The organism is Photobacterium angustum, from assembly GCF_002954615.1.
GTDB classification, from domain to species: domain Bacteria; phylum Pseudomonadota; class Gammaproteobacteria; order Enterobacterales; family Vibrionaceae; genus Photobacterium; species Photobacterium angustum_A.
The window spans coordinates 173015-634387 of the sequence record NZ_MSCJ01000003.1 but is presented as its reverse complement, the minus strand read 5'-3'; the positions used below and the strand labels follow the sequence as shown (position 1 = coordinate 634387).

The 461373-nt window shown below is 38.5% G+C and carries 404 protein-coding genes, 24 tRNA genes and 2 pseudogenes (2 of these 430 only partly in view); 160 read left to right on the top strand and 270 right to left on the bottom strand.

The window, feature by feature from the left end:
- Positions 1-185: the end of a PhzF family phenazine biosynthesis protein gene (locus BTO08_RS17595; RefSeq protein ID WP_105061913.1), read on the top strand. The gene continues 625 nt to the left of window position 1, outside the view; 185 of the gene's 810 nt are visible here — the last part of the coding sequence; the start codon falls outside the window, past its left edge; its stop codon occupies positions 183-185.
- Positions 186-306: 121 nt separating this feature from the next.
- Entirely contained in the window at positions 307-597 is a 291-nt protein-coding gene (locus BTO08_RS17590; protein WP_105061912.1) for a YkgJ family cysteine cluster protein, read from the top strand.
- 70 nt (positions 598-667) lie between these two features.
- On the opposite strand, the gene BTO08_RS17585 is transcribed toward BTO08_RS17590, so the two are convergent.
- Both BTO08_RS17585 and BTO08_RS17580 read right to left on the bottom strand, forming a co-directional pair.
- The gene (locus BTO08_RS17585) at positions 668-1255 is read right to left on the bottom strand and encodes a YceI family protein (protein WP_105061911.1); all 588 of its coding nucleotides are present in this window, start codon (positions 1253-1255) and stop codon (positions 668-670) included.
- Between the two features lie 47 nt (positions 1256-1302).
- Positions 1303-1848: a cytochrome b gene (locus tag BTO08_RS17580; RefSeq protein ID WP_105061910.1), complete on the bottom strand. Its 546-nt coding sequence runs from the start codon at positions 1846-1848 to the stop codon at positions 1303-1305.
- A 252-nt stretch (positions 1849-2100) separates the two neighbouring features.
- On the opposite strand from BTO08_RS17580, the gene BTO08_RS17575 reads away from it, so the two are divergent.
- A complete protein-coding gene (locus tag BTO08_RS17575; RefSeq protein ID WP_105062685.1) occupies positions 2101-2796 on the top strand; it encodes a pseudouridine synthase in 696 nt (231 codons plus the stop codon).
- Positions 2797-2915: 119 nt separating this feature from the next.
- On the opposite strand, the gene BTO08_RS17570 is transcribed toward BTO08_RS17575, so the two are convergent.
- Positions 2916-3422 (bottom strand): lactoylglutathione lyase family protein, encoded by a 507-nt coding sequence (locus tag BTO08_RS17570; RefSeq protein WP_105061909.1) that lies wholly within the window; start codon positions 3420-3422, stop codon positions 2916-2918.
- A 99-nt stretch (positions 3423-3521) separates the two neighbouring features.
- On the opposite strand from BTO08_RS17570, the gene BTO08_RS17565 reads away from it, so the two are divergent.
- From BTO08_RS17565 to dtpA (BTO08_RS17545), 5 genes are all read left to right on the top strand, one after another.
- A complete protein-coding gene (locus BTO08_RS17565) occupies positions 3522-4397 on the top strand; it encodes a LysR family transcriptional regulator (RefSeq protein ID WP_198038496.1) in 876 nt (291 codons plus the stop codon).
- A 55-nt stretch (positions 4398-4452) separates the two neighbouring features.
- Positions 4453-4866, top strand: a complete 414-nt coding sequence (locus BTO08_RS17560) for an NUDIX hydrolase (RefSeq protein ID WP_105061908.1) — start codon at positions 4453-4455, stop codon at positions 4864-4866.
- A gap of 559 nt (positions 4867-5425) precedes the next feature.
- Positions 5426-6904 (top strand): dipeptide/tripeptide permease DtpA, encoded by a 1479-nt coding sequence (dtpA, locus tag BTO08_RS17555; protein WP_105061907.1) that lies wholly within the window; start codon positions 5426-5428, stop codon positions 6902-6904.
- 253 nt (positions 6905-7157) lie between these two features.
- Positions 7158-7451, top strand: coding sequence for a SemiSWEET transporter (locus BTO08_RS17550; RefSeq protein ID WP_105061906.1), 294 nt, complete (start codon positions 7158-7160; stop codon positions 7449-7451).
- A 519-nt stretch (positions 7452-7970) separates the two neighbouring features.
- Positions 7971-9458: a dipeptide/tripeptide permease DtpA gene (gene dtpA / locus BTO08_RS17545; protein ID WP_105061905.1), complete on the top strand. Its 1488-nt coding sequence runs from the start codon at positions 7971-7973 to the stop codon at positions 9456-9458.
- A gap of 72 nt (positions 9459-9530) precedes the next feature.
- On the opposite strand, the gene BTO08_RS17540 is transcribed toward dtpA (BTO08_RS17545), so the two are convergent.
- Positions 9531-10787: an adenylosuccinate synthase gene (locus tag BTO08_RS17540; RefSeq protein WP_005364252.1), complete on the bottom strand. Its 1257-nt coding sequence runs from the start codon at positions 10785-10787 to the stop codon at positions 9531-9533.
- Positions 10788-10966: 179 nt separating this feature from the next.
- Between BTO08_RS17540 and BTO08_RS17535 the strand changes: the two genes are divergently transcribed.
- Positions 10967-11872, top strand: a complete 906-nt coding sequence (locus tag BTO08_RS17535) for a LysR family transcriptional regulator (RefSeq protein WP_105061904.1) — start codon at positions 10967-10969, stop codon at positions 11870-11872.
- 102 nt (positions 11873-11974) lie between these two features.
- Here BTO08_RS17535 and BTO08_RS17530 read toward each other — a convergent pair whose 3' ends face one another.
- The 7 genes from BTO08_RS17530 to BTO08_RS17500 all read right to left on the bottom strand — a co-directional run bounded on the left by BTO08_RS17530 (position 11975) and on the right by BTO08_RS17500 (position 18268).
- Positions 11975-12439 (bottom strand): copper resistance protein NlpE, encoded by a 465-nt coding sequence (locus BTO08_RS17530; RefSeq protein ID WP_105061903.1) that lies wholly within the window; start codon positions 12437-12439, stop codon positions 11975-11977.
- Between the two features lie 82 nt (positions 12440-12521).
- Positions 12522-12860, bottom strand: a complete 339-nt coding sequence (locus BTO08_RS17525) for a hypothetical protein (RefSeq protein ID WP_105061902.1) — start codon at positions 12858-12860, stop codon at positions 12522-12524.
- Positions 12861-12950: 90 nt separating this feature from the next.
- Entirely contained in the window at positions 12951-13739 is a 789-nt protein-coding gene (locus BTO08_RS17520) for a hypothetical protein (RefSeq protein WP_105061901.1), read from the bottom strand.
- Positions 13740-13990: 251 nt separating this feature from the next.
- On the bottom strand, positions 13991-14629 hold the full coding sequence (locus BTO08_RS17515; RefSeq protein WP_105061900.1) for a hypothetical protein: 639 nt from the start codon (positions 14627-14629) through the stop codon (positions 13991-13993).
- 202 nt (positions 14630-14831) lie between these two features.
- Positions 14832-15170: a hypothetical protein gene (locus BTO08_RS17510; protein ID WP_105061899.1), complete on the bottom strand. Its 339-nt coding sequence runs from the start codon at positions 15168-15170 to the stop codon at positions 14832-14834.
- A 228-nt stretch (positions 15171-15398) separates the two neighbouring features.
- Complete coding sequence (locus BTO08_RS17505; protein WP_105061898.1) at positions 15399-17309, bottom strand: alkaline phosphatase D family protein; 1911 nt, start codon at positions 17307-17309, stop codon at positions 15399-15401.
- Positions 17310-17389: 80 nt separating this feature from the next.
- On the bottom strand, positions 17390-18268 hold the full coding sequence (locus BTO08_RS17500; protein WP_105061897.1) for a LysR family transcriptional regulator: 879 nt from the start codon (positions 18266-18268) through the stop codon (positions 17390-17392).
- 120 nt (positions 18269-18388) lie between these two features.
- On the opposite strand from BTO08_RS17500, the gene BTO08_RS17495 reads away from it, so the two are divergent.
- Complete coding sequence (locus BTO08_RS17495) at positions 18389-19765, top strand: MATE family efflux transporter (RefSeq protein WP_105061896.1); 1377 nt, start codon at positions 18389-18391, stop codon at positions 19763-19765.
- A 95-nt stretch (positions 19766-19860) separates the two neighbouring features.
- Here BTO08_RS17495 and BTO08_RS17490 read toward each other — a convergent pair whose 3' ends face one another.
- The 7 genes from BTO08_RS17490 to BTO08_RS17460 form a co-directional block, all read right to left on the bottom strand.
- Positions 19861-20520, bottom strand: coding sequence for an alpha/beta hydrolase (locus tag BTO08_RS17490; protein ID WP_105061895.1), 660 nt, complete (start codon positions 20518-20520; stop codon positions 19861-19863).
- Positions 20521-20558: 38 nt separating this feature from the next.
- Positions 20559-21836: an ABC transporter substrate-binding protein gene (locus BTO08_RS17485; RefSeq protein WP_431356676.1), complete on the bottom strand. Its 1278-nt coding sequence runs from the start codon at positions 21834-21836 to the stop codon at positions 20559-20561.
- A 19-nt stretch (positions 21837-21855) separates the two neighbouring features.
- Positions 21856-23301: an ATP-binding protein gene (locus BTO08_RS17480; RefSeq protein ID WP_105061894.1), complete on the bottom strand. Its 1446-nt coding sequence runs from the start codon at positions 23299-23301 to the stop codon at positions 21856-21858.
- Between the two features lie 84 nt (positions 23302-23385).
- Positions 23386-24117 carry a response regulator gene (locus tag BTO08_RS17475; RefSeq protein WP_005364226.1) on the bottom strand — a complete coding sequence of 244 codons (732 nt, stop codon included), beginning with the start codon at positions 24115-24117 and terminating at the stop codon, positions 23386-23388.
- Positions 24118-24386: 269 nt separating this feature from the next.
- A complete protein-coding gene (locus tag BTO08_RS17470; protein ID WP_105061893.1) occupies positions 24387-25646 on the bottom strand; it encodes a quaternary amine ABC transporter ATP-binding protein in 1260 nt (419 codons plus the stop codon).
- Complete coding sequence (locus tag BTO08_RS17465; RefSeq protein ID WP_105061892.1) at positions 25643-26536, bottom strand: ABC transporter permease; 894 nt, start codon at positions 26534-26536, stop codon at positions 25643-25645. The genes BTO08_RS17470 and BTO08_RS17465 overlap by 4 nt, the downstream gene beginning before the upstream one ends.
- 97 nt (positions 26537-26633) lie before the next feature.
- On the bottom strand, positions 26634-27635 hold the full coding sequence (locus BTO08_RS17460) for an ABC transporter substrate-binding protein (RefSeq protein ID WP_005364220.1): 1002 nt from the start codon (positions 27633-27635) through the stop codon (positions 26634-26636).
- A 324-nt stretch (positions 27636-27959) separates the two neighbouring features.
- Here BTO08_RS17460 and yidA point away from each other — a divergent pair, with 324 nt between their 5' ends.
- Positions 27960-28769, top strand: a complete 810-nt coding sequence (gene yidA, locus BTO08_RS17455; protein WP_005364218.1) for a sugar-phosphatase — start codon at positions 27960-27962, stop codon at positions 28767-28769.
- 66 nt (positions 28770-28835) lie between these two features.
- On the opposite strand, the gene BTO08_RS17450 is transcribed toward yidA, so the two are convergent.
- Positions 28836-29213: a YgiW/YdeI family stress tolerance OB fold protein gene (locus BTO08_RS17450; protein ID WP_105061891.1), complete on the bottom strand. Its 378-nt coding sequence runs from the start codon at positions 29211-29213 to the stop codon at positions 28836-28838.
- A 200-nt stretch (positions 29214-29413) separates the two neighbouring features.
- The gene (locus BTO08_RS17445; RefSeq protein ID WP_105061890.1) at positions 29414-30013 is read right to left on the bottom strand and encodes a TetR/AcrR family transcriptional regulator; all 600 of its coding nucleotides are present in this window, start codon (positions 30011-30013) and stop codon (positions 29414-29416) included.
- A gap of 186 nt (positions 30014-30199) precedes the next feature.
- On the opposite strand from BTO08_RS17445, the gene BTO08_RS17440 reads away from it, so the two are divergent.
- From BTO08_RS17440 to BTO08_RS17410, 7 genes are all read left to right on the top strand, one after another.
- On the top strand, positions 30200-31312 hold the full coding sequence (locus tag BTO08_RS17440; RefSeq protein ID WP_431356675.1) for an efflux RND transporter periplasmic adaptor subunit: 1113 nt from the start codon (positions 30200-30202) through the stop codon (positions 31310-31312).
- A gap of 4 nt (positions 31313-31316) precedes the next feature.
- A complete protein-coding gene (locus BTO08_RS17435) occupies positions 31317-34364 on the top strand; it encodes an efflux RND transporter permease subunit (protein ID WP_105061889.1) in 3048 nt (1015 codons plus the stop codon).
- Positions 34365-34540: 176 nt separating this feature from the next.
- Entirely contained in the window at positions 34541-35404 is an 864-nt protein-coding gene (locus tag BTO08_RS17430; protein WP_105061888.1) for a phospholipase A, read from the top strand.
- 164 nt (positions 35405-35568) lie between these two features.
- Positions 35569-36057 carry a TIGR00645 family protein gene (locus BTO08_RS17425; RefSeq protein ID WP_005364205.1) on the top strand — a complete coding sequence of 163 codons (489 nt, stop codon included), beginning with the start codon at positions 35569-35571 and terminating at the stop codon, positions 36055-36057.
- Positions 36058-36196: 139 nt separating this feature from the next.
- Entirely contained in the window at positions 36197-36541 is a 345-nt protein-coding gene (locus BTO08_RS17420) for a hypothetical protein (RefSeq protein WP_105061887.1), read from the top strand.
- 111 nt (positions 36542-36652) lie between these two features.
- Complete coding sequence (locus tag BTO08_RS17415; protein WP_105061886.1) at positions 36653-38569, top strand: RecQ family ATP-dependent DNA helicase; 1917 nt, start codon at positions 36653-36655, stop codon at positions 38567-38569.
- A 115-nt stretch (positions 38570-38684) separates the two neighbouring features.
- The gene (locus BTO08_RS17410) at positions 38685-38984 is read left to right on the top strand and encodes a DUF406 family protein (protein WP_005364200.1); all 300 of its coding nucleotides are present in this window, start codon (positions 38685-38687) and stop codon (positions 38982-38984) included.
- A 69-nt stretch (positions 38985-39053) separates the two neighbouring features.
- Here BTO08_RS17410 and BTO08_RS17405 read toward each other — a convergent pair whose 3' ends face one another.
- From BTO08_RS17405 to BTO08_RS17375, 7 genes are all read right to left on the bottom strand, one after another.
- Complete coding sequence (locus tag BTO08_RS17405; protein WP_242446292.1) at positions 39054-39350, bottom strand: DUF1496 domain-containing protein; 297 nt, start codon at positions 39348-39350, stop codon at positions 39054-39056.
- A gap of 97 nt (positions 39351-39447) precedes the next feature.
- Positions 39448-39852, bottom strand: a complete 405-nt coding sequence (locus BTO08_RS17400) for a DUF4332 domain-containing protein (RefSeq protein WP_105061884.1) — start codon at positions 39850-39852, stop codon at positions 39448-39450.
- Between the two features lie 110 nt (positions 39853-39962).
- Positions 39963-41372 carry an undecaprenyl-phosphate glucose phosphotransferase gene (locus tag BTO08_RS17395; protein WP_146108443.1) on the bottom strand — a complete coding sequence of 470 codons (1410 nt, stop codon included), beginning with the start codon at positions 41370-41372 and terminating at the stop codon, positions 39963-39965.
- A gap of 211 nt (positions 41373-41583) precedes the next feature.
- Entirely contained in the window at positions 41584-43359 is a 1776-nt protein-coding gene (phaC, locus tag BTO08_RS17390) for a class I poly(R)-hydroxyalkanoic acid synthase (RefSeq protein ID WP_105061882.1), read from the bottom strand.
- Between the two features lie 124 nt (positions 43360-43483).
- Positions 43484-43834: a phasin family protein gene (locus BTO08_RS17385; RefSeq protein WP_105061881.1), complete on the bottom strand. Its 351-nt coding sequence runs from the start codon at positions 43832-43834 to the stop codon at positions 43484-43486.
- Positions 43835-43904: 70 nt separating this feature from the next.
- Positions 43905-45110 (bottom strand): acetyl-CoA C-acetyltransferase, encoded by a 1206-nt coding sequence (locus tag BTO08_RS17380; protein ID WP_105061880.1) that lies wholly within the window; start codon positions 45108-45110, stop codon positions 43905-43907.
- A 47-nt stretch (positions 45111-45157) separates the two neighbouring features.
- The gene (locus BTO08_RS17375) at positions 45158-45898 is read right to left on the bottom strand and encodes an SDR family oxidoreductase (protein WP_045149950.1); all 741 of its coding nucleotides are present in this window, start codon (positions 45896-45898) and stop codon (positions 45158-45160) included.
- Positions 45899-46602: 704 nt separating this feature from the next.
- Between BTO08_RS17375 and BTO08_RS17370 the strand changes: the two genes are divergently transcribed.
- The 7 genes from BTO08_RS17370 to sstT all read left to right on the top strand — a co-directional run bounded on the left by BTO08_RS17370 (position 46603) and on the right by sstT (position 55281).
- On the top strand, positions 46603-47559 hold the full coding sequence (locus tag BTO08_RS17370) for an AAA family ATPase (protein ID WP_105061879.1): 957 nt from the start codon (positions 46603-46605) through the stop codon (positions 47557-47559).
- Positions 47556-48500, top strand: a complete 945-nt coding sequence (locus BTO08_RS17365; RefSeq protein ID WP_105061878.1) for a DUF58 domain-containing protein — start codon at positions 47556-47558, stop codon at positions 48498-48500. The genes BTO08_RS17370 and BTO08_RS17365 overlap by 4 nt, the downstream gene beginning before the upstream one ends.
- Positions 48501-48503: 3 nt before the next feature.
- Positions 48504-49013 carry a DUF4381 domain-containing protein gene (locus BTO08_RS17360; protein ID WP_105061877.1) on the top strand — a complete coding sequence of 170 codons (510 nt, stop codon included), beginning with the start codon at positions 48504-48506 and terminating at the stop codon, positions 49011-49013.
- Positions 49006-49971, top strand: a complete 966-nt coding sequence (locus BTO08_RS17355) for a vWA domain-containing protein (protein ID WP_105061876.1) — start codon at positions 49006-49008, stop codon at positions 49969-49971. The genes BTO08_RS17360 and BTO08_RS17355 overlap by 8 nt, the downstream gene beginning before the upstream one ends.
- A complete protein-coding gene (locus tag BTO08_RS17350; protein ID WP_105061875.1) occupies positions 49964-51958 on the top strand; it encodes a VWA domain-containing protein in 1995 nt (664 codons plus the stop codon). The genes BTO08_RS17355 and BTO08_RS17350 overlap by 8 nt, the downstream gene beginning before the upstream one ends.
- Positions 51959-51977: 19 nt before the next feature.
- Positions 51978-53672: a BatD family protein gene (locus BTO08_RS17345; RefSeq protein WP_105061874.1), complete on the top strand. Its 1695-nt coding sequence runs from the start codon at positions 51978-51980 to the stop codon at positions 53670-53672.
- 367 nt (positions 53673-54039) lie between these two features.
- Positions 54040-55281 carry a serine/threonine transporter SstT gene (gene sstT, locus BTO08_RS17340; RefSeq protein ID WP_105061873.1) on the top strand — a complete coding sequence of 414 codons (1242 nt, stop codon included), beginning with the start codon at positions 54040-54042 and terminating at the stop codon, positions 55279-55281.
- A gap of 118 nt (positions 55282-55399) precedes the next feature.
- Here the strand turns inward: sstT and BTO08_RS17335 are convergent, their stop codons facing one another.
- Positions 55400-55723, bottom strand: a complete 324-nt coding sequence (locus tag BTO08_RS17335; protein ID WP_105061872.1) for a hypothetical protein — start codon at positions 55721-55723, stop codon at positions 55400-55402.
- Between the two features lie 315 nt (positions 55724-56038).
- Here BTO08_RS17335 and BTO08_RS17330 point away from each other — a divergent pair, with 315 nt between their 5' ends.
- Both BTO08_RS17330 and BTO08_RS17325 read left to right on the top strand, forming a co-directional pair.
- Entirely contained in the window at positions 56039-56353 is a 315-nt protein-coding gene (locus tag BTO08_RS17330; RefSeq protein ID WP_105061871.1) for a hypothetical protein, read from the top strand.
- 209 nt (positions 56354-56562) lie between these two features.
- Complete coding sequence (locus BTO08_RS17325; RefSeq protein WP_105061870.1) at positions 56563-57735, top strand: cation:proton antiporter; 1173 nt, start codon at positions 56563-56565, stop codon at positions 57733-57735.
- Positions 57736-57792: 57 nt separating this feature from the next.
- Here the strand turns inward: BTO08_RS17325 and BTO08_RS17320 are convergent, their stop codons facing one another.
- Both BTO08_RS17320 and BTO08_RS17315 read right to left on the bottom strand, forming a co-directional pair.
- Positions 57793-59016, bottom strand: a complete 1224-nt coding sequence (locus BTO08_RS17320; protein WP_105061869.1) for an HlyD family secretion protein — start codon at positions 59014-59016, stop codon at positions 57793-57795.
- Positions 59009-59380 (bottom strand): MFS transporter, encoded by a 372-nt coding sequence (locus BTO08_RS17315; protein ID WP_105061868.1) that lies wholly within the window; start codon positions 59378-59380, stop codon positions 59009-59011. Before BTO08_RS17315 ends, BTO08_RS17320 begins: the two co-directional genes overlap by 8 nt.
- A 170-nt stretch (positions 59381-59550) precedes the next feature.
- Here BTO08_RS17315 and BTO08_RS17310 point away from each other — a divergent pair, with 170 nt between their 5' ends.
- Positions 59551-60564: an AraC family transcriptional regulator gene (locus BTO08_RS17310; protein WP_105061867.1), complete on the top strand. Its 1014-nt coding sequence runs from the start codon at positions 59551-59553 to the stop codon at positions 60562-60564.
- Positions 60565-60631: 67 nt separating this feature from the next.
- Here the strand turns inward: BTO08_RS17310 and BTO08_RS17305 are convergent, their stop codons facing one another.
- Positions 60632-60985 carry a hypothetical protein gene (locus BTO08_RS17305; RefSeq protein WP_105061866.1) on the bottom strand — a complete coding sequence of 118 codons (354 nt, stop codon included), beginning with the start codon at positions 60983-60985 and terminating at the stop codon, positions 60632-60634.
- A 410-nt stretch (positions 60986-61395) separates the two neighbouring features.
- On the opposite strand from BTO08_RS17305, the gene BTO08_RS17295 reads away from it, so the two are divergent.
- From BTO08_RS17295 to BTO08_RS17280, 4 genes are all read left to right on the top strand, one after another.
- Positions 61396-62439, top strand: a complete 1044-nt coding sequence (locus BTO08_RS17295; protein ID WP_105061864.1) for a GMP reductase — start codon at positions 61396-61398, stop codon at positions 62437-62439.
- A 541-nt stretch (positions 62440-62980) separates the two neighbouring features.
- Positions 62981-63931: a magnesium/cobalt transporter CorA gene (gene corA, locus BTO08_RS17290; protein ID WP_105061863.1), complete on the top strand. Its 951-nt coding sequence runs from the start codon at positions 62981-62983 to the stop codon at positions 63929-63931.
- 735 nt (positions 63932-64666) lie between these two features.
- Complete coding sequence (locus BTO08_RS17285) at positions 64667-66391, top strand: ABC transporter permease subunit (protein ID WP_105061862.1); 1725 nt, start codon at positions 64667-64669, stop codon at positions 66389-66391.
- Between the two features lie 46 nt (positions 66392-66437).
- Positions 66438-67244, top strand: a complete 807-nt coding sequence (locus BTO08_RS17280; protein ID WP_005364134.1) for an ABC transporter ATP-binding protein — start codon at positions 66438-66440, stop codon at positions 67242-67244.
- 58 nt (positions 67245-67302) lie between these two features.
- Here BTO08_RS17280 and BTO08_RS17275 read toward each other — a convergent pair whose 3' ends face one another.
- The 5 genes from BTO08_RS17275 to BTO08_RS17255 form a co-directional block, all read right to left on the bottom strand.
- A complete protein-coding gene (locus BTO08_RS17275) occupies positions 67303-67581 on the bottom strand; it encodes a hypothetical protein (protein ID WP_045149959.1) in 279 nt (92 codons plus the stop codon).
- An 88-nt stretch (positions 67582-67669) separates the two neighbouring features.
- Positions 67670-68023, bottom strand: coding sequence for a putative quinol monooxygenase (locus tag BTO08_RS17270; protein WP_005364132.1), 354 nt, complete (start codon positions 68021-68023; stop codon positions 67670-67672).
- 188 nt (positions 68024-68211) lie between these two features.
- Positions 68212-70122: a BCCT family transporter gene (locus tag BTO08_RS17265; protein WP_045128101.1), complete on the bottom strand. Its 1911-nt coding sequence runs from the start codon at positions 70120-70122 to the stop codon at positions 68212-68214.
- A 357-nt stretch (positions 70123-70479) separates the two neighbouring features.
- Positions 70480-70764 carry a hypothetical protein gene (locus BTO08_RS17260; protein ID WP_105061861.1) on the bottom strand — a complete coding sequence of 95 codons (285 nt, stop codon included), beginning with the start codon at positions 70762-70764 and terminating at the stop codon, positions 70480-70482.
- A gap of 73 nt (positions 70765-70837) precedes the next feature.
- Complete coding sequence (locus BTO08_RS17255; protein ID WP_105061860.1) at positions 70838-72211, bottom strand: lytic polysaccharide monooxygenase; 1374 nt, start codon at positions 72209-72211, stop codon at positions 70838-70840.
- 961 nt (positions 72212-73172) lie between these two features.
- Here BTO08_RS17255 and BTO08_RS17250 point away from each other — a divergent pair.
- Together BTO08_RS17250 and ald are read left to right on the top strand one after the other, a co-directional pair.
- Positions 73173-73565: an H-NS family nucleoid-associated regulatory protein gene (locus BTO08_RS17250; protein ID WP_105061859.1), complete on the top strand. Its 393-nt coding sequence runs from the start codon at positions 73173-73175 to the stop codon at positions 73563-73565.
- Between the two features lie 393 nt (positions 73566-73958).
- The gene (ald, locus tag BTO08_RS17245; protein WP_105061858.1) at positions 73959-75077 is read left to right on the top strand and encodes an alanine dehydrogenase; all 1119 of its coding nucleotides are present in this window, start codon (positions 73959-73961) and stop codon (positions 75075-75077) included.
- Positions 75078-75150: 73 nt separating this feature from the next.
- Here the strand turns inward: ald and BTO08_RS17240 are convergent, their stop codons facing one another.
- Entirely contained in the window at positions 75151-75702 is a 552-nt protein-coding gene (locus BTO08_RS17240) for a YbhB/YbcL family Raf kinase inhibitor-like protein (RefSeq protein ID WP_198038528.1), read from the bottom strand.
- Positions 75703-75875: 173 nt separating this feature from the next.
- Here BTO08_RS17240 and BTO08_RS17235 point away from each other — a divergent pair, with 173 nt between their 5' ends.
- The gene (locus BTO08_RS17235; protein WP_105061856.1) at positions 75876-76766 is read left to right on the top strand and encodes a LysR substrate-binding domain-containing protein; all 891 of its coding nucleotides are present in this window, start codon (positions 75876-75878) and stop codon (positions 76764-76766) included.
- A 45-nt stretch (positions 76767-76811) separates the two neighbouring features.
- Here the strand turns inward: BTO08_RS17235 and BTO08_RS22375 are convergent, their stop codons facing one another.
- Both BTO08_RS22375 and BTO08_RS17230 read right to left on the bottom strand, forming a co-directional pair.
- Positions 76812-76964, bottom strand: coding sequence for a hypothetical protein (locus BTO08_RS22375; RefSeq protein ID WP_005364124.1), 153 nt, complete (start codon positions 76962-76964; stop codon positions 76812-76814).
- A gap of 18 nt (positions 76965-76982) precedes the next feature.
- The gene (locus BTO08_RS17230) at positions 76983-77357 is read right to left on the bottom strand and encodes a hypothetical protein (RefSeq protein ID WP_105061855.1); all 375 of its coding nucleotides are present in this window, start codon (positions 77355-77357) and stop codon (positions 76983-76985) included.
- A 279-nt stretch (positions 77358-77636) separates the two neighbouring features.
- Between BTO08_RS17230 and rpoS the strand changes: the two genes are divergently transcribed.
- On the top strand, positions 77637-78497 hold the full coding sequence (gene rpoS, locus BTO08_RS17225; RefSeq protein ID WP_105061854.1) for an RNA polymerase sigma factor RpoS: 861 nt from the start codon (positions 77637-77639) through the stop codon (positions 78495-78497).
- Between the two features lie 214 nt (positions 78498-78711).
- On the opposite strand, the gene BTO08_RS17220 is transcribed toward rpoS, so the two are convergent.
- Positions 78712-78802, bottom strand: a tRNA-Ser gene (locus BTO08_RS17220).
- Positions 78803-79051: 249 nt separating this feature from the next.
- On the opposite strand from BTO08_RS17220, the gene BTO08_RS17215 reads away from it, so the two are divergent.
- Together BTO08_RS17215 and BTO08_RS17205 are read left to right on the top strand one after the other, a co-directional pair.
- On the top strand, positions 79052-79561 hold the full coding sequence (locus tag BTO08_RS17215; RefSeq protein WP_105061853.1) for a hypothetical protein: 510 nt from the start codon (positions 79052-79054) through the stop codon (positions 79559-79561).
- A 278-nt stretch (positions 79562-79839) separates the two neighbouring features.
- Positions 79840-80193, top strand: coding sequence for an adhesion domain-containing protein (locus BTO08_RS17205; RefSeq protein WP_105061851.1), 354 nt, complete (start codon positions 79840-79842; stop codon positions 80191-80193).
- A gap of 167 nt (positions 80194-80360) precedes the next feature.
- Here the strand turns inward: BTO08_RS17205 and BTO08_RS17200 are convergent.
- The 3 genes from BTO08_RS17200 to BTO08_RS17190 form a co-directional block, all read right to left on the bottom strand.
- Positions 80361-80451: transfer RNA gene (locus BTO08_RS17200), tRNA-Ser, on the bottom strand.
- 137 nt (positions 80452-80588) lie between these two features.
- Positions 80589-81221 (bottom strand): HD domain-containing protein, encoded by a 633-nt coding sequence (locus tag BTO08_RS17195; protein ID WP_105061850.1) that lies wholly within the window; start codon positions 81219-81221, stop codon positions 80589-80591.
- Between the two features lie 70 nt (positions 81222-81291).
- Entirely contained in the window at positions 81292-81603 is a 312-nt protein-coding gene (locus BTO08_RS17190) for a hypothetical protein (RefSeq protein WP_105061849.1), read from the bottom strand.
- Between the two features lie 245 nt (positions 81604-81848).
- Between BTO08_RS17190 and BTO08_RS17185 the strand changes: the two genes are divergently transcribed.
- From BTO08_RS17185 to BTO08_RS17175, 3 genes are all read left to right on the top strand, one after another.
- Entirely contained in the window at positions 81849-82436 is a 588-nt protein-coding gene (locus BTO08_RS17185) for a TetR/AcrR family transcriptional regulator (RefSeq protein ID WP_105061848.1), read from the top strand.
- Positions 82437-82569: 133 nt separating this feature from the next.
- On the top strand, positions 82570-83589 hold the full coding sequence (locus tag BTO08_RS17180) for an NADP-dependent oxidoreductase (protein WP_105061847.1): 1020 nt from the start codon (positions 82570-82572) through the stop codon (positions 83587-83589).
- 22 nt (positions 83590-83611) lie between these two features.
- On the top strand, positions 83612-84235 hold the full coding sequence (locus BTO08_RS17175) for a glutathione S-transferase family protein (RefSeq protein ID WP_105061846.1): 624 nt from the start codon (positions 83612-83614) through the stop codon (positions 84233-84235).
- Between the two features lie 163 nt (positions 84236-84398).
- Here the strand turns inward: BTO08_RS17175 and BTO08_RS17170 are convergent.
- The 7 genes from BTO08_RS17170 to BTO08_RS17140 form a co-directional block, all read right to left on the bottom strand.
- Positions 84399-84475 (bottom strand) — tRNA-Asp (locus BTO08_RS17170).
- A gap of 39 nt (positions 84476-84514) precedes the next feature.
- Positions 84515-84605, bottom strand: a tRNA-Ser gene (locus tag BTO08_RS17165).
- A gap of 118 nt (positions 84606-84723) precedes the next feature.
- On the bottom strand, positions 84724-85368 hold the full coding sequence (locus BTO08_RS17160; protein ID WP_105061845.1) for a response regulator transcription factor: 645 nt from the start codon (positions 85366-85368) through the stop codon (positions 84724-84726).
- A complete protein-coding gene (locus BTO08_RS17155; RefSeq protein WP_105061844.1) occupies positions 85349-86716 on the bottom strand; it encodes a cache domain-containing protein in 1368 nt (455 codons plus the stop codon). Before BTO08_RS17155 ends, BTO08_RS17160 begins: the two co-directional genes overlap by 20 nt.
- A gap of 95 nt (positions 86717-86811) precedes the next feature.
- Positions 86812-88098 (bottom strand): TRAP transporter large permease, encoded by a 1287-nt coding sequence (locus BTO08_RS17150; protein ID WP_105061843.1) that lies wholly within the window; start codon positions 88096-88098, stop codon positions 86812-86814.
- A 12-nt stretch (positions 88099-88110) separates the two neighbouring features.
- Positions 88111-88644, bottom strand: a complete 534-nt coding sequence (locus BTO08_RS17145; RefSeq protein ID WP_105061842.1) for a TRAP transporter small permease subunit — start codon at positions 88642-88644, stop codon at positions 88111-88113.
- 89 nt (positions 88645-88733) lie between these two features.
- The gene (locus BTO08_RS17140) at positions 88734-89828 is read right to left on the bottom strand and encodes a TRAP transporter substrate-binding protein (protein ID WP_105061841.1); all 1095 of its coding nucleotides are present in this window, start codon (positions 89826-89828) and stop codon (positions 88734-88736) included.
- Between the two features lie 464 nt (positions 89829-90292).
- On the opposite strand from BTO08_RS17140, the gene BTO08_RS17135 reads away from it, so the two are divergent.
- On the top strand, positions 90293-90844 hold the full coding sequence (locus BTO08_RS17135) for a hypothetical protein (RefSeq protein WP_105061840.1): 552 nt from the start codon (positions 90293-90295) through the stop codon (positions 90842-90844).
- A 560-nt stretch (positions 90845-91404) separates the two neighbouring features.
- Here BTO08_RS17135 and BTO08_RS17130 read toward each other — a convergent pair.
- The 6 genes from BTO08_RS17130 to BTO08_RS17105 all read right to left on the bottom strand — a co-directional run bounded on the left by BTO08_RS17130 (position 91405) and on the right by BTO08_RS17105 (position 98638).
- On the bottom strand, positions 91405-91608 hold the full coding sequence (locus tag BTO08_RS17130) for a hypothetical protein (RefSeq protein WP_105061839.1): 204 nt from the start codon (positions 91606-91608) through the stop codon (positions 91405-91407).
- Positions 91609-91849: 241 nt separating this feature from the next.
- Entirely contained in the window at positions 91850-92059 is a 210-nt protein-coding gene (gene cspE, locus BTO08_RS17125) for a transcription antiterminator/RNA stability regulator CspE (protein ID WP_005364106.1), read from the bottom strand.
- A gap of 325 nt (positions 92060-92384) precedes the next feature.
- Positions 92385-93911 (bottom strand): DHA2 family efflux MFS transporter permease subunit, encoded by a 1527-nt coding sequence (locus BTO08_RS17120; RefSeq protein ID WP_105061838.1) that lies wholly within the window; start codon positions 93909-93911, stop codon positions 92385-92387.
- Complete coding sequence (locus BTO08_RS17115) at positions 93911-94960, bottom strand: HlyD family secretion protein (RefSeq protein WP_105061837.1); 1050 nt, start codon at positions 94958-94960, stop codon at positions 93911-93913. Before BTO08_RS17115 ends, BTO08_RS17120 begins: the two co-directional genes overlap by 1 nt.
- Positions 94961-95039: 79 nt before the next feature.
- On the bottom strand, positions 95040-95483 hold the full coding sequence (locus BTO08_RS17110) for an NUDIX domain-containing protein (protein WP_105061836.1): 444 nt from the start codon (positions 95481-95483) through the stop codon (positions 95040-95042).
- A 329-nt stretch (positions 95484-95812) separates the two neighbouring features.
- Positions 95813-98638: an FAD-binding and (Fe-S)-binding domain-containing protein gene (locus BTO08_RS17105; RefSeq protein ID WP_105061835.1), complete on the bottom strand. Its 2826-nt coding sequence runs from the start codon at positions 98636-98638 to the stop codon at positions 95813-95815.
- 122 nt (positions 98639-98760) lie between these two features.
- Here BTO08_RS17105 and BTO08_RS17100 point away from each other — a divergent pair, with 122 nt between their 5' ends.
- Positions 98761-99666 (top strand): LysR family transcriptional regulator, encoded by a 906-nt coding sequence (locus BTO08_RS17100; protein WP_105061834.1) that lies wholly within the window; start codon positions 98761-98763, stop codon positions 99664-99666.
- A gap of 6 nt (positions 99667-99672) precedes the next feature.
- Here BTO08_RS17100 and BTO08_RS17095 read toward each other — a convergent pair whose 3' ends face one another.
- A complete protein-coding gene (locus BTO08_RS17095; RefSeq protein WP_105061833.1) occupies positions 99673-100155 on the bottom strand; it encodes a GreA/GreB family elongation factor in 483 nt (160 codons plus the stop codon).
- Between the two features lie 284 nt (positions 100156-100439).
- On the opposite strand from BTO08_RS17095, the gene BTO08_RS17090 reads away from it, so the two are divergent.
- Positions 100440-100850, top strand: a complete 411-nt coding sequence (locus BTO08_RS17090; RefSeq protein ID WP_105061832.1) for a hypothetical protein — start codon at positions 100440-100442, stop codon at positions 100848-100850.
- An 84-nt stretch (positions 100851-100934) separates the two neighbouring features.
- Here BTO08_RS17090 and BTO08_RS17085 read toward each other — a convergent pair whose 3' ends face one another.
- A complete protein-coding gene (locus tag BTO08_RS17085) occupies positions 100935-101510 on the bottom strand; it encodes a porin family protein (RefSeq protein ID WP_105061831.1) in 576 nt (191 codons plus the stop codon).
- 450 nt (positions 101511-101960) lie between these two features.
- Between BTO08_RS17085 and BTO08_RS17080 the strand changes: the two genes are divergently transcribed.
- The 6 genes from BTO08_RS17080 (at position 101961) to BTO08_RS17055 (ending at position 107508) form a co-directional block, all read left to right on the top strand.
- Positions 101961-102572 carry a hypothetical protein gene (locus BTO08_RS17080; protein WP_105061830.1) on the top strand — a complete coding sequence of 204 codons (612 nt, stop codon included), beginning with the start codon at positions 101961-101963 and terminating at the stop codon, positions 102570-102572.
- A gap of 973 nt (positions 102573-103545) precedes the next feature.
- Positions 103546-104061 carry an SRPBCC family protein gene (locus BTO08_RS17075; RefSeq protein WP_105061829.1) on the top strand — a complete coding sequence of 172 codons (516 nt, stop codon included), beginning with the start codon at positions 103546-103548 and terminating at the stop codon, positions 104059-104061.
- A 176-nt stretch (positions 104062-104237) separates the two neighbouring features.
- Positions 104238-104771 carry a GNAT family N-acetyltransferase gene (locus BTO08_RS17070; RefSeq protein WP_105061828.1) on the top strand — a complete coding sequence of 178 codons (534 nt, stop codon included), beginning with the start codon at positions 104238-104240 and terminating at the stop codon, positions 104769-104771.
- 82 nt (positions 104772-104853) lie between these two features.
- The gene (gene lhgO, locus BTO08_RS17065; RefSeq protein ID WP_105061827.1) at positions 104854-106047 is read left to right on the top strand and encodes an L-2-hydroxyglutarate oxidase; all 1194 of its coding nucleotides are present in this window, start codon (positions 104854-104856) and stop codon (positions 106045-106047) included.
- A 57-nt stretch (positions 106048-106104) separates the two neighbouring features.
- Positions 106105-106410 carry a DUF1289 domain-containing protein gene (locus tag BTO08_RS17060; protein WP_105061826.1) on the top strand — a complete coding sequence of 102 codons (306 nt, stop codon included), beginning with the start codon at positions 106105-106107 and terminating at the stop codon, positions 106408-106410.
- Between the two features lie 63 nt (positions 106411-106473).
- Positions 106474-107508: a hypothetical protein gene (locus BTO08_RS17055; protein ID WP_105061825.1), complete on the top strand. Its 1035-nt coding sequence runs from the start codon at positions 106474-106476 to the stop codon at positions 107506-107508.
- Between the two features lie 82 nt (positions 107509-107590).
- Here BTO08_RS17055 and BTO08_RS17050 read toward each other — a convergent pair whose 3' ends face one another.
- Positions 107591-109351 carry a lysophospholipid acyltransferase family protein gene (locus BTO08_RS17050; protein ID WP_105061824.1) on the bottom strand — a complete coding sequence of 587 codons (1761 nt, stop codon included), beginning with the start codon at positions 109349-109351 and terminating at the stop codon, positions 107591-107593.
- A 176-nt stretch (positions 109352-109527) separates the two neighbouring features.
- Complete coding sequence (locus BTO08_RS17045) at positions 109528-109863, bottom strand: hypothetical protein (protein WP_005364081.1); 336 nt, start codon at positions 109861-109863, stop codon at positions 109528-109530.
- A 501-nt stretch (positions 109864-110364) separates the two neighbouring features.
- On the opposite strand from BTO08_RS17045, the gene BTO08_RS17040 reads away from it, so the two are divergent.
- Positions 110365-110853 carry a CreA family protein gene (locus BTO08_RS17040; RefSeq protein ID WP_105061823.1) on the top strand — a complete coding sequence of 163 codons (489 nt, stop codon included), beginning with the start codon at positions 110365-110367 and terminating at the stop codon, positions 110851-110853.
- Between the two features lie 72 nt (positions 110854-110925).
- On the opposite strand, the gene BTO08_RS17035 is transcribed toward BTO08_RS17040, so the two are convergent.
- The 3 genes from BTO08_RS17035 to BTO08_RS17025 all read right to left on the bottom strand — a co-directional run bounded on the left by BTO08_RS17035 (position 110926) and on the right by BTO08_RS17025 (position 112806).
- Positions 110926-111204: a molybdenum cofactor biosynthesis protein gene (locus tag BTO08_RS17035; RefSeq protein ID WP_105061822.1), complete on the bottom strand. Its 279-nt coding sequence runs from the start codon at positions 111202-111204 to the stop codon at positions 110926-110928.
- 468 nt (positions 111205-111672) lie between these two features.
- Positions 111673-112206: a molybdopterin adenylyltransferase gene (mog, locus tag BTO08_RS17030; protein ID WP_105061821.1), complete on the bottom strand. Its 534-nt coding sequence runs from the start codon at positions 112204-112206 to the stop codon at positions 111673-111675.
- Between the two features lie 147 nt (positions 112207-112353).
- Positions 112354-112806 carry a methyltransferase family protein gene (locus tag BTO08_RS17025; RefSeq protein WP_005364073.1) on the bottom strand — a complete coding sequence of 151 codons (453 nt, stop codon included), beginning with the start codon at positions 112804-112806 and terminating at the stop codon, positions 112354-112356.
- Between the two features lie 130 nt (positions 112807-112936).
- On the opposite strand from BTO08_RS17025, the gene BTO08_RS17020 reads away from it, so the two are divergent.
- Positions 112937-113458, top strand: a complete 522-nt coding sequence (locus tag BTO08_RS17020) for a M48 metallopeptidase family protein (protein WP_105061820.1) — start codon at positions 112937-112939, stop codon at positions 113456-113458.
- 86 nt (positions 113459-113544) lie between these two features.
- Positions 113545-113895 carry a hypothetical protein gene (locus BTO08_RS17015; protein WP_005364069.1) on the top strand — a complete coding sequence of 117 codons (351 nt, stop codon included), beginning with the start codon at positions 113545-113547 and terminating at the stop codon, positions 113893-113895.
- 59 nt (positions 113896-113954) lie between these two features.
- Here the strand turns inward: BTO08_RS17015 and BTO08_RS22370 are convergent, their stop codons facing one another.
- Entirely contained in the window at positions 113955-114092 is a 138-nt protein-coding gene (locus tag BTO08_RS22370) for a hypothetical protein (protein WP_181316924.1), read from the bottom strand.
- Positions 114093-114392: 300 nt separating this feature from the next.
- On the opposite strand from BTO08_RS22370, the gene BTO08_RS17010 reads away from it, so the two are divergent.
- Positions 114393-114815, top strand: coding sequence for a DUF3010 family protein (locus BTO08_RS17010; protein ID WP_006644285.1), 423 nt, complete (start codon positions 114393-114395; stop codon positions 114813-114815).
- Positions 114816-114999: 184 nt separating this feature from the next.
- On the opposite strand, the gene BTO08_RS17005 is transcribed toward BTO08_RS17010, so the two are convergent.
- The 3 genes from BTO08_RS17005 to BTO08_RS16995 form a co-directional block, all read right to left on the bottom strand.
- Positions 115000-117555 carry a glycosyl hydrolase family 18 protein gene (locus BTO08_RS17005; protein ID WP_105061819.1) on the bottom strand — a complete coding sequence of 852 codons (2556 nt, stop codon included), beginning with the start codon at positions 117553-117555 and terminating at the stop codon, positions 115000-115002.
- A 389-nt stretch (positions 117556-117944) separates the two neighbouring features.
- On the bottom strand, positions 117945-118493 hold the full coding sequence (locus BTO08_RS17000; protein ID WP_105061818.1) for a rhodanese-like domain-containing protein: 549 nt from the start codon (positions 118491-118493) through the stop codon (positions 117945-117947).
- Between the two features lie 149 nt (positions 118494-118642).
- Positions 118643-120085, bottom strand: coding sequence for a helicase HerA-like domain-containing protein (locus BTO08_RS16995; protein WP_105061817.1), 1443 nt, complete (start codon positions 120083-120085; stop codon positions 118643-118645).
- Between the two features lie 985 nt (positions 120086-121070).
- Here BTO08_RS16995 and BTO08_RS16985 point away from each other — a divergent pair.
- The gene (locus BTO08_RS16985) at positions 121071-121916 is read left to right on the top strand and encodes a mechanosensitive ion channel family protein (protein ID WP_105061816.1); all 846 of its coding nucleotides are present in this window, start codon (positions 121071-121073) and stop codon (positions 121914-121916) included.
- Positions 121917-121975: 59 nt separating this feature from the next.
- On the opposite strand, the gene BTO08_RS16980 is transcribed toward BTO08_RS16985, so the two are convergent.
- The 5 genes from BTO08_RS16980 to BTO08_RS16960 all read right to left on the bottom strand — a co-directional run bounded on the left by BTO08_RS16980 (position 121976) and on the right by BTO08_RS16960 (position 124767).
- Positions 121976-122764: a ParA family protein gene (locus BTO08_RS16980; RefSeq protein WP_105061815.1), complete on the bottom strand. Its 789-nt coding sequence runs from the start codon at positions 122762-122764 to the stop codon at positions 121976-121978.
- An 88-nt stretch (positions 122765-122852) separates the two neighbouring features.
- Positions 122853-123236, bottom strand: coding sequence for an SMU1112c/YaeR family gloxylase I-like metalloprotein (gene gloA2 / locus BTO08_RS16975; protein WP_105061814.1), 384 nt, complete (start codon positions 123234-123236; stop codon positions 122853-122855).
- Between the two features lie 31 nt (positions 123237-123267).
- Complete coding sequence (locus BTO08_RS16970) at positions 123268-123789, bottom strand: hypothetical protein (RefSeq protein WP_105061813.1); 522 nt, start codon at positions 123787-123789, stop codon at positions 123268-123270.
- Positions 123790-123826: 37 nt separating this feature from the next.
- Positions 123827-124042, bottom strand: a complete 216-nt coding sequence (locus tag BTO08_RS16965; protein WP_105061812.1) for a DUF3820 family protein — start codon at positions 124040-124042, stop codon at positions 123827-123829.
- 95 nt (positions 124043-124137) lie between these two features.
- Positions 124138-124767, bottom strand: coding sequence for a fumarylacetoacetate hydrolase family protein (locus BTO08_RS16960; RefSeq protein ID WP_105061811.1), 630 nt, complete (start codon positions 124765-124767; stop codon positions 124138-124140).
- A gap of 277 nt (positions 124768-125044) precedes the next feature.
- Between BTO08_RS16960 and BTO08_RS16955 the strand changes: the two genes are divergently transcribed.
- On the top strand, positions 125045-125455 hold the full coding sequence (locus BTO08_RS16955; RefSeq protein ID WP_105061810.1) for an META domain-containing protein: 411 nt from the start codon (positions 125045-125047) through the stop codon (positions 125453-125455).
- A 45-nt stretch (positions 125456-125500) separates the two neighbouring features.
- Here the strand turns inward: BTO08_RS16955 and BTO08_RS16950 are convergent, their stop codons facing one another.
- From BTO08_RS16950 to BTO08_RS16940, 3 genes are all read right to left on the bottom strand, one after another.
- Positions 125501-126043 (bottom strand): NUDIX hydrolase, encoded by a 543-nt coding sequence (locus tag BTO08_RS16950; protein ID WP_105061809.1) that lies wholly within the window; start codon positions 126041-126043, stop codon positions 125501-125503.
- A gap of 65 nt (positions 126044-126108) precedes the next feature.
- On the bottom strand, positions 126109-127797 hold the full coding sequence (locus BTO08_RS16945) for an asparagine synthase-related protein (RefSeq protein ID WP_105061808.1): 1689 nt from the start codon (positions 127795-127797) through the stop codon (positions 126109-126111).
- 207 nt (positions 127798-128004) lie between these two features.
- Positions 128005-128538, bottom strand: coding sequence for a Dps family protein (locus BTO08_RS16940; RefSeq protein ID WP_105061807.1), 534 nt, complete (start codon positions 128536-128538; stop codon positions 128005-128007).
- Positions 128539-128851: 313 nt separating this feature from the next.
- On the opposite strand from BTO08_RS16940, the gene BTO08_RS16935 reads away from it, so the two are divergent.
- The 3 genes from BTO08_RS16935 (at position 128852) to BTO08_RS16925 (ending at position 131100) form a co-directional block, all read left to right on the top strand.
- Positions 128852-129772 carry a M14 family metallopeptidase gene (locus tag BTO08_RS16935; protein ID WP_105061806.1) on the top strand — a complete coding sequence of 307 codons (921 nt, stop codon included), beginning with the start codon at positions 128852-128854 and terminating at the stop codon, positions 129770-129772.
- Positions 129773-129928: 156 nt separating this feature from the next.
- Positions 129929-130408, top strand: a complete 480-nt coding sequence (locus BTO08_RS16930) for a methylated-DNA--[protein]-cysteine S-methyltransferase (protein ID WP_105061805.1) — start codon at positions 129929-129931, stop codon at positions 130406-130408.
- Between the two features lie 173 nt (positions 130409-130581).
- Positions 130582-131100: a YbaK/EbsC family protein gene (locus tag BTO08_RS16925; RefSeq protein WP_105061804.1), complete on the top strand. Its 519-nt coding sequence runs from the start codon at positions 130582-130584 to the stop codon at positions 131098-131100.
- A 112-nt stretch (positions 131101-131212) separates the two neighbouring features.
- Here the strand turns inward: BTO08_RS16925 and BTO08_RS16920 are convergent, their stop codons facing one another.
- The 9 genes from BTO08_RS16920 to BTO08_RS16880 form a co-directional block, all read right to left on the bottom strand.
- Complete coding sequence (locus tag BTO08_RS16920) at positions 131213-132430, bottom strand: hypothetical protein (RefSeq protein ID WP_105061803.1); 1218 nt, start codon at positions 132428-132430, stop codon at positions 131213-131215.
- Positions 132431-132795: 365 nt separating this feature from the next.
- Entirely contained in the window at positions 132796-134007 is a 1212-nt protein-coding gene (locus BTO08_RS16915; RefSeq protein WP_105061802.1) for a BatD family protein, read from the bottom strand.
- Positions 134007-135671 carry a VWA domain-containing protein gene (locus BTO08_RS16910; protein WP_105061801.1) on the bottom strand — a complete coding sequence of 555 codons (1665 nt, stop codon included), beginning with the start codon at positions 135669-135671 and terminating at the stop codon, positions 134007-134009. The genes BTO08_RS16915 and BTO08_RS16910 overlap by 1 nt, the downstream gene beginning before the upstream one ends.
- An 18-nt stretch (positions 135672-135689) precedes the next feature.
- Positions 135690-136706, bottom strand: coding sequence for a vWA domain-containing protein (locus BTO08_RS16905; protein ID WP_105061800.1), 1017 nt, complete (start codon positions 136704-136706; stop codon positions 135690-135692).
- Positions 136707-136739: 33 nt separating this feature from the next.
- On the bottom strand, positions 136740-137249 hold the full coding sequence (locus BTO08_RS16900; protein ID WP_105061799.1) for a DUF4381 domain-containing protein: 510 nt from the start codon (positions 137247-137249) through the stop codon (positions 136740-136742).
- Positions 137246-138208: a DUF58 domain-containing protein gene (locus BTO08_RS16895; protein WP_105061798.1), complete on the bottom strand. Its 963-nt coding sequence runs from the start codon at positions 138206-138208 to the stop codon at positions 137246-137248. Before BTO08_RS16895 ends, BTO08_RS16900 begins: the two co-directional genes overlap by 4 nt.
- Before the next feature lie 6 nt (positions 138209-138214).
- Positions 138215-139198, bottom strand: coding sequence for an AAA family ATPase (locus BTO08_RS16890; RefSeq protein WP_105061797.1), 984 nt, complete (start codon positions 139196-139198; stop codon positions 138215-138217).
- Positions 139199-139212: 14 nt separating this feature from the next.
- Positions 139213-140493 (bottom strand): anaerobic sulfatase maturase, encoded by a 1281-nt coding sequence (locus BTO08_RS16885; RefSeq protein WP_105061796.1) that lies wholly within the window; start codon positions 140491-140493, stop codon positions 139213-139215.
- Between the two features lie 73 nt (positions 140494-140566).
- Positions 140567-142087 (bottom strand): arylsulfatase, encoded by a 1521-nt coding sequence (locus BTO08_RS16880; protein ID WP_105061795.1) that lies wholly within the window; start codon positions 142085-142087, stop codon positions 140567-140569.
- Positions 142088-142372: 285 nt separating this feature from the next.
- Here BTO08_RS16880 and BTO08_RS16875 point away from each other — a divergent pair, with 285 nt between their 5' ends.
- Positions 142373-143215, top strand: coding sequence for a LysR family transcriptional regulator (locus BTO08_RS16875; RefSeq protein WP_105061794.1), 843 nt, complete (start codon positions 142373-142375; stop codon positions 143213-143215).
- Positions 143216-143249: 34 nt separating this feature from the next.
- Here BTO08_RS16875 and BTO08_RS16870 read toward each other — a convergent pair whose 3' ends face one another.
- Both BTO08_RS16870 and fabV read right to left on the bottom strand, forming a co-directional pair.
- Positions 143250-144176 (bottom strand): alpha/beta hydrolase, encoded by a 927-nt coding sequence (locus BTO08_RS16870; protein WP_105061793.1) that lies wholly within the window; start codon positions 144174-144176, stop codon positions 143250-143252.
- 42 nt (positions 144177-144218) lie between these two features.
- Complete coding sequence (gene fabV / locus BTO08_RS16865) at positions 144219-145448, bottom strand: enoyl-ACP reductase FabV (protein ID WP_105061792.1); 1230 nt, start codon at positions 145446-145448, stop codon at positions 144219-144221.
- Between the two features lie 293 nt (positions 145449-145741).
- On the opposite strand from fabV, the gene BTO08_RS16860 reads away from it, so the two are divergent.
- Positions 145742-146359 carry a murein L,D-transpeptidase catalytic domain family protein gene (locus tag BTO08_RS16860; RefSeq protein ID WP_431356680.1) on the top strand — a complete coding sequence of 206 codons (618 nt, stop codon included), beginning with the start codon at positions 145742-145744 and terminating at the stop codon, positions 146357-146359.
- A 229-nt stretch (positions 146360-146588) separates the two neighbouring features.
- Positions 146589-147233, top strand: coding sequence for a murein L,D-transpeptidase catalytic domain family protein (locus tag BTO08_RS16855; RefSeq protein ID WP_105061790.1), 645 nt, complete (start codon positions 146589-146591; stop codon positions 147231-147233).
- A 284-nt stretch (positions 147234-147517) separates the two neighbouring features.
- On the opposite strand, the gene BTO08_RS16850 is transcribed toward BTO08_RS16855, so the two are convergent.
- The 18 genes from BTO08_RS16850 to BTO08_RS16760 form a co-directional block, all read right to left on the bottom strand.
- Complete coding sequence (locus BTO08_RS16850; RefSeq protein ID WP_105061789.1) at positions 147518-148156, bottom strand: MarC family protein; 639 nt, start codon at positions 148154-148156, stop codon at positions 147518-147520.
- Between the two features lie 634 nt (positions 148157-148790).
- Positions 148791-148866: transfer RNA gene (locus BTO08_RS16840), tRNA-Asn, on the bottom strand.
- Between the two features lie 7 nt (positions 148867-148873).
- Positions 148874-148958: transfer RNA gene (locus BTO08_RS16835), tRNA-Tyr, on the bottom strand.
- Between the two features lie 7 nt (positions 148959-148965).
- Positions 148966-149041: transfer RNA gene (locus tag BTO08_RS16830), tRNA-Thr, on the bottom strand.
- 45 nt (positions 149042-149086) lie between these two features.
- Positions 149087-149177 (bottom strand) — tRNA-Ser (locus BTO08_RS16825).
- Between the two features lie 168 nt (positions 149178-149345).
- Positions 149346-149579 carry a hypothetical protein gene (locus tag BTO08_RS16820; protein ID WP_105061787.1) on the bottom strand — a complete coding sequence of 78 codons (234 nt, stop codon included), beginning with the start codon at positions 149577-149579 and terminating at the stop codon, positions 149346-149348.
- Between the two features lie 121 nt (positions 149580-149700).
- Entirely contained in the window at positions 149701-149892 is a 192-nt protein-coding gene (locus BTO08_RS16815) for a Sec-independent protein translocase subunit TatA (RefSeq protein WP_105061786.1), read from the bottom strand.
- 14 nt (positions 149893-149906) lie between these two features.
- The gene (locus BTO08_RS16810) at positions 149907-150194 is read right to left on the bottom strand and encodes a hypothetical protein (protein ID WP_105061785.1); all 288 of its coding nucleotides are present in this window, start codon (positions 150192-150194) and stop codon (positions 149907-149909) included.
- A 124-nt stretch (positions 150195-150318) separates the two neighbouring features.
- Complete coding sequence (locus BTO08_RS16805; RefSeq protein WP_105061784.1) at positions 150319-151026, bottom strand: response regulator; 708 nt, start codon at positions 151024-151026, stop codon at positions 150319-150321.
- On the bottom strand, positions 151019-152485 hold the full coding sequence (locus tag BTO08_RS16800) for an ATP-binding protein (protein WP_105061783.1): 1467 nt from the start codon (positions 152483-152485) through the stop codon (positions 151019-151021). The genes BTO08_RS16805 and BTO08_RS16800 overlap by 8 nt, the downstream gene beginning before the upstream one ends.
- Positions 152486-152622: 137 nt before the next feature.
- Positions 152623-154485, bottom strand: a complete 1863-nt coding sequence (locus BTO08_RS16795; RefSeq protein WP_105061782.1) for a potassium transporter Kup — start codon at positions 154483-154485, stop codon at positions 152623-152625.
- Positions 154486-154797: 312 nt separating this feature from the next.
- On the bottom strand, positions 154798-156165 hold the full coding sequence (locus BTO08_RS16790; RefSeq protein WP_242446291.1) for an MFS transporter: 1368 nt from the start codon (positions 156163-156165) through the stop codon (positions 154798-154800).
- Between the two features lie 532 nt (positions 156166-156697).
- Entirely contained in the window at positions 156698-159712 is a 3015-nt protein-coding gene (locus BTO08_RS16785) for an HD domain-containing phosphohydrolase (protein WP_242446290.1), read from the bottom strand.
- A 397-nt stretch (positions 159713-160109) separates the two neighbouring features.
- Positions 160110-160349 carry a hypothetical protein gene (locus BTO08_RS16780; protein WP_105061779.1) on the bottom strand — a complete coding sequence of 80 codons (240 nt, stop codon included), beginning with the start codon at positions 160347-160349 and terminating at the stop codon, positions 160110-160112.
- A 224-nt stretch (positions 160350-160573) separates the two neighbouring features.
- Complete coding sequence (locus BTO08_RS16775; RefSeq protein WP_105061778.1) at positions 160574-163021, bottom strand: molybdopterin guanine dinucleotide-containing S/N-oxide reductase; 2448 nt, start codon at positions 163019-163021, stop codon at positions 160574-160576.
- Between the two features lie 20 nt (positions 163022-163041).
- Positions 163042-164136, bottom strand: coding sequence for a NapC/NirT family cytochrome c (locus BTO08_RS16770; RefSeq protein ID WP_105061777.1), 1095 nt, complete (start codon positions 164134-164136; stop codon positions 163042-163044).
- Positions 164137-164551: 415 nt separating this feature from the next.
- Positions 164552-165742: an MFS transporter gene (locus BTO08_RS16765; RefSeq protein WP_105061776.1), complete on the bottom strand. Its 1191-nt coding sequence runs from the start codon at positions 165740-165742 to the stop codon at positions 164552-164554.
- 36 nt (positions 165743-165778) lie between these two features.
- Complete coding sequence (locus BTO08_RS16760) at positions 165779-166180, bottom strand: lipocalin-like domain-containing protein (protein WP_105061775.1); 402 nt, start codon at positions 166178-166180, stop codon at positions 165779-165781.
- A gap of 172 nt (positions 166181-166352) precedes the next feature.
- On the opposite strand from BTO08_RS16760, the gene BTO08_RS16755 reads away from it, so the two are divergent.
- Entirely contained in the window at positions 166353-167231 is an 879-nt protein-coding gene (locus BTO08_RS16755; RefSeq protein ID WP_105061774.1) for a LysR family transcriptional regulator, read from the top strand.
- Positions 167232-167380: 149 nt separating this feature from the next.
- Here BTO08_RS16755 and BTO08_RS16750 read toward each other — a convergent pair whose 3' ends face one another.
- Positions 167381-169240, bottom strand: a complete 1860-nt coding sequence (locus tag BTO08_RS16750) for an MFS transporter (protein WP_105061773.1) — start codon at positions 169238-169240, stop codon at positions 167381-167383.
- A 350-nt stretch (positions 169241-169590) separates the two neighbouring features.
- On the opposite strand from BTO08_RS16750, the gene BTO08_RS16745 reads away from it, so the two are divergent.
- The 3 genes from BTO08_RS16745 to dcuC all read left to right on the top strand — a co-directional run bounded on the left by BTO08_RS16745 (position 169591) and on the right by dcuC (position 173122).
- Positions 169591-170913 carry an amino acid permease gene (locus BTO08_RS16745; RefSeq protein WP_198038495.1) on the top strand — a complete coding sequence of 441 codons (1323 nt, stop codon included), beginning with the start codon at positions 169591-169593 and terminating at the stop codon, positions 170911-170913.
- A gap of 75 nt (positions 170914-170988) precedes the next feature.
- Positions 170989-171549 (top strand): hypothetical protein, encoded by a 561-nt coding sequence (locus BTO08_RS16740; RefSeq protein WP_105061772.1) that lies wholly within the window; start codon positions 170989-170991, stop codon positions 171547-171549.
- A 193-nt stretch (positions 171550-171742) separates the two neighbouring features.
- A complete protein-coding gene (gene dcuC / locus BTO08_RS16735; RefSeq protein WP_105061771.1) occupies positions 171743-173122 on the top strand; it encodes a C4-dicarboxylate transporter DcuC in 1380 nt (459 codons plus the stop codon).
- A gap of 65 nt (positions 173123-173187) precedes the next feature.
- Here dcuC and BTO08_RS16730 read toward each other — a convergent pair whose 3' ends face one another.
- The 6 genes from BTO08_RS16730 to rbsD form a co-directional block, all read right to left on the bottom strand.
- Positions 173188-174204, bottom strand: a complete 1017-nt coding sequence (locus BTO08_RS16730; RefSeq protein ID WP_105061770.1) for a substrate-binding domain-containing protein — start codon at positions 174202-174204, stop codon at positions 173188-173190.
- A gap of 15 nt (positions 174205-174219) precedes the next feature.
- Positions 174220-175140 (bottom strand): ribokinase, encoded by a 921-nt coding sequence (gene rbsK, locus BTO08_RS16725; RefSeq protein WP_105061769.1) that lies wholly within the window; start codon positions 175138-175140, stop codon positions 174220-174222.
- Positions 175141-175332: 192 nt separating this feature from the next.
- Positions 175333-176211 (bottom strand): ribose ABC transporter substrate-binding protein RbsB, encoded by an 879-nt coding sequence (rbsB, locus tag BTO08_RS16720; protein WP_005363948.1) that lies wholly within the window; start codon positions 176209-176211, stop codon positions 175333-175335.
- Positions 176212-176288: 77 nt separating this feature from the next.
- On the bottom strand, positions 176289-177272 hold the full coding sequence (rbsC, locus tag BTO08_RS16715) for a ribose ABC transporter permease (RefSeq protein ID WP_105061768.1): 984 nt from the start codon (positions 177270-177272) through the stop codon (positions 176289-176291).
- A complete protein-coding gene (rbsA, locus tag BTO08_RS16710; RefSeq protein ID WP_105061767.1) occupies positions 177269-178774 on the bottom strand; it encodes a ribose ABC transporter ATP-binding protein RbsA in 1506 nt (501 codons plus the stop codon). The genes rbsC and rbsA overlap by 4 nt, the downstream gene beginning before the upstream one ends.
- A gap of 25 nt (positions 178775-178799) precedes the next feature.
- A complete protein-coding gene (gene rbsD, locus BTO08_RS16705; protein WP_105062680.1) occupies positions 178800-179219 on the bottom strand; it encodes a D-ribose pyranase in 420 nt (139 codons plus the stop codon).
- Between the two features lie 675 nt (positions 179220-179894).
- Between rbsD and BTO08_RS16700 the strand changes: the two genes are divergently transcribed.
- Complete coding sequence (locus tag BTO08_RS16700; protein WP_105061766.1) at positions 179895-180749, top strand: hypothetical protein; 855 nt, start codon at positions 179895-179897, stop codon at positions 180747-180749.
- 65 nt (positions 180750-180814) lie between these two features.
- On the opposite strand, the gene BTO08_RS16695 is transcribed toward BTO08_RS16700, so the two are convergent.
- The 8 genes from BTO08_RS16695 to BTO08_RS16660 all read right to left on the bottom strand — a co-directional run bounded on the left by BTO08_RS16695 (position 180815) and on the right by BTO08_RS16660 (position 187099).
- Positions 180815-181132: a hypothetical protein gene (locus BTO08_RS16695; protein WP_242446289.1), complete on the bottom strand. Its 318-nt coding sequence runs from the start codon at positions 181130-181132 to the stop codon at positions 180815-180817.
- Entirely contained in the window at positions 181129-181488 is a 360-nt protein-coding gene (locus BTO08_RS16690; protein ID WP_105061765.1) for a hypothetical protein, read from the bottom strand. Before BTO08_RS16690 ends, BTO08_RS16695 begins: the two co-directional genes overlap by 4 nt.
- A 94-nt stretch (positions 181489-181582) precedes the next feature.
- Complete coding sequence (locus tag BTO08_RS16685) at positions 181583-181975, bottom strand: hypothetical protein (protein ID WP_105061764.1); 393 nt, start codon at positions 181973-181975, stop codon at positions 181583-181585.
- Positions 181976-182148: 173 nt separating this feature from the next.
- Positions 182149-182700, bottom strand: a complete 552-nt coding sequence (locus BTO08_RS16680) for a hypothetical protein (RefSeq protein ID WP_242446288.1) — start codon at positions 182698-182700, stop codon at positions 182149-182151.
- A 620-nt stretch (positions 182701-183320) separates the two neighbouring features.
- A complete protein-coding gene (locus BTO08_RS16675; protein WP_105061763.1) occupies positions 183321-184475 on the bottom strand; it encodes an ABC transporter substrate-binding protein in 1155 nt (384 codons plus the stop codon).
- Between the two features lie 16 nt (positions 184476-184491).
- Positions 184492-185427: a porin gene (locus BTO08_RS16670; RefSeq protein WP_105061762.1), complete on the bottom strand. Its 936-nt coding sequence runs from the start codon at positions 185425-185427 to the stop codon at positions 184492-184494.
- A gap of 538 nt (positions 185428-185965) precedes the next feature.
- Positions 185966-186448, bottom strand: a complete 483-nt coding sequence (locus tag BTO08_RS16665) for a YbaK/EbsC family protein (protein ID WP_105061761.1) — start codon at positions 186446-186448, stop codon at positions 185966-185968.
- 21 nt (positions 186449-186469) lie between these two features.
- Complete coding sequence (locus BTO08_RS16660) at positions 186470-187099, bottom strand: LysE/ArgO family amino acid transporter (protein ID WP_105061760.1); 630 nt, start codon at positions 187097-187099, stop codon at positions 186470-186472.
- 160 nt (positions 187100-187259) lie between these two features.
- On the opposite strand from BTO08_RS16660, the gene BTO08_RS16655 reads away from it, so the two are divergent.
- Positions 187260-188156: a LysR family transcriptional regulator ArgP gene (locus BTO08_RS16655; protein ID WP_105061759.1), complete on the top strand. Its 897-nt coding sequence runs from the start codon at positions 187260-187262 to the stop codon at positions 188154-188156.
- Positions 188157-188209: 53 nt separating this feature from the next.
- Here BTO08_RS16655 and glpQ read toward each other — a convergent pair whose 3' ends face one another.
- The 5 genes from glpQ to BTO08_RS16630 all read right to left on the bottom strand — a co-directional run bounded on the left by glpQ (position 188210) and on the right by BTO08_RS16630 (position 194316).
- A complete protein-coding gene (gene glpQ / locus BTO08_RS16650) occupies positions 188210-189274 on the bottom strand; it encodes a glycerophosphodiester phosphodiesterase (protein WP_105061758.1) in 1065 nt (354 codons plus the stop codon).
- A 48-nt stretch (positions 189275-189322) separates the two neighbouring features.
- Positions 189323-190690: a glycerol-3-phosphate transporter gene (gene glpT, locus BTO08_RS16645; RefSeq protein WP_105061757.1), complete on the bottom strand. Its 1368-nt coding sequence runs from the start codon at positions 190688-190690 to the stop codon at positions 189323-189325.
- 854 nt (positions 190691-191544) lie between these two features.
- Positions 191545-192696, bottom strand: coding sequence for an iron-containing alcohol dehydrogenase (locus tag BTO08_RS16640; protein WP_105061756.1), 1152 nt, complete (start codon positions 192694-192696; stop codon positions 191545-191547).
- A gap of 256 nt (positions 192697-192952) precedes the next feature.
- Complete coding sequence (locus tag BTO08_RS16635) at positions 192953-193192, bottom strand: hypothetical protein (RefSeq protein WP_105061755.1); 240 nt, start codon at positions 193190-193192, stop codon at positions 192953-192955.
- Positions 193193-193446: 254 nt separating this feature from the next.
- Positions 193447-194316: a glycerol kinase gene (locus BTO08_RS16630; RefSeq protein ID WP_105061754.1), complete on the bottom strand. Its 870-nt coding sequence runs from the start codon at positions 194314-194316 to the stop codon at positions 193447-193449.
- 413 nt (positions 194317-194729) lie between these two features.
- Between BTO08_RS16630 and BTO08_RS16625 the strand changes: the two genes are divergently transcribed.
- Positions 194730-195125, top strand: a complete 396-nt coding sequence (locus tag BTO08_RS16625) for a hypothetical protein (RefSeq protein ID WP_105061753.1) — start codon at positions 194730-194732, stop codon at positions 195123-195125.
- A 635-nt stretch (positions 195126-195760) separates the two neighbouring features.
- Positions 195761-197557, top strand: a complete 1797-nt coding sequence (locus BTO08_RS16620) for a hypothetical protein (RefSeq protein WP_105061752.1) — start codon at positions 195761-195763, stop codon at positions 197555-197557.
- Positions 197558-197750: 193 nt separating this feature from the next.
- Here the strand turns inward: BTO08_RS16620 and BTO08_RS16615 are convergent, their stop codons facing one another.
- A complete protein-coding gene (locus BTO08_RS16615; protein ID WP_105061751.1) occupies positions 197751-198650 on the bottom strand; it encodes a LysR family transcriptional regulator in 900 nt (299 codons plus the stop codon).
- Positions 198651-198879: 229 nt separating this feature from the next.
- Between BTO08_RS16615 and BTO08_RS16610 the strand changes: the two genes are divergently transcribed.
- The 3 genes from BTO08_RS16610 (at position 198880) to BTO08_RS16600 (ending at position 203041) form a co-directional block, all read left to right on the top strand.
- Entirely contained in the window at positions 198880-199917 is a 1038-nt protein-coding gene (locus BTO08_RS16610; protein ID WP_105061750.1) for an alkene reductase, read from the top strand.
- Positions 199918-201362: 1445 nt separating this feature from the next.
- A complete protein-coding gene (locus BTO08_RS16605) occupies positions 201363-202214 on the top strand; it encodes a hypothetical protein (RefSeq protein ID WP_005363899.1) in 852 nt (283 codons plus the stop codon).
- A gap of 452 nt (positions 202215-202666) precedes the next feature.
- Entirely contained in the window at positions 202667-203041 is a 375-nt protein-coding gene (locus BTO08_RS16600) for a hypothetical protein (RefSeq protein ID WP_242446287.1), read from the top strand.
- A 246-nt stretch (positions 203042-203287) separates the two neighbouring features.
- Here BTO08_RS16600 and BTO08_RS16595 read toward each other — a convergent pair whose 3' ends face one another.
- The 6 genes from BTO08_RS16595 to BTO08_RS16570 form a co-directional block, all read right to left on the bottom strand.
- A complete protein-coding gene (locus BTO08_RS16595; RefSeq protein ID WP_105061749.1) occupies positions 203288-205486 on the bottom strand; it encodes an immunoglobulin-like domain-containing protein in 2199 nt (732 codons plus the stop codon).
- A gap of 503 nt (positions 205487-205989) precedes the next feature.
- The gene (locus BTO08_RS16590; RefSeq protein ID WP_105061748.1) at positions 205990-206823 is read right to left on the bottom strand and encodes a metal ABC transporter permease; all 834 of its coding nucleotides are present in this window, start codon (positions 206821-206823) and stop codon (positions 205990-205992) included.
- On the bottom strand, positions 206820-207578 hold the full coding sequence (locus BTO08_RS16585) for a metal ABC transporter ATP-binding protein (RefSeq protein ID WP_105061747.1): 759 nt from the start codon (positions 207576-207578) through the stop codon (positions 206820-206822). Before BTO08_RS16585 ends, BTO08_RS16590 begins: the two co-directional genes overlap by 4 nt.
- Before the next feature lie 10 nt (positions 207579-207588).
- On the bottom strand, positions 207589-208479 hold the full coding sequence (locus tag BTO08_RS16580) for a metal ABC transporter solute-binding protein, Zn/Mn family (RefSeq protein WP_105061746.1): 891 nt from the start codon (positions 208477-208479) through the stop codon (positions 207589-207591).
- Between the two features lie 375 nt (positions 208480-208854).
- Positions 208855-209874 (bottom strand): AraC family transcriptional regulator ligand-binding domain-containing protein, encoded by a 1020-nt coding sequence (locus BTO08_RS16575; RefSeq protein ID WP_105061745.1) that lies wholly within the window; start codon positions 209872-209874, stop codon positions 208855-208857.
- Positions 209871-210842 carry a diguanylate cyclase domain-containing protein gene (locus BTO08_RS16570; RefSeq protein ID WP_105061744.1) on the bottom strand — a complete coding sequence of 324 codons (972 nt, stop codon included), beginning with the start codon at positions 210840-210842 and terminating at the stop codon, positions 209871-209873. Before BTO08_RS16570 ends, BTO08_RS16575 begins: the two co-directional genes overlap by 4 nt.
- Positions 210843-211101: 259 nt before the next feature.
- On the opposite strand from BTO08_RS16570, the gene BTO08_RS16565 reads away from it, so the two are divergent.
- Positions 211102-213213, top strand: a complete 2112-nt coding sequence (locus BTO08_RS16565) for a phytase (RefSeq protein WP_105061743.1) — start codon at positions 211102-211104, stop codon at positions 213211-213213.
- A gap of 155 nt (positions 213214-213368) precedes the next feature.
- On the opposite strand, the gene BTO08_RS16560 is transcribed toward BTO08_RS16565, so the two are convergent.
- Entirely contained in the window at positions 213369-216005 is a 2637-nt protein-coding gene (locus BTO08_RS16560; RefSeq protein WP_105061742.1) for a glycosyl hydrolase family 18 protein, read from the bottom strand.
- 846 nt (positions 216006-216851) lie between these two features.
- Here BTO08_RS16560 and BTO08_RS16555 point away from each other — a divergent pair.
- The 5 genes from BTO08_RS16555 to BTO08_RS16535 all read left to right on the top strand — a co-directional run bounded on the left by BTO08_RS16555 (position 216852) and on the right by BTO08_RS16535 (position 222734).
- On the top strand, positions 216852-217556 hold the full coding sequence (locus BTO08_RS16555; RefSeq protein ID WP_105061741.1) for an ABC transporter ATP-binding protein: 705 nt from the start codon (positions 216852-216854) through the stop codon (positions 217554-217556).
- On the top strand, positions 217543-220041 hold the full coding sequence (locus BTO08_RS16550) for an ABC transporter permease (RefSeq protein ID WP_105061740.1): 2499 nt from the start codon (positions 217543-217545) through the stop codon (positions 220039-220041). Before BTO08_RS16555 ends, BTO08_RS16550 begins: the two co-directional genes overlap by 14 nt.
- Positions 220041-221144, top strand: coding sequence for a lipocalin-like domain-containing protein (locus tag BTO08_RS16545; protein WP_105061739.1), 1104 nt, complete (start codon positions 220041-220043; stop codon positions 221142-221144). The genes BTO08_RS16550 and BTO08_RS16545 overlap by 1 nt, the downstream gene beginning before the upstream one ends.
- Positions 221145-221330: 186 nt before the next feature.
- Positions 221331-221567 (top strand): hypothetical protein, encoded by a 237-nt coding sequence (locus tag BTO08_RS16540; protein ID WP_045083649.1) that lies wholly within the window; start codon positions 221331-221333, stop codon positions 221565-221567.
- A 510-nt stretch (positions 221568-222077) separates the two neighbouring features.
- Entirely contained in the window at positions 222078-222734 is a 657-nt protein-coding gene (locus BTO08_RS16535) for a toxin-antitoxin system YwqK family antitoxin (protein WP_105061738.1), read from the top strand.
- Between the two features lie 135 nt (positions 222735-222869).
- Here the strand turns inward: BTO08_RS16535 and BTO08_RS16530 are convergent, their stop codons facing one another.
- Genes BTO08_RS16530 through BTO08_RS16520 form a run of 3 tightly spaced genes read right to left on the bottom strand, consistent with a single transcriptional unit; the run spans position 222870 to position 226788 of the window.
- Entirely contained in the window at positions 222870-223715 is an 846-nt protein-coding gene (locus tag BTO08_RS16530; RefSeq protein ID WP_105061737.1) for a DmsC/YnfH family molybdoenzyme membrane anchor subunit, read from the bottom strand.
- A 1-nt stretch (position 223716) separates the two neighbouring features.
- Positions 223717-224334, bottom strand: coding sequence for a DMSO/selenate family reductase complex B subunit (locus tag BTO08_RS16525; protein WP_105061736.1), 618 nt, complete (start codon positions 224332-224334; stop codon positions 223717-223719).
- 9 nt (positions 224335-224343) lie between these two features.
- Positions 224344-226788 carry a DmsA/YnfE/YnfF family dimethyl sulfoxide reductase gene (locus BTO08_RS16520; RefSeq protein WP_105061735.1) on the bottom strand — a complete coding sequence of 815 codons (2445 nt, stop codon included), beginning with the start codon at positions 226786-226788 and terminating at the stop codon, positions 224344-224346.
- A 311-nt stretch (positions 226789-227099) separates the two neighbouring features.
- Between BTO08_RS16520 and BTO08_RS16515 the strand changes: the two genes are divergently transcribed.
- Together BTO08_RS16515 and napF are read left to right on the top strand one after the other, a co-directional pair.
- Positions 227100-227684, top strand: coding sequence for a molecular chaperone TorD family protein (locus BTO08_RS16515; protein ID WP_105061734.1), 585 nt, complete (start codon positions 227100-227102; stop codon positions 227682-227684).
- On the top strand, positions 227684-228208 hold the full coding sequence (gene napF, locus BTO08_RS16510; protein ID WP_105061733.1) for a ferredoxin-type protein NapF: 525 nt from the start codon (positions 227684-227686) through the stop codon (positions 228206-228208). The genes BTO08_RS16515 and napF overlap by 1 nt, the downstream gene beginning before the upstream one ends.
- Before the next feature lie 208 nt (positions 228209-228416).
- Here napF and BTO08_RS16505 read toward each other — a convergent pair whose 3' ends face one another.
- The gene (locus tag BTO08_RS16505) at positions 228417-228917 is read right to left on the bottom strand and encodes a fasciclin domain-containing protein (protein WP_105061732.1); all 501 of its coding nucleotides are present in this window, start codon (positions 228915-228917) and stop codon (positions 228417-228419) included.
- Positions 228918-229347: 430 nt separating this feature from the next.
- Here BTO08_RS16505 and BTO08_RS16500 point away from each other — a divergent pair, with 430 nt between their 5' ends.
- The 7 genes from BTO08_RS16500 (at position 229348) to BTO08_RS16470 (ending at position 237690) form a co-directional block, all read left to right on the top strand.
- Complete coding sequence (locus BTO08_RS16500) at positions 229348-230127, top strand: 3-hydroxybutyrate dehydrogenase (protein WP_105061731.1); 780 nt, start codon at positions 229348-229350, stop codon at positions 230125-230127.
- Between the two features lie 98 nt (positions 230128-230225).
- Positions 230226-231350 (top strand): patatin-like phospholipase family protein, encoded by a 1125-nt coding sequence (locus tag BTO08_RS16495; RefSeq protein ID WP_105061730.1) that lies wholly within the window; start codon positions 230226-230228, stop codon positions 231348-231350.
- 19 nt (positions 231351-231369) lie between these two features.
- Positions 231370-232113: an acetoacetate decarboxylase gene (locus BTO08_RS16490; RefSeq protein WP_105061729.1), complete on the top strand. Its 744-nt coding sequence runs from the start codon at positions 231370-231372 to the stop codon at positions 232111-232113.
- Between the two features lie 321 nt (positions 232114-232434).
- Positions 232435-233919 (top strand): carbon starvation CstA family protein, encoded by a 1485-nt coding sequence (locus BTO08_RS16485; protein ID WP_045083645.1) that lies wholly within the window; start codon positions 232435-232437, stop codon positions 233917-233919.
- A gap of 104 nt (positions 233920-234023) precedes the next feature.
- Positions 234024-235694: a sensor histidine kinase gene (locus tag BTO08_RS16480; RefSeq protein ID WP_105061728.1), complete on the top strand. Its 1671-nt coding sequence runs from the start codon at positions 234024-234026 to the stop codon at positions 235692-235694.
- Positions 235695-235725: 31 nt separating this feature from the next.
- Positions 235726-236451 (top strand): two-component system response regulator BtsR, encoded by a 726-nt coding sequence (gene btsR, locus BTO08_RS16475; protein WP_105061727.1) that lies wholly within the window; start codon positions 235726-235728, stop codon positions 236449-236451.
- A 162-nt stretch (positions 236452-236613) separates the two neighbouring features.
- Positions 236614-237690 (top strand): PQQ-dependent sugar dehydrogenase, encoded by a 1077-nt coding sequence (locus tag BTO08_RS16470; RefSeq protein WP_105061726.1) that lies wholly within the window; start codon positions 236614-236616, stop codon positions 237688-237690.
- Between the two features lie 19 nt (positions 237691-237709).
- Here the strand turns inward: BTO08_RS16470 and BTO08_RS16465 are convergent, their stop codons facing one another.
- From BTO08_RS16465 to cspE (BTO08_RS16430), 8 genes are all read right to left on the bottom strand, one after another.
- On the bottom strand, positions 237710-238558 hold the full coding sequence (locus BTO08_RS16465; RefSeq protein WP_105061725.1) for a Brp/Blh family beta-carotene 15,15'-dioxygenase: 849 nt from the start codon (positions 238556-238558) through the stop codon (positions 237710-237712).
- The gene (locus BTO08_RS16460) at positions 238551-239654 is read right to left on the bottom strand and encodes a lycopene cyclase family protein (protein ID WP_105061724.1); all 1104 of its coding nucleotides are present in this window, start codon (positions 239652-239654) and stop codon (positions 238551-238553) included. The genes BTO08_RS16465 and BTO08_RS16460 overlap by 8 nt, the downstream gene beginning before the upstream one ends.
- A gap of 18 nt (positions 239655-239672) precedes the next feature.
- Complete coding sequence (locus BTO08_RS16455; RefSeq protein WP_105061723.1) at positions 239673-240590, bottom strand: phytoene/squalene synthase family protein; 918 nt, start codon at positions 240588-240590, stop codon at positions 239673-239675.
- Positions 240587-242074, bottom strand: a complete 1488-nt coding sequence (gene crtI / locus BTO08_RS16450; RefSeq protein WP_105061722.1) for a phytoene desaturase family protein — start codon at positions 242072-242074, stop codon at positions 240587-240589. The genes BTO08_RS16455 and crtI overlap by 4 nt, the downstream gene beginning before the upstream one ends.
- A gap of 3 nt (positions 242075-242077) precedes the next feature.
- Entirely contained in the window at positions 242078-242974 is an 897-nt protein-coding gene (locus BTO08_RS16445) for a polyprenyl synthetase family protein (protein WP_105061721.1), read from the bottom strand.
- 52 nt (positions 242975-243026) lie between these two features.
- On the bottom strand, positions 243027-243719 hold the full coding sequence (locus tag BTO08_RS16440) for a bacteriorhodopsin-like (protein ID WP_105061720.1): 693 nt from the start codon (positions 243717-243719) through the stop codon (positions 243027-243029).
- A gap of 939 nt (positions 243720-244658) precedes the next feature.
- Complete coding sequence (locus BTO08_RS16435) at positions 244659-244862, bottom strand: hypothetical protein (protein WP_005363826.1); 204 nt, start codon at positions 244860-244862, stop codon at positions 244659-244661.
- A gap of 158 nt (positions 244863-245020) precedes the next feature.
- Positions 245021-245233, bottom strand: a complete 213-nt coding sequence (gene cspE / locus BTO08_RS16430; RefSeq protein WP_005363823.1) for a transcription antiterminator/RNA stability regulator CspE — start codon at positions 245231-245233, stop codon at positions 245021-245023.
- 464 nt (positions 245234-245697) lie between these two features.
- On the opposite strand from cspE (BTO08_RS16430), the gene BTO08_RS16425 reads away from it, so the two are divergent.
- The 3 genes from BTO08_RS16425 (at position 245698) to BTO08_RS16415 (ending at position 246685) form a co-directional block, all read left to right on the top strand.
- Complete coding sequence (locus BTO08_RS16425; protein WP_369750658.1) at positions 245698-245904, top strand: hypothetical protein; 207 nt, start codon at positions 245698-245700, stop codon at positions 245902-245904.
- A 120-nt stretch (positions 245905-246024) separates the two neighbouring features.
- A complete protein-coding gene (locus tag BTO08_RS16420; protein WP_242446286.1) occupies positions 246025-246312 on the top strand; it encodes a hypothetical protein in 288 nt (95 codons plus the stop codon).
- Positions 246313-246406: 94 nt separating this feature from the next.
- A complete protein-coding gene (locus BTO08_RS16415; RefSeq protein WP_045083636.1) occupies positions 246407-246685 on the top strand; it encodes a hypothetical protein in 279 nt (92 codons plus the stop codon).
- A 298-nt stretch (positions 246686-246983) separates the two neighbouring features.
- On the opposite strand, the gene BTO08_RS16410 is transcribed toward BTO08_RS16415, so the two are convergent.
- The 5 genes from BTO08_RS16410 to BTO08_RS16390 form a co-directional block, all read right to left on the bottom strand.
- Positions 246984-247838: a sigma-70 family RNA polymerase sigma factor gene (locus BTO08_RS16410; RefSeq protein WP_105061718.1), complete on the bottom strand. Its 855-nt coding sequence runs from the start codon at positions 247836-247838 to the stop codon at positions 246984-246986.
- A gap of 541 nt (positions 247839-248379) precedes the next feature.
- Entirely contained in the window at positions 248380-250995 is a 2616-nt protein-coding gene (locus tag BTO08_RS16405) for a glycosyl hydrolase family 18 protein (RefSeq protein ID WP_105061717.1), read from the bottom strand.
- Between the two features lie 725 nt (positions 250996-251720).
- Complete coding sequence (locus BTO08_RS16400; RefSeq protein WP_146108442.1) at positions 251721-252155, bottom strand: hypothetical protein; 435 nt, start codon at positions 252153-252155, stop codon at positions 251721-251723.
- A 129-nt stretch (positions 252156-252284) separates the two neighbouring features.
- Positions 252285-254009: a class I SAM-dependent methyltransferase gene (locus BTO08_RS16395; protein WP_105061715.1), complete on the bottom strand. Its 1725-nt coding sequence runs from the start codon at positions 254007-254009 to the stop codon at positions 252285-252287.
- Between the two features lie 220 nt (positions 254010-254229).
- Positions 254230-255756 (bottom strand): methyl-accepting chemotaxis protein, encoded by a 1527-nt coding sequence (locus tag BTO08_RS16390; RefSeq protein ID WP_198038526.1) that lies wholly within the window; start codon positions 255754-255756, stop codon positions 254230-254232.
- Between the two features lie 464 nt (positions 255757-256220).
- Between BTO08_RS16390 and tpx the strand changes: the two genes are divergently transcribed.
- Complete coding sequence (gene tpx, locus BTO08_RS16385; protein ID WP_105061713.1) at positions 256221-256724, top strand: thiol peroxidase; 504 nt, start codon at positions 256221-256223, stop codon at positions 256722-256724.
- 297 nt (positions 256725-257021) lie between these two features.
- Here the strand turns inward: tpx and phnP are convergent, their stop codons facing one another.
- From phnP to phnC, 13 genes are all read right to left on the bottom strand, one after another.
- Entirely contained in the window at positions 257022-257789 is a 768-nt protein-coding gene (gene phnP, locus BTO08_RS16380) for a phosphonate metabolism protein PhnP (RefSeq protein ID WP_105061712.1), read from the bottom strand.
- Positions 257790-257791: 2 nt separating this feature from the next.
- On the bottom strand, positions 257792-258367 hold the full coding sequence (gene phnN, locus BTO08_RS16375; RefSeq protein WP_105062677.1) for a ribose 1,5-bisphosphokinase: 576 nt from the start codon (positions 258365-258367) through the stop codon (positions 257792-257794).
- 13 nt (positions 258368-258380) lie between these two features.
- Positions 258381-259517: an alpha-D-ribose 1-methylphosphonate 5-triphosphate diphosphatase gene (gene phnM, locus BTO08_RS16370; protein WP_005363798.1), complete on the bottom strand. Its 1137-nt coding sequence runs from the start codon at positions 259515-259517 to the stop codon at positions 258381-258383.
- Positions 259518-259530: 13 nt separating this feature from the next.
- Positions 259531-260265 carry a phosphonate C-P lyase system protein PhnL gene (gene phnL / locus BTO08_RS16365; protein ID WP_105061711.1) on the bottom strand — a complete coding sequence of 245 codons (735 nt, stop codon included), beginning with the start codon at positions 260263-260265 and terminating at the stop codon, positions 259531-259533.
- A gap of 5 nt (positions 260266-260270) precedes the next feature.
- The gene (phnK, locus tag BTO08_RS16360; protein WP_039871637.1) at positions 260271-261095 is read right to left on the bottom strand and encodes a phosphonate C-P lyase system protein PhnK; all 825 of its coding nucleotides are present in this window, start codon (positions 261093-261095) and stop codon (positions 260271-260273) included.
- Positions 261095-261973: an alpha-D-ribose 1-methylphosphonate 5-phosphate C-P-lyase PhnJ gene (locus BTO08_RS16355; protein WP_198038494.1), complete on the bottom strand. Its 879-nt coding sequence runs from the start codon at positions 261971-261973 to the stop codon at positions 261095-261097. Before BTO08_RS16355 ends, phnK begins: the two co-directional genes overlap by 1 nt.
- Entirely contained in the window at positions 261963-263096 is a 1134-nt protein-coding gene (locus tag BTO08_RS16350; RefSeq protein WP_105061710.1) for a carbon-phosphorus lyase complex subunit PhnI, read from the bottom strand. The genes BTO08_RS16355 and BTO08_RS16350 overlap by 11 nt, the downstream gene beginning before the upstream one ends.
- Positions 263081-263698, bottom strand: coding sequence for a phosphonate C-P lyase system protein PhnH (gene phnH / locus BTO08_RS16345; RefSeq protein ID WP_105061709.1), 618 nt, complete (start codon positions 263696-263698; stop codon positions 263081-263083). The genes BTO08_RS16350 and phnH overlap by 16 nt, the downstream gene beginning before the upstream one ends.
- Complete coding sequence (phnG, locus tag BTO08_RS16340; protein WP_105061708.1) at positions 263695-264147, bottom strand: phosphonate C-P lyase system protein PhnG; 453 nt, start codon at positions 264145-264147, stop codon at positions 263695-263697. The genes phnH and phnG overlap by 4 nt, the downstream gene beginning before the upstream one ends.
- Positions 264148-264843, bottom strand: a complete 696-nt coding sequence (phnF, locus tag BTO08_RS16335; RefSeq protein ID WP_039871634.1) for a phosphonate metabolism transcriptional regulator PhnF — start codon at positions 264841-264843, stop codon at positions 264148-264150.
- A 52-nt stretch (positions 264844-264895) separates the two neighbouring features.
- Complete coding sequence (gene phnE / locus BTO08_RS16330; RefSeq protein ID WP_005363781.1) at positions 264896-265684, bottom strand: phosphonate ABC transporter, permease protein PhnE; 789 nt, start codon at positions 265682-265684, stop codon at positions 264896-264898.
- A 68-nt stretch (positions 265685-265752) separates the two neighbouring features.
- Entirely contained in the window at positions 265753-266748 is a 996-nt protein-coding gene (gene phnD, locus BTO08_RS16325; RefSeq protein ID WP_105061707.1) for a phosphonate ABC transporter substrate-binding protein, read from the bottom strand.
- A gap of 19 nt (positions 266749-266767) precedes the next feature.
- Positions 266768-267601 carry a phosphonate ABC transporter ATP-binding protein gene (gene phnC / locus BTO08_RS16320; protein WP_105061706.1) on the bottom strand — a complete coding sequence of 278 codons (834 nt, stop codon included), beginning with the start codon at positions 267599-267601 and terminating at the stop codon, positions 266768-266770.
- Positions 267602-268526: 925 nt separating this feature from the next.
- On the opposite strand from phnC, the gene BTO08_RS16310 reads away from it, so the two are divergent.
- Entirely contained in the window at positions 268527-268841 is a 315-nt protein-coding gene (locus tag BTO08_RS16310) for a helix-turn-helix transcriptional regulator (protein ID WP_105061704.1), read from the top strand.
- 47 nt (positions 268842-268888) lie between these two features.
- Here BTO08_RS16310 and BTO08_RS16305 read toward each other — a convergent pair.
- Positions 268889-270039 (bottom strand): annotated as a pseudogene (locus tag BTO08_RS16305) (iron-containing alcohol dehydrogenase).
- Between the two features lie 240 nt (positions 270040-270279).
- Entirely contained in the window at positions 270280-270522 is a 243-nt protein-coding gene (locus BTO08_RS16300) for a hypothetical protein (protein ID WP_045085049.1), read from the bottom strand.
- A gap of 397 nt (positions 270523-270919) precedes the next feature.
- Between BTO08_RS16300 and treR the strand changes: the two genes are divergently transcribed.
- The 10 genes from treR to BTO08_RS16255 all read left to right on the top strand — a co-directional run bounded on the left by treR (position 270920) and on the right by BTO08_RS16255 (position 280172).
- Positions 270920-271867, top strand: a complete 948-nt coding sequence (gene treR, locus BTO08_RS16295) for a trehalose operon repressor TreR (RefSeq protein WP_105061703.1) — start codon at positions 270920-270922, stop codon at positions 271865-271867.
- Positions 271868-272038: 171 nt separating this feature from the next.
- The gene (gene treB, locus BTO08_RS16290) at positions 272039-273463 is read left to right on the top strand and encodes a PTS trehalose transporter subunit IIBC (RefSeq protein ID WP_105061702.1); all 1425 of its coding nucleotides are present in this window, start codon (positions 272039-272041) and stop codon (positions 273461-273463) included.
- Positions 273464-273651: 188 nt separating this feature from the next.
- Positions 273652-275340, top strand: coding sequence for an alpha,alpha-phosphotrehalase (treC, locus tag BTO08_RS16285; RefSeq protein ID WP_105061701.1), 1689 nt, complete (start codon positions 273652-273654; stop codon positions 275338-275340).
- Positions 275341-275828: 488 nt separating this feature from the next.
- Positions 275829-276197: a hypothetical protein gene (locus tag BTO08_RS22270; protein WP_146108441.1), complete on the top strand. Its 369-nt coding sequence runs from the start codon at positions 275829-275831 to the stop codon at positions 276195-276197.
- Positions 276198-276520: 323 nt separating this feature from the next.
- Positions 276521-276883: a hypothetical protein gene (locus BTO08_RS16280; protein ID WP_105061700.1), complete on the top strand. Its 363-nt coding sequence runs from the start codon at positions 276521-276523 to the stop codon at positions 276881-276883.
- Between the two features lie 327 nt (positions 276884-277210).
- Positions 277211-277579 (top strand): hypothetical protein, encoded by a 369-nt coding sequence (locus BTO08_RS16275; RefSeq protein WP_105061699.1) that lies wholly within the window; start codon positions 277211-277213, stop codon positions 277577-277579.
- Positions 277580-277897: 318 nt separating this feature from the next.
- Positions 277898-278296 (top strand): hypothetical protein, encoded by a 399-nt coding sequence (locus BTO08_RS16270; RefSeq protein WP_105061698.1) that lies wholly within the window; start codon positions 277898-277900, stop codon positions 278294-278296.
- Positions 278297-278580: 284 nt separating this feature from the next.
- Positions 278581-279072, top strand: a complete 492-nt coding sequence (locus tag BTO08_RS16265; RefSeq protein ID WP_105061697.1) for a hypothetical protein — start codon at positions 278581-278583, stop codon at positions 279070-279072.
- 166 nt (positions 279073-279238) lie between these two features.
- Positions 279239-279652 (top strand): hypothetical protein, encoded by a 414-nt coding sequence (locus BTO08_RS16260; protein ID WP_105061696.1) that lies wholly within the window; start codon positions 279239-279241, stop codon positions 279650-279652.
- A 112-nt stretch (positions 279653-279764) separates the two neighbouring features.
- Positions 279765-280172, top strand: a complete 408-nt coding sequence (locus BTO08_RS16255; protein WP_105061695.1) for a hypothetical protein — start codon at positions 279765-279767, stop codon at positions 280170-280172.
- Positions 280173-280348: 176 nt separating this feature from the next.
- Here the strand turns inward: BTO08_RS16255 and BTO08_RS16250 are convergent, their stop codons facing one another.
- From BTO08_RS16250 to BTO08_RS16220, 7 genes are all read right to left on the bottom strand, one after another.
- Entirely contained in the window at positions 280349-280612 is a 264-nt protein-coding gene (locus BTO08_RS16250; protein ID WP_105061694.1) for a hypothetical protein, read from the bottom strand.
- Positions 280613-280924: 312 nt separating this feature from the next.
- Complete coding sequence (locus BTO08_RS16245; protein WP_045085049.1) at positions 280925-281167, bottom strand: hypothetical protein; 243 nt, start codon at positions 281165-281167, stop codon at positions 280925-280927.
- Positions 281168-281429: 262 nt separating this feature from the next.
- Complete coding sequence (locus BTO08_RS16240; protein ID WP_146108440.1) at positions 281430-284027, bottom strand: Ig-like domain-containing protein; 2598 nt, start codon at positions 284025-284027, stop codon at positions 281430-281432.
- Between the two features lie 370 nt (positions 284028-284397).
- Entirely contained in the window at positions 284398-285588 is a 1191-nt protein-coding gene (locus BTO08_RS16235) for a sensor histidine kinase (RefSeq protein WP_198038493.1), read from the bottom strand.
- Positions 285585-286268, bottom strand: coding sequence for a response regulator transcription factor (locus BTO08_RS16230; RefSeq protein WP_105061692.1), 684 nt, complete (start codon positions 286266-286268; stop codon positions 285585-285587). The genes BTO08_RS16235 and BTO08_RS16230 overlap by 4 nt, the downstream gene beginning before the upstream one ends.
- Before the next feature lie 136 nt (positions 286269-286404).
- The gene (locus BTO08_RS16225; RefSeq protein ID WP_105061691.1) at positions 286405-287046 is read right to left on the bottom strand and encodes an AcfA family outer membrane beta-barrel protein; all 642 of its coding nucleotides are present in this window, start codon (positions 287044-287046) and stop codon (positions 286405-286407) included.
- 74 nt (positions 287047-287120) lie between these two features.
- Positions 287121-287528, bottom strand: a complete 408-nt coding sequence (locus BTO08_RS16220; RefSeq protein ID WP_146108439.1) for a NirD/YgiW/YdeI family stress tolerance protein — start codon at positions 287526-287528, stop codon at positions 287121-287123.
- Positions 287529-288048: 520 nt separating this feature from the next.
- Between BTO08_RS16220 and BTO08_RS16215 the strand changes: the two genes are divergently transcribed.
- Positions 288049-289350 carry a GGDEF domain-containing protein gene (locus tag BTO08_RS16215; RefSeq protein WP_105061690.1) on the top strand — a complete coding sequence of 434 codons (1302 nt, stop codon included), beginning with the start codon at positions 288049-288051 and terminating at the stop codon, positions 289348-289350.
- A 353-nt stretch (positions 289351-289703) separates the two neighbouring features.
- Here BTO08_RS16215 and BTO08_RS16210 read toward each other — a convergent pair whose 3' ends face one another.
- The 3 genes from BTO08_RS16210 to BTO08_RS16205 form a co-directional block, all read right to left on the bottom strand.
- Positions 289704-290870 carry a hypothetical protein gene (locus BTO08_RS16210; protein ID WP_105061689.1) on the bottom strand — a complete coding sequence of 389 codons (1167 nt, stop codon included), beginning with the start codon at positions 290868-290870 and terminating at the stop codon, positions 289704-289706.
- Between the two features lie 80 nt (positions 290871-290950).
- Positions 290951-291103 carry a hypothetical protein gene (locus BTO08_RS22365; RefSeq protein WP_198038492.1) on the bottom strand — a complete coding sequence of 51 codons (153 nt, stop codon included), beginning with the start codon at positions 291101-291103 and terminating at the stop codon, positions 290951-290953.
- A gap of 295 nt (positions 291104-291398) precedes the next feature.
- A tRNA-Asn gene (locus BTO08_RS16205) sits at positions 291399-291474 on the bottom strand.
- 363 nt (positions 291475-291837) lie between these two features.
- Between BTO08_RS16205 and BTO08_RS16200 the strand changes: the two genes are divergently transcribed.
- The 4 genes from BTO08_RS16200 (at position 291838) to BTO08_RS16185 (ending at position 295718) form a co-directional block, all read left to right on the top strand.
- Positions 291838-292545: a S24 family peptidase gene (locus BTO08_RS16200; RefSeq protein ID WP_105061688.1), complete on the top strand. Its 708-nt coding sequence runs from the start codon at positions 291838-291840 to the stop codon at positions 292543-292545.
- A complete protein-coding gene (locus tag BTO08_RS16195; protein ID WP_105061682.1) occupies positions 292542-293822 on the top strand; it encodes a Y-family DNA polymerase in 1281 nt (426 codons plus the stop codon). Before BTO08_RS16200 ends, BTO08_RS16195 begins: the two co-directional genes overlap by 4 nt.
- 834 nt (positions 293823-294656) lie before the next feature.
- Positions 294657-295169, top strand: a complete 513-nt coding sequence (locus BTO08_RS16190; RefSeq protein WP_236689261.1) for an RNA polymerase sigma factor — start codon at positions 294657-294659, stop codon at positions 295167-295169.
- A 102-nt stretch (positions 295170-295271) separates the two neighbouring features.
- A complete protein-coding gene (locus tag BTO08_RS16185; RefSeq protein ID WP_105061687.1) occupies positions 295272-295718 on the top strand; it encodes a DUF6789 family protein in 447 nt (148 codons plus the stop codon).
- Positions 295719-295854: 136 nt separating this feature from the next.
- Here BTO08_RS16185 and BTO08_RS16180 read toward each other — a convergent pair whose 3' ends face one another.
- Positions 295855-301026, bottom strand: coding sequence for a beta-1,3-glucanase family protein (locus BTO08_RS16180; RefSeq protein WP_198038491.1), 5172 nt, complete (start codon positions 301024-301026; stop codon positions 295855-295857).
- Between the two features lie 912 nt (positions 301027-301938).
- Here BTO08_RS16180 and BTO08_RS16175 point away from each other — a divergent pair.
- Positions 301939-302286 carry a hypothetical protein gene (locus tag BTO08_RS16175; RefSeq protein WP_242446285.1) on the top strand — a complete coding sequence of 116 codons (348 nt, stop codon included), beginning with the start codon at positions 301939-301941 and terminating at the stop codon, positions 302284-302286.
- A gap of 318 nt (positions 302287-302604) precedes the next feature.
- A complete protein-coding gene (locus tag BTO08_RS16170; protein ID WP_005363725.1) occupies positions 302605-303279 on the top strand; it encodes a Crp/Fnr family transcriptional regulator in 675 nt (224 codons plus the stop codon).
- Positions 303280-303345: 66 nt separating this feature from the next.
- On the opposite strand, the gene tsgA is transcribed toward BTO08_RS16170, so the two are convergent.
- Positions 303346-304509, bottom strand: coding sequence for an MFS transporter TsgA (gene tsgA, locus BTO08_RS16165; protein ID WP_105061684.1), 1164 nt, complete (start codon positions 304507-304509; stop codon positions 303346-303348).
- Positions 304510-304593: 84 nt separating this feature from the next.
- A complete protein-coding gene (gene deoD / locus BTO08_RS16160; RefSeq protein ID WP_373455569.1) occupies positions 304594-305304 on the bottom strand; it encodes a purine-nucleoside phosphorylase in 711 nt (236 codons plus the stop codon).
- 413 nt (positions 305305-305717) lie between these two features.
- Between deoD and BTO08_RS16155 the strand changes: the two genes are divergently transcribed.
- A complete protein-coding gene (locus BTO08_RS16155; RefSeq protein ID WP_105061683.1) occupies positions 305718-306425 on the top strand; it encodes a S24 family peptidase in 708 nt (235 codons plus the stop codon).
- Positions 306422-307702 carry a Y-family DNA polymerase gene (locus BTO08_RS16150; protein WP_105061682.1) on the top strand — a complete coding sequence of 427 codons (1281 nt, stop codon included), beginning with the start codon at positions 306422-306424 and terminating at the stop codon, positions 307700-307702. The genes BTO08_RS16155 and BTO08_RS16150 overlap by 4 nt, the downstream gene beginning before the upstream one ends.
- Positions 307703-309386: 1684 nt before the next feature.
- On the opposite strand, the gene BTO08_RS16145 is transcribed toward BTO08_RS16150, so the two are convergent.
- A complete protein-coding gene (locus BTO08_RS16145) occupies positions 309387-309992 on the bottom strand; it encodes a recombinase family protein (protein ID WP_105061681.1) in 606 nt (201 codons plus the stop codon).
- A gap of 220 nt (positions 309993-310212) precedes the next feature.
- Between BTO08_RS16145 and BTO08_RS16140 the strand changes: the two genes are divergently transcribed.
- From BTO08_RS16140 to BTO08_RS16125, 4 genes are all read left to right on the top strand, one after another.
- Entirely contained in the window at positions 310213-311157 is a 945-nt protein-coding gene (locus tag BTO08_RS16140; RefSeq protein WP_105061680.1) for a hypothetical protein, read from the top strand.
- A gap of 346 nt (positions 311158-311503) precedes the next feature.
- The gene (drt2, locus tag BTO08_RS16135; protein ID WP_105061679.1) at positions 311504-312814 is read left to right on the top strand and encodes an antiviral reverse transcriptase Drt2; all 1311 of its coding nucleotides are present in this window, start codon (positions 311504-311506) and stop codon (positions 312812-312814) included.
- Between the two features lie 139 nt (positions 312815-312953).
- The gene (locus BTO08_RS16130; protein ID WP_105061678.1) at positions 312954-313259 is read left to right on the top strand and encodes a helix-turn-helix domain-containing protein; all 306 of its coding nucleotides are present in this window, start codon (positions 312954-312956) and stop codon (positions 313257-313259) included.
- A gap of 939 nt (positions 313260-314198) precedes the next feature.
- Positions 314199-314876, top strand: a complete 678-nt coding sequence (locus BTO08_RS16125; RefSeq protein WP_105061677.1) for a hypothetical protein — start codon at positions 314199-314201, stop codon at positions 314874-314876.
- 1130 nt (positions 314877-316006) lie between these two features.
- On the opposite strand, the gene BTO08_RS16120 is transcribed toward BTO08_RS16125, so the two are convergent.
- The 3 genes from BTO08_RS16120 to BTO08_RS16110 all read right to left on the bottom strand — a co-directional run bounded on the left by BTO08_RS16120 (position 316007) and on the right by BTO08_RS16110 (position 318080).
- Positions 316007-317326 (bottom strand): PIN-like domain-containing protein, encoded by a 1320-nt coding sequence (locus BTO08_RS16120; protein ID WP_105061676.1) that lies wholly within the window; start codon positions 317324-317326, stop codon positions 316007-316009.
- A 125-nt stretch (positions 317327-317451) separates the two neighbouring features.
- Positions 317452-317778 (bottom strand): hypothetical protein, encoded by a 327-nt coding sequence (locus tag BTO08_RS16115; protein ID WP_198038490.1) that lies wholly within the window; start codon positions 317776-317778, stop codon positions 317452-317454.
- Entirely contained in the window at positions 317775-318080 is a 306-nt protein-coding gene (locus tag BTO08_RS16110; protein ID WP_105061675.1) for a hypothetical protein, read from the bottom strand. Before BTO08_RS16110 ends, BTO08_RS16115 begins: the two co-directional genes overlap by 4 nt.
- A 228-nt stretch (positions 318081-318308) precedes the next feature.
- Here BTO08_RS16110 and BTO08_RS16105 point away from each other — a divergent pair.
- A pseudogene (locus BTO08_RS16105) lies at positions 318309-318419 on the top strand (IS6 family transposase); the annotation flags it as partial.
- Between the two features lie 155 nt (positions 318420-318574).
- Here the strand turns inward: BTO08_RS16105 and BTO08_RS16100 are convergent.
- The 5 genes from BTO08_RS16100 to BTO08_RS16080 form a co-directional block, all read right to left on the bottom strand.
- Positions 318575-318650: transfer RNA gene (locus tag BTO08_RS16100), tRNA-Asn, on the bottom strand.
- A gap of 6 nt (positions 318651-318656) precedes the next feature.
- Positions 318657-318731, bottom strand: a tRNA-Gly gene (locus BTO08_RS16095).
- A 19-nt stretch (positions 318732-318750) separates the two neighbouring features.
- Positions 318751-318835: transfer RNA gene (locus BTO08_RS16090), tRNA-Tyr, on the bottom strand.
- A gap of 9 nt (positions 318836-318844) precedes the next feature.
- Positions 318845-318920 (bottom strand) — tRNA-Thr (locus tag BTO08_RS16085).
- A gap of 46 nt (positions 318921-318966) precedes the next feature.
- Positions 318967-319057 (bottom strand) — tRNA-Ser (locus BTO08_RS16080).
- Positions 319058-319396: 339 nt separating this feature from the next.
- On the opposite strand from BTO08_RS16080, the gene BTO08_RS16075 reads away from it, so the two are divergent.
- Together BTO08_RS16075 and BTO08_RS16070 are read left to right on the top strand one after the other, a co-directional pair.
- Entirely contained in the window at positions 319397-321541 is a 2145-nt protein-coding gene (locus tag BTO08_RS16075; RefSeq protein ID WP_105061674.1) for an LruC domain-containing protein, read from the top strand.
- 5 nt (positions 321542-321546) lie between these two features.
- Positions 321547-322095: a hypothetical protein gene (locus tag BTO08_RS16070; RefSeq protein ID WP_105062672.1), complete on the top strand. Its 549-nt coding sequence runs from the start codon at positions 321547-321549 to the stop codon at positions 322093-322095.
- 59 nt (positions 322096-322154) lie between these two features.
- Here BTO08_RS16070 and BTO08_RS16065 read toward each other — a convergent pair whose 3' ends face one another.
- The gene (locus BTO08_RS16065) at positions 322155-323870 is read right to left on the bottom strand and encodes a chitinase (RefSeq protein ID WP_105061673.1); all 1716 of its coding nucleotides are present in this window, start codon (positions 323868-323870) and stop codon (positions 322155-322157) included.
- Between the two features lie 884 nt (positions 323871-324754).
- Here BTO08_RS16065 and BTO08_RS16060 point away from each other — a divergent pair.
- Positions 324755-324997: a Rho-binding antiterminator gene (locus tag BTO08_RS16060; RefSeq protein ID WP_105061672.1), complete on the top strand. Its 243-nt coding sequence runs from the start codon at positions 324755-324757 to the stop codon at positions 324995-324997.
- Between the two features lie 127 nt (positions 324998-325124).
- Here BTO08_RS16060 and BTO08_RS16055 read toward each other — a convergent pair whose 3' ends face one another.
- From BTO08_RS16055 to BTO08_RS16040, 4 genes are all read right to left on the bottom strand, one after another.
- Complete coding sequence (locus BTO08_RS16055) at positions 325125-325310, bottom strand: hypothetical protein (protein ID WP_045150501.1); 186 nt, start codon at positions 325308-325310, stop codon at positions 325125-325127.
- Between the two features lie 445 nt (positions 325311-325755).
- The gene (locus tag BTO08_RS16050) at positions 325756-326841 is read right to left on the bottom strand and encodes a linear amide C-N hydrolase (RefSeq protein ID WP_105061671.1); all 1086 of its coding nucleotides are present in this window, start codon (positions 326839-326841) and stop codon (positions 325756-325758) included.
- Positions 326842-326986: 145 nt separating this feature from the next.
- Positions 326987-328354, bottom strand: a complete 1368-nt coding sequence (locus BTO08_RS16045; RefSeq protein WP_105061670.1) for an NCS2 family permease — start codon at positions 328352-328354, stop codon at positions 326987-326989.
- 357 nt (positions 328355-328711) lie between these two features.
- A complete protein-coding gene (locus BTO08_RS16040) occupies positions 328712-330166 on the bottom strand; it encodes a peptide MFS transporter (RefSeq protein ID WP_105061669.1) in 1455 nt (484 codons plus the stop codon).
- Between the two features lie 1108 nt (positions 330167-331274).
- Between BTO08_RS16040 and BTO08_RS16035 the strand changes: the two genes are divergently transcribed.
- Positions 331275-332534: an amino acid permease gene (locus BTO08_RS16035; RefSeq protein WP_105062671.1), complete on the top strand. Its 1260-nt coding sequence runs from the start codon at positions 331275-331277 to the stop codon at positions 332532-332534.
- Between the two features lie 107 nt (positions 332535-332641).
- Here BTO08_RS16035 and BTO08_RS16030 read toward each other — a convergent pair whose 3' ends face one another.
- The 4 genes from BTO08_RS16030 to BTO08_RS16015 form a co-directional block, all read right to left on the bottom strand.
- Entirely contained in the window at positions 332642-333535 is an 894-nt protein-coding gene (locus tag BTO08_RS16030) for a DMT family transporter (protein ID WP_005366773.1), read from the bottom strand.
- Positions 333536-333801: 266 nt separating this feature from the next.
- On the bottom strand, positions 333802-334131 hold the full coding sequence (locus tag BTO08_RS16025) for an SMR family transporter (protein ID WP_105061668.1): 330 nt from the start codon (positions 334129-334131) through the stop codon (positions 333802-333804).
- Between the two features lie 11 nt (positions 334132-334142).
- Positions 334143-334499: an SMR family transporter gene (locus tag BTO08_RS16020; protein WP_005366770.1), complete on the bottom strand. Its 357-nt coding sequence runs from the start codon at positions 334497-334499 to the stop codon at positions 334143-334145.
- Positions 334500-334688: 189 nt separating this feature from the next.
- A complete protein-coding gene (locus BTO08_RS16015; protein ID WP_105062670.1) occupies positions 334689-335603 on the bottom strand; it encodes a LysR family transcriptional regulator in 915 nt (304 codons plus the stop codon).
- Between the two features lie 513 nt (positions 335604-336116).
- Between BTO08_RS16015 and BTO08_RS16010 the strand changes: the two genes are divergently transcribed.
- Positions 336117-337208 (top strand): DUF4056 domain-containing protein, encoded by a 1092-nt coding sequence (locus tag BTO08_RS16010; RefSeq protein ID WP_105061667.1) that lies wholly within the window; start codon positions 336117-336119, stop codon positions 337206-337208.
- Between the two features lie 104 nt (positions 337209-337312).
- Here the strand turns inward: BTO08_RS16010 and BTO08_RS16005 are convergent, their stop codons facing one another.
- The 6 genes from BTO08_RS16005 to BTO08_RS15980 all read right to left on the bottom strand — a co-directional run bounded on the left by BTO08_RS16005 (position 337313) and on the right by BTO08_RS15980 (position 346958).
- Positions 337313-338752, bottom strand: coding sequence for an EAL domain-containing protein (locus BTO08_RS16005; protein WP_105061666.1), 1440 nt, complete (start codon positions 338750-338752; stop codon positions 337313-337315).
- Between the two features lie 952 nt (positions 338753-339704).
- On the bottom strand, positions 339705-341015 hold the full coding sequence (locus tag BTO08_RS16000; protein ID WP_242446284.1) for an EAL domain-containing protein: 1311 nt from the start codon (positions 341013-341015) through the stop codon (positions 339705-339707).
- 125 nt (positions 341016-341140) lie between these two features.
- Complete coding sequence (locus BTO08_RS15995) at positions 341141-342442, bottom strand: GGDEF domain-containing protein (protein ID WP_105061664.1); 1302 nt, start codon at positions 342440-342442, stop codon at positions 341141-341143.
- A complete protein-coding gene (locus BTO08_RS15990) occupies positions 342439-343530 on the bottom strand; it encodes a GGDEF domain-containing protein (RefSeq protein WP_198038488.1) in 1092 nt (363 codons plus the stop codon). Before BTO08_RS15990 ends, BTO08_RS15995 begins: the two co-directional genes overlap by 4 nt.
- A 652-nt stretch (positions 343531-344182) precedes the next feature.
- Positions 344183-346153, bottom strand: a complete 1971-nt coding sequence (gene uvrB / locus BTO08_RS15985; RefSeq protein WP_105061662.1) for an excinuclease ABC subunit UvrB — start codon at positions 346151-346153, stop codon at positions 344183-344185.
- Positions 346154-346397: 244 nt separating this feature from the next.
- Positions 346398-346958, bottom strand: coding sequence for a 3'-5' exonuclease (locus BTO08_RS15980; RefSeq protein WP_005366750.1), 561 nt, complete (start codon positions 346956-346958; stop codon positions 346398-346400).
- Positions 346959-347154: 196 nt separating this feature from the next.
- Here BTO08_RS15980 and BTO08_RS15975 point away from each other — a divergent pair, with 196 nt between their 5' ends.
- On the top strand, positions 347155-350037 hold the full coding sequence (locus tag BTO08_RS15975) for a GNAT family N-acetyltransferase (RefSeq protein WP_105061661.1): 2883 nt from the start codon (positions 347155-347157) through the stop codon (positions 350035-350037).
- Positions 350038-350197: 160 nt separating this feature from the next.
- On the top strand, positions 350198-351976 hold the full coding sequence (locus BTO08_RS15970; RefSeq protein WP_105061660.1) for a LamG-like jellyroll fold domain-containing protein: 1779 nt from the start codon (positions 350198-350200) through the stop codon (positions 351974-351976).
- Positions 351977-352022: 46 nt separating this feature from the next.
- Here the strand turns inward: BTO08_RS15970 and BTO08_RS15965 are convergent.
- The 10 genes from BTO08_RS15965 to BTO08_RS15920 all read right to left on the bottom strand — a co-directional run bounded on the left by BTO08_RS15965 (position 352023) and on the right by BTO08_RS15920 (position 353406).
- A tRNA-Asn gene (locus BTO08_RS15965) sits at positions 352023-352098 on the bottom strand.
- Positions 352099-352105: 7 nt separating this feature from the next.
- Positions 352106-352190 (bottom strand) — tRNA-Tyr (locus tag BTO08_RS15960).
- A 9-nt stretch (positions 352191-352199) separates the two neighbouring features.
- Positions 352200-352275: transfer RNA gene (locus tag BTO08_RS15955), tRNA-Thr, on the bottom strand.
- 43 nt (positions 352276-352318) lie between these two features.
- Positions 352319-352395, bottom strand: a tRNA-Asp gene (locus tag BTO08_RS15950).
- Positions 352396-352435: 40 nt separating this feature from the next.
- A tRNA-Ser gene (locus BTO08_RS15945) sits at positions 352436-352526 on the bottom strand.
- Between the two features lie 376 nt (positions 352527-352902).
- Positions 352903-352978, bottom strand: a tRNA-Asn gene (locus tag BTO08_RS15940).
- A gap of 7 nt (positions 352979-352985) precedes the next feature.
- Positions 352986-353070, bottom strand: a tRNA-Tyr gene (locus BTO08_RS15935).
- A 9-nt stretch (positions 353071-353079) separates the two neighbouring features.
- Positions 353080-353155 (bottom strand) — tRNA-Thr (locus BTO08_RS15930).
- A 43-nt stretch (positions 353156-353198) separates the two neighbouring features.
- A tRNA-Asp gene (locus tag BTO08_RS15925) sits at positions 353199-353275 on the bottom strand.
- Positions 353276-353315: 40 nt separating this feature from the next.
- Positions 353316-353406: transfer RNA gene (locus tag BTO08_RS15920), tRNA-Ser, on the bottom strand.
- Between the two features lie 268 nt (positions 353407-353674).
- Between BTO08_RS15920 and BTO08_RS15915 the strand changes: the two genes are divergently transcribed.
- Together BTO08_RS15915 and BTO08_RS15910 are read left to right on the top strand one after the other, a co-directional pair.
- On the top strand, positions 353675-354298 hold the full coding sequence (locus tag BTO08_RS15915; protein ID WP_105061659.1) for a hypothetical protein: 624 nt from the start codon (positions 353675-353677) through the stop codon (positions 354296-354298).
- Between the two features lie 73 nt (positions 354299-354371).
- On the top strand, positions 354372-355175 hold the full coding sequence (locus BTO08_RS15910) for an AraC family transcriptional regulator (protein WP_105061658.1): 804 nt from the start codon (positions 354372-354374) through the stop codon (positions 355173-355175).
- A gap of 43 nt (positions 355176-355218) precedes the next feature.
- On the opposite strand, the gene BTO08_RS15905 is transcribed toward BTO08_RS15910, so the two are convergent.
- From BTO08_RS15905 to BTO08_RS15890, 4 genes are all read right to left on the bottom strand, one after another.
- Positions 355219-355503, bottom strand: coding sequence for a hypothetical protein (locus BTO08_RS15905; protein WP_105061657.1), 285 nt, complete (start codon positions 355501-355503; stop codon positions 355219-355221).
- 245 nt (positions 355504-355748) lie between these two features.
- Positions 355749-360146: a M36 family metallopeptidase gene (locus BTO08_RS15900; RefSeq protein WP_105061656.1), complete on the bottom strand. Its 4398-nt coding sequence runs from the start codon at positions 360144-360146 to the stop codon at positions 355749-355751.
- Between the two features lie 403 nt (positions 360147-360549).
- Entirely contained in the window at positions 360550-362850 is a 2301-nt protein-coding gene (locus BTO08_RS15895) for a patatin-like phospholipase family protein (RefSeq protein WP_105061655.1), read from the bottom strand.
- Positions 362851-363025: 175 nt separating this feature from the next.
- On the bottom strand, positions 363026-365026 hold the full coding sequence (locus BTO08_RS15890) for a replication initiator protein RctB domain-containing protein (RefSeq protein WP_105061654.1): 2001 nt from the start codon (positions 365024-365026) through the stop codon (positions 363026-363028).
- A gap of 1357 nt (positions 365027-366383) precedes the next feature.
- Between BTO08_RS15890 and BTO08_RS15885 the strand changes: the two genes are divergently transcribed.
- The 3 genes from BTO08_RS15885 to BTO08_RS15875 all read left to right on the top strand — a co-directional run bounded on the left by BTO08_RS15885 (position 366384) and on the right by BTO08_RS15875 (position 370774).
- A complete protein-coding gene (locus BTO08_RS15885; protein ID WP_045085008.1) occupies positions 366384-367598 on the top strand; it encodes an AAA family ATPase in 1215 nt (404 codons plus the stop codon).
- 7 nt (positions 367599-367605) lie between these two features.
- The gene (locus BTO08_RS15880) at positions 367606-368580 is read left to right on the top strand and encodes a ParB/RepB/Spo0J family partition protein (protein ID WP_105061653.1); all 975 of its coding nucleotides are present in this window, start codon (positions 367606-367608) and stop codon (positions 368578-368580) included.
- Between the two features lie 100 nt (positions 368581-368680).
- On the top strand, positions 368681-370774 hold the full coding sequence (locus BTO08_RS15875) for a tRNA(Met) cytidine acetyltransferase TmcA (protein ID WP_105061652.1): 2094 nt from the start codon (positions 368681-368683) through the stop codon (positions 370772-370774).
- Between the two features lie 1062 nt (positions 370775-371836).
- Here BTO08_RS15875 and BTO08_RS15870 read toward each other — a convergent pair.
- Positions 371837-373789, bottom strand: coding sequence for a bifunctional diguanylate cyclase/phosphodiesterase (locus BTO08_RS15870; protein WP_242446283.1), 1953 nt, complete (start codon positions 373787-373789; stop codon positions 371837-371839).
- Positions 373790-374060: 271 nt separating this feature from the next.
- Between BTO08_RS15870 and pdxH the strand changes: the two genes are divergently transcribed.
- Positions 374061-374696: a pyridoxamine 5'-phosphate oxidase gene (gene pdxH, locus BTO08_RS15865; RefSeq protein WP_105061651.1), complete on the top strand. Its 636-nt coding sequence runs from the start codon at positions 374061-374063 to the stop codon at positions 374694-374696.
- Positions 374697-374737: 41 nt separating this feature from the next.
- On the opposite strand, the gene BTO08_RS15860 is transcribed toward pdxH, so the two are convergent.
- Positions 374738-375454, bottom strand: a complete 717-nt coding sequence (locus BTO08_RS15860) for a helix-turn-helix transcriptional regulator (RefSeq protein ID WP_105061650.1) — start codon at positions 375452-375454, stop codon at positions 374738-374740.
- 372 nt (positions 375455-375826) lie between these two features.
- A complete protein-coding gene (locus tag BTO08_RS15855) occupies positions 375827-376258 on the bottom strand; it encodes a hypothetical protein (RefSeq protein WP_105061649.1) in 432 nt (143 codons plus the stop codon).
- A 554-nt stretch (positions 376259-376812) separates the two neighbouring features.
- Between BTO08_RS15855 and BTO08_RS15850 the strand changes: the two genes are divergently transcribed.
- Positions 376813-377298, top strand: coding sequence for a hypothetical protein (locus BTO08_RS15850; RefSeq protein ID WP_105061648.1), 486 nt, complete (start codon positions 376813-376815; stop codon positions 377296-377298).
- Positions 377299-377410: 112 nt separating this feature from the next.
- Positions 377411-378676 carry a tetratricopeptide repeat protein gene (locus BTO08_RS15845; protein ID WP_105061647.1) on the top strand — a complete coding sequence of 422 codons (1266 nt, stop codon included), beginning with the start codon at positions 377411-377413 and terminating at the stop codon, positions 378674-378676.
- Between the two features lie 85 nt (positions 378677-378761).
- On the opposite strand, the gene BTO08_RS15840 is transcribed toward BTO08_RS15845, so the two are convergent.
- The 4 genes from BTO08_RS15840 to BTO08_RS15825 all read right to left on the bottom strand — a co-directional run bounded on the left by BTO08_RS15840 (position 378762) and on the right by BTO08_RS15825 (position 381023).
- Positions 378762-379127 (bottom strand): putative hemolysin, encoded by a 366-nt coding sequence (locus BTO08_RS15840; protein ID WP_105061646.1) that lies wholly within the window; start codon positions 379125-379127, stop codon positions 378762-378764.
- A gap of 31 nt (positions 379128-379158) precedes the next feature.
- Positions 379159-379422 (bottom strand): putative hemolysin, encoded by a 264-nt coding sequence (locus BTO08_RS15835; RefSeq protein ID WP_105061645.1) that lies wholly within the window; start codon positions 379420-379422, stop codon positions 379159-379161.
- A 241-nt stretch (positions 379423-379663) separates the two neighbouring features.
- Positions 379664-380035: a DUF333 domain-containing protein gene (locus tag BTO08_RS15830; RefSeq protein WP_236689209.1), complete on the bottom strand. Its 372-nt coding sequence runs from the start codon at positions 380033-380035 to the stop codon at positions 379664-379666.
- A 532-nt stretch (positions 380036-380567) separates the two neighbouring features.
- Entirely contained in the window at positions 380568-381023 is a 456-nt protein-coding gene (locus tag BTO08_RS15825) for a hypothetical protein (protein WP_105061644.1), read from the bottom strand.
- Between the two features lie 76 nt (positions 381024-381099).
- Here BTO08_RS15825 and BTO08_RS15820 point away from each other — a divergent pair, with 76 nt between their 5' ends.
- Positions 381100-381762 (top strand): CatB-related O-acetyltransferase, encoded by a 663-nt coding sequence (locus BTO08_RS15820; protein ID WP_045150533.1) that lies wholly within the window; start codon positions 381100-381102, stop codon positions 381760-381762.
- 429 nt (positions 381763-382191) lie between these two features.
- Positions 382192-383397, top strand: a complete 1206-nt coding sequence (locus BTO08_RS15815; protein WP_105061643.1) for an acetate/propionate family kinase — start codon at positions 382192-382194, stop codon at positions 383395-383397.
- 206 nt (positions 383398-383603) lie between these two features.
- On the opposite strand, the gene BTO08_RS15810 is transcribed toward BTO08_RS15815, so the two are convergent.
- Positions 383604-384440, bottom strand: a complete 837-nt coding sequence (locus BTO08_RS15810) for a GIN domain-containing protein (protein WP_105061642.1) — start codon at positions 384438-384440, stop codon at positions 383604-383606.
- 476 nt (positions 384441-384916) lie between these two features.
- Here BTO08_RS15810 and BTO08_RS15805 point away from each other — a divergent pair, with 476 nt between their 5' ends.
- From BTO08_RS15805 to BTO08_RS15795, 3 genes are all read left to right on the top strand, one after another.
- Positions 384917-387043 (top strand): TonB-dependent receptor, encoded by a 2127-nt coding sequence (locus tag BTO08_RS15805; protein WP_105061641.1) that lies wholly within the window; start codon positions 384917-384919, stop codon positions 387041-387043.
- A 623-nt stretch (positions 387044-387666) separates the two neighbouring features.
- Positions 387667-388911 (top strand): magnesium transporter, encoded by a 1245-nt coding sequence (locus BTO08_RS15800; protein WP_105061640.1) that lies wholly within the window; start codon positions 387667-387669, stop codon positions 388909-388911.
- 20 nt (positions 388912-388931) lie between these two features.
- Positions 388932-390227 carry a hypothetical protein gene (locus BTO08_RS15795; protein ID WP_105061639.1) on the top strand — a complete coding sequence of 432 codons (1296 nt, stop codon included), beginning with the start codon at positions 388932-388934 and terminating at the stop codon, positions 390225-390227.
- A gap of 451 nt (positions 390228-390678) precedes the next feature.
- Here the strand turns inward: BTO08_RS15795 and soxR are convergent, their stop codons facing one another.
- A complete protein-coding gene (soxR, locus tag BTO08_RS15790; protein WP_105061638.1) occupies positions 390679-391119 on the bottom strand; it encodes a redox-sensitive transcriptional activator SoxR in 441 nt (146 codons plus the stop codon).
- Between the two features lie 502 nt (positions 391120-391621).
- Between soxR and BTO08_RS15785 the strand changes: the two genes are divergently transcribed.
- Complete coding sequence (locus tag BTO08_RS15785; RefSeq protein ID WP_105061637.1) at positions 391622-391888, top strand: hypothetical protein; 267 nt, start codon at positions 391622-391624, stop codon at positions 391886-391888.
- 157 nt (positions 391889-392045) lie between these two features.
- On the opposite strand, the gene BTO08_RS15780 is transcribed toward BTO08_RS15785, so the two are convergent.
- Positions 392046-393425 carry an endonuclease/exonuclease/phosphatase family protein gene (locus tag BTO08_RS15780; RefSeq protein WP_105061636.1) on the bottom strand — a complete coding sequence of 460 codons (1380 nt, stop codon included), beginning with the start codon at positions 393423-393425 and terminating at the stop codon, positions 392046-392048.
- 311 nt (positions 393426-393736) lie between these two features.
- Here BTO08_RS15780 and BTO08_RS15775 point away from each other — a divergent pair, with 311 nt between their 5' ends.
- Together BTO08_RS15775 and BTO08_RS15770 are read left to right on the top strand one after the other, a co-directional pair.
- Complete coding sequence (locus BTO08_RS15775) at positions 393737-393943, top strand: hypothetical protein (protein WP_105061635.1); 207 nt, start codon at positions 393737-393739, stop codon at positions 393941-393943.
- 17 nt (positions 393944-393960) lie between these two features.
- A complete protein-coding gene (locus tag BTO08_RS15770) occupies positions 393961-395592 on the top strand; it encodes an SgrR family transcriptional regulator (protein ID WP_105061634.1) in 1632 nt (543 codons plus the stop codon).
- A gap of 48 nt (positions 395593-395640) precedes the next feature.
- On the opposite strand, the gene BTO08_RS15765 is transcribed toward BTO08_RS15770, so the two are convergent.
- Positions 395641-396972, bottom strand: a complete 1332-nt coding sequence (locus BTO08_RS15765; protein WP_105061633.1) for a polysaccharide deacetylase family protein — start codon at positions 396970-396972, stop codon at positions 395641-395643.
- 288 nt (positions 396973-397260) lie between these two features.
- On the opposite strand from BTO08_RS15765, the gene BTO08_RS22450 reads away from it, so the two are divergent.
- Positions 397261-397689 carry a VOC family protein gene (locus tag BTO08_RS22450; protein WP_105061632.1) on the top strand — a complete coding sequence of 143 codons (429 nt, stop codon included), beginning with the start codon at positions 397261-397263 and terminating at the stop codon, positions 397687-397689.
- A 64-nt stretch (positions 397690-397753) separates the two neighbouring features.
- Here the strand turns inward: BTO08_RS22450 and BTO08_RS15755 are convergent, their stop codons facing one another.
- The 15 genes from BTO08_RS15755 to BTO08_RS15685 form a co-directional block, all read right to left on the bottom strand.
- Entirely contained in the window at positions 397754-398539 is a 786-nt protein-coding gene (locus tag BTO08_RS15755) for a PhzF family phenazine biosynthesis protein (RefSeq protein ID WP_105061631.1), read from the bottom strand.
- A gap of 23 nt (positions 398540-398562) precedes the next feature.
- A complete protein-coding gene (locus tag BTO08_RS15750; protein WP_105061630.1) occupies positions 398563-399021 on the bottom strand; it encodes a MarR family winged helix-turn-helix transcriptional regulator in 459 nt (152 codons plus the stop codon).
- On the bottom strand, positions 399002-399997 hold the full coding sequence (locus BTO08_RS15745; protein WP_242446282.1) for a DUF2955 domain-containing protein: 996 nt from the start codon (positions 399995-399997) through the stop codon (positions 399002-399004). The genes BTO08_RS15750 and BTO08_RS15745 overlap by 20 nt, the downstream gene beginning before the upstream one ends.
- Positions 399998-400021: 24 nt before the next feature.
- Positions 400022-401071 (bottom strand): HlyD family secretion protein, encoded by a 1050-nt coding sequence (locus BTO08_RS15740; protein ID WP_105061628.1) that lies wholly within the window; start codon positions 401069-401071, stop codon positions 400022-400024.
- Positions 401072-402007: 936 nt separating this feature from the next.
- On the bottom strand, positions 402008-402604 hold the full coding sequence (locus BTO08_RS15735; protein WP_105061627.1) for a GTP cyclohydrolase II: 597 nt from the start codon (positions 402602-402604) through the stop codon (positions 402008-402010).
- 116 nt (positions 402605-402720) lie between these two features.
- Entirely contained in the window at positions 402721-403191 is a 471-nt protein-coding gene (gene ribH / locus BTO08_RS15730) for a 6,7-dimethyl-8-ribityllumazine synthase (protein WP_105061626.1), read from the bottom strand.
- A gap of 59 nt (positions 403192-403250) precedes the next feature.
- Positions 403251-404348, bottom strand: a complete 1098-nt coding sequence (gene ribB, locus BTO08_RS15725; protein WP_105061625.1) for a 3,4-dihydroxy-2-butanone-4-phosphate synthase — start codon at positions 404346-404348, stop codon at positions 403251-403253.
- Between the two features lie 32 nt (positions 404349-404380).
- Complete coding sequence (locus BTO08_RS15720) at positions 404381-405040, bottom strand: riboflavin synthase (protein WP_105061624.1); 660 nt, start codon at positions 405038-405040, stop codon at positions 404381-404383.
- Between the two features lie 125 nt (positions 405041-405165).
- Positions 405166-405873 (bottom strand): NAD(P)H-flavin reductase, encoded by a 708-nt coding sequence (gene fre / locus BTO08_RS15715; protein WP_242446281.1) that lies wholly within the window; start codon positions 405871-405873, stop codon positions 405166-405168.
- 13 nt (positions 405874-405886) lie between these two features.
- A complete protein-coding gene (locus tag BTO08_RS15710; RefSeq protein WP_105061622.1) occupies positions 405887-407008 on the bottom strand; it encodes a long-chain fatty acid--CoA ligase in 1122 nt (373 codons plus the stop codon).
- Between the two features lie 101 nt (positions 407009-407109).
- Positions 407110-407796 carry an LLM class flavin-dependent oxidoreductase gene (locus BTO08_RS15705; RefSeq protein WP_105061621.1) on the bottom strand — a complete coding sequence of 229 codons (687 nt, stop codon included), beginning with the start codon at positions 407794-407796 and terminating at the stop codon, positions 407110-407112.
- 23 nt (positions 407797-407819) lie between these two features.
- Positions 407820-408797 carry an alkanal monooxygenase gene (locus BTO08_RS15700; protein ID WP_105061620.1) on the bottom strand — a complete coding sequence of 326 codons (978 nt, stop codon included), beginning with the start codon at positions 408795-408797 and terminating at the stop codon, positions 407820-407822.
- A 48-nt stretch (positions 408798-408845) separates the two neighbouring features.
- Complete coding sequence (locus BTO08_RS15695; RefSeq protein ID WP_105061619.1) at positions 408846-409910, bottom strand: alkanal monooxygenase; 1065 nt, start codon at positions 409908-409910, stop codon at positions 408846-408848.
- A 36-nt stretch (positions 409911-409946) separates the two neighbouring features.
- Positions 409947-410870, bottom strand: a complete 924-nt coding sequence (locus BTO08_RS15690) for an acyl transferase (RefSeq protein WP_105061618.1) — start codon at positions 410868-410870, stop codon at positions 409947-409949.
- Between the two features lie 11 nt (positions 410871-410881).
- Positions 410882-412318: an aldehyde dehydrogenase family protein gene (locus BTO08_RS15685; RefSeq protein ID WP_105061617.1), complete on the bottom strand. Its 1437-nt coding sequence runs from the start codon at positions 412316-412318 to the stop codon at positions 410882-410884.
- Between the two features lie 774 nt (positions 412319-413092).
- Here BTO08_RS15685 and BTO08_RS15680 point away from each other — a divergent pair.
- From BTO08_RS15680 to putP, 5 genes are all read left to right on the top strand, one after another.
- Entirely contained in the window at positions 413093-413653 is a 561-nt protein-coding gene (locus BTO08_RS15680; RefSeq protein WP_105061616.1) for a hypothetical protein, read from the top strand.
- Between the two features lie 123 nt (positions 413654-413776).
- Positions 413777-414523: a helix-turn-helix domain-containing protein gene (locus BTO08_RS15675; protein WP_105061615.1), complete on the top strand. Its 747-nt coding sequence runs from the start codon at positions 413777-413779 to the stop codon at positions 414521-414523.
- Between the two features lie 228 nt (positions 414524-414751).
- Positions 414752-417934, top strand: coding sequence for a bifunctional proline dehydrogenase/L-glutamate gamma-semialdehyde dehydrogenase PutA (putA, locus tag BTO08_RS15670; protein ID WP_105061614.1), 3183 nt, complete (start codon positions 414752-414754; stop codon positions 417932-417934).
- The gene (locus BTO08_RS15665; RefSeq protein WP_198038487.1) at positions 417924-418649 is read left to right on the top strand and encodes an aldehyde dehydrogenase family protein; all 726 of its coding nucleotides are present in this window, start codon (positions 417924-417926) and stop codon (positions 418647-418649) included. Before putA ends, BTO08_RS15665 begins: the two co-directional genes overlap by 11 nt.
- 69 nt (positions 418650-418718) lie before the next feature.
- Entirely contained in the window at positions 418719-420215 is a 1497-nt protein-coding gene (putP, locus tag BTO08_RS15660) for a sodium/proline symporter PutP (RefSeq protein ID WP_105061613.1), read from the top strand.
- A 107-nt stretch (positions 420216-420322) separates the two neighbouring features.
- Here the strand turns inward: putP and BTO08_RS15655 are convergent, their stop codons facing one another.
- The 3 genes from BTO08_RS15655 to ectA are packed head-to-tail and all read right to left on the bottom strand — an operon-like array spanning position 420323 to position 422554.
- The gene (locus tag BTO08_RS15655) at positions 420323-420709 is read right to left on the bottom strand and encodes an ectoine synthase (RefSeq protein ID WP_005366605.1); all 387 of its coding nucleotides are present in this window, start codon (positions 420707-420709) and stop codon (positions 420323-420325) included.
- A gap of 14 nt (positions 420710-420723) precedes the next feature.
- Positions 420724-421989 (bottom strand): diaminobutyrate--2-oxoglutarate transaminase, encoded by a 1266-nt coding sequence (ectB, locus tag BTO08_RS15650; RefSeq protein ID WP_105061612.1) that lies wholly within the window; start codon positions 421987-421989, stop codon positions 420724-420726.
- A 13-nt stretch (positions 421990-422002) separates the two neighbouring features.
- Positions 422003-422554 carry a diaminobutyrate acetyltransferase gene (gene ectA, locus BTO08_RS15645; protein ID WP_105061611.1) on the bottom strand — a complete coding sequence of 184 codons (552 nt, stop codon included), beginning with the start codon at positions 422552-422554 and terminating at the stop codon, positions 422003-422005.
- Positions 422555-423101: 547 nt separating this feature from the next.
- Here ectA and BTO08_RS15640 point away from each other — a divergent pair.
- Positions 423102-423467: an STAS/SEC14 domain-containing protein gene (locus BTO08_RS15640; RefSeq protein WP_105061610.1), complete on the top strand. Its 366-nt coding sequence runs from the start codon at positions 423102-423104 to the stop codon at positions 423465-423467.
- A 94-nt stretch (positions 423468-423561) separates the two neighbouring features.
- On the opposite strand, the gene BTO08_RS15635 is transcribed toward BTO08_RS15640, so the two are convergent.
- From BTO08_RS15635 to BTO08_RS15555, 17 genes are all read right to left on the bottom strand, one after another.
- The gene (locus tag BTO08_RS15635; protein ID WP_105061609.1) at positions 423562-424788 is read right to left on the bottom strand and encodes a beta-ketoacyl-ACP synthase; all 1227 of its coding nucleotides are present in this window, start codon (positions 424786-424788) and stop codon (positions 423562-423564) included.
- Positions 424785-425510, bottom strand: a complete 726-nt coding sequence (locus BTO08_RS15630; protein WP_045152507.1) for a 3-ketoacyl-ACP reductase FabG2 — start codon at positions 425508-425510, stop codon at positions 424785-424787. The genes BTO08_RS15635 and BTO08_RS15630 overlap by 4 nt, the downstream gene beginning before the upstream one ends.
- On the bottom strand, positions 425507-425983 hold the full coding sequence (locus tag BTO08_RS15625; RefSeq protein WP_105061608.1) for a hotdog family protein: 477 nt from the start codon (positions 425981-425983) through the stop codon (positions 425507-425509). The genes BTO08_RS15630 and BTO08_RS15625 overlap by 4 nt, the downstream gene beginning before the upstream one ends.
- Positions 425976-427190 carry a beta-ketoacyl-[acyl-carrier-protein] synthase family protein gene (locus BTO08_RS15620; RefSeq protein ID WP_105061607.1) on the bottom strand — a complete coding sequence of 405 codons (1215 nt, stop codon included), beginning with the start codon at positions 427188-427190 and terminating at the stop codon, positions 425976-425978. The genes BTO08_RS15625 and BTO08_RS15620 overlap by 8 nt, the downstream gene beginning before the upstream one ends.
- Before the next feature lie 40 nt (positions 427191-427230).
- Positions 427231-427836: a DUF3261 domain-containing protein gene (locus BTO08_RS15615; RefSeq protein ID WP_105061606.1), complete on the bottom strand. Its 606-nt coding sequence runs from the start codon at positions 427834-427836 to the stop codon at positions 427231-427233.
- 15 nt (positions 427837-427851) lie between these two features.
- Positions 427852-430215 (bottom strand): MMPL family transporter, encoded by a 2364-nt coding sequence (locus BTO08_RS15610; protein WP_105061605.1) that lies wholly within the window; start codon positions 430213-430215, stop codon positions 427852-427854.
- Complete coding sequence (locus BTO08_RS15605; protein ID WP_105061604.1) at positions 430199-430870, bottom strand: LolA family protein; 672 nt, start codon at positions 430868-430870, stop codon at positions 430199-430201. The genes BTO08_RS15610 and BTO08_RS15605 overlap by 17 nt, the downstream gene beginning before the upstream one ends.
- On the bottom strand, positions 430854-431294 hold the full coding sequence (locus tag BTO08_RS15600; RefSeq protein ID WP_005366582.1) for an acyl-CoA thioesterase: 441 nt from the start codon (positions 431292-431294) through the stop codon (positions 430854-430856). The genes BTO08_RS15605 and BTO08_RS15600 overlap by 17 nt, the downstream gene beginning before the upstream one ends.
- 121 nt (positions 431295-431415) lie before the next feature.
- A complete protein-coding gene (locus tag BTO08_RS15595) occupies positions 431416-432975 on the bottom strand; it encodes an HAL/PAL/TAL family ammonia-lyase (protein WP_105061603.1) in 1560 nt (519 codons plus the stop codon).
- Positions 432962-434653, bottom strand: coding sequence for a glycosyltransferase family 2 protein (locus tag BTO08_RS15590; RefSeq protein ID WP_105061602.1), 1692 nt, complete (start codon positions 434651-434653; stop codon positions 432962-432964). The genes BTO08_RS15595 and BTO08_RS15590 overlap by 14 nt, the downstream gene beginning before the upstream one ends.
- Positions 434646-435020, bottom strand: coding sequence for a 3-hydroxyacyl-ACP dehydratase (locus BTO08_RS15585; protein WP_105062667.1), 375 nt, complete (start codon positions 435018-435020; stop codon positions 434646-434648). The genes BTO08_RS15590 and BTO08_RS15585 overlap by 8 nt, the downstream gene beginning before the upstream one ends.
- A 14-nt stretch (positions 435021-435034) precedes the next feature.
- Positions 435035-436432: an AMP-binding protein gene (locus BTO08_RS15580; RefSeq protein WP_105061601.1), complete on the bottom strand. Its 1398-nt coding sequence runs from the start codon at positions 436430-436432 to the stop codon at positions 435035-435037.
- A gap of 60 nt (positions 436433-436492) precedes the next feature.
- Positions 436493-437056: a hypothetical protein gene (locus tag BTO08_RS15575; RefSeq protein ID WP_105061600.1), complete on the bottom strand. Its 564-nt coding sequence runs from the start codon at positions 437054-437056 to the stop codon at positions 436493-436495.
- Positions 437057-437059: 3 nt separating this feature from the next.
- Positions 437060-437314 carry an acyl carrier protein gene (locus BTO08_RS15570; protein ID WP_005366568.1) on the bottom strand — a complete coding sequence of 85 codons (255 nt, stop codon included), beginning with the start codon at positions 437312-437314 and terminating at the stop codon, positions 437060-437062.
- Positions 437315-437329: 15 nt separating this feature from the next.
- Entirely contained in the window at positions 437330-437590 is a 261-nt protein-coding gene (locus tag BTO08_RS15565) for a phosphopantetheine-binding protein (RefSeq protein ID WP_045148502.1), read from the bottom strand.
- 5 nt (positions 437591-437595) lie between these two features.
- Positions 437596-438414: a lysophospholipid acyltransferase family protein gene (locus BTO08_RS15560; RefSeq protein ID WP_105061599.1), complete on the bottom strand. Its 819-nt coding sequence runs from the start codon at positions 438412-438414 to the stop codon at positions 437596-437598.
- Positions 438411-439142 carry a beta-ketoacyl synthase chain length factor gene (locus tag BTO08_RS15555; RefSeq protein WP_105061598.1) on the bottom strand — a complete coding sequence of 244 codons (732 nt, stop codon included), beginning with the start codon at positions 439140-439142 and terminating at the stop codon, positions 438411-438413. Before BTO08_RS15555 ends, BTO08_RS15560 begins: the two co-directional genes overlap by 4 nt.
- Positions 439143-439374: 232 nt before the next feature.
- On the opposite strand from BTO08_RS15555, the gene BTO08_RS15550 reads away from it, so the two are divergent.
- Both BTO08_RS15550 and BTO08_RS15545 read left to right on the top strand, forming a co-directional pair.
- Positions 439375-439773, top strand: coding sequence for a hypothetical protein (locus BTO08_RS15550; RefSeq protein WP_052955895.1), 399 nt, complete (start codon positions 439375-439377; stop codon positions 439771-439773).
- Positions 439774-439900: 127 nt separating this feature from the next.
- Positions 439901-440968 carry a methyltransferase gene (locus BTO08_RS15545; RefSeq protein ID WP_105061597.1) on the top strand — a complete coding sequence of 356 codons (1068 nt, stop codon included), beginning with the start codon at positions 439901-439903 and terminating at the stop codon, positions 440966-440968.
- A 10-nt stretch (positions 440969-440978) separates the two neighbouring features.
- On the opposite strand, the gene BTO08_RS15540 is transcribed toward BTO08_RS15545, so the two are convergent.
- Complete coding sequence (locus BTO08_RS15540) at positions 440979-441857, bottom strand: alpha/beta hydrolase (RefSeq protein ID WP_105061596.1); 879 nt, start codon at positions 441855-441857, stop codon at positions 440979-440981.
- A 247-nt stretch (positions 441858-442104) separates the two neighbouring features.
- On the opposite strand from BTO08_RS15540, the gene BTO08_RS15535 reads away from it, so the two are divergent.
- Positions 442105-443346 carry an NAD(P)/FAD-dependent oxidoreductase gene (locus BTO08_RS15535; protein WP_105061595.1) on the top strand — a complete coding sequence of 414 codons (1242 nt, stop codon included), beginning with the start codon at positions 442105-442107 and terminating at the stop codon, positions 443344-443346.
- A 152-nt stretch (positions 443347-443498) separates the two neighbouring features.
- Positions 443499-443714: a DUF465 domain-containing protein gene (locus tag BTO08_RS15530; RefSeq protein ID WP_105061594.1), complete on the top strand. Its 216-nt coding sequence runs from the start codon at positions 443499-443501 to the stop codon at positions 443712-443714.
- A gap of 499 nt (positions 443715-444213) precedes the next feature.
- On the opposite strand, the gene BTO08_RS15525 is transcribed toward BTO08_RS15530, so the two are convergent.
- The 3 genes from BTO08_RS15525 to BTO08_RS15515 form a co-directional block, all read right to left on the bottom strand.
- The gene (locus tag BTO08_RS15525) at positions 444214-446169 is read right to left on the bottom strand and encodes an MAC/perforin domain-containing protein (protein WP_105061593.1); all 1956 of its coding nucleotides are present in this window, start codon (positions 446167-446169) and stop codon (positions 444214-444216) included.
- 632 nt (positions 446170-446801) lie between these two features.
- The gene (locus BTO08_RS15520; protein ID WP_005366553.1) at positions 446802-447023 is read right to left on the bottom strand and encodes a VF530 family DNA-binding protein; all 222 of its coding nucleotides are present in this window, start codon (positions 447021-447023) and stop codon (positions 446802-446804) included.
- Between the two features lie 161 nt (positions 447024-447184).
- Complete coding sequence (locus BTO08_RS15515; RefSeq protein ID WP_105061592.1) at positions 447185-448246, bottom strand: helix-turn-helix domain-containing protein; 1062 nt, start codon at positions 448244-448246, stop codon at positions 447185-447187.
- Positions 448247-449641: 1395 nt separating this feature from the next.
- Here BTO08_RS15515 and BTO08_RS15510 point away from each other — a divergent pair.
- The 9 genes from BTO08_RS15510 to BTO08_RS15470 are packed head-to-tail and all read left to right on the top strand — an operon-like array spanning position 449642 to position 456538.
- Positions 449642-450040: an ATP synthase subunit I gene (locus BTO08_RS15510; RefSeq protein ID WP_045148492.1), complete on the top strand. Its 399-nt coding sequence runs from the start codon at positions 449642-449644 to the stop codon at positions 450038-450040.
- 1 nt (position 450041) lies between these two features.
- Positions 450042-450809 (top strand): F0F1 ATP synthase subunit A, encoded by a 768-nt coding sequence (atpB, locus tag BTO08_RS15505; protein ID WP_105061591.1) that lies wholly within the window; start codon positions 450042-450044, stop codon positions 450807-450809.
- A gap of 53 nt (positions 450810-450862) precedes the next feature.
- A complete protein-coding gene (gene atpE, locus BTO08_RS15500) occupies positions 450863-451099 on the top strand; it encodes a F0F1 ATP synthase subunit C (RefSeq protein ID WP_004727739.1) in 237 nt (78 codons plus the stop codon).
- A 52-nt stretch (positions 451100-451151) separates the two neighbouring features.
- On the top strand, positions 451152-451622 hold the full coding sequence (atpF, locus tag BTO08_RS15495; protein WP_105061590.1) for a F0F1 ATP synthase subunit B: 471 nt from the start codon (positions 451152-451154) through the stop codon (positions 451620-451622).
- A gap of 14 nt (positions 451623-451636) precedes the next feature.
- Positions 451637-452185 (top strand): F0F1 ATP synthase subunit delta, encoded by a 549-nt coding sequence (locus tag BTO08_RS15490; protein ID WP_105061589.1) that lies wholly within the window; start codon positions 451637-451639, stop codon positions 452183-452185.
- A 13-nt stretch (positions 452186-452198) separates the two neighbouring features.
- The gene (atpA, locus tag BTO08_RS15485) at positions 452199-453740 is read left to right on the top strand and encodes a F0F1 ATP synthase subunit alpha (protein ID WP_105061588.1); all 1542 of its coding nucleotides are present in this window, start codon (positions 452199-452201) and stop codon (positions 453738-453740) included.
- Positions 453741-453798: 58 nt separating this feature from the next.
- Positions 453799-454671: a F0F1 ATP synthase subunit gamma gene (gene atpG / locus BTO08_RS15480; RefSeq protein WP_105061587.1), complete on the top strand. Its 873-nt coding sequence runs from the start codon at positions 453799-453801 to the stop codon at positions 454669-454671.
- Positions 454672-454692: 21 nt separating this feature from the next.
- Entirely contained in the window at positions 454693-456078 is a 1386-nt protein-coding gene (gene atpD, locus BTO08_RS15475) for a F0F1 ATP synthase subunit beta (protein ID WP_105061586.1), read from the top strand.
- A 16-nt stretch (positions 456079-456094) separates the two neighbouring features.
- Complete coding sequence (locus tag BTO08_RS15470; RefSeq protein ID WP_005366515.1) at positions 456095-456538, top strand: F0F1 ATP synthase subunit epsilon; 444 nt, start codon at positions 456095-456097, stop codon at positions 456536-456538.
- A 230-nt stretch (positions 456539-456768) separates the two neighbouring features.
- Here BTO08_RS15470 and BTO08_RS15465 read toward each other — a convergent pair whose 3' ends face one another.
- The 5 genes from BTO08_RS15465 to trpS all read right to left on the bottom strand — a co-directional run.
- Positions 456769-457383, bottom strand: coding sequence for a DUF2799 domain-containing protein (locus BTO08_RS15465; protein WP_198038486.1), 615 nt, complete (start codon positions 457381-457383; stop codon positions 456769-456771).
- A gap of 313 nt (positions 457384-457696) precedes the next feature.
- Positions 457697-458269: a DUF2913 family protein gene (locus tag BTO08_RS15455; protein WP_105061583.1), complete on the bottom strand. Its 573-nt coding sequence runs from the start codon at positions 458267-458269 to the stop codon at positions 457697-457699.
- 280 nt (positions 458270-458549) lie between these two features.
- Positions 458550-458894: a hypothetical protein gene (locus tag BTO08_RS15450; RefSeq protein WP_105061582.1), complete on the bottom strand. Its 345-nt coding sequence runs from the start codon at positions 458892-458894 to the stop codon at positions 458550-458552.
- A 92-nt stretch (positions 458895-458986) separates the two neighbouring features.
- Positions 458987-460705 carry a VRR-NUC domain-containing protein gene (locus BTO08_RS15445; RefSeq protein ID WP_242446280.1) on the bottom strand — a complete coding sequence of 573 codons (1719 nt, stop codon included), beginning with the start codon at positions 460703-460705 and terminating at the stop codon, positions 458987-458989.
- 40 nt (positions 460706-460745) lie between these two features.
- Positions 460746-461373, bottom strand: partial view of a tryptophan--tRNA ligase gene (trpS, locus tag BTO08_RS15440; protein WP_105061580.1) — the 3' portion only. 389 nt of this gene lie beyond the right edge of the window; only the last 628 of its 1017 coding nucleotides appear in the window; its start codon lies off the right edge, out of view; it ends in the stop codon at positions 460746-460748.

Below are 461373 nucleotides of genomic sequence, written 5' to 3'. Positions count from 1 at the left end.
GTTCAGCACACTGTGCCTTAACACTTTACTGGTCAGAAAAGCTCAATAAAGTAAAACTTAATGGTTATCAAGCATCTGCGCGTGGTGGATATGTCAGCACCGAGTTATTACCCAATGGACGTATAAAACTCATAGGCTCAGCGATTACAACCATAAAAGGTACAATGCAATTACCTAATATATAACGACATCTGATATATACGATATTTAGAACATGGCACACCATTTGAAAACATAAGATAGCAATGCCGTTTTGGGGTATGATGCGGCATTGAGTTACTTAAAGATAACTGTGTTTTTCAAGCTATGAACATCCCAATTAAAAATGAAACCACACCTGAAGTCTCTTGCTCTAACTGTAAAGCATGCTGCTGCCGTTTAGAGGTGATGATTATCTCAGATACTGGTGTACCAGAAAGGCATATCAAACGAGATATGTGGGGAAGTGAAACTATGCTTCGGCTCGCTGATGGTTGGTGCTCTGCACTTGATAGAGAGACCTTCATGTGCACGATTTATGAAAACCGCCCTTGGATTTGCCGCGAATTTGAAATGGGCTCTTACGAATGTGTTGATGAGCGTGCTGAATTTCTATAGCTCCAATATCTATCACTAACGAGTTAGCACTTACGTTTTATATAAATGCTAACTCGTCTACCTAACTCAATTAAAGACGGATCCCTTCAATATTAAGCTCTAGTTCAACCTCTCTAGAAGCAGGGCCTAAATTTGTTTTAATATCATAATCTTTTAATGAGATCATTGTAGTACCAACAAATCCACGACGATAGCCGCCCCATGGATCATTACCTGCACCAACATGTTTAACATCAATCGTAACCGGCTTTGTAACGCCGTTTAACGTTAAATCCCCTGTCATAATAGCGTTTCCATCACCCAACTCTTTAAAAGAGCTGCTAACAAAAGTCGCTTCTGGGTATTTATCAACATTTAAAAAATCACTGCTACGTAGATGTTTATCACGTTCAGCATGGTTTGAATCCACACTCGCCGTTGCTATATTCACTTTAACTTTTGATGCTTCAGGCTGCTTTTCATCATAGCTAAACTCGCCATCAAAGGTATTAAAACGCCCTACTAACCAACTGTAACCAAGATGCTGAATCCGAAATTGAATCGATGCATGTGAGCCATTGGTATCGATTTTATAATCGTCTGCTAACGCAACAGATGACATACTAGCTGCTGCTAAAAGTGTGCAAGGAATAAAAGATCTTAGTAGGCGTTTTTTCATCATAATCTCCGTTTATGTCGTAATACGTCTTACTCTAATTTTTGTCATTATGCTTTGCCTAGCATGCGTTTTAGCGTGTTATCTTTATCTACAAAGTGATGTTTTAACGCACCTACGGCATGTAAAACAGCAAAACCAATTAACACACAAGCACCATACCAGTGAATAGTACCTGCAATATCTTCTTGATTTTGAATACTTGTAAGCGTTGCTGGAATATCAAACACACCGAAAATACTGATCGCTCTTCCATCTGCCGTGGAGATCAAGTAACCACTGAACATCACCACAAATAACAATAAATACAATATCCAATGCGTTTTTTGTGCAAGCCATTGTTCCCACTTAGCATGACTAGAAAGAGGCGCTGGTGCAGCAGTAAATGTTCTTATTAGCAACCTTACGATCAGTACAAAGAATAAGATCAAACCAATGCTTTTATGGGTATCAGGTGCCGTTTTATACCAAGCATGATAATAATTTAAATCAACCATCCACCAGCCTAGCGCAAATAATCCAACTACCACCAGCGCAACCAACCAGTGAAGTAAAATAATCATGGGATTCCAATTTTTATTTGGTATTTTTTTCATGGTTATTCATTCGATGAGGAAAGCTGTTATAAGCATAATAAACAGATAAGTAACAATTTATTAACTAAATTTGTAAAAAATTGTGTATGACAGCGCTATATTTATTCTCATGGAAAATAAAAATGAATACTTACCTGCAAAGCGATAACGCTATTTCGAATAAAAAACACTCACGAAACCAGTGTTCAGGATTGCTAAATATGAGTGATAACGGATAATAATGCGCTTGTTTCCTTACTCGTACTCAGTGTTATGCGCCTTGATAAATTTATTTGTAAAAGTACTCAACTCACTAAAGCAGAGGCTATTGAGCGAATACACGCTGGTGATATTAGCGTCAACGATGCAGTAATTATCAATGAAGCAACACAAGTGCATGAGAGTAATACCGTTATCATGGATGGCAAAAGGCTAATTGCGCGTGAATTTCGCTATATCCTAATGCATAAACCTGCGGGAACTATCTGCTCAAATATTGATGAAGTTTACCCTTCTTTATTTAACTATCTAGATGTTGAAAATATCGCTGAATTACATATTGCAGGACGTCTAGATGCGGACACCACAGGAATGGTACTGATCACTGATAATGGACGTTGGTCGTTTAACATCACATCACCGAATCAAAAATGCAGTAAAGTTTATCGAGTTGGTTTGTCTCGAGATATTGCGGCAGACGTGGCTGAAAAATTTAAAGCAGGGATAAAATTACAAGGCGAACAAAAGTTAACCGCCCCAGCCTTATTGACTATTATTTCAGCGAAAGAAGTATTGCTAACGATTACTGAAGGTAAGTTTCATCAAGTTAAGCGCATGTTTGCCGCCGTTGGTAATCGCGTCGTGTCTCTTCACCGTGAAGCGATTGGTGAGGTGACGCTTGATCTGGAAGTTGGACAATGGCGTTACCTAACCAAAGACGAAGTCGCCTCTTTTGTTAAAGCTGATTAACCCCAAAATACTGAAATATACAAAATCCGACTTATTGACCTTCCCTCAAAGAAAATGTACAAGCCGGATTTTGGTTATAGCAATACGGTACTATTTACAACAAAGCTAACACTAAATGCTTATTTATATGCACCAGCACTGTAGTGTAATTCATAGCTATGAGAATAAATTTCAATGATGTTACCAAATGGGTCTTCCATGTAAATCATACGGTATGGCTTCTCACCAGGGTAATAAAAACGTGGTGCTTTCATACGTTTTTTACCGCCAGCTGCAACGATCTTTTCTGCAAGCTCTTCAACATTAGGATCTTGAACACTAAAGTGAAATACTCCTGTCTTCCAATACTCGAAGTTATCTTCAGGATTGGTTTGGTTTTTAAACTCAAACAGTTCAATACCAATACGATCACCTGTTGATAAATGTGCAATACGAAAACGCTCCCAATTACTACCAAAAACATCTGTACACATTTCACCTATCGCGGAATCATCTTCAATAATTTCTGTTGGCTCCATGATCACATACCAACCAAGAACTTCGGTGTAAAACTTAACCGCAGCATCAAGATCAGGTACTGAGATACCAATATGAGAAAAGCTACGTGGGTAAGTCTGATTTGTCATGGTTTGTTCTCTTCATCGTTATGGTTGATGTGAGTAGATTACAAACCACAAATTATTAAGTAAAATTATCATTAATAATAAAAATGAGTACGTTTTGTAATGATTAATCCCATTTGGTTACGTAGCTTTTGTACTTTGGTAGAAACTGGACATTTTACTCAAACCGCTGAAAAGCTTTATATGACGCAATCCGGTGTCAGCCAGCATATAAAGAAATTAGAGCAGTATTTAGAGCACCCACTGCTCACTCGCCACGGAAAAAAATTCACTTTGACTCAAGCAGGTGAACGCTTATACAACGAAGCTAACCAAATTGTGTTGTCGCTTACAGATTTAGATAAAAGGATCAGTATTGATCCTCGTTATGAAGGCATAGTACGCATTGCTTCTCCAGGTAGCATTGGTTTGAAGCTCTACCCTCATTTACTGACTTTTCAACAACAACATCCTGAATTAGTTATTGATTATCGCTTTGCACCTAACCATGAAATAGAAACCTTACTTGCAGAGCAGCGTATCGATATTGGCTTTATGACACGCCTTTCAACTAAAGCCGATATAACCCTGAATGCCATTGGTGAAGAAGCGCTTTTACTAGTTACGCCAGCCTCTATTTCGCCGCCAAATTGGGACAACCTTATTGAGTTAGGCTTTATAGATCACCCTGATGGGGTTTATCATGCAAGCCAGTTACTCAGCGTTAATTACCCTGAGTTTAAACATATTAACCAATTTAAGCGGTCAGGATTTTCTAACCAAATTAACCTTATTTTAGAGCCAGTAAAATTAGGATTAGGGTTTACTGTTTTGCCTCGTTACGCTGTGGATGCTTTTCAAGATAAAGCACATGTAAATATCCATCTGTTTGACAATGAAGTCAGCGAGAAAATTTATTTAGGCACTCACGCCAACCGATTTATTCCTAACCGTGTTGAAGCTGTGATTGAAGAAATAATGACTTGTCTGGATGCGTAAAGTATAAGAGTGAAAAATGGCGCAACGTTTTTACAGCAAATTATTGAGTAAATAAATGAATAAAGTAATTGATAAGCTCGCTTGGGTTTTAATTCAAGACGGCAAATTTTTAGTAGTAAGATCTCAAGGTAAAGCACTGTTTTACCTTCCTGGCGGTAAACGTGAAGCCGGTGAAAGTGACATTGAAGCACTAACCCGTGAAATAAAAGAAGAGCTGTCCGTTGATCTTATACCAAACAGTATTAACTACATGGAAACATTCACGGCTCAAGCCGATGGTAAGGCGGAAGGCATCTCAGTAAAACTAACATGTTACTTTGCCGATTACTCAGGGGATCTCATCCCTGCAGCTGAAATAGAAGAGCAAAAATTCATTGATAGTAATGATGAAAACCTATGCTCTATTGCCGCATTAGCTGTATTGAAGTGGCTAGAAGAAAAGTCACTGATTGGAGGTAAACTTACCTAGTAAATAAGTATAGGTGTCGCTCAGTCGACATCTTTACATTCGTAAATACAAATAAATATCCTAGATAATTCTTATCTACTTTAGCTTTAGCTAATCGCTATTATTAATTTACAATCACTATGCTATTACTTTAAATATATATTCAACTATAAATTATTCCTCTTTATCCCAAAATAAATATAAGTCAGTGTTTTATATTTATTAAGTACCGCTATAAACCTAATTAGTAAGCAATCAATTACATATTATAAGTATGTATTTAACATTACTATTTATCACAATAAATTTTCTTATATTTATCAATCATTCAATATTTATAGCTATTTTCATTTATTGTATTCTCACAATAAATAAAATACTAAAAAAACATAACCATTTGATTAATTTAAAAATAAAAACAAAAAGCAATTAATAGCAACTAGTCAAAAGTAATTACTTATATTTAAGCAATTGCTGATAACAAATAATGCTAGTAGTTTTTTCAAAAAGGTGTCTTTTTCTAACACTAAATAGCTAAAAATACAGAAAATAAAATAATTATAATATTTAAGGGAACGCAATGTCCGAAGTAAATATATTCAAACAACCAAAACCCTTCTATTTAATATTTTCAATTGAATTTTGGGAACGCTTTGGCTTTTATGGTATGCAAGCGATTTTAACTGTGTATATGGTTAAAATTCTTGGAATGTCGGAATCTGCGTCATTTACTTTATTTGGTGCCTTTTCAGCGCTGGTGTATGGATCTGTCGCGATTGGCGGCTGGGTGGGTGATAAAATATTGGGAACCAAGCGTACAATCACACTTGGTGCCATTATTCTTACTGCGGGTTATATTTTTCTTGGGCTTTCAGCCAGCCATGAAAATAGCAGTCCTATGCTGATTTACATGGCTATGGGCTTTATAACTATGGGTAATGGTTTATTTAAAGCGAACCCTTCAAGTTTATTAGCCAAAGTTTATGGCGAGAATGATCCCCGTTTAGACGGTGCCTTTACCTTGTATTACATGGCGATAAATTTAGGCTCTTTTTTCTCAATGCTATTAACACCTTGGATTGCAGAAAAATTTGGCTATGATTTGGCGTTTTCCGTCAGTGCTATCGGCTTGGTAATCACCATTGTGAACTTTATAATCAGTCACTCTACCGTGAAACACGTTGGTTCAAAACCTGATATGAAGCCTGTTAATGTTGTGCATTATATTAGTGTATTAGTCGGTGCAATTGTGCTGAGCTTCGTCAGTACTTTTTTGCTACAACATTTATTCTACGCACACGCTATTTTAGTGGTAGTTGGGGTCACTATTGTCGTGTTGTATTTTAAAGAAGCATTACAAACATCTGGTATTGAACGCGCTAAAATGTTGGTGGCATTTTTATTAATGTTACAGGGCATTGTTTTCTTTGTACTGTATTTCCAAATGCCAACCTCGCTTAATTTCTTTGCTATCCATAATATCTCTCATGATCTGTTTGGTATTAGTGTTGCGCCAGAACAATTTCAAGCGCTGAATCCACTATGGATCATGATTGCTAGCCCTGTTCTTGCCATTATTTATAATAAGTTTGGTGATCGTTTTTCTATGCCGTTCAAATTTGCACTCGGCATGGTGCTATGTAGCTTTTCTTTCTTAGTACTGACTTTTGGTTCGCACTTTGCTAACAGCCAAAGTATTATCAGCTCCAACTGGTTAGTGTTGTCTTACTTCTTCCAATCTATTGGTGAACTACTGGTATCTGGTCTTGGATTAGCTATGGTAGCTCAGCTTGTTCCTCAACGTATGATGGGATTTGCGATGGGTATGTGGTTCTTAACGTCAGCCACTGCTGCGGTTCTTGCTGGCTGGGTCGCAACACTAACAACAGATTCAAGCAATATTGTGGATCCACAGCAAACATTGGCCATTTATAGCCATGTGTTTGGAGTGATTGGTTATGTTACTGCCGCTATTGCTTTGTTCACCCTGATTATTGCGCCTAAACTGACACGTGTTATTTACGCTAAAGAGACAACTGAAGAAACCGTTACAGCATAATCGTTTCTAAAGAACACTCAATGTACCCAAGCAGCTTCAAGCTACAGGTTTTGATAACACGATAAACCCTGTTTCTTGAGATTACTTGGGTATATTTTTATATGCTGCTCCAATATTTAAACGAGAACTAAATACTCCAGACTAAAAATTTCAATCATATTGACCCTAGATTTTTAACATTTAGATAATAATAAAACTAAACTTTTAGATATGTTATTCATCAAAATATTTGTTGCTTTGGAGTTGAATTCATATGTCGTTATTGGAGAGTCTAGGGAAGAAACTTGAACCGCTCATGTTGTTTATGGGGTTAGTAAGCCCAATCGCAACAATGCCTCAATTATACAAACTATTTATATCCCACCCCAATCATGCCCATGGTTTATCGCTAACCACTTGGTCTATGTATGCGCTTATTTCTTTGCTCTGGTTTATTTATGGTCTCTACCATAAAAACCCGACAATTTGGGTTGGTAATTTTTTAGGATTCCTCGCTTACTTTGCTATGATGGTAGGCATAGTGATGAAAGCAGGTGTTACCTTTTAGGTCTTCAATGAGAAGAATCTATTTTTGTACACTTACTAGTCACCATTCAAACTTTGTTGAAATAAACAAGCACCTTTATATTAGCTAAACGCAATAATTAATGAATAAATCAGCCGTCATTATTTTAACCAATAATTAACCTAAACTTAACCTATCACTTATCCTTCTTTTCCTCTCGCTCCAAATATAAAACAAGGTTTTATATTTATTCATTTTTGTTGAATTTTTAATTAATAAGCAATCGATTAAATTTTGTGAAATTGATATTTTTCAGTCAATCGATATTTATAACTTTTTACTTAATTGTATTTCAACAATAAAAAACCCGCCAATAAAAAGATAACCTATTGTTTTTATAATACAAACAAAAACAACCAGCCATTTACTGCAACTAGCCAAAAATAATAACTTATATTTACCTAATTGATGATAACTATTCAAAATAGTAGTTTCGTTAAGAATGCAACCTTATCACAATAAATAAACAATAAAATAACAATGCGAAACTAAGGGAATGTAATGTCTGACGTTAATATATTTAAACAACCGAAACCCTTCTATTTGATATTTTCCATCGAATTTTGGGAGCGCTTTGGCTTTTACGGAATGAATGCAATTTTGACTGTTTATATGGTCAAAATTCTTAATATGCCAGAGTCTGCTTCATTTACATTATTTGGTGCTTTTACGGCATTGATATATGGTTCAGTAGCACTTGGCGGTTGGGTTGGTGATAAAGTTTTAGGGACCAAACGTACAATTACACTTGGTGCAATCGTCCTTACGATAGGTTATGTATTACTTGGTGTTTCAGCGAGTCATGGTAACGGTAGTCCATCTATGATTTATATCGCGATGGGGTTCATTGCTATGGGTAATGGCTTATTTAAGGCCAACCCTTCAAGTTTACTGGCGAAAGTATACGGTGAAAATGACCCTCGCTTAGATGGTGCTTTCACCATGTATTACATGGCAGTGAACTTAGGTTCGTTCTTCTCAATGCTTTTAACACCATGGATTGCTGACAAATTCGGTTATGATTTTGCGTTTTCAGTGAGTGCTATCGGTTTAATCATTACCGTTGCAAACTTTATCGTAAGTAAAAAAACCGTTCAGGATGTTGGTTCTCCAGCAGATATGAAGCCTATTAATAGCTTTTACCTTTTATGTGTTGTTATTGGTACGCTTGCCTTAAGCTTTGTGAGTTCATTCTTGCTACAGCATCTGTTTTACGCACATGCAATTCTAGTCGTTGCAGGTATTGCTATTGTTTCGTTGTATTTTAAAGAAGCTTTTTCAACATCAGGCAATGAACGAGCAAAAATGCTCGTCGCTTTTGTACTTATGCTTCAGGGTGTTGTGTTCTTCGTACTTTACTTCCAGATGCCGACATCATTGAACTTCTTTGCCATTCATAATGTTGAACATAGCATATTCGGAATATCCGTTGCTCCTGAGCAATTCCAAGCACTTAACCCAATGTGGATCATGCTTGCAAGCCCACTCCTTGCTATTCTTTACAACAAGTTAGGCGAACGCTTTTCAATGCCTTTCAAATTTGCATTCGGTATGGTGCTATGTAGCTTTGCTTTCTTAATTCTTCCAATAGGTGCTAAGTTTGCCAATAGCCAAAGTATTATTAATTCTGGTTGGTTAGTCGCCTCTTACCTATTCCAGTCTCTTGGTGAATTGCTGGTATCAGGTCTTGGTTTAGCTATGGTGGCACAGCTTGTACCACAACGTATGATGGGCTTTGCTATGGGTATGTGGTTCTTAACCTCAGCAACAGCGGCTGTTATCGGTGGCTGGGTAGCATCATTAACAGCAGTACCGAGTAATATTGATAACCCACACCAAACACTCATCATTTACAGCAAAGTGTTTAATGAAATTGGTTTTGGTACCGCCGCAATAGCATTGATCACATTACTTATTGCGCCTAAATTAACGCGTATTATTTATGCAAAAGATACAACAGAAAAAGTAACTGCAACAGCTACGGCTTAAAATAACAAATACAACAGCGGGCGTGTTAATGATTAACACGCCCGCTGTTTTTATTTTTACTTTTAAAGTATATTAGCGAAGGATCATTTGATCACGCTCAGGACCAACAGAAACCATTTTAACTGGCACACCCATTAGCTCTTCAATGCGAAGTACGTACTCTTGTGCACCTTTTGGTAGCGATTCAAATGTACGACAACCAGTAATGTCTTCTTCCCAACCAGTCATTTGCTCATATACAGCCGTTAGTGATGCAGTTTGAGGCCAAATTGGGTTTTCAGTATGCTCACCGTTGTAAGCCACACAGATTTTTAGATCTTTCATACCCGTTAGGCAGTCGATCTTAGTTAGTGCAATTTCAGTTGCTGCTTGTAGTTCAACGCCATTACGAGTCGCTACTGCATCGAAGTAACCCATATCACGTGGGCGACCGGTTGTTGCACCGAATTCTTTTGCATCTTCACGGAATTGATCTTGATCTTCCATTGCAGTGATCAATGTACCTGTACCTACTGAAGAGCTGAATGCTTTTGCTACTGCAATAACACGCTCAGGATGAAGAGCAGGTAAACCACTACCGATACCAGCGTAAGCTGCAGTTACGTTAGAAGATGTTGTCCATGGGTATTCACCGTAAACTAAGTCACGACCCGCACCTAGTTGTGCTTCAAACAACAACGTTTTATCTTCTTTTTGTAGTGCTTTAAGTGGCTCTGTTACGTTACAAATGCTGTCACGCCAAGGTTGAGAAACCTCTAATAGCCACTCTGTCATTTCTTCAGCTGTTTGCGTGAATTCAAATGATGGGTATAGCGCTTTAAGTTGAGGAAGTTTCCAATCCATCATAAATTGAATACGCTCACGTAACACTGCAGGTTGTTTTAACCAACCAACAAGGATACCTTTTTTCATTACACGGTCGCCGTATGCAGGTGCGATACCTTGACGTGTTGAACCGTAAGCACCATCGCCTAGACGTTGTTCTTCTAAGGTATCTTCCAGTGCATGAAGAGGTAGACATAATGTTGCACGATCTGAGATGCAAAGTTTAACTTCAACACCTGATGTTGCCACTTCTTCGATTTCTAAAGACAGTTTTTCAGGGCTGATCACCATGCCAGGGCCTAACACAGCAATACAATCAGGGTTAAATACGCCGCTAGGTAATTGGTGCAATTTGAACGTACCAAAATCGTTAACAACAGTGTGACCTGCGTTATTACCACCTTGGAAACGGATACTTGCTGAAGCTTGGTCTGCTAAATAATCAACAATACGACCTTTACCTTCATCACCCCAGTTAGCACCAACAACAACAATAGACGACATAATTTGAATCTCCTCAAAAGCAATGACAACTATCCTATGCTCATCCAACTAATAAGAATAATTAATAATCGTTATTAACTTGATAAGAATATCATATCTGGAGTATGGTTAATCTTATCTACTCAATATGTTATGTATGATGATTAGTATCATCTACTGCTTAGGAAATCATTGCGAATATGATTGATATCCACTGGCTCAATACCTTTGTCGCTTTGGCAAAGCACCAGCACTTTGGTAAAACTGCAGCTGCGCTACATATGACGCAACCTAATGTAAGCCTTCATCTCAAGCAATTAGAACAAACCACGCGAGTTAAGTTAATTGAGCGTAACCCTTTTCGTTTAACTCAAGCCGGTGAACGTCTGTTACAAAGTGCAGAAAATACTTTAATGGAACTGCAAATTTGTCAGGCCGATCTGAACGCTATCAACGAGCTTAATCGCGGTACTTTAACCATAGCAGCCAGTGATATTATTTCTCGTTTGTTATTAATTAGCCCTTTTCAGTCTTTCAAGAAAGAATATCCGGGGATTGATCTGTCTCTTTTTAATACCACTTCATCTCAAGCAACCGAGTTAGTCAAAAGCGCGAAAGCAGATCTGGGGTTCGTTATTGCACAGAAAGAGAGTCAACCACTGCATTTTACTGAATTACGACAAGTGAAGTGGTGCGCATTAGGTAATGGCTTATCACGCTGGCAAACAGTGTCGGCTAACCCTTCGCAAATCATTCCAGTCGAACCTCTCGCCGCAGAAGAACCCACCTTGATTTTGCTAGGCCACGATACCCGAACCCGTGAATTAATTGATATGGCATTGCCTTTATTAAATTTAAAGAAATACCATGTGATGGAAGTAGGCAGCGTGGATGCGCAGATTGATTGGGCAGAAGCAGGATTTGGTGTCGCGATAGTACCGAGTTTTTCTTTACATTCAAAACCACACTTACAAACACAAATAACACCACTACCTGATTTTCCGACAACCAGTTTGGGCTATATTGTGCGTCAAAACCAAGTGCTTTCACGTGCTATTAAGCAACTATTACGCTGGGTAGATGATGAAATCCAACGATCTCAGTAACGCGAGTAATCTTTATCGCTTCTCCAGATGCTAGATATAATTAAGCCCTGTGATCAGGGCTTAATAGATATGCTAACAGCATAGTATTCCGAACATAATGTGTTATTTATGATCTTGTTTTTTTAACGTATACGCATCAGCAAGATCACCTTGGACACGTTTACCATCTTTATCTAAATGGAAGATACGTTGTTCACCCACGAAATACTGAGCTGTTTGGCCACCACCTAAATTCAAGGTGATAGTGTCGCCTTTATCATTCCAATCAAACTTACCTTCTGTGGTTAAAGGTTTGGTTTCTTTATCTTGATAAGTTTGATCTAAAATGTAAGTTCCATCGTCTTTTAGCGTTAAGCTTGTTTCAATCCCAGAACAATCAGCACAAGGCTCAATACCTGTATACTCACCCATCCAATCAAGTGAGTTCTTCGCATTATCAGCCGCCTGTGATAATTCTGTAACTTGATCATTCGCAGCAGATGCCGTTGATGACGTTTTATCTGCAGCTTGATCACAACCCACAAGCACTAAACCAAGAAGGGCTGTAGCTAAAAGCGTTTTTTTCATTTTAATCTCCTTGAAATAACACAAGATATTATGGATATGTACACGTCATAAAACAGAACACCATAATAGACTATGTTATCAATTACTCAGCAGTTGCATCCTTAACTGCGTCTTTCATATTGTCCGCAGCTTTGCCTGCATCATCTGCCATCTCTTTTGTGGCATCAACTGCTTTATCTGCAACATCATTCGCCGCTTTTGCTGTATCGTCAGCCGCTTGCTTTGTGGCATCAACAGCATCATTGGCAACTGCTTTGGTTGAATCAACAGCATCAGTCGCAGCTTCTTTGGTTGAATCAATCACTTGTGCAGCGGTATCTGATGCCTTGTTTTGCATATCTGTCGCGGATTTATCTGTGCTTTGGTCACAGCCAACAAGTGCTAAACCAAGAATTGCAGCAACTAATAGTGTTTTTTTCATCTTAATCTCCTTTGAAGAAACAAGATACCTTGAAACTCACAACTAAGAGTTTCACGGTATCTTGCTATAAAATTCGAAATTTTAGGGCGCTTAATTTAATAAATCGGATGCTTTTTTCTCTAGATCACCAGCAGCATTTTCTGTTTTATCAACAGCAGAATTGGTCATTTCAGCGGCTTTATCTTGCGCAGCTTCAGCTGAATCATCGACAGATTTCATTGCATCATTTGCAGCATTTTTTACGTTATCTTCTACTACTGCTGTTTTATCCATTGCAGCATCTTTCATTTCTGTCGCTGAATGTTTCATCTCATCCATTGAATGATCAGCGGCACCTTCAGCGCTATTGATCGTATCAGACGCTTCAGTTGCTTTTTCTTTTGTTGCATCCATTAACGCTTTTGAATCATCAGCAACAGTATCTTTTACTTCTGATACTGAACTATTCATTTCTGCAACTGCCGCCGAAGTCTTTTCATCAGCAGATGAATTTGTTAAAGAGGTTTTCAATTCAGATGCTTTTTCTTTCATAGAATCAACAGAATCATCAACAGCTTGCTTTGACTTATCAACCACGTCAGCAGTCTTCTCTTTTACAGAATCTGTCATCTCCGACGCTTTTTGAACCGCTGTATCACTTAATTCAGACGCTTTATCAACCATTTTATTAGTTTGATCTTTGACTACATCAGCAGCATCGGACACCGTATCTTTAGTTGCATCTAACGCCGTACTAGATTGTTCCGTCACTTTGTCTTTCATTTCAACGGTTGAATGTTGGGCAGCAGATGTACTATCTGTAGCAGTATCTTGTTTTGCCTGATCACAACCAACTAAAAATAAACCTGCGATAGTCATCGCGATAATTGTTTTTTTCATACAAACCCCTGTAACGAATACTGTTTTAATATGACCCTGACAGTATCTATCTACCAGATAAACCTATGTCTTAACGACGTCATTTCCAAGTCAATAATAGGTCAATTTATTACTTTTAGGTATTAAATCTCTTTTAATTCAAGATGGAAAATATAAAAAATGGAAAATAAAGTAACATTATTTTCCATTCTTCTTAGGAAAGGTAGAATTTCTCATTAATTGAAATATTCTAGATTTTGATAATATCTATATCAATACTTTATATATTTATTATTCGTTGGGCTTTTTAAATATGAAATAAGATAATTAACTGATGCATAAAATATTATTGTATAGCCTAAAAGCTCAGTGCCTTCTTCTGCTATATTTTTCACTATTCTAATATAATCATCACCCATGACTTGATGCCAAAAACTTCCCATCCCAAATAAACGAGAAAAGACTAATAATATCGCTAACCCTAAACAAAGTGATGAGAAATTATTATTTGTCAAAAATATATCTAAATTTAATAGCGTATTTTTTCTATCCGTTAGTGCATACCCTATTGCGGAAATAGCGACAATTAATGCAGGTACTACCCAAAAACCATGATGAATATATTGATCAAAAAAAGAATCTAATTCACGAATAAACATACATGTAAAAAAGGCGGAGACGAGCACAGCAACACGGCGGTGATATCGGCTACCCCATCCGATATAAGCGTAACAAAATGCAGTACCCAACAATAATAATTGTTCTATATATTCAGTTGCTGACTGCTCAGGAATATTGTTCTTAAGTACTAATACATCATAACGTATCACCCATATTGGTAGTGATACAAGTAATAATAATGAAAAAAATTGTAATATCTTAAAAGAAATTAATCTGTATTGAGAACACATTCTACACCATCTTTATTAAAATAATTAATACATTCCTTTTTATATAATTTGATATCCATCATTCAGGCGCATAATACGTAAGTAGTAACTATGATTCAATTTTATAAGCTATGATAGCAAGTAAAAGACTTTTACCGCAGAGAGTAGAATAAATATAGATTGATTTTAAAATGCAGATAAATACTTATTACTTTATTTAATATTAATAAGTATTAACATCACAGCCACATGAAATAAGCTCATATTCTGTAGCTCCAAATAACTTACATTCTTTTTTAAACAGTATAACATCAGAACCTACCGGACAAAAAACACTAGACTTGATAGGAACATTCACTGCTTTTTCACTGTCTTCTGGTATAACTTTTAAAATTAATTCTCGTTCTCCAGTTTCAAACTTTGAGAAGGTTTCTGTTACTTCACCAGCAACAGAATCAATGTCATAAGTCTTTTCACCAACGAAAAAAAGAGCCCCAGCTAAACCTGTAAAAGATAAAAACAAAAAGGCAACAAATACCTTTTCATTGTAAAACTGACTCATCAATCGTTTCCGCAAAATACCTAATCCTCTAACAAACTCTCTTTGAGCAATGCTCTATAATTTAGCATTTTAGAGCCCTCAAATTAAGCTATTTTATGTCTAGGATCTTATAAAAAATGAAAAAAAATGAAAAAGCACTCAAAAAACCATCAGCATCATTATTTTAACCCATTGTTATAATTAGGATAAAAAATAATGACACCAAGTTAACACGGTTTGACATAACCCTTACTTTTTTACTGGGAAATGGATAGTTTCGCCTTCAGCAGTTAAGATTTCTATCACTTTCGGCGTACCATCTGATGCAAGATATAACTCTCCTATTGCACTTCGATTCACCAATCGATGCGCACCTGCAATGTCAGGATCACGCTTTTCAATCAGCAATTTCTTACGCTTGGTAAACCAGTTTAACGGGGAATGAGGACTATATAATGCTCTATCCATTGCATCACAAAAGCGTAATAAGCGATTAGGGAATTCATTTTTTAAACCACTACATGTGATCTGATAAATATGAAATTTACCTTTATGGTTACGAAGCGTTATGTCATAAGCAAAAGAATAATGAACATCACCAGATAAAATAATAAATTGAGTCGGTGTTTTGGTATGGGTAAAAATACTCAATAGCGTATTGGCAGAGCCCGGATGTGCCATCCAGTTTTCTGCATCAACGAGTAATGGTTGCCCTATCCATGTCATCATTCGTTGCAATGTTTCAATAAACTTTACACCGAACATTGGTGCGGCAGAGACAATAATCACCGCTGGTTCATGTAGTAATTCCTGCTGAAACTCAATCATGGCTTCCCAATCCATTAATCCCGATGGACGGTTATCATTCGACTCTGAACGCCAACGTCGAGTACGCGTATCTAGTACCACCATTTTGGGTGTAGTTGAAATGGTATAGTGCCACTGCTCAAACTGATTTAGCCGCGCAATAAATGCATCTTGTGTTTGATTACAGGGCTCAGCAAAGTAACGCTTAGCGTCATCAAGGAAAGGCTGTTCAAATTTCTCAGGAGCATTGCCCCACGCCTGACATAGCCAGTAGCTTATTAGTGCATTACCAATAATTCGACGAGAAAATAAGTTATTAAACGCTGCGGTTTCCCAGCGACGATTAAGCATATAATCATCCGTCACATCATGATCATCGAAAATCATATACGTCGGAATATGTGCAAATAAACGCTGAACTTGCGGTAGACCTTGAACAAAATCATCCATAATATGACTTTCTTCGTGCCATTGTTGCTGCCATTTAGACGCAATTTGTACCCCACCACAGGTGAAATTCTGTTTCTCGAACCGTTTACGATCAACCCAATCCCACAATGTTGGTGACCATACCAGCAAATACATCGCAAAATATTCACTAAAACTGATCAGATGATTTTCACATTCTCGCGAGCTAAAGATAGGCACAACACGATCAGGCAATAATTTACCTAACCATGTTTGAGTATCAATATAAGTTGGTAATAATTTATCTCGTCCATATAAATGATAAGGACTCTGATACAAGGCATCTGTATCTGCAATGCTAGTCTGTTCAAACGTTTCAGAGGGTAAACCTAGCAATTGAATCACTTGTTCAATGGCATCAAGCGTAGGACCTGCAACATGATCAGCGTAAATTTGATCACCACTCATCATTAATAAACTTGGGCGTTCAAGAATAGGTTGCTCAGCAACTTTGCTATCTGCTACCACTAAGCTGTCTTTGCTTGGATAATGAGGGTTACGACAAGAGCCATGTAACACATAATCGGCTTTAGTGTTGATCACAATGCTAATCATGGATTCATTATCGTAGGTCAATGACGGAATTAAATCGGTTAAAAGCCCTTGCTGGGTATCAAGCTGATAAGCAAGTGGGGTATTAACTGCAAACTCCCCCTCAAACTGAGCAAGTACAACCCAAGCTTTTTTACCGATTTGAATTTGATGTTCATCTGCGATAATGGCTTGGTAGCAAGGATTATCATCACCTTGTTGATATAAGTAAAAAGTAGCACCCAATCGTTCCGTGGTCACAAACCATAGTACTAATTGCGTTGCTGTCGCTTTCCGTAAAATAGGACCGGCAATAATAAGTGGTAAGGATGATGCTGGTGCTTCTTTAGACATTTACTTCTCAACTCGCGCGTAATAATTCAGTGTCACTCACTGCGATACCATCAAAACAACAATAGATAATCAGACTTAATCTATTGAGTAAACATTTTCTTTAGTTCTTGCTGAATCCATTTTATAACCGGCCCTGTCGCTCGATCACGGCGTTTAACAACGCCCATTTCAATCCATTGCGAAGCGGGAATATTTTCCATCGACAGTTTTACAACACCTTCAGAGAAAAAGTCATACGTAAAAACATGATCAGGCACAAATGCCCAGCCCATATTTCTCAATACAAACGAGGTGATTGAATAGTAGCTGTCAATTTGCCAATAATTGGCTGATAACGCTTCACTGTGGTGACGTCCACTTCGATCGCAAATTAATAGCTGACGGTGCTGGCTTAATTGCTGCACTGTCGGTGCTGAAATTTGTGCTAATGGATGATTTTTACCGACAATCAGTGATGAGTTAAATTCACAAATAGGTGTAAATTCTAAACTACTAGGCAAAGTTTTACTGAAAAATAAAATGCCAATATCTGCCATTTCTTCATCTACACGGGTCGCTATATCATCTTTCGAGCCATTAATAATGGTTAATTTCAATAATGGAAATGTCTCAGAAACACGTTGAAAGAAATCTTCAAAAGCGGTTAATGGCGATGCTTCATCCATTGCGATGGTCAGGGTAACTTCTTCCCCTTGCGTTAACGTCAATGCCCGAGATTGTAACCGTTCACATTGGGCTAATACGACCTTTGCTTCTTCATACATTTGCTGACCTTCAGGGGTCAGGATAGGTAATCTTGCACTTCGATCGAATAATTCAAACCCCAAATCTGCTTCTAGGTTACTAATTGCAGTACTGATCCGTGACTGTGCTTTTCCTAATCGCCGAGCGGCTGCCGAAAAAGAGCCTTGTTGTACTGAAATAACAAAAGCATTGAGTTGATCTAATGTCCAATCCATAAAATCAATCCATCCGATATTCAGATATATAATATCTTTGAGCAATCTAATATTCGGAGATAATACAGCGATTCCCACCAACTGAATAGTCTGTGGGTTGACCATTTTATGAGAATATTTATGCACAGTAATGAACCGATGCCATCATCGAACAATATATCTAAAAATTTTTGGCGTTATACCATCCCTTCTATTGCGGCAATGATGGTTAATGGGCTCTATCAAATTGTTGATGGGATCTTTGTTGGCCACTACGTTGGCTACCAAGGCTTAGCTGCAATTAATATGGCATGGCCGATAACATTCGTATTATCAGGTTTAGGCTTGATGATTGGTATTGGTAGCGGGACACTAATTTCAATCGCCCGCGGTGAGCAAAATCAGGTTAATGCTCAGCGCGCTTTTAATACCGGTTTGATTCTAACTTTTATTATTAGCTGTCTTTCATTTGCTGCGTTTACATTTTTTGGCGACTATTTTTTACAACTTCAAGGGGCGCAACAAAACATTAAGCACCTTGCTTTAGACTATGTTTCTACTTTTGGTAATGCTGCCTTTATTACTGTCTTAGCAGGCGCAATGCCAATGTTGATCCGAAATGATGACAGCCCCAAAATCGCAACAACATTATTAGTAATAGGTGCACTGACCAATATTCTTCTTGATTACGTGTTTTTGGGGTTAATGGGTTGGGAATTAAAAGGTGCGGCAATTGCGACTTTGATCGCACAGGGTATTACCTGTGTTGGTGGCTTGATTTATTTTCGCTCTCAATACTCGACTCTAAAACTAAAAATTTCACTGCCTGATTTTTCATTGGCAGAAAGTAAGAAGATCATGGTATTAGGCTCATCAGCACTGATTATGTATCTCTATGGTAGTTTTGTTGTCGCATTACACAATTATCAATTCATGATATATGGCACAGAATTAACCGTTGGCGCTTTTGCTATTGTCGGCTATATGATGACGATGTACTACTTGGTGGCAGAAGGTATTGGCGAAGGTTTGCAGCCACCGGTAAGTTACTACTACGGTGCTAAACAACCTCAACATATACGACAAACGTTAATTTTAGCAATGAAGACGACGGTGATTGCAGGTATTGCTTGGTTCTTGTTACTGACAAGCTTCCCATCAACCTTGATCAGCTTGTTTAACGGCAGCAACAGCGCACTGACATTAGAAGCGACCCAAGGTATTCGATTACACCTATTTGCAATGTTTTTAGATGGCTTTATTGTTCTAGCAACGATGTACTTTATGTCGGTGAATCAAGCATCAAAAGCATTAGTGATCTCAATTAGTAACATGCTAATACAACTGCCGTTTTTGTATTTCTTACCAAAATTACTTGGCGTTGTCGGTGTATGGCTAACCATGCCAGTATCCACTATGGTATTGAGCTGTATTGTTGCGGTTATTGTTTGGCGTGATATCAATAAGCGTTGTAAACCGCTCAATGCACTAAAGAATCAATCTCCCTTGATCGATTAATAAGTAAATCGTCAATAAAAAACGCATCAGATCGATAATCGCTCTGATGCGTTTCATTTTTAACTACAAATTTTTAAACACATTTAACGGCAGATTTAAGATAGTGTTTGTTTTATCCATGCTGAAATATCTTCAATTTGAGGCATGCAAACCTGATGCTCCATTGGGTATATACGCCAGTGCGGTTTAAATCCCGCTTTAACGACATCATCTCGTGCCATTTCACCTAATTTAGGAATAACAACGGGATCATAAGATCCATGCATAATTTCAATCGGCATATTACGATTCACATCGCTATATTGAATGATCTCTGCAGTTGGGAAATAGGTTGATAGTGCCAATATTCCTGCTAATGGCTTGGAGTAGCTTAATCCGGCTTGGTAAACTACAGCACCACCTTGTGAAAATCCCGCAAGAATAATGCGTTCAGAAGGAATGCCACGACTAATTTCACGCTCGACAAGATCTATTACCTTTTGAGCAGATTCCATCAGTTGTGCTTCATTAATTTTACGAGATGTATCTAATGAAATAATGTCATACCATGCTGGCATTAAAGCATTACCATTAATAGTGACATTCAACGTCGGTGAATGAGGAAATATAAAACGTATTGGTGATGTTTCTTCTAACTGTAAGTGCGGCAGTAAAGCCTCAAAATCATTACCATTAGAGCCCAAACCATGTAACCAAATAACACTGGCTGTCGCGGGGACATTGGGTTCTATTTCAACACTCGCTAAATAATCCATTTTCCTATCCTTATTCTTTTCCAAATACATACGTTTTATTACATTGCTGATTTTACTGCGCGAGATAAGCGAACAGCTGCCATTTTAGGATCCGCGCTTGGATCATCAAAGAAACGACTTACAACATCAATGATTGCACTTTGAACATCACTGGATGTAGCTAAATTATGTGAAAAACTGGGGACGAGCGCATTGTTTTTTGCTGCAAACTTAAATGCTTTCATTGAGGCTAATGAACAAGAGTCAAATCCCTTTAACGATACATCCTGACGTATCGGGATCGAACCTTTATATAAACTAAAAGCTCGTTGAAATGGCTTGGTTAATAGTATTTGCGCTAAATCTTGTTGTGCTATTTCATCTTCTTCATTACTTTTTAATTTGAAAAAAGTAATAGTATCAAGATTATAAGAAAACATATCTTGTGTTCCCGGTACAGGTACGCATAAATAATCCTTACCCGCAATTTTGTGTTCGCTAGTGAACTCGCCCTTTGCCCAATCTCCCATTATTTGCATTGCGGCTTGGTCATGCATAAGCATTTCGGTGGCTTGGTTCCAACGACGCCCTTTTGCATTTGGATCTATATACTGTCGCATCTTTTTGAACTGACGGAACACCTCAACCATCTTATCACTACTAAGCTCAGTTAAATCTAAATCAACAAACGCTTTCGTATAATCTCTTGCGCCAAGTACGCTTAACGCCACCGCTTCGAACAAAGTCGCATCTTGCCAAGACTCCCCACCATGAGCTAATGGGATATAACCTGCCGCTTTGATTTTGTCAGCCGCCACATAAAATTCAGCTAAGGTTGTGGGTACTTTTGCGCCTGCAAGTTTAAATATATGTGGATTGATCCATAGCCAATTGACACGATGTAAAGTTACTGGTGCAGCCACATAGTGACCGTCATATTTTATCAACTGAAGATCATTAACAATTTGCTGCACTTCAGGTAATAACACGTTATCCCAATGATCTTGCTCTGCAACTTTATCAAGTGATGTCAGAAACCCTAAGCGCCCCCACTCTTGAATATCTTGCCCTTTTAACTGTGCCGCTGTAGGTGGATTCCCCGATATTGCACGCATTTTTAGGACTGTCATCGCACTTTGGCCACCACCTCCAGCAATGGCGAAATCTTTCCAGTGATGCCCTTTCGTTTCCATTTTCTCTTTTAAAACTTGAATCGCTTTAGATTCGCCTTTTGACGTCCACCAATGCAATACTTCAACAGTCCCTCCTGCAAAAGCTGGCTGACACACAAGCAGTAATAAGGCGCAGAGACTCCATTGCTTGATATTCATTTTCATCTTAGATCCGGTAATAACATTAAGCATTTTTTAATAACCGAGGAAGTACAACAGTCACTAACAACCCACCTTTAATACTGTTTTTGATCGTTAACTGACCACCATGAGCGCGTACGATATTGCGTGAAATTCCCATCCCAAGCCCATGCCCCGTATTATCGGTCGCTAAGCGGACATAGGGTTCAAATACCGTTTTTAGCTTTGTATCAGGGATCCCTTGTCCCTTATCACTAATGGTGATGATCAGTTTATCTGGACTATCAATGACATTTACCGTCACACTGTGTCCATATTTCACGCCATTATCAATTAAGTTACTTAAACAACGTTTTAAAGCTAACGGTTTTGCCATAATCGGCAAAATAGGGTGTTGAGGTAAACGAACTTTGGTGTCTTTATGATTATGATGTTCAGCAATACTGCTTAATAAATGTTCTACATCAATGACCACTAAATTCTCATGTAAATCGGTATCTTTTACACACTGTAACGCCCCTTTCACCATGATTTCGAGTTCATCTAGATCGTGATTAAATTTATCTATTTTTTCATCATCATCGATCAATTCTGCACGTAACCGTAACCGAGTAATCGGCGTTTTTAAATCATGTGATATAGAGGAAAATAGCTGTTCACGATCTTCAATATATTTTCTTAAACGCAACTGCATTCGATTAAATGCTTGCGTTGCCATCACTAATTCACTCGCCCCTTGCTCTTTTAATGGCGGCTGGTAAATATCAAGACTTAACGCGTTAGCAGCATCCGCCAATTGTTTTAATGGTCGTGTTTGTCGTCTTACCATGATGTAAGTAAACAGCAGTAATAAAACGGTACTAAAGGTTAGGAATATAATTTGCTGACGCGTAATAATCTCATCTTTTAGCATCATATAAGGGGCAGGCAATAGCGCGGCAATATATAACCACTGACCTTTATCAAGCTCTATTTGCACCACTAAAATGGGTGGATTAAGCGGCTCTAAACTTAACGTATTATGTACCCAAGAACGCGGTAGATCTGACAGCAAAATATCATTTTTCAATACATGTAGCGTTTCTGGACGTGAAAACTCAACATGAATATTACTAAGGGTGGGTAATTTTTCATGTAACACCGTTTTAAAAACTGTCACTGCCATTTCTTTTTGTTCAGTATTTTTAATTGGCTTGATATTTATCTCTTGATCATTAAAAGAGACAAAAAAACGTGTCCCGCCCATATTTCTCAACTGCTCTAATACAATATGGCGATATTCTAGCGGCAATGATTGGAAGAAATTCACTGTCGATGCAAACATGGTTGCCATGCTAGCAGATGTTGATTGCAACCCCTCTAAATCTCGTTTTTTTGATTGGGTGTACCAAATGCCTGTTGCGATCACTTGAGCAAGAAAGACGGCCAACAAAGTTAACCATAAAGTACGTGAAACCAATGATTTAGGCCACAATGATTTCCATTTCATAATTCAATATCTACCCATCTCAAGACAATAAAAAAGTGTGGCTATCACCACACTTCATCTTGTTTATCTATAATGTTGCTAACTTTACGCATGGTCGTCATAACGAACATCGGCAGTAAATATATAACCGTTACCACGACTGGTTTTAATTAAACGCTGAGTACGACCTTTGTCGCCTAAACGGTTACGTAAACGACTCAATGCGACATCAATACCACGCTCTGACGGCTGCGCATCTCTTCCACGAGTCGCACATGAAATAGTATCGCGATCTAAAATTTGATTTGGTCTCGATAGAAACAGCATCAATAATGAATAATCACCACTTGTTAGCTCAAACGCTTCATTATTCAGTACATTCACTAAACGATGTGCTGTGGTATCTAAACGCCAATTAGAAAAACTAATAAATTTTGCACTAGGGTTAGAGTGCTGGTTATCTGACACTTTGCTACGACGTAATATCGCTTTAATACGAGCTAACAGCTGTCTAGGGCTAAAAGGTTTTGCGATATAGTCATCTGCCCCAATCTCAAGTCCTATGATTTGATCCATCTCTTCAGAAACAGCCGTCAGCATAATAATAGGGACATCTGACGTTTTGCGAATATGCTGACATAAGGTAAACCCATCATCTCCCGGCATCATGATATCAAGTAGAATCAAATCTGGATATCCACCAGCAAGGCAACGTTTCATTTCCTCGCCTTCCGCGGCAGTTTGGACTTCAAAACCGTTCTTGGTTAAGTACTCCTCCAGTAGTTCACGGATTTCTTTATCATCATCAACGACGAGGATTTGTTTAGAGATACTCATGTATTTGCTCACCATACGACATTAGACTATTTCTCGCTCTTAATCAGCGAATACATTGAGAAATAGAGCGAATATAGGCTATTTACTATTTCGTGTATTTGACCACTATTTAAAAAAAATGTCAGCAATTTGCGCTATCCATGACGCATTATCGGTACCTTGTTAACATATTTAATACCTTACAACGAAAAAACCAGTGGTAATTACTAATAAAAGCAATAACACACTGGTTATATTTTTATCGCCAAGCAATGGTAAGAAAACCTTACTTAAGCGACTTTAGATTCTACTTTTTTAATGACTTCAACATTTTTCTCTGACGCCGCGTCATTTGCATGATCACTCAATACTTCAGCCAATGTTGAACGAGACAATCGCCCTGTTACCTGTCCATCAGCATCCACTACTGGCAGTGGATGATCACTATCTAAAGTCTCAGGGATCACGGTTTCAAGTAGCGCATCAGTTGAAACTGCTGGGACATCTTCAAGCATTGAAGCATCTATTGCATTAGCATAATCAGATTCTTTTACGCTCTCTAATTTCTCTTGCGTGATCACTCCTTGATAACCTTGATTATCAACGTAATACGCGAAATCATCTTTTACTTTACGCATTTCAGCAACAGCTTCGCCAATCGTTTCAGAAGAGATACGAACAACTTGTGGCTTCATGACCGTTTCAACCGTCAGTGCACGTGCACGGTTAACGTCCTTAACAAAAGCTTCGACATAGTCGTCGGCTGGGTTTAATAAAATATCAACAGGTTTACCCTGCTGCACTAATACCCCATCTCGTAAAATAGCAATGCGATCGCCTAAACGTAATGCTTCATCTAAATCATGGGTAATAAAGACTATTGTTTTGTGTAACTTTTCTTGTAACTCAATAAGCTGATCTTGCATTTCACTACGGATCAGAGGATCAAGTGCAGAAAATGCTTCATCCATTAATAGAATTTCAGCATCAGTACACAGGGCACGAGCTAAACCAACACGTTGTTGCTGACCACCAGAAAGGTTTACAGGATAGCTATTTTCATATCCCGTCAAACCAACAGTCGCTAACCACTCTTTCGCTTTGGCTTGCCATGCACTTTTACTCAGTCCCTGTACTTGCAAACCGTAACCAACATTTTGTAAAACCGTGCGATGTGGCATTAAACCAAAGCGTTGAAAAACCATCGACATTTTATGACGGCGAAAATCCTGAAGCTGCTTTTCATTGAGTGACATAACATCTGTCCCTTCAATTTCAATGACTCCTTCAGTTGGATCAATCAAGCGATTAAAGTGGCGGATCAGAGTTGATTTACCAGAACCCGATAGGCCCATAATCACAAAGATTTCACCTGGGTAAATATCTAAGTTGATATCGCTTAAACCAACGGTATGACCAGTTTTCGCTAAAATGTCATCTTTAGATGCACCATCTTTCACTTGTTGAACAACTTTGTTTGCTTTGGGACCAAACACTTTATAGAGGTTTTTAACCCTAATGAGGGGATCCTGCTTTGATAATGAACTCATGATCGACCTCCTAAGTGTTGCTGTGTACGTTTAGCATAGCTTTGCGATATACGATCAAAGATAATTGCGAGTGCAACAATCGCTAAGCCGTTTAATAAACCTAGGGTGAAATACTGGTTGGTAATCGATTTTAGTACTGGCTGACCTAACCCTTTCACACCTATCATTGAAGCGATAACAACCATAGCAAGTGCCATCATGATGGTTTGGTTTATCCCTGCCATAATATTTGGCATTGCCAGTGGGATCTGCACCCCAAATAAGCGCTGCATTGGGCTTGCGCCATAGGCTGTGGCTGCCTCAAGCACTTCTTCATCAACCAAACGAATACCAAGATTAGTTAAGCGGATCACTGGTGGAACAGAATAAATAACAACAGCGATTAAGCCTGGAATTTTACCAAGACCGAGTAACATAACAACGGGGATCAAATAAACAAAGGCAGGCATCGTCTGCATCACATCAAGTAATGGTGTGACAACCCGTTGAACCTTCTCAGAACGTGCCATGGCAATACCTATCGGTATCCCGATCCCTATGGCAACCATCGTAGAGACTAAAATAATACTCATGGTTCGCATGGTATTATCCCACATACCAAACACACCAATGAAACCAAAAGACAACACGACACCGAGTGATAATTTCCACGATCGACTTGCAACAAAGGCAATGGCAGCCAATACGGCAATCACTATCCACCAAGGTGTAGCGAGTAAGAGTTTTTCGAACCAGATAAGAAAAGAAAGAAGAGGATCGAAGAGACCTTCGATTGTATCGCCATATTCACGAGAAAAAGAACGGTAAGCACCATCCAACGTTTTGCGAATTTCAACTAACTGAGCACGCTCAAGCTGTGGAAATTCAGTTAACCATGATTTATCTGACATAAATGTTATCCATACATACTACTTTTATTTCCCACATACGCTATATCCTTAGCGAAGTGGCTACAGTGGTAGTTAGCTACCACTGTAGACGTACAGCTTACAAATCAGCTAAAGCACCACGTACTTTATCTGCAACTTCAGGAGAAACCCACTTCACCCAAATATCTTCGTGATTCGTTAAAATCTCTTCCATTACCGTTTCACCATCAGCTTGGTTGTCTTCCATCCACGCTAAAAGGCTATTCATTTGTGCATTAGTAAAAGAGCGTTGACCTAAGTATTTCACCGCTTCAGGTGCACGCTTAGCAAAAGAGGTAGTAATAACGGTATCTACTTCTGACGGTGGGTACATAGAAGCTTTCGGATCAACACACTCAGGTTTGGTTAAACACTCTTTAAAGTATTTCGCATCAACACCTGAGCCAAAGTCTACTTTTACCATTTTGTACTTACCTAACACCGCTGTCGGTGCCCAGTAATAACCAAACCACGCTTCACCACGCTCGTAAGCTTTAGCAATTGAACCTGAAAGACCTGCACCTGAACCTGGATCAATAAGGTCAAATCCTGCATCTTCAAGTTTTAGTGCTTCGAAAAGGTTACCAGCAGAAATCTGACAATTCCAACCTGCTGGACAATTATAAAATGCTGATTTTTCAGGATCTTCTGGATGAGTGAAAAGTTTGGCATTCTTTTTAATGCCCTCAATAGTCGCTAGGCTTGGATCTTTTTTCACCATGTATTCTGGAACCCAAAAACCTTCTTCACCGCCATCAGAGAAGCTCGTACCAGCATATAGGATACGCCCTTCTTCAACACCACGATCTAACGCGGCTTTCATCGAATTACTCCAAAATTCAGGTGCAATATCCGGTTCGCCCTTTTCTACCATTGATGTACCTGTCGGCATCGTATCGCCAGGAACAAGATCTGTTTCACAACCGTACCCATGTTGTAAAATAAAACTGTCGACGTTGGCTAATAATGTTGCTGAGTTCCAATTCATATCAGCAATAGTGACTTTTCCACATTCACTTGCATGAACTTGAGTTGCTGACATTGCTGATAGCAATACCGTCGCAGCCAGAAGCTTTCGCATAAATATTATCCTTATCATTTATATCGAATCGGTCAGCGCAAACGAGTAAAAAACAATTTTTCTGTGCGCTAATAACTACTCAAAAGGCGATTTATTGTGCCAATTTATTTAGTAGTCTAAACAAATTAAACCAAAAACACCAAGTTTATTAACAATAAATAATTATTTGGTAACAATTTTTAATATCAACTGAATGACTATTACATTCATAAACTTGTTAGCGATTAATCAAAAAAAGTACGCTTATTAAACATAATTCTTATCGTTTTCGGCGCTCAATTTGCTTATGATGAAACCAGTTTTAATTCTGTAATGGATATAATGATGTATAAATTAGTTGCACTTGATATGGACGGTACTCTTCTGAGTTCTGACGGTACTATTTCCCAAGAAAATAAGGCTGCAATTTCAGCGGCTCGTGAACAAGGGGTATCGATTGTATTAGCATCAGGGCGCCCTTTAGAAGGAATGACATGGGCGCTAAACGAATTAGACATGACAGGCAGCAACGACTTTGTTTTAAGTTACAACGCTTCACTCGTTCAACGTGTTTCTAATAAAGAAGTTATTCGCAGTGAAACACTAACGGGATTAGACGCTAAAAATATAGCCTCACTAGCTCATGATCTTGGTGTTCATGTTCATGCATTTACTCGTCGCCAAGGTCTAATTACGCCAGAAAATAACTATTACACTGATCATGAAGCAAAAATTAATGGTCTGGCAATTACTATTGAAGACTTTGCAACACTAGAAAATGACGAAGAAGTAATGAAAGTGATGATAATCGATGAACCTGATCGCTTATCAGCCGCTATTGCTCAATTACCAAAAGCGCTTTATCAATCCTACACGATTGTACAAAGTGCTCCCTTCTTTCTTGAATTTATGAATCCAAATAGTAATAAAGGCGTGGGCGTTGAAGCACTAGCAGAATACTTAGACATCAAACAAAGTGAAGTTATTTGTATGGGGGATGCCGGCAATGATCACCATATGATTGAGTATGCTGGTCTTGGTGTTGCAATGGGAAATGCAACAGAAGAAACGAAGGCCATCGCTAATTTTATTACTGACACTAACAACAATGCAGGTGTTGCCAAAGTTATTCAGCAATTTATTTTAGATAAATAACATAAAAAAAATCGCTATTTCTAAACCAGAAATAGCGATTAATTCAAATTATTCCTGAGAGGATAATTAGTTAGCTAAAGCAACAGCATTTACATCAATCGTACGCTCAGACCAATCTTTGTCTACTTCACCACGGATCTTAAGTTTTGTTGTTGGTGTTGCATTCACGCCGTTCCAATCTTTATGATCGATTTCAATTTTGATTTCACCAGTATTGTCTTTAAACATGTAATCGTCATCACCCAGTGAAGTTGTGATGTAACCTGTTAATTCAACAGCTGCATCATCTTGCGCATCTTTAACTTGGCTAATTGTCTTAATAACAGGTGTTGCTGAAGGGCCTGTGAACCCTCCTTGAACAGGTTGCGCCGGTGCAGCAGTAGTTGCAGCAAACGCTGATGTTGATGCAAGAAGAAAAGCAGAAACAACTAATAATTTTTTCATCACGTTAACCTAAGGTTATGAATATTATATTACGGCTGACAATACACATTATTGCCACACCAAATTCACATTACTATCTAACAACTACAAATAGGCATTTAATTAGCCTAACTATTTCTTGAGGGAATTATATCATGCAAAATATCAAAAGAACGTGAAATAATATTGTAAATATCGAGATATCTTTTTTATCGATAAGATTACTTGGTAATAGCAAACGAATTCAAAAATACATCAACAACAGTATTAATATTTTCTTCTACTTGAATACCTTCACAAGGTGGCGCTAATTCCATGACTTGAGGCCAGAAAAATAAACCTTGGAATAAACTCATATAGATATTTGTTAACAAAGCGACATCTTTATCAACAATTGCTTTTTCTTCAATCGCCAATTTAAACCAATCAGCAATTGCACTAGTGCTATACAAATCTTTCACTAAATTTTTAGCTAATTCTGGCTGGCGAATAAATTCCATCACAATAATACGAGAAAGAGAAATACCATATGTATGGTACAAGATATCGACTTCACGACGTGTAATTTCAATTAACTGTGTTTTTAATGGCGTTTGCGGATCAAAATGGTATTGCACATTTTCATTCACTGAGTCTTGAATTATCTTAAGTACTGAAATAAATAACGCCTCTTTACTATCAAAATGACGATATAAGGTCCGTTTTGATACTTCAGCAACCTGTGAAATCCTATCCATATTCGCAGCAATAAACCCATGTTCGATAAATTCTGCCTTTGCTGCCGCAATAATTGCTAAATGCTTACGTTCCGTTTGCTTCATTGATTCACTGCCTATTTTCACCGCCTGTGATCGCAATCTAACATTTTGTCACAAAAAAGTATACTTAATAGTTTACAAAATGCCATTCCCTCATAAAATACACCCGAAAGTTTACTTGTTATATTTTCATACGAATAAACATGTTTCCTAATTTTATACCGTCCCATACTGATAGCGGAGAATCCGGTGAAAACTCAATCAGCAATGTCTAAAATGGCATCATTCTCATTTAGTAAACTCGCAGTGAGTTTATCGATCGCGCTTGTCGTACTGTCAGGTTGTGGCGGTAAAGAACAAGAAGAACAAGTTCAAGAACCCATCATTAGCCCTGCGCTTACTGAAGTTGTAAAGCCCAAAGCAAATACTAATTTGAGCTTTAACGGTGTCATTCGCTCTGCGCAACGCGCCGATTTATCGTTTCAAGTCACTGGTCGAGTAAACCATATTTTTGTTAACGAAGGTGACCGTGTTACTAAAGGTCAGCTATTAGCAAAACTTGATCCTAAAGATGCACAAACTATTTTTGCTGCCGCGCAGCTTGAATTAACCGATGCAAGTAAAGCCTACCAACGTGGTAAAGCCATTTATGAAAGCAGCCAAGCAATTTCTAAAAGTGATTTAGATAAGCTTATTGTGCGTTATAACTTGGCACAGAACCGGGTTAAAGAAGCGAAAAACAAGTTAAATTATACCCAGTTAATTGCCCCGTTTAGTGGCATTATTGGGCGTAAGTTAATTGATAATCACGTTCAAATTCAGGCTAATAATCCTGTATTAACATTACATAATATTGATGACTTAGAAGTGGTTATTAATATTACAGACAGTGTCATGCTTGCAGGAATGACATGTAGCGAAGCCGTTGCAGAGTTAAATAATAACTCAGCGCAATTATTGCCTTTGAGTTTGCGTACTTACTCAACCCAAGCCGATCCGATCACACAAACCTTCTCTGTTGTGCTCAGTATTAACGACGACAAAGGGTTAAATCTCTTACCGGGTATGCCCGTTAAGGTTTCTCCAAACCTAGCATTGTGTCCACAAGAAAACCGAAACCCAATTATTGTTCCATTGGCATCTGTCGTTCCTGATAACAAGAGCAAACAATTTGTGTGGGTGGTGAATAAAGACAATTCGGTATCAAAACGCTACATCACAGTGGGTAGTGTCAACAAAAACTGCATTACTGTACTAAATGGCCTTACGGTTGGTGAACGTATTGTCATTGCGGGTGTGTCTAAATTGAAGCCGGGTATGGAAGTACGTCCATACACTGATAACACAAAAAATGGAGCGTAAATAGATGGATATCGCTCGCTATACTATCGCTAAACGAACGAGTGTTTGGGTGATCATTGCACTGATCTTAATTGGTGGTTACATCAGTTACTTAAAGCTAGGTCGTTTTGAAGATCCTGAATTTGTGATCCGCCAAGCCGTCATTGTTACTCCGTATTCAGGTGCAACAGCACAAGAAGTTTCTGACGAAGTCACAGATGTCATTGAAGGTGCGGTGCAATCTTTACAGGAACTAAAAGAAGTTAAGTCCGTTTCCAAACAAGGGATGTCAGAAGTTACTGTTGAGATAAAGCTTGAATTTTCAAAAGATCAGGCGGCACTTCAACAGGTTTGGGATAAGCTACGTCGTAAAGTTGTTGATGCCCAACGACTTCTCCCTCCTGGTGCTGAGCCATCAATCGTAAACGATGACTTTTCTGATGTTTATGCGCTATTTTTCGCAGTAACGGGTGAAGGTTTTACCGATAAGCAAATACAAGACTACGTTGATTCACTGCGCCGTGAACTTGTATTGGTACCTGGGGTTGCTAAAACGGCAACGTTGGCAGAACAACAAGAAGGTATTTTTGTTGAGATCACCAGTGAGCGCTTAGCTAATTATGGTTTGTCAGTTGATAACGTTTTATCAGTATTACAAAAACAAAATATTGTTAATGTTGCAGGAAGTCTGACATCTAATGGTATGCGTTTACCTGTTATTCCAACACCTAACGTTAATTCATTTGAAGATTTACGTAACCTTCAAATTGGTATTGGTGATAACCATACTGTTTTACGTTTAAAAGACATTGCCGATGTTAGCCGAGGTTATCAAGAACCCACTAGCATGCTAATGCGCTTTAATGGTGAACGTGCTATTGGCTTTGGTATTTCCAATGTCACTGGTGGTAACGTGGTTGATATGGGTGATGCGGTTAAAGCACGTATTGCTGAACTTGAAAACCAACGTCCGCTGGGTATGGATCTTCATATTATTTCAATGCAATCAGACTCTGTTCGTGATTCGGTAACGAATTTTATCGATAACTTGATTGCTGCTGTGGTGATTGTTTTCATCGTTTTACTGCTATTTATGGGTATTCGATCTGGCGTGATTATTGGCTTTGTATTACTTCTAACAGTGGCCGGTACTCTATGCATCATGTTAATTGATGACATCGCAATGCAACGAATTTCGTTAGGTGCGCTAATCATCGCATTAGGCATGTTAGTAGATAATGCCATTGTGGTAACTGACAGTATTCTGGTACGCCTCCAAAACAATGAAGATCGTAATGTCGTTATTCCAGAGGTCGTCAATGCAACTAAATGGCCGCTTTTAGGCGGTACTGTTGTGGGTATTTGTGCTTTCAGTGCGATTGGCTTATCACCGTCAGATATGGGTGAATATGCTGGTTCACTATTTTGGGTGATCTTATACTCTATGCTACTTAGCTGGGTCTTTGCTGTTACCGTAACACCGTTACTGTGCCATCAGTTCTTAAAAGTTAAGATCAAGCAACAAGATAGTAAGCCAAGTAAAATTGTAGAAAGCTACAAAGCTTTATTAACCTGGGTGTTATCACACCGTAAAATAACGGGATTAATGCTACTGGCAACACTGGTTAGCGCTATTTGGGGTATGAAATTTGTACCACCGGGCTTTATGCCAGAATCACAACGAGCGCAATTTGTTGTTGATGTCTACCTTCCTCAGGGAACAGACATCACCAATACAGAAAAAACAATCGCTAGGATTGAACAAGATATTACCAATAAAGAAGGTATCGGAAATATCTCAAGCTTCATTGGTGGCGGTGGCTTACGCTTTATGCTGACTTATGCACCAGAAGCACGCAATCCAAGTTATGGTCAATTACTGATTGATATTGATGATTACCGTAACATAGCCCCATTACTTGTTGATTTACAAACTGAGCTTGATAATAAATATCCTGAAGCCTCAATCAAAGTATGGAAGTTCATGCTAGGTCGTGGGGGTGGTAAAAAAATTGAAGCCGGTTTCCAAGGTCCTGACAGTAGAGTCCTACGTGATCTTGCTGAACAAGCGAAGGCTATTATGCTATCGGATCCAAACTTGATCGCTGTTCAAGATGATTGGCGTCAACAAGTACCTGTTATTAAACCTGTTTATTCAACAGAAAAAGCGCAGCGTTATGGATTAACTAATCAGGAAATTAGCCAAGCAATTGCACAAACGTTATCAGGTCGAACAGTTGGTGTTTATCGTGAAGGGAGTGACTTAATTCCAATTGTCGTTCGTGCACCAGAAAGTGAGCGTACCCATGAACGTGCTATTGAAAACACAGAAGTACATAGCCGTATGGTAAATGGACCTATCCCTGTTAGCCAATTAATTGAGTCTGTTAATGTCGCTTGGGAAGATGCCATCTTACGTCGAATTAACCGCATACCAACGATTTTAGTTCAGGCTGATCCTGCTCCTGGCGTACTGACTGCCGATGCATTTAATGAACTACGAGGAAAAATCGAAGCTATCGAGTTACCACCAGGTTATAAATTGACATGGTACGGTGAATACAAAGCATCAAAAGACGCAAATGAAGGACTCGCGATTTCTGCACCTTATGGTTTTGCCGCGATGATTTTATCCGTGATCTTTATGTTTAACGCATTAAAGCAACCATTGATTATTTGGTTAACAGCGCCATTAGCTATTATTGGCGTTACCATTGGTCTGGTTATTTTCCAAACACCTTTCGAGTTTATGGCAATTCTTGGTTTCCTAAGCTTAATTGGTATGATGGTTAAAAATGCGATTGTTCTAGTTGACCAAACAGATGTGGAAATAAAAGAAGGGAAAACACCTTACCAAGCAATTATTGATTCAGCCTTAAGTCGTGCACGCCCAGTTTTACTTGGCGCATTGACCACAATCTTAGGCGTTGCTCCTTTACTTGTTGATCCTTTCTTCAAGAGTATGGCAGTAACAATCATGTTTGGTTTATTGTTTGCAACCATTTTAACTTTAGTGATTATTCCACTACTTTATGCAGTACTGTTTAAAGTGGAAATCGAACCACACCAGTAACCACAGAGTCAGATAACTTCTTAAAGGGACGTATTGTAATACGTCCCTTTTTCATGCTTGTAATGATAAATAAACCCAGCCAATTTATGTTTTCATTTATATCGGTATACATAATATAAAAATCCTGTCTATGATCATAAGAAATTACTCTTAAATGACCGTGACGATAAAAAATTATGACGCAATTTGCATGGCAACCAATTAGATACCCTTTACTTCTTTCTACTTTACTAATTGGCTGTACTTTTTTCTCCAGTAATGTTTTAGCTGAAGACGTTATTAATAACTCATTAGATTACTCAAGCTCAAATAATCTATTGCTTCAGCAGTACAAAGACAATTACGTTCTACCCTTTTACTACACTCAAAAACCTAACTATCCAGAATACCAATCGGTTATTCCTGAAGACGGTAAATTAAGTAAGTACAACGTTAACTTTCAGATCAGCCTTAAGTACCTTTTGGCATCAGGTATTTTAAATCGAAATGACAAGCTATATGTTGCTTATACACAGCGTTCAAATTGGCAAGCGTATGCTTCATCAGCCTATTTTAGAGATACTGAATATGAGCCATCTATTTTTTGGACTCTACCGGAAAAGGCCGAAAATAATGCTTTGGGTTATGCTGGAACAACTCTTGGTCTCGTCCATGAATCGAATGGTAGAGGCGGTGAACAAGAAAGAAGTTGGAATCGTGCATTTGCTGATTTTACATTCGAACATAACAACTACACATTAAGTATCAAACCATGGCTACGTCTCGACTTTGGTGCAAAAGATTACAATAAAGATATTACCAACTACATGGGATACGGACGTGTCAGCATGAACTGGTCTGTTGATAGTAATAATCTTATTTCATTAACCGTACGTAACGCTTTGGAAAGTGGATTTTCACGTGGTTATGAGCGCATTACATGGAGTTTCCCAATCTATAAGCGCCTTCGTGGATATATGATGTTAGAAAGTGGTTACGGTATTTCGATCTCTGACTACAACCATTACGATAATGCAGGCGGTATCGGTTTTTCTTTTTAATCATCAAAGTGGCTCTGTCTTTATTCTAAGATAGAGCCTTTATTTAAAGCGGAAAATTATCAGCAAATACTGCTTTATAGTACATTCAAACTATTCACTCCTAGATTTTCGATCTAAAATCCCGCTTTCGATTATCCCTACCACTTTTAAGAGACACCTTTGTGATGGAAAAACTATTTGAACGAATGATGTATGGGTCACGTTGGTTAATGGCACCTATCTACTTCGGTCTCAGCTTTGTGTTATTAGCCCTTTCAGTCAAATTCTTTCAAGAGATCTTTGATGTAATTCCAGTCATTATAACAATGAAAAGTATGGACTTAGTCCTGATTATTCTTTCGCTTGTTGATATTGCTCTTGTTGGCGGACTCGTTGTTATGGTGATGTTTTCAGGCTATGAAAATTTCGTTTCACGCCTAGATCTCGATGATCATGACGACAAATTAGGCTGGCTAGGTAAACTTGATGCAAGCTCATTAAAAAATAAAGTATCAGCCTCTATTGTTGCAATATCGTCAATTCATTTATTAAAGATATTTATGAATATAGAAAATATTGATAACTCAAAATTACTATGGTACTTGCTCATTCATATTACCTTTGTGTTATCTGCTTTTGCTATGGGATATCTTGATAAAATAACCAAACACTAAGTGAACAACAACGCAAGGATGCGTTCACGCGTTATCTACAAACGATTTATTTTTCCTTTTTCTCGAATAATTAGCAATAAACATCATATTGGAACACTATATGCATTTTCTTGTTATATCCCAATAACGAGAAAGACCAATGAAATTATACTTATTGTTTTTTATGCTTCTTTCATCGCCATCAGCGTATAGTTTCAATAACCATTCCCCTATTACTACCTTCGAAGCAAAAACAGCATTAACGTTTGATTCTTCAAACTGTAATACACTCCTCCAACTATCATTTTTCCATGCTGGCTTATGTGGAAACAAAGCGTTAAACAATTTTCAGCCACTTTCGTTAAAACCAACATCATCTCACTATCAAGAAGCAAATATCGCCATAAGTTTTGATTCTGAGACGCGTTTTTATATCACATCTTATAGTGAGAATGATGCTTATGGTTTCCATTTACATATTCCTTTAAATACATTTAGTCAGTAGGGATACAAAGATAATTATTTCGCAATTTTGTAACGTGATTTAATATCTCATTCCCCTTATGACATCAACATACGGTATGATGCTATCAATTAAGACAATTGAGTATTCAGCATGTATCATCAAACACTTAAAAAATATTTTGGTTTTGATTCTCTTAGAACAGGTCAGGAAGAAGTCATTACTCGTGTTCTTGATGGCCATTCTGCAGCCGCTATTTTTCCTACTGGCTCGGGTAAATCACTGTGTTACCAGCTCCCAGCGATTGAACTACCACACTTAACACTCGTGATCTCACCACTCTTAGCATTAATGAAAGATCAGCTTGATTTCCTTGCATCAAAAGGTATTCCCGCAGCATCTATCGACTCAAGCCAAACTTGGCAACAGACTCAGCAAGTTATGCAGAATATTCGCCAAGGCGAAATTAAAGTATTAATGATCTCTGTTGAACGATTGAAAAATGAGCGCTTTAGACATTTTATCAGTCAAGTCCCTATCTCATTACTCGTCGTTGATGAAGCTCACTGTATTTCGGAGTGGGGGCACAATTTCAGACCCGATTACCTGAAATTACCTTATTACCAACAGTCTTTAAATATTCCACAAGTATTACTACTAACAGCCACGGCGACGCCAGCTGTTATTAATGATATGCAAGATAAATTCAATATTGCAAAAGATGATATCGTCGTAACAGGTTTCTATCGCAAGAATCTTGATCTCTCTATTTTGGCAGCCCAAGATGATGAAAAATTGGATGTACTACAGCAACAATTGATAGCACAGCCCAATACACCATCTATTGTTTACGTCACTTTACAGCATACTGCAGAAGAGATTGCGGCAACTCTCACAAGTAATCATATTCCCGCTCAAGCTTACCATGCAGGTATGGATGCCGATCGCCGCCAGCATATACAACAACAGTTTATGGTAGGAGAAATCAATTGCATTGTTGCCACCATCGCCTTTGGCATGGGGATCGACAAATCTGATATTCGCCAAGTGATCCACTTCGATCTACCAAAATCGATTGAAAACTATAGTCAGGAAATAGGCCGCGCTGGTCGTGATGGTGAAAACTCAACCTGTACAGTCATTGCAAATAAATCAGGTCTAAATGTGCTACAAAATTTCATTTATGGAGATACGCCTGATCGCAGTTCGATAGCGACCGTATTAAATGAAATCAAAGCACAATCACAACAGTGGGAAGTAATGAATAATCGGCTATCAAAAGACGCCAATATTCGATTATTGCCTTTAAAAACACTATTGGTCTATTTAGAGATTCGCCAGATCATTGAGCCTCAATATACTTATTTTGCTGATTACCGTTACAAGCTCAACATTAACCAGCATGAAATTTTATCGCATTTTAATAATGAGCGTCGCCAGTTCGTCGAAGCAATTTTTGCTTGTTCAACAAAGGCAAGAGTATGGAACACACTGGATATGGACGCATTATGGCAAGGCTATAATGCAGATAGAAAACGTGTTGTTGCTGCGATTGACTATTTTAATGAAAAAGGTTGGATCACTTTAGAAAGCAAACAAATGACTGACGTATATGCTATCAAAAATCATCACTTTGATATCGGTGTTGAGAGTGAGGCGCTGTATCAACTGTTCCAACAAAAAGAGCATAGTGAAATAAAACGTATCAATAGTATGATTGATTTTTTTGAAAGCAAAACCTGTTTAAGTTATCAATTAGCGCGTTATTTTGCTGATCATCATGCTCCTGAACATTGTAACCATTGCTCTGTTTGTCGAGGAAAAAGTATCACATTGCCACCATTACCGACACTACCAGAGGTTTCCGATCAAGTTTTAACCCAATGGTGCGATCAATTCATCAATGCATGTGATATTGCACCATCTGTTGCTGCTATTACACGATTTTTAAATGGTATGACAACACCATTAACCACCAAGATAAAAGCCAAGCAATTTGATGGTTTTGGTCAACTTGAAGCGTACCCCTTTGAGCAAACTTTTGCTCACATTACACGCTTATATGGCTAATCTATGTTAATTCTTTATCAATTTAGATATATGAAACTCACTTTTCATTATTAATGAATAGCGATCTAAATCACAACGTTCTAGAATAGCCCCTTAACCGATGGGGATTAAAGTTATGACTATTGAAAAAGAAGAATACCAAGTTTGTGAAGCATGTGGTGTATCAGGTGAACTAGGTTTTATCATCAAAGAAAACGATGATACTGCAGACGTTCAAATCTTTGCTCAAGGTAAAGATGCACTAGAAGTAGAATTAGCAAACTACCTTGCACTAGCAAAAGAAGTGAATGCTAACTACAAAGTTGAAACAACCCCAGTAGATGAAAATAGCACTGAATTAACAGCGCGTATTCAATTCGAATGCAGTGCTGAGAAGCTAATTTTCGAACTTCGTAGCCGTTCTCTAGCTAAGTAATTATCGTTTTTTAGCTTTAACTCTAGCCAGCAATGATTATCAATATTGATAATCATTGCTGGCTTTCTTTTATTTAACTGGCACTAAGTTTTTCCACATTAAGCGACCGTTTAATTCCACTTCATTTTCAACAGCACATTGAAGTTTATAACCATCAATATCAATAATCGCACCCAACGAGTAAGCTTTATCCTCATAGAAGCATAAACGCTGATCGGTTACTTGCCCATCAAGATTAAATTCAATGCTTGGGTCTATTTTTGACGTATCAGCAACACTGTAGGTTTTCGCCTGTGTCGGTAGGCTCAAGAGTACCATCACCAAGCCACTTATAACGAAACACATAATAGAACGCCCGTTCATCATCCCAAACTCCATTCAAATCCTTTATTTCTATAGGCGACTATATATTCCAAATAATAAAAAAGCAGCCAAAGTGACTGCTTTCTCATTAGATCAAATACTAGTATTCAATCGCACGTGGAAGTTCTTTCGCTTGTGCAATCCAATCTTGAACGCTTTTCAATGCCGGTAATTGACGAACTAGCGCCTTTTCTTCATTCACTTCTAGCATTTTTGCATGTAAATTTTCTGGATTACGCTGCGCAAGTTCTGGGACAGTATCAACACCAGAAAACTCTAATAAATCAGCGTATTGAGTGCTAATACCTTTAACACGAGATAAATCAGCTCGGTTAATCCACTTTAATACTAATTTACTACTAATGCCCGTTGCTTCAGCAATAGCTTTTCGGCCTGCAGGTTTCTGACCTTTATCTAATAATTGCTCCATCGTATGGACATCTGCCGCTTCTAATTTAGCCGCATATACTTCACCGATACCTTCAATAGTTGCTAGTTTAGTCATTATCTGCTCCAAAAATTAAATAAAGTCCATCATTACAACATAATAGACAACAGAAAATTAAAAAACTCGAAAAAGTGCAAAAAATAATTTCAATCCAGTAAAGAGGCAAATTAATATGCTGTTTCGCTCACAAAACCTTTAAAAATGGTTAAGAAAATAATCTTTAAATCTAAGCCTAAGCTCCAATTTTGCATATAACGAATATCATATTGAATTCGCTTTTCCATCTTATCAAGCGTATCCGTTTCACCACGATAACCACTTATTTGTGCTAACCCCGTGATGCCAGGTTTGATCTTATGACGAATCATATAGTTATCGACAAGAATTCGATATTCTTCATTGTGTGCGACGGCGTGAGGACGCGGACCAACAATCGACATGGTGCCTTGCAACACATTAATAAACTGTGGCAACTCATCTAGTGATGTTCGACGAATAAACGCACCGAATTTGGTCACTCGCGGATCATTTTTAGTCGCTTGTTTCACTACATCACTATTTTCCATTACTTTCATGGAACGGAACTTCCACACTTTAATTTTGTTACCACGAAGACCATAACGGTCTTGCTTAAATAAAATAGGACCAGGCGAACTCAATTTAACACCAATAGCAACAGCGATAAGTACGGGTGAGATAAGGAGCGTTATCACACTACCAATAATCAAATCTTCCAGACGTTTAATGTAATCACCAATACCTTCAAAAGGACTCGCAAAAACACTTAATGTATCCACATTACCCACACGACAAATTTGAGAAGCATTCAAATTATAAGTAAAGAGATCAGGAACCACAAAAGTATCAACCGTTGTATCTGATAATTGATGTAAGAAGTAATGTATACGTTCTTTGGCAACCATAGGCAAAGCGACATACACATCATCAATTTCGCCTTTTTTTGCAAAGGAAATAAGATCGTTAACTTTCCCTTTACACTGAGATTTCGTTAAATAACTAAAGCGCTCTTCACCACGATCATCATAATAACTAATTTCAAAATTTGTATTTTTGTATTTTTCTAATAACGCTTTCTCTATCGCTAAACCAGCTGTTGTCATTCCAAGAATAGCAATACGTTGTGTTTTTTTATGGCGACCAATGTATTTAGTTGCATAATAAACAGCAACACGCGAAGTCCAAATAATGAGAAATGAAAAAATAAACCACAAAAGCCCTATATTACCAATAAAGCCCTGTACATTGACATGATCAATAAATGCAAAGAAAAATGTTATAGATAAAACACAGAATTCAACAAGCAAAAAGTTACCTAATAAACGCAAAGTCATTCGTCGAAAATTTGCACGATTTTCTTTATCATAAAATCCAACATAGTGACCACAAGCAACGAAAGTAACGCTGACAAAAATACCATACAACAAATCAAACGGTGATGGTTCTTGGGCAAAAAATGCAAAGACAAGAGTAAGAGAGAAATTTATAACTAAAAAATCAAAAAAATTAATTATAAATGAGTAACCATCATCGGCTACTTCAAGAGTTTTTCTTTTCATTAATACGCCCATTTTATTTCCAATAGGAAAAGTTTACATTCTGACAATTATTTTTATTATTAATCAGATATCAACATCGTAAATCATTAAATAATAAATGAATTACAACTAGTATATACATTTTCTCTAAAATGGCTGATTTAAAATAACAAATTTATGTCAAAAAAAAAGCTCAGTATTTATAATACTGAGCTTTATTCATTCATGGGAGTTATTTAAGTGGTAATGTTTCTTTCACATACTCTCCAGGCGCTGTATAAAGTGCTTTATAATTATCACTTCCAATTTCGCGCGCTGGTACTTTTTCTTTCTTATTAAAATCCCCTAACCAAGTATCCCAATGCGTCCACCAAGAGCCATCTTGACGTTTAGCATTATCTAACCAAGATTCTGGGTTTGCATCTTGCTTATCACTTAGCCAAAAACCATATTTATTCTTTTTAGGATGATTTACTATCCCTGCAATATGACCAGACTCTCCTAGTACAAATGTCGACTTCCCACCTAATTGCTGAGCGCCTCGATATGTACCTTGCCATAAAGCGATATGGTCTTCTTGAGTAGAAATAAAGTATGTTGGTACTTTGATTTTAGATAAATCAATAAAAACACCACCAATTTTTATTCCTTTATTATCGACTAACTTATTATTTAAATAGAACTCACGTAAAATAGTACTATGGCATGCAGCTGTAACATTTGTACTATCACCGTTCCAATAAAGTAAATCGAAGTCTATTGGGCTATTACCTTTTAAGTAATTATTGACATAATAATTCCAATAAAGACTATTTTCACGCAATAAACTAAACGTCACACTCAAAGAGCGGCCGTCCATATAACCATTTACATCGTTTTGTGCTTCAATTGCAGATACTAATGGATCATTAACATAAGCACCAATTTCACCCGGTTGTGAAAAATCGAGTAATGTTGTAAAGAATGTTGCTGATTTAATACGATTACGCATACGTTTTGCTGCGTAATACGCAAGAGTAGTGGCTAATAATGTACCACCAATACAGTAACCTGCTGCATTGATTTGTTTTTCGCCAGTGATGTCTTCAATAGCGTCAACGGCAGGGATAACACCGTCTAGTACATAGTTTTCAAAATCCACATCTCTTTGTGGTGTACCTGGATTTCTCCAAGACATCATAAAGACTGTATGACCTTGCTCTACAAGCCAACGAACCATTGAGTTATTTTCACGTAAATCAAGGATGTAATACTTATTGATAAACGGAGGAACAATTAACAATGGTGTACTATTAACATTTTCAGTTAATGGCTTATATTGAATAAGTTCAAATAACTCATTCTTAAATACAACTTCACCATCAGTGTTTGCAATATTGACACCCAGTTGGAATGCGTCGCTATTAGTCATGCGAATTTTCAGAACATCCGCACTGCTCTGCATGTCTTCTTGCAGTAACTCCATCCCTTTAATTAAGTTTTCACCATTAGTCTCAACGGTTAACTTAGCCAGTTCTGGGTTTGTGGTGACAAAATTAGTTGGTGACATTGCGTTAATCGCTTGGCGCGAAAAAAAACCTAAACGTTCTTTCGCTTTATCATCAACACCTTCAATCGAATCAATAGCTTCACGCATAGTGTCGCTAAAGAGTAAGTAAGATTGCTTGATATAATTATAAAACGCTTCATTTTCCCATGCAGGATCGCAAAAACGCTTATCATCTTTTGCAGGCTTAATTAATGCTTGCCCACCATCGGCAGATGGCATAGCGATGTTCTGCCAGATTTTAACTTGTTTTTCCCACCAGTCCATTTGAACTTGTGCAAGCGCTGCTGGCTGTGTTGCTGCTTTTTCAAAAAATTCAGCAGTATCTTCCAAATTAATGTCATTTAATGCTTTATTTAATGGGGTGTTCATGGCTGCCTTGCCGGAGTCTAACTCCTTCCACCATAGCTGGTTCATATCTTGGAGCTTGGCAAAGTAGTCCGAAAAGAAGTGATTGTTCATAACAAAAACCCTGTACTTGGACTAATTCAATCACACTTTATGACCAATTGGCCCAGCATAATTGAGATAAGCTGTAACAAAAATAGTCGCCCTCATACACATGAGAGCGACTAAAAAATAAACCTTAAGCTACTGGCGTTGCTTTTTTAACATTGTCAGCAACAAGCTCTTCTACTTCTGTTTTGAATGATTGAGCAACAGCGTTGAACTTGTTGCTATCATCAATAAGCTGCTTAGAAAGCTTAGTCAACGTTTCAAGTTGTTGGCCATTGAACGCAGTTAGAGATTGGATATCTTTTACTTCGCTAACAGCTTTAAGCTGAGACAGACCTAAATCACTGTATGCACGAACTGCTGCAAGTTGTAGCTCAGTTAGCTCTTCAACATTCTTAGTGAATAGTTTGTTGAACTTAACGTATGGTGCTAGTGATTTTTCAGTTTGCTCAGAGAACGACTTAAACATTTCCGTATACATAGATCTTTCCTCATTGATAGTAATAAAGCACTGCATGTATCCTCATACAGCGCCGATATTTAGATAAAAATTAAACGCGTTTTAGAATAACGGCAGTACCCATACCACCACCTACACATAAGGTCGCAATACCGTACTGATCTTCGCGGCGGCGCATTTCATGTAATAAGCTCACTAAAATACGATTACCTGATGCACCTAGTGGATGACCTAGAGCGATAGCTCCGCCATTGACGTTTGCACGTTCAACGAGATCTTCAACTTTTGAATTCGTTTCTTTTGCTACTTCATAAAGCACACCTAGAGCTTGACCAGCAAAGGCCTCGTTAAACTCTAAACGCTCAATTTTATCAATTGATAGTTGTGCTTTATCTAATGCTTTAAGTACTGCTGGAACAGGCCCTAAGCCCATAATTTCAGGAGCAATACCTGCTTGCGCATAACTTTCAATTTCAGCAAGTGGCGTAAGGTTGTATTTATTTACTGCCGCTTCTGAAACAACAATAATTGCACTACCGCCATCATTAATACCTGATGCGTTACCAGCTGTAACAGAACCATCACGTTTAAATGCAGGGCGAAGCTTTGCCAGACCTTCGATTGAAGCATCTTGTTTCGGGTACTCATCGGTATCAACAACAACCGTTGCACGACGACCTACCACTTCTACAGGTGTAATTTCATCAACAAATTTGCCTTGCTCAATAGCAGCTACAGCTTTTTGTTGGCTCGCTAGTGCGAAATTATCTTGCTGTTCACGTGTTAAGCCTACTTTCTCAACAACATTTTCAGCGGTTACACCCATGTGATAATTATTAAAGGCATCCGTTAAACCGTCAGCAATTAATAAATCGCTAAGTTCAAGGTTGCCCATTTTTTGCCCATCACGAATTTTCGATGATGCACAAAAAGGAATTTGAGACATGTTTTCTGCGCCAGCAGCAACCACGATATCAGCATCACCTGCTTTGATGTGTGCGGCTGCATCCATTACCGCCTTCATACCACTACCACACACCATATTTAGTGTGTATGCAGGTACTTCATTAGGAATACCCGCTTTTAAAGCTGCTTGTCGACCCGGTCCCATACCTTGACCTGCGCCAACGACATTACCGAAAATTACTTCATCAATCGCTTCTACTGGCACTGATGTTTCCGCTAACGCGCCTTTGATTGCTGCTGCGCCAAGCTCTGCTGCTGTAACTGATTTTAGTGCGCCGCTAAAACTACCGATTGGTGTACGTTTTGCTGCAACAATAAATACCCTAGCCATATTAATTTGCGTCCTTACTTAAAAATTCAATAATCAGTCAATCATGCTTATTGCATGTATAAGCCGCCATTTACTGATAATGTCTCACCAGTAATATAAGCTGCTGCATCACTTGCTAAAAATGTCACTGCTGCTGCTACTTCTTGTGGTAGCGCTAAACGGCGCATTGGAATTTCAGCTTTAATTGAATCAAGTACTTCAGGTTTGATCGCTTCAACCATTGGCGTACCTGTATAACCAGGAGCAACAGCATTTACCGTTACGCCAGCACGTGCGCCTTCTGCTGCTAGTGCTTTTGTAAAGCCAATCATGCCAGCTTTAGCAGCTGAATAGTTTGCTTGACCAAACTGACCTTTAAGTCCATTCACTGATGTAATATTAATAATGCGAGCATTACCTTTTTTACACATTGAATCGAATAAAGGCTGAGTAACATTAAACAGACTGTTTAAATTTGTGTCGATTACTGCATTCCATTGATCGGCAGTCATACGCTTGAATGTAGTATCTTTAGTGATACCAGCGTTATTGACTAAAACATCAATTTGACCTTCTTCCTGAAGCAATGTTGCTAACGCTTCTTGACAGTAATTCGTATCAGTTACGTCGAGTGGGAATAATCGAACAGACTCAGATGAATAATTATTAGCCGCGAACCACTCTTGAGCCGCTTTTTCACCTGTTGGGTAATATGTTGCAACTACTCGAAAACCTGCATCGACTAATGCTTGAGTGATCGATGAACCAATACCACCTTTAGCACCTGTAACTAATGCTACTTTACTCATTTAAGGCTCCTTCCTTTTTTTATCTAATTATTAATACACTTGATAAACTCAAGGTTTGTCTCATAAATTTAACAATTCAGCCTATGAGCTATATCTAATCATTTATACAACCTGATTCACATCATAAGCTTCATATAATACAGATATATTACAAACCCGTTGCATATTTAATATAACAACACAGATGCATATTGATAGCAAGGAAGGAATTAACAATTTTAAAGCTATTTGATATTAGTATTAACAAACCAATCAATATGATTAAAACGCCGCTTTTAAATTTAACAATCAGTTTATTGATCTATATCAGACTAATCTTCTGAATGTTTATTATTTCAATAAAAAACAAATGGTTAAAAAAAACCTTTAACCATGCAGAAAATCAATGTTGCTAAATTGTTATCGTTACGTTTCTTGTTAATTAGTTGTGAGTAAAATTACGCTCACTTTTGAAATAGCACTTTATTGGTTGATTTTTGAGCAGCTCTATTTCAACCTTTGTTTGCAGTTATTCAAAACATAAGACGACATAAGTGACTTGATAACTTTCTTGCTGCCCTGATATATATAAAACGCCATGAAACGTATCGAATGAATGCTTAACAGCTATTCTGATAATCCAAAAAACGTGAACTAAAGCCATATTAGATAGTCTCAGCTTTTTTACTTAATGTATTAAGTAAGCTCTAAAGGAAAATGAATTTATGTTAGCGAGTACTTTTCAACGATTAAATCACTACTTACAAAGCCAAGTCATTGGTCAACCCGATTTAGTGAAACAGTTATTAATTGCTTTACTAGCTGATGGTCACATCCTTGTAGAGGGGCCTCCAGGACTAGCAAAAACACGCGCTGTTAAAGTGCTTTCTGATTGTATTGAAGGTGAATTTCACCGTATTCAGTTTACGCCCGATCTATTACCTGCTGATTTAACAGGTACTGATATTTTTCGTCCTGAGACAGCTGAATTTATTTTCCAGCCAGGCCCTATTTTCAACTCATTAATTCTTGCAGATGAAATCAACCGTGCGCCGGCAAAAGTGCAAGCCGCAATGCTTGAAGCGATGGCTGAAAAGCAGATCACCGCTGGTCGAAAAACATACCCATTACCTGAGTTATTCCTCGTAATGGCAACGCAAAACCCAATTGAGCAAGAAGGTACTTACCCACTGCCTGAGGCACAATTAGACCGTTTCTTATTACAACTTAATGTCGATTATCCAAGTGCTGAAAGTGAATTAGAGATATTACGCCTGAACCGTGGTGAAGCATTAGGTATTGAAAAAGCAGAGCCTATTCATATTAGCCAACATGATATTTTTGCTGCACGAAAAGAAGTGCTTAATATTCATATGGCAGAAGATGTAGAGCATTACATTATTCGTCTCGTCATGGCGACACGCCAATCTGAAAAATTCAGCTCTCAGCTAAAAGATTGGCTTCAAATGGGTGTTAGCCCACGTGCAACACTAGCTCTTGATCGTTGTGCTCGTGCTCATGCTTGGCTAAGTGGTCGTGATTTTGTTACACCAGAAGATATCCAAATAATGGCCTACCCAGTTTTACGTCATCGCTTATTACTTAGCTATGAAGCACAAGCTGAAGGTATTGCCGCAGATCGCGTAGTTGAAGAATTGATTTCACAGGTTGCTAGTATATGAGCAAATCACACTTAACCGTAGCGCTGCCACCCCATAGCGATGGGGTTAATGTGTGTTTGGCTGAGCTACTGCAATATAAGAATCAGGCCGTGCGTTGGTTGCCACCAGCGTACAGTATCTGGTCACAATTAAATGGCCTACATCAAAGTCGCCACAAGGGACGTGGGATGAACTTCTCAGAAGTACGTCCCTATCAAGCTGGTGATGATATTAGAGCTATTGATTGGCGTGTAACCGCACGTACTGGCAAAACACATACCAAACTATTTACCGAAGAACGCGAGCAACCCGTTATGTTGCTTATTGATTTAAGCCGAAGCATGCAATTTGGCTCACAATTAATGCTGAAATCTGTTCAAGCGGCTCACTTTGCTAGCTTATTAAGCTGGCTTGCTATAAGTGAACAAGATCGTATAGGGGCAGTAATTTATAACGGTTTGAATGTTAATGAATGTAAGCCAACGGCACGCCAGCAAGGTCCACTTCATATCATCAATAAGCTGATTGAATCACAACAGTTAGCATTAAATTCATTAGAACAGCCTCAACAATTTAACTTTTCTGATGCATTAAAACGGTTACACCACCTTTGTTCTAAAGGCAGTGAAATTATTATTATCAGCGATTTTAACCAATTATCGCTTAATGATAAGCGACGTTTAACACAATTACGTCAACATAATCGAATTCAGTTTGTCCAAATCCATGACCCACTAGAACAAGGACAAACACAATTTAGAGGCTATGAACACGTTGCTGATAAAGAGCAATCTGCATGGCTTAATTTTTCATCAAAGAAAACACGTGATTCATTGAGTCAGCAGTATCTAACACATCAAAACTTTGTAGCTGATATCGCGAAATCACTGGCGATCCCTCTACATTATTTATCTGCAGCAGAACCTTTGTTGCAGCAATTAACAGCGCGTCAAAGGAGTTAAGTAATGGCGACACCAAGCGTTCAGCAACTCCCTTTAGCGGATATACATCTACCTCAAGCTCCTAACTTTTGGCCTTTAGCATGGGGATGGTGGGTATTATTTGCCGTGGTGATCCTCGCTATTGTTGTAATAGTTACTCTTATTAGACGTAAAAAGCATACTAATGCTGCACAAAAAGAGGCATTACAGAAACTTTCGTTAATAACAGAAGAACAAGGGTTACCCGCTCTCAATACCTTACTAAAACAAGCCGCGTTAAGTTATTACTCGCGCACTATTGTTGCACCATTAACAGGTGAGGCATGGTTGGCATTTTTAGATAATCAACTGCCCGTAAAATATAGTGGTTTTTCAGAGCTTAAACCTGTGTGGCTATCAGGTTCATTTTCAAATACGCCATTGAGTAGTGATGACTTTCAGCAATGTAAAACAATGACAAAAACATGGCTTAAACATGCTTTGCCACCACGAAAACTACCCATGATGACGCAAAAGGAGTCTTCAAATGTTTGAATTTGTATGGCTTTGGGCATGGGCATTGTTGCCTTTAGCATGGCTAGTTTACCGTTTTAGTAAACCTGTTGTGCAACCTGCTGCAATTCAATTACCCAAATTACCTAGCGGTGTTGGTCAAAAACAGCCTCGCTCTATCATTCGTAAAGTATTAATGGCTTTACTGTGGACTTGTCTTGTCTGTGCTGCAGCAAGACCAGTTTGGTACGGCAACCCGATCGAAATAAAACCAGAACACCGTGATATGTTACTGGCTGTCGATTTATCGGGTTCAATGTCAATTCCAGATATGGTGACTAAAAATGGGCAAAGTGTTGATCGCTTAACCGCAGTAAAACATGTGTTATCGGATTTTATTGAAAAACGAAAAGGTGATCGCTTGGGTCTAGTACTTTTCGCTGATCATGCTTACCTACAAACACCTCTTACATTTGACCGTAAGACAGTTGAACAACAACTAGATCGTACTGTTTTAGGCTTAATTGGGCAAAGCACCGCAATCGGTGAAGGCCTAGGTATTGCGACTAAAACCTTTATTAACAGTAAAGCGCCACAACGGGTAATTATTTTATTAAGTGATGGTGCAAATACCTCTGGTGTGATTGATCCACTCGAAGCCGCTAAATTAGCCAAAGAAAATGGTGTGAAAATCTATACCGTAGGTGTTGGTGCCGATCAAATGGTGCAACAAGGTTTCTTCGGTGATCGCATCGTCAATCCATCACAAGATCTTGATGAAAAGACTTTAACTGAAATCGCCAAGATGACGGGCGGTGAATATTTCCGAGCACGTAATCCACAACAGCTTGAGAAAATTTACGACATCATCAATAAACTTCAACCTGTCAATAACGCCCAGCAAACATGGCGTCCACGTGATGAGTTGTTCCGATATCCTTTAGCCATAGCATTACTACTTTCTGTCGTCATTGCTGTTATGAGGAGACGTCATGGCTAATTTTACTTTTATGCACCCAATGTGGTTCTTGGCACTTGTGCCATTAGTCTTTCTTTTACCTTGGCTTAAAACCAAGAAACAAACCACGGGGTTAATTGCGCCACACCTAACAAAAAAATTAGGTATGGCTCAGCCTAAATCAACATCATGGCCCATTGCCATACTCACTTTGGGCTGGTTAATTGCTGTGATTGCGATGGCTGGCCCTAGTTGGCAAAAAGTAAAACTACCAGCTTATAACCTAAGTGGCGCACGCGTATTGGTAATGGATATGTCCCGCTCTATGTATGCGACCGATATAAAACCGAACCGTTTAACACAGGCGCGTTTTAAAGCGCTTGATATGTTACCTGGCTGGAAAGAAGGCAGTACGGGGTTAGTCACCTATGCGGGAGATGGCTATGAAGTCAGCCCGTTAACTGAAGATAGCCATACTTTAGCAAACTTGATCCCTAGCCTATCGCCAAAGATTATGCCAATTCCTGGTAGTAATGCCGCGGCAGGTATTGCTGAAGCGATAAAATTACTTAAACAGGCTGGTAATAGTACGGGTGATATTATCTTAGTGACCGACGGTATGTCTAAGCAGGAATCAGCTAAAAGTTTAGCCGAATTAAAAGGTACTAAATATCGTGTCTCTATTTTAGCAATGGGCACAGTTGATGGAGCACCTGTTCCACTGCCTGATGGCCGATTATTAATGGATAATGGCTCTCCTGTTATTTCAAAAATTAACCTGAAAACACTAGAACCTATTGTTAAGCAAACTGGTGGTATTTTGCAGATGGTTCAACCGACAGATCAAGATGTTAATGCGATTGTCCACTTCACAGCAAAACCACAAGATAGCGGTAAAAAAGATCAACAAAAAGAACTGCAAGAACGTTTAAATGGCGGATTTTGGTTAGTTTTACCTTTGTTATTACTGGCATTACTGGGTTTCCGCCGTGGCGTTGTCATTGCCACTATGTTCTTCTTTTTACCTATTGATCATGCGCAAGCGAGCCCATGGGTAAATGCAGAGCAGCAAGCTTACCAAACTTATACCGATGGTAAATATAAGCAAGCGGCACAAGATTTTGAATCTCCGCAATGGAAAGGTATCGCTGAATATAAAGCAAAAAATTATGCACAAGCCATTGAAACCTTGAAGCCATTACATGATTCAATGTCGCAGTACAACCTAGGTAATGCTTATGCACAAAGTGGGAAGTTACAGCAAGCAGTAGATACTTATGAAAAGCTACAGAAAGCCGACCCTAACTACCCCGATGTTAAGAAAAACCTCGATATAGTGAAGAAAGCACTGGAGCAACAAAAGAAACAACAGCAGCAGAATCAGCAGAATCAGCAGAAGAGTGACAAGCAACAGCAGCAATCACAAGGCTCTAATGATAAAAAACAGAGCCAAGATAACAGCCAGCAGTCACAACAAAACCAAGATCAGCAAAAATCATCAGATAACAAACAATCTAATGATAAGCAGTCTTCACAATCGAAACAAAATGACCAAAAGCAGGATCAGAACAACACGAGTAAACAGCAGCAATCCCAAAAACAGCAACAAGGTCAGTCTGATAAACAACAAGGGAAAGATCAGCAGCAATCTCAGCAAGCAGGTAGTGATAAACGATCACAGCCAGAAAAAGAGAAAACTGCCGAGCAAAAAGCGGCTGAACAACAACGTGCTGATGAAAATGCAAAACAAGCAGCAAAGCAACAGCAACAGCAACAGCAACAGCAACAGCAAGCAGAGGAAAAATCAGCCACTAAGTCTGAACAAGATAAAAGCAAAGAAACAAATAACAACAATCAAGTACGAATGAGTGACCAAGCAACAAAAGACGGAGAAGTGCTTTCAGCTAGTAACCCTATTTTGAAGAAATTGGAACAAGTGCCTGATGACACCAGTGGTTTGATCCGAGCTCAATTAATTTTGCAAGCGCAACAGAAAGAAGCGCAGCAAAAAACTGAGAACTCATGGTAATAGGACAATGAATAGATTTATGAATAAATTATTTTTTGGCAAAAAAGTAACTACACCATTGTTGTACATTGCTTTGTTTTTCAGTGCGCTACTATCAACCCAAGCGATGGCGGCACAAGCGGAAGCAACAGTGTCTAAAAATATTGTTGGTGTTAATGAGGTTTTCCAATTAACGGTTGCTGTCGATGATAGTGTAAATACCAATTCACTTAATCTTGCGCCATTAAGTCCTGATTTTGCTTATGGACGCCCTAGCGTAAGTAGCGGGACTTCGATGATTAACGGGGTTATTTCACGTAATACTAGCTGGACAGTAGCGCTAGCTGCAACCAAGGTTGGTACTCTTACGCTCCCTGCGTTTCAAATTGGTAGCTCAAAAACCGAACCAATTACGATTACTGTTTTGAAAAGCAGTAAACAAACCCAAGCAGCCAACGCGAACCAATCATCTATTTCCATTGAAGGTATTAACGATAAATCAAGCATCTATGTAGGTGAGTCAATTAATTATCGGGTGCGTATCTTAATTGGCGAGCAAATGGATCAAGCGACTTTAGCACCACCTTATGGTGATGGACTAACAGCAACGCAAGTTGGGCAAGATGCTCAAAACGAAGTTGTTCAAAATGGACGTCGCTATATTGTGATCACACGCAATTACCAGATCACAGCAGATAAGCCAGGGAATATTACCTTACATGGTGCGAAATTCAGCGGTAGCGTGATTAAAGGGAGTCGTGGCTTCGGTTCAACATTAACAATGCCAGTGGATAAAACAGCAAAAAATATTGAACTTACAATTAAAGCAAAACCAAGTAACTATAAAGGCTTATGGCTACCAACCTCTGATTTGCAACTCAATCAAGTATGGCAACCATCAGTCAATGGTAAAACAACCGTGGATGCAAAAGTAGGCGAGCCTATTACGCGTATTTTAACCTTACGTATTAAAAATATAGCCCAAAGTAATATGCCGAATATCAGCTTAACGTATCCAACATCAGTAAGAAGTTATGATGAGAAACCTGAATATTCAGAAGGGAATGGCTATACAACAATGACATTAAAGCAAGTCATCATTCCTCGTGAAACAGGCAAGATTGAATTACCAACAGTTAGCATTAATTGGTGGAATACCCAACAAGAAAAACAGCAAACAACTAAAGTTGATGGGCTAACATTAAACGTAACGGTCGATCCCAATGCCAGCGGTACAATTACGCCACCAGCATTAACAGCACCATCCGTTGTTACGCCTCAAAATAATGCCAATATTAACAATGCGCATAGCAATGTAGCACAACATTACTACTGGCAATGGGCGACAGCAGTGTTTGCTTTACTTTGGTTAATAACACTAGGGCTATTAATTAAAGCACACAAGGCGCAACCTGCATCAAATACCGAAATCGTTCTTCAATCAGGAACAACGAATGTAGAGCAAGCGTTGAAACAAGCAATTACAAAACGTGAAACTGTACAAATTCAAACTTACTACCAGCAATGGAAACAGCAGCAGCATGAGAAACTTTCTGCCAACCCAGAGCTAGCACAACAATTAGATAATGCTGTAGCTGAAATTATGGCATCAACTTATAGTCAAGATCGCCAGCAATGGAATGATAAACGTATTATGCAATTGCTTGATAAAGCACAGCAACTGAAAGCAACAGCATCACGTACATCATCTCTCTCAGACTTAGATCCTAAATAGATATATTCATTAAATAACGACCTAAAAAACCTCTGTTGCAGATATAAATGCTGTAGCAGAGGTTTTATTTTCTTACATATTAAAGCATTTAATTCTTTCTGTTTTTTTGCATTCCCATAAAGATTGGCATGACCACATAACATTCATTAACACACATTATACATTCACTGCAATTTATCGTTATCAAACAAGCTGTTTGTATGCCGACCCATGATATTTTGATAATAAAATGTTAAATGTAACGTTATATTTATGTTGGTTAAAACCTTATAAAAAGATAACTGGCTATTTCAAACAGATCCTGTTAAAAAATGTTTCAGACGCAAAATAAAAAGCTATTCACAGAATATAAAATGCAGGATGTTATATGAGTCAATCACAACCTTTTTTAGCCAGAGTGGCCAATGGTAGTTTAGTTATACAAATTATGATCGGTATTGTTGCTGGCGTATTACTTGCGACACTATCACCATCATCAGCGATGAGTGTTGGTTTTCTTGGGGGATTATTTGTTGCAGCGCTAAAAGCCGTTGCTCCTATTCTTGTTTTCATTTTGGTTGCTTCATCTATTGCCAACCAAAAGAAAGGCACACATACCAACATGAAGCCAATTATCGTGTTGTATTTATTTGGCACTTTAATGGCGGCATTTACTGCTGTAGCGATGAGCTTTCTTTTCCCGACCACTTTAACGCTTGTTGCTAGTTCCAATTCAATTGCGCCACCGGAAGGTATTGCAGAAGTCATTAGCTCCTTGCTATTTAAGATTGTTGATAACCCAGTTCATGCGCTTATGAACGGTAATTTTATTGGTATTTTAGCATGGGCTGTAGCACTTGGTTTTGCTCTTCACCAAGCAAGCGATGCGACTAAACAAGTTTTCCATGATATGTCGAATGGCGTAACACTCATTGTTCGCTTTATTATTCGTTTAGCGCCTATTGGTATTTTTGGCTTAGTCTCTGAAACCTTTGCTAAAACAGGCTTTGCTGCATTGGCGGGATACGCCCACTTATTGGGTGTACTATTAGGCTCAATGGCAATTCTTGCTTTTGTTATTAACCCAATCATTGTTTACGTAAAAACAGGTGAAAATCCTTACCCGCTTGTTTTCCGTTGTGTACGTGAAAGTGGTATTACCGCTTTCTTTACCCGTAGTTCTGCTGCAAACATTCCAGTAAATATGAAGCTTTGTAAAGATCTTAACCTGCATGAAGATACTTACTCTGTTTCTATCCCACTGGGCGCTACTATCAATATGGGGGGAGCGGCAATTACCATTACCGTCTTAACCCTTGCAGCCGTTCATACCTTAGGCATTGAAGTCGATTTAGCAACAGCCGTTTTACTAAGTGTTGTTGCTGCGGTTTCGGCTTGTGGTGCATCAGGTGTCGCCGGTGGTTCACTACTGTTGATCCCTTTAGCTTCAAGCTTATTTGGTATCCCTAGTGAAGTTGCTATGCAGGTTGTTGCTGTTGGCTTTATTATTGGTGTGATTCAAGATTCAGCAGAAACGGCATTAAATAGTTCAACGGATGTGGTATTTACCGCAGCGGCATGTCGAGCAGCAGAAAGAAAAGAAGCGAAGGCGAAATTACAAAACTCATAATTACGTCTTATATGCTTAACCCAAATTATGGGTAAAAAAAGCGGCGATATCATTCTATTTATATAGATAATGATATCGCCGCTTTTTTATCACTATACTTAACTTAGCTATGCTTAACTTAATAAACGTTCGTTGCTTTACGTATCGCATTCGATGACTTATTAATGGCCCCATTCACGACTTTACGTTTTTGGTTACGCACTTTTTTTTCAACACGCTTTTCTACATAAGTACCATCTTGAATTTCACTGATAGCACGTTGTGTATTATCAACTTTATTCTGGCCATTACGTATCGAGTTCTGCGTTCCATGAATTGTATTTTGTACTTTATCTATAGAGTTATCGACACGATTTAACCCTTGAACTAGAGAATCGGCATGGGCCGTTGAGAGAGTCAATAAAGCAACCACTGGGATTAAAGTAAGGTAACGCTTACACATTCATATATTCCTTTTAACATATTGAATTCATTGCACCTATCAATAGTAGCAACAGATATTAAAATTTCAGACTAAAATGAAATAATAAAAAAAATCGACTATTGATTATTCCTGAAATGGATATCCCCTCCTTTCATATGGCTTTAAAATCAGTGAGTTACACGTTAATAATTAGTTACATTTTAATAAGTAGAACTGATGATAATGATAGATTTTTTTAGTTGGTAACACCTTGTCTTTGCCCGATAAAATCTTCTGACAGCGACAGACGTTTACCAACGTCCGAGCATATTTTAGAACAGAGGGAGACAAGACATGGCACAGTATTCTTCCCATGCCGATATCTATACAATTGCAAGATCAGCCTTAACCAAAGCCAGTAAAAAACTGGCCGATGATGGCTTTGACACAGATCTTTATTGTATCGATGGTCGTATTCGTTTGGTGATTGATAACAATCGACATCAACCTTATGAATACGCATTACAGCTCCATAAAAACACTGATAATGAACAAATTCATCTTGAGGTAATGATTAAAAACAATCAGCAATCGTATTTAGTTGATGGGCTATCTGAGCCTGAATTGATTGCCGATATTTTATCGCAATACAAACGGTATCGCGCTTAATAGTATCAATAAACATAGATAACTAAGCGTTATCTATGTTTATTTCTTGTTATCTCTTCGCTATTTATCACGTTACACACCCGCTTTTACCTATTCCTAATTTCTTGTCGCAAAAACATTCAACCCAATTTTTTTTCAACCACTATGCTTTTATCATTGCCTTCTGCAATCAACTACGCATGCTGCGTTTCATAGCTAGGTAGGTGTCGATGGTTGATAGTATCAATACCATGATTTTTGAGCTTTGCGCGATTGTGATTAGCGCTGCGGGCTTAGGGAGTTTGTTCCTCTTTGCCAAGCAACCCATCATCATCGCGTACATCGTTGCGGGCATTATTATTGGTCCTTATGGACTCGGCATGATCAATAATGCTGAAGCGATTACCCAAATGGGGCATATTGGTGTCATTTTACTGCTTTTTTTACTGGGCCTAAACTTACAACCTCAACGCTTGCTACGTCTATTTAGAGAAAGTGCACTTATTACGCTTTGTTGCAGTCTATTCTTCTTCATTTGCACATTGCTTTTTGCATTAATGATCCAACTTCCTCTCAAAGATGCCATTATCACAGCGGCAGCAATGATGTTTTCTAGTACCGTTATTGGCCTTAAGTTAATTCCTACCACAACGCTTCACCACCAGAAAATGGGAGAAATGATGACCAGTATCTTGTTAATTCAAGATATTTTAGCCATTACTGTTTTACTACTGCTCAATATCGATACCGAGCAGCGTATCGACCTTGCTATCTTTTTGATATTCGCCAAGCTTCTAATTGTGATTGTAAGTGCATACTTCGCCGTTAAGCTCATGCTGCTTCCGCTAATGAAAAAATTTGATGTTATTCAAGAATACAGTTTTGTCGCAACCCTCGCGTGGTGTTTATGTTGGGCTGAAATCAGCCATCGTATTGGTCTATCGTACGAAACAGGAGCCTTTATCGCAGGTACATTGTTAGCCGTTAGCCCCATTTCCAATGTTATTTCTATCCACTTGAAACCATTAAGAGAATTTTTTTTAATCCTGTTCTTTTTCGCTATTGGTGCGAACATTAACTTACTGGCCAGCGATATTTATACTTTATGGGGGATTTTATTTGGTGTATTACTGATTCGTCTAAAGGCATGGGGGTTCTATCGCGCTCTTATCATTTCAAACACAGAAGTTCCTATAAACAAAGAGTTAAGTGCAAGATTAAGCCAAGCAAGTGAGTTTTCTTTATTGCTCGCTTATACTGCCATCGCTAATGGATTAATTTCAGTACAAGGAAAAACATTTATTCAAATCGTAACATTAACAACCTTTATTCTTTCAACGTATTGGATAGTAAGCCGTTATCCAACGCCTATCTCGAATGTTAATACATTACGCCAAGACTAAAAAAGCCAGCCTCTTTATAATAAGAAAACTGGCTTACTGTATATTGTAAGTAATTACTTACATTGACCACACATAGAATAGCTGCGACTTCATTCGAATAATGATCCCACGTACTACATCTAAGAAACCTAAGAAGCTAATCGGCTTTTCAGCGCTGATCCAACCGATACCTACCGAACCGACCGGAATATCATAACCTTCCGTTTCAATTACTTTCAGGCGGACAAAATGATGTTTATTTGCCATATTCGCCCCTGCTGTTTGACGTACATTGGTTTCTCGACCAATCAAGTTACCTTGTGATTCCCCCGTCGCTTCAACAATACCTTCCACTTCAGCGGTAAACACCTTTCCAGGGTAAACCGCCGTTGCAAATTCAGCCATTTGTCCCACTTTCACATTACGAATAGCCTGATGGTTAACACGCATTAACACATATTTTTCGGTGGTATACATTTGCATACGAGGTACAGAGCCAACAAACTGCCCTTCACGCATAATAAAGTTTGTTACATAACCATCAGCAGGCGCGTACACTTTGGTATGCTCTAAATCCCACTGTGCTTTCGCGACGTTTTCATGCTGTGTATCAACATCAACTTCACGGCTATTCACTGCTAGACGTGACTTTTCTAAGGTTAGCTTCGCTTTCTTCACTGATATTTTTGCTTTTTCAATTTGTGAAGCAAGCATCACCTTTTGTGACTTTGCAACTTCTACAGCTGTCCGCTGCTCGTCTAATTTACTTTGCGTAATCGTATGTTGTACGACTTTATTTTGCTTAATATAGCGATTTAGCATCGCTTGCTTTAATTTATAATCTTCATTCGCTGCAACAAGCTGATTTTGCGCGATCTCAATATCTTTATCTGCGGCGTGATAACTCGCTTGTGCCATATCAACATCTTCTTTAGCAATATCTAAAGCCACTTCTGCTGATGCTAAACTTGCTTGAGCTTTATTTAACGCAATACGATAGGGTTCTGTATCAAGCTCATACACTAAATCCCCTTCTTTCACCTGACTATTCGGTGTAACGTGAATAGACTTAACATGGCCATTAATTGTTGTTGCTGCAGGTCTTAACTGAATATGAGGAGACTGTACTAATGAGCCTCCAGATAAGTCCATCGGTGCGAACGTAATTAACCCGTACCATACAAACACTAACCAACTACCACCGCCAATATACGCAAAAGCCTTAGTGAACTTATTCCATGGCATGCCCACTAAACGAAGCAGATAAATAAATAGTGCCCAGACGGCTAAACCTTCAAGCATTCGTCTGCTCCTCTTTTGTTTGTGGCACTAAAGATGAATCATTATCTACACCATCAGTTTTTGTATTAAGACTATCGCCATGCCAGATATCACGTAATCGCTTCAATGCTTGCTCTCCATCAACGAAAGCAATAATCACTGCAAGTACCCATACCCAATGCCAGATGAAGCCTATCCAGGTTAACGCTGTAATTAATCCTATTTGGTGATGTTCACTACTGGATGCTTTATGAATAGGTAATTCATGAAGTTTCCAAAAACCAATACCAATAGCTGCAATCGTGCCAATCAAGACAACACCTGCAACAATATGTAATACCGTATCTATGTTCGTGCCAGTGAAAGGCATACTAAATAAACTCATTAAATTCTCCGGTTATTTAGTCATTATTCTTATTTAACGGATTAGCGTTATTAATTGAGTTCATTGTGAGTAATTTTTTGTATTGAGAAACAAAAGCAGATTGAAAATATCATTTATAGCTATTATTTGATATATTCTATCCATTCCACGCTTTTTATCGGCCTGCTAACATGTTAGATATTGCTTTTATAAGAACCTTATTTATCAAGCCTCTCAATAGTGCACTCATAAAGCACTACGACCTTTCATTCAGCCACCTTGAAGTGCCAGATTTATTGCTTAAAGAAAGCATGTCGCTGCTCCCTTTTAATGATTATTTAGCTTGGTTAGAACGTATAGAACAACTCACCGATGACTCCTCTTACATGGTAAAGCTGGCTAAAGAGATAACATTTGAACAAATGGGAGGATTAGGAGAATGGTATTTAAGTTGCCCCGATTTGCCATTAGCACTGAGACGAATCAACTATGGTTTATCATGCTTGCAAAGTGGTGCGTCATACCACAGCGAACTCTCGGGCAATATATTAAAGTGGACTTATCACAACCCTTACTCTAAAGGACGAGGAGGGCTGCATGATAATTTGCGAGTAGCTATCTTATTTGTTCAAACAATTCGTGAGTATTTGGGTGACGACTTCACTCCATTAAAGATCCAACTAAATGCCACTGAAACCCACAACTCAGCTATCAATGATTATTTTCAATGCCCTATTCGCTGGAACGCACATTCAACCCAAGTTTGGCTGCCTATGTCAGTATTAGAGCATGTCGATAATCGTGTGCTTAAATTCAAAAAACCCATGTTAATGTCAAATTTACAACTTGATGATTTTTTAAACATGCCACAACCGACTGATACCGCAAAATTGATGTTTGAGTTGATCAATTATTCACGCTACTACCAGTACCCTAATCTCAATTTTATTGCACAACGTTTAGACTTATCAAAGCAACAGCTGCAACGACGATTGCACCGCTTTGGCTGGACATTCACCGATACCACTAACTATGTATTATGTAACATTGCAATAAAGTACATGCAACGCGGGCTGCCCATAACAGAGATCGCGGCGAATTTAAGTTATAAAAATGTCCAAAGCTTTAACAAAGCCTTTCAAAGAAATCGAGGGGTAACGCCAATACAATATCAGCAGCGTTTACTAGAAAAACAAAAATCATAAATAGCGGATACAAAAAAACGTTAAACAACTCAGTTATTTAACGTTTTTTCAATTTTAATCATTAATTTTAAGCGACAGCTTGTGCTGCTATATCCGTACCATCAGCTGTAACGTTAATCACTTTATCTCGGATTGTCGACATCAACACGATAGGCCCCATCATATTGACACGCAACGGTGTTCCGCCTAAACCATAGTGTATTTCAGAAGAATCAGATGATGAGTAGTTATATTTGTAGTTAAATTTATCACACGCCATATGCAACAAATCAAAATCTTTACGATGACAAGAAATATAAGCACGCCAATACATTGCATCAATGATCTCTTCAGGCTGCTCTGCCCGAATGATGAAACGCCAACTTCCATCTTCCCCGTAAAAATCGAGAGGAAAAACTTTCCTTACCTTTCTTTTCTTCAACAAATTAAACCTTCCCACAACCCTTCGTAGAAAAAGATAGCTTTACAAACTGGCCACCTTTTAAGAATAGCTTCTCATTTTAAAGATACGAATTATTTTAAATTTTATTTTTATCAGTACAAACTTCGCAGGAAATTATGCAAGGATTTACCAAGAATGGAAGCGAAAAGTTTATAAAAAGTATTACTTTGATAGTAAATCAGGCTAGTTTTATCTTAATTTATCTTCACAAATACACATTTATTTACATTTATAGGCTTGTTTTTGAAAATTTGCTTCCTATAATGTTGAAAACCGGAGCGTCTGCCAACGCTCCGGTTTTTTTGTGCCTGCTCACAAGGCGAAAATGTTTACCTGCCAGTAAAAATTTCGTTGAGCAGCATTCGATAAGATAAGTTTAAGGAATAACCATGCGTATCGAACAAGACTTGAAATTGGGCTTTAAAGATGTACTGTTTCGTCCAAAACGTTCAACCTTAAAAAGTCGCTCTCAAGTTGAATTAACCCGCGATTTTACATTCAAACATAGTGGTCGTCAATGGTCTGGTGTACCCATTATTGCTGCAAACATGGACTCTGTTGGTAGCTTTGAAATGGTTAAATCCTTATCAAAACACAATGTTATGACAGCAGTTCATAAACACTACACTGTTGAACAATGGGCTGACTTTATTAACAACAACGACGCCTCTGTTCTGAATAATGCCATGGTTTCTACTGGCACTTCTGACGCTGATTTCCAAAAAACTAAAGACATCATGGCAATGACAGATGATCTCATTTTCATCTGTATTGACATTGCGAATGGCTACTCTGAGCACCTTGTTGAGTATGTTGAAAAAGTACGTGCTGAATTTCCAGATAAAGTGATCAGTGCTGGTAACGTTGTTACAGGCGATATGGTTGAAGAGCTGATTCTTGCAGGTGCCGATATTGTAAAAGTGGGTATTGGCCCGGGCTCTGTATGTACAACACGTGTAAAAACGGGTGTTGGCTATCCTCAACTATCCGCCATCATTGAGTGTGCAGATGCTGCGCATGGTCTTGGTGGTCGTATCATCGGTGATGGTGGCTGTTCATGTGCTGGCGACGTAGCAAAAGCTTTCGGTGGCGGTGCTGATTTCGTTATGCTTGGTGGTATGTTAGCGGCGCACGATGAAAGCGGCGGCGAGCTTATCGAGCAAGATGGCAAAACATTCATGAAGTTCTACGGCATGTCGAGCCAAAGTGCAATGGACAAGCACTCAGGTGGCGTGGCGAAGTACCGTGCAGCAGAAGGTAAAACTGTATTGCTTCCTTACCGTGGCCCTGTTGAAAACACAATCCAAGATATTATGGGTGGTGTCCGCTCAACATGTACTTATGTCGGTGCTGCGCAGCTTAAAGAGCTAACTAAGCGTACGACATTTATTCGAGTACAAGAGCAAGAAAACAACGTATATGGTAAAGAGTGAGTTCTTGATTAAATATTAATGTTGTTACAAGCATAAGTTGATATTGCCTTTTTCTTCGCGGTTTCCGTGTTAGAAGAAGGCTTTATTCTTTACCATAATCCCTTATTAACATCCTAGCGTTAGTATAGAAAGCACCTCTCTAAATAACACCAACCACAGCCCCACTGATTATCAGATCAGAACAACCTTCCTGAATCAACGCTGAACAAACCATTTACCTAACTTATCTTAGTGCAAATCTAATGTTGCAATAGCGCAAGTTGCTGACTTGGGTTGTCAGGCGTAATATCCGCTCACCATTATTTGAGAGGACACCGTTTTGAACATACCCAGTCGATACTGGATTGAGATTTTTTCCTGTTAAGCTGTCCTCCTTTTTATGACATGTGAGTTGACAGTACTTAGCTGCCAACATGCACCACCTCTTATTTTCGTGCCTCTGTTTAAAATCTTATTACGCCAGTTTTCTATTGGTAGAAGTTGTATTCATTGAACTTCAAATCATGCTTTAAAGTGTTGTCTATTATTTGAGATATAAAACATGCTGAACGCCTTTAAATTAAACGATTTCCGTTTACAACGTTTAGATTTGGAAGCACAAGATCCCATTTCATCTGCATTATGGGTTGATCTTATCGAACCCAATGAAGAAGAACGAGATCGCGTTCAACTAGAGTTAGGTCAAGAGTTAGCAACTCGCCCTGAACTTGAAGATATTGAGGCTAGCGCGCGTTTTTTTGAAGATGAAGACGGTCTTCATATTCACTCATTCTTCTATTATGAAGATGCTGAAGATTATGCCAATAACTCAACAGTGGCTTTTACCATCCGTGATGGTCGCTTATTTACCTTACGTGAGCGTGAATTACCTGCATTTCGTCTTTACCGAATGCGAGCACGTACTCAACATTTACAACAAGGTAACGCTTATGAATTGCTGTTAGATCTATTTGAAACAAAAATTGAGCAACTGGCTGATGTTATTGAAGACATTTACAGCGCATTAGAGTCAATAGGTAAAGTCATTTTAGGTGGTAAACCGGGCGAACACTTCGACAAGGCCTTATCTAATCTTGCAGAGCAAGAAGACGCTGGATGGAAAATCCGCTTATGTTTAATGGACACCCAACGTGCACTAAGCTTTTTAGTTCGAAAAGCCCGTTTACCGGCTAATGAACTTGAACAGGCACGTGAAGTATTACGCGATATTGAATCATTACTGCCACACAATGAGTCTCTGTTCCAAAAGGTTAACTTCCTAATGGATGCCGCTATGGGTTTTATTAATATCGAGCAAAACCGTATCATTAAAATATTCTCTGTTGTGTCTGTCGTATTCCTCCCACCAACACTGGTGGCATCAAGCTATGGAATGAACTTTGAGTTTATGCCGGAACTTCACTGGAAATTAGGTTACCCCTATGCTCTATTGCTGATGGTGTTAGCAGCTCTTGCGCCTTACCTTTACTTCAAACGTAAAGGTTGGTTATAGCAAGTAAACCTGAATATAACTATAACGAAAACACTAGCCCTCAATGCCTCTTTCATTGTGGGCTTTTTTACATCTTTTAAAATATAACAATTATTAGTTATTAAAAACTTAATTTCGCTTACCAATAAACCTTACTTATTATATTTAATTAACAATCAAATATTGCTTTTATAAGCCGTAATCAACGTAATTTATTAATATATCTTTCACTTTTATATCTGAATATAACTTGAATGAAAATACGTAACTTTAATTTAGTTGATAAAAAAGGTTTACATTATTCTTATCCATACTATTATGACCAGCGTAAACAGCAAGACACATTAATTACTATTAACTAAAGATATTTTAGGAGAAAAAGATGAAAACACTTTCAACTCCTCTACAGCCTCCTTGTAGATACTAAAATAACTTCCCCCTTTTATAACTGCTTTACTGCATTGTATTAATCCATTGAAAAAATGGAGTTACATCATGGTTCGTTACTTTTCATTACAACCACCACCCATAAAAAAGACTAGCTTTATGCGATGTCATATTTTCTAGTTGATATTCAATGCTTTAAATGAGTTTTAAGCATCTGTTGTCGACTGTAATAAATATGACTCATTACTAAGCAGTTTTCATCTTTAAAATATATTTTCGTTTTCAACCTAAATATTCATTATATTGTAATATTCTTTTTATAATTGATATTACTCATACTATATCCATGATATTTATGGAGGACTTTTCATGTCCTTAGCATTACAAAAGCAGCTTAAAAACAATAAGCCTTTTATTTTCTCACTCAATAGTAAAGATATTATTACTTTTACTATTTTTATTATCGCTATTACTCTTTATAAGCATGGTTGGCATGATATGCACCATTCTTTAGATCAATTTCAACCAGAAGTTAAAGGGTCTTTATCTCAGTTACCTTACGATATGTTACGTACCACAATGCGGCTTGTAATTGGTATGTTCTTTTCTTTTATATTTGCTATCACAGCAGGTGTTGCTGCCGCTAAAAATAAACATTTAGAACGAATAATTCTACCTTTTATCAATATTATGGAATCAGTACCTTTACTTGGATTTATTACTTTTTCTACGATTATATTTATCAACTTATTTCCAAACAGTGTGATGGGATTAGAGGCCGCTGCTATTTTTGGTGTTTTCACAGGACAAGCTTGGAATATGGCGTTAGTAGTCTATCAAACACTTAGGATCGTTCCTAAAGAGATCCAAGAAGCAGCGCAACTATTTAACCTCTCACCTTGGCAAAAGTTTTGGCGAGTCGAATTTCCATATACTATTCCTGGATTAATTTGGAATGCGATGGTCTCTCAATCAGCAGCATGGTTTGCTATTGTCGCTGCTGAAATTATTCCACTATCAGGTAAAGATATGCCTTTACATGGCGTGGGAACGTTTATTCAAATTGCTCTAAATAATGCTGATGTGAAAATGATTATTTGGGCTGTGCTCGCCATAATCATAAACATTATGGTTTTCGATCAACTATTTTTCCGTCCGTTAGTTCGTTGGTCTGAAAAGTTCAAATATGAATCGGTAAAAACTCACAAACACAATACTTCATGGTTTTACAACGTATTAAGCGACACTTTATTGCTAAAGCGCATTATTCGCCCTATCAAAAATACAGCAGAAATATTTGTAAATGGTGGTCGCCGCTATTTACCAGCTAGGAGCAGCTACGCTTTACCAAAAACATTAAAACTATTTTCGGTGATATCGTGGTATGCAATTGTGCTGTATTTTTGTACAACATGGTCTTATGAATTATGGCATTACGTACCTAAAAATGAAATTTTGTCCATGGTTCCACTAATGGCAAAAACAACATTACGCGTATTAGCGGCAATGTTATTAAGCTTAGTTATTGGCGTACCTGTCGGTGTTTGGATTGGTTTGAGCCCTAGAGCAACTCGTATCGCGCAGCCTATCATTCAAATAGGCTCAGCATTACCACCAAATATCTTTTTTCCATTGGTTACTATTGCATTAATGGCAACCAATACATCATTAAACTTATGGACCATCCCATTGATTATGATGGGCACAACTTGGTATGTACTTTTTAATGTTATTGCTGGCGTTACAACTTTACCGCAAGAAATGATTGAACTAGCAAAACTCTTTAAGTTAACAGGCCGTACATGGTGGCTACGTTTTATGCTGCCAGCAATATTTCCTTATATTCTAACCGGGGTGATCAGTGCCGCAGGTGGGGCTTGGAACTCAGCAATCTGTGCTGAACTATTGCAATGGGGAGTATCGACCGTTCATACCTCAGGGCTTGGCTTCTATATCTCTAAAGCCACAATAGATAATGCATTACCACAGGCAGCACTAGGCTGTGTGGCCATGTCTGTATTAGTTGGCTTGTGTATCGTATTTATATGGAATCCACTTTATAAGATAACAGAGCGCAAATACAAAATATCCTAACGCCATGCTAACCAGAACTTATAACTCAAAAAATTAAAGGCTTACTATGACTCAATCAACACTTTCACTTAACAAGCACAACTTCTCAAATGATACAGAGATGATGACCTTAAACGGGATCACGCACACTTTTACACAAGGTACAGAACAAAAAACAGTGCTCAGCAACATTAACTTAAATTTGTATGAAAATCAGATCGTTGCGATTATTGGTCGCTCAGGTACAGGTAAATCAACACTACTTCGAATCATAGCTGGACTAATTACCCCTTCGTTAGGGAATGTCCATTATTGTAATGTGCCAATGATAGGCCCTGTTGGTGATATTTCTATGGTTTTTCAGAGTTATGCTTTATTACCTTGGCTTACGGTTAAAGAAAATGTGGCATTTGGGCTTGAAGCTCAAGGGATGTCACCTGCACTTCGCCATAAAAAAGCCATTGAAGCCATCAAAATGATTGGGTTAGAAGCAGAGGTTGAAAACTTACCAAGTGCTTTATCTGGCGGAATGAAACAACGTGTAGGCATAGCAAGAGCACTTGTTGTAGAGCCCGAAATTCTGTTAATGGATGAACCTTTTTCATCTCTAGATATGTTCACAGCAACACGCCTTAGAGATGATATTATTTCATTGTGGGACTCAAATAACCTCAAAACTAAAAGTATTGTAATGGTAACTCATAATATTGATGAAGCAATCACAATGGCTGATCGTATCATTGTTATGAGTAGTAACCCTGGGCGCATTCAGAGCGATATTAGTATTGATCAGTCACGACCAAGAAACCTAAATGATAAAGCTTTAAGCGCCTTAAAAGCAGAAATCATCGAACAATTAATGCACAACGAATGAACAATTTGTAACGAAAGACAAAAGCTCGTAAAAACCAGGACCTTACGAGCTTTTTAACCTATTTTTCTACCTTAAACAGCACTTGTCGAGCAGGGGTTTTCAATAAAATTGCTTGCTGTTGCAATCTTGATTGAATGAGTTCGCACATTTGTTTTTTGACATCATCAGAAGGCATTACATCATAAACACAAGTAACCGTTAAACTGCCTGGAAAATCTTGGTAATTCACTTTATGCGTTAACCATTGAAACCCTTGATCTTGTTCTTGAGCAAGGTGACATACCTGAGTTAATACCGAGACAATAGTATTATCTCGTTTTTTATCAGTTTTTCGCATTACTACATCCGTAAATTAAAAATGCCCTAGTTATTTTCCGATATAACTAAGGCACAGTGTCACATTTTGAAAATAATATTATAAACAGCTACACATCAAAACACGGCGCATCATAATCATAACCTTCATCACTGTAAGCGGTGACAATGGCATCTTCGACTAATCCAGCTGGATCTTTAACTTGGCTATTAAAGAAATGTTGAATTTGTTTACGTCGACCATGAGCGGCCCAAGATTCAGCATCTTGCCAGATTTCATTAAAAACAATCGGATAATCATTTCGAGTTGCACTTGGGTGATCAATCTGACGCGTCAACATATATTGAATACAACCTTCTTCACGGTATGAATCCGGTTCTAATGATTTTAACACATTAAATAATTCAGCTTCTTTCCCTGCTTTTGGTTTAAATTGAGCAAGTACATATACTCGGCTTGTCATTATTATTCTCCTTCTTGTGCCATATTGATGGTGCATATCGATAAGTTGAAAACTTTAACGTATCAATGTTTACAAAGATACTTGTTAACTCTTTGTTATTTTTATTTTGTTATCTCAATACCAGTAATATAAAAAAAGCGACCCCGAGGGATCGCTTTATTAATGCATTAACTTTTTAACGTTAGCTATTAAGCTGTTGCTTCAGTTATTGCGGCTTGTTCTTTTTCTTTCATCAAGTCATTGAAAGCAACACGTGCTTCTTGTGCTTGTGCTGATGCTTCAAGCTTGGTTTCTTTCGCTGCCATTGCTTCTGTGGTTAGGCGGTGTAACTCTTCTGCTAATTCAGCAGGAACTTCACCCATATCCGCGCCACTATCACCACGGGCTAATGCTTCAGCTCGAATAGTTTTCTTAATTTTCCAGATTGCATTCAGTGCATCACGCTCAGCATCTGCCGCTTCAATCGCAACATCTTTTAATTGCTCAAACTTCGCTAGCGCCATACCTTCTTTTGACCATGGATCAACATCCGGTAAATCTTCGATGTTAATAACAGGATCTTCGTAGCCTTCTTGGTGACTCAAGTCTAATGTTGCAGCTTTAACTGCTGAAATCATTAGCATTACAGTAATGAACAGTAATGGTAAACCACCTACAATCGCCGCAGTCTGAAGCGTTGCTAGACCACCCATGAACATCAGTACCGATGGCATGAACGACATTGCAAAAGCCCAGAATAGACGGTTCCAACGCATTGGTTCTTCAGTTACATCATTTTGTACTACAGATGCCAGAATGTACGAGATTGAGTCAAACGTTGTTGCTGTAAAGATCAAACACAGCAATGTAAACACGGTAATAACAAGCGTACTAAATGGTAGCTGCTCAAGAATAGAGAAGATTGCTTTAGTCGCGCCCTCTGCATTCAAGATTGAAACCACATCTAACTGGCCTGATAACTGTAGCGATAAACCAAAGTTACCTAGTACCATGAAGAATAGGAAACAGCCCATTGAACCGAAGAAGATAGAGCCTGCAACCATTTGTTTAATTGTACGACCACGAGAGATACGCGCAATAAACAGACCCATACTTGGTGCAAATACTAACCACCATGCCCAGTAGAAGATTGTCCAATCTTGTGGGAAGTGAGTATCTTCAAACGAACCGTAACCACCAAAAGGTTCTGCCCATGTTGCCATAACAAAGAAGTTAGACAGCATACGACCTAGAGAATCTAAGCCCGTTTCAAGCATGAAAATGGTAGGGCCAACAGCAAGGATAAACGCAAGTAAACCTAACGCACCCCAGAAGTTAATATTACTTAGGATCTTAATCCCTTTTTCCATACCCGCATAAGCAGAGTAACCAAAAATTACAGTACAGATTAGTAGTACGAAAATTTGTGTTTCTGTATTTTTTGGCGTGCCGAATAAATAGTTAGCACCTTCAGTAATAAGCGGAGCGGCTAAACCTAATGTCGTTGCACCACCACCTAATAGACCAAAAATGAAAAGAACATCGATAACTTTACCAGTCCAACCGTAGCTACGCGCTTCACCAATAACAGGCATTAGTGCTGCAGAAACTTTTAATACAGGCTGCTTACGAACATAGAAGAAATAAGCAATTGGCACAGCCGGTACAAGGTAAATAGCCCACGCAACAGGTCCCCAGTGGAATACACCATAAGTAGCAGCCCAGCGAACCGCTTCTTCACTTCCTGGTGTTAATTGGAAAGGCGGACTTTGATAGTAGTAAGCCCACTCAATAGCACCCCAATAAAGGATACTTGCACCAATACCACCACAAAATAGCATTGCAGCCCATGATGCAGTTTTAAATTCAGGCTCTTCGTCTGCATCACCCAATTTAATTTGGCCTATATCAGAGAAGATAATGTAAACCATAAAGAATACAGCAGCCAAACCTAACGCTAGGTATAAGAAACCTAGTTTATCTGTCATGAATGTTTTTGCTGTCGCAATCCAGATTGCCCCTTCTTTAGGAAAAAGGATCAGTGGAACAACCACCGAGATCAACATTGCTAGTGCGCCAAAGAATGTTGGCTTATCGATCAACTTAAAGTTTTTTTGTATTGTGTTCACTATGTTTCCTTACTGCTACACATAGTCCGTAAAAGTAAAACTAATGTTCATCTTTTAACAACAACAACACAAACAGAAAACTTAATTGAGGCTATAAGTTTTTTTTATCAATTCTGTTTTTATTCACTTTCTGAGCACTAACCTGCATATATATTAAAAAACAGGCAATAACACGTTACTGAATTAACATTTTGATACAATTGAGGAATATAACCTCCCTCCTCACATCTCCTTTTTCTTCCAAAAAACGTACTCTTATAAGTGGCTATCAATAATCTATAACTAGTCAGATCATAAATACCTCAAAAAAAAGCGAAGCCTTTTCGGGCTTCGCTTCATAAATGATGATTAAGCTAAATCAAATAATGAGGTCATTGATAAGTATTTACTTTCACTTTCTTTTTTGGATTGCTTAACTTTATATCGAGCAAGATCAAACCCTTTTGTGCTTTGATCTTTAAAGACGGAATACTGCACTATTTTATCTGTGTTTTTGCGCAATAACATTGGGTAGTTTTGCTTACTTTTATATTGGCTTTCAATAATAGAGCATAATGATAGATAGCCTTTTTTTGATAAGGCACGATCAAAACTTTTTTCTATTCTTGCCGACAAAATATCTGACGAACTCATATATTTCTAACTTATCACATCACAATAAAGCAAAGCCTATATCATGTAGATATAGGCTTCTTTTTAGTTGAGGTTACAGCTTACGCCAAACACCCCATTCACCCGTTGTTCCAGGCTCTTCGCCTTTAGTGTACCAACCGGCTTTCCAACTTGAACCGTTGTGGGTTGCAACATCGTTCTCGTTATAAACTTGAGTTGCTGACCAAGCACCAACTTCAGGTGTTTCACCCTCACCTAGTACAACTTTCCAGACTTCTGATTTACCTGGTTCATCACCTGTTGTCCACCAACCAGCTTTCCATGTTTTACCTGCATGTGTTACTTCATCACCAGCTAAGTAAGTTGCAGACTTATTCCAACTCCCCTCTGGTAATTCAGGATCAACAGGTGGAACTGGTGGTAATGGTTCAAGCTCAGCAAAGATACTTACTGCGAATGCGTAATCTTTCTCTGATACCCAAACTTTATTGGCGTGTACATTTGAAGCATCAAACTCGTATTGACCTGAAGTTTGATTCCATACTCCAACAAATAGTTTCTCTGAATTTAAAGCATTAATTTCAGTTGCTAGTGTTTCAATCCATGTTGCTTGGTTAGCTGCAGTGATCACTAAACGGTGATCAAGCACTTCAGCGCCCGTTACTGGTGCCATTAGACGGAAACGCACTGTTTCACCAACAGCTGGAGTTTGGTAACCGACAGGAACAAAGTAGCCAGGAATTGCATTCATGTCACCGCCAACAACTGGTGGAGGCGTTACTTCACCTTCATTGTCAGATTGCTTAATAACAACATCGCTACAGTTGTAGAAACCTTCACCCACAGGATCAATACGCTGCCAACGAGAGTAAAGTACCGCATCACCTGAACGATCAGTTGGAAGCTTCACTTTAAAGTTATACGTTTTATATGGTGAGCCGGCATTTGGCATCACATTACCAACCGTATCAACAAGCTCTAAATCATCCCAGTTTAAAGGTTTTGAAAAATCGTGACCGGGTTTAGTTAAGTAAAATTCCCAATAAGATGGGTTATGCGCCGCCGTTGCTGTCCACACAAAATCGAACTCACCATTTTCATCAAGGATAAGTTCTGTTTTTTGCCAGTGCTGAGAAGGGATATCTAAACCATCTTTTTTAGTATCACCACCGGCACATAACAAACCATTCGGAACAGAAACTTTTACAGCTTCAATATTCTTATAATCTGTAGTGTTTGCAGCATTTTCATTTTTCTGTGTAAATGGCCAACCACCATTTTCAGCAAATAACGTACGACACGCTAGATTTGGTGCTTGACCGCCCCAATAGTTACCGTCAGCATCACAAATAACAGTTCGAGCAGGTGGGAACTCTGCCCAACCGTGAGCATTTGCAGTACCAATTGCAGCAACATTAGCTAGAGCAAATGCTACAGATAAAGATAGTTGTTTTAATTTAGATGACATTATTTTCTCTCAATAAATGTGTCGTGATCTAAGTTTTGTTTAAAATCTATATCACTATTCTTTGACCACTGTGTTAATCCATTTTTATGGTTGTTTTTATACAGTGAAAGCGAAAGAACTCATTCCATCCGCTGCTGCATTTTATAAATCATAGAATAAGAAACGTATAATAAACAAAATTAATCAATACGATAAAATCACAAACAAGAACAACTCAACTAATTGTTTTAAAACAACTAACCTCATCGCAAACACGTTGAAAGAATACTTTTTGTTACATTTAAAAATGTTGAATTGACATATATTTCAAAAATAAACCTCCCACATCACCATTATTAAAATAAAAAACATTAAAAATAAGAATATATTATTCCCACGCCAAAAAATCGACTTTAAATATGTCAACATAACGACAATCGATAATTAAAAAATGTTTTAAGATTACAATAAACCGACTATGTAATCGTCGATTTTAATTTAAACATTAATTTATTAAGGTTTTTCCATACTAGAGGTAAAAAATCATTTTCAATGAGTGTGTAAAAGAACAAGGCTCAAACCTCACAATGGATGATAGTGATTTTCATTAACATTTATTTATCATTTTTAACATGATTTGTAGTGGCAATTTCTACCTTTTATCTAAGCAACAACGAATGAAATAAAACTAATAACGTAATGAGAATAACAGTAAATAAATGCCCGTATTGAAGTTCCTGCTCTTTGTTTACAAAACAAACGTTCTTTTATGCTTACATTTCGTGATTTTTGTATTCAAGATAAAATAGCATTCAATATTTAAAGCGTTTCTTTTCTATATTTACAATTAGTGTATTTCTATTTTCATTAATTTTAAAAAATGAGATTTAGTTTCAAATATAACGCTTTATTTTTCGTGCCTTATTTAAAAACTTAAGTACAATAGGATCTAACACTTCTTTTTATTTCAGAATCAAATTACATGATTGATATTCTTTTAAACCTTCGTTCACTACGTGCACAAGCACGTGAAATGTCAGTTGTAGACCTTCAAGAAGGCCTACAGAAATTCACTCAAGTTGTTGAAGAGCGACGTGAGGAAGAAGAAGCAGCAAATGCTATAAACAAAGAGCAAGAAGCTAAGCTTCAAAAATACCGTGACATGCTTGAAGCTGAAGGTATTACTGCAGAAGAGCTTGTTGCACTTTTAGGTGATGCACCAAAAGCAAAGAAAAAACGTGCTGCTCGTCCAGCTAAATATAAGTTTGCTGATGAAAACGGCGAAGAAAAAACATGGACAGGCCAAGGCCGCACTCCAAAAGCACTGCAACAACTGCTAGATAATGGCGCACAACTTTCTGAGTTCGAAATTTAATTTCGTGACATTAAGTGAAAAAGTCGCTAATAGATAGCGACTTTTACTTCTTCCTTATATTCACCTTTAACACCTCCCTTCTACTTATCTTTCTACATTGCCTGTTTTAATTATTGATCTCTAGCACCAATGTAATAACCGTAATAGATATTGATAATAATATAAAAAGACAAATGAACTCAAAATGTTACGTTATAATTGTATATAGACACTGTTATACCTAAGTGACCTTAAGTTGAAAGCTCTTGTCACGGCTTTACATTCAAAGACATCAACCCTATGTAATCGCAGGTTATTTCCAAGTTGCTTGGGTCTATACATTTTACTTAATCTATTTATTACTCCAAAAAGATAATCGTCGCTGCTTTTCTAATCATAAAAGGAGGTAAGACTATGATTATTGGTGTACCTAAAGAGATCAAGCCCCACGAGTATCGTGTTGGTATGACACCTACCGCAGTAAAAGAGCTCACAGCCTATGGGCATCATGTCTATATTGAAACCCTAGCAGGTACTGGTGTTGGCTTTAACGACCAAGATTATATTGACGCTGGCGGCTTAATTTCGCCAACTGCTGAGCATGTTTTCTCTGTTGCTGAAATGATCATTAAAGTAAAAGAACCCCAAATTAGTGAGCGTAAACTATTACGTAAGGGACAAGTTCTTTTTACTTACCTTCATTTAGCCCCCGATCTCGCACAAGCTAAAGACTTAATCAAATCTAAAGCTATTTGTATTGCTTATGAAACAGTCACTGATCATCACAATAAACTTCCCCTACTTGCTCCGATGTCTGAAGTTGCTGGAAGAATGTCTATTCAAGCAGGAGCATTTTCATTAGAAAAATCACGTGGTGGTCAAGGTCTTTTATTAGGTGGCGTTCCCGGTGTTAATGCGGCAAATGTTGTGATCATTGGTGGAGGCGTCGTCGGCAGTAACGCTGCTCAAATGGCTATTGGCTTGAAAGCTAATGTTACTATTATCGACCGTGATATCAATGTATTACGCCAATTAGACATACAATTTGATGGTAAAATAAATACGGTCTATGCGACTAATACAGCAATAGAAGATCATGTAATCAAAGCAGATCTTGTTATTGGAGGTGTACTTATTGCAGGCGCTGCGGCACCTAAACTAATCACAAAAGCAATGATAGAAAAAATGAAGTCTGGATCTGCTATTGTTGATGTTGCTATTGATCAAGGTGGCTGTGTAGAAACATCACATCCAACAACACATGATGATCCCACTTATATTATTGATGATGTTGTACATTATTGTGTTGCCAATATGCCAGGCGCCGTTGCCCGTACTTCAACCGTTGCTTTAAATAACGCAACACTGCCTTATATTGTTGCATTAGCAAATAAGGGCTATAAACAAGCACTTCTCGATGATAAACATCTACGTAATGGACTCAATATCTATCAGGGCGATATCACCTGTAAGAACGTTGCACTATCACTTGATCTCCCTTATGTAGAAGCAGAGAAAAAGCTGAATGAATAAAGCTCTAAAAAATAAAAAGCCACTTACAAAAACGATGACTAGTTTAAAGAAGTGGCTTTTCATTTAATATCAATTAGCGTGCATTTGTTGGTGCAATAAGCTCTGCTTTACCAATAACATGAGCGAGGATGTTATAACCTGCTAGTGCTGGTGATGCATTCTCAGGTAATTTAATATTTGCTGTATTTAATGCATACACTGTAATTTCATAATTATGTGGTTTCGCATTTGGTGGAGGACATGCACCACCAAAACCTTTAAAGCCAAAATCATTGGTTACCATACTTGCGCCTTTCGGCAACGCTTTTCCACCAACAGCACCCGCACCCGCAGCTAAACTATGCACATCTGCAGGAATGTTAATAACACTCCAATGCCACCAGCCACTTCCTGTTGGCGCATCGGGATCATACATAGTAACAGCGAAGCTTTTTGTCCCAGCAGGAACATCTTTCCATGTTAATTGTGGCGATACATTCTTACCATTACAGCCCCATTGATTAAACAATTGCTGATTTTGTAATGTTTTATCATTGGTAATATCGTGGCTAGTTAGTACCATCGCTTGTGACATAAATGCAGGAACCGCTAGAAGTACGGCTGCGACTACTTGTTTGAGTTTCATCATTAGTACTCATCATTATAGAATAAATAACACTCTAGCAGCATAAAGGCATTTTAAATTGGTATACTGCCAAACACATTTTGTTCGTTATGAATTATGCGTCTAAACACTCAATGCCACAAACTCATAAAAATACGTTGTGAATTGAGAAAAAATAACCTGAAGGTATCTCTATGCGGGTCATCCCACCAATAAAAGCCATTATCTATTTTGAAGCCGCAGCAAGACTACAAAGTTTTAAACTAGCCGCAGAAGAATTATGTGTAACACCTAGTGCTGTAAGTCATCAGATAAACACACTTGAAGATTTTATCGAACAAAAACTATTTCAGCGACATAACCGCAGTATTACTCTGACTAATGCAGGTCTTCGCTACTTTAGTCGCACAACTATTATTTTAAATGAGCTAGAACAAGCGACGACCGATCTAGGTATCTCTAAAAATCAAAAGTTAACCATCGCGATACCACCATCATTATTAAATAAATGGCTTTTACCACTTCTTAATATACGACAGTTATCTCAGCAAGGGATCTCGCTTAACTTTATTGATACATTAGAAACGCTCGATTTTGGTAAAGAGAATATAGATATTGCAATTCGATATGGATTAGAACCACCAGAGCACCATGAATATGATGTCTTATTTAAAGAAAAGATGGTTGCAGTTTGTACCCCTGATTATATTCCTTCATCTAAAGTAAAACTCACTGAGCAACTACTCAGTGAAATCACATTGATAGAAACGACTAATCGTCTAATTCAATGGGATCTTGTTCTACACAACATGAAGATCAAACCGAACAAAAATCAGAGCAAAATTTTTTTCCAGAATTCAATTCAAGCCATAGAGGCGGCTTGTAACGGTTTAGGCATTGCTTTTGTTAATAGAATCTTAGTCCAAAAGCAACTCAATGATGGTACCTTGGTTGAGCGACTCAATATCGTTTACATTAACGATAAAATGCCAACGTATTATCTCGTATGTCCTCAAGAAAATAAAAATAATCCATCAACAGCTTTATTATACAATTCGATGTTACAACTATCTAAAATCAAATAAAACGGATGAGTATTGTATCTTCATCCGTTTATTCCTAAAGCAAACTTAATCCTGTTTTAATTGACTATCTGTTAATGCCGTATCATCAGCGATAGCATCTAGTAATCGCTGTAAAGACTCTAGTGATTGCTCAAGACTTCCTGAATGCTCTTGAACAATTACGTCTATCTGTTGTTGATAGTCAGACAAATGTCGCATAATACCTCAACCATTCGATTAGTATTTTTCATTTAACACTTCATCACGGGCACGAGACCAGCCATTAGCATAACAAACCGCTATTTTGGCTTCTTTGTCAGATTTAATCATTGATGCATCTGCATTAAGTTTTACTTGTAACTTTTGACATTGGGTATCGATAGCATTTTTATAATGCTCACCTTGGCCTGATAAATTATAAACTTGATCTTTTGCTGTTGCTTCAGCTTGTTGATAGCAGTGAATCAAACCTTGCTCATCAAAATTTTGGTTATCAATACATGATTGAACCACAATCGAGTTACCAGATATCTCAGCTGCATTAGCATAAGAAAAACATAAAGAAGATAACAGCGCGACAGATAGAGACACTTTTTTAATTAATGATGACATGTTTATAAACTCAATATTTATTTTTTTTATAATACGACGATATATACTGCAATAACATATAATCGACAAAAAAATAGCAACATAAAAATAATATTACGTTTTTCGATTGTTCGATTTAGATTTAAAGCCAATCATTTTATAAATATAACACTCGAAATTAAATATTACAGAAATGTTACAATTAACCCTTTGCATTTTATTAACCTTTATATTTATATGCTTAACAATGCATTCACGGATTGATTGCAACCCTGCATTTCTTTTATTAAGGACAATAAAATGGAAACGACAAGTTTTGAGGTGGATGTAGTACGGCTATACCTTAATGATATTTCAAATAAGCCTTTACTTAATAAAGATGATGAAATTCAATATAGCCGTAAGTCTTTAACTGGTGATCTTGCTTCAAAAAAAATCCTTATTGAATCTAATTTAAGACTTGTCGTTAGCATTGCAAAAAAATATCGGGCTTCTAATCTCTCATTAAGTGATCTTATCGATGAAGGTAATATTGGTTTAATGACTGCCGTTGAAAAATTCGATCCAGAAAAAGGGTTTCGTTTCTCCACCTATGCTTCATGGTGGATTAAACAAACCATTGAACGAGCTATTCACAATCAAAATAGAACCATCCGTTTACCAGTTCATATCTCAAAAGAAATCAATACATTACTTCGTACTCATCGTGAGCTAATGAAGCTAAATAATAATGAACCCACTCACGAAGATATTGCGCAAGCACTCAACAAAGAAAGTAAAGAAATATCAGCCCTGTTCTCTAATGAAGTTAATGTCGTTTCACTCGATCAAACCATTGGTGATACCGAAAACTCGCATACCATTGCTTATTTAGTGGCGGATGAACAAATAACATCACCGAGTGCGGAAGTCGATAATGACGATATGGTAAAAATCACGAACTTGATACTAAATGGTATTAATGCAAGAGATAGAGAGATCATCTGTCGTCGTTTTGGTCTGATGGGCTACGAGCCTCATACATTACAAGAAGTTGCCGATGCTGTTGGATTAACAAGAGAGCGCATACGTCAACTTCAAATAAAATCCTTAAGTAGTTTAAAACGTTCACTGGCACGAGAAAATTATGATTTAGATATCTTATTCTCGAATATGGCTTAAAAAATCAATCAAGGTTATCTGTTATGAAAGTTTTCTAAGAGTGACAAATATAAACTTTCAACAACACAATTACATTTCAGAGATAAATAATCTTTTAGCCCAAATAGCTTTGCAACTCTTGAGGTTTGTTTGAGCACTCTTCGGATAGTATTGATGGTCATCAATAATATTTTGACATAAAAAAACCTCGTCATTTCTGACGAGGTTTAAAATGTGGCGGAGAGATAGGGATTTGAACCCTAGATACGCTATAAACGTATGCCGGTTTTCAAGACCGGTGCTTTCAACCACTCAGCCATCTCTCCATGCCGCGAATACTACTCGCTATTTTTAGTTATGTAAATAAGTAGCCGTTTGACTGCTTAATAAAGAAGCTAAACCGTATATTTCTCTATATCTACTACCTATCACAACGTTACTCATCAGCAATTCTGATCATTTCTACACAGTAATGCTGCATAACTGGCAATTGCGTCGCTGAATGAAGGGCATATCATTAAAAGCATTCGTGCAGTTATCTCGCACATTTTCTTAGCGTAAAAGGAAGCATTGCTATGCCAACTGACACTACTTTTGATAATTCTGAGTTACTTCATTCACTCATTTCTCGGCAGTCGCTGCTTGCGAATAACCGAATTCAATATATTGCTTATGCAGCAGCACTCGCTACACAAAATAGTACTGTGCTACAACGTATCAAACTGCAAGTTGGTGATATTAATAGCTTACAATTCGCCGATATTAAACATGCTGTCATGCGTATGGCAATGACGAATAATTACTATATGGCAATTCAAAACTTACATTTATCCAATATAAAACAGAGTAATGCGTTAGAGCTTAAACCATTGCATAGTTTAGATATCGATGATGAAACGGCTTATTACTATGCTTGTATTGCTGCCTGTATGGTAAACCAAGGCTACAGTTGCTTAGATGGGCATGTTGATTTATTACGGTCACTAAATGAGTCTGATGATGCTATAAATGCAGCTCTACGTTTAACCGCATCAATTATGGCAATGGCTCAAGCTGATTTTATTAGCCAATATGCTCAATGCTAAAAAGATTAAGCATTAAAAATAATTAACTTATTTTTAATGCTTTTCTTTTCAAAAAGACTTCCACGATCATAGTCCCATCTTTCTAACTACTGAATTCAACTATTAGCTGAGCTTGTTTATTCGTTAATCCCGTAACTAAACCATGACAACCGAACGGAAAAACACATTGAATTGCTCTGACTGAAGACGAAGAATCAGCAAAGCTGACAGCTAAGCGGTTAAATGTACAAAGTAACACTTTAGAGCTAACGAGCTTTAAATTCAAACAAGAATTTACCATGGGGAAACTCACATTTAGCTTATCTCCATTAATGATTAATGAGAATGCAAGTGAATCTGTTGATGAAAATGGAATTACTTGGGGAACTGAACAATGGAAAAGAGCCAGTGAAAGCTGTGAAAAAATAGGAAAAACATTAGCAACTGAAGAGCAATTAATCACATTAGTAAAGAGAATTGGTAGCCCTACACTAGGCTATGGTTGGCCTGCACTAAGGGCTAACTATTGGACAAGTACTACTGCAGGTGAGAGCAACCAACATATTAGCAAAAACCTATATGTCGGTGGTGGTAGCTATGAAGAAGATGACACAGTACATAACTTTAGTGCCTGTGTAACAAACGCTTCTTAAGCTAATTCTTTATTTGCATAACTACAGATAACCAGCTTGTTAGTCCAAGCTGGTTTTTTCTTTCAATATATCAAATACAGTAATACTTATATGAAGGTAACCAATCAACTTCTCGCTTAAATTTCAGATGCAAAAAAGCCCCGTCATTTCTGACGAGGCTTAAAATATGGCGGAGAGATAGGGATTTGAACCCTAGATACGCTATAAACGTATGCCGGTTTTCAAGACCGGTGCTTTCAACCACTCAGCCATCTCTCCATGGCGCAAATAATACGGATGTAATATGTAGTTGTAAATACTCATCCTAGTTAAGTGGTTACTATAACAACGTTATCTAACTATTTAATCTTTCAGCAAGATCAAACACAGCATAAATGTTTATTCTTTGTACTATCTCACCCTATCTCTGACTCTAACTGCAAGAGATAACTTTTCATAAACTCAATCCGTTTAACCGCTTCAATCTTCGCAGCATCTGTTTGCATGGTGTCAGCTAAACCGAGTAACTTAATATAAAAGTGATCTAGGGTATATGTCGTATCGTCAGGTTGCCGTTTTTGACAGAAAGGATCGTCAAGGGCATACAATGGTCGACCTAAAGATGTGCCAACCTGAATACACCGTGTTAAACCTATCGCGCCAAGTGCATCTAATCTATCAGCATCTTGAACAATTTTTGCTTCCAATGTTAACGGCTTAATATCAGCACTAAAGCTATGCGCCACAATCGCATGATGAATCTCATCATGATGTTCAACTAGTAACTTTTTTTCTGATAAAAATTCGATCGCTTTATTAGCAGCAAGTATTGAAGCTTGTTTTCTTCGAGGGTCATTTTTAGCAACGGCAACACAGTCATGTAAATAGGCCGCAGCAAGAGTAATGTTTAATCGTGCTTGCTCTTGCTTAGCAAGCTGTTTTGCTACTTTCACCACACGTAAAACATGCGCTTTATCATGCGCTGCATCTGCACTATTTAACAGCTCAAGCTTTGTCATTAATATTGATTCTAATGTCTTGAGATGCATATCATCGCCTCTGATAATCAAAAGCCGACATCATGTCGGCTTCAATAGTTATATTTCTTTATGCGACGAATTACTCTTCGTCAAACTCTTCGTCATCGAATTCGACAACAAAGTTATCTTCTAAGTAATCAACAACACAACCAACAGCGGCTGATGATACTGAGAATGTATTTGGCTCTGCACCTGCTTGCTTAGACATTTCAAGTACAGCCAGTGCGGTATGCTCGTCATTAAAGCCAACATCAAACTTTTTAGCGATATCGCAGCTTGTTTGATAAAGCTCATCCGTTAAGATGACCTCGCCATAGTATTCGCCATCGTCTAAATCAAAATTATCAACCAGTACTTCTATAATGATCTCGTAGTAATTTTGAAAATCCATCACTTAACCTTTTTAACCAATAAAATAAGCAGAAAAGCGTTCTGCTTGAAGATCGTTATAGTTTCATAATCTTGTTTTACACACAATAAAACAAATACCCCACAGTAAGTGGGTGGCCAGTCTTAGCAGAGCATGCTTAAAAATATAGGACCAAACATCAAATCATTACTCTTAAGCTAATTTATAGTAAAATCATTCAAACCCAAACACTAGACGACTGGTCTAATTTATTCTATAGTGACTTCATGAACGAAAAAACAATTGATACACGGCAGCACATTCTTAATGTTGGTTACCAGCTAGTGGTCACGAAAGGATTTACGAGTGTTGGTTTATCACAATTATTAAGTGCGGCAGAAGTACCTAAAGGCTCTTTTTACCATTATTTCAAATCTAAAGAGCAATTTGGTGAAGCATTGATCCACTCTTATTTTCATCATTATTTACAACGTGTCGCTCAGGTATTAAAAAGCGAGCAAGGCACAGGCTTTGAACAACTCAGTGAGTATTTCAAGCTATGGATCAAAGTTGAAAACGGCATCTGTAATGCCAATAAATGTTTGGTGGTAAAGCTCAGTGCAGAAGTATCCGATCTCTCCGAGCCTATGCGAGAAGCATTAAAGCAAGGAGCAGATAGTGTTGTCGCTTTAATCGCTAATACAATAGAAAGAGGAATAAAAGATGGCTCAATCGCTAACTGCGACAGCCATGTAACCGCTCAAACTCTTTATAATTTATGGCTTGGAGCAAGTTTACTCAACAAACTGAGTCACGATTTATCAGGATTACAGCAAGCATTAACAACAACACAAACACTACTGCTCCCAAAATAATTATCGACAAGACACGTAATATCGATAAACCGCAGTATTGATAAGACTACGCCCGCCTATCAGCAATGCGATAAGGCGGGATTTTTTGAATTACCAACTAGACGACTGGTCTAATTGAAAAGGAAAATCAGCAATGACAACCACTAATCGCCAACTACTATTAGCCTCTCGTCCTGTAGGCGCACCAACCCCTGAAAATTTTCATTTAACAGAAACAACGATCCCAAGCCCGCAACAAGGCGAGTTACTACTTAAAGCCGTTTATCTCTCACTCGACCCTTATATGCGTGGACGTATGAGTGATAAAAAATCCTATGCTGAGCCTGTCGGTATTAATGAAGTGATGGTCGGTGGCACGGTATGCCAAGTAACCGCTTCTCACCACCCTGACTATCAAGTGGGTGAATGGGTATTAGCGTATTCAGGTTGGCAAGATTATGCCGTTTCAAATGGTGAAGGATTAATAAAGTTAGGAATGAACCCCACTCACCCATCCTATGCATTAGGGGTAATGGGTATGCCTGGCTTTACCGCATACATGGGGCTACTCGATATAGGTCAACCAAAGCAAGGTGACACTATCGTTGTTGCTGCAGCAACTGGCGCAGTAGGCTCTATGGTTGGTCAAATTGGTAAGATAAAAGGCTGTCGTGTTGTTGGTATCGCAGGTGGTAACGAAAAATGCCAATACGCAAAAGAGACATTAGGATTTGATGAATGTATTGATCACCATGCTGCTGACTTTGCTCAACAATTAGCAGATGCATGTACCGATGGCATTGATATTTATTATGAAAATGTTGGCGGTAAAGTCTTTGATGCAGTGCTTCCTCTACTTAATACAGGCGCACGAATTCCGCTTTGTGGCTTGATCTCTCAATACAATGCAACATCGCTTCCAGACGGCCCAGATCGTATGAATATGTTAATGGGACAACTACTGGTTAAGCGTATCAAGATGCAAGGTTTCATTATCTTTGACGATTATGCTCACCGTTATGACGAATTTGCACAACAAATGTCGCAATGGCTTGCTGAAGGAAAAATTCATTACCGTGAAGATAGAGTCGAAGGCCTAGAGCAAGCTCCACAAGCTTTCATCGGCTTACTTGAAGGTAAAAACTTCGGCAAAGTTGTAGTTAAAGTTAGCTAACTAAACCTAAAAAGGACTTACAATGATCATATTGCACCACCTTAATCAATCTCGTTCAAAGCGTATTATCTGGCTACTTGAAGAGCTAGGTGTTGAATATAAAATTCAACCTTATTGCCGAGACAAAGTCACATTTCTTGCGCCACCAGAACTTAAAAGTGTTCATCCACTAGGTAAATCACCGGTATTGGAAGATAACGGAATGATAATTACCGAATCAGGCGCTATTACAGAATATTTAATTGAAACTTACGGTAACGGTAAATTTATGCCAGAACGTGGCACTCAAGCCTATATTGATTATATTCAATGGCTGCATTTTGCCGAAAGTTCAGCCATTTTACCGTTACTTTTAAAGATGTTTGTCACCAAAGATGGTGCAAAAATGAATTTCCTTGGTGATTATGCTGACATGGAAACTCAGAAAGTAATGCAATATTTTGATCAACGGTTAGCTGATAAAACTTATCTTGTAGAAGAGCGTTTAACGGGGGCCGATTTCATGATGTCATTTATTGCTGAAATCCTTGGCAACTATGGCGTATTAGCTGCGTTTCCAAATATTCAACGTTACGCAGAGCAGCTACAAACGCATCAAGGCTACCAAACAGCTCAAGCGTTAGAGTTGCAGTACAACGGCGAATAAACCAACCTCTAAAGCCAAACAGGTGGTTGTTTGGCTTTTACTATACTATTGATTTACAGTGTGAATAGCAGGTTTTCTGCATACAGAAACTATCACATTTTAGTAACAACATAGATTTTATATACAAAAAAGCCCCGTCATTACTGACGAGGCTTCGTTGTGTTGGCGGAGCGGACGGGACTCGAACCCGCGACCCCCGGCGTGACAGGCCGGTATTCTAACCAACTGAACTACCGCTCCAATTCTTTATGAAACCCGATAAATCGAACTTCTAGAATATGGCGGAGAGATAGGGATTTGAACCCTAGATACGCTATAAACGTATGCCGGTTTTCAAGACCGGTGCTTTCAACCACTCAGCCATCTCTCCAATGCCGCGAATAATACGTAGTTAAGCTGAGCTTGTAAACATCTTTATTCATTATTTTTATCAGATGCTTATTATCTGTACGACCACTTCGAATAACGCTCAAAGTACATTAGCAATACTATTTAATAAGCCCTTTTTCTAATGCATATTTCGCTAACTCGGCTGTTGAATGCAATTCAAGCTTATGTTTTATATTCTGACGATGCGTCTCAACGGTCCGATAACTAATCTCTAATGCTTTAGCAATTTGCTTACTACTTAATCCTTGCGCGACATGTTTCAGTACCCTTTCTTCTCGGCGACTTAAAGGATTAATATCAGGACTTTTCACTGGTGAAGATGTCTGAGTAAAAATGGTTTGGCTCGTCGTTTCACAAAAATATGTCGCTCCTTGATTCACCGTTTTAATCGCTTGAACCATTTTTTCTGCCGAAATTTCTTTCAACATATAACCCATTGCACCAACCTGCATCACCTTCATAATATATTCACGGTTATCATGCATCGTCAGCATCAATACTTTTGCATTAGGGAGTGTTTTTTTAATTTGCTCTGTTGCATCAATACCGTTCATGATGGGCATACTGATATCCATTAAAATAACGTCAGGTTGAAGATAACTGACGGTATCTAGTGCCTCTAAACCATTGCTTGCAGTACCAATGACCTCGATATCAGGCTCTAATTGTAACCTTGCCATAAAACCATCAATCACCACTTGATGATCATCGACTATCACAATTTTAATCGTTTGTTCTGTCATACACTAAACCATCCAAGTTTAATAAAACGGTGAGTTCAGTACCAAATCCGGGCTCACTATTAAGATCAAACTCTCCACCAATAAACTCCACTCGCTCGCGCATATTTCGCAAACCAATCCCTTTTAAATGATAACGATTTTGGCTATCAAACCCTTTTCCATTATCTCGAATGATCAATTGCAATAACTTTCCAAGTTGTTTCAAATGCACTTCAACATGCGTCGCATCTGCATGCTTAACAATATTATTCAGTGATTCTTGTACAACCCGATAAAGTGTTGTTGCAACATCAGAATCTAGCTTTCCAGCCTTTGTATCAAATAACATATCAACTGATGTACCGGCGTGAGATTGATAGTCTTGTAATAATGTTGTGAGTGCCGCTTCTAAACCAATATCATCCAGAGAGCTTGGGCGTAATTTATGCGAAATATGTCTTACTTCATTAATCGCTAATGTTAATGAATGCATCGATTTATTCAGGTAATCGACAAACTTTACATCAATGGACTGAAGACTAAGTAACTCTAAGTGACATTTACTTGAGACTAATAGCTGATTGATCCCATCATGTAATTCTCGTGCGACATGTTTTTTTTCAGCTTCCTGAAATAGTACAGTTTTATGCGCTAACTCTTTAAGATTTCTGTCAGCCAATCGATGTTCATGTAAGTTAATTGCTAATGTGATCACGATAATTACTGCGACAGTTACTGTTAATATCACCACAATGGAAAAGAAGATCGTATCAATATTATGGTTAATCGCTTGCTGCATAGTCGCGACATCTTGGCTAACATCTTCAATATAGAGTCCGGTACCAATCATCCAATCCCACTTATCTAACCATGCGGAATAACTTAACTTATTAACCGTTTCTCCCGTTGATGGTTTCTGCCATAAATACTGATGATAGCCGCCCCCGCTTTGTGCTTGTGATAACAAAGAGGCAATTAAAAAATCACCTTGTTCATCTTGTATATTAATAAGATTTTTACCGATCAACTCAGGCATGATCGGATGGACTAAACTGACCCCATTTTTATCATAAACAAAAAAGTAACCATCTGTCCCATAACGTAAATTAGTCAATATTGCTTTAACACGTTGCTGCGCTATATCAACATCAATTGTAGAGTCGTGGTAAATATGAGAGATGGCATTTAAGGCAAGATCTACGCTATCTTTTAATGCAGCTTCTTTGGCATCAATTAAACTTTCTCGAAAAACCATCACTTCTTTCTGACCTAAGGTTTTCGCCTGATAAATCGATATCCAACTAATACTGGCAGTCACAATCAGTAACGGTAATAAGGTTAATAAGATCAGTTTTGCTTTTAATGGCATAGAGACCTCCAAACAGCAAAAAGCTGATGTTTTACCACCAGCTTATCTTAACAACTTATTATCATTTTTTACTTTTATAGATCACATTATCAATATTAACCCATGCCATAGAAATTCGGGAAAATCAAAATGGAAGCCAATACCGCAATTTGAATAGCAATAAACGGCATAACTCCACGGTAAATATCACGTGTCGTGACGCCCGCAGGTGCTACACCTTTCAAGTAAAACAAACTAAAGCCAAATGGTGGTGTTAAGAATGAAGTCTGCAAATTCATTGCAACAAGTATGGCAAACCAAGTCATATTCAATCCCATCGCTTCAGCAACAGGCGCTAAAATCGGTACGATAATGAAACAGATCTCAACAAAGTCGATAAAGAAACCAAGAATTAAGATAACCAGCATAGTAATGATCAAAAATCCCCACTTTTCACCGGGTATCGCCATCATCCATTCTTCAACCAAGTAATCACCACCAGTGTAGGTAAATGCCATCGAAAATGCGGTTGCACCTAACAAAATAGCAAAAACCATTGCCGTAACTTTTACCGTTTCTTTTGCTGCCTCATAGATCATTTTCCAACTAAACATACGATATAAAATAGCTAATACAATCGCACCAAATCCACCTAACGCCGCTGACTCTGTTGGCGTTGCAATACCAGCAAAAATAGAACCTAGCACCACGATAATTAACGCTAATGGCGGAATAACCGCTTTTAAAGCAGTAAAAACCTCTTGCGAACGACTAATACTGTCATCTCGTTCAATTGGCTGCGCCGCGTCAGGGTTAAGCTTGGCATAAATTAAAATATAAGCGACGTACGCACCTACCAATACAAAGCCCGGTAAAATAGCAGCTTGAAATAGATCACCAACAGGGACACCTAGCACATCGCCCAATAGTATTAATACAATCGAAGGTGGAATAATTTGTCCTAATGTCCCCGAAGCACAGATGGTTCCACACGCAAGGCCTTTATCATAATTATATTTGAGCATGACGGGTAATGAGATAAGCCCCATCGCAACAACAGATGCGCCTACCACACCCGTTGATGCCGCTAATAATGCGCCGACTAGTACAGTCGAAATTGCAATACCACCACGAACTCCACCAAACAGACGCCCCATCGATTCTAATAGCTGCTCGGCTAAACGGGTTTTCTGGAGTACTAAGCCCATAAAAACAAACAGTGGTACCGCCATAAGTACCGTATTTTCCATGATTGACTGAATGCGATAAGGCATAAATGCAAACATGTCGAAACCTTCAGCCCATACCCCAAAAATTAAAGCTATTCCGCCGAAAGTAAATGCCACAGGAAAGCCCAGTAATAAAGCAAATAGTGCGACAAAAAACATCACGATTCCGATCATTGACGTATTCCTTTACTGATCTTGTTTTAGTGCCGCGTGCTGCGGATTAAATAAGGTATTTAATGAGTGAACAACCAGCCCTAAACCACTGATCGCCATTAAACCAAATGAGAGAGGGATCATTGCTTTAATTATCCATCGATAAGCAAGACCACCAGGATCGCCAGATGTTTCGCCTAATGCATAGCTCTCTTTGGCGAAATCAATCCCATACGATGTCACCAGTAAACAGAAAGGTAATAGAAAGAATAGTGTGCCTAAAATATCGATTATCGCTTGGCTTTTACGGGATAGACGCTCATAAAAAACATCAACACGAACATGTCCCGCAGAACGGATCGCGTAAGGAACGCCAAGTAAAAATACAGCAGAAAACAGGTGCCATTCCATTTCTTGAAGGGCAATGGAAACATCATTAAAAACATAACGCATAACAACGTCATAAACGACATTAACTAATAATAATAAAAATAGGATACTGGCAAACCAACCAAGTACATCACCAATACGATTAAAAAAACGCTCTAGCGTAATCAGACTTTTCATTCCTTACTCCATGGAATCCCACCAAATACGCATAACAGCGATCTTATATGCATAAATGGAAGGATAATAACGTCCTTATTTAAACAGACTTATTGCGCTTGGCTATTAAGGTAGGCACGATGAGATATATTGGTCCATGAACGTACCTGATTTAGATAATCCGCTTGTGATTTTTGAATCGCTTTTGCTTGTTCATCTTCTTCTGCATGTTGTGCAAGGAGGCGATCATTCGCGTCACGTAATGCTTTCATTACTGCTGGCGGGAAATCTTTCACTTTTATATCAGGGTAGGTTTGTTGAATTGTTGACCAGTTTTTACCGCTTGCATGGGTCGCTTGGGTATACATGTCATAAGCGGCTGTACGCATTGCAACACGTAAGATCTCTTGAAGATCGGCAGGTAGACGCTCCCATGTGCGCTTATTTACTAAGAACTGTAATTCTGATCCAGGCTCATGCCAACCGGTGTAGTAATAAGGCGCTATTTTATGAAACCCCATACGTAAATCTAATGATGGGCCTACCCACTCAAGCGCATCAATAGTATTTCGCTCAAGTGAAGTATAGAGCTCTCCTGGTGCAATATTGGTTGGTTTAGCACCAACTTCAGCAAGAATTTCACCAGCAAAACCAGGAATTCGCATTTTCAAACCTTTCAGATCATCAACGGTATTGATCTCTTTTTGAAACCATCCTCCCATTTGAATATCTGAATTACCGCCAGGAAATGATAGCAAGTTATGAGGTGAATAGACTTGCTCCATCAACTCCATACCACCACCATGATAGAACCACGCATATTGCTCAGCAGGCGTCATACCAAAAGGCATAGAAGTAAAATATAAGGTGTTTGGAACCTTGCCTTTCCAGTAATAAGAGCCTGAATGTCCCATGTCGTATTGACCTGATTTCACCATATCAAAAATACCGAGTGGTGCTTTGTGCTTATTGGCAGAATCAATACGAATTTTCAAACGACCGTTAGACATTTTTTCTGCCATCGCCGCCATATTCTTCGTTGCATCGCCAAAGATCGGAAAATTGGGCCCCCATGTTTCGGCTAATTTTAAACGGTATACTTTTTCTGATGCTTGTGCGCTTGTTGCCAACATAGCAACACACCCAAGTGCAACGATTAGGCTTTTTTTCACCACTCGTTTCACTACGTTACCAATAATAGTCATTCACTCATCCTTGCTTTATATGATTAGGCTACAAAATGATGTTCAAACATACTTTGGCTTAACGCTATACAAGATAAAATGAGAACGACTACGGATTAAAAGTTAAAAATCGTTAATAAAAACAAAGGCACCACTACGTATAAGAACCTATCAATAAAATTTATTTCAATATTTATCAACAACTTAAAAACAGCCAACTCTACGTATTTATACGTAAAAGTCCACAATGACGATTAACCACACAAGATACGATTTATGTGAACTCAGAACATTTGATTCATTCTTTATAAGAAGAAATTAGTTGAAATATGAAGCTCCATCTAATGTCATGGAAATGACAACTGTGGTAGGATCCATCGAAATTAGCGCAACAAAAAGTAACTAATGTTACCTAAACGTTAAAAAACAGAATCAAGCACTATTAATGTCATTACTATCAATGACATCACTGAGAGATATTTACATTGGTTGATCTATTAAAAGAAGTATTAGGCTGGACTTCCGTCGTCTTATATATCCTGCTTACTATATTTAACAGCATGAAATTCACTCGCTATGCTGCTTTTGCATCTGCTACAAATGATACTGTTTGGTCAATTCTAATGGGGTGGTGGCCGAAAGTAATTTTAAACCTTTCTGTTAATGCGATTAATACTTATCGCTATGTAAAAGACTTCACCAAAATGGGAAAGGTCATAGTTCACACTCTCGCAGCCATTATGGCGTCAGCTATTATCTATATAACTTACGTTGCTATTAGTGCCTTCATTGCAGAGCCAACGATTACTGTCGCATTACAATATTTAGATTTAGCCGTTATTGTTGCGGCACTTTATATGACATCACTGAAAAATTATCGCATGTTAATGCTGACATCAGGTTTTGTTGGTATGGCAGGATATTATGGCAATCCACAAATGATGATCATTAAAGCACTAGTGATTATTATCATGAGCTACAAACTATATTCGACACGTCATCAGACACAAGAACAACAGCTAGCTGAAAATCACTAATATCTTACTGCTGTTTAATAAGCTGTAGAGCGTAACGTTCTGCAGCTTTTTTATAACTATCAAAACGTTACCTTTCCTTGATCATTCGATGCAGTGCCAAAATCAATTTAGCCCTTTACAAAAACATAAAGAATGACGCTCATCAAGTAAGTAGCCTACATATAGTTTCAATCATGGATACGAATAAATGTGTCAGGATCATCGATAAAATAAGTATGTTGAACATCAAGCCGTCATCGAAGGATCATCATTGAGAGGTGAATACTGTGAGAGAACTGCTTTTTATCGTGATGATATGTAATGACGTCATTGAATGCACTTTATCGCATCAGTGTGGCATTAAATGTTTTTATTAACGAGGAGGAGAAGTTGCAGAATAGCCAAGGCAAGAAGTGATTGTTGTTGGCAATAGTGGGAAAGTAAAGGAAGCGTATGTTAGCCAACATAGCTATAGAAAAGTGATGATTTTTACATACTACGGTTGTTAGTTTAAGGCAGACAACCCTATCTGCCTTTCTATTTCAAATAAACCATGACTAGTAAGCATGTTATTCCAAACCTTAATCAATAATTGAAAAGTGTCCAATCTCTTTATTATTGTGATTAGTAATAATGCCTTTTTCTGATTGTTCACAATACGTAAAATTAACATCTAATGTATCTAGCTTACCGTTAATTAAAACATGTCGGCGCAATACATCACTATTTAACTGATGCACAGATGCATTCCAGCTAAGATCATTAACGTTGAAGTTGATAATCATAATATACCTCTTTAAATTGTAGCGTTGATGAATTCTAGCTATGACAATAGTAAAGCTAAATATCAACAGTTTTATAGCATGATGAATTTTTAATGAAGATTATGAGTACGGCGATTAGCAAAACTGCTAGGGGTGAAACGAAGATGAGTAAAGTATTTTGAAGAGTGTAACGCAGAAGGAGTTTTTTAATTAAGTGGTGTAACAAGTTACACCACTTAGAAATCTTATAGAAACTATAAAATTAAAGAGCTACAACGTTTGCAGCTTGAAGACCTTTTTGGCCTTGCTCTACTTCAAAAGACACTTTTTGGCCTTCAGCAAGAGTTTTGAAACCTTCAGAAGCGATAGCACGGAAGTGAACGAATACGTCAGCACCGCCGTTGTCTTGAGTAATGAAACCAAAACCTTTCTCTTCGTTGAACCACTTAACGATACCAGTTGACTTAGACATAATGTGTCCCTTATATAAAATTCATAGAAAATATCGCAAAATTGCGATGCACTGAAAGCTTGAATTATTAAATACGATGAAGCGAAGGAAACACAAAGGTACAACTAAACGAAGATACTTCTGGAGATTTTCTTTAACTTAACTCTTTATTAATAACTCTGAACAACAGAGCGAAGACATAATCACATTAAACGTATTGACTGTAAACTGTTTTTTATGAAAAAACCCAAAATAAATTATAACTCACTGATTTTAAATTACTTAAAATACATATCACCTATAAAAAAGCAGATCATTATTGATCTGCTTTTTTCCTATCACTCGATTAATGTATATTTACGTTCTTAGGCACTGATTGTGTTTTCTTAAACTTGAACAGTGTTAAGAGAGGTAACAGCACAATGTAAGAGACAAAAATAAATCCAAAGGTATAAACAAAAGCAAGCAATGTTGACTGCTGATGTAATAGCTCACTAATTTGGGCGATAAAATGAGGATCCGTCACAGTTGTATGCTGCATCATTGCCTGCTGTTGTAACTGCGGATTACTCAACGTCAAATCCGCACCTAAAGCATGCCACTCTCGTTGCTCTGTACGTGTAAAATACGTATTAACAATAGAGATACCAAATGAACCACCAATCGTTCGACAGAGGTTGAAAATAACCGCACCGCCGACTGTATTTTCGTGGCTTAATGTTCGATATGCCATTTGGCTTAATGGTGCGAATACAAGCCCCATCCCTAATCCCTGAACAATCGATGGCATTAATACCCAGTAATAATCAATATTCATTGAATACTGCATCATTAAGTATGTACCAAGGATATTAAAACCAAGCCCTACTGCCACTAACATACGAGGATCGAGACGATCCATAAATCGGGCAATCACCAGCAACACAATCGCTGAAGTTAATCCCCTTGGCGCCATGGCGAACCCTGTTGCTTCTACTGGGTAATGCAGTAACTGTTCTAGCATCATAGGTTGTAATTGGGTAATACCAAACATCCCCATAGAGAAACCAGCCATCATTAAACAAGAAACAGCAAGGTTTCTATCTTTAAGCAGCCACATAGGAGCGACATCGCCTTTCGTGATCCATGAGCGCGCGATAAAGAAAACCCACGCGACAACACTTATCACTGCAGAGAACAAAATAAGGTTAGATTCAAACCACCCTTCTTCATTACCTCTATCTAATACCATTTGTAACAGCCCAATACCGATAGTCATACCTATCACTAAAGGCCAGTCTAATTTGCTCTTACCGCGTCCATCTAACTTCACAAAGAAATAAAGTAGGGATAAACAAATCAAACCAATAGGCACATTAACGTAGAAAATCCAGCGCCAATCCATATTCTCGGTAATGATACCGCCAACAGTAGGACCTAAAATAGGCCCTAATAAAATCCCGACACTGAATAACGCCATTGCTTTACCACGTTCTTCAGGCGGATAGATTTGCACCATGATAGATTGTGATAATGGGATCACTGATGCGCCAAACGCACCTTGGAATATTCGAAAAATGACCATTTCGGCAAGGCTATCAGCCTGTCCACATAATGCAGACATAACCACAAAACCAGCAACCGAAAAGAGTAATAATTTACGCACTCCAAACTTAAGCGCCAAATAGCTCGCTAAAGGGATGAAGATCGCTTCCGCCATCGAATATGAGGTTAACACCCATGTTACTTGCTCTGAAGTTACGCCTAACGCTCCCATCATATGAGGCAAAGCAACATTCGCGATAGTCATGTCTAGCAGCACCATGATGGCGGATAGCATGACAGCAAAAGTGATCAACAACCGATTGGCTGGCGTTAACGTAGCACCTGTCATTACTTAGTCTCTGCTAACGTATCAATAGTGACTTCCGCACTCGCTCCAACACGAAGTAAAGGCTTGCCTTTTAAATCATCAAACTGAATACGCACAGGGAAACGTTGAGGTACTTTAACCCAGTTACCCGTTGCATTTTCTGGAGGGAGTAATGAGAACGATGAACCACTTGCTGGTGATAAAGCAACAATGTGACCTTGATATGTCACATCTGGGTACATATCTAAAACGATACTGGCTTTCATACCAGGTTTTAATAAACCAATCGATTTTTCTTTGTAATTAGCTTGAAGCCACGCCGTATTATCTTCAATCAGAGGCATGACAGATAACCCAGGCGATACAATACTGCCAGGACGCACACTCACCTTACCTAAACTACCGTCATGGGGAGCATAGATATTGGTATAGGATAAATTCAACGTTGCTTGGCTTAATGCTGCCGCCGCTTGTTTAACCTGAGGCGCTTCATCACCTTTAGCACCTTGCTGGTTAATTAACTGGCTCATATTTGCACGCGCAGCTTCTAATGCCGTTTGAGCAGAAGCTAATTTAGCTTTAGCATCATCACCTTGCTGTAAAGGTAATAATTTGCGATTCACTAAATCCATCACTCGACGATAACTTTTTTGCACATCAACAAGTGTCGCGTCTGCTGATCGTACATTAGCACTTGCCGCTAAAATCGCATCATCTGTCGCTTTATTTTTTTGTGTGGCAACTTCATACGCAGCTTTTGCTTTTTCTAACTCTATTTCAAAAGGAGCAGGATCAATCGATAATAATAAATCGCCTTCCGCCACATGTTGATAATCATCCACATTGACCGTAAGAACTTTGCCACTAATTTGTGGGGCAACATATAAAACATTGGCGTGTATATAGGCATCATCTGTCGCCGGATATAACTTTTGATGACGAATATAAAAATACCCAGCCGTCCCTAACAGTGCAGCTAAAAGTACAAAAATAAATAAATTGCGGAACAGATGTGAATCATTTTCTGGCGTCTGAAGTTGTTCAGACGGCGAGTTATCAGTCGTTGCCATTAAAATATCCTATTTAGCTGAAATATCGCTAAATTTGAGTCTAGATGATAAATATATATTGTTGTAATCAATCACGTATTTACAATTCACTGCCCCAAAATGCAGGTTGGGATTTTGTAAATTCTAATTGCGAAGACATTAGCCACTCTCTTAATGCTAATGGGTATAAATTACTCGTTACCAGATCTTCTTTTTTTAACCATAAATAATCGATATGAGCTTCACAACTTTTAATAGTCTCAAGATTATTATCTGCATCTGATGACAATAAAAATAATAAGCATAGTTCAGTATTTAATTCTTGCCCTATATGCCAGTTGTTTTCTACTGCACCCAAAAAACAATCAATGTTAACCTTTAAGTTCGCTTCTTCATTCAATTCTCGAATCACCGTTGTCGCTGCTGATTCTTTTGCATCAATATGTCCACCAGGTAAAAATGTTTTATCATCACCTTTAACTCGTGTCACAAGCACTGCATCATCGTTAATTAAAATACCGCGAGCAGTTGAGTGAAAATGCATATTAAACCCTTTTTATTATGTGGGATTTATAATCCATAGCTGAATATTCACTCATAGTTAAAGAGTAATAACGTATAAATTACAAATCCGAAAATAACCTATTGGCTAATCTATTCTATATATATAAATAGAGTAAGAGTTCTAATAGTATACGAAAAAACAACATGTTCTCTTAACTTTCAGCTAATCATTTATGCAATGTAATATATCGAAATAAGACATTCAGAATATCATTCTAAGCAAACAGCAGTATTTTATAAGTCGCCCTAACTAAACATAAAAAAACGCTGATACTTTCATATCAGCGTTTTTATTTAAAAAATCATCACTTACATACTGACTTTATCAACTAAATATAGAATTGAGCGATATTCTATTCCGCTATGTTCAGATAGCCCTAACTCACAAGTACGACTATTTGAATAACCTTCAGTACAGTCTACAGGTACTTGACGTTTTAAAGGCGCTAGTGAACTTGCGTTAAGTTCTGGTTTGGTAAAACCTTTATCGCCAGCAAAACCGCAGCAGGTAATGTCATCTGGAATAATCACTGTCTTCGCACAAGCTTTCGTGACTTTTTCCATCACCCCAGCTAACCCTTTACGGCGTGAAGTACAGGTAATGTGTAACATCACAGGCTCTTCTTGCTGTGTTATGGCTAATTTGGGCAATACATAATTTGCGACAAATTCAAAAGGCTCGTAGATTTTAATTTCACTACGCAGTGTTTCTTTTCCTGTACTTGCACAAGGGCTGGTATCCATTAATACAGGATAGGTTCCTTGGCTAGATGCTTCCCATAACGCATTTTCTAATTGCTGTGCTTTTTTCGCTGCTGTTTCAGGAAAACCTTTACTGGTATATGGCATACCACAACATTGATTGTTTAAATCCTTCGGGATAACAACTTCATAGCCCGCTTTTTCAAGCAGAGAAATCGTCACATCGACTAATGGTCGAGGATCTTTCGCATTCGCTTCAGTCCCCATTGTACGCGCGGAGCAACTCGGGAAATAAACTATCTTTTCTCGACCCACTTTTTTAACTTTCAACATTTCTGTTGATTTTACCGCTACAGGCATATGTGAAGACCACATCGGAATACGATGACCCGATAAGTCATAAGCAGCCTTCGTCAACTTGCGCATCTTATTAGTGCCAAGTACTTTATGCATACCATTTGCGACAGTTAAACCAGTTTTAGCTACTGACGTAACGGTTGAAAAATGATCCGCAGTCCAGTTAGCAATTTGTTTTGCTTTATCTGTATGGTTTTGACGTAATTTACGAACAAGATCGCCAGTATTAATCCCGACAGGACAACGATCAGCACATAATCCCGTTGCAGCACAGGTATCTAGGCCGTAATAACGATAGGTTTTTTCCATCTGAGCAAGACGGCTAGGATCTTCGTTAGTTTTTCTTAAGCGTGAAATCTCACGAAATACTGTATTTCGTTGGCGTGGTGTTAACGATAAATTACGAGAGGGACAAACAGGCTCACAGAAACCACATTCAACACACTTATCAATTAACTCATCCGCTTCAGGCATCCCTTTTAAGTTTTTGATATGTGATTCTTTGTCTTCATTGATGATCACACCTGGGTTTAAAATGCCGCGCTTATCAAAAATGCGTTTAATATTTTGCATTAATTGATAACCATCAGCGCCCCACTCAAGCTCGATAAACGGCGCCATATTACGCCCAGTACCATGCTCAGCTTTTAAAGATCCTTTATAATCAACGGCCACTAACTGAGCCACTGCATCCATAAAATCACTATAACGCGTTATTTCTTCTTGGCTATCAAATGACTGAGTGAATACAAAGTGTAGATTTCCCGCTAATGCGTGACCAAAAATGATCGCTTCGTGGTAATTGAACTGAGTAAATAACTCCTGTAGTTCACGTACAGCAGGGGCTAATTGTTCAATCGGAAAGGCAACATCTTCAATGATAACTGTGGTTCCAGTCTCTCGCACTGCCCCCACAGATGGGAATAGCTCTTTACGGATCCCCCATAACTGCTCACAGATTTTGGTATCACGGCTAAAATCAACCTGAGCAATCGGTGAGAAACCATTAATGATAGCTAGCAACTGTTCAATTTGTTGCTGTAATGCAGCCTCATTCTCAGCATGAATTTCAATCAATAATGCCGCGGCTTCAGTATCACCTTTTTCACCAAGCTCTGCGATAAAACTTGGCATTCCCGGCTTGTCGGCAACAGAAGCTAAAGAACGGCTATCCATTAATTCAACCGCAGCGACTGAAGTTTTACTCAACTCACTTACCGCAAGGCAAGTAATTTCAATATCGCTAAAAACAAACAACCCAGATGCTTTGTGTGCATGGTTTACAACTGTGTTATAAGTTACGTCAGCAATAAAACCTAATGTGCCTTCTGAACCAATGAAAAGGTGTTGCAAAACGTCAATTGGATCATCAAAGTCAATCAGTGAATTAAGACTATAACCTGTGGTGTTTTTTAAACGGTACTTATGGCGGATTTTATCAGCTAGTTCGCTATCTTCCTGACACTGGGTGACAAGTGTCATCAACTCATCAATCATTTCTGCATGACTGAGTTTAAAAGCCTCAACACTGGTACTATCTAACGTATTTAGTACTGTGCCGTCAGCTAATACAACCGTCATCCCTGCAACTGTGCGGTAACTATTTTCTGAAGTACCACAGCACATACCTGATGCATTGTTAGCAACAATACCACCAATTTTACAGGTATTGATTGAGCCTGGATCTGGGCCAATTTTACGACCAAATGGCGCTAAATAAGCATTAACTTCAGCACCAATAATCCCCGGCTGAAGCCAAATCTGTTCACCATCATTTAGTATCTCATAATCACGCCAATTTCGAGTCAGCGTGATTAACACAGAATCGGACTGGGCTTGGCCAGATAAACTAGTACCAGCGGCTCTAAATGTCACTGGAATTTGGCGCTCATAGCACGTTTTAACGGCAAAGATCACCTCTTGCAAATTATCCAGTTGAAGGACAACTTGAGGCGTTAAACGGTAAAAGCTGGCATCGGTACCATAGGCCAGTGCGAGTGTTGGATCGGTGATAATGCGACTTTTATCTATTTGTTGTTCTAGTTGCGCAATCAGTTCAAGGTAGGGCTGCTGCATCATGGCTCCATGTATGTATACGAGTTAATCGTTTTATTTTTTATAGGTATATTCTACTTTGCTCTGCATAGTTGATATATATTGCCTAATTCACATGTTTGTTGAAAAAAGTACACTAATAGATGAAGACAACGAATAATCTACTCCTTTTTTACCATCTAATTGATAAAGGCTCCTTTAGCAAGGCTGCCGATCATATTGGCTTAACAAAATCGGTGGTAAGCAAACGTATCACAGCACTTGAACAAGCGTTAGGCGTTCAGCTTATTTATCGGACTACGCGCAAATTGACACTGACAGAAGCCGGTGATGTTTTTTATCATCATGCGAGAGAAGTCTACAATGCGGTTCAAAATGCAGAAGATGCAATGAGTGGATTGGGTGAAAGTCTAACAGGTAAGATCCGTATTACAGTCCCTACCATTTCTGGCGAGCTTATTTTACCCGAAGCAATTGCAGCGTTTAGCCGTCAATATCCTGATATTCATATTGAAATGGATCTCGACAATCGCTTTGTTGATTTAGTACAGGAAGGATTTGATATTGCGATAAGAACAGGTGCAATGCCAGATTCAAGCTTAATTGCCCGTCAATTAGTTCAAGCTCGCTGGGTGATATGTGCATCCCCCTGTTATATCAAGCAATACGGCATACCAACACAACCTTATGATTTAGAAAAACATAACTGTCTGGGTTATAGCTTTCAAGAAACAGGGGCGAACGAATGGCTAATTGAAGATACATTAGGTATTCATACCGTTAAAGTAAAAGGCAACTTTACCACTAATAACGCTTCTGCTTTGCGAGGCGCGGCACTACACGGACAAGGCTTGGTCTACATTCCCAAAGTATTAGTCGCTGAAGATCTAAAAAAAGGTGACTTGGTTGAAGTGCTAACTGATTATGTTGCGAAATCATTAGGCATTTATGCGGTATATCCGTATACCAAGCAGCAACCAATGAAAGTAAAGCTCTTTATTGAGCATATTTATCAGTATTATCAAAAATACCGAGATACCTTTAAATAAAATGATTTAATTGATCGCCATGACTTCGTACCAAGTGACTTTATCACCAATATGAACATCGACTTCTTCACCGATCTCACGACCTATCAATGCATCACCAAATGGCGAAGTTGGTGTCACTATCGTGACAGAATACTGATCAAACGTTACGACTAGTCCACCAGAACTGGGACCCAGAAAAACAAAACGCTTGTTATCGTCTTCATCAGCTAACGTTACAATATGCCCAAGTAGCACAGTATCAAAGGCTTTAGGTAAGTTAGCTTGTAATACTTGATAAGCTGTTATATCGGCTTTGCACTCTTCTACTCTTTGTGCCTGACCATGCGCTAAATAAGACGCTTCAAGTGCCAATGTGTCATATTGATTTTCCGCAACATTTTCATCATCAGTAGCCGTATTATAGGCACGTAAAGCTGCTTCAGTCGCCGCTTCTAATGTTTGTTGTAACCTAATTTGTACCTGATTTAATAACTTCTGCTTATTCACTATTACTGCCTATGATCTCAAACGCGCCATATCATAATACGACTTTGTATGAATTCATATTTTCGTCATTGTGTATCTTCCTAAAAAGCGACTTATCTAGAACAAGAGCCCCCTAAAAGAGCATTTAACGAACAATTAAAAGTAACATAGACAGATGTAATGACTAAAGATATCGTTTAATCGTTGGCGAAAAATCACTAGCAATTGTCGTGTACTCTCAAAACAAAATAAAACAGTCTGTTAAAGTAACCACAGCTTTAATAAAACAACAAAAGGTACACTCAATGATAGAATCAAGAACTCCTGACTGGGATAATATAAAAACTTACGAAAAGCTATATCAGGAAATATTAGTCAATCCTGATACATCAAAGTTTCATCATTATTTTACGGAAGATTGCTATATCAATATTAACGATAAAGAATATGATGCTGATGCTTTTAAGCAACGTATGGCCTGGTTGAAAAAGAATGCAAAGGTTAAAGTTGAAGTAATTAACTTTTTTACCTCAAAAGACGGCACTAAGATAACAGACACGCATTTATCTCACTCCATAGATGCAGAAGGAATCAAGAGAACTTTTCGTGTTATGCAACAATCCGAACTTGAAAATGGCAGGATAAAAAGATTTATCGACAATACATTTATGCTTAGTGGTAATGATTCAGATTATAGTATTACAACAAATAAATGATTTTATTGCTTATCTTTTGGCTTCTACATCGCATAGCACCCCACTTTAGGTGAGGTGCTAAGTTTTTATAAAAGATTAAATTTATTAGAATTTATAATCAACACTCCAAACGACTTGCTCTGTTCCTTTTAAACGAACACCATCTGTTTTGTAATTTTGATCAAGGTAACGGTATGTAAGATCTGATGAAATATTATCCGTTAGCTGAACCATTGCACCTAGCTGCCCACCCCATACAAAATCAGTGGAGCTATTTTTAAACGATTCTTCTGAAGTCTTAGCAGTTAATTTATTATGAGCAGCACCCATTGACGCACCAGCAAAAAGGTTAATATTAGAAGTGACTGGTACTAGGTAATCATAAGAAACTAAAAATAAATCTTGCTTATGCTTAGCCTTGATAGTTTCTTCTCCAGGCTCAACCATATTGAACTTATCTTTCTTATAACCGTAAGTTGCCATTAAGCGGTGATGGTTATCGACAATTACACCACCACGGATTTGGTAGCTAGCATCTTCACTATGCATTTTAGCAGCGTCTTTAAAGTTATCTAATTGATAACCCACACCACCACCCATAAATGTTTCAACATTTGTTGCCATCGCTGGTGCTGATACAATGCCTGCTAATACCAATGTAGATAAAATAGACTTTTTCATGATTTTATTCCTAACTTATTGTTATAAATGAAAGTCATTAACCTAAGGGGAAGGTTAATTGGCTTTCAAAATGCCTTTGCCTTTTCGTTAGCAACAAAACTAAAGCATTTCTCCTGTATGAAAACTTAACGAATAAAACACTATTTTATTAACTAAATGCAAACTGAATGAGGTTAAGTTTAAGCGCCTAAAAAGCCCTTCAAGTGTAAGTATTTATTTCAAAATACATGACAATCCATATAAACAATAAAATATAAAGTCGCCTTCTAGTTCATCACTATGCTTTTTATTTATCACATAGGCTGTCAGCTAATGACTTTTGTGAATAAATGCTGCATTTATGTTGAGCTTGGTTCCAAAATAGTCTTTCGCCATTTACTCTAATCACAAAAATTTATTACTAATAAAGTAATAATTAAAGTTCACCGCTTTAAACACGATAGCGATAGTATGGACATAACTCGTAAACAGCCAAACTCAAGCATTACGAATAACGAAATCATGAAAAAACAATTAAAAACAAGATTTACTCTGCATCTGGTAGCCACTTTCTTATTGCTAGGAAGTTCTGCGCCGCTGTATGCACTATCACCTATTCACTTACTGAACTATGTCGATTCATATGGCAATGTCTCATTAAGAAATAGTGGAGATATACAATTACCCGATCCTCTTGTGATCACTGGTAATTTGAATCTTGAAAAGAGCAAGATTTCACAACTTCCACGCAGCCTGACTGTAAATGGTAATCTTAATCTTGCTTACACTGAAGTTGAGTATCTACCATTGCTATTTAACGTCGATGGTTTCGTCAACCTTGCCCATTCAAAAATTAAAGAACTTAACTATGGTATGAGAATCAAGGGAGATCTCAGCTTAATGGGAACTGAGATCCAAACGCTTCCAGATAACCTCTATGTAAAAGGGGATTTATACTTAAACAATAGCAAAATAACTAAACTCCCAAATCAAATCATCGTTGACGGCGATATCCATATTAGAGGCACTCAAATAACAAGCATTCCAGATAATGCAAAAATAAAAGGTCGTATTATCAATTAACAAGTCATTGGATTATTTTATATTTTAAAATGGCAATCGTTTGCTTTTTAATTTACATACCAAGTTAATATAGCTAAATGCGAGTTTTAAATATAAGAAAGCCAGAAATATTCATTTATTTCTGGCTACTGATACTCAATAAGTCTTTAAAATAACATTATTAAGATTTTGAACATTTAACGGGGAATTTGCTAAATGTATAAGACTTCCTGAATCACCTAGAAGAAAGCCTTTCTGTCAGCATTGATTATGCTTTTTCAACTTTAGTAGTTTGATTTTTATAGTAAAACCACTGTCTACGGTTACGTGTTTTCATTTAAAACCTCTCATTAATCTTATATGAGCAAGGTTGATATCACTAGAATTAATACCGTTCTTACTCTTTACTTATCTGCTCTACTTAAACAACTTGATGTGACATAAACATGACACCGCAATAGTTTTTTTGTGAACATCTTTTTTATTAATATATCTTAGGCTGCGAGCTATCAAAAAAGTTCACAGTAGATTATTAAAATGATTTTTATAGATATGGGTTCGATAGGAAGTGTTGAAATGCAACCATAGCTAAATATTATCAGCTACGTTTTCTAACTTAAAAAACCTCGAACAATTTATATCGACAACTCAATATATGTATCTTTCGCTCATTTGACAACCACTAAAGTAGATTTTTTTTGTGATTCAACTCTTTATTTTATTATACAAGTGATCATATCCTATTAACGATGACCTTAACTCATTGCAAATTAAGTATATTTTTATAGAAATCGGCTGTTTATATCGACGTTCTATCCTGTCAAAAATTTAATTAAAACTGCCAACATTCACTTTTTATTGTTAATACTATTACCAATCCATTCCTTTAAGAACTATCAGTGAGGAATAAAATTCCCCCAAAGCGTGCACTTTAACTTCCAACAAACGTTTGTTAATGGTATGTTAAATACAACTAAGTACTATGGAGACGATAATGACGATTCATACAGTTACTTTAGAGGTAACCGCGAATGTGCCTAAAACCGTTCTCTTTGCATTACTTTCTGATCACGCTAAATTAGGACGTTTTTTTAATGCTAAGTACTCGTTGATTCGCTCAGGAAAACCAGAGGTTAATGGAATTGGTGCTATACGAGAGGTAATTCAAGGGCCATTTACATATCAAGAACAAATTATTGATTTTAAAGAAAATGAACACATTCACTACCAAATAATTCAGGGTGCGCCAGTGAATGAACATGGCGGGTGGATAAAATTTAAAAGTATCAATGCAACCCAAAGTAAAATTCATTATCACATTACTTTTTCCCCTAAAATTAAAGGTACAGGCTGGTTAATTAAGTTTCAAATACAGAATTTTTTAAAACAAGCACTAGCAAACGTAATCCAACACAGTGAGGATATGTGGAGATCCACAACGACAGTGAACGCTTATTCACGTAATACCACTTCGAAAAAAAACATTCCAACCAAAGCCCGCATCAAATAATCACATCAGCATAATCGCGATCAATTCTACATTTTTGATTTTCTCTACTCATAAACATGCCTCTTATTACGCGATCTTTGATCAAATCGAGGACGTACATATCAAAATACGTTTTAATAGCTCAATAATATGCCTTTAATTGCATTTCATGACTACGTTGAGAGGTCGTTGAGACTATGTACCAATCACAACCGCAACTAACAACTGACAGATTAATTCTTCGCCCGCTACAATTATCAGATGCAACAAAAATTCAACATTTAGCAGGCAATATCGATATTGCCAATAGTACTATCAGTGTCCCTCATCCCTACTCTGACGGTATGGCGGGTAAATGGATTGGTAAGCATTTAGGTGGTTGGCTCACCCAGAGCTCAGCGATCTTTGCGATAACGTTAAAAGCAAATCACCAACTGGTTGGCTGTGCTGGACTTGAAAATATACAAAACGGTAGTGGTCAATTGGGTTATTGGATTGGTGTACCTTACTGGGGGAATGGATATTGTACTGAAGCGGTTGAACGTATTAAAGAGTTTGGTTTTAACCGATTACATCTCAAACATATTTATGGTCGCCACAGTAAAAGCATCACAGATCCTGCAAAGGTTATGCTAAAAGTGGGTATGTGCCCTGTTGATAAACTTTCTATTGCTTCTATAGACAATATAAATGATGACATTTCACTGTATGAGATCACAACCTCAGCATGATACCTACTTAATAACGACTCCGTATAGTAAATAGCCTTATGATAACTCTCATCACGCATCACCATATCAATGGGAGGTTTTAGTGTTAGATTGTGACTTTCTAGTTATTGGGGCTGGAATAATTGGATTAAGTACGGCATGGGAACTGCAACAACGTTTTCCCCAAAAAAAGATATGGGTTATCGAAAAAGAAGTTCATGAAGCTTTCCATCAAACAGGCCACAATAGCGGTGTCATACATGCTGGTATTTATTACCCTCCAGGCAGCTTAAAAAGTGATTTTTGTCTTCGTGGTAATCAAGCTATTAAAGCCTTTTGTAATGAATTTGATATTCCTTTCGAGCAATGCGGAAAGTTAGTCGTTGCCACAAACACTACCGAGCAACAACGATTACAACAACTAGCATTACGGGCTGCTCACCTTGATATTAATATCACCCTTCTTGATCAGCATGCACTGAAACAACAAGAGCCTAACATTACAGGCATTAGTGCTATTTTTGTTCCAGATTCTGCCATCGTTAATTATCGTTTGATTTGTCAAAAACTTGTTGAGTTGATCCGACAACACAACGGCCATGTTATTTTTAATCAAACCGTTAAAGCAATAGAAGAAAAAACTGATAGCATTGCTATTAAATGTAAAACGAAAACATTCTTAGCGGGTAAATTAATTGCGTGTGCCGGACTACAATCCGATAGAATTGTTTCTATGCTTGGTACTCAACCCTCATTTTCTATTATTCCTTTTAGAGGCGATTACTACCAACTCCCAAACAAGCACAACGAGCAAATAAACCATTTAATCTATCCTGTCCCAGATCCCACCTTGCCTTTTCTAGGGATCCACTTAACCAAAATGATCGATGGCAGCATTACTGTTGGGCCCAATGCCGTCCTCAATTTTGCGCGTGAAGCGTATGATTCACCAATGTTTAACCTTAAAGATAGCTTGGACTTACTTAGCTTTAAAGGGCTATATCCTCTGCTATATAAACACTTATCATCAGCATTAACAGAGTTTACTCAAGCAGTATGGAAACCCTCTTATTTAGCTAAAGTGCAGAGCTATTACCCTCAATTAACAACCTCTGATTTACAACCTTACCCTTGTGGGATACGAGCTCAAGCGGTGAGTAAAAAAGGTCAACTGATTGATGATTTTATGTTTCATCAAACAGCATTAAGTCTTGTTGTATGCAACGCACCCTCACCAGCTGCTACGTCATGTTTTCCTATCGCTCAGTATATTGTTGATAAGCTACGCTATGAGTAAGTGATGTTTTTGATATACTCGCCAGCATCAAAAATTAACGTAATAAGGGATCTTGTAGTGAAAAGCCCATGTGTTGCCAAGTGTAAGAATAGTGATGGTATCTGTAGTGGTTGCTTACGCACCATGAAAGAAGTTATCGAATGGCAAAACTTTGATGAGACCAAGCGAGAATCAGTTATGGCTGAAATTAAAGGGCAACCTGATACTCATTCTTGCCCTGAATGTCATGAGCCCGCTCATTGCGATATTAGTGCAGGAAAGGCAACGTGTTGGTGTTTCGAATTAGATAAACGCGATACTTCAGATTGCCCTTCAGGACACTGCTTATGTCGTCAGTGTTTATCAAAGCAACCTCTCGCTTAATAATAAATGGCGTTCTAACTTATTTAGATCGCTTTGCACGCCTTTTGTTACTAGGACAGTGAAATGACACTTAAGCTTAATAAAAGAAAAGCACAAATCCTTGATGAAGCCATTACGCACTGGGAACAAGAAAAACTTGTAAGTATGGAACAAAGTGAACACTTACGACAAAGTTATCAAGTTGCAAATTTTGACTGGAAACTGCTTGCTGTTTATTCATTCTGGATAGCTATTGCTTGTTTTATCCTCTCCGTCATTTTATTAGTTGCTGATAACTATTTAATGTCGTTATTGGCCAAATTGATTAATACTCCTGCCAGTGTTTTAACTATTTTTACTGCGTTTTTATCCGCTGCTTTATACTATCTCGGCGTTAGAAGACGTACTAAGTTCCCTGAGAAAAGTATTAGCAATGAAGCAATTTTCTTTTTTGGTGTTTTACTCACGGCTGTTTCTGTCGGTTTTTTAAGTAAAACAGCATTCGCTGAACATTGGCGAGAAAGTCTATTTATTGCTATTCCTGCCATCATCTATTGTGGGTTAGGTATCAAGTTAAGATCAGTTTTAATTTGGTTATTTTTCTTATTAAGTGCGGGGCTTTATTTACTCTCAGAAACGTCCTATTTAAGTGATAGCCATTACCTCTTTTTAGGAATGAATATTCCGCTGCAATTTACTTGTTTTGGCGCCATCATTATCTTAATTAGTCTATTTTTTCCAAAAATAAAAATAGTAAAAACACTAACAGAAGCAACGCGTTTTGCTGGACTGTTCTATTTTTTCACTTTTTTATGGCTACTGACTATATTCGGAAACTATGACAGTTTTCATGAGTGGTCACAGATAAAACAAGTGGAATTATGGGCATGGAGCCTTTTAGCTTTGGCTTGTTGTACTATCGCAATTGTTATTGGCATAAAAACTAATGATGTTATGACGCGTGCATTTGGTATTACTTTTATGTTAGTTGTGCTGTATACCGAGTATTTCACGTATTTTTGGGGCGAGATCCATAAAGCACTTTTCTTTGCGATACTTGCACTTAGCTTTTGGTTTATCGGAACACGAGCTGAAAAGTTGTGGCAACCTAATCAGTAAATAACACACATTCTCCCTCACCATGAAAATGGGATAGCTTGATAGTAAAGCTATCCCATTATGAAAATAATCGCTCCAATCGCTATCGATGATAGGCAATATATTGCTTGGTCTTTTTTAGCCCCATATACTTAGCAAGCGTCTTTTCTGCTACCTGACGTAAATCAACCACAATTAAACCATCCAAAGCATCGTTAAAAGCAGGATCAACATTAAAGCAAAGTAGCTTGCCATTTAAGCCTAGATATTGCCTTAGTAAAACAGGAACTCCTTTGTTGTCGTTATCTAATCGACTCACAACTTTTGAGAGTAGTTGGATATCAGTAAGCGCTGCCAATATATCAGGATGATGATAACAACGATCCCCTTTCGGCAAAGGATAACTAGGCTTTACCAACGTTGCTACCTGCTGATCGTAATGGTGCACCTCTAGACTAGCGGCTAATAACTGGCGGGCTTCTAAACTATAGTCATTACTTATACTCACTGGGCCAAATAAGTGCGTATATTGAGGATGACGATATACAAATTCGCATATACCTTTCCACAGTAACAATAGTGCGCTAAGACTACGCTGATAAGGCTGAGCAACAAAAGAGCGCCCTAACTCTAATGATTTACCTAACTGTTTCACTAACGCTTGATCATAATTAAACAAGGTTCTTGAGTATAACCCTTCCATCCCTTGCTGCTGTATGATTTGATCAGATGCTCCTAAACGATATGCACCAACCAACTGCTGTTGTTCTTTATCCCATACGAATAAATGATAATAAAAGTCATCAAAACGATCTAAGTCCAATGCCTTTCCAGTGCCTTCCCCAACAGCCCTAAAATTAACTTCTCGCACTCGACCAATTTCTTTTAATAAATGTGGCGCGTCTGCAGCTGTGGTGCAATAAACATCAAAGCGAGAATTTTCAATAAGCTTCTGATCATGAGGCAAATGTGCAATTTCTGCTGCTAGTAATTGAGCGGGGATAGGAGGATGGATCGTAGCCATTTCAGAGCTCGATACTGGTTCTTGCTTCGTTGACTGAGATAAATAGCTTGAACCTAAAAGATAAGTATTAAGCCTTAAGTAATTAACTAATTGATAGTCATCTTTAATATTCTTCACTTCCGAATAATGTATAGCTTCACCGATCGCTAGCCCTATACATTGTTGGCGTTTATTTAGCATCTCTCGCCCAAGCATCGCAGTACGTAATAATGGATGAATTTTCCCTGCTAAATAAAACTTTTTACTGTTTTCACCATTAATAAAAATTGGAACAACAACCGCTTCATGACGACGAATAAAGCGACTTACGGAGCGATTCCAACTTTTATCGACTAAGCGTTTTTTTTGATCTTTAGTCGATACTTCTCCTGCAGGGAATACCAGTAATAAGCCCCCCTCTGCAAGGTGATGATGTGCTTCTCTTACTGCTTTTGCATTCGCTTTTACTGTGGACTGACTTTCAAAAACATCAACGCCAATGAACAGGGAATCTAATTCAGGCACTGTTTTTAAATATTCATTAGCCAAAATTTTTATATCTGCGCGCACTGAGAGAAGAAGTTCAGCAAGAATAATACCTTCCACACCGCCAAGGGGATGATTGGCAACAATCAACGTTGATCCTTGCTGTGGGATTGTTTGTACCGAGCCTTGTTGGAGTTGATAATCAATTCCTAGCGACTCCAACGCATAACGCAAAAAAGTTGTTCTATCTGAATCAATGGGGCGTTTTAAATAATACTGATTAAGCTGCTTCAGCCCTGTAGCCCATTCAGCCACATTCTCAGCGATACCTAATGGCGTTTTTCTTGGAAGCAAAAAAGGCGTGTTCGTTTCCATACTTTCACCGCAAATCACAGAATTTGATGTCAGTATAAAAAGGATAAATGACGAAGGGGTTTCAATCTGTTGCCGTTTTAATGACAAAAATAAAGCCACTGTTTAAAGTGGCTTTATATCGGTAAATTATTTATAAACACTATCTGTAACAAAGTCGATACTCAAAAATAGATATATTATCTTACTGCTTGCATTTCAAGATTATAAAGACGGATCTCATGTAAGACACGTTCTGTCAAAATTTCATTCATGTTGTCACGAACTGACGCTTGCATTTCCGATATAGCAGGAAATACGTTCTCATGCATTTCATCTAAACATTCCTTTGATACCTTCATTTTTAGATCAAACTCAAAAGATGCTAGAGCCAAAAACTTCTCCATTCGCTCTAAAACGACATCAATCATGTATTGATCTGCATTTAAATCAAGCAGTTCCTGCTCAACAATGGTTTCTAAAGGTGTCCGTTCTCTCGGTTGTTCTTTTACTGGAAAAGTAAGAATATTCGACATAATATCCTCCCATAGACAGTAACTGTGAAGTCCCTAACAAATTTCCCTGTAACAATACCGTTACATTTATCCTATGTGTATTTATTCATTCTGAAAAGCACAATTTTGAAAAAACGTTATAAGTATAACATTTTTTCAATTTAACACGCCCGTTCCTAACTCTATAAAACCCTTAATAAACAGTAGGATAATTAAATAAAAATAAATATAAACTTTTCTTATTTTTTTTTCGTACAACTATCAAAGATAACCAACATTGTTCGATTTTCATGCACTTCCTCTAACAAGACGTTTTTGATTTGGAGCCTTGTAGCGCCACTTATCCGAGTTACTCAAGCCGTATCTCGGTTTTTTTTGCCCTAAAAATAGCAAAACCTTAAGATGTGGTCTAAATATCAAACGTTTAGTGAAAATAAGACATTTTTCACGTATAAATCTATATATTCGATCTGTCGTAAATAAAAATAAATCGATTACGGCGAATACACCAAGGAGTGAATAATGAAAAAAGCCATAATGGTGGCAGGACTGATAGCATCAGCGCTATTAACAAGTGGTTGTTCGGATAATGAAGTTGGCGATGTATCACTAGGAGTATTTACCACCAAAGATATTAAATTAAATACCTTAGTGGACCCATTAGTGCCTGGTGTTACCTGTCATATAGCAAGTATTGAGGCAGATTTAAGCTTAGCGGATCCATCTGATTCTTCGATTTCATGTCGTCAAACAGGAGAAATTACACCTGATATGATTGCAAAAATAGACAAATCAAAATCGGGTGAAGTGGTATTTAAAAAGTCGAAAAGTATTTTCTTTAAAACAATGAAGATTCGTCGTATTTATGATCCTGCTTCTGAAACATTGATGTATTTATCATACTCAACAAAAGAAACATCAGGTAGCTACAAGCACAGCTTATCGACTGTGCCTCTTTGGGGAACGAAAGCTTACGTACCCAAAGGCGTAGCACCACAATCTGCACAGTAATATCGGTTTATATACCGCAACAATGTACTTTTAACATACATAGTTGCGGTTTTTCTCATAAGAAAAAGTAACTTAAAACTTGTTAAATCGACCTTTAATCATGATCGAGCCGATCAATGCCATGACAAGACCCGTTAATAACACCACAAAGTTTTTATGACGCTCAGCGGCTAAAACTTTTTCTGCATAATTTGCATTAGGAAAATCAGTACTGCTCGCATGAATATATGATCCCATTTCCATCAGTACATGCTCTTGTCCGACCATACCACTTAAAGAAATACTTGCCCATAATAGCGATACAACGCCAATTGAAATAGAAATAAAACCCCAGCTTTGTTTAACATCCATATTCTAGCCTGCTTTAAAAACCATAAAACATGGTTTTTTATTTATATAATGGATAAATACACAGTATGTGTAATAAATATCAGAGATGTTTCTCTTTGGTCGCATAGAATATTATAATAGCAATTGAAAAACAAATGATTAATATAAACTCAAATACTGTTCAAAAAGGCACCAAATATAAGTTTAAGAATATATTTAAAAACAAAAAATTACTAACCATCTGTTTTTAAATGATTTTAAATTTTATGTGTTTTTTTGAATTTCAGTTTTGAAAATATGAATAAATAATTTTGGAATTAATATTTATATTATGCTTAATTTCGTGAGCAAGTACTAATTTAATTTACACAAAAATAACAATAAAAAGATATGAAAACACATACAACTGTATATATATACATTGCTATTTTGAGTATTACTAAATAAAAAAAGTAACCATAAGGTTACTTTTTTATTTATAGCACTGTATTACTTCTGCTTTGGTCTAAAAGGCTTTATCACAGCATCATCACATTCTAAGAATGGACCATCCATTAAATCAATACAGTATGGAATCGCAGGAAAAACAGCATCTAAACATTCACGAATCGATTTAGGCTTACCTGGTAAATTAACAATTAAGCTATCGCCACGTAAACCCGCAGTTTGGCGAGACAATATCGCAGTTGGTACAAACTTAAGTGATTCAGCACGCATCAACTCACCAAAACCTGGCATCATGCGATCGCAAACCGCTTCAGTCGCTTCAGGTGTCACGTCACGCTTAGCAGGGCCAGTGCCGCCTGTCGTAACAATAAGGCTGCAATTTTCTTCGTCTGCCATTGCAATAAGTGTTGCTTCAATCACATCTTGCTCATCAGGGATCACCTTATAAACAGGCTCCCACTCTGAGGTTAAATAATCATTTAGCGTATCGATAATCGCTTGGCCTGAAATGTCTTCATAAATGCCGGCACTTGCGCGATCACTTACCGTAACAATACCAATTTTCGCTTTGCTCATTCGTTTTCCCTCAGTTTTCTTTTGTCTCTTTATTACTCAAGCTTTCAAGTAATAAACTCACGTGCTCGCAAGTGTAAGGAAAATGACGTCGAGGTAAACCGTTATTTTCCTTACACTCCCTATTCTCAATTAATATCGTATGACGCATTAACACCAACGACGAACATTTCTGCAATATTGCAAATATTCATCACCAAACATAGCGAGTAATACCTCTTCTTCTGGCTCTATTTGAAAATTATTCATCACCCATATAAAAATAGGTACGATCACAAAGCAACTCAGCGCGGAAAAATAAAAAGCAGCAGCTAATAGGAAAAAGACTAACCCTATATACATTGGATTACGCGTAAAGCGATAAATACCGGTCGTCACCAACCGTGATGTTTTCTGTGGATGGCGGGGATCAATTGTTGTATTCGCCTTTGCAAACGCAATTATCGCTGTAAATCCTGGGATAACGCCAATAAAACACAACACCGAAACCAGTAAACTCTTACCACTAAAGTCAATGGTTAGAATCGGATAAAAGCGAGAAAGTAAGTACATGGCTAACACGGATAATAACAATAATATTGGAGGTGGGACACGCAACGACATACAAAGAGCCTTCTAAAACAGATTAAGATATCACTTTGATATTATAGATATAATTATATCCAGTAGATATTTTATTTGCCTCAAATGCGATCAACTTATAGCATGACCGTTTTATCTATTTTGTCACGTTATGCAGCCACTAAAATATCTACAGGGTTACCCAACTCATCTTACTGAGCAAGTACAACAGCTTATCGATAATGATACGCTCAAGACGCTGCTCTTAAAGCGCTACCCGACGCCACATAACATCAAAACAGAAAAAGCACTGTATGATTATGTCGTTGAACTTAAAAATTCCTATCTGAAAAAATCAGCGCCTATCAGTAAAGTGGCTTACGATAATAAGATCAACGTTATTAATCATGCACTAGGTCTACATACCTTCATATCGCGCGTCCATGGAAGTAAGCTAAAAGCCAAACATGAAATCCGTATTGCCTCCATCTTTAAATCAGCGCCACTTGAATTTCTGCGAATGATAGTAGTTCATGAATTGGCACACTTACGAGAGAAAGAACACAATAAAGCGTTTTACGCATTATGTTGCCATATGGAACCTCGCTATCACCAATTGGAATTCGATATGCGTATGTACCTGACCCAACTCGAACTATTAGGCCCAATTTATTCTCAACCGAAAAACGATTAAGGCCATTATTCCTGTTTCTATGGAAAAATTAGGTCGTCGATTTAATTACGATTACAATAACGTAAAACGTCACAGAGATATTAAGCATGCAACAAGAAGAATTTGAGATTTTAGTAAAAGAATTGGCAGCACTCGATAGCGTTTCAGCGATCCTAAATGCGTTAAAAGACAACGATGAGCCTGAAATTGCAGAAACAGCAGCAGCAATGATTGGTCACTTTAGTCTTGCTGAAATCGACGGACAACAGCGTATTTACCACGTTTTCACCCAAGAAAACGACCAAGGTGAAGAAGAAGAGTTTGCCGAGTGGGTAATGAATGCTAATGATGAGCTGATGCGCTTCATTGCATGGTTCTTCTACACGACCTTTGAAATTAACGATAAAGAAACGTATCAAGCTGCAGGTCGTTCGTACACACCTGCAAAACGTAGCTAATACGAATTGAATTTAAACCGCCAATAGCGTTCTTTTATTGGCGGTTTATAACTACGTACTTATTCTTCTTCATCTTGAACACGTGGCACCCAGTTACATAACGTAAGCATCTTGATTATGGCATCATATTCTTCGTTATTTTCAGTATCATTAAGACGTTGAAGGTAAAATTGCGACATCACATTCGTTATAGTCATAACGATTCTCCTCTCTAGAAACTGTACTCAGTTTGCAAAAAATAACCGTAACTAAAAACAGAACAAATGCGATTTCTCCCTTCCCTATTTCACCATTATCGATGCAATTACATTGATTAAACCGTCATAAATATAGAAATATGGAACAGTTTTCTGGTTTTATTATCCTTATTTAATTTATCGATATTTTAATATTCTTCGTTTGTAATAAAAATGCATAAGAAAAATTCAATCGGAACTAACAGCTAATCCCTTTTTCGCCTACAATAAGCGCCAAAATATTCAGATTCAGGTGTTAACATGAAAATTTGTGCTGTTGAGCTACGTAGTAACGAAGCGGTTATTTGTCTTCTTTCACTTCAAAATGGCATGTTCGATATTCCACAATGTCGTACACAAAAGTTCATCATGGAAGATTCTCTAGATAACCAACAAATGCGTGATTTCCAATTCGCATTTAAAAAACTACTGGATGATTACCAAGTAGATAAGGTTGTGATCCGTAACCGTGAAACGCGTGGCAAATTTGCAGGTAGCGCAGTAGGTTTTAAATTAGAATCGGCTATCCAGCTTATTCCAGATGTTGATGTTAACTTCATGACCAATGCTGACATTAAGCAAAAGCTAAAGCGTAACCCAATGGCGGTTGACTTCCGTGATACCGGTTTACGTCAATTCCAAGAAGCTGCATTTACAACAGGCTACGCATTTCTTAGCCGTTAATACATTAACTAACATAATGTAATCAATATCTTAAAGGCGCTTTGCTTAATGCTTAGCGCCTTTTTTATCCGCATAATAAAAAATCCCCTGAGACACTAAATGTCTCAGGGGATAATTACTTAAAGCATGTTGTAATGGCTGATGAATAGGTTACTGCATTATTACCAGCTCATTAATTTTACGCTTATTGACAGTTAGCTACGCCAACTTCTTTCCATACACCCCATTGACCAGATTTCGCAGGGTCTTCGCCTCGTGTCCACCACTTAGCTTCCCATACTTTACCGTCTTGAGTTACTTGGTCGCCGCCAGTGTAAACTGTTGCTGCATCCCATGCGTTATCACATGTATCAACAGGTGGCTCTACCGTTGTATGTTTAGCAACAACAACTGTCGCTGAAGCACTTGAACTTGCTTCACCATCAGATACCGTTACAGTAAAGACTAAGTTAGTGTCTTGCGTATACTCAGCCGCAGTAAATAGTACTTGTGAACCATTAACTGTTGCATTAACGCCAGCTGGTAATGTCCAATCAAACGTTAGCGTATCACCCGCATCTGCATCTGAAGAAGCTGATGCATCAACAACAACTACATCGCCAGCGTTCGCTGATTGTTGTGCTGTTACACTTGCTACTGGTGCCGTGTTTGTTGGTGGTACGACAACATCTTTAGGATTAACCGTTACAATAACAGTGTCTGATGCCGTTGCACCTTTGTTATCTGTTACTGTTAGTTTGAACGTTAATTGCTCAGCTTCTACCACTTCTGCAGCGGCGAAACTTGCTGTAGCAGAATCAGCACCAGTTAATGCTACCGCAGTACCTGATACTTGCTCCCAAGCATAGCTAACAATGCTACCGTCAGAATCTTTCGAGCTTGAACCATCAAGCGCTACAGATGCAGGACCTGAAACAGTTTGATCTGCGCCAGCTGCTGCTGTTGGTGCCTTGTTAGGCTTATCAATCACCGCGCCCGATACACCTTCATGCATTGCATTTAGGATATCACCGTTATCCGCATCAATTTCCCATGAGAATAAACCAGCAAGACCAAGCGATTTAACGTAGTTACCTTTAGCTTTAACAGAACGCTCATCATCAAATGTGATCAAGTCACCTGTTGAACGATTCCACACATACGGTGCTTCTGCTTGCTCATCGTAACCATATTCAAAGCCATTGATACCTTGGCTGTTAGCACCAAGCATGTATGATTTAATGCCTTTGTAATCAATTACACCGTCTTCCCAAACACCTTGAGCTTTGCTACCCGTCAGTTTGCCAGTACCTGTACCTGTCATTGGATCTGTTGGGTCTGTTAGTGTATCAGGTGTTACACCTGTCCAACCTCGACCATACATTGCTGCACCAAGAACCAGTTTATTAGCAGGTACGCCCTGATCTAGAAGTAACTGAATACCAATATCAGAGGTGTAAGCAGGTCCTTTGAACGGTTCGCCATTTTCGTCAAGACCTGTACCATCACACTGACCAGGACGCATGAAGTTACCACAGTAAAGTGCTGTTTGGTGACCAGGAACGTTGTTCCAACCGCCGTAGAAGTCGTATGTCATTGCGAAGATGTAATCCATGTATTGGATAGCTTCGCCATAATCAACATCTTCGATCTTATCGTAACCAACACCGATTGCTGATGTTAGCTCATAAGTACGACCAGTATCAGCTTCTAACTTATCAAGCATTGCACGTAGTTCACGCATTAACGCAATGTAAGCAGGACCATCTTTTACTACATCACCACGATCTGCTGCTTGACCGCCGCCACCAGGGAATTCCCAGTCAATATCTACACCGTCATAGAATTTCCACGTTTTTAGGAATTTCTCAACAGATGCAACGAATGTGTCACGATTTGCTTTATCTACAAAATCAAAGAATGGGTCAGACAATGTCCAGCCACCGATTGATGGGATAATTTTCAGATCAGGGTTACGCTGTTTCAATGCCATTAGCATTGCATAGTTACCCTTGATAGGTGTGCTATATTCATGACCTGCTTGCTTAAAGCTCTTTTGGAATGCAGCCCATGGGTCATGGATAACAACTTCGTAATCATCAACACCTTTACACGCAGTTTGTAGTGCGTTGAAGCTATTACCACCTACTGATTTCACAGACTCGTTTGGACCACAAATTGGGATGAAGCCATAAAGAATATGGGTCAAGTTGTCTGCAGGAATGTTATCTACTGTATATTCACGACCATAGATACCCCACTCAACGAAATACGTACCCATAACAACGCTTGGGTCGGTATCATATGATTTGTTGTTTGGATCAACATTCATTGCTAAAGGAGGTAAGTGTGAACCATCTGTATCTGCAATAGTGATTTGTGCTGGCGCGCTTTTCGCACATCCTGTTTCGTCACACGCTTCGATTTCCATTTGGTACAAGCCGCCTTGCTCGTACTCAAAAGAAGCTGTGGTTTGACTACCTTTGATTGGGCCAGATGCGACCTTTTCACCATCAAAATAGATGTTGTAAGTATCGCCTGATTTACCACTCCATTGGTTAAATTTCACATTAATCTTAGCTTTGTCATGGTATTTAACCATGTCGTTATAGCCAGATGTTGTTTCCATCGCTAGCTCAATTTTAGAGAACTGAAGGTTGTTAGAACCATACAGATCAATGCTTGGTGCCGTAGGTGCCGCGAAAGCAGCGCCTGACAGTGCAAGGGATATTCCTGCTGCACAAAGGTTAAATCGAATCATAATCTATCTCTCAATCCTTGAATTTATACTCAACATTAAGCATATAATGCTTCTACGTCTGGTACAGGGTATGACTTTTTTTATAAGTAGAAACATGTATTCAGCATTTCAGAGACTGGCTATTTTTCAAAAAAAATAAGTCAGGTATCCATTCTTTTGCACAAATATTCGTACAAGAATTTTTAAATTTCATGGATTTTGCAACGAGAGGCAAACAATCAACAACATTTTGATAACATTTAGACGTAGTAAAAATGCTCATCGAAAAGCTGTTTTTGTGTAAAAAAAAAGTTTTTTTAGAAGAAGGAAAACAAAGTCACTGATAACTTTTATAAAATAATATTATCAATAAATATCATTTATCAATGACTTTGCTTTATATAAAACAGTTACATATGGCGTTTAATTGCAGAGTATCCACCGTCAATTTGAATAAAATGACATTGTCGTAGTAATTTTAGCAATGAAATAGCAATCAAAGAACGATATCCTCCAGCACAATGGACAACAAAGTTATCTTTTTCTGAAGGCAGTTTTCCTTGCACAATATCGGATAAAGGTAATGATTCAGCATTAGGCAGCGCACCTTTTGCTATTTCATCTTGTTCACGCACATCTAAAATATTTAGCTCTGATGCCTTCGTTACTAGCGTTTCAGCAGATATATGTTCAACTTGAGACAATGTCCCTTCAAGCGCATGGAAACTGATATGGGTATAACCTAGTGATTGTAATGTTTCTTTTACTTGATCTTGATTATTAGGCGAAGCGATAACGTCTAATTGAATGTCTTTATCCGGCAGCATTAATTCAAGCCACCATTTAAATTGTTTTCCACCAAATCCAACAAATACACTACCTTCAACATGACCCGCTAAGAACTCATCAGAACTTCGCGTATCAATCAGGATTTTTTTTCTATCTGTAAAAATATGCACGTCTATTATTATCCTTTAAAAATAGAAGCTTAAAACCTTACGCTTTTCTTATAAAAAAGCCATGGGCTCAATAACATATTTATCGACAACAATATAAGATTTACACCGTATCTCTTTATCGTTAACACAGAAGAGATTTAGTCATTAAATTAACGCCGCTTGAATAACGCCCTTACGATTGCATTCGCAAGTTGCCTTAATAAGGTTTTAATAAACGATTCAGTATATGTTTGACGCTGAGAGCGACGAGGTTTTCGAATACTTGCACGTTCCTGTTTCTCATGCTCAGCTTCTTGTGCTTGTTGCTTTTTCTGCTCTGTGCGCTTATTTAATATTTCATGAGCTGACTCACGATTAACTGCTACTTTATATTGCTGAAAATACTGACTGGTGTTTAGCATTTCAATGCGCTTATCAGCACTAATAGGACCAATTTGCGACTCCGGAGGACGAATAGTGACATGTTCAACTACCGATGGTACACCGCCCTCTCCTAATACTGATACTAATGCTTCACCTACGCCTAATTCACCCAGCAAGCTAACAACATCTAAATTTGGGTTATCCCTAAATGATTCAGCTGCAACTTTTACGGCTTTTCTCTCTTTTGGGGTATAAGCACGTAACGCATGTTGAATACGATTACCGAGTTGTCCTAATACTGAATCTGGAATATCGGTTGGATTTTGACTTACAAAATAGATGCCTACCGCTTTAGAGCGGATCAAACGTACCACTTTCTCAATCTGATCTAAGAAGACCTTCGGTACATCATCAAACAGTAGATGAGCCTCATCGAAAAAGAACACAAATTTAGGTTTATCAAGATCACCGACTTCCGGTAGGTTTTCATAAAGCTCAGACAACAACCATAATAAGAAGGTTGAGTACAACTTTGGTGATTGGATCAAGGTACTGGCATCCAGAATATTTATAATGCCTCGACCATCTGCGGCAGTTTTCATGAAATCATGATAATCCAATGCAGGCTCACCAAAAAACTCGCTACCACCTTGGCGTTTAAAGCCCAATAAACGCCGCTCAATAGCAGCAATAGAGGACTTACTGATACGTCCGTACATCCCACCCAGCTGTTTTGAGTTATCGCCTAAGTAATTTAGTGCGGTAGAAAAATCATCCAAATCCAACATCGGCATTTGGTTTTCTTCTGCATATTCAAACGCTAGATTAATTAATCCTTCTTGAACATCATTACAATCTAACAAACGACTTAATAATAGCGGTCCCATATCTTCTAACGTTGCGCGGATTTTTGCCCCTTCTTTCCCAAACAAATCCCAGAACTCAACGGGAAAAGAAGTAAATTGAAAATCATCAATGCCAATTTCACGACAACGTTTTTGAACAACTGTGTTATCGGTACCAGCCTTCGCCATACCTGATAAGTCACCTTTTACGTCAGCAAGAAAAACGGGCACACCAAGGGATGAAAAACCCTCAGCTAAACACTGGAGTGTTACCGTTTTACCTGTACCTGTTGCTCCAGCAATAAAACCATGACGATTGGCATATTTAGGATCGATCCCAATTTTGTTTTCGCCCTTACCTATAAGAATTATGTCACTTTTCATACTCAGAGATTCTCTACATTTTATGATTCTATCCTAATCAAACTTAGACTGAAGTCCTTAAAATTACGATAAATAATCATAAACATAGCGTTACTTTTGAGGTTAAAACGAAACAATTAATTTAGGTTTAAACATAAATAACATGGCAATAATGACGAACATGAATGGAATGACGACAAGGTTAAGCTGATACCAACCAATCGTGTTATTAAGCCAGCCAGCAAGTAAAGAGGCACCGTTACTGAGCTAAACACCACAAACTCATTACATACTTGTTTGTTCAGCATCACCTCCGTATAAAAAACATCCCATGAAAACACTAACATGGATATTAAAGTCTAAATAGAGCTAATTAATGTGGTCTTTTGAATGTTTCACTGATTATTTCCTTATTAATGGCAATTTTTTCAAAAATCTCATATTTCACTCGCGATTAGAGCCTAATTAAAATTATCCAAAAGCATTATTTATCTATGAAAAAAGATAAACACCACACTAATAAAACAGCGAACGATAAGAATAAACCATTGATTTTAAATAAAATAAATCAAACCAACTTGATTGAGAAATATGCATTAAAAAAACTAATGCCAAGCTCTACTTTTTTTCATTTCTCAGCATTTGGAACATACGTATAATGCGCGTCAACAAGAGAGAAAAACGCCTCTAAATCTACTTTTTTATTACTTTTATCTCGTTTTATACAGTATCAGGTTGTGACTATGACTAAGAAAATCATCAAAAAAATTGCCGTCGCTTACCAACGTTCTTTTACTGAGCTATACAAACGCGATAATAAATAAGATCTCGCCATCTTTTTAAAGGAGCTTATCGCTCCTTTTTTTATCACTTTTTCTCTATACATCATTTCCAAATACCAAGTTGTCTTATACCAGCCTCTATAAAGTTTTGATTTATCTAACACATCCATCTGTTTTTTTTGATATAACTCTTTATTGATGTATTGAGATAAAAAGGAATAACGATGGATAAGGTTATGGAAGTTATTAACTTCCTCATCGCACACAAATTACTGCTAAGTGCTCTGATCATTGTGATTGTTTCACTGATCCGTCGTCTGGTTTTGACCAAAATTCGAGGGGAAGAACTCTTTCTTTCAGAAGAACAACGAAAATGGATGTCTAGAACCAAAAATGGCACCTTTTCTATTCTTATCCTTTTACTCTTCATCCTTTGGCGCTCAGAAATTAATGAGTTTGCCTTATCTGTCACAGCGATCGCGGTTGCCATTGTTGTCGCATCGAAAGAAATTATTCTTTGTATTACAGGATCAATTCAACGCGCAAGCTCACGTTCGTTTCGAATCGGTGACTGGATTGAAGTGGGCAAGTTATGTGGCGAAGTCATCGAACACAATATGATGGCAACGGTTATCCAAGAGATCGATCTTCATCATGGCCAATATCATTACACAGGAAAAACAGCAACCTTACCCAACAGCATGTTTTTCACTTACCCAGTAAAAAACCTCAATTTTATGAAGCGTTATGTTTACCATAACTTTTCTATCGTAGTACCCAATTTCCTCAACCTCTACCCTTTACTACCAACTATGGTCAAAAAAATAGAGCATCATTGTGAAGATTTTATTGACGTCGCTCGTCGCTATAACAGTATGATAGAAAAACATGCAGGTGTTGATTTACCGGGCTCAGAACCACATATCCATATAAGTAGTGGCGCGACAGGCGAACAAATTGTTCACTTCATGTTATTTTGTCCAACAGAGCAAGCGACTCATTTAGAGCAAGAAATTCGACAAGATTTTATGGAAGAATACGAAAAACATTTTCCCAACAAAGATGACTAACCAGAAAAAGAACGAGCATTAATCTCGCTCTTTTTAATTGTAAGCAATAAAAAATACGGCTAATTTTTAACGGCTTGTTTAGCATCACTTAATTGTTGATGTAATAGAGAAAATTGCTGGGTTAATTTATGCTTTGGTTGGAAATGAATAAGCGGAATTTGTTGAAAATGTGATTCTTTCATTTTGATCGATTGAGGTAGATAAGGCTCTAATACTGGGAAGCCTAACTCTTTAACGCTTTCAATAATCTGACGAGGAAAGTTTGCCTGAGCATTAAACATATTGACCACAATACCTTCTAATGACAACTCACGATTATGATCGTCTCGAAGCTCTGCTAAATTGTCCATTAAATTGATCAATGCCTGTTGTGAAAAACTATCACAATCAAATGGGATCAATAAGTTATGCGCCGCAATTAATCCCGACTTAGTATAAAAATTTAGGTTTGGTGGGGTATCAATATAAATGTGTTCATATTCTTTTTCTAATTCATCTAATGTTTCACGTAACTTATAGATCTTATAGCGGCGCTCTAATTCTGGCTCTAATTTATCTAATTTAGGACTCGATGGAATGAGGAATAAATTTTCATAATCAGTCGGTTGGGGGTAATCTAATGTTGGTGATGCCATTGAAAACCAAGAGGCGGTTTGATTGAGTAAATCAGCAATGGTTTTATCGCTTTTTTGATTAATATCATACCCCAAATAGTGGCTTGAATTACCTTGGACATCGAGATCTATCACTAATGTCTTGTGCCCTTTCGCCGCACTAATAGCCGCTAAATTTACGGTAATACTTGATTTACCTACCCCACCTTTCTGATTAAATATAATTCTGCGCATCACGTCCCTTCCAATGTTTAATTATTAACCAACACAATATACCTTTATATGCATATCTTTGTTAGCTAAAAACCTACACTTCTTAAAGTTAAGACTGATACAACTCAAGTGGTAATCCATCTGGATCGCTAAAAAAAGTAAATTTCTTTCCCGTTAACTCATCAATGCGGATAGCTTCTACTTCAATATCATGATCAACTAGATATGCCACAACAGATTCCACATTATCCACAGAAAACGCCAGATGACGTAGTCCTTGCGCCTCAGGATAACTGGGTCTTTTAGGCGCATCAGGGAAAGAAAACAGTTCTACTTGGCTATTATCCGGCAAACGTAGATCTAATTTGTACGACTGACGTTGCGGTCTATAAGTTTCATTGATGATCTCTAGTTTTAATATTTGACTGTAGAAGTACTTAGATCGCTGATAATCAGAGCATATGATCGCAACATGATGTATTCCGTTAAACATAAAATGACTTCCTTATCTGATTTTGAAAAAATTAATTAGATGGGCCATTAGTGACATAGGTTTTATCATAAGGTGCTAATAAGTTTGGATTATTTTTAATATCAACATCTTTAATATGATTTCCCGAATAATTTAAATACGTGAGTTCTTTATTTTTTCTCACATCAAGCGATGTTAAGTGATTAAAACTTACATTTAGCACTTTTAATTGTTTATTATATTTAGTTTTCAATTTGCTAAGCTGATTATGTTCAACACTAAGAAGTTCTAATTTAGGGTTATGGCTAATATCAAGCTGAGTTAAGTGATTATTCGCTAAATCTAACTGCTGTAAGTTCGGAAAATTACTCAATTCTTTAATTTTTGATATATGTAAACCGTCACATTTCAACTCAGTAATCTGTTCGCTATATGCTTTGCCTTGTAAAATAACGCAACGTTTAAAGTTAGCATCAGAAAACGGAATATCACTGATTGCCGCATAATGCTGGGCACAACCTGACAGTGTCAATCCACCAAAAAACAGCAATATAGATGAGAGTACTTTTTTCATTTAAAAATCTTTTCTATTACCTGTATTGAAACAACGCCTAGTCTCTACGTAATGGTCGAATCACGCTTTCTAGACCTTCAATTTTAAAATCAAGCGCCAAAGCCATCAGCATTCCTAACTCCCCTTCAGGAAAGCCTTGTTTCTGAAACCACAATAAATACTCTTCAGGTAAGTCGATAAGGATTCGACCAGCGTACTTACCAAACGGCATTTTCATATTTGCTAATTTAATCACATGCTCTTGCTGAAACATTACTTTCTTCACATAGAAAAACAGCTAAGTATTGTAACAATGCTTAGCTGTAAATATACGAAATTTTTGTCAATTAAAATCAGGTTATTATAGCGCTATACCGCAACCCATGACTGAGCGACCACTCTTTGCCCATCAATATAAAGGCTCGCAGTGTAATGCCCACCAGCATTTACTTCACCGACACCTTTTGGTGTACCCGTCATAACAATATCACCATCTTCTAATGTCATGAATGATTGGATCTCCTGCAAAATAGCGGCAGGCTTTGTGATCATTTGAGAGCTGACTCCACGCTGTAAAACGTCTTGTTGTCGTTCAAACACCACTTCGAATTCCGTTTCAGTAATATTAGGAAGTGGTACGAAATCACTAAAAAGCACGGAACCATCAAACGCTTTTGCTCGTTCCCACGGTAGGCCCTTTTGTTTTAAGCTCGCTTGTAATTCTCGTTTTGTTAAATCAATCCCCACTCCTGCAGCCATAAACTGACCTTGTTGGTACATAAAACAAATTTCAACTTCATAATGTACGGAATCGTTACTATGCTTAGCATTGAGTTGTTGAGAAATGGCAGAATTGGGTTTAGCAAACAAGACAAGTTGCGTAGGGACTTCATTATTTAACTCGTGGATATGTTCAACGTAATTTCGACCAACACATACCACTTTTGATGGCGTTATATACTTATCTCCAGTGGGTGAACTTAGCGTAACCTTCTGCATTAAATAATTATCCTTAAAAATAATGAGTACACCTATTATTCATATATTTACGGATTAATAAAAACATACAAATAAAAAAAAGATGCCGTTTACATTTTTACGGTTATTTGTCACACTTCATGGCTTGTTTAGTTTTAATGTTCATCTGACTTTTGTAAGCAAGACACAGAACAATATTGCGTTATTATTGACACATCTGACTATTGACCGTTGCCTCTTTATCATCGTCAACATCTGTATCTAACGCACCTTCTTGCTGTACGACATGAGAAATATAATGAAAAAGATTTTATTAAGTACGCTTTTCCTGACATCACTATTAACTGGTTGTAGCTCTTCCCCTAAAGATGCTGCTGCGCTTCCAAGCACATGGGCAGTAATGGCGATTGATGGGCATTCAGAGCCTGTAGATGCATTACCTAAGCAGCCAGAATTAGTGATTGATAATAACTTAACCGTCACTTACCACGGTTGTAATACATTAAAAGGCAAGCTGACACTAACTGGCCAGAATTTACTGACTAAAAATTTAGCATCGACCCGTAAAATGTGTATTCAAAACGAACAAGCTATTGTTGATGGATTCGTAAAAAGAATGCTAACAGGTCCATCAGATTATCTAGTGAACCAGAACACATTGATTATCAGCTCTGAACGCCACACCGTGACATTTAAGAAAGTGAAATAATCACGAACTGATTTCAATACAACGGAGGCTCAATGCCTCCGTTTTTTATGCATTAACAGTGATGAGCTCTTCTGCTATCAGTTTCAATAAAAAGGTTTCACGCTCAATCGACATACCCTTTTTCTCAGAATGTTTAATCGTCTCTTCATTATGCGCTATAGCATCAAAAATATTGATCCATACCGGCTTCATGCCATTTTTAATTTCGTAATCTTCAAAGCGAGTTGCGCCTAACTCTTTATCAATAGTACAAACGTAACAGTATGATTTCATATTAACCACATCATGATCTGGTTTATACCAAGGACGATATTCGTCATATTGACCAAACGCTTTAATATCTCGAATATTTCTTGCGCCAGTTTCTTCTTGTAATTCTCGGATCAACCCTTCGACTTTATCTTCTCCAGCGTCAATGCCACCACCAGGTAAGGTGTAATCATGATAACGCTCTGTGTATAACATCAAAATATCTTCACCATTTAATACAATGGCTCTTGCGGCATCGCGTTGAAATATAGCTAAGTCCGTTGTATTAAAGTCAATATTGGTAAGATCAGGGTGAACAGATAGTTTTAAAAATCGCATATAACGCAGAACTCATCACTGTCGATAACTAGGCTGCGTATTTTAGCTAACTCTGCCTATGATTACTAATGAGGGGATTTCAGGACTTGATTCATACGCTTAACAACATTCAATGTTGATTCACCACGGTATAATCCTAATGCTGTCAGTACGCAATTAGCCCCTAGGTAATGACGATTATAAAACTCACCTTTCGCATCAAATAAAGTGCTGACGCCTATTTTCAGTAGATCCAGTTTATTTCTAACATTAGACGCTAACTGCCACTGGCTTAACGGCGGTAATAGATTATTTTTTAGCGGACAAGGTAAATGTCCTGGGTAGGTTTGCCACGGCGTAAGTAACGCTTCTGAATATGACTGATTAAGCCATTTCATATAGAGTTGATGTTTTACCGCTGAAGATACCGGTAACGCGAACATCACTTCCAGCATCGCTTTACTGTAGAACGGTAAGTGAAAATCTAATCGAAATTTATCCATATCTTCTAGTGCAGGAGCGATATGTTGGTGTTGATCGTTTTCCCACAAAAAGAGTTGAAAAGCTTTATCTAATGGTAAGTGTGAGTACTGACATAAGCACTCAACGATATTTTGCTCTAACTGCTGCTGCAATTTCGCACCTTGTTTTACCATTCGCTTAGGAATATAAGCATGCTGATGTTTTAAATATGCTTTTGCCACTGCAAAAGGATCACCACTGGCACATGCAGCAAGAATATGATCATCACAAAACACCATACCAATACATACACTGCCACCATTACCCGACCATACTAGCCTAGGCCTCTCCACTTGCAGATAAAATGGATACTGTGTCGCTCGCCAATAATGTCCTAAACGTTGCTCGATACTCTGCTCTTGAGTATCACTGACATTCACAATATGCAGTGGAAAATCATGGCATTGTGCAAAAACTTCGGCATAAACCTCATCTTGCGACCGTTGATAGGAAAAGTTCATGCATTCTAATTTTATTCCGCGCTTTAACAACTCAGCGACAATAACACGAGAATCTAACCCACCTGACAGTGTACTGATCGCATGAAGATCATTACCTATTGCTAGGTCGACCGCTTGCTTAAAGGCATGATCTAACTGAAGTGTTCCTTCACTATCATCAATACAATTAAACGGCATATCAGACCATCGAAAGTACCGCTCTTTAACAAGTGAATCGCTTGTTAAGGTTAATTTTTCTCCCGGTTGGATAGAGTACACTTCGTTATAGTGGGTTTTATTACCAAGTGAATAACCGATTACCGCATATTCAGTCGCCCCCGCTAAATTAGTTGTTAACGTCACACTCAATTCATTGAACAAACGTAAACAGGAACTAAAAATTACGCTCCCTTTATATTTCATATAATAAAGCGGACGTATTGCTAAGCTATCGGCAAAAATAGTTAGTGCTCGTTGTTGCTTGTTATAATCTAACACGCAATACGTACCTTGAGCCTTAGCCAATAATTGTGGGAAATTCGAGAGGTTCTGCTGCAAAAGCGTATTAACATCTTGAGTTAGTGAAGAAGACATTAAGGTATGTCCAAGAACCATAGAAAAGCGTAAATGATTTTCAGCCCAGCTCGATTCTCGATGACAATCAATGGCGACTCGGCAAAAATACAAGTGATTATCGAAATACTCATGCCTTATATCGGTCGGATTACGCGATAAATGTTGAGCGATCTCTTTTTTTATGAGCAATAAATCTGAAGTCCAAGATTCTGAAATCACACCTGCAACAATACTCATTCATCTCTCCCACTGTGAAGGATGAATAACTGCAAAAAATAAACCAACTTTTTTCAAACATAACACTTTGTTTCATCGTTATGGTTTGATGTTTCTCTTTTTATTCTTTATTTATCAATGCAACTTGCTACAAATATAATAAAAAAGCTTCTCTATTATATTTTATAGAGAAGCTTCATTTTCTATCGTAATAGACAGAGATTCTTATCAATGACAATATGATTCATAAAGGAACCAAACACGACGCTCGGTTTGATCGATCCAATTATCAATCATACTCACTGATGAATAATCTCCACAGTCATCACACAAAGTATGCGCTGCACGAAGTTCTGCAGCTAATTGTTTGTTATCACTACAAAGTTCAGCAAGCATATCTGCAGGTTCAACATAATCAGCATCATTGTCTAAAATACGCTGCATACGTGAGATTTCACCAATAGAGCGTAAAGTTTTTCCACCAATTTTACGCACACGTTCAGCAATGTCATCGGTCATTGCAAACAATTGAACACTTTGCTCATCAAGCATTAAGTGATAATCACGGAAATGTGCACCACTCATATGCCAATGGAAGTTTTTAGTCTTCATATAAATTGCATAAACATCAGCAAGGATCGCTGTTAGTGCACCACTGATCTCTTTAGTCGCGTCTACACTTAAATCTGTAGGTGTGGCTAGAGGACGAGTAAGGTGTAATTTTGCATCTTCAACTTGTAATTCATTTAAGATAGTACTCATCGTCTTTTCCTATTATGTTATTTGTGAAAACGAACTAAATATATCCCCTTTGATTTGTATGACAATATTTTTTATATGTTGTTATTGCAACTTAATATTGAGCCTTTAATTACTTGTATAAAAAGGCAAGAATCTTTAATTCACTGCAACCTCCTGATTGAGTTTAATAAATAATATTCATCTATTATTTTTCGATATAAACTTACCTTATATCTATAGCAACACTATTCATTATGAATAAAACCATATTTGCCAAAAACTTAAGCATAATGTAAAAAGTTATTTAATTTAAAATTACAATAGGAAGGCAATAATGCAGTCATCTACCTACCACATTGGTGAAGCAGGTAAAGCTTGGGGAAGCGTCGAAAAAGCACAATGGTTAGCACAAACAACCATTAAACGTTCTTACCTTGAGCAAGTTGTGACAAAAATTGATGCATTGAAAAATGATTTTGATATCACTCAGTATGGTGCTCTGTCTTATGCCCCTGATAAATACCCACTTTTTTCGATAAAATCGCGTAATTGGGATAGCAATAAACCAACAATTTTAATTACCGGTGGTATTCACGGTTATGAAACGAGCGGTGTCCACGGTGCACTTGCATTTGCCGCTTTAGAAGCCAAACATTACAGTGATGATTTTAATATTCTTATTGCACCTTGTGTGAGCCCTTGGGGTTATGAAACCATCAACCGTTGGAACCCTAACGCTGTTGATCCTAACCGCTCATTCATTCCAAATAGCCCTGCAGAAGAATCAGCGGCTTTAATGCGCTTAGTCCAAGACCAAAAAACATCATTTTTGGCGCATATTGATCTTCATGAAACGACAGATACCGACGAGTCCGAGTTTCGTCCTGCACTAGCAGCACGTGACGGTAAAGAATATATTGAAGACAGTGTACCTGACGGCTTCTATGTGGTTGGTGATACCGAAAACCCTCAAGATGCTTTCCAAACTGCAATTATTGATGAAGTACGCCACGTTACCCATATAGCACCACCTGATGACAACGGAAATATTATTGGTGAAGCGATTACCCAAGAAGGTGTAATTAACTATCCATTAAAAGCATTAGGGTTATGTGCAAGCGTAACAGATGCATTGTATACCTCGACGACCGAAGTCTATCCTGATAGCCCCCGCGTGACAGAAAAAGAATGTAATATGGCGCAAGTTGCTGCAATTAAAGGCGCATTAGACTATTTAAAGCAACACGTTAAATAATAAATAATGTTCAGCTAACCTTGTTATTTTATATGCAAGGTTAGCGTTTTCTATCTTTTACTTTGTTATTTTTAACATCTAAATACCAACGTTTGAATTGCAGATTTATATTCCCCATAATAAAGTCATCACTCACCTCGAATTTGGCAAGCCGATATGGATATCTTTTTCAAACACATTGATAGCCCATTAGGACAAATGACTATCACAGCAAACGACAATGCACTGCTTTCAGTTTGGTTTGAAAGCCATACAATCCCCTCTTTACATCACGCTATATTCAAACCAGACCATGCTATCTTGCTGCAATGTGAGGAACAATTAGCTGAATACTTTTCAGGCAATAGAAAACAATTCTCTGTACCTTTATCGTTTCAAGGCACGCAATTTCAAGAGCGTGTATGGCAAACATTAACGACAATTCCCTATGGTCAGACATGGCACTATCAACAATTAGCCAATGCGATTGATAATCCAAACGCATGTCGTGCTGTCGGTAGCGCTAATGGTAAAAATACCTTATCCGTTATTGTACCTTGCCACCGAGTGATCACTAAAAGTGGAAATTTAGGAGGATATGCGGGAGGGAATCATATCAAGCAACAATTACTCGCACTCGAAAAACAATTTAAATAATAAAAAGAGCTCACTCAGAGTATTTTTTATATTGATAAACTCATATACAACATTAGATAGCTGCCATACTTATTGTTAAGTGTCGCGTTTATGTTTAGCGTATAACAAACAGATAATCGACGTTATCTTTATGTCTTTTAAATAAACTAAGGCGAAGATATGAGGAGGCAATTATGGCCACAGCAATCTCTGTCCAACAATATTTATCACACCATCATATTGAGCTTAAGCTAGTCCACCATCGTCCTACCGATTCATCATTTAATTCAGCAATATCAGCGCATGTTCCCACAACGAAGTTAGCTAAATCTGTCATATTAAAAGATCAACAACATAATTATCTCATGGCTGTGATACCGGCAAATCGTCGTGTCATGTTAGATAAGGTGAGTAAAATTACGGGTAAACAGTACTGTATTGTTGGTGAGCATGAACTGTCATCGCTATTCCAAGACTGTAGCCCTGGCGCGATCCCTAATATAGGGCAGATCTATCATCTTGATATGATCGTCGATGACATGCTGTTTGATATCGACGACATTTATCTTGAAGCGGGTGATCATGAAAATCTTATTCACCTCACCACAGAGCAATTTAAAAAAGTCATGACCAACATCAGTCACCATACGATCAGTGGCTACAGAATGTTATTTACTCAACAGCATGAAAGTAGCTATTGGGATTGGGAGTAACCCCATACATCTGCAATCTTTAACTAGATACAATAAAGCATCCCGCCACATTTAGTTTCCGCAATCATTTTTGCGAATGCTGTTAGATACAAACAGTGTTCGCATTTCCTATCTATTCATCAATCATTTCACACCATGATGTTCCTGTGGGGATCTGCATGGCTTTACGCTCAGGGGTAGAGCTAACGGAGAGATCTCGCTGCAATATTGCTTCAGCAGCTAACATCATTCGCTCATAGACTAAAGGATCAAACATACGCCCTGTTTGTCCCCATTCCACGGTATAACGACCACAACCCAATGCCATAACATCATTTTGTGAAAGAAATAAAAACCTATCCTGCAACCCAAAGTGCTCATACATCATGTAAGACTGAAATAACATTGCCATATCTTCTTTTCGGTTACTGTAGCCATATAAATCACTTGCACCTTCTACCTCAAAATGAGCACCAGCTTGTAAAGCAGTGAGTGTACTAACCTCGTAGCTTGGCGTTACACCGTCATACAGTACATTGGCTGCATCAAACAAAAGACCATCTTGCAGTGGAAACCGATCATAGAGAGTCTGATTTAATGGGGTCATCGAGTTGATGTTTTGATAAATAGTCCGACGAGGATCGAGTGATGTTAGGGAAGCAGGTGGAATCGCATCCACAGCATGCGCCAATTCATGCACCAGTAGCCTAAATAAGGCGGGTAATAACTGCTCGGTTGTACGCATCGTATTATTTTCTGCATACTCATTGCTCACCCAAGGCGCGTAGTTTCCCTCACTATCGACACTTTGCCTTACCGCCAGAAACGGTACATTAGCCTGAAATTGATCGCGAAAGTCTTGTTTAGCAATAATAGTTAGCCACTCCTCCTGGTTGCGCCATAAGTAACGAGGATCAATATAAATGGTTGCGGTATTAGCACTATAAAAAGAAGGACGAATATCATCAGCAATGACGATAGCACCGACGGAGCGAAATAAAGACAAGACTTCGGACGGAAGCAACGCTAAGGCTGATAAAAATCGTTCAGCCATCCAAGGGTGAGAAACAAAGATTCGTTGCTCAATATCGTCTAAAGTCACAGATATATTAACCCCAGCACCTAACGGCGGAAATCGGCTGACTAAACAGCTATTTCGATAATTTTTGGCGCACTCCAGATACTGATAAGGTGTCGTAGCAGAGTGTGCGGCAACCCTACTGAGATCAGGGTACCCTTCCGCATTTAGATCTATCTCTTGGTGATTATCATCACAAGCGGTAAGTAATAGCGAAAAAGTCACAATAAAAAGTAAAGAAGACAGATATCTACAGTTCGAACTCAACCACATTTAGCGTCTCCTTATTCCACTATTTTCCTAAGTGTAGCGGAAGGAAAATACTGATAAGTATTACCACTAATGCAAAGTTTCAAATATCGTGATCAAGCTTCACTATCGGAGATATTCCCGCTAACAAATATTGACTAAAAAGCGAATAAATCTATTCTGGAATAGAGCAACAGAGATGCATGTCGCACAAATTACTGTTGCCAATTTTTGACTATGGAAGGTGTTAAATGGATTTACTTCGTGGCTTATATTCACTACTTGAATCGTTCTTTGAATAAAGTGACTAAAGTATTAAAAAGTGAGGCTTTACAACATTGGATAACCTCCATTGTAAAGCTTCCACTTAAAATATAGCGCAGACCTAATCACTCACTTTTACTTTTTATTGCAAACCATGTTTTCCAGAGTTTCTTTCCATCTAATTGTTCAGACTGAATAACGTTACTCTTCGTTTGCCACCACTTTGTTTCAGAGAGTTTCTTAAGCTCTAAAAGTCTAGTCTTCGTATACAAACGTCGATATAAATATAATCTCACCACTGGCCAGTCTTTTTCTTTTAATGCTTTTTTAAATATCAATGCATCAGGTAATGGATGCGTCTTATAATAAGCATTGATTCTTCTAAGAAAATACACACATAAAATAATCACAAGAAAGGCGGCGAATAAATAACCCCAATATGCTTTTAACCACGAAGAAAGCGTATGTTTAACAACAATGACCTTTCCCTCTAAGGTTAATGTTTCTATTTCTTGTGTTTGAGTATTCCACCATTTCAGCTCAATATCAGGTATATCAATTGTTCCACCTGTTTGTAATATATAGGTATCTTTCTCTATTCTTGTTGCAATACGATGGCCACGGTTACTCGTATCCTGCAATATAACAGGCTCACTATATCGATGAGCGTTACCAGAAATATCAGACGACAATAATGGCGGTAACAGCATAGCAAGGTAATCATCAGCCACTAAGGTAACTTCTCTCTCAATTGCATCACCTACTTCATACTTGTCACTGCCATTCGTATTCCATTGCTGATCCAGCTTAACCTTTGATGACGCTAACAATGCTTGCCCTTTTGATTGTTCTATATTGGCGTCAGTCACCATGATTTTCTGTGGCTTGGTATAAATCACACCCGTCGCATTATTCCCATTTTCTAACGCAACGGTAATTTCTATCGCAATGGCAGGAATCACAAAAGCCCCTGCTCTTTGCGGATAAAACGGGATCTCCCATCGTTGATGTGACCACGTCTGACCTTGTTGAGAACGAGCATAATTCATCGCTCGTAAGTCATTTTGTTGTACAACCAGTTGAGGCACATCGATCGGAGCAATTTTTGTCCCACCGCTAAACCAAGTTGTACTGGATACATCAACAACTAATCGTACTTGTTGGTTCACAGCTATTTGGGATTGTTTTTCATCATTATTTTGCTCAGCAATACTCGTTTGTATATCTACCTGATGGTTTGCAAGCAGTGACTCGAAATCACTGTTTTTAACAGTCTCAGCCCTTACCGGATAGAGCAAGACATTAAAGATAATGAATAAAAAGCTAACATAGCGCATTAACGTTTATCCTTCTGAGTCTGCGTTTGCATCTGAAATTTCACCTGTAAAAACTGTTTAGGATCCGCTTCTACTCGTTGTAGCCATTTATTGGCTATTTCCTTATCTGCTAATATATTTTCAGCGCTTAATTGCTCTTTTGCATCCCTTGATTCTATAACTTGCTCATCAGCCCCTTCTGCAATTTTTGGCTTATTTTCAGGAAGGTTCTTAGCCATTTGGAATTCTTCAGTATTGGCTTGGCTTTCACTGAACTGATTTATTTCATCAATCCGTTGCTGCACAAGTAATAAATTATGTTTCGCAGAGCTATTATCAGGGTACTGGACTAAGAACTGCTTTAATAACGCTCTTGCCGCTACATATTCTCGTTGATGAATTAATGCATTGGCTGCATTGAACATCATGGTTTCAGATTCAACTTGTGAAAACGCTTCATAAGCTAATTCAAACTCAGAGGCATAATAAAAGGCGATCCCTTTGCGTAATGGATCTTGATAATGTTGAGCCGCGGTTAAAAACTGCGAGCGATTAAAATACCACTGACCTTGCTGATCTTTGGTTAACCATAAATCAAGCCAATATTGATTGAGAGAATCAAATAGTCCTTTATCCTCTTGCTTCATTACTGCGGTATTCACAACCTCTGTCTGGGCATATAAGTTAGGGCTCGACAGCGATAGAAAACCAGAAACGATGAGCACGGTACACCATTGCACCATCCAGCCTTTTCGAAACCATAACAACATTAATAATGTTATTGGAAACAGTAGGTAATAACCAAAATCTTGCCAAGGCATTGCTGAATGCTTACTCATCAACATATGTGCGTTGATATTACTCACTAACCACGCCACATCATTTCCATCAATGGAAAGCATCGTGATTTTTCCACCCGTGCGATCAGCCATATCTTTAAGAGAATCAATATTAACGGGGAAATCACTGGTAGCATCTTCATCGCCAACCGCAAGAATAAGCAATTGCTGTGGTGTTGATTGAAAATACTCTTCAAAGTCACGATAGTCTGATCCCATCACCCCATCGGTGATAAGCAATACCGTTCCTGGGCTATCTTCATTAGCAAACTGTTGCTTAATAATAGGCATGACTTTATACGCCGCCTTGCCATCCTTCGGCATAACATCAGGAGAAATAGCCGCTAAATAAGGAGCAAATACGGCATTATCTTGCGTTAAAGGCATCGCCAAATGCGCACTGCCAGCGTAAACAATAAGCCCTGTTTTTCCCCCCTCTCTTAGCTCGAGTAAATCATTTATTTTCTGCTTTGCTCTTACTAGGCGACTCGGTGCTACGTCCTTTTCTAACATTGAGTAGCTGCTATCTAACACAATGAGCAACGGACTTTTATCTTCACCAAAAGGCGATGGTTCACGCTGCCACGATGGCCCGCTTGCCACTAATATTGTTAAAAATAAAATCAGCGATAATAGTTTCAGCGGTAATTGCTTTTTCCATCCCGCATTATCAACGATTAATACTTTTTGCAGATGAGGCGGCAACTTATGCTGCCATTCAGCATTATCTTGTCGACACCAACGTTGATAGATAATCGCAATAAAAGGAATGAATAGTAATAACCATCCCGGACGAATAAAGTGAAACTGGCTTATCGCTTGCTGCCAATATTCCATATTAAACATGACAAAGCCCTTTGAAAATTAATACGCTTTATTTCGCCACGACAAAATAAATTGGCGTCCGAACATCAATAAATAAATCACGAGTAAAGAGATAATCACATAATGATGAATACTCTGTTTAGGTCGGTACGTTGTACTTTGATAACGTTGTGGCTCTAACTTGTTTATCGCATTATAAACGTCGACTAATTCATCACGATTTAACGCTGTAAATGCTTTTCCTCCTGACAAAGAAGCCACTTTATCGATAATATCCATATCAAGCGCTTGCTCTCCAACCGTTAAAGGATCGCCAACCGCAATCATATGAATACGTACCCCTTTAGCCTTTGCTATCTTTGCCGCTTCAAGTGGTGGGACAACACTATTGGTATCATTACCATCTGTTAGTACGATGGCGACTTTTTCACGCGGCGCATTATCTTTATCTGCATGCAATTCAAACCGCTTTATCGTAAGCCCGATTGCATCACCGAGATGCGTACTTTGCCCTGCCATACCCACTTGGGTTTCATTTAATAGTGATAACCAAACTTGGTGATCCGAGGTAAAAGGGGTTTGAACAAATGCTGCATCACCAAATAAAATTAATCCCAAACGATCACCTTTGCGGTGTTGAGAAAATTCCGCTAACACTTTTTTTACTGCATCTAAACGGCTAATACTTTTACCGTCTAGCGCTTTAAAGTCTTTCTCTGCCATTGATCCTGATAGATCGACCACTACCATGACATCTCGACCAATTTTTTCCCTTATTTGCGGCTCACCTAATATCGTTGGTTTTGTTAAAGCGAAAACCATAAAACACCAAGCAATACACAGTAATACTTTCTGCCAACGGCTAGGTTTAAGTAAGCTCGTATCATCTTGAGTCTTGAGATCAAGGCCTTTTATAAGTTGGCTAAGGTAAGGGACTTTTATCGCTTTTTGTTTAGTTTTATAACCGGGTAAAAAATAATGTATCAATAGCGGTAAAGGTAATAGCAACAACCACAAGGGATGAGCAAGTTCAATGTCGGTTAATGAAAAGTCCATAACTACTCTATATCTCCAAAATACAACGACTTCTTACTCTGGGCGTTGATGTGTTTTAAGCCAAATTACGCATTGCTTTTTAAGTGCATCAACCTGTATCGGAGTCAATAAACAGTTTTCATCGGGTAACCATAAACTGGCAGAAAAGCGCTGAAATAACTCTGGATCAATCACAGTAACGCTATCTCCATTATTTGCGGTAGGCAATGTTGTTTGGATAAGGTTTAACAGCGCTTTTCCTTCATAAGGAGCTGATTTATCAATAAGATGGACTGTGACTCTTTTAATAACTGAAAATAGTGCCGCACAAGCTTGTGCTGGGTTATCACAGTCTATAAGACGAAGATCTTCAAGCGCCTCTCGACGATACCTGTTATGAATATATAACTTAACCAGACAGTAGATCTTCCAACTAACAATTAATAATAAAATCCCAATTAAAATCCACCAGCCAATAGTTTGTGGGATCCACGGTACTGATTCTGGAATAGATATTTCAACTAATCCTTTAATTAATGAGGAAGGTGGAGCTGGCGTCGTCATTGTTTCCCCCTTAATATTTGAATAAATTGAGCGATGTGACTCCCATCTGTCGTGATTTCAATATAAGGAAGAGCTTTCATTGCCATTAAACGACACAACTGTTCGCGCTTCATATGCTGTGCATCGGCTAATATTTGATTGGTTTTTTTTATATCCAGCGAAGTATTAATATTCAGCTGTTCTTGACCATTACTCAGTACCCAGTTAGCAGATAAATCGCTATCAAGTTGTTCTTCCATAGGATCGCTGATCATAATGCTTAAAATATCATTATGCTGTTGTAACTGTTTCAAATGCTTTATATCTGCGCTGGTAACATCATTCCAATCACTAAAGATAATAATGATACTGTCTTTTAACTTACGTCGATTCAAACCATCAATAACTTGGCTTAAAGCCGTCGCCGATGAGTGATGATTATCAACGGAAAGTAGACTGTTATCTTTAACAATCGTTTTTATGTAATGAAGTAACTCACCTTGAGATCGTGTTGGTTTCAGCCAGTTCGTCTTATCATCATTGAATAAATAAAAACCCACACGATCGCTTTCTTTTAATATTCGCCAGCTAGATAACACCGCAAGCTCAGCAGCAACAACTGATTTCATGGTATCGAGTGAAGAAAAAAACATAGAACTTCGTTGATCGACACAGATAATGACTTGATGATCTTTTTCTTCAGAATAAACCCGTGAATGCGCTTTACCTGTGCGCATTGTCACCTTCCAATCTAAACAACGAATATCATCGCCCAGTTGATAATGCCTTAATTCTTCAAAATTTAAGCCTCTGCCTCGAAATAACGAACTATGTCGACCAGACAATAATCGACTGGTATTTAAATGAGGAAAAAAAGAAAAGCGCTTAATATGCGAACGTAACTTTACTAATCGAGAATAATTGCAATAAATTCTGGGATCATTGATAGGATTGGTCTGCACATCTGAAGAATTAGCCATAACAACTTATCCTACAACAACGTTATCGAGTAATACTTGTACAACTGATTCCGCAGTCACATCATCAGAAATAGCATCGTACGTTAATGCGATTCTATGCCCTAACACAGAGCCTGCAACAGCACGTACATCATCTGGCTCAACATAATCACGTTGATCAAGCCATGCATAAGCTCGTGCGCATTTATCAAGTGCAATTGACGCTCGAGGACTTGCTCCAATTGCGATCCATTGTTCTAAATCCGTATTTGGATAACGCTCTGGATAGCGTGTAGCCATGACTAAGCTAACAATATAACGCTCGACTATCTCTGAAACGTGAATAGATGAAATAGACTGACGAGCATCAAAAATCACCTGAGGATCAAGAGTAAAACCTTCAACCTCATTGCTAGAAAGCGGCAATATCTCTTCTTTTCTCACAAGTCGGATAATATCTAGCTCTGCTTCATCCGTTGGATAGTCCACTTTTACCTTCAGCATAAAGCGGTCCATCTGCGCCTCAGGTAAAGGGTAGGTTCCTTCTTGCTCTATCGGGTTCTGTGTTGCTAAAACCATAAACAAAGACGGTAAAGCATAAGTATGATCGCTGATAGTAACAGTACCTTCAGCCATCGCTTCTAATAACGCCGCTTGAACCTTTGCGGGAGCTCGGTTAATTTCATCTGCCAAAACAATGCTATTGAAAATCGGGCCAGCTTGAAATCGTAATTGAGGTTTACCCGCTTCTTCTTGATAAACCTCCGTACCGGTAACGTCAGAAGGCAATAAGTCAGGGGTAAACTGAATTCGTCCAAATGGAACTTGTAAAGCTTGAGCCAAAGCTTTAACAGAACGTGTTTTTGCCGTTCCGGGTAAGCCTTCAAGTAGAATATGACCATTGGTTAATAAACCAATAAGTAATGATTTAATAACTTGAGGTTGACCAATAACAGATTGATTAACATGGTCAAATAACTGTGACACTAGTTCTTGTTGTGTTTGAGCCATAATAAATTATTCCATTAATTATTATTTGATTGTCGTTGTAATAACACTGATAACCCTGTCAACATCGGCAAACTCTCATCAAAAAATGCACGAATACCGCTACATAAATAATTAAGACCTTCTTCACCATCTGGTGTTTTTATCAGCCTATTTTTAGGGCATTCTCCCCAGCACAACTTTAAATGAGGGCATTCAAGGCAATACTTTGGCAAACTACTTTTCTTTTCCATACCAAAACTATGTTGACGGATAGAAAAAGCAAACTCATTCAGACCACGCTCATTAATATTCCCTAATTTATATTCTGGATAAACATAATGATCACAACTGAACACATCACCATTGTGTTCCATTGCCAGTCCTTTTCCACAAAACTCTGCAGTAACACAAAGTTGTGATTCTTTACCCATCACCTGAGCAACCGCCGTTTCAAAAAGGTTGACCAACACACGACCAAGGTCGTTATTAACCCATTCAACAAAAACAGTATTTAAAAACTGTCCCCAATCATCAGGATCGACAGACCAATCCGTCACAACTGACATTGGGTGGCCTGGTTTTGCCAACTCACTGTCTTTCACTGGGATCATTGATTCATCCCAAAACTGCGGGGCGGTTGTTTTAAAATCTTTACTTTCTACACAAGGAGTAAATTGAATATATGTCGCACCCAACTCTTGGGTTAAAAAACGATAAACCTCTAATGGATATTGAGCGTTCAATCGATTGACAACAACCAGAGCATTAAAAGGAACCTGATAGTGCTTTAACCGCTCTACGGCTGCCATTACTAAATGAAAAGTCGGCTTGCCACTTCTTGTTACTCGATACTTATTATGAAGCTCTTCTGGGCCATCGATAGAAAGTCCGACAAGAAAGTTATTCTCTTTTAAAAATTCACACCATTCATCACTTAATAAAATGCCATTGGTTTGTAAATCATTTTCAATCTTCACACCCTTTGGCTGATATTTTTTCTGTAATGTGACGACTTTACGGAAATAATCGATCCCTAAAAGGGTTGGCTCGCCACCTTGCCAAGAAAAAACGATCTCCTCTCCATCTTGGCTTTCAATATAACTTTTAATAAACGCTTCTAGCGTTTCATCATCCATTTTGGGTTGCTTTGGCTGATGCAAAAGATCTTCTTTATGAAGATAAAAGCAATATTGGCAATCAATATTACATTTGGAGCCACCCGGTTTCGTCATGACATGAAATCGCCTTTCATACGAATCAAGGTTTTTTTCAGCTGTTTTTAACGCTACAACATCAAGGAAGGTCGATTTTTTCATACATCAATTACGCCGTACAATATTAACGAAAACTAAAAGAAGGCTGGAATCCAGCCTTCTTTTTTATTGCCTATTATTTTTCTTCAGGAACAAAACTTGCTGGTTTAAAACGCGGCGGATATTTTTCAAACGTTTCAAAAATCTTATCTGCTGCAGCCATGCTTGGTCCAAATAAGAACAAACGCTCATACATCCAGTTGTCATAACCCATAGCACCTTGTCCACGCTCAAATGGATCAATCTCTAGGTCAAATAACAGCGGACTACGTAATTTGGTGAATGGGTAGCGCCAGATATCAAGGCCTTTCTCATGCTCTTGGATCATGAAGTGCATCTTCCAACGACCATGACGGATCGCTAGTAAATCACCATCATCACTCCAGTAAGCAAATTCGTTACGAGCACTCTTGTCTGTTTTACCCGTTAGCATAGGTAATTGGTTATAACCATCAAGGTGAACGTTATATTCCTTACCTTGAATAGTTGCACCTTTAAGTAGATCTTCTTTCGCTGTCTCATTACCAGCAGCGGCAAGTAATGTTGGCATCCAATCTTCTAATGCCATCATGCCATTGATGTTTTTACCTTTAGGAATATGATTAGGCCACTTAACCATTGCTGGAACGCGGAATGCCCCTTCCCAACCAGTATTTTTTTCACTACGGAATGGTGTCATACCTGCGTCAGGCCAAGTCGCAATCATTGGACCATTATCGGTGGTGTAAACAACAATCGTATTGTCTTCAATACCTAGATCTTTGATTTTATCTAGGATTTCACCCACTTGCTCATCATGCTGAACCATACCATCAGCATACTTTCCTAACCCTGTTTTACCTTGGGCTTTACCATCAATATGCGTATTGTTATGCATACGTGTTGGGTTAATCCAAGCAAAGAATGGTTTATCCGCTTTAACTTGTTTCTCCATGAAGTTTTCAGCAACGCCAATGACTTCACTATCAATGGTTTCCATTCGTTTTTTGGTTAATGCACCCGTATCTTCAATTTTTCCATCAGCTGAAGACTTGATTACACCACGAGGTCCGAATTTTTTAGCAAATTCAGGATCTTTTGGATAATCTGGGTTTTCAGGCTCTTCGTCCGCATTTAAGTGGTATAAGCTACCAAAAAACTCATCAAAACCATGATTAGTCGGTAAGTGTTCATCTCGATCACCAAGGTGGTTTTTACCAAACTGACCCGTTGCATAACCCAGCTCTTTTAGCATGGTTGCCATGGTTGGATCTTTTTCAGAAAGTCCCTGAGGAGCGCCAGGCAAGCCAACTTTTGACATACCGGTACGCTTAGGCATTTGACCTGTTATAAAAGCGGAACGTCCAGCAGTAGAACTTTGCTGAGCATAAAAGGTAGTAAACTTCACGCCATCTTGAGCAATACTGTCAATATTTGGCGTTGAGTACCCCATCATTCCTTGGTTATAAGTACTTAAATTCCAATAGCCAATATCATCGGCCATGATAACAACAATATTTGGTTGTTCAGCAGCATGAGCTACTGCAGAAGTTGCTGAAAGCGCAAGTGCACAAGCACTTAAAGCAAACTTCTTTTTGTTCATTTTTTTTGTATTCATAAACATTCCATTACTAATTATGAAAAGCTATCCAAGATAAATTTCGCCGTACTGTCTGATCTAAGCCAGCGACAATAGAACCATTTGAATAATCTTTACTAATCTAGTTGTTAAATATTTTTTAGCTGATTTTTTAACTAAGTACGTGATCTAATGCTAAAAAATCGCTTACAGAGCACAAATGTATACCAAGAGTGACACAAAGATAAATAAGCTTTAATTACATTGTTACCAAAATGATATTTATGTATTAGACTATGAAGAAATATTAAAGGAGGGCTTTTTATGGATTTGAATCTGGTTCGTACATTTCTTTCTGTATATCGCCATCAGTCATATACGCTAGCCGCTAATGAATTAAACCTAACGCAGCCAGCAACAAGTGCCGCGATAAAACGTCTTGAGAATGAAATTAACAAGCAACTTTTTATTAAAAAAGGGCGAGGAATAGAGCCGACTTCACAGGCGCATTACCTTGCAAATCATTTTCAAATAGCTGTTGATACGATCGAGTTAGCGTTAGAAAGTAAGCACGATTTTGCAGTTTACTGCACGGAATCTGCACTTTATGAAATTACCAACATCCCAAATATTCAAGTACTGAATCAACCACACGAACAATCACTACTTTTCGAACATTTGAAGACACGTCAAGTTGACTTAATCATAGATACGGTGACAACGAAAGATACGTCACTTATTATTGAAGAGCTTTATTGTGAACCCGCCGTTGTTATCTGCGCTAAAGATCACAAGACGATACAAGGCACAATCACCAAAGAAATGTTTTACAATGCACGGCATATTATTTATTCAGCTCGATGGAATGGGCTAAGTGGCTTTGAACAAATGGCAAAAGAGCCTATTTCTCAACGAGATGTCGCCCTTAACACGTCATCCATATCCTCACTTGCCATGCTCGTCTCACAAACAAATCATATTGGATTAATCTCAGTTTCTTTTGCAAAAAAATGGTCTGAACAATTAAATTTACAAATATTGCCAAGCCCAATTGAATTACAAGAGATCCCTTACCATTTAATTTATCATCGCCGATATTTAAATGACCCAAAACACAAAAAATTAAGGCAACAAATCCATCAATGCTTTAAAAAGAGTATGACTTAATAATAAATAATCAAAGAGCTATAAATAACATTAATTATTTATTGAGAAAGGCACTTATCGTTTTATAAGCCTGCTCACACTCTCTCTTTACTATGTTTTCCATATTTAAGAACGCATGGATCATTTGGTCAAAATGGATATGCTCTGCTTCTACACCTTGCTTTTTTAACGCTTCGACATACGCGATACCTTCATCTTTTAGTGGGCAAAACTCAGCTGTGATCACTAAGCTTTCAGGCAGTGCCATACTATAGGGTCCCCACACGGGTGATGCTTTACGTCTATCTTCATTATGCTGAAAGTAATTCGAGAAATACCATTCAATACGAGACTGTTGTAGCAAATACCCCATACCGTTTTGATTAACAGATGGAAAACTTAAAGTGTAATCAAGGCTTGGGTAAATGAGTACTTGCTTTGTAATTTCAACCTCATCATCAAATTGTGCCATTCGTGCTAACGTGGCACAAATAGCACCACCCGCTGAATCTCCAGCAATAGAAAGTTGTGGTACAAAATTTAACTCAGCACGGATCAAAGTTTGAAACAGCGATTGTAAAACCAAATAACCATCATCAATCGCTGCTGGATAAGGGTGTTCTGGAGCAAGAGGATATTCAACCGATACAACAATAAACTGACTATGTTGTGCTAATTTCCGACAAATAGGATCGTAAACCTCGACACTACCCGACATATGCCCACCACCATGAAAAAAAACTAATACGGGGAGTGCCGTCTCTGGTTGAGGATGATAAATGCGAATAGGCACTTTATCTTTAATCGTTAAGTTCTCAATTAACGCAATATCGGGAACCTCGGTGACGAGTTCACGAGTAATAGTAGCGAGACCTTCTCTCACCGTTGGTACGGTAAATGGAATGTCACTGGCAATAGTTTCATCCATCACTTTATTAAAGCTATTAAGCCATTGATCTAATAAAGTCGTTAATTGGCGCATATTTATCCTTGAATAGAGGCACTAACAGTTACCCTAAAATAATTAGGGCGCTAATTTTGATAACTCTTCAATATCAATAGGCTGAGTATAATCAACAGATGATAAACCAAAGCCATTAAGGGCTAAAAAAGCTGACTTGTATCCAGCATAGTCGCCAACCTGTCTAAAGTTGTCAGCATTCATTTCTGCCATTAATTTATTTACTTGTAACTGTACTTCAGGTTTTAGTTCCCAATCATCCATTCTGATCAGAGTCTGATCTGATTGCTCGTCTAAATCATTGCGAAGTTTTGTTTCAGTACCCGCCGCTGAATAAATTTTTTGTGCAAAAAGGCGCTGCATTTGTTCAATACACCCTTCATGATTTCCCATTTGCTTCATCACTTTAAATAACGCCAATATATAGGGTGAAAATGTCGGTATAAAGACACTGGCTTTTGTCACTAATGCTTTGCACACCACTACGTTAGCTTGACCATTGATCATCTGAGCTAATTGTTGATTAATTGCGTGCGCGGTTTGATGTAAATGTTGCTTGGCAATACCAAGTGTCCCGTGATGATAAATAGGATATGTCGACTCAGGACCAATATATGAGTAAGCCAAAGTTTTAGCTTTTGGGGCTAACAGGTTTTCAGATAACAGAAAGTTTATCCATTGTTGCCAATCTTCACCACCCATCACTTTCGTCGTCGCGAAAACTTCCTCGTCATTGGCTGCTGTTAATTCCGCAGGGACTAACGCATCGTTTTCTAAATCAACACTATAGCCAAAAAAATTTTCACCCACGGTTTTTAAACATGAACGCCACACCTCACCCGTTTCAGGATCGGGACGAATACCGGTTGCTAGGCTATAAATCACTAAATCAATGTGTCCGCCAAACTCATCACGTATTGTTTGCGCTACGTGTTGACGCACTTCATCTGAAAATGCATCACCCACAATATTTTTGGCTAGGTAGCCTTGTTGCTCAGCCGCTTGCTTAAAGAAAATATTGTTATACCAACCAGCAGAGCCTATTCCCTTATCACTTGGACCTCGTTCATAAGAGACACCCAAAGTTTCCGCTTGCGCACCACCAAAGGTCAACGCAATACGTGATGCCAGCCCAAATCCAGATGACGCACCTAAAATTAATACTCGGAGAGGACCTTGTGTGATCGGCGCAACAGACTGTACATAATCAATCTGCTGTTGTACTGCTTGCTGGCAACCATAAGGATGTGCTGTTCGTGCCACAACACCTTGAATTTCAGGTTGAATCACCATTGAACCATTCCTATTATCGATTAATACATCATCGTCTACTGTTCAGCATGCCATACATGCCAATAATAAAACCTGATGATTCACTGATAACGTCATATTTACATCATCGATAAGTCAAAAATTAAACATTTTATATATTTAATCATCAAAAATGATTCATTTTTGTATCAAAAATTAGTAACAAAAGTATTTTTTTGTCTTATTGAGCCAAAAATCAATAGTCATAGCTTTATTTAAAATCCGATCAAATATCAAACTGACGGCCGCACTTTAAATTTTTGCAGGAAGCAATGATGAAGAAGGTATGGACACGTGTTTTTATAATTTTACTGTTAAGTTTTAGTTCTAGCGGATATGCAAAGACCTCATTACAACAGCAAGCCAAAGTTATTTATGAAGAAACAAAGCTTAAGAAGCACTTAGACTTCAATATTTTTATGACCGCTTATAAAGAACATGTTCGTGTTGCTGATAAACCGATTATGTCGATTATTGATTACAGCCAACCATCGAATAACCGCCGCTTTTTTATTATTGATACCGATAAGAAAAAACTGCTTTACCGCACTTTTGTTTCACACGGCATCAATAGCGGCAATCTTTATGCTACACAATTCTCTAATATTGTTGACAGTAAACAAACCAGCTTAGGCACCTATCGTGTTGCTGAGGCGTATCATGGTAAGTATGGACTTTCTTTACGTCTTGATGGGATGAGTCCATCAAATTCTAATGCAAGAAAACGCGCTATTGTGCTGCATGGAGCAAAATACGCAGAGCCAAGTACCATTAAAAAATTAGGCATGCTTGGACGTAGCTGGGGGTGTCCAGCCATTCCAATGAAGTTAACCAAAAAAGTCGTCAACTTGTTAAAGGAAGGCGGTTCAATCTACGCTCATGCGAGATCATAATTCGCTTTATTGTTTGCAAAATGCCATTTAGAAAGCTCGTTTTTAGCGCGAGTTTTCTTTTTTAACTTCTAAGACATCTCTTATTTTCAACCATCACATACTGTAACCAAGCCCACGCTGAGTCGTGTAAACAATGCCTTGTCTTTTAGATAATTGGCACAGAATATTCATACATCTCTTCTATATACCATCACCGAGCAAATAAGCACGTTCAATATGGGAGGGGGTTATGATGTTTTCACTTTTTTTCCGTCTAAAACTCAAATATCTCATTATCGCATCTTTAATTTTTAGCAGTCATTACGCTAACGCAATGAGAGCAACGCACGCTTGGAAGGTTTACGACCATGCTCAGCTCCAAAATTACGTTGAATTTGATATATTCCTCAATGCTTATCGTGAACATTTACGGGTTGCCAACAAACCAATAATGTCGATCATTGATTACTCTCAACCTTCTGACTCTAAAAGATTTTTAATCATAGATATCGAAAAAAGAGCCCTACTCCATCGAACCTTTGTCACTCACGGTATAAACAGCGGCAAACTGTATGCAACCCAATTTTCCAACACAGTGAACAGTAGACAAACCAGCTTAGGTACTTACCGTGTTGGTGAAGCTTATTATGGTAAATACGGCATTTCTTTACGATTAGATGGAATGAGCCCTAGTAATTCAAATGCGCGAAAACGTGCGATTGTATTACACGGTGCCAGCTACGCTGAGCCAAATGTCATTCATGCAATTGGGATGCTAGGTCGAAGTTGGGGATGTCCGGCGATATCACGAGAGATCACGCCAGAAATCGTAGACCTGCTTAAAGAAGGGGGCTCTATTTATGCTCACGCTCATAACGACAGACATAATAAATAAACGGTTCTATCAAGCTAGTTACTGAAAAATGCAAACACCAGCAGCAATAAAAAAATAACGCCAATAAATTTCAGTAATAAACCTAAAGAAGCGCCACCTTTAGGGGCTTTGTTACAACAGCTCATACATTGTCTATTCATTAAATAATAAGAGTCATGAGCATAAAGGTTCCAGTAAAGGGAAGGTCAATACCTCATCTAATAAAACTAAGTCCATATATAGAAAATATATGTATGGACTTAATCTCATAAATCATCACATTCGTATATCAATTCAACTAAATCTTACTTAACACCAGAGAATAGTACGATTGCATCATGAACACCTTGTATCCCCATTTGCATACCAATCACGGTTAAAATTAGTCCCATTAAGCGCGTAATAATACTGATCCCACTTTGACCAATTTTTTCTATCAGTTTAGGGCCATAAATAAAACAAAAGAACGTGATCACACACAGTAAAGCAAAGGCTGAAACCGTAACAAGAATATGAAACATGCCCCCGGCTGCAGAGTAGTTCATCGCCGTCGCAATCGTGCCGGGGCCTGCAAGTAATGGTAGAGCTAATGGCGAAATCGCAATATCAGCACCGCTATCGGATGTTTCTTCTTCCTTTGCAGCATGCATACTTGATGTATTACCTTGCAGCATGTGATAACCAACAAGAAAGACTAAAATCCCCCCCGCTAATCGTAACGCAGGTAGTGTAATACCAAATACACTAAAGATCCCTTTGCCTAAAAAACAGAACGTTGTGATGATACAAAAAGCCGTAACCAGAGCCTTAAATGCAATCGCTCTTGTTTGTTTTGCTGGCATTCCACCTGTCATTCCCACAAATACTGCCGTATTCGCAAAGGGATTCATCATCGCGAAAAAACCCATGAACACAGTAATGGCGACTGTTATTAAGTCGTGCATGCAACCTCTCTATCAATAATATTTTTAATTAAAACAACATATTCATGAATGAATCATATTTAATATAAATAAAATAGCAAAAACAAAGCAGCAACAAAAACAAACTATTTATTAACCTTTGAAGTATTTGCGCTCATATTTCCAACAATACTGTTTAAAGCCCATCATTAAAGACACAACTAATTGCCGATAGAAAACGTTGCAACAAAAATGTAACCATATGATTTAAATCACATTTACCCCCTTATGAATGGTAATTAAAATAGAAATCAGACAAAATCAACTCATTGCATATAAAGCCGTGATAAAGACATTGTGCATATTCAAAATTTCGCCGTTACTCTGCTGTAATTTCACTCGCAATTGATATTATCTTTATACGGTTGAAGATAACGGAATTCCCCACGGAGGGGACAACCTCAGCAGGCTGATATAGGGATGGTAGCCACATATCTATGGATGGCACAGCTTCAGTAGGTTGTTGAAAGGATTTGTTCAGGAAGAGCCAACCGTACAATTCCCCCAGCAAAAATTGCTCCCAGGAATTGGAGTGATAACATAATCTTATTTTTTATAGATTTGTTTGAAATTGCAGATATAAAAAAGCCCGCAAGCAATTGCGGGCTTTTCTATTTGGCTCCTCCTGCTGGACTTGAACCAGCGACATACGGATTAACAGTCCGCCGTTCTACCGACTGAACTAAGGAGGAATTGTAATGGTGGTGGGGGAAGGATTCGAACCTTCGAAGGCAGTGCCGGCAGATTTACAATCTGCTCCCTTTGGCCACTCGGGAACCCCACCGAAATAATGGTGCCGACTACCGGAGTCGAACTGGTGACCTACTGATTACAAGTCAGTTGCTCTACCTACTGAGCTAAGTCGGCACATTAATTCGTTATTGCCAAGCTATCCAGCTTAACAATCAAATATGGCGGAGAGATAGGGATTTGAACCCTAGATACGCTATAAACGTATGCCGGTTTTCAAGACCGGTGCTTTCAACCACTCAGCCATCTCTCCGTAAGTGCGGCGTATGATAGCGATCACATTTTAGATTGTAAAGTGTCTCGCAAACTGTATGCGTAACTTTTACACATTCAAACGATAGCGTGAAGAATTACACATCAACTTATAATAATTCGCGCAATTACCTGTTTAAAAAACATGCCGCAAACAGATCTTTATACGCTATAACTCACTATTCAAATACGCCTGAATCTCAGTTTGAACACGCTTAAACTCAGCTTCAACGAGGTAATAGGCTTGGTCTGATGAGAAATGCAACTCATCTTGCTTTAAACAAATATTAATGACTGTTTGATCTGCGAAAAACAACATAATAAATGAACTATCAAACTCAACACGTAAGATCGCTGTTTTATTCACTGTAAGATTATTATCAATTATCAATCCACGTTTCATGATAAATACCGATTCAAAAATTCTGCAGTTACCATAACGTATTAATAAAATTTAAACAGAGAGACAAAATAATATTGAGTTTTTTAAGCAATGAACACCATGCACTTAGCTCGTAAACATACTAGCGAGTCGCGTCATCAACCACACTTTTCTCGACAGTTTTCTCTTTAGCGGGCTCATCTTTAACCGCATTTTGAAAACCTTTTAATGCATAACCTAAATCACTGCCTAAGTTTTTTAATTTTTTTGTTCCAAATAACAATACGAAAATAACAGCAACAATAAGTAGTTTGCCAATACTGATTTCACCCATGATGTTGGTTCCTGTTATTTTACAGCGGTGTTGGGTTGGTGACTAAGGTAAACATCTGATTCATAGCGATCTTTTAACCCTGCAAGGATAAAGACCATAGAAAAACACACGCTAATCACATTTTTCGCAAACAAAAATTCAGGATAAACATGGGTTAAAAATAGATGAACCAGACACCATACAGAAATAACTTGTAGCGCAACAGTCGTCAGTTGCTGCCACGTTGATTTTAAAAAACAAGTACGAGTTAGCATAGCTATAAAAAAGACGACTGCTGCTGTCATTTCAATATAAAAAAACATATATCCACCTTATCTTCAAAGCTTTATTTCATGGTATAAAGTTTGATCTAAGGTTTATGTAATAAATACATTAAGTCATATAAAGTTTTTATAAAGAACGATATTTAATAAAAATCGCCCCCTTTTAATTGTCGGCTATCTCTCCATTGATCAAGCGATACCCCACCCCATTTTCAGTGATGATATATTGAGGCTGAGCCGGTGATTTTTCGATTTTATGACGCAGTTGAGCGATATGGATACGGACATAATGGGCATGTTCGGTATAATTACCGCCCCATACTTCTTTTAATATTTGCTTATGCGTCAGTACCTTACCCATATTTTTTGCCAGTAAGGTTAGTATTTTATATTCTTTCGGTGTGAGTTTAATGCTCTCACCGTTATACATTACCGTTTGCATTGCCATATCAAGTAATACATCACCAAAACGGTATTGGCTCACTTCAGTCGCAGTACTGTGAGAATGTAGACGAAGAGCAACTCGAATACGTGCTAATAACTCTTCACTACCAAACGGCTTGGTTAAATAATCATTCGCGCCAGCATCTAAAGCCTGCACTTTATCTGCTTCTTTATCACGAGCTGATATTACAATAATCGGCGTCTCAGTCCAGGTACGTAGCTCTTTGGTAAACTCTAGGCCATCAGCATCCGGTAGTCCTAAATCCAGTAACACTAAGTGAGGATTCCAAGTCACTATTTGCTTAAGCCCTTCTTGTGCGGTTTCTACCGTTTTAACGCTATAGCCGTGTCCTGTTGTTAAAATATCTAAAAATCGACGAATGGGTGCTTCATCTTCAATGACTAATATTTTGGTATCGCTATTCATAAATGCCTGTTAAATCATATTTATCACAAGGAATGGTTACCGTAAAAATGCTACCGCCGCCAATCCTTGGCGAGACGCTAATGGTACCGTTGTGGGCTGAAACAATCAGCTTACAAATAGCTAAGCCTAATCCTGTTCCTTTGACTTTAGTGTGCTCTGAGCGGTAGAAGCGCTCAAAGATTCGTTGAGTTTCATCGGGTGCAACACCGCAACCTCTATCGGCGATCTCAATAGAAAAGCATCCTTTTTGATAGTCTGTTGTGATATCTATTGCTTCGCCAACAGGGCTATACTTAGCTGCGTTTTCAATAAGATTCGCAATAATTTGCTCAATCAACGCATAATCGAGTGAAACTAACATAGTTTCACCCGTTAGGTTTATTGGATGTAACTTAACAACTTGCTCTATGCGTTTCGTCGCACTGCCAATCACTTCTTCTGGCTCTACCCAATCTCGATTAGGGATCAAGGTTTTCGTACTATAACGACTAATATCTAATAGTTTGGTTAAACTGCGATTTAAGCTATAGCCTTCCTCTGCGATGGATTGTAATAGCTCTTTTTGAGTATCCAATGGCAATTTTATTGTTGAGTCACTTAAAGTAGTTGCAGTGCCAATAATCGATCCTAATGGCGTTTTTAAATCATGAGAAACTGCCGCTAATAGCGTATTACGCATCTGCTCTAATTGGTTTGCTTCTTTCGCAATCGTTAGTGCACTGTTGGCTTCTGAGCGTGACAAGGATAAGCTGATAAGCGTGGTTAGAATAGGGTTAAACAGTTGCACTTGCTCTGATTGAATCACTAATACCCCAAACAATCCTGCTTGACCACTGAGTGGATGTAATGCCAAAGATGCTGATAGCACTTCACTCGATTGCTCTCCTCGCAACATAAAGCGTTCAACCACAGAATAGTACTCACTTTGCTGTAACTTATCGTGAGAGGCCAAACAAAAAAGCGTGGGAGAAAATAGCCAGATCTGTGCTTTGAACTGCCCATTTCGCTCTAAATGTTCAATCGCTGAGCTTGCGATCGCTTGGCTTTCATTAAGCGAAGCCAACTCTGATGCTAGATGATAATTACTGTTTAACTCAGATTTTAATTGCTTATTTTTATTAATTTCACGCTGCTGAGATTGCGTTATTTTAACCGCAAAAACACCACTAAAAGCCATGACGGTAAAGGTAATAATGTGCTGATAGTTTTGAAATTTAAACGAATTATGTTCAGGTAAAACAAAGAAGTGAAAAGCAACAATACTGAGAGCCGTGATCACATAAGCAAACTTTCGCCTTAACCAAAAACCACTCACAATGTTAAGTAGCAATAATAGCATCGCGGTATCAGTTTCAATGATCACATCACGAAATTTTACGCCAATGTATGTCACCAAAACATAGAACACCAACAAAATCGCGGTCTTGCTCAGATCATTCCAATTTGTTCGATTCGTCATAAATCAAGCTATTTGTCTTATAGTTAGCATTTAATAATACCTTTAGGGGAATTATCGATAAAGTAAAAAGAGCTTCTACAATTAGCACCAAACTTATGGGATAACCGTGAAGCTCTTGATATAGCAAAAATAAACAATTAAATTTCTAGGTGTACCCCTATTTCAATTAATCTATCTTGCGGTACATGTAGCCGTTCTGAAGTTCTCAACGCATTTCGGCTTAATAATATAAATAGCCTCGCTTTTAGATCATGCCATAACGTCGTATGCTTCAACTTCATTCGCTCGGATGACATAAAGAAAACCGTATCAAGTTCATGCAATGAAAAGCCTTTGCCGTTACAGGCAGTGAATATTTGATCCATATCTAACGATTCTTGGTAACCCACATACGTAATCATCTGCCAAAATGAAGGCGATATTTGTTTTACTTCAATCCGTTTAAGTGGATGCACTCTAGGTTGATCAGGGTATTTAAATGTCATGAGTACATTACGTTCATGTAAGGTTTCATTATATTTTAAATTGTTGACCAATGAGGCAGGCACATGCTCTTCATTACGAGTAAAATAGACGGCTGTCCCCGAAGCGCGAGGCCAATCTTTCTGCTCTAACTCATTGACCATGGCTTCGGCTGACAACGGTTGTTTAATTAATTGGCTGATCCTTTCTCGCTCTAAATACCATGTGACCATCAAAAGAAATACAATTGAGCCGATTGTTAATGGAAGCCAACCACCATCAGAGAATTTCAATGATGTCGCGATAAACAATAGTGCATCATATAACAGCATGAATGCCGCATACTGAATAACAAAGGCTAGCTTCCATCCCCACAAATAACGCGCAACCACAAGGATAAATAAGGAAGAAATTAACATGGTTGCCGTTACTGCAATCCCATACGCTGCCGCTAAACGCTCTGAGCTACCAAATGTCAGTACCACAGTGATCACAAGTAAAAACAATAAAAAGTTAGCTAAGGGAACATAGATCTGACCTTGCTCTTGATGTGAAGTATGGTGGATTTGCACTGGAGGTAGAAATCCTAAATTCACAGCTTGACGAGTTAATGAAAAAATCCCTGAAATCACAGCCTGCGAGGCAATCACAGTCGCACACGTTGCAAGAATGACTAAAGGTAAACGCAGCATATCTGGCGCTAACATAAAGAACGGGTTATCAATATCCACCTGTTGTGATAACACTAGCGCACCTTGTCCGTAGTAATTTAAAACTAAGCATGGCATGACAATGAAAAACCACGCTAAACGGATAGGCTTAATACCAAAGTGCCCCATATCTGCATACAACGCCTCAACACCAGTGACGGCTAAAACAACGACCCCTAAAGTAAACAAGGTTGCCGCACCGTGGTTAAAAGCGAAATGTATGGCGTAAATAGGATTAAGTGCATCTAACACTGTTGGGTTTTTAATAATACTGAGTAAACCTAAAACACCAATAGTGCCAAACCATAACAACATGACAGGTGCAAACAGCCGCCCAATTTTTCCAGAACCGTATTTTTGAATGGCAAATAAAACACAAATAATCGTGATAGCTATCGGTAAGATCATCGGTGTAAAACTGCGATTAATCACCGTGATCCCTTCGACCGCAGACAGTACTGACATCGCCGGAGTAATAATGGCTTCACCAAAAAAGAAACCAGCCGCCAACATACCTAAAAATAAAATACCTTTTTTAAAATGCGGTGGCGCCACACTATGCGCTAAAGAGGTTAATGTTAAAACGCCACCTTCACCTTTATTCGAAGCCCGTGTTACCAACGCTAAATATTTTATACATACCGTTATCACGAAGGTCCAAAAAACTAATGAGAGAATACCAAAAACATTTGCTTGGTTAATGGCTATTGAGTGTTCACCTTCAAACATCGCTTTAAAGGCATACAATGGGCTGGTACCAATATCACCATACACAATCCCAATAGATAGGCACGTCAGTACCCATAAAGACTGTTTTTGATTTTGCATCGTTGATTTTCATGTACATCCCATATCGGGGAAACACTGTACCTTATGACTAAATAGAGGCAGGCAGGTTAACAAGGCGAAGATAAATAAAGGGTAATATTTACGAAGAAAAATATAAAGAAAACATAAACTTTGTTTGTTTTTAAAACAAAAAGTATGGTTATACAACACAATAAAAATGATAACTTTATTATTAAATATATTACACAGCGTTCAAATACAGTATTCATAAATAAAAAAAGAGCGTAAGAAATATTCTTACGCTCTTTTTCAATATCTATTTTTAAAAAGGATCGAAATTTAGCAATTAATCTAAATGTTTTCGATATTCTTTCCTGATGTTTCAAATCTATATTTATATGTTACCCATGCACCAAATAGTGATGTAGCAACAAGACAAAGTAATAAATTAAATACCCCTATTTCATGCATTAATATAGGAAATAAGAACGCAGTTAAAATCGCACCCAACTTTGCAATCGATGCCGCAAAACCAGCGCCTTTAGCTCTAATTTTAACTGGAAACACTTCGCCTGAAATTAAATAAGTCTGTGCGTTAGGGCCAAGATTATTCATAAAATTGAACAACATAAAGCCTAAAAACAGCATATAAATTTGATAGTCACTATTTAGCTTTATCGATACTGCCGCTAAGGCCAAACCGACCGCACAGCCAATAAAGCCGTAAATTTGCAACTTCATACGACCAATCGATTCAGAATAAATAATTGCGCAGATCACTCCAATAATAAGCAAGGAGTCAATCAATGCCGTACCTTTCGCTGAATATACAATGCTTGCTATCGTACTATGAAGCACATCTCCTGCAACAGCGACATGTGGATCAAGCACCGACGCTAAAATCACAGGAGTAAAAATACCAATACCATATGTGCCTAAATCTTGGATAAACCAAGGAGCAGAAGCCAAAATAGTTTTTGCACGGTACTTTTGCTTAAATAGTTTCTTGTAGCCGCCTAACCATGAGTGGTTATCTTCGCCTTCAGGACACGGCACAACCGTCAATGTCATATCAGATTGTGGATCACGATTTAATAATCGTTTTAGTGACTTTTCAGCCTCTTTCTCACGTTTTTTCGACAGTAACCAGTGTGCGCTTTCAGGAATAAAGAAACGTGCAACCGTTATTGCCAATGACGGAACTAATGCCAATATGTACATTAAGCGCCATGCATTAATGTCCTCAGCATAAGTCAGTACGATAATGCCCGTGAGGATACCCAACAAAACACCAACCGACTGAAAAGCAAAAGCGCCAAGTACCAACTTACCGCGATTTTTAGTCGGGATGCTTTCCGAAATCATTAAATGCGCTGTTGGGTAATCACACCCTAATGCTAATCCGATACCAAAGTTAAACAGTAAGATAGTAAGATAAGATTGGCTACATGCCATACCGACTAAACAAACAGAAAGTAATGCCATCTCAATGATAAACATTTTCTTTCGTCCGTAGAGATCAGATAGCCCCCCTAACGCACTTGCACCAATTAATATACCAAACAGTATTGAAGAGCTCAGGGTACCTTTTTGGAATTCTGTTAAATGAAACTGTAGCGTGATCAAGGGCAAAGTTAGCCCCATCATAAACACGATCATTCCTTCGAAAAACTTTCCAAATGTCGCCAACAACCAAATTCGCCACTGTACCTTTGTCATTGACAGGCAAAAGCGGTTTGACCCCTTTTCCCATATTGATGTGTCATCAATATAGTTTTGAATAGTTTTTTGACATTGAATATCTAAATTTTGATTCATGTTAAAAATCAGCAATGCTTATAGTCTTACGACCAATATAAGTATTAAAGGTGCGCGTATATAAACACAGACGAGAGTAAAAATATAAGATATATTTTTCTCTTGACTTAATGGATAAAACAACAATATAAAAAGAAATATATCGATATATTTCAGTTAAATAACAAACATGACCAGTATTGATAGAGTAATCATAGGGTTAAAGCTCTTAATATTATTTATCATACTAAGTCCACACTGTTTTTTATTTTTACTTTGTTGTTACGTACCAAATATAAAATCTAACTTTTAAGTTATGACATTCTACGTTCTTTTTAATTGCATTACATCAGCCAAAAAATAGACACCTATGTTTAATGAGAATAAAAAAAAATAAAGCCCACGATAAAAAGTGGGCTAATCTTTAAAAAATCAAAAAATGTTACGTAAATGACTAGCTAGAAAAATACTTATCAATATCGACTTTATCAATTTGCTTAGAAGGTAAAAACTTTTCAGCATATTGCATATAAACACCGCTTGATAAAAACAATTTGAATAGATCCATATCAATATGTTCATCTAATGCCATTTTGTGCAAGATATCTATCGCAACACTTAATGGTTTAGCCTTCTTGTATGGGCGATCTGCTGCTGTTAGTGCTTCGAAAATATCAGATATCACTAAAATACGTTCAGGAGTACTTAAATCTTTTGCTGATAGCTTACGAGGGTATCCTGTGCCTTTCATTGTTTCGTGGTGCGTTGAGGCATAACGCGGTACACGCGCCAGATCATCAGGGAACGGTAGACTTTCTAACATCTTAATTGTACTGATCATATGTTCATTGATCTTAAAGCGATCTTCTGCCGTTAACGTACCACGTTTAATCGTCAGGTTATAAATCTCACCCAGATTATATTGAAGTTCAGGCACCTGCATTTGTATTCCAAACGCAGGATCAAAACTAAGCTCATTAATACGCTTAATACAGTGCTCTGGCTTATCAACCAATAAATATTCTTCAACAGGTAATGTTTCCGATTTTGCGGATACACTTAGTTCTTCTAATGGTGATAACCCCAAGTGATCATCAAAGTGGCGTAACCATGTTTTATTGGCGATTTCATGTATACGAGCAATATGCTCATCACTCATAAATTCCCCTCCAACATTGGCATTAGCCACAAATTTATAGTCATCTTGTAACTGTTTTTGCGCCTGCTTTAATGTCGCCAATGCAATTTCTTGTTCATGTGGGTTATCGATAATATGTTGTAAGTAATTAAGCTCCGCATCACGCCATAACACTTCAAAACGCATTCTAATTTCATGAATACGATTATAGTTTGCTTCTAGCTTCGTTCCTTTATCAACAATATGTTCAGGCGTTGTGATCTTACCGCAATCATGTAACCACGCTGCAATTTTAAACTCTCGACGTTCAGCTGCATTTTTAAAACGGAAATCGGCAAATTGACCTTGTTTGGATTTTTCCACTTCATGGGCAAACATCAACGCAATTTCAGGTACACGATTACAATGGCCTGCGGTATAGGGCGATTTATCATCGATTGCTTGTGCAATTAGCTGAATAAACGATTCGACAAATTCATCTTGACGTTTTTCATGCTCTTGAAGAGATTCAGCAGCCGTGTAAATTGACATCGAGAGATCATGAAACTCTTTGATTCGAGTCGGGATCACAGTCACATCATTATAACGTCGCAGCTTCACTTTTTTATTTTCTTCACGTAGCCGTAAAATTGGCTTAACTATCGGTTTTGCACAAAACCCTGCTAACGGAAGTAACACAAGTAATAATAGGGCCGATGTAAAAATAGATGTACGAATTTTTTCTTCACTGGCGGCATAAACCGATGCTTTAGGTACCATCGAAGCAAAAAATATTTGATCATGTCCACCACGTCTTACATCGCGTACATAATAAAAATAGCCATCATCATTACTATTCTTTTCTATCAGTTGGTTCTGGTAAGACTCATCTGCTGCAAAGTCGATTAACTCTACATAAGGAACGACACCTGTACGATTCACTTCCGCATTAGAGCTTAACCACCTCTGCTTTAAATAATGTTGCTGCTGAGGCGTCAATGATTCAATCGCGCGATTGATAATATCTAAAAGGGGCTTTTTCTCAGGAGGCAAAACCAATGATAACGGAAAGCTGTTTTCAATATTTAATGTATGATAAGTCAGATTATTAATCATAAATTGCTCTGACACATAACTAAGCACAGCTTCTACATCAATGAAAGCATCAACCTCCCCCTCACTTACTGCTCTTAAAGCTTGATCAACATGTGAGTAAGTCACAATATCAATTAAAGGGTATTTTTCTTTGATCACTGAGATAATTGGCCAGTTGCTTAATAATGCTAAGCGTTTACCATTTAGATCTTGTAACTTTTCGTAATGCTTACTATCTGAGACCGCAATTGCAAAGGGAGATTTAAATAAAGGTTTACTAAAAATGCCTAATCCCTGATTACTTGGAATATCAGGTACAGACGTTAGAATATCTAACCCTCCGTTGGAATATGCCTGTTGTAATCCTTGTTCTCCCGCACCGTTAAAAAAATCAAACTCGAGTCCTGTTGATTGGCCTACCATATAAAGTAAATCAGGGATAAATCCGGCAGGACGCCCCGATATAGTAAAATCTATTGGTGCCCAGTTTTCTTGATTTGATACGCGTAATATAGGGGTATTTTTAATTAACTTTTGCTCTTCTGGCGTTAGTACTAAAGGTTTAGATTTTGGTAATGGCTGTTGTCTAAAAGAAAGCTCACTACTTACCACTAACTCTCCTGATGGTAAATAAAGAAAGTTATGACTAACATCGCTAACACTATTTTCTTGTAATAATTTATTAAAATGCGCCAGTGTAAAATCGATACCAACAACAACCTTGCCTTTATCAGTAGGCACTTCTGTTGAGTAAGTTATGCCTGTAACCTCTTCAGGCAAAAATAAATAAGGCTCAGAACGGAAAACTGAACCACGTGTAGCATTTATATACCAAGAGCGTAATGTTGGTGAAAAAACATTTTTACGTTTTATTCTTTTTCGTAAATTAAAATTGGCATCATAAAAAGAATCATATTGTGTCATACCATCTGAATCGGCACTGCGCTCGATAATCAGCCAGCGATCTTGCTTTAATGCATTATTTTTACGTCTGACATCAGACATAGAGTCTAAGTTGATAATGATATAGGCATAGTTTTTATCCGTTCCAATAAAGGCACTATAAAAACTTGGGTTGTCTTTTAAAACATTAGTGAAAATGCTACGAATAACATCTTTAGATGGCGAATCAAGAATAGTGCCTAAGTGTGAGAGGTACTTTACCGTTGCTATGGCATCATCACTAACATCTGTTACAGCATCAGAGACAGACTCGGCTAACATTTGATACTTAACTTTTGCCTGATCTCGCGCCATTTGCTTACTATGGTAATATTGTAAACCAATCGCGATCGATGAAGTAATAAGTGCAACTAGTATAAAAAGAAAAATAACAATTGATTTAATGCTTATTCTTTTATTTTTGAAAAACGTCCATCCCTGCATACTTACACTATCCCATACGTTTTCTTGCGGTTACATAAATCATACAAACAACTAAATATATCAATAACAATTATTCGGCATATTTAAGAAGAAGATAACAAATATATGTAAAAATCGTTAGGAATGGCAAAAATAGTAAAGATATTTGTATGAATTCGCAGCAGCACAAAGGTTAGGACCGCTAAAAAGCGAAGTACTTAATATATGAATGACATAAAAATTCAGCTTAAGTAAAGGCTTAAGCAAAAAATATAACGTTGCTCTTAAATTACGAGCAACGACATATGATCTTCAATAATGATTTCGACTCTGCTGTTTTTACAATCTCAATTTTATTGTCTTTGATGTTAGCCCATTGAGATAGTAGTTTCGATAACTCATCTTTCATCATTTGAACATTGTACGGAATGCGATTAGTACGTAACTCACCAAGTAAACGCTGCTTAGCGATAGATGCGGTACCTAATACAGGCTTATCGATTTGTTTCTTTTTCCATAGATTAAACATAACCAGTATCCCTATCACCTAGTACTTTTTTTCGATTATAGTTGAAATTTAAATTTAGTTACATTTTTTCGATAATTTAGAGATCTTGATCAAACAAGTTCAATTAAAGATCTTTATTAACCGAATACATAAACTATATCGACCGATTATCCAAAATCTTAATAAATAAAAAAGCCGCAAATCATAATTACGGCTTATGTTTATATTGATAGGTTAAACATTCATTACGCTATCGCTGGCTCATCAAATGCAGTCAATGGCAATATTGGCCCTATGTATTTTTCAATTTTCACAACAGAAGAGTTACCTGCGCAGCCGTTTGCTAAGCGTGACGTTGGAATATCTCCCGTCAATACGTTGCAACCACCATTTTTACAAATACCTGTTATAGGATCTAAATCAGGCCATCCACCTTCGTGAATACAGACCGAGCCTTGCTTAATTCCATCTGTAATGTAAGCGCCTACTAGTACTTGCCCACGGTGATTGTAAGCACGCACTAAATCTCCCTGTTTAATCCCTCGCAGTTTTGCATCTGCAGGGTGAATCGAGATCGGCTCACGATCAGCAATCGCGTACTCTTTACGAAGTTCAGCATAGTTCAACTGACTATGAAGACGATGCGCCGCATGAGAGGTCATTAACTGTAATTCACCATCTTTGGCATTTCCGACCCACTCATTTGGCGCAAGCCATGTTGGATGAGGAGGACAATCTGGATAGTTATAACCTTCAATAGTTTTCGAGAAAATCTCAATTTTACCACTTGGTGTACCTAGTGGATTCATAATGGGATTTTCACGGTATGCTTGGTAACGAACAAACTTGGCATTTTGCGTATTGTATTTCATCTCAAGCAATTGGTTTTTCTTCCAGAAATAAGTGAAATTCGGCATTGCGATGCGATTTTGACGGCCAATTGCTTGTGCTTCTTTATAGAAGCCATTTAACCATTCCATCTCTGTTTTATTTTCTGTATACACGCCGCGACCGCCCGCTTTTAAACGCTCAGCCATATCAGCAAATACATCAAAATCATTGCGTGATTCAAATTGTGGCTCAACCACTTGTTTCATTGGCACGAGATGTTGATTACTGTAATCCCCCGTCATGGTTAAATCATTACGCTCAAACGAAGTGGTAATAGGCAAAACAATATCGGCATGTTTTGCTGCTGCCGTCCAATACGGTTCTGAAATAACAATTAACTCAGGCTTCTGCCACGCATCAATTAAACGGTTAGTATCTTGGTGGTGAGTAAAGTTGGCACCACCAGCCCACCAGATCATTTTAATCTCAGGGAACACTTTTTCATGACCATTATGCTGATAAGTTTGTCCCGGATTTTCTAGCGCTTCCACAATACGTGCGACAGGGAAACTGTTCATAGCCCCTGATACTGCCCAGTCGTTACCCGCAGAAGAGGCACCATCAATGGCTGCAGATATAGCAGGTAATACACCAGCATCACGCGTTGGGTTACCACCATTAGAATAGTGGTAAGAGAAACCAAATCCCCCGCCAGGTAAACCAATTTGCCCCAACATTGCCGCTAACGTCACCAACATCCAGTGACGTTGTTCACCGTATTGCTGGCGCTGAATCCCCCACCCAGCCATTAGCATAGTACGATTTTTACTAAAGATATCAGCCAAAATCGTTAACTGTTTTGCTGGTACACCACAAATATCAGATGCCCATTGCGGTGTTTTAGCAATACCATCTGACTTACCTAAGAGGTAATCTTCAAACTTGTCATAACCTGCGGTGTATTTATCTAAGAAAGCTTTATCGTACTGACCGCTATCAACCAATGCATAAGCAATACCTAACATCATTGCCACATCAGTACTTGGGTGCGGTGCAATCCACTCTGCACGATCACCGAAGAACTCAATGGTTTCAGAACGCATAGGATCAATCGCGATAATGGTCTTGTTCGATTTTTTCAATTGGTGGAAAAACTCAAGACCCGCACCATCAGTCGCACTCCACGCGATCTTTAAAGTATTAAGCGGATTCAAGCCCCATAACACCACCACATCACTGGTTTCTAACACTACAGGATAAGTCGTTTGCTGCTCATATACCTCAATCGAGCCAACAACGTGCGGCATGATCACCTGTGCAGCACCTGTAGAGTAATCACCCATATGGCCTGAGTAACCGCCAGCCATGCTCATATAGCGTTGTAATAATGTTTGAGCCTTATGTAATACGCCACTTGAACGCCAACCGTAAGCCCCTGCAAATACAGACTCAGGGCCATAAGTTTGGCGAATACGCATATGTTGAGCGTGAATCAAATCTAATGCTTGATCCCAGCTCACACGTACAAACTCATCACTGCCACGTTTACCTTGTGGTGCATTTGGATTATCTAAATAACCTTTACGTACCATTGGGTATTTCACACGTGCTTTGGTGTGAACGTAATCTTTCGCTGTGGTTTGTAAGCTGTTTTCAACTGTTGCTGGCAATGCGCCTTTCGATGACACAATCTTGCCATCTTGCACTTCAATCAGCATTGCGCCCCAGTGAGCTGCCGATAACACCGCTTTTCCTTGTGGCTCGGTGGTCGTTGCACAAACAGGCATCGCCTTAGCAATCGTCAATGCCCCAACAGAAGCCGTCGCGCCTTTTAAAAAGTGGCGGCGTGATAATGACATCATGGTAATTTCCTTATTCATGCTTAGTGACCAACCACATCTTTGGCGTTGTACTGGAAGAACTTCGTTAAGATCTCAAGATCTTCTGCTGAAATAGACGTACGATCGCCCATACCTTTCGCGATTGAAGGCCATGCATTTACAGTAAAGTGATTAGCAGGGATCTTAGCGTGACAGGTTGAACAGAACACGTTATCGAGCTGTTCAGCGTAGTCCCAAAGGCGCTGTTGGCTATCAAGCACTGGCGCTTCGATAGTCGCAACAAGAGAAACTGGACGCCATTGATTACCGTAAGCATCAGTTTTAAATTCGCCAGCTTTTAATGCTGACTCACCGTCTTTGGTTAAGGTAGCAATAATGGCTCGTTGACCTTCGCCCATATACAGTACTTGCTCGGCACCTTCCATCTGATAACCCGATAGCTCTATTTGGCGCTTACCATTTTCATCTTTAAGGTTTTTTAGCGGTGTCGCTGGGTTAATCGAACCTAAATCTCCCATGGCAATCGTTTGTACTGGATACACTATTTTCGCATCTGTTGGGGTTGTTTTCGCTTCATCTAACAGATGATCAAGAGCGGTTGAATCCATTTTGGCTTCAGGTGGAAGATGTGCAACACCTTTGTGACAATCGATACAGGTTTGATCGTTTTCCTCTGCATATAAGTGCATTTTCTGTGCATCTTCCGACTGATCATAAGTTTCCATTGCATCTTCATCATGACAGCTACGACAAGTCGCAGAATCATTAGCGCGCATTTGTTCCCACACGGTTTCCGCCATTGCTTCACGGTGCTGCTCGTACTTCTCGTCAGTATCAATCTTACCGGTCACAAACTCATGATAAACGTCTTTGGTCGCGCGGATCTTTGTCCATAAATATTCGATTGGTTCTTGTGGAATATGGCAATCAGAACACTCAGCTCGGATCCCTTTCGCATTACTAAAGTGAACAGAGCCTAAATACTCTTTATATGGGGTTTCCATTGAATGGCAAGAAAGGCAGAACTCAGTGCTAGATGTTTTATCAAGGATGACTTGTGTTCCCCCTAGCGTCAGCCAGCCAATACCGATGCTAGATGCCACAATTATGGCAAGGGTTGTTTTATTTAGTTTCATGATACTCGCATATCCATATAAGCAATAGACACTCAAAGACCGAATGCGAGCGAGAAATTACGCTATTGTGAAGTTTTTAAATTTGATTAAGACCACATTTTATTAAAGGTTATTAAGAGAACATTTCAAAACCACTGTTAATTTCACATTTTTACATATTTTACAATTTACGAGTATTTATAATCTTTAATCTACTAAAAATAAAATCAACAGCGAAAGCTCGCTATTGATTTTATCGTTATTTCATCTCATAACACTTACGCCACCCACGTAGATCATAACTGTGTGACCTTTTTGTTATTTCAACGTTATACGAGATGCTCATCAGCTTAATGATAAGATAAAAACGATATTTACTTTTCAATAAAGAATCTATTTAAAAAATTTCCATCCCACATATAACATCAATTTTCTCTTAAATTTCAGGCTTTCTGTTAGTAAATACCCACACTTTTAGTTCGTAAACCAGCATAAATACAGCTACATAACTAAAGGCTAATGTCACCGATGACATATTGATACCACTAATGAGCGATGTCACAGCAAACACGATAATACCGACAATCGTGCCACATAATGAGGTCGCAAACCCTGCCTTTTCAGGAAAAATAGTCATGGTAATTGCGATCGCATTTGGCACAATCAAACCGACAAATAAAAACATCAGTAGTAACGGTATAATGATCACATAAAGATTATGATAAAAATTCACCATCACTAACATTACCAATGCGGTAATAATTACTAGCGTTACTCCTAACTTGAGAATATTTTCATTATTATAGTGAACAATTAACATACGGTTTATAATAGTACCTATAAAATAACCACATCCTAGCAACATCGCTATATAGCCATATTCTAATATCGTGTATTTCATAGTGACTTCTAGCAAATAAGGGCCAGCCGTATTAAAAATCAAAACAGAGCTATAACTTAGACCATAAACAATACTTAATAATAAAAATGTCTTATGTGAGATTATCTCAAAAAAACTATTTTTAATATGAGTTATCTTTAATGGTACTAAGCTTTTATTTGATTCTTCAAATAGTGCCGTACACACAAATAAAATAACAAGTACATAGATAGCGAATAAATAGAAATTTGCTTTCCACCCTAGGTAATGGGATAAATTAGCACCGATAAATGGTGCAACAATCGGCCCTAGCGCCCAACTTAAGGCAAAATAATTCGCCATTTTCTTCAGCTCTAACCCTGAGAACAAATCAACAATGATTGCTCTCATCCCTGAAGCTAACCCTGCGATAGCTACACCTTGAATGAAACGTAAGCAATTGAACTCAAACATACTATTCACTGTTGTACATAATACACTTGCCACTAAAAAGAGTAACGATGAGAATATAAAGATCCGTTTACGCCCATATGTGTCAGACAAAATACCGATCACGATTTGCCCTAAGCCATACCCCAATAAGTATAGTGAGATACTCAGTTCAGCATATTTTATTGACGTATGATAGTAAGACGATATCTCAGGCAACGAGGGAACATAAATATCAATTGCAATACCCATTAAAAATGAGATTGATATAATTAAAAACAAAGCAACTTTCTTTTGATTGTACAATAACACTTTCATTATTATTTCTACTCTTAATATGAATAATTAGGTTGATTATTCACTTTTCTTCCACGTTAATTTTGCTGTACTTAGTTTTCCATCAATTCCAATTTGTGGCAGCGTAGTAATAACTAATATATCACCCTCGAAAGCAATTTGACGCTGAAGTGTCAAATCCATCCAATCAGGGTCCCATGTTCTATCAATATAAAAGTTGCACTTATCACCATCTAACGTGTATTTCCCCATATACGCCATCATGGTTTTATAGAGCTTTTCATTATCTTTATTAAAATCTTCCCGACCTTGTTTTGAAATAAACACACTAACAAAGCCATCACTGGTAAAAATAATCCGCCCACAAGGTGTATCCCCCATAATATCGGACTCAACACCTGTCTCTATTACTGTGTGTTTAAAAGACAATAAATCCCATGCACCAATAATACTTTTCATCCAAACCTCGAATACAAAAAATAAATAACCGCAAAACAAAATAAAGTGAGCATTTATCTGAGCTCATTGATTTTATTAAGCAGTTTTGTTTGACCAAGAAAATAATAAATGAAGTAGAGGTTTAAAAATGCTGCGATAATCTCTCTATATACCAACAAATCTGCAGCACACTATGAACTGGGACGACACGCAATACCTCCTCGCATTAGGACGAGAAAAAACACTACGCAAAGCTGCACAACAGCTATATGTCGATCAAGCTACCGTTGGAAGGCGCATCGCCATTTTAGAAAACTCACTTAAATGCCAATTGTTTATTAGAAGCAATAAAGGTTACGAATTCACACCAGCAGGTTATCAAGCATTCTTAGCCGCGATAGAAATGGAACAAGCAGCCCTCACTTTACAAAACAAAGTTAAAGGCTTCGATCAGCAGTTAAAAGGCGATATCACCCTTTCAACTACCGATTCTATTGCAATTGACTTTATTATTAATGCTATTAAGCAACTGAGAACGTCTGCGCCTGAAATTCGCATCAAGCTCGATGTTACGACTGCGCTACGCGATATGACGCAACACAATATTGATATTGCGATCAGAAATATTCGCCCAGATACGCCAGGATTAGTCACAAAATTGCTTTTAACCTCACCAATGGGGCTCTATTCAAGCAGTGAATACTTACATCAACATGGTTATCCTAAAACATCCGATTCGTTGGCAGGTTTAGATCTGATCGTTCATGCCCCTATGGTAGAAAAGTCCCCAGATAAACTGTTTGGTTTAGCTATCGACAAGGCAAAAATCGCACTGTTTGCTGACAGCAGTTTATTATTAAGAACATCGATAAATAATGCCGTAGGGATCGGCTTCTTACCGAAGTTTATGGCAGATATTGATAATCTCGTACCGATCTTTCCTGAAAAGGACTTCAATGCAAACTACGAGATCTGGCTGGTTACACACGCAGATATTATTCATACCGCGCGTATTCAAATGGTATTAGATACCCTTTCACAACTATTTAGCGGTTATTGCAAAGGTATATAAAAACGTTAATATGATGCGCGTAACTCTTCCTAACCTCATTGAAGATAGGAAGAGTTTTTTACTCGTTAGATCAGAAAGATAAAATGGGCAACGTCGATAAAGCTCTCACTCACAAATGCATTAATTGTGATATTCCGACTCGGCTAATACTAATTATTAACTAATTGATAAACCACTTTTTCTAATTTTTCGGCTGAAATCTGTTCTGCCGGTATCGGTGTAGAAGCAACAACCTCAAGCTCAGAGCGAAAACGTTTTATTGCGCGCATAATAGTAAATCGACCACTACGACTAAATATAGAACCCCATACCCCTTTCAATCCCATAGGAACAACAGGGACAGGGTTACGTTTTACAATATGTTCTATGCCTCGTTTAAACTCATTAAGTTCGCCTGTTCGTGTAATTTTCCCCTCGGGAAAGATACAAATAATTTCGCCAGATGAAAGCTCTTTATCAATTTGATCAAAAGCTTGTTTATAAATTTCAGTTGATACTTTTGGAGAACAAATAGGGATCGTTTTCGCCCATTTAAAGAAATATTTCATCACAGGTAAATTCGCGATATTTTTATCCATAACAAAACGAACAGGTCGACGACTAGCTGCCCCCACTAAGATGGCATCAACAAAGCTAACATGATTACACACTAAAACAGCAGGTCCCGTTTCAGGAATATTATCAAGCCCCGTTGATTTCGCTCGATAGAGAACGCGGGAGATAATCCAAACGATAAAACGTATTAAAAATTCTTGAACTTGACTAAATACGTAAATAGATACAATCACATTAAGTAACGCGATAGAAAGAAACAGCTCAAGAACTGATAAATGAACGACTGTTAACATCACAATTGAGAATAACGCACTACCAACCATAAACAATGCATTAAGAACATTATTACCAGCAATCACTTGAGCACGGTGCTCTTTTTCACTTCGTTGTTGAATTAACGCATTTAACGGTACAACAAAGATACTTCCTGATGCGCTAAGTAACATTAAATCAAGCAGTAAACGATAATTGTTAAGCGTAAAATCAACCATAGTCATTGAATTTGAGGTGATAATATTCTGGCTTGAGAAATACAGATCAAAGCCAAACACACTCATACCTAAAGCCCCAAGCGGAAGAATACCTAATTCAATCTTATCGCCAGATAACTTCTCACAAATGATTGCCCCTAGCGCAATACCAACTGAAAAAATGGTCAGTAGCATTGTGACATATTGAGGATCATCACTAATAAGTGTTTTAGCAAAATGTGGAAGTTGAGTTAAATAAGTCGCCCCCACAAACCAGAACCAACTAATGGCTAAAATAGATAAAAAGACGGTGCGGTTTTGTTTAGTAATACGTATTGTTTTTACAACCTGCTTAATTGGATTCCAATTAATGGTTAATTCAGCGTTATTCGGTAATGCTTTTGGAATAAAAAGACTACTGACAAAACCAAGAAGAGATAATACAACAACGCAAACAGAGGCTGTAAATGCACTGTCTTCAGTATGAAAAATAAAACCTGCGCATAAAGTACCACCAAGGATCGCAAGAAACGTCCCCATCTCAACCAATGCATTACCAGCAAGCAACTCTTTTTGTTTTAAGTGTTGCGGCATCAATGCAAACTTTACGGGTCCGAAAAAGGCAGATTGCGCCCCCATCAAAAATAATAAACCCAAAAGTAAAGGGATCGAGTGCATTTGTATCGCCCATGCACCTAATGCCATTACGCCTACTTCGATCAGTTTTAGCGTCTTAATTAATCGTGATTTTTCATATTTATCCGCTAACTGCCCACCTAACGGTGCAAAAAGAAAGAAAGGTAAAATGAACAAACCAGCGGCAAGATTCACCAGCATTGCACTTTCAGCTTGGTTGTACAGTGATGAAAATACGATCACGAGTAATAGAAAATTTTTGAATAGATTATCATTGAAAGCACCCAGTGCCTGCGTAATAAAGTAAGGCAGAAAGGATTGCTTTTTTAATAAAGATAATTGACTCATACACACCTCGTGTCATTGCATAGCTCTCTTTTGATGTACTATACGACACAATCGAACAATGTACAATTGATTATATACAATATGAACACAAGCTCTTATTACATAGATTACTTTTAGTTGCTTTGAATTTAGTCTCACTTCTAAAAGTATATAAAGTTATAATATAAAAATAACATTTTATATATGAAATGTTATATTTTATGTTTTTAATATGTTAATCACATTTGTAATATATGGCCGAGTTTTTTATGTGATATGACTTACACCCTAACCAATAAGCAAAAAATATAATTTAAAAAACATTAATAATATCGGGGAATAATCCATAAAATTAATAACAGGATATTGCAATGATAGTTAATACTTTTCCCCTACCCAATGATATAAATACTCCATTACACCAAAAAGCAAACATGACAAAAGAGGAATGGAAGGAAGCAATCAAATTCGATAATGTAGATATTGGATGGATTGTAATGAGTATTGGAATGGCAATTGGTGCAGGAATTGTATTTCTTCCAGTACAAGTAGGAGTAATGGGGCTGTGGGTATTTTTACTATCGTCTGTTATTGGTTACCCTGCAATGTATTTATTTCAAAAGTTATTTATTAATACGTTAGCTGAATCAAAAGAATGTACAGATTACCCAGGTGTTATTTCTGGATATTTAGGAAAAAACTGGGGAATATGTCTTGGTGCGCTTTATTTCCTTATGCTTGTTATTTGGGTATTAGTTTATGCATTATCCGTAACTAATGACAGCGCCTCATATTTACACTCTTTTGGGATAACAGAACATCATTTAAATCATAATGTATTTTATGGCTTAGGACTTATTTGCTTGTTATGTTTTATTGGTTCAAAAAGTGAAAAAATTCTTTTTAAAATATCTGGTGTAATGGCGGTTACAGTAATTAGTTTAGTTGCGATAATGGGGATATTAATGATCCCTGAATGGGACTTTGCTAATGTGCCTGAAGTTGGAAATTGGCAACCTTTAATCAAAAATGCCATTATTACACTGCCTTTTACATTAACCTCTATTCTATTTATTCAATCATTGAGTCCAATGGTTATCTCGTATCGTTCGCATGAAAAATCCATCGAAGTTGCGCGCTATAAGGCTTCGAGAGCAATGAAAATTGCATTTACCGTACTCTTCATTTCTGTTTTTTTCTTTGCTCTTTCGTTTACTTTTGCAATTAGCCAAGATGAAGCAATGCATGCAAAACAAGAGAACATCTCTGCGTTGGCCATGATTGCACACTTTTTCCCTGGTAGTTGGGCAACAGCTGTAGGTGTAATCATTAATATTTTTGCTGTTGTGACCTCTTTTTTTGGTGTTTTCCTCGCATTCAAAGAAGCATGTAGCGGTATGGCAATGAATATTCTTGAACGAAAATATAAGCGAGAAAATATAAACAAACAATTAGTAAGTAAATTAACGATCTTATTTACTATTTTAATCGCATGGGGAGCCGTTGCGTTAAACTTGCCGATTTTATCTTTTACTTCAATTTGTTCGCCTATCTTTGGTATTGTAGGGTGTCTAATTCCTGCTTATCTTGTATATAAAGTTCCTCACCTCCACAAGTACAAAGGATTATCAACAAACTTGATTATCATTACAGGTATTTTACTTTGTATTTCTCCACTCTTAGCATTTATTTAATAAAATAGCTGTATTCAAGTAAACAATTATATTGAATACAGCTATCACTTTCACATAGTACGACAGGTAAACGTTATGTTGATGATAAACATTCCTTCTAAAACACTTACTGAAATAGAAGATATTTTTTGTCAATTGAAAATCCCCCCAAAAAAAGAATACTCAGAAGAAAAAGAGTTAGTGTGTAAGTTTCAAATCTTGATCAAGAAAGTAAATGAAAATTATATACCTATAAATTTTGCTATAGATTTAATAGATGAAATTGAGCAACAATCTTTAAGGCATATTGATAACCAGCAACTATACATTGCGCTAACAAAAATATATCACTTATTATCCACAACCATTGACGAAGAATTACTTAGCCATAAGTTTCGTAATGACAACTCTTATAAAATATTAAGTACTTATAAAGATATTTCTCTTATTGCTATTGGATTTCTTTCCGTATTGTATTTATATCAGAATGCATTCAATATTAAATCTTTATATTCAGTTAACTTAACATCACTGATAGTACTGTTGCTATGGCTTGCCATATTAAAGACTACAATGTATTTTTTAGAGCAAGATCAAAAAATAATTAGACAGCATCACCTACACCTTAGTCATATAGAAAAGTTCAAAGTTACCTAATAAAAATCATCAGAATAATTTTTTAAAACAAAAGATTATCTAATCTCATACTCTGCTTTTACAAGATTAGTGATGATCATTCCATTTTTAATAACGCATAGTAATAGATATAAGCATTAATTATTCACGATCAATATTTATTCCATTCAGGTATCAATAATATTCCTGTTTATCATCGGACAATGAGATTAAAATGGAATATATATTTACGATTGCAATTGTTGGGCTTGTTGCCTATTCAATGCTAAAAAAGTTTAACCCTCAAGCAACATTAATCACCGCAGGTTTATTCCTTCTAGCTTATGCTTCCCTTTCAGGCATCAACCCTGTTCTTCCTGACGGTCAAACACAAGGTGCTCTATTCTTCGATTTATGGCAAAAGTTTACTGAAATAACCAACACTCGACTAGGTAAAGTCGGTTTAACACTCGTTTCTATCGCGGGTGTTTCAACCTATTTAAACCACATTGGCGCATCTCAAGCCCTAGTAAAAGCAACATCTCGCCCAGTGATGGCTGTAAAAAACCCATACATCTTATTGATCCTTGTGTTGCTATTTGTCTCTATCATGTATGTCTTTATTACAGGTGCAACATCGCTATCTTTACTACTAATGGGTACTTTATACCCTGTATTACGAAACGCGGGTGTCAGTGCTAAAACAGCGGTTGCGACCATCGTTATTCCAACTGCATGGGAGTACGGCCCAGGACAAATTAATGCCGTCATTGGTGCCAACACCATTAATGTAGAAATTATGGATTTTGTCGTACACCACCAAACCATTTTCCAAGCGTTACTATTACTTATTATCCCTGTTGTAAATATTGTTTGGCAGCGATACTGTGATCGAAAGGATGGCTATAACCCCGCAGATGATCGTGGTAAATACCTCGAGAAACTAGAACAAGAACACGATAATACCGATGTGGTACCGGGCTTTTACGCATTACTCCCCGTATTACCTTTCGTATTTTTATTCGGCTTTTCAAGTATGGTGATGGAATCAATAACGATGACGATTCCAATCGCAATGATGTCGACAATTACAATTTGTGTTCTCATTGAAGCGATTCGTTTCCGTTCGGTTCAACGTGCTTTCAATAACTTTGAAGCTTGGTTGAAAGGGACAGGTATGATCTTTGCGAGCGTGCTAACGTTAATGATCGCAGCTGAATATTTCTCTGCAGGTTTAACCAACATTGGCGCAATTAGCGCCCTAATTAGCAATGCTAAGTCTTTTGATCTTGGTCCTGCAGGTATTGTGATTGTCTTCTCTGGTTTTATTTTATTAACCGCTTTTATAACGGGTTCAGGCAACGCACCAGTAATGGCATTTATTCCAATCGTTCCGCAAATTGCCACAAACTTTGGCGTAAACCCTCTATTACCATTACTTCCAATTTTATTTGCAGCTGGTATCGGTCGAACCATGTCACCTGTGGCTGGCGTTATTATTACCGTTGCAGGTATGTCTGACTTAACGCCTATCGATGTCGTTAAACGGACATCTGTGCCTATGTTAAGCAGTATGGTTGTCGTACTCGTGATGGCTGTTATCCAATATTCATAAATAAAAAAACACCCAGCATAAATTATGCTGGGTGTTTTTTATTCTTTTTCAAAACGACGAAACAATCAATCAACTAAACCTAACTTCCGTACACTCTTTCGCTCAACTAAAGTTGGCTCTAGCTCAATCACTTGGGGGAAAGTATCAGGGGCATCTAAACGTTTCAGTAGCGCCTCAACAGCCGCTTGACCTAAACGATATTTAGGCTGGTGAATGGTTGTAAGGGACGGAGAGATAAACTTCGCAATATGAATATCGTCGTAACCAATAATAGAAAGCTGCTCAGGGATCTGAATACCCAGCTCATTCGCGGCATTAATCACCCCCATTGCCATCATGTCATTAGCAACAACTAAAGCGCTGGGTAATGTTCCTTTTTCATGCAATTGAATAAAGGCGTTATAGCCACCTTCACATTCAAAATCACCTTCCACTATCCATGATTGATTAACAATAAAGCCAGCTTCATCCATCGCCTCTAAATAGCCGTTATAACGCATTTTAGCTTGGTTTCGCTCTAGCGGACCTGTGATACAACCAATATCGCTGTGTCCCGAATCAATCAAATGTTTCGCTGCCATATAACCACCGCGCAGCGAGTTATCCTGAATTTTATCGCTAGTGAACAGCATAGGTCCCCAGTCCATAACCACGACAGGAATATCAGCATAGTGCTCAAAAATATCGAAACGCTCACCCTCTAGCGACGCACAAACTAAAATTAATCCATCAACACGCTTTTGCAGCAAAGTATTGATTGATTCGTGCATACGTTGGTGATCACCTTCCGTATTACACAAAATCAAACTGTAGCCTTTATGGTAACAATGACGCTCAACCCCTTTAACCACTTCGCCAAAGAAAGGGTTGGTTGAGGTTGTTACCAGCATACCAATGGTTTTAGTACGGTTAACTTTGAAACTACGTGCCAAGGCTGAAGGTGCATAGTAATTGAGCTCTTTCGCAGCTTTATTTACCCGCTCTGCAATTTCATCACTGACAAAGCGGGTTTTATTAATAACATGGCTCACTGTCGAGGTAGAGACCCCTGCCAGTTTCGCGACATCTTTCATCGTTGCCAAGTTATTTCTCCTTAATTAGGCGTGTTGCGCTAAAAACAAATCCACTTCTTCACGAGTAGGGATAGACGTTTGCGCACCAAAGCGAGTGACAGAGATCGCAGCGGCAGCATGAGCAAACTTAATCGCTGATTCTAAAGCCAAATCTTCTAATAAACCAGTCACTAACGCGCCATTAAAGGTATCGCCAGCCGCCGTCGTATCTGTTGCTTCAACACGGAACCCTGAGATGATATCGCCGGAACCGTTTTGGCTTAACCATACCCCTTTCGCACCCAAAGTGATCATTACGGTTTTTATTCCTTTACCATGCAGAATATCCGCCGCCTGCTGTGCTGATTGGTTATCCGTTACTGTTACGCCAGTTAACACTTCAGCTTCAGTTTCATTAGGCGTAATCACATCAACACACGCTAACAACTTATCTGATAATTCGCGAGCAGGCGCTGGATTTAAAATCACTGTCGTATTGGCTGATTTCGCGACTTTTGCTGCTTTTTCGATACCACACATCGGTGTTTCTAATTGCATCAACAGATATTCAGCCTGACGAATCGTGTCTAAATCAGATTCAATCGCTTGCTCTGTTAACTTGTTATTCGCTTCAGCTGAGAGACAAATACTATTTTCACCGCAGTCAGAAACTTGGATCATCGCAATACCTGTCGGCGTTCCAACTTCGGTTTTCACACCACGTACATCTATTCCATCTTTGACGAAATTATCATGCATTAACATGCCAAACGCATCATCACCTACGCACGCAATAAACCCAATATCAGCATTTAAGCGGGCAGCGGCAACCGCTTGGTTAGCCCCTTTACCACCTGGGATAACTTGGTAATTACGACCATGCAAAGTTTCCCCTGGGCGAGGAAATGAAGGCACTTGAAGAACATGATCTGCATTGACGCTACCTAGTACTACTAACTTACTCATTATTTAACCCTTAGTTCTGTTAACCCTTTAACGTCAAAGGAGTAATGGGTTTAAGATCTATCAAAAACTTAAACCCATTAGTGCTTAGTCATTGAGTGTGCAACATTGTTAGCTGTATGAAAGAGCAACCCAAACAAGAGAATGGGTTACTCTGTATCGTGATGAAGAAATAACGATAAAAGGAATTAAATCTTATTCTGTAACTACTTTAAGTGGTACAGGGATGTTCTTTTCAACTTTTTCACCTTTCAGTACTTTATCAGCCGTTTCTACACCAAGCGCACCAATTAAATCAGGTTGTTGTGCAATCGTCGCTGCTAATTTACCGCGCTTAACAGCAGCAATACCATCTTCAGTTCCATCAAAGCCCACAATTAGGACATTTTTACCTGATGCTTGAACCGCACGAAGTGCTCCCAGTGCCATCTCATCATTCTGCGCAAAAACAGCTTGTACGTCAGGATTTGCAGCCAGCAAGTTTTCCATTACGTTCAATCCTTTGGTACGATCAAAGTCAGCAGGCTGACTCGCTAAAAGATCCATGTCGTTGGCTTTCACCGCTTTCATGAAGCCTTCACCACGTTCGCGCGCTGCAGATGTCCCTGCAATACCCTCAAGCTGAATAACTTTTGCTTTCTCCCCTACTTTTTCCATAATGAAACGGCCTGCCATTTCACCACCCGCAACGTTATCAGAAGCAATATGACTAACAACATCACCACGGCGTGCACCGCGATCAAGAGTCAATACCGGAATATTAGCGCGGTTTGCAATACGAATGGCATTTGATACCGCGTCTGAATCTGTCGGATTAATCAGAATCGCTTTCACTCCACGCACTGTTAAATCTTCGATATTTGATAGCTCCTTGCTCGGATCGTTTTGTGAATCCAGTACAATTAACTTATATCCAAGCTCTTTTGCTTTAGCTTCCGCGCCATCTTTCATCGATACAAAAAACGGGTTATTCAACGTCGATACAACAATAGCCATTGTATCTTGAGCTTGCGCCGCGAAAGACACCGTGGAAGAAATAAGTGCTGCTGAAATAAGCGTTGCGATTTTTTTCATCGTTCTAGTCCTTTTGTAGGGGGCGAACCAGTACACGTCATCTGGCTCATTTGTTTTATGTAATAATTCGTAGCGTATTATTTGTTTTTGTTATCAACTAAAACCGCTAGCAAGATAACAACAGCTTTAGCAATCATTTGATAATAAGAAGAAACATCCAGTAGGTTCAGCGCGTTATTCAAGAAACCAATAATAAGAGCACCAATTAACGTACCCATAATACGCCCCTTGCCCCCCATCAAACTCGTACCACCTAATACAACAGCTGCAATGGCATCTAATTCGTACCCCATACCAGCCGTAGGCTGAGCAGAAGATAAGCGAGAAGTCACGATAATGCCGGCTAGTGCTGCTAACATACCGCAAATGGCATACACACCAATTTTCACACGATCAACATTGATACCTGAAAGACGAGCCGCAGATTCATTGCCTCCAAGAGCATAAATATAGCGACCAAAACGAGTGTGGTTTAAAAGGTACCAAACACCTGCAAAGACAAACACCATCAGCCATACAGGAACTGGAATACCTAACGCATAACCTGTACCGAACCATGCAAACACATCAGCAGTATCAGTAAAACCTGTAGAGATAGGACGTCCATCGGTATACACCATGGTGACACCACGCAGTAATGTCATCGTCACTAAGGTTGCGATAAAAGCTTGAACCTTACCTTTGGCAATAATTACACCACTTATCCCCCCCAATAACGCGCCAGCAAGTAAAGCCGTTGGCACTGCGATTAAAACGGGTACCTCTAAAGCAATCATACTGGCAGCCAATGCGCCACATAGCGCGAGCACTGAACCGACACTTAAATCGATACCTGCGGTTAAAATAACCAAGGTCATACCGACGGCAATAATCGCGTTAACAGAGGTTTGACGAAGAATATTGAGAATATTGTCGACGGTAAAAAAGTTAGGGTTTAAAAAGGACACAACAACAATCAAGAAAAGTAATGCAATTAATGATTTTTGTTCAATTAACCACTCTTTACTCAACCACTTTTGACGATTTTGTTCAGCGGGTTTATTCATCGTATTCGTGCTCATGCTGCTTCCTCATTCATATTTTTGCCAACGGCACACGCGAGTAGTTTTTCTTGATCTGCCTCTTTAGCATCGAATTCGCCAGTAATTCGTCCTTCATGCATAACGAGGATGCGATCACTCATACCGAGCACTTCAGGCATCTCAGAAGAGACTAAAATGATACTCATACCTTCACTTTTAAATTTGTTGATGAGTTGATAGATTTCTTTCTTAGCACCAACATCGACACCACGTGTTGGCTCATCAAGAATAAGAACTTTAGGCTGGGTCATTAACCCTTTTGCGATAGCAACTTTCTGCTGGTTACCACCTGATAAGTTACCGATAATTTGATTGTGTGTTGGCGTCTTGATATTGAATATTTTAATGAAGTCATCAACGGCAACCACTTCTTCTTTATGCTGAATTTGCACACCTTTTGTGAGTTTATCCAAAGCACAAAGAGACATATTTTCTTTTACAGATAAGCCCAGAACAAGACCATCGCCTTTTCGATCTTCAGAGATATAGGCAATACCGTTATTTAAACCGTCTTGAGGTGTGGCAGGCTTAATAACTTGGCTATTAAGCTTAATTACACCAGCTTCAGCAGGTAGCGCACCGTAAATCAATTTCATCAATTCAGTGCGCCCCGCGCCCATCAGTCCTGATACACCAAGAATTTCACCACGCTTTAGAGAAAAACTAACATCATCGACACCCGAGCCCGTTAATCCCGATACTTCAAGGCAAGTTTCGCCATGTTTTACGGCAATACGTGGGTACTGCTCTTCCAACTTACGACCCACCATCATCTCGATCAGTCCATCTTCATTGGTATCTTTAACTTGGCATTCACAAATGAACTTTCCATCACGCAATACAGTAATATCGTCACAAATTTCAAAAATTTCTTTTAAACGGTGAGAGATGTAAACAATGCCGCAACCTTGCTCACGAAGTTCATTAATGACGTTGAATAACGATTCTGTTTCTTTGTCAGTAAGGGCGTCTGTTGGCTCATCCATAATGATGACCTTAGACTCAAACGACAGTGCTTTGGCAATCTCAACCATTTGTTGTTCGCCAAGGCTTAAGTGACCCAGTAAGGTTTTTGAGGAGTGCTTAACGTTAAGGCGTTTTAACAGTTTATCAGCCTCATCATACATTTTTCCCCATTGAATTCGTCCCATCATGCCCGTGAATTCACGCCCAAGATAAATGTTTTCGGCAATGGTTAATTCAGGTATCAGGTTTAACTCTTGGTGAATAATACTAATGCCTGCTTCTTGTGAATCACGTGGGCCGTTAAATGCAGCAGGCTGACCTTGATAATGAATACTACCTGCATCCATTTGGTAAATCCCAGTAAGCACCTTCATTAAGGTTGATTTACCCGCTCCGTTCTCGCCCATAAGAGCCATTACACGACCTGCATACACAGAAAGGCTAGCTCTATCTAACGCTTTCACACCGGGAAACGCTTTCTCGATATCATTCAATTGTAGAATGGCCTGAGTCATAATTTATCCTCAACGTCGCTCTTGACTAAAACACCACACCAGATTGAAAAATCACATTGGCATACGGGGTACATTCGCCTGTTCTTAATATCGCTCGGCTTTGTTCCGTGCGATGTTTAAACTGTTCGTGGGTAACGTATTGAATATGAATTTTTTTATCCGTTTTCGCTTGCTCTAGTTCAAGTTCAACCAGCAAGGCTTGGTGATGTTCAGGGCTCACTTGGGCAAATTCTTCTGCCATAATCACCCCTTCAATGCATGTTTCAGAGAGCATCACACGCACCGTCTCTAAAAAGCTCGGCACGCCATGCGTTAATGCCAAATCAATACGCTGCACATGATCTGAAATAGGTAAACCCGCATCACAAATAGTGATTTCATCGGTATGCCCTAAGGTGGCGACTAGGTAAGACAATTCTGAATTAATGAGGGTGCTTTTTTTCATGTTATCGACCATTCGGTTATACGTTTTCTTACTAAAGGTATCTGCTAATAGGTGAAAATTACCGCTTTAGAAAACACCATCGAAACGTTTCGATAGCATGATAATCCGACTAATTTTTTTGACTATCCCCGGTTCGATAAGATGTGAGAATGATCGGTCTTGATCATCAATATAAAGACAAAAAAGAATACTAGGTCACACTTTAGCCATCGAAACGTTTCGATAAAAATAAAAAAAACGGGTAACTCACTTATTCCCCCTCTTTTCTATTAACTAAAGCGCAACTAAAGCATCGATATCTAAATCATGCTTTCATCGAGCCTTTGGAAAAAGTAAACGCTCAGGTGACAATGTGTAATAAGAAACCTTAGGTTAATAATCAACCATTAAAACGATAATGCATTGTTTATCAATACGATCGGTTATAGTCGGCGTTAATCTCTTACAAAATCCAAACGAATAACATTCAATTATTAACATGTATTACTTATCACAAGAGCTTATAAAATGGCTTATTTAGCTCCTTTCAGTTGCTCTATTTTTCTAATTACCTAGGTTTGACTTTCCATATTTAGCTTATTAACCTGTTATCTGAAGCATATACTTATTACAACAATTCGCTTTTAACTTAAGATTTGCATAATAGAGCGTGTCAACTCATCAGGTTACGCAATAATGACCCAAGACAATAGCAAGACAGAGCAAAAAAACGCACAACTTCAACGTAAAGAAAGAAATGTAAAAACAAAATTAATGGATTGGTTTGCCTACAACATGAATGCTAATGGTGTTTCAAAAACAGCGTTGGCAACCTACTGTGATGTATCAAGACAAGCCGTCCATAAATGGGTCACCACAGGTATCGTCTCTAAAGAAAACTTAATTATTTGTTCTCGTTTTTTTAAAACCGTACCACCATTAGATTTGATCGCAGATAAAGAAAACCATGCACCGGTTAACCCTCTATCATACGCGTGGTCTTCTAATGCGCGTAAAGCCGTCGAAATCATAAAAAGATTAGATGATGAAAAGACAAACCCTATTCAAATAAAATTGATCACAGGAATGGTAGAAGCGGTTGATGCATTGTCATATGTTGAAAATGCGAACCTGAAAGATGAGCAAAATTTCGAGTGGGAATGTAATAATAAAACACGATCCATGTTAGCCCGTATTGATGAGCAATTTTATAATGCCGATCTCACTGGCGTTACCACAGAATATATCGGCAACATATTAATTGGCTACATGGAATTAATTGGGGACACAAAACTCGATATTCGCCCTTATAGCTTTATCGCCATGCCCGAACTCAATGACGGCAATGCAGAAATGTGTATAAAACTATTAAAGAATCTTCTTGAATACCCAACCAAGTCTCGATTAGTCATCGCCATTCATTTACCAGAAGAAAGTCAACAAGCAGCGCGATTTAACCAGATTGCCGCCAATACCTCTTTTCTTATTATGCCGCCGTCATCCGTCCCTTCAATTGTTGCGGAAAAAATAGCAAAAATGACAAAAGATTAGTGTGAGCATACCCCGTTATGGGACATCAAATGTCCCTTTACGTTATCTTTTTTAATCACTTCATTTCAAAAGTTAGCCGCGCGTTGTTCTTTCTGTCCAAGATCAGCAAAGCGGATACAATTTCTCAATGAAATATCGCGACGAGAAGAAAAAATAAAACCTAGTTGACTCACCAGTTCATCATTCCCTTGTTCACGTGCCATCCCCATTAAAGCGCAAACCTTGTCCGAGGTTTGGTGGTGAGCCATCTCTAATAACGTCGGTGGTGGTACTGATAACTCAAGCATCGGTGGCGCTGCATTTTTAGGATAAGCTTTGTTATCAGCAGAGCACCCCGTGCCTAACAGTAATATTATTGATATCGCTAAAAAAACGTTTTTCACGACACCGACTCCTGCTGATAAAGTGTAATCGGTGCACTAAATAAATAAGGCATCACGACATTATCTATAAGCGCATCACAGTGAGCTTTATCAATAACAAACGTTGAGTTTTTCTCTGCGGCAGCATAAAACTTTTCGACCTTGTTATAACCAATTCGTTTTGCTGTTTCATCAAGGACATCGACAGCAAAATTAAACAAACCAATCACTTCATTTTCAGGATATTCGGTAATTTTATCAGCACACTGTGTAGCATTAACAACGCTATGCATCGTCACAATAGGACGAGAAAATGCTAACGAGTCAGCATGAGTGATAGGTGAAACCAATAGTGCAGCAATGAGCAGTTTTCTCATACACACCTCTTTAAAATTAACTCAACATAATATTTAAATGACGTAATAAGCCCCTTCCTTGGAGCTCGTCAGATTTAGAAAATTAGAAAGGTAATTATTTACAGTTTGCAGTGAAGCCATTTTCAATACGATCTTTCGCCGTTTCTTTACCGCTTTCAATAATCGCTTTACGTTGCTCTGCAAACGTTGTTGTATCTGACATATTCGCGATCTTTTGCGCCATAGTATCTACTGCACGCATGTTCCCATCAGCAGCAAAATGTGCACCCAAAACAAGTAAAGCCGCATTTTGAACAATCGGGTTTTTATCATCAGCTGCCGCACTTTTTAAATACGTTAAGCTAGAAAGATCACAATGATTTAATTGCTCATTAGCTTGTACAAATTTATCCCCTAATACCATGCCAGCCGCTTGTTCTTTAATAGCGTTACAACCAGTTAATAAAATTGTCGATGAAATAAGGCTGGTGATAATTAATTTTTTCATTATTTTTTCTCTCTTTCATGTAATAAAAGCGATCCCTGCAGATATAACAGTCCATAAATAAATTGAATAGATACGCATGACATTATTTCTAATATCAAAAATTAATAATATTTTTAAAAATAAAAAGAATAATAAATATTTAATATATTCACTTTCTATTTAACAAAATATATTTAAGCGTAATCGCAATAGCCTAACGTTTGAAATGGCATCACGTGATGATTAAGGGTTTCATGTCGACTTTGTACCGCTTCCATCTGCCGCCCTTCTTTCTTAAAAACAATAGTTGTTGAGACCATATTTCCAAAGGCAGTTTGTTCTAAAAGAGTAATGTTATTAAACCCATAAACCTTTTGCGCGAGTGCTTGATGCGAATCGTCAACCACTATCACTTGTTCTTTATCAACGTCAAACTTATAAGATTGAAAAAATGGCTTTCTAAAATCACCATTTTTATTCTTCGCACCATCAAACACACACTGGATACTATAATTAGGGCTATCTGCTCGACTTGCACCAATACCAATAAAAGCAGGAATAAAAAGTAAAACCTTGGCTACTTTAAGCAGTTGAAATATCGACTTATACCGTTTTAGAAACGGTTTTTTAGTGCCATACACTTTGGGTAAAACAACCACAGATGAACACAGCACACATAACCTTGGATCTTTACATGTATGGCCATAAACATGGGTTCGTTTAACTCTTGTTCTACACTTAGCCATAATGCTTACCTAATGCCAAAAAGAACAACATCTCATTCGTTTTACCATCTAAAGTTCGCTTTAATCTCACTATTATTCTGTGACTTTTCATATTAACGTTCGTCTTATAAAAATAGATTTATCGCTAATCCGTAGCGTGATGTTTTCATCCCCAATCAAAAAATCAAACCACAATGGTTTACTAAAATAACCTTGATCATTTTATCGCGCCTAATTGCGCTTGGATCTAAACAATGTCAATCAAAAACCGTAATAGTCGCAACAAATGGTAATGGGTAAACCTATAGTTTACAACCGTAAATGTGGAATTTAGCCCCTATATCTCTTACAAAAAAGAGGGTTTATAAGGAATTACAGTAAGTTATAACTATTCTCACTTACGAATGATTGCTTATTATTTAAACAACGATAATGCTTTGTAGGATTATTATTCTCTTAAACTGCTCGTTGAAAATGATTTTTAGAAAGATTTTCTCTTTATCACAGGAACAAAATTACTGAGAGATATCGTCAATAGATGCAACCGTATAGAGTTACGCGGTGAGGTTCAAAAAGTGGCAGTACAAAGTAAACATTGCTGAACGGAAAATAGAAGGGCGATAAACGCCCTTCTGTTTTTATTATTGAATAATATCAACGTTATCAATACCAAATAAACCGCTTACGTCACTGTTAGCTAAAGTCTTATTCATTTCAACGAAGGTTTGTTCTGGGGTTAAATCCTTAAATAACTCAGGTCGGATCCACTTCGCAAAGTGTTCAAGCGCCACAAGATTATACGGCGAGTTATAAAACGGCTTATAAATAGAGAAAACATTGCCGGTTAAATTTGCGTTGGTCGCTTGCAACCAAGAACGTTCCATCAAGGTTTTCGTTGCCGCTTTGATCGCAGCGTCATTAGCCGCGTAACCTAGAGGAATACCCTTCATAGAATGACCTTTTTTATCAACCCAGCCAGCCGTTTGCATAATGTAAACATCAGGGTTTTCCGCAACAATAGTTTCAGGTGACATATTACCGGAATGAGCACCACCTAACGGTTTGGTCGCAATATTTGTCGCTTTTAGCAGCGTGATAAAATCATCCATATTGCCACCAGCATAAGTGTTGCAACAGGAATCTAGGGTGTAACCTGCCGCCGTTTCCATAAACACTGTTTTGGGTTTTAAATCTTTCGTCTTAGCAATGCGATCAGTAATAACGTTTAAATGTTGAGTGTAGTAATCCGCAAATGCTTTACCGCGTTCTTCATAACCTAATGCTTTTGCTACAGAAGTTACTGATGTCATTGTATTTTTGATGGTTTGCTCGCGAAAATCTGCCGTGATCACCTGAATACCGGCATCATTAAGCTTCTTCACTAAGCCTTTCTCTTTGGCAGAGTTCATACTGCTAGTACCGATGATCAGCACATCAGGTTTAGGCTCCATTTGAATGAATGATTCAGCATCAAACTGACCTTTACTGATCTTGCCAATCTCTGGCACTTTTTTAAGGTTTGGGTATTTATTGGTATAAAACTCATACATAGAAGGGGCTGAAATCTTCATATCATCACGCATAGCAACAACATGTTTACCAGCATTTTTTCCGTAAACGATTTCTAATAATGGGAAGTTACGAGCAGTACCAAGTGCAATATGTTGAGGCTGATGATCCAGCGTAATTGTTTGGCCTGATACATCCGTGATTGTCATCGGGTAATCACCAGCAAGTGCAGAGCATGAAGCCATTACACCAACAGCAAGAGTAAGAAGTTTAAATTGCGTTTTCATATTAGACCTTTTGAGATTAGAAATCGTAACGAGCGCCAAGCATGGCTTGTGTATCATCAATTACCGTGTCGTAATTCACCGCAGCATAGGTTCTGAAATGTTTATTCCACTTGGCGGTGATGTCGCCATTCACAGCTCGAGTGTCATCTCCACCTTCGACATGTAACTCACCAAAACCAAGCGTGGCTTTATAAATACTGTTGATCTTATAAGCAGTCACTACGTCATAACCGTCAGCATCCTTACCGCCTAATTTTTGATTGGTGTATAAAGCACCTAAATAAAACTGCTTAATTTGGTATCCCATACCGACATCAAACTGTGACTTTTCTTTCTCTTTGCCTTTTTTGATCATGGTTTGATCGGCATAACCCGTTGCCAAGGTTAACCCTGTATCACCAATAGCTTGGGATGCCCCAACAGAGAAACCCTGTTTAAAGGTATCTTGCTTGATTGTATGTTTACCCGAGTAGTTAATGCCTAATGACGTACCCGAATCATTGGTATAAAAAGTGGCAATACTGTTCGCTATACGTTTGCCGACTTTAAACTTGTCAGCGGCAATTGCGCCGTATGCTGCCTGAATATCAGTCATATCCGTAACAAGGCTCATCGCTCCCGCCGTTTTACCGTAAACGACTTGCGCTTCTCCCTCTCCTAGCGCCGCTTTAATACCGGCATAGAGATAGCGTGTTTTGTTTTCACTTGCTTTGAATTCCTGCTCGAAATAACCAATGCCGCTAATACCATCACCGATCAGTGTTTCACCACTAATATTCACTCGCGCACGGCTAAGATCGCTGATGTCACTATCACGATGCTCAGCGCGAGCTTCAACACGCCCGCCAATAGCAAGACTTGTTCCCTCATCAGCGTAAATGGATGCCGCATTTACAACACTTGCAAACGATGACACGCATAACGCGCCATAGAATAAAGCTGTCCTTTTCATTACCGACCACTTTTGATTTAAAAAATAGAATAGTAAACCTACGGTTTACCGTTAATGAGAATGGTAATCATTAAGATATTTATAATCAAGACATTTAAATACTTAAATGGAATTTATATAACCTAAAGAAAAAGGGATAATGATGAAATGTACCTGCGCAATGCATTTATCTTTAAAAACAAAGCATTTAAAATCAATGTGTTATTGATTGTCTAAAATGAAATGTCGAGATTTTTTTAAATATTGAAGTAAGCCCATAATCTTTCGTTGTTAAATTACCGACACTATTTTATCGCTTAAAAGGTATACACTTTTAAATAACTAAAGAATATTAGTCATAAACTCAGGATATGAGAAGCAATATTATATTGAGCAAACTAATACACTCTCCAAGTATTACTTTTAGGGAAATTAACGATGGTATATAAAAATAAACCATACACTTAAACATCAATCACTTTCCCTTTTTCAAATAAAGAAAAAGGGCTTTGAATATTAAACTCAAAGCCCTTGGCATTTATTTATCTTAGTTTGTAATTTACAGTTCATAAATAGAATTAGATTCAGATTCTAATAACTGCTTTAAGTGTTTCCCTGCCACGCCAAACGTGACTTCTGGTATACCGGGTGTATACAGCAACTCTTCACACGCATACAAGGATGAATCGATAATAATAGTGACATGTTCAGGTAGCCCGACAGGACAAACAGCACCGGGTAAACACCCTAACTGCGCAGTCATCTCTTCACCAGTACAAATAGAGGGCCGCTTACCGATTAACGTCTTTATTTTTTTCGAGTCCATTCGCGAATCTTTATCCGTCAAATACAACGCATAGCCATGACCTTTAAATTTCATAAAGATGCTCTTAGTATGTACTCCCGTCCAACCAAGTCTCGCTGCTACTTTTTGATCGGTTTCAAAATCAAGAATGCTTTCGTGCTCCCATTCTCGATAAGGGATAGCCAATGACTTTAAACGTTGGGTATTAAACGCATAAATTTTTTGTAACGATTGCATATATCACTATCCCTTTTACTTTTACCAATACTTACCCATCAACTCTTTAGCAAGAATGATCGCAATAGTAAACATCATTGCTGCCACTAACAGATCAATGCCTTTTTTTACTTTTGGCTGTGATAGAACAGGCCCAAGTTTTGCCGCACCTAAAGACAAGCTATAGAACCAAACAAACGATGCCATGATGGTACCAACAGCAAAAGCAATACGATCATTTCCTTCAAACTGACCACCTAGTGAACCAAGAATCACCACGGTATCAAGGTATAAATGCGGATTTAACACCGTCACAGCCAATGCACCTAAGATAACAGCACGACGACCGCGAGCAACCACTTCACCATTTTGTTCATCAGCATTGGGCTTTTTAAACGCGCTTTTTAATGACAACAAACCGTAGAAGGTTAAAAAAGCAATGCCGCCTAATGTTACAGAGGTCAGTAACATGTCATGTTGCGCCAAAATGGCACCGCCACCAAAAATACCTAAGGAAATAAACAGCGTATCTAACAAACTGCAAATCGTTGCTGTCGTTAAATGGTGATTACGCTTTATACCTTGATTGAGGACATAAGCATTCTGGGCACCAATAGGGATGATCATTGATGCCCCTAAACCAAAACCTTGTAATAAAACCCAAAAATTCATCATTCACCTCAGCAACATCAAATCAATATTCGTAAAGAGCCGAGAAGATAAAAGGTTTAAAGAGATAAGTATAATTAATGATTTTAATGTAACATTAGAGATACTTATAACTGTGGTGTTACCTATAAAAGTGGTGTGACTCACAAGCAAGGAGAGTGAAGTGCGAGGATTAGATTACAAATGGATTGAAGCCTTAGATGCGATTATTCATCAAGGGAGTTTTGAACGTGCCGCTGAATACCTCTTCATTTCACAGTCAGCAATATCACAACGCGTAAAACAATTAGAAAAGTTTCTGGCTCAACCTGTACTGATAAGAGAGCAACCGCCAAAGCCCACAGCAATAGGCAAAAAACTACTGGGGTTATATCGTCGTGTTAGATTACTTGAACATGAAATATTGCCAGAGTTAGAAAACGATACCAGCTCACGCCCTATTCAACTTTCACTCGCTACCAACGCCGATAGCCTAGCGACATGGTTGTTACCGTCACTGCAAGACGTGATGAAACAAAAACAAGTTGAAATTACATTAAGTATTTATGGTGAAAACCTCTCGATAGAGAAATTGAAAAGTGGAGAAGTGGCAGGTGCGATTAGCCTCGAATCGCAACCGATCCCGTCCTGTCGAGCCGACTATTTAGGTTGTATTGATTACGTTTGTGTCGCAAGCCCTGAATTTACCCAGCGATACTTCAAAAACGGCGTGAATAACCAAACGATAGCTAAAGCACCAGCCGTGTCTTACGATCAATTTGACGATCTACACCAGAAATTTCTTACCCACCACTTTAATGTAAATCTTGATAATACCGTCCATCATAAAATCAGTAGCTCAGAAGCTTTTATCAAAATGGCCATTGCTGGTATCGCCTACTGTTTAATCCCCAAATTACAGATCATCGAGGAATTAGAAAAAGGCACGCTGGTGAATATTACGCCGAATTTCACCTTGTCTAACCAAATTTATTGGCATCACTGGCAATTAGAAACTGGCGTATTAAAAGAAATATCGCAAGCGATCATTCATTACGCACAAAGCCATTTGCCACAATAAGATGAGCAAAAAAAAGCCCTCCAAAATCGAGAGGGCCAATCCCTTAAGTAGCTCTATTTATTATTATTATTAAGAAACGTCACTGCTTTATCAGGAAAATCAGTAAATACTCCATCGACTTTTACCTGATTGTAGAAAACATCAAGCATGCCATTGAAGTTCTCTGCGTATGGCGGAATACGGCCTTCATCAGCACGGAAAGTATAAGGATGTACTTTTAACCCCGCCGCTTTTGCCTGCGCCATTAACGGTTTAATAATGATGTTCGATTGAGTTGATTTATCATCCACTAACATCGGTTTCCAAGGGCCAATCCCTTCCGCATATTGCGCCACTTTTGCCATACCATCGGGTTTGAACATCCAATCGTAGCTATATGGCGTTGCTTTATCACCGTCATAAACCATGGTTTCGTTCCAATCGGTGTAAGCCATTAATTGGATAAGTTTTAAATCCATCCCCATCTCAGGCATTAAGGTATCATTAATACGCTTTAGCTCATTGGCATCAAAACATTGCAGGTATACTTTGTCGCTTTGCGAGGTATAACCGTATTGTTTTAATTCTTTAAGTACCGCTTTAGAAATGTCTTTCCCTTCATGGCGATGGAACCAAGGTGCTTTGATCTCAGGATAAATACCAATGTCATAACCTAACGTCTTATTTAAGCCTTGAATTAATTCAATTTCTTCCGCAAAAGTAGGTACAGTAAAGTGTGATTTCCACATTGGGAATCGTTGTGGGAAGCCCGCAACTTTCTCGCCTTTATCATTGATATTAAACCCTTCAGTCACCCTTAATGATTTAATTTCAGCGAGCGTAAAATCAATCGCATAATAACGTCCATCTTTACGAGCACGATCAGGAAAACGTTCAGCAACATCAGTCACACGATCCAAATAGTGATCATGCAGTACCACTAATTGATCATCTTTCGTCATTACTACATCCTGCTCGATGTAGTCCGGTTTCATGGCATAAGCGAGCGCTTTCGCTTCAAGTGTATGTTCGGGTAAATAGCCTGACGCGCCACGGTGAGCAATAACAAGCGGATTTGCAATAGCCCCTGCTGATAAGCTAAGTGCCAAAAAAGTTAAGCCAACTGAGATTGTTTTCATTATAATATCCTTGCTAAATAGTGAGGGACAATCCGCCCCTCAATACGGTTATTGTGCTAATGCTGCTTTTTCTTTTGCTTTACGTTCATGAAGTGCTCGCTCACCTAGCAGTGCATAAACAAAGCACACAATAGATGTCACACAAGAACCAACCAGAATAATAAAGCCGCCATCCCAACCATAAAGATCAACGGTATAGCCAAGTACAGCATTTGCCGCAACCGCACCACCAAGGTAACCAAATAGACCTGTTAAACCTGCCGCAGTACCTGCTGCTTTCTTCGGTGCAAGCTCAAGCGCATACAAACCAATTAACATAACAGGACCATAAATTAAGAAGCCGATAGCAATAAGCGCTAGCATATCAATGGTTGGGTTACCTGCTGGGTTAAACCAGTAAACCAATACCGCCAGCGTTACCAACACCATAAACAAAATACCGGCAGGTGCACGACGCCCTTTAAATAACTTATCGGAAATCCAACCACACAATAAGGTGCCAGGAATACCTGCCCACTCATACAAGAAGTAAGCCCATGATGTTTTATCGACAGAAAAACCTTTCGCTTCTTTTAGATATACTGGCGCCCAATCTAACACCCCGTAGCGGATCAGATAAACAAAGGCATTAGCAATCGCAATAGACCAAAGTAACTTGTTATTAAAGATATACTTAAAGAAGATTTCTTTCGCCGTCATTTCCGTTTCAAACGACTTATCGTAACCTTCAGGGTAATCATCTTTATATTCTTCGATTGGTGGTAAACCACATGACTGAGGCGTATCACGCACGGTTAACCAAACAAAAAATGCGACTAGCAAAGCAAAAAGGGCGGGCACATAAAAAGCTGTACGCCAGTCGTCATTAAATGCCCAAAGGCCAAGAATAAACATAGGGCCAATTAAGCCGCCACCCACGTTGTGAGCAACGTTCCACACCGACACTATTTCGCCGCGTTCTTTACGAGACCACCAATGCACCATGGTACGTCCACACGCAGGCCAGCCCATTCCTTGGAACCAACCATTTAGAAATAATAAGATGAACATGGCAGCCACACTACCCGTCGCCCATGGCATAAAGCCAAAGCAGAGCATGACCAACGAGGACATAACCAGTCCAGCTGTTAAAAAGTATCTTGGGTTAGAACGGTCTGACACATTCCCCATTAAGAACTTCGATAAACCATAAGCAATAGACACCGCAGCCAAAGCAACACCAAGCTCTCCGCGGCTGAAGCCTTCATCAATTAAATATGGCATTGCCAAACTAAAGTTCTTACGGACGAGGTAATAACCTGCATAGCCGAAGAAAATACCGAAAAATAACTGCCATCGCAGGCGAGAATAGGTGCTATCGACCTTACTATTATCTAAAGGTGCGATATGCGCCTTCGGTTTGAATATCCCAAACATCAGAGCCTCATTGTTATCCATACATCACTAAAAACGAACATTTTCGCTCACAAGCGAAACTTTGGTGAATTGTATGGAGATCAAATTAAATTTCTGTGACAAAGGTTTAGTTAGTGTTAATAAATGGAATATATAACCACTTAAGTATACTCAATAGGAACAAAATCACGCTTTCAACAAATAAAGTAATCATGGAATGATATTTACAACGAAAAATTACGCTCATAAAACAATCAAAACGGTGGGGTAAAGTAGTATGACAGGAAATAGACGAACGAAAGAAAGAGAGAAAGAGAGAAAGAGAGAAAGAGAGAAAATTAAGAATAAACAATGTGACAAACACAATGTCGCTTTTTCATCACAGCCAGCAGTTGCTGCTTTTCGCTACAACCATAGTTAGATCAGGCACTATTTTAACAAATAGCAAAAGGGCGTTGAAGTTACCTTCAACGCCCTTTTTAAATATTTAAACACTTACTTTGTTTTGTTTTCGCCTTTATACATTGCTGCAAAAACAGGAGTGTATAAACGAACAACTTTAGTAATGATTTTTGACATGGTAAACCCCTTAATAACGCAAGTATATTGTAATGTCACAACCTTGCCTAAGCACAGTTTTTATAAGGCGTTGGTCGTGTTTCGATGTAATAAAGTATAGCGAATTGGAGTATATTTTAAAGTGAGAAATAACCCCACTTATCATTAGTTATTTTAATGCGAAATACTGGCTTTTACCTTTTTATAATCGCTCATAAAAAGTGATTAAACACCGTACCCTCCCGCCCTTTTAGATGAAAAACGCCGCTGATGATCAGCGGCGTTTTCGACAGATTAATTACCGATAGTCGGGGTAATTACATACGTGCTTTGAAGATCTCAACGATTTCTTCTAGGCTCGCTTTACGTGGGTTAGTTAAAGAACATGCATCGTTTAAGGCATTTTTTGCCATGAACGCTAACTTGTCTTCTGTTACACCCAAATCTGCTAGGCGTTGCTTCGTTCCTACCTTTTCAGATAGTGTATCAATCGCTTCAAGGGCAGCATTAACAGCTTGATCTTGAGTCATACCTGATACATCCACACCCATTGCTTTTGCAATATCAACAAAACGCTCTGGTACTTGTTGTGCATTAAAGCGTGATACTTCTGCCAATAAGATTGCGTTACATAAACCATGAGATAGGTTGTAAACACCACCAAGTTGGTGTGCCATTGAGTGAACGTAACCTAGAGAAGCATTTGAGAATGCCATACCAGCTAAGTACTCACCGTACTGCATCGCATCACGTGCTTCGCGGTTTTCACCGTCGTTCACAGCTGTTTCTAGGTTGTTTACAATTAACTCAATCGCTTTAATCGCTGATGCGTCCGTGATTGGAGTCGCTGCTGTTGAAACGTAGGCTTCAACCGCATGTGTTAATGCATCCATACCTGTTGTTGCCGATAAGAACTTAGGCATTGCGACCATTAGTTCTGAATCGTTAACTGCAATAATTGGCGTGAAATGCTTATCAACCACTGGATATTTAGTTTCATCTTCTTGGTTAGTGATAATCGCAAATACTGTCATTTCTGACGCTGTACCAGCAGTAGTATTCACTGTAACCAATGGAAGTTGTGGTTTCTTAGAAAGGTGAACACCTTTAGAGTAATCACGAATATGACCGCCGTTCGCTGCCACTAACGCGATACCTTTAGCTGTATCATGTGATGAACCGCCACCGAATGAAATCACAAAATCAGAATGGCTATTTGCGAGTAGCTCTAAACCATCTTCGATGTTTTTCTCAGTTGGGTTAGGTTGAACACCATCAAACACAACAAAATCTAAGTTATGTGCTTTTAGCTCATCTGTTAACTTACTAACAAGACCCACTTCAACCAATACACTGTCAGTTACGATAAGTGCTTTCTTTAATTCTTTTGATGCAAGTTCAGCACCTAGGGATTGAATAGCGTTAGGGCCCATTAGGGTTACAGGTGGCATGTAAAATACATTGCTCATAGTAAAGCTCCGATAATTTATTTTTAATTTATAGTGACTTACGGCGATAACCATAAGTCTGAATGCGAGTTTACGTTGAGGGATATACTGAAGAGATGTTGTATATCCTTGCCGATTTTAGTGTTGCTGTCTGTTTCTATAATTTCATTCTACGCCCTATTCATTTAGTAACAATAGAGCGCAAAACCAAAACACTTTTACGAAATAGATGATAATAAAATTGAGAAAAACGTTTTGGTAATGGTATGCGGCTTTATTATTTATCAGCAGCTGAAAGCAACTTTTGTCCAAATGTCATGTCAGTTGCTTTGCTCTTTAACACAACACCTGAACGTGATTTGTCTGCTGTTCCACTTACTGAATAGTGTTGTAGCACTACTTTGCTCGTATGATTATTGAAGTGAATATTACCTGTAAATGCACCGTCTTTTGCTGTTGCATTGTAAGACATCGCGATAATAGCAGTTGCAATAGTTGCTTTGATAACAGTATTCATTAATCCGAGAACCTTTTTCTTTTAATTTTTCAAACGCGTTGTGCGTTTCGATGTAGCTATTATCAATAGTTACCAAAAATAAACAATCCATTCATCATACAAAAGATTATTTCCAAACGGTAACAATCATAACTGTGAAAAGAGTATTCTAAATAATGGAAAACAGCGGGTGGGATTGGCGTTAACAAGGCAATAAGAGAAAGCGATAACAGCATTGCAGTTATCGCTTCATAACATATCAAGCCGTAAGTGTATTAATAGGCTTTAATATCAAATTTGAGTAGCAATCTTGGCAGTACATCATCTAAATTTTGCACATCATCATCGTTCAACTCAATTAAATGAAAACCATATTTTTTATAGAGATCTTGTTTAATTTTCTTTCTATATGCGTATTTCGGATCATCTTCCAATCCCCAAAATTCGATATATACCTTGCCTGTCGGTAAATAGAAATCACAGTACAGATCTTCTTCAATCGGTAATTTACGCTCATAAGCATGGACGATACCTGCCATATACAACCAATTATCGATCAGCATTTCAGCTTTTGAACGCACATAATGTCCGTCTGCTGCACGGTGTTTTGCCTCAAATTTCTGACGAAAGTTCGAGACCGAATTATCAGTGCTTTTCGCTTCAGCATTAGCACCTGTAATTTCATTTACGGAATGAATGAGACTCTTATTTTTTAATACACTATCGTCCCACACAACATAAGGTACACCTGTTCGGAAATCTTCTTTTTGAACACCACCAAGGCGAAGCCCTGAATTACTGACTTTCCAACCTTTGACAGCTTTATTGATCCAGCCTAACTCATCTAAAATCTGATTAATTTTCTGCGAAGTTAAATTGAAATGACTGCTGATTTGAGTCGCTGATAACTTTTTTCCGTCAAACTCAGGTTGTTCAACAATCTCTAACGAATCAGGCCACACAATGTATTGTCCAAACCTAGGCGATTGTTTGTATTCACCTTGTGCATTCTTGCCTACTTCTGTTAAATGCCACTCAGCGTTATCTCGAATAATATAGCCAGCATCAGCTAATTGATTAAACAATTCTTTTGCGACAATACCACGTGCTTTAGCCAACTGTGAGGTTGAAATTTTAGTCGTCATATAAGGCTCTCTTATTATCTGTTATAAGGTGATATTAACCGCAATAACAGTAAGTTATAAGCAAAATACAGCTCCCAACGTATAAGATAACCAAATGTTTTATAAAATCAGACATATATCTAAATTTATAGACAAAATACTGTAAAAATTTTCTTTTAACCCGATAAAAATATCGGTACTTACCCGAGGAAAAATTGTTAATACAAACAACTCAACCCCACCGACATATCATCAAAAAACAAGCAAAAGCCAAATAACATAGTACTCATTAATCGTTTTGCTTTAATTTGTCTCATTTTTGATACAAATTTAAAACTTAAACATACATTTCATATACCATTTATGTATTATATCCACTGCGTATATTTGAAACATGTCGCCCATTCTCTAATCTTGATTAAGGATGCTACGTGATGAAAAAATTTCTTTTTGTTGCACTCTCTTTTTTACTATTTTCAGCTCCATCATTCGCTGAATATACAAACTATACAGTGCTAAACAGTACGCCAGGTACGGTTGACCTTGTTTTAGAAGGACCATTTTGTGAACAGCACTTTCTCGGCGAGATACAGCCTTCTGAATTGAGGCAGGATAACCTAACCAGAGGAATTTGCATGCTTGCAAGGATCGACGGAGCAATCCATATGGATAATGGCGTTGTCGTCCCCTTAAAATACAGATCACCAGGTACAACATATGGTCAGTTCATTGTTGTCGCAAAACAAGAAGATGGGAAATGGAACGGGAAAATAATGCCGTTCGATGATTTGGATGGGTTTCCAGATCCAAGATCAAATCTTAATAACTAAATAATGCTTAATAGAACATCAAAAAATACAATTAAAGGGCCAACACAAAGTGGAATATTTAATTTAAGGACTGATAAGGCTTGATTTCGATATTTATAAAAAACCAAGCCTTTAATTTGGCTTTGTTCTGTATGGAGATACCGCTGCTTATAAAACATAAAAAAGCTGAACTTTCAGAATATATAAAATCGAAAATCAGATAATACGCACTCCAGTCGATGGTAACTGGAATTAAATAATATTTTTCAAACTACTAAATACTATAGGAATAATTACAAAAATATAGGAAGAAAAATGATTAACACCATGAGTCACATAAATATATAAATCTTTTTATTCTGTTCATTTTTTATATTTCCCACTTGTTTTTTATTTGTATATCTAATGTTAAATCATATAAAGCCATCAATCTAATCTTTTATTTCACATAAAAGAAACAATGTTTTATACATAACATTCACAACCAATCCCCTTATTAACATTAATGATTTATTTTCAATACCTTTTGTTTTCATTTTATATTCATTTATCTTCATTTTATGTTCATTTATTAGCATTTGCTGACATTCTCTTAACATTGAATTATTTCCATTTGTTATATTTTCCGCCTCACCAATAAAGAGGAAGAAATAATAATGAAAAAAAATATCATTGCTTGTGCTGTTTCTATGGGATGTTTATTTGCAAATGTTCCTACAACATTAGCAGCCGATACACCTACATCTGATGCAATTGTGTATCATGTAACATTCCCGTATTCGAATGACCAAACAACGATTGATACATTAGGTCTTAATACTCAATATGCTTCTTCTGCAATTATGTCGAATATAATTGCAGGCGTTATGTATACCCATATGATTAAGAAACAGTATCCAGAACTTCAATTTAATGAAGATGATATGACTACAACACTTCTTGGACAGTTATTACAAGAGAGTGGTCTTCATGAAGCGATTATGAATACTGACTTTAGTCCTAACCAAGCAACGCAAGCTATCCATAACCCAGACTTTAAGAAGATTTTATTATCTGCAGGTCAAGGTGGACCATACCAAATTAATGACTATTCAAAACGTTTACCAGATGCAAATAGTCCTGGTTCATTAGGATTAATTAACTACGATGCAGTAAGAAAAACGTTAGATTATACAATTGCAGATCAAGATTCAGGGAAGCAAACAAGCTCTCTAGGTCCTGATGCTTTAGATGATATGTATTTTGCACCAATGACTGCTGCTTTTTATCGTTTTAATGATATTAATCGAATGAAACAACTCGCATCTAATGATTGGTACGTAAATAAAGAAGCTTGGGATACTTGCTGGACCAACCTTTCAGATCCTCTTTTAGCAGAAGATCCTAATGCATTACGCCTAACCGATTTTATTTTAAATGTGGTATATAACGCAGGTAGTTACAGCGCACCATTACAATCTTATTTAAATGTGTGTGTGAAAAAAGATCCAGCACAACTGGCTAATATGAATAACTACAATTTAAGCCCACAAGATTACCGAGACGCAATTGGTTCTTCTGATACAACGGGTGATACTTATTACCGTTACCCACGCCAAGTCTCCTTTTATATCGACCAATTATTCGGCGTGAATCTTGAAGATGCAGGATTAAATATTAATAATCAGGTGTCATTATTAGCTGGGCAATTTAATCGAGTATTTGCATTCGCAGTTACTAAGTTGTCATACAAGCCAAATAAAGACAAAGAAGAACTGACTTTTGTCACGGCATCTCAAGCTGACAAAGCATTTAAAGATGCGCTAGCGCAGTTAGACATTAAGTCTACAGACTCATTTACGTTAAGTAATGATTCTGATCGTAAAGCTATTTATCAGTTACTTGATGTTGCGATTGGCAATGTTGAAAAAGCGATAGGAAGTGATTTTAATGCGGTAACGGATAAAGGTCCTATTGATCCAACAAGTGAAATTCAGATTTATACTGATGCAAAAATACAGGGTCAGATGTTCCTTTCTGCTTCTAAAGCAGGAGCAAATATCGTTAATAACTGGATGACACCAAATACCCATATTTCACTGCCCGTTGATGCAAGTATCGACCAAATGAAAGACAGTGGCGTCGACTGTACAGCGCAGGCACAAAGTGCTTTTGCTAAGCTTGCAAGCGAGGCTGATCCAGAACATCCACAGCAAATTAATGTTAATTTCCAAAACAATAGCTGTATGATTTCTATTGGCGATTACACACCAGACGTTCCAGTACCACCGGTACCTGAAGGTGAGTGGGATCCAGCTAAAGTCTATGATAAGCCATGTGAAAAAGTATTACATAATGGTCTGTCATACCATAACCAATGGTATACCACAGGTGAAGAACCAACACCTGAGGCATCTGCTAATTGGGGTGTATGGCGTATAGTGGGTAAAGATAGTGATATGTGTACAAATTAATCGTACTGAATGATTACTTCGTAAGTTCAAATAAATAGATCTACTATTTAAGAGAAATTACCCTCACAAAAGCCAGCATATATTATGCTGGCTTTTTGTTTATTTCGCTATTGGTGGAGCAATCGTGACCTTGCTCTTATCGAGTAAAATACTGTAATAACAAAAACACATACCCCATTTTTAAAATTAAGGATTAATTAAGTCGCTCTGAGCTTTCAATCTTCTCTTTCATAAAATCAATAAAGCATCGGATCTTTAATGAAACATAACGATTGTTAGTATAAATAGCATGAAAAGGTAATGGTTGAGTTTTATAAGACGGCATTAACTGTTTTAATCGACCAGCTTTTATTTCATTTTCTACCATCCAAACAGGTAATAACGCAATGCCAACACCATCAAGTACAGAGCGTAAAATAGCATCACAACTATCGCTCTTAAAATTGCCACTTACCGAGACCGATTTTTTGATCTTTTTATTATAAAAATTCCAATTATTCATGGTCGAAGAAAGGGAATAAATAATGCAATTATGTTGATTAAGATCTTCTGGTGTTACGGGCTCTCCGTATTTCGCAATATAAGCGGAAGAAGCAACGAGAATATTAGGGTTATCAAATAATCGCCTTGCTATTAATGAAGAGTCTTCTAATTCTCTGGCTCGAATTGCAACATCAACGCCTTCACTAATAATATCGACATGTTTATCACTTAACGTTAAATCCACGCTTATATCAGGATAACGCGCTAAAAATTCAGAGATAATAGGCGCAATAAAAATATTGCCGAAAGTAATAGGTGCTGCGATTTTAATTAACCCTTGAGGTAATGCTCGATGTGCTCGCACATTAGATTCCGCCTCATCTAATTCACTAATAATAGCAACACATCGTTCATAATATTCAGCGCCAACCTCAGTTAAAGCAAGGTCTCGACTGCTTCTTGTCAGCAATTTACCTTCTAGCTTATGCTCCAACGCAGCTATTTTTTTACTTATTGTTGCTTGAGTTGTATTTTGCTCACGCGCAGTAGCAGAAAAGCTCCCGGTTTGTACAACACGAATAAAGGCTCGCATTGCGCCTAATTGATCCATTACCTACTCCATGCATTAAACCCTTATTCAAGATAAAGACATAATGGCACGTTTTTTGGCTCTTTTGCATTCCAAAATGGAATAGATGGTATTCATTTTATCGGTCTGACATTCCTTTCAGTGTCGGTATATAGTCACACCCTCACGCAGTAACCACACTCAATCATCATCCAACATAAAACCGAAGTGCCTACTGTGAACGATATAAAAGCGAGAAAGGTAACCTGTAATGACACAAGATATTTTATTTAGCCCCTATCAACTTAGTCAGGATCTGATCTTAAAAAATCGTATTGTTATGGCGCCAATGAGCCGATGCATGGCGACAGACGATTTCATCCCAACTCCTGAGATGGCTGACTATTATGCTCGCCGAGCCAATACGGGATTGATCATTACTGAATGTACAATGATATCGCCAACCGCGCAGGGTTACCCTAATTCGCCCGCTATTTTTAACCAAGAACATGTTGCAGGCTGGAAGCAAGTTACACAAAAAGTGCATGAAAATGGCGGTAAAATATTTGCCCAATTGTGGCATACAGGCCGAGTATCACACCCTATTTACCTAAATGGAAACAAGCCATTAGCCCCTTCAGCGGTTGGTCTTACAGGGCGTGTAAAGCGGACTGATAATTTACAGTATGAAGAGCCTAAAGAAATGACACCTGCTGATATTCAGACTGTGATTAACGATTTTGCGAAAGCCGCAAAATATGCCAAAGAAGCAGGATTTGATGGCGTTGAAATACATGCCGCTAATGGCTATTTATTAGATCAATTTCTCCATTGGGATACGAATCGTCGTAACGATCATTGGGGACAAAGCCCCGAAAATATGAGCCGTATTTTATTTGATGTCATCAATGCCGTTAAACAGCAAATTCAATTCGTGGGTGTACGCTTATCGCCTGTTGCTTATTTAAATATTGAACATGACGAACGCGATAAACCCGTTTTTGATTATGTATTAAAGCAGTTAAATCAATATGATTTGGCATACGTTCATACCGGTATGTTCGATGACAGCTATCAAGATCATTTACAAAGCACGGTTACACACTATATTCGTCAACATTATCATGGCAGCGTTATTGCCTGTGGCGGCTATAACTCAGAGAGTGCGAGAGAGGCACTACTAAATAATGATGCTGATTTAGTGGCTATCGGTCGCCCATTAATTGCTAACTCAGATTACGTTGAAAAAACACGTCAAAACAAAAACCTGACACCTTACGATGTAGGTATGCTAAACACACTCGTCTGAACAAAATCGCCAGCATAGACCATGCTGGCTTTTTGTTTATTTCGCTATTAGTGACTTAACCATTACCTTGCCCTTCTAGTGAGAAGTGATGCTTTTCAGATAAGGGCTTTATCTCTATTTTAATTGTCCTGCCACTCACCTTTACAACTATCCAAACAAGTAATAACAGTGATTTATAAGCCTAAAACCACTTATAGTACATAAGATAGTCAAATGCTTTATAAAACCTGATGCGCATCTAAATTTCTAGACAAAAAACTGTGAGAAATCAAATTTATCCGCTAAAAACATCGGTAATGATCAGAGGGTGGGTTATTAGTGGTAGTTCGGGTGAAAAAGTGCCCTGAATTTCCAATATGTTAAATTCTGCTATTATTAACCAAATTTATGTAACACGTTTCTGTTCCATTTCTACTTAGTGCTTTTACTCGTTCATATCGTATTAACGTAATTTTGGATTAGTTTTATTTTTTGATTTTATTAATGTCTGAGAGGGTGAGTTAAAAGGATTACTAACTATATTTCTTTAGTGTTGTAATGGAAAGATATTAAAATGACATATAGAAAAAAGCCCCGAAGCAAAAGCAACGGGGCTAGATCGTCTTAAATCGCCTAATGATGCTTAAAACATCATGAACAACTTACCGATGATGACTTTCGCAAGCGCACCACACAGTAATTTGCCAACTTCTTCTTTCCACATAGGGTAAGGTTTCATTGTACAATTCCTCTGGTTAGGAGGAAGACTGGACTCGCCTAGTTCGCCCTTGGGTTCGCCAAGTAGGTTTCCTGCTGACTGTTGAATCGCGTGCGCCCGACTTCCGATTTGGGCGTATTTGCCGACACCACTCGCTGCAAACAGACTTGGCTTATTGCCTAAAACTCTGCTAAGAAAATTTCGTTAAGACGGTATTTCTACGGTCATTACGTATTTTTGCTCGCTGTTTGTATAATAATTACCATTCAGGTAAGTGGAAGTCTAAAACTTACATACGCTCAACCAGTTTGAGGAGTATATCTGTAAAATTAGGCACGCACAATACACTGATAACACTATAAAAATAATTATTTTGTGACTGTTCCTCTGCTGAAATATCAGTATAATACGCCGCCCTAACTTCAATATGTATTGCACTACATTATCAATTATCATATATTGGAACCGTTGAATCGCGTGCGTCTTGTACGTAATAGAAAAAACCTCGACCACCAATCGAGGTTTTTTCGTATTTAACATTCCGATTTTTACATTCTTACTCTCTTTATACCTAAAAGCTGCTATTTAAATTCATGATGTCTATAAACGAAATGAAAATTGTAATTAATATATGTGCATTCGTATGAAGGTAATAATACTAATTAATAAGCTGTTAAGTGTTAAACTCTTTCCACTGGTGGGCTAACTCGATTAAAATACGCAACAGTATTAATAATGAGTTTTTATCATGACCCCTCTAAAAAGTTGTGAAATAGAGTTATCCCGGTTCTTCAACAAATATTTAAAGTACTGTGCTTCATCGGATGCAGATGATCTTAAAGAATTACTCTCTGTAATGTGCAGTGCATGCGAGAAGTTGGAAAAAGTAAAAGCGGTTAATTTTGGCAAAAACAAACGTTATCGAGCTCTAAAAGCACTAAGAAATTTTGCTACTCACGAATCAGAGTTACTTAATTCTTCTAAAGCGATTTCTCTTGCATCTGTAACAATGGTGCATGCTGAAGTACAACTCATGAGCTTGTTGCCTCAAGAAGTGGTCAATTATGCAATACGTAATCTAAAATCGAAGCAGACTATAAAGTATTTGAAAGAAGTGACCATCAACTATGGGAAATATATAGATATATACCCAGCTTTATTTAACTTTACAGTAGACCTCTATTTTGAAGTTGTAAATCATAACCTTAATATTGAGGGTGAGGGATTTAAAGAACTCGAAAACTCAATAAACTATGAAAAGTTAAATGGCTTTCCTCATTATATAGGTGGAAAAATCATCGTCCTCGATGGATCCGATGTAAATACCTTTATTGACACTCAAGCTATAAGCATTGAGAACAAACAATGTGAAGTTAGTGAGGCTCCTATCGGTAAAGACGGACTCAAAAGTTATGTCACAGCTTATGAAAAAATGCCGTTTGATCAAGTAAGTATGATGAAAAAAGAGGATAAAAACTATATATTAAATCTTCTTATCGACAGTGGCGTTGTTACATCTAATGGTAATAAAGTGAGCTCCACACGACCACTTAATCCCATTGAAATGATTATCGTCCACGAGCATCTAAATAAAAAGTGATGTGAAGTTTAACTCTTAACTAATTTATTATTACTTTTCCTAATACCTACCAGCTCAAATAGAGTTGAGTGCTAACACACTTCTGTCCATATACGAGTTAGCTTATCTGCTAACTCGTCTTTGTCCAGTTTTGAGTCGGTCACAATAGCTGAAATTAATAACATACTGTTTAAAGGAATTGTATGTCGATAACTGATAAAGAAAATAATCTCTTTATTGAGTGAAAAGAAAATAGAAAAGGTTTCGTATCAGATGGTTTGGTGTCTGAACAGGATTAATTAAATTCTGATATTAAAATTTGCATCGTACTAAAGGAAGTTAATGACCCAGATGGAGGAGGCTGGGATCTAAGAGAGTTTCTTGCTAATGGTGCTAGACCTCAAACATGGAATAATATTGTTCGTTGGGTTCGCGGAATTAGAAATATTGAATGTGATATACCTTGGAACGATTTGGAACATATTAGTGAAGAAGAACGAAAGTCTACGCTTAAATCTATATGTGCTATTAATTTAAAAAAATCACCAGGTACACATACAACTGACACCGCTTCTCTTAATAAAGTTGCAAATGAAGACAGTAATTATATCGAAAGACAATTTTTGCTTTATAACCCTGATATCACAATATGTGGCGGCACAGGTGACCTTTTTAAAGGTATTGCAGGTTTTTGTGAGTTTGAATGGAAAAGAACCAATCGTGGAGTTTGGTGGTGTGAAAGAGCTCCCAAGAAATATGTAATTGCGTATTGTCATCCAGAAGCACGAGTGGACAATCCTTTGATTGTATATGGGTTAATAGATGCTATTCGTGAAATTTATTCATAGAACATTCACAATATAAGCGGTTTTGGTTTAAGTGAGTTTAGTGACCGACTAACCAGTTAAGTAGGATTTACCCCTACTTTTCCTAATACCTACCAACCTAAGTAGGGCAAACTGTCTAAATAGTTTTTGTCCAATAATGAGTTAACTCAGCTACTACGCACAAACGTTGTTAAATACGTTCTCTAAAGTAAAACAAAAAGCCAGCACTAACATGCTGGCTTTTCGTTTATTTAGCTATCGGTAAACTTACAGCTTATCCCATGCGTCAGCCCAGTATTGGCTTGAACCCGGTGCGTATGAAGCGTTTGCACACCAACCCGTGTAAGGCCATGGTTTACATTGGTATACGTTACCGTCTGTACCTAATACTTGGTCGCCCGCTTGGTACGCTTTACCCGCTTCATAAGCAGGAACGTCGGTTACTGGTGGCTCAACTGTACCTTGCTCTTCTAATACAAACTGGTGACGAGATTCCACTTGCTCACCTTTTGACTGTGCGATCATGCGTAGTGAGTGCGTACCTTCTGAAACGTTATCAAGTACTAATTTGATTGCGCTGTTAGCTGCAAAATCAGCCGTGAAGTTACCGCCGTTTACTGGGTAGCCCATTGCGTCTATCACATCAATCTGTACAGAACTTGCTTTGTTCGCAGTGTAAGACAGGTTCAGTGTCGCTGTACCGTTAGTGATCTTGTAGCTACTGTTTACGCCAGATAGAGATGCCGTGAAATCCGCTTCTGGTTGTGGTGGTACAACGCCGCCACAATCGCTATCGCCCGCTTCACGCCAAACACCCCACTCACCCGTTGTGCCTGGTTCGTCACCTTGTGTCCACCAGCCAGCTTGCCAATCTTTACCGTTATGGCTAACTACATCACCTTCAACGTAGGTTGCATCCGCTTTCCATGGGTTGGTACATACGATAGAGCCATCGTTAACCACCACAGTACGCTTCACAGTTACTGTTTGGTTTGCGCTGTCTGTGATTGAGTAAACAAGTTCGTATTGACCCGCAACCGCAGTGTTTACTGTGCCAGATACTTTGATGTTTGCCGTTAGATCGCCATCTTCTGCATCCGATGCTGATACGCCAGCCATTACATCGAAGTTTTCACCAATTTTCACAACTGCATTTGCCACACCAGCGAAGGTTGGTAATGCGCTAAATACGGTCACTTTACGTGGTGATACGGTTTCATTGTTGTCTGAATCTGATACTGAGTAAGTTAGTACATACTCGCCTACACGTTGTGTATCTACCGAGCCTGATACGTTAATTGCAGATGTTAATGTGCCGTCTTCTTTGTCTGTTGCTGTTACGCCAGCCATTGCATCAAAGTTTGTGCGGTGCTGAACGCGAGCATCCGTTACACCCATGATCACAGGTTTACCCGGTTGAACAACAGGTGGTACTTGGCTGTGAATGAATGGGCCATAAGTGTTAATAAAGCTGCTGTTGTACGCTTGACCTGCAGCGTTAGTACCGATATCCCAGTTGATAGACCATGTCATTACCCCACGTAGTGGCTGAGATTGTGCTTCAAGGCGTTTGAATGCATTAAACAAATCTTGTGGATCTTGCACGTAACCTGTTGCTGCGGCATCAATGTTAGTTGGAATACCAAATACAAGTTTGTCGTGTGGGATCTTAGTGAAACCTCGAGTACCGTTGATTAATGAATCCGACATGTAGTAAATGAACTCTTCTTTTAGCTCATCTTTACTTTGTGCAATCCAGCCAATGCCTTCAACGTAAACGCCGTCACCACCTTGGTTATAAAACTGCGGGTTGATCCAGTCGTAGTAACCTTCAAGACCTGTGATGTAAGGAATGTATTTACCAGATTCTGTTAGGTACGGGAACTCTGGTGCCATGGTAATAAGGAAGTTTTTACCTTGTGCACGGTAGTGATCTTTAACCATACGTAGTGCCGCTGGAATAACTGTTTGGTTATCAGCCGCATCAATCGCTGCTTGCTCAAGGTCGATATCTAAACCATCGAAACCGTATAGATCCGTTAAACGAATGATTTCATCAGCGAATGCTTGCTCGTCGCCTGTTTTCATTTCAACGTGCGCATCAGCGCCACCTAGTGCGATAAGCACAGAGCGACCTTGATCGTTAAGCTCTTTAATTTGGTCGATGAATTGCTGCTCTGTTAAACCCGTTTCCGCATCTAAATGAAACGTCGGAATACGGCCTTCAGCCACGTCGTAAACTTTCATGAAAGAAACATCAACCACGTTATACATTGGGTTAATGTCTTTTAGTGACATCGCAGGTGCATTACCCATTTTATAACCTTGGCCGTCAGCCCAGTTATGCCAGTAACCCACAACAACCCCGCCTTCAGGGTTAACCATTTTGTCACCAGCGTGAGCGGTAAAGCTAATTGCGCAAGACAGTGCCACTGCACTCAATGCAAATAGAGATGTTTTTTTCATTTTATTACTCATAAATCGACATTGGATAGGCGTTTACTTCAATAAGAGCGCCTAAGATGCGTGGAGCATAACGGAGCTTGTATAATTTCAACTTTTCGAGATGTAACAGAAAGTTATTACGGCACGCGGAAGCGGTCTTTGATTGGTTCAAATTTGTGACATAGCTATCGTTATTTATTTGGCGCACCCAATATAGAGCAACGTTCAAAGTTTAGACCTGCTTTCAGAAAAATATTGTTTTTTGATAACCAACGATACTTTTTTGACGCGAAGAAGATCAAATCAGCAGATGACTAATAACTTGAAGAAATTAAAAACAATAACGTAATACTAATTGCGAATATTTACTCGTTACACTTTGTAACATTTACAGTGCAATTACGCAGAAAATCTGCCTACCAACGGATGTAAAAAGTGTTGGTAGCGTGGGAATAACAGGAAGAGAGTCGTCACTAGATAGAAGTAGGTAGCAAGTAGAAGGGGCGCTTCTACTTGCTATACCATTAAGCGACTTGAACAGCGCCTTTTTTGAAGAATTTCAGGATTTCTCTAAGCCCCAGTTGCAACGCTAAACAAATAGACGCGGTAACAACAATGGTTGCCCCTGACGGTAGATTCATCTGGTAAGAGAAAATCAACCCCGTTAACGTAAAGCCAAGACACCATAAAATACTGTGGCACATCATGGATAACATGGATTTTGTATATTGAGCCGCCATATACGCAGGCATAGTTAGCAGCGCCATAACCAGTACAATACCCACCACTTTCACTAAGATCACGCTAGCAATTGCCACCAGCACTAATAATGATAAGTACATGCGTTTTACTTTAACGCCTTTACTCTGCGCAAAATCAGCATCAAACGACATCAAGACTAGCGAACGATAGTTATAAATCGTGTAGGCACCAATGATCAGGACACTGCCCCCCATCAGGTATAACGTCGATACTGGAACGGTGAGAATGCTACCAAACAGGTAACTGCTTAAATCTGCCCCATATCCCGGCGTTAACGCCATTAAGATGATGCCGATTGCCATACCTAACGACCAAATTAGCCCGATAAAAATATCTAACTGCTCTAGTTTACGCTGACTTAGCGCTCCTAATAACAAAGCATTAATCGAAGTAAATACCAAGGTTGTTGGCATTACCGCGGTACCTGCATAGAAAGCTAGCCCCACACCGCCGTATGCCGTGTGAACAATACCCCCAGAGAGAAATACTAATCGATTGGTTACGACTAATACGCCAATAATGCCGGCAACAATGCTAACAAGCACAGCTGCAATTAATGCATGTTGAATAAAGTTATATTGTAAGAGCTCGATCATACTAAAGCAGGACTTGGTTCGTTATTGGATGTGGTTTGCTGAACAAGATCTTTAATAAAATGACTGTTCACGCCGTATAAGTGTTGCAACATATCAGACGTTAATGCCTTACTCTGCTGCACTTTCATGGTTTGGTTTAGCCCTAAAATCACATCAATCTGATACTCTAAAATACTCATGTCATGACTCACCACCAATACCGCAACATCTTTGGGCAGCGCTGATAGCAAGGCAAAAAACTGTGCCGTCATGCTTGGATCAACATTACTGGTTGGCTCATCAAGTATTAATAACTTAGGTTGAGCTATTAACGCTCTAGCTACTAACACACGTTGACGCTGTCCGCCTGAAAGATCTTTAAACAGCGTATTTTCTATATGCTCGATATGCATTTGTTGTAATGCTTGAGTTAATAAGGCTGACAGCAATTTCTTATCTTTTAGCTGCGCAGCATTTGCCCCCATTAATACAACATCTTTTACTGTGACAGGTAATATTGGATTCAATTTATATTGTTGAGGAACATACCCAATAAGCGCTGGATGGCGACCGGGATGGTCGCCAAACAGTGCTAGATTGCCCTGATAACCCGATAATATACCCAGTAGTAGTTTGACTAATGTCGTTTTACCACCGCCATTGGGTCCAAGTAATGCACAACGTTGACCTTCGTAAAGCTCGAAGTTTATATCAATTAATGCTTGATGGTTCTTATAAGCAAAACTGACATTCTGTACATCCACAATCTTTTTCATTTTTTAACTCTTAGTGATTCACGTTAGATTCAAACGCGTTCGCAACAGTTAGCAAGTTATTACCCCAATCTTCTGCAAGTGGGTTAATTGCTACCACTTTGCCGCCAATTGCATTCGCAATAACTTTTGCTTGTTCTTTCGAGAATTGCGGCTCAATAAAGATAACTTTAATGTGCTGTTTCTTTGCTGTATCAATCAGTGATTTTAGACGTTGAGCACTGGCTTCTTTACCTTCATCTTGGATAGGAAGCTGACGTAAACCGTAATCTGTCGCGAAGTAACCCCACGCTGGGTGGTAAGTCATAAATTGATTGTGCGCTGCAGGGATCTTTGCCGTGATAGCAATGAGAGCATCATCAATTTGATTGATCTTTTTAGAGAACTTCAGGTAGTTTTCGCGATATTCTTGCTGATGCTGAGGATCAACATTAATTAATGCATCACGAATGTTCATTGCTTGAATACGCACAAGTGCTGGTGATAACCAAATATGTGGGTCTTTAATGCCTGATGTTGCAGGAATACGCTCACCATCGTCGTTGTAAGCCATTGGCATACGTTCAATACCTTTCTGGGTATCAACAATCGTTAGATCTTTTGCTGAGCTTTTAAATTTGTTTAACCAGCTTTTTTCAAATGGCACACCGATAGAAAAGTAAAGCTTACTCTTGTTAAGTAATACAACTTGGTTTGGTGTTGGCTCGTAGTCATCTGGCTCAGCTCCTGCTGGTACCATTACATTGACATCAACGTTATTACCGCCAATTTCTTTCACAAAATACTTTTGTGGGGCAATACTTACCGTTACATCAATTGGCGCTTCTGCAGCCATTGCTTTTGATACTGAAAACAAGACGCACAGCGTTGTCATCAATGCTATAAATGAAGACTTCTTTTTCATCGATCTATTCCTAATCATGACATTAACAATCCTGAGTGAATCACTCGGGATTGTTATGTTATAACATTTCTTTATTTTTAATAGTTCGAATATATTTGAAAGAAGCAGTATTAATTAATTAGTGACGATTTATTATCATTAAATATAAAAGCATTAAATAACAACCAACTTTTCTCTTTTTTATTTTTTAATTGAATATCAAAAAGATATTTAATTTAAAAAAAACAAACTCACTTTTTTTAAATGATTATTTTTATTACCAATGAAATCTTAATTACCAATATTGATAATTAATAATAGATGCTTATATTTACTTGGTAGTGAAATTAGTACACCGTCATCTATATTATTAAGCATTATATATAAATTGATTGTTTAACTTGTCTTCCAACGCCGGATTGCACGGCGATAATTGCTTACATCAAAAAATTGCATTTCTTGAGCGATCTGGTGATCATCCCATTGCTTCATCTGTTGTAAATATAACGCATGCTGCTGGTTAACCTCGCCCAATAATGAACGGTAAGTATGATGATGTGCTTTTAATCGACGCTTTAGAGTCGCAGGACTCATTAACATCATTTCTGATAGCTCATTTAACGAAGGCACTTGAACAAGATTTTGACGAAACACATTTCGAATATGACTTAATAAACCACAACTTGGGATGGGTGTGATCTTTCGTGCCACTTTATACAACGTTGAAGAGCTATCTTTCAAAATTACATCTAGATACTGCTTGGGTAAATGCAGGGCTATCATCGGTTGATTAAAATTTACCTTCCCCCAATACATATGATAATGCTCTTGCCATTGTGGACATAACCAATCCACCATAACAGACCAAGGTAATTTGGTATCAGCTCGCCAATTAACTAGGGATATAACCGAAGTAAATACATACTCTGTTAGCCAACGAAAATAAGTAATACGATCTCGGGAACTCAATGAAGCCTCAATCCCATAAGGATCTTCGACGAAAACATAAACGCCCGAATCATCAAATTGTGTGGTGAGTTTAGATAAAGGGAAATAGCTCTCAGAGTAAAGCGCTATATTATTCATCAAGGTGTTTACAGTCGGGGCATGGATCAATATATGGCTAGTAGTAGGAAATACACTCGGGATCAATTGCTGACCAAACAGAAAGCTCAATTCAGGAAACTGCTCTAACTTCGCTACATTACTAATTAAACGAGAGAATTGTACGGGGCTTACCTGTAAATCTTGCGCAATTAAATCATCATAAAAAATCCCTGTATGCCGTAATACGTAGTGCATATTAACACCACGGCTACTGAGTAAATCCAGTAATAACGCAATGTGTTGCCTTGCAGGAATTATTTTATCGTGGCATTCCAACCATGGTGCCATCACTGCATGATCCCCTTTCATGCGCTACCTTTATAAACTTGAGGTTTAGTTGAAAGGTTTATCGCTTCATCTATCTGTTTATATAATGACTGTAATGAGTAAGTGGACTGTTTTACTTCAACAATACCTATTTGCCATTGCATCTCAATATTAATATTAGAATCTAAATAAAATTGGTAAGCGCTGAGTAACTGCTCAACATAGCGAGTATATATTACTGCATCTTTCTTGTTTAAGCCGTCCAATAACATAAGGTAGTGATGCCCTGCTACTTGGCACACTAAATCATTATGGCGAGATGCAATTAACAACAATTCAGAGATCGATACTCTTAGCCTTTCTGCTTCTTGAGGTGAAAGTTGAGGTAAAAGTTGATAACTGTTTTGTAAGTTAATCGCTATCAAATAACTATCATTTTGTTTGGTAGACTCTGTGTATTGCGCTGTCAGTGCTCTATGTAAATAACTCAGCTCTGGGAGGCGATAATTTTCAGGATGGAGCGGCGTTCGCGCATTTAACTGTTGGCGTTGCATCAAATAATTTTTTACTACTGTAAGCTCTTTACGCCACAAGCAAAATGCATAAGTTACGATGGCAAGCCCAAGGATCATGTACTCCATGGTATTTCCAATCATGGTGTAGTTTTTTAAACGAATAAACTCATCAATAACATCTTGGGTTAACGCTAAAAAAATACAGGTAAACCCCATCGCAAAATAGTTGGTAATTTTCCCTGGTGATCGAGTGGATAAAATCACCACCAGCCACACGAATACCATGATTGCCGATGAGCCTTCCCCTACAACATCTAACCAATTAATTTGCTCATAGCTCTTAATCGTACCGTTCGTAATATTAAACACAATCAGACTCAGTAACGCTAACACTAATAGAACAAGCCACCGATAATGCACACGCATGCCATAAAGCACATCAAATAACTGATAATTAAAACGGGTAATAAACGATCTTATTGTGAAGGTAGGCATAGTAATCAATGTCTTTTTTAGTTGTTGTAATGAGAAAAGTCCGAAAAGCTCAAGTGATCTATCCTCCCATACAAATATGACAGCCTATTGATATTAATATTGAGAAATAGCCTGACATTGCTTCTAGTCCAAACAGCTCACGCCTTAACAAAAAAACATATAAACCATTGATATTAATAAACAAAGAAAATTAACAGTCACTTTTATGTAATAATACTGGCTTAGCTTCCCTCCTGACTTACACACATGGAGAGGAAAAATGCGTCGTTCATTATTAAGCTCAATCATCGCTTTATCACTGCTAACAGGATGTAATAGCGATAAAACTAAAACCGTTTATGTTGAAACAGAAATACCAAAATCTGATGTGGTAGCAACCGAATCACTCGCTACATCAACAACAGTAAAAACAAGCTATGACGATATTGGTGATGGGGCTTACTGGCTAAATAGTGAAGATGAAACAAAGAGCTTACTTTTTGTCACCTTAGAAGGTGATGGGTTGGCGGTCTATAACCCAGCAGGCGATGAAGTTGAACGCTTAGAAAACATTGAAGTCACTGGCGCAGATATACGCTACGGTATTAAAGCCGATAACGGTGACAGTATTGATTTACTCGCTGTTGCTTTACCAGAAGATAACAGCATCGGTTTTTATAGCGTGAGCAATAAAAACGGTGTTGTCCTTAATGATATTGGCACGCTTACAACAGATTATGCCGCTGAAGGTGTCTGTTTACATAAAAACACCACTAACGGTGCATTGCTCTTAACGGGCGTGACTGATGATGGGGTGGCGGTGCAATACAAGCTGAAATACCAAGATGGTGAAATCAAAAGTGTTTTAGCTGACGACAATGCGCAGCCTATCGCGGTTCGTGAACTGGAAGTAGGCGGTGAACTCAGCGCATGTATTGTGGATGATGAAACATCTACGCTGTATATAGCAGAGCAAGACTTAGGTATTTGGGCATACGGCGCCGATCCAGAAGATATAAACTCTCGTCAAATTGTTGATAGCATTGCGCCTTTAGGTAATTTGCAAGAAATTGAAGCATTAGATTTACTCTACCTTTCTGACGGTAAAGGCTACCTCGTTGTGGGTGATGAAGGTAAAGGTATGATGCTATATAACCGTGATGACTGGTCGTTGAAAGCAAACATCCAACTAGACGGTGTCGATGAGATTAAATCTCTTGCTGTAGCCAATAACGGGATTTGGGTCGGTAACTCAGAAGTCGATAAGCCAGTGTATGAAAAACTAAGTTATAGCACCTTAAATAGTGCCCCTTCTTTTGCTCAATCTCCAATTAATGAAGCACTTAGTTCAGCTAACCTTGCAGCAACGGGTATTGCTTTGGTGAAAGTCGTTGGCGAAACAGCACCTGTCGATGATGATGGTGATGCGGCAGATGATCCTGCATTTTGGTTAAACGAAGCAGAACCTAACAAAAGCTTGATTATTGGTACCAATAAACAAGGTGGACTGGTCGCTTACGATCTTGATGGTACAGAGCTGCAATACCTTGATGAAGGAGAACCAAACAATGTCGATATCATCCAAGCTGTAACGACACCTAGTGGCGAAACTTATTCTCTTGCGGCTGCCAGCAACCGTGAATTTAATACTATTGCCCTGTACAAAATTCAAGCCGCTACAGATGGTAATGAACCAATCGTAGCGCTTAATGCTATTGGTGATAATGCCCACAACGAAGTGGCTCAACTACGCTCCGAACTTAATGAAGTGTACGGTTTATGTACCTATCAATCATCTACTGGCGCTAACTATGTGTTCATTAACGGTAAGAGTGGCAACATTGAACAATGGCGCTTAGATATTACAGATAATGGCATTGAAGGTGCACTTGTACGTAACCTGCAAGTAAGTAGCCAACCTGAAGGATGTGTCGTTGATCCAACCTCCGATACTCTCTATGTCGGTGAAGAAGATGCGGGGGTTTGGGCATTTACCGCAGATGAAGCAGGTTCAACTGACGGAAAATTCATTATTGAAATAGATGGCAAACAGATTGTTGCAGACGCGGAAGGGCTAACAATTTACAACGACGGTACAGTGAATGATCTGATTGTCTCAAGTCAAGGTAACCACACTTATGCTGTTTACGATCTTGATAATAACTATGAATATAAAGGCAGCTTTGCGCTCACCGCCGATGATGATAATGGCTTAGATGGTGCAAGTGAAACCGATGGTATTCATGCTGTTTCTGCCACTATTAGTGAACGTTTCCCTAAAGGATTATTCCTTGTTCAAGATGGCTATAACGTTGATGCCTCATATGACGATCAAAATCAAAACTTCAAAATTGCAGACTGGCGTGAGATAGCCAACGCATTGAATAAATAATTAATATAAAAAGGGCTTTGAGTTAATCTTCAAAGCCCTTTAAGTATTGTTATTAGATGTATTTATCCCTATCACAGCTACATATGCACTGTAATAATATGAAAAGGTGTTTATTAAGAAAGGACTCACCCTAGCGCAGAGTGAGCCCTTGAAGGTTACTTACAATCCGATGAGCCGATGTTCACCCATACTGGATCCTGACCCGGTACAAGCCCTTTGCTCCAGTATTGAGATTGCCACATTGCGCCATCGTAGCTCGCTTTCGCACCACCACTGTAGGCAACGTCTTGGTTCCATGGCATAACAATATCAGACACTAACTTCCATTGATCGGCAGTTTGACTTGGCGCATTATTTTGCGTCCAGTACTTCGCTTCCCAAACAAGGTTATTGTGGCTAACTTTGTCACCTGTGTTATAGATAATTGCCGCGCTCCATGCTGAATGATTCGCCGCATCCGGATCGGTTATTACATCGCAACTGCCATTGCCATTGTCGTCACCGCCGTTATTATCATCACCACCATTATTGTTGTCATTGTCAGTATATTTTTTCACTGTCACTTCAGTAGCAGCATGCGCATCAAGTGAACCATCAGAGACTAAGACAGAAATCGTTTCTGTTGTTTTCTTATCCATGATAGGTGCTTTGAGTGTCAGCTCAGACGAACCTAAGCCTGATACCACATCAAAGTTATAAGGAATGCTCCACGAATACGTCAGGGCATCATTATCTTGATCATTGGCGTTTGCGGTTAACGTAAACTGCTCACCACTGTCTACTTTCAGCTTTTTCACCATAGTTACAGTTGGTGCATGGTTTTGATGCTGAACCTTGTTTTCAACCGTAACCGTATCGGTTGCACTCAGACCTTCTGGATCTGTAACTGTTAGCTGGAATTGATAGCTGGTATCAACGTCAGTAACTGGAACATCAATGGTTGGCGCTATTGTTTTGTTATTTAAAATACTTACTGTTGGGCCACTAATTTGTGTCCATGCATAGGTAATATCTTCACGTTCAGGATCGTAAGATTTGCCCGCATCTAGCTCAACATAAACAGGACCAACGACGTTTTGATCTGCACCTGCGTTTGCAATCGGTGGACGGTTTACTGGTGGTGTATCGCCACCATGGCCTAAACCTTCATGCACAGCATTCAACAAGTCACCATTATCCGAGTCAATTTCCCATGAGAATAAGCCGCCCAAGTTATGTTGTAAGACATACTGTGCTTTGGCCTTCACTGCGCGAGGCGTGTCGTAGGTGATCAACTCACCGGTAGTTGGATTCCACTGGTAAGAGGCTTCAGCTTGAGCATCGTAATGGCTTTCCCAACCATTAGTCGAACGGTTATCGACGATATCACGGTAATCAACCACGCCATCTTCCCACGTCCCTTTAACAGGCCCTGTTCCTTTTCCTGTCATTGGGTTATTGCCTTGAACGTCATGAACACCTTTCCAACCACGACCATAAAATGGTGTGCCCACGATGATCTTTTTAGGTTCAACGCCTTGGTTTAGCAATGTTTTCACCGCTAAATCAACCGTGTGTTTAATTTCTGGTTGGTGGCTGCCGTTATACAAACCAGACTGGTGACCTAGGTTGTCATTGTTCCAAGCACCAAACATGTCATAACTCATTAAGAAGATATGATCCATGTATTGCTGAGCTTGGTTATAGTCAACACGATTAATCCCTTTTTCTGACGCACCAATCGCTGACGATAGTTCATATTGACGACCAGTTTCCGCCGATAGCTCATCAAGCATTGCGCGTAACTCTTTCATCAAGGTTACATAGGTTTGTCCGTCTTTTTCTGGATTACCTAATGCTGGGTTTGCACCATCACCGCCAGGGAATTCCCAATCAATATCAACACCATCGAAGAACTTCCAAGTTTGAAGAAACTCTTTTACTGAATCGACAAACACTTTACGTTTTGCAGGATCGTCTAAAAAGAAGAAAGGATCGGAAAGCGTCCAGCCCCCAACAGAAGGAAGGATCTTCAAATCCGGATGCGCTTTTTTCAACGCCATCAATTGACCAAAGTTACCACGGTAAGGATCTGAGTGTTCACTCACTCCTTGCTGTGGTTTTGATATTGCAGCCCATGGGTCATGAAGAGATACCTCAAAATCTTTTTGACCAACACACGCTTTTTGTAACGCGTTAAAGCTGCCAGCAATAGATTTTAAACTGTCATTAATGCCATCCCCACCACAAATAGGAGTAAAGCCATAAAGGATATGGGTAAGGTTTTGCGCTGGAATATCATCAACGGTGAATTTACGGCCATACACGCCCCACTCGACGAAATAACTTCCCACTACTTTTCCAGTGGTATTCGTATGCGGTTTGTTATTTTCTTTAAGCGGCGCATTTAATGGCTTTAAGTGACTACCGTCAGTATCCGCTACCATCAACTGTTTAGGTGCACTGGTACTACAGCCGTCATCGTTACATGCTTGGACTGTCATTTCATACGTGCCACCTTTTGATAGTTCAAAGGTTGCTGTACTACCCTGACCTTCCCAAACGACACGACCATCTAGTAATAGTTTAGAGTGCGTAACTTCGCCACTCCATACATCCCAGTTAACCGTTGCATTTATATGATCATGACGCGCTTTAACGATATTTTTATAGCTTGTCGCTTCGCTATCAATTTCGGTAAGCATATATTTATACTCACCCCACTCGATAGTTGGCACACCTGGTTTTGCTGCATGGGCAACATTGCTAGAAATTAAACTTCCAATGACTAATGCGATATATGAATTCTTCAATATAAACTCCGTTTTATTTATTATTGAATTAACTTTTATTTTATAAATGTTATTTCCCAAAAACAGCGCAACTTTATATTTTCCATATAAATAAAGCCACAAAGCAAAAATATAAAACCATATATTTAAAAAGTGTATAAATGTTATTTATTAAACACCTGTTTGAATTTTAAATTTAATTGAAAATAATAATAACCATATATTAATAACTAATTTATTATTAAATACATTGAAATCATAAACACCAACAAAAGCAACATGATGCATATAAATTTAGAGTTATAGCTCTTTTTGATTGTAAATGTATAATATTGCTAACAAAACGTTATTTCGATCGCAGATAGCAATTTATCGCTAACAGTAATATTTCAAAAACATTAATAGAATAAACATTTATATTTCAATTAATGATTAAAAGTTAACAATTATTAGCAAAATGAGGCTCGAATTTAGTTTCACTTTTTGTGATAAAGCTCAAAAATGTTACCAAGTTTATTATTGCTATATTTAATGCAAAAGGCTGAATATCGTTGTAATTTTTTATTTTTAATATTTCCCTCTCAAATAAAACATAATTCGATAGTAAAAAATCACTCACACATCAATTAAAAGCGATGTAATAAATGTGTTCATGATGCTTATCCGTAAATGATTTTTGATCCTAAATATAAAAACAAACGTTAAACAATCGTCTCCTATTATTAAATAGGATTTTTATTCATATTCTTTTAGTGACTGTATCTACTCCTTCTTGGACAAAGATTGTCTAAAATTAAAGAGTGTTTATAAATCACAAAAATTTGCACTAATTTTATCTATATTAAGATCAGCAAAATGGAGAAAGTCATGGAAGATAAGCTTGTTTCTCTAATTAATGCCTCAAAATTTTTTGCCGATGGAAAAGAATCTCATCGCGTATTAGATAATGTTGATTTTCAAGTTTCGCGTGGCGAAAGTGCTGCTTTAACAGGGACAAGTGGCAGCGGTAAAAGCACGATTCTTAATATTATTGCAGGCTTTGAACCTTTAACTGATGGCGAGTTATGGCTCAATAATGAAAATACGGGGTCTTGGAACGATCAACAATGGAGCCATTTCCGCTTTCAAACGCTAGGGATTATATTCCAACAATTTAATTTGCTAACCCCACTTAATGTCAGGCAAAACATTGCATTTCCCCTTTCTTTAAATCGACAGCCTTGGGATAGCTGGTGTGATCATTTAGTCGATGTTCTTCAAATCAGATCGCTACTCGATCGGCATGTTTCTTCACTCTCTGGAGGTCAGCAACAACGTGTTGCAATAGCGAGAGCACTGGCACACAAACCACAGCTGTTATTAGCAGATGAACCAACGGGGAATCTCGATCACAATGCTGGCATTGAAGTCATGCGCTTACTCAATGAGCTAATAGAAGAGTGTAATACCGCGCTCATCCTAGTGACCCACAGTCAAGAGTGCGCTGATTTCATGCAAACTCATTACCACTTATTAAATGGCCAGCTGATAAAATCCAACAACAAAGATGAGCCGTACTATGCAACGATTTAATATTCGCCATATTCGCCATATTCGCGTGGTATTACATTTATTTCGTGCTCACTATCGGCAAGCGCCACTTCAGGCTGCGGCCATTGTTATCGGTATTGTGCTCGCTGTAACCTTATTCGTCGCCGTCCAAGCGATTAATCTTAATGCCAAACGTAGTTATGCAGAATCAACAGAGCAGCTAAGTGCGCAAGCGACTAACCTTATTTTACCGTTATCAGGTCAACGTTATCTTTCCCAATCTTTGTACTTCTTATTAAGGCAACATGGACTTAGCGATTCACTGCCAGTAATTGAAGGGCGAGTTAGCGATTCAAAGGGGCGTAGTTTATCGGTTCAGGGGAGCGATCTTATTGCAGCGATTTCCTCAATAGAGCGTAATCAAAGTACCGCTACCAATACGCGAGAGGTTTCAATTTTTAATGATGGTCTTCCTATTGCGGAACTATTAATGGGTAAGCCGATTATTTTAATGAGCCAATCCCAATTCGTGCGTATGGGGAGTAAACCAGAGCTCATACTTAATGACATAAAAACACAGGTGATCCCTTTACCTGATGAGTGGCAGCTTGGTAATCGCCTATTAACTGATATTAGTTTTGCTCAACAGTTACTCAATAAGCCTGAACAGTTAAGTTATATTGCCGTTTTTGAGAGCGCGGTAACTCAAAAAGATAAATGGATTCAACTTTTGAATAAACGAGCAAAGTGGGTCAGTAATAATCAAAGTGCAGATCTTCGTTCGCTTACCGATAGTTTTCATCTCAACTTAACGGCAATGAGTCTGCTCGCATTTTTAGTTGGTCTGTTCATTGCCTACAACGGTGTAAGGTATAGCTTACTGAAACGTAATCGACTGCTCGTTCAAATCCAACAAGCAGGACTAACGCCATCAAACGTGATTATGGCGTTATTTATAGAGTTAACGTTTTTAGTACTTATTGGAGCAACACTTGGCTTTATATTGGGTATTCAACTCAGCCATTGGTTGCACCCGACTGTGGCACTGACGCTAGAGCAACTCTATGGCGCAACGCTTCTTCCTGATACGTGGCAGTGGCAGTGGTGGGCTCAAGCTTTACTCCTGACGCTCATTGCCACATTAGCCGCTTGTTGGCAGCACTTTAACCAACGTGTTCACCAGCCGTTATCTTCTCATGGAGGCTTTTACCAAGCACCGTCACCATCGAATGAAAACACTCTCTTTTTATATGGTGTCGCTCTCACGACCCTATCGTTACTTGGAATGTGGTTCACCGAACACCATCGTTTCACTATGTTTTGGCTAGGGATCTTAGTGATTTCGATACCTTTATATCTTCCTAAGTCTCTACTAACGTTGGCGAGGTTAAGTGAAAGGAAAACATCCCCAGGATTACTCAACTATCTCTTTGCTGAACTTCGTGAGCTGATCTCTCCATTATCATTAGCCATGATGGCTTTACTATTAGCCGTTACTGCCAATATAGGTATGAATACTTTAGTGGGCAGTTTTGAGTCCACTTTAAAACGATGGCTAGAACAAAAGCTTCATGCCGATATTTACATTAGCCCGACTCAAGCCGAATTAGCACAACTTGATGGTTCACTTGAACATATTGATAATATTGAAAAAGTTTATAGGCAATATTACGTCAATGAACACCTACAGGGCTTACCTATTATACTAGGAACCAAGGACGAAGATTCATTAGCGCAAACACTGCAACTGAAAGCGGCGATACCTAATTTTTGGCAACAATTTTACGCAAATAAGGTTGCCGCTATCAGTGAGCCAACCGCCATCAAGCTTGGGCTGTCTCTGGGCAGTGAATTGAAACTGGAAGCATTTCAACAACCCATTTTACGTGTCGGGGCGATTTTTTATGACTATGGCTCACCGAATGGAGAAGTACTTATTTCTCCTCAGCTATGGCAAAAAAAAGGATTTACCGATACACCGACCAGCCTTGGCGTAAAAGTCTCTGGCGAGCATGAGGTGGTTTTAAAGCAGTTAGAAAAACAACTCAATTTGCACCCTAGTCAGCTCTATGAACAATCACAAATAAAAACCATTGCATTGAATATCTTTTCTCAAACATTCGCTATCACTCGCGCATTAAATGGTGTGACCTTGATGGTCGCGGTAATAGGACTGTTTAGTTCTTGCTTTATGTTGCTTGAAGCACGTAAAGCGTCAATTGCTCGCCTTTATGCCCTTGGAATAAGTCGAAGAAAATTGATGTATATGACAACCGGACAAATCGTCGCACTGGTGACGTTCACTTTGTTGATTGCATTACCTCTGGGGGCGTTGGTGGGATATGTGCTGACTGACATTGTGACATTAAGAGCCTTTGGATGGAGTTTGCATTATCTATGGCGTTGGGAAGATGCGTTAAGTATTGCAGTAATGACGATTCTTATTGCCGTCATCGCCACCTTACTTCCACTTTGGCGGCTAGTGAGTCAGCCAATGGTCTCCAGTTTACAAAGTGAGGTCATGTAATGAAACGCATGTATTTGTTCTATAGCTTGGTTTTTATATTGTTAATTGGCTGCGATAAACAATCGACAAAAAGCATGGGAGTGATATTAAGTCCAACTGCCAGTGATGAAGCGCAAACGGCATTTGCAAAGGTTAAAAAAGGCGTTGATATTGTCTTTCCTGACGATCATAGAGCGCATAATGAATTTCGTCATGAATGGTGGTACTTGACCGCAAATTTAATCGACGATGAGGGACAAGCGTTAGGCATTCAATGGACACAATTTCGCTTTGCGACGTCTCCTCCATCCGCTCACGCTCATCAAGCAGCGAACACTTGGCAAAGTAAACAGATCTATATGGCGCACAGTGCGGTGACGACAACAGATCAACATTTGGCAGCTGAAAAATGGTCCCGGGATCAACCCGCTTTAGCTGGTATAGAATCACAACCATTTAGAGCCTATCTTGACGATTGGCAGTGGCTTTCTTCAACCAAGGATCTGTTTCCAGCAACACTCAACGTTAAGGATAAGCGCTTCGGATATTCTTTAACCTTAACAACCGATGCTCCTTATCATAAGCAAGGAGACAATGGATTTAGCACCAAAAGCCAAGATGGAAAAGTCGCGTCATATTACTACAGCCAGCCTTTTATCAAAGTAACAGGCGAAGTGACTATTGATGGTAAGCAACATCAGGTATCAGGAACGGGCTGGATTGATAGAGAGTGGAGCTCTCAGTTCCTACTTGATTCTCAACAAGGCTGGGACTGGTTTGCTATAAGGTTATCCAATAGTGAAAGCCTGATTGTTTTCCAACTCCGAGACTCCAATACAGGTAAAGCTAGCTACCAACATGCTAAAATAATGCGCCGTAATGGTGAGAACGCCATCATTGATTCAGAAGATATACGTTTACGTCCTCGTGCATATACAGAGATTAATGATCGCTCCTACCCAACAGAATGGCAACTCGCAATACCAAGCCAAAAGATCGATCTCGTTTTATCAGCACTTAATCCAAATGCAAAAATGCCTTTAACCATTCCCTATTGGGAAGGACCTATCATTATTAAAGGCTCGCATCGTGCTGAAGGCTACATGGAGCTAACGGGGTATTAGTTAAAAGGTGAACTGTATCAACATTTAGTCAATACGATGAGTTAATATTAGAAGTATATATCATTATATTACCTAAATATTAGATCTAGATCGCTTTCATTATTCTTTGATATTTCTATTATCAGATATAAATAATATAATAACTGTAAAATAAGAATTAATTCTAAAATCTATTAAGGATTTATAATGGAAATTCGTGAGTTTAAGATAACAGGTATTATTCAACAAGGAACAAACCATCGAGAAATTGATTCTATAATAGACTCAACGACCAGTATCGAAGCTTTCAATACTTTCATCAATGAAAACCCTACAATAAGAAATGGGTTCAGACTTGAACGTCACAATAACCATGGTAATGCTGATACCGCAATTTACGTTAACGCTTCCGATATGACCAAGCTAACCATCCAGATAGGTTAACCTTTTGTTTTAATTTTAAAAATTAATTTCAAATAGACTGGTACGCAACTTAGATCACATAAATTAAATCAAACACCTTATCCCACCTAAGTTTGATTAGATTGCAACCAGTCTGAAATTATGAATAATGAATTTCATATTGTATATAATTACAGCTAAAAGCTCGCTTATGCATGCTTTTTATTCTTTTCATTTAAATTAAAGATAATATTATCTTAATAAATCTTTAATCGTATAGAATAGAAAAATCAATCAGTATCATATCTACATTTTCACCTGTAAATAATATCTCTACTAATTTTAAAAAATATAAATTCATAAATATATTTTAAAAAAGTAAAAAAACTTTAGCACTTAATCCCCTATTTCAATTTAAAAAATTCAGCGTACATGGTGGTACGAAAGTAAGATCTAGACAAATTTTGTCTTCAACTCTCACTGATGATGCTCCGACGAAACAAAGCTAAACCTATAATTCTCTAATCATAGTGGATTAAGTAGAGTGACAAGATGAAAAAAATAATAGCCTTGCTCACAACGTTATTACTGGTTGTTCCAATTGTATCTTTTGCCGCTATTCACAAAACATACTACCCCACAGGTGAACTAAGAAGCCTAGATAACTATGTAAACGGTAAGCTCGAAGGGCTACGAAAAGGCTTTTACAAAAATGGCGTGTTAAGAACTGAAGGCTATTTTAAAAATGGCAAACCCGAGGGCATGGTTAAAAGCTATTACGACAATGGAGCGCTTCAGCTTGTTGGCTATTTTCGTAACGGCTATCCACAAGGACCCAGCAAAATTTATTATAAAAGTGGTGCCTTAAAATACGAAGAAAACTATCTTAATGGGCAAACGCATGGGCTGTTAAAAGCTTACTACGAACATGGCGGGATCAAACTTGAAGAAAACTATGTTAATGGCAAACCTCGGGGAAGTTTAAAAGGCTACTATGATGACGGTACACTGGAATTTGAAGAAAATTATCGTAGAGGCAAACTAAACGGAACTACGAAAAGTTACTTTAGAAATGGGCAGTTAAAGGTTGAAGAATATTATGTTGATGGCAAAAAAAATGGGGTGGTAAAAATATACAATAAGCAAGGCGATCAAATTGGTCGATTACGTTATAAGAACGATGAATTAATTGACAGCAATAAGCCATAGCTCATAGCTCATAGCTCATAGCTCATAGCTCATAGCAGCGTGATACTTTTCTATAATCCAAAATAAAAAATGAATAGGAACTCACGCCCCTATCCATTTTATTCTTCATCAATATTTCGCTTATATGGCAGCGTATTACATACCAGCGCTTAAGTGCATGCCATAGAAGAAGCCACGACCGATTAGCTCTGCTACCACAATCATGGTAAATGCCATAGCCATTGGTAATACCGTTACGTTTTTACGCTGAACTACAGGTAATAACCACAGCAACATCGCAGTAACGATTAAGACAATACGAGCGATCTGCAAGCTTGTGTGCTGTGGCACTACCGCTAATGCTGTCGTCACACTGGTTTCAATACTTGCAAGGTGCGATGAAAGCAACATCACAACTACCACTACCGCGAACATCCCCACCAGCCCCATAACAGGTAGTAGCTTGTTCGCTACTGTGCTGTCATGTTTTGCCACTGATAACAGTAGTTGTGCCAATGCTGTACCGCTGATCAGCATAGTGATCATAAATGCTGCTGGCGTTAGCGGTGTGTACCACGTTGGCACAGTATCAATCATATATACCATGGTCATCGCATACATAAAGGCAACGCCCACCAGCATTGCGCCGATCATCAGGGCTTTGCGGATTGCTACACTGCCAACGTTTAATACCGACAATAACCAGAACATGCCACCTAAAGCGAAGAAGGCACTACCCGTTGCAATTTCATTTGATAACCAAGAGCTACCCAGCATATTCAACGCATTCATTGCGCGTAGTGGACTACCAAGGTGCATAATCGATGCAAGGAAACCCAATCCCATTATTGCCCATAAACCGAACATCGCTTTATGAAGACGCTTTTCTGCAGCGAGTGACAGTTGCTTTGTTAACATCATGGTGGCTAACACTAAAAATGCACCTACCGATGTTTGTGCCAATACCGTAAAGACGATAAGCGGCCATTCATGCCATGCCATATTACACTTCCTTCGGGTTAGCCAAGTGACCTGTGGTGTCTCCACAAGGACGCGCATGGCGGTTCGGTTTAATGATGATGTTTGGTTGCGTTAGTGATGCTTTTGGTAGCGGTGCCACTTCTGCATGACTGCCGTATTTGGCGCGTAGCTCTGCAATAGGGCCAAACTCCAATGCACGAAGTGGACAAGAATCGACACAAATAGGCTGTAGCCCTTGACCAACTCGCTCATAACAACCATCACATTTGGTCATGTGACCTTTTTCAGCATTGTATTGTGGTGCGCCGTACGGACATGCCATGCCACAGTACTGACAACCGATACATTTTTCAGTATCGACAACCACAAAGCCGTCTTCTTTACGCTTGTGCATCGCGCCGCTTGGACAAACTTTGGTACAAGCAGGTTTAGTACAGTGATTACACGCCATCGATACATAGTAAGAAAACACGTCTTGACGCCAAGTGCCGTTATCTTTTACCCAGTTACCACCCGCATATTCGTATACACGACGGAAGTTAGCCCCAACATCTAAATCTTTGTTGTCTTTACAAGCAAGCTGACACGTTTTACAACCGGTGCACTTACTTGAATCAATATAAAAGCCGTATTGTTTCATGCTTTAACCTTATGCCTTTTTCACCAGTTGAACTTCCACTAAGTTAGTATGCTGTGGATTACCTTTCGCCAGCGGACTCGGACGCTGCGAGGTTAATACGTTGATACAGCCACCTTTATCGACTTTACGTTTATCAGGGGCATACCAAGCACCTTCACCTAACGCGACCACACCCGGCAGAATACGTGGGGTGACTTTGGCTGGAATTTGGGTTTCACCACGATCGTTGAAAATACGGATCAAATCGCCGTTTTCGATACCACGTTGCTGGGCATCAATCGGGTTAATCCACATTTCTTGACGTGCCGCTTCTTTGATCACATCGACATTGCCATAGGTTGAGTGACAACGGGCTTTGTAGTGGAAACCGGTTAACTGTAGTGGGAATTGCTCACGCTGTTTTGAATCCCAACCATCAAACGTTGACACATAGATAGGCAATGGGTGGATCACTTCGTCTTCTTGAAGCTCCCATGTTGCCGCTAGGTGTGCTAAACGCTCAGAGTAGATCTCAATCTTGCCCGATGGTGTGGTTAACGGATTCTTCTCTGGATCTTCACGGAAGTCTTTGTAAGCAACAAAGTGGCCGTTTGGATCGCGACGCTTGTAGATACCTAGCTTACGCATGGTTTCAAAATCAGGCAGTGATGGATCTTGCTCACGGGTTAACGCATACAAGTGACGTAGCCACCCTTCTTGATCGCGCCCCTCGGTAAACTGCTCACCCACGCCCATGCGTTTTGAAATTTCAGAACACATTTCGTAAATACCTTTGGCTTCAAACTGCGGTTCAATCGCTTTATCAGCAAAAATGAAATACGGCATGTTGGCTGCTTTAGTATCCATACAGAAATCAGATTGCTCTGACGTTGTTAGATCGGGCAAGACGATATCGGCATATTTTGCCGATGAAGTCATGTGGTTATCAATCACCACAATCAGCTCACAGGCTTTGTCGTCTTGTAATATCTCGTGAGTTTTATTGATATCAGAATGCTGATTGATCAAACAGTTACCCGCGTAGTTCCAAATCATTTTAATTGGTGATTTGAGCTGTTTAACCCCACGGACACCATCACGTAGATCGGTCATTTCAGTGCCGCGCACAATCGCATCTGTCCATAGGAACATAGGGATCGACGCTTCAATAGGGTTCGTTAAGGTTGGGAAACGGACAAACGGAATGTTGTAGTCAGATTCACGCGCACCAGTACCACCACCGTTAATACCCACGTTACCTGTTAGCAGTGCTAACATTGCGATCGCACGACAGGCAATTTCACCATTAGCGGTACGCTGTAAGCCCCACCCTTGCAGTACCGCACAAGGTTTGGTTGAGCCAATTTCACGGGCGGTTTTAATAATGGTATCAACCGGAATCCCGGTAATTTTTGCTGCCCACTCAGGGGTTTTCACAATACCGTCTTCGCCTTCACCTAAGATGTAAGACTTGTAGTCACTCTTAGCAGGCGCTGATGCTGGTAAGGTTTTCTCATCGTAACCGACACAGTATTTATCCAAGAATGGCTGATCGACCAAATCTTCTTTGATCATTACATACGCCATTGCCGCTACAAATGCTGCGTCTGTACCTGGACGAATTGGGACCCACTCATCTTCACGACCACCCGCAGTATCAGTATAACGAGGGTCAACCATGATCATGCGTGCTTTTGAACGCTCTTTTGATTCCATTAAGTGATGAATCAAACCGCCGCCTGACATACGCGTTTCAGCAGGGTTATTACCAAACTGTACAATTAACTTGGTGTTTTCAAGATCAGAGAACGAGTTACCAGCCCCCCAGCCACCATAGGTGTAGTTAAGGCCTTCTTTGATTTGTGCTGTTGAGTAGTCACCGTAATGATTTAAGTAACCACCACAAAGGTTCATCATACGTGCAACTAACGAGCTTGCTGGCGGCCATGATTTTGTTACTGTGCCACCCAGCGTACCTGTGCCATAGTTCAGATAGATCGCTTCATTACCGTGATCTTTGATGATTCGCTTCATATTGTTAGCGATTTCATCATACGCCTCATCCCATGAAATACGTTTGAATTTACCTTCACCACGATTTCCGACACGTTTCATTGGGTACTTCAAACGATCAGGGTTGTAAACACGGCGACGCATTGAACGGCCACGTAAACACGCACGCACTTGGTGATTACCGTATTCATCATCACCTGTATTGTCGGTTTCAACCCATTTGATTTCACCATCAACTACATGCATGCGTAATGGACAACGGCTACCACAGTTAACGGTGCACGCACTCCAGACGATTTTTTCATTCACCGCTTGCTCTGTCGCGGCAGCAACAGGGCTTGATTTAAATGGCAGGGTCATGGCGCTGGCAGTCGCAGCCAATCCACCGACAGCACTCGACGTTTTCATAAAATCACGTCTTGATAGGCCACCGGAAATCATTGCTTTCAGTGTGTTTTTCATAGGACAACTACTCATAAAAAATGCGAAAAGACTCTCGCGGTCTTTTTCTGGGCGTTCTTTTACACTGAAATTACAGAGGGAATTATTGCGCTAAATCAACAAATCGTATTTGCAATATGAAATTCCATAATTGTTGATTCGCAACTGAGAAGCTAGTCACAAATTTATATAATCTGAAATTTTCACCAATATTTAACAAGCATTTAATAACATAATTAAATGCAATTGCTTGTTTTGTTTTTTTGACCAAGCGCAATTTTTTCCGCTTATTAACTCGGTATGCTCCGCCAAAAATTTATCAAGTATTCTCTATGTATTACGAAGCTACACTTTTTCGCCTTCTTGGTGGTCTTTTGTTCTACTCACCAACATCAAACAATGGCATAACCATCTTGCAAGCTTTCACAGATCAAGATGATGATTTATTAAAAAATATTGCAGAACTTGCCCGTATTGTTAACACGGAAGATCTCGAAGCTGATCACTTTCAATTACTACAAGGCTGTGGTGATATGCCTTGTCCACCATGGGGATCGGCGTATTTAGATAAAGAAAATGCCTTATTTGGTTCATCAACCTTGGCATACCGTGAGTTTACTCGCCAACAAGGTTTAGCCTGCGATACGGGTATGCGCGAGCCAGAAGATCACATCGGTTTAATGCTAATGCTGGTATCGTTATTACTTGAGCAAGATAATCAAGCAGCAGCAAATCAGTTGCTCAGTGAGCACTTAATGCCCTTTGCGCCTTTCATGCTTGAAAGCATGCAGCAACATGCTGAAACCGCTTTTTACCAACAACTGGCTGCTTATACACAGGCATGGTTAATCATCTATTGTGAAGAGCAACAGTTACAAATCGCATCACACCGTAACTACTGGCAAGAGAGCGAATAATGAAAACCGATAGCACCGAATCAGTGCCTAACGAACATGAAATAAACCACAGTCGCCGTGGTTTATTTCGTGCGCTATCGCGCGGTGTATCGCAATCTGCCGATACCCTAAAAGCTGACAGTATTAATACAGGAAGGCCACTCGGTGCTGTCGAAGAAAGCCTATTTTCTCGTTTATGTAATAACTGCGAAAAGTGTGTCGCGGCTTGCCCACAGAATATCTTAGCAATGGGAACAAGTGGGCCTGTAATGGATCTGAGTTTTAACCATTGCACCTTTTGCCAAGCCTGTATTAATGCTTGTGATACTCAAGCACTGAATACCCTTAACACCACAGATACAGGGTGGCGTCCAACCTTTAGTAAAAGCTGTAACGCCAAAATTTTTGATAACTGCCAAGAATGTGTTGATGATTGCCCCAAACAAGCACTCAGCCTAATAGCGAACAGCATCCCCATCTTAAATGATGATTGCAATGGGTGCGGTGAATGTCTATCTAGTTGTTATATTAGTGCGGTATCTTAAATATATTCTATGCTCGAATGTTCCTTTTACTCTAAGTAACATTCGTTCTAAAAAGACAATAATGTAAGTTAGTTTATTGGAAGAAAAACACTTTATTTATCGAATAACAAAATGGATAGCAGCATTAGCTCCTATCCATTTTTAAATTAAGACTAAACACATTTATCAAGGGGGAATCAATAAAGTGATATTATTTAAAATATGTTATCTAGTTACTCGACTGTATTAATACGCTGTCAATTACGTGAATCACACCATTACTGGCTTTCACATCGGTTTTAATAACCTTTGCATCATTAATCATTACGTTGCCGCCATCGACTGTGATTTTCACTTTCTGACCTTCAAGTGTTGTCGCGTCATTTAATTTAACCACATCATCTGCCATAACTTTTCCAGATATAACGTGGTAAGTGAGGATATCAATTAGCTTTTGTTTATTCTCGGGCTTTAGCAAAGTTTCAACAGTACCAGCAGGGAGTTTGCTGAATGCTTCATCTGTTGGCGCTAATACCGTAAATGGTCCCGTTCCCTTGAGTGTATCAACCAGACCCGCAGCTTTCACGGCAGTAACAAGCGTGGTAAATGAGCCATTTTCAACGGCAATATCAACAATATCCTCTTTCTCTCCATGATGCCCGGCGTAAGCATTAACACTGACTAAACTTCCTACTAAAATCGATGCTGAAATAAGTACTGTTTTTAACATGGTTAACCCTCTAACGACTAAGAAATTAAATGTTACAGTTTCATTTACGTATTCATTTTTTAGAAGGATCAACAACGGGCGAGATAAATTTTACTTAGTAAAAGCCTTGTCACAAGATAGCTATCAATAATTAGATGAAGAAACGGTAACCCATATTTTATATTCTTAATATCAATCCATAAAAATAATAACATCTTTATCAATTACTGTTATTCTCATAAATAATTTTCTTTTCGTTGAAATTTAAATACTACTTAACACTGACGTATTTATACTTAATAGATATTGAACGAATTCAAATTAAAATAATTATTACACTTTTAATTAAATGAAAGTTTACATTACTTTTTTGATCGCTTTTTAATTCTATTTCTTATGTATATTAAATATAACACCGCTTAAAAAACACACAATGTAAAAGGGGTTATATATGAAATTAGAAAATAAAGTCGCTATTATTACAGGTGCTGCAAGTGGAATTGGTCGCGCTATTGCTTTTGAATATGCTAAAGAAGGCGCTAAAGTTATTGTTGCCGATTTAGATATTAATGCAGCGGAAAAAACGGTCGCAGAAATAAAAAATAACGGTTCAGATGCGCTCGCTATTTCAATGAACGTGACCAATGAAGAGCAAGTCAATAATGACATTCAAACGGTTATTGATAACTTTGGTCGAATCGATATTTTAGTTGCTAATGCGGGATATCAACATATCGCGTCTGTTGAAGAATTAACTTATCAACAATGGAAAGATTTACTCTCTGTACATTTAGATGGAGCATTCTTAACAACCAAAGCCTGTTTAAAACACATGTACAAACAAAAATCAGGCTCAATTATTTATATGGGCTCAGTTCATAGTAAAGAAGCCTCTAAATTAAAAGCCCCTTACGTTACAGCAAAACATGGCCTAATTGGCTTATGTGAAGTTGTTGCAAAGGAAGGCGCTGAATATAACGTGAGAGCGAATGTTATTTGCCCCGGTTACGTTAAAACCCCACTAGTCGAAAAACAAATTCCAGAACAAGCAAAAGAGTTAGGCATCACTGAAGATGAAGTTGTTAAAAATGTGATGTTAAAAGATACGGTTGATGGACAATTTTCAACGATGAAAGACATCGCGCAAGCCGCTGTTGTTTTTGCTAGTTGGGAAACCAATGCCTTAACAGGGCAATCTCTTGTCGTTAGTCATGGCTGGTTTATGCAATAACAATATTTATTGTTTATTTCTCCCTCTGACTTTGAATTTTTAGTTCACGGTTCAAAGTCAGCCATACGTATTTAGCCATTTCCTATAAGGCATTATTAATGCAGAATAAAACCAATAAAAAGATTGTTTATGTCTTCCAAGGTGGCGGAGCATTAGGCTCTTATCAATTAGGGGCGTTTCAAGCATTAAATGAAAAAGGCTTTGCCCCAGACTCTATTATCGGTATTTCTATCGGCGCGATTAATGCCGCCATTATTGCGGGTAATAAACCAGAAAATAGATTGAAGAATCTTGAGATATTTTGGGAAAGAGTGACCTCTTCCATGTCTTTTTCCAATCTCTTTTTTAACTTCAATAATAAAATGAAAAACTGGGCAGATGCACAACAAGCAATATGGCAAGGTCAACCCGGTTTTTTTAAACCTAAAATATGGCCAAGCGAATTTGAAACATATAAAACATCAGACTTGAGTTACTATGACACCTCACCATTAAAAGAAACACTCAATGAACTAATCGATTTTGACTATTTAAATCAAAAAGAAGTCAGATTAAGTCTCTGTGCGGTCGATCTTGAAAGTGGTGATTTTAAAACATTCGATAGTTTTCATGAAACCATCACGGCTGATCATATTATGGCAAGTGGTGCGATGCCACCCGGCTTTCCACCGGTTGAAATTGATGGAAAATATTATATCGATGGTGGGTTATATTCAAATACACCGATCATGTCGATACTAGAAAGAATATTGAATAATCCTAATGGTCGTCGAAATAAGTTGTGTTTCATGGTGGACTTATTTTCAGCCAAAGGTGATTTACCAACCAACATGAATGCATTAGCTGAAAGAGTAAAAGACATTCAATTTTCTTCAAGAACTCGAAGGGCATCTTATCTTTATTCAACCTCTAAAAATCTGTGTTCTGCGATTACTTACTTAACGCAATTTTTATCGGAAGAAGATAAGAAAGATCCCAAAGTTCAAGAAATATTAAAATTAAGTCATACCAATAGCCTCGAGATTGTTCATTTAATTTATCACTCTCAACAAACTGAACTTGAAAGTAAAGACTATAACTTCAGCAAAGAAAATTATTATCGCCATCGAGATAATGGTTACAAAGATACTCTCGCACTTTATCAAAAAGATCATGAACAATGGTTAATCGATGAAAATGATAACGATATCCATATTTATACCTTGGATGAAGATCTTATTTAAAAACAGATAGAGATAAAATATGAAAATAGAACAAATAAAAAATAATGCTTTTTCTATGCCGATCACAACCCCCTCGGCACCTCTCATCGATTATAAATTTAAAGATAGAGAATATCTGATCATCTCTTATGAAACTGACATCGAATTATTAAAAGAAGTGGTACCAGAGCCCTTAAAAGTGATCAGTAATGTCGTACATTTTGAATTTATGAAAATGCCAGATTCTGCTGGGTTTGGGAGCTTTAAAGAATCAGGTCAAGTAATTGAAGTTGAGTACAATGGTAGGAAAGGACTTTATAGCCACCTCATGTTTGTCGATGATGTCGCCTCTATTGTTGCCGGCAGAGAAATTTGGGGATTTCCTAAAAAATATGGTTTTCCCTCACTCGATGTCGATGTTGACACCCTGACGGGACGATTAAAATACAATCAAACCGAAGTCGCTATTGGCACTATGGGGTATAAATATTATGAAGGTGATATTGCTGCAACAAAATCAGCACTCGAAACCACACCTAATTATATTTTAAAGGTAATCCCCAGTGTGACAGGAAAAGGCACTGACGTTTGCCAATTAATTGAATATTACATGGCAGATGTAAACGTTAAAGGCGTGTGGACAGGCCCTGCAGCGCTTCAGTTATTCGAACATGCCCTAGCGCCGGTTGCTCAACTACCTATCAAAAAAGTCATTGGGGGTAAGCATCAAATCGTCGACTTTACGCTTTCATACGGTAACGTTTTGTTCGATTATCTTAAATAGTTTTATTCTATATTCATTGTTATGAATACTTTTTACAAAAGAAAATCATCAGATAATACGATCATTATCCTCATAAATCAGAATAGGCATAACGATATCGCTTATGTGATGATTTTCTCATTTCACAGTTCGTTACTTATCAATAACGCTATCAATTTCATCAACTTTCTAGCTCTCCTCTACTGTATACCAAACCACTTAACCTTCTCTGTAACCACTCATCGCACTATCCTGCCACTCACCTATTAACTAAATGCGGCTAACTAAAAAGACCAATACCATACACCCTAGCTTCCCCCTACTATATTAAGGACAATTGCTATGATGTGGTTTCTGACCTGTGTCGCCGCGCTTATTGGTGGCTACTTTATTTACGGTGCTTTCGTAGAGAAAGTATTCGGCATAAAGGAACACCGTAAAACCCCTGCACATACCAAAACAGATGGTGTCGACTTTGTTCCTATGTCGACAAAACGTGTCTACCTCGTTCAGTTACTCAACATCGCCGGTGTTGGTCCTATTTTTGGCCCTATCATGGGTGCGCTGTATGGCCCAGCTGCAATGCTCTGGATTGTGGTTGGCTGTATTTTCGCAGGTGCTGTTCACGATTACTTCTCTGGTATGTTATCTATCCGTAATGGTGGCGCATCAGTACCGAGTATTACAGGTCGTTACCTAGGCAATGGCGCAAAACACTTTATGAACCTTTTTGCCATTGTTCTCCTCTTGCTTGTCGGTGTGGTCTTTGTTTCTGCTCCTGCAGATATGATCACTAACCTTATCAATGACCAAACCAGCCTAAGCGTTAACGTAACTACGATGGTTGTGCTTATTTTTGGCTACTACATTCTGGCAACAATTGTGCCTGTTGATAAGATCATTGGTCGCTTTTATCCATTATTTGGTGCACTTCTAATTTTCATGTCTGTGGGCTTAATGGCAGCCATTGCGTTCTCTAGCGAACATACCGTAATGGGTGATTTCAAAGTGAGCGAAATGTTCACTAACTTAAACCCGAATGACATGCCACTATGGCCTGCATTGTTCATTACTATCGCTTGTGGTGCTATCTCTGGTTTCCATGCGACACAATCGCCATTAATGGCGCGCTGTATGCACAATGAGAAAAATGGTCGCTTCGTATTCTACGGTGCGATGATCGGTGAAGGTGTGATTGCGCTAATTTGGTGTGCTATTGCTCTGTCTTTCTTCGGCTCGCTTGAGTCTCTTTCTGAAGCGGTAAAAAATGGTGGTCCTGGTAACGTAGTTTACAGTGCATCTTTTGGTTTACTGGGTACGTTTGGTGGCGTCTTAGCGTTCTTAGGTGTTGTGATTCTACCTATTACCTCTGGTGATACCGCGTTTCGTTCAAGCCGTTTGATCTTAGCTGAGTACTTCAACGTTGAGCAAAAAACACTGCGTAATCGTCTACTAATGGCTATTCCACTGTTTGTACTAGGTGGCATTTTAACCCAAGTCGATTTCGGGATTATCTGGCGTTACTTCGGCTTTGCTAACCAAACCACTGCTGTGATGATGCTCTGGACGGCTTCTGCTTACTTACTTCGCCATAATAAGTTGCACTGGATCACTACCGTTCCAGCCATCTTCATGACAACAGTGTGTGTGACCTTCATTTTAAATAACAGCACATTAGGTTTCGGCTTACCTATGCAGATCTCTACCATTGTCGGTATTGTATTCTCGCTATTCGTAACAGGTTACGTAATAAAAATCTCGAAAGGCAAAGGTGATACTGACTTTGCCGATGAGGAAGAAATAAAAGCAACGTCAGAAACGGCATAATCGCACATATTAATTTGCTTGATTCCTCGATCTAAGAGCCTGCGCACCGCAGGCTTTTTTTGTTTGCCTTACAATCGCGCATTATTTTTATCATGAGCTCCAATATGGAATTGATTGTCTCTTTGCTACAGCAAATGTGTGTTTACTTAGTACTGGCTTATATGCTGAGTAAAACCCCCATTATTTTGCCTTTATTGAGCATTTCTTCTCGTTTTAGTCATAAGCTGATTTGTTACGTGCTGTTTTCTGGCTTTTGCATTCTCGGTACCTATTTTGGCTTGCATATCAACGATGCAATTGCGAACACCCGTGCTATTGGTGCCGTTATGGGCGGATTATTTGGCGGCCCTGTGGTAGGTTTTGCGGTGGGTTTAACGGGCGGTATTCATCGCTATACTCTTGGTGGCTTTACTGATCTTGCCTGTACCATTTCGACCACTGCCGAAGGCTTAATCGGTGGTTTACTCCATGTTTACCTGCTTAAACGTAACAAAGGCGCATTGTTATTTAACCCTTGCATGGTGTTTGGTGTCACCTTTGTTGCTGAAGTGGTGCAGATGATCATCTTAATCACTGTCGCCAAACCTTTTGACCAAGCCTATGAGCTCGTTTCTACCATTGCAGTTCCAATGATCATTGCCAATTCCGTTGGTGCGGCACTGTTTATGAGTATTCTGCAAGATCGTAAAACAATATTTGAAAAATACTCTGCGGCCTTTTCTCGCCGTGCCTTAACCATTGCAGATCGCTCGGTTGGTATTCTTAGTACAGGCTTTAACAGTGACAATGCCAATAAGATCGCTCGTATTATTTATGAAGAAACCAAGGTCGGTGCCGTTGCGATCACAGACCAAGAAAAGCTTTTGGCCTTTGTCGGGATCGGGGATGATCACCATAAGCCAAACACCCCTATTTCTTCACAAAGCACCTTAGATTCGATAGAACAAAATGACATCATCTACCTTGATGGCCGTGAATCCCCTTATCAATGCTCCATTGCCCATGACTGTAAACTCGGTTCGGCTCTTATCATTCCACTGCGTGCAGGCAATCAAGTTGTCGGCACCATTAAGTTGTATGAGCCAAAACGAAAACTGTTTTCAACCGCTAACATGTCGATGGCAGAAGGTATTGCGCAGTTACTATCCAGCCAAATTCTTTACGGTGATTACTTGCAGCAACAAACCTTATTATCACAAGCCGAAATCAAACTGCTACATGCGCAAGTGAATCCTCACTTCTTGTTTAATGCCCTTAATACCATCAGTGCTATTACAAGACGCGATCCAGATAAAGCCCGAGAGCTTATTCAAAACTTATCGCAATTTTTCCGCAGTAACTTAAAGCAAAATATCAACACCGTGACGCTACGAGAAGAGTTGGCACACGTAAACGCCTATCTCACTATAGAAAAAGCCCGTTTTACTGATCGCCTTGATGTCGACATTAATATTCAACATGAATTACTTGATACCAAACTGCCCAGTTTTACGCTTCAACCTCTGGTAGAAAACGCTATCAAACACGGTATTTCTAATCTATTAGAAGGCGGAATCGTGAAGATTTATAGCCAACCTCACCCATTAGGCTATGAAATCACGGTTGAAGATAATGCTGGAAGTTATCAGCCACCAGCAGATAGCCATATCGGATTGGGGATGGAGATAGTCGATAAACGCTTATCCAATCAATTTGGTCGTGATTCAACGCTAAAAATCACATGCACACAGCACCAATTTACCCAAATAAGTTTTATTATCCCCAACGCACAATAAGTACAGCAAATCACATAAAAGGTAAGCTTGGATGTTAACTGCTCTTGTCATTGATGATGAACAATTTGCCCGTGAAGAGCTGGCAGAGTTATTGGAAGAAACAGGCTATGTTACGGTGATTGGTGAAGCGCCAAACGCTATTTTTGGGCTAAAGAAAATCAATGAGCTAAAGCCGGATATTGTCTTTGTTGATATTCAAATGCCACAAGTAACAGGCATTGAACTATTAAGCATGCTCGATCCTGAAACTATGCCTTATGTGGTGTTTGTAACCGCTTACGATCACTATGCTATTCAAGCGTTTGAAGAGAATGCTTTTGATTATTTATTGAAGCCGGTTAATCCAAGTCGTTTAACCAAAACAGTGAGTCGTTTACATAAAGTGATACAACAATCAACGCCTCAGCAAGCCATCTCCGCTATTGCGCCGAATAAGCTCGATCAAATCCCCTGCATTGGTCATAACCGTATTGTGATTCTTACCACCGACACAGTGGAATGTGCCTATAGTGATATCAGTGGCGTGCAAGTACGTTCCAATAATCAAACCGCCAGCACACAACTCACCTTAAAAACATTAGAAGAAAAAACACCGTTGGTGCGTTGTCATCGCCAGTATCTGGTGAATATCAAAATGATCAGTGAAATTAAACTATTAGAAAATGGGTTAGCTGAAATTATTACAAAAACAGGGTATGAACTTCCCGTTAGCCGTCGCTATCTTTCAGTACTTAAAAAGCTACTCGGTATTTTGTAAAAAGCACATTGCTTTGGTTTGATAAAGGGCCTTTTAAATCAAGTTAATTTGCATGTAGGACTATTTTTCTACATTGATACAATGAAAAAGTTTAATAAAAAATAGTTGTAGCGATATCAACTGCTAGATTTTAATAAGAAAGACGTATCAAAGGAATGAGCCATGAAAGCAATAGCAGCTCTATTACTTGCTTGTATCTCTCTATCTGCATATTCAAGCCAGTACAACGCAATAGAAATTGCGAATAACTTTCAAATCCCTTGGGGAGTGGAATTTGTTAATGAAAAACAAGCTATCGTAAATGAAAAAAATGGCACTGTTTCATTACTCGATATTACCTCTGGTAATAAACAGATCCTCTTCAAAGTTCCAGACGTTGATAGTCATGGTCAAGGTGGTTTATTGGATGTTGCGCTTGCGCCTAATTCAGATACAAAGCACCCAATACTCTTCTTTACCTATAGTAAATCGACGCCAAAAGGCACCACCGTCGCACTAGCCACAGCTAAATTACAAAATAATAAACTAGAAGGCTGGAAAGATGTTTTCGTTGCCGATGCCATAACCAGCACTGGTCGTCACTTTGGTAGCCGTATTACATTTGTTGATGATAAGGTTTACTTCTCTATTGGTGATCGTGGTGTACGTGACAATGGACAAGATCTTCAAACTCATGCTGGTTCTATTATTCGCTTGAACCTCGATGGCTCTATTCCAGCAGATAACCCCTTTAAAACAAATAAAGGAAAACCTGAAATCTGGAGTTACGGACACAGGAATCCTCAAGGCCTGTTTTATGACAAATCAACAAAACAGCTCTGGTCAATTGAGCATGGGCCTCGTGGTGGTGATGAAATTAATTTGATTAAAAAAGGGGCTAACTACGGCTGGGCAAAGGTATCTCATGGCAAAGAATATTGGGGCCCAATCGCAGTGGGTGAAGCAACGTCATTGCCTAAAATGAAAGATCCGAAACTGGTCTATATCCCTTCAATAGCACCAAGCAACATGGTGATCTACAGGGGAAGTCATTACCCTTCCTTAAAAGGAAAAATCTTAGCAGGCGCGCTTAAATTAGCTCACATTAATGTGGTAACAATTAAAGACGGTAAGCTAACTGAATCTTCTCGATTAATGGGAGAACTCGGTGAACGTATCAGAGATATCACAATTAGCCCTGATGGTTATCTCTATTTTTCGACAGACAGCGGTAAGATTTTTAAGCTCGAAGAGAAATAATCAATAGCATGACGATTCATCAGCTCTTTTTACTTTTTGAAAGTGCGATAACATACATGTGGGGAACGGTTAGCGAAGCAAGCCCCCAAAACAATGTTTGTAATGATTTATCTTCAACGGGACCAATTGACTCCAAGGAGAGAAATAAACCAATGAAGAATAGATAAGTCATTATTAATAACAAAGATACAAATCGGATAGAAAAATCTTGTCTGGTGACAATACGTGGCAAATATTCAGCATAATGACGATAGCTATGAAGTAGGCAAAAGTAACAAGCGAAATAAATAAACGGCGATGCTACAGCACTAATAATGACTAACAGTAGGCCTTCGACAAGATTGGCTTTATTTGGCCTATACAACAGAAAAGTAGTACCGACTAAACACCACACCACAAATAACCACATTACGTCAGAGAAGTCATACCCTGTCAGTAATAAAAAAATTCTCATGGTTTCTGCAGGATGGAAAATGACTGGCAGAGCTATGATGATGCCCCCCAAACCAATACATTGAAGCCTTGAGCTCGTTGGTTGATCTCCCCAATCGGCGCCAAAATGGTATGCCGATACCAACAAAAACAGAACAAAAGAAAACAAAGGTGAGATAACCCACCCTAAATAGACCACGATAGATAATACTAAATAGCCAAACAAAAACAGCCATGTCGACGTCTTTTTTAATGACACGCTTTTTAAAGCAATCCATGGATCAAACAAACCGTGTGGTAGACCGATGAACAAAACCATTAACATCACCGGCCAGAACATAGCCCAATGCTCAACAAGTAAAACCAGTGGAAGCGCACACAGCAAAAAGCACACAGGCTTCTGCTTTATCGCACTGTTCCAATCCGCTTTAACCACCAGCCATTACCTCTTTAATAAACGGCCATTTTGGTAAAGCGCTGATCACTTGCATCCATTCTTTCATACCAGCTTCATCACTCATAAATGCAGAAAATTGGTCACCGTTTAACTGGCTTGCCATTCGAATGAAATAGTCTGGCCCATCCACAGGATTATGCTTAATGACGTTTAAAAACAAGTGATCCATTCTAGCCTGCAGGTGATGTTGCTGATGTGAAAACGCTTTTTGTTTGGTAATAATTGATTGCGAACAAGCCAATGCCCATGCTTGGATCCGCAAAAAACCATAGCCAGAACTCGCCCGTAACGCACCACCAGCAATCCCCCCTTTAACCAATACAGAGCCTTCTAAATGTGTCTGCCCCATGGGTAAAATGGCTGATTCACGGCGGATAATCGATTCAATTTCAATGTCTTCTGCTCGGAGCGCGGATTGGAGGTCATCTTTCAACAAATCGGGATTTAGAGGGTAGCGATGAAAAACCGTGGGCTCAATTAATATGTGCCAAGGAGAAAATGGAAGAATGTAATAAAAACGCATGCATTGACTATCGCCATGCATATTACACATTAGCCTTACAGTATCAGGCGCGAATATAGGGCGGGATAACGTGACCTCATAACCTAAAAATGACTGATATAGTATTGCTTCACAAGGTCTTGGGCGAGTATCAATAACGATATCAGCTTCTAAATTACCGGATGTTGTCTCCACCAACCAAGATTGGGAGCGAGTTGGCGAAACAGAGACGACTTCGACTTCCATTTTTAACGATACATTTGCCGAATCCAATTGTTGTAAGCAAAAGTCGTAGTAGTTTTCAGCAGGGAGACAACAATATGAGGTCGAGTCGTAATAATGAATGTGTTGTGCATCATTTAACGATGAGAATAGACATTGTTGCCAACGATATTGAGCCATTTTATGCCATTGGCTATCTGGTTTTGCCCAATAACACCATGTTCTGTCATTTTCGTAGCACTGCCTTGATTCCAGTAATGATACCGAACCAGAAAATCCTTGTTCCTTTAAACAACGAGCAAGCGCCAAGCCCGCACAACCTGCACCAAGAATTGCAACATTGACTTTCATTGTTCACTCTCCCTGAGTCTAGAGTCCTAAAACATTGACGATATTGGTGTGCAAACCTTTATCATGAGGACGATGCCAACGTCTGGTTCCATTACTCAATATAAAGTGAAGCATACACTTCGCCGTCAACGCGCACTTTTTAGCCATAGAGACCGTTGCCCGTACAGTAAAATCAGGCTCTCTTTCTATTTGAAACCCAATCGCTTGGTAACATTTTGCGGCAATATAAATGGATAGCCTTGATTGTTTAGGCAAATAAGATAAACCCGACATACCACTGCTGTAGTATTGCTCAGCTAACGATAAGAGCTTTTTCCTTGCATGAAAAATGTCGCAATGGTGTGAAGGCGCCTGCTCGATTTCTAAGGGGGTCATACCGTGTAACCAAGTAGAGGGAACATATCTCCTTCCTAGCTGCGCATCTTCAAAAACATCTCTAGCGATATTCGTTAACTGCATCGCGATGCCAAGATCGATGGCATATTTAAAAGCAGCTCTATCATCGACCTCTAAAGCGTGACACATCATAATGCCAACAGTGCCTGCAACTCGGTAACAATACGTCAGTAATTCTCTTTTCGAATCAATAGCAGGTTCGTTTTGATCAAACAAGAAGCCGTCAATCAAATCCAAAATGGGATTAATAGGAAGCTCAAATGATTCTGTGAGAAAGACCGTATCGCGTTCAGTTTTATTTTCAATAAGGCGTTGTCGAAACTGGTTTAGTTTAGAAGAGGAGTTCCCTTGATTATCCGCTAAATCATCGAGGTATCGGCAGAATTGATACAAGCAATAGCTTCGCTCCGCATGGCGTTTTCCCATAAATAACGAAGCAAAATAGAATGTCTTACCATGCTTTGCCGTCACTTTATGGCCACCTTGCAAAAAGGCAACTGACAGCTGTGAGACGATAGTAGATTGGGAAAACTCCGTCATTGACTTCCCCCCACCTTGCCATACTTTTGCTTTAACAACGATTCGACGACTTTTGCTGAACTTAATACTCCTGGTAACCCAGCTCCAGGGTGTGTTCCCGCACCGGCTAAAGACAAGTTATTTAAGCCTTCACCATTATTATGATATCGAAACCACGCCGATTGATAAAAGTGCGGTGAAATTGAAAAACCAGCACCAGAAGGACTTAAATAATCATCTTTGAAATCCTCAGGGGTCATGTAAAAAACCGACTGAATATGGCTCTCTAAATCTGGTAATAGCGTTTGAGATAGACGCTCAATCACCCGCTGTTTTAATTTCTCACCAACCTCTTTCCAATTTTGACCGCCATCTAAATTAGGCACAGGTACGAGAGCATAAAAACTGTCATGCCCTTGTGGAGCAAAAGAAGGATCGGTTGCGGTAGGACGGTGAAGATAAAGCGAAAAATCGTCAGTGAGCACTTTATGTTTAAAAATATCGTCTAATAACCCTTTAAAACGTTTACCAAGCAAAATCGTATGATGCTCTACAGCTGAATATTGTCTATCAGTGCCAAAAAACAAGACAAACAAACCCATCGATTTACGTGCAAATTTTGTTCTTGCCGTAGCTACTATGCTGCTTTCTTTTTTTAATAGTTTTCCATAAAGGTAAGCAGGATCGATATTCGATATCAAATGATCACAAGGTAGATTAGTACCGTCTTGTAAGGTAACACTCTTAACATAGTTATTTTTCGTTTCAATCAGTTCAACAGAGTTACTGGTAATGATTTCAATATCTTGCTCAATCATTAGCTTTTCTAACGCTTTTACCAGTGCACCAGTTCCCCCCATTGCGAAATGAATGCCGAACTTTCTTTCTAAAAAATGTATTAAGTTATAGATACTGGTCGTATCAAAGGGATTACCCCCAACCAGTAGAGGCTGGATAGAAAATGCCTGTCTCAGTTTTTCATTTTGCATGTGGCTACTAACGAGCTGCCATACTGAACGGTAACTTTTTAACTTGATCATCGCGGGTAGCAGTTTCATCATGTCAGCCATTCGATGAAATGGTTTATCCGCTAACCGTTCAAAACCAACATGGTAAATCGACTTAGACTCTTGCAATAAACTTCTATAATGCTGGACGTCACTCGGATCAATATTGCCGATTGCAGTTTCAATATCATGCTGGCTGCCACCGTAATCGAATGCACTGAGATCATCAAAGACAAATCGGTACCATACTTTCAATGGTGTGAATTCGATGTAGTCGGCACGTTTACGATTAAATAATGCGAATAATTCATCAAACAAGAAAGGAGCAGTAATCACAGTGGGCCCTGCATCATGACGATAACCATCGACGTTAAAGACTTGAGCTCTACCACCAATCTGTTGATTTTTTTCGACTAAAACAACATCAAAGCCCAGTGCTCTCGCCCTTAACGCAGAGGCGATGCCTCCAAATCCCGCTCCCATTACGACAACTTTCATAAGTTATCCCTCTATACGTGTTTTTAATTCCTTGATCGTTTGCTGCAAGATAACAGTGGCTTCTGTTGGTAATGGTGCCAATGAAGAGGTTGCCTGATCTAAAAGTATTAATATTTTGCTTTTAATATCATCCTTAGCGGTATCAATATCTTCATCACTTGCGTTAAGACTTCCAGCTAATTCGTGAATTCGTATGTTGACGATATTGGGCTCTTGATTTGTCGCATCCTGTGCTTGATCACAAAGATCATCATAGAATTGATAGGCAAGTGCGAAGGAGCTTGCAGCATGAGATAAGGCTTTGGCCAGAAACGGTTCTCCTGCCAGCAGAGCCGGTAATTCAACAGATAGACTCAGCAGTGGTGCTGCTTTATTGGTCGCTATAAGCGTATATGATTGTTCAGTTAATGGCAGTTGAGGTGATAGATCATCCATCTGCCCTCTAATGGTTTCCATGACACGACGACACACCGTCGCTTGAAGATGACTGTTTGCAGGTGTGTTTATTTTAGAAAGCGCATGATAAGCCGCAACAATGAGGGTATCACCTAAACAGATTGCTTCTTCCACAGAGGCTTTAACCCACAACGCATCTTGACCTCGCCTTTGTTGGTCTTTGTCTTGTACATCATCATGGATTAAAGAAGCATTGTGTAATAGCTCAACGGTTACCGCCAACAGTTTTGCCGTATTCGTATTTAACCCTAAAGAAACCGCTGTAATATAACAAAGTTTAGCGCGTCGCTGGCTTCCACCAGATTGCTGATGATAACGTAAGTAAGAAAGTGTTACAGGGCCAGAATGCTTGCATAATTCAAACATCAACTGATTGATTTGTTGTGAGAAATTATCAGGTATAACGACTTTTAAGTCTTCATCAGTTTTCGAGATCTTATACATAGTATCCTCCATAGTAAGAGGACAAATGCCCTCTTACTAAAATGAAGATGAATTAAGCTCTTGCGTTGTCTGCATCTCTTGTTGCTGCCGCCCAAATAACAACACCAAATGCAATCTTGTTAACAAAGTCAGCAAGGTTGTAGATGAGATTGAGCATTGCAACGTTTCCGCCATCTCCAAAGTAACCAACGAGATAACCAATAGGATAAATCGACCAACCAATTGTTACGATAAGCCGTAATGCTTTGAAAGCGCTTTGACTAGCTTCATTACCACTATTTGCATTGATAGTACTCGCTTCGCCGACGAAAATTTCATAGATGATATAGAGCCAACCAATCATACCTATAACAAAGCCAACCATTGGACTTAAGGTACCCACCTCACCAAGATAACCACCGACAAGCATAACAATACTTGCAATGAGTAAACGCCAGAATAAAGAGGTAGGAACAACGGCAATGACGACAAGAATGAGGAAGAATTCGATGATTTGAAGCGGTACAGTAAGGAGCCAATCTACATATCTAAATACGGTTGGGCTTTGCCCTGTTTCAACCCAAACTCCTCGCATATAGAAATAGTGAAGACAAGCAATACCCGTTACCATTGCCGCGACCGAGAGGGATGTTTTCCACTTACCAACAACCCTATCTCGCTCAACCCAAAAAAAGAACGTGGCAGCCATCATGGCTGCTGACATCAGCCAAAAGCTGACTCCTACAAAGTCACTAGGATTTAGCATAACCATTTCCTTAAATTTTGATAAAAGTGTTTATCGGTTTAGGGATATTTGAAATAAAAATTTCAAACACTAATACACTCTATTTAATGAAGTACGAATAATTTTTTAATTTGATCACTATAAAAACCAAATTTAATTATCATCCAACAACTGAGTAAAAAATTTAAAGCCTTTTGAGATAAAATAATAATATATCTTATTTAAGACAGACAAGAAATTAAGTTAAAATTCATACTTTGTTATTTATGAGATACTTTTTAATCATAAAGCACAACGAAAGACAACATCTTAAAAACACAAAAAACAAAGTAAAAAGTATTTACAAACAATCATTTAAACCTAAAACGAGGTTTTGAGTTATTGGAGACACACAATGATAAAAATATTAAAATAATTTATCCCAGTTGTGAGAAATTATAGATGAGAATAAACAACACATTGTTGATTTAATTTATAGTTAATTTTTGAATTCTCAAATTGCGAATTATTTTGATAAGAAAATACAATAAAATTAAATTTTAGGAAAAATAATACCATTACTAATGGTATAAACGGTATTACTAGAAACCACACCTAGTTATATTTTAAAGGTGATACCCAGTACGATAGGAAAAGGCACTGATATTTAGCAATTAATTGAATATTGTTATTTCTGCTGAAGTGATGACTAATGAGTAGAAGAAAATTTCCCAACTATCAACTGGCACGTCAAAGTACCGATAATGAATTTGAAGCTATGCGGAGTGAAGTAAAAAGATGGAAATCAACAGAAGGAATTTAAGAATAGAGCTGATAAATAAAAAGACCACTATTTCTAGCGGCCTTTAAGGGAGCTCCCACAACTTGCTCCAAATCATGCGATCATGTATATCTTCAATTCTTCTTCTAACCACACCTAAATGATGTGCTTTTTTCAGCTCTTTTTTAGTTGTTTTTTGTCTATTTATCATTATTAACCCAAGCATTATTTTCTTTAGTCGCTAATAATTTACCGACAATATCTCTCAATTCAATTTTGACAGTAAAAAACGGAGCAAAAGAAGATGATGATACTTTCGCACCTCTTAAACATTTCATAAAAACAGTTTCAGATTTGATTATTTTATCTAAATCATTAATGTACATAATATTATATACTGACATTTATATTTCCTATTTATTTTAAGTTATTACTATGATTATTATTTAAGTATTATCTAAACTTCATAGAGAAATAATAGAAACAAATAGAATAATGATAAAAGCAATATTTTTTAGTGTTCGATAATGGGCGGCAATAAAATGCTACCCTTTAGAAAGTCTTATAAAGCAACAACATTTGAAGCTTGGAGACCCTTTTGACCTTGTTCGACATCAAAAGAAACCTTTTGACCATCCATCAATGTCTTAAAACCTTCAGAAACGATAGCTTGAAAATGTACAAATACATCTGCACCGCCATTGTCTTGGGTAATAAAACCAAAGCCTTTATCTTCGTTAAACCATTTTACTAAACCAGTATTTTTATTAGACATAATGTGTCCCTTAAATAAATTCATAAAAAATCGCAAATGCGAAGTACTAAGAGTCTGAATTATCGATGTGACGAAGAAGCTAAGGGAAACACAGAGGATGGCAACAATAACGAAGATATTCTGAGGGTTTTACTTTTACTTGATGTTTCATTAATAACTCTGAACAACAGAGCCATTGCAGTAGAACACTAAATCGATAGGCTGTATATGTTTATTTTATCAAAATCAGAAAATAAAACTCAACCAATTGATTTTAATGACATTTATTGATTTAATTTATTTTTATATCTATTATTTAAATAACCTGTAAAATAGCCGATGCAAAACAACGATTAATTAAATATTCCATTAAAAGCTTCTCTGTTTCTCTTCCATTTAATTCATCACATCTATTCTGCAATATCTTTTCTTCATTACTGAGTTAGATGATTGTCTTTGCACTACACCTCTAATATAGCGAGATTATGATGCGTAAATCTGGAAAGAAACCTGGAAAAAAAATAAGAAAAAATGCTTTTGAAGACCGATTTGCTCTTATCGTGGAAGACTACCATAAAGCCAAAGAAGTATTGGATTCTTTAATCGCAGGAACAGCTGAACATAACAAACAACAGACAATATGTAATAACCTTTTTGCAAGCGCAGAGCGCTGTATAAAATCAGGATCATAATAAAAATTAACTATCCTTAATTGTTACTATCTTTCAAAGCAGTAAGCTTCCTATCCACTCTCTTACAGCGTTTCAACATTAGACTGACTTTTACTTTTGAGTACCGACACCATGAAACTAATGACTTTTCGATCTGAATGTATTTGCGGTACAGCGACTATCCCAGCCCTTTTGTCAAAGCTTGGTGTCAAAATTCACAAAGTAGAAGAACCGTCAATAAAGGCTAAACAGCGCATGAGTGAAAAAGATGTTTACACGATAGAAGTGCAAGATAACCACACGTTAGAAAGCTTACGAGCGCTAATGACCAAAGAGATAGAGCAGGAAGGTATGTTTTTAAATCTACACAAATGCTACCAGACATTAAATCTTGGTATGTCGCCAGATGAAAGACATTTCAACAGCTAGTGCGAAATTTATCTCTTACACATTACCTTGCTCAATCAGCCAATCTCTACGTTTATTCATATCCCAAATAACGTATAAAATTTAAGGACAACCCATGATTACTATTAACCTTCGCCTACCGCATGGCAGCACTGAAGACTATCCCCAACAATTTATCGCTTACACGAAATCTGGTGCTTTTCTTCAAGATCTTGATGGTACGAACAAAGTCACTATTCCCGCCTACAGCATACTATCCATTATCCTAAAAGACGGTGCTTTCAGTACATCAATGAAAAAAGATTTGAAATTAACAGAGCCAACAAAATTTAGCGATTACAAAGACTCGATGAAATTAATGGAAACAGCCGAGAAAAATAGTAAAGAACAATAATATCGACAATGCCAATTATTGAGATTAACCAACGGCAACCATCAGGTAACCATTGGTCATCCATGCTTACTCCCCGCCGCTAAATAACCAATATACCCTTATCGGTATGGTAAATAATTACAACTTTGCAACGGATACGGATGGTTTTCCTTTTATTGTAACTGTACAAATACATGTCCGTTGTTTACTTCAGCACAAGGTATAACGAAAATATTACATAACCGCCAACGTATATTTACTGCCACGACTAGATGAATAAAGCGCGTCAGTATATAGAGAAAACATCGCGATATTCATTCTATGCGGTAGCGGAAAATAACATATCGAAATCGTAGTTATCATACTTCAAGTTCATTTTTAGCCGTTCCAAGGATTTCGCCTGTAGCTGTCTTACTCGCTCTCGGGTTATTCCAAGCGCAAGTGCAACTTCTTGTAATGTTTGAGGTTCATACCCCATCACCCCAAACCGACGACACAGAATCTCTCGCTCTCTTGGCTTTATTTTGTTTAATATGTCCTCGGCCAAATTAACCATACTGTTTTCTTCTACAATATGAGATGGTGACGGTATTTGTTCATCAACCACGAGGCTCGCGATGGTACCTGTACTTTCATCATCCCCAAGGGTTTGATCTAATGAAACGATCTTTTGTTCATAAGAAAACAATGTTGAGATGTCATGAGTTTCTTTGTTGAGTTGTTGAGCTATATCTTCATGCGTTGGTTCATGGTTTTGTTTTTTCATTAAATCTCGGTGTGTACGAAGCAACCCATTAATTTCTTTAGACACATGAACGGGTAAGCGAATGGTTCTATTTTGATTATGAATAGCACGTTCAATGTTTTGTTTAATCCACCATGTAGCATAAGTGGAAAAGCGAAATCCTTTTTCTGGATCGAACTTTTCTACTGCAGTGATTAATCCCAAGTTACCTTCATCAATCATATCGCCTAATAATAAGTGTGCTGCACGATACTTTTTGGCAATACTCACTACTAATCTTAAATTCGATTCGATTAACTTTTCTTTGGCTTGATTATCGCCACGCAAGTATTTACGACTGTAATGAATTTCATCCATTTTAGTGAGTAGTGGTTTGCTGGATATTTCCTTCATGTATAAACCGATCATATCGATCTCGGTGTTTTTCATTTAGTTTCCTTACTAATATAAGCATCATATACAAGTGCACATTATTATGAATTATTAAATCTAGATACCAGAATAATATTCGCCTAGAGCACCTATACATCCTTAAATCACACCACCATTGTGATAATACCCTCTTATTCACATCAAGTAATGCCATCGCGGAATATAAAAACACATTCACAGAAAATATTTCAATCAAATAAGTGTATTTGTGATTTTGATGCTAATAAGAAAACTTAAAAGCCAAAAAATCATAAATAAGATGGAATGGCACGATTAATATTGCGGTAAAAATCACAACACATAAATATCGTGCTACAAATAGAAGTAACAATGGAATTAACAATGGAATTAACAATAACAGACAAGTCCGGTTCCTAGTCTCTGTCTAAAAAAAATCCGATAAACTATGCTTATCGGATTTTTATATCGTTATAAAACAGCCTAAATGATCTTATCGATTATTGCCCATATGGATAGCAACTATTTAGGTTACACCAGCTATCAAACCAAAATCGACAACCTCTTTTAGAATGAAAGACTAATCAAGCTTCTTCCACTGCTGACTAACCCAATCTGGATTAGCTGCACCAGGTAAGTACGCCTCAACATTACAGTTTGCAGCCCAGTCTCCGAAGCACTGGTAGATACCTTGGCCATCAAATTTAACAACAGTGCCGTCTTGATAATTACCAAAACCATCAGGGTAAACATAGTCAACATCAATAGATGGTTTTATAACTGTAACAGTGCGCTCAGTTGAATCTTCTTTACCAAACACATCCGTTACTTTTAAGTTAATTATGTATTCACCTTCTTCTGTTGGTACAAAGCTAACGTCTTTACCTTCATGGCGAACTTCAACAACTTCACCATTATGTGTAACGTTCCAATCAGATTTAAGTTCATTTACTAGTTCGTCACTCGAATCCGACTCAATTAAAACGGCTGTATTTACTGTTGGCTCAGTAGTAATAACATTAAAGTTTGCTGTCGGAGCGTTATTGGCAGATTCATCACCAGATACAGACACTTGAACGGTTTTAGAATCTGTTTTTCCATAAACATTTGTGACAGTAAGAGCTACATCAAATGTATATGTAGGCTTGTTTGGTAACGTATTTAAAGTAATCTCAGCAGGATTTACTGATGAATCATCAAATTTAATATTGTATTGATTCTTTAATACATTCCAAGAGTAGTCTAAGCCCTTGCCAGAAGGAGCTGATACATCGGCTTTGAAAGTCAATGGCGTATGTAATGACATGTCATATACGGCATTGTATTCAATGTTATTGATCTCAGGTGTAATATCTGGCTGATGCTTTTTCAGTTTATATACTACTGTATCTTTAACAACAGAGCCGTCCTTGAGATGGGCTTTTAATTGTAACGTTACCTTAATATCTTTATCAGGAACTTCAGCTAAATCTACAGAGAAACTCGTCTCTAATTTTTTCTTGTTATCAATAATGATATTTGCTTTATCTGTACCTATTACTTTCTTAACAGTCCAAACCGTTTTTTTCACTTTATCTGAATGGGTAACAGAGCCATGAAGTAAATAGGATTGACCAAGAGCAAATTCAGCCTGTTGAGATTCACCGGCGTCAACTTTTACTTCATTTCCTATCAGGAGGGTTAACTTTTCACATTTTTCAGCCGTGGTATTTTCGCCACATGTATTAATGATTTTATCCATGTTGATTTTCTGAGTAATAATTTTATTACCAAGACCTTCACGGGCAGCATTAAGCATCAAACCTTCATCAGGATCTCCCATCCAATTAAAGATACCGCCTAATTTATTTTTCACTGCATATTGTGCTTTAGCGTAAACCGTTCGAGGAGTATCTATAGATAAGAAAATTCCATTCTCTTTTTTATATAAGTAATCAGCATTTGCTTCTTCATCTGTATATAAGTGGTAATCATTAATTGGCAGCAAACCTTTCGTTTCATCGGGGTTAGCATAGTGCGTGAAGATGTCATTGATACTTGTAGAAGCTGCTTCCCAACTTCCCATTACATTTTTACCTTTAACAAAGGTACCTTGTAATGGACTATGTGAGGTTATCTCTGCATCAATCGCATTACGACTATAGTTAGCGTAACCAATTTGAATCTTTGCAGGATCGATATTTAGTTCATCGATCATGTATCTAATCGAGGCATCTGACGACCATTCTCTACTCGCATTGGACATGAGATTCGTATGGTGTGCCAGTTCATCAGCCCAAGATTCACCAAAGAAATCGTACGTCATTAAGTGGATTGTATCCACACCTGCGGTAATTAGGTTTTGTAACTCTGCAGCATCAATTTTGTCTTTTGGTGCACCGGAAGCAATACCGATTTTAACATCATCACGACCATTATTATGCAAAGCAGAGCGAAGATCGCGAATAAAATCTGCATAGTTTTTGGCGTCATTTTCAGGATCAAATACGTTCTCAGAAGCACCTTGAATGCCAGGGTATTCCCAGTCAATATCCAATTGGCTGACGAACGGGTAAGCATTAAGAAATTCAATAAGACTATTAATTAATACAGGACGATTTTCAGGTTTTACCGCATCAGAAGCAATATTTGATAAAGACCAGCCAAAAATTGAAACAGCGACTTTTGTATCTGTATCATTCGCTAGTTTTTGCATTACTCCTAGCATTCCCCCTGGATTTTTCTCCAGCCACTTACCATCCCATTTTCCTGGAACACCAGCAGATGGAAACTCCTTTTGGAAATCAGCAAATTTGTCGGTAGTCATAATTTCAAACTTTTTACCGCCAAATTCATCACAGTATGTTTTCAGGTGCTCTACCGCACCAGTAATACTAGGATCACCAACTTCAGTTCCACAGAGACCAAAGAATGATAAAATAACAGTATCATATTTAGATAAAGCCTCTATGTTAGGCTCATACCCTTGCTCATAATGCGCCCAATTAGACAGGTAGGCTGATACTTTTGGTAATGCCTTATCTGCTTCGTAGGTATTATATATTTCTTTTGTCGAGTCTATTTTTGTTTTAGTTAGCCCAACGCCACTCACCCAAGGTTCAGCTTCCGCGTAAGCGATAGTTGAAGCCATCGATCCTGCCGTACAACCAGTAATCATCATGCCTATTAATATTTTATTTAAACGCTTCTTTTTCATATTTATGCTTCTTTTATAATGTATTTATTGATGTTGATATCACTAAAGCAAAATATTCCGCCTTAGCATCAACAACTAAACTACACATTCAAATTTTGATTAAAATCAAAAAAAAGCACTTATTTGAATATGCTCACGGTTTAATATTCTATAAAGTGATCTTCATTCCGTTGCATATACCTTAAAAGAATGATTGGGAAAGTTTATATAACTAACAAATAAAAATATAAATATGGAATTAAAGATAGAAGTGAGAAATTTAAAATATTTAATAGATGAAATGGAAGAAAGACGATAAAAAAATATTAAAGTAGCGATCTATGTTTAGGCTGTCACATTTAATTTGGCCTCTCTCAATACGATATTTAATTAACAATTCAGTCAATATAGTTATTATTAATAGAAAACATTTTAATAAAAGATAGCATTAACTTCTCCAATTAAAGATATTTTAGCGAATCTGGAATAACGGTGATTTATTTCAGACTAGGGGAAAAAAGCCGCCTATAAAAAACTAAGCATGTCATATAACCTCTTATTAATGTACATAGCAGCTATTAACTCATCATCTTTTATTCCGAACTTTCACACCATAGCCTGTTGATTAAATACCGTTATTAACTTGAATACGATTAGTCTACTCATTCCAGCTATTCAGCCTTACAAAAATAAAGAACCAATGTAACCTCTAACATATTCAGATAGTTACATTAAATAAAAGCGCTTTATTCTTGCTTATAATATTTCTTCCATGGCTTTTGCCCTGTTTCAGTAGGAAGCCTATTTGTTTGAACCACTCTGCCATCAAGAATCAACATTAATCGCCAAGCAGGATAAGGGATTGACGATTCTCCATCTATCCAACGGTTAATTGTTCGCATAGGGTTCGATTTCCCCTTTATGCCCAGCATTTTAGTAACTATGCCTTTACTATGAACATTCGCTAAATGTTCAAATACCTCGCGTATTTCACTGGGTGTGGGTTCGCGATATTTAGGATCATCAATAGAACGGTAAGAATCAGGTTGATTGATGCTTTCTGCAATAAAATGAACATAAGAACAATGTCGACGACTTAATTCTTGTTCATGCTCATGACGCTCATTAATTTCAGCCTGAACTTCTGCCGGTAAACTGAATAAGTTTGTATTCACTCTCAAGGTATCTTCCTAAAGCAGTTATAGAGCAATTATTTAAAATGACGTTTTTTCTAGGTAAGTTAGATAAAATTCCCATTAAGCTCATTGATCATTTAGCTAACTCAAAGTTAATACTTATATCCATAAGTTTTACCACTCGCCGACCAGCAAACGACTTTTAACACCATTAACTTGCAAACCCATCGCTTCAAAAACATCATCAAAGTTACGACATGCTAACGGTAAATGAGGCAGTGATAATACGGCTTCATCAAAAAAACGTTTTTGCTCTTGCTCTGTTTGCCATGCTACTTGCCACCAATTAACGATACGCTCTCTCGAATCAATTAAACGGCGTCTTGTCGGCACTCGCGCCCTTTTTTGGTTATTCTCATTTTTACTGGCAGGCAATAAATTCCACTTATCATTATTCGGCCAATAAGCAAACGGTAAGCAATGATCTACCTGATAATCAGGCTGTAAGCGTTTACCACTCCATACACTTTCCAGTTCTACACCGGTTTGCTGTAAAGCAATAATCTTCTGGCGTACACCTCGAGTGTCATGACTTTCATCAATCCATTTTAGACAGTCGTAATAAGTTTGTAGCGGAATATCTCGCGCTTCATTTAACTTATAACGACGCATTTCCGCTATCCATTGATTCACGACTAATGGCTCTATCCAGCTACTGTATAATCGCAGACACTCCCACAAACTTTCGTCTAGCACGAAATAGCCAAATTCAGCTAACGCTTCTAGTTCAAGTACAAAGCAATCTGCTGTACGTACTTTTTCACGCTCCATTTGAAATAACGTATTATTTTTATCCCCCTGATAAATAAACGTAACAGGGCCATCTTGAATTGTTTTCAAACTATCTCGGATCGCTGTTTGGAGTGCTTTAGCTTCATCACCCGTAAACATCGCCCCAATAGATAAATCATCTGCACTAAGGTGTGTCAGTTTTTTCCAGCCTTGCTCTTTTACAAAGCCTAAGCCTTTTTTACTGTCGCTACTTTGTTGGATACCAAAGCCATCAATATCAATATCGATTAAGCGTTTAAATTGTCGTATCCAATAAAGTGCCACTAAGCCCAATGGCAATCGAACTTTATTATCTTCACGGCTGAGAACAGCACCGGGATGGGCGTCAGCAATATGAAGAAGAGTACGAAGTAACGCAAGCTTGTACGTGGCAGACTTAGCATCATTAACAATGATCTGCCTAACCTTGATCAGATCACCCGTACCATCATCAGGCAACTGCATCACCACGGTTTGCCATTGCACACTGCTACGACCTAATTCATCGGCATCATGTTCAGAAATGAAGTTAACTTGTAAGGCATGTTTATTGGCTAATTGTTCCAGTTCTTCAACACTGACATCATAGGCTTTGCGAGAATCAGAAAAATCACCATAACGCAGTGAGATCACTAGCTTTCCACTCGGTGCCAATAGGTTAGATAATTTGCGAAATGCTCGCTCACGCGCACAAGAAGAGAGGTGCATCCAGACCGCAGATAACAAAATACAATCAAAGCGAATACCAAGCTCTACAATACTGTGTAGCTCGGGTAGCTGATCATCAAGCCAAGTGATTTTATCATCATACTGCCGAGTATATTTTTCACCTTGTTCTCGTAATGCTTGTGCTGGCTCTATTGCATAGACATCACAATGATGCTCCGCAAACCATAGCGCATCACGTCCTGCTCCTGCGCCAATATCAAGCACTTTTAAGGCATCTTTCGATGAACTGACAGGCCAATGCGCTTGCCAATTTTTATGTACTTGCTCAAAGGTCAACGACTGATATTGCTCACTCAGGCTTTGTGCATTTTGGTGATAGAAATCAATGGTTTTAGACATGATGATAGCTCTGAAAACAAGGTGAATTTATCATACTGTAAGTTATTGATATTCACGATTGAAATTTCAGTAATATTCTAATTTTGCTAAGGTTTTAATAATGTTTAAGCATTATTCTAAAAGCATCCTTTATCAGGTATCTAGATTACAGAAAAAGAAATGCCATTCGCTTTTCACAAATGGCATTAGCTCTAACGTCGCCTTTTTCCGAACATCATTATTATATTTTGAATGTCCCTACATGCTTATCAAGCGTTTGCGATAAGTCTGCTAGCTGCTGGCTGGATGCCTCTAATTGTTCACTGGCGTTCAAACCAAGTTTAACTAAATGACTCACCGTATCCATATTCAAGTTGATCTCATTCGCCACTGTTGATTGCTGCTCAGTTGCTGTCGCCACTTGAGTATTCATATCTAGAATAGTGGTTACTTGCTGTGAGATTGATTCAAGTGCTTGTCGCGCATGTTCTGTTTCGGTTGCCCCTTCGTTAATCAGTGCCTTACTGTTACTCATTGAGCCTACCGCGCTCTGGGCTTCTGTTTGTAACTGGTGGATCATGGCATCGATTTCATCTGTTGATTGGGCTGTTTTCGTCGCAAGATTACGTACTTCATCGGCAACAACTGCAAACCCGCGCCCAGCATCACCCGCCCTTGCTGCTTCAATCGCAGCATTCAATGCCAGTAAATTGGTTTGCTCTGAGATCCCACGTATTACTTCAAGAATCGTACCTATAGATTGCGTATTATCCGCCAAGCTAACAATGATATTTGAAGTACTGTTCATCTCATTTTCAAGGTTAGAGATGGCCGTTGTTGTTCGTTGTAGCGTTTTATACCCTTCTTGGGTTTCATTGGTTGCCATGCTTGCTGCATCTGCGGCGTTCGCGGCGTTGGACGCAATTTCATTAACCGTGGCAATCATTTCATTCATTGATGTCACAACTAGCATGGTTTGTTCATTTTGCTCTTGTCCTCTCGCGAGTGCTTGCTGTGACTGTTCACGTAGTGCAATGGCAGAACCATTTAGTTCCTCGCCAGAATTCACCACTTGGGAAATAATGCCATGTACTTTTTCAACAAATACATTAAACGCTGATGAGATCTGGGCAACTTCGTCATTACCTTTTATTGGTAAGCGCACCGTTAAATCACCATCACCTTGCGAGATATCATGCAATGCATCTTTAAGTACCGATAGTGGGCGCATTAATTTATTAAGCAATAGAGATAGCACAATTAAACAAAGTACGAAGATCACAATCATCGAACCTAGTTGGTAAGTGATAATGCCATTGGTGGCTTGGCTTACTTCGGTAATGGGAATGCCAATATCAAATGTGCCGTAAAGCTGACCATTCACATAGATTGGCGCCATAATGTCGAACACCCATACCTTTTGTACGTCGGCATACCATTTTGAATATTGTTCTACACCTTTTGTCGCGCCGTCTACGGTATACGCATCATCATACTTTTTGTTTAGCTTTTGCTTATCGCTATGTGCAACGGCTGTAACATTATTATCGATAACAATCGCATAGCTAACATCAGATCGCTGTTTCAAATCATCAACTAATGCTTGAAGATCTTTTTTAGGGGTGGCGGAATTTTCTAGAATATACCCTGCATTTTTGGCTAAGAATTCCGCCTGTACTTGAGATTTATCGAGGATGATATTGTCTATCTTTTGGCTAGATATAAAGTAGGTCGACGCCATACTCGCCATAACGGCAATGCCAAACATGGCACAAACGGCTAATAGGATTATTTTTTTCATTATTATTGTCTCAACGCAAGTTGTGAATCTCTATCAACAAAATTTGTAAATCTCATCATTGATAGCTCGAACTGAATATTTCATCTCGCAATACGAGAAATAACCATTCAGTTACGTTATCTGTAAAAGTCGCAACAACTTTAACAAACTCGCTCAAACTTGTGCTGTTATCACAATTTTAACAAAGAGCGACTTCTTATGTACTTACAACAAAGCAATTAAGTCACCATCACGATTTATTTTTGAGTTAGGCGATTAAATAATCGTTCTTACCCATAATGTAAAAGTATCTGAAAAGAAAAAGAAATAACCCAGTGGTATGACCTTGGTTAAATATGCCATTAATTACTATTAATTTATTCCTTTGTGTATATAGTGTGTGAATAAAAAGTTGCACGTCATTCACGTGCCATATAAAAGGAAAGTAAAAAATGACTCAAGTAACATTCCAAGGCTCACCTGTTCAACTTGCAGGTACATTCCCAGTTGTAGGTACTCAAGCACCAGCATTTACGCTTTGCGGCGCTGATCTTTCTGACATCACACTTGATTCAGTAAAAGGTAAAAAAGTTGTTTTAAATATCTTCCCAAGCATCGATACACCGGTTTGTGCACTTGGTGTGAAAGCATTTAATCAAAAAGCAGCAAACACTGAAAATACAGTTGTGCTATGTATCTCTGCTGACTTGCCTTTCGCTACAGGTCGTTTCTGTGAAGCAGAAGGTATTGAGAACGTTAAAACTGCTTCTCTATTCCGTAGCCCTGAATTTGCAGAAGCATACGGCGTTAAACTAGCTGAAGGCGCACTTCGTGATTTAGCTACTCGTGCCGTTGTTGTACTAAACGAGGAAGGTCTTGTGATCCATGCTGAACTTGTAGCAGAAATTACTGATGAGCCTAACTACGACGCAGCAATCGCAGCGCTACAAAAATAAGATAAAAATTGAAGTGGCTCTTAAGGGGCCACTTTTTCCTAACAGCAACAATGTCATTATGAGATCAACATCCAGCAAAAGCAGGTAATCATCATTTTATAACTCTTAAGTCGCTTATCTCTTTTTCGTAAATTCTGTATGCATGACATTCACGGTCAAAAGATTCCCCCCTTCTTCTTCCTCTTCCATCTTATATATTGTTCGAAATCTTCACTATATTAAGCAATAGTCTGACTAGATAACCGTGATACAAAAAATCAATATAAAAAACTATGATATAATTTATTAATCAACCACTTAAATCAAATCCACTTTGTGCCCATCACAACCAATAACTAACGAGCTAGGGACTTGGTTATCTTGCAGCCAACAATCTAATTCATGTCCTATATGGGTAATGATAAATTGCTTTGGTAGTAGGCGCTCATAAACATCAAAGGCTGTATCAATATCGCTATGATTACCTCGTTCTAATGCCGGTGGAAAAGAGCAATCTAGCACTAATGCATCAAGTTTATTTACTGACAATAAATACTGCTCAGTCTCAAGAGGTAAACCATCGGTATCTGTTAAGTAAGCGACGGTATTTCCATCAAACTCAAACAAATACCCAAACGTAGGTTTGGAGTGTTGCATCGAGAGTGGTGTGATTTTCAATCCTTCGACATTAAAAGGTACTCCATGATGAAGATACGAACGAAAATCTAAACAGCCAGAATGTTTCAGTAGATCAGCGCAACCTAAAGGATCATTAGGGCACCAGACAGGAATTAAAGCGCCATTTCCCCAACGCAGATGGAACAAGCCTTGAACATGATCTACATGAAAATGAGTGAGCAAAAAGCCAATATATGAGCCAACTGAAAAACGCTTATGAAGATCCATAATGCCTGCATCAATGAGCAAACGCTTTTTATTCTGCTCATCTCCCCACTCAATCATCGCCGAACAGGGTTTTCTTTCGAGATTATGATCATGGGTTGCAGCCTCACATGCAGAGCAATGACAACCATATAGGGGAACACCACCAGCGGCACCTGTGCCGAGTAATGTCAGTGATAACATAATTAACCCACTACGCTTTTTGATTGAGACTCGTACACGGCATATTTCATCTGAGCAAGAAACTGCTCTGTACTGCTTTGAAGAGAGCCACTATTATCAACCACAATTGCACATGGTGGTCTTACAGCGTCATAAGCCACTGCTCGCTCCAAACGTTGTGTTATCTCATCTTCACTTTCTCGCCCTCGAAGCTGTAACCGTTGCTCTAGAACTTCAGGGCTGACTGAGATCCACACCACTTGAAGTTGTTCACCAAATCGTGCCTTGGCGGTTTCTAAATAAGCTCTGGAGCCATTAACCATGACATCCAATCCCTTATTGAGCCAATCATCCACTTCATTGCCAACGCCATATCGACAGCCATTCGCCTGCCAGTGCATGACAAATAACCCACGATGAATACGTAAATCAAATTCGGTGTCTAATAGCGCGATATGATTTTCGTTCCCCATAAATGCAGGTCGAGTAATATATCGATGTGCGATCATCAATCGCTCACTTAAACTTTCTCGAACCGCATTGATAAGAGAATCTTTGCCCGCCCCCGATGCACCTAATACATAGAACAACCTAGCCAACACTGTTTCTCCTTTAGAAAACGCGATTGCCTTGTCGCCATACTTGTTGAATCACGGCTTGATTGGCTTTACGACCTACAAGCATTAAGTCAGCTCTCAACCCTTCTTTTACAGACCCTCTATCCGTCAAGTTGAGTGCAGCCGCTGGATGAGCCGTTGCTAGGCGCGTCGATGATGCTAAATCAAGTGCATTACGTTCATCGCTTGCTAACTTAAAAACAGCATCAAGCAAACTGCTAGGAAAATAATCAGACGACAGCACATCCAATACACCAAGTGTTGCTAATTCATGTGCCGCAATATTTCCTGAGTGCGAGCCGCCACGTACAACGTTCGGTGCTCCCATCATCACTTTTAATCCAAGCTCATGAGATCGTTGAGCGGCTTCAACCGTCGTCGGAAACTCAGCTAATACCATTCCTAGTGAATGTGATTCTTCAACGTGTACTGACGTTGCATCATCATGACTCGCTAAAGGTATGTGTTTTTCACGACACAATTTGGCTATCGCTTTTCGATTAGCCCCTGACCACTGTAAAGACTGAGCTCGCTGGTATTGCTCAAACTCTGCCATTTGTTGATCACTTAGGTTGTATTTACCTTGGTAGTATTCATTGTATTTGTTGATATTGACAAACTGACGTTGGCCGGGAGAATGATCCATTAACGACACCATGTGGATCTGCTCTAAGTCGAGATATTTTTCGGCCAATTCCACTGTCCCTGAGTGCGGTAACTCACATCGTATATGCACAAAATGCTCGGCCCTATTTAACCCCAACTTTCCACTTTCGATGATGGTATCAATCATTTTGTCGAGATTTTCCTGTCGGTGTCCTCCATCGCGTACATCACCAACCGCAATTGCATCTAAAACAGTCGTAATACCAGAGCCAATTAGCTGAGCATCATGCGCTGCCATTGCTGACAATGCAGGCCAATTGACTTTCGGTCTTGGGGTAAAGTATTTTTCTAAATTATCGGTATGAAGCTCAATAAGGCCCGGCATTAAGAAACTTTGATTTGCATTAATCGCTTCTGGTCGCTGGCTACTTGAGTCCGACATTGATCGAATCAAACCATCCTTGATTTCAATCGAACCATTAATAACTTCATTTTCTAATACCAGTTGTACATTGGTAATAATCATCATGACTTCCTTTCTAATGATCAATTTCACTCAATTGTGCCGTGGACATATCGTAAATCTTATCCGCTACGCGTTTACGAACTGACTCATCGTGGAAAATACCAACAATCGCGGCACCTCGATGCTTAGCTTCTGAAATTAACTCGACAACAACTTGGCAGTTTTTCTCGTCCAATGACGCGGTAGGTTCATCAAGTAATAGAATAGGCGATTCAACAATAAACCCTCGAGCGATATTAACGCGTTGCTGCTCTCCACCAGAAAACGTCGCTGGGGCAAGGTGCCAAAGTGCTTCAGGTACATTTAACCGACGGAGGAGGACTTGTGCTTTTTCACGCGCCTCATCTTTATCGACACCTAAATCAATCAAAGGCTGGCTGACCACATCTAATGCACTGATGCGAGGAATAACCCGTAAAAATTGACTCACCCAACCTACGGTATGCTTTCTTACCTCAAGAATCGATTTAGGTGTCGTATTGGCGAGATCTACCCAGTCATTATTATTTTGATTTTTACGAACAAGAATGTGCCCATCATCGACTAAATAATTGGCGTAGAGCGCTTTAAGAAGCGTACTTTTACCCGAGCCTGAATGCCCTAGTAACACCACACATTCACCACTTTCCACCTGAAAACTGCTGTTCTCAAGAACAGATATTCGCGCGCTACTTTGATTGTGCAATACGAACGTTTTGCTGATGTTTTCAACTCGAAGCATTACTTTGTTATTGTGAGTATTCATCATACTTCTTATCCTTGTAATACCGATGAAACGAGTAATTGCGTGTAAGGATGCTGTGGATCATCTAACACTTGATCAGTTAACCCAGTTTCAACAATGCGGCTTTCTTTCATCACGATTAATCGATGAGCAAGCAAACGAGCAACGGCAAGATCATGCGTTACAATGACGACAGACAACCCTAAATCAACAACTAAATTTCTAATCAAATCAAGGAGTCGGGCTTGCACAGATACATCTAGTCCACCTGTTGGTTCATCCATAAATACCAACTTTGGATGAGTCACTAAATTTCGTGCTATTTGTAAGCGTTGTTGCATACCGCCAGAGAACGTAATAGGCATATCATCAATTCGGTCTAAGGGGATTTCAACTTGCCCAAGCCAATCAATCGCTTGTGCTCTAATATCACCGTAATGTCTGTTACCAACAGCCATTAAACGTTCGCCAATATTGCCACCAGCAGACACTCTAGAACGAAGACCGTCCATAGGATGCTGATGTACCACTCCCCACTCTGTACGCAACAAACGACGACGTTCACTTTCAGACAAACCAAACAAGCTAACACTATGATTGGCGTCAATTTGATACTGAACATCGCCACTATCAGGTACTTCACGGCCTGATAGAACCCGGAGTAAGGTACTTTTCCCCGAGCCTGATTCCCCAACGATCCCCAATACTTCACCTGGCCAAAGTTCAAAATCGATCTCTTGGCAGCCTTTCTCAGCTTGATACAATTTCGTCAGCTGCGTCACTTTAAGCAGAGGTTGTAATTCCTCACTGGTTTGATTAACAACCGCCTCATTCCGACTATTTTCAACATCCATTAAAGACACAATGTCGTCTCCTTACTCTTTTGCAGCGCTTGTTGTTCACGGCAATAATCCGTATCTGAACAGACAAACATTCTCCCTCCTTGATCGTCGGTTACGACTTCGTCTAAGAAGCTATCCGTCGAGCCACAAATACTGCATGGTTCATCCCACTGCTGAATTTCAAAAGGGTAATCATCAAAATCGAGGCTTTTCACATCGGTATAAGGCGGAATGGCATAAATCCGCTTTTCTCGGCCAGCCCCAAACAGTTGTAGAGCTGGCATTTGATGCATTTTAGGATTATCGAACTTGGGGATCGGAGAAGGATCAGTAATATATCGACCATTCACTTCAACAGGGTAAGCGTAAGACGTTGAAATATGGCCATATCGTGCAATGTCTTCATACAGTTTTACATGCATCACACCATATTCTTCCAGTTCATGCATTTTCCGTGTTTCTGTTTCACGTGGCTCGATAAAACGTAATGGCTCAGGAATCGGAACTTGATATATCAATATCTGCCCTTCATTCAACGGTTTCTCAGGAATGCGATGACGTGTTTGAATTAAGCTCGCATAACTGGTTTTTTCGGTCGTTTTAACCGCCGCCACTTTTTTAAAGAACTGGCGAATAGAAACAGCATTGGTCGTATCGTCAGCGCCCTGATCAATCACTTTAAGCACATCTTGCTGTCCGATTATTGCCGCTGTGATTTGAATACCTCCCGTACCCCAGCCATAAGGCATCGGCATTTCTCGCCCACCAAACGGCACTTGATAACCCGGTATCGCAATCGCTTTTAGCAGTGCTCGACGTATCATCCTTTTCGTCTGCTCATCTAAGTAGCCATAGTTGTAGCCACCGGTTTGGTTTGAATCAAACATCATGAAGGCCCTCTTTGATGATTTCACTCTGTTGTTCGTCATACTCTTTTTGTAATTTTCGAATCAATTCAAGTTCAGATTGAAAATCAACATAGTGAGGAAGTTTCAAATGGCTAACAAAGCCGGAGGCTTCAACATTATCGCCATGTGACAGAACAAATTCTTCGTCCTGAGCAGGACCTTGTGGCTCTTCATCGTACTCTTTATGTTGTAGTGAACGATCAACCAGTGCCATCGACATCGCTTTGCGTTCTGAAAAGCCAAAGCTAATTCCATACCCTCGGGTAAATTTGGCTTTTTCAGTCTTACTCCCTGTAAATGCGTTTATCATTTGACACTCTGTCAATTCGATGTCGCCAATTTCGATAGCAAAGCCTAATTCTTCAGGAATAATTTCTAATGTCACTTGGCCTGACCGGATCTCACCTGCGAAAGGATGATTGCGTCCATAACCGCGTTGTGTCGAATACCCAAGCGCAAGTAAAAACCCTTCATCACATCGTGATAGTTGTTGTAATCTTGCGCTTCGATTAGCAGGATAAGCAGGTGGAGTTACGGTTATATCTTCCGGTAATTCCCCGTTATCTGACTCTTGTACTGCCAGCTCTAGTTTCTCTAAAATCTGCAGGACTTGTGGGCTTAACTCTGGTATTTCAGTGTTATGCAGTGATTGCTCTCTATCATCAATTTCGCTACAGATATGCGCCTGTTCACCACCTTCTGCCAGTAGCGTGAAATCAAGTAAACGGTGGGTATAATCGTAAGTAGGCCCCAGTATCTGCCCCCCAGGGAGATCTTTATATGCCGCTGAAATTCGACGCTCAATACGCATACTTTCAGTTTGTAACGGCTCAGTAACAGCAAATCTTGGCAGTGTTGTGCGATAAGCTCGAAGTAAAAATATCGCCTCAATTAAATCACCTCCGGCCTGTTTAATGGCAAGGGCTGCCAACTCTTTATCGTAAACACTGCCTTCTGTCATCACCCTGTCTGTTGCGCCAGCGAGCTGTTCAGCTATCTGAGCGACCTCAAGAGGTTGTTGAGAGGTTGGACCGCGACGTTTTTGATCTTGAAGCCGATGCGCGGCGGCAATGGCTTTTTCTCCACCTTTTACAGCAACGTACATATCGCATCCTCTTTATTATTTAATTGAACTTGCGTTGTTCTAGGTAGCGCCATAACTTGGCGACCACTTGTGAAATAAAGATCCACGCCATGCGGAAATACTCCTCGCCCGTTCAATACCGCTACAAGTAATTCGCTTGATAATCCATTGATATAAGCTGTGGTCTTTTCTTGAATACCGGGGCCTGTCAGTGACAGCTCAACACCTGATTGTAACGAGTCCACTTCTATAATGAGGGAGGCACTTTTGTCTGGATAACTTTCTTCGCCTTTAGAAAAACCGTTTAACGTTGTTATTTCGTTACCTGCTAACAACCCGAAATCAGCATGCTCTCTTATTTGTGTTAAAGAAGCGGCGCAATGAAAACGGACATTCTCAATGAAAGAAGGATCATTTAAATAGTGCGAAGACATAAATACTTGCGTCGAGTTATCCACCAGAGTAAGCATTAACTGTGTTGCGGCTTTGCTAACACCACCAAAGCGAACATCACTTGGTAATTCAACCACGAGACCAGGTTTAGCCATTGCGTCCATTAATAAACGAAAAGTCTGCTGAGCGTCATGAACTGGACAATCAAATCCTTTTACTAACTGGCTCATTCATCTTCTCCTCTAACCATGGTGAAAAAGTCCACCTTGCTTGCGGAAACCTGTTTAGCCCGAGACTGTTCTTGCTTCGCAATGTCGGCATTTAACGGATTAATAAGACGATGATGGAGATCGCTTTGCATCGATGTTTGCATTAGGGCATCAATCACAGCCGCTATCTCAGAGTGATATTTATCACGACCAGTGATGTAGCTATACCCTAGCTCTCCACTATCAAGTTGGATCACTGTTCGCGTCATCGTAACGTCACCGATATTAAACTGGCTCCCTGTTGAACCCATTCTTGCGCGAACTTGGGCAAGACCAATCTCAGGCTCTCGAACAAAGTGATAACTAGGCTCTAAGCCAAGTTGTTGCCAACCGTTAGCTAAGGAACGATGATCGCATCGAGCTAACACAGCCATCCACTTTTGTCGTTGTGTTCTTTGTTCCGTTTCCATTTAGTGCTCCAAAACAATTTCAACCAAATCCGATCGTGTATGTGAAGATGAAAACTCCACGATCCGATCAGTGCCCTTTAAGACATTGGTGGTTTTAAATGCCATAACTGGCGTTTTGCTAGGAAGTTGTAGTAGACGACAATCCGTTTTGGTGGGCATAACAGCTCTCAACCGCGTCGAACGTCTAGTCAGTTGAACGTCTAGTTTGTCTCTCAAATAGTGATGAAGTGATCCCACTTCAAAATGTTTTACAGCAGGCCACCAGTTCACATCTGAGAGGTAATGGTCAATCACACTTGCAGGTACACCATCAATTTTTCTTAATGTGGTGAGTTTAATAATCGATGACTCAGGTAATACACCAAAGAGAGCAGCCACCTTGTCGTTTGCGCGAGTTAAACCTCGTTCGATCACTCGACTCGTCGGTAAACTGCCCTGCTCCAACAAATTATCAGTAAAATGCGCCCCAGCATGTAATGGGTACTCGAATGGTTGGCTAACAACCATATTGCCTCGTCCTTGTTGGCGTTCGATCATCCCATTAAACACCAGCTCATCTATCGCACGACGCACGGTATGACGATTTACATTAAACCGTTTAGCAAGTTCTGATTCTGATGGTAAATAGTCACCGGCTTGAAAGTAGCGGCGAACATCCTCTTCTAAGTGTTTCGCAATATTCAAATACACTCTCATCGTCAATCTCTCAGCATCACGGGTGACTTATCTAGACAAGTTATGAAAAATATTAAATAAACATTTTTCGGATATGTTGTGAGGCAAAATCAATCAAACTCACAGTGACAATGACGATCAACATAATGCAAGCGGTCTGTTGGAACTGAAAACCTCTTATCGCTTCCCATAACAGAACCCCTATACCACCAGCACCCACCATGCCTACCACAGTGGCCGAACGAACGTTCGACTCAAGTCGATATAAAGTAAAAGAGATCCAAAGCGGTAATACTTGAGGAAGAACGCCATATAAAATCTCTTCAATTTTATTGGCTCCTGTCGCACGAACGCCTTCTACTGGGCCAATATCAATAGCTTCGACCGCTTCAGAAAACAGTTTTGCAAGTACGCCTGTGGTATGTACAAATAACGCAAGTACGCCAGCAAAAGGCCCTAACCCAACAGCAACAACAAATAGCATTGCAAATACCATTTCATTGATTGCTCGAGCAGAATCCATCAAGCGACGCATTGGCTGATATATCCACCAAGGGGCTATATTTTCTGAGCACATCAATCCAAATGGGATGGAAATAACGACGGCTAATATCGTCCCCCACAATGCAATTTGTATCGTTATCAAGGTCTCTTCGAGGTAAAGTTTCCAGTAAGTAAAGTCTGGCGGGAAAAAGTCCGCACCCAGCTCAATCATGTTTCCAGAATCTTTTATTAATTGAACTGGATTCATTTCTGCACCTTGCCAAGACCAAGCAAGAACAAACGCAACCAGTAACATGATTGCAAAGCGCTTCCATTGAGAAGTGGGACCCATTGAGATATTTTGAGTTGAACTGCTCATTGCATCTATCCATTAAATACTGTGTGGCAGCAAAGGGCTGGAAAATCGTTCCTCCAGCCCATGCGACGCTATTCCATTGCTTCAAGAGCACTCATTTGGCGGTTTAGAACAGCAAGCTTACTCTTTGCTGATTGTAATTTTGACGCTTGCTCTTTGGTTAAACTTGTTTGTTTATTCAAGCTATTTAGCTGTTTAAAGAGCGCTAGCTGGCGAATTGGTAGCAGCTGTAAATCACTCGATGGTTTAAAAGGAGCCCAACCGAGTTCTTTTAGAACGGCTAGCTCTTTCTCATCACCAGAAGTACCGTACTCCATGAAAAAACTGTAAATTTCATTTTTTGCTGAATCAGGGAGATTTTTACGCCACACAATAGGATCGGATGGAATAAGTGGTGACTGCCAAATTACTTTAATATTGGCAAACTTTTCTGGATTGGTAAGCTCGAAACGACGCATACTTTCCGTATTATTCGTCGCTACATCCACTTGTTGATTTGCAACAGCAAAGAGATTCACTTCATGACTAGCATTCAACGTGCGCTTAAACTCTGACGGTTGAATGTTATTCTTTGCAAAGACATAGTATGACGGTACAAGAAAACCTGATGTTGAATTTGGATCGCCATTACCAAACGCGAGCTTCGAACGCTGGGAAATCATGTCTTCAACACTGTTAATTGGGCTGTCTTTATGGGTGATCAATAAACTCCAGTAACCAGGATTTCCTTCGGAATCTACCGTTTGCGCGAAAACCTCTCCCCCTGCTCGGTCAACCGCTTCCATCGCTGATTTATTACCAAACCAAGCGACATCAACTTTATCGAAACGCATACCTTGAATAATGCCCGCATAATCTGGCGCAAAATAGGCTTTCACTTCCATGCCCAGTTTATCACTCATATCTTTTAGGAACGGGTCCCACACTGTTTTAAGATTTTGCTGTGATTCAGTCGAAATAATACCGAAATTAAGCGATTCCAATTTCTCTTCAGCAGAAACGGGGATCGCTGTTGCAGCTGTAAGTAGTCCAAGACTACAAACCATCGTCTTTAGTGCTCGTAACATCTTCAATATCCTTTGTGTGTTAACGTAGTAAAGGGGTGGAATGGTTTTCTATTGACGCTAGTGGTAGAGGTTCACTCTCATCAATATTGACTTTGGGTTGATAGCTATAGAGCTGTTCAAGCTCTTGTTGGCAGATGCTTGCGCTTTCACCTTGATAAAAGACTTTGCCTTCTTTTAATGCGATGACATGTTTACAATATTTAAGGGCATGCTCGACTTGGTGCAAAGTAACAACCACAGGAATACCTTCCCTCTGGTTAATGTCTGTCAGTAATTCCATCACAATACGAGAAGACTCTGGATCTAATGAAGCGATGGGCTCATCTGCGAAAATGATCTTCGCTTTTTGCATCAAGGCACGAGCGATTGCTACACGTTGTTGCTGCCCACCAGAAAGAGTCGAAACACGTTGATGGGCAAAATCACTCATCCCAACTCGCTCTAAAGCAGCTAACGCTTGCTGTTTTTGCTCTACACTGAATCGACCACTTAAAGTACGCCACAACGGTGTATGACTCATGGCACCAATTAATACGTTAGTTAGAACAGTGAGACGATTAACAAGATTGAATTGTTGAAAAATATACCCCGCTTGGGCGCGTCTTTGTCGAATATCTACCGTTGCACGACCATTCGCTTGGACCACTTCACCTAAAACACGGATCTCACTATTTTGATCTTTATCGCCATAAACTAAGCCACTTAAATGGCGCATTAATGTCGATTTACCTGATCCCGAAGGGCCTAAGAGCGCCGTCATTTCTTTATGCTGAATACTGAAATCGATTGCATTTAAAGCTTTTTTATTTCCAAACGTTTTTGTCAGATCTTTGACTTCAATAATGTTATCCATGCTATTGAGCCCTAGTTAAATAATGCTCATAGCGTGGCAATTTTTTGTGTCGCTTTTATAAAAAAAACATTTCAGGAATGTGGCAGAAAAGCGCATTCAAAAAAGGTATAGCAGGTAAGATTCAAGCAGAATAAAGGAGCAGAGAGATTATCTAGACGAGAGCACTAACTTGTCTAGATAACGCCTTAATGAAAAGTTAATAAATGAATCAATAGAGCGGCTACATATGATAGAAAATTAAAAAACGATAGATTTTTAAAACGCTTTATAAATTGAAAATAGCCTTTAGATCTCATAGCACTTAATTTACAAACAATATATACTCGAAAGGTATTTATATGAATTTTAAATCCTATAGAATCATAAAGTTAATCGTATTTCTATTATAAGAAGCAATATTAAGTAAGGAGTCTTAATTGAAAAAAATAATAACACTAACTGCATTAATATTCGTATTAATGGGTTGTAGTAGCCATAATGAAAAAGACTCAGCAAGCAATGAAAAGCATTGTGTTCTCGTTAGTAACCCAGCACTAATGAGTAATGATAATGGAAATTGTACTAAATTCGACTTTAGAACATTTTTTGAAGAAAGGAATAAAGATAAAAGATAAAAGATAAAAGCGTTAAATTACAGAAAACCACTAACGTTAATACAAGTCGTTATGTTTTCTTATAATCGTCTTCACGAAAGTATTGAGTTAACGCTAGGCTACACGACTCCTCAAAAACGAGTCAAAATCAAATAACGATAAATAATTACAACGAAAAAGCATAATCAGTCGATTAAACACGAAGCTTTTATTGTCTGATTATTGCCCCCTTCCCCATTCACTTTTACTGACATAAAAATTACTTTCACCTATTTTTCAGCTTGTCGTTTATCTATACAATCTTGGCGTCCGACATGTAGAAGAATAAAATAATGAATAACCCCCAAGCCTTTTACCACCGGCTTAAGCAAGCCCGTGAAGAGCATGGCATGACACAAGTCGATGCCGCAAAACACCTTAAGATAGCAAGACAAACCTACTTAGACTTAGAGAATGGTCGAACTCAACCACGCTTAGATACACTTTTAGAATTATCAAAGATGTTTAATAAAAGCATCATGTTCTTTGCTGGTGATCGCCCTTCTTTAGACGAGTTTGACACCCTAGAGTTATTGGCAGAGCTGCAACAACGCTATGTGACGCTTTCCGCTAACAAGACTGACGCAGCGACTGCTCAACCCGAATAAAAAAAGGCCACTGAATAAACAGTGGCCTTTTTTAAAAGCGTTGCTAATTACATGCGTGCTTTAAAGATCTCTACGATTTCTTCTAGGCTCGCTTTGCGTGGGTTAGTTAAAGAACACGCATCGTTTAGAGCGTTTTGCGCCATGAACGCTAGCTTGTCTTCAGTCACACCTAAATCAGCTAGGCGTTGCTTAGTACCCACTTTTTCAGAAAGTGCATCAATCGCTTCAAGGGCTGCATTTACTGCTTGCTCTTGGGTCATTGCTGCTGTGTCGATACCCATTGCTTTGGCAATATCAACAAAACGCTCTGGTACTTGTTTGGCGTTAAAACGTGAAACTTCTGCCAATAGAATCGCGTTACATAGGCCGTGAGCCAGGTCGTAAACACCACCTAATTGGTGCGCCATTGAGTGAACGTAACCTAAAGATGCATTAGAGAATGCCATACCAGCAAGGTACTCGCCGTACTGCATTGCATCACGTGCTTCGCGGTTTTGACCGTCGTTCACAGCGGTTTCTAGGTTGTTTACAATCAGCTCAATCGCTTTAATGGCAGAGGCATCAGTGATTGGTGTCGCTGCAGTTGAAACATACGCTTCAACAGCGTGCGTTAATGCATCCATACCGGTTGCAGCAGTTAGGAACTTAGGCATTGCGACCATTAGCTCTGAATCGTTCACTGCAATAATCGGCGTGAAGTGCTTATCAACTACTGGGTATTTGGTTTCATCTTCTTGGTTAGTGATGATTGCAAATACGGTCATTTCTGAAGCGGTACCTGCTGTTGTGTTCACGGTTACCAATGGAAGTTGTGGCTTTTTAGAAAGGTGTACACCTTTCGAGTAATCACGAATGTGACCACCGTTCGCTGCCACAAGTGCGATACCTTTAGCAGTATCGTGTGAAGAACCACCACCGAATGAAATCACAAAATCAGAATGGCTGCTTGCAAGTAACGCTAGGCCATCTTCAATGTTTTTCTCTGTTGGGTTAGGTTGCACACCATCGTAAATAGTGTAATCAAGGCCGTGCGCAGTAAGCTCGTATTTAGCTTGCTCACTAAACCCACTTCAACTAATACACTGTCTGTCACGATTAGCGCTTTTTTCAGCTCTTTTGAGGCAAGTTCAGCACCTAAAGATTGAATAGCATTAGGACCCATTAGTGTTACAGGTGGCATGTAGAAGACATTGCTCATAATAAAGCTCCGATAATATTAAGTAATTTATGTTGGTTTACCGCATGTGCCATAAGCCGGAATTTTTTACAGAGTGTGAATAGCAAAGTGAGTGTTATCGGCGTCAAATCTTTATGGTTGTTGTTGGTGTTGATGCTAACAACAGCTCACTTACCGGAAATAAACAATAAAATGAAAAGTTAACCACTATTACGTAAACGTAATAATTAAAATGGGATGTTACTTGCCGATATCAGCGGCTTATTTATCAGCAGCAGACAGTAGCTTTTCAGCAAAAGTAAGTTGTGATGCTGATTGTGTGAATACCACACCTGAGTGTGAACGCTCTGCAGTACCTTGTTTTTGGTAGTGAGCTGCATTCATAGTGCTAGCTGCTGCTTTTTGAAATTGAACATTACCTGTGAACGCACCATCTTTAGCTGAAGCGTTGTAAGACATAGCGATGATAGCGGCTGCGATAGTTGCTTTAATAACTGTTTTCATGAGTAATAAAACCTTGTGTATTTATGTTTGTGAACGCCTTGTGCGTTTCGATGGATGTATTATTAATAATTACACTAAAAACAACAATACAACAAAAAAACAAAAGATTATTACCATATGGTAATGGTTGGGTCGGTAGGCATAAGATAAAGGCAAAAAAGAAGAGAAAATGGCAGAAAGCGAAGTAGATGGCGTATTGCTGATTGGAAAATAGATCGCCTCACCACACCAAGGGATCCAGAGCAAACCACGCTTCGGAATTTATATATACTCTAACCACGAGTACTTGATAGTATTACAAAATAAATTACGCCTCTAACGATAGATAGTCAGTTCTAGATGAAGATAAGAGCGCGATAATTTCCTTTTGCTCAATCCACCTTTAATTTGACGACTTATGAACAAAAAACTCACCATTCTTGATATCGCAAAGTTAGCTGATGTTGGCAAGTCAACAGTAAGCCGTGTGTTAACCAACGACCCTAAGGTAAAAGCACAAACACGTGAGAAGGTGGAAAAAATCATTCGTGAGTCTGGATATACACCTTCAAAATCAGCTCAATCAATGCGGGGCGGCAGTCAAAAAGTGGTGGGGATTATCATCTCTCGCCTCGATTCCCCCTCAGAGAACCGTGTTGTCGCGACCATGTTAAGCACACTGTATGCCGCAGGTTATGACGTGGTGATTATGGAAAGCCAATTTGATCGCAACAAAACCAATGAACATTTATCAGTGCTCAAAAAGCGTAATGTTGATGGTGTTATTGTTTTTGGCTTTACCGGTTGCGACGAAAATGCATTAGCCCAATGGGGTAATCGTGTTGTTGCAATAGCAATGGATACGCAACTAATATCCTCAATCAACTATGATAATCAAGGTGTTATAGAGCACGCGCTCGCACATGTTCACCATCAATCGATATCTCGTATCAGTTATATCGGAGTAGACCCTGAAGATAAGACGACAGGTCTGGCACGCCTTACTGCTTATAAAAAATGGTGTAAAAACCAAGGCGTAACACCTTGCTACAAAACAGGTAAATTAAGCCACGAAAGTGCTTACCAATTAGTTGATGAAGTACTAAAACCTGATACACAGGCCATTATATGCGCCAGCGATACGATTGCTCTTGGTGTAGCTAAAAGATTACAAGAAATCGCACGGGAAGATGTCGTCGTAACAGGTGTTGGCGGTAATGAATTACTTTCTTTTCTTTTTCCTAAGATATTCAGCGTAGATCCCGGTTATGCCTGTGCCGGTAAAAAAGCCGCAGATATTTTGATCAATCAATTAAATGGCAACGAACAGATTGTGCACTATACCCAACAGCCCATTCCCCATTAACCTTCCTTAAACGATCTGCTTTAAATTTATACTGTGATCACAGCCCACTTATGGGACTGTTCCCATTTTCATCTCAAATACAATATGTCACCATCCAACCACCAATAAAATGGGAACATTCCCATTAATAAAAAAATAATAATTTAAAAGTATTCAATAGGTGGACAAATTATGAGTAAGATTGCACAAAAAGAGGTAAAGCGTCTTATTGAACTGGTTGGAGGTTCAGACAATATTGCCAGTGTTAGTCACTGTTTAACTCGATTACGCTTCGTGCTTAACGATACGAATAAAGCGAATACTAAAGAGTTAGATAAACTACTAATAGTAAAAGGCTGTTTTACTAACGCTGGTCAATTCCAAGTGGTTATCGGTACAGAAGTCGATGACGTATATAAAGTATTAGTGGATCTAACGGGTAAGAGTGAAGCAAGCAAAGAAACAACAAAAAATGCTGCTCGTCAAAACATGAATATTCTTGAACGTGGAATCTCCCATCTTGCTGAAATCTTTGTTCCACTACTTCCTGCAATTATTACCGGTGGCCTGATTCTAGGTTTTCGCAACGTTATTGGCGACATCAAAATGTTTGATGGCCACACACTCACAGAAATAAGCCAATTCTGGGCATCAGTCTACTCCTTCCTATGGTTAATTGGCGAAGCTATCTTCCTCTTCTTACCCGTTGGTGTTTGTTGGTCTACGGTGAAAAAATTGGGGGGAACACCAATTTTAGGTATTACGCTGGGTATTACCTTAGTATCACCACAGTTAATGAACGCGTATTTAATCGGCCAGCAAGTCCCCGAGTTTTGGGATTTCGGTTTATTTACTGTTGATAAAGTAGGATACCAAGCTCAAGTTATTCCAGCCATGTTAGCCGGTGTCGCTCTGGCGCTTATTGAAACAAACTTAAAACGTATCATTCCCGCTTATCTCTATTTAGTAGTTGTGCCTTTCATATCTATCATTGTTTCGGTATTCCTTGCCCACGCCATCATTGGTCCATTTGGTCGCATGTTGGGTGATGGTGTTGCTTTTGCAGCAAAAGCAGCCATGACCGGCGACTTTGCCGTTATTGGGTCAACTATCTTTGGTTTCCTCTACGCCCCATTGGTGATTACAGGTATCCACCACACAACCAACGCTGTTGACCTTCAACTCATGCAACAGCTTGGTGGAACACCAATCTGGCCATTAATCGCTCTTTCTAATATTGCTCAAGCATCTGCCGTTGTTGGTATCATTATCATCAGTAAAAAACATGGAGAGCGTGACATATCAGTACCTGCGGCGATCTCTGCCTATCTTGGTGTCACAGAGCCTGCAATGTACGGTATCAACTTAAAATACAAATTCCCTATGCTAAGCGCGATGATAGGCAGTGCAATAGCTGCTGCGATCTGTGGGAGTGCTGGAGTGATGGCAAACGGGATCGGTGTCGGAGGTTTACCAGGTATATTATCTATCCAACCTCAATATTGGGGAATATTCACATTAGCCATGGTAGTCGCGATTATTGTACCAATAGTACTCACACTACTTTTATATAAGCGCGCACAAATGAAAGAAACACTAGAGCCAGTAACAACATAACTCTTTCATCATATATCGTTTGATTCCCTTAGCAACACACAACATCTCTAGTTAAAGGGGCCCAAGCTTCAGCAATAGACGATAGGAGCCATTGCTCCCCTCTCACCTTTGATTGCAATGAAAGCTGTTAGCCATCGAGTAATGGTGGCTATTTTTAAAATTTATTTACGAATAAGTGAGCTTTAGAAATGACATTAAGCAAATATGATGAAAACTGGTGGAAAACCGCGACTATCTATCAAATATATCCCAAAAGTTTTTGTGACAGTGAAAGCAAAGGCACTGGGGACATCCAAGGGATCATTTCTAAACTGGATTATTTAAAACATTTGGGGGTTGATGCTATTTGGTTAACCCCAATTTATCAATCACCCATGATCGATAATGGCTACGATATTTCAGATTACTACGCAGTCAACCCTGACTTTGGTAGCATGGAAGACTTCAGTATTTTGTTAGAGCTGGCTCACCAACTTGGTATTCGTATTATAATGGATATTGTAGTGAATCACACATCAACTGAACATAAATGGTTCCAGTCAGCATTGGGAGACATGAAAAGTCCATATCGCGATTATTACATTTGGAAAGATCCTATCGATGGTAAAGAACCTAATAACTGGCTATCAAAATTTGGTGGTAACGCTTGGGAATTAGATCCCTTAACAAACCAGTATTACTTGCACCTTTTTGCTAAAGAGCAAGCTGATTTAAACTGGGAAAATCCCAAAGTACGCCAAGAAGTCAAAGACATTATTAGCTTTTGGGCCGAAAAAGGTGTCGATGGATTTCGTTTAGATGTGATTAATTTAATCTCCAAAGAGCAAAACTTCCCAAATGATGATAAAGGTGATGGTCGCAGATTTTATACTGATGGACCGCGCGTACATGAATATTTGCAAGAAATAAGTCAGGCCGTATTCCAAAAGTATGGCAGTGTAACCGTAGGCGAAATGTCCTCTACTTCACTTGAACATTGTCAGCAGTACTCAGCACTTAATGGCAAAGAACTCTCTATGGTCTTTAATTTCCATCATTTAAAAGTAGACTATGTAAATGGTGATAAATGGACTAAAACCGCATTTGATTTCATTCAGTTAAAGCAAATCTTCCACCACTGGCAAACAGGATTAAACGGCAAAGGTTGGGGAGCACTGTTTTGGTGTAATCATGATCAACCTCGCATTGTAAGCCGTTTAGGTAATGACGAAAAATATCGCATTGAATCTGCAAAAATGTTAGCGGCATCAATACATATGATGCAAGGCACACCTTATATCTATCAAGGTGAAGAGCTAGGGATGACAAACCCAGCCTACACAGAAATCAGTCAATATCGCGATATCGAGAGTATTACTATGTACGATCTCATGGTTAACCAAAAAGGTATACCCCATGAAGATATGATGGCTATTTTAGCTCAAAAATCACGAGATAACTCACGCACACCAATGCAGTGGAATAATCAACAACATGCTGGATTTACCAATGGAACACCTTGGTTAGAAATTGCTAAAAATTATCCAGACATCAACGCTGAAGCTGCGATAAAAGACTTAAACTCCGTATTTTATTTCTATAAGCGTTTAATTGAACTGCGAAAACAGATTTCAGTAATTACTGACGGGACATATGAAGATTTGCTACCAGAGCATGATCGTATTTTCGCTATTGCACGTCAAAACGATAGCCAAACTTTGCTGTGTATTAACAACTACTACGATGAAGAGATTGAATGTAATTTACCTGAGCGCTTTCAAATAATTAAATCTCAATGTTTACTCTCTAATTATCCACAATCAGATTCGAGTTTTTTAGGGTATAAACAAACCTTGCGTCCATACGAAACACGTATTTTATTAATAGAAGAAGATTAATAGTTGGTAATCAATTAAACATATTGTCAAACCAAAGCTCAGAGAGAACCACATAAAATGTGCTTTATCAAATAGTAAAAGGGCGTTGAAATCAGCTTCAACGCCCTTTTTCCTTTTTAAATTCTTTACACATTTAATTGGATTTACGCTTTGTACCTAAAAGCGAAACAGGAATATATAAACAAGCAAATTTATTAATGATACGTGACATCCTCTATCCCCCTCAGTAGTACAAGTTTCTCATAATGTGCAACCTTGCTTAAACACAGTATTTATAAGGTATTGGGCGCGTTCAATGCGGGCATTGTTGGAATTAAAAAATACCAACAAAAAGCGTAGATTGGTTCAAAAATCTAAGATTGAGTGTCTCAAGCTCGATACAGGAATTAATTTTAAACAGTTATTTTTTAACTACCTCAATAGTATTCCTTTTACACATACATTAAGTATATCGCTAATTTTGTTATCGATATTAAGGACACTATTTGATGAAAAAACTTCTTTTAGCAGTACTCCCTCTTTTACTATTTTCAACGCCATCATTCGCCTATACAAAATATGCTGTTTTAAATAGCACGCCAGGAACTATTGACAGCCTAACTTTTAGGGAAGAGTCTTCGTTCTGTCATCCTCACCATCTTACTCATATAGGTCCTTGGTCGTTAAGGATAGATCTTTCTCGAAGGGGAATTTGCTTAGTTGATAAGATCACTGGAACTCTTCGTATGGATGATGGCACAACCATACCTTTAAGCTATAAGTCAGTAGGTACATCGTATGGTCAATACATCATTATTGCAAAGCGTGCTAATAATAAGTGGTATGCAAAAATAACACCAGGTGATGTTTTGGGGTAACTATAAAGATAGTGACATCCCTTGATATGAGGGTGATCCTCAATAGATAAATAATGACGAATAGAAAATCAAAAGCCGCTCTTTGAAGTGGCTTTTTTATATAAGTTCAGATTAGCAGCCAAGCACTGACTTAATGATTAATGTCATGTCATAAAGGGGTCAAAAATCATAGGTTGGTTCAAAAACCTAATATTGGATGTCTCACATTCGCAACAAAGGCTCATTTTGAACGTTCGCTTATTAATCGATCACATAGCATGTCTTTTGCGCATATATAGCGCGTATCACTTATTCCATAATCGATATTAAGGATACACTGCGTGATGAAAAAACTTCTTTTAGCTATATTTCCTTTTTTACTATTTTCAGCTCCATCATTCGCCTATACAAGATATGCTGTTTTAAATAGCACGCCAGGAACTATTCAAAGCCTAACTTTTAGGGAAAAGTCTTCGTTTTGTAATCCTCACCTTCTTACTCATATAGGTCCTTGGTCGTTAAAGATAGATCCTTCTCGAAGGGGAGTTTGCTTAGTTAAAAAGATCACTGGAACTCTTCGTATGGATGATGGTACAACCATACCTTTAAACTATAAGTCAGTAGGTGCATCGTATGGTCAATACATCATTATTGCAACGCGTGTTAATAATAAGTGGTATGCAAAAATAACACCAGGCGATGTTTAGGGTAACTATAAAGATAGTGACATCCCTTTATATGAGGGTGATCCTCAATAGCTAAATAATGACGAATAGAAAATCAAAAGCCGCTCTTTGAAGTGGCTTTTTTATAAGTTTAGATTAGCAGCTAGGCACTGCCCTTAATGGTTAATGTCATGTCATAAATGGGTCAAAAATCATAGGTTGGTTCAAAAACCTAATATTGGGTGTCTCACATTCGCAACAAAGGTTCATTTTGATCACTCGCTCATTAATCGACCACATAGTATCTCTTTTGCGCATATATAGCGCGTGTCACTTATTCCATAATCGATATTAAGGATACACTACGTGATGAAAAAACTTCTTTTAGCTATATTTCCTTTTTTACTATTTTCAACGCCATCATTCGCCTATACAAAATATGCTGTTTTAAATAGCACGCCAGGAACTATTCAAAACCTAACTTTTATGGAAGATTCTCCGTTTTGTCATCCTCACCATATTATTCATATAGGTCCTTGGTCGTCAGGGATAGATCCTTCTCGAAGGGGAGTTTGCTTAGTTGATAAGATCACTGGAACTCTTCGTATGGATGATGGTACAACCATACCTTTAAGCTATAAGTCAGTAGGTACATCGTATGCTCAATACATCATTATTGCAACGCGTGTTAATAATAAGTGGTTTGCAAAAATAACACCAGGCGATGTTTTTGGGTAACTATAAAGATAGTGACATCCCTTGATATGAGGGTGATCCTCAATAACTAAATAATGACGAGTAGAAAATCAAAAGCCGCTCTTTGAAGTGGCTTTTTTATATAAGTCCAGATTAGCAGCTAGGCACTGCCCTTAATGGTTAATGTCATAAAAGGTCAAAAATCATAGATTGCTTCAAAAACCTAATATTGGGTGTCTCACATTCGCAACAAAGGCTCATTTTGAGCGATCGCTTATTAATCGATCACATAGTATACTTTTAGCGCATACATGGCGCGTGTCACTTATTTCATAATCGACATTAAGGATACACTACGTGATGAAAAAACTTCTTTTAGCTATATTTCCTTTTTTACTATTTTCAGCTCCATCTTTCGCCTATACAAAATATACGGTTTTAAACAGTACTTCAGGTACTGTTGACAGCCTTGTCTTTAGTCAAATGACTTCACTTTGTGGTACTCACTATCTTGATAATCTAACTCCCTTGTCATTAACGTCTGATACTAATAGCAGGGGAGCTTGCCTGCTTACAGATATCAAAGGAACACTTCATATTGATGGCGAAGATATACCATTAGAGTATCACTCATCAGGTACATCATATGGCCAATTCGTCATTGTATCGAAGTGTGTTGATCACAAGATGGCAGCAAAAATAGTATACGCCGATATTTTGGGTAACTATAGCGATGCTGATACCCCTCATTATGGGTAATCCTCAATAACTAAATAATAACGAATAGAAAATCAAAAGCCGCTCTTTGAAGTGGCTTTTTTTATAAGCCAGATTAGCAGCATGACACTGCCCTTAATGATTAATATCATGTCATGAAGGGATCAAAAATCATAGATTGGTTCAAAAACCTAATATTGGGTGTCTCACATTCGCAACAATGAGTCATTTTGTTCGGCCACCTATTTACTGATCACATAATATGTCTTTTGCGCATATATAGCGCGTGTCACTTATTCTAGAATTGATATTAAGGATATTACGTGATGAAAAAACTCCTTTTAGCTATACTTCCTTTTTTACTATTTTCAGCTCCATCTTTCGCCTATACAAAATATACGGTTTTGAACAGTACTTCAGGTACTGTTGACTACCTTATCTTTAAACAAATGAGCGAACTTTTTTGTGGTGAGCACTATATTGATAATCTAACACCCTGGTCAATAACGCCTGATTCTGCTGGCAGGGGAGCTTGCCTGCTTAAGAGTATCCAAGGAATACTTCACATTGATGGCGAAGATATACCATTGGAATATCATTCATCAGGTACGTCATATGGCCAATTCGTTATTGTATCGAAGCGTGTTGATAATAAGATAACAGCAAAAATAGTATCCGCCGATATTTTGGGTAACTATAACAATAGTGATGATACCCCTCAATATAATGGTAATCCTCAATATGATGATAACCCTCAATATGATGATAACCCGAAATATGATGATACCCCGAAATATGATGATACTCCCTCGGTGTAAGGGTAATCCTCAATAACTAAATAACGACAAATAGAAAATCAAAAGCCGCTCTTTGGCGGCTTTATATATGTACTTATAAGCTACCAGATCACTTGAAAGATATACTTTTTTACAAATACATAGCGCGTGTCACTTATTCTATAATCGATGTTAAGGATACTACGTGATGAAAAAAATTCTTTTAGCAATACTCCCTTTTTTACTATTTTCAGCTCCATCCTTCGCCTATCCAAAATATACGGTTTTAAACAGTACACTAGGCACGATTAATAAACTTACTTTTTATCAAATAATTTCAGAATGTAGTCCTAATTATATTTATAATATAGGTCCCCAATCGTTAAAGCAGGAACTGCCCCCTTATGACAGGAGTAATTGCCTGCTAACGGACATCAAAGGAACACTTCATATAGACGGTATGGATATCCCTCTAGAGTACCATTCATTCGGTACCACATATGGTCAATTCGCTATTGTAGCAAAGCAGATTAATAATAAGTGGAGCGCTAAAATAGTGTCTGCCGATATTAGGGGAGACTATCCAAAAACAGGGGATTCTGAATATGCAGATATTCAATAACTAAATATAAGGGTAAATAACAGCCGCTCTTTCGCGGCTTTTATATATGTACTTATAAACTACTTGGCACTCAGATCACTTATTCTATAATCGATGTTAAGGATGCTACGTGATGAAAAAACTTCTTTTAGCTATACTTCCTTTTTTACTATTTTCAGCGCCATCCTTCGCCTATCCAAAATATATAGTTTTAAACAGTACACGAGGTACTATTGATGAACTTACTTTTTATCAAGTTGTATGTAGACCTAATTATATTAATAATCTAGGTCCTCAGTCGCTAAAGCAGGAGGAGTACCCTTATGACAGAGGAGATTGCCTGCTAAGGTATATCAGAGGAACACTTCATATCGACGGCATTGATATCCCCCTAGAGTACAATTCATTCGGTACCACATATGCTCAATTCGCTATTATAGCAAAGCAGATTAACAATAAGTGGAGCGCTAAAATAGTGTCTGCCGATATTAGGGGAGACTATCAAGAGCCTTACGTACCTGGTGATGCAGATCATCAATAACTGAATAATGGCAAATACAAATTTAAACAAGTTTAAAATTATTACTATGATACATAAAATACGGCTGTTTATACTTAGTGATAAACAATATGTGCAAAAACGTTAGTAGATTACTATATTATCCATAAGTCGTTTATTTTCTTGATATTAAAAGACCGCCCATCTAGGCGGTCTTTTTATTTACTATAGCAATTCATTCGAATTGTTGCACCAGAGGCTATGTAGTTAAGTAATAATTTACACTTATCAATCAAAATTTGGTTGCTGCTGTTATTAATAAGTTGAGTTAAAGATTGAGTTAATCCAGCAGATTCATATTGTTCTAATGAAATAATCACCGAACTTGGTAGTGTCTTTTTTTCATTGCAATACGCTTTTATTGAGACTTTCTTTGGCGAACTTCTGTAATTACTAACCTCAACAATGATATTTTCTGTCATTTGTTACTCTCGAAATAGAATTAGATAACAAAAAGCCTTAAACAAAGTTCAAGGCTTTAAGGACTCATTTGGTAATTAAATTATTTTGTACGAGCAAAATCTTCAGCAACTTAGCGGTGCGCTGTATAGATAACTTTAACGCCAGTAAAATCTGAATAACGTCGTCTACTTCAGCACCGAATCTTTATCGTTGTTGTTATTGTTGATGCTAACAGCATCTCACTTGCTAGATATAACCAATAAAATAAAAAGTTAACCACTATTACATTAACGTAATAATTAAAATGGGTATTTATTGCCGATATCTGCAGCTTATTTATCAGCAGCAGACAATAGCTTTTCAGCAAAGGTAAGTTGTGATGCTGATTGTGTGAAAACAACACCTGAGTGTGAACGCTCTGCGGTACCTTGTTTCTGGTAGTGCGCGGCATTCATTGTGCTAGCTGCTGCTTTTTGAAATTGAACATTACCTGTAAACGCCCCATCTTTTGCTGAAGCATTGTAAGACATAGCGATGATAGCGGCTGCGATAGTTGCTTTAATAACTGTTTTCATGAGTAATAAAACCTTTGTGCTTTTATATTTATGAACGCCTTAGGCGTTTCGTTGGGTGTATTATTAACAATTACCTTTAAAACAACAATCCAATATATATACAAAATATTATTACCATTTAGTAATAATTAGAATGGGACGCATAATATAAGGAAAGAACAAGAAGGAAGAAACAGCTTACGAGAGCCTTACGCTCTCGTAGCCAAATAATAACTTGAAATAATAAGTCGCTTACGATGATAAATTATTGATAAAACCTGAGTTACTGTTGCCTTGGCAAGACACAAATACCACTCATGTCTTCACCAATTAGCTTCCAATATATAACTCTTCGATCATCTTTATGTTCATCATCAAGAAAATCTGAAACTATATAACCGTTATCTTCTGCATTTGAGATAAATGAACGATATTCTAGTGTTGATAACGCATTATTTTTCTTCAAATAATCATATATCTTACTATATTGCTCTGGTGACGCTAGTTTTCCATATAAGTTAAAGCAACGCATCCTCATATCAAATGGTGTATCGCTAGAGGAAAACTCATCATTTTCTAGAACAAAATATTCATACATTGAATTATAAGTGATTTTCGATGAGCGTTCTCTTTGCTCAATTAACATTCTACGATCTATTTTATAACTCACTACTTTTGCGTCAGGCGCATTTTTTCGATAGGCCTGAATAAAAAAAGTAGTGCCTCGCGATGCAAAATCATCCTTATTATCGGCTGCAATATCAGGAAAAGTCTCATCAAATTGAATAAAGAACGTATTGCTATCAATCTGATTAAAAACATAAGAAACAGGAGTATGAGATGATAATTCAAACGTCAAGTCTCCAATTTCTATATCATTCGTTTTCATTACCTTAATTACTGCACCAAAACTATCGTTAACAGCCACATCAAGATAAATGTCAGGGACAATATATTCTTTTCTTGTTCCAGCCCACATATTGATATTTTCAACAGTATGTTCTGGTAAAACAAGGTCTTTTTCGATCATATACACCATGAGATCATCAGCAAAACCGTATGACATTCCACTCTCATGACTAAGGCCTGAAGCATGAGCCCCTTCATGAAAAAAAGTGTTATATAAACTGGCGGAATAAGGACGATACTGTTCAGAATCCTTATTCACATATACATCTTTTACAGAGGCCCATCCATCTTCTTCACTATAGAAGTTATTAAGATTACCGAAGCTACCGCTTCCATACCCTTCACTCGTATGAATGCCGCTTTTATTCTTTGTATGAAGTTGAAGATACATTGAATGTCCCTCATAACCATTCATATTTCGCACAAACTCTGAATAAGGTAAATGTCTCGTATTATCATAAGCAACACATTCATCATAATCGTCGCATTTACTATTTATAAAGTTTCGCTGCCGAAAAATAACATCACGCGTATTCATTAAGTTATGTATATTAATTGCCATCGTTGTCAATATTTCTCTCTCCAAGCCAAAGGCTGGCCGATGACACACTCTACCGTCACTGCCACAAGTTACATGAGCTGGATTAAATGCTTCACTCTCGTCATCCGTTGACGTTAACCCTACCGATACATTAGGCAGATATGCTCGTGTTTGATAGGACGCTCTAATATTGCCAGCATCGACTATCTCGGCAGGTAAATATAACTCAGCAGAACTCATCGCATTTAATGGATAAGGCATTTCAAGTAACGCTATTTCATTTTCGCCATACTTAATAATCATTTTACTGATATTTGTTGGCGTATTATTTTCAATGGTAATTAAACCATTATTATTAAAAAATGAAATATTATTAAAGCTAAACGAATGGTTAAAGCCTAATGTTTTAACATTATCCAACCCTACAGTAATAACAGGAATATCTTCGCCCAATAAAATATAATCAGCCGTTCTAAAATTAGTTTCAGTTAAAGCAGGTGAATCAAGTTCTACCCCTAATCCGATGATATTCAGTTCGGTTTCTGTATCAAAAATACCATCAGAAACCTTCACTTTTAAAACATGCTGACCAGCATCAGAATGTGATGGTGCTATCGAGATAGTGTTATCTTGAATAGTCACCCAATCGGGGTTGTTCACTAACGAATAAGTTAACGTATCGCCATCTTTATCAGATGCTACCACATCGACAGTTGTCGATTTCCCAGCCGCTATTTTAATTGTCGGCAAGGCAGCAATCGTCGGTGCATGGTTCACCACATCAGGATTAACTGGCGTCATCGGTAAATTAACATTCAGTGCCGTATTCATTTCGGCTGATAATGAACCATCAGAAACCTTCACTTTTAAAACATACTGACCGATATCAACATGTGATGGCGCTATCGAGATAATGTTATCTTGAATAGAGACCCAGTCAGGATTGTTCACTAACGAATAAGTTAACATATCGCCATCTTTATCGGATGCTACTACATCGACAGTTGTCGATTTCCCAGCAGCAATATTAATTGTCGGCAAAGCTTCAATCGTCGGTGCATGGTTAACGTCATCGGGATTAACTGGCGTCATCGGTAAATTGACATTCAATGCCGTATTCATTTCTGCTGATAATGAACCATCAGAAACCTTTACAGTTAAAACATACTGACCGATATCAGCATGTGATGGCGCGATCGAGATAATGTTATCTTGAATAGAGGCCCAATCGGGATTGTTCACTAACGAATAAGTTAACCTATCGCCATCTTTATCAGATGCTATTACATCGATAGTTGTCGATTTCCCAGCTGCAATGTTAATTGTCGACAAAGCTTTAATCGTTGGTGCATGGTTAACTTCACCAGAAACGTGTTTATTTTCATTACAACCCACTATCGATAAACATAATGGCAATAAAAATCTTTTCATAAGAATTTAATTAATGATGTGGAAAGAGACATTATAAAGAAAGGGGGTTTTAACACTTAATGAAATACATTTTCCTTTATGATTGATTTTAATCATGCTTCTAACTAACAGCAGAGGAAACCATCAACAAGCAACTGATATTTAACGTTAAAATTCCATATTGGCGTTATTGTTCGGAAAAATAAGAAGCTGAACTTATTTTTATTTAGCGTATGATTTTATTGTTCGATAAAGTAATTAAAATGAAGCTAAAAATTACCTCATCATTGTTGATTCTTAGCCATCTTTATATACCAACCTAAATGTTCGATGCTAAAAAGACCGACGCAGATCGGTCTTTTTATGAGTTTCATATAGAGAATAGAAACAGCTACTCTTTAGGGTAATGAATATCAACACCGAGCCCAGGATGACAGTCATAAAGTTTCACATCACCTTTATGCAATTCAGCTACCGCTTTAACTAAAGATAACCCTATGCCTAAACCACCATCATTACGTGCTTTATTGATACGATATAATCGTTCAAACACTCGCTCTTTTTCCTGCTCAGGAATACCTGGCCCATTATCTTTCATCGCGATCAACACGCCTTCATTATCTTGTCGGCAAATCAGAGAAAGCTCACTTCCTTTAGTACAATAACGCAATGCGTTTTCCACCAAATTAGCTAATTGCTGAATTAACAATTCACGATCACCTTGAATAACAAGCGGCGACTTTGGCATATGGACGTTTAAGACCATCCCTGCATCATCTGCTACATCGACATAGATATCCGCGATAATATTGACTACATCAACAATATCTACAGCTTCAAATCGTTGACGCCGCTGACCTGACTCAATTTGTGAAATCCGCAATAGCGCATCAAAAATATCAGCCAAACGAGTGGATTCTTTGACAGCTAATGCTAGCTGTTCAGATAAATGATCACTATCAACTGTATTTTGTTGAACCAGCATTTCATCAAGAGTCAGTAAATGATACTGCAAACGTGTGATGGGTGTTTTCAATTCATGAGCAATATTGGCAGAAATATCGCTCATTGCCGCCACAACACTTTGTAAGTGAGAGAGCATTTCATCCACCGAATAGCCGATACGATCAAGGTCATTATCTTGCCGAGAAACCGAGGTTCTTACCGATAAATTGCCTTCTGATGCCATTTTTAACACTTGTTCAATACGATCAATTTTTTCTTGGTTACGTTTACTCATGTAAGCAACGATTGCACCACTCAGTAGCACAACGAGTACCCCAGATAAGGTAAAGCCTGTGACTAAAACATCGATAACATCATCTTCATCAATAGGTTCTTTGTCTATTTCTGTTGTCATGCCATACATAAAGGCTTCAATGTTCTGCTCGATCTCGTCGTTTAATTCATCTAAATGATAATCTACATACGAAATTGTGATGCTTGATATCAATAACAAACTCACTATAGAGACGGTAACAAACATCACCCCTTGTTGGATCGCAGAATGACGTAACCAAGGATGCGAAGCGCAAAATGTCTTTATGCGTTCGATCATTAACGGCAGCATTGCGCTTCTCATCTTTTACACTCTAATTTGTATCCCGCCCCACGTACGGTATGGATCAACTGATCGCCAAACGGTTTTTCTAATTTATTACGCAAGCGACTGATATGCGTTTCTACCACACTAGTCTGAGGCTCAAAATACAGTCCCCATACATGCTCAAGTAACATGGTTCGTGTGATCACGCGACCTGGATGACGAAGGAAAAGCTCCAAGATACGAAACTCTTTCTGCTGTAACTGTAAGTTTTGTCCTTGGCGACATGCAGTATGATCAAATAAATTTAGTGATACATCAGCATAATGTAGTTCGTTGGTGGCTTTTTCTAACAACTGATGTGAACGACGAGATAACGCAGACAAGCGTGCCAATAACTCTGAAAAGGCAAATGGCTTAGTTAAATAATCATCGCCTCCTGCCTCTAATCCATCAACGCGATCATCTATCCCCCCTAGCGAGGTTAAAAATAATACGGGCATGGTTATTTTTGATGCACGTAATGCCTTAACAAGCGCAAGTCCGTCTAAGCCAGGTAGCATCCGATCTACAATCGCGATATCAAATTGTTCAGTGAGGCATATCGATAATGCATGTTTCCCATCATCAACACATAAAATATTATGTCCGGCTTCTTGGAGGCCTTTCTCTACATAACGGCTTAAACTGATATCGTCTTCAACAAGCAAAATACGCATAATAATCGCTCGGTAATATAATCAGACTCACTAAAAGTGCTGACCAATAAAAATAAATGAAATAGATAAATACAGAAAAGCAGTGAGCGCTTTAACAACATCGCTCACTGCAATCATTTTAGAGGTAGGCTTATACTCAGAAAAAGTACGATGTATTTACCGTAATATTGCCACCATTAGCGATGTTATCTACGTAGTATTCCATTGCCGCACCAATGTGAATATTTCGGTAAAGGTTATAATCAACGCCAATACTTGCAACGATACCTAATGCACTGTCTTTTTTACTCTCGCCACCAGAGCGAGGTAGATTTATCTCAATGTCATCATTTAATACATGCTCGTATTCATCATGAGATGATGAGGTGTATTTATAATGGCTATAGGTTAAACCAAGACCACTTTTAAGCTGTATGTTTTCAGATAATGAGTAAAACACCACAGGCTTTAGGCTAATTTGTTTAACCGATAAATCCGACTCCCACTCGCGCTCTAAAATAAACCCAGGTTTATCAGACAGAAGTAACTGACTACTTTCACCGTCTAAATCAAACTGCTTATAGCTAACTTCAAAGCCATAATTGTTTTCTGTTTTATAACCGATAAAACCACCAAACACAGAGCTAGAATCACTTGCTACAACCGTTTTATTATCAGCGAGAAAATGTGTTTGGTAATCGTGCTTTACTGATGCTGAACCATATTCCAAGCCCATATAAGGCGTAGCCACTGCACTACCACTGAGGAAGGCTAACGAAAGCAATACTGACTTTTTCATTTTATCTATCTGTTACTAATGAGGAGATTATACTATTTCAGCAACTGTGAAATTATCGTGATATTAAGAACGTATTAGCTCGCAATTCGAATATAATCCACATCAATAGCTGTATGATTAAACTCTTTATCAATTTCGCCAGAGATCGTTATTTTCGTTTCCGGTGTAACTTGGATGCCGAACCATTTGTCATGATCAATCTCAATCGTGACAGAGCCAGTACCATCAGTAAATGTGTAATGCTCACCACCTAAAGAGCGGGTAATATTTCCTGTCAGTGCCACAGGCGTATCATCACTGAACATACCTGCATCAAGCACAGACTTCACTGTGTTTAATCCGTAACTTGGTCCAGTAAATCCTTGTTGTTGAGTTTGTACTGCCATTGACGGTGTAAAACCTTGAGTTGGCATTTCAGCTAAAGCTGATGTTGATAACAATGCTGCTGGTAGAAGGAATAAAGAAATACGTTTAATAGACATGTTGAAAACCTTATGTTTGTTTTGATGCTGAAAGAATACATAAGGTTCTATACACCAACCTGTCATGAACTTTACATTTTTGTAAGGTTCGCAATAGCATCGAACACAAGGTAAAAGAATGTTTAGAGTAATCAGAGGTTATTGCAAATAACCTTAATAGGTAAATGATCGGACTCTATCCTATTGTTGAGATACTTCACTGGTCGCTGTCGCTGCTTATTCAGGAGTAAAGTGTTTCTATTTGAATTAAAAATAGGTCATTGAATAGCTTAATTAAATATAGAAAAATATAATTAAAATTTCATGTTGATTTTTTGCACTAAGTCCTTTTATATTTATCTTCTTGCAGACAAAAAACATTAATCTCATTTAATTCCTCTTGTTAATATTTACCAACAACGACGAAAAACTAATTTGTCATTTTCATGAAATATATTCATTAAAGATATGAGAAATAAAATTTACTTTATATATTTAGAATGTGAAAATATAACCCTTACATACCAGTATTCACATTGCAATGATCGATAAAATAACACATAAAAACAAAACGTTAATTACTTTTATTAAGCCATTCGTGCTATTTTTTACGATCATATCATGTGGATATTTTGCTTATAATGCCTATCATTTAGAGAAATTTTATAAGCAATACTTCAAGACAATAAATTCAGTATATTCTGTAAGCCGTCGTTTTAGTTCATTTTACAACAATACAGATACTAGACTTATCCCAAAAGGCCAACAGTATTTCAATGGTGTTTCCGTAGTTATAAACCATACATCTGAAGTGAAAAACTTATCTAAAGGGATAAACCTTCTTCGTGATCAACTGGATCAACTAACAGATAACAATATTTGGACAATCGCTGTTTTTGATAATCCAGCAACTCATGCGCATTTTGATCCCGCACGTAGACAATATTTAGAATCTTATAAAAACTATGAGAAAAATTCTGTCATCAAAAGGATTATAGATAAAGAAGGCCTAGGTGAAACCTATAGTTATTTTTATGGCTGTAATATAAAAATGACAGAGAAATATATAGAAGATGGATCAAACCAAGCAATCAGAACATTATACTATCCAATTTATAACAACCGTAAATTAGATGCGTTACTAGCTATTGATATTAAAAATAATATACTCAATGATACTCTTAAAAATTATAATAATAAGTATAAAACTGTACTTTATTCGAATCCATCAAAGTATGACTTTTCCATTAAAAAACTCTTACCTTGCTCAAGCCAAGACCCTTTTTATGTCGGAGTTAACTTATTTAATATTTTAAAGTACTCACTAATACCTGCATTATCATTAACTTTTTTTATTTACTGGTTAACCGCAAAAATAAAAACGAGAAAGTTCTCATTACAACGAGATCTCATGACACACTTCTATCGACGTGATTACTATGAGAAAAAACTACATGCTCAAAAAGGTTTCTGCTTACTGATTATTGATATTGATCACTTTAAGTCAATTAATGATACTTATGGCCATGAAGTAGGCGATGAAGTAATACGTAAGTTAGCAGAAAGATTGGGGCGATGCATACGTCAAAGTGATATTGCTATCCGTTGGGGTGGAGAAGAATTTATCCTAAGCTTTACGTCAATGACGAAAGAACAATTGAAGTTAAAAGCTGAAAAAATTCGACATGTTGTGCAGGTATCCCCTATCCATAACATTGCTGTCACTATTTCAATTGGTGGTACTGTGTCAGACACATTATCATTTAGTGACGCATATAAAGTTAGTGATGATGCGTTATATCAATCAAAGCATAATGGTCGTAATCAATCGACGATTGTTTAATTCGCTAATACTTAGTTTTAATAAAGTTTAAATCAGCGACTATTATATGCCATCCTTGATAGCTTATTCAGTATTCAAGGATGGCAACATGATTACAGGTTATTGCCTTTCTATCACTGTGGCGAACTAACACTCGAAAACGGCCTAACCGATATACAAATTGGGCGTAGTTACCCCAAGCCTGATTGATGCCGAAGTAAAACAGTTAGATCTAGAGGGCTCCTACATCCACATTAAAAACATTGTGGTAGTGAAGTGTGTTTAGTAATTTTTACTCACACTTAAAAAGAGTAAGAAAAGCAACTAAAGTTAATAATAATGTGTAAACTCGCCAGCGAGTTTTACCTTTCTCATCATTCACCAATAATATTGGATAATTCAGTTAGAAAAACTTCATTCTGAAAATATAAATACGTATCTTCACCATTGTTTCCATATATAGCAGTTGAATAATTAGGATCATTTATCTTATCGAAAGTTACAACTTGAATAGGACCTTCACGCCCACTTTCAAATTTAGGCTTAAAAAACAAAAAATATGTGGACTCATTTTCAAGACTTCCGAGTAATTTCACTGCAGACCAGCTAGTTACCCATTGAATAAAGGGCTTTGGCTGATAGAATTTTTTTTCAATATGTTTACCAGAATAACGCATAACCACTATAGCCTCTCTATATGAGATCCCTCTCACCTCTGAGATAAATTTGGCAAGTTTTTCCGGTTCTAAAACATTAATAGATTCAAACTTATTTAAAAAAACACACATTGCTAGTTCAACATTACTTTTATAAGTAATATTGCAATCATCTTTCCTCGATATAATTTTTTTGCTATAAGTTTTATCAAAGTTAAGATAAAAAGACATGGGATAGGTTTTGTTAACACCACCTAAATCTTTTGGATGATTTACAGTCACTTTAGTAAAGTCAATTAAGTCGCTTTGGCTCACTCTCCTATATATTTTCCCTTCCAGCATCTTGTATGTAAATAAATTGAGTTCTAACAACTCGTCAATTTCATTTTTTTCCAAAAAACGTGTAAAGACAATTTTACATTCAGAAGTACAATTAACTTTCTCTTTCAAAGAAAATTTCTGTCCAGTATCACTTATAAAAGTGATCCAGAAATAAACAAATGAACTCCAGCGCTGAATATGATTAATTTTTACTTCTGAAAGATTTTTGAATCCTTCTAATTTCAACTTTTTTGATTTGATAGCTTTAATAAATTCTTCCTGACTATCATCATCAATATAATACAAAGAAGAAGCTTTATCAGTATTCCCATTTTTAAGTAACCAATAATATTTAGCTAATACTTGCTCTGCTGTTCTAGGTGATTTTATATCTGCTAAATTTAGCAATCTACCATCAATCGTATCCTCAGCAAACTCAGAAAGTATAAAGCTACTATTATGGGAGTCATAAGTAATTGGTAGCAATTCCAATTTAGCAGCAAAAACTTTGCAACTGTAAATAGCAATAATCACTAATATAAAAAATTTTATTTTTTTTTTCATCCAGCACAACTCCCTTTATAACCTTCACTAAGAACGACAGGTTTAGGTTTATATGTAGCGGAATACTTCAATAACCATACCTATAAAGATACATAAGCCTCTGCTTTTGTAGTAACCTCTACCGCTTCTAGTTCACACTTACTTTCACCACACGTATCTGTTTTTGCAGATAGTTTGATGCCTATTTGAACATTTTCTTCGGCATTATCATCTATCCCTATACCTCTAACCACAACAGTCGTATTGCTCCAATTTACTCTTAGCTACTCTAAAGTTTCCACAACCAGTTTCTAAACTTTCAGTCCATTCTTGATATCTACCTGCAACCTTCCCAGTTATTGCAATTTTACCTCTGCCTCTGCCTCGACATCAGCACCTAAAGCATTACAGGATAATGGCGACAGTGCTAACCGATGAGATGAAGGTTTAAAGCTACAAAAAAGTGGCCACTATTTTGGTCACCGAGCATTTTTTAAGTTATTTTTTCAGACGTAAAAAAGCCCGCAATTGCTTGCGGGCTTTTCTATTTGGCTCCTCCTGCTGGACTTGAACCAGCGACATACGGATTAACAGTCCGCCGTTCTACCGACGGAACTAAGGAGGAATTGTTTGGAGCAGGCAGCGGGAATCGAACCCGCATCATCAGCTTTGAAGACTTAAACCCACCCGTAATTTAATTACAAAAAAATAGACCATTAAAAATTAATACATTTAATTTCATAAAGTTATAAACATCAAATTTGTATAATGTTTATACTATTTTTAAGTTATTAGAACACTTATAGTCGCATTTTGGTCACCACTTTATGTGTGCTTTTTACACATAAAAAACACTAATAACATAACAATCAATAGATTTTTAACCTAAAAAATCTAATCTCATCCATAACCAAATACTTTTTTAGCACCTTGCTCCCCCCCAAAAACACCCCTAAAATAACTGTACACATATACAGTATTTTTAACCATGATTACACTTAACACCTACGTACAGGCGGGGATCACCGGCTTTGAAAACCCCACTATTCGCTTTCGGAAAAAATCGCTAAATCTACAAACCATGTTTGTACACAGCCATTCATCTATGCGGATAATGAGCGCCGATAGCACCTACAAAAAGCTAGGGATCGCCAAAGGCGATTGGCTACTCATAGACAGTGCCTTACAGCCCCTAAACAGTGATCTTGTTGTATTTGAGCAACACGGCGACAACCACATCGCACGTTGGAGCCTGCTATGCCAACACATTGCCGTATCAGGCAAAGAGTGGGACGACTTACACGTAATAGGCGTGATCACTCTTTCCATCCATCACTTCAGGCAACCGCCGTTATTACCATGGCACCATGACTTAACCGAACTCGACCTACACCAACTGGTGATCACCCAAGAGCACTCCACCATCTTGTGCCGTGCAGCTGGGCTTTCCATGCTGCCGTACATTTGGGACCACGACATACTGGTATTAGAGCGCCACCTCAACCCTGAGAACGAAGACGTTATCGTACTTTCATTAAACAACGATCTTGTTGTAAAGCGCGTGAACTTACACAGCAGAACCCTGTATTCAGATAACCCCAGCTTTAAGCCACAAAAAATAAACCAAGACGACTACACCCGCTTACACGGCGTAGTGCGTTACAGCCTACGATTACACCGCCCTGTTACCTTATGATTTGCTTACTTGATGGCACCCGTTTTTACGCCGAATCTTGCATTACCTACAAGCCCGCCCTAAGAAATACCCCGTTATTAGTAACAGCAGGCCAAGGGATTTCCATTGCCGCTAACCGTGCTTGCACAAACATCGGTATTTCAAAATTCACCCCAATATGGGAAGAAATAGACCGCTTGCGGGTACACAAAGGCATTGTGTATAAAGCCAACTTCAACACCTTTTCTCACCATTCAGATCGCTTTATGACAGCCCTTGAAAAGCACATACAAGGTGCCCCCTCTATGCGCTATAGCGTAGATGAAGTGTTTTACGATGTGAGTCACCTGTACCAAATCAACGTCGATCTGAATGAGCACGTACAAGCCTTACGCAAAGCCATTTACAAAGAAACCGGTGTACCGACAGGCGCTGGTGTAGGCAAAACCCTAACCTTGGCCAAAGTCGCCTCGTGGGCAGCGAAGAACTGCCAACCTTACCAGGGACAATGTGTATTAATAAGCGAGAAAGAAACCGACACGGTTTTAAAACAAATGCCCGTAGGTAAACTTTGGAACATTGGCAGGCAACTGAATAAACACCTGACACAAGAAGGCATTTTAACCGCCTACCAACTAAAACAGTGCGACACCAAAACCTATCACAAACGTTATTCCATCAACGTCGCTAACGTAATTTCAGAGCTTAATGGCATCGCCTGTTTAGACATTTCCGTTGAGCGAGAAAAGAAAAAACAGATATGGTCTACCGCTTCTTACCGTGATCGCCTGCATCACCGAGACGACCTTTTTGCCGAATTAGCTCACCACTGCGCCGAAGTGATGCGAAAAATACGCGACCAAAAAAGCGAGATGAAGACCCTTTCCGTATTTGTCAGCACCTCAAAATACGACCGTTGCCCACCATTTTATCGCCGTGGTGAACTGACACTCGAAAACGGCCTAACCGATACCAGTTTTGCCCTGCAACAATTGCGCGCCTTATTCGATGATTTGATCCCCGACAACCTTACCAAGCAACCCATATACAAAGTGGGCGTAGGTGCCCCAAGCCTGATTGATGCCGAAGTAAAACAGTTCGAGTTATTTAACCGCTTTGATAACAAAGACACCTTAAACACCACCCTCGACCAATTAAGCGATCGCTTTGGTAAAGGCGTGATCGGTTTTGCATGCCAGCAACGCAGCTACCACGAACGGCAGGGAGAAATAGAAATGTTAGAGCTAGAGAACTACTACACCGACATTAAAGACATTGTGGTGGTGAAGTGTGTTTAGTGGGGTAATTTCAATTAAAAAAAACGAGTCATCTATTTTTTAAACCTCTTAGGACTAATTTGAAAAATATCAGATAGTATAAAAGATAATAACTGCCACAAATTTTATACTTAAATAATGTAAAAATAGTTTTTATTTTTATTCTAAGAAAAGGTAAGTATTTAGCCTAATATTTAATTGACTTCCAACTAGCCTTACCTGCCATTCAAGGCTTTTCCCAACCCATTTGCCTAGGGACAGGCAATGGGTTTTCTCGTATCAGCTATTTACTTTTAACTAAAAATAGTTAGAAGCACTTTATCATCATAGTATTTTTATCTATTAAAAACTTCATTTTAGTGAGTACTCTAATAGTAAAAATCACTTTCTAAACTGATTCTTTTGGGTTGGTTTTGTAAATGATATTGAGATAGGTAGTTTTTAGCTTTAGATAAAATAATTGATGTTATAGTGGTTTATCGATGTGTGGCACCTCTATTTCGCCTCATAACACCCTAACTCAAGCCATTGATTTTATTTAAAAATAAAAACAATTAAATTATTTTGAATCCTTTTTGTATATTTCAGCCTCTTTAAAGTAGGAACAAAATTTATTGTCTTTACTGTAAGGTTAAAATTGATTTCACCTAAGCTAGAAAAACTAAGAAAGATATTAGAGCAAAAAATGATGAATATTGCTTTTACAAGCAACTAGTAATTAAAAGCAATATTCTTTCATCGACTTGAAGATACACATTTTGTTGGCAGGGTGTTTTCAACATATTACCTGCGATTTTACTAAGTTTAGCGTCTTAACTTATACGCTTACTTCACTAAATTATTATATGAGAAAGAATGTCAATGATGCACAGAAATGAATTAATTGAAGCGGCTAGAAAAGGAAACCCAAAAGCAACGGAACAGTTGCTAATTGACTGGGAACCAACATTAAAAAAAATGGCATTTAAGCAATGTACATCTAATGATATCGATGATGCTGTTCAAGAGTCTTTAGCTATTATTTGGCGACGTATTGGTACCTTGAAAACAATTGAAGCATTTCCAGGATGGTTATTAATCATAATTAAAAGAGAGTGCGCAAAGCTTATGAAATCAAATCACAATTTAGATGAATTGCCCGAAGATTACCATGAACTCTTTTCTTATTACTCCAGTCCAGATTTGAGGTTAGATATTATTGCGGCGATTCATTCACTACCTGAAAAATACAGATCCGCCATCATATTGAGAGATTTTGAGGAACTTTCGATTGGTGAAATTGCGGATAAATTATTAATCACTCGAATGGCTGCCAAAAGTCGAATTCACCGAGGGCGCTTAATGATTCAGGAATACTTAGAAAAATAACGTCATTCGTACTTATTACTCAGAATACACATTACATATATGGCGAAAAGCAAAATATCGCGCCAAATAACAATAGATAATAAAATTTATGGGAGTCTTATTATGTTAAGAAACAACATTCAAAAAGCGTTACTTGGTGGATTCATAGGAACCATTGTCTTTACTATTATGGGGCAATTGATCGCACCTCATATTATTGGCTTTCCAATGAATGTAGGGAAAATGATTGCCGGCATGATACACAGCCCTGAAAACGTCGGTATTATGATTCATTTTGTAATGGGTACGATTCTATTTCCAATAAGCTATTTATTAATTGGGTATGATCGTATTTCGGGACCGGGTTGGTTAAAAGGGTTAATTTACCTAATACCGATTTATTTAGTCGCTATGCTTGTTGTTGTTCCTATGGCGGGCAAGGGGTTATTTTTTCATAGCCTTCCAGCCGCAATGATCGCTCTTATGGGACACCTTGTGTATGGCGCCATTATGGGCTCAATCATAGGTACACCGAAAAACAGCCAGAATGAAGTCGTTAGCCAAAACTAAAACCTCATCATATCGTGAGATAGCACGATGACCAGCGGCCACCTTTACAGCTGGACGTTTAACGCAAAAATTAAAGCCGAGTACTCGTGTACTCGGCTTTTAGTCGATACATAATAACGTTATATTGATTATAGATTTACGGGTATTGCGCTACAACGGAATTCGCAACATCATCTGTTTTGGCTGAATCCGGCCCATAAATTCTCCTACCGTATTTGTTACCAGCCGCATCCAAGATGTTGTAACTGATACCACTGTTTTTGCCTCCATTTAACCAGCGATTAACTGAATTTTTAATAGAAACATCTTCTGGATTCGCTGCAATATATATCGCAGTCTCTGCGACGATTGTTTGTTGCAAGCGTCCATGGTTATATTCTTTAGGCAGATATGAGTAAACACCAATCCCATTTCCGACAAAGCCGGTCGCTGTTTTGGCTACATACAACGAAGGACACACAGCATATGATTTAATCTCTTGCTCTACTTGACCATCAGAGGCCGTACAATCAACTTTAGGCGTATTCGCAGAATCGTCTTCCGGTAACGTGTATGGCATTTCAGATTGATAAAAGTTGATCACACCATTTTTACCATTCCAAATAGTTTGGTAATTTTTGAAGTGCTCAACAGCTAAACCATTCATAACGACATCATCACCATTAACAATCAAGCCATATTGGGCTTCATCTGTATCCCAGTCTACTTGATTGTTATAAGAGTATTTATCATGACCACTTTGGGCATCATGATCAGCGCGCCATAACCATAAGTTTTCACCAATCACATCATTCGCGTTTACGGTAATACAACTGTAGGCACTAGGTGAGTGATTTTCGCTCAACTTAGACACATCACGAGTTCTTGCAACCCGACAATACACGTCCTGTAGAATAACAGCGTCTCTTTTGTCTTGAATTGAAGGATGATCTTGTTTGTAGTCACCAACGGTTAAAAGAGAGTTCTTTGCTGATTTATCCGCAATAATTCCAGGCTCTAATGTTACGCCAGCAACTCGAATAGATTGGTCATCTGTGAGTAAACACCCCTCAATGGCATCGCAAATTAAAGAAGGCATGCCGATACCAAGAACTATCTGATTTTCCTTAACATGTAGTCGCTTCGTAAAATCATATACCCCAGGCAAGATAAGCAACCCTTTTTTACCAGAGTTCAAAGCATCTTGGATCTTATCAACGTCAGCGTTAAGAACATCCGATGAATTACCAGCACTTAATACAACAAAGTCATTTATATCAATGTTGTTATGGCTCGGGTTTCCATCATCTATTTCCCATAACTGATTAGAGTTAACAACCAATCTTGGTTTAGTCAGAACTTTGTGACCATCATTAACATCAGTAAAAGGATATGGATGCTTTGTTATACCATCACCCGATTTTGCATTATGAAGAACATAATTCCATACCGACCCTTCAAACATCTTCGCATAAGTATTACCAATATAGAATTGTTGCTGTGAACCAAGATTCATCTCACCATCAATATAAGAATTCGCAATAAATCCACCGCTCGCTTGGCCACAAGCCCAGTTAATTGTGTTCCAATCACACATTAATAGATCTTTACCACTGAAATAGACATTTCTTATTCCTGATGCCTGAGAAACACCGAAACGTAATACTCCAGCTGGATTTCTATCATTAGGTTTATCTGGATTAATCGGAGTCAGTAGCGCTGTAGAGTCAACATTAAGGTTCGCTAAACTCCGCCAAAAATTATTGAGTGCACCGGGAGCTGTATTACCAGAGCTATTTAGAGCATTGATACCAGGCATGACTTTGACTTTTTGATCTTTATTTAGCGCATCAAATTCACTCACTCCCGTTACTTCCATGTAATAATTCAATCTAAATGGATCTGGCATTTCATAGTTCCCTTCTCCAATTAGGATCGCATATCGGTTATGGCTCCATTGACCGGTTTTACCCATATCTCCCCAAAGTTGGCTACCGCCCATCGTTGTCCCAAGCTTGTACAACTCTTGGCCATTACCACTTTTAATAAAATATGCTCCGCTAGGACATGGATCACTCGCTTCATCACATAACTCAGGCTGCAATAATAAATTTTCGAAACCATCAGAGTTTAAGTTTAAAGAGATGATGGCCTGAGTATGATCAATGTCTTCTGTATTTCCACTGTTGGTATTACTACCACCGGTATTACCACCACCTGCATTGCTACCATCGGTATTACCACCACCAGCATTGCTACCATCGGTATTACCACCACCAGCATTGCTACCACCGGTATTACCACCACTAGCATTGCTACCATCGGTATTACCACCACTAGCATTGCTACCATCGGTATTACCGCCACCTGCATTGCTACCATCGGTATTACCACCACCTGCATTGCTACCATCGGTATTACCATCACCAGTATCATTATTCTCTTGCTGACTATCTTTAATGACATAACGAGAAATACTCGCGATTTGCATTTCAGTCACAGGGAACTTATTTGTATCTGGCTTTGGCTCTACGCCATCACCACCAACAGCCATATTAATTCTTAAATAATAACCAGATTCATAAGCAGCCAAAAAGGAACGATACGCGGTTTCAGATAGCGATTGATATTTATCAGGGCACCTATTTGTCCATTTACTACATGTAAGATTCGTTTCTCTATTTTTGACAGAAGGGTTTCTCATCACTGAGTAGTATTTACCCGCCGCACTTTTTCCCATTTCCAGTTGGTGGAATGGATGACCATCAAAGTACCAAGTTAGATAAATCGTACCTGATGAAGTAACATTCCATTCAAAACCATATTTATGCCACCCATTATCGATTTCCTTAGCGGGGGCATTGTCTGCCGCGATATCTATATTATTGTTGTAATTCCAAGTTACAACGCCATCTTGTTGCTTTAGACCATAATGAACAGTGCCAGTAACAGCATAAGGGGGCTGCATAAACTCAAGAATGTCGACTTCCATCCCTGAAGGCCAAGGCATATCGCCTTGTGGCATCATCCAGATCGCAGGCCAACGCCCTTTTCCATACGGTACTTTCGCTTTTACCTCTACGCCGCCACGAGAAATGTCATGACCTTTTGTGTCTTTTGTTATTGTAAACCTACCTTTGGTTCTAATTTCTCCGGAGGTATAGGGTTTACCATTAGTACTTTTTACTTCCGCTTTTAACGTTACAGATTTATTATTTTCATTCCATATAACATGGTCAGGCTTATACCATTGCTGCTCATTATTACCATGAGTACCATCTCGCTTATAAAAATTCGTCTCAAATGCCGCTTTCGAACTTAGTAACGATTGAGTCTCAAAGCAGGAGCCATATTTATTCTCACTCAAATAACCACACAATGAACTTGATGAATTATTTGTATTGCCAGAACCTTGTTGTGGCTCGTCCTTTTCTGTTCCGCCTCCCGAATTCTGCTCCTCTGAACTACCGGTGTTGCCGCTACTCGTTTTTTTTACTATGTAAGTGGAATGTTGACTATTTTTAGCTCCTTTACCGCTATCCATTAAATAAGTAACCCAATACTCAATCTCCGTACCAGGCGTTAGGTTTTTAACGGCATAACTCACTGAACCAGAATTATCTTTAACCATAGGTACATTTTGTTGGTTACTTCCATTAATGGTGTAATGAAGGTTAGCCCAATAATTTGCTTTAATAGAAATAGTTAACTCGGAGCCATCTTGTGCTACTTTAATAGGATTGGTCTCGCCGTTAATAGGCTTATCTGGCTTTGAAGCGCTTGTGTCACCTGGCGTAGTTGACTTATCTGGCGTGGTTGACGCATCTGGTATTGTTGGCACATCAGAATCTGTATGAGGAAAAACTCTGTGTTGCAGGTCACCTAAAGTGATCGTCGCAGGATAGGAGTCCGTCTTAGTGTTTGTCCCATCCATACCCAAAAAATCGTCATAGGCAAAAGCGTATGAGTGGAGATACACCTTATCTGGTTTAACGTAGTAATTATCTTTAACAAGTCCATGAACCGCTTGCTGATAAATATTAACACATGGTTCATCTCCAGATTGACCACAAATATTCGGGTTATAATCTAAGGTATTGTCACCATTATTAAAATAAAATGGTATTAGCTTCTCTAATTGCACTTTGTTAGCTAAAAAAGTATTACCTTGCTTGTCGAAAAGAGTATCAATACCACTATTCCCATCTTTACGCATCAGTAAACCCGCCACAATAGCAGAGCTGAGATTTCTTGAAATCGTTGCTTTTTCAGGAGTGTCTTTGGTAAATGGGCCTTGATCGGCAAGAAAAATGGAATTACTAAAATCACCATCGAAATTATAAATAATCGGTGAAGTCGCTTTGTTTCCATTTTGATAAAACTTTAACTGTTTATCTTGAAATTGACCGACCCAAATACCTTTATTTATTTCAGATAAATCCATTTTGATGGATTTACCAGATTCTGCCGAGTAATACTTAATTAACTTTTCAACATAAGGATTAAAGTATTTATTAAATGTCGAACCAAATCGCCCCGGAGCATCGACTCTAACTAAATGTGCATTTTCTGTATGCTCCGAAACCACGTTGCCATTAATGTCTTCATAATGTGCCAAAGTTGACCATTCAGATTTATTCCATGCCGCATCACAATTAGGGGACTCAATGGTGTAACCATGTGCTTCACACACTAAAAATTTCATATTATCGATAATGCTATCTATGCTGCCATCACGTCCATACACATCTTTCTCTTGTGTAATGGTGTATGGAATAGAAATAAAGTCTACCCCCGTCGGATTAATGACTGTTTGGCCACCCGTTGTGTAAGTAAATTCGACTTTATCGAAAACAGTGCCATTGGTGGTGGTGGAAGGATTATTCACATCAGGGCCTTGCACTCGATAATGTCCATCTCCATCTTTAACGACGGGCAAATCAAGTGGATTTCCAACTGAAATATAGATCCTGCCAGAAATTAGAGGTGGAACACATATTTGTGCAACCTTACTTGATGTTGATACAAATTTATTGAGTAACAATGCATAGTTTTTACCATTACTCTGTTTAGATAACTCTACAAGTTCACCTTCTTTCGTTGGTACTGAAAATTTAACGAAAGCAGATGTATCGACACCTTGCTTTTTACCTACAACAGTCAAATACGTATTTGCATAAGTTACTGAATCATTATTCACCTTACTTAGATCAAATTTAACCTCCATTCCACCACTACAGTTTTCAATATTACTCTGTGCAAAAGTGGGTAAAGAAAAAAATAATACACTCGGTAATAGTAACTCGTTAATTGATATTTTATTTATCATATACATTCTCTTTTTTATATTATAAATAGATTTGCAACTAATAAAACGTACATCTCACTATTTAAGCTCTACCAAAAATAGTGAGAGATGTGACAGAGCAACCCTCTAGATAAAAATCTAAGGAGATCTAGCTCACATAAAGAAATACCGTTAAGTAGTTGTAAATAAAGTATTAGGTAGAATGCTTACTTTTACTATCAATGAAAATGAGAACTATCTTTTCTTTTATTTCAAGTGCAGAAACTTTGAAATCAACTATATGAAAAATCGCCACCATTAATAATCACTTTTATAATATAGTGACTAGAATAAAAATATAATGTCAGGCTTATTTCTAGAATAAATTAATACTTTATAGGTGATAACATCTCCTCAACTTATCACTTTTGATAATTTACGACTTTAGTCTAATAGACTTTTAAAGAGATAGTAAATAGCAACATTACTTACTATCACTCGCACCCAATAAGAATAAAAAACACAAAATAAAGAATAAAAATTCAATAAAATCACTAATATGAATCTCTCAGGGCGAGATTTTTCATAGGCGGTAAAATGGAATTTTCGTATAAAAAATTATTAACCAAGATTTAGATAAGATTACTAAACTAGTGAAAGTATCAATAATAAGCATGTAATACCTTTACTTAGCTATAAAGGTGAAAAAGACTAATATTTCCTCCGCATTCAAAGCGAGCGCTGATAACAAATAATGAAACTTCGCTTAAAGTCGAAGCCACACACCTACTCAGTAGTATCAAATGTTTTAGGTTGCCTGTTATAGATTTTAAATCTCAATTTCATCACAATACCGACTGTATGGTTTACCCCTTAATAATCGCTTAACCGCTTTCTAGAAAACATTCACAGTAGAAATTAAAAGATATGAAAAGAAAATTACTCGGTTTATTGATGTTTAGCTTTCCCTGTCTCGCTCTTTCGTCAGGTGGTTATGAAGTCTCTGTGATGGTTAAAGATGCAGAGAAAGAGTTGGTTTTCCCGTCATTGAAGATGCCTTTCTTCGGTCAGACAGTAATATCCCATGCCGGGGATTGTACATACTCTGGAAAGCTCACCCAAGAAAGTGAAACGACTATTCGATTAGAGGGGAAAATGTCTTGTCATTATAAGGAAGGTGACTCTTTTATGGACATGCCAGTACTCTCTCTCGATAGCTCTGGTCAAGTAGCGAGCATCGAACTTGGGGATGGAGATGCACATATGTGGAAATACAATGTTGAAGTAAAGCCAATACATTAACACTTATATAGTAAGAGACTTTAGCGTCAATAGTTAATGTTGGCGCTATCTGTTACTTCTCCCCTCCTTCGCTTAACGTAATAACTAGCCTACTTATTGAATGAATAACATATCCCGATAAAAGTATTATCGTGGCAAAAGTTTAAGGATTAGCCATGCTAGAACATCTTTAGAAAGGAACATTAAAAGTGTTATGAATATACAACGTACACCGACAAGATAACCTCATATACTCATTATCAATTAAGCTATATTATTTGTGACGACAAGTAATGCTAAATATAAAAACATGTTTAGCCCCTGATTCAAGGTAAATCAATGCAGCTTCAAACTCTAGGCAAAGGACGCTTTGAAGAAAAATGGAGTCAAGATAAGCAATTAATCGAACAAACCATTCTTAATTGTATCTCTGCCCGCCGTATTTTTGATGAGAATGAAAAACTTCTAACTCAAGGCGAAATAGTTGAAAATCTCTATTTAGTAGACTCTGGTCGAGTATCTATGGGCGTTACAGCCCGAAATGGCAAAACGTTCTTGCTTGGTACCTTAGAGTGTGAGCAGCAAATTTTCGGTGAAATGGAGTTTTTCACAGGCTATCGCTGCCAAATGAATATTATTGCGGTAGAACCCATTGAAGTTGCAATCATTGATACTCAGAAGCTGCAAAGATGCTTATTAGAGCAGCCCCGCCTTTCTCTTTATTTTGCCAGTGCTATAGCTATTGACTACCAAGATACAATTGAAATTCTCTCTCGTCGCTTGCTCTACCCTATTACCTATAACGTTGCATACGATATCTATCACCAATACCTCAATGATCTCCCTGTTGATGGTTTTCAGAAGAACTATTTAGAAGCCGAGCGTTTTGCTACTTCAGATCGTGTGTATCGACGAGCAATAAAAGAGTTAGAGAGTAAAGGGCTTATTGCTAAAGAAAAAAATGGCCTACGTATTCTGAATTTAGAAGGGCTAAAAGTATTTATAGAAGAATAGTATCTTTTACATTCTGTTTAAATCAAAAAAGGTCTGTATTTACAGACCTTTTTCTTATCCCAAATATTATGCGCGACAATGTTCAACAGCATTAAATTTTCTTAGTACTATTAGCATAACCACAACGATAGCGTAAATAAATGGAATCGCGTACATCACCGATTGAGTTCCAATAACACTTTGGAATAGTGAACTTATTGCAGGACTAAACATGGCACCAGCGCTACCGCTGATTAAGATATAAGACACGTTTTTACTGCTTGCATTACGAACAAATGATACACCATAAGCAATAAATGAATTATAAAGCGCGGCACAAACAAAACCGTAACCGTAAGTTAGGTATGACAACCATGATAAATTGTCTGTCGTTACAATAGCGCTGGTGATCACCATGGCAGCAGTAATAATTGTGAGTAAGAATGTTTGAATTTTCATTCGAGAGACAATAACTGTTGATACTAGTGCACCAACAAGTGCTGCTGACCAATACTGTGTAATAATGTGCCCAGCCTGCTCGAATGGTATATCAAACTTTTCCTTCACAAACATCGGTGCCCAAGTAAGGAAGGTATATAACGCTAACATACCCAGAAATAAACCAATGCCACCACTAATAATGCCAAAGTTCCATTCTGACTTAACGTCTTGCTCTGACTCCGTTTCACCATGGCACGGTTTAAAATTCGTTAACAAAGCAACAAACATAGTCGCCAATGCCACGACACCAACACTTAAATAACTGATACTCCAATTCATTGCATGAGTAAGCGCATAAGTCGTAATAAGTGGGAACACGACCCCTGCAATATTAAATGTAGCGTCTTGAACAACCAGCATGGTGCTCTGAATTTTATCTTTCCAGACAGATACAACAATGGTGCCAGCAATACATAACCCTACACCACCACAGAAGCCAATAACCGTCATGCATACCATTACAATAAACAATGATGGCACAATATATAAGCTTAATGCAGCAGCTGAAATGACCCCGTAGCAAAGTATCGTCATACGCTTTATGCCGACTTTTTCAATTAAGAAAAATGCCGCTATCGTACCTGCAAGCGCACCGCCATTCAGTAATGAAAAAATAGATGCAACTTCGTTTACATTTGCATTAAAGGTATTTGCTATTGGCTCGACTAACATACCAAACTGGGTTGCAAAGCCAGCCATAATAAAATTGGCTAAAAAGCTTATCGCGGTGAGTGTTATTTTATTTTTCATCATTCACTCCAAGAGGGTGTAGAGGGATGTTCTTAAAGATAGAGAGCTGAAACTCAGCCCTCACAATAAGTAATCGCGGAAACGTTAAGCTTTAATGGCTGTTTCTAAAGCAATTTCAATCATATTATTGAATGAAAGTTGACGCTCCTCTGCAGTGGTTTCCTCACCCGTAATACAATGATCCGATACCGTCAGAATGGCTAATGATTCAATACCAAATTGATGAGCTAAACCATATAAGCCTGCAACTTCCATATCCACACCTAAAACACCAAAGCGCTCTAACGCTGAGATTAAGTCCTCATCTGGATCGTAATATAAATCTCCAGTAAAGATATTCCCTACTTTGACATCAATCCCTTTTTCTTTCGCTGACATATAAGCATTATGCAACAGCTCAAAAGTCGCTGACGTAGCCATCTGATAACCACTGCTGCGTTTGGCATTAGTCGGTGAATCTGTACCCGCAGCTTGCGCTAAGATGACATCACGCATATGTACATCTTTTTGAGTCGCGCCAATACTGCCAATACGAATAATACGCTTTACTCCAAAATCATTAATTAATTCATGACCATAGAGAACCATTGATGGAATACCCATCCCATGTCCCATTACAGAAATACGCTGACCTTTGTAATAACCGGTATACCCCAACATATTTCGAATATCGGTAACAAGCTTTGCATCTTCTAAGTATGTTTCAGCAATATATTTTGCACGTAATGGATCACCAGGCATGATTACAGTTGAAGCAAAGTCTTTTGCAGTACCTGCGATATGAGCTGTCATAATGGTTTCCTCTTGTTTTTGACAGGCTCATCATAAAGAGAACGAACAGCAGAATTTCAGGACAAATGTCCGGTTTAAAAGTCTCACCACTCAAATTCATTTCATCATTTATACTCTTAGCGCATCAATGTTACATAGATCACAAGTATAAGTGACGGTACAAATTCTCAGCTTGTTACTGGCTGCATCAAAAATATAACGAAGTATTTAATGTTCGATATGCTCATTCAAAGTTGTGAGAACATTAGACTTTGGAAGGAAGGTGATACCCACAGTTTTGGTCACCAATTTATGTGTACTTTTTACACATAAAAAACACTAATAACAGAACAATCAATAGATTTTTAACCTAAAAAATCTAATCTCACCCAAAACACCTCTAAAATAAACTGTATATATATACAGTATTTTTAGCCATGATTACACTTAACACTTACGTACAAGCGGGGATCACCGGCTTTGAAAACCCCACTATTCGCTTTCGGAAAAAATCGCTAAATCTACAAACCATGTTTGTACACAGCCATTCATCTATGCGGATAATGAGCGCCGATAGCACCTACAAAAAGCTAGGGATCGCCAAAGGGGATTGGCTACTCATAGACAGTGCCTTACAGCCCCTAAGCAGCGATCTTGTTGTATTTGAGCAACACGGCGACAACCACATCGCACGTTGGAGCCTGCTATGCCAACACATTGCCGTATCAGGCAAAGAGTGGGACGACTTACACGTAATAGGCGTGATCACTCTTTCCATCCATCACTTCAGGCAACCGCCGTTATTACCATGGCACCATGACTTAACCGAACTCGACCTACACCAACTGGTGATCACCCAAGAGCACTCCACCATCTTGTGCCGTGCAGCTGGGCTTTCCATGCTGCCGTACATTTGGGACCACGACATACTGGTATTAGAGCGCCACCTCAACCCTGAGAACGAAGACGTTATCGTACTTTCATTAAACAACGATCTTGTTGTAAAGCGCGTGAACTTACACAGCAGAACCCTGTATTCAGATAACCCCAGCTTTAAGCCACAAAAAATAAACCAAGACGACTACACCCGCTTACACGGCGTAGTGCGTTACAGCCTACGATTACACCGCCCTGTTACCTTATGATTTGCTTACTTGATGGCACCCGTTTTTACGCCGAATCTTGCATTACCTACAAGCCCGCCCTAAGAAATACCCCGTTATTAGTAACAGCAGGCCAAGGGATTTCCATTGCCGCTAACCGTGCTTGCACAAACATCGGTATTTCAAAATTCACCCCAATATGGGAAGAAATAGACCGCTTGCGGGTACACAAAGGCATTGTGTATAAAGCCAACTTCAACACCTTTTCTCACCATTCAGATCGCTTTATGACAGCCCTTGAAAAGCACATACAAGGTGCCCCCTCTATGCGCTATAGCGTAGATGAAGTGTTTTACGATGTGAGTCACCTGTACCAAATCAACGTCGATCTGAATGAGCACGTACAAGCCTTACGCAAAGCCATTTACAAAGAAACCGGTGTACCGACAGGCGCTGGTGTAGGCAAAACCCTAACCTTGGCCAAAGTCGCCTCGTGGGCAGCGAAGAACTGCCAACCTTACCAGGGACAATGTGTATTAATAAGCGAGAAAGAAACCGACACGGTTTTAAAACAAATGCCCGTAGGTAAACTTTGGAACATTGGCAGGCAACTGAATAAACACCTGACACAAGAAGGCATTTTAACCGCCTACCAACTAAAACAGTGCGACACCAAAACCTATCACAAACGTTATTCCATCAACGTCGCTAACGTAATTTCAGAGCTTAATGGCATCGCCTGTTTAGACATTTCCGTTGAGCGAGAAAAGAAAAAACAGATATGGTCTACCGCTTCTTACCGTGATCGCCTGCATCACCGAGACGACCTTTTTGCCGAATTAGCTCACCACTGCGCCGAAGTGATGCGAAAAATACGCGACCAAAAAAGCGAGATGAAGACCCTTTCCGTATTTGTCAGCACCTCAAAATACGACCGTTGCCCACCATTTTATCGCCGTGGTGAACTGACACTCGAAAACGGCCTAACCGATACCAGTTTTGCCCTGCAACAATTGCGCGCCTTATTCGATGATTTGATCCCCGACAACCTTACCAAGCAACCCATATACAAAGTGGGCGTAGGTGCCCCAAGCCTGATTGATGCCGAAGTAAAACAGTTCGAGTTATTTAACCGCTTTGATAACAAAGACACCTTAAACACCACCCTCGACCAATTAAGCGATCGCTTTGGTAAAGGCGTGATCGGTTTTGCATGCCAGCAACGCAGCTACCACGAACGGCAGGGAGAAATAGAAATGTTAGAGCTAGAGAACTACTACACCGACATTAAAGACATTGTGGTGGTGAAGTGTGTTTAGTGATTTTTACCACTACCAGTATTTATTCAAAAGCGTTCTATAACGTAGCACTTCAAATAAGACGCCTATCCAGTATGGCACTCCTGTTATGGTGACATCGAACTTTCAAAATAATACGGGATCATTTCACCTATCTCACAATACCAAAATATACGATCCCTGTTTGACAAAAAAACCGCCTCAATGGGCGACCAAATACGATTAGACTATTTTCCTAATAAATATACAGTGCCCAATATTCCAGAGACCATCAATAATGGGTAGAAGCGTGAATCTGGTTGTTCAAGCAAAAGTATCAATATCGAAACAATTAGTTTCATAAATTATCCTTTATTAAATTAATTAAAGGACTCCCATTCTACACACCACAAAAATCAATAAAAGCCTTATAAACCAATAGTTTACTTAACATTACGAAACGTTACGAAAAATGACTCTATTTAATCTAATCGCTATAAATCGTTCTGGTACACGGTAACGTCCAGATACAAAAAAGACCGCCTCGATGTGCGGTCTTTATAAAAGCAAATTTATTTTTATGAAAACCATTAATATTGGATAGAAACGGTCATCCGGCAGATTACTTAAAGCTCAATTATTGTGACTAAATCCATGTCTACAATCTCCATAACGTCCTTAATGAATAACTCTCATATCGTTAAGGGACAAAATACTCAAAACAAGCCTATTTAACGTAATCGATCTTTTACACACCAGCGAACACTGTCCATGAAATCACGATGCAAATTAGTTAGATGGGCCGTTTGTATCATGTGGTGACGGAGAGGTGGTTCTGACAAGCTTAAACCATATAACTGTATAATAATCAATAACAACTGGGAAAATATTGTTTAATTATAGAAGGAATGGTGAATAAAAGGACAAAGTATGAACCAAATTTGCTCATATTTAAGTTGTAAGCCAGCTTACACTTGATATAAAATCAGTAATGTAGTCAAGCGACACTTTACTAAGTTTTTTAATAAAGTATCGTTTTACAAAAAAAGAGGTGAACCGCTAGAACGGAACACCTCTGATTTAAAGGTTAATTGATGTTGGTAGCATCAAAAACCTTTGGGTTTATTTCTTATCGAAATACTTATAAATTGCAAACAATACAGATAGTAAGCCTGTGATTGCAGTTATAAGCAGATAAAGTTCGTGCAACATGGCACAACCTCCAATCTTAATAACCCCAATCCCCGCCGCCCGACCTATTTCGGGCGGTTCGTTGGGGAATCTCACCATTATAATTTCCCAAAAAGCATTGTAAATAAATACAGTATATTAGTACTCATTAGTTACAAAAAAGAACATCACAAGTCACCGTTATGTTCGTCTTCTACTTTACGATAACTACCTTTTGTTCAGCATATATGAGACTGAACAAAGCCAGTGTAAAACACATAAATATCAAATGTCCTCCTGTTTATTTCGATCTGATTTTTTAACATTTGAAAATAGGCAAAGCCTTACCGTACATTATTTTCGCTAAACACGACCTATTTAACATATTTGATCTATCGCGCACCACAGAATCACATTACACACAAAAACAGGGCATTAAGCCCTGTTTTTGCATCATTTCCGCATCACTCGTGGCTAAAATACTGCATTTATTATTTGTTAAAGGCTTAACAAATCACAGTAAAAGCAATTCGTCCTCTACATTGCTACCAACACACTAAAACTCCCCCTCTTTCACCACCCTCGCTATTGTCGCCCTGCTACAGCCTAACTTCTGCTGTATTTCTGAATAACTCCGCCCAAGTTTTAACTGATCCCGAATATCTTGATGCAGTGACTCATTCACACGGCGCCCACGATACTTACCTTCTGCTTTTGCTTTCGCAATGCCTTGCGCTTGGCGTTTATGTCGAGTTTCGTAATCATCACGGGCCATCGCGGCGCCTAAATCCAACATGAACTCGGTTAAGGCCAAGGTAATACTGTTTTGCTCACCCGCGCTGAACACCGCATGCGTCATTGGCTGATCTACCACCACAATCACCAACCCTTTTTCCATGATGCGGGCTTTTAAGGTTTTCCATTCAAGCCAAGGTAAACGAGTAAGGCGATCCATCTTTTCAATCAGCAACACATCACCGGCTTCGCTGTCATCTATCAGCTTGTTGAGTTCTGGCCGCTCTAACTTGGTACCAGATTGGTTCTCGATGTAGTAGCCAGCAATACGACTTTCAAATTTGGCGCCAAAGGCTTTGAGTTCTTCTTTTGCCCGTTGGGCATCTTGTTCGGTGGTTGAAGCACGAAGGTAAGCACGGATCAGCATGGTTTTCCCTAAACTGGTTTAATTTAAGTTGGTTTCTAAAATTAGTTTAGTATAGATGGTTTCACAAATGAAGCGGTAAGGGATGAGGGGCTGTGGGAAGCGGTTTCGTTAGGGTATACATAAAAAACAAAAATAATAGCAAAAATATGTGATACAGGTTTCACTTAAAAATAAAGTAAATAGTTAATATATATATTATTAGACATTTAAAGTGGTATTTATGGAACCCTTACAACGCAGAATAGCTCATGCGCTCTATCTTCAAAACTGGAAATACGAAGACGGTTTAAGAGCAACCTTATTGAAAAGAGCACAGAGGATACAACCGTCAGAATATGAAGACGAAATGAAAAACACACTATTTTGCCCAGTGTGCTTTACAAACCTTAGCCGTGTTCCACAACATAAAGAACATACAACCTCTAACAAAGAAGCCCACTTTAGACATATACCTAAATATAAAAGTGTTCCTTGCGCATTAAGGTCAAAGAAAGCTGAAGGTAAAAAATATTCAAGTGCAGAAGCTGTTACCCAAGCTATAGACCATGAGGAGCTAGTTATTGTTTCTTCATTTATGAAAGAAAAACCCGAACAAGCAACACCATCATCAAAACCTTTTGATGATGCACAAATAGAAGATGAAGACGGACTTGATGCTGAGGTCCCATTAAGCATACATAACGGGGAAACATTTAAAGTACCAAGTACAGTCACCTCATTACGAGGTATTTGTCATAACTTTGATAAAAATTATTACCGTTACTATTTCTTACCGGGAAATCAACATGCTATCGCACTAACATCATTGCTTAATGATGCAAGCCTAGTTACAGATATAGTAAAAAAACCTAAGCTGTATTTCGTGAAACTTAAAAACTCTGTACATCATGGAAACACACCAGGTGACAATAATATTCGAATGACTTATATCGAATGTGCACCAACAGTAAAAGACTTCTGTATTAAAACTAAACATAAATTACAACACGAACATGGGATTGGTGATAAATCTACGGGAAGGTATGCGCTGGTTTATGGCAAAGTAACTGAAAATGGAATTGGTTTATGTTTTGAGAACTTAGGGTGGGGAGAGTTAGCCTTATTACCTGAAAAATACAATTACCTTATAGATGATGTTTATTCTGTAACCCATGCAAAAAAGTAGAGATATTTAGACATAAAAACTTACATTAAAACTTAAAGCAATACTTGATTGCATATAAAGATATCAATAAGATATCTTTGCTTTACACAATAGGTGTAAAGGGTTGTGACAGATTGTCAATGCATCGTTCTCTGGTACGCCAAGGAATCAACATTGTCATCAGGTGTAAGATTATCATCGTATAGTCTCCATCGAATATTACATTATAAATCATTTCTAATAGATCGCGGTGAGTGCCTTTCGAGGCCAGATGATTGGTTAGGCCAGTTAGTTAAAGCCCAAAAGAATATAAAGAAAGGCCGCAAGTTCTACTTCTTTTGGGTTTTGCTAGAATTTACTCTTTCCTATGAAAAACACACCTGAGCCAATTTGGTATACAAAGCGAAACTATCTTCATTTTGATATTTCAGTTTCAGCAACTAAAGCTACTAAAATAGCCACTAATTCATTTATTGTCGCTACTCATGCATTTTATCCTTTTATTTCATATAATTTTCAGTTAACAAAACTAGATCGTGATCTAACTACAGGGAAGCTTTACCGAAAACCAAAACCTCGTGGTGTTGCCTATTCATCACATATTGATAGTCATATTTATGCGTATTATGCTCATCAACTATCAGAACTATATGAAAAAAAACTATCTTTACTAGGGTTGAATACATCTGTTTTAGCTTTTAGAAAAATTGATGGTAAAAGTAATATTCACTTTGCTAACGATGCTTTTAACGATATTCGTAAGATGGAAACTTGTTCCGCTATTGCTTTAGATTTTTCTAAATTTTTTGACACTCTTGACCACGAGATACTAAAAGATGAATGGTGCAAGTTGTTAGAAGTGACACGCTTACCAAAAGATCATTTCAATGTTTTCAAGTCTTTAACTAAATTCACAACAGTTGATCGCGAGAAGGTATTTAACACATTTGGAATTTCACAATACAACCCTAAAGCAAATGGAAGGAACAGGATCTGTTCACCATCAGAGTTTAGAACAAACGTTCGTAAGGCTGGATTAATAGAACCGAACCCTCAAGGTAATAAAGGAATCCCGCAAGGTTCACCAATTAGTGCACTGCTATCAAACATTTACATGATTTCTTTCGATCGAGACATGCTAAATTATGTCAATAGCGTTGGCGGTAAATATTTTAGGTATTGTGATGATATGCTTTTTATTGTCCCTTCAGAATATAAAAACACAGTTGAAGCATTAGCAAACAGTAAAATACAAGCACTAAAAGTTAATATAAACAAAGATAAAACAGAAATAAGAAACTTTGAGCTAACACATGGGAAATTGTGTTCATTTGATGAATTTGGAAAGCAAAAACCACTACAATACTTAGGTTTCCTTTTTGACGGACATTCTATTTATTTACGTTCAACTGCACTTGCACGATATTCAGAAAAAATGAAAGGTGGCGTTAAATTAGCAAAAAAGACGATGGATAAAGAGAACCGAATAAGACATAGCAAAGGTGAACAAGAACAAGATCAATTGTATAAACGCAAACTACACAAATTATACTCATACCGTGGTAAACGAAACTTCCTTTCTTACGGCTATAAAGCCGCCAAGATAATGGATTCAAAGAGTATAAAAAAGCAGTTAAAGCCACTATGGAATCGTCTTCAAGATGAAATATTGAAATGACAATATAGTATTTCTTCAAAAAGCCTGCACCAGCAGGTTTTTATATCATCTATATACCTCTATAAAGTTTCTTCCCAACTTCCCGTTTAGCGATACTATCTCTTGGTCCGACCTATAAAAACATAGAAGAACTAAAATAATGAACACCCCTAACGCATTTCACTTTTTGCTAAAGCAAGTCCGTGAAGAGCAAGGCATGACGAAAGTCGATGTCGCTAAAAACTTAAAAATAGCAAGACAAACCTACTTAGATTTAGAGTACGGAAAAACACTACCACGACTAGATACACTGATTACGCTATCGACACTTTTTAATAAAAATATTTCGTATTTTACTGGCGAACGTCCCTCGTTAGACAATTTTGATACCATGGAGTTATTTGAAGAACTTCAACAACGGTACTTAAAAAAAGTACCGAACATTGCTGACGCGATACCGCATTAAAACGATAAAAGCCTGCGCCAGCAGGCTTTTTTATTGCTTTGGATCTTGCCTTACCGCAACGACCAGCCCACGTAGACCGCCATAGAAATACAGTAAATAAAACCTGTAACCAAATTCGGATATGCCAAAGACGTAGACACCATTTTTAGTACCGAGCGGGCTACATTGGGTGGGCGGGGGAGGTTGTGGAAGCCGATGTGCGAAGCGCGAGGTAATTGGCAGGAACTGCCAACATGACAGCCTAACCACGCCAATAAGAGGTCAAATGTAACCACACTTACAGGCCGCTTTTGATGTTGGCTTGTGGCTAAAGCTAACACCGATGCCAAACTGAGCGCGGAAAATTTAACATAATTGCTGTTTTATGCGTTGTGCCCAGTGCCCGCCAGCTTGCTGGGGTTAGGCACGTAACATTTCGCATAAAAACCATTATGTTAAGGCAGCTTTGTGCCAGCAAAAGGCACCAAGTAGCCGTAATTATGAAGCGCCAGCACCCACGATACTCAAACGCACGGTAATGGCGAACTACAAACCTATGCCGTTAAACCTAAGAACGTGAGCCATTACGGTGCGACGGGCTCTTGTTTGCGCGAAGCGTAAACTTCCCCAAGATTGGGGATAGGGGTTGGAAGCAAGCTCCTAAATTAGCCAGCGGCAGAATGAATGGAAAACCGCCCCGACAACAACATGACGTTGCCTTGGTGTGGCGATGCTTGCATTGCGGCTTTTCACACGAAGGCGTTTTAACGTGATGGTGTAAGGGCGTGGTTTGAAATGAATGTCGCGTTTCGCTGGCGAGCCTTATCCTCGGAGTATCAGCAAGTGACAAATCCATCATAAATAAAATGTAATCGATGAGTTTTATCTTAACTAGCTGATAAAAAAAAACAGCAGCGTATTATTGCTTGCTGTTAATAAGTATATTTGAGGTTATAAATATTGAAAAATACGAACAAATGGGATGTATGCTTTAATGCTTACACTAAAGAATGTACAAGAGTAGCTATCTTCAGAGAAAGCTTAAAAACTATTGGGCTTAAATTTAAATTATCACTTTTATTATCTATAGTTCTTTTCGTACTATTTATATTTTTAGCGATTTACTCAGCTTACAAAGAAGATATGCATGATTACTATACATACCTCTTTTTCACTGTTTTTTCTGAGTGTATTAGTATTTTCTTATTTATTAAAGCTCAGAGCATTTACACTGAAAAAGAATATTCAGAATATGAGTTATCTCAAGCACCACCGGAAAATTATAAAGATCAAAAAGCTAGATACCTAAAATTTCGTAGAACATTAAATTTAAATCAAATAAATAGTTCTCATATTGAAGGAATATTAGAAATACTTAACACTAGAATACTCATCAATGAAAATAGCGGTCTAGGGATAGAGAAAGTAATTGGTGTATTAGTAACATTTTCAATATCAATTTTAGTTGCAACCATGAAAAGTCTTGATCTTAAAATAATCGCACTTATTGGCATTGCTGGAATTTGTTTATTTATTTTTATTTATATACTAATAAAACTCACACCAAATAAAAAAGAAAAGCTATATGAGTTGAAATATTTTTTAACTATATTCGCTAACGAAGAACGACAACAATAAACACTATTCAATATGGCTATTGATTAACCAAATAGCAAAAGGGCGTTGAAGTTACCTTCAACGCCCTTTTTTAAATTCTTTAAACGCTTATTTGATTTGCGCTTTGTACATAGAAGCGAAAACTGGAGTGTATAAGCTAACAACTTTGTTAATGATACGTGACATTGTGAATTCCTTAATAAAGCAAGTTTTATATGATGTACAACCTTGCCTAAACACAGTATTTATAAGGCGTGGGTCGCGTTTCGATGTGGGGCATTATAGGAGTTTAATCGGCTTTTAAAAGTGAGAAATAATACTATTTTTAATTAGTTTTTCTAATGCAAAAGTTACATAAAAAAACCAGTAATAACCATTCATTAAAACCGAATAAAACATCGTTCATTACTATTTGTTGTGAATACCCGACAAAGGTTACGTAAGTTATGCAACTTAAGTAAGTTAAGTAAGTTAAGTAACATATTAAAGAAAACTACATAATAATGAGTTTAGTTTTTCATATACTCTTCCCTTTAAAGAAGGGAAAGTACAGTGCAAACCGATCATAGAATCAGCAACACTCTATTTAATGGACACTATAGAAGAGATAGTTACATGGTCTACCACGGTAGACTATTTAATATCCCCCAGTGATGGAAAGATAAAAACGCCACTTCCCCCACTCTAATTTTAATAACACTCTATTTAATAAACCACTGGTATAGAACAACCAAATGAATCACAAAACACCGTCCATTGAGGCGGTATTTTTATGTCTAAATTTCAGGAAAGCATATGAAAAAAATAGTATTGGTTTTACTTTTAATCTTTTTAATTATTTCAATTTTAATGGGTTATACGATAGAACAGATTACACCTCTAGCAACAATCATATTAATCCAATTAGATAATAAAAAAGGTGGAAACAAGTTCCTAAGCTAGCCAGCGGCAGAATGAATGGAAAACCGCCTCGACAACACCATGACGTTGCCTTGGTATGGGCGATGCTTGGCCTTAAAGTGATGGTGTAAAGGCGTGGATTGAAATGAATGGCGCGTCTCGCTGGCGGGCTTTATCCTCGGAGTTACCGCAAATGACAAAACCAAACCAGATACAAAAGCAAAAGACGCGTCTCACTTATTAATCATCTTTTATTTATTGAAAGAATCCTTTACCTTATTTCTAATTATTTCAGAAAGCTCACTATCACTCAATAAATCTAAATTACTTTTATAAATTTCAGACAACTTTCTATCATTTGCAATGATAGACTTTAATAAATTTCTTTTATAAACTTCCGAAAATTCATTATCATCAATTGAAATTAAATTAACGTTATTATTTTCAGGCTGTTCATTATTATCTAAAAATTCTAATATATTTCTTTTATAACTATCAGACGGATTGATATCATCCAATGAAACTAAATAGTCTTTATGACTTTTAGATATTTCCTTACCACTTAATAACTTTGATATAAATATTTTGTAATCTTCCGGCAGAGTAATGTTTTTGAATAATTCTCTATTTTTTCTAGGTTGATTAGACAATTCATGGCCTATTTTGAATTCAGAGACCAATTCCACATCTTTAATTGAATTAACTGATGTTTTTGTTTTTAGATGTTCAGATGCATATTTCAAGAACGTATGCGCCTGATAAACATTAACTAATTCAACTTTTGACTTATTGTATATCTCATCAATCAACTCATTTCTTAAGCCGATTTTTTTACCTTTAACTATTTCCCACCAGTCTTTCTTTGTATCATCAGTCACAAAAATTAAGTGCTTAATATCAGAAGCATTTGAGTGTTCTATAATCTGATTCCAAATTAAAAGGTCGCCAAATTTATTTTGGTATCTCACTCCATTAAATAGAAATGAGCCATCTTTCTTTTGATCTTCATAGCCAGGTGGTATTTTTAAGCTAAACCGATTTTCACCATCTTTCTCTTGTTCATCAATTTCATTTTGCGTAGGGGCTTTACCAACTTTACTTTCAAATAAATTATCTAATTTTTCACGAATTTTATCTTGAGAGCTTATTTGGATACTATTTTTCTCTAACTCATCTAACTTTTTAAAAAATTCATCTTTTACATTTTCAATTCCATTTATTAATGGATCTGGATCTATATAGCTATGTCTAGTTTTTAGCTGCAGATTATCTAATTTCTTTTGAAGCTCATCGACCATATTGTTGATGGTAGATTTTGTCTCAGCAAATTTATTATGCTGTTCTTCAATTACACCTAACCTGTTTCTTTGATATTCAAGAGCTACGTGATGAGGGATCCATATTCTATCTTGGATTTGACTTAACACCTTTAAGAAATCTTCAGTTGTTTTTGATTGATATCGGTATAAGTTAGTTAATATGTTTGTATCAAATACAAATATCGCGTTATTCCAAAGATCTGTTAGTTCTTCACTCTGAGGTTTGTAAAAACTTTTAAAATTAGATTTCATATTATTATCATACGGTTATTATTATTTTATGTATGGTAACTTAAATTTTTATTTAGCGTAACTCCTTGTAGCACCCATACTCTTAAAAAGCCCTGCACTGCAGAGCTTTTTAACCAATAACCACCCTACAACGACGTATATAACACCGTCATTTCTGTGAAAGTCTCCTCTAACATGTCGCAGTAAATCCCCGATTGGCGTGTGACTTCAAGGTATTCCAGTTGGCCTCGCTTTTTACGAAAGCTGATCACCGTGTAGGTATCACACGGTTCCAAAATTACCCGTAACCGTGTCACTTTGTTGATTGCTCCCGTATCAATGGGTAAATCAAATTGCAGCCCAGGTTCGGTGAGGCCAACAACATGTTTTGCGCCGGTCATGGTAATAAAACGGTTACCACCGAGCTGGCTTAAAATGGTTTTGGCTATTTCCATATAATACGGCTGACTCATAGCGCGCCCTCCTGCTCGTAACTTTCTACCGCTTCAATAAAACATTCCAGATCGTGACAAGTACCAATTACCGGCCCTAATGCGGGATATTGTCGCAACACAAAGTTAAGTGCATTCACCATATCCAATACGCTTGGGTTGCATTCACGTAGTCGGGTATAGAGTTGGTACAGACGCTTATCAATGAAGTAATCGCGGGATCTGTCACTCATCGTTGTAGAGCCTGAGTGGTGCAGCGGTGATACGCTGCTCGGTTGATGTGCCTTAGTAGAGCTTGGTGAGTGTGAGTTGGAATGTGCCATCGCTTTTCTCCTTATGGGGTTTCTCATCGCCGTTTTCGCCTAACTTTTTCGAGGCACTGCAGGTTCTTTAAAGCAAGGGCGCGTAGCGTGTATTTCACCCTTGTTTTAGAGGTTCTGCTGTGCAACGTTACAACCCGTGAAAAAGCGATGAGAACAATAAGGAGAAAACAAAAAGCACATGGAAACGGCACACACCTTAGCGACACTTGGCACAACAAACGAATGTAAAATAAGGGGCAATTTGATTTTTGGCTACGTCATGATTAACCTAAAACAAAAGTACGGGATAGATCCGCCTTTATGAATCGTCTCTTTAATGTTGATGCGATTTACGCGTAATTTAAAGTTAATTGTAGGCTCAATATACCCGTTAAATTATTTGCAACAGCCCCAGCCTACAAAAAAATGGTGGTCACCGTTTGGTCACCGAGCATTTGTTAAGTGATTTTTTACAGACGTAAAAAAGCCCGCAATTGCTTGCGGGCTTTTCTATTTGGCTCCTCCTGCTGGACTTGAACCAGCGACATACGGATTAACAGTCCGCCGTTCTACCAACTGAACTAAGGAGGAATTGTTTGGAGCAGGCAGCGGGAATCGAACCCGCATCATCAGCTTGGAAGGCTGAGGTAATAGCCATTATACGATGCCTGCTAAGCATCTCTGCAAATTATGGTGGTGGGGGAAGGATTCGAACCTTCGAAGGCAGTGCCGGCAGATTTACAATCTGCTCCCTTTGGCCACTCGGGAACCCCACCGAAATTTAATGGTGCCGACTACCGGAGTCGAACTGGTGACCTACTGATTACAAGTCAGTTGCTCTACCTACTGAGCTAAGTCGGCACTAAAATTTCGTTTTATCATCAAGCCATAGCTTAACAATTAAATATGGCGGAGAGATAGGGATTTGAACCCTAGATACGCTATAAACGTATGCCGGTTTTCAAGACCGGTGCTTTCAACCACTCAGCCATCTCTCCGTAAGTGCGGTGAATAATATCGAGCTAAGCTGCTGCTGTAAAGGAAAAAAAAACGAAAATCGTTCAAGTAGTTACTTTTCAATCAAATATGCAACCATCACTCAAAAAAGAAACAATCTTATTGCTTTTATCTTAAACCTGAATTGGTTCTATGTACTTTTATGACTTTTTCACTTTTAGGTATGTACTTTTTTATTATCCATAGCCTTTTGCAAAAAAGCCATGAAACTAAAACACTCATAAGCTTAACTAACTGTTATATATAAAAATAAAGGTGGCATTAATATTGAATTAGTTTTCTTATCCTACTTAAATGCACCAGTAATTTGTGAGGTAACAATGAAGTATCATTTTTTTGTGCTAACAATACCTTTATTGTTTACCTTTTTTATTGGGACGACATCAGCAAACCCTTTTTCATCCTGTCCCAGTAATGGTTATCTTTTCCATCAATCAAATAACGTGTCTTTGATTGATATAGATAGACAAACCAATAATCAGGGAGCCACCGTAAGTACATATGATGCTGTCGGTTTTAATGATCTTGATAACTACATATATGGCGTTAAAAACAAAGAAGTCGTTCGAATTCATAATAACTTTACAGCTGAAACTCTCGCTATAAATGGTTTACCTGAACATGACTTCACTGCAGGTGATGTGCATAACAATAGCTTATACCTTTATGCTCAAAATGAAGGGTTATGGGTCGTTGATCTTGCGGCTCAATCAGCTGCACAACTTTTAAAACAACAATATGCTGTATATGCCTTTTCTGATTTAGCGGTTCATCCTAGTGGGATTATCTACGCTGTCGATAACAGTAAAAACATTCATCGTTTTGACGTTTCGCAATCACTGGAAAACAACCAAATAGAACTAACAGCAAGTCTTGGTTTAACAGGGGTAAGGAACTTCAGTGGGCAATTTTTTGATAACAATGGCATGTTTTACGTTATCGATGCCAATAGTGGCGACACTTTTTTATTTAATAAATTAAGTCCTTTTAGTTTTGACGATAACTTTAACTATCTTACTCAGCTAAATATTGAGAATATTAATAATACGATTGATATTGCTCGCTGTAATAATGCTCCCCTAAGCACCCTTGGATATGATATGGGTGATGCGCCTAACTCTTACCAAACATCGCTACTTGTTAATGGTGCACGCCACCAAGTATCTTCTCTACTTTATCTTGGGCTAGAGCCAGATGAAGATTTATTTGCTCAATTTTTCCCAATGCATGATGACAACGATTTAGGGAACGATGATCAAGGGATTATTTTTACAACGCCAACACTAAATCAAGGCTCAACAACCTTCATAACTGCCCATATTGGTGGTTCTATTGCTGGATACTTATCTGCTTGGATTGATTGGAATAACAACGGCAATTTTGATGATGCTTATGAACAAGTAATTGACAATATTTTACTCGATAATGGCGAGCATACGTTGGCAATTGATGTACCTATTGATTCAGTGATCACTGATTCAACATGGTCGAGGTTTAGGATCAATACCAATCCAAATATAGCAGCTCATGGACAGGGGGAAGAAGGAGAAGTCGAAGATTACCCTTTAACTATCACAGGGTTTGATACCCAAGAGAGTTATTTTTGGTTCCCTTCTCAAGGCCATTTCGCGACTTTAGCATTTGAAGATCGCTGGCCAACTCAGGATGATTATGATTTTAATGATATCGTTATTAACTATCGTGTGGGTCATGTGCAAGAAACCGCTACTGGCATGTTATCTCGGTTAAATATCGATATTGAATTACAAAGCTATGGTGCTGGGTATAACAACGGTTTTGCCGTAAAACTTGACGGTATTCCATCATCAAGTATTGATGTTTCAAAAAGCTTTATGATTATAAATGGTAAGTACCATAACACTATTTTAGAAGTACCAGAGAATTCCCAGAATGACGCTGTTTTAATTTTTACAGACGCACTCAAACAATACTTTAGTTCTGACTGTAACCATGGCTTTTTACGTGTTGATCCAACGTGTGATCTTGATAGAAATGAACGTGTTACTGCTTCAATGAAAGTTACCTTTACTACTCCGATTGCTTATCCTGACCATCTACATCCTTATCTAAATCCATTTATTTTCGCCGCTCCCAACGATAACCATGGTTTTGAATCACCGCCATCACGGGCATTAGAAATTCATTTAAAAAATGCCTCTCCCACAGTAAGGGCCGATCAAGGTTTATTTAATAGTGAACATGATAATTCAAATAATAGTCGCGTTAATTGTGGTGTTGAAAATAATTGTGACAGTTATAAAAATAAAACGGGGATCCCATTTGCTATTTTATTACCGTCAGATTGGAAGCATCCAATAGAGGGTAAAAGTATTTTGCATGCCTACCCTCGTATTAGAAACTATATCAGCAGTAATGAAAATAAAGATGATACATGGTTCGCTCACCCTGATCCCTCAAACGTTTATTCAATGGCTGTGGAGTAATGCTGATGAAAAATTCTCGATTTCTTTTACTACTCATCACTTTGACCTTTACTGGTTGTTTAAGCGAAAGTTCAAACGATAAAACCGAACAACCTATAGAAACAGAAACTGACACCAGTAATCATGTGCAGCCTCCTATCTTTTTTCCAGTAAATGATACCGATAGCGAAATAAGTAATATAGATCAAGATATTGATAATATTAGTAATGAAAATTTGGATGAGCTAGATAAAGACAATTTTTCAGATTTAGATGCGAGTAATATCAATTTTTCGGGAAATATCACTATGATTCCTTTAAACATTACCAATCCAATTCTTGAAGATGTATATGTTAATGTTTATCGAAATTATAGTATTGATGATAACAATAATTACGTTGTTAATCATGATGATAGAGTCATTGCAACGGCTATTATTGAAGCGGACTATGAGGGCAACTTATTTTTAACGCCTGATATCAACAAACTACTCATTGAAATAATTTCGCTCAATAATAATCAAATTATTACACAAAAAGAGATCACATTTCCTATTGAAAGTATTAATTTATAAAAAAGCCCGAAAGACATTTTATGTTTACCTTTCGGGCTTTATCTAACCATTAATTTTTATTACAACTTTTGCCAAGGGCTTCCTGCATCAGGTTTATTACCTTGAGTCCACCACTTCGCTTTATACTCATTTCCTTGATAACTAACTTTGTCACCACCAACATATACAGCTCCTACATTCCACACAGGTGAATCTGTCGCTGGAGGATCAACAGGTTCTACAGGAATCACTGGGTCAACTGGCTCGACTGGCTCGACTGGCGTAACAGGGTCTACCGGATCAACAGGTGGTTCGACTGGATCAATAGGCTCAGGTGTAACTGGTGTGCCGCTTTCTAGCGCCCAAGGCCCCCCACTTGTAGGGTTATCACCTTGTGTCCACCACTTGGCTTTATATACTGCGCCTTGGTAACTTACTTTATCGCCGCCAGTATAAACTTTATTGCTTTCCCATGTAGCCACACCATCTACTGGCGGGTCGACAGGATCAACAGGTTTACCCGTATCAGGTAATTTATCGACAATTCGAACAGCAGGCCAGTTAGCATGAGAACCATATGCATTGGCAACACATTGTTCGTAATCGCCTTCAACTAACGCTGAATACGCCGTTTGGAAACCTACCAATTCACATTCAAAAGAAACACCGCCAGGACGATCAGAGTAATATTTCCAGTTTGCATCCCAGTTGGTGTAAAGCACATCAGTTGCGCCATTAAGATTTAAACTACCATAGGGTGTTTGCTGCCAGCAGGTGTTTTTCTCATCTGCTGCAATAGCAATTTCGTAATGCTCTGCAAGACCTTCCCAGTAACGAATACGGTTAACAGGTTGTCCTTTCTCTTTGTTTTGCTCACCACATTCGATACCGCCATTAATCACATTAATGGTGGTACCAAAGCCATAAGTAATACCCGCATCAATTTCACGTTGTGATGGTTTCCATGTACGATCAATTACATGAAGCATCGCAGGCTTAGGTGCTTGTGGGGTTAAGAAAAACCAAATTGCAGAGGCAAGGTTCAACCAAGAATCAGCAACACGCCCTGGATCATTTAATAATACCGTTGCGTCGCCATCAAACATCACTTCAGAGAAAGCGCCATAGTTAAAATGGTAAGAAAGCTGTTTAGCGCCTCGCCCAAAATACCCTTCACCGTCAGCACATGGCCAACGTTTATTTTGCCAATCATCTTGCCCACAGCCCGTGGTATAACCCGCTTGGCCTTCAGACCATCCCATTTCACGCACATGAACAAGGGCTTGTTGCCATTCTTCTAATGCCAGCGGGTTATCTGAATAATTGTCGATACTGATATGGCCGCCCGTTTCTTGTGAGAAATGAGCAAATGCCGTCACGATAGAGGTTTTACAGATCTCATCAGCATTACGTCCATCGGTATAGTCACCACAGAATGCTGGAAACTTACCAATTGCACGGAGAAAACGGGTATAGGTATATTCAGGCGCTGCCATTTGTGTCAAGAAATTCCACTCTGTTTCAGGAAATACTCGCTCAACACGTTTTACGTTATCAGGGTTAGTTACAGCATCAGGGTAGATCGCTTCAACCTCTGTATTTGGGCGTGTTTCAAGTGCTTTAGCCCATACGTCATACATAGGATCTAACGTCTTTGCATCTTCCGCGGCTGTTATTTCTGCTCGTTCAATTATGTAGCCACCTGGATTTTCGGGATCAGGCTGTGGATTCATCGCATAACTGCTTGTCGCGGATAAACCAGCAATCAGTAATGCTAATTGACTTATTTTCGCCATTATAAATTCCTTTTAAGTACGAATTATCTATCTTTCAGAGCTAAAATAAGTCGGCATACTCATCAAACAGTTCTATTTAATGTGACGCTAATAATTTTTAATATTCAAAACTCATCCTAGCTATCAATACATTTACAAATAATTACTTAATAACAGCAACGTCCAAATGTTAAAACCGTGTTACATAACTTATTTTTATGTACGCTGTAATGAGTTGATTCAATTAATATCTTTGGCTGTCACACTGTACACAAATTTTGAAAACATAATAATGAAGGCTAACAAAGCTTATTCATGATTGTTTTTATTTAAAATGCTTAAAATCACCAATGAAAAACATAAAACATTGAAAAATATCGTTTTTATATTATTCATTTAAGAGGTGGATAGCAATAGAAAAAAGTGAATTGAGTTGCACATCATTATGATTAATATATTTAGGATATGATAAAGTTAATAATAAGAAATGAATACCGCGCTAAAATAAAGTTAAATAACAAAAATATTAATAAATTGGAGCGTCATATTTTAGTTTTATCGGAGATAAAGTATTAATAAGCAGATTTTTTAGCGTTGTAAATAATACAAGTATCATATCAAACATCTTAAAATATAATTTCGAGTTTTATTTTTAATCTCGCTTAAACATAGTAACACGTTGTAAAAGTACGCTAAATCAACGCATCTTAACGCTAGAATAAAGCCACTGACACTAACTCAAAAGTTAACTTTACTTCAGTTATAACTATCAATATTTCTCATCATCTATCACCTGCCCTTTCTAAACCAAACATATTGAGATTATTAAGGTATATATTTTGAAGTTTTAAAACACTGGGAGTAATCTAAAATGGTAGTGAACAGTAACTTAAGGAGCAGTAATAATGATAAGTTGTCATCAACATGACTATATTGAGATAGCCTGCATGCTCCATCTTGATGTGAGTTTAACGTATAAAAATGGAGAGAAAGTATCAGGGATTGCCCAAGATACTTGTTATAATGCGCATCGAGAAGAATGTATCGAATTAAAAATGAATAATACCGTTTCAACAATCGTACTCGATCATCTCGCATCTATGCAGGCACTCACCGCGAATCCACATTTTGAGACGGTTAATTTTTAAATTTACATTGTAAATAGTGGTTATTTTTTACCCATCTACGATGGTGAAATACAAAAAAGGTGACTTGAATAATAAGTCACCTTTTTATTAACCAAAAAACTTAAATATACTATTTAACATATTTAAGTTATTTATAAGTAAACGCCATTTCGCCATTAGCATCTGTATATAAGGATGCTTTAGATTGTTTGATCAACTGTGCTGCATATGAAGGTGTAACAGCGCGTAGCTCACCTTTCACTGATACAAATTGACCTTCCCAAGCAACATCTCGGTATTTACCTGCTTCTAAAATCTCTACTACAACTTTCATAATCACTGCACCTTAAATGAATATTTTAAACAACCCTACCGAAACACTTTGCGGTTCCTCTGTTGGTCTTTTTAATTTACCTCGTTTTGATTAATTGTCATTACAACAAAAATGCAACGTTAGTTATTCATAAATGGTACATTCAAATAATTTTAACCTTTTTGTATATTTACATTGGGGGTTATAAATACACGTTCCCCCCACTATTTCTTAATAGAAACGAATAATTCATTTAAAAACATAGGTATAATTCGTAAAAATATAATCTCGAATAACAAAGCAACGATTAAACAATATGTTATACGCAATAATATTAGTGAATAAATAACGACCATTTATGAATAGAATGCAAGATTGCATAAATGATCGTTTCTATATCCATTTTTGAGGTATGAAAAAGGGCAACACACTGTTGCCCTCGTAAATATCTAGTAGCAATTTATGATTACTTAATCACAACATCTTGAGCAGTAAACTTACCATTATCAAGTGGTTGCTTGTGTTCTGTCTTCACATTGAAATCTAATTTAGATAACTCTACACGACGAATAGTACTGTCATGCATCGTTTTGTAGAACAGCTCACCATTGCCTTGATCGATAACTGATGTCCACTGAGTCGCACTCGGTAAATCAGGGATGTGTGACTTATCGTTAAACTCACTGCCAATTGGGATATCGAAGTTATTCAAAATATGAAAAGCTTGTGATACTGCCTCTTGCGATGTCTTCAATACAGGTGCGCTGTTAACATAAAATGCTGCGCGAACAAAACGTGACGGCGGAGAAATATCACCGGGTAAACCCACAAAGTTTGAGCCGACACCAAACGACTGAGCTTCTACCCCGTTGATCTTTTGTGGCGCACTGATACCTGGGTGAAGGTTAATATAATTATTTAAGTTCGTTACCTGCCAATTGTAATCTGGCGAGTTAGTTAACACTTTAGCCGTGTTTTTATGAATATTGATCTTACCGTGATCCATTATCTCAATCACGATGCTGTTACCTTGCTTATCTGACACACGCCAGTGCGCTGTTGGGGATGGATTACCTTCAGCATCAAAGTAAACAGTGACAATCTTGATCTTGCTTAACGCAGCTTCAACTTCTGCAACCGTTGAATATTGGCTTAACATCCAACGTACAAAATCCATATCCGTGATGTTATTCGCGGTATTTTTTGGATCATATTTCGCAAGTGAGCCATAACCACGGAAATAGAATAAACCTGCTGTTAAACCTTTTTCGTTAATACCTTCGGCAATAAAACGATCATCACTAACAGAGATCCCAGCAAAGCCATATTTACTCTTCCAAGTTAGACCTTGCTTTTGATCTGGCATTGTCGAGGTATAGCTGTAATTACGAGGAGAAACAATTAACTTACTATTTAAATCGCTATGGCCCCACTCGATGGTACGAGCTTGAATATGATCATTACCTGTGGTGCCAAGTGTAATTCCAGTACAAGCACTCGCTGCGGAGCTAAAACATGACGCCAACAACAATGTTAATAAAGTTTTTTTCATAAATATGCCTGTGAATGTAAACGCATATAATCAATCTTTAATAATAGTCTATTGTGGAAAATAAAAACAATGTTTTATATGTGTCTAGATATAAAAAAGCCCACATTTAGTGGGCTTAAAATACACTTTATTATAAGGCTCGTCGTTAGATAGCCCAACCACCAGCATAAAAAGCAACCAAGGCAATCGCAATAACGACTGTACCTATATTGAGCTTTTTCACTTCGCCAGAAACTATTCGACCGATAACTAATGCAGTAAAACCAAGCATAATACCAGTAACAATATTACTCGTTAGAACAATGAAAACAGCACACAGTAAGCCAGATAATGCATCAACAGAATCTTCCATATCTAACTTGCTAACATTACTTAGCATTAATAGGCCAACATACATCAGTGCAGGAGCTGTCGCATAAGAAGGGACTAAGTAGCTTAATGGTGCAAGAAATAACATGAAGATGAACAGTACACCTACCGTAGTTGCTGTTAAGCCTGTTTTACCACCTGCAGCTGTACCTGCAGCTGATTCAATGTATACCGCAGCAGGAGAACCACCAACAAGACCGGCAAAAATACTACTTACAGAATCTGACGTTAATGCCTTACCACCACTGATAATATGACCACGTTTATTTAGCAGGTTTGCTTGTCCTGCTACCGCACGGATAGTACCTGTTGCATCAAAAATCGCAGTCATCACTAGCGCTAATACTGTAGGCAAAATAACTGGGTTTAGGGCACCCATAATATCCATTGTGCCTAATAAGGATTCCCCCTCATGACCAAATGTCGGCATTGCGAAGAAGCCGTGGAACGTCACTTTTGGATCAAAAATAAGGCCAATGATAGAAATGGCAATAATCACTAATAAAATGCCACCCGGAACACGGCGCTTTTCTAATCCTAAGATAGCCGCCAAGCCTAAAATAGACATGAAGACTGGAAACGCGGTGAAATCACCAAAAGCAACGGGTAAGCCTTCAGCTGGGTTTTTGATCACTAGCCCAACGCCATTCGCTGCAATCAAAAGTAAAAATAATCCAATACCAATACCTGTTCCATGAGCGATACCATTTGGCATATTTTTCATGATCCAAGTACGCACACCCGTTACCGTTATTAATGTAAAGACAACACCCATTAAGAATACGGCGCCTAAGGCAACAGGCACACTCACGCCTTGCCCAAGTACTAAGCTAAATGCAGTAAATGCTGTAAGTGAAATAGCACAACCAATGGCCATTGGTAAACGCGCCCACAAACCCATGAGTAATGAGCCAAATGCTGCCACTAAACAGGTTGCGATAAAAACCGCACCTTGATTAAAACCCGCGGCACCTAACATGCTAGGCACCACAATAACGGAATACACCATAGCTAGAAATGTAGTTAAACCCGCAATTATTTCCTGTTTGACATTACTGCCACGAGCTGTAATTTCAAAATAGCTATCTAGTTTACTCTTAGGCTCTAAATGAGAAGGGCGTTGATGTGTGCTATCAGCAGACATGGTAAATTCCTATTTGATCAATATTACTATGCTTTTTACAGTTAAAATCACGTGTAACAAACACACGCAAACGTTTTCTTTTTTTGGAAAAATAAAAGGCTGATGTCGACATCAGCCTTTTATTTCGTAACGATCATACCTACAAACAGGTATCTCGCGCTATAAATAATTGACAATTATTATTTAAAATTTCGTTTTATTACATTTATTGCAAGAGAAACATGATTATTCCAGTCGTTGGCAAGTTTCAACTATCCGTCTAATTATGTAAAAGCCCAACAAATAACGATTAGAACGCTTACAGAAAAATAGGGACGAATGAATCGCACTAAGAGCCTTTACTGAAACCAGCACGCTTTATGGCAACAGTTTCTTAGTAAACATCTTTAATATAATCAAACAAATGAAAGCTGATAGTGCAATCAAGAAAATGGTGTGGAATACATCATGGTAGCTGCTCGCCGCCTGAGTCAGGCTCTGCACCTTACCATCTTCTGTCGTCACCGCTGTTGCCGTTGCAATCCAAGCTGCTACAAAGTTAGCGATAGAGCCTGATACCAACATGTAAATACCCGCAAGCGTACCTGTAGAGTTTGCAGGGTTCAAACGAGTGATTGCCGCCAACGCAACGGGATCGATAAACATTTCCGCTAAACCAATTAGACCTAAACCAATTGTTACCCATAGCATTGAAGTGTGGCCCGAATGCATTGCGAGTCTAGACGCAATATTGATCAAGAGAAAACCCGCAGTCAGGAACAAGAAACCAATACCTAATTTAGACAACGTTTTGGGCTGTATATTGAAACGTGCCAGTAATTTCCACGCCCAAGCAACCAATGCCCCGCCAAAGATAACGGCAAATGGGTTTATTGATTGATAGAAGCTGGTAGGGATATTGAAGCCAAATAGATCTTTATTTACGTTGCGCTCAATAAATAAGGTAATAGAGCTACCACCTTGTTGGTCAAATGCCCAGAATAACGTACCAAACATCATAAACAATACAATTGCCCATATGTTTTTCTTACCTTGAACATCGCAACGAGCATAAATACGGCCCATTAAAAATAGTGAGACAATACCGATCACAATGAGAACAAAGCCAGCCCAGAGTTGCGCAAGGATGACGGCAAAGAATGCAACACTTAATATCACACCAGCAATTAACAGCATTGAGTGCGAAATGCCTGCGGTTTTGGCCGACAGTGCTTCTTTTTTAAGACCGGCTACATCTTTAAAGGCATTACGACCAGAAAGAAACACTAAAAGGCCAGCAAACATACCCAATCCCGCGATACCAAATCCAATATGCCAGCCATAAGTTTCAGCAAAGTAGCCAGTAGCAATCGGAGCGAGAAAAGCACCAAGGTTAGCGCCAACATAAGATAACGAGAAACCGGAATCTCGGATTGATTCACGATCATGATAAAGCTCACCCAGCAAACAGCTAGAGTTAGTCTTGAAGAAACCATATCCAACAATAATTAGAGCAAGAGCTATATATAAAGTAGAGTGCCCTGACGTTGGAAAGGATAATACGGTGTGACCTGCAACCATAAGCAAAGCGCCTATTGCTACAGACCAAAAGTTCCCTAAGTATCGGTCTGCAATATACCCACCAATGATTGGCGTCACATAAACAAGCGATGTGTAAGCACCGTACAGTGCATAAGCATGTGCATCAGAAAAAAGGAGCTGTTTTGTTAAATAAAGAATCAGTAAGGCACGCATTCCGTAATAACTGAAATACTCCCAAGCCTGTACACTGATTACGTAAAGTAGACCTCGTGGATGAGAAATATTGCTCATATTTTTCCTTTCTTGAATTAGTTATATTTTTCTGCCACGGCGAACTAACATAATGAAAAGAGGTAGATGACTTCTATCTTTCTTTTTAGCTAACTCACGAAAAAAAAAGAACAACAACGTCAGCTGTTCACTTTGAATATTTGGTGATAACCCCCTAATTAATAGGGAATAAAAACAACAACAATGAATAAAAATTCAAATAAAGGATACTGCTTTTTTTATAAATGCCAAGAGGGAAACTAAATTCATATATTCTAGAGTACGGCATAATTAGTCATTAGAAATCCAATAATTAGCCAGATATCTATATATATCAATATTTAATAACGTAAGAAAATGAATAAAAATCAATATAGGATCATTGTTGGGATATAACTTTTTATTTTAAACGTGTTTTTTGATGAATATGTATACTAATAAATATTCACATTTAATGTCTGTCTAATATTGAACCACATAAATAAAAGCACGATAGAGCAATATTAAATATATAATTGCCTTGCGAGAACGAAGAATAACTCGAAGGCAGTATCACCTTGAAAATATATTGGGCTTCATTTCGGTATTACCCACATTTATCGACAATGTAAACCGATGCTGAAAATTCAATAAACAGCCACACAAGTACATGTATCGTTTTTCTTAACCCTACCTTCATTATGCTACCGATGTTAGTCAGCTCATAAAAGCTCAGTCATTTCGATAGAGCAAAACCAACGAATATATCGTATCGCTACCCATCCCGATTTTGATCCCATTGGTATCATGATTAATAAACAATCGATATCAGCAACATCAGATCTTTAACCTTTATAATGAGGTTTTTCTTCTCTTAAATGAATTTACTTTTTTCTAATTAAAAAGAGCATTCTGTCCTCTTCTCTCATCTCTAAAAGTAAAACAATCATTAAAAGCACCTAATTGCATTTTTTATGCTTCTTTGATTTATATGTTATAACTTTTAGTTATTTAGCAAATATACGACTAGATCCATAATCCAGCTATTCGCTGTCAGCATAACTATGATAATAAGCTGGAATATATAATGAAACCTGATATAGATACCGCCCTTTCAAACACCAGTGTCCTCCTATACCAACAAGCAAACATGACACCTCAGCAATGGAAGACTGCAACAAAATTCGACAGTGTTGATGTCGGTTGGATTGTCATGAGTATTGGCATGGCCATTGGCGCGGGGATTGTTTTTCTCCCTGTGCAAGTTGGCGTCATGGGATTATGGGTATTTTTACTCTCATCGGTCATTGGCTACCCTGCAATGTATTTGTTTCAGAAACTGTTTATCAATACCCTTGCTGAATCAAAGAAATGTACCGATTATCCAGGCGTGATCAGCGGTTATTTAGGTAAAAACTGGGGGATCGCGCTCGGTATTCTGTATTTTATTATGTTGGTCATTTGGGTATTGGTTTACTCCCTCGCCATCACTAATGACAGTGCTTCATACCTACATACTTTTGGCGTTACTGAATCACATTTAAACCATAATATTTTCTATGGTTTAGCGTTAATCTGCTTGCTGAGCTATATCGGCTCAAAAAGTGAAAAATTCCTGTTTAAGATCTCTGGTTTTATGGCGGTTACAGTGATCGCCTTAGTCGCTGTGATGGGCGTACTACTGATCCCACAATGGAATTTTAGCAATATAACTGCTGTTGGTGACTGGGGAGCAATGCTAAAAGATGCAATTATCACATTGCCTTTTACTCTGACATCAATCTTATTTATTCAATCACTGAGTCCGATGGTGATCTCTTACCGCTCTCATGAAAAATCAATTGAAGTAGCGCGTTATAAAGCATCACGCGCGATGAAAATTGCCTTTAGCATTTTGTTTGTCGTAGTCTTTTTCTTTGCCGTCTCGTTTACCTTTGCGATCAGCCAGTCTGAAGCACAACATGCGATGAAAGAAAACATTTCAGCTCTGGCTATGATTGCGCATTACTTCCCTGGAAGTTGGGCAACAATAGTCGGTATTGTGATCAATATTTTCGCGGTTGTAACATCATTTTTTGGCGTGTTCTTAGCATTTAAAGAGGCGTGTAAAGGGCTAGCAATGAACATTCTTGAACGCAGATATGATCACCACGAAATCAATACTAACTTGGTGAATAAACTCACTACTGTCTTTATTATTCTGGTCGCATGGACAGCAGTAGCACTAAACCTACCGATCTTATCGTTCACTTCAATTTGTTCTCCGATCTTCGGGATTGTGGGTTGTTTAATCCCAGCCTACTTGGTGTACAAAGTATCGACATTAAACAAATATAAAGGTGCAGCAACCTACTTGATCATCATTACTGGTATTTTGTTGTGTATCTCACCACTACTTGCTTTTATTTAATGCAATAATCACTCTTGGTTAAAACATAAAAAAACGCCGTTACTCCTTTATTCTTTCTGATTGAAAGAGAATGGGAGTAACGGCGTTTCTATTATAAATAGCTCGAATTATGCCGTTGTCATCGCAGCAGCTTGTTTCTTCGCTTTTATACGTTTTTGTGCAAGTGCAACACCAGTAAGAACCATGATGCCACCAATGTAATGGTAAGCCTCTAAATGTTCATTAAGCATGACACTAGCGATACCTGCCGCCATGATTGGCAATAAGTTCATAAACATTGCAGTGCGATCAGCGCCTAAACGCTCAATCGATAACATCCACAGCCAAGGTGCAATCACAGAAGCTAACAATGCAGCATACGCAATTAGCGGTACAGCTGATGCAGTGATCGCCATACGATGACTCGTTAACAACAATGGCGTTAGCATCACAACGGCAAACAAGCATTGCACGTAAACCGATTTCCATGTTGAAAATGGCATTTTCCAGCGTTTTAACAACACGCAGTAAAGCGCATAAACCGCTGCCGCAATCAACATCAACATATCGCCTTGCTTGATACCCTGTGAGATCAAGCTTTTCACATCGCCATGGCTTAGCATTAATACCAAACCACTAAGCGATAACACTGCACCAATTAATGCAAATGGCGATAAGCGCTGACCAAGGATCGGTACACTTAAAAACATACTGATCAACGGCACGAGTGAAATAATCAAAGCGATGTTAGTCGCCGTTGTGGTTGCCGCAGCAAAATAGCCTAATGATTGGTTTAAAACCATGCCAAGTAAGCCAAGAAAAGCCAACTTAGTAAGGTAAGGTTTAATAATCGCACGATCACGCCAAACAGATTTAGCAACAAAAGGAGTTAGCACAACTAATGCGAAGAACCAGCGATAAAAAGATATCGCACCGGGATCAATGACACTGAATGCCATCTTGTTGACAATGGCATTCCCTGCCCATATTGCAACTGTAATTAAGGGAAATAGATAGAACATTGTCTGCCTTATTTGGAAAAAACTCGCTCAGATACCTACATCAGAGCTATTAACCAGGCTATTCTGTCACGTCTTTTAAGATATATATATCCCCAATCGGACATCCTAAATCTATTGTCGGACATATTGACTTACCGAGCAATCCTCACAAAAACATCATAAAAATCGAACATATTGAATTCATACAATAATTATATTTTTCTGTTCTTAATAACGAAAAGCCCAACGATATAAGTTGGGCTAGTTATATATTCTTTTAGGCTTACTTAAGCCGTTTTCATCACCACCACAGCAGCGATAACCACTGCAATGCCGATCCAACCAATAGGCTTAAGCTTTTGCTTAAACAGCAGCGATCCACCAATCGCAGTACCTAAAATCCCAATTGCTCCCCATGATGCATAAGCTACGGCTAAGTCAATTTCTTTAACTGCTTGAGCAAGTAAAGTAAACGCCAGCATCACCAACAACAGCGATAATGTTCCCCAGCGTTTATGACTAAAGCCATTAGATCGAGTCAGTGCCATATTCGCTAAAATATCAACAAAAGCCGCGAGGACAACAAAACCAAATGATAATGTGAAAAATTGACTCATTTTGCGCCTCCCTATGCTGATGCTTTACTTGCTAAAGATGGCTTATGCTCTTCACCCAAGGTGACAAGTACAATCCCTACCGTTGCCATTGCTAAACCAATCAACTGTTGCGTATTTAATTGAGCATCAAACACAAACACTGAAACGAGGGTAATTAACGCAATACCGAGCCCTTCCCACACCGCATATGCCACACCAATTGCGATCTTTTTTGCTGCCAACGATAAGAAAAAATATGAAATACAAATTAAGCCATACATCACCCAATATCCCCAGTGACTACCTTCACTGGAAATTAAACTCATGGTACTCGTACCCGCAACTTCTGCGGCAATGGCTAATAATAAAAATATTCGTGCTAACCACATGATTGACTCCGCTATGCTATTTTCTAGGTAGATAGCATCAAATTTCACGCATTCATTGTCTTTAAATACAGAAAGTAAATGTATCTAACAACAAGATTACCCTAGCTCAAACATTGGCAATAGGTAATTGAGATATTCAATACTGAATATCTCTTTGGCAAAATTCAGGTCACCTCATGACAGCCAAACTTAGCGAAATGTAGCTTGGAGAACTTGGTGTAAATGCTTGTATAACGGGTAGTTACGATGAGTTTGAAGATAACCGCCAGAAACAACAAAATGGCTAAAGTTACGGTTAACATTCGGCATTGGGTAAGCATGAAGTTCTGGCATCAAATCGGCCGTACTTTCACTCGCAAACATTATCGCATTGGTTTCCAACAACATTTGACAGGCAACCCGCAAGTTAAATGTCTTTAAGAGCACTTGTGGCTCATATCCCATTCGCTGATATTCAGATTCGACAGTACACAAAGGCTTATAAGCCGTAGGAGCAGGAAGCGACACTAGGGGTAATGTCGCCACTTGTGACCAATCATTTTGATCAATGCGTAATGTCGGGTGATGCTGTTTTGCTAAAATGACCCGCTTTTCTCTAAATAACGGCTGCATATAAATATCTTTCGCAATAGCGGTTTCTTGATCGAGAATGCAATAATCAAATTTGCCGTCTAACATCTCTAGTTGACTTGAGCTATCCCAATTAGAAAAGACTAACGTCGCACAAGGGAAAGCACGGTGGCAACACGATAATATATGCTGACCATGCTCATCCATCACGTACGGATCAATAACAATCGCGATAGAGCCACGATATTCAGTTGGCTTAAAATCACTAAATTCCAGTAAGACTTTCTCGATAGGCGCTAAGATATTATCAAACTCATTAGCTAAACGAATGGCTAAAGGAGATGGCTCTACACCGTGGGCTTTACGCACAAATAACGGATCATTAAAAAACTGCTTAAGCTTTACCACGCCTCGGCTTGCACTGGGTTGAGAGATCCCCAATTGCATCGCCGCTAACTTAATACTTTTATGCTCAACCACCGCTTTTAATAGTCGGATTAAGTTGAGATCTAATTCACTTAATGGATTGGACATAACCATTTATCACTAATAAAACCTATGGTGATAATACCCCTTAAAATAAAACAAGATAGCGTATTTAACGGCTATCTCATTTAGATATAAAGCAAGCGATATTCTTTAGTCCGGTGACACGTTACACCCAACCATAAATACATCATCAGCGGAATAAAGCGATTTGATCCTCATTTCAACTTCAGATCAAAGTAACTTTTAATAGAGTTTCTGAGCGTAGTTATCAGCACGAGTCTTTACCATAATGACTTTAATTGACTGCCTTGCTCCGCTAATCGCTTTTTCACTTCTGGTAATGAACGCATGATCAATGGTATCAACACCACGGTATAATAACTTGTAACAATGGAGATAAAACAACCATATTAGTAAGTAGTTACTTCCAATATAACCATTGCCAAATTTAGTATCGGCTATTGTTTTTCGTTTAAACTACGAATAAATGTTCGTATCGATGACGCTATTGGCAAAGACAGTTACGATTTTTATTTTCATCCTTAATGAAGCTTTTTAATGAAAATACACAAACCTTTCATTGTAGTACTCAGCTTATGTGCAGCATTAGTTAGCCCACACAGTAAAGCCTTAGATGCACCCGTTGGGGTACGTCCATGTTGTGCGTTTGGTCAAGATTTGAAAACCGAACTATTAGGCGTGCCGATCCCATTTTTTTCTGTAGAGAATATTGTTGATGCGTCTAGGCTTGGTAAACATATCTATAACGATGGCTCACAAAACGTTATTGCAAGTTTATTAGGGCTAGGCGATGAATCAAACGGCTTAATATATACGGTTAAAGGTGGGTTTATTGATACAGCCCATGTTCGAGATACCGCAGATTTTACTTACTATTTGTATCAGCAAATCTACCAACATCTAGGCTCCGATTATCGTATTACATTACCGACAGAGCTGCGTAAACGCTTTATAAGATTAAATAAAAGTGAGCAAACACTTACTTATCGTGAGAGACAAGCAATAAGTATCGAACTTGCAGCTCTGTTAGCTTTTCGGTTAGCACAATGGCATGAAATTGCGCAGTGGTTTGGCTATGAATCCATTGTTGGCTTTCCGGAATTAGTTTCTGCTTTTTCACCTGAAGATCTGTACTCCAATATGTTAGGCGCCATTACCGCAAAACAAGTACTAGAGCTGCAACCCAATCTTTCACCTTCAGGTTTTTCTCAAGCCATGACCGATGCTTTTAAAGAGCAATTACAACAATTAGGCAGTGTTTCAGCAGAAGAAACCAAGCGCCACATACAGCAATTAAATGGTCAATGGTGGGATCACAATACACGTTTGCCACAAAAGTGGGTGGTATTAAAACGCGATTATCAACTGGGATTAACACGCTACCCTAATGGGGTAAAAAACGGTATTCCCCTCTCTTTATCTACCCAATTGAGTAACGGTGATAATAATGGTGTGTGGGCTGAATTGTATTTACATAATGTAGGCAATGAAGAAACGTTTAACAGGCTTCCTCCCACGCTAAAAAACACCATGATCTGGCAACCTGCTCAATTTCAACAACTCGCTAATTTTGCAAAGCAACAAGATAATGAAGAACGCGGTAAAAGTACGCAGGTAGTTGAAGATTAAAGTTAGCAAATACTCACTTACTATTAATCTTCTATATCTAAAAGATAAAAAACCCTTCTTGCACAGAGCGCTAGAAGGGTTCGGTATATCGACGACACGTTATATTAATGAGAACGATATATATCCATAAAGCTATCTACTGACATCGGTTTATAAAAGTAAAACCCTTGATATTGCTTTATTCCCCATTGATCTAACATCTGTTTTTGTTTTTCTGTTTCAACACCTTCAGAAATGACAGAAAGTTGCAGTTTTTGAGCTAATCGCACTAAAGATTCAACGACATGAATAGATTTAGGGTTATGCTCAATTTGCTCTATAAAACAACGATCTATTTTTAAATAATCAAAGTCATAATCAGTCAAATAATACGGTGCAGAGTACCCAGTACCATAATCATCAAGCGCAAAGAACATCCCATTTTGATGAAACTTTTCCATACGCGCTTTCACATGAGTATTCGAAAATGGTGCTGATTCCGTAAACTCAAGCACCAGTTCAAACTTAGGCGCCAATAATAAACTCGCTTTATAAATACTTTCGTCAAACAAACAACGTTCCGTCAAGTTAAAGCTTAATTTTAGGTGTTTACTCACTAACATTAACTGACTTTGATAAACCTGTGTCATCAAAGAACAGGTTAACAAGGATGTTAAGTGTTTACTCTCTATATAGGGTATAAATACATGAGGTGGTAAAACCTGACCTTTTTTGGTGATCCAACGCGCTAAAACTTCAGCCCCAATAATATTGCCTTCATTATTAACAATGGGTTGAAGGTATGGACGAATAATATTACGTTTTATACAAATCCGTACCCAGATTTTTTTACTGTAAGCTGCCGATATATAACTACTTACCATGCACACCAATAAAAGCATTAACAAGTAAACATATTTAGTTTCAACAAACTGTTTTAGAGCGAGTGCAGGATCAACAACCACAAAAAAATCAGCGTCGTCGAGATGAAAATGGTACTCATCATGATGACCCAACAGAACATGCCTAACTAACTGATTACCTTCACCAATTTCAATGTTATCAAAAACGGTAATATAGCCTCGACCAATACTATCGATAACATTAAAACGAAGCGGTTTAAAATATATTTTTAAGTAAGTATTCGCTCCAACCTGCAACGTATAAGACAAGGTTGGCTTATGTGTTAGTAAGCTTTTTACCTTAATACTAAAACCTTTTACTGCCTTCATTTTCATTGAATACAGACGATTACCAAATGTACTGTATACATAATAATCCTTATAAATCACAGATACGCTGCTAACATCTTTATGATCGGAGACATAACGTTTTAACTCCCTCTGCTCAGCTAAGGTCGGTATCGTCATCTTCGAAAACATAGAGGCCAGTGTCTCTTTGCTATTAACGACTGAATTAAAGGTTTTTAGTTGTATTTCATACTCATTCTGAATTTTTTTATCGATATCGTATTGATAAAGTAGATAAGTACAGCATGCAAAAATAATGAGAAAGAACGTAGAGCACACTATCAGTGTATAAAGCTTCATGTATTTAATGTTCATAAAAGAACAATCCCATTTAAAGCCATATTTATTGCTTTGTATAACGCCATGACAACTCTTTATAACAAGCTAAGTGAAGCAATTTACACCCAGATCCATTTTTATAAAATGAATACACTTAAATTCTATTTTCTATCGTAACACATGATTTTCCAGCACTATGACTGATAAAACTAAGATCTTTTATGTTAAGAATGAACATACGATCTTTCTTACCATATGAAATACACATCGCTGTTATTCGCACGCTACGTTGTAAAAAAGCCAATATACTTGGAGGGATATTCATCAAATGATGACTATTTTTATCTATTAAAAATTGCGGGCGGATTATATCAGCACTTAATGTGATTACAATCACAATTCAAAAATACAAAAAGCTCAAAATTACAAATAAAGCCTATATATATCAACCATATACAATCACGATAAAATTCACTTATCTTTGTCATAAAAAAATATAGTAATACATTCAGCATTGTTTATTACTTTTTATTAAAATGCATACAATACTAATATTACTCAATAAGTACATGACAGATGAATATAAGTAGATTAATTGTTAATAATTAAGGTCGAATAATAACGACCTTAATTCCATGTTAATTAATATCCTTTTTTACATAAATATGAACTGACGATATAATTCATTGAGCTTTTCTCTAAAAATACCAACTTGTATTTCATCATTCGTGTCACAAGCCACCAGTAGTTCTTTTTCTGTTGCCGTAATTTGCTGGCATAACTCAGATAGACTAGAGCAGAACTCAACACTATGTTGTGTGGGCTCATTATTATCTATACCTACTTTTAAGAACAGTAAGTTCGCAAAGAGCGTTTTGAAAATACAGGTTAAAACGAATAGCGGGCACTTACCTACAAATCAGAAATAAAATCTGCTTGTATCTGCACAAGGAGAATTAATCGTTCGATAAAACTGGTTAATTGCGAATCAATAAGGTCTAAATATATCCATGAAGCTTTTCAATGACATTGGTTTATAAAAGTAAAAACCTTGGTATTGCTTGATTCCCCATTGCTCTAGCATCTGCTTTTGTATAAGCGTCTCAACCCCTTCTGAAATGACTGTGAGTTGCAATTTCTTAGCAAGTAAAACTAAAGACTCAACGACATGAATTGATTTTAGGTTATGCTCAATCTGTTCGATAAAACAACGATCTATTTTTAAATAATCAAAATCATATTCAGTTAAATAGTGCGGTGCAGAGTAGCCTGTACCATAGTCATCAAGTGCGAAAAATATACCATTTTTATGAAACTGCTCCATACGCTCTTTAACATTGGAATGAGAAAATGGAGCTGATTCGGTAAACTCCAAGATTAACTTACAATGTGGTGCTATCAGTAAACTTGCCTTATAAACATTTTTATCAAATAAACAGTACTCTGTGAAATTAAAACTTAACTTTAATTCTTGGCTTTGTTGCATCAGCGAACTTTGATAAATCTGCTTCATTAGAGACTGTGTTAATAATGGTGTTAATTGCTTTTTTTCGATATAAGGAATAAATAAACTGGGTGCAATGACCTCTCCTTTTTTAGTGATCCAACGTGCCAATACTTCAGCACCAATAATATTTTCATGCTTATCCACAATCGGCTGCAAGTAAGGTTGAATCGTATTTCTACGAATACAGTAAGCGACCCATATCTTCTTAAGATATTCTGATAATAGAAAAGTACACGTTATACAGAAAATGAAAAGTAACAAAAGATAAACATAACGTGACGCAACAAACTCTTTAACGGCTAAAGTCGGATTAATCTCTACGAAGAACTCTACGTCATCTAAAGTAAACTGATGTTCTTTACGGTTACTTAAAAGACTATTTCTTAATAATTTATTATTGTCGCCAATTTCAACCACATCAAAGAGCGTGATATAACCATAACCAATATTATCAACCACGTTGAAACGAAACGGCTTAAAGTACACCTTTAAATAGGTTTCAGGGTTGACTTGCACAACATAAGACAGCGTAGGTCTATGGGTTAGTGAACTTTGCATTTTAATATTCAAGCCAGCTTTCGCTGTTTTTTTCATCGAATACAAACGATTACCGAAGGTACTATATACATAGTGATCATTATAGATGACAGATACACTGCTGACATCTTTGTTATCAGATACATAACGTTTTAATGCGCGTTGATCCGACACACTCGGGATTGTCATCTTCGAAAAATTAACAATTAATTCCTGTTTGCTATTTAATACCAAGTTAAACATCTTACGCTGCAACAAATGTTCCGTACGAACTTTTTTATAAATAAATTTTTCATACAACAAGGTAGAACTTGTTAAAAAAGTAAACAAAAATAGCACAGAGCATATAACTAAAGCGAAAGACTTCATATATTTAATATTCATAAATATGCGACCTGATTTCGTCCATTATTTTTTGCATGATATAGCGCCATATCCGCTCTTTCTAATACTTGCGAAAAACAATTATTTTCAGCCATAGCGACACCAATCGATACCGTAAATTTAATATCAAGGCAATTTTGAGACTCAATCGCTATACGTAACTGCTCTGCTTTATTTTTCACTACATCGATATCTTTAATATTCAGTATGAGCATAAATTCTTCTCCCCCCCACCGAATACACTTATCTCCTTTTCTCGTATTATCTTTCAAAATTGAAGCCACGGTAGTAATAACTTGATCACCGTAATCATGACCATAATTATCATTAATACTTTTAAATTTATCGATATCTACCATTAAAACGGCTTGATTATTTAATCTTTTATTCCTTAGCTTTGGCTCAACAATATCTCTTCTAACACACTGAGTCATATTGTCTTTCTGGTATAAATTTATAACGTAATTCAAAATATTAGAAACATAACTAACTAAAAAAGCCAACACAAAAGAGAATACAAAACTGTATTTTAATAACAACTCTTTATTAAGATAGATAGATAAAGAGTCATTTTTTGTATAAGGTAATTCTAATTTATTCAAAAACTTGCTATTTAAATTCTCTTCAGATGAAAACAATGTAAATTGTGTGTTGTTAAACTTCTCTATCCAAGTTTGATATAATGTAGACTTAACATCCAATAGTAATAATGCTTTTAGTTTCCTACTAATATAAATAGGATAATATATGCTTCTTACACACTGGTGATTAAAGCTTTCCTTATATGCTTCAGTTTGCATTATAAGACCATACTCTAATGATTCTTCATATGTAGTAGGTAGTTTTTCATTTTTTAAAACATGATTAAAAAAGTCATAATCACTATTTAAAAATATCTGTATATGGCTAACTCTCATTGGAGAAAAGTATATCGTGTTTATTTTCTCATTATTATTATCAATAATACCTAAACTCCAAAGTTCATCACCAATTAATTCTTTTAAATTTTTTGATAATGCATTAACACCTTGAGATAAAGATTTAATTTCATTTTTTTCAGGCGTATAAACACCAACATGATTTATATGGTGTAGACCTCCTTCTATTGTTACCGTTTTTGCATTAGCATAGAAAGAAGAGACTACTTCAAGATTATCAAAAACATGATAAAGTTGAACTCTTATATACTCTTCGACTTCTTTCTGTTTAATCTTATTATAGCTATAATATAAACTATACGTTAATGTAAAAAAGACTATATTAAGAAGTAGAAAAATAATCACTCGTCTTAAAATCATAAATAATGACTCTTATTTCGACCCAATTCCTTTGCTTGATAAAGAGCCATATCTGCACGGTAAATCGTCTGATATATATGTTCTTTTGGCTTTTGCTCACTAGTACCTAATGAAATCGTCACATTATTTCCATCTAATAATGTCATAGACTCTACCTCATGACGAAGTATCTCTGCATAGTCCAGTAATGCTTTCTTGTTTGTTTTTGGTAATAATATTAAAAACTCTTCTCCCCCCCAGCGAAAATAGAGGTGATGTTTTCTTGCTTGCTGCTGTAACATTTTGCCAATCTCACCAATAACATGATCGCCAATAGCATGACCGAAGTTATCGTTAATTAATTTAAAATGGTCAATATCAAATATAATTACAGAGCGAGAACTCAATGTTTTATACTTCATATCAAAAATATTTCGCCTTAAACAATGAGTCATTGAGTCATACATTATTCTTTTATAAAAAAATGTAAACATGCGACATAGTATTTGGTACATACACTCAATGATTAAATATAGTTTAAATATTAATAACATTACATCAAATAAATTCAATCCTATATAAATATATTCTTTATCATTTTTTGCATAAGGTACCTCTATTTTTTGAGTTAATAATCCATCTTTATTTTCAACTTCATATTGTGTATACATCTCATCATTATAGTTATTGATATACTTAGTTATACAACTAATATCAACATCAACAATAAATATAGCTTCAATAACGCCTTTAATATAAATAGGTAATATTATTTCTTGCCTATTTTTATTTTTATCTTTACTTGATACCTTTACGTCATCATCTCTGAAAAAGTTAAATTTATAATTCAATTTTTTTCTTTTAATTACATCGTTAATATAATCATTATCAATAATATATTTTTTATCTTTCAACGGTAAAACATAATGAGCATTTGGCATAATAAAGGTTAAAGATTTAAAATAACTTTTAGGTAAAAATCCTAAAATATCTTTGTAATTATTATTCAAATCTTCTAATAATTCAGGATATAAGCCATCTTTTGATATAATCACGCCACCTTGATTTTTATCATTATCATTAAATTTATAAACACCTGATTCATACATTTTATATTCTGCATTCAAAAAACGATGATGAAAATACCGTGTTATAGATATAATCTTCTCATAATTATTAGTAATTCTATATTCTAATGTGTTTATATTTATATAGTTGTAAAAAATGACAAGCATGATTAATGCTACATTTAAACAAAATGCTCTGATAATAAAGTTTATATTCATTATTTATATATCTAAATATGCTTATTTTCATTAAAGTTCTTACAACAAGAAATTATTATGAAGTATAATAAATTTTTAACGTGATCTTAATCACGACTCCCCCTCCGACAAAACTTCAATAAATATCTTATTTATCAATTAAATACATAACAAGAGAACACAAAAAAACGCTATTTGAAACATCCCCTTACAAATGAAACACCGTTCCATTGTTATTTTATTGTTTTATTTTTCATTTTTTAAAAGGCGGATGTTAGGGTTGTAGTGCTTTTTTGTTTCATATATGTAAACAGCACTATTGAAAGAATGGATTAAAGTTTGAGAAAATTAAACTGTATATCTAGAAGTAAGATATTAATGACTAATAAAGCATACTCATATTATAAATATCATTAACATCATGATTATCTAGTTCGTTTTTACTATTAAGGCCGAATAATTACGGCCTTAAGTTCCTATCAATTAATATCCTTTTTTACATAAATATGAACTGACGATATAACTCATTGAGCTTTTCTCTAAAAATACCAACTTGTATTTCATCATTCGTATCACAAGCCACCAGTAGTTCTTTTTCTGTTGCCGTAATTTGCTGGCATAACTCAGATAGATTAGAGCAGAACTCAACACTATGTTGTGCAGGCTCATTATTATCTATTCCTGCTTTTTTACGTTGAGAAGAGGCTGGCGTAATATTATGTGCTTTATTATATTCCACCTGTCGCTCTCGGCGTTGTTGTGATTCCTTCATCGCTTGCTGCATTGCTGGCGTCATTTTATCAGCATATAAAATCGCTTTACCGTTTGCATTACGAGCAGCACGACCAATGATCTGAATCAGCGCCTGTGTTGAACGCAAGAATCCCGCATGATCGGCATTTAATACCGCAACCAATGAGGCTTCAGGAATATCTAAACCTTCTCGCAACAGGTTTATCCCGATAAGCACATCAAACTTACCTGCACGTAAATCATCTATAATTTCAACCCGTTGCTCGGTTTTTACTTCTGAGTGAATATAACTAACCTTTATGCCTTGCTCTACCATTAACTCATACAATGCCTCTGCACTTTTTTTCGTTAATGTCGTCACCAATACTCGTTCATCTTTTTGCGTACGCTCTGATATTTCTTTTAATAGATCGTCTGTTTGAGTCGCTAAAGGACGCACTTCAACAATAGGATCAAGCAAGCCTGTCGGGCGAATGATTTGTTCAATAACATGCTGTTGTGATTTTTTGAGTTCGTACTCACCGGGGGTAGCTGATACAAATACGGTTTGTGGTTTTATTTGCTCAAATTCTTTAAACATTAAAGGTCGATTGTTCTTCGCTGATGGCAACCGAAAGCCATAATCAATTAATGTCTCTTTACGACTCACATCACTGCGATACATTGCAGAAATCTGCGGGATCATCACATGGGATTCATCAATAAACAGTAAGCCATCTTCAGGTAAATAATCTAATAAGGTCGTCGGTGGCAAAGTAGGATCGCGGTCGTTTAAATAACATGAGTAGTTTTCTAATCCTGAACAATATCCAAGTTGCTGCATCATTTCTATATCATGTGTCGTGCGCTCATACAGCCTTGCCGCTTCCACAATACGATTTTCATTATTTAATTCAGCGACACGCATTTCTAATTCTTTTTGAATTTCAATGCTGGCTTTCATTAACTTGTCTTTTGAAGCGGCATACAAGGTTTTTGGAGAGACAAAATAATGGTCAATGTCGCCCAACACTTTCCCTGTAATAGGGTCAAGCCATTGAAGTTGCTCAATGGTGTCATCAAACATCACTACACGTATTGCTTTTGATTCTGAATCTGCTGGATAGATATCAAATATTTCACCGTGTACACGGAAAGTTGCTCGTTCAATCGTTCGCTCACAACGGCTATATTGCAGCGCGACAAGACGTTGAATAAAGTCTTCTCTATCGATGGTCATGCCCACCGATAAGGGAATTTGTACTGCGCGATATTGGGCTGGATCGCCTAAGCCATAAATAGCAGATACCGATGCCACTACAATCACGTCTTTACGCTCAATCAACGATTTGGTGGTCGATAAACGTAATCGTTCCAATTGTTGATTCACCGCAGAATCTTTACGAATAAAGCGATCGCTACCAGGAATATACACTTCAGGTTGGTAGTAATCGTAATAAGAGACAAAATATTCGACAGCATTTTCAGGAAAGAAACGTTTCATTTCACTATAAAGTTGTGCGGCAAGCGTCTTGTTATGAGCCAATATTAAGGTAGGACGCTGAAGGCGATGGATCATATTTGCCATCGTGAAAGTTTTCCCAGATCCGGTAACCCCTTGCAGTGTTTGGTGTGTAACACCATCCTGAATATTACCGATTAATCGAGCTAAAGCTTCAGGTTGATCACCTGATGGAGGATAAGCGGAATGCAAAATAAACGTATTCTGTGACATAAAAGTTACCTTTTAATGAGCGGCTTTTGTCAGTATACATAACGCATTATATTTTGCTGTTTAAACACTTAATCCCTTGGTACAAACTAATATTAATATTTTAGTTATCCAAATATCTCCTCAAGCATTGGCACCGAATCACAAAATATAAACAACAGCATTTTCATCGCACGAATTACATCATACACATAAAAAAGCCGACTCTATCAGTCGGCTTTACTAAACAAATCGATTGGAAGTAACACTATTCCTGTGTTGAATCTGTGTCTTTTTCGCAGAACATGGTTGCCGCTAAACGCGCAAGGTTATACGCATCGACATAACCCGAATGCTGACGCCCTTCCCATTCAACACCAGCAATTTCCATTGCGGCACGTTGACCTAATCGTTTATTAGTCACATGACGCTGTAATTTAAATAAAGTGGCAAGATTTAAATATTCACGAAAAGGGACTTTTAGCTCTTTAGCTAAACATTCCTTTTTCAAAATACGATCGTCATGTCCCCACGCTGCATAGATCTTATGTCGACCACCAAACTTTTGTTCGATCGATTTTAAAATCACAGAAAGCGGCTTACCATTTTTTTCAACAACCTCAGGCTTAATTCCTGTTAACTCTGTACAGAACGGAGAGATTTCATCTTTTGCAGGACGCACATAATGTTGTGCCCGACGAACAATTTTTCCGGTGTTGAGATCAAGCTCTGCCACACCAATTTCGATGATTTCACCGGTTCTAGATGTGCGGCCATCATTCCAACAACACATTTCGAGATCGAAACACACAATACGGTCAAAATTCATTAGTTATCCAAGTGTCACAGGCAAAACAGCCGTTAATAATACCATTTTGTGTTAACTGGTTCATCCGTTAAGAGACGAGAGAAACATATTCTATGATGTTAATAAAGAAAAACATACAGCGAAATAGTTAAGCTCACACTATCTTTATTTATAGTGCCAAGTGGATTGATTTAGCTTATACAGGAATAATAATTCTATGAATCCGCCACAAAAAACGCAGACAACACTAAAACATGCACAACAAGCTGATATAGAAACAATAGTTAATTGTATCTATGATAGTTCGCATGAATTAATGAATTTCATCTTTATTGATAAACAAACAGCACTGAGCGTATTGCATAAACTTGTTGTACAACCTCAAGGGCTATTTAGTTATCGGTTTGGGTGGCTTTATAATCATAATGATATTACCCAAGGCGCGGTCCTCGGATACTCTCGTCAGCAATTACAACAACAAGAGTTAACAGGCGCGATACAACTGCTTTTTGCCTCCCCGCTTCATTTAAAATGGCGTATATTAACGACGGTCAGAAAAGCATTAGCTAACTATGTCCCTCTACCCTCTAAAGATGCTTTTTACATTAACAATGTTGCTATATTTTCAAATGCTCGAGGACAAGGCCTTGGCACATCATTGCTCGATGATCTTTGCCATCAATTAAATCAGCAAGGTTATCGATGCATTGAATTAGACGTCACCTTTTGTAATAAAAGTGCCATCCGTTTTTATCAGCGCTATGGCTTTTACCAAGTATCACAATCTGGCTCTGAAGCATTAAGCCAGCAATATGGCTTACCTTTATTATTAAGACTTCGCTATGTGTTACCAACAAGCACATCATCACAAACGACCAATACCAATATTATAAAAGAAGTATCTCGGCTCTATTCCGTTAGTGTTGATGATGTCTATATTCCTGGCACGATTGAGCAATTACAAACAATGCTCCAATCGACATCCAAGCCTGTTTCAATTGGTGGTGGACGCTATAGCATGGGCGGACAAACCGCACATCCAGATACGTTACATATTGATATGCGTGGCCTCAACCGTATCCTTGAACTAGATATAAACAAACAAACTATTCGTGTGCAAACGGGGGCTCGTTGGCGTGATATTCAAGCCAAGATTAAAGACTACGGCCTCGCGGTAAAAATCATGCAAACCTATGCCAATTTCACCATAGGTGGCTCATTGAGTGTTAATTGTCACGGACGTTATGTTAGCCTTGGTCCGCTGATTCTTTCTGTTAATGAAATTAAATTATTATTAGATGACGGTACCGCTGTCATTGCTTCTCCCACGCAACATAGCGAACTATTTTATGGCGCCATTGGTGGTTATGGCGCATTGGGAATCATTGTTGAAGCAGAGTTATCACTCACGAACGACAGTCGTATAAAACGTTTACATAAGAAAATACCGTTAACGGAATACCCCGCTTTTTTTGCCGAGAATATCAAAGGCGACCCAGATGCTGTTTTCCATAATGCTGATATGCTGCCACCAGAGTTTAATCGGGTACAAGTCATTACTTGGTTCAGTACAGGTCAAGCGGTAAATGTTGCCCCAAGGCAATCACGTAAACTTTATTTAGCTGAAAAATATATGCTCTGGACCATCACTGAAGCTCCTTTTGGTAACTGGCTACGAGAGTATATTTACGAGCCAGCCCTTTATTGGCGAAAAAAGATCACAACACGTAATGATGAAGCCAATTATGATGTGGCAGAACTCGAGCCGATCTCACGGACGGAAACCACTTACGTACTACAGGAGTATTTTATTCCTGTTGGGAACATTGAACAATTCACACCAAAAATGACAGAAATACTGACCCGTTATGCGGTTAATACTGTGAATATTTCTATTCGTCACTCTCATCCAGATCCAGGCTCTATTCTCGCGTGGGCAAGAGAAGAAGTGTTTGCGTTTGTACTCTATTACAAACAAGGAGCAAGCAAGGCAGAACAAGAAAAAGTGGCGATTTGGACAAGAGAATTAATTGAAGCAGCGATAAATGCGGGTGGCTGTTATTACTTACCGTATCAACCCCATGCGCGTTTTGATCAATTCCATCGCGCCTACCCTAATGCCACAAAGTTGTTTGAACTCAAAGCGAAATGGGATTCTGATTATCGTTTTCGTCACTGCTTATGGGATAAATATTATCGCCAAAACAATGATCCGACGTTATTTAGCCCAGAAGAAATAAATGGCTCCGAATTTCGACAAATCTATAATACCGTTCAACAACGGGATGCCTTCTATCTATTTTTACAAAATATTTATCACCTCTACCCCGAGCATTTATTCCACCAGCTCATAATGGACGCTTGTCAGTACATAAATTCTGATGAAGCTATCTATCATGAGATCCAGTATTCACTACCAGATATCAAACCAGCGCTTGCAGATATTCGATTTGCGCTTCCTGCGCTAGCAAAGCAAAAAAAAGAAATGGCAGAGCAAACCCAAACCATTCTACCAACAGACAGGCATCTTAATGGCTATTTAGAAATTGGCTCTACAGGACGCTATGTTAATGGGTTAAAAAAGGCGTTGAAGCTATCAGGAAAAGTTTTTATTTCTAATGAAAGTGCCCCAGATAACTCACCTGCAGAGATTGTCGAACGCGGTAGTATAAAATTAGTTGGTGAGTTTTTTGCGCTGAATGATTATGAGCCTATCCCTGATAATATCATTGAAGATAATAGCTTAGATTTGATCACCTGTTATATAGGGCTACATCACTGTCCGCCCGAAAAGCTCGATGCCTATATTGATTCGATTTATCGCGTATTAAAACCTGAAGGGTATTTTATCTTACGAGATCACGATGCAGGTACCGATCAACAACGTACATTTTGCTCTTTAGTCCATACCGTTTTTAATGCTGGATTACATATTAGTTGGCAAGAAAATCAAGCCGAGTTGAGAAACTTCCAAGGCATTGATTATTGGATATCTGCGCTAGAAAAAAAGGGCTTAAAAGACAGCAAACAGTATTTGTTACAGGCACATGATCCATCACTTAATACCTTAATGTGCTTTAAAAAAGTGCAATACCCTTAGATTAAAGAGCGCTATATTTATATTGATAAGTTTAATTTCAGTTAGATTTTGTAAATAAAAATGCAACATAACCCTGCCAGTATTGTGCCTTTATAAATTACAGATAGCACTAAAAAGCATGATCAGCAGAAGAATATTCCTAAAAGGTGTTGCCGCAACTATGGTTGCAACATATTTAACAGGATGTAAATCAAACAATAGCTCAGGCAATGATAAAAAGAAATCTCATCAAAACTGGAAATTAGCTGTTTTACCAGACACTCAAAAATATTCTGAAAATAGTCCTGAACGTTATTATTCTCAAACTCAATGGATCGCAGATAATTGGAAAGAAGAGAATATTCCATTCACTATTCACCTTGGTGATTTAGTCGAGCATTACGATCAACCAGCAGAGTGGGATGTGGCCTGTCAGGCAATGGATATTTTAGGCGCATCAGACAATACGCCTTATTCTCTCTTATGTGGTAATCACGATCTTGAAAACGGTGATCATTTTGATATTGACCGCCAAAGCAACGAACCATTTTTAAATCACTTCCCAGAGAATAAGATCTTTGAAGTCAATACATGCATCGCAGTCAGTGACTGTGGCTTCAATAGTTGTCATCTTTTCAAAGAGCCGCACAATAACACCGAGTTTTTAGTTTTTGCGATCGATTGGAACCCTTCAGAAGCGACGTTTGATTGGGCCCAAAACTTACTTGATCAATACCCTAACACCCCAGCTATTTTATCAACCCACCAACTTTTGAATATTGATAGTGATGGAAAGAGCCCATTAATCACCTCAAAAGGCTTTGAGTTCTGGATCGATTTTATTCATAAGAATGACCAGATCTTCCTAACCATGAATGGCCACCATCATGGTGCAGCTAATATGGTCGCCAAAAATGCTTATGGTCGTGATGTACTAATGATGGTTGTCGATTACCAAGCAGACTTTTGGGGAGGCAATGGCATGCTCCGTACTGTCGGTTTTGATTACAGTAATAATCAACTGGTCATTCGCTCATTCTCCCCTTGGGTTCAAGCGATTCCAGACGATGAACGAACACCGTTTGATATACCTGAGTTAACCAATGAGACCAACCACTTTGAGTTCGACATGAATTTTGAAGAGCGTTTTAGTAACTTAAATCAAGGGGAATTATCACCTATGCCAGCCCTTATTGACGGCACAGTGGGTTACTGGAAGTTCGATCAACAAAACATGATGAAAGTCGATGACGAAGGCAGTGTCACATCTATTTTTCAGGATCTTTCAGGAAACGGTAGCCATTTCAAAATGATGCCAAGAGAAGCCAACACTGGAGCACTGAAAGATTATTTTGAATACTCAGAATCTGCACCAGAAAACGGTCACACAGCAGGCTCTGTTCTACTAAAGGGTAATAAAGCGGAAGATACTGGCGCATACTTATCAACGCTGGGAACAGCAATCAGTACTAATAACTGGGATCAAGGTTATACCATTGAAACCTTCCTGCAGTTACCGGATGATTGGGAAAGTGATTTATCACGTTGGGGGGGAATTTTATGTCAGCAAGCCAGCCTCAATGATTTTGTTAAAGATGCTGGCGAAGATCCTGCCGTTGTCATGGCGATATCTTCTCTTCATGAGGTTCAATGGGAAACCATGGACAATCAACAGCAAGATACCACCACGGCGTGGTCTTGGAGTCTCGATTTGATGAGGTGGTACCATATCGCAATTATAAATGATGGCGAACATACCACTATGTACATTGATGGATACAAAGTAATGCGTAACCCAACGGAGAAAAGTCACGGCCTTTCAATCAAAGAAGATACCGCTTGGATTGTGGGATCATCATGTTCTAACAGTAAATTACATAACCCTTTGTATGGTTATGTCAGTGAGTTAAGAATAGTTAATAGACCTTTATCATCCAATGAGTTGTTAACAAAAGCCTAGATTTCAAATGTAAAAAAGCCCGCAATTACTTGCGGGCTTTTTTATTTGGCTCCTCCTGCTGGACTTGAACCAGCGACATACGGATTAACAGTCCGCCGTTCTACCGACTGAACTAAGGAGGAATTGTAATGGTGGTGGGGGAAGGATTCGAACCTTCGAAGGCAGTGCCGGCAGATTTACAATCTGCTCCCTTTGGCCACTCGGGAACCCCACCGAAATTTAATGGTGCCGACTACCGGAGTCGAACTGGTGACCTACTGATTACAAGTCAGTTGCTCTACCTACTGAGCTAAGTCGGCACTAAAATTTCGTCTATTTAACGCAAGCGTTAAATCAAAATGTTGGCGGAGCGGACGGGACTCGAACCCGCGACCCCCGGCGTGACAGGCCGGTATTCTAACCAACTGAACTACCGCTCCAATTCTTTAACGAAACCCGATAAATCGAATCTCTAGAATATGGCGGAGAGATAGGGATTTGAACCCTAGATACGCTATAAACGTATGCCGGTTTTCAAGACCGGTGCTTTCAACCACTCAGCCATCTCTCCGTAAGTGCGGCGAATATTACCGATAGATTTAAAACCTGTAAAGCCTAATTTTAAGAAAAAACGTTCACTCGATTAACAAACGCGCATTTTGATATTATTTTTTGCAAACCTGATAGTTATTAGATGGTTATGATCACTAAATCTTCAATAAATAATACAATTAAATCTAAAAATAGATCATCTAACGCCAACACCTAGCCTCAAAAAAATCATAGCAAATAACAAAAATAACGATTAACTCCCACAAGCAATAATCACTAAGTGAACTAAGGGAAAATGGTAAGGTAGATCAGGAGGAAAGGTGTCGATAACTAAGCAACGATTTTTCAAATTTTAGACGTAAAAAAGCCCGCAATCACTTGCGGGCTTTTTTATTTGGCTCCTCCTGCTGGACTTGAACCAGCGACATACGGATTAACAGTCCGCCGTTCTACCGACTGAACTAAGGAGGAATTGTAATGGTGGTGGGGGAAGGATTCGAACCTTCGAAGGCAGTGCCGGCAGATTTACAATCTGCTCCCTTTGGCCACTCGGGAACCCCACCGAAATTTAATGGTGCCGACTACCGGAGTCGAACTGGTGACCTACTGATTACAAGTCAGTTGCTCTACCTACTGAGCTAAGTCGGCACTAAAATTTCGTCTATTTAACGCAAGCGTTAAATCAAAATGTTGGCGGAGCGGACGGGACTCGAACCCGCGACCCCCGGCGTGACAGGCCGGTATTCTAACCAACTGAACTACCGCTCCAATTCTTTAACGAAACCCGATAAATCGAATCTCTAGAATATGGCGGAGAGATAGGGATTTGAACCCTAGATACGCTATAAACGTATGCCGGTTTTCAAGACCGGTGCTTTCAACCACTCAGCCATCTCTCCGTAAGTGCGGCGAATATTACCGATAGATTTAAAATCTGTAAAGCCTAATTTTAAGAAAAAACGCCACTCGATTAACAAATAATCAGAGTGTTAATAAAGGTAACAATATCGCCATTTATTATCCATTCCGACGTTTATTTTTCAAGCAATACCGCGCTTTACATATCTTCTCTTCTCGCAAGGGATTAAACACAATGTGTAAAGCTTGCATATACTAAAGTCAGTTATCACGCTTTTTAAGCGTTATTGAGATGCACAAGGATGTTATATGCCATTCTATATAATACTTATTGCTGTTATCTTCTTTTGTTCGGGCTGTGTTGCGCTCTATCCTGCTCAATGGCAAGCCATCACTGTTATTGATGAACTCTCAGGTGAGCCTGTTTGTCGTGTACGCGCCATCTCTCCAATGCAAACGGATAGCAGCTATTATCCGATTGTTGATATGGTTCATGATGAGATAAGAGTCGGCATGCACAGCCCAGATCAAAACCCCTTACCCGTTGGCGATATCCAATTACAGGTAGATAGTCATTATCGTTGGCTAATCAAACAACGTGATATGCCCTATTACCTCAAACAACAGATGGATATATCACCGCATATTCTGACCGGATATGATCATTATTTGAGTCATAGCAAAATGCACCAACGAGATCAATTACAACTCAGCTTTAGCACAGTAACGGCAAAAGCGTTGGCTTCAAGATCGCCTTATACCGTTGCAACAGGTGATGCTGCGAAATCGTTATTTAACCAAATGCTAACGGGGAAATTTTTAGAATATCGAATTTTTCAAACCCCATTGCATGGATCAACAGTAGGCCGCTACCCTTTAAACCCAGATTACCTTAAAGCATTACAAACTTGCGGTATCGACTGGTACCCATAAGTTATCAAAGTAGATCAATAACCTAAAACCTGCGTATACTATTCTTATCACATCATATGACAGCTAAAGTTCAATGAAAAACGTATACCAACCTTTATTTGATGATAATAATCCACCCGGTGATATCTTTTTTGGTCATACGATTTTTCTGCCTAATACAGGAACGATGAAACATGCTCATCCGTGGGGGCAATTGCAACTGATCAGTGGAGGGATCATTGAATTAAAGGCTGAGAGTAAACACTTTCTTGCCCCTCCCCAGTTTGCATTATGGGTACCACCAGCAATGGAGCATCAAAGTTATATTCGTCGTAGTTTAAATTATTGTTCAATGAACATTACCAAGCCACTAGCTAATGCGTTGCCGAATTATGCCTGTTTATTGGAAGTCAGCCCCTTAATGCAAGCTATGGTGAGTGATTTACGAGAACGTCGAATTGTTAGCCCTGAAACCCCACAAGATAAACGCTTAGTGAAAGTGCTGTTTGATCAAGTATTAATGAGTAAAGAACACCATCAATATTTACCAACAAGTGATGATAAGCTCTTACAAACAATATTGATTGAACTTGAAAAAAATCCAACCAATAATCGCAGTTTAGCTGAATGGGCAAAAATGCTTCATACGACAGAGCGTACCCTTGCCCGCCACTTCAAAGATAAACTCGGGATGAACTTTACCGAGTGGAGACAACGACGAAAGTTTATCTATTCTCTACATTTGCTTCGTAGTGGGTTATCCGTGAAAGAAATAGCATTAACACTTGGCTATCATCAGGCATCTCCCTTTATTACTGCGTTTAAAAAGCAGTCAGGCAGCACACCCGATCAATATCGTCAGCGCTTAGGTGATGAGGCGATGCCTCCGAAAATATAATTGTCTATATTGTACTGCTCGCATCCGTATTACTGATATTAAATTACTTACGATTCCAACGAGCAAATAGAATTTTACTACTCAGTAGAGTAAATACACTGCATTCACCATCGTGGATATAATCAGATTGAAATTCAGCAGTGGCATTATTCGCTAAATTTTTCACATATTGCTTGTTATCAACGATCACGATTTTAGTAAAACCACGCGAATACGGTGATACATCGTACTTTAAAAATTGTAGAGCGCGCTGTGGATCCCGCGTTGTGGTAATAATATCGGGGTAATGAGAAAGTCCATGGGTAATTTTTAATTTAAAAAATGCCATCACACGTTGTCCGTAACTTGAATTTACGCGATGGTATTAATATACGATTGACGCAGCAAGCACTCCCCTTTCGCTATTTATTCACTGTTACAGTTAATTACCATCTCCCCACCATTAGACATGTTTTGATACAGGTATTTAGATAACCTCATAGTCACTTTAGATGCTAAGAGTAAACACACGGTTTAACCGAAAAAAGAAAGCCTCGCTAAATAGCGAGGCTTAAGTGTGTCACTTATTAACAATTAATGACGTGATTGATCAAGTGGATAAGCATCTAACTCATCAGGGACTTGATCATCATCATCATCATCATCTTGGATGTCAGGTTTCTGATCTTTATCCGTATCGGTTAAGTGAGTACGCGTAATAATTTCATACGATACACCACCAATTTCTTGATTACTCCCCGTCGCAGTTGTACCTAACTGCATCACATCAAGATGGTAAAGTGCACTTTCTTTGTCTGTGATAGGCATAGGATCTGCGCTAAAGCGTAATTGCACATTCGCTTCATTGGCATTACCTGTTGGGGTTTGTAAATTACGAATAATAAATGGCAATTGCGTGATCTCTTGCCATTCATCTACTCCTGTAAACTCAAGCAGATTAATCGCTAATCTACCACCATCATTGAGGAAGCGTTGCTGTTCATCATGACCTATTTGTAAAACAATCTGTTGATTACTCGTATCGATCCCTCTAGCAATAAACGATATTTTTTGCTGCTGATTAATCAATAAATCAACCACATTCATATTTCGCCATGCAATATTATTGTTCTGACGAGTATTATAGTTAATGCTCGCTGTTTCAGGGAAGCTCATTGGATCTTGTGGGTTAATTAATCGTGCCACTAAACAATAATGTCCCGTTGTTGGTGGCTCCCAAGTTACTGTTGCTTGTACATCAGCCCCCACAGGTAGAGTGCCGATGGTATCAGTACCAAGCAATGTCCAACCCGTAGGCCACGTTAATCCCGTTGATGCATGTGCCCAGTAAACTTCAACGGTGGTATTAAAGGCCGTTGCTGCGCCACGATTTTTCACATTAACGTAAATTTCATTTTTCTGACCAAACTCTGGGTTTTGATGTGGGCCAGGACTACCTGCAACGACACGGTTCCAAATCGCTTTACTGCGCCACATAGATTTACCAACCATATTGGCATCCGGCTCATTGCCCGTATCTGGTGCGGGGCCAAAGTAATCATAATGGGTATCTTCCACCCACACATCAGCAGTCTCATCACATGAGCTTGGAATACCAAAGCCATTAGTAACATTTAAACTATTACTACTTGGTGATACTGCATCAACACCGAGCCCAAAGCCTGCAAACGTACGCCAAATTAAACAAACATCTTCACCCGAATAATTATCGATAGCAGCTTGGATAATACCGTCACGTGTATCAATAAAGCTTGGTGAACAAATGGTATTTTTCAACCCTTCGGTGAAATACAACATGGCACGTTGGTTACCACTGCCCCCTAATGAATTATACAAGTTAATATCAAAACCATGTTCATCTACCAATGCCCAATACACTTCCCATGCCGCTTGTGCCCATACAGAGCCGACACCATGAGGAACTGACATACCGGAGATAATGCTTTCATAAGTGTAATTGTTGACGGCAGGATCAGTACTATAACGTTGCGGACGTATACCTGCACCCGAGGTTGGCTGACCTAATACATAGGTCCCCATCGCACGAGGATCGGCCCCTGTGAGTCCTGTAGGTTGAGTCATCATCAATGCGTAAAGATCACTGATCCCTTCTGATGGTCGTTGGTAATTACTTAAGCAATTCACATTTGCAGGACCACCGACTAAACGATTAGAAATACCATGAGCATATTCATGGACAATAATCGCATTATCAAAATCACCGTCACGCTGTGGAGTGGTATATGACCATAGGTACATTTGCATTCTAGGGCGTGTACCGTCAGCAGGGGTCCAGAAATTCGCATTATTCATCCCACCGCCATCTTGCGCTTCAGCCATCACATCATCACCGCCAGCGCCAGGTGCTCCATATTGGTTAACTTGGAAGTTCCCTGATGCTTGATCAAAACCATAAAGGTAAGTGATATCGTGAATAATGTTATTCCAGTGGAATAAATTGGCGGTTGCGGCTTCACTACTGTCTTGTGGTGGTAGGGTGAAATCAAGCGGGAAGACACAGGTAATACCGGCCATACAATCAGGCTCAGGTCCTGTCGGTGAACCAGAGTTATTTGAATCATTATAAGCGTGAACATTATTACCACGCATGATAGTAAACTCATCACCAATAGTGGCATTAAGATCATGCCATGCCCATGGTGAACCGGGACTTGCTGCAGGGTTTACTTCAATTTGGCGAGCGTTAACAGGTGTTGCATGATTAGGTGATTCAACCGGATATTGGAACACTTCATAGCTGTGCTCATCAACCTGATCAAAGTAAGCTAAAAGTTCACCACTATTGGCATCAACCAGCATTTGATAAACGTGACGTTGATCGTGAGTGAAGAGTAAAAACGACCATGCTAAGCGTAGTTCATCATTTTTTACCGGCACATACACTAATTTAGCGTCAATAGGCTCTCTTGAAGCACTGGCTGCATTAACTTTTGTTGCTTGATCGTCTGCACCAAGATCTTCATTTTCAATAGCTGGCTGGTGGCGAACCTTGATCCCTACTTTTTCAGCAGCATTAATGATCGCTTGCTTAACCGTAATGGTAGGTGCTTGCTTGCTCAAGATCACTTGATCAATATGTGGTGAGAAGGTGTTATTCACACTTAAGATCCGACCATCACGATTCACATTAACTTGTAGCAAAGCATTAAAGACATCACGCCCATGACGCTTTTGTTGTAGGTAAAAACGCTTCGCACCTGTCGCCGCTGTTTCGTAAACTTGTTGTTCTACATTGGCAATATCGGTAGGTGATAAATGTAATAATCGTCGATTATCTTCAAGAAAATCCATCACCACTTGCTCTGTGGTTTTACTTGGATCAGCATCAGTCAAATAACCCGTCTGATTATAAAGAACACGTGCCACACCTGTGCGTTTTTCATAGTCAATTTTAACCGGCGGTATTCTTACCATCATGTCATTAGCAAGGTTTGTTTGCTCTGTACTAGGCGGAATATTGACATTTTCTGTTAAAGATACCCGTGTATCATAATTTCTTGGCTCAACAGCATCTGCTGGTGGCGATTCAGGGATCATTAAATATAAATCAACATTATTGATACTTAAAGGTGCGGCATTAACGACTTTTTCAGCGAGATAACCAATCGCTTTAGCCTTAATATCATGCTCACCTACTGATGTATTAAACACAACCGCACCTTCACTGGTAAACGGATCTTCTCCGGTTACACCAATAGGAGTTGTTGCATCATCAATAAAGATTTGAGCATCTTTAACGGGGTTACCGTTTACATCGTAAACATTCACTACAAAATGCGCATTAAGTGCCGTTACAACATCAATGGTTGTATCGTTAAACGTTACCTGACAACCTAAGGTTTTATCATTGTGCTCTAAATGAAAACTTTCTGAAGTACAGCTTGCAAATGCGACAGTCGGATTATCCGCTGTATCGAAAAATTTTAATGTTAAAAACAAACCATGGGTCTGTGTTTGAGCAAAATTCAAATTCATCGGTAGCGTTGCGATGTAACTATTAGGTGTATTTGGATCTTGGGTAAATATCACTTGATCATCAAACACTATCATATTGTTAGGATCTAACAGCTTAAGCTCAGTATTAAGATCAGATAATTGCTGAACATGGGTAATGATCGAGTTAGGAATTTTAACCGTGATATCTGTAGTATCACCTTGCTCATTAAATGTAATGACGGTGACTCCCATCAATGGAACCACATCATAATTAACAACCGTCGTATTTTGATCAATATTTAATGCTTGATTGGGAACATCTAAATGACCCACTTTTTCAGTGTCATCATAGAAATTAATATCAACTAAATAGCTACCATATTGGATATTAAAAAAAAGATCAGATTGTGCTGAATTTTTGTTGATTAAAAACTTCATTTCTTGATTATTATCAAGCCCAATACCAACAATGGGGGTCCCTAAACCTAATAAATTTAATTCGTTAGGGTCGACTTTAAAAAAGAGTTTAGCCATTTCAGGATTAACAGAGACGTCAGTATCAAGTTTTCCTAAAACAGGGGTTAAATTCATCGCAACAGGAGAATTACCATCGACGATATCGGTGTTCGCTTCACCATGATATTTTTGTCCATCATGCTCAATATCAAGCACAAGATCATAATTACCCGGTGTTAGGCCAACCGTTGTTTCCGATTCCACTTTAAAAGTATCAAGATGTAGATACGCTTTCCAATCGAACTCATCGACAGCATTCGTAGCTGTATTCGTTGCTTGTAAAGTACCCACTAATAAGATTGGTGATGAAGCATTTTTTCCTATTTGTTCGTTTTTTGTGGAGGGAACAGCCATACGAAATGCGGTGAATTCAGGTGTAAAATCAACGACTACAGTTTTGCTATCACTGCTAGGTTCCGCCGTATCTTCACTACCACCATTACAACTCACAATACTTATTAGCATTGCGAGCCATATAAATACTCGAATAATTTTCATGAGCAGCCTCTATTTCATCTTAATTACTTTGCTGAATACAAATTAACTTTGTGATTATAGAAACGGTTTAATTTTTATTTGTCTTGTTTAAAAGAAAGAAAATATTTAATAAATAAATGCTATTTAACATTTTAAAATAGGATAAAAATCACCAGTAATTAAAAATAATCTTAGTTAAAAAAAAAGCGAGCAAAATGCTCGCAAAAGTAATATTCAATACAAAAATGATTATTATTCAAGATCCTTCCTAAATAATTAATCCTCAGTATGATAAGACAAAGGTTATATCGATAATTATTTTGCCATATATTTAGATACATTTGTCATAGCCATGTAAATACATAAGACATTCATAATTAAAATAATCAAGGTTAAGTAAATTTACCTAACCTTGATTTGTTGATTACCACGAAGAGCCAAGAGAAAGGTAGAACGAGCTGTTGCCATCTTCGGCTTGACCATAACTCAAGTAAACAGGGCCTATAATCGAATCAACAGCCGCATAAATGCTACCTGCTGTCACTGCCGAGCCCCAGGACATTTCTGAAGATTTAGCCCAAACTCCACCGTGCTCTATAGATCCCCCCACATAAACAGGTAATTTAAACGCGCCAAAATTATTATCCATGACACGATATCGATAGACAAGACTTGTAAACGCACTATAACGGCCATTTAACTCGTAACGGTGATAACCAGATAAATTAAATAAGCCACCTAACGCCTGAACAAAAATAGGTAACATTTCATCTGAATCAGATCCTGCCGTTTTCGCATTTAACACCAAGGTATGTCGATCATAAGTAAACGGTTTTTTTATCGATAAGTTATAAGAAATAGTATTGCCATTCACTTCACCATTATCTTTATACTCACTAGTTGTTTGGTTATAACCAAGGGTTGCATTAGCATATAAACCTTTTGACGGAAAATAGAAACTATCTAAGTCATCATAAATTAAGTTTACATAAGGGCCATGCAAAAAATAATTCTCTTTATCTCGCTTTGAAAGGATCGTTATAGAGCCTTTTTGAACACTGTATCCAAGAACAGCTTCTGCTGATGATTTTAAATTCCAACCAATGGCAGCATAGCCATTAACGTGTCGATATTCAGTTTCGATATTAAACCGATCATCACGATTTTCCTCAACATAATTAATACTAGGGCGGTTGAATTTCCTCACCTCATTACTTGCGCCGGCACCAATTTCTGTAAAAAACTGCTGGTTATAATCTAGTGGGAAATAAAATTCAGTATTGATATTTTTCCAACTACCTAATGAGAACTCAGTTAACCACTCTCCCCCTTTATCTGTGAGGTCGGTATATAGGTATTGGGCACCAAAAGAGAAGTTTGAGCGATTGACAAAATCATCTTCGAACGCCAAGGTAAAGTTTAAATACCCCGGTCCCCATGATTTTTCATTTATGTCCATATCAAGCACGTTCTCGCCGTTTTCTTGCTTAATTTGATAAGTAATTCGACCATAAACATCTTCACTTTGCAGACGTTTAACTGCTTGCTCTAATTCTTCATTAGAAATCACTCGACCTGTTTTTAAATCCAACTGAGACAATAAAGTTTTTTCAGGTAAGCGGGTATTATTCTTTATTTTTATCTTATCAATATAATAAGCAGAGGCTACGGTTAATTGGCTTCGACGACTTTGTTTTTGTTTAATATAAGCTTGGTAATCGTGTTCTGATAATTGATAACGAAGTAATTTTGGTAGCGAAGCCGTTGCTACTTTCCTTCCCGCTAAATATGCTTTTTTCATTTGGTCAAAATCAGCCGCTGTCATAAATGACACATCAGGCTGGAGATATACATCACCTTCGTCCATGAGACTTTTTTGCAGATCAGCACTCGCATTGGTCATATAAGTCGTTAACTGCGAAACAATATTCAACGCACTATCAAGATCTTTACTTGGCATTAAATTATCACGTAAATCTACCGCGATAATCACATCTGCGCCTAGAACTTGCGCCACATTAACCGGCATATTGTTAACAACACCACCATCAACCAGTAGTTTCCCATTTAAGTGAACCGGCTTTAACGCCCCAGGTACTGTCATTGATGCTTGCATTGCTGTCGCTAAATGACCTGAACTTAATATAACAGGTTTCACTTTAGCAATATCGGTAGCTACACTTCGATACGGGATTGCGAGTTGATCAAAAGATTTTAAAGCTGGGAGGTTATCAGTGACATCTCGTAGAATTTTAGCAAATCCTTGACCTTGAAATGCACCTGAACGCGATTTAAATTCACCATTCAGATCGAGACCAATGTCAGTATGCAATTGATATCTATCACTTTGCTGTTTTCTGCGTAAGGTAAGATCGTTACGACTAGCACGATCGAGATATCCTTCTTCCCATTCTACGGCAAAGGTACGACGTTTCACTTCTTTAGCACTTAACCCCATGGCGTATATGCCACCAACATAAGCGCCCATACTGGTGCCAGTTACAATATCAACAGGAATGCGATTTTCTTCTAATACTTCCAGTACGCCGATGTGAGCAGCACCTTTTGCACCACCACCACTAAGAACAAGTCCAATTCGTTCTCGATTAAGTTTGGGACGTTCATCTGCACTCGCATACACAGTAAGAGACTGTACACTGAGTGCCATAAATAATACGGTTTTTATTATTTTATGCTTTTTCAACACCATGAAGTTCCCAATCATTTAGCGCCATCACAATGAAAATATTTTAACTAACGAGTTCCTCTCATCGTTAAAATATTCACAAAAACTACTAATAACTTAATAAAATACACTAAATACTAAATGTTCCGTTAATAAAATGAAAAAAAAAAAAAAGAGCGTACAAAACGCTCTTTTTCTTTCTAACGCAGCAGCTTTAAATGCCTTTGGCGACATCATCAAGTGCTTTTAAAACTTGCTCATTAATATGGCCTTCATGGACAAGTTGACAGACTTTTCGTCTAACAGCCAAGCCCGAAATTAAACGTTCAATCGATAAATGACGTTCGTCTTGTCGACTGTTATATAACTCAACGGTACGACTTAAGGTTTCATAACTGACTTTTTGACCAGAAACATATAACCAGTCTAGCTTCTCTAAGTATCCGTGGCACTCTTCAGTAATAACTGATGATGGATGACCAGTCATTGCAGATAAAGCCGTTATGCTTCGTTGGAGCGCTTCTGGTGAGGTATATTTAGATAACACAATCGTTAATTCATCTGCATTAATCTCAACAAGATGCTTACGCAACTTAATACGACGTCCTAATCGACCTTTCGGACGCGGAGCCTTTCGCTGAATCGGTTCAAACTCACCATCAATAATGGCGGATAATTGTTCTAATTCTTGCTTTGGCATGATCTCATTACGTAACGGGTTTGGCATTGTTGGTGCCATCGTACGCTTACCTTCATTGGTCGTTTTAGCACGTGAATATCGGATCACTTCATCAGCATCACATTTAATATCAATACGATAATCTGTGTAACGTTTATCAGGCTCTTCAGCACTGATCGTTAAATGATATCCCCATAAATTCACCGCAAAGATCGTTTCTGTTACTTTTCCTTCAGCTAATTTTTTCAGTTCTCGAATGAGATCAGAAGAAAAACGTCGCCATTCAATATTTCTAGCAAGCTTTTGATTTAAATCACTTAAAAGCATCGAATCATTAACACGACGAGACATACGACTACGGAAAAAAGTATACAACTGAAACACTAACGTATGCTGACGTAAAATTTCAGGAGGGAACAAGAAAAAGTAATCGCGAGTTAGTAGTTCATCAAAAAATGAAGGTTCCCACACCAAAATATACAAATTAGGCTTGATCCTGATCTCACCATCTTCCCCTTCTTGAGGCGCTTCTTCTGAAGCAGTGATCGTTCTAGCAATAAAACGAAAACGATCACTCTTAAACCCTTCAGGCATATTTTCGCTTAGCCAACGACCGGTGAGTTCGTGTAATTGAAAATCAGTAAATTCAATACGATCAATACTTTCTCGAATAGAATCACGTGCTGGACCACTGTCTTTTTTACCTCGTAAAGCCAAGATATCAGTGATATAGACTGGCGTCTTATTTGCCATAGATCGCGCTTGAATTTCGTAATCTGCGATATGGTGATCGTGATATTGAACCGTTAAGGTAAACAACGCAAACAATGTCATTAGATCATCCACCGTCATGATCGACTTTGATGATCTTGTCTCAATGATCGCTTTAGTGCCACTGATCGCAACCATTGATTTTTGGTAACTTTTTTTAGTTCTCGGTGGCGCTAACGCTTGATCAATGATCCCTGCCCAACTGGTTGGGGAAACAACAATTTGATCAGCTTCATCAGGCATACTTGGTGGTGTACCTAAACCGTGTTCAGTCAGTAAACGTCGATTAACATGATTTTGTGCTAATGCTTTAGAACGTTTTTGCTTTTCTTTTTCTTTAAATTGGTCTGATTGTAAACTACCAGTGCCTAATTGAGAGATCAGCAAAGATGGATTGATGAAGTGATGCAGCATGGTTTTACCTGCTAAGCCTTCTTCAAACCTTACAGGTTGCTGATTAAATAAACCAACACTCACAGCTGCACGTAAACGTTGTTGAATTGCAGCTCGCGTTAATTGACCTTCCGTTGCTTCAACAAGTTCAGTTGTTGATACATAACCATCTTTGCTTGATAAACCACGTAGCGAAATAATATTGAGCAATTCAATAATACTTTTGGTCACCCCTTTAAAATGTTGGTATTGAGGAAGCCAATCGACAAGGTTTGAATGGATCAAAAATAAATGACCATCTTTGTGCGATCTAGGGGCTTCGATCAATATTTTTTCAATTGGGGTATTTTCACTATTACGAGGTGGTTTCATTTATCACTAGCCGTAGATTCATCATCTTTCCGCAAAGATTAATAGAAAAAGATCAATAAATAAAGTTTTTTATTTAAAGATTTTTAATACTGATCTTTATGATTAATTCTGATCTATTTGATTAACTGATCTAATGATCTGGATTTATTTTACAAGGTAACACTATGTTTTAAAAGAAGATAAAAAAGTGTCGTTATGGAACTATGATCATGGTTTTATCGGAAGTGTGATCAACAGTTGATTGAAAACATGATCATCATAGCATTGGAAGCATGATCATCTGTAGTATGAAACGATGATCAACATTCAATTGAAAGCATGATCATAATAGATTAAATGCTTACTCACAGAGTTATCCACAGGAATAGTTTCTCTATACTGATTGATACTTCATTCCACGTTGAAAAGTTCGTTTATTGAGGTCTTTTTACTTGGAACAATGATCATGTAAGTGCCGTTCGAGTCCTTTTGTTTAAATAATATTCACTTTTTCAAGTAAGGTTCAAAGCTATCATTGCTATCATAGTTATTATTTCACATTACATTGATTCTGAATGTTGCTAAAGAAGTGCTTTTTTACTGTTTGATATTGGGAAAAATGATCAAGTAAATGAATCTGCATTTCAATTATTTCGCCATTTCATTCAATATTGCTCTTTTAGACAAGTTCAAAGGGGAATATTGTCAGCTAAACCCTTATTGAACCTACATTCACCGTAACTTATCACCTTTCTATCATGCTTCCGTAATTATCCTTGTAAACCGCTGCTTTCCCTTTTTTACCTTGATCATTTTTCCTAAAAATATGATCTAATATCGCCTTTAAGTTCTGTTTTAAATCACCCGTAATCACACTTGATCATCTTTTCATGATCGTCGTTATTTTCTCGGAACGATGATCAAGATTTTGCTCATTCATTTTTACCTTTTCAGTGATGAGATCTGACTTTTTCTGTTCTTTCTTAATTATTTGAATGAAATGGCTATGAAATTGATTGATTTCATCATATCGTTAGATCTTATGGTTTATTGTTCAATTTTAGGATGATCTGAAATTGAAATAACATCTCCCGTAACTTAGCGTATTTTTCTCATGCTTCTGTAAATATCCGGCTAAAATCAATTTACATTGTAAAGTTGTGACACCGTAACACTTTAAATCTATCTATTATTTAGGGTAGTTAATCACATTGTTAACGCTAAATAATGTTCAAATAATGGTCTTATATCTGCTTTTATCAAAAAAAAAGCTTTTTGACTTTAGATTGATGTCACACTGATTGTTCAGCCTTTTATTGTTATGTTTTATATTTGCTGTACAATATTGCTCAGTCTATCATCATGGCGAAGAGTGATAATGAATAGGGAACAGACGATCCAAAATTTGCTCAATATTGCTGAGCAAACAAAACAAGTACAAGCGGACCGAATTGAGATTGTTTTAGAAGAGCGTCGTGAGGAGTTATTCCCTCCGATGTCTAAAGCTTTAATGGAAACACGCTCAGGGTTAACAAGACGTAAACTTGATGATGCAATTTCTCGTATGGAGGCTGATGGTCATCAATTTACGAAAAATAATGCTAATCACTACTCTATTACATTAGAAGAAGCCCATAAGCTGATGAAAGCGGCAAAAAAACCGGCTTTTCATGAGAGAGAAGGTGCTGGCCGTAAACCTTGGGTTGTGAATGTTCAGAATCAGAAAGGTGGTACGGGTAAATCAATGACAGCGGTTCATATCGCTGCTTGTTTAGCATTAGATTTAGATAAACGTTATCGTATTTGTCTTATCGACCTTGATCCACAGGGTTCATTACGTCTGTTTTTAAACCCTCTTATAAGTGTGGGAAAACAAGAAACGATTTATTCAGCTGTTGACGTTATGCTTGATAACGTACCTGATGGCGTTGAAATGGATAAAGATTTCTTAAAAGATAATGTGGTTATGCCAACCCAATATCCTAACCTTAAAACGATAGCGGCTTTCCCTGAAGATGCAATGTTTAATGCCGATGCATGGCAAGATCTTGCTGTAAATCAAGACCTTGATATTGTTCGTTTACTCAAAGAAAAAGTAATTGATCCAATTGCAGATGAGTTCGACATTATTATGATTGATACGGGTCCTCATATCGACCCGCTGGTATGGAATGCAATGTATGCATCTAATGCGTTAATCATTCCTTGTGCTGCAAAACGTCTTGACTGGGCATCTACCGTTAACTTTTTCCAGCATTTACCGACTGTTTACGAGATGTTCCCTGAAGATTGGCATGGTTTAGAATTTATTCGTTTAATGCCGACAATGTTTGAAGACGATAATAAGAAGCAAGTTTCAGTGTTAACTGAAATGAATTACTTGCTTCGTGATCAAGTTATGATGGCCACTGTGCCACGTAGCCGTGCATTTGAAACTTGTGCTGATACCTATAGTACGGTATTTGACTTAACGGCAGCAGAGTTTGAAGGGGGTAAAAAGACCCTTTCAACCGCTCAAGAGGCTATTCAACGCGTTGGTTTAGAACTAGAACGCGTTATGCATAGCCACTGGGCAAATCTTAACGAGGAGTAATTAACAGATGGCTATTAAAACAACTGATCTTAATGCTCGTCTGTTCGGTAAAGCGGACAAACGTCGCGCGACCAATGTAACAGAAGCACAAACAGCTGCACGCGATAAAGCAGCAGTAATAGAATTAGCGGTAGCGGGTGAAGAAACAGTTGCGTTTGAATTAATCAAAATTAATGCAGACGATGTCAGTACTAAAACCACTGTTTTTGCTGAGAATGCACGTGAACAAGCATTTTTAAATGAGCACGCACTCGCTGATATATTATCGACATTGAAAGATCGCGGACAGCAATATCCAGCTGTTGGTCGTTGGTTAGATGATGGTCGTATTGAAGTTTTAGACGGTAGCCGCCGTCGTATGTCTTGTATTTTAGCCCATAAAGATTTCTTAATTTATGTTGCTAAAGGCATTAATACTGAACACGCTAAATTTTTATCTGACGTCGCTAACGCGCATAAACCGTTAAGTTTATTTGAGCGTGGTAAAGAGATGCAACATCTTCTTGATAGCGGAAAAGTTGCGGATCAAAAAGAGTTAGCGCGTTATTTACAATGCAGTGAAGCCCTGGTGAGTGGTGCTTTAAAAGCGGCAAGTTTACCGATGGAATTGCTTATGGCTTATCCTAGCGTTGGTGAGCTTGGTCGTCCAACGATTGTTAAACTTCACCGTGTGTTTTTTGGCTTAGATGCTGAACAACAGAAAAAAATGATTGAAGAGTTAAGTTCAGAAAATACGGCACTCTGGAAAACAATTAAAGCACAAGGGATCAGCCGAATTACTCGTGAAGTAACGGTTAAACTTGAAGAGATGGGGGATGCACTTCAGCCGAAAGCTGTTGTTGAAAAACCAAGTTCTCAAGAGCTTATTAAAGGTAAAGTAAGTTATACCCGCGATGGTGACAAGTTACAGTTACGTTTGAAAAAAATGAGCGATCGCCAAGTCAGTGACATTCTTGATTATTTAAATGATTATTTAAAATAAACAATTTTTATTAAAGCCACGCATTCTAGCGTGGTTTTTTTTCATCTCAATTTTGCTTCACATGTTATGATCTCAACAATCATGTTGTTCAGGTTATTGTATGTTATCACTTCTTCCTACATTTATTTCTCAGCTTCATACGGACTCACTTGCTGCTAATTGCCGTCGACTTGTTATTGTTGAAGGTGATCTTCGCTGGGCTACTCAGATCACGCAATTATTTTCTGAACACTATTCAGCGATGCTTTGGGCGGGTGAAGATGCGCCTGAATCAATAGTACATTGTCATTTTAAAACAGCGAAAAAGTGGTTGGGACAAGAGACGGATTGTATTGCTATTAACGCTCATCACGGTATTGATGCGAACGTTATTGGTGCGTTGTCTGGCACAATAAAAGGGGGTGGGGTAATGTTATTACTCTTACCTCTTGGTTGGAAATGTGATGCTAATATTTCTCCATTTATGAAGCGTCTATCATTATTGTGTGCTGAACCTGATGTGATTACGTTAAGCCAAAATACTAATATTCCAGTATTTAAACCTTGGATTTGTCAGTCACATAGTAATGTAGATTTTGCCTCAAGTGCCCCTCGATTTTGTTTAACGCAGCAACAAGAGGATGCGGTTGATGCCATTATTAAAGTTGCTGTTGGTCATAGAAAGCGTCCGTTAGTTTTATCGGCCGATAGAGGGCGAGGTAAATCGTCTGCGTTAGGTATCGCTGCTGCAGAGTTAATGCTTGCGCGAAAAATGAAAATTGCAGTGACGTCTCCTTCTTTTGCTTGTGCATCTACCGTTTTTTCACATGCGCAGCAACGCTTGATTGACGCTGATACCACTCATCCTCATCGATTATTATGCCAAGGGAGTGAGCTGCATTTTATTGCGCAAGATGTTATTTGTGACGCTGCAGATAAATATGATTTTATCCTTGTCGATGAAGCTGCAGCTATTCCTGGTGATACCTTGATCTCGTTATTAAATAGACATAATCGTTTAGTATTTGCCTCAACGATTCATGGCTATGAAGGAACCGGGCGTGGTTTTGAAATTAAATTTAAGCAAGCACTAAATAAGAAAATGCCACAATGGAAAGCGGTTCATATTGAGCAACCTATTCGCTGGCAAGTAAACGACCCGTTAGAGCAGTGGGTTTTTAATGCATTACTACTTAATGCAGAGTTCTCAACATTAGAGACATTATCTGGTGCAACGATTTCTTATGAACTCGTAACGAAGGCAGAGCTTGTTACAAACAACAATTTATTGTCTCAAATTGTGGGTCTATTAATTCATGCCCATTACCAAACATCTCCTAATGACGTTCAACAACTTCTTGATGATTCTACCCAACATGTATTAGTTGCTCGCTCTGAACATCACGTAATTGGTTGTTGCTTGTTAGTCGAAGAAGGTGGGTTTGATGATGATTTAGCACAAGCGGTTATGCTAGGGCAGCGTAGAATTAAAGGGCATTTATTAGCGCAATCTATTGCAGCACATCTAGGTTTAAAAGCAGCAGCGAAACAGTCATGTTATCGAATATTACGTATTGCTGTTTTACCTGTACTCCATCGCAAGGGAATTGGTCAGCAATTATTATCTCGTGCTGAGCAGTACGCTTTGGCATGCGGCGTTGACTATATTGGTACAAGTTTTGGTGCCACCGATGAGCTAGTGAATTTTTGGCATAACGTAGGTTTTACTCCTATTCGTTTAGGCATAAATAAAGATGCTGCCAGTAGTCTGCATTCTTTACTCTGCGTTAAGGTATTCAATCCTAACTGTTATGACATTTGGTTTAATGATGCAGCGCTTTTATTTTCTGCGAGTTTTAGCGCTCAAAGAGTTGAACAGTTTAAACAGCTAGCGCCTGAGTTATTTCTTCGCTTATATAGAAATAAGAAGAGTCATTCAATTGATTATCAACTTTCTGAACGCTTTATTCAGTCTCAACTTGATGGCTTTTGTTTGGGTGCGTTAGGCTATGATTATGTGGTTGCAAGTATTGAAACAAGATTATCATCTTATTTACTAAGTGATGATTGTACTCGAAATGAAGAATTGTTTTTTGCTATAGCAAAAGTGATGCAGCGCCAAGCTTGGACTGATGTTATCTCTTCGTTCAAATTTACTGGACGCAAGCAAGCTGAAAACATTCTGCGTAAATTTGTCCGCGAGAATCTTATCTAGTGTTAGTTCAGAGCGGGGGAGTACTGTTTACAGTGTAAATTGTTTCTCTCTTTTATTTACAGTGTAAATTGTATATTCACTTTACACTGTAAATTATCCAATTATTATTTTCTTACTTCTTACTTCTTACTTCTTACTTCTTACTTCTTACTTCTTACTTCTTACTTCTTACTTCTTACTTCTTACTTCTTACTTCTTACTTCTTACTTCTTACTTCTTACTTCTTGGCACCTCGCCATAACTTTCACTTGAATATTTTATTGTGACCGTAGGATAGTGCTTATTTTTTTCAGCGATAAAATTGCTTTTATATTTAATCGTGTCTGTATGAAGAGATAGCTGATACTCATTTAATTGAAAGGTTGGATACTAACGTAATTACTAAACTGTCTAATTAGGTTTAAGTTAAATATCGTTATGAACAATATGCAATCCAGTGCTTATTTGTGATTTACAGTGTAAATATTCAAATTGAGAACGAGTATTTACACTGTAAACAATATGAATGATGGTTAATTATTTATTATTATTTTTTAGATGTTAGATGTTAGATGTTAGATGTTAGATACTAGATACTAGATACTAGATGGTAGATGGTAGATGGTAGATGGTAGATGGTAGATGGTAGATGGTAGATGGTAGATGGTAGATGGTAGATGGTAGATGGTAGATGGTAGATGGTAGATGGTAGATGGTAGATGGTAGATGGTGAAAAGTGGAAGTGGTGCATTTACACTGTAAATAAATGGCGAGCCAATATTTAGAAGTTTGCTTTAACGAAAATGAGATATTTTTAAATATCTAAAAGTTCTGAAAAAGTGGTCAACGATTAAAATATCGATACGTACTTAGTTGAAAATAAACTTATTTTATCGGCCCAATTCAAGCCTTGATTAGAGTGAGTAAAGTTAGTCAGAACTCTCAACTTGTTTTCATTAAATTAAAAGTAATGATAGCGCCTTGGATCTTATATGGTGAATCAGCTAGATAATAACTAGATATAAAAAAACCAGTACTGAGGTACTGGTTTTCAAGAATAGCAATATTTACAGTGTAAATAATCTATATCGTTTCTAGCTGTGTATATTTTTCAGTAATAAAGCCTTGATAACCACTTACGAACAAATCAGATAATCGCTCTAACTGTGTTTCTGTTTCAACGCGAGTAGCAATAGCCTTAATATCTAAACTATGTGCTGTTCGGCATATAGAAGATAACACAGCTGATTTTGTTTGGTCATTTAACTGATAAGTATATGCATAGTCGATTTTTACGTAGTCAGGATTGATTTCTTTTAAGTAATTTAAAGATTGAAAATGACGTCCATAGTTATCTATTCCTACGCCAAAATGGTAGCGTTTTATAATGCTGCACAACAGGCTTGTCGCATCTGTGTTTCTGATACAACTGATTTCTTGTAATTCAAAAAATAATCGAGAGGCTATCTGCGTATTATTACTCAATAGTTTATCCAACCAGCGAGTGAAACTAGGGTCGCCAATACTGCTGTTGGTGATGTTAATTGCAAATGGACCTATTGTTCTATCTGCATTAAGTCGGTTAACTATCGTAACAATGACATGTCGATCAAACCAACTACCTATCTTCAAATCTTCGATGGCACCTAAAAACTGGCCTGCAGAATAAAAGTTCTTATTTTTTTGTATCGCGGTGAATACTTCATAATGATAAACACTTTTATTTTCTAATGTTGCAGGCTGAAATTTATATTGAAATAAATCTTCATTAATTGCTTGTTCCAGTAATTGTTTCCACTGTTGTTTACCTAAGCTGCTATGACTATTAGGATCTTTTATTAAAGCAATGGATTTATGAGGAGTAAGCTTTGCTTGTGTTAAAGCGTTATCTAATTGTGTTAATAATTGACTCGGCGTAATTTGTGCTTCGTTATAAACTAAACCAATATCTGTGGTTGATGGACTGACTAGTTTTGAATTATTAACGATATCATCAAATATTTTTAGTACCATTTTGCCAAGTAATTCTAACTTTTCAGAAGATAGGTTAGGGATAAGAATGGCAAATTCATCACGAGATAAGCGTGCTATAGTGGTGTAATTATAGCTAATCACATCATTTAAACGTGCTGCGATCTGCTTTATCAGTTTATCACCCGCTTGATAGCCTTCCTGCTCATAATAATCACTAATTAAAGTCGTTTGGATTAGCGCTAATCCGCCTTTATGTGATTCATCTAACCAAGAGCTAATTTGATGGATAAAGAAGCTACGATTGCCTAATCCAGAGATAGGATCAAGGTAAGCTTGTTCTCGTAGTTTTACAGCTTCGTTTGCTTGGCTCTTAAAATTCACATCTAACTGATAACTAAGCTTATTAAATGCTCTTACAATTGTTTTAATATCTGATTCATCAGGCAATGCTAAAGGTGCTTGGTTAAGATTATCTATGTTATATGCACGGTTTGTTAGCTTGCGTAACGATGTGAAATGCTTTTTACTAATAAAGTAAATCGCAAAGCCGCCAAGAAACATGAGTAGTAAATGAGAAATAAGAGTGTTGCTAAATAATTGCCAATATTTTGTATATGCCCAGCGAGATGAAGCGCTCAGCTCTAAGATACCTACATCAAAATCATCATTATTTATTATTCTTTTTTCAAAATGTTCTGGGATCTTAATTAAGGATTGAAACCATTGTGGAACATTATTGATATCACGGTTATTATCTATTCGTATTAAAGGTGTCGAATCGGCAAATAACAGTGATGCATGATTATATTGCTGTGGTGGGAATAAATAATTTAGCGTATCAACAAGTTGTACTTCTTGCTGTCGTGAAATTATTAAACTATCAAGAATGGATAATTTGTCCGGTAATGTAGCAAGCGCACGATTTATATCTTCATGTGCTGTTGTTATATGTTGATCACTGATTACATGATAGCCAGTATATAACTGCGTACCTGCAGAAATGCTAAGTACCGAACACATGAGTGTTGTAATACTTATTATTTGTCGTTTAAAGAGTGTCATAATCTGAGCACCAAGGTGAGTACTAGCCAACATAAACAGTAAAAGAGAGATATCTTATGTATGCTGACTAAATCATTGATTTTGTATGAGTCTAATTTATCAAAACTCGCATCATGCAACTGTACTCTTTGTTATTTATTGTTGAAATTCGATAGATGTGTCTATTTGTTTTTGCAAACAAGATTAATATTCATAAGAAAATAGTGTTTGCTTCCAAAAGTGAGTCACAATATTGTAGAGAATAAATCATTTATACTTTATGGAGATAAAAATGGAATTATCAGATATTCGCAGGGAGTATTCAAAAGGAGGGCTACGAAGAGATGATTTACCAAATGATCCACTAGTCTTATTTGAACGATGGCTAAAGCAAGCAGTAGAGGCAAAATTACCTGATCCCACTGCAATGACTGTTGCTACAGTCGATGGATCTGGTCAACCTTTTCAACGTATTGTGTTACTTAAACACTTTGATGAGCATGGTTTTGTTTTTTATACCAACCTTGGTAGTCGTAAAGCTCAGCAACTTGCTATTAATAATAAGATAAGCTTACATTTCCCATGGCATATGATGGAAAGGCAAGTGCATATTACTGGCCATGTTGAAGCGTTATCAAAGCGTGAAGTGCTTACCTATTTTTCATCTCGTCCAAAAGAAAGCCAAGTAGCAGCATGGGCGAGTAAGCAAAGCCAACGCTTAACGGCAAGACAAGCATTGGAAGGGAAATATTTTGAATTGAAACAAAAATTTCTAGCAGGAGAGGTACCAGTACCTACATTTTGGGGAGGCTTTCGCGTTAAGTTTAATTCGATTGAATTTTGGCAAGGTGGTGAACATCGGTTACATGATCGTTTTTTATATCACGATCAAAGTGAAGAATGGACAATTGATCGATTAGCACCATAACAATAAAGAGCAGCTTACTACTCTTTTATTGTATGGATTATTTAATCTTTTAAAACAATCGATAACTGGGTTTTTAACATGCTTTCTGGAATGTTTGATCCATAGCCTAACTCTAATGCCAAATCTAAAAGCTCACCTTTAGAATTGGCATTAAACTTTTCTCGTAAGCGCAAAACATAATTCTCAATTGTTTTTACAGAAACACCTAATGTGTTAGCGATATATTGCGGTTTCTTTCCATGTAACAGAAGAAATAACACTTCAGATTCTCGAGTATTTAATCCAATGTCTTCCTTTTTTATGTTTATTCTTAGCATTGAAGGACTTTTTTGCTGTTGAGTTATCCCTATAGCACGGCATAACCAATGTCCAACTTCCAGTACAGCTGTGTCTGTTAACTCTATGCCAGAAAAAATAGTTCCAATGACTTGATTATTATGATCACGCCATGGTGTTTTGGTAAAAAGGTGGGCGCGCCATTTACCATCATGATATGGGTGAATATCAAGAACACGAATTGTTCTCTCAGTTTCTATTACAATCTGATCTTGTTCAACATACTTATCTGCGTAATCTGTTGTTGTTATGGGCATTTGATAATCGGTTTTGCCTATACAATCTAAATGATTATCAAATCCAACCATTCTTCCATATTCAGGATTTACATAAACAAATGTTGAATTTATATCTTTACAGCCCCAGCAACCGGGCAACTGATCAAAAATTTGGGGTGAAAATGAGGCGTTTTTATTATTCATATATTGCCTAAAAATACAGTCAGCGAAGACATTTTAATCACTTTATTGTATTTGTAAATATATAGGTAATAAGATGCTTATATATTAGACATAAATATAAAAAAAGCCGGCCATTAAGGCCGGCAAAACAAGAATTGGCTCTAGGAGCATAATTCTGTACGACGTGTAGAAGAGGTAATCAGAAAAACGAAGTGAGGGTACATTATCAATTTTTCTGATTTATCCTTTTGGATAATGCTCGTTTTCTAGATGAAATCACCTTAAAAAACGAACGGGCGTACTATAACTAAGCTTTTATTAACAAAACAGGGGGGAAATCACCTATTGACAAATTTCTAACTATCATAACTATCTTCTAACGTCATGACATATTCAAAACTGATGCCTTAGCCAGTTAAGCTTAAACCCAAATTTGATTCGATTATCTGTCATTTTGATTTCATTTAATGTTATTTGCCAGATTGATGATGGCATATTTTTAGCGATGGGAAATTTTGCAAAATAAAGATCTAATGCTTGTTGTTCATTGCTGGAATCGATTAAATCAATTTGACCAGAAAACTGTATACCTTGAATATCACTAACGTCACTTGGTTCAGGTGCTATTGTCCCTGCGATGCTGTGGTTCTTTAGCATCAGGCTTCCATGTCGTGTCTCTGGAGAAGTCATGATATACAACATCATGTTGTCACTATCGAAAACGTAGTAGCAGTTAGCACTCCAAATATTATCGTTAAAACTAGCGCATAATGTCAGTAAATGGTGTTCAGCAATAAAGTGTTGAATATGCTTTAATTCGTTCATATCAGTCCCCTTATTTGTATTATTTAGTTAATACCTATCTCGTTTAATAAGGACAATATACACAACAGGCTCTTTCGCGCCATAAATGATTTAACTCATTGTTTTTATAACGGAACGATGATCATGTGAGCTGAGTTAACGGTCAGTGTCAAATGGACTGGAAAGATGATCAAGGATGATCTTGTGAGTAAAACAGGCAAAAATAAAGAAAATCAGTGACTTTTCGATGCCTATTTTGTGAATATTAATTTAGTGTGCTGTTCTGTTTATGGAAACATGATCATGGATAAATCTGACGTTGATCATTTGTATTTAACGGCATCTTAATTCGAGAAAGGTTAAGTACAGACAATGATCTATTCGGGGATCCGTTTAGGTAAAGGCTGTCGTGATCCTAAGATTATTCTTAAATGCGAAGGAAATATCTCATAAATGAGATCACTCAATAATGTTAATTAAATATACTCAACGTTGCTGAGTTTATTTTCATAATAAAAATAAGATGAAAGAAAATAACTTTAACTTATTGATTTATAGTCTTGGTGGTTTTTATTATGCAACGCATTGTAAGAGTGATTTCCACTCTATTTATATTTTCAAATATATTTCTTTCGCTTATTTCTTTCGCTCATTCTGCTGAAGATGATAGCGTTGCTGGCAATATTTCGAACAGTTCCTCTGAAAGTGGTCATTTAACATTGACGAAAACGGTACAAAATATCACCCAAAATACACCAGCAAGTGTAAGTACGGTAGCAAATCCAGGAGATATTTTAGAATACCGTATCAAATTTACGAATACTGGCGTTGGTGATATTCGAGATATGGTACTGCATGATAGTACACCTGAATTTACCAGTGCTCAGCAAGCAGTCACCTGCGATGCATTATTACTCCCTTCTTCATTGAGCTGTAAAATAGCAACACCTCATGGCAATAATAGTGTTGGTTATAAAGGCGATATTCTTTGGTCTTTGGGGGGAGTTCTCTCTGGCGGTGAATCAGGGTTAGTGGTGTATCGAGTGAAAATAAACAATTGAACTACTTGTTTATATCGCAATATTGGCAATGAAAATACTGGAACAATGATCAAGGTCTAATGGTTATAGACAGTTACTTTAGTTTATTGTGTGTTAGCCGATAATCACTCCTATGCGTCCGCGACTTGAGTTAGTGATTATGTTTGATGTTACTTGGCTGTTTATTATCCCTATTATCGTTTTATGCTGGTTGATTTCACGTTACTTTGCTACCAGAAATATGCAGCAGCAAGAAAAACAGCAGCAAATATTGAAAGACATTAAATATAAACAAGTATTAGAAAAGGCCAAACAGGCCGAACGAGAAGAAAAAATTTATAAAGCTAGTACTGGGCATATACCGAGTCAGTTATCTTTAGCAAAAGAATGTGAAGTGACAAATCCTATTGCGGCAATTGAATGGTACGAAAAAGCGGCGGCGCAAGATAATGAAATGGCGCAATATGCCTTGGCTCGTCTATATCGTCGAGATCCCTTGGATCAACAAGCAATGCTAAAAGCTAATTACTGGCAAGCGTTTATTGATGCAAAGCAAAAATCACCTGAATCATTGTTTCATTTTGGCTTGTTACTGATCCAAGGCAAAGGAGTCGAAGCTGATTCAACTTTGGGTATTGATTATATTCAACAAGCAGCAACTGAAGGCTTTCTTCCTGCTTTACTGTTTCTTTCCGATTGGTATGTCGTTGAAGAAACCGATCATTACTTACCAGAACAAGCCTTTTATTGGCGGATACAAGCAGCAAAACACAATGATCTTGATGGTTTAATGAAAACGGCATTTTGCTATAAAGCCGGCTTAGGTGTTGAGAGGGATGTGGAGCGTGTCAAATACTGGTTAGAGCGAGCTGCGGAACATAATCATCCCGAAGCACAATATTTTATAGGTAAAATGCATTTAGGCGCATGTGCAAATAATGCCGCGATTGCTTATATTTGGTTTTCAATGGCATATGCTGGCGGTTATAAAAAAGCAAGAGTGGCAAGAGATGAGGCGGCTCCTCTCATTGGTATTGAATCTATCCTAAATGTTCAAAATATTGCGAAGGAAGTTTATAAAGTATTAAAGAATCAACCTGTTATTCCTCATTCGATCATTACGTTATTAGACGATTGCTATGGTCGAAAAGGGTATCGTCCAACCCTTGCTGATATTGAATTACTGGGCGAGACTCAAGATGACATGAGTGATAATCATGAAACATCAATAAAGGAAGATATAGCAATATCGATGACAGAGCCTAACACTATAGAAACGGATAACGCAGAGGAAAAGCCTGCAATGAAACTGGATGATTGGACGACATCATGGGGATCATCATCGTCAGATATGATGCTTCAAACAACATCGATAGCTAGCGATAAAATAAAGAAGTAAACGAAAACAGCCCAACTCTTATATATTTTTAACTAGAAAGAGTTTTGATTGAGCTGTCTTTATTTAATATTACGAATCAAAAATCTTAATATACTTTCGGGTGTTTATGGTGGTGCTTTTTACAGGTGCCATTGTAAAAGGATTTTAAGCTACATTGTGTACCTTGTTTATTAAAATGACACTTGTTACCAATAGCGGTACCTTTGTGTTTTACACAGTAGTTCACCCATTTTTGCTTCTTGTTCTGTTTGTGCTGTGAACAGTTGCCTTCTTTGTATGCCCACTCGTCACACATTTGACCGCTAGGTAGACGGCAGTAACCTTGGCCATCAACAATAACTGATTGACCACCATGGTGTTCGCAATAGATAGAAGCTGGATTACCATGTGGGCCGCCAGCACAAGCGGTCGCTGAAATTAATAATCCAATCAGTAATAAAAACTTTTTCATGTTAATTTTCTCTTTTTAATAATGACTGAAATTAGTACAAAATTGGTTTGTCAGCAGCAGGTTTACATTCACCACGTAGATATTCCCATCCATCACATTGGCTACCGTTCTTGAAATGACAGACGCCAGCTTGGCTACCATCTTTATTCGTTGTGATTTGATAATTGCCACCATGTTCAACACAGTATGTTGCTGCAGGATTTGCCATGTTTGCAGTTGGTTGAGTCGGTAGTGTTTTACAACCAACCAATGAGGCTGAAGCAATAAGAGAAAGTAGCAATACTGTCTTTTTCATAATCTAATCCTTATTTTAACGATGGCATCGTTTTGTATATCTATTCACATGGTGAATGGTTCGGGCGTATTGTGCATTTGAAACACTGTTCGAATGTCAGCGAAATGACAAAACATGACTATTAGTAAGGTTATAAGGAATGGAAAATAAGAGGGGAACAGTTTGAATATAAAAATACCGCTTAACACTTGTTAAGCGGTATTTTTAAAAAGTGATCAATCAGGGGGAAGAGATTAATCACTTAGTAAACGCGATTACCTTTTTTACGGTTACACTTGTGATTATAGAAATCTTCTAGATCACATGTTGTATTCCATTTTGCGAACTTACATACATCACCTGTAGCAAATCCACCTTTTTTAACACAGTGGTCGACTAATTTTTGTTTATGTGTTTTACCTGAAGGCTTACATTGGCCTTTCATAAATGCGTATTCTTCACATGAGCTACCGTCGTTAAAGACACAGTAACCTTTTTCACCGTCGCCACCCATTGGAGTACGAATATCAACATGACCACCATGTTGAACACAGAAATCTGATGCTGGATTACCAAACGCAAAAACAGAGCCTGAAAGCAGTAAACCAACAACAAGTAGTAATTTTTTCATCATTAACCTTCCGATATTAATAATAGAGCGATTGGACAATCAATTATTGTGTTGAACCGTAAACGATGGAGTATCAACTCTTGTTTTACAGTTACCACGTTGGAATGTCCATGCGTCACATTAGCTTCCGTCATGAAGCGACGGAATCCAGTTTTGCTACCGTCCATGTTTTCAATAAGTAACCATTGACCGTCATTCTCAACACAATACGTTGCTGCAGGGGTTGCTATGTTTGCATTGGAGCGAATAGGTAATGATTTACAGCCAACAAATGCTGTTGCAGTAAGTAGAGAAAGTAAGAGTACTTTCTTTTCAAAATCTAAGCCTTGTTAAACAATAGCCTCGTTTAATAGCGAGTATTCAGCAACTGAATGTGTTTTGTATATTGTTAATTAAAAACATCGTTCAAATGTCAGGTAAATGAAAGGGTATGGTTATCTGGCTGTGAAAAAGGTATGTGACTTAAAAGGAATTTGTTTTTTATCAGTAGGTTATTAGAGCAAGGGGGAAGGTAAATCTTGCTCTAATAAAATAATTAGGCGTATTTATTAATAAATGTTGTCAATATATCAAGGGCGTTGTTATCCCCTCGTTGCTCTGCCAGCAAATAATCATAAATCGCATTTTCATGATCAGCGACTAACGTAAATAAATAGCGATGTTCTGAGGCTTCATCAGCCTGTTGTTGGTAGCGCTGCTGATAGGGAGCAACCCATGGCACCATGGTATCGACTAACTCTTGCCAAGGTAATGCTAGCCATTTGTTAGCATCTGCAAGACCTTTATCTTCCATATCTTGATCGTAATCGGGGCAAGGGTGTCCTAACGCTTCAAGTCCTTCTTTTAAACATTTAGCTGTTAGTTCTTCAACCTTTATTAATGTTTGCCATTTGTTGTTATGGCTATCGTCACTATACTTTTCAGCAAAGGTCTTGAAAAAAACAATGCCATAAAGTTCACCTAAATAAGCGTTATAGAGTTGAGCAATCATTGTGGTTATATCCAAAAAGGTTAATACACCATTAATAATACGCTTTTTACACCAATAAACACAAAGAAGGTTTGATATGGAATCCTCTATTTTTCCCTCTTGGTTAGGAGGGTATGAAATTAACCGCTATATCACTAATCCTAATATTAAAGTTGGAGATTACAGTTATTATTCTGGCTATTACCATCAGCACCATTTTGAAGATCAATGTGTTCACTATCTACTTGGTGATAAATCCACTATTGAAGTTTGGCAGTCAGGTCTGTTTGGTGATGTCGATCAATTAATTATTGGCCGTTATTGCTCAATTGCCACAGGAGTCGTGTTCATGTTGTCGGGTAATCAAGGGCACCGACATGATTGGATCTCGACGTTCCCATTTGATTTCCAAGAATTTGGAGATGGCGTCAAAACAGGGATCCAACGAGCGGGCGATACGGTTGTTGGGAACGATGTTTGGTTTGGGGCTGAGTGCGTTATTTTACCTGGAGTAAAAATAGCTGATGGTGCCGTGATTGGTACTCGTGCCGTTGTAACAAAAGATGTTGAACCCTATTCTGTTGTGGTGGGTAACCCATCGCGATGTGTTAAAAAACGATTTACAGAGCAACAGATCGCTTTATTGCTAGAGATGCAGTGGTGGAATTGGCCAAAATCTGCATTAAAAGCAGCAATGCCGTTAATGTGTAGTACCCAAGTAGATGAGCTTTATCAATATTATTTAGATTATATAAAATAATATTGTAAGTTTTAAACTTATTTTTAGTTATTTTATAAAAGCATTCGCAATTTTGAAATGCTCCCTTCCTGTATGCCTTTTTGTTATTGATTCTAGCCTAAGTTGAAAATATTACATTGATTTACAATTATTCAATGCTGAAAATTCGTATTTTATGGTTAACTCTACGGTAAATGATCAACTAAATTTGAAATTTGGATGAATTTTTATGCTGTGAAAATCGATTTTTAGTTAAAAAATTGATCTGAACCAGTGAAAATTCAATTTTTGAGTTTTTTTTAAAACAAAAGTTGAGACATTCAAAATAAATTGAGTAAGATGGTTGAGCAAGCTTGTTGAGAGATACCTTTTTCGACATTTTCAGTGAGCTAGCTTCAAAGTGGATAGTGATATCCGAAATTTGCCCTTAAAAATAATGATGAGATAACCATGAGCAATTCTTTAGTTCTTGTAATCAATTCTGGTAGTTCTTCACTTAAATTTGCTTTAATTGATACTGTCAACGGTGAAGCTACGTTAAGCGGCCTTGGTGAGTGCTTCGGCCTCCCTGAAGCAGTAGTTAGCTGGAAAGTAAATGGTGAAAAGCACGAATACAAGCTTGATGGTTTAGAACACCATCATCAACAAGCGATTGATCGTATTGTAGATTTAGTGGACGAACTTGGTCTAAAAGAAGATATCGTCGCTGTGGGTCACCGTGTTGTTCAAGGTGGTAACTTATTTGATCATACTGTTAAGATTGATGAAAAAGTTATCGCTGATATTGAGTCTTTAAGCGATCTAGCACCACTACATAACCCTGCACACGTTATTGGTATGCGTGCAGCAAGTAAGGCATTCCCAACACTGTCTCAGTATGCAATTTTTGATACTGCATTCCACCAGACAATGCCTGAAAAAGCATATACATACGCAATTTCTCAAGAAGTTAGCAAAGAGTACAACATCCGTCGTTACGGCTTCCACGGCACAAGCCACTACTTCGTAACGCGTGAAGCGGCGAAAGTGGTTAATAAGCCAGTTGACGCATCAAGCTTTATTTCTGTTCACCTAGGTAACGGCGCATCAGTATGTGTGGTTAAAAACGGTGAAAGTATTGATACATCAATGGGCTTCACGCCGCTTGCTGGCTTAATGATGGGTACACGTTGTGGTGATATCGACCCAAGTGTACTTGAGTACCTATTAAAGAAAGGCTGGACCAAAGAGCGTCTAGAGAAAGAATTGGTTACTAATTCTGGTTTCCTAGGTGTTTCTGGCTTTACAAGCGACTGTCGCGGCATCATTGAAGCAATGGAAGATGAAAACCATCCTCATTATCATGGTGCTAAGCTAGCGTTTGAGCTATTTACTTACCGCGTAGCAAAATACATTGCATCATACATGGTTGCACTTGATGAACTAGACGGCATCATTTTCACTGGTGGTATCGGCGAAAACGCAATGCCAATCCGTAGTGAAATCCTACGTTTAATGAAGATCTTTGGTTACCAAGAAGATGTTGAAGGTAATGCCGCTGCACGTTTTGGCGCACAAGGTATTATCACTAAGCCAAATACGCCGCTAGCAATGGTTATCCCAACCAATGAAGAGTGGGTAATTGCAAAAGAATCAATGGCGCTATTGCACGCATAAGTGACAATGACGTACTAGATTTCCGAGTGGAACGGCTCGGGTGATACTTTGGTTTGGAACCCCAAAGTATATGGAACGGAAAGACGGCTCTTTGCTTTTGCATCGAGCCGTTTTTTCGTTATGGTTCTTACCTGAAATTTTATACATTTTTTAGGAGCAATTTACATTCACAGTTGCTATCAAATTACATGCTAGTGGTGTTTATTCTAGTGGAAAGTTTGCATTGAGTGTATTTGCCCTGAGCCTGTTATTGATACTGATTTAAACGCAGGCTTCCCTTTAACGTAGAGATCACCACTTCCTGAAATATTTACCGAAGCTTGATCTTTAACGTCTGCATAAACACTGCCAGAGCCTGAAATATGAATATCTGCACGACTTGCTTGGAGCTGTGATTTATATGTTCCTGAGTTGGCAAGCTTAATAGTTTGTAAGTTTACTTTACCTCCATAAATATTGACGGAACCACTATTGGTAAGTGATGAATCAAGATTTTTTGCATGAAGGTTACTGATAGCAATTGAACCACTATTTTTAAGACTAAGATCGAGGTCATTTGTATTTAAGTTACCAACGGAGATACTGCCACTATTAGCAAGTGCAATTTTGGTTGAATGACTGACATTAATCTGTTTAGTCGAAATACTACCGCTATTTTCGACATTTAAATCAAGATCTTTACCCTTGATGTTTGAAGAAATAATAACTTGCCCTGAGTTTTTTGTACTGACTTGGCTGATATCTTTCATAACAACATAATATTTCACTGAGTTAGGGTGATAGTTATAGCTATGTTTCAGGCCTAAATTGAGCATGTTCCACGTTTTGGATACATTTAGTTCAGGAATGAGCTCTTTATCAATTTCTATTTTAAGAGAGTTCTTATTTCCTTGCTGAATGAAAAGTTTACCCGCTGAATTTAAAGAGATCTTAGATATTCCTTGAATATCTTTATGCATTGTTACGGTTTCAGCCATGGCTTTTGAAAAAGTGGAGGTACTAATAGCAAGCAACGCTGCTATGAGAAGTGAACTTTTTCTCATTTGAAGTCCTTTAAATAAGTTAATTACTGCATGAAAAATGACTATGTGCTTTAGACACAAAGTAATATTCGAAGAATATAAAGTGCTGTTTTGTTCACTATTGCCGTGAAATTTAAAATATCGTAACTAAAAAATATATACATTATTGTTTATCTAACAAATAACTTGGCGTGATGTTATTACTGAAAAAGGTTTAATTTTGTATGTTTAAATAAGATATTTTTAGTTTTTACTTTTAAAAACTAAGTTTCCATTTAATTGTTTTTAACAAATTATCACTTACATGAAACAAAAAAATAATGTGATTTTTTATTGAAAAACAATAGTTAAAGCCTATAAATCTTACTTTTCTTAATGATTTACCTTTCCTTCGTTGTTCAAAATTCAACCGCAACAATAGTCTATTAAGTGATAATTATTTGCATTATCATTCGCGCCGCTATGATTTTTGGATAACTTTTAAGGTTGTATCTCCAATGAGTACAAAAACACTCTCGGCTATCACTTTAGCATTAACGTTTAATGCTTCTTCCTATGCATTTGCAGACACGTCAAATGAACAAGATGTTGAACAACTCGATACCATGGTTGTAACGGCTTCAAGAATAAAACAGCAAGCAGAAAAAATCCCGGGTGCAGTAACCGTGATTACGGCTAAAGAGATTGAGCAACAAAAAGCAGTCTCTGATGATTTGACTTCGATTATCGCGACTATGGTGCCAAGTATGACACCAAGTCGTCAAAAAATGTCGAATCAAGGCGAAAGCTTACGAGGTCGAAATGCGTTGATATTAGTTGATGGTGTTCCTCAAAATAACCCTTTACGAAACGGTAACCGCTATGGCTACACCATTGATCCATCAATGGTGGAGAAGATCGAAGTGATTGCCGGTGCCAGTGCTGCCCAAGGTATGGGGGCAACTGGCGGGATCATTAATTATGTAACTAAGTCCGCGAAGCCCGGCGACCATTGGAAACAAACTATCGGCACGCGTGTAACAACCAACCTTCATGATGACGGTACCGGTGGTAAAGTTTATTACGCGCTAAGCCAGTTCGATAATATCTATGACTTCTACTTGTCAGGTTCTTGGGATCGACAAGGGCTATATTATGACGGTAATAATAACCCCGTTGGCATGAACTCTATCCAAGGTGAAACGCAAGATAGCACTGCGAGCGATATTTACTTTAAAGGTGGGTATAACTTTGGTGACGACTTAGATCAGCGTATTGAAATGACGGTTAATCGCTATGACATTGGCAGTAATGATAATTATGTTGCAATTAAGGGAGATTTTGATCAAGGCATCCCTGGCACAGTGGAAAAAGGGCATCCAGTAGGGGATTCTGTGACGAATGAAGTCGCACTATATAACCTGAAGTATGAGCACAATGATTTTGCGAACGGAATTTTAACCGCTCAAGTCTTCTATCAAAACTATGATGCTGTATTTGGTGATGCTAATTGGGGGGCGACAAGTACGGTTCAAAACGATCAGGGTATTATCTCTTCTGATAAATCAGGGTTTAAACTTTCTTATGAGCGCTATGACTTATTAGATTTAGACGATTCATGGGTGTTTGGCTTAGACGGGCTACAGGATAAAACCGTTCAGAAGTTAGTACATACAGATCTGAATGTAACTCCTAATATGGAATACCAAAGTCTTGCGCCGTTTATACAAGCAGACTTTCTTGCCACTGAAGATTTACGTCTATCAATGGGGGCACGTTATGAAACCATGCGTGTTAAATCTTCAGATGCCAAAACACTTTGGGGATATGGTTACAATGATGTAATCGGCGGTACGAATGATTACAGTGAAACAGTATTTAACCTTGGTGCAATTTATTCGTTGACGGATCAAGTCAATCTATTTGCAGCTTTTAACCAAGGGTTTGGTTTACCTGATTATGGACGAGTGCTTCGTGGTAACTGGGGGGATGATCCGGCAGTTAACAAACCTATTGATTTTAACGATCTTGCATCAGCTAAACCTGTTGTCACGGATAACTATGAGATAGGTGCAAACTATACTGGAGAAAAATTAAAATTAAGTGCGAGTACATACTTATCAATCGCTAAGAACGGTGCAAACCTCGTTCTACGTGGTGATAACTATGATGTTGATCGTCAAAAAACACAGATCTTTGGTTATGAGTTATCTTCTCACTATCAACTCTTTGATGATACCGCGTTACAGTTAATGTATTCCCATGTTGAAGGCCGTGTTGATACTAATGAAGACGGACATTTAGATTCAGATATGGATCTGAAAAATTTAACACCTGACCGTATTTTATTGGCTGTTGATCAACGCGTGAATGACAAGTTATCTGGTCGTCTGCAATATAATTACCTGTTTGACGCGACCAAAGAAGACAATGCAGTAGGTCAAGCTCAACACTTTGATGGCTATGGTCTTACCGATTTATCGGCAAGGTACGATTTAGGTAAGCAGGGGCGTGTCTCTCTCGGTGTTGAAAATATCTTTAATAAACAATATGTGAATTACTTCAGCCAAATACGAGCAAGTGACGCTTATTACTTCTCCGGTCGAGGCAGAACATTTAGTTTAAATTACGAACTCGATTTTTAAATATCGATGATGAGTATTAGAAAAGAGAACGTGATAGAACTTTTTTCTCAATAACCATCTAACTTATGAGCTAATTGGAACATTTACCAGTTAGCTCATTTTTAAATATATATTAAATGAGAGGTTATTCAGGGTTTGTTTACTTAATGGAAAATAAACGCAGAATTAACCTCTGCGAGCTTATTTTTTCTTTTGTTGAGTGTGTATCTTAAATACAGAAAAATATAAGGGCTGAACATTAAATTATTATTGTACTCTTTTCTTTATATAAATAATGGTGAAATACCTTGAAACATCTGATAAGTGAATTTATATACCCTTGCTGTTGACTCGAAAGAGTAAGCTATCTACTATGCCCCCAGTATTTAAACAAAGGAGAACATCATGGACAACGACAGTCGGAGGTGGATTACTAACACAATTGCGAGGATATTTTTGAAGTAACTTGGATTAGACTTTATTATTTTTTTCCTCCTCTTTATCCTTTCTCGCCTTTTTTAATGTTCTATTTTTATCAACAAAAATAGTATGTTACCTCGTTAGTAATCACCTGAATATTTCGTATTTATCTATTGCTTTTTAGAAGCAAGAGATTGTTATGTTTAATTGAAAGGTGCATTAACATGACCAATACAATAAATAATTTCGCTTATCAACAATCTATAAATATAGCGAATAGCACAACACCCGTTGATATATCTCTTTTTTTACGCTGGGTTGAAGAAAAAAATATTGCTAATTTAAACGCATTATTTAGTGCGGAGTATATTCAGCAAACACTGTGTTTTATTAAGCAAATATCAGCTAAGTCACTTAATATGCTTATTTCTCTTAATGGTTTTGAGTATAAGCAAGATATTGAATGGTTTGTGAAAGCAAAGCATCCCGTTATTCATGCCACTAATTCAGCGGCCATGATTGTATTTCCACAACAGTTAACTGTAGAGAAAACACGGCAAGCCTTGCGTCGTCAATCTGTTGAGTTTGGCTGTATAGCTATTACAGATAATCATGGTCGCTTTGTCGGTTTAGTTAAATTAGATGAACTCATAACGGCACACCCTCACAGTACGTTGTTGGATATCGTCCAGAGTGCGATTTGCTGTCATTTCAGTGCTTCGCAAGAGCATGCTGTTGCGCTACTGAAAAAGAGTCGTTTTGATGTGCTTCCCATCCTTAATGGGATGGGAGTTCCAGTTGGTTTGCTATCGGCAAAATCAGCCATTGATATTATTACCGATGAGCAAACCGAAGATCTGGAGCGATTAATGGGAATACAACAAGATAGTCACTCCAGTGATTATATGAGCCTCTCTGTGATGGAGCATGTAAGTAAACGTATTGTATGGGTTGTGGGTCTTGCCGTATTAGGCCTGTTATCTGGCATGGTCATACATAGCTACGAAGATACCATTGAAGCGATTACTGTACTGGCGCTTTACATGCCAATGATTGCTGATTCTGGTGGTAACTCAGGAACACAGTCAGCCTCCGTAATGGTGCGCTCTCTTGCGTTGGGAAATATTAAACTTCGAGATTGGCTGTATGTTTTGTGGAAAGAGACCCGTATTGCCATTGTAATCGGCGGTGTGTTGGCTGTGCTAACGTTAGGTAAAGTCCTCTTTCTGTCTCAAGGGATTGAGCTACCTGCGGGAATAACGTTGACAATGTTAGGCAGTGCCATTGGCTTAGCACTTTTTTTTCAAATTTTATCATCGACTGTTATTGGTGCGATGCTGCCGTTGATCAGTAAGCGTTTTGATCTCGATCCAGCTGTTGTAGCCAGCCCAGCTATCACGACCATTGTTGATATCAGTGGATTACTGATTTATTTCTTCTGTACCACTCGATTACTCGGTTTATCTTGAAAAAAGAATAGGGGGTAATCATGAATATTGAATGGAAAAAAAATAATGCGCTGGTGGTTTCTCAGATGTTAGAGAGTGGAGCGTCTGGGACTGTTGATATTAATATTTATATGGATGGTCAGCGTTTTTCAAGCAATGATTTTGAAGAGGGTATTAAAAAAGATCTGTACCGCACGATACATATCTATTACAGTGCCGGCGGTTTGCTTGAAGTCGAAGTTGAATTAAAAGCGATTGCAATGGAGATGGGCCAATGGTGCCCTGAGATAGAAAATCAATTATTAGAATGGCTAAATATCTTTCATAGGGCAGTCCGAGCAACATGTTTATCGGTGTCTTGTGAGCAACATTATCCAAATGCTGCCTCATTATGTTGGCAGGTTGAACATATCAATCACCAATTTGCACTGCTTTTTGAGCGTTGTGCACCTGCTCGTTTATTGCAAAAGCGCTTATTGGTCATCGCATGTCAAGAGATCTTAAAACTCTACGAAAGATTGAGAGAGAGTGGTGCTGAATCACCATTACAGTTTGTTTTACCGTGTCTTGATCGATTGTTAATTGAACGTAATCGTATTTCTGGTTGGCGTCCGATTGAACAAAGAAAGAAGGCATATCATGGTTCAGGTTATCACGACGAGATCGAGGAGTTTGCTGCTAATTGGTCTATTTGTCAGCATGAATATTTGCACTCTTATCGTAACGCTTCGTTAAACCATTTATTGACTATAGCGTTAAGTAGTATGCTTGCGATGTCAGTCGTATTGACGTTCAAGGATCACTTGATGAAGTTAAGTGATCATTTAACATTAAGTATTCTTATACTGATTTGCTTGCTTTATGGCGGCCGTGATGTTGCTAAGGAATTGCTTAAAACGAAGATCAACAAGCAACTTAAAAAGTTAAACTTTTATCAAAGATATAAACTGATTCGAACAAAACATCGCCGAGCAGTAGGAAAACGTAAAACGCTCATAAAGTCATATCATATTGAAGGTATGAGACCTTTTGAGCCATCTAAATTGTGCCTGCAACGAACAGATAGTATTGTCTTTAAAAAGAAAGCGAGCAAAACGGCAGTTTCCATGTATACCGAGACTCACCTATCTCTCAGTTGCTTGGAAAAATACCGTAAAGCGAATCATTTTAGAGTGCTGAACCAAGAAGGAGAAAGTAAGCGTTCAGTAATACATGATAATAGAGACTTACTGATTAAAATTGTAATAAAGCAATCAGATAGAAGTACTATCACAAAATCATTCCGATGTACTAATGAGGTAAATCCTCGGTGGGTGGAAGTTGCACAAAATAGCTAAGGTTATTGTTGCTAGTACCAACCTTATTTACTTAACAGTTTTTATAATTTGATGATAACGGGATTGTTACGATTCGCTACTGTGAAAGTCACCATGAGTGCCACCAGTTTAAAAACGAATTTCAATGGCAATAATTGATACATCAAATGAATAACTGTGTTGGTTGTACTTATATGAAACGCCGATACCCGAATGATGGTTTGTTATAGATAATTATTTAAATAGAGTTAATTAAACACTGAGCTATTTAATTAACTCTTTTTTATTCCAAACTAATTTATAATAGTATTCTTTGGTTGCAAATTAATGCTTCCTTTGTTGTCTGACTTTTATACATTAATCGCAACCAAAGCGTTCAAACCTTAACTATTGTTCTTATGAAGCGACCAAAGAGCTCACTTGAAACTGGGCTCTTGAGAAGGTTTTAGTACGTTAAGAATAAAAGTTGAATCTAGTTATTACTCTTTGGTGTGATTAACTTAGCGCCTGGTGAGGTGATGCCGTTAACATCATTATTGTTATATAGCGCACAACTTTCCATTGATAAACAGCCACATTGAATACAACTGCCTAACTGGTTTTGTAGTTGTTTTAACTCATGCATTTTATCTTCAAGCTTTTGATGCCAAAGTGTAGAAAGTTGTTCCCATTGTTCTTTTTTAACGTTTTCGTTTAAGGGAATATGAGCCAAGGCTTGCTTTATTTCTTGTAATGTTAAGCCTACATTTTGTGCTGCTTTGATTACGGCAATACGACGCAGTACAGAACGTTTATAGCGACGTTGGTTGCTCGCGGTTCTATAACTAAGAATGAGTTCTTTTTGTTCGTAAAAATGTAACGCCGAAACACTGACTCCTGCGCGTTTTGCAACTTGTCCAACACTCAATTCCATTTGATTCTCCACATCACATTTATAGCGGCTCTATTCTTGTCGAAAATTTTAAAACAAGATAGATATTTAGTACGTTTTTCTATCCTTTTTATACAGATAATATAGTCGTTTAAATTTCACGTCATAGCCCTGTGTAACTGCGATATTTGCGAATGATTCAGGGTTTATCATTGTTAGCCGGATTAAGCCGTATTTTTCAGGGTCTCCCTTCCAGTGAAGAACAAGGCTCATTGATGGGGGCTGCGATTTCATAAATATCATCAGTGTCAAATGATATCAGGCTCTTGCTATAGAACTTGAACGAGGCTTGTAAGATTTACTGTGATAATTATTTTTTCTTAAATTCGCAAGAATATCAAGAGCGAATGTACTGTTGTTACAGGCTGTTTTAATGGACCTAGCAATATTGGATTTTGATTTGAAATTTAAGAGCAAGCTCTTTGAAGTTACATTATAAATCATTGATAATAATTTAAAATTATCTAGGTGTTTGAGTTTGTATATGGAAACGTCAAAAGAAAATCTTTTAACCGTATTAAAGAAAGAGTGCAAGTTGTACTTGTCCATTCCTGAGTATGAGCAACAGCAAAAGCGAGATAAAAAAAACTTCATTTATGGGTTGATGGCAGCTTGCCGCGTTGTAGGTATCAGTTTTGAAGAGCTGAATTCAATAATAGAATCTATGCCTCAACCGTCAAAATTTAAAGATATAGATGAGCATTTTGCTATCCCAACTTATGTAAGAAATGAAGTTGAGATTAAGTTATAAAGTCGTACAACGGACATATTGACTTTATTTAAGTAAATATCAAATAAGAGTGAATGGTGTTAATCGATGGTATTTCTTATGTTCTGATTATTTCTTGTCAGAACCATGTTGACAATAAAAGCCGATCTTACGATCGGCTTTTTAAATGAAGGACGAATTAGTTAAAGCTAGCCTTGAGCCATACCATACGGTGATCGGAAGAAATATCTTTGCCTTTTCCTTTACCAATACGTTCATCGTTCATCAACAAGTATCCAGCTTCATTCGTTGCCGGCCAGTAAACACCAGAATCAACAATGTTTAAATTACTTGATGGGATAGCGTGATCCACTTGTAAACCAAACGTACTGGTTATGCGCTCTGGGTGAGGGTTATCTTGGCGGCATTCACCACTTGGGTAACATTCTTCAGCACCAAAGCTTGTCGGAACGTAAGCGCCATTAGTGGCTTCTTGATTCACACGCTGATGCTTTAATAGGGTATCAATTGTTTGGATAAAGCCGTCACCTGCTTCAGGATCGGCATTAAGATCACCGACAATGACAAACTTGGCATTATCAGCTAAACCGCCTTTTGTACCTTTGTCATCATAAATAAACTCTGCACCATCAATGTAATCTGTCCAGAACTGAATTTCATCGCGGTTTTTTTGTTTATTGTTTTCAGTCACTGTGTCAAATACCGGTGGCGTTGGGTGCGACATTAAAATATGCACCACTTGCTCGCCTGATGATGTCGGAATTATAACTGGAGCATCAACATGGTTTTTCGATGATAAACGTACTTGATTCCATTCAGCATCGGTGTACCAACTATCACCACAACTCATACCTGCAGGAATTTTATTTTTCTCATCGTTGCAGTTAGTAATGGTTGGGTTCGTTGCTGTTGGTAAGTCTTTCCACTTAAAAGTTTGGAATGTACGGGTATTAGCATTATCAATTTTAAATTGAGACATGAGCGCAAAGGCATACTGACCATGGTATTGACCAAAGCCCCAAGCATCATTTGGGCCGCTATTTACTTTACCGTCGTTATTAAGATCTAAACCACTCATTAAGCCTGTATTTGTTGCATAGCTCTCGGCAAATGGATAGTGAATTGGTGATAGGGTGTCACCACCATCAATGCTATTTAGGCTTTGTCCTACCGCTAAGTAGTTATCTTGGAATCCATTTAAAGCGGTAAGATCATCGCCTGTACCGTCGTTATTGTATTCAGCTAGTAAAATAATATCAGGGCGTTGGTTTTGAATAATGGCAGCAACGTTTCTGATTTGAATAATCTTTAGTGCTTTCGCTTTGTCGTCTTCACTTAGCGTATTTGCATTAAACCCATCGACTAATGTTTGTTGCTCTGAAGGTGTGGTTTGCATTTCATCGATCAGTTGTTCAAACGTAAAACGATCGAATGATAAGTTAAATGTAGCAATAGAAACTTCGTTAACAGGGATAACATCATTATTGCTCTCAAATACACAGCCTGTAAGAAGAGCAGATGAAATAGCAACAGCAGCAAGAGTCTTAATTAGTTTCATTCAATAATCCATATTGTTGAAAGGAATTTAGGCGGTAAAGTGTCGAGCAGCATAGTACCTATTTAGTGATAAATAAGTGTGATAGGAGCACGATAATATGTAATTAGCAGTGATGATTTGCTTTGTTTTTTCTTAAATTATGCTCGGTATCTCAAAATTGTTATGAGGGAGGATGGTATGTACTTCTTCGAATGCTTAAAGAGATAAATATTTTGTGTGTAGTGTAAAACCGGAACAGTCTCTTTTTTTGTTCCGTTTTTAAATGGCTTAAAGCTCCTAAAATAAAATCATCAAATAATAGGAGCTAAACCATGAAATTTTATAATCAACTAAAAGAAATCATTAACTCATCAAAACGTTACGATAAAAAAACAGGATGGCTTGCTCGTTTGATATATATTAGTCCGGAGCAGCGATTAGAAAGGCTGAACACTATTTTTGGTTCAGAGCTGTTAACTCAAGCCAAACCATTAACGTTAAGCCAGCAAAAGAAGTTTAATGATAATTATCTAAAGTAATGTAAGGATCTCTCTGTATGAGCCGACGAAAACTGGAACTATATGAAAATATATTTAATCGTGTCGGTCCTGGTAAAAGTAAGGTAACCATTGTAGAGATAGCCGCTTATCTTCATTGCAGTGAGCGTCATGCGAGAACCTTATTAAATCAAATGACAACATTAGGTTGGTTGACTTGGTCTCCGACTGTGGGGCGAGGTAAAAAAGGGATCCTCAATTGTTTATTGGAGCCAATACAGGCATGCCATAAAGAAATTGATAAAGCGAATGACAACAGTAATCTCGATTTAGTGTATAAGCTGGTGGGCTTTAATGGGCGGGATACGGCTGCCGGCTTATGGCAATATTTATCACAAGCGGTGACAGAGAAACACAACACCATCCTTGCACCTTTTCATCGTTGTATGAAAACGTTACATCCACATTTTGTTACCGAGCGAACTGAGCGCCATTTTATTTCTGAGATTTACCAAACCTTAGTTGAAGAAAAAGCGAATAAGCTGACAGGTAATCTTGCTCATTTTTGGGAAAGTAATAGCAACCATACCGTTTGGACCTTTTATCTTCGTCCTGAAACCCAGTTTCATGATTTATCAGTCCTGACGGCAGATGATGTTGTTGCAAGCTTTAAAGGTCTTATCCATTCAGCGCAATGGCAACGATTGTATGATCATATTGAAAAGGTTATTGCCGTTTCTTTTGATGTGGTTGAAATTCATTTATCTACCTCTGACCCTCTTTTTATTAAATTATTGTGTCGTGCTGAAACCGCGATCATGCCCAAACAGTTCGTATTTGCTGATGAATCACATTTTAAAGCCATTGGCTCGGGACCTTTCCTGTTAGCAGTGAATTCGAACAAATTATTACGCTTGCAACGATTTCCACAATATAACCGTACATCAGCATTAATTGAAAAAATTGAATTTTGGATCCACGAGAGTTGGGCTGAAAGAAAGAAGTGCTATCAAAACTTCTTTTTTTTAAGCGACAGTTTAAACGTGTATGAAACGGCCTGTGATTATGTCGGATCGTTTTATTGCTTGATTACAAATAAGCAATTACAAACTCAAGACGTTAAAAAAAATCTAGCAGCGGCATTTTTAGGAAATCATATTCAAGCAGGCGAGGAATATTCTGTTTACACGATAAGTCATGAAAATAACCGAGAGTGTAGAGAGTATTCAAAACAGTTATTTTCCTATTTTGATAAGCCTGAAACATTGCAGATGAAAGAAGTAAAGTTTGGTCAGTTTCTTGATAGTGTTGATGTGTCGATTTTAGGGATAAGAAAGGAAGACAATAAGTACACCAGTTGGTTTTCTTTTTTAAAGTTATACCCACACTGGGCATCGGTATTGACGTTTACACAGCAAGATTACTTACAACAGCAGATCGCTGTGATCCGTATTGAAGAGGATGCGTTACGTCAACAAGCATTGATTAGTCACGTTATGACGTGGTTAGAGCAACAAAATATTTTATTTGAAATAAAGCGTGAAGGCTTAACCCTCTCGGTACCAGAGCAAATTCGAGGTGTGGAGATCAACGCGAATGGGTGGTGCAATTTTTCTAAGCTTTGGATCAAACCAATGAAAGTGAAATCGGATGTTACAGCGTCAATGGAAAGTTTGATCGCCAAATATTAATAAGACGAGGAATTAGAACTCCTCGTCTTCATATATTAACGGATATTGCTATTGGTGAGACGTACAGTGTTTTACTTCTTGCCAAGGTGAGTTTTGATATAAGGCTGGGATTTGATGGCTTGTCCACCATTTGGCGACATAGTTTTTCTCATTAAACATCACTGAATCGCCTTTTTGATAGTTATGATGTGGTTGCCATTGCTCATCTGCACATAGTGTAAGTGGTTCAGGTTTAACCATCCAATCAATCAGTTGTTTATGATTAATGAACCTTACTTCAGGTTTACTTAAGGCATAAACAATAAACTGTTCAAGTACATAACGGCGAGATTTTACTGTGGTTTCTGGTTTATCAGTATGCTCTTCACCGTTTAAATAACCATAGAAATCAGAGTGTAAGCCTAGAACTAATGGCGCTTTATTTCCAGCGAGACGTAAATCTAGGTTGTATTTATAAATTGCCAGTACATCGTTAGCATTTAGACCTGCGGCAAAGTAGGTAGGTGTTGAGTAGAGATTCCAGTCAAAGTTATCTCCCTTACCTGATTGTGTATCAAACCAAGGCACACGCGATGAGATTTTGTCACGTAATGAATATGTTAAGCCGTAATCAGCAACAACATCGTTAGGTGGCACAATCAACGTGTGTAGTGGTATTTCCCAAAGCCCTGGATAATGATTAATAGCAGGTTTCCAGCCACCATTAACCGCAGCATTATGATCTGGGCTACCGTTATCTAAAGTGTATGGCCAAAGGTTATTGGTGCCATTTTGATCTCCTGATATGCCCGCTGGAAAGCTGACATCATAACTAATACCGTTCTTGACTAGTGCGGTTAATACATTGTCGTTATAAGTTAAAAATGGCGCTCGATAGCCATAAACTCTCTCCACTCCTATACCACCATCTTGCTCAGAGGTGGTTAAAAAACGGTTACATGTTTCGATTTCGTTATTCCATTGTTCTGCAGTCATGATGCCTGCACCATCATGTGGATGGTTTTCACTATGGTTACCAATATCATGGCCTTTATATTTCATAAGCTTCCATTGATTGGTGATTGATTCATTGTCTCTAGCGGTTGCGCAGTTAACAAAGAAACTGGCTGTTAGCGGCTTACCTGCATAACTGTCATGGCCTTGTGGGTTGTTATATGACGCCAGCATATTAACAACCCAAGACAAACCATTTTCGGTGACATTATCGTCAAATCCAAAACTGACAAACATTGGTGTTTTATCAGTATCGATGGGGGACTGTTGTGATGGTGCAATATTGTTTGTATCAGCAAAAGAGGGAAGTGCTGTTAATAATAAAGAGTATGCAAGAGTGATTTTTTTATGGTGCTGTTTGATGTAGGTGTGAAGTGTATTTTTCATTTCTATCCTTTAATTTCATATTATTGATTTTCTAGAAAGTAAGATAGCGATGTAGTTTTATAAAAAGCGAATCAGAAAGCTTGTTTGACGCTTCTTTTATTAAGGTGTAGACATTCTGCTGATTGTATTTTCAGTAGTGTTATTATTTTTGTTGAAGTCGCTCGAAAGTATTCTTAAAGGGAATAAGCCATTCTTTTTTGATGCGTTACTTAAAATAAAATCTTCTTGACCTCAAGCTTACTTGAGGAATTAAAGTGCCAACATATTTTAAAAAAGAAGGAAAAATTAATGAAAGGATATGTAGAGCACATCAATATAAAAGTATCTCAGCCAGAAAAAACGATTCATTTTTTATTAACAGCGTTACCTGAATGGACGATTCGCGGGGAAGGGAAAATTGATGACGGGTCTGGTAAACCAAGGCATTGGTATCACATTGGCGATCAGGACAGTTATGTGGCGATAGGATCAGGGGGGAAAGGTCAGGTTCCTGATTGGCAGGGAAATGCATCAGGCATTAAGCATGTTGGTATTGTGGTTGAACGTATTGATGATACGGTTAAAAAGCTGATGAATGCCGGTTATGAAATTGACCATTGGAGTGGTGAGCATCCTTATCGCCGCAGTGTTTATTTTATCGATGATAACAATTTAGAGATCGAGTTTATTGAATATTTTACCGATGATCGTGCACTTAGAAATGATTACAGCCAATAAAGATTAAATGAAATAAGAAAGGAGAGACCTTTCTCTCCTTTATGGATTGAATATAAGTAAAGCGTTATAAGTATACCTTTCCACGCAGATATAAAACCGCAGATCCAGCAATAATAATGCGATCATTATCGATCATTTTACACTGTAAAACCCCACCACGTTGTGAGGCTTGATAAGCGGTTAATTCACATTTACCAAGCTGCTCAGCCCAATATGGCGCTAAAGCAGTGTGGATTGAACCTGTCACTGGATCTTCATAGCCGCCATTAGCTGGCCAGAAATAACGAGACACAAAATCGTATTGTGTCGATTGTGCAGTAACAACGATATCGTGAGGGGCGAGCTGTTTAAGCTGCTCTGAATCGCAAACCACATCTTGTACTGCTTGTTCACTGGGTAAAACGGCAATGTAGGCTTGGCGATTTTTTAGCACCTTGGTAGGCGTAATAGATAATCCCTTGAGTAAGGCGGCTGGTGGTTCAACTTCTTCACCAGGCTGGCAAGGGAAGTTCATTTCAATATTGCCATTTGGGGCTTGTTTTACTGTCAGTGTACCGACTTGCTCTGTCGTAAAAGTGATTTCACCTTTAAGTTGGTAAAACTGATACAGAACAAAAGCAGAGGCAAGCGTTGCATGGCCACAAAAGTCAATCTCAGTGAGAGGAGAAAACCAACGTATTGCATAGGTATTATCGCCCGTTGGCTTAATAAAAGCCGTTTCAGACAGATTATTTTCAGCAGCAATACGCTGCATTAGTGAAGCATCTGGAAAAGTGGTAACTGGCATGATTGCCGCAGAATTACCTTTGAAATGTTGGTCGGTAAAAGTATCGACAACGAAAATATCCATATTATATTTTTCCCTGAAATTGATTACGAATTGACGAGTATATCGTGTCGAATCAATTTCTTGTTAATGTTGAATAAAAGTTCGCGTTCTTCATTTGTTAGTGGAGCAAAGAAGTCTTGATTGATATTAGCAATACACACGGTGGCTTTTTGCTCAATATCTTTACCTTTATCAGTAATGACAAGATAGCGGGCTTTTTTGTTTTGTTCTGATTTGTTGACGGTGATTAATTCACGTTTAATACAGTTATCGATCAAACGTTTAGTCACTGAACGTTCGCGGTGTAGGGCATCAGAGACGGCTTGTTGAGGTACTTCGCCTAAATGACTGAGCACGCGAAGTGCACCTAACATTTCTAACGTAATATCAAATTCCGTCGCCAAAGCTGAGGTGGCAATACTACGAAATTGTTTATAGGCTAATCCCATCGTAAAAGACAAACTCTCATTAAGAGAAGGGATATCAGTGTAGTTCTGTGGCATGACGTTTCTTCGCCGTAGTAATGAAATAAAACAGAGCCAATATACCTAAAGTACAGCTAAGTTCCCATCCTCGAAGGAAAGTACTACTTAATCCTAACTCACTATTGGTCATATAAAGTTGGATTGGTAGCATGGTTGCGAGCAAAATATCGGGATGTAACTCTTGGTGTGGGCCTTCATCAGTATAAATTTTGTAACTGATCACGTAAATCAGTCCAAATAATCCCAAACCATAAACAATAATATCACTTTGATAACCGGCAATAAGCAGCATAAATATCGCCGCAATGGCGCATCCGCCGACTTGAGTAATAAAACGTGATTTTACGATTTTTAAATATGCTTCTCGACTGGTTTGGGTTGCTGCAGCAATGACTGGTACCATACAAAATGCGCCAGAAATTAGATTAACAATCATTAAAAAACCAAGTCCTAAACCAATCAAACTCACTGATATTAAGCGTTGTTGAGCGGTGATAGGGATTGTTTTCGGTTTGAAAAAGCCAGATGTTGTTTTCGGTGGTAGTAGCCAAAAAAACAGCTTGGTTACACAGATACTAACAACAATTGCTAACCCCACTTCGTGTAAACGCTGAGGCATATCCATATTGGTATGTAGCGCAAAAACGATATTTAAAATCCAGTTTATCGTCGGCATAAACAGCGCGCCCACTTTTGCGTGAGAACCTGCCCGTTTTCTTAGTTGATCGAACAGTACAATACTGATCGTCCAAATAATAAAAGGATGATCGCTAAAGACTTCAGACACGAAAACTGCACAGTAAGCGGATAGCAACACTAAGGCGAATGTTTTGCTCAATCCTTTCCAACTGTAGTCTTTTACTTTAGTCGCAATAATTATTGGAAAAAGCGCAAAATAGACATGTGAATTTACATGAAAAATCTTACCGAACATCATACAGATGCATACAATACACGTGGTACGCAGTACATCTGTATTCATTGAATGTTTCATATCCTACCTGTATTGTTTTTCTGCTTAGTAGATGTAGCGGAATAAGGCAATAACATGGATCCATACTGAGCTGATCACATCTAATACGGGATTACCATTAAGCACAATGACACTTGCACGAGAGCCTGAAATAACATCTTGTTGCGGTACATTGACAGCAATACGAGTACGGATTTTTTGTTGTTCGCGGATCCAACGTGTGTCATTGGTAACGGTTGATAGTCGTGTTAATGGGTTACTCGCATCAAAAATAGCGCGATCTTGATTTTCTATTTCGCCTTTAAATACCCGACCAGGTTGGGAGTCAAAACTGATTAAGACACGATGCTTGGGTTGTAAATGTGTAATGCCTTTTTCATTAAAATCGGCACTCAGCCAACTATTTTGCTCATTAACGAGGAAAAGGATTGGTGTACCTTTATTTACATAAGTTCCCGTATCTAATTGCAAATTACTGATAGTTCCAGCCGTTTTCGCCATCACTGTCGTATTTGATAGATCCCACTCAGCACGATCTAATTTTGCCTGCGCGAGCTCAACGGCAGCAGTATTTTCTTTACCAGATAACGTCGTTTGTATTTTTAGAACATTAGCTTGTGCAGCAGAAATAGCACTTTTCGCGATATCTGTAGCACTGATCGCATCATCAAGCTCTTGCTGGGTCGTTAACCCTTTACGACTCAATATTTGGTAACGCTCCAATTTATGTTGCGCATTTTTCCACAATGTTTTTTTCTGTAGCACCACTTGCTGAGCTGCAGCGAGTTGCTGCCATGTTCCCAGATTGGCTTCTTTTGCTTGTTGCAATTCGGCCTGCGCTTGATCGACTGCAATTTGATAAGGCTTAGCATCAATAGAAAATAAAGGTTGGTTAGCGTTAACGTGTTGACCATTAATGACATAAACATGGGTGATATTTCCTGATACTTCAGGAGCAATATTCACCACTGATTTATAGAAAGTGGCTTGTGTGGTAAATGGCGACACATTATCAGCCATTAAAAGAAAAGCTGATAATGATAAAGCGACACCAATCACGATATATAAGAGCACAGAGTAAATGTTCATTTTCATTGTTTTTTGTTACCCATACAACAAATTTCAGGTGTGATAATACACCTTTTAATGTTGCACCTGCAACATTAAAGATTGTTATGTCTTGTTAGTGATGCCGTTAAAAGAGGTGTTTTCGAGTGTGGATTCGCAAAAAATAAGATTCTAGCCGCGATATTTAATTGGGTTATTTGTTTTATAAATAAGACGTTAGTAGTGTTTGAGTTTATTTTTATATTTTTTTCAGTGATGAAATTTGCCTAATTGGCGTTTATCTACCATATTTAACTTAACCTGTATTGAGATAGTTACTCGAGCTAACGGAGGATTGGAGCTGTTTTTAAAGACTCACGGATACAGGTATCAGTGATTATTAATAGACCTCTTAGACCCGTTATTAGTAGTCACTCAGTTGCATCGCGCAACATGTGAAAAGTAGACAAAGCAATACATGTAAGAGCAACAAAGTAAAAAGCAACATCGTAAGAGCTACGCATGTAAAAGCTTCTAAGTGAAAACTTAGTTGTTAACAATTTGGTAAGTGACACCTTTTAAAAATTTGCTTCTTCGCCAATATATAGCGGTCCGCACAAATATTGTGGGACACGGCAAGCTCAACGTAATGAGTGGCGAAGCGTAACAATATTGGTGTGCCGAGTAAGTACACTAATAGCAACACCAAGCCGCACTGCAATAGTGCGGCTTTTTATTTTTAGAAACTTATTAATAATTCAGAAAATCACAATAATTATTAATTATTCCTATTGAAAATCATAAGGTGTTGAAAATAAAATAAAAATAAATGTTATCCACAAATTCAGTGGGTAACTCTTAACTGAGGTCGTTTAAGGTGGTTGTTTTTTGGCCATTTAACATGACAATTTTAGTATGTTAAATGGCGCAATAGTGAGGGGGGAAATCGCGGTGTGTATGGCAAGTAAAGCTAAGTGTGAACTGTCATAAAGATAAATTGTGATGGCCGTATAAGGCTTTTGCTTGTAAATATTCTTGATTGCCTTCTTTGATGTGTACCTGAGTCTTAAGCACTTCTACTACCTGAATATTATGTTGCGATAAGTCTCTGACTTTTTTAGGGTTGTTGGTAATTAAGCGGACTTTGTTGATACCCAGTGCGAGTAATGCATCTGCGGCTTCCTTGAAATCACGAAGATCATCATCAAAACCTAAATGGTTATTTGCTTCATAGGTATTCATGCCTTGGCTTTGTAATTGATAAGCATCGAGTTTGTTGTATAAACCAATTCCACGGCCTTCTTGACGTAGATACAAAAGAATTCCACCGAATTGGTGCATTTTTTCTATTGTTTCATTGAGCTGCTCACCACAATCACAGCGAGAAGAGTGAAAGACATCACCGGTTAAGCATTCTGAGTGCAGACGAACTAAAGGAACGTTTGCCGCTGTATCTGCTTGTTTGAAAATAATTGCGACGTGTTCTTTACCTGAGTTAAAGCCATGAAATGACAATAATTCAGCAGGGATATCACTTCGTTGCCCTATTTTAAAAGGAACTCGGGCTCTTACTGTGATCATAATATCCTCGTACTTCTATTTGGGTTAATTACTTTGGGAGGAAAATGGCTATGATTCAGTAGGTATAATAGCCATCATCATGTGTGAATATAAGGTATATAAGGTATATAAGGTATCTAAGGTTCTATCTCTGCTAACACGTTGATCATTTCTAGTGCACTGAGGGCGGCTTCTGCGCCTTTATTGCCCATTTTTGTTCCAGCACGTTCAATCGCTTGTTCAATTGAATCTACCGTAAGGACACCAAACGCGACTGGAATTTGATGCTCTAATGCAACTTGCGCTAAACCTTTATTACATTCACCTGCAACATATTCAAAATGTGGAGTACCGCCACGGATCACAGAACCTAAAGCGATGATGGCATCATAACTACCTTGTTTCGCAAGTTGTTGAGCCAATAAAGGCAGCTCATAAGCCCCTGGGCAATGTACAACGGTAATATTGGTCTCTTTAACAAGACCTTGGCGTTGTAGGGCATCTAATGCACCAGACAATAGGTTGTCATTAATAAAACTATTAAAACGAGAAACGATGATGACAACATTTGCGTGGGGTGCTGTGATCGCACCTTCAATAATATTCATGAAGCTTCCTAAGTGTATTTATAAAAACGAACGATAAATCAATAATATTTGAGTATTTACTAGTTACAAATATATTCAACTACCTCAAGATCAAATCCTGATAAAAAGCGATATTGTTGATTTTGTGAAGACAGTAAACGGATTTTGCGTAGCCCTAGTTCAGCTAAAATTTGCGATCCCAAACCAATTTTTCGGGATTGCGGCGTGATAGGTAAGGGAGAAGCTGCTTGGTGCTCTGCAGCTAACTGGTTTAATTGATTGATGATCATCGTTGAGGGTTCTGTTTGGCTGATGATCACTAATACGCCACCGTCGGCTTGAATACGTTGCATGGCCGCTTGTAGGGACCATTGTGTAGCGCCAGTATGTAAAATATCTTTCAGTGTATCTTTGACATGTACACGGACTAAGGTTTCAGTATTAGGGTTAATATCATCTTTACACAATGCATAATGGAGTTGATTGTCAATGGTGTCACGGTAGGTGATCAAGTTGAACACACCATATTCAGTGCATAATTCACTCTCTGATAAACGTTCAATATGACTTTCTCGTTGGGTTCGATACTCGATTAAATCGGCAATGGTACCCAGTTTTAAATTGTGCTTTTGCGCAAACACTTCAAGTTGAGGTCGGCGTGCCATGGTGCCGTCTTCATTAAGAATTTCCACAATAACACTAGAGGCTTCAAGCCCTGCTAAGCGTGCAATATCACAGCCTGCTTCAGTGTGACCGGCACGAATTAATACGCCACCATCTTGCGCCATTAATGGAAAAATATGACCCGGCGAAACAATATGATCCGCACTGGCATTAGGAGCAATTGCTGCTTGTACTGTCTTCGCACGATCACTAGCAGAGATCCCGGTCGTAACATCTGTGGCGGCTTCTATTGAAACGGTAAATGCAGTTGAGAATTTATCGTGATTATTTTGTACCATTAGCGGTAAATTTAAAGTTTTACAGCGATCTTTGATTAACGTTAAGCAGATCAACCCACGGCCATGTGTTGCCATGAAATTAATCGCTTCGGGAGTAATCATTTCAGAGGCAATGATCAGATCTCCTTCATTTTCACGATTTTCATCATCCATCAAGATAACCATTTTCCCCTGACGAATATCATTAATGATTTCTTGGGTGCTACTTAAAGTCATAACTGGTCCTTTTTATCTACAGTGTAAGCGAGTTATACGATAAAACCGTGCTTCTTTAATAAAGACATAGAGACGTTAGTGCTTTTTTTCGATTCTTGTTTATCAATGCTGACTAATCGTTCGAGGTAGCGTGCGACCATGTCAGCTTCAATATTGACCTTTTGACCAATGGTTGCATTAGCAAGTGTTGTATTGGTTAACGTGTGAGGGATAATGGTCAATTTAATGACATTCTGATAGACAGCATTGATGGTTAAGCTCGTTCCATCAATACAAATTGAACCTTTCTCAGCAACAAACTTCTTCAGATGTATTGGTACAGTGATCCAAACCTCAATGGCGCTACCTTTTCGCTTTAATTCAATAATGTCGCCAATACCATCAACATGTCCGGAAACAATATGACCATCTAAGCGTGTTGTGGGTAACATGGCTTTTTCTAGATTGATATTTTGCCCTACGTGGTAACTGTGAAATGTAGTACGTTTTAACGTCTCTTTTGAAAGATCGGCAACAAACCCAGTTGGCATTAATTTAGATACGGTTAAACAAACGCCATTACTAGCAATGCTATCACCAAGCTTTACATCCGAAATATCAAGCTTATTGGTATTGATAACCATTGAAATATCGTCGTTATTACGAATAATGGCGCTGATATTTCCAATTGCTTCTATTATTCCTGTAAACATACTATACCTATAAAAAACTCTATTTATCAGGCATAAGCCAGCAGTTACCCAATAAATAGAGTAAAAATAATGATTAATGACTGATTGAGATAAAAACCATAAATAATGAGATGAATGATTTTTAACTACATATAACTAAACGCATCAGAATACATTTTTCCGACATTGGCTTTTTTCTCTGTGGTAAAAATATCTTTCGCACTTCGGCTCATACCGAATGGACCACAAACATAAATATCAAAGTCAGATAAGTCGGCAAAATCATCCATTACAGCATCAATGACATTGCCAATTTTGCCGTCCCATTCTGTGTGTTCATGCTCGACAACGGGCACATATTTCACATTGGGAAACTGGGCAGATAATGATTTAAGTTGTTGATCTGCATAAAGCAATTGATGGTTATTTACCCCCCAGTAAAGGTAAATAGGTTGTGATAACTGCTTATAAACACAATGATGAAGAATGCTATTGATGTACGATAGGCCTGTGCCGCCAGCTATTAGTAGTAGTGGCGATTCACTGTCATCACGTAACCAAGCATCACCATGTGGTGCATCGATCTTAAACTCGGTTTGATGAATAAACGCATCGATAAAATGCGAAATTGCTTCTATAGCAGATTCTTTGGCTGAGCCGCCAACATGCAATTCAATTAATTCATTACAGGTTGGACTGTTAGCAATAGAAAAAGGTAGCTGTTTATTATTCAAATAGACAATAGCGTATTGACCGGCTTTGAATTGAAAGCATTGGTCTGGCTTGATAAACACCTTAAAAACATGGCTATCAGATGCTTCAATTTTTATTATTTTGCAATTAAAAATCATCATTCAGTCCTGTTGCTTATTTCAAGCTGGTCGCCATCGATAATGAACAGCCTTTTTGTTCACGGGTATTTAAACGGCGAACAATTTCAACGGTTGTTCCTTGGAAGAGATCTGGCTCTTTGATGTTGTGCACAATGCCAATGTCGTCCGTTACAATAAAGGTTGGATAACTCGTCGAGGAGGCATCCATGTAACTCATTAAGCCTTCTTGACCATCTTCAACTGGCATCATCGTGATAGGATCAAGCGCACGGGCATATACCCAAGGCGGAACATGCTTACGTTGACGGTTATCTTCAAAGAAACAAGTGTTTAGCTCTACTTGGTTGAAGGTGTCACGAATCTGGCTTTCATGGAAAAGGTTGAATGTTTCCATTAATAGCTGATTGAAATCTTGACGATTAAGCGCTTCTTTTTGCTTGGTTTTCCAGCCACCACCTGTGATGATGAACATGTGAGCACCAGCATTAAATTCAATATTATGCTCTTTCATATAAAGTGCTAACAGATAAATAAAGTACGGAGGGCCAATTAGACAAATACCTTTGCCTTTACGTTGGATCGCTTTTAATGAGGCGATGGTTTGCTCAAAATCAATTTCATCTTCGTTGACTGTAAACGTCGTTGGGTATAACAGCTCAACGAGACTCATGACATATTTGAACCAAACGTTTTTGGCGCTGAAGCGATCTGGTCCCATATTCACCAACTCTAGCTGGTGTTCATGAAACTCACCTAAGTACTTCATGCCGTAATTCACAGAGCCCAGTAAACGTTCGATACTTTGACGATCACGGGCAATATGGCTTTTAATTCCGCTGGTGCCGCTACTGGTGAACCAATTTTCAATATTGGTTTCATCGGCAGTATGTAGCTTGGCGTACTTGAACATCGAGGTTGGAAATACAGGAATATCATCGATAGATGTAATATTTTCATCCACACCTTGGACATTACAATAATAACGGTAATCTTCATTATTTTTATAATGGTAGTGGAATGATTCCATTATAAACTTTTGCTTTAATTTTTCTTGCTCATCAAAGGTTAATGTAAGCGGTGATGATGAGAAAATAATATCATCGAGTTCTGAACTAACAATAATATCGTTAGTATCAATATCTAATAAAGTAGTCATATTACACCTTAATAAAAAATTTAATGGCAGCGTAAGAAGCCACACTGCCATTAATAATGACAATGATTGACGAAGTTTTAATTTAAATTGACTTAACTGAATTAGTTAAGGTTGTGTTCTTTTCTATAATTAATAACGCGTTTATCAAAGTTAATCATTAGTGATTTTTTATTCTCTTGATCTTTCATCGATTCAAAGCAAAATAAGAAATCGACTTTATTATTTAAACCTTGAGCCATTTCAGCAACGTGATGTAAACACGTATCGAAGTTACCTGCAGCATTGCTATTGATGATTTCATCAATGGATGTTTCTGCTTGGGTGTAAGAGAGGTAATCTTCTAAGTAAATGCTAAGCTCAGCTTTGGCTTGCGTTGGGTTGTCATTAACATTGACAAATAACATTAATCGATGACGAACACCTACAATATCGACATTAAATTTAGCCGCAGCTGCTTGGTAATGGTTTAATAATTCGATACGCTTTTGTTGACTATCATCCCATTTAAACAGTAGTGGCATCCCATATTTAGCCGCTTTTACAACCGTTTCAGGGCTGGTGGCTAAAACATGAATTTGTTTGCCAAGGCTAACAAATGGCGCTAATTTCGTTTCATCATTGTAGCTTTTATCTATGTGGTGTTCGCTAAATGCAACAACATCATAGATAGATGTATCTTCATCTATAATACGTAATGTTTCTAACGCATTGCTCATGGTTAATGATGGCTCTTGCTGTCCTACATGGTAAAAATTAAGGAAGAAGACGCCATAATTCCATTTTGTCATTTTTATTATCCTGTTATTTATTATTATAGATTTTTCTTGATTTTTTCATTAACCATATTAATAAGGTCGATGACAGCGGCTTTATTTTTCATTGATTCAAAAGATAGCAATACATTCTTTGAACCTGTTTTTTCTAAAGCATATTTAGATGATTCATAATATTCATCTTCTGTACCAACCGCATGTTGCTTAATTAGCTCTTCAATTTTTTCTTCTTGATCTGTATTTGGGTAAGCTTCAGCAATATAACCACGGATATAGTCACGCATTTCTTGTTTAGCAATATCACGATCCGGATTAATGTTAACAAGTAATGGGAATTGGTGATCAACATGAGTAATGTCGACATTATTTTCAGCGGCGACAGTTAAATAACGTTGATAGTAATTTTCTTTTTCTGCCAGCGTATCACTCCAGCGGTAAGTCAGTGGTAACCCTTTTTTCGCAGCCCATTCCACCACGCCCATGCTGGTCGCTAAAATATACTGTTTTAGGTTTTCTTTACTAATACAGTGTGGGTTGATAGAGATTTTTGGGAAGTTATAAAAGTCATTATTCGCATAACAGTAGTTGGTAGTGATACCGTCATTTAGAATTTCGTAACAGGCTTCGAATTGTTGTTGTTGGCTGTCTCGTTGGCGTTTAAAGAAGTCCATCTCGAAATCACTAACACAATCACTTAACCCAAGAATAAAACGCCCATCTGACATTTGATCAAGTAAGCTAGCTTCTTCTGCAATACGGACTGGGTGGTGAGTGGTGATCACTTGATTCAATGAACCAATATGAAGGCGTTCAGTTAAACCGAGTAAAAAGCTTGCTGCCGTGATAGGAGCACCTACGATACCGTTTTTAGAAAAATGGTGTTCGTTAATGAAAGCGGTATTGAAGTGATACTCGTCTTTATCGACCAATGCAACAGTATCGATCATGTTGTCGAGTACGTCTTCAGATGTCATACCTTTAAGCTGAAAGTTTAGAAAGAATAATCCAAAATTCATGTTATTTTCCTTATTTATCATTTAATTCAAGATGTTAAATCTAGTGGTTTATTTCGGATCTTTTAGGTATGGCGCCACTTGTGTCATAAAGCGTTCCATAGAAGCAATGATTTCTTGCTCTGAACCGTTTGCTTCAAAACCAAGGGTAATATTTTTAATCCCTGTTGCATCAATATCGCGTTGCATGATTTCAATACATTTTTCAGGTGTGCCAACAGGGTTAAGGTTATTACTGTAATCAAGACGACGGCGGCTATCGGTATGGCCTTGTAGTACAAAGTCACGCCATTGGCCTTTGTGGTAGTCATAACCACGAGTTTGGTTACTGTCTTTAAAGATATTTGTCGCATTTGTGTATGAGTCATACCAGTTTGATAAGAAGTCACGACATACACTTTCTGCTTTTTCTTGATCGTCATTAACAGAACAGATGAAGGTCATACTGTGGTCGATATTCTTAATATCGTGGCCATGTTCAGTTGCAATTTCATTGTACAGTTCCATCTGTGCTTTTTTCTCGCTGGTCGTGATGATCCAACTTAGCACCATAGGCAAACCACGTTCTGCTAACCACGTTGTTGTCGCGGCAGATTCGGCAGTCATACAAGTAGGGATTTTGTCTGAGTAGGCTTCTGGATAGACATTTACATCTTGGAATTCAATATTTTTACCATCAGTGTGTAAAACGCCTGATTTTGAGCCGTCCATGATCATTTTATGGAAATCTTCAGTGATCGAACGGGAGTCTTCCATCGTAACACCGAATACCCGAAAATCTTTATGGTATAAACCACGCACTACGCCAAAATTAAAACGACCTTTTGACATTTGATCCAGTAGCATTAGATCTTCCATTTGACGCGCAGGGTGAGCTGTTGGAAGTACGATACCCATGGTACCAACGTTAAGTTTTTTGGTACGGCCAAGAATATTGGCACAAGCTACATATAGGTTACCGGTTAGACCAAATTCAGTGAAGTGGTGTTCAAGCGTCCAAAAGGTATCGAAGTTTAATTCTTCTGAAGCAACGCCAAGTCGAACAAAACGATCCATGACGTCTTTATGAGATTCACCTGGTGGCTGGTATGAGAAACAAATATTGCCAAATTTCATTATCTTTTCCTTTTAATGAATTAAATATGTATTGGTTTAAGCGTTAGCGAACATTTCGTTTTCAATTTTATTTTTTAAACGACGTTCATTAACTGTAATAATGGTGAGATCTTCAAAGTTTGGCTCACTAATATCGTCTACTAAATCGAGTACTTCACTGTCTAAGCCTATTGCGGCTTTCGTTACCGATTGGTAGAAATTACGTAGGACGATCAGGTTCTCACCTAAATCATGCGATGAACCAATTAATGAGTAAATTTTGGTTTTATCTGAGTTGATATTTCCGATTAAGTGTTTCACTTCTTCTTTGCAGACCCAATCATCGCCATTTGAAACAAAGGCAATAAAAGGAATATCTAGATCTTTAGTTTTATTTACCGTTGAATCTAATGTATCCCAACTATTATCAAAACAGTCAGTCACAAAGACTTTTGAGCCTAAGTTATAACCTTCGAAATTTAAATCTTCAGGGATATCATTAATTTCCATCTGTAGATAATCATAATCAAGTGCTTTCTCAAGTGTGCTTCTTAAATTAACAACACCCACTGCTGTGATTAGGAATGATAATTTAATCTCAGCAGCAACATCATAGGCAATACGAGCAGAAAGACTTGAAGCAATCAGTCCAATTTCATTAATACCACGATCTTTTAGCCAATCAACGACTGTTAATAAACTTTGTTTACCAACAGACATAGAAAACTGATTAATTTCACCACTACTTAAGCCAACATGATTTAATGAATCATAACGAATAACATGAAAACCATTATTTGCTAAATATTCAGCAAGGCCAGCAAAATGATCCATTCGACGGGCAAAACCTGCTGCAATAACAATCGTATTGTTACGCTTAACCTCTTGATTTTTAGGTGGCGTTTCCCATACTCGGATGTGGCGATTATCATCTAGGCTGATAACGTGATCAATAGGAGCTGAGGTTTGAGTATTGTTCATAATATTTCTCTTTATGGTACAAAAACGAGGAATTTATCTTCTTCTAGGTAACGTGTTTGTTCTATTTTGACAGCGACATCTTTAGTGGTATAAGTTGATGGTCTTTCATGTGAAATATATTTAACGAGACGCTGAAGTGGACGCATACCATCATGTGCGCCACCAACTCGAAATATATTATTCATACCTGATTCAATAATACGTTCCGCACCATGTGCCGCTAATGTATCTCTATATTTAAATGATGCTTCCCATGGCGTAATTGAAACTGTTTGGGTGACATTATTTTGAAGATAGGGGGTAATTTCCGAAATATCTTTCACGTGATGAATATACGCAGAGCGAGATAATGGTTGATTACCGAATGAACCCGCTGGAGATTGCGTTAATAACCAAGCCTGCTCTTCACCTTTTTGCACTTTATATTTGGCAAATAAACATTCTCTTTCTGTTAAAGAAAATGCGCCCTTTTCATCGAAAGATTGATCACCTTTGGGCAGTATGTCTTTATAGATGTTTAATTGCTGAGTTAGCTCTGCAAAAAAAGTATCGATATTGTTACCCATGTAATAGATATCTTGGGTAGAGAAACAAGCTTGTTGATCATAAACACAGATGTCGTGAGCAACACCAATGGCAGCCGCTTTAATATCTGTTGGGTTATCAACAATAGAAATACTTTTCTTTGGACCAAATTTAAGAATATCAACGTGTGCTGGGGTATGCTTGGTTGCCCATTTAATTGCATCGTTGCCACCCCAAGCCACAACCACATCTGCGCAGCTCATGATTTTTTTTGGGATAGTGATATCTTCACTATGTGACCAATACATGATCGACATTGATCGAGTAATTGGGTGGTCGGCATCGGCATCAATGAAACTTGAAGCCAGTGCGGTTGCGGTAAATGGATCTGCAGATGATGTTTTAATGATGCATTCGTTTTTAGTTAGAATAGCGCGAAGGATAGATGTCACACCTGACAGCGGAACGTTACCCGCTAATAAATGGATAGACTTGCCTTTTGGCAACGCCTTGACATAGCAATCTCCTTGGGGAAGCCATTCATCAACGATATGGCGAGAACTGAGATCATTTTCAACAATGTCATACAGCGCACTTTTGCTACATAGGATCATCGAAATCCAGTTCGCTTCTAGTTTTGCCATCTCAGGAGAGTAGCCCATGAACTTTACTAGATCGCGAATATAAGTCAGTCGACGGTTGTAGTTCTCACTCTTCCACTTTTGCCCTACAGTATACAAGAAGTTAACTATCTGGTTGATATTTAAACTATTTTCTATTTCTAGTGAGGTGATCGCCTCAGCATCAATGTCTGTAATGATAGGTACATTGACGGTGTTATTGTTAAGCGTAAGTTCGCGGACTTCATGTTCTGACGTGTCTCGAACTTCGCCTCCAATAATCAATGGGATCTTCTTAATCATGCAATCTCCGTTAACATAGCGTTAAAGTATATTCCTTTTGGGGATGTTGATATCGTCCTTGGGAATACCGCAAGGCTAAAAGAATATTTATTATCATGTAAGTTAATTATTTTTTGTTTTTCATAATCCGAGATTATGCTCACAATTTAATAATGATTATTTTTACTTCCTCATATTTAGACTTAGTATGTCTAGCTTTTTTGTCATATTTTTTTGGTGTTTTTTTTGGTTTTTAATATTTTAACGAATGGATTTGTGAGTGTTTTATATTTATATTTTTATTTTTTAAATTTTATTTTTTTTATTTTTACTCCGATTTTTAATGAGTTAAAAGTTATTTTATTTTTGTTTAATTATGGTTTTATTAATTAATGGTGGGGGAATATTGCTACAAGTAAATGAAAAAGCAATTTATCGCCATTTAATACTGGTTTTCATTGTCTCAATTAAGTTCTTAACTTGTTGTTTTTTTGTTGTTTAAGTTGTGTTTGTGTTTGTGTTTGTGTTTGGGGGGGGGTTATCGTGCTCTGATATTTAAATGTGTAAGGTATAGGTCGTTAAATAAATAGGATATATTGAATTTCCCCCATTTGATATTATTGTTTATTTATAATTAATACAAGTGTGTGACTTATATTTACAAATTTGAATTTTTGTGATTTTTTTAAAAAAATATTATGCAATTATTTGTGTTTTAATCTTAAATTACTAAACTCTTGATGAATCTGTTGGTATACATCTAGAAAAAATAAAAGTCTAGAAAAGGAGACGTTGATGTTTAGAGGTATTGTTCAAGGTTGTGGTGTTATTAAATCCATTTCAAAAAGTGAAGATAGTCAACGACACGGAATTATATTCCCTGAGGGTATATTGCAACTTGTTGACATAGATACTGTAATGTTAGTAAATGGTTGCTCCTTGACGGTAGTACGTATTTTAAACGATACAGTGTACTTTGATATTGACCAAGCATTGGGTACAACAACATTTGAGAGCTTAAAGGAAGGTGATCAGGTAAATCTTGAGATCCACCCTAAATTTGGTGAAGTGGTTGGTCGTGGCGGATTAACAGGGAACATTAAAAGCACTGCATTGGTGACTGGGGTAGAAGAGAATGAAGAGGGTTTTTCAGTATTTATTGATATTCCTAAAGCATTATCTGAAAACTTAACAGTACAAGACGACATTGGTATCGATGGCATTTCTTCACCGATCACTGATATGTCAAACGGTGTTATTACATTGCATTACCCTCGTGATTTATTAGCCAACACTAACCTTGCGATGTTAAAAAAAGACGTGAAAGTGAACGTTGAAACGTTAAATGAGTGGTAGTGATTAAATTCTGCTATTAAATATGAGCGCATTATGTTGATGCGCTTATTTGTTTTATTTTGAAGCAGTTGGCGCAGTATATAGGTACCACATACTTTGTGAAGTATAAAAAGGAGGTGGTGTATGGAAAAAAAAATACCAACATTTCATGTCGAAACGTTAGACGAATCAAAAATATACCATCATCATGATTATCCTCAGATTATTATAGGGCTAATGGGGCAAAGTGAATTGTCGATAGACGATAGTTCACTTTGTCTTTCTTCTGGTATGGGATGCCGAATTAATGCCAATGTTAACCATGGTTTTTGTGGCGGGCCTAATAACCGAGTTTTAGTGATGAATTTACCTCCATTGAAATCAATGGCTGATGTGGAACAGTTCAGTAATGGCAATTTCAGCTTAGATGCACGTACTCATCAGCTTATTTCATTGTTAGCGATGGAATTAAAAGAACATGCTCATGATAGTGTGTTATCGCAATCGATCAGTAACACCTTACAGTGCTTAATTAAGCGAAGCTTAATGCGTTTTGATGAGAAAAAAGTAACACGTCTAAATATGACGCTTATTGATAGTTATATCCAGCAGAATATTCAGAAGAAGATCTCAGTGGCTGATCTATCTAGCATTGCTTTTTTAGCACAAAGCCAATTTTATGTCTTATTTAGAAAGCAAATGGGGATAACGCCACATCAATATGTATTGCGAAAACGATTAGAGTTAGCAAGGCAATTGATTGCAGAAACTCAAAAACCGTTATCGGAAGTTGCACAATTATGCGGATTCTCAAGTCAAAGCAGTTTTAGTCAAGCTTTTCGCCGTCTATACGGGACATCCCCGATACGATATCAGTTCTTCCTTCAATAAGTTATAGGAAGCACTTAGCAGTAATATCGCGCTATATGGTTTAACTATATAGCGCTTTTTTATGTGCGAGATCTCGTATTATTCATTGCTGGAGAAAAAATAAAGCATCCCGTAGGAATTCATAAGACGCGATAAAATTTTATCCATAATATCTACAGGCAATAACAGATTAGTAACATGACAGTGTTGTTTATTATCATCTCACTGACATGCCATAGAGGAAACCTGATGTTTAAAGCCGTTGATGTACTCCATTCTTCCTTTATAGAGAAGCCTTTAGCTCAATTATGGGCATTAATTTCACCACTGTATGCTGTTGATGAGTCTGAGTGGTTAACCCAGTTGCTACCCTTAGCAGAACCTACTGACGAAGAGCGCGCGCATAGTGCTGTGCAGGCTAGTGAGCTTATTGCTCGTGTTCGTGCGGATAAAAATGCGGTTCAAATGATTGACGCACTGTTATTGGAATACAGCCTAGAAACCAAAGAAGGGATTTTATTAATGTGCTTGGCTGAAGCACTGATGCGTATTCCTGATCCCGCTACTGCCGATGCCCTTATTCGTGATAAATTAAGTGTTGCTGATTGGAAATCTCATCTTAAAAATTCTGATTCGTTGTTTGTGAATGCCTCAACATGGGGGCTCATGCTAACAGGGAAAGTAGTAACGTTAGATGCCAAACAAGACGGTACACCAACGAATGTAATTAACCGCTTGGTTAATAAAATGTCAGAGCCAATGATCAGACAAGCTATGCACCAAGCGATGAAAATCATGGGGCACCAATTTGTTCTAGGGCGAGATATATCTGAAGCGATGAAAAACGGCAAACCTAAACGAGAGCAAGGGTTTACTTATTCATTCGACATGCTAGGTGAAGCGGCACTAACCGCTCAAGATGCCGAAAAATATTACAATGACTACCTTACGGCAATTAAAGCGGTAGGGAAGGTCAATAGTGCCATTTCAGCTCAATCGGCTAGTCAATCATCAGATCCTACCGTATCCATTAAGCTATCAGCATTGCACCCTCGTTACGAAGTCGCTAATGAAACGCGTGTGTTAGAGGAAATGTACCATTCTGTACTTGAGTTATTAATTTTTGCCCGCGAGCATAACGTTGGGATCACGATTGATGCTGAAGAAGCAGACAGATTGGAATTGTCATTAAAACTGTTTGAAAAGTTGTATCGCGCAAAAGAAGTGAAAGGTTGGGGGCGGTTTGGTTTAGTTGTACAAGCGTATTCGAAACGTGCTTTACCGGTATTAGCGTGGCTTGCAGCTCTTTCAAAACAACAAGGTGATGTGATCCCACTTCGATTAGTAAAAGGTGCTTATTGGGACAGTGAACTGAAACTTTGTCAACAAGCAGGCTTTAATGGTTACCCTGTTTTTACTCGTAAAGAAGCGACAGACAGCTCTTATTTAGCCTGTGCGAGGTTTCTACTATCAGAGCCGCTAAAAGGGCTGATCTACCCACAATTTGCTACTCATAATGCTCACACGATAAGTGCTATTGTCGCGATGGCGAAGCATCCTTGCTTTGAATTCCAACGCCTGCATGGCATGGGGGATGCGTTATATAACCATGTGATGGATATGCATAAAACACAGGTACGTATTTATGCACCTGTAGGAAGTCATAAAGACTTACTGCCATACCTTGTTCGTCGTTTATTAGAAAATGGTGCCAATAGTTCGTTTGTTCATCGCTTGGTTGATGCTAATTGTCCAATTTCCGATCTCACACAACATCCGGTTGATGTGCTTAAGCAACGTAAGACATTGAATAATAGCTTGATCCCATTACCGAAAGATATTTTTGGCTCTGAACGAAAAAACTCATCAAGTATCAATATTGATATTGAATCACAGTGGCAGCCTTTTCATCAGGCGGTGCATGCCTTTGATAAGGTGAAGTGGAAAGCATCACCTATTTTAAATGGAAAACCGACACCTATTTTGGCTGCCGAGCGAGTTTGCGTGACGGCACCTTATGATCGTGAGGAAGTGGTTGGTGAGCTGACCTATGCCACATCATCACAAGTAGATACAGCAATGGCATCTGCCCATGACGCTTATGATAATTGGTCACAACGTTCAGCAAGCGAGCGTGCAAATTACTTATTGCTATTGGCCGATAAACTTGAATTACATCAAGCGGAATTAGTGGCGTTATGTCACCGTGAAGCTGGTAAAACCATCCACGATGCGATTGATGAAATTCGTGAAGCGGTGGATTTTTGCCGTTATTACGCCGAGCAAGCACAGACTAATTTTGATAAGCCTAAACGCATCACTAGCTTTGATGGTGTCGATCAAGAGATGACCTATCAAGGACGAGGTGTCTTTGTTTGTATTAGCCCTTGGAATTTCCCGTTAGCCATTTTCTTAGGTCAAGTATGTGCCGCTTTAGTTGCAGGTAATACGGTAGTGGCGAAACCTGCAGAGCAAACCTCATTAATTGCTTGTCGTGCTATTGAATTACTACTGCTTACTGGTCTTCCACAAGGTGTTATTCAAGTAGTAACAGGATTGGGTCGTGAGATAGGCCATCAGTTGACGTCAGATGAGCGTGTTGCTGGTGTCGCTTTCACAGGTTCAACGCCCACAGCGCAATTGATTAATCGTACATTAATGGCACGTGATTGTGCGCCAGTCCCATTCATTGCCGAAACGGGCGGTCAAAATGCAATGATCGTTGATAGTACAGCACTACCGGAACAAGTCGTACGTGATGTATTACGTTCAGCGTTTGCTTCTGCAGGTCAACGTTGCTCAGCATTACGCGTGCTCTTTATTCAGCAAGATATTACAGAACGTGTGATCACCTTGATCAAAGGGGCGATGGCTGAGCTTAAGGTGGGGGATCCGCAATTACATGCTACCGATGTGGGGCCTGTCATTGATCTTGCTGCGAAACAAAAGCTGCTTACTCATATTGAATCGTTAAAAAACCAAGCGAGATTAATTTGTCAAACGCCGTTACCTGAAAGTTGTGCGAGTGGCGATTTTGTTCCACCGACGGCCATTGAAATTCAACATATTGATCTATTAGAGCAAGAGCACTTTGGCCCAATTCTTCATATTGTGCGTTTTAAGGCGAGCGAGATTGATCAAGTCGTTAATCAAATTAATCAAACGGGATTTGGTTTAACGATGGGGATACATAGTCGAAATGAGCGTACCTATAGTGAAATAGCGTTACGTGCCAAAGTTGGTAACTGTTATATCAACCGCGATCAAGTGGGAGCCGTTGTTGGCGTCCAGCCTTTTGGTGGTCGAGGGTTATCAGGAACAGGGCCAAAGGCGGGTGGGCCTCATTATTTGTACCGTTTTATGCAGTCAACGATTGCGTCAATCAACGTCACTCATCAACGCGAGATGGAAGGAGCAAACGATGAAAAATAATTCGCAGTTAATGGCGTTATCTCCGCAAGTACAAAAATCACTACAAAGTAGCATTTTTGCTTCTTCTATATGGAATGATCTGGACTTTGAAACGCGAATCGCTATTCTACGCCGCTGGGCAAAATCGCTAGATAATCAATCTGCGATGATGGTGAATTTTCAGTGTAACAATGCACTGGAAATGGTCGCTGAGATGCAAGTAATGCCAGGGCCAACAGGTGAAAGTAACACGCTTTATTGTGTTGGACGCGGCGTATTTGTTGTCACTGCAAGCGATGATGTGGCTAACCACGTGGTGATTGCTCAAATTGCCACAGCATTGGTGTGTGGTAACAGCGTTATGTTGTGTTTGTCACCTGATCATCCTTTAAAAACTGGTGTCATTCTCAGTCAACTAGAGCAAGCAGGGTGTGTTGCCAATGTACTTAGTGTTATTGAGGACACTGACTTTGATGCATTAATTCAAATCGAAGAGATTGCAGCAGTCGCTTATAGCGGTACAGCGGATCGTGCGTTGAGCTTGGCGCGTCAATTAGCAGCGAGAAGTGGACAGTTAGCGCAATTAGTGGCGGAAACCGATCTTGATGATCTCCCTGTCATTGGTAGCCCAAGTTACTGTTTACGCTTTATCACTGAACGTACCAGAACCATCAATATTACAGCCGTTGGCGGTAATGCAACGTTATTAGAGCTTGGTTGTGGAGAAACCGACTGACCAGACCTTGCTTAACATGATAATAGGCCTTTGCCATGAACAAAGGCCATTTAAAAGGAAGTACAACTTATGATTGAAAATAACTTCGCGATTACAGCGACCTTTGTAGCGTATCTACTAGGGATGCTAGCGATTGGTTATATCGCCTATAAACGCACATCGAGCTCAAGTGATTACTTTCTCGGTGGGCGTTCATTAGGTCCTTGGCCTTCTGCGATATCTGCAGGAGCATCGGATATGAGTGGCTGGTTATTATTAGGATTACCGGGATACGCATATCTAGCAGGTTTTGAGTCATTATGGCTAGCTGGTGGCCTATTACTTGGGACGTGGTTGAACTGGCTGATCTGTGCTAAACGCCTGCGTACTTATAGCATAACAGCAGACAACTCACTGACTTTACCTGAGTTTTTATCACGTCGATTTGATGATAATTCAAAGCTTATACAAACGATTTCCGCCTTCTTTATTTTGCTCTTTTTCCTTTTCTATACCAGTGCTGGTTTAGTGGCAGGCGGGAAATTATTTGAAACCGTCTTTGGGTTAGATTACACACTTGCGCTATTTATAGGCACCTTGTGCGTTGTAACTTATACCTTATTTGGGGGGTTCCTTGCGGTATCTTGGACTGATTTAGTGCAAGGTCTATTGATGTCAGCTGCACTGCTTATTGTGCCGATCACAGCGATGAATGCCGATCCGGTTCAGTTAATGGAAACGCTTCATAACAAGAACCCTGAATTACTGACGTTCTGGCATGATATTAAAGGTCAGCCATTATCATTTATGGTTATCTTGTCGCTATTAGGTTGGGGACTCGGTTACTTTGGCCAGCCTCATATTCTTGCGCGTTTTAAAGCGACACGCTCCAATAAAGACATCGGTACAGCACGTCGTATCGCTGTGGTGTGGACGGCTCTGTCGATGATTGGTGCGTTGCTAGTTGGTTTAACAGGTATTGTTTATGTTGATGGTAACCTTGGTGGTGAATTAGCAGATAGTGAAAAAGTATTCATGTTGCTAGTGAATGCGATTTTCCATCCCGTGATGGCCGGTATTTTATTAGCGGCAATTTTGGCGGCGATCATGAGTACTGCGGATTCTCAGTTGTTAGTCTCTTCATCGGCACTGGCTGAAGATTTCTATAAACAAGTATTTCGTCCACAAGCCTCAAGCAACGAAATTGTTATGGTTGGGCGTATTGCGGTTATTGCATTATCAATCATTGCCTTCGTTTTAGCATTAAACCCCGATAGCTCTGTATTAGGTCTTGTGTCTTATGCTTGGGCAGGTTTTGGTGCGGCATTTGGCCCTGTGTTGCTATTAAGCCTGTACTGGAGTGGTATGAACCGTTATGGCGCGATTGCAGGTATCGTGACAGGTGCGGTAACCGTTGTGGTATGGAAGCAATTAACAGGTGGGATGTTTGACTTATATGAGATTATTCCTGGCTTTATCTTTGCCACTGCTGCGGTTGTGGTTGTGAGTAAAGCAACAGGTCGTCCGTCAGAAGCGGTACAACAGCAATACCAGCAATATCAAAAAAATCTGATTGAATTCGATTAATCTCACTTAATATTTCGCAATAAAAATCCCTGTATTAGCTTAAGCTGTTACAGGGATTTTTTATTGTCGCTGACAGTGTTCGTTACACTGGTTATACACGTAATGTTTTAGTCAACGAGTGGATATACACCGTTTTCATCATGTGTTTCTTTGCCTGTGATTGGCGGATTAAACACACACGCCATCACCATTTCTTTGTCTTTATAAGCACGTAAATAATGCTCATCGTGTTTATCAAGAATGTATAGCGTGCCAGGTTTAATTGGGTACGTTTCACCACCAACAACTTCAATTTCACCTTCGCCACTCATGCAGTAAACAGACTCTAAGTGATTTTGATAATGAATATGGGTTTCAGTGTTCTCAAAGATTGTCGTGATGTGAAAAGAAAACCCCATCTTGTCATCTTTTAGTAGCATACGAACACTTTCCCAAGTTTCAGAAGCTACACGGCGTTCACTGTCTCGGCATTCATCTAATGTTCTAACAATCATTTTTCGTCCTTAAATTACGATGCTTTTCTAAAGTTTTTAGCAACAACGTGTTCAACCACATTTTCAAAAATTGCTAAGCCTTGTTCAAGCTCTGTCGTTGTAATGGTTAATGGGCTAAAGAACTTCACGACTTCATCGTTAGGACCTGCGGTTTCAATCACTAATCCATTTTCAAAACAGGTTTTGGTGATTTGGCTAGAAAGATCGCCATCGTTACACTCAATACCAATCATCATGCCTCGACCCTTTCTTTGCACAAACATATCAGGATGGTCGTGTAGGCACTTATCAATCACGTTAGCAATAATGTTTGAGCATGCTGCAACGTGTTTTTCTAGTTGGTCATCAGCCCAATAGGTTTCAAGCGCTTTCGTTGCAGTAATGAATGCGTGATTGTTGCCACGGAATGTCCCGTTATGTTCACCTGGATTCCAAATGTCGAGCTCTGGTTTGAATAGCACGATTGCCATTGGTAAGCCGTAACCACCAATTGATTTAGACAGAGTAACCATATCTGGTTTAATACCTGACGGCTCAAAGCTAAAGAAGGTACCAGTACGACCACAGCCAGCTTGAATATCATCAACAATCAATAAAATATCATTTTGTTTACAGACTTTTTCTAATCGTTGTAACCACTGGTTAGACGCAACGTTTAAGCCGCCTTCCCCTTGTACTGTTTCAATTAAGACTGCGGCTGGTTTGTCCATACCTGCTGAATTATCCGCCAGCATAGTTTCAAATAATTTAAGGCCATCAATATCCGCATAACCTTCAAATGGAATACGAGTAACATTGTTTAAACTTGTCCCAGCACCTTGACGGTGATGTTGATTGCCTGTTGCAGCTAGCGCTCCGGCTGTACAACCATGAAAACCATTGGTGAAAGCCACAATAGAGCTACGCTTTTTCACTTTACGTGCAAGTTTTAGTGCCGCTTCTACAGCATTAGTGCCGGTTGGGCCTGTAAATTGGGTAACGTAATTAAGTTGACGAGGAGCAAGAATATTACGCTCTAATACTTCAAGGAAATCAGCCTTTGCTGTAGAGTGCATATCTAAACCGTGAGTGATCCCATCTTGTTCGATATAGTCGAGCAAAGCCTGTTTAAAAATAGGGTTATTATGGCCGTAGTTCAGTGATCCAGCACCGGCTAGAAAATCTAAGTAACGATCTCCTTGTTCGGTTTCAAGCCAACTCCCTTTTGCTTTAGTAAAAACAACGGGAAAACTGTTTGAGTAAGAACGAACTTTAGATTCCTGCTTCTTAAAAATATCCATAATATGGCCGTTATTATCCTTTCTGTTTAATTTGAGTTAAAGGGATGCGATACAACAATTCCGTATCGTGCTTACCTTTAAAATGTATATTCTTGTCTAAATATGTACTGACTTCGCCACTGTTACTATTACGTGCATCGAGTTTATTAAATAACGCCCATGAAGCATTATTTTCTTCCGTAATAGTTGTTTCTATAGCGTTAATATTATTTAGAGAGTCACGACTTAACAGGTTATCTAACATGGTAAAAGCGAGCCCTTTTCCTCGAAATTGAGGAGCAACGGCAACTTGCCATATAAATAAGGTATTCGGCTGATTAGGTTTTTGGTAACCAGAGATAAAACCTGCTATTTCACCATCATATTTTGCAATAACACACGTATTACTAAAGTGAGTTGTTTGAAGAAAATTACAATAAGATGAATTGGTATCAAGAGGGGGACAGTTTGCGATCAACTTAAAAACGTCATCGCCATCATGAGCTGTTGGTTTTGAAAAAGTCCACTTTTGTATCTGGTCTTCACCTGTATCGGAAGTGACAACCGAAGGTGTTGATATGTCCATATTAAGAGTCTATTCCTTTGAGCTCTAAATAATTTGATCGGTATTATTACCTATTGGGATGATAATTATTTGAATAAAAGTTGAATAAACGTTATTTATTTGAGCATGATCTCATTATAAGATGTACATGGATGAAAGTTAAGTGATTAGAACTCTAAATTGTTTTGGTGGTTGAAGTATTTATTAAGAGCCTTATCACCCCTAAAAATAGCATTATGCATGTAGTTTTATATTGTACGGATGTGGCTAAGTTCGGCGTTGGTGTGAAAAGTTGTGTACTTATTTACTGACGGGAAAGTAAAAAATAAATAGTAATCACAGTTGCGGTATGGGTATTTATATGTCGTCATTAGTGAATTTATATATTGATATATACTTTCAGGTGTTTATTGGAACTTTATTATTCTATTTAACACTTATAGTTCTATTGAATATACGATCTTTATGAAATTTCATTTCCCTTAATTACGTTCTTTAATTACTGTCGTTTTCTTTTAAAAAGCGCATAGTATTTTCATTATTTCTTGATGGATTAAGGAAACTTATAATGTTAACCATGATTAACTTAGATATTGATAATGCGGTGGCTTTTTCAATTGATGGCAAAGTGACTGAAGATGATATGAAACGTATATTGTTGGATGCTCAGGCTAAAACAGAATTACACGGTAAAGTTGTTATTTTTGAGCAGATTGATAATTTTGACGGGATTGAATTTTCAGCATTGCTAGAAGAAGTGCGTTATTTGTTTCATTCAGGAATATCACATATAGCGAAAGTGGCTGTTGTTGCTGATAAAAAGTGGATAGAAAAAATCGTAAAAGTGGAAGATAAGCTGTTTCGTAAAATAGACATTAAGTTCTTCCTGCCAGAAGAAAAAGATCAGGCAATTACGTTTTTAAAACAGCAATAATGCGATTGAAATTAACCATGCTTGAGAAGCGATAAAATATTCAAGCATGGTTATTTAGAATGGTATAGATACGTTAATGTTAGAGTGTCTTGAATTACATTCGCTTAAAAATAATTGAAGTATTAATCCCACCAAACGCAAAGTTGTTGCTCATAATATATTGGCAATCAAGGTTGCGGCCTTCGCCACGAATGTAGTCTAAATCACCACATTCAGGATCAACGTTCTCAAGGTTAAGCGTTGGGCTAAACCAGCCGTCATGCATCATTTCTAAACTTAGCCATGCTTCAATTGCACCACAGGCCCCAAGAGTATGACCTAAATAGCTTTTCAGAGAGCTAATTGGAGTGTTGTTACCAAAGATACTCGCAGTGGCTTGGCTTTCTGCAATATCACCTTTTTCGGTTGCAGTACCATGTGCTGAAATGTAGCTAATTTCACTTGGCGATAAATTTGCCTGTTGCAGTGCCATCTCCATACAAAGCTGCATGGTTTCTTTTTGTGGCTGTGTTACATGGGCAGCATCACAGTTACTCGCAAATCCTACAACTTCGGCATAGATCTTAGCGCCACGTGCGATGGCATGCTCGTATTCTTCTAACACTAATGTGCCAGCACCTTCACCAATTACCAAGCCATCACGATCCGTATCATAAGGGCGTGGCGTTGATTTTGGCGCATCGTTTTTAAGGCTCGTTGCAAACAGGGTATCAAATACCGCAGACTCAGTTGGGCAAAGCTCTTCTGCGCCACCAGCAACCATCACTGTTTGATAACCGTGTTTAATCGCTTCATAGGCGTAACCAATTGCTTGGCTTCCTGAAGTACATGCACTACTTGTGGGAATAACACGACCACGTAATCCAAAAAATAAGCCGACATTGACAGCTGTCGTATGTGGCATCATTTGAACGTAAGTTGTCGCGGTGATAGCGCGGGTACTTTTCTCATTTAGCATTACACCAAATGCACTGATTGCAGGCGTACTACCGGTTGAGGAGCCATAAGCAATCCCTGTTTGACCGTTTGTCAGTACCTCATTATCCAGTAACCCTGCTTGAGTCAGTGCATTTTCTGTCGCCAGTGTCGATAGCTTAGAAACACGTCCCATTGAACGGATTTTTTTACGGGTGTAATGCTTCGGTAATGTAAAATCTTCAATAGGGGCTGCAAGTTTGGTATTTAAGCCGTCATAAAGCTCATAATCTTGCATATAAATAGTGGCGTTTTCACAAGCTCGAAGTTTAGGTTCGATATGTTCCCAATCGTTACCAAAGGCTGTAACACCCGACATGCCAGTGACAACAACACGACGACTCATACTAAACCTCCGTTTACTGAAATCACTTGGCGAGTCACATAGCCTGCAATATCAGACATTAAGTAACTCACCAGTCCTGCTACTTCTTCAGGCTCTCCCATACGGCGAAGAGGCACTTGTGGTAGTGCGTGCTCTTTTACATGCTCATCGACCATACCGGTATCAATCAGGCCTGGCGCGACACAGTTAACTGTAATTTTACGCTTTGCAAGCTCTAGTGCTAATGACTTAGTTGCGCCAATCACACCCGCCTTTGCAGCACTGTAATTGGTTTGTCCGCGGTTACCGGTGATCCCTGAAACCGATGCTAAGGTTACAATACGGCCGCCTTTACGCTTTTGCACCATAGGCATTACGCAAGGGTGTAACACGTTGTAGAAGCTATCAAGGTTAGTATGGATCACGCCATCCCATTCTTGCTCTGTCATAGCTGGGAAGGCGGTATCTCGGGTGATCCCCGCGTTACTGACGACACCGTAATAAGCACCATGCTCGGCGATATCGGCTTCAAGTTGCTCGCGGCATTGCTGACGATCACTGATATCAAATTGAATAAGGCGACCTTGACCGCCAGCGTCAGTAATTGAGGCTAATGTTGCTTCAGCGCCTGGTTTATCACTCATGTAGTGAACGGCGATAGTGAAACCATCTTTAGCGAGCTGAATAGCAATTGCGCGACCGATACCCTTACTGGCACCTGTTACGAGTACGTGTTGAGTCATGCGTTTTTCCTATTATTGTTATCTAGTTGCATTTGTTCTAATTGTGACTTTGAGGGAACAAAGGCATTGAGTTGACTGCTTGCGACGATTTGCTCATGACAAATGATCTTGCAGTCAAAAACAGCCATACCGTTATTTTCCATAATTTGTTCGGCATGAATGTCTAAAATATCGTGTTCTTGAAATGCACTACATTCACTGTGGTAGCGACGGCAACCTAGCAGAAAACCAATGGGGGCATCTTCACCTTTTTTCCATGCGTGGAAACCAGACCAACCAGCGACGGTTTGCGCCATAAACTCGATCCCAACATAAGCGGGGATCGACTGTGTTTCTGAATCAAAGTAGAGGCAATGGCGACTGATCGCGACACGACAATGGATATGTTTTTCGCCCACATCAATCAGATCATCAACAAGGATCATCGGTGCTTCATGGGGTAAAAGTTGATGTAATGGAGGGCAATTAGTCATCGGTACGTCCAATAATAAGGCTGATGTTGTTACCACCAAATGCAAATGAGTTACTTAACATGACAGGTTTAGTGAATGCCGTATTTGCAGGTGCTAATTGGATTGGCAGATCGTCTGCGACAGCACCATCATTAATTTGTGTTGGTAGCGGTAAGTCGTAACGCAGTAAATGCCAGCAAATGGCCGCTTCAACTGCGCTAGCGGCACCTAGCGTGTGTCCTGTTAACGGTTTGGTTGAACTCACAGGTACTTGATTGCCGAAAACTCGTGAGATCGCTTTTGCTTCCATTGCATCATTTAACGGGGTTGCTGTTCCATGAGCGTTGATATAACCAATATCTTCAGGGGTAAGTTTGGCATCTTTAAGGGCTTTTCGCATTGCCGTTTCTGCACCAGTACCTTCTGGGTGTGGTGCTGAAATATGGTGAGCATCAGAGCTATCACCGATACCGAGCAACGCAATATGAGGAGCGGGTTGGTGTTCATAAGGTGAGCGAGCTAACAACATAAAAGCGGCACCTTCACCAATATTTATGCCGTTACGGTTTTCACTAAAGGGGTTACATAACGTGCTAGAGAGTGAATCTAAACCATGAAAACCGTTAAGCGTTAAACGACATAGAGTATCTGCGCCGCCCACAATAACGGCATCCACTAACCCTGCTTTTAACATACGCTTAGCAGATAAAAACACTCGGCCACTAGACGAGCAAGCGGTTGATAAGGTGTAACAAGGACCGCTTAACTGATAATAGTCAGCGATAAATTGCCCAGTATTAGAAGGCTCTTGCTGGTGGTAGTGATAGTCAGTTGGAAAATTCTGGGTGTTTTTTTGGGTGGTTAAGGCTTGTTCACCATCGCTGATCCCTGATGTGGTTGTTCCAACAATGACGGCAATACGATCATGACCATACTGGGTAATAGCGGCATGAATATCAGCTTCAATTTGCTGTAAGGCAGATAAAACTAAGCGATTATTTTCCGTATTCTGATGCGGAAAAACGTTGTCATCAATAGTGGGGAATGGTGATGATACTTTACCTATTACAGTATCAGAGCCGTCATTTAGCCAGCCTTGAACTGGTTGCATGTCAGGGCTCATTCCCTGACGTAAGCGTTGGTGGATAATGTCGTTACTACAGCCTAACGCTGAGTTAAACCCACACCCTCGAATATAGATTGGCTGTTTGTCGGCTATCTTTTGCATAGTGCTCGTATTCGGTTATTCAATGATGGCTGAGAGTTCGTTATTTTTGCGTCGATTGTAGTGTTTTAATGTCAATCGTATAGTGCTGTTGATGGTGGGTGAAGATAATCTCACCTTTTAAAGGATTGACATTTTTATAATCAATGTCCGCGATTATATCACCTTTACTATCAATTAGTTGTCGATGGTTTGGTGTTTGTTTTAATTGCCAACCTACTTGCTCTAATGGGGCTTGCCAAGCATTGATTGGCCACAGCGTGATCATGATATTAAATAATACTTGTTTGGGATCGGGTAATGTTGCTCCTAGCCCCGGCATCACGTACGTCTCAACTTTCTGATCTTGGTAATCTAAACTTAAAATACGTGTTCCCCACGAGGAAAAACCAGCTAAAGCGACACGTTTGGGATCAACTTGTAATTGGACTGGCAGTTGATGGCTTTGTTTATTCCATGTCGCGGTGATTAATTGGCTCGCCGTTAATGAGTAACCCAGTTGAGCTGGCGTCGGCAAGGTCACAAGCGTGTTAGGTGCAATTTCAACTTGGTTTTGCTGCACCATTGGTTTACTCGCACATCCCACTAACATCACGCTAGCTATTAATAAAGTAAGCATACTGTTTGTACGTTTTCTTATGTTTTTCATAGCTTGTTGCCTTACTTATTTGTGTGTTTGTGGAGTTTTTACTCGAGTCATTGCCAGAGGAGCGAGTAGCCAAGCGATAATGATACCTGTTAACACCGTGATACCAAAGCTGTGGATGGCTTGGGTTTCACTAAGGGCTAACAAGCCAAACGATAATACTGTTGTTAATGCTGACAAGGTGATCGCAAGTAATGTAGTGATCCCTTGTTGGTGTCCTGTTTCAGGTTTTAGTTCAGCAAAAAAGAGGCTGTAATCAATACCGATACCCAAAATTAATATCAAGGCTAACAGGTTGAACAAGTTAAGAGAGGTGCCCGTTAAGCTAGTGATCGCAATCCCGGCCATGCCTGCAATCAATGATGGCGCGATCATTTTTACCCCTCGCTTTATGCCATAGCGCCATGCGAGTAACAGGTAAATGGCAAAGGTTGCCGCAATAAGCAGCCATGTTACATGTTCTCGATATTGACCAAAGAGTGATGAAATTTCATCGGCTTTATTGAGATAAGTTAACGCATTATCGTGTTGTGCTAACTCTTCTATAGTGTGCTGTTGCTTGATGTCGTGCAGTAAAATTACAGCGCTATATTTACTTACACCGTGCTGATCTTTGAGTGCTCCTAACCACATAAAACGAAGTGGTGCAGAGACAGATGAAGCGAGGAAGTGCGTCATCGTTAACGGTTCAAAGGTTGCTGAAAATGTTACAGGTTTCGCAAGGTTTAAGCGTTGGCTAAGCGTTGCGCCTTGTTCCTGATAAAGCTGTTTGACCAATGCAAAGTTGGCTTTTTGTTGATCAAACGTTGGAATGTATTGACCAAGACTTTGATAGCTTTTTAATGCCCCTTGTTGAATTAATTTATCCAAGGTGTGATCGGTTGAGGCAATTTTATTAAGCAGTGCTTGTTCGCTATCTGCTTTAACTAACAGCATTTGCTGGCTACTGCTCACACCTGTAATCGCCTTAATGGTCGATTCTTGTTGTTGTAATGAAGCTGGAAGCGCTTGTAGCTGGCGAATGTCATCGTTGTAGCTCGCTTTAGTTAAACCATAGAGAGCTAACAGTGCTAATAGGATCGGTGTTATCCAGCGAACACTCGGCTGTTGCCATACATCTAGCCAGCGACTTAATACATTAGCAAAGGGGATAGACCGAGGTGGGCTAGGTTTTGCTGCAAGGGTTGGATACCAACAAACTACAGTGGCGTAGGCGGCGGCTAAACCAATGGCTGAGAATAAAGATAGTTGCTGTAACCCCGGGAAAGGAGCGACCAACATACCCAAATAACCAATCAGGCTAGTAATTAAACCGAGCGTAATCGCGGTAAAGATATGTTTTAAACCTTGCTGTGAGTTCCAGTGTTTACCTGCGGCTAACCTATCGGTGAGGTAATGGAAGGCATAATCAATCGATACCCCAATTAAACTTGCGCCAAACACCAAACTAAACAGGTGTACTTTGCCAAAAATAGCCACGGTTGCGACAAAGGCTGCGACTAAACCACAAGTGATGGATAACAGGGCAAGGGCTAATGGTAAGGTACTGCGATATACCGCAATCAGTAACACGATAATGCCCAGTAGCGAGCCTAATCCAATAGTACTGATTTCATTTTCTGCGCTTTTTGTCCCGTGGGCGGCATAGAAAATAACGCCAGTTTGCTGAATATCTAAAGCAGAGTCTGCAAGTGAATACTTACTTTCTATTTGCTGTTCTAAGGCGTGTAAAGCGGGAAGTTTATCTTGTAATCCAATGTTATAGGCTGAGCCTGCAAGGTTTGCAGTAATTAACGCGTAATGCTTACCTTGATATTCAGTGGTGAGAAAGCCCTGTTTGATACTGAATTTTCCCGCTTTGGCTGTGAGATCGGTAAGGTATTCACGAAATAATAAGAATGGGTCGTTAGTAAGCTCAGTGCCTGTAATGCCAGAAAACGGATTATACATGGCGTTTAATACGTTTTGTGTTTGTTGCTCGGGGTGTTCTCGCAGTCGTGTTTGTTGCTCAGGCGTGAGTAATTGAAAGCGTTTGGGGTAATAAAGTTTGGCCCATGCTTGTTGCTGATCTTGACTGACTTTGGCATCGATATGGTTAAAGAGCTTTAGCGAAGGTAATGCTTGGCTAAAATCGTTGGCAGCTTTAAGCATGGTATCGCTGCTTTTACTGCCGACAACAAAGACGACTTTGTCGCTCATGCTGGTGGCGATATGATCAAATGCTTGTTGAGCAATAGGATCTTGGCGATTTTCAGGTAGCAGTGCCAAGATGTTCGTTTCGATAGGGAGCTGTTTACGCGCAGTGAGTTGGTAGCCAAGTGCGGCTACCAAGATCAACATAATCGCGAGCCATAAGCTGGCTAACTTAGAATTGGAAAACACGTTTTTCTTCTGATGTCAGAGTCGTTGGAGTGGTGGTTTGTTGGCTAAAGGTGATGAGGGTTTTATCTCCTCGAATTTCGTCTAGCTCTAGCTTATTAATGAACTGACCACCTTCAATTGAAATCTTACTAAAGACTTTATTTAATGGAGCTGCTTTAGGAGTAAGCACTAACTGCCATTGTTCATGTGTTTTACTGTCTTTTAAGGTTTTCAGTGATAAATCAAACTGCTCTGTAAGCTGCGAAGTATCGCCTTTAAACAGTGATAAGAATACGTGGCTAAAGTAAAACACCATTGGATTATCACTGGCAGCCAGCACTTGTGCTGGTTGATTATCAAATTGTTGGCTGAGTTTATCTTTTGTCAGTACTAAAGAGACAGGCATAGGGGCTGTTTGATGCCACCATAATCCCTTTTTTGCCGATAAGAGAAACTGACCGCTAGAGATGAGTGGCTGATCAAACATGGCCATTTCACGTTGTTGACTAAAATCACCGCGAACTAAAGGCTCTGAAGATAATTTTGTTTGTAATTGTTCTACCGTTATTGCCTGGGCTGAAATGCTAGTAAGTGCTAACATAGAAACTGTAAGGGTTGCTTTTACCACGCGTTTAAAATGGGCACTAAAGCGAGAATGATTACGCATTGTTGGCATGATATGCCTCCACTTTGTCGGTAAATATTTTAGGCGAAACAAAACACATTTCACGTTTGTCGATACTAACTGCCACTTGCATTGTGTAGCCCTTCGTCATACGTGCGCCAGTTTCACCATCATAAATGACGTAATCAACTCGCATACGATTTTCCCATTCAGTTAATGTTGCCGTCACTCGAATGGGGTGATCATAGGGAATCGATTTTACGTATTTGACTCGGGTATCAATGATAGGCCACACATAGCCAGATGCTTCCATTTCACGATAACTGTAGTTCAGTTTGTTCATTAACTGATGACGTGCTTCTTCAAAATAGCGGAAGTAGTTACCGTGATAAATAACGCCCATTGGATCGGCATCTTGAAAGTTTGTGGTGAGTGATAGTTCTGCACTAATCAATATCGGTTTACCTACTGTCATTTATTGATTTCCCTACGCACATAAATAAGAAAATATAAGTTATCAAGATGATAGCTAAAAAAACTATACTCACTCTGTATGTAGAGTGAGTATTTGGTTAATTTTTTAGGCGTGATAGAGGTTAGTAATACAATGCCCAGTGTTGATGCTGAATCATATCAATGAACAGACGTAAATCATGCTCAAGCGGGCGATCTTCTATCACTGGTTCAAAGTGTTCTAACACGGATTGATTCATCTTTGTTAGCGCAGGGCTGAGGTGTGAAGCATTAAGTTCATCATCACGTTTTCTTAGCTCAATTGCTTGGGTTGCTGCCAATAATGAAGCGGCAGTCACCTGCTCTGTTAACTGTAATACACGTAAACAGTCGCGTGATGCAATGGTTCCCATACTGACTTTATCTTGGTTATGACACTCTGTTGAGCGAGAGAAAACACTGGCTGGCATCGTGTGTTTTAACGCTTCTGCGGTCCATGCTGAAATCCCAATTTGTACGGCTTTAAAGCCATGGTTGATCGGTTTACGTTCACCAACGGCACCGGTTAAGTTAAAGGGTAAGCCATTATTAAACTTGTAATCCATTAGCTGAGCCATTTGACGATCGAGTAGATCGGCAATGTTAGCGACTGCTGTTTTTAGCGTATCCATTGCCATCGCAATATGGCCGCCATAGAAGTGACCACCATGAAGAACACGCTCGTTATCACCGTCAATAATTGGGTTATCGTTGGCGCTGTTGAGTTCGTTTTCAATCATTTGGCGTAGCCAAGGTAGACTGTCTTGTAAAACCCCAATAACATGCGGCGCACAACGCAGAGAGTAACGATCTTGTAAGCGATCACTGTTACGAGGTGGACGTTCAGCTTGCAGATCAGAGCGTAACCAACTTGCTATTTGTTGTTGCCCCGGGTGAGGTTTTACCGCAAATAGTGCTTCATCAAAGTGGAAATCATTACCTTGCATGGCGACAGAAACCATCGCGGTGATTTTGGTTGCCATTTGCGCAAGATATTCAGCGCGTTTGTAGGCTAGACAAGCCAATGCGGTCATCACTGATGTGCCATTCATTAACGCTAACCCTTCTTTTGGGCGTAATTGGATTGGCGAGATGCCAAGCTCTGCAAACACTTCAGCGGTTGGACGAATTTCACCTTTGTAGATAACATCACGTTCACCAATTAAGGTGGCTGCAACATAAGACAGTGGTGTTAAGTCGCCACTGGCACCAACGGAACCTTCTTCTGGAATACGTGGCACGATGTCATGATTAATCAAAGTGACTAATTGGTTGAGCAACTCATGACTCACGCCTGAAACGCCTTGTGACAGAGAGCATAAACGTGTGGCAAGTACTGCGCGAGCTTGAGGTTGCTGTAGCACTTCGCCTAAACCACAACCATGAAAGCGTGTAAGGTGCAGTGGCAATTCGTCAACCAGTTTAGGTGGGATCGCCACAGTACAAGAATCGCCATAGCCTGTGGTTACACCATAAATGACGCCTTCATCTTTCAATAAGCGTTCAAGAAATGCCACGCCACGATCAATTTTTTCATTAAATGCAGTGTCGTTGTTCATTTCTGCATGAGCACCATTGGCGATAGCGCAAACATCTTCAATTGTGAGGCGTTCAGCACCAAACTTAATGGTTTGTTGAGTTGTTGTTGAATTAGTCGTTGTCATTATTTTTTCCACTAAGCTGCCAAAAATTAAAAAAGTTATACCACTGCAATGGGGCTTTAATTGTGTAAGATTCTAGTCGTGACGCATAGCCTTGAACTGTTTGTTGTAATGCCGTTTCTCGTGTTTTTCGAGGTAAGATCAAAGCATCACTAAAGGGCTCAAAGTAAATATCAAAATGGGGCTCGGCTTGGCTGTCATCACGTAACCCAAAAAGTAAATAAACGGGCGCCTTCATTACCGAAGCCAGAATAAACGGGCCTTGTGGAAACGGAGCGGGTTTACCTAAGAAATCGGCCCATACCACACGTTGCTCTTTGGTTACCGATGTTCTATCACCGACAATCACTACCCATTCACCTTGCTCAATTTTTTGCTGCAACATGATGGCAGTACTTGCGCTGAGCTCATTGACTTGAATAAGGTTCATATCTGAGTCTGGGTTAATGGCTTTTAATACCGCATTAAAGCGCTCTGCGTGTTCAGTAAAGACCAAAGCATTAACTTTTATATCGGGATGACGAGAACTTAACGCACGACAAAGTTCTAGATTTCCAAGGTGAGAGCCTAAAATGATGGCACCTTGTTTTCGTTTGGCGAGATCATCAAAATGTTCACTACCATGAATGGTTAAGTGTTGCTCTGAATAATCGCCTTTCCATGCCACAAGTTTGTCGAGCATGGTATGACCAAACGATAATAAATGATCATAGCTGTTGAGCTTTTTCGGCAAGGAAAGCCGATTTTCACTGGCGTAATGTTCAAGTTGTTCTAAATAATCTTCAGATGCTTTACGAGCCGCTTTCCCCGTTAAGTAGTAATAGCCCATCACAGCTTTTAAGATCAGATTAAATGCTTTTCGCCCGAGCAGAGAATACACCGCAAGTAATGTCTTGATCCCTACAATGGTGCCGCGCTCGGCATGGGATGACCAATGTTGTTGATCGGGTGACTTTCGTTTAATCAGCTTAGGGATACGTGGCAACATGCCAAAAAACAGCTTGGTATGCATCCAACTAATTTTGACGTTATCCCACAATGCATCAAAGTGAGAGATACCATCTTCTGGATAAATAACTTTGGTATCAATAAAACGAATATCGCCGTTACCCCAGTAAAAACGCACCATGATTTCAGTATCAAAATCCATTCTCAAACCAAGCTTGTTGTGATTGATCACATTCATCATGGCATCGATAGGGTATGAGCGAAAACCACACATACTGTCTTTGATAGCAAACGAAAGGGTTTCAATCCAGACCCAAATATGGGTGGCATAACGACCATAGAGTCGCGATTTAGGGATTGATTCATCGTAAATGGGTTGGCCTGAAATCAGTGAATCAGGATAGTTTTTTGATTCATTGATCAGCTTAGGTAACGCAGATAAATCGTGCTGACCATCGGCATCAATTTGAATTGCATGGGTAAAGCCAAGTGCTTGTGCCTGTTTTATGCCAGCGATAACCGCTCCACCTTTGCCTTGGTTTTGCGGCAAAGTCACAATGTTGATATTGGGGCGTTTGGCTTGTTCCGATAAAATTTTACGGGTGGCTAATTCACTACCGTCATCAACAATGACAATGGGATAACCATAGTTTATTAACCCATTCACAACGGCAGGCACCGTTGCGCCATGGTTATAGCAAGGGATCAGAAAACAGGGCTTAAATTCACACATGTTGACGGCCTAGCTTAATTTTACCTGATGAATGTTTATGTAGCGTGTCACTAGCATCGATGGAGGTATAGCTAAAATGCAGTTTTTGCTGATCGTCACGCCATTCAAGTGTGAGCGTGATGGTGCTATCTGGCAAGATTGGCTCTTGGAATTTAATCACATCCATACCGTTAAATAAGGTCGGCATATCAGCAAAGCATTGCTTGGCAAAATGTACTGCCCAGTCAATTTGGCTCACACCGGGTAATAACGGGAAAGTTGGGAAGTGCCCTTTAAAATCAGAGAGTTGATTGTCAGGGCGCAAGGTGATCTCGGCCTTATAACCATCAATATGTTGAGCGAGTAATGTGGGAGTTCTATTGGTCATCATTATTATGCTTACTATGTCGAGGCGTCATCAGTAAATAACGATTCTAGATCGCTAACTAAACGCTTTCCTTGCGTATTTAAAGGAATGCTATCAACAAGGCGATAGCTGCGTGGAATACCAACTGGCTCAATCCATTGGCGTAGTTGTTGACGCAGGAGCAACCAAAACTTCCCTTTTCCACGTTGCTGAACGTCTTTTTTTCCTTCATTTGAGAGTGTAATCACTGCGCCTAAAATAAGACGATTATTTTGCTCTAAGGGCAATACCGCGGCTTCTTCAATCCATGGTAACGAACATAGGCGCTGCTCAACATCCGTTAACGAAATGCGTTTTTCTTCTATTTTAATAATGCGGTCGGTACGACCTTTTAAAATGAAATGATCGTTATCGATCTGTTCACAATGATCACTGGTTTGATACCACAGATCTTGATCAATAAAAGGCGATAAGATCTTAAGGCATTGCTCTGCATTCAGTGCGATGTCAATGACAGGGAAGCGTTGCCACGGCGTCGAAGCATCATGTTGCTGACGATAAGCAATCCCCCCCGTTTCCGTACTACCAAAGACCTCAAAAGGTAATTGGTTAAATAGTGTTTGGCATTGTTGAGCTGCCGCTAAGGGTAGCGGCCCACCAGAAGAGAAAATCGCGCGATAGTCTTGTGTTTTATCTTCATTATCAAGGCGTTTTAGCAACGCAGGGCTGCTAATGAGCACACAATTATCACTGGCTTGTGCCATTACCTGCTCTGGGTAGATCAAATCAAAACGACTGAAACTACGATCGCAGCACAGCGGCCATAAAATACGAAACAATAAGCCATAGATATGTTGATGTGAAACGGTACTCACAATCGTGGTTTGCGCTAATTGCTGCCCCCATAGCATTTCTAACTGGGCGATTTCGTTATTGAGTAACGCGAGGTTTTTAATAATGGCTTTAGGTTTTCCGCTAGAGCCAGACGTAAACAGCGTTAGTTGAATATCTGCGAGCGTTAGTGGTTCAAATACAATAGGAATATCGAGTGAGGGCTGCCAATTTATCGTATTTAGCTTGAGGCTAATACACGATGCAGGGCATTGGATATTGTTATCGTGGAGTAAGCCATCAAAATGGTGGCTAAGCTCTGCAAGTGCTGCTGGCTGATGATTTCCTGGTAACACCATGTGCTGTTTACTGTGGGCTAATGCCATAAAGGCGACAGCAAAGAAGTAGCTATCTTCGCAACATATCGCCCATTGTTGTTGCTCGTAGCTGTTTAGCTTTTCACACAGTAAAGCAACATCGTTATGAAACTGCTGCCACGATTGATGACCTGATAGATCGACAGACACCGGAGATTGGCGCTCAGACTGCTGCATTAATTGAGATAACGGAATCATTGTTGTCGGCAGTATTAATGGTTTCATGGTAATTCCGGTGTTGAAGGTAGAACAAGTAGAGAGGAGCAATAATTAGAGATTAATTTCTCACTGTGATTTACGCTGAACAAATTGTCGTATAACCCATTCAATCGCAAACAGACTGCCCGCAAGAAGGTAGCTGATCAAACCGTTGTATAACGTCCATATTTGCAGTGGAAGAAAACAGGTTGTGAGTGCGATTGAGCCATTAACAATAAAAAATACACACCATACTTTGGTGACATTGCGCGTATAGCGAACGCCACTTGGTGGTAAATCAGGTTCTTGCAGTCGTGCTAGTCGCTCAATGAGGCTCTGTTTTTGCCATAAACTGGCACTAAACAGCCCAAGCATAAGGATATTGACGATCACTGGATAATAAAGAAACCAGCCATGTTCACGAAAAATGCTGCCGAGTAAAGCAAGGATGAGTCCCGCGCCACCGCTGAGCCATGCAATATACTTAAGTTCACGAAGCTGAGTCTGTTTCGCCGCGATAATGCGGAGTAAAAACAAAATCGCAAGTAGTCCCGCAACTACCCCTAACCCCCAACGGCTTAAACCATAGTAAACCGCAAGAGGATAGGCGAGTAACGCTAATGCTGACACGCCTGTCAGCAAACGCATCATCAATTATTCCTTAACAAGCTCGATCACTGCATCGACCACGTCATCAACGGTACGGACAGCTTTGAACTCTTCAGGTTTGATTTTCTGACCGGTCATGTTTTGTAAGTGAACGACTAAATCAACGGCATCAATACTGTCTAAATCAAGTTCAGTGTATAGATTGGTTTGCGGTTGAATGTCATCTGCGTCAAGCTCAAACAGTTCAACAAGAACATTTTTCACTTGGTCAAAAACTTGGTTACGATTCGCTTCTGTCATTTTTTTTACGCTATTTTATGAGTTTTTATTATTAGAAATATAGTTTGCTAAGTTAGCAACCGATGCAAAATGTTCGCGAGTATTGGTGTCATCAGCATCAATAACAATATTGTATTTTTTCTTAATCGCTAAACCCAATTCCAACGCATCGATAGAGTCTAAACCTAGGCCATCATTAAATAGCGGGGCATCTGTCTCAATATCATCAATAGTAATGTCTTCAAGGTTTAATGCATCAATGATGAGTGTTTTTAATTCGTTATGTAGTTGTTCCATAGTACCTACTTGTGATTGTTATCATGATGCTGAACGGTTTGTTGAGCAGGAAAAAGAGCATCATCAAGATAACGGTTGAGCTTACGCGCTGCTGTTGTGGCGGAATCACTGCTTTCAATAAATGATCCAACCGCTATTTTATCCTTTACTTCGACTAAGAAGAAAGGCTTGCTGTCGGGAACTTGATACCACTTTTTTTCTTTGGTTAAAAAGCTAGGTTCAACCGTGATATGAATAACACGGAGATCCGATGCAGTGCGAACTGCTATCTGTGCAGCCCCACGTTGTAATTTAGATTTTTTCCCTGGCGTGGTACGAGTACCTTCAGGAAAAACTAATAAGACATTACCGCTACCTAATCGTTCACTACAGTCATCCAGCAAACTTTCAGGATCTCTATTGGGAATATAGCCCGCCGCTTTAACAATGCCTTTCATAAACGGATTATGCCAGATAGCCGCTTTTACCAAACAGTCGCACTGAGGAAGTCGAGAAGCGATCAGAACATAGTCAATTAAACTAGGATGATTGGCCACAATAAGGCAATTTCTATCGTTCTCTAACAATTCTGTGTTTTCAAAGCGGTAATCAATCGTGCCCCAAAAACGCATGGTGCGACAGAAAAAATCAAATGATTGTTGAATAATTTTCTGTATTTTAAATTCGCGCTGTTGGGCGTTTTTTGCTGTTCGCGTCATTAACGGGAAAATAATGAATGTTAAGGTGAGTGCACCGACACCAAATAAACTAAAGCAAAATCCGGTTGCAACAATACGCCAATATTTATTCAGCTGTTGCGGCAGAGTGAGTCTTGATGCTGTCACTTGTTTCGTACCCAGTGCCAGTGGTTACGCTGATCTGACAGACTGAACGCTTCGTCATCTAAAGCGAGATGTTTAATTACATCTAATGTTTGTGGATATCCCATAGTGATTTCCTTGCTGCTTTTATCTGTTTTATTCCATTGTAGCGTATAGCCACTACCAGCAGATAAAATAGCACTGAATGCATAACCTTGATGAGCTTGGGTTTCAAATTCTTGATATTGTTCAGGTAATGGTTCATCAAAATCGACTAATAAAACCTGATGGTCTGGATTTTCGTTTAGATAACACGCCGCTTCGATGAGTGCAGAGTGAAGCGTGTGCTCTGCTGCCGATAATGATGTCACAGGGATTGGCTGTTTAGTGATAATGGTATAAAGCCCTGCAGCCGTATTGTGAACCGATTGCGAGAAGGCTATGGGGGATGCATCGTCACCATCAATGATCGATTCGACTAAATTAACAGTGCGGTGTAATTCACCATGCCGGCTTGAGAAAATAATGTAATCAATCTGCTGTTGCTCTGAGATATGCAAAGCCGTTTGTAACGCCAATTTGGTTAAATTACTCATACGACGTCGCATCATCGGCGGTATTTTATCAAACACAATAGGCTCTGGTGCTTGAGGCCAGTTTTGGGTTATTGCCCATTGCTGCCACTCAGCGAGAGATGACAGGCCGAGTGAGCGAGCTTCCCACTGGTTAATTGTAAAGTGCACAGAGTTCATGGTTAACCGTTTGCGTTAAATGTCGTGTTCTAATGAATGTGTCTTATGATAATAAAGTCTACCTGTGATTGAAAAACATATTTGTGTTGTTATTGCATGCAACGTAAAAAATAGTATGTAATATTTTTAATATGTCATTCATTAGCTAAGTGGCAGATTCATCTTGTTTATTGCAATATATTCAGACAATAATTCTTATTAGGTGTTAACTAAAATAATGATGAACCTTAAAATGAAAAAGACACTGCTTAGTATAATGGCTAGCTTGCTGATTGTAGGTTGTACCAGCAAACCTGTCATGAATTTAAATGATGTCTATGTGCCGAGCACTGTCACTGGGCAACAACATTCTATTGACGATGTTCAAACAGCGATATTAACCGCAGCAGAGCAACGAGGATGGAGCGCTCGAGTAATAAAACCAGGCTTGATTGTGGCAACCCTTTCTGTTCGAACTCATACCGCAACGGTCGACATTCCTTATTCTGCATTAAGTTACAGTATTGATTACAAAAATAGTCAAAATTTGGATTATGACGGTACGGATATTCACCGCAATTACAATAACTGGGTGGTGAAATTATCTCGCTCTATTCAACAGCAATTAGGTGTAAGTACTCAAAACTATTAATAAAATTATCGTAATAAGTGCATACATAATGATATTAACTAATGACAAATAATTTGTTTTAAAACAATAAGAGTGAGTAAAGGGTCGATAGAATAAACGCCAACTGTATAACCTATGAAGGTGTTGTGTGACCGATTATTCTGTAGATCCTTTTAATGCTCTTGATGCAAAAACAGAAGCGCAAAAACTTGCTTTTGCTCCTATCGTATTTCAAACCGCTAAATCACTGCGTGATCTTGGTATCCTCGCGGCATTAGATGAAGTAAAAAAAGATGGGTTGGATGCTGTTGCAATTTCAAAGCGAACAGGGATCAGCGAATATGGTGTAAAAGTGTTATTAGATATGGGGCTAAGCGCACATATTGTCACTTGGCACGCGCCAAAATACCGTTTAGCTAATCTGGGGCATTATTTACTGCATGATGGCATGACTCGAGCAAATGTCGATTTTACCGCAGATGTTTGTTACGCCGCGATGATGCACCTTTCTGAATCCATTAAAGAAAGCAAACCCGCAGGCCTTGTTGAACTAGGCGATTGGGAAACCATTTATCAAGGACTATCTCAATTACCTGTAGCCGCCAAAGATAGTTGGTTTAATTTCGATCATTTCTATTCTGATCGTTCATTTCCGTTGCTACTTGAACGTGTATTTGCGAAAAAGCCTAAACGCTTATTTGATATTGGCGGTAACACGGGTAAGTGGGCGCAACAGTGTTGTGTGTATGATCCTGATGTGAACGTTACTATTATCGATTTACCACAACAAATTGAGATGGCGCTTGCGCAAGCCCAAAAAAATGGACTGGCAGAACGCATTTCGGGTGTGGGCACTAACTTACTGGATAAATCTCAAGCATTACCGCAAGGAGCGGATGTGTGGTGGATGAGCCAGTTTTTAGATTGTTTTTCACCGATGGAAATACTGAGTATTTTACGTCGCGTACGTGAAGCTATGTCGCCTGATGCGGTGGTGTATATTTTAGAGCTTTTCTGGGATGCACAGCGTTACGAAGCAGCAACCTATAGTTTGAATGCGACCTCGTTATATTTCACTTGTTTAGCCAACGGTAATAGCCGTTTCTATCGCAGTGATGATTTTCTAGAAATCGTCAAAGAAGCGGGCTTTATTGTGACAGAGCGCGAAGACAATATCGGTTTAGGTCATACATTGTTAACTTTATCAGCCGCATAAACGAACCGAACTATTCATTATAAGCGATCATTTGCGTGGCTTGCTCTCGGTTATTTTGTCTCACGTATTGCTCGGTGTTAACTAACCACTGGGCAATGTTTTGCTGATAATGAGGGTGGTCGCCTGTCATGGCTCTCGCGTGTCGACAATCATCGAAAGCCATAAATTCTTTATTCCCCTTGAGCTGTTGATAGAGTGTTTCACCAAATTCAAATGGTACAACGCTATCTTCTTCACAGTGTACTAACAAGGCATGACTTTCCGGCACACGATGCAAACTCTGCTCTGCGGCATAATCATCTCGCATAATTACCAGTGCAAACCAATCATAGAGTTTACCGAAAGGACTTTGGCTTAAAACAAACTGCGCTTCTTTAACGTAACTGGTAAAGGGGGAGTCGAGAATAATGCCGTCAATTTCAATCGGATTATCAGCCCAAGCCCGTAAAAAAATATTACTGCCAGTAGAGGTAGCGACAACAAATAACGGCTGGTGGTTATATTGATTGATGTAATTAAGGATCGAAATCGCATCAAGGTACGCATCTTTGTCTGTTGCCGTCCCTGTTGAATGACCAAAGCCTGAATAGTCGAAAGTGATCACGCTAAAACCATAATCTGTCAGCCATGCGACTTTTTCTTGGGTTTGCTCCATTTGCCCACTGTTGCCATGAAAGTGAACCACAGTACCGCGAAGATCAGGCGACGGTATAGAAGATATATTAGTAGGGTGATAATAGCGATAAGCAATTTTATTGCCAGAGAGCGAATCAAGCCAAACGACCTCTTTACTTGGCATATCATTATTTGATGGTGAGAAAAATGCTTGGTTTGCACAACCAGATATTACAGGAAGTAGTAACAGAGTCAGAAGCAAAAAAGAGTTCATGGGCATCTTCCTGATTTTTCATGACGTATTAACAGTGTGTACGTCTTAAAACGAAAATGTGATCTCTCCTGTGAGAAAATAAAACAATGTCCCTAATTGCTATTTTTTAAGATAAAGAGATCCCCGTTGTATGGTGTGAAGAAATAACTTTGTTAAACTCTGCGCTGATAATATATCCAAACCGATCGTTGCTTCTTATCTCACTCCCGTCAGGTAAGACACTTATAGCGTTAATAAAAGGAAAAAGATGTTGAACAGTAGACAACGTACCCAAGTTGCGATTATTGGCGCAGGCCCATCAGGCTCTGTTGCAGCAGCGTTGCTCAATCAAAATAATATTGATGTTGTTGTCTTAGAGAAAAACACTTTTCCTCGTTTTTCTATCGGCGAAAGCTTATTACCTGCCTGTATGGAAGTGATCAAAAAAGCCAATATGCTCGATGCAGTGATAGGCGCTGATTTTCAATATAAAAATGGCGCTGCATTTCGCCGTCGTGATACCTATACGGCGTTTGATTTTCGCGATAAATTCACAGCAGGCGCTGGTACGACTTATCAAGTACAGCGTGGCAATTTTGATAAAGTGTTAGCCGATGAAGCGGCCAAGCAAGGGGTTGAAATTCGCTATCAACACAGCGTAGAAGCAATTAAATGTGGCGACACTCGCTCAGTTATTACGGTTCGTGATGAGTTAACAGGGCAAATTTATACGCTAGAAGCAGACTTTATTTTAGATGCTAGTGGTTTTGGGCGTGTATTACCGCGTTTACTCGATTTAGAGCAGCCGTCTTGTTTACCTGTGCGTCATGCCATTTTTACCCATGTGGTGGATCATATTGAAGATAGCGGTGTTGAGCACGATCGTGAAAAGATTTTAATTTCCGTTCACCCAACTAATGAAGATGTGTGGTTTTGGCTTATTCCATTTAGCAACGGGACTTGCTCATTAGGTGTGGTGGCAGAGCCTGAATTTTTAGCCCAATACGATGCTGATGAAAAAACAGCATTGCAGCAAATTGTGGCACAAGAGCCAACATTAAATAAGCTGCTCAGCAAAGCTGAATATGCGAATCCTGCTGCGCAAATTGGCGGTTATTCTGCCAATGTAAAACACCTTGCGACGAACAACTATGCGTTATTAGGCAATGCAGGGGAGTTTTTAGACCCTGTATTTTCATCAGGCGTGACCATTGCAATGCAATCGGCAGATTTGGTTGTTAGCGCCTTATTGAAGCAATTAGCAGGCGATGACGTTAATTGGCAGCAAGAATATGCCGATAAATTAATGGTAGGGGTAAATACCTTCCGTACCTATGTAGAAGGTTGGTACTCTGGTGAATTACAAAAAGTGATTTTCTATACCGAGCCCGATCCTAAAATAAAACAAATGGTATGCTCGATTCTGGCAGGTTATGCATGGGATCAGAAAAACCCGTTTGTTGCCCAATCTGAACGCCGTTTAAGAACCCTCGCTGAAATTTGTAGTTAAGTCGCCTTGCGCCTATTTAAAGCCATGTTCAATGGCTTTAAATAGTAATATTTTTTTTCATAAATAGAGCAGAAAAAGTGTGATTTTTGTCTTAATTTAATTAGATATAAGGCGTATAACTAAGACATAAGCTATTTATGAGGAGAGTTCCGATGTTTCCAGAATACAAAGAGTTAATCGATTCTTTAAAAGGCAAAGAAGTTGCTTTTGATCGTCTATACAATAAACACAGCGAGCTAAATGCTGAAATTGAAAAAATGACTGCGAAAGACGGTTACGACGAAGATATTATTGATAAGCTTAAAAAAGAAAAACTATTGCTTAAAGATGAAATCTTGGCTTATTTAAAAAGTGTAGAAGCTAAATAATCATTTATTAATCAACAATAAGTGAAAAGAAACAGAAAAGATAAGTGAGAGCTTTTCTTTTCTGTTTTTTATTTGTCTGAATATAGCAACCAATAACGAATGGCTATAGTGAACAGGTTGCGTGACTCATAAGATAATCTGTATTTATCACTGTGATCATAGCTTCGCCCAACACACTTTTGGACAAAAATGCGTTAGAGCCGTTGCTCGAAACACCTCCAAGAGCATTATGACTCTTTTCTGATGTGTCCGTAAAATCGGGGTTAAACCCAGGGCAATAAGCTAGGCACTAGCTTCGAGCAAGACACCTAAAAGACTTAAAGCACTGAGAGAAGCTCTGCCAGTGCTCTTCATTGAAAAAAGCCCAGCCCCTCAAGGAGATTCAAACACCGCAATCCTGTTAATCGCAATGCGGCTCCGTTTAAGTGAACTGCATTGCGGGCATGGGGGGCTTGGTCTGTTGATTTCTATTCACTACCAATCATTTACTGGTCAGTGATTATTCACTTGGCTTCGTCAGAGGGTACCACCTCAACTCACAAACTGGGCTACCTTCCACACTATTGTACTCAGCCATGTATCGAAAGCCTTTCGGCACTGGTAGCAGGACACTGTTCTTTGGTACATGTACGTCAGCGTTTTTATGATGATTGTGAATGGATGTCCCTGCCAATGGTTTGCTACCTAGCAGATCCTCACCGTCGGCAATGGCTTTGAGTATAATTTTTGCCTCTTCATTCTTCTCTAAATCAACGGTATCAGAGTGTAAATACGCCAGCAAAAAACCATCGGTTTCCGCTTTGAATGTGCTTTCTGGGGTACGATTTTCAGGCTCACCTATCTTGGCAAATTGAGCGTTAAGCTGTACAAAGAACGCTTTGGCTAGTGGGTTTTGTGACGTTTTAGTGAAAGTGATCGTAATGTTATCGCCTTCGCGCACAGGGGCACAAAAACTGTTATTAGGGATATAGGTATTTGCATCCGAATAGCGATGTTGCGAGGCTGCAGCGACGGTAGCGTTATTCACTTCCAAGTCGATATAACCACGCGAGCCATTAATCTCATTCCAATTAATGTAGGCCACTACAAACCCATCTTGCTTGGCTACAAATTTGGCAGTTTCAACGTTTTTATCTGAGGTTTTGGAAGACAACACTTGTTCTTCCCACTCCCCCAACCCTGCATGGTTGGGGTCACCCATCGCAATTTTATGCAAACTCAATTTTGCGGGTAACGATGACGTATCTTCATTGATGACATTATAATACGTCTCCAGTTTCACCGGCATCGTTAAACTGGCATAAGGGACTTTGGTGTTACCATTAGGCCAGTAATGTTGTGATGCCTGTGCATACAATTCGTTACATGACTGACTCGGTGAATTAAGACCTTCAATAAAGGTCCGTGCGCCATCGTCTTCACCTCTATCCAAGTAACCGATCACAAACGCATCACCTGCACTCTGTTGAGAGACGACGTATGGTTTGAAAGGTACTGGTGTCCCCAGTAATCCATCCTCGTAGGCTTTTTCGGTGACGTATTTCTGAAGTGCTGTATAGATGTTGTTAATAACATCCTGTGAAGCACCCGCTATTTTCACTGCTTCAGCAATACACTCCAAAGTTGAAATCTTGGTCGTTGGCATGGTGGGACAATTTAACAGAATGCTCGGTGTGTCATAGATAGAGTTCGACCACTCCTTAAGATCACCGCCTGGCACAAAATCGCCACCAAGTGCATCCAATGTGATCGTGGTCTGCTCTTTATGCTCTTCCAAGAACGCACTCGATTTATACGCGGCTTCAATGGAAAACTTACCACTCGCCACAAACCCATCATAACCAGCTGAAATAGCACCCGACACATCATGTACCGACGTGTTTTGCACCAGACTGGTATCAACGCGCGTTTCCATGACAACCTGTCCACCCATGGTGCCCATACTCAAATAATGGGTGCCATAGTTCTTAAATAGCTGAAAATACGCAGCTTGTTCTTCTTTTGTAACGAGTTCTTGCGGTAACTTCTCTACCGCTGCAATAAATTCATCAGTCAAATCAGCAACGGTAAATTCCAAGCGTTCAAAATTAAACACTTCTCTTAACATAAAGTTCAACGCATAAGACGATTCTGTTTGCGTGAAAAGGTTGCCGTGATATAAATATTTCGAGCTTACTGAACCGGAAAACGACACCCCTGTGTACTCGGCTTCCACAGCAATTGAGTACTGGCGGTCGTAATCAGATTTTGATGCCATCAGCATAGAGTTGCTCTGTCGATAAAAATGGGAAGCAGTGCTAGCACTGATCTGATCAGGAATTGCGGCCTCTTTACCATCCCAGGTCACCGTTTGACCAGAATTATTTGTTAACTTAAACAATGGTTTAGAAAGAAAGTTGCCTTGTACGGCATTAAATGCATTTGCTACGTAGATATTCAGTTGTGGAATTTGCATTGGTCACCTCATTGTCTGTGAAAAAGTAATTGCAATGCCAGATTAATCTGTACATTAATGGCAGGCTCTTTAGCCTAGACCAGAGAGAAGGCAGCGAGTAGATTACAGTCGCTTGCACCTCTACTATGTGCAATTGATCGCATATAGAGGGGCTATATTTCGCCTTGAGCGTTATATAGGGCAATAGACTTAGCTACCCCTCTAGCCAAGAGAGACTGGTTTTTATCGGGCACCCTCGTAGAAGAAAACGTGGTACTAACAACAGGTTGAGGCTTGTAAATCGTCGTAGCATGCTTCTGATTTGAACATTATGCTTGCGCGAACTCGGCCTTTCACGGGAAAGTCAAGCAAGTGGTAACTAGTTTTATCTTACTTAAAGCACTTGAGTTTTTACGGTTCTTTCGCTTGGTGGTTCGCTCTTATTTTTGATGTATTACCTAGCAACTCATTTCGGGGCAGAAAAGAGCTAGAACAACTAACCGCATTTAATGACATCGATATCATTATTCGGATTGGTTAAACAATATAGTAAGACTGTTTATTGCGGTGGTTATTAAAGGGGGGAGGTGAGCAGCGAAGAAGAAATGGCATACCTGACTTATGTATTAGTTAAAGTGCGTATGCCAATCGGGTTACTTACAAAAAGTCTCAATATATAAGGCTTCTACTTTGTCTCTTGCCCATTGGGTTTTGCGTAAAAACTTTAAAGACGACTTAATAGAGGGATCGCTGTAAAAACAGTTAATTTTAATTCTTGCATCTAGCCCTTCCCATCCGTAGTGCTCTTGTAAACGCACAAGGATCTTTTCTAACGTCAAACCGTGTAATGGGTTGTTGATTTGTTCTTGGCTCATGATTGAGTGTTCCTACCATCGCGAAATCTGTCGACGGAGTTTAGCAGAATGCGCCTGTCTGGTTTAAGGTTTTCACAAAAATTAAGCCTATCTCGTTAGCTTATCTCTCACAATTAGCTGCCTATTTAGCAGCTAATCGAACAATAGTGGGGTAACGAGTCTTAAATGAGTTCCCAATGTGAAACCACACGCGGTGCTATTGTTTGGTTTTTACTGGTTAACTGAGACGGACACAGCCCCGTCCAGCGTTTGAACGCGCGTGAAAAAGTACTGAGATCAGAAAAACCTAATTGCTGTGCAATGTCAGCTAACCCTAACTCTGAATTATCTAACAGGGATAACGCCATTTCTAATTTATAGTTTTCTAACACCCCACGATAGCTTGTTGATAAACATGCTAAACGTCTATTTAAGGTGCGAAAGCTGATGTCCATTAAACTTGCGATATGGTTGCCAGAAGCCGCCTCTAAATCGGGTAGGCTTCTGAGCGCACGGTAAACTTGATGAATCACATTGTTCTGCTGGTAGTTTACTAGCTGATGTTTTAACTGCCATAAGCTGTTTTGATGGATCACGGGATCAGAATCGGTTAACGGTAAGGATAACGACTTTTTACTAAAAGTAAGGCGGATCAAGGGAAAGCTATAATGGCACTTTATATTCAGTGCAGATGACGCAATCAAGTTATCAAATAACTGTTGTTCGATGCGTAAATTGGTCAGCGAGGGTAAATACGCATCACCTTTAAGTGTTGTTGTGCCCCACGTTTGCTTGATGACATTCAATAATAGCGCAAAGTGTAAAGCCAATAAGGATAGGCTTTCTGTTGAATGTTTTGCGATGGGTTCATTACTTAATAGCCACAGGTTGATGTTGTCACCTTTATTTTCATCTAAATGAAAACGAATAGAGCTATTGAGTAATGCGCTGTAGTTGCACAGCGTATGTAATTGCGTGTAGCGATCAGGGCTAGTCCATAGCGCTAAACTATAGAAGTTAAAGGTTAAGGGATTTACTGATTGGGCTATTTTTGTAATTTGGGTGGATAAAGCATGATACTCAGGCGTGATTGTTGAGAGGTATTGTTTTAGCCATAGACCTTCAAAATGTGTCATGTCAAAGGTGTGATTCTCTTCAATATTGAAGTTTGCAAAAGGAATGACACTTTTCCAACCTGAAGAGATTGTATTTTTTAATGATGAGAGTTGAGATTTGACTTCCATTGTTACTTATATACCTCATAAAAGTTACATCTCAGAAACATACCAGCGTATTAAAAGACAAGATTAAATAGAGGGTAAAAATTAATGTTACTAAATGCGGTTATCAGTTAGTTGATAATGTGTCTTTAAAGTAACAGCTATGTGTCGTTGTCTTTATTTCTTTATCAGTAAATATGTATCATCGTTGTTTTGTTTATTTACATTAGCAATGTTTGTAGCACATTAATATTGTTTATTTTGTGCTGATTCTACGTATGTCAAAGTTGTTAATCTATAATTATAGCTCAAACAGTCGATAAATTTTGTCGGATAGCTCTATTTTTATTACGATTCATATTTATTATATATAACCCTAATTGGTAAATATAATGGCTGAATTTAGCAATTCTTACCTTCTCTATTTTATATTTAGGACTGGATGCATATATTGACTTTTATATTTTATTTTTAATGTATTATTTATGCTCTGTGCTTGGTGCATATTATCGCTCGCAGTGAGCGATATTATAAATATAATATTGTCTGTTTTTTATGACTTAGAATTGTAAATTACAACGTTGAAAATCGCTTTTAATGAGCGTTGATTTATATTTGTTGAGCTTAAAAATGAAAGTTTTTTAGTGCCGTTAAGGGCTTTTATTACCTTTGTTTATCATCATCTTATTATTTCATTCTGTAACATCTCATTTTAAATAAGTACGTTGTTCCGCTTCCTTATTTTAAAAAATAATCTGACTATATATACAGTCAGTTATTTTTTTTCCTTTTTCTTCTTTTTTCGCCATAGAGTACGCCCTTCCTGTGTTGGTTGTTATCGCTTTTCTTCCTTGATCTAGCAGTGAAAGAGGAAGAATATGAGCTTAAATCGCGTGATTTTGACGTTTTAAAATTGAAATTTATTGCAAAAAAAGACAATAAATAGCAAATAACCGTCAACTTTTATGGTTGATAATAATTATTAGTACGTCGAAAGTTTTGTATTTCGCTCATTTTGATTATTGATGTGAATACATAATTATTCGCTTTGCTTACAATATAATCCATTCGGGCTGCAATCATTTACTTGCTCAAAAATGAAAAACATTGATTTCATTTTTTTTAATGGCGTTAGTGATAACGATCACGTAAATTTTAATCATCAAGAGGTGGCGGCAAAGTTATTGATTTTAAATGTATTGCAATTTGCATTACGGAAAATAACACTTTTCTGCTTTGGTATTTAATATTTACTTAACATTTTAGTTGATGAGATATTTGCTCTTGGTGAGGTTATTTTCTCTTGCGATGTTATTCATTATTCATGTGTGTGTGAGTTTGATCATAAGTTGAAATAATCTATAACAAGTTGAAATGGAGGGGTTTAGCAGGTTATTGCATAAATAAAGAGGATTAGAAATGAATACGAAATCTGGTTCTAGCGATATTTTATCTGCAGCAAAAGTAATAGTGATAGGGCAAGTAATATTAGGTTTACTTTTTATTTGTTTCGCTTCTATTACTACTAATTGGTTTGGCGTTAAATCTTCAATTATTGGGGTGGCTATTGCAGTTATTCCTTCGTTGTTAGGCTTAAGTGCCGCTGCTTTTAAAATAAAAACAAATAAAGACATTAGTATTCGATATTTAGCCAAACTTAATAGTTTTATTAAGTGGGTTTATACCGCGGTAATGATTTTAGCTGTTGTTCGTTTTATTCCAGTAAATCATGTAGCTATGTTATTAGCTTATAGCGTGACATTTTTAGGATGCTTTTTAACCCCGATACTTAACAAACCTCAATTTAGGATGACGTAAGGTGGAAGCAGTAACTACCGCTCACGAATATATTGAGCACCACTTAACATTCCTTACTGTAGGCCAAGGTTTTTGGAGCCTAAATATAGACTCCATGTTTATGGTATGGGTGTTAGGTTTACTGTTCATCGGTGTCTTTAAATATGTTGTTAGCCGCGGAACCTCTGGTGTTCCAGGTCGATTGCAATGTTTTATTGAAATCACCTATGAATTTGTAAACAACCTTGTTAAGGAAATTTTTCAGACGAGAAGCAAGATAGTCGGGCCTTTAGCGTTAACTATCTTCGTGTGGGTTTTCTTAATGAATATGATCGACTTAATTCCTGTCGACTTCATTCCTGCATTAGCACGAGCACTGGGCTTTGAACACTTCCGTGATCTGCCTTCTGCTGATGTGAATGTACCGGTGTCGATGGCGTTAGGTGTGTTTATTTTAATCATTGGTTATACCTTAAAAACTAAGGGACTTGTTGGCTTTATTAAAGAGTTAACAACACAACCATTTGAACACCCATTGTTGTATCCGGTGAACTTCGTTTTGGAGTTGGTGACATTAATTTCAAAACCAATTTCTCTTGGACTTCGACTCTTCGGAAATATGTACGCAGGTGAAATGATTTTTATCCTGATTGCATTAATGCCGTGGTGGATGCAGTGGGCGTTAAGCGTGCCGTGGGCATTGTTCCACATTTTAATTGTGTTCCTTCAAGCCTTCATCTTCATGGTACTAACTGTTGTGTACCTAGCGATGGCAACGGAAGAACATTAATAAATTAAGTTCGATTTAAGTTTTATCTATTAAATAAATTTTTGGAGTCATTCATGGATATTGTAAGTGCAGTTCTTTACGTTGCTGGTGCGCTTCTCATTGGTTTAGGTGCGGCAGGTGCGGCAGCTGGTATCGGTAATCTTGCTGGTAAATACCTTGAAGGTGTTGCACGTCAACCTGATTTAACCCCTATGCTACGTACTCAGTTTTTTATCATGATGGGTCTTGTGGATGCGGTACCTATGATTGGTGTGGGTATTGGTCTTTACATCATCTTTGCTGTGGCTTAATAGCCAGAACTACCGTTATAAATCATAACGTTATTTAAATAGTGAGGATGGTATGAATTTAAATGCAACCATGCTTGGTCAGGCAATCTCATTCGTGATTTTTGTTTGGCTCTGTATGAAATATGTTTGGCCACCGCTAACTGCGTTAATTGACCAACGTCAGCGCGAAATCGCTGAAGGACTGATTCATACCGAAAACGCGTCAAAAGAACTTGAATTAGCAAAAGCTAATGGTGAAAAGCTTCTGGATGATGCGAAGAAAAGTGCAAATGAATTAGTCGAGCAAGGTAATAAGCGTCGCGCTCAAATTATCGAAGAAGCCCAAGCGGAAGGTGAGAAAGAAAAAGCTCGCATTATTGCTCAGGGCAATGCTGAAGTGGAAAGTGATCGTAATCGTCTTCGCCAAGAACTCCGTGCAGAAATGTCTGACATTGTGATTGAAACGGCGCAGAAACTGATTAACCGTAACTTAGACACAGATGCTAACCGCGATCTTGTTAATAAACTCATCAAGGATATGTAAGCGGAGAGCACATTATGTCAGATCCACTAACTATTGCTCAGCCCTATGCCAAAGCAGCGTTTGATTTCGCTCTTGCCAATGATGCATTGGAACAATGGGAGCAAATGTTAATTATCGCAGCAACGGTTGCTAGCCAACCCGTTATTGCTCAGCAAATTGAAGATAGCGAGCAGTTTGGCGAGCATGACTCATCAGCGTTTACTGACATGTTCTTGGGCGTTTGTGAGGGGCTGCTGGATGAACATGGCCAGAACCTGATCAGAGTAATGGCTGAAAATGGACGTCTAAATGTGATTGCGCAAGTTGCTGAATTGTTCCATGAGCTGAAAGAAGATCATGAGCGCATGATAACAGCGACAGTAACAACAACCGAGCCGTTAACAGATGAGCAGAAAGCGAACCTGATACAGGCGCTGCAAAAGAAATTAAATCGCAGTGTTGAGCTTGATTGTCACATTGATGAGTCGCTAGTTGGCGGAATGCTAATCAAAGCCGGTGAAATGGTGATTGATGGCTCGCTAAAAAGCTCTATCAACCGACTTGCTACAAGCCTTCAGGCGTAATAGGTAATTAGATATGCAACTGAATTCCAACGAAATTAGCGATTTAATTAGACAACGAATCGCCACCTTTAACGTGACCAGTCAGGCACGTAATGAAGGTACTATCGTCTCTGTAAGCGACGGTATTATTGTTATCAATGGTCTTGCTGATGTTATGCAAGGTGAGATGATTGAACTTCCAGACAACCGTTATGCATTGGCACTTAACTTAGAGCGTCACTCTGTAGGTGCGGTAGTGATGGGTCCTTACGCTGATCTTGCTGAAGGCATGAAAGTAACAGGTACCGGTCGTATCCTCCAAGTGCCAGTAGGTAAAGGTTTATTGGGTCGTGTTGTTAACACCCTTGGTCAGCCTATTGATGGTAAAGGCGCGATTGACAACGATGGCTTTGCGCCTGTTGAAATAATCGCACCCGGTGTAATCGATCGTAAATCGGTTGATCAGCCAATCCAGACTGGTTACAAAGCGGTTGACTCTATGGTGCCAATCGGTCGTGGTCAGCGTGAGTTGATCATCGGTGACCGCCAGACAGGTAAAACAGCGATGGCGATTGATGCCATCATTAACCAGAAAGATTCTGGTATTTACTCTGTGTATGTGGCCATTGGTCAAAAAGCATCAACAATTGCTAACGTTGTGCGTAAGTTAGAAGAAAACGGCGCGCTTAAAAATACCATTGTTGTTGTAGCATCAGCGTCTGAAGCGGCAGCCCTTCAATACCTAGCCCCGTATGCGGGTTGTACTATGGGTGAATACTTCCGTGACCGTGGTGAAGATGCTCTGATTGTTTATGATGACCTGTCTAAGCAGGCTGTTGCTTACCGTCAAATCTCACTATTGCTTAAGCGTCCACCGGGTCGTGAAGCCTTCCCTGGTGATGTCTTCTACCTTCACTCACGTCTACTAGAGCGTGCATCACGTGTAAATGCTAACTATGTTGAGCGTTTTACTAACGGTGAAGTGAAAGGTCAAACAGGTTCATTAACTGCGTTACCTATCATTGAAACCCAAGCGGGTGACGTATCAGCTTTCGTACCAACCAACGTAATTTCGATTACTGATGGTCAGATCTTCTTGCAGACTAACTTGTTCAACGCAGGCTTACGTCCAGCGGTTGACCCGGGTATTTCGGTATCTCGTGTTGGTGGTGCCGCGCAGACTAAGATCATTAAGAAACTGTCTGGTGGTATTCGTACCGCACTTGCACAGTATCGTGAATTAGCAGCCTTTGCTCAGTTCTCATCGGATCTTGATGATGCTACACGTAAACAGCTAGACCATGGTGAAAAAGTAACTGAGCTAATGAAGCAAAAGCAGTACGCACCTATGTCTGTCGCTGAGCAAGCACTTGCTATTTTCTCTGCGGAGAAAGGTTATTTGAATAACGTTGAGTTATCTCAAATCGGTGCATTTGAAGAAGCATTAATGGCATTTGCTAAGAGTCAGTCAGCTGAATTACTAGCAAAAATTAATGAGTCTGGTGATTACAACGATGACATCGAAGCAAGCTTGCACCAGCTTCTAAAAACATTCGTTGATACCCAGTCGTACTAAGCGACGAGAACATTTCCGTCCAAGTACGATGCAGTATGAATGTAGATAGGAGCTAACCATGTCAAATGCAAAAGAGATCCGCACTAAGATCGCCAGCGTGCAAAATACGCAAAAGATCACTAGTGCTATGCAGATGGTTGCCGCAAGTAAGATGCGCAAAGTTCAACAGAACATGGAAGCGACCCGACCTTACGCAGAGAACATGCGTAAAGTGATCGGACACGTGACTTCTGGTTCGTTGGAGTACAAGCATCCCTATCTTGAAGAGCGTGAAGTAAAACGTGTCGCTTACATCATTATTTCCTCAGACCGAGGATTATGTGGTGGCTTGAACATTAACTTGTTTAAGAAAGCACTGGCAGATATGCGTCAGTGGAAAGATCAAGGGGTGGAGGTTGATACCACCTTGATCGGTTCAAAAGCGATTTCGTTTTTCCATCGTTTCGGCAACGTGATTGCACAAACATCCGGTATTGGTGATGAACCAAAACTTGAAGATATTTTAGGCCCAGTTAACGCCATGTTGGAGTTTTTCGACGAGGGTAAGATTGACCGCTTGTTCCTGGTTTACAACGAGTTTGTAAATACCATGGTGCAAAAGCCGAAGGTGGCACAATTGCTACCTAACCCTCAGCTTGAAGAAGAAGAGTTAGCGGATGCTAATGAATCAAGCCGCTGGGACTATATCTACGAGCCAGATCCAAAACCAATTCTCAACGAGCTGATGCTTCGCTATATCGAATCACAGGTCTACCAAGGCACCGTTGAGAGTATCGCTTGTGAACAAGCAGCGCGAATGGTTGCGATGAAAGCGGCAACCGATAATGCGGGCGAGCTGATTAATGATTTACAGCTTGTTTATAACAAAGCCCGTCAAGCAGCTATTACCCAAGAGCTAAGTGAAATCGTAGCTGGGGCACAAGCCGTTTAAATAGAATTTTGAGGACATCAAATGAGTACTGGTAAGATTGTCAAAGTCATCGGCGCTGTCGTTGACGTGGAATTTGACCAAGATAGCGTACCACGTGTATATGATGCGCTTACCCTTAGTGATAGTGAGCATGCTGAATTAGTATTAGAAGTACAGCAGCAAATTGGTAGCGGTGTTGTTCGCTGTATCGCAATGGGTTCATCAGACGGCCTTCGTCGTGGCCTAGATGTGGTGAATACCAAAGCACCGATCACTGTCCCTGTGGGTGAAGAAACCCTTGGTCGTATCATGAACGTGTTAGGCTCACCGATTGATGAATGTGGTGAAATTGGCGAAAAAACCAAATATGCCATTCACCGTGAAGCACCGTCTTATGAAGAACAATCTAACAGCTCTGAACTGTTAGAAACGGGTGTGAAAGTTATCGACCTTATCTGCCCATTTGCTAAGGGTGGTAAAATCGGTCTGTTCGGTGGTGCGGGTGTAGGTAAGACCGTTAACATGATGGAGCTTATCAACAACATCGCGAAAGCACACTCAGGCTTATCAGTATTTACTGGTGTCGGTGAGCGTACTCGTGAAGGTAACGATTTCTACTACGAAATGAAAGAAGCTGGGGTACTTGATAAAGTAGCCATGGTTTACGGTCAGATGAACGAGCCACCTGGCAACCGTCTTCGTGTAGCGCTAACTGGTTTAACTATCGCAGAAAGCTTCCGTGATGAAGGCCGTGACGTACTCCTGTTTATCGATAACATCTACCGTTATACATTGGCAGGTACAGAAGTATCAGCACTGCTTGGTCGTATGCCATCAGCAGTAGGCTACCAGCCAACATTGGCGGAAGAGATGGGTGTACTACAAGAGCGTATTACCTCAACGAAGACAGGTTCTATCACTTCAATTCAGGCGGTATACGTACCAGCCGATGACTTGACTGACCCATCGCCAGCAACGACGTTTGCTCACCTTGATGCGACAGTTGTACTGTCTCGTAACATTGCAGCGCTTGGTTTATATCCTGCGATTGACCCACTAGATTCAACTTCTCGTCAGTTAGATCCGTTGGTTGTTGGTCAAGATCACTACGATGTTGCGCGTGGCGTACAAACCGTACTTCAACGTTATAAAGAGCTTAAAGATATCATTGCTATCCTAGGTATGGATGAATTATCTGAAGAAGATAAGCAAACTGTATCTCGTGCTCGTAAGATTGAACGTTTCTTAACTCAGCCTTACCACGTAGCAGAAGTGTTTACCGGTCAACCTGGTGTCTTTGTATCACTTAAAGAGACTATCGCAGGCTTTAAAGGCTTACTAAGCGGTGAATACGATGACGTACCAGAACAAGCATTCTTGTACTGTGGCGCTATCGAAGAAGTGCTTGAAAAAGCTAAAAATCTTTAAGGCGTAAGGAGGCATCATGGCTATTGGCGTAACCGAAAACACGTTCCAACTCAACATTGTGAGTGCAGAAGGTCCATTGTTTTCTGGCCCAGCTCATGCGCTGGCAATTTCTGGCTCTGATGGGGAATTGGGTATACGCCCTGGTCACTCTCCTTTATTGAGCCGACTAAAACCTGGTGTGGCGAGTTTTGTCACTGATCTAAAGGATCCTGAAGAAATCCTTTATATCTCAGGCGGGATTGTTGAAGTTCAACCCTCTGTAGTAACTGTACTTGCCGATACGGCAATGCATGGGAAGGACATTGATAAGGCTCGCGCTGATGAAGCTCGACGCGCCGCAGAAGAAAATATCAACAAGCATGCTGATGATATTAACTTCGCTATGGCGGAAATGGATCTGGCGAAAGCAATGGCACAATTACGTGCGGTTGAATTAACCCAGAAACAAATGCGCCGCTAACCTTGATGGAATAAATACAGTGACCGTTTGTTGGACTAAATCACCATAGAAAGATAAGCGGATATTGTTTTATACCATCAAGGAGGCATTCCTTTTGCATAACCATCATGGTGTGAAAGGAAAGTAATAGATAGAATGGATGTTATTTATTGCTGATGGTATCTCCAGTAAACCCATCACAATTTAAAGCCCTTACTTTGTACCGAGAGTAAGGGCTTTTTCATGCCGTTTTAATAGTATTTATTCATTTGTGCTCTTACTTTTTCAAGTTCTTGTTTTAACTTGTTAAGTTCATGCTGCTTTCTTCTAAGATCGTTGGGTCTATTATTGATTTCATCAATCTCATCAAGCTTTTCACGGCGCTCACGTGGTGTGAGTTGGTCGTAAATTAAACTGTTTTTTAAATCGTTTAATTTCTCTTTTTGATTATCAATTTCATGTTGCTCATAGCTCAATTCTCGTTCTGCACGAGAAACATTTTCTTGCGCTGTATAAAGTTGCTGACCATGGTTATAGCCTTTTATAAAGGCTTGGGCGGTATTTTGTGGACAGACACCTTGGTAAGACTTGCCATGAGATCCAACATAAAAGCCATGGCTTTCAGTACAGTACGTTGTTAGCCCTTTATTATAGCCAAGTTGGTATTGCTTAAAATCAGCACGCACATTGTATTCTGAACATGCGGAACTACGTTCGTTAAATTGGGTAGAAGAGGCACCTTGAGAGCCATCCATGTAACCAAGTGCTTGCCAGTTAGCTGTTTGGCACTCTTGCTGATTCATGACAGAACATGCGCTCAATGTTGAGCACAGTAGGAGTGTTGTTGTTAAATTCTTTATCATCATAGCTAACTTGTTACAAAAATATAAAGGTGGATACTCTAAAGGTATTACTGTTAAAAATAAAGGTACAATGTTTTATATTTTATTTTGTCGCAATGAGGTGCTTTTTATCACTTTGATATTTATAAGATTTTTGATATTCACAGGAAGGGGGAAATGTTATTGCAGTATCAATGAGATAAAGCCTTTACACTTTTTTGGGGAGAGTAAAGGCCTATTGCTTTTTCGGTATATTGTAAAAAGAAGATAACAATATGAGCTTCAAGGTTTTGCTAGATAACACTATTGCAAATTTTTAGTCAGTAGATCTTAGTGATTAAAGACGAAATAGCTCAATACGTAAATGGTTTTCATCTTCATAAGCAATGACAGATTGGAAGCCTGTGCTCTTATCAACAATTGAAGAAAATTGATCTTTCAACTTTTCGTCGCCAATAAAGAGTATTTGTGTTGCTTTGGTCATTAAACCATCTTCATCAAAGCTTGATGTTAGATCTTCATCGACAACACAGACCAAAACTTTGCCATAACGCGCATTAAGATCGATCGCGTGTGCCAGTGAATACTGTGCTTTAGTATCCAGCTCTGTTTCGATCTCTTGAATAAGGGCAATAAACTGGTAGAGATCGGTTGAGCTCATTTGTTGCAAACGTTCGCGTTCTTGATTTAATGTTGCTTCGAAATCGGTATTTAGCTTTCTACCCATTTGTAGCCAGCTTTTCGTCGTTTTCTTTACTAGTCGATACTGATGAGATTTAACGATTGGTTTTAGATATTGAACCAATATATTATTTTTTTCTGCAAGGCTTAGTCGTTTATCTAGTTTTTTGAATTCTAGGTGTAGTAAAGCGTGAGTACTAACGTCTAATAATAGTTCTGATTGGTTCATTCGAGTACCGAGTTGAAACAGGTATTAACAATAATATCATACTATTACTGAGGTAATAGTAGAGTCACATAGTGGGCTATTTTTCAATGACGCTATACTAGCATGTTTGTTATAAGCGTGTCATAAACAAACAGTTACTGATAAAAAGTTTATATTTATAGGCGTCACGTTGGGCTTACAGAGGATAAATGACGTGAGTAAATAGTGTAATGCTAAGGTTTTTAATCTAGCAATAATGCCTATTATCGTTATTGAGTAATAGGCACTTACAATAAAATGATTAATGCGCGAACGTCGTTTTTTCCACGGGATTGAATGCGGTTAAATCCCCCGTCGGATTCAATAAGTGCGGTAGGATTTTGGGTAGATTTAGCTCGATATCTTTATCTGTAACAGAATTAATTTTTTTGTTATACCAGCCAAGTAAGCCTAATACGGCATAACCGATAGCGTCGTCATTATCACGGTGTTCAAGAATGATTTGAAGAAAGCGCAGTATAGCTTTATCTGCTGTTTTTGCCTGCTCTAATGTTTCGTTATACACCGCAGTTGCTTCTGCGACTAGGCCCTCGTACTCAGTATCAATTGCGACCTTAAATGAGCCGCCATCCACAGTAATTTTCATTGTAAACATACCTGTTAGTGCTAATCGCAGCATGGTAACGAATTTTCGGCAGGCTTTTATTACGCTAACGCAAAAAACGTCTATTTATTCGCTTAGTCTTCGCTAGGAGTTGAAAATGTAATATAAGCCACTTGTGCGGGAATTCCATGTTGGTCAAAAAAAGCGAGCCAACGCAACTGGTGGTCTTGTAATTTATCACCGGGTCCTTTGACTTCTACCCACTGATAACCTGTGTCATTAAACATGATCAGATCTGGCATTCCTGAGCGGTGGTGGCGTAAGTCTTTTAGTAATCGACGAAACATCATCGCTAATTGAGTTGGTGGTATATGGCTTAGCGCTAATGTAAGTGCTTGCTGACTAAAGTTCTCCCAATGTACCCAGTAGTTAGAGATCCCTTGTTTTGTCTCAAAGTGTGTTTGCCAACCATCAAAGTGGCCTTGTTCAATCGCTTGTAGGCGTTCATTAATTAAGTCTTTTCGCTTGAGGTAAAAGTCTGAACTGAACATATCCAGTGGCGCTAATTGGTAAGGGTTAATAAAACTGCCTTTGATAGGGGCAAAGATAATATCCCACATTGCTAATCCAAAAAGGCTGTTGAGAAATTGGTTCTCAAGATAGAACACCGTCCAACCTTGGGACTCAAAATAGCGAGCAGCACAGCGTTCAACCCTTTGGCGTTCAGGATTAGCAAGTTGCAGTTGTATAGCTTTTGGAGCAAACGTTTTTGGGGCAGTAAAAATTTGATTCACTGACTTTGCGAGCTTTTTCTCTAACCTAAGACTTACGCCGTATTCATCTTCATTTTTCGGATCATACTGAATATTTTTCACTACATCATAGGCTGCTTGGTATTGTTGCTGTGCCATGAGTATTCGTGCTTGTCGTTCACGGCTTGGCGTACGTTCAGTTTGACGAAAGAGAGCAAGTGCTATGTCATATTGATAGTTACGCTCTAAATCTCGTGCAATATGATTGATAAGTTTTTGGCGTTTATTCTCCAGTGGCAACCATGAAGCAGCTTTTGGCAATAATGGTACAACGGAAGAAATAGTATCGTAGTCTTTCGTTTCATGGGCACGCCAATATAAGTCAGACAATTGGGTTAAGGCCAGCCATTGGTTTACTTGTTCTGTGGTGTGGAACAATTGCGTGCTGGTATCAATCTGGTAATTTTCAAATTTATTTAGCCCTAAATCACTTAATACAAATTGGCTAAGATCTTGATGGCTATTACCAAAAAACAGTAATAGAAACTTTGCGAGCAGTGTTTGTTGTTGAATCATAACAAGTGGCTCGCTAATGACACTAAGCAAGTATTCACTATCATCATAGCTCTCTAACTTTAATAGTATTTCAGCTTTCTTATCTGTTTTATCAATAAGAGTTGGGAATAAACGCTGTAGCTCTGGTTTGGTATAGAGTGAGAAAATATCACTGATGCTGATAACTTGTTGCTGGTGAAGAGCGGTGATTTCTTGGCTAATAAACTGAGCATGAATAAGCGCATCTTTAGCTAAGTTGATATTTGTAATTTCTTCATAATTGAGTTTGTTAAAACGAAACAAGATCCCTTTACGTGATAGTAAGCGGATCAGTAACATTTGCGCATCGGCTGAAAGCTGTTGGAAAGATTGCAACCAGTGCTTTTCATCAGTAGTTAATAATGAAGCATGATACTGCTCTACGGTTTTAAGCAAAGCTTTAAAGTTGTGAAGGTAGTAATCTTGTTCGAGTTCGATGGCTGCCATATAACTGCACTGTGTGATTGGACGGCTATGTTTATCTGAAAATCGAGTCAGTATAAACATAGCTGCCTTTATACCCAAGTTACTTAGATATCCGAAACCATTAGAAAAGGTTAAGCCCAAATGCGCCTTTCACATCATGTAATACTAGCTGAGTTTCCTGATTGGCTTTTTCGGTGCCTTTTTTCAATACTTCAACTAAATACGCTTTATCATTTAAGTATTCTTCACGGCGTTGACGAATAGGCGTGATTAAGTCTTGTAAGCACGACTCTAAAACTTTCTTTGTTGTACCATCCCCTAAACCACCACGTTGGTAATGCTCTTTTAGTTCAGTGACATAGTTTTGATCAGGATGAAAAGCATCAAGATAGGTGAAGACAACATTACCTTCAATGTTACCCGGATCTTCAACGCGAAGATGGTTAGGATCGGTGTACATTGATTTCACCGCTTGGCTTATTTGTTTACTGTCTGCGCCTAACGTAATCGCATTTCCCATTGATTTAGACATTTTGTTTTTACCGTCAGTACTTGGTAGGCGTGCCACATTACTCAGTAGTGCTTGGCATTCCACTAAGATCTCTTTTCCGGCTATATGGTTAATTTTTCTTACGATTTCATTGGTTTGTTCTAGCATGGGTAATTGATCATCACCCACAGGGATCAAATTAGCCTTAAATGCCGTAATATCAGCCGCTTGAGAAATGGGATAAGTTAAAAATCCGGCA

What these genes read in the sequence shown, in the direction of transcription:
- BTO08_RS16760 (WP_105061775.1), bottom strand. Translation starts at nt 166,180, where the DNA reads ATGAAAAGTATTATTGGTGCATGGGATTTATTGTCTTTTAAACACACA.
- BTO08_RS15655 (WP_005366605.1), bottom strand. Translation starts at nt 420,709, where the DNA reads ATGATTGTTAGAACATTAGATGAATGCCGAGACAGTGAACGCCGTGTA.
- BTO08_RS17010 (WP_006644285.1), top strand. Translation starts at nt 114,393, where the DNA reads ATGAAAATTTGTGCTGTTGAGCTACGTAGTAACGAAGCGGTTATTTGT.
- BTO08_RS16785 (WP_242446290.1), bottom strand. Translation starts at nt 159,712, where the DNA reads ATGGCGCGAGATCAGGCAAAAGTTAAGTATCAAATGTTAGCCGAGTCT.
- BTO08_RS16945 (WP_105061808.1), bottom strand. Translation starts at nt 127,797, where the DNA reads ATGAGTATTGTTGCAGGTGTGATTTCAGAATCTTGGACTTCAGATTTA.
- BTO08_RS16635 (WP_105061755.1), bottom strand. Translation starts at nt 193,192, where the DNA reads ATGAATACTGTTATCAAAGCAACTATTGCAACTGCTATTATCGCGATG.
- BTO08_RS16950 (WP_105061809.1), bottom strand. Translation starts at nt 126,043, where the DNA reads ATGCGATTTTTAAAACTATCTGTTCACCCTGATCTTACCAATATTGAC.
- BTO08_RS17550 (WP_105061906.1), top strand. Translation starts at nt 7,158, where the DNA reads ATGTCGTTATTGGAGAGTCTAGGGAAGAAACTTGAACCGCTCATGTTG.
- BTO08_RS16690 (WP_105061765.1), bottom strand. Translation starts at nt 181,488, where the DNA reads ATGAGAAAACTGCTCATTGCTGCACTATTGGTTTCACCTATCACTCAT.
- BTO08_RS15445 (WP_242446280.1), bottom strand. Translation starts at nt 460,705, where the DNA reads ATGTTTATACTGACTCGATTTTCAGATAAACATAGCCGTCCAATCACA.
- BTO08_RS17055 (WP_105061825.1), top strand. Translation starts at nt 106,474, where the DNA reads ATGACACTTAAGCTTAATAAAAGAAAAGCACAAATCCTTGATGAAGCC.
- BTO08_RS15680 (WP_105061616.1), top strand. Translation starts at nt 413,093, where the DNA reads ATGTTTAGAGGTATTGTTCAAGGTTGTGGTGTTATTAAATCCATTTCA.
- BTO08_RS17310 (WP_105061867.1), top strand. Translation starts at nt 59,551, where the DNA reads ATGTTAGATATTGCTTTTATAAGAACCTTATTTATCAAGCCTCTCAAT.
- BTO08_RS16770 (WP_105061777.1), bottom strand. Translation starts at nt 164,136, where the DNA reads ATGAAACTAAATAAAACAACCCTTGCCATAATTGTGGCATCTAGCATC.
- atpG (WP_105061587.1), top strand. Translation starts at nt 453,799, where the DNA reads ATGTCAAATGCAAAAGAGATCCGCACTAAGATCGCCAGCGTGCAAAAT.
- BTO08_RS15615 (WP_105061606.1), bottom strand. Translation starts at nt 427,836, where the DNA reads ATGAAAAACATAAGAAAACGTACAAACAGTATGCTTACTTTATTAATA.
- BTO08_RS16120 (WP_105061676.1), bottom strand. Translation starts at nt 317,326, where the DNA reads ATGAAATCTAATTTTAAAAGTTTTTACAAACCTCAGAGTGAAGAACTA.
- BTO08_RS16065 (WP_105061673.1), bottom strand. Translation starts at nt 323,870, where the DNA reads ATGGCGAAAATAAGTCAATTAGCATTACTGATTGCTGGTTTATCCGCG.
- BTO08_RS15625 (WP_105061608.1), bottom strand. Translation starts at nt 425,983, where the DNA reads ATGACTAATTGCCCTCCATTACATCAACTTTTACCCCATGAAGCACCG.
- BTO08_RS16755 (WP_105061774.1), top strand. Translation starts at nt 166,353, where the DNA reads ATGAACTGGGACGACACGCAATACCTCCTCGCATTAGGACGAGAAAAA.
- BTO08_RS17425 (WP_005364205.1), top strand. Translation starts at nt 35,569, where the DNA reads ATGGAAAAACTATTTGAACGAATGATGTATGGGTCACGTTGGTTAATG.
- BTO08_RS16200 (WP_105061688.1), top strand. Translation starts at nt 291,838, where the DNA reads ATGATTACACTTAACACCTACGTACAGGCGGGGATCACCGGCTTTGAA.
- BTO08_RS15675 (WP_105061615.1), top strand. Translation starts at nt 413,777, where the DNA reads ATGGAAAAAAAAATACCAACATTTCATGTCGAAACGTTAGACGAATCA.
- BTO08_RS17090 (WP_105061832.1), top strand. Translation starts at nt 100,440, where the DNA reads ATGATAGAATCAAGAACTCCTGACTGGGATAATATAAAAACTTACGAA.
- BTO08_RS16405 (WP_105061717.1), bottom strand. Translation starts at nt 250,995, where the DNA reads ATGAAAAAGAAGCGTTTAAATAAAATATTAATAGGCATGATGATTACT.
- BTO08_RS16270 (WP_105061698.1), top strand. Translation starts at nt 277,898, where the DNA reads ATGAAAAAACTTCTTTTAGCTATATTTCCTTTTTTACTATTTTCAGCT.
- BTO08_RS17365 (WP_105061878.1), top strand. Translation starts at nt 47,556, where the DNA reads ATGAGCAAATCACACTTAACCGTAGCGCTGCCACCCCATAGCGATGGG.
- BTO08_RS16960 (WP_105061811.1), bottom strand. Translation starts at nt 124,767, where the DNA reads ATGCAGAAGGTTACGCTAAGTTCACCCACTGGAGATAAGTATATAACG.
- BTO08_RS16280 (WP_105061700.1), top strand. Translation starts at nt 276,521, where the DNA reads ATGAAAAAACTTCTTTTAGCTATATTTCCTTTTTTACTATTTTCAGCT.
- dtpA (WP_105061907.1), top strand. Translation starts at nt 5,426, where the DNA reads ATGTCCGAAGTAAATATATTCAAACAACCAAAACCCTTCTATTTAATA.
- dtpA (WP_105061905.1), top strand. Translation starts at nt 7,971, where the DNA reads ATGTCTGACGTTAATATATTTAAACAACCGAAACCCTTCTATTTGATA.
- BTO08_RS16915 (WP_105061802.1), bottom strand. Translation starts at nt 134,007, where the DNA reads ATGCGCTATGTTAGCTTTTTATTCATTATCTTTAATGTCTTGCTCTAT.
- BTO08_RS17110 (WP_105061836.1), bottom strand. Translation starts at nt 95,483, where the DNA reads ATGCATTTTCACTCAACTGCTCGCGGTATTTTAATTAACGATGATGCA.
- BTO08_RS16525 (WP_105061736.1), bottom strand. Translation starts at nt 224,334, where the DNA reads ATGAAACAATACGGCTTTTATATTGATTCAAGTAAGTGCACCGGTTGT.
- BTO08_RS16455 (WP_105061723.1), bottom strand. Translation starts at nt 240,590, where the DNA reads ATGACGGAGTTTTCCCAATCTACTATCGTCTCACAGCTGTCAGTTGCC.
- BTO08_RS16155 (WP_105061683.1), top strand. Translation starts at nt 305,718, where the DNA reads ATGATTACACTTAACACTTACGTACAAGCGGGGATCACCGGCTTTGAA.
- btsR (WP_105061727.1), top strand. Translation starts at nt 235,726, where the DNA reads ATGTTAACTGCTCTTGTCATTGATGATGAACAATTTGCCCGTGAAGAG.
- BTO08_RS15820 (WP_045150533.1), top strand. Translation starts at nt 381,100, where the DNA reads ATGGAATCCTCTATTTTTCCCTCTTGGTTAGGAGGGTATGAAATTAAC.
- BTO08_RS17205 (WP_105061851.1), top strand. Translation starts at nt 79,840, where the DNA reads ATGGGGAAACTCACATTTAGCTTATCTCCATTAATGATTAATGAGAAT.
- BTO08_RS16230 (WP_105061692.1), bottom strand. Translation starts at nt 286,268, where the DNA reads ATGCGTATTTTGCTTGTTGAAGACGATATCAGTTTAAGCCGTTATGTA.
- rbsK (WP_105061769.1), bottom strand. Translation starts at nt 175,140, where the DNA reads ATGAGTAAGTTAGTAGTACTAGGTAGCGTCAATGCAGATCATGTTCTT.
- BTO08_RS17150 (WP_105061843.1), bottom strand. Translation starts at nt 88,098, where the DNA reads ATGATCGGAATCGTGATGTTTTTTGTCGCACTATTTGCTTTATTACTG.
- uvrB (WP_105061662.1), bottom strand. Translation starts at nt 346,153, where the DNA reads ATGTCACAGAATACGTTTATTTTGCATTCCGCTTATCCTCCATCAGGT.
- BTO08_RS15900 (WP_105061656.1), bottom strand. Translation starts at nt 360,146, where the DNA reads ATGAAAATTATTCGAGTATTTATATGGCTCGCAATGCTAATAAGTATT.
- BTO08_RS17590 (WP_105061912.1), top strand. Translation starts at nt 307, where the DNA reads ATGAACATCCCAATTAAAAATGAAACCACACCTGAAGTCTCTTGCTCT.
- BTO08_RS17405 (WP_242446292.1), bottom strand. Translation starts at nt 39,350, where the DNA reads ATGATGAACGGGCGTTCTATTATGTGTTTCGTTATAAGTGGCTTGGTG.
- cspE (WP_005364106.1), bottom strand. Translation starts at nt 92,059, where the DNA reads ATGTCTAAGTCAACTGGTATCGTTAAGTGGTTCAACGAAGAGAAAGGT.
- BTO08_RS17320 (WP_105061869.1), bottom strand. Translation starts at nt 59,016, where the DNA reads ATGCTTGAAGGTTTAGCCGTCTGGGCACTATTTATTTATCTGCTTCGT.
- BTO08_RS17505 (WP_105061898.1), bottom strand. Translation starts at nt 17,309, where the DNA reads ATGTCTAAAGAAGCACCAGCATCATCCTTACCACTTATTATTGCCGGT.
- BTO08_RS15665 (WP_198038487.1), top strand. Translation starts at nt 417,924, where the DNA reads ATGAAAAATAATTCGCAGTTAATGGCGTTATCTCCGCAAGTACAAAAA.
- rbsD (WP_105062680.1), bottom strand. Translation starts at nt 179,219, where the DNA reads ATGAAAAAAAGCACCCTCATTAATTCAGAATTGTCTTACCTAGTCGCC.
- BTO08_RS15735 (WP_105061627.1), bottom strand. Translation starts at nt 402,604, where the DNA reads ATGATCACAGTAAGAGCCCGAGTTCCTTTTAAAATAGGGCAACGAAGT.
- BTO08_RS16055 (WP_045150501.1), bottom strand. Translation starts at nt 325,310, where the DNA reads ATGAAAGTTGTAGTAGAGATTTTAGAAGCAGGTAAATACCGAGATGTT.
- BTO08_RS16030 (WP_005366773.1), bottom strand. Translation starts at nt 333,535, where the DNA reads ATGTTCTATCTATTTCCCTTAATTACAGTTGCAATATGGGCAGGGAAT.
- BTO08_RS16075 (WP_105061674.1), top strand. Translation starts at nt 319,397, where the DNA reads ATGAAGTATCATTTTTTTGTGCTAACAATACCTTTATTGTTTACCTTT.
- BTO08_RS16425 (WP_369750658.1), top strand. Translation starts at nt 245,698, where the DNA reads ATGATGCGTAAATCTGGAAAGAAACCTGGAAAAAAAATAAGAAAAAAT.
- BTO08_RS16585 (WP_105061747.1), bottom strand. Translation starts at nt 207,578, where the DNA reads ATGAAAAAGATTGTGGATGTACAGAATGTCAGTTTTGCTTATAAGAAC.
- BTO08_RS15705 (WP_105061621.1), bottom strand. Translation starts at nt 407,796, where the DNA reads ATGACAAAATGGAATTATGGCGTCTTCTTCCTTAATTTTTACCATGTA.
- BTO08_RS16115 (WP_198038490.1), bottom strand. Translation starts at nt 317,778, where the DNA reads ATGAGTCAGCCGTATTATATGGAAATAGCCAAAACCATTTTAAGCCAG.
- gloA2 (WP_105061814.1), bottom strand. Translation starts at nt 123,236, where the DNA reads ATGTTTAACGGAATACATCATGTTGCGATCATATGCTCTGATTATCAG.
- BTO08_RS15795 (WP_105061639.1), top strand. Translation starts at nt 388,932, where the DNA reads ATGAATATTGAATGGAAAAAAAATAATGCGCTGGTGGTTTCTCAGATG.
- BTO08_RS17260 (WP_105061861.1), bottom strand. Translation starts at nt 70,764, where the DNA reads ATGAGTTCGTCAGATATTTTGTCGGCAAGAATAGAAAAAAGTTTTGAT.
- BTO08_RS17565 (WP_198038496.1), top strand. Translation starts at nt 3,522, where the DNA reads ATGATTAATCCCATTTGGTTACGTAGCTTTTGTACTTTGGTAGAAACT.
- BTO08_RS16195 (WP_105061682.1), top strand. Translation starts at nt 292,542, where the DNA reads ATGATTTGCTTACTTGATGGCACCCGTTTTTACGCCGAATCTTGCATT.
- BTO08_RS16765 (WP_105061776.1), bottom strand. Translation starts at nt 165,742, where the DNA reads ATGAAAGTGTTATTGTACAATCAAAAGAAAGTTGCTTTGTTTTTAATT.
- yidA (WP_005364218.1), top strand. Translation starts at nt 27,960, where the DNA reads ATGTATAAATTAGTTGCACTTGATATGGACGGTACTCTTCTGAGTTCT.
- napF (WP_105061733.1), top strand. Translation starts at nt 227,684, where the DNA reads ATGAAAACCGATAGCACCGAATCAGTGCCTAACGAACATGAAATAAAC.
- BTO08_RS17280 (WP_005364134.1), top strand. Translation starts at nt 66,438, where the DNA reads ATGACTCAATCAACACTTTCACTTAACAAGCACAACTTCTCAAATGAT.
- BTO08_RS15455 (WP_105061583.1), bottom strand. Translation starts at nt 458,269, where the DNA reads ATGAACCAATCAGAACTATTATTAGACGTTAGTACTCACGCTTTACTA.
- BTO08_RS15860 (WP_105061650.1), bottom strand. Translation starts at nt 375,454, where the DNA reads ATGAATAATAAAAACGCCTCATTTTCACCCCAAATTTTTGATCAGTTG.
- tsgA (WP_105061684.1), bottom strand. Translation starts at nt 304,509, where the DNA reads ATGAAAAATAAAATAACACTCACCGCGATAAGCTTTTTAGCCAATTTT.
- rpoS (WP_105061854.1), top strand. Translation starts at nt 77,637, where the DNA reads ATGGAAACGACAAGTTTTGAGGTGGATGTAGTACGGCTATACCTTAAT.
- BTO08_RS15565 (WP_045148502.1), bottom strand. Translation starts at nt 437,590, where the DNA reads ATGGAACAACTACATAACGAATTAAAAACACTCATCATTGATGCATTA.
- BTO08_RS16880 (WP_105061795.1), bottom strand. Translation starts at nt 142,087, where the DNA reads ATGAATACAAAAAAAATGAACAAAAAGAAGTTTGCTTTAAGTGCTTGT.
- BTO08_RS16215 (WP_105061690.1), top strand. Translation starts at nt 288,049, where the DNA reads ATGATCGATAAAATAACACATAAAAACAAAACGTTAATTACTTTTATT.
- BTO08_RS17025 (WP_005364073.1), bottom strand. Translation starts at nt 112,806, where the DNA reads ATGTCGTTGCGTGTCCCACCTCCAATATTATTGTTATTATCCGTGTTA.
- treB (WP_105061702.1), top strand. Translation starts at nt 272,039, where the DNA reads ATGAGTAAGATTGCACAAAAAGAGGTAAAGCGTCTTATTGAACTGGTT.
- BTO08_RS17215 (WP_105061853.1), top strand. Translation starts at nt 79,052, where the DNA reads ATGCCAACTGACACTACTTTTGATAATTCTGAGTTACTTCATTCACTC.
- BTO08_RS15905 (WP_105061657.1), bottom strand. Translation starts at nt 355,503, where the DNA reads ATGGCATTTTTTAAATTAAAAATTACCCATGGACTTTCTCATTACCCC.
- BTO08_RS16640 (WP_105061756.1), bottom strand. Translation starts at nt 192,696, where the DNA reads ATGAGCAATGTATTTTACATGCCACCTGTAACCCTAATGGGCCCTAAC.
- BTO08_RS16250 (WP_105061694.1), bottom strand. Translation starts at nt 280,612, where the DNA reads ATGACAGAAAATATCATTGTTGAGGTTAGTAATTACAGAAGTTCGCCA.
- BTO08_RS17100 (WP_105061834.1), top strand. Translation starts at nt 98,761, where the DNA reads ATGAAGACAACGAATAATCTACTCCTTTTTTACCATCTAATTGATAAA.
- treC (WP_105061701.1), top strand. Translation starts at nt 273,652, where the DNA reads ATGACATTAAGCAAATATGATGAAAACTGGTGGAAAACCGCGACTATC.
- BTO08_RS17115 (WP_105061837.1), bottom strand. Translation starts at nt 94,960, where the DNA reads ATGGCAACGACTGATAACTCGCCGTCTGAACAACTTCAGACGCCAGAA.
- BTO08_RS15755 (WP_105061631.1), bottom strand. Translation starts at nt 398,539, where the DNA reads ATGGATATTTTCGTTGTCGATACTTTTACCGACCAACATTTCAAAGGT.
- BTO08_RS17045 (WP_005364081.1), bottom strand. Translation starts at nt 109,863, where the DNA reads ATGTCGAATATTCTTACTTTTCCAGTAAAAGAACAACCGAGAGAACGG.
- BTO08_RS17430 (WP_105061888.1), top strand. Translation starts at nt 34,541, where the DNA reads ATGACGCAATTTGCATGGCAACCAATTAGATACCCTTTACTTCTTTCT.
- BTO08_RS16025 (WP_105061668.1), bottom strand. Translation starts at nt 334,131, where the DNA reads ATGAGTCAATTTTTCACATTATCATTTGGTTTTGTTGTCCTCGCGGCT.
- BTO08_RS16005 (WP_105061666.1), bottom strand. Translation starts at nt 338,752, where the DNA reads ATGAACATTAAATACATGAAGCTTTATACACTGATAGTGTGCTCTACG.
- BTO08_RS15470 (WP_005366515.1), top strand. Translation starts at nt 456,095, where the DNA reads ATGGCTATTGGCGTAACCGAAAACACGTTCCAACTCAACATTGTGAGT.
- BTO08_RS16700 (WP_105061766.1), top strand. Translation starts at nt 179,895, where the DNA reads ATGACCCAAGACAATAGCAAGACAGAGCAAAAAAACGCACAACTTCAA.
- BTO08_RS16910 (WP_105061801.1), bottom strand. Translation starts at nt 135,671, where the DNA reads ATGTTTAATATGGAATATTGGCAGCAAGCGATAAGCCAGTTTCACTTT.
- BTO08_RS17040 (WP_105061823.1), top strand. Translation starts at nt 110,365, where the DNA reads ATGAAAAAAGCCATAATGGTGGCAGGACTGATAGCATCAGCGCTATTA.
- BTO08_RS15785 (WP_105061637.1), top strand. Translation starts at nt 391,622, where the DNA reads ATGGAAACGTCAAAAGAAAATCTTTTAACCGTATTAAAGAAAGAGTGC.
- BTO08_RS17130 (WP_105061839.1), bottom strand. Translation starts at nt 91,608, where the DNA reads ATGATTATCAACTTCAACGTTAATGATCTTAGCTGGAATGCATCTGTG.
- BTO08_RS17270 (WP_005364132.1), bottom strand. Translation starts at nt 68,023, where the DNA reads ATGACAAGCCGAGTATATGTACTTGCTCAATTTAAACCAAAAGCAGGG.
- BTO08_RS15695 (WP_105061619.1), bottom strand. Translation starts at nt 409,910, where the DNA reads ATGAAATTTGGCAATATTTGTTTCTCATACCAGCCACCAGGTGAATCT.
- BTO08_RS17525 (WP_105061902.1), bottom strand. Translation starts at nt 12,860, where the DNA reads ATGAAAAAAACACTATTAGTTGCTGCAATTCTTGGTTTAGCACTTGTT.
- BTO08_RS15775 (WP_105061635.1), top strand. Translation starts at nt 393,737, where the DNA reads ATGAAATTTTATAATCAACTAAAAGAAATCATTAACTCATCAAAACGT.
- BTO08_RS16870 (WP_105061793.1), bottom strand. Translation starts at nt 144,176, where the DNA reads ATGCGCCAATTAACGACTTTATTAGATCAATGGCTTAATAGCTTTAAT.
- BTO08_RS15685 (WP_105061617.1), bottom strand. Translation starts at nt 412,318, where the DNA reads ATGATTAAGAAGATCCCATTGATTATTGGAGGCGAAGTTCGAGACACG.
- BTO08_RS17335 (WP_105061872.1), bottom strand. Translation starts at nt 55,723, where the DNA reads ATGTGTAAGCGTTACCTTACTTTAATCCCAGTGGTTGCTTTATTGACT.
- BTO08_RS16220 (WP_146108439.1), bottom strand. Translation starts at nt 287,528, where the DNA reads ATGTCTATTAAACGTATTTCTTTATTCCTTCTACCAGCAGCATTGTTA.
- BTO08_RS17330 (WP_105061871.1), top strand. Translation starts at nt 56,039, where the DNA reads ATGGCACAGTATTCTTCCCATGCCGATATCTATACAATTGCAAGATCA.
- BTO08_RS17155 (WP_105061844.1), bottom strand. Translation starts at nt 86,716, where the DNA reads ATGCCATTAAAAGCAAAACTGATCTTATTAACCTTATTACCGTTACTG.
- putA (WP_105061614.1), top strand. Translation starts at nt 414,752, where the DNA reads ATGTTTAAAGCCGTTGATGTACTCCATTCTTCCTTTATAGAGAAGCCT.
- soxR (WP_105061638.1), bottom strand. Translation starts at nt 391,119, where the DNA reads ATGGAATTGAGTGTTGGACAAGTTGCAAAACGCGCAGGAGTCAGTGTT.
- BTO08_RS15975 (WP_105061661.1), top strand. Translation starts at nt 347,155, where the DNA reads ATGAATCCGCCACAAAAAACGCAGACAACACTAAAACATGCACAACAA.
- BTO08_RS16675 (WP_105061763.1), bottom strand. Translation starts at nt 184,475, where the DNA reads ATGAAAACGCAATTTAAACTTCTTACTCTTGCTGTTGGTGTAATGGCT.
- BTO08_RS17475 (WP_005364226.1), bottom strand. Translation starts at nt 24,117, where the DNA reads ATGAGTATCTCTAAACAAATCCTCGTCGTTGATGATGATAAAGAAATC.
- BTO08_RS16500 (WP_105061731.1), top strand. Translation starts at nt 229,348, where the DNA reads ATGAAATTAGAAAATAAAGTCGCTATTATTACAGGTGCTGCAAGTGGA.
- BTO08_RS22375 (WP_005364124.1), bottom strand. Translation starts at nt 76,964, where the DNA reads ATGCGACATTTGTCTGACTATCAACAACAGATAGACGTAATTGTTCAA.
- BTO08_RS16625 (WP_105061753.1), top strand. Translation starts at nt 194,730, where the DNA reads ATGAAAAAATTTCTTTTTGTTGCACTCTCTTTTTTACTATTTTCAGCT.
- BTO08_RS15515 (WP_105061592.1), bottom strand. Translation starts at nt 448,246, where the DNA reads ATGGAAGTCAAATCTCAACTCTCATCATTAAAAAATACAATCTCTTCA.
- BTO08_RS16955 (WP_105061810.1), top strand. Translation starts at nt 125,045, where the DNA reads ATGAAAAAGATTTTATTAAGTACGCTTTTCCTGACATCACTATTAACT.
- BTO08_RS17015 (WP_005364069.1), top strand. Translation starts at nt 113,545, where the DNA reads ATGCAACAAGAAGAATTTGAGATTTTAGTAAAAGAATTGGCAGCACTC.
- BTO08_RS16890 (WP_105061797.1), bottom strand. Translation starts at nt 139,198, where the DNA reads ATGGCTCAAACACAACAAGAACTAGTGTCACAGTTATTTGACCATGTT.
- BTO08_RS22370 (WP_181316924.1), bottom strand. Translation starts at nt 114,092, where the DNA reads ATGACTATAACGAATGTGATGTCGCAATTTTACCTTCAACGTCTTAAT.
- tpx (WP_105061713.1), top strand. Translation starts at nt 256,221, where the DNA reads ATGACTCAAGTAACATTCCAAGGCTCACCTGTTCAACTTGCAGGTACA.
- BTO08_RS15750 (WP_105061630.1), bottom strand. Translation starts at nt 399,021, where the DNA reads ATGCCACAGAACTACACTGATATCCCTTCTCTTAATGAGAGTTTGTCT.
- BTO08_RS16995 (WP_105061817.1), bottom strand. Translation starts at nt 120,085, where the DNA reads ATGAAAAGTGACATAATTCTTATAGGTAAGGGCGAAAACAAAATTGGG.
- BTO08_RS16190 (WP_236689261.1), top strand. Translation starts at nt 294,657, where the DNA reads ATGTCAATGATGCACAGAAATGAATTAATTGAAGCGGCTAGAAAAGGA.
- BTO08_RS16790 (WP_242446291.1), bottom strand. Translation starts at nt 156,165, where the DNA reads ATGACAAAGGTACAGTGGCGAATTTGGTTGTTGGCGACATTTGGAAAG.
- BTO08_RS16530 (WP_105061737.1), bottom strand. Translation starts at nt 223,715, where the DNA reads ATGGCATGGCATGAATGGCCGCTTATCGTCTTTACGGTATTGGCACAA.
- corA (WP_105061863.1), top strand. Translation starts at nt 62,981, where the DNA reads ATGCTGAACGCCTTTAAATTAAACGATTTCCGTTTACAACGTTTAGAT.
- BTO08_RS16150 (WP_105061682.1), top strand. Translation starts at nt 306,422, where the DNA reads ATGATTTGCTTACTTGATGGCACCCGTTTTTACGCCGAATCTTGCATT.
- BTO08_RS17400 (WP_105061884.1), bottom strand. Translation starts at nt 39,852, where the DNA reads ATGACTAAACTAGCAACTATTGAAGGTATCGGTGAAGTATATGCGGCT.
- phnK (WP_039871637.1), bottom strand. Translation starts at nt 261,095, where the DNA reads ATGGATGTTGAAAATAGTCGGAATGAGGCGGTTGTTAATCAAACCAGT.
- BTO08_RS16795 (WP_105061782.1), bottom strand. Translation starts at nt 154,485, where the DNA reads ATGCAAAATCAAAAACAGTCTTTATGGGTACTGACGTGCCTATCTATT.
- rbsA (WP_105061767.1), bottom strand. Translation starts at nt 178,774, where the DNA reads ATGACTCAGGCCATTCTACAATTGAATGATATCGAGAAAGCGTTTCCC.
- BTO08_RS17080 (WP_105061830.1), top strand. Translation starts at nt 101,961, where the DNA reads ATGGACATAACTCGTAAACAGCCAAACTCAAGCATTACGAATAACGAA.
- BTO08_RS15745 (WP_242446282.1), bottom strand. Translation starts at nt 399,997, where the DNA reads ATGAAACATTCAATGAATACAGATGTACTGCGTACCACGTGTATTGTA.
- BTO08_RS16555 (WP_105061741.1), top strand. Translation starts at nt 216,852, where the DNA reads ATGGAAGATAAGCTTGTTTCTCTAATTAATGCCTCAAAATTTTTTGCC.
- phnC (WP_105061706.1), bottom strand. Translation starts at nt 267,601, where the DNA reads ATGGATAACATTATTGAAGTCAAAGATCTGACAAAAACGTTTGGAAAT.
- phnE (WP_005363781.1), bottom strand. Translation starts at nt 265,684, where the DNA reads ATGAGCAGTTCAACTCAAAATATCTCAATGGGTCCCACTTCTCAATGG.
- BTO08_RS15885 (WP_045085008.1), top strand. Translation starts at nt 366,384, where the DNA reads ATGAATAGGGAACAGACGATCCAAAATTTGCTCAATATTGCTGAGCAA.
- phnH (WP_105061709.1), bottom strand. Translation starts at nt 263,698, where the DNA reads ATGAGCCAGTTAGTAAAAGGATTTGATTGTCCAGTTCATGACGCTCAG.
- BTO08_RS17350 (WP_105061875.1), top strand. Translation starts at nt 49,964, where the DNA reads ATGGCTAATTTTACTTTTATGCACCCAATGTGGTTCTTGGCACTTGTG.
- pdxH (WP_105061651.1), top strand. Translation starts at nt 374,061, where the DNA reads ATGGAATTATCAGATATTCGCAGGGAGTATTCAAAAGGAGGGCTACGA.
- BTO08_RS15570 (WP_005366568.1), bottom strand. Translation starts at nt 437,314, where the DNA reads ATGACAGAAGCGAATCGTAACCAAGTTTTTGACCAAGTGAAAAATGTT.
- BTO08_RS15550 (WP_052955895.1), top strand. Translation starts at nt 439,375, where the DNA reads ATGAAAAAGACACTGCTTAGTATAATGGCTAGCTTGCTGATTGTAGGT.
- BTO08_RS16235 (WP_198038493.1), bottom strand. Translation starts at nt 285,588, where the DNA reads ATGAGAAGCGCAATGCTGCCGTTAATGATCGAACGCATAAAGACATTT.
- BTO08_RS15640 (WP_105061610.1), top strand. Translation starts at nt 423,102, where the DNA reads ATGTTAACCATGATTAACTTAGATATTGATAATGCGGTGGCTTTTTCA.
- BTO08_RS15720 (WP_105061624.1), bottom strand. Translation starts at nt 405,040, where the DNA reads ATGTTTACAGGAATAATAGAAGCAATTGGAAATATCAGCGCCATTATT.
- BTO08_RS16575 (WP_105061745.1), bottom strand. Translation starts at nt 209,874, where the DNA reads ATGAAAGGGGATCATGCAGTGATGGCACCATGGTTGGAATGCCACGAT.
- BTO08_RS15890 (WP_105061654.1), bottom strand. Translation starts at nt 365,026, where the DNA reads ATGAAACCACCTCGTAATAGTGAAAATACCCCAATTGAAAAAATATTG.
- BTO08_RS15845 (WP_105061647.1), top strand. Translation starts at nt 377,411, where the DNA reads ATGCGTCCGCGACTTGAGTTAGTGATTATGTTTGATGTTACTTGGCTG.
- BTO08_RS16390 (WP_198038526.1), bottom strand. Translation starts at nt 255,756, where the DNA reads ATGTTTGGCATTGCCGTTATGGCGAGTATGGCGTCGACCTACTTTATA.
- BTO08_RS15465 (WP_198038486.1), bottom strand. Translation starts at nt 457,383, where the DNA reads ATGATGATAAAGAATTTAACAACAACACTCCTACTGTGCTCAACATTG.
- mog (WP_105061821.1), bottom strand. Translation starts at nt 112,206, where the DNA reads ATGAGCAAAGCGAAAATTGGTATTGTTACGGTAAGTGATCGCGCAAGT.
- BTO08_RS15620 (WP_105061607.1), bottom strand. Translation starts at nt 427,190, where the DNA reads ATGCAAAAGATAGCCGACAAACAGCCAATCTATATTCGAGGGTGTGGG.
- BTO08_RS17120 (WP_105061838.1), bottom strand. Translation starts at nt 93,911, where the DNA reads ATGACAGGTGCTACGTTAACGCCAGCCAATCGGTTGTTGATCACTTTT.
- BTO08_RS16495 (WP_105061730.1), top strand. Translation starts at nt 230,226, where the DNA reads ATGCAGAATAAAACCAATAAAAAGATTGTTTATGTCTTCCAAGGTGGC.
- BTO08_RS17255 (WP_105061860.1), bottom strand. Translation starts at nt 72,211, where the DNA reads ATGTCATCTAAATTAAAACAACTATCTTTATCTGTAGCATTTGCTCTA.
- BTO08_RS17515 (WP_105061900.1), bottom strand. Translation starts at nt 14,629, where the DNA reads ATGTGTTCTCAATACAGATTAATTTCTTTTAAGATATTACAATTTTTT.
- BTO08_RS16175 (WP_242446285.1), top strand. Translation starts at nt 301,939, where the DNA reads ATGTTTAGCTTTCCCTGTCTCGCTCTTTCGTCAGGTGGTTATGAAGTC.
- BTO08_RS17050 (WP_105061824.1), bottom strand. Translation starts at nt 109,351, where the DNA reads ATGGAAACGAACACGCCTTTTTTGCTTCCAAGAAAAACGCCATTAGGT.
- BTO08_RS17085 (WP_105061831.1), bottom strand. Translation starts at nt 101,510, where the DNA reads ATGAAAAAGTCTATTTTATCTACATTGGTATTAGCAGGCATTGTATCA.
- atpD (WP_105061586.1), top strand. Translation starts at nt 454,693, where the DNA reads ATGAGTACTGGTAAGATTGTCAAAGTCATCGGCGCTGTCGTTGACGTG.
- BTO08_RS16805 (WP_105061784.1), bottom strand. Translation starts at nt 151,026, where the DNA reads ATGAATAGCGATACCAAAATATTAGTCATTGAAGATGAAGCACCCATT.
- BTO08_RS17190 (WP_105061849.1), bottom strand. Translation starts at nt 81,603, where the DNA reads ATGGATTTTCAAAATTACTACGAGATCATTATAGAAGTACTGGTTGAT.
- BTO08_RS15510 (WP_045148492.1), top strand. Translation starts at nt 449,642, where the DNA reads ATGAATACGAAATCTGGTTCTAGCGATATTTTATCTGCAGCAAAAGTA.
- BTO08_RS15915 (WP_105061659.1), top strand. Translation starts at nt 353,675, where the DNA reads ATGCCATTCTATATAATACTTATTGCTGTTATCTTCTTTTGTTCGGGC.
- BTO08_RS16445 (WP_105061721.1), bottom strand. Translation starts at nt 242,974, where the DNA reads ATGTATAAGATCTCGAAAACTGATGAAGACTTAAAAGTCGTTATACCT.
- BTO08_RS16045 (WP_105061670.1), bottom strand. Translation starts at nt 328,354, where the DNA reads ATGTCTGCTGATAGCACACATCAACGCCCTTCTCATTTAGAGCCTAAG.
- BTO08_RS17160 (WP_105061845.1), bottom strand. Translation starts at nt 85,368, where the DNA reads ATGACAGAACAAACGATTAAAATTGTGATAGTCGATGATCATCAAGTG.
- rbsB (WP_005363948.1), bottom strand. Translation starts at nt 176,211, where the DNA reads ATGAAAAAAATCGCAACGCTTATTTCAGCAGCACTTATTTCTTCCACG.
- BTO08_RS16350 (WP_105061710.1), bottom strand. Translation starts at nt 263,096, where the DNA reads ATGTACGTTGCTGTAAAAGGTGGAGAAAAAGCCATTGCCGCCGCGCAT.
- BTO08_RS17485 (WP_431356676.1), bottom strand. Translation starts at nt 21,836, where the DNA reads ATGAAAATGAATATCAAGCAATGGAGTCTCTGCGCCTTATTACTGCTT.
- BTO08_RS16855 (WP_105061790.1), top strand. Translation starts at nt 146,589, where the DNA reads ATGATGTTTTCACTTTTTTTCCGTCTAAAACTCAAATATCTCATTATC.
- ribH (WP_105061626.1), bottom strand. Translation starts at nt 403,191, where the DNA reads ATGAATATTATTGAAGGTGCGATCACAGCACCCCACGCAAATGTTGTC.
- BTO08_RS15875 (WP_105061652.1), top strand. Translation starts at nt 368,681, where the DNA reads ATGTTATCACTTCTTCCTACATTTATTTCTCAGCTTCATACGGACTCA.
- BTO08_RS15880 (WP_105061653.1), top strand. Translation starts at nt 367,606, where the DNA reads ATGGCTATTAAAACAACTGATCTTAATGCTCGTCTGTTCGGTAAAGCG.
- BTO08_RS17570 (WP_105061909.1), bottom strand. Translation starts at nt 3,422, where the DNA reads ATGACAAATCAGACTTACCCACGTAGCTTTTCTCATATTGGTATCTCA.
- BTO08_RS15990 (WP_198038488.1), bottom strand. Translation starts at nt 343,530, where the DNA reads ATGTATGAATCAGGTGTTTATAAATTTAATGATAATGATAAAAATCAA.
- atpE (WP_004727739.1), top strand. Translation starts at nt 450,863, where the DNA reads ATGGATATTGTAAGTGCAGTTCTTTACGTTGCTGGTGCGCTTCTCATT.
- BTO08_RS17360 (WP_105061877.1), top strand. Translation starts at nt 48,504, where the DNA reads ATGGCGACACCAAGCGTTCAGCAACTCCCTTTAGCGGATATACATCTA.
- BTO08_RS17535 (WP_105061904.1), top strand. Translation starts at nt 10,967, where the DNA reads ATGATTGATATCCACTGGCTCAATACCTTTGTCGCTTTGGCAAAGCAC.
- BTO08_RS17465 (WP_105061892.1), bottom strand. Translation starts at nt 26,536, where the DNA reads ATGTCAGATAAATCATGGTTAACTGAATTTCCACAGCTTGAGCGTGCT.
- BTO08_RS15690 (WP_105061618.1), bottom strand. Translation starts at nt 410,870, where the DNA reads ATGAACAATACTCAAACCTCAGCTCCTATTGATCACGTTATCAGCCTA.
- BTO08_RS17275 (WP_045149959.1), bottom strand. Translation starts at nt 67,581, where the DNA reads ATGCGAAAAACTGATAAAAAACGAGATAATACTATTGTCTCGGTATTA.
- BTO08_RS17375 (WP_045149950.1), bottom strand. Translation starts at nt 45,898, where the DNA reads ATGAGTAAAGTAGCATTAGTTACAGGTGCTAAAGGTGGTATTGGTTCA.
- BTO08_RS16940 (WP_105061807.1), bottom strand. Translation starts at nt 128,538, where the DNA reads ATGAGTACTATCTTAAATGAATTACAAGTTGAAGATGCAAAATTACAC.
- BTO08_RS16395 (WP_105061715.1), bottom strand. Translation starts at nt 254,009, where the DNA reads ATGTCTAAAACCATTGATTTCTATCACCAAAATGCACAAAGCCTGAGT.
- BTO08_RS15555 (WP_105061598.1), bottom strand. Translation starts at nt 439,142, where the DNA reads ATGAACTCTGTGCACTTTACAATTAACCAGTGGGAAGCTCGCTCACTC.
- BTO08_RS17325 (WP_105061870.1), top strand. Translation starts at nt 56,563, where the DNA reads ATGGTTGATAGTATCAATACCATGATTTTTGAGCTTTGCGCGATTGTG.
- BTO08_RS16545 (WP_105061739.1), top strand. Translation starts at nt 220,041, where the DNA reads ATGAAACGCATGTATTTGTTCTATAGCTTGGTTTTTATATTGTTAATT.
- BTO08_RS16925 (WP_105061804.1), top strand. Translation starts at nt 130,582, where the DNA reads ATGGCCACAGCAATCTCTGTCCAACAATATTTATCACACCATCATATT.
- phaC (WP_105061882.1), bottom strand. Translation starts at nt 43,359, where the DNA reads ATGAACAATCACTTCTTTTCGGACTACTTTGCCAAGCTCCAAGATATG.
- BTO08_RS16540 (WP_045083649.1), top strand. Translation starts at nt 221,331, where the DNA reads ATGGAAATTCGTGAGTTTAAGATAACAGGTATTATTCAACAAGGAACA.
- atpF (WP_105061590.1), top strand. Translation starts at nt 451,152, where the DNA reads ATGAATTTAAATGCAACCATGCTTGGTCAGGCAATCTCATTCGTGATT.
- BTO08_RS16020 (WP_005366770.1), bottom strand. Translation starts at nt 334,499, where the DNA reads ATGTGGTTAGCACGAATATTTTTATTATTAGCCATTGCCGCAGAAGTT.
- BTO08_RS16275 (WP_105061699.1), top strand. Translation starts at nt 277,211, where the DNA reads ATGAAAAAACTTCTTTTAGCTATATTTCCTTTTTTACTATTTTCAACG.
- cspE (WP_005363823.1), bottom strand. Translation starts at nt 245,233, where the DNA reads ATGTCTAATAAAAATACTGGTTTAGTAAAATGGTTTAACGAAGATAAA.
- BTO08_RS16775 (WP_105061778.1), bottom strand. Translation starts at nt 163,021, where the DNA reads ATGATGTCATTATCACGCCGCCACTTTTTAAAAGGCGCGACGGCTTCT.
- BTO08_RS15855 (WP_105061649.1), bottom strand. Translation starts at nt 376,258, where the DNA reads ATGAACGAATTAAAGCATATTCAACACTTTATTGCTGAACACCATTTA.
- BTO08_RS16490 (WP_105061729.1), top strand. Translation starts at nt 231,370, where the DNA reads ATGAAAATAGAACAAATAAAAAATAATGCTTTTTCTATGCCGATCACA.
- BTO08_RS17415 (WP_105061886.1), top strand. Translation starts at nt 36,653, where the DNA reads ATGTATCATCAAACACTTAAAAAATATTTTGGTTTTGATTCTCTTAGA.
- BTO08_RS17480 (WP_105061894.1), bottom strand. Translation starts at nt 23,301, where the DNA reads ATGAAATGGAAATCATTGTGGCCTAAATCATTGGTTTCACGTACTTTA.
- BTO08_RS17140 (WP_105061841.1), bottom strand. Translation starts at nt 89,828, where the DNA reads ATGACTATTATTGGTAACGTAGTGAAACGAGTGGTGAAAAAAAGCCTA.
- BTO08_RS16505 (WP_105061732.1), bottom strand. Translation starts at nt 228,917, where the DNA reads ATGTTAAAAACAGTACTTATTTCAGCATCGATTTTAGTAGGAAGTTTA.
- BTO08_RS17510 (WP_105061899.1), bottom strand. Translation starts at nt 15,170, where the DNA reads ATGAGTCAGTTTTACAATGAAAAGGTATTTGTTGCCTTTTTGTTTTTA.
- BTO08_RS16010 (WP_105061667.1), top strand. Translation starts at nt 336,117, where the DNA reads ATGAAAATACACAAACCTTTCATTGTAGTACTCAGCTTATGTGCAGCA.
- BTO08_RS17585 (WP_105061911.1), bottom strand. Translation starts at nt 1,255, where the DNA reads ATGAAAAAACGCCTACTAAGATCTTTTATTCCTTGCACACTTTTAGCA.
- BTO08_RS15600 (WP_005366582.1), bottom strand. Translation starts at nt 431,294, where the DNA reads ATGACAGTAGGTAAACCGATATTGATTAGTGCAGAACTATCACTCACC.
- BTO08_RS16485 (WP_045083645.1), top strand. Translation starts at nt 232,435, where the DNA reads ATGATGTGGTTTCTGACCTGTGTCGCCGCGCTTATTGGTGGCTACTTT.
- BTO08_RS15525 (WP_105061593.1), bottom strand. Translation starts at nt 446,169, where the DNA reads ATGCAAATTCCACAACTGAATATCTACGTAGCAAATGCATTTAATGCC.
- BTO08_RS17315 (WP_105061868.1), bottom strand. Translation starts at nt 59,380, where the DNA reads ATGAGTTTATTTAGTATGCCTTTCACTGGCACGAACATAGATACGGTA.
- BTO08_RS16850 (WP_105061789.1), bottom strand. Translation starts at nt 148,156, where the DNA reads ATGCACGACTTAATAACAGTCGCCATTACTGTGTTCATGGGTTTTTTC.
- BTO08_RS15800 (WP_105061640.1), top strand. Translation starts at nt 387,667, where the DNA reads ATGACCAATACAATAAATAATTTCGCTTATCAACAATCTATAAATATA.
- BTO08_RS17540 (WP_005364252.1), bottom strand. Translation starts at nt 10,787, where the DNA reads ATGTCGTCTATTGTTGTTGTTGGTGCTAACTGGGGTGATGAAGGTAAA.
- BTO08_RS15490 (WP_105061589.1), top strand. Translation starts at nt 451,637, where the DNA reads ATGTCAGATCCACTAACTATTGCTCAGCCCTATGCCAAAGCAGCGTTT.
- BTO08_RS16265 (WP_105061697.1), top strand. Translation starts at nt 278,581, where the DNA reads ATGAAAAAACTCCTTTTAGCTATACTTCCTTTTTTACTATTTTCAGCT.
- BTO08_RS15870 (WP_242446283.1), bottom strand. Translation starts at nt 373,789, where the DNA reads ATGACACTCTTTAAACGACAAATAATAAGTATTACAACACTCATGTGT.
- BTO08_RS16815 (WP_105061786.1), bottom strand. Translation starts at nt 149,892, where the DNA reads ATGGGTGAAATCAGTATTGGCAAACTACTTATTGTTGCTGTTATTTTC.
- BTO08_RS15815 (WP_105061643.1), top strand. Translation starts at nt 382,192, where the DNA reads ATGAGCAATTCTTTAGTTCTTGTAATCAATTCTGGTAGTTCTTCACTT.
- BTO08_RS15595 (WP_105061603.1), bottom strand. Translation starts at nt 432,975, where the DNA reads ATGACAACGACTAATTCAACAACAACTCAACAAACCATTAAGTTTGGT.
- fabV (WP_105061792.1), bottom strand. Translation starts at nt 145,448, where the DNA reads ATGGTGATTCAACCTGAAATTCAAGGTGTTGTGGCACGAACAGCACAT.
- BTO08_RS16970 (WP_105061813.1), bottom strand. Translation starts at nt 123,789, where the DNA reads ATGAAAAAAGTACTCTCATCTATATTGCTGTTTTTTGGTGGATTGACA.
- putP (WP_105061613.1), top strand. Translation starts at nt 418,719, where the DNA reads ATGATTGAAAATAACTTCGCGATTACAGCGACCTTTGTAGCGTATCTA.
- BTO08_RS17005 (WP_105061819.1), bottom strand. Translation starts at nt 117,555, where the DNA reads ATGATTCGATTTAACCTTTGTGCAGCAGGAATATCCCTTGCACTGTCA.
- BTO08_RS17380 (WP_105061880.1), bottom strand. Translation starts at nt 45,110, where the DNA reads ATGGCTAGGGTATTTATTGTTGCAGCAAAACGTACACCAATCGGTAGT.
- BTO08_RS16050 (WP_105061671.1), bottom strand. Translation starts at nt 326,841, where the DNA reads ATGAAAAAAACTTTATTAACATTGTTGTTGGCGTCATGTTTTAGCTCC.
- BTO08_RS16615 (WP_105061751.1), bottom strand. Translation starts at nt 198,650, where the DNA reads ATGGATCAATTAGGCGCAATGCGAGCCTTTATTCGTGTTGTACAAACC.
- BTO08_RS15580 (WP_105061601.1), bottom strand. Translation starts at nt 436,432, where the DNA reads ATGAAACCATTAATACTGCCGACAACAATGATTCCGTTATCTCAATTA.
- BTO08_RS16895 (WP_105061798.1), bottom strand. Translation starts at nt 138,208, where the DNA reads ATGGCTAATTCTTCAGATGTGCAGACCAATCCTATCAATGATCCCAGA.
- fre (WP_242446281.1), bottom strand. Translation starts at nt 405,873, where the DNA reads ATGATGATTTTTAATTGCAAAATAATAAAAATTGAAGCATCTGATAGC.
- BTO08_RS15520 (WP_005366553.1), bottom strand. Translation starts at nt 447,023, where the DNA reads ATGAGCCAAGAACAAATCAACAACCCATTACACGGTTTGACGTTAGAA.
- BTO08_RS15700 (WP_105061620.1), bottom strand. Translation starts at nt 408,797, where the DNA reads ATGAATTTTGGATTATTCTTTCTAAACTTTCAGCTTAAAGGTATGACA.
- BTO08_RS16610 (WP_105061750.1), top strand. Translation starts at nt 198,880, where the DNA reads ATGACACAAGATATTTTATTTAGCCCCTATCAACTTAGTCAGGATCTG.
- BTO08_RS17285 (WP_105061862.1), top strand. Translation starts at nt 64,667, where the DNA reads ATGTCCTTAGCATTACAAAAGCAGCTTAAAAACAATAAGCCTTTTATT.
- BTO08_RS16470 (WP_105061726.1), top strand. Translation starts at nt 236,614, where the DNA reads ATGAAAGCAATAGCAGCTCTATTACTTGCTTGTATCTCTCTATCTGCA.
- BTO08_RS16260 (WP_105061696.1), top strand. Translation starts at nt 279,239, where the DNA reads ATGAAAAAAATTCTTTTAGCAATACTCCCTTTTTTACTATTTTCAGCT.
- BTO08_RS17460 (WP_005364220.1), bottom strand. Translation starts at nt 27,635, where the DNA reads ATGCGAAAGCTTCTGGCTGCGACGGTATTGCTATCAGCAATGTCAGCA.
- BTO08_RS17580 (WP_105061910.1), bottom strand. Translation starts at nt 1,848, where the DNA reads ATGAAAAAAATACCAAATAAAAATTGGAATCCCATGATTATTTTACTT.
- BTO08_RS16750 (WP_105061773.1), bottom strand. Translation starts at nt 169,240, where the DNA reads ATGAGTCAATTATCTTTATTAAAAAAGCAATCCTTTCTGCCTTACTTT.
- BTO08_RS15910 (WP_105061658.1), top strand. Translation starts at nt 354,372, where the DNA reads ATGAAAAACGTATACCAACCTTTATTTGATGATAATAATCCACCCGGT.
- BTO08_RS17175 (WP_105061846.1), top strand. Translation starts at nt 83,612, where the DNA reads ATGATCATATTGCACCACCTTAATCAATCTCGTTCAAAGCGTATTATC.
- BTO08_RS17105 (WP_105061835.1), bottom strand. Translation starts at nt 98,638, where the DNA reads ATGCAGCAGCCCTACCTTGAACTGATTGCGCAACTAGAACAACAAATA.
- BTO08_RS16145 (WP_105061681.1), bottom strand. Translation starts at nt 309,992, where the DNA reads ATGCTGATCCGTGCTTACCTTCGTGCTTCAACCACCGAACAAGATGCC.
- BTO08_RS16590 (WP_105061748.1), bottom strand. Translation starts at nt 206,823, where the DNA reads ATGATCGAGCTCTTACAATATAACTTTATTCAACATGCATTAATTGCA.
- BTO08_RS17575 (WP_105062685.1), top strand. Translation starts at nt 2,101, where the DNA reads ATGCGCCTTGATAAATTTATTTGTAAAAGTACTCAACTCACTAAAGCA.
- BTO08_RS17500 (WP_105061897.1), bottom strand. Translation starts at nt 18,268, where the DNA reads ATGGATTGGACATTAGATCAACTCAATGCTTTTGTTATTTCAGTACAA.
- BTO08_RS17450 (WP_105061891.1), bottom strand. Translation starts at nt 29,213, where the DNA reads ATGAAAAAATTATTAGTTGTTTCTGCTTTTCTTCTTGCATCAACATCA.
- BTO08_RS16875 (WP_105061794.1), top strand. Translation starts at nt 142,373, where the DNA reads ATGGATTTGAATCTGGTTCGTACATTTCTTTCTGTATATCGCCATCAG.
- BTO08_RS16255 (WP_105061695.1), top strand. Translation starts at nt 279,765, where the DNA reads ATGAAAAAACTTCTTTTAGCTATACTTCCTTTTTTACTATTTTCAGCG.
- BTO08_RS17195 (WP_105061850.1), bottom strand. Translation starts at nt 81,221, where the DNA reads ATGCATCTCAAGACATTAGAATCAATATTAATGACAAAGCTTGAGCTG.
- BTO08_RS16245 (WP_045085049.1), bottom strand. Translation starts at nt 281,167, where the DNA reads ATGAAAACAGTTATTAAAGCAACTATCGCAGCCGCTATCATCGCTATG.
- BTO08_RS16685 (WP_105061764.1), bottom strand. Translation starts at nt 181,975, where the DNA reads ATGAAAAAATTAATTATCACCAGCCTTATTTCATCGACAATTTTATTA.
- atpA (WP_105061588.1), top strand. Translation starts at nt 452,199, where the DNA reads ATGCAACTGAATTCCAACGAAATTAGCGATTTAATTAGACAACGAATC.
- BTO08_RS16920 (WP_105061803.1), bottom strand. Translation starts at nt 132,430, where the DNA reads ATGTGGTTGAGTTCGAACTGTAGATATCTGTCTTCTTTACTTTTTATT.
- drt2 (WP_105061679.1), top strand. Translation starts at nt 311,504, where the DNA reads ATGAAAAACACACCTGAGCCAATTTGGTATACAAAGCGAAACTATCTT.
- ribB (WP_105061625.1), bottom strand. Translation starts at nt 404,348, where the DNA reads ATGACTTTAAGTAGCACCCAAGAAATCATTAATGATATTCGTCAGGGG.
- BTO08_RS22450 (WP_105061632.1), top strand. Translation starts at nt 397,261, where the DNA reads ATGAAAGGATATGTAGAGCACATCAATATAAAAGTATCTCAGCCAGAA.
- BTO08_RS17560 (WP_105061908.1), top strand. Translation starts at nt 4,453, where the DNA reads ATGAATAAAGTAATTGATAAGCTCGCTTGGGTTTTAATTCAAGACGGC.
- BTO08_RS17295 (WP_105061864.1), top strand. Translation starts at nt 61,396, where the DNA reads ATGCGTATCGAACAAGACTTGAAATTGGGCTTTAAAGATGTACTGTTT.
- rbsC (WP_105061768.1), bottom strand. Translation starts at nt 177,272, where the DNA reads ATGAGCACGAATACGATGAATAAACCCGCTGAACAAAATCGTCAAAAG.
- ectB (WP_105061612.1), bottom strand. Translation starts at nt 421,989, where the DNA reads ATGGATATTTTTAAGAAGCAGGAATCTAAAGTTCGTTCTTACTCAAAC.
- BTO08_RS16140 (WP_105061680.1), top strand. Translation starts at nt 310,213, where the DNA reads ATGGAACCCTTACAACGCAGAATAGCTCATGCGCTCTATCTTCAAAAC.
- BTO08_RS16460 (WP_105061724.1), bottom strand. Translation starts at nt 239,654, where the DNA reads ATGAAAGTCAATGTTGCAATTCTTGGTGCAGGTTGTGCGGGCTTGGCG.
- BTO08_RS15895 (WP_105061655.1), bottom strand. Translation starts at nt 362,850, where the DNA reads ATGATTGGGAACTTCATGGTGTTGAAAAAGCATAAAATAATAAAAACC.
- BTO08_RS16980 (WP_105061815.1), bottom strand. Translation starts at nt 122,764, where the DNA reads ATGCGCAGAATTATATTTAATCAGAAAGGTGGGGTAGGTAAATCAAGT.
- BTO08_RS15605 (WP_105061604.1), bottom strand. Translation starts at nt 430,870, where the DNA reads ATGCCAACAATGCGTAATCATTCTCGCTTTAGTGCCCATTTTAAACGC.
- BTO08_RS17395 (WP_146108443.1), bottom strand. Translation starts at nt 41,372, where the DNA reads ATGAAAAGAAAAACTCTTGAAGTAGCCGATGATGGTTACTCATTTATA.
- BTO08_RS16130 (WP_105061678.1), top strand. Translation starts at nt 312,954, where the DNA reads ATGAACACCCCTAACGCATTTCACTTTTTGCTAAAGCAAGTCCGTGAA.
- BTO08_RS16550 (WP_105061740.1), top strand. Translation starts at nt 217,543, where the DNA reads ATGCAACGATTTAATATTCGCCATATTCGCCATATTCGCGTGGTATTA.
- BTO08_RS16620 (WP_105061752.1), top strand. Translation starts at nt 195,761, where the DNA reads ATGAAAAAAAATATCATTGCTTGTGCTGTTTCTATGGGATGTTTATTT.
- BTO08_RS16565 (WP_105061743.1), top strand. Translation starts at nt 211,102, where the DNA reads ATGCGTCGTTCATTATTAAGCTCAATCATCGCTTTATCACTGCTAACA.
- BTO08_RS16520 (WP_105061735.1), bottom strand. Translation starts at nt 226,788, where the DNA reads ATGAAAAACACACTGAAAGCAATGATTTCCGGTGGCCTATCAAGACGT.
- phnM (WP_005363798.1), bottom strand. Translation starts at nt 259,517, where the DNA reads ATGATTATTACCAATGTACAACTGGTATTAGAAAATGAAGTTATTAAT.
- BTO08_RS16660 (WP_105061760.1), bottom strand. Translation starts at nt 187,099, where the DNA reads ATGAATTTTTGGGTTTTATTACAAGGTTTTGGTTTAGGGGCATCAATG.
- BTO08_RS16225 (WP_105061691.1), bottom strand. Translation starts at nt 287,046, where the DNA reads ATGAAAAAGTCAGTATTGCTTTCGTTAGCCTTCCTCAGTGGTAGTGCA.
- BTO08_RS16605 (WP_005363899.1), top strand. Translation starts at nt 201,363, where the DNA reads ATGACCCCTCTAAAAAGTTGTGAAATAGAGTTATCCCGGTTCTTCAAC.
- BTO08_RS17385 (WP_105061881.1), bottom strand. Translation starts at nt 43,834, where the DNA reads ATGTATACGGAAATGTTTAAGTCGTTCTCTGAGCAAACTGAAAAATCA.
- BTO08_RS17230 (WP_105061855.1), bottom strand. Translation starts at nt 77,357, where the DNA reads ATGTCATCATTAATTAAAAAAGTGTCTCTATCTGTCGCGCTGTTATCT.
- BTO08_RS16860 (WP_431356680.1), top strand. Translation starts at nt 145,742, where the DNA reads ATGAAGAAGGTATGGACACGTGTTTTTATAATTTTACTGTTAAGTTTT.
- BTO08_RS17020 (WP_105061820.1), top strand. Translation starts at nt 112,937, where the DNA reads ATGCAGCCACTAAAATATCTACAGGGTTACCCAACTCATCTTACTGAG.
- BTO08_RS16185 (WP_105061687.1), top strand. Translation starts at nt 295,272, where the DNA reads ATGTTAAGAAACAACATTCAAAAAGCGTTACTTGGTGGATTCATAGGA.
- BTO08_RS16415 (WP_045083636.1), top strand. Translation starts at nt 246,407, where the DNA reads ATGATTACTATTAACCTTCGCCTACCGCATGGCAGCACTGAAGACTAT.
- BTO08_RS15850 (WP_105061648.1), top strand. Translation starts at nt 376,813, where the DNA reads ATGCAACGCATTGTAAGAGTGATTTCCACTCTATTTATATTTTCAAAT.
- BTO08_RS16680 (WP_242446288.1), bottom strand. Translation starts at nt 182,700, where the DNA reads ATGGCTAAGTGTAGAACAAGAGTTAAACGAACCCATGTTTATGGCCAT.
- BTO08_RS17420 (WP_105061887.1), top strand. Translation starts at nt 36,197, where the DNA reads ATGAAATTATACTTATTGTTTTTTATGCTTCTTTCATCGCCATCAGCG.
- BTO08_RS16780 (WP_105061779.1), bottom strand. Translation starts at nt 160,349, where the DNA reads ATGTTTAATCTATGGAAAAAGAAACAAATCGATAAGCCTGTATTAGGT.
- BTO08_RS15630 (WP_045152507.1), bottom strand. Translation starts at nt 425,510, where the DNA reads ATGACTCAACACGTACTCGTAACAGGTGCCAGTAAGGGTATCGGTCGC.
- BTO08_RS16570 (WP_105061744.1), bottom strand. Translation starts at nt 210,842, where the DNA reads ATGCCTACCTTCACAATAAGATCGTTTATTACCCGTTTTAATTATCAG.
- BTO08_RS17520 (WP_105061901.1), bottom strand. Translation starts at nt 13,739, where the DNA reads ATGAAAAAAACAATTATCGCGATGACTATCGCAGGTTTATTTTTAGTT.
- glpQ (WP_105061758.1), bottom strand. Translation starts at nt 189,274, where the DNA reads ATGAAAACAATCTCAGTTGGCTTAACTTTTTTGGCACTTAGCTTATCA.
- BTO08_RS16665 (WP_105061761.1), bottom strand. Translation starts at nt 186,448, where the DNA reads ATGCAATCGTTACAAAAAATTTATGCGTTTAATACCCAACGTTTAAAG.
- BTO08_RS15540 (WP_105061596.1), bottom strand. Translation starts at nt 441,857, where the DNA reads ATGAACTCTTTTTTGCTTCTGACTCTGTTACTACTTCCTGTAATATCT.
- BTO08_RS16515 (WP_105061734.1), top strand. Translation starts at nt 227,100, where the DNA reads ATGTATTACGAAGCTACACTTTTTCGCCTTCTTGGTGGTCTTTTGTTC.
- phnP (WP_105061712.1), bottom strand. Translation starts at nt 257,789, where the DNA reads ATGTTATCACTGACATTACTCGGCACAGGTGCCGCTGGTGGTGTTCCC.
- phnL (WP_105061711.1), bottom strand. Translation starts at nt 260,265, where the DNA reads ATGATGAATACTCACAATAACAAAGTAATGCTTCGAGTTGAAAACATC.
- BTO08_RS16480 (WP_105061728.1), top strand. Translation starts at nt 234,024, where the DNA reads ATGGAATTGATTGTCTCTTTGCTACAGCAAATGTGTGTTTACTTAGTA.
- BTO08_RS15710 (WP_105061622.1), bottom strand. Translation starts at nt 407,008, where the DNA reads ATGACTACTTTATTAGATATTGATACTAACGATATTATTGTTAGTTCA.
- BTO08_RS17240 (WP_198038528.1), bottom strand. Translation starts at nt 75,702, where the DNA reads ATGAAACTCAAACAAGTAGTCGCAGCCGTACTTCTAGCGGTTCCTGCA.
- BTO08_RS16595 (WP_105061749.1), bottom strand. Translation starts at nt 205,486, where the DNA reads ATGAAAAAAACATCTCTATTTGCATTGAGTGCAGTGGCACTGTCTTGC.
- BTO08_RS22270 (WP_146108441.1), top strand. Translation starts at nt 275,829, where the DNA reads ATGAAAAAACTTCTTTTAGCAGTACTCCCTCTTTTACTATTTTCAACG.
- BTO08_RS16740 (WP_105061772.1), top strand. Translation starts at nt 170,989, where the DNA reads ATGTTGATGATAAACATTCCTTCTAAAACACTTACTGAAATAGAAGAT.
- BTO08_RS16035 (WP_105062671.1), top strand. Translation starts at nt 331,275, where the DNA reads ATGACACCTCAGCAATGGAAGACTGCAACAAAATTCGACAGTGTTGAT.
- BTO08_RS16820 (WP_105061787.1), bottom strand. Translation starts at nt 149,579, where the DNA reads ATGAAACGTGGATTGATAATTGATAATAATCTTACAGTGAATAAAACA.
- BTO08_RS17075 (WP_105061829.1), top strand. Translation starts at nt 103,546, where the DNA reads ATGACGATTCATACAGTTACTTTAGAGGTAACCGCGAATGTGCCTAAA.
- crtI (WP_105061722.1), bottom strand. Translation starts at nt 242,074, where the DNA reads ATGAAAGTTGTCGTAATGGGAGCGGGATTTGGAGGCATCGCCTCTGCG.
- BTO08_RS15575 (WP_105061600.1), bottom strand. Translation starts at nt 437,056, where the DNA reads ATGATGCGTTTGCTGACAGGCGTGTCAGCATTAGCGTTACTCGCCTAT.
- BTO08_RS17070 (WP_105061828.1), top strand. Translation starts at nt 104,238, where the DNA reads ATGTACCAATCACAACCGCAACTAACAACTGACAGATTAATTCTTCGC.
- BTO08_RS16410 (WP_105061718.1), bottom strand. Translation starts at nt 247,838, where the DNA reads ATGAAAAACACCGAGATCGATATGATCGGTTTATACATGAAGGAAATA.
- sstT (WP_105061873.1), top strand. Translation starts at nt 54,040, where the DNA reads ATGAGTCAATCACAACCTTTTTTAGCCAGAGTGGCCAATGGTAGTTTA.
- glpT (WP_105061757.1), bottom strand. Translation starts at nt 190,690, where the DNA reads ATGTTTGGGATATTCAAACCGAAGGCGCATATCGCACCTTTAGATAAT.
- BTO08_RS17180 (WP_105061847.1), top strand. Translation starts at nt 82,570, where the DNA reads ATGACAACCACTAATCGCCAACTACTATTAGCCTCTCGTCCTGTAGGC.
- BTO08_RS16040 (WP_105061669.1), bottom strand. Translation starts at nt 330,166, where the DNA reads ATGAGCAATATTTCTCATCCACGAGGTCTACTTTACGTAATCAGTGTA.
- BTO08_RS15530 (WP_105061594.1), top strand. Translation starts at nt 443,499, where the DNA reads ATGTTTCCAGAATACAAAGAGTTAATCGATTCTTTAAAAGGCAAAGAA.
- BTO08_RS15825 (WP_105061644.1), bottom strand. Translation starts at nt 381,023, where the DNA reads ATGATTGCTCAACTCTATAACGCTTATTTAGGTGAACTTTATGGCATT.
- BTO08_RS15980 (WP_005366750.1), bottom strand. Translation starts at nt 346,958, where the DNA reads ATGAATTTTGACCGTATTGTGTGTTTCGATCTCGAAATGTGTTGTTGG.
- BTO08_RS16240 (WP_146108440.1), bottom strand. Translation starts at nt 284,027, where the DNA reads ATGAAAAGATTTTTATTGCCATTATGTTTATCGATAGTGGGTTGTAAT.
- BTO08_RS17345 (WP_105061874.1), top strand. Translation starts at nt 51,978, where the DNA reads ATGAATAAATTATTTTTTGGCAAAAAAGTAACTACACCATTGTTGTAC.
- BTO08_RS16965 (WP_105061812.1), bottom strand. Translation starts at nt 124,042, where the DNA reads ATGTTTCAGCAAGAGCATGTGATTAAATTAGCAAATATGAAAATGCCG.
- BTO08_RS16060 (WP_105061672.1), top strand. Translation starts at nt 324,755, where the DNA reads ATGATAAGTTGTCATCAACATGACTATATTGAGATAGCCTGCATGCTC.
- BTO08_RS16180 (WP_198038491.1), bottom strand. Translation starts at nt 301,026, where the DNA reads ATGATAAATAAAATATCAATTAACGAGTTACTATTACCGAGTGTATTA.
- BTO08_RS16070 (WP_105062672.1), top strand. Translation starts at nt 321,547, where the DNA reads ATGAAAAATTCTCGATTTCTTTTACTACTCATCACTTTGACCTTTACT.
- BTO08_RS17490 (WP_105061895.1), bottom strand. Translation starts at nt 20,520, where the DNA reads ATGGATTATTTAGCGAGTGTTGAAATAGAACCCAATGTCCCCGCGACA.
- BTO08_RS17445 (WP_105061890.1), bottom strand. Translation starts at nt 30,013, where the DNA reads ATGAAGCAAACGGAACGTAAGCATTTAGCAATTATTGCGGCAGCAAAG.
- BTO08_RS15450 (WP_105061582.1), bottom strand. Translation starts at nt 458,894, where the DNA reads ATGAAAATTACTGTGGATGGCGGCTCATTTAAGGTCGCAATTGATACT.
- BTO08_RS16310 (WP_105061704.1), top strand. Translation starts at nt 268,527, where the DNA reads ATGAATAACCCCCAAGCCTTTTACCACCGGCTTAAGCAAGCCCGTGAA.
- BTO08_RS17035 (WP_105061822.1), bottom strand. Translation starts at nt 111,204, where the DNA reads ATGGATGTTAAACAAAGCTGGGGTTTTATTTCTATTTCAATTGGCGTT.
- BTO08_RS16420 (WP_242446286.1), top strand. Translation starts at nt 246,025, where the DNA reads ATGACTTTTCGATCTGAATGTATTTGCGGTACAGCGACTATCCCAGCC.
- BTO08_RS17470 (WP_105061893.1), bottom strand. Translation starts at nt 25,646, where the DNA reads ATGAGTTCATTATCAAAGCAGGATCCCCTCATTAGGGTTAAAAACCTC.
- ectA (WP_105061611.1), bottom strand. Translation starts at nt 422,554, where the DNA reads ATGGACATATCAACACCTTCGGTTGTCACTTCCGATACAGGTGAAGAC.
- BTO08_RS15590 (WP_105061602.1), bottom strand. Translation starts at nt 434,653, where the DNA reads ATGTGTGAATTTAAGCCCTGTTTTCTGATCCCTTGCTATAACCATGGC.
- BTO08_RS17145 (WP_105061842.1), bottom strand. Translation starts at nt 88,644, where the DNA reads ATGAAAAGTCTGATTACGCTAGAGCGTTTTTTTAATCGTATTGGTGAT.
- BTO08_RS17530 (WP_105061903.1), bottom strand. Translation starts at nt 12,439, where the DNA reads ATGAAAAAAACGCTTTTAGCTACAGCCCTTCTTGGTTTAGTGCTTGTG.
- BTO08_RS15770 (WP_105061634.1), top strand. Translation starts at nt 393,961, where the DNA reads ATGAGCCGACGAAAACTGGAACTATATGAAAATATATTTAATCGTGTC.
- BTO08_RS16440 (WP_105061720.1), bottom strand. Translation starts at nt 243,719, where the DNA reads ATGCTAAATCCTAGTGACTTTGTAGGAGTCAGCTTTTGGCTGATGTCA.
- BTO08_RS16905 (WP_105061800.1), bottom strand. Translation starts at nt 136,706, where the DNA reads ATGGACTTTTCATTAACCGACATTGAACTTGCTCATCCCTTGTGGTTG.
- BTO08_RS15970 (WP_105061660.1), top strand. Translation starts at nt 350,198, where the DNA reads ATGGTTGCAACATATTTAACAGGATGTAAATCAAACAATAGCTCAGGC.
- BTO08_RS17235 (WP_105061856.1), top strand. Translation starts at nt 75,876, where the DNA reads ATGCGGGTCATCCCACCAATAAAAGCCATTATCTATTTTGAAGCCGCA.
- BTO08_RS16885 (WP_105061796.1), bottom strand. Translation starts at nt 140,493, where the DNA reads ATGAAAAAATCGACCTTCCTTGATGTTGTAGCGTTAAAAACAGCTGAA.
- treR (WP_105061703.1), top strand. Translation starts at nt 270,920, where the DNA reads ATGAACAAAAAACTCACCATTCTTGATATCGCAAAGTTAGCTGATGTT.
- BTO08_RS15585 (WP_105062667.1), bottom strand. Translation starts at nt 435,020, where the DNA reads ATGACCAATAGAACTCCCACATTACTCGCTCAACATATTGATGGTTAT.
- BTO08_RS16210 (WP_105061689.1), bottom strand. Translation starts at nt 290,870, where the DNA reads ATGAAAAAAAAAATAAAATTTTTTATATTAGTGATTATTGCTATTTAC.
- BTO08_RS16170 (WP_005363725.1), top strand. Translation starts at nt 302,605, where the DNA reads ATGCAGCTTCAAACTCTAGGCAAAGGACGCTTTGAAGAAAAATGGAGT.
- BTO08_RS15830 (WP_236689209.1), bottom strand. Translation starts at nt 380,035, where the DNA reads ATGATGAAAAAATTACTACTTGTTGTTGGTTTACTGCTTTCAGGCTCT.
- BTO08_RS16930 (WP_105061805.1), top strand. Translation starts at nt 129,929, where the DNA reads ATGGATATCTTTTTCAAACACATTGATAGCCCATTAGGACAAATGACT.
- BTO08_RS15840 (WP_105061646.1), bottom strand. Translation starts at nt 379,127, where the DNA reads ATGAAAAAGTTTTTATTACTGATTGGATTATTAATTTCAGCGACCGCT.
- BTO08_RS16535 (WP_105061738.1), top strand. Translation starts at nt 222,078, where the DNA reads ATGAAAAAAATAATAGCCTTGCTCACAACGTTATTACTGGTTGTTCCA.
- BTO08_RS16110 (WP_105061675.1), bottom strand. Translation starts at nt 318,080, where the DNA reads ATGGCACATTCCAACTCACACTCACCAAGCTCTACTAAGGCACATCAA.
- BTO08_RS16015 (WP_105062670.1), bottom strand. Translation starts at nt 335,603, where the DNA reads ATGTCCAATCCATTAAGTGAATTAGATCTCAACTTAATCCGACTATTA.
- BTO08_RS15805 (WP_105061641.1), top strand. Translation starts at nt 384,917, where the DNA reads ATGAGTACAAAAACACTCTCGGCTATCACTTTAGCATTAACGTTTAAT.
- BTO08_RS16580 (WP_105061746.1), bottom strand. Translation starts at nt 208,479, where the DNA reads ATGAAAAAGAAGTCTTCATTTATAGCATTGATGACAACGCTGTGCGTC.
- BTO08_RS16300 (WP_045085049.1), bottom strand. Translation starts at nt 270,522, where the DNA reads ATGAAAACAGTTATTAAAGCAACTATCGCAGCCGCTATCATCGCTATG.
- BTO08_RS16355 (WP_198038494.1), bottom strand. Translation starts at nt 261,973, where the DNA reads ATGATGTTTGATTCAAACCAAACCGGTGGCTACAACTATGGCTACTTA.
- phnG (WP_105061708.1), bottom strand. Translation starts at nt 264,147, where the DNA reads ATGGAAACGGAACAAAGAACACAACGACAAAAGTGGATGGCTGTGTTA.
- dcuC (WP_105061771.1), top strand. Translation starts at nt 171,743, where the DNA reads ATGGAATATATATTTACGATTGCAATTGTTGGGCTTGTTGCCTATTCA.
- BTO08_RS16670 (WP_105061762.1), bottom strand. Translation starts at nt 185,427, where the DNA reads ATGAAAAGGACAGCTTTATTCTATGGCGCGTTATGCGTGTCATCGTTT.
- phnF (WP_039871634.1), bottom strand. Translation starts at nt 264,843, where the DNA reads ATGAGAGTGTATTTGAATATTGCGAAACACTTAGAAGAGGATGTTCGC.
- BTO08_RS15740 (WP_105061628.1), bottom strand. Translation starts at nt 401,071, where the DNA reads ATGAAAATGAACATTTACTCTGTGCTCTTATATATCGTGATTGGTGTC.
- BTO08_RS15535 (WP_105061595.1), top strand. Translation starts at nt 442,105, where the DNA reads ATGTTGAACAGTAGACAACGTACCCAAGTTGCGATTATTGGCGCAGGC.
- phnD (WP_105061707.1), bottom strand. Translation starts at nt 266,748, where the DNA reads ATGTTACGAGCACTAAAGACGATGGTTTGTAGTCTTGGACTACTTACA.
- BTO08_RS16935 (WP_105061806.1), top strand. Translation starts at nt 128,852, where the DNA reads ATGCAGTCATCTACCTACCACATTGGTGAAGCAGGTAAAGCTTGGGGA.
- BTO08_RS16435 (WP_005363826.1), bottom strand. Translation starts at nt 244,862, where the DNA reads ATGTCAGTATATAATATTATGTACATTAATGATTTAGATAAAATAATC.
- BTO08_RS16745 (WP_198038495.1), top strand. Translation starts at nt 169,591, where the DNA reads ATGATAGTTAATACTTTTCCCCTACCCAATGATATAAATACTCCATTA.
- BTO08_RS17495 (WP_105061896.1), top strand. Translation starts at nt 18,389, where the DNA reads ATGCACAGTAATGAACCGATGCCATCATCGAACAATATATCTAAAAAT.
- BTO08_RS16630 (WP_105061754.1), bottom strand. Translation starts at nt 194,316, where the DNA reads ATGACGACTAAAATTTCAACCTCACAGTTGGCTAAAGCACGTGGTATT.
- BTO08_RS15765 (WP_105061633.1), bottom strand. Translation starts at nt 396,972, where the DNA reads ATGAAAAATACACTTCACACCTACATCAAACAGCACCATAAAAAAATC.
- BTO08_RS17370 (WP_105061879.1), top strand. Translation starts at nt 46,603, where the DNA reads ATGTTAGCGAGTACTTTTCAACGATTAAATCACTACTTACAAAGCCAA.
- BTO08_RS17250 (WP_105061859.1), top strand. Translation starts at nt 73,173, where the DNA reads ATGATTGATATTCTTTTAAACCTTCGTTCACTACGTGCACAAGCACGT.
- BTO08_RS15810 (WP_105061642.1), bottom strand. Translation starts at nt 384,440, where the DNA reads ATGAGAAAAAGTTCACTTCTCATAGCAGCGTTGCTTGCTATTAGTACC.
- BTO08_RS17355 (WP_105061876.1), top strand. Translation starts at nt 49,006, where the DNA reads ATGTTTGAATTTGTATGGCTTTGGGCATGGGCATTGTTGCCTTTAGCA.
- BTO08_RS15780 (WP_105061636.1), bottom strand. Translation starts at nt 393,425, where the DNA reads ATGAAACTAATTAAGACTCTTGCTGCTGTTGCTATTTCATCTGCTCTT.
- BTO08_RS15995 (WP_105061664.1), bottom strand. Translation starts at nt 342,442, where the DNA reads ATGATTTTAAGACGAGTGATTATTTTTCTACTTCTTAATATAGTCTTT.
- BTO08_RS16985 (WP_105061816.1), top strand. Translation starts at nt 121,071, where the DNA reads ATGGATAAGGTTATGGAAGTTATTAACTTCCTCATCGCACACAAATTA.
- BTO08_RS15835 (WP_105061645.1), bottom strand. Translation starts at nt 379,422, where the DNA reads ATGAAAAAGACAGTATTGCTACTTTCTCTTATTGCTTCAGCCTCATTG.
- BTO08_RS15635 (WP_105061609.1), bottom strand. Translation starts at nt 424,788, where the DNA reads ATGAGTCGTCGTGTTGTTGTCACTGGCATGTCGGGTGTTACAGCCTTT.
- BTO08_RS17435 (WP_105061889.1), top strand. Translation starts at nt 31,317, where the DNA reads ATGGATATCGCTCGCTATACTATCGCTAAACGAACGAGTGTTTGGGTG.
- BTO08_RS16800 (WP_105061783.1), bottom strand. Translation starts at nt 152,485, where the DNA reads ATGACGAATCGAACAAATTGGAATGATCTGAGCAAGACCGCGATTTTG.
- BTO08_RS17185 (WP_105061848.1), top strand. Translation starts at nt 81,849, where the DNA reads ATGAACGAAAAAACAATTGATACACGGCAGCACATTCTTAATGTTGGT.
- ald (WP_105061858.1), top strand. Translation starts at nt 73,959, where the DNA reads ATGATTATTGGTGTACCTAAAGAGATCAAGCCCCACGAGTATCGTGTT.
- BTO08_RS17410 (WP_005364200.1), top strand. Translation starts at nt 38,685, where the DNA reads ATGACTATTGAAAAAGAAGAATACCAAGTTTGTGAAGCATGTGGTGTA.
- BTO08_RS16810 (WP_105061785.1), bottom strand. Translation starts at nt 150,194, where the DNA reads ATGTTTTTTTATATTGAAATGACAGCAGCAGTCGTCTTTTTTATAGCT.
- BTO08_RS16900 (WP_105061799.1), bottom strand. Translation starts at nt 137,249, where the DNA reads ATGACGACGCCAGCTCCACCTTCCTCATTAATTAAAGGATTAGTTGAA.